Below are 457,582 nucleotides of genomic sequence, written 5' to 3'. Positions count from 1 at the left end.
CACGCAGGGCGGTGGTCAGCGCGATGGCGTCCTCCATCGCCATCTTGGTGCCGGAGCCGATCGAGAAATGGGCGGTGTGGGCTGCGTCGCCGATCAAGACGGTGTTGCCGTCGTGCCAGGACTCGTTACGCACCACGGTGAAGTTCAACCAGCCGGAGTTGTTGCCCAGCAGCAGATGTCCGTTCAGATAGTCGGCAAACACCTCCTCGCAGAACTTCAGCGACGCCTCGTCGGTCTCGCCGGGACGGCGTGGCTGCTCGGCGTACACGTCGAGTCCCGCGTTACGCCATGTCTGCGGAGAACACTCGACGATGAACGTCGAGGTGTGCTCGTCGAACGGGTAGATGTGGGCCCAGAACAGACCATGTGGGGTGTCACGAAAGACAAAACGGAAGCAGTCGACGGGTGCGGTGGTGGCAAACCACGCGTACTTCGACGGACGTCGATCGAGACTCGGATCCAGCGACTCGGCGAGCGCGGTGCGCGTGGTCGAGTTCACTCCGTCGGAGGCGATTACGACGTCGCTCGTCGAACGCAACTCATCGAGTGGGGGTGCGGTGGTGGAGAACCGCAGGTCGACCTTCAGCTCGGCCGCGCGCTCGGCGAGCAGCAGCAGCAGTTGCTTGCGGGCCATCGCCGCAAACGAATGTCCGTCGGAGCGTTCGTGATAGCCGCGATAGTCGACGTCGATGGGTGACCAATACCGGTAGTACGTGCGCATCCGGTCGAGCAATACCGCGTCGGCCGCCTCGAGGTTGGCCAGCGTGTCGTCGGAGAACACCACACCGAAGCCGAATGTGCTGTCAGGTGCGTTGCGTTCGTAGACGGTGACCTCATGCGAGGGGTCGTCGAGTTTCAGCAGGATGGCCGAGAGCAGCCCGCCCGGGCCGCCGCCGATGATGGAGTACTTCATTTCGGCTCCGTTCAGCAGCTCAGGTCGGTGAGGGGTTCGAACTCGACGGCGAGATCGGTGAGTGCCACACCGATTGCACTCAGCGCGACCCGCGCGTTGGACGCCACGCAGGGTGCCAATGAGTCGTCGGAGACGAGGTGTTTGAGCTTCGCGTAGACGTTGAGAAGTGTGTCTTCGGCGAGATCGAGCGGCGTACCGAGCAAATCGAGGGATGTCGATTCGCCGGTGATCGCGGTGACATTGGGGGACATGGATTTTGCCTTTCTCAACAGGCGAGGTGGTAGGCGATGAGTTGGCGACTCAGCGGTTGTCGACGAGACGTTTGGCCTTGAGTTCGAAGCGCGGCAGGCTACCTGTGTTGGCGCGTTCGATGTGAAAGCGCAGCCCTTCGTGGGCGTCGGCGAGTTCGCAGCTCAATTGTGTGGCCACGCTGTTCCACGCATCGTCGGTGACAGCGGCGAACGGCTCTGCGGCAAGGGTGATCTCGTCGCGGATGTCGCGGCGTTCGATCCGGATCTGGAACTCGTCGATCTCGGTGTAGCCGCGCACGATGCTCTCCACCGCACGTGGATACACATTGGTGCCGCGCACCAGCTTCATGTCGTCGACTCTGCCGAGGATTCCTCCCTCGTAGATATCCCATGTGCGGCCGGTGCCTGCACGTGTATGGGGCACCTTGACCACCAGATCTGCACTGCGATAACGGATCAGCGGAATTGTGCTGCGGCCGAACGAGGTACACACGCGTTCGCCGCGCTCTCCGTAGCCGACCTCCTCGCCGGTCTCTGGATCGATGACCTGCTCGATGAAGTGGTCCTCGATGATGTGACAGCCACCGGGCTGATCGATGGGCTCGAACATGAAGATCGTCGACACCTCGGTCATACCCGCTGTGTCGAAACACTTGGCTCCCCATTGGCTTTCGATCAACGCCTTGGTCTCGGGAATCGAACCTGCGGGCTCCCCGGACAGGATCACGGTGTGCACCTTGCTGGCGGGCAGGTCGATTCCCAGGGCCTGGGCTTCCTGTGCCAGCCGGAGTGCGTAGGTCGGCGTCGAGGCCACAACAGTGCAGTCGAAGTCGATGATCTGTCGAATGCGCTGGGTGGTGTTCTGTGCGCCTCCGGGGACGGTGAGCGCGCCCAGTTTCTCCAGCCCGTTGTGCAGGCCCCAGAAGCCGATGAAGGTGCCGTAACCGAAAGCGACATAACCGATGTCGTGAGGACGTATGCCCGCACCCCACAGGGCGTAGCACCACATTTCGGCTGACCACGCCCAATCCTTGCGGCTGTCGAGCGCGCGGAGCGGGGTCTTGCCGCTGGTCCCGCTGGTGGTGTGCATGCGGATCGCACGCGTGTGATCGGTGACCGGCAGTTCTCCGTAGGGCGGACACTGTTCTTGGCTGTGCATCCAGTCCTCACGTGTGAGGAACGGGATTCGATTGATGTCGGCTCTGGTCTTCAGCTGCTCGGGCGCGAAACCCGCTGCGGCAAAACTGCGTTGATAGAAGGGGCTGCGTGCTGCGGCCCATTCGGTAAGGCGACGCAGCTTGGTCAGTTGCAAGGAGTCGAGCTCGGAGCGGTCGAGCTGCTCAGTCTTCGGATTCCAGAAGGGTTGGTCGTTCACTGTGGCTCATTCCCGTCAGGTGTGCTGATCAGACTGGGGACAGAAGGTGGATGGGTGGACGCCGGCAACGATGACGGATCGACTTATTTGATATTGCGTCAAATTGACTGCCGTCGCAATAGCGATATACGAGCTTTTACCGGCCCGTAACGCATCCCGTCGGTGGTATGAGGCGCCCGAGGCACGTCGTAATCGAATCGGCGATACTCCATGGTCAGGCGTGGTCGGGATGTGTTGCGACGAGTCGGTAGCTGCCTGAGTGGAACACCAGAGGTTCTCCGCCGGGTGCGCTGAACTCCTCGACCTCTCCGAGGAAGATCACGTGGTCTCCTGCGTCCACGCGCTGCACGGTTCGGCACTGGAACTGCGCGACCACGCGATCGAGTAGCGGTGTGCCGTCGATGCCCTCGGTGTGTTCCACCCCCGCGAACTTGTCTTCTGCGGGTGTCGCGAACTGACGGGACAGGTCGTGCTGGTCTGCAGCGAGGATGTTGACCGCGAACCTGCCGGCCGCACTGAGATCCACCAGACTCGGTGCGTTTCTGGCAGGACAGAAGGAGACAAGGGGTGGGTCGAGCGACACCGACGTGAATGAGTTGGCGGTGAGCCCGATCTTTCGACCGTCCGGCGATCTGGCGGTGATGACGGTGACTCCCGTGGCGTAGTGCCCGAGCGCGCGCCGGAGTTCGCGACGATTGTGCACGGACTTGGCCTCGCGGCGGGCGGTGTCGAGTAGACGCTGCGCTTGTGCGGGGGCGAACCACCAGTCCGAGACGGTGCGGGGGTCGTCGAATCCGCGGACCACGGCATCGGCGACGGTCGGCCACTGTGTCGCTTCGGCGAATACCGTCTCCACATGGTCGGGGATACCGGCGAGCATGCTGTTGGTCCAGGAGACCGACCACTGCCCCCAGCCTCGCCAATACTTTTCGAAAGTTCTTCGCATCCAGGCGGAGTCGAAGGGGCGATCGCCATGTGAGGTGATTGCCTGGTGGTAGACATGTGCCGAGTGCACGGCATTGTTGCTGCCCTGCCCGGTCACCGGATCATTGAGGACCACAACGTCGGCCATGCCGAGAACATGCCGCCCGTTGCACAAGGTGGCCACAGGGTGACGCACCCGAGGGACCACCGCACCGTGCAGCGTCGCGTTCATGTCGGTGAGTGCGATATCGCCTGCGCGGCGGGCGATGTCGGGAAAATGCCCTGTCAAGGCGGCGCGGATGTACTCGAGACGCTGCCCAGGGGAATCGAGCTCTGGGGAGTTCAGCGCACCTCGCGGGTCGAGCGGTCCGCCGGGAACCGCTTCGATCAAGATGATCTGGCAGGTTCCGCTGGTGGACAGCGCCGGCATCGTGAGGCACTCGCCGACGCCCGCCACCGACGTCATCGTCAGCTCGGCGCTCGGATCGGAGGACATGCCGGTCACATAGGCCATCGTGGATATGCGCTGTGGCGCATCGTGAATCGTGCGCGATCGGTCGATCTCAAAGACCTCCGACAGCGCGCCCTTTCCGCTGGCCACGATCGTCAGATCATGTGTGGCGGTCAGCTCTTGGAGGTCAACGGTACCGACCTCGCCCAGCCGAATCCGGCCGTCGAGGGCAACGAAGTCATCGATCCAGCGCGCGCACTTGAGTCGCTGATCCACCGATGCGGCGGGGGAATCGAGGCGACCCACGAATGACGTCGTCGAATTCGCTGGATCAATGCAGTTGGCGGAATCGCCTGTGCCCCTGTCATCGCCTGTGCCCCTGTCGATCGCGTCCTCGCTGACAGTGATTGCCATGCGCTCGATGGTGGGGATCTCGCCCGACCAGTGATCGAGGCCGAGGTCTGATTCGACGGCCAGGGCCGAGGAGAACATGCACTGACTCGACAACACCGGACCGGTGCGGATTTCTGCGGCGGTGCGATCGGTGGCCAGCGTGACGTCGTATCCGTCGCGGCGTAGCGCAAGTGCCAGCAGCGCGCCGGACTGCCCTGCGCCGACGATGGCGATACGTCGACTCATGACGCGACCGGAGTGAGGTACTCCGAGGCTGCCAGTGCGGGATCCATGAACCAGTTGAAGAAGTCTCGCGGGTCGTCGAATCCGTTGACGAATCGGCGAGTTATCCGATTGTCGGCCGCGGCTCCACCGAGGAGCGCCAGGACGTGCTCAGGGGGAGGTGAAAGCAGCGCGTTGGTCCAGTCGACCACGTATTTGGCGTAGTCCCAATAACGTTCGAAGGTGTCCTGCATGAAGGTCGCGTCGAATGGCGCGTCGCCGTGCTCGAGGATGCTCGCGAGATACGACGCCGCGCACTTGCTGGCGTTGTTGCTTCCCTGTCCGGTGATCGGATCGTTGAGCACCACGACGTCTGCCATTCCCAGCACCGGGGCACCCGAGGGCAAGGTGGCGACCGGGTGCCGGACAGCAGGCGTGAATCGGCCGGCGAGAGTGCCGTTGGGATCGGTCAGCTCGATGCCCGCTGAGCGCTCGGACTCCCACGGAGTGAACGTGTCGACAACCCACTTGGCGCGCGCGAGATGCTCGTCGGGACTGGTGATATCGGACCAACAGTCCATCGGGCCACCCGGAATCCCCTCCATCACCATGATTTCGCAGGGTCCGCTGGTCGTCAGCGCCGGGAAGACGAAATACTCGCCGACACCGGGTATCAGATTGAACGCGACCGACGAGTACGGGGTGCGCGGCGTCATGCCGGTGACGTACGTCAGGGCAAGGGCGCGCGCGGGTGCGGTGTGGACGGAGCGGATGTCGTCGCGGGAGAACAGCTTCGCGATCTCACCCTTGCCCGCGGCCACAATCACAAGATCGCTTGTAGAGGAGTACTTTTCGAGGTCGTCCAGGTCGGCGGAATCGAGGACGAGCGTGCCTCCGCGACGGGTGAACTCGTCCATGAACTTCGGCATCTTGACGCGCTGGTCGACCGACTGGGCGGGCAGGTCGAGTCGTGAAGACCAACTGAAGGCCGGTGTGCCGTCCGGGCCGGGCACAGCGAAGCCGACACCTTCGACCGGTGGACACTCTTTGCTCCAGAAGTCCAACCCCAGTGCTGCTTCGCGAGCCAGTGCGGAGCCGAACATACATTGGCTGGAACTGACTCGTCCGGCCGCGATCTGATCCGGAGTGCGATCGGAGACGATGGTGACGTCGTATCCGTTGTCCAGCAGCCCGATTCCGAGCTGCAGGCCGGACTGTCCGGCGCCGATGATGGTGATTGTCGACATGGTGTCTTCCTTCGTGATGATTGTGGTGCGGATGGTTGTGGTGAGATCGGGTGGTTTCGCCAGATGGGTTGGCGCGAAGACTATTCGGCGAGCAGAGGGATGGCCGGTTCCGAGCGCTCGGGACCGATGGCCGAGTACCCACCGTCGGCGGCCCAGTCGGCACCGGTGACGACCGATGCGGCGTCGGAGGCGAGAAAGCTTATGACGTCGCCGATTTCAGATGGATTGCCCACTCTGCGAGTCAGGTGAAAAGGTGCAGCGACCGCGTCGGTCTTCGCGCGGTCGTTTCCGGACATCTCGCGCATGATCTTCGACCAGGTCCAACCGGGACTCACCGAGTTCACGCGAATGCCGTCGGCGGCATAGTCCATCGCCATCGAGCGGGTCAGTTGTACGACGGCAGCCTTGCTGGCGGGGTACACCCAGCGTCCGGTTTGCGCGACTGTGGAGGAGATCGACCCGAAGTTGACGATGGCGCCGCCGCCGCGCTTGCTCATATGTGGGCGCACGGCTTCTGACAGCAGAGCGGCACTGACCAGGTTGACATCAAGTGCGCGTAGCCAATCGGCGCGTGTGGTCGCCATGCCGTCGTCGACGTAGCTGCACGCCAGGTTGACCAGAATGTCGATCCCGCCGAATTTCCCGACGGTGGTCGCGACCAACTCTGCAAGCGAATCGTCCTCGGTGAGATCGGTTTCGACGAAATCGATACCCGGGTCGGTATCGGCGAGCTGCTTGCCGCGATCGACGTCGATATCCGCGACGACGACCGTAGCCCCGGCGGCGCGCAGGCTGTGTGTCACTCCCCAGCCGAGGTCGGTGGCACCCCCGGACACGATGGCTATGCGGTTGGACAGCGGGTGTGCCGTGCGATCGGCGTCGGTAGGCAGTGGGGCTGATGTCACGGGATTCTCCGATTCCTTGGACGAGCGATGGCGGGCAGACGGCGCGGGCCACGTGGGGTGTCCGGCGCTGCGGTGACCACCAAGCTAGGAATGCGTTGGCCGGGCGTCTATGCGCCGTGCGCAGGTGTTATCCGCTTCGCGCACGGCCGCGACAAGTTGACGGCGATGAATCTCAGGTGGAACGCAGAGTTAACACGATTCCGTGACGCCAGTCAGAAAATCGCAGTAGCCTTGCGCTACGAGCAGGGAGAAGTGCCATGACAATCACCACGGACGCCGCGCCTGCGGCTGAAATGTCCTGGGTCCCGCTACGTCGATTCGAGCTGGCGTCGTCTGCGGACGTCGATAACGCGAGATCAACTGTGGCCGAGGCCTTCTGTCGGCATCAGCTCTCGCCGATCGATGCCTCCGACGGGTTCGCGGCTCAGTTCAATGGCGTGCAATTGGGCAGCGTCGGGCTCTACTACCTCGATTACGGAAGTACCGTACGGATCGATCCCAGAGAACTCGACGACTTTTATCTCGTACAGATCCCACTCGCGGGGTACGCAAGCATCCACGGTGGTGGGTGGGAGGTGGAATCGGGGCCGGGTGTCGCGTCGATACTCCAACCGACACAGCAGGTATCGATGCGCTGGCGAACGGGCAACCGGCAGCTTCTCGTGCACATCGACAGCGACGCTCTGCACGACCGGCTACGTCGACGCCTCGGCTATATTCCGCGCGAATCGGTCCGATTCGACTCGGCCATGCGACTCGACGGCGATGCCGAACGCGCGTGGGTTCGGCTCGTTCGGACACTCGTCGACAACGTCGATCTCATCGGCGCGGATCAGGGACACCTCGCCGTCGGTGAACTCGGCGACGCGGTCATGAACCAGTTACTACTCAGTCACCACAACAACTACTCCGACCGCTTGCACGAGCAACGTACCGACGTGGTGGTCCCACGCCCTGTGCGCCGCGCTGCGGATCTGTTGGAGGCGCGGATGTCCGCGCCGGTGAGCATCCCCGATATCGCCGGCGAGGTCGGACTGAGCGTGCGCTCGTTGCAGTTGGGATTCCGCACGCACTTCGGGACCACGCCCTCCGAGCATCTCCGGTCCCTCCGCCTGGCGCGCGTTCACGCCGAACTCCGGGCTGCAGATGCCACGGAGACAACGGTGTCCGACGTCGCGCTGCGATGGGGCTTCACACATTTGGGGCGCTTCGCCGCCGCATATCGCAGTGAGTTCGGTGAGACACCCGCCTCGACGTTGAGGCGCTGGTGACCCTGGCTACGCAGAAGCTCCGTACGGCCCCGACGGGTATCAGGACACCGGTGGCTTGGCCTCACCCAACGTCTCCCAGAGAAACTCGTAGGCCAACGCCGACTTGTATGCCGCCTGCTTGTTGTCGGCGGCGCCGCCGTGGCCGCCCTCGATGTTCTCGTAGTAGTCGACGGTGTGTCCGTTCTCTTCAAGCCGCGCAACGAGTTTGCGCGCGTGACCCGGGTGGACGCGGTCGTCGCGAGTCGAGGTCGTCACAAGGATCGGCGGGTAGTCGACGTCGCGTCGGATGTTCTGATAAGGCGAGAACGGCTGCATGAACGCCCACTCCTCGGGGTCTTCCGGATTGCCGTACTCGGCAACCCACGACGCTCCCGCGAGCAGAAGGTGGTAGCGGTACATGTCGATCAGCGGCACCTGGCAGACGAGCGCACCGAACAGCTCGGGGTAGCGGGTGAGCATGACGCCCATCAGCAGTCCGCCATTCGAACCACCTTGTGCACCAAGCTGTTCCGGGGTCGTGAAGCGTCGAATGACCAGATCCTTCGCGACGCTGGAGAAGTCCTCGTAGACCAGATGGCGCCCCGCCTTCTGTGCCACGGTGTGCCATGCGGGGCCGTACTCGCCGCCGCCGCGGATGTTGGCGATCACGTAGATGCCGCCGCGTTCGATCCATGCCCTCCCGGCAACCGTCAAATAGCCTGGGGTGAGAGCATTTTCGAAGCCGCCGTACCCGTAGAGCAGCGTCGGTCCGCTCGTGACGTCGGTACGTCGAACGACGAAGTAGGGGATGAGCGTGCCGTCGTCGGACGTCGCGAAGTACTGCTCGGTGGTCACTGCCGATGCGTCGAAGAACTCGGGGCTGTGCTTGATCACGGTGGCGTCGTCGGAGCCGATCGTGCCGTGCAGCAGGCTGGGCGGTTCGGTGAACGACGTGGCCGACCAGAAGACTTCGTCGCTGTGATCGGGGTCGGTGTCGAGCACGGAAATCGTTGCCAGGCCCGGTAATCCGGCTATCTCGACGGACGACCAGTCGCCAACGGTCAGCACCGTGATCGACGTGTGTACATCGTGCAGCGTCGTGATGATCAGGTAGTTCTTGGTGAACGTGAAGTCGACGAGGCTGGTGTGGCCATCCGGCTCGAAGAGCACTGTGGCGTCGCGGTTGCCGTCGAGGTAGGCCTGATAGTCGAACGTGAGGAGTGTGCCGGGTGCGTACGTCGGACCGTCGGGGCCCGTCGGCGACCATTCCGAGCGCGTCATGACCAACAGCCAGTCGCGTCGTACGCCCGCGTACGCGTCGGTGGGGACGTCGATGAGGACGAGCTCGCCGTCACGGTTCTCGAAGAGCAGAGAGTTGAAGAAATCCGTTGCGCGAGAAACAAAATGACGTTCGAAGCCGGGGGTGTCGTCGTAGACGGCTCGAATCGAGATGTCCGACGGTTCGCCGGTGAAGACGGTGACGGCGTCATCGAGAGGGGTGCCGCGAGTCCAGCGTTTCGCGATGCGCGGGTATCCCGATTCGGTCAGCGAGCTGTGGCCGTCGGGTGCGGTACCGAAGTCGGTGCCGACGTAGACGTTGTCCTCGTCGATCCAACTCACCGTCGACTTGTTCTCGGGGAGCGTGAATCCGTCGGTGACCCAGGTGCGTGTGGTGAGGTCGAATTCGCGAACCACCGCGGCGTCGGCTCCTCCGCGCGACAGCGAGATCAGCACGCGCCGATAGTCGGGGCGCAGCGCCGTCGCGCCCTTCCACACCCAGTTCTCGTCCTCGGACTTGGCGAGTTCGTCGACGTCGATCAATACGTCCCACTCGGGATCGTCGGTGACGTACGAGTCGAGGGTCGTGCGGCGCCACAGGCCGCGCGTATTGGAGGCGTCGCGCCAGAAGTTGTAGAGGTAGTCGCCGCGGCGTCGAACATAGGGAATGCGGTCGTCGGTGTCGAGGGCTTCGAGAGTCTGTTCCTCGATCTCGGCGAACCGCTTCGACGCGGTCAGCCGGTCGACGGTCGGAGCATTGTGCTCACGCACCCAGTCGAGCGCGGAGTCGGAGGTGACCTCCTCGAGCCACAGGTACGGGTCGGTGCTCTCGGATGTCATCGGTGCGCAACCTCTCGTCGGGGACGTCTGGCGTGGTCGATCGTCCGCTCACACGGACCTACTGGCCAAAATAGCGCGCCCGCGTATTCGGGTCGGCGCGCTGCTGGTCGGCGGTGTCGTTGCGTTCCGGCGTCGGGGCATGCAGGCGTCGATAGGCTCGAGAGGGTGAGCCGTTCCGTCGAGCACGTGTCCGCCCCTGCGCGTCGCAGTGCAGAGCCCGATCGGATCTCCGTGCGTGGGGCGCGGGTGAACAACCTGGCCGACCTCGACGTCGATATTCCGCTGCGCGCGCTGGTGGGAATCGCGGGGGTGTCCGGATCGGGCAAGTCGTCGCTGGCTCTCGGGGTGCTGTACGCGGAGGGGTCGCGGCGCTACATCGAGGCGCTGTCCACCTACACCCGACGCCGCATGGCGCAGGCGGCGCGCGCGAACGTCGACTCCGTCGAGCACGTACCGGCAGCGCTCGCGCTGCGACAGCGACCCGCGCCACCGGGCGTGCGCTCGACGTTCGGTACGTCGAGCGAGTTGCTCAACGTGCTGCGGCTGATGTTCTCGCGCCTGGCGTCGCACAGATGTCCCAACGGCCACTACGTGCCCCCGACGATCGACGTCGCAGCCGAACGGCCGTTCTTTTGCCCGGTCTGCGGCGCGCAGGTCGACGCGCCCGGCGCCGAAGATCTCGCCTTCAACTCGCGTGGCGCGTGCCCGACGTGCGGGGGGACCGGCGTCGTACGGACCGTCGACGACGACGCGCTCGTCCCCGACCCCGACAAGACCCTCGACGAGGGCGCGGTGGTGCCGTGGAACATGTTCGGGTTCAACGTGCAGCCTGCCATCGCCCGCGAGTTCGGCGTGCGCACCGACGTGCCCTGGCGTGACCTCACCGACGACGAACGCGAGATCGTGCTCGACGGACCGGAGGAGAAGAAGCACATCACCGTCACGTCGAAGAAGGGCGTGCACGATCTCGACTTCACCTTCCGCAATGCCCGGCTCACGGTCACCGAGGAGCTCAAGCGTGCCGACAACGAGAAGCGGCTGGCTCGGGTGAGCCGTTTCCTCACTGTCGGAACGTGTCCCGCATGTGACGGCACACGACTGAGCGACGCTGCGCGGGCACCAAGGATCGGCGACGACAATCTGGCGGATATCACCGCGCTCTCGCTCGACGATGTACTCGCCTGGGCGCCAGGGGTTCCGGCAACACTGCCGCCCGAGATGCGGGAAATGGCACAGGGACTCGTCGACACGCTGTTCGGTATGGCGCGGCGACTCGTCGAGTTGGGACTCGGCTATCTCACCCTCGACCGCGCGGGCGCCACGCTGTCGACGGGCGAGCGGCAACGGGTACAACTCGCGCGGGCCGTGCGCAATCGGACCACCGGTGTGCTCTACGTGCTCGACGAGCCGTCGATCGGTCTGCATCCCGCGAACATCGAGGGTCTGCTCGGTGTGATGAACGACCTTCTCGCCGATGGTAATTCGGTGGTCTTCGTCGACCACGACGTGCAGATTCTGCGTCAGGCGGAATGGCTCGTCGAGATCGGACCCGGATCGGGAAGTGACGGCGGCAGGGTCATCGCACAGGGGACGGTGCCAGCGGTTTCCGACGACCCGGATTCGCGCCTGGCCGGATTTCTCACCGGCGCAGAGGAAGTGGTGGTTCGTGCGCAGAGTCCGCGCGACGAGGTGTTCGCGCTCGGGACATTCCATCTCGAGACGTCGGCGATCCACACCGTCGAACCGCTGACCGTCGACATCCCGCGTGGTCGGCTCGTTGCCGTCACCGGGGTGTCGGGTTCGGGCAAGACCACGATGGTGCTCGAGTCGTTCGTGCCCGCGCTGGCGGCGTTGTCGACAGAGCCTGCAGGGCGGCTCCCGCGCCACGTCGTCGAACTCGGTGTGCCGGAGCTGCCCTCGGGCAAGAGATTTCATCCCCAGGTGGTCGACGCGACGCCGATCGGAATCAACGTACGGTCAACTGTCGCAACCTATTCCGGTGTGATGGATGATCTGCGTCGGGCCTACGCCGACACCGATACCGCACGTGCTGCGGGGTTGACCGCTTCGGACTTCTCCTACAACACCGGATCGCTCTCGTGCCCGAGATGTGAAGGCACCGGCGAGGTCTCACTCGACGTACAGTTCCTGCCCGACATCGACATCGTGTGCCCCGAGTGCAAGGGGAGCCGGTTCGCGCCGCGCGCGAGGGAGTTCACCCGCGACGGAGTGTCGCTTCCGGAGCTGCTCGGCTACACGATCCGCGACGCCGCCGACGCAGTATCGGGACTGGCGCGAGTGACCAAGCGGCTCAGGGCTCTTGACGAACTGGGACTCGGCTATCTGACGCTCGGCGAATCAACCCCGGCGCTGTCCGGCGGCGAAGCACAGCGTCTGAAACTGGTGAACCAGTTGCACCGCGACCAGTCCGACACGGTGTTCGTCCTCGACGAGCCGAGCGTCGGGCTGCATCCGCTAGACGTGCGCACGCTGCTGCAGGTGCTGACCCGACTGACCGGACGCGGCGCGACGGTCATCGTCATCGAGCATGACCTCGACGTGATCGCCAACGCCGACTACGTCATCGACATGGGGCCAGGGGGCGGCGAGGCGGGCGGTCGGATCGTCGCGGTCGGCACACCGGGCGAGGTGGCGAGTAGCTCCGCGTCGATCACCGGCCGCTACCTCGCCGAGCACCTGCGGGGCTGAGGGGTGGTCTCGACAAGCTCGACCAGCGGTGGGGCGCTCGGCCGGCGGTGGTCTCGACAAGCTCGACCAGCGGGTGACGCTCGGCCGGCGGTGGGTGGGCTCGGCCGGCGGTGGTCTCGACAAGCTCGACCAGCGGATAACAGCGGCGGGTGCGGCTACTCGCGCAGCGGGCACCGCGTGCGCGAGTAGATCGTCGGCATGCACAGGTTGCAGTGCGTGCACAGCGAGCGCACGGCGGGGTCGTCGGCGATCCGCAGCGGTAGGTCGGGCTCGCGCAGCAGGGCGCGGCCCATCGCGAGAAAGTCGAAGCCCTCGTCCAGCGCGGCGTCCATCGTCTCGCGGTCGGTGATACCGCCGAGCAAAATAATCGGCAGGTCGACGCTCTCACGCAGCCTGCGAGCGAGCGGCATCAGGTAGCCGGGGTGATAGTCGTAGTGGTTCAGGAAGAAGGGACCCGCGGCCTTCAGTCCCCACCGCATCGCGCCGTGGAAGGCGTCTGCGAAAGCCTCGCGCGGTGCGTCGCCGTGGAAGAGGTACATCGGGTTCAGCAGTGAGCTGCCTGCCGTCGGTTCGATCGCGTCGAGGTGGCCGTCCGATTCCAGAAGTCGCGCGACCTCGCATGCCTCGTCGACGTCGAATCCGCGCCACCTCCCGACGCCGCCCACACCGTCGTACATGTTCAGTTTCACCCAGACCGCGGCCGAGTCGCCGACCTCGTCACGCACCGACTCGACCACCTCGCGCGCGAGCCGCGCACGGTTGACCAGTGAGCCGCCGTATCCGTCGTGTCGATGGTTGAGCAGCGGCGAAAGGAAACAACTGATGAGATAGTTGTGGCCGCAATGGATTTCGAGTCCGTCGAATCCCGAGTCGACCGCGATGCGCGCCGCCCTCCGGAACGATGTGCGGAGTTCGGCGATGCGGTCAGCCGAGATCTTTCGTGTCACCGACATCCCCATCGGCGCCGGAATGCGCGACGGACCAAGCGCTTTCGCGCGATTCGACGCCGAGTTCGCGACCGGCCCCGCGTGGCCGAGCTGTGCAGCGGCAAGCGCGCCTTCGGCGTGGATGGCGTCGGTGAGTCGACGCAAGCCAGGTTGCGCCTCGGGACGCATCCAGATCTGATGTCGATCGGTCCGCCCCTCGGGGCTGACCGCGCAGTACGCAACCGTGCTCATGGCGACGCCGCCCGCAGCGACCTCGCGGTGGAACTCGACGAGATCGTCGGTGACAAGCGCGTCGGGCGTCGCGCCCTCGAACGTCGCACATTTGATGAGTCGGTTGCGCAGCGTCAGCGGGCCAAGGCGTGCCGGCTCGAAGGGGTCGGGGGTCGACGACGAGCCGTTCACGAGCTGACCGCGGCCGGGTTGGTGACGGTTGCCGGTGTACACGGCTGACCGAGCCCGGCCACGACGAACTCGGTCAGGGACGTTACGGCGTCGTCGGACAGCGGACGCTCGGCGGAGAAGCGCGACAGGATCAGCTCGAAGGCGAGTGCCCAGCGTCGTCGAGCCTGGTCGTGGCCGAGGGCACCGACCATCGCGACCAGCACGTCGGCCCACCGGTCGAGGTCGAACCACGCACCGTGCCAGGGCGCCTCCGGATTCGCGTGGACGAACCGCGCGAGCAGCTGCAGATGCAGGTGGCCGGCGGGATCGTGTTGAATCTCGACAAACGGCGAGATCACGATGTCGACCAGTGCTGCCACCGAGGCTCGCGAGGTGTCGATCGACATGAGCTGATCCGCCCAGAGCGGCGTGAGGCGCGCCTCGAGCAGTGCCGTCGCGAGCTGGTCCTTCGATCCGAAGTGGTAGTGCACGGCCGCCGGATTGGCTCCCGCGCCCGCGCAGATGGCGCGCACCGAGACGGCGTCGTAGCCGTCGGTGAGGAAAAGGCGCTCGGCTGTCCGCAGCAATTGCTCGCGGGTGGGTGACGTAGACACGCTCATTCAGCGATTCAATCAATGATTGAACGACGCGGTGGCCGATTTGCCGGAACGGTCGATTCGGGTCAGTAAGGGGGACGTTCTGCGCGCAGGCTCGCCCTAGTCGTAGGCTGACAGTCGTGGCTGATCACTTTGAAACAGTTGTCCTGGGAGCAGGTCCAGGTGGGTACGTGGCCGCGATCCGGTCCGCCCAGTTGGGCATGAACACCGCCATCATCGAAGAGAAGTATTGGGGCGGTGTCTGTCTGAACGTTGGATGTATTCCGTCCAAGGCATTGCTGCGCAATGCCGAACTCGCCCACATCTTCACCCATGAGTCGAAGACGTTCGGGATGTCCGGGGATGTGACCTTCGACTTCGGCTCGGCATTCGACCGCAGTCGCAGCGTCGCCGACGCGAGCGCCAAGGGTGTGCACTACCTGAACAAAAAGAACAAGATCACCGAGATCGAGGGGTACGGCACCTTCGTCGACGCCAAGACCATCAAGGTCGGCGACCGCGAGATCACCTTCGACAACGTCATCATCGACACCGGCTCAGTGGTCAAGCTCCTGCCCGGCGTCGAGCTTTCCGACAACGTGGTCACCTACGAGACCCAGATCCTCACCCGCGATCTGCCGGGCTCGATCGTCATCGTCGGAGCAGGCGCGATCGGCATGGAATTCGGCTACGTCCTCGCCAACTACGGCGTCGACGTGACGATCATCGAGTTCCTCGACCGCGTGCTCCCCAATGAGGACATCGACGTCTCCAAGGAGATCGCCAAGCAGTACAAGAAGCTCGGCGTGAAGGTCCTCACCTCCACCGGAGTGCAGACCGTCACCGACAACGGCAACGACGTCACCGTCACCTACAAGGACGCCAAGGGCAACGACGGCGAGGTCACCGTCGACCGCGTACTCATGTCCGTCGGCTTCGCCCCCCGCGTCGAGGGCTTCGGCCTCGAGAACACCGGCGTCGAACTCACCGAACGCGGCGCAATCGCGATCGACGACTTCATGCGTACCAACGTCGACGGCATCTACGCGATCGGCGACGTCACCGCGAAGCTCCAGCTCGCACACGTCGCCGAGGCCCAGGGCGTCGTCGCTGCGGAGACCATCGCGGGCGCCGAGACCATGACCCTCGGCGACTACCGGTTCATGCCGCGCGCGACGTTCTGCCAGCCGCAGGTCGCCTCGTTCGGACTCACCGAACAGCAGGCCAAGGACGAGGGTTTCAACGTCAAGGCCACCACCTTCCCGTTCAGTGCGAACGGCAAGGCACGCGGCATGGGCGAGACCGCAGGCTTCGTCAAGCTCCTCACCAACGCCGACACCGACGAGCTCCTCGGCGCACACCTCGTGGGCGACAACGTCTCCGAGATGCTGCCCGAACTCACGCTCGCGCAGAAGTGGGACCTGACCGCCAAGGAACTGGCCCGCAACGTCCACACCCACCCGACCATGAGCGAAGCAATGCAAGAAACGTTCCATGGCGCGATCGGGCACATGATCAACCTGTAGAAAATCTGCAGCACAACGGAATTCACGCGAGCCGGGACCGACGACGATGTCGGTCCCGGCTCGCGTCTCTTCAGCGACGAGACGTCACGGCACGATGATCAGCGGGCACTGGGCCGAATGCAGAACCCGTTGGCTCGTCGACCCCAGTAGAAGCCCGGTGAATCCGCCGCGACCCCGGCTGCCCACGACGACGACATCCGAGTCGGCCGACGCCTTGGTGAGTGCGGCAACCGGAGCGTCGTTGACGATTTGCGTGGTCACCCGCAAGCCGGGCAGGCGTCGTCTGATCGCTTCGACGGGCACGGCGAGCGTGCCTTCGATCTGGTGTTCTGCGGTGGTGAACGCCTTGTGGGAGTGATCGAAACCCGTTGCGTCCCATGCCGAGAGTACGAGCAGCTCCGCGGCTCGGTCGGTCGCCTCGTGCGCCGCCCAATCGAGTGCCTCGAGCGATTCGGGAGAACCGTCGACGCCGACGGTAACCCGACCGGTGGGTTCGACGTCGTTGCTGGTTTCGCGGATCACCGCGAGGGGGCACACCGAATGCGACGTCAGTGCTGACGCCGTGGACCCGATGAAAGCCGCTGTGAGACGGCCGGTTCCGGATGCGCCGACAGCGACCATCGACGACGTCCGCGAGCGCGAGAGCAGCGCGCCACGTGGCGAACCGGTGACGATGTGCGTGCGCGGTGCGAGGTCGGGGTCCTCATGGAAGGCGACGTCTGTCGCCGCGTTGAGGGCGGCCTTGGCGCCAAGACGCGCGGCGTCGAAGAATGCCTCGGGCACCGCGAACTCGATCAGCGGGGGCGATGCAGGCTCGATCGCGAACACGATGTCGAGGGTGGTCTGATGAATAGATGCTGTGTGCGCTGCCCAGCGCGCCGCTGCCAATGCGCTCGACGATCCGTCGATGCCTACGGTGATGGGTTCCGAGTACCTCATACTTCGAGTGTGCGCTGGTCAGCGATGCCGATCGTGAGGCTTACGTCCCATCCGGATCGGGTCGCACGCCCCCGATGACGGGCAGTGCGCCCGCGCAGCGATGTCGGACCCGACGACTACAGTCGAGGTGGCGCAGGCGAGGAGAAACCGATGAGCAGGGGCGAGGCCACACGTTCGTGGACGCCGCAGCAGCCGGTCGACATCCGCGCCACGCTCGGACTCCACCGACGAGGTAGTGGCGACCCGGCTTTCCGGTACGGCGCCGACGGTTCCATCTGGCGCGCGGTGCACACTCCCGACGGCCCGGGCACGCTGGCGATCGCCTCCGACGGTTCGACGATCCGCGGGCGCGCCTGGGGACCTGGCGCCGCATGGCTACTGGAACAGATGCCGGACATGCTCGGCGCCTCAGATGACCCGGCCGCCCTGGTGCCGCGAGACGATGCCGTCGCTCGATTGGTCGCGGCGTCGACAGGTTTGCGCATCGGTACTACCGGCCGCGTGTGGGAGGCGCTTGCCGCGGCGATCCTCGAGCAGAAAGTCGTCGGGACCGAGGCGTGGCGGGCGTGGCGGCACATACTTCGACGCTTCGGCGAACCAGCCCCGGGTCCCGTCCCGCGCGACATGCGCGTGCCACCCCCGCAAGCCGACTGGACCCGGATTCCGGTGTGGGAGTGGCATCGCAGTGGCGCAGAACCAGTGCGCATGCGCACCATCAGAGGTGCTACCGCCCTTGACGTCGAACGTCACCACGACAAGTTGGACGTGCTCCGCGGAGTCGGCCCGTGGACGGTTGCGGAAACCCGTGCGCGAGCCGTCGGAGACGCCGATGCCGTGCCGGTCGGCGACTACCACATCCCCGCTCTCATCGGCCATACGCTGATCGGCGAGAAGGTCGACGACGCCGGGATGTTGGAACTGCTGGAACCCTATGCGGGCCAACGGTATCGGGTCGTTCGCATGGCCGAGCTCTACGGCACGTATGCGCCGCGCCGAGGGAACCGGATGTCGGTCCGCGACTATCGGGAGCTGTGATCGGTTGTCAGGCAGTGAGTTTGGTTTCAGCCAATGGGTTCGGGTGTCAGCCAATGGGTTCGGGCATGCGCGCAACGCGGTACCCGCACTCGATCGTCGCGCCTGTGGCCTCGTCGGTCATCGCGACCCGCCACGAATCGGCGAACTGGTCTATCCCCTCAACCATCGGAATGGTTCCCGAGATCACAATCGTGCCCTCGCGCAGCAACTTTCGTTCCGCCAGGACGTCGAGCCAGTAGTCCGGCGACAGCAAGTCGCCGAGGGTGCCGGACTGGATCAGGGTGTCTGCGGTGTCGCTTCCGTGCCCGACCCATGCCGACAAGGTGATGTCATCGATGTGGTCTGCGACGTCGGACAGGCGCCACGCCGCTGTGCCGAGCACGTCTGGTGACGCGTTCTTGCTCCACGCGACTCCGTGAACTTCGAGTTCTCGGTCGGTGTGATCGCATGCGACGGTGAGCAAGACGTCGTCACGGGTGTCGCCGGTGACGATCAGGGCCCACTCCGCTTCGCCGGAGGTGCGACCGTGCTGCACTACGACCTCGTCGGTCTGCTGCGCGAGGTACGGCGAGATCGGATACAGCGACGGAGTCACTGCGGGCGCAGGTACTCCGAGCTCGGCGAGTTCTGCGATGTGGCTGGCAACGGCGGCCTGGTCGCGGCCCGCGTAGCCGGCGTTGCACACGACCTGCGGTTCTACGGCGACCGACGATCCATCGGGGAGCGTAAATGTGAGCATGTGGGTCGGAGTCCTTTCGTAAACAGCCTGTTTCGATAGCGCCGAAACACTTGCGCATACGTCTTGTATACAGCAAGTATGGGAGACACGTCACACGACGACAGTCCGCGACAACGAATGGAAACTACCGATGACCGATGCTGTCACCGATAAGAAGTCGCTGGTCAAGGCGTTTGCCGCCAGTCTGACCGGCACCGCGCTCGAGTGGTACGACTTCGCTGTCTACTCCGCGGCGGCCGCGCTGGTGTTCCCGAAAGTCTTCTTTCCCGATAGCGATCCGCTGACCGGCACCCTGCTCGCGTTCTCGACGTACGCGGTTGGCTACGTGGCCAGGCCCGTCGGCGGTTTCGTCTTCGGCAGACTCGGCGACGTGATCGGGCGTAAGCGCCTGCTCGTGATCACGCTGCTGCTGATCGGTGCGACCACGTTCGTGATCGGATTGATCCCCTCTTACGCGGCGATCGGGGTCGTCGCCCCGATCATCCTGGTCGTCATGCGGTTCGCGCAGGGAGTCGCGGTGGGCGGCGAATGGGGTGGTGCGGTGCTGCTCTCCAGCGAGTACGGCCCGCCGGAGAAGCGAGGCTTCTGGTCTTCGGCAGCACAGATAGGTCCGCCCGCGGGAAATCTCCTCGCCAACGGTGCACTCGCGCTATTGACCCTCACCCTCACCGAGTCCCAGTTCGAGTCGTGGGGCTGGCGAATCGCGTTTCTGCTCTCGGCGGTACTTGTCGCTTTCGGACTCTGGATTCGACTGCGTCTGGAAGACACACCGGTCTTCAAAGCGCTCCAGGACAGCGATGATCGCTCCGATGCCCCGGTGAGTGAAGTCTTCCGTACTCAGACCAAACCGCTTGTGTCGGCGATACTCTCGCGCATTGCGCCGGATGTGATGTACGCGTTGTTCACCGTCTTCTCCATCACCTATGGGGTCAACAAGCTGGGATTCGACCGTGGAGATGTGCTCATCGCGATTCTCATCGGATCGGCATTCCAGCTCGGCCTCATTCCGTTGGCAGGGGCGGCGTCCGATCGGGTGAACCGCCGATTGCTGTACGCCATCGCGGCCGTTGGCGGCGTCGCATGGAGTGTTCTCTTCTTTGTGCTCGTCCGCGGGGACTCGCTGCCGTTGCTCATCCTCGGCGTGACGGTCGGACTGGTGTTCCACTCGTTCATGTACGGACCGCAGGCTGCGTTCGTGACCGAGCAGTTTCCGGTTCGGTTGCGGTCGACGGGAAGCTCGTTGGCGTACACGATCGCCGGAGTGTTCGGCGGCGCGCTGGCGCCCCTGATCTTCACGTTCTTGCTCGACAAGACCGATAACTGGGTGCCGATCGTCGGGTACATCGGTCTCGTCGGTGTGCTGACTCTCATCGGACTGGCGATCGGGCGAGACCCGGACCGCGCCGAAGCCGAGGATGCGTCTCTGCGGAGAATCAACCCCGCAGCAGTGCCTGCAGAGTGATCTCCAGATGCGCGTCTATGGCATTTCCGACGGCCGATTCGTCTCCGGATTCAAGCGCGTCGACGATCGCGCCGTGTTCTCGGCAGACCGACTGTTGCCGATCCGGCGTCGTGGACAACGCCGTCAGGCCGGCACGGAGCTGACGCGACCGCAGCCCGGCGTAGGTCGTCGACAGCAGCTCGCTTCCGGCTGCGTCGATGAGTGCCATGTGGAACGAACCGTCGAGGTCGATGAATTGCTTCGCAGCTTCATCGCTCGGCGCGTCGGCAAGCTGATGCTGGTCAGCCAGGATGGCGCGCATCTGGGCTACGGGCGCCGACTTCGCGCGCAGTGCGATCGACGCCGCGTGGCGCTCCAGCACGCCACGCAGATCCATCAATTCGCGCAACTGGCGGCCGGACATCGGCGGGACGTGCGCGCCACGTTTCGGCACCAGCTCGACGAGGCCCTGGGCCTGCAGCATCAGCAATGCCTCACGGACCGGCGTGCGGGAGACCCCGATCTGCGTCGCCAGGTCTTGTTCGTTGAGAAATGCACCAGCGGCCGCGGGCGACGTGAGTACGACGTCGCGCACGTACTCGTATGCCTTGTCCCGGCCGGACGGACTTTGCATACCTTATGTATACCCCATCTATAACCCGTGGTCGCGGACCTATCCAGGAGGATTCAATGAGAACAACATCAAACCCGCAACTGCGCATCGGACTCGCACAGGTCAACAGTGGCACCGACCCGGCCGCGAATTTGAGGATCATAAAACGTCACGTCAGCGATGCCGCAGCACGCGGAGTTGATGTCGTCGTCTTTCCGGAGGCCATGATGTGCCGATTCGGGGTCCCCCTTGGCGAGATTGCAGAGCCGATCTCCGGGGACTGGGCGCGTGCTGTCGACGAGATCGCGTCGGAGGCGGGGGTAACGGTCGTCGCAGGCATGTTCACGCCGGGCGACGGGCCGCGAGTGCGCAACACCCTGTTGATCACGGGACCCGAAAACCGCACCCACTACGACAAGATTCATCTCTACGATGCGTTCGGATACTCGGAATCCGACTCCGTGTCGGCGGGTGATCACCTGGTCACCGCGGAGGTGAAAGGCGTGACCATCGGATTCGCGACCTGCTACGACATTCGGTTCCCGGCGATGTTCCAAGAGCTTGCGGCCGCGGGGGCAGACCTCGTGGTCGTCTCGGCGTCCTGGGGTGCGGGCGAGGGCAAGGTCGATCAATGGACGCTCCTGGCACGGGCACGGGCGCTGGACTCTACGACGTTCGTCGCGGCATGCGGACAGGCCGACCCGGCGGCAAGCGGCGAAATCATCACCGGCACTGCGCCTTCAGGTGTCGGACACAGCGTGGTCTGTGACCCTTCCGGGGCGGTGATCGGTCAGCTCGGCAGCGGCCCCGACCTGTTGGTTGCCGATATCGATACGGCGGCAGTCCGACGCGTGCGCGAGGCGCTGCCCGTCCTCCGCAACCGCCGACGCATTGATGCCTCGATGATCGGCAGTGCTGTGCCGAGCTGAACCAACGGTTCTTTCGGTCGTGGTGAGTGAAAATGTTTGCGGCGCAGCTGAGCTGGGCCGATGCGACCGGCCTCCGTGTCCGGCAGTGGCGGTGATTGGTGTGATCGCTACACCGGCGCCGACAATTCTTCCCAACATCGACGCCCACGGGGGTGGTCTGGGAAGGAAGAACTGTGTCGAGGAAACGTTGGGGCGCACTGGCCGTCGGACTCATAGCTGCGCTGTCGCTGTCGGTGAGCGCGTGCTCGTCCGACGATTCAGGAAGCGGTACGCAATCGGCCTCGGCGCAACGCATCACGCTCACCGTCGGCGATCAGGTCAAGCAGACGCAGTCGCTCCTGGAGGCGTCTGGTGAGCTGAAAGACCTGCCCTACGACATCGACTGGGCCTCGTTCGAGTCGGGTCCGCCACTGCTCGAAGCCGCGGCTGCAGGCAAGGTCGACATCGGTGGAACCGGCGATGTGCCACCGGTTTTCGCGCAGGCCAGCGGCGCTCCCCTGAAGATCGTCGCCGTCCAGGCACGCGAGAAGCCCGGAGACTTCCTGCTGGTTCCGAGCGGTTCGTCGGTGAAGTCGATCGCCGACCTCAAGGGCAAGAAGGTCGCATTCACCAAGGGATCGAGCTCCAACGGACTCGTGCTCGCGCTCCTCGACAAGGCGGGCCTCAAGCCCAGTGACATCCAGCAGACCTACTTGACGCCCACCGAGGGTCTTTCGGCATTCACCAACGGCCAGGTCGACGCCTGGGCGGTCTGGAATCCGTTTGCTCAAGTGGCGATCTCGCAGCACGGCGCACAGGCCGTCTCCGACGGTGCGGGTTTGGTCACCCAGCAGGCCTACTACCTCGCCTCGTCGGCATCGCTCGGCGACTCGGCGAAGCAGAAGGCCATCAGCGATCTCATCGGCCGTCTCGCGCGAGCCAACAAGTGGTCCGTGACCCATGAGGACCAGTGGATCCCCATCTACAGCAAGCTCACCAAGCTTCCCGAACCCGTTGCGCGAGCGACGTTCTCGACGTCGTCCGGTTCTCTGGTCCCGATCGGTGACGCGCAGATCGCCAAGCATCAGCGACTCCTCGACCTGTTCGCCGACGCCAAGGTGATCCCGAACAAGCCCACGGCCGCCGACTACTTCGACAACCAGTTCAACGGCGCGCTCTCGGGCACGAACTGATGACGGGGGCAGTCGCGGGCTCGGCCACAGCGGTCCGGGGTGACACCGAAGCAGACAGTCGGCGTGCGTCGGGCGGACGACGTCATCGCCTGTCGGTCGGCCCGTGGCTGCGCCTCGTCTCGCCGCTGGTCCTGCTGATCGCCTGGCAGGTGCTGTCGACCAACGGAGTCATTCCGGCCAGCAAGCTGTCTCCGCCGACACAGGTGTGGGCGGCAGCACGTGAGCTGTGGGGGACAGGAGAACTGCAAGCGGCGCTAGGGGTTTCGCTGCAGCGTGTCGGCATCGGCCTGACGCTCGGTGTGGTGCTTGCGGTCGCGCTCGGTCTGCTCGTCGGCTTCTTCCGGATCGCAGATCTGGCCATCGACCCACCACTACAGATGCTCCGCACCGTGCCGTTCCTCGGGTTGATTCCGTTGTTCGTCGTGTGGTTCGGTATCGGCGAAGAGCCCAAGGTCTACATGGTGGCGCTCGGCGTGCTGTTCCCGCTGTACCTCAACCTGGTGTCGGGTATCCACGGAGTCGATGCGAAACTGATCGAAGCGGGACGCTCGGTGGGACTCGGCCGAATCGGATTGGCTCGCACCGTGATTCTTCCCGGGGCGATGCCCAGTGCCCTCACCGGGTTTCGACTGTCGCTCGGTGTGGCATGGCTGTCGCTGATCGTCGCGGAGCAGATCAATGCCGACGCCGGACTCGGCTACCTCGTCATGAATGCGCGCACCTACTTCCGCAACGACATCATCGTGCTCGGTTTGGTGATCTACGCATTGCTGGGCTTGTTCAGCGATTCGATTGTCCGCGGCCTCGAGGCCTGGCTGCTCCGATGGAGGGTGAGTCGATGAGTGGGAAGACAGTTGTTCGTGCACAGGGGATTACACGTTCCTTCGGCAACGTCGAGGTGTTGCACGGCATCGATCTGACACTGCACAGCGGCGAGATCGTGGCACTCGTCGGAAGATCGGGATCGGGAAAGTCGACGCTGCTGCGGATCATCGCCGGGCTCGACGACCAGCACGGCGGCCGACTCGAGGTCGACGGATCGCGCGCGGTGGCATTTCAGGAACCGAGGCTGCTGCCGTGGCGGAGCGTCCGAAAGAACGTGTCGCTCAACCTCTCCGGCGGCAATGCCGCAGCGCGGGCCGTGACGGCGCTCGACGAGGTCGGGCTAACGCATCGCGTCGACGCCTGGCCGCTGACGCTCTCCGGTGGAGAAGCCCAGCGCGCGTCACTCGCTCGCGCGCTGGTGCGCAATCCAGAAGTACTACTGCTCGACGAACCGTTCGGCGCACTCGATGCGCTCACCCGGATCGAAGCGCACTCGTTACTCACGAGACTGTGGAGCACACACGGTTTCGCCGCGCTACTCGTCACTCACGACGTCGAGGAGGCCGTCGTACTGGCCGACCGTGTGCTCGTCCTCGAGGACGGCGCCATCGCCAACGACGTCGCGGTCGACGTCGAGCGTCCCCGCCATCGAGACGATCAGCGCGTCGTCGAACTGCGTGAACGAGTGCTCGGCCACCTCGGCGTCGGAAGCCGAGACACTACCGCGACATCTGTTGAGGAGCCTGCCCGATGAGTTCGTCATTTCACTGGTTTCTGCCGACGTCGGGCGACGGTCGTGAGGTGTTCGGTGCGCTGCAGTCGTCGGGCGTCCTCGGCACCGCGTCGGCACACCGCGCACCCGACCTCGAGTACCTGACCCTCGTCGCCAAGACCGCCGAGAAGCTGGGATTCGAGTCGGTGCTGACTCCGACCGGAACCTGGTGCCTTGATGCGTGGGTGACGACCGCGGCCCTCATCCAGGAGACGAGCAGGCTGAAGTTCCTCGTCGCGTTTCGGCCGGGATTGATCACGCCAACGCTGGCTGCCCAGCAGGCCGCGACGTTTGCCGAACTGTCCGGTGGGCGACTGGCATTGAACATCGTGACCGGCGGTGATCGCGAAGAGCAGGAGCGCTTCGGTGATCACCTCGGCAAGGAGGAACGGTACGCCCGTACCGCGGAGTTCTTGCAGATCGTGCGCGGGGCGTGGTCGGGGACACCGTACGACTTCGTCGGCGAGTACCTCGACGTCACCGGCGCCACTGTGGCACGGCCTCCGTCACCAGCGCCCGCCGTATTCTTCGGTGGCGCAAGCGAAGCCGCACGGGAGGTTGCCGCTGCACACGTCGACACGTATCTCACGTGGACCGAACCGCCCGAGAAGGTGGCCGCACTGATCGACGACGTGCGTGCCCGGGCGGCGAGGCACGGCAGGACGCTCTCCTTCGGCATCCGTGCGCACGTGATCACCCGCGACACGCGCGAAGAGGCATGGGCAGAAGCCCGCAAGCTGGTCGACCGTATGGACCGGAACGTGATTGCCCTTGCGCGAGAACGGCTTCTGCAGTCCGAGTCCGAGGGGCAGCGTCGACAACTCGCGTTGAACGCCGACCTCGCGAATCTCGAGGTGTACCCGGGCTTGTGGGCAGGCTACGGACTGGTGCGTCCCGGTGCCGGCACCGCTTTTGTGGGCAGCCACGCCGAGGTGGCCGATCTCATCGGTCAGTATCGCGCGCTCGGCGTCGACCACTTCATCCTGTCCGGTCAGCCGCACATCGAGGAGGCGTACTGGTTCGCGGAGGGCGTGGCGCCGCTGGTGCGTGCTGCCGAAGCCCGCGCGCCCCAGGTGATCTGAGGTTCGCGGCGTCTGGATGTGTGTCGTATCGAAGGATGTGGGTGCTGCAGCGCACACATCCTTCGATCCAACACACATCTAGGGACAGTCCTCTTCGGCGGGCAGCCGGGCGAGTACGAATTGCCCCTGCCCGGTGATGGTTTGCTCGACGTCGACCGCGCCGGCCGCCCGCAGGCGATCAACGATCTCGGTGCGGCCGAAGATCCGATACCCGGTGAGTGCGGTGACGGTTCGGACTCCCGGCAGTCCGGTCAGGTTGGTGACGACCGAAGTGAACACCGCGACCTCGCCACCTGGTTTGGCGACCCGGACCAACTCGTCGATCACCGGTAGTGGGTCGGGGATCAGATACAGCGCGGCCAGGCAGACGACGGAGTCGAAGGTGTTGTCGCCGAACGGAATCGAATGCGCGTCTGCGCGGATGTAGGCGACCCGTTCGCCACTGTTCGTGGCCACGGCCTTGGCCAGCATCGCTGGCGAGAAGTCGATACCGACGCATCGGCCGTCGCCGGTCAATCCCGTCGACAGCCTGCGCGTGTAATTGCCCGGGCCGCACGCGACGTCGAGGATGCTTCGCTCACCGGGCCGCGCCAGATGCGCAACCAGTTCGCGGTCGGCGACCTCGGTCGACGACCCGCCGAAACTGAACAGTCGGGTGAACGCCGGTCGCCACAGTCGCTCGTAGACCTCGCTGAACAGTCGGTTGTTCATGGCCCGCTGGGCCAGCGAGGTCATGGGTGAACCTCAGACGCGTTCGTCGCGCGCGACGCGCAGGGTGTGCAGCGTGGTGGCCAGCGAGTCGTACTGCATGGCGAGCAGGACGAAGGCGATGGCACGGCGTTCGTCGAGGTGGCGACGCAGCGACGTCCAGGTGGTGTCGCTGATGTCCTTGTCGGCGATCAATTCGTCGACGGCCTGCAGCATCCACTTCTCCCGATCACCCCAGCCCGCGTCGGGGCCGGAGATGATCTGGGCGAACTCGGCGTCGTCGATACCTGCGCGTTTGCCCAGGCGGCGATGGTGGTCGAGTTCGTAGTCGCTGCCACGCAGATGCGCGACCCGGATGATGACCATCTCCGACTCGCGGCGCGACAGTGAGCCGAAGGGCATCAGCCTGCTCGAGAAGTAGAGCCACGCGCGGAAGAGCCCGCGCGTGCGTCCCAGGGTGGAGAAGACGTGAGCGTCGCGGACGCCGATGACGCGCGCCGCGCCTCTCGCGAACACCCAGTTGATGAGTCCGAGGTCGCTCAACGTTCCCGGAGCAACACGCGGGCCGGTTGCCACGTCACCTTCGCTGGTCGTCATGAACGCAACGGTAGACTACAGAATTCATGACGGACATCACACCACGGACGTTCAACAGCATCTCAGAGCTGACCGCAGCGATCGGCGAGGACCTCGGCTACGGGGACTGGTTGGAGGTCACCCAGGACCGCATCGATGCCTTTGCCGATGCGACCGGCGATCACCAGTGGATTCACGTCGACCCCGAGCGCGCGAAGGACGGACCCTTCGGTGCGACGATCGCACACGGCTACCTGACTCTGTCGCTGCTCCCGCTACTGGCGGGCGACATCTTCACCGTGAACGGACCCAAGCTGGTGATCAATTACGGACTCAACAAGGTCCGCTTTCCCAGCCCGGTCAAGGTCGGGTCGCGAATCAGGGCCAACGCCGAGATCGTGTCGATCGACGACAGTCCGGCCGGGGTGACCATGGTGGTGCGCAGTACGGTGCAGATCGACGGTGTGGAGAAACCCGCATGCGTCGCCGAGAACGTGCGCGTGCTCGTCTACTGAAATCACCGATGGGGGCAGCCGCTACGTGCAGGTGAGCCGCGTAATCGAGCGTCGAGCCAACTCATCGCGTCAGGAAAGCCGATCACGGCGGCGGTGACGTGTTCGCCGACGACGTCACGGTATTGAGCGTTCGCGTCGAGTCGGCACTGTTCGAGGAACAGGTTGCGCGCTCCGGCGGCCGGTATCCACCACTCCTGGGCGCCGTTGTAGATGTAGAGCGGAACCGCCGATCGGGTGTCGGACATCTTTGTCACGCGATAGATGTGTTCTGCGATGGGCGAATGGAACGGATCACCGACGTTCGCCATCAACTGCATCGGCATGAATGTGGCGCCCGCGAGCGCCTCGGGTATCACGCACACGTTCTTCAACGGCGACGACGCGATCCACTGAGCCGGGTTGTTGGCCATGGTGAGGATCTCGGGCCGCTCACGGGCGATACCGAACGTCGCGGCATGGAACAGTCCCGTCGCGAGGTTGGCGTTCATACTGCCGACGAGCATGCGGAAGTCGGCAGGCACACCGCCCAGTGCCGCCCCGACGACGCGCGGCGCGAGTTCAGGCGCGTACCCGGCCAGGAGTTTCGCCGCACCGGCGGTGGCGATCGAGCCGCCGGAGTATCCGCTCATCGCAATTGCGCTTTGCCCGAACATCTTCGGCGTCAGGTTCGACGCGGCGCGGATGGAGTCGAGCACGATATGACCTGCGACGACGGGCTCTGCATATGCCATCCGCGGCCCCTGGTGGTCGGGGATCAGCACGCCATAGCCGTGAGCAAGCGCGAGCTGCGTCGTCGGAGGCAGTAGGTCTGTCACACCACTTGCGATCGAAAAGCCATGGGCAAGCGTGTAACCCGGGTTGCACGCGGTCCCGAGTGAATCGATGGGGAGGTTGTTCACGACGATCGGTCGGGGGCCGCGCACCGGTGCGGACGCGGTGGGAGTTATCAGCGTCGCGGTACCGAAACTCGGCTTTCCGACGGCGTCGGTGCTGCGGAACTTGATGAGCGTCGCCGACGCAATCGGCACGGTGACCACCGGCGCGGCCGACGCGGTCACGTCGCGGGTCGCGATGACGGTGCCGGGCTGGAGGGAGCCGAGGTTCGACGGCCACCGGTCGAACATGGGATCCCCGGTCGGGGTAGGCAACGTCGCCTCGCGCAATTCTTGTGTCCGCCAAGACAACCCGGGGGACTGTGCGCGCAACGGGATTGTCGACAGATGTGGAAAGGGTGGTGCGGGGACGACGTGGTCGATGGTATCGGGGACCTGTTGGGGGATACCCATCATGTTCGGCGGATCCGCTGCGGCGACGCTCGGGGCAATCGCGGCGACAACACACGCCAGCAGTAAGACGGCGGCGGAGTTTCGCCGCGATGGGTGTCGCCGTGACGAACGCATGGCGCCTTGCCTCCAGACCGGGAGAAGGGAAGCACCCCCGACGGCTGCTTCCCCTCTCCCGCGCCCACCATAGGGCTGCATCCTGATCGTTCGACCCACAAATGGCTACGCCGTATGACATGTGATTGATCTGTAACCCTCGGACCGGGGTCCGCTTGTGCGACAAGAAGAGTTGTCGAGAATGCGTCGACTGCGTCAAAGCGACTCGTCGACTACGTCATAGCGACTGCGTCGACTACGTCAGAGTGACATGTAGGGCGACACGCTGCTGCGATGCGAGTCGATGCGCAGGCTCGAGCCGAGCGGCGGGAATGCGCGCTGTGCACAGTGCTGGCGTTCGCACACGCGACATCCCGCGCCGATTGGGGTGATTCGCGCCTGCGGGCCGATTTCGAGGCCGTCCGAGTAGATCACTCGAGCGGCGTGGCGCAGTTCGCAGCCAAGTCCCAGCGCGAACGTCTTGCCCGGCTGGCCGTATCGCACCGCCCGCCTCTCCACTGTGCGTGCGACCCAGAAGTAGTCACGGCCGTCGGGCATTTCGGCGATCTGCGTGATGATCTTTCCCGGATAGGCGAACGTCTCGTAGACATTCCACAGCGGACACGTGCCGCCGCTCGAAGAGAAGTGAAATCCCGTGGCGGACTGTCGTTTCGACATGTTTCCCGCGCGGTCGACGCGAACGAACGACCACGGTACACCACGCAGATTTGGACGTTGCAGCGTCGAAAGTCGGTGGCAGATGGTCTCGTAGGAGACCGCGTAGAACGCCGACAGGCGTTCGATGTCGTAGCGAAAATCCTCTGCGGCACCGTGAAACTGCGTGTACGGCAACAGCACTGCGGCCGCGAAGTAGTTGGCCAGTCCGGTCTTCGCGAGCGCCTGCGCCTCGGTGTTGGTGAAATTCGCCTCGTCGACCAATTCGGTGAGGAGATCGTCGAATTCGACGAGCGCGAGTTCTGCGGCGAGTTTGAACGCCCGCTGGCCTGCCGACAGCGCGGCCGAGACCTCGAGACGTCGTGTCGTGGGGTCGAATCGGTGCAGGAGGTAGTCGCCGAGGTCGACGCGTGGCGCGATCGTCACGCCGTGCACGCGCTCGAGCCGGTCGGCGATCTCGCGACGGACGTCGCCCGAGTGCATCCGCATGCGGGCGTTGAGCTCTTCTGCCGCGACGTCGAGTGCGTGAATGTAGTTGCGGCGCTGGTAGAAATAGTCCCGCACCTCCTCATGGGGTGCGGTTATCGATCCGCGCATGGCGCGGTCGCTGCGTTCGTCGGTCGCCGCGGCGAGCTGGTCGATCGCAATCCGATACCGGCGATGCAGATTCACCATCGCCTGCGCCATGTCGGGGTGAGCCGAGACCATCGCCGCGATCTCCTGCGGGTCGGCGGTCGTCGGCGCGGCCTCGATATCGTCGTCGAGCAGCGCCTCGCGCAGTTCTGCGACGAGTCGGACGTCGTCTTGCGAGTCGAAGAACCCGCCGTCGACTCCGAAAGCCTCGGTGATCCGCGCCAGCACCGACGCGGTGAGCGGGCGGGCGTCGTGTTCGATCTGGTTGAGATACGACGCGGAGATGCGCAGCGTCTGCGCCAACGCCACCTGCGACAGCCCGCGTTCGGAGCGGAGTTGCCGCAAACGCGATCCGACATAGGCCCTGTTGTTCATAGGTCCCCGCTGTTCATAGGTCCCCGCCGTTCATAGGTCGCCATTTCGTCGGACCCGCTCAGGGTACGGTGACCCGATGCGTGGGCGGTGGGTTCGACGGTGGGTGGCAGCGGCGCTGCTCGCCTGCGGCGCTGCCACGCTCGCGGGCTGCGGTGACGATGACGCGGTCGTGACCGCCACGGCCGTCGCTCCCGCCGATCTGCTGCTTCGGCCCGCGCAGTTGCCTTCCGGCTTCGCGACGACGCAACTGACCGTCTCCGACCTCGTCGATTCCGATCGGGCCCAACTGGCCGCGGCACGCGCCGACGGTGTGGCGCCGCAGGAGTGCCGCCCAACCGCCGATACGAGCTTCACCGAGAAGGTCGGCGAGTCGAACTCAGCGGTGTTGGCGGCGAGCGCGGCCGACGTCGGGCTCGTGGAGCTGGTGTCCACCGTTCGACGCGACATCGACGACGACATCCGCACGAGGAGCGGGCAGTGCCGAACGACGCGAACCACCGTTGCGTCGGGAAGCCTCGCGGGTGCGACGGTCACCACCGAGTCGACGACGCTGCCCGACCCGCCGGAGGTCGCCAACGGTCCCGACGGGCTCAGCGTCGAACGCGCTTTTCTCTCGCGATCGGATGTGTCGACGGCACTGCCGGATTCGACGGTCCGCAAGCAGGTCGGATATGTCGGATATGCGCTCGTGAAGCGCGCCGGGGGAGCGGTCTTCACGGTCGCTCTCACGGTGAACGGCCCGGCCGGACGGGCGCAGAACCCGCCAGCCGACGCGGTGGAGCCGATGCCGTCGTCGGCCTTCGTTGATCTCTTCGGAACAGCCCTGAGCGCGGCCGCGCGGTGACGAGGAGTGGCGTCGGCGCCCGGGAGTACCTCGAACCACGGTGTGAAACACGCCACATGTGAGGTGTCGGGAGTCTTTCCGGCGAGCGTCGGCGCGGTGTGCCGCCGTGGGTGGGCTACCGCTGAGGCGTATCGAGAAAACGCAGTACGCGCGTACTTTTTAACGTCCTGCTGACGACTCTTCACATCTCTAGATTTGCAAAATTTGCAAATCTTCGCCACATGGTTGGCGCATTTTTGCAGTCAAAGGGGATTGGACCTGCGTGTTTCCGTTGTGGCACCCTTGAGTCAGGCGTTTCCGGGAAGTGCCGAAGAGTTCGCAAACTCCGACCCCACGCTGTGGTGGTCGTCACACGTGCGAGCTCGACGCGCGCCTGGAGGCCTGACACCACCCGGCCTGGATGCATTCCCTGGCAGCCTCGGCCGGGCCCATATAGGCCCCGGTCTCTGTGAGCCGGACAAGCATTCGTCCCGGGAGATCGGGACGAGCAGCACAACGAAAGCGAAGTGGCTAATGAGCAACGTCGGAAAGCCCCGCACCGCCGCGGAAATCCAGCAGGACTGGGACACCAACCCGCGGTGGAAGGGCATCACGCGCGAATACACTGCCGAGCAGGTTGCCGAGCTCCAGGGCACCGTCGTCGAGGAGCACACCCTCGCTCGTCGTGGCGCCGAGATCCTGTGGGAAGGCGTCAACAGCGACAACTACATCAACGCGCTCGGCGCGCTGACCGGTAACCAGGCCGTGCAGCAGGTGCGCGCGGGCCTCAAGGCCATCTACCTCTCGGGTTGGCAGGTCGCCGGTGACGCGAACCTCTCCGGCCACACCTACCCCGACCAGTCGCTCTACCCGGCCAACTCGGTGCCGGCCGTCGTGCAGCGCATCAACAACGCGATGCTGCGCGCCGACGAGATCGCCCGCGTCGAGGGTGACAACTCGGTCGACAACTGGGTCGTGCCGATCGTGGCCGACGGCGAAGCCGGCTTCGGTGGCGCCCTCAACGTCTACGAGCTCCAGAAGGCCATGATCAAGGCCGGCGCCGCCGGTACCCACTGGGAAGATCAGCTCGCCTCGGAGAAGAAGTGCGGCCACCTCGGTGGCAAGGTGCTCATCCCCACCCAGCAGCACATCCGCACCCTGACCTCGGCTCGCCTGGCTGCCGACGTTGCCAACACCCCGACCGTCGTCGTCGCTCGTACCGACGCCGAGGCCGCAACCCTCATCACCTCCGACGTCGACGAGCGCGACAAGCCGTTCGTGACCGGTGAGCGCACCACCGAGGGCTTCTACAACGTGAAGAAGGGCATCGAGCCCTGCATCGCGCGTGCCAAGGCCTACGCTCCCTACGCCGACCTCATCTGGATGGAGACCGGCAAGCCCGACCTGGAGCTGGCTCGCCAGTTCGCCGAGGCCGTCAAGAGCGAGTTCCCTGACCAGCTCCTGGCTTACAACTGCTCGCCTTCCTTCAACTGGAAGCAGCACCTGGACGACGCGACCATCGCGAAGTTCCAGAACGAGCTCGGCGCGATGGGCTTCAAGTTCCAGTTCATCACCCTGGCAGGCTTCCACGCCCTCAACTACTCGATGTTCGATCTCGCTTACGGCTACGCCCGCGAGCAGATGACCGCTTACGTCGACCTGCAGGAGCGCGAGTTCGCTGCTGAGGCTCGTGGCTACACCGCCACCAAGCACCAGCGCGAGGTCGGTGCGGGCTACTTCGACCGCATCGCCACCACGGTCGACCCCAACACCTCGACCGCAGCTCTGAAGGGCTCCACCGAGGAAGGCCAGTTCCACTAGGAACCAGCCCGCCTCTCTGAGGTTTTGCGCATCAGGCGGCTCGCAGCGTTACGTTGCGGGCCGCCTGTTGGCATATCTGGGGGCTTCCGGGCGTGCACCGGAGCTGCTCGTGTGCTCGCCAAATAAGTTGTCGCGCATGGGTTATGGGCAGAGTGGATCGGGTCGGCGTTGATCTGAATGGAGGCAGTGGTGGCGGACGCATGGCGTGTCGGCGTGGTCGGTGCGGGCCAGATGGGCGCGGGGATCGCCGAGGTGTGTGCCCGGTCGGACGCAGACGTTCTGGTCTACGAACCGACGCGTGAGCTCGTCGCCGGTGGCCGGTCGCGGATACTGCGCTCGCTCGATAGGGGAGTGTCGAGCGGCAAGCTCACCGAGCGTGAACGCGAACAGGCGGCGTTGCGACTGCGATTCACCACCGAACTCGACGGCTTCGCCGACCGGCACGTCGTTTGCGAGGCCGTCGTCGAGGACGAGACCGTCAAGACCGAGCTCTTCGCCGTCCTCGACAAGACCGTGTCGGATCCCGGTGCCGTTCTGGCGTCCAACACGTCGTCGATTCCGATCATCACGCTGGGCATGGCGACCCAGAACCCCGCGCGTGTGGTCGGCCTTCACTTCTTCAATCCTGTCCCGGTGCTACCGCTCGTCGAATTGGTGTCAACGCTGCACACGGGTGCTGACATCGTCACGCGTGCAGAGTCTTTCGCCAACGCGGTGCTCGGCAAGCAGGTCATCGCGTCTGCCGATCGGTCGGGGTTCGTGGTGAACGCAATGCTCGTGCCCTACCTACTCTCGGCAATTCGATTGGTGGAGAACGGATTTGCCGACATCGAAGACGTCGACCGAGGCATGGTTCTCGGCTGTGCGCACCCCATGGGTCCGCTGCGGCTTGCGGACATGGTCGGACTCGACACTGTCACGGCGATCGCCGACCGCATGTATGCGGAGACAAAAGAGGCGCTGTACGCACCGACGCCGTTGCTGTTGCGGATGGTCGAAGCCGGACACCTCGGTAAGAAGTCGGGGCGTGGCTTTTATCAATACGCCGACGACCAGCAGGCACGATTCTGACTGTGTGCGGTATCACAGCGATTCGGCAATTAGTGCTAGCAGATTGCTTGCAATAGCTAGCAAACGTGGCATACTGGTTTACGGAACCACTACAAGTGCTGGTGCGGCACCTATCGAGACCAGAAGCGACAAAGTGGTTTGCCTCCTCGATATGCCTTGTGCCGCAACCTTTTTTGGTGACCAATTGACTAAGGAGATCGCCATGACCACCACCGAACGCAATCTGCCCAGCCCGTTCTATGCCGTGGTTGGCGCGGGAGACCTTGCACTCAAGCAGGTGAGCGATGCTGTCACGCAGATCAAGGAGCGCACCGAGGCTGCGGGCGAGACCGCTCAGACCCGCTTCGAGGAGACCCGCGGCCGCCTGAACGCGCTGCCCGAGGAGCTCCCCGGCACCATCGAGTCGACCATCGACGACCTGCGCACCAAGCTGTCGCCCGAGGAACTGCGCAAGGTTGCCGACGGCTACGTCGAGTTCGCCACGACCATCTACACCTCGCTCGCCGAGCGCGGCGAAGAGGCCGTCGGCCGCCTCTGGCAGCAGCCGATCGTGCAGGAGGGTCTGACCCGCGCGGAGAAGACCTACAACGACGCCGTCGACCTGACCGAGGACGCACTCGGTGTTGTCTCGCATCAGACTCGCGCCGTCGGCGAGCAGGCTTCGAAGCTCGCAACGCTGGTCAGCACCCGCGTCGGCGAAGCGGGCGATGCCCTCGATGACGCCGTCGACGATCTCAGCGGCAAGGTCGAAGAGGCCGCCCTCGAGGTGAACGAGAAGCTCGACGAGGCAAGTGCAGCGGTCACCGAGGCCGGCAAGACCGCCAAGGCCCGTAGCGCGACCGCAGCGTCGAAGATCGACGGTGCCGCAGGCGCGGTCGAGGGCAAGGCGCGCACCGCAAATGCGTCGCCCGCCAAGAAGATTGCCGCCAAGCGGACCACCACGGCTGCTCCGGCAAAGTCGACCACCGCGACCAAGTCGACCACCGCCAAGAAGTCGACCACGGCCAAGAAGAGCACCAGCTAACCCGTTTCGGTTAGCAGAGTTCGCGTCCCGCGTACTCGGACCTCACGATCGATGATTCGATCGTGCAGCGTCCGGGTCGCGGGACGTTCTGCGTTGACGAGACCATCGACGTGGCCGCTAGCCGGGTGAGTCGATGGTGAGTACGGCGAGGACGTCGTCGTCGGTGCTGTAGGTGTGCGGTCGGTCGCTGATCCATTGCAGTGATTCGCCTGCGCCCGCAGGCTTTTCGTCACCTTCCGGGCCTGCGACCAGGTTTCCGCGCACCACCCGGACATGTTCGACGACGCCTGCGCCGTGCGCGGGGGAGCGTCGGACCCCTCCGGAGGAGACATGGAGCCAGAAGACCTCCGTCGTCGAACCGTCGTCGTGATGTTCGACGTGGAGTAACCGCGCGGTGAGGTGCGTGCCGTCGCCTTCGGTTCCCGACGCCTCGCCGAGGAGTGCCGTCAGTGGCACGCCGAGCGGGCCTGCCACGGCATAGAGCGTGTCGAGGGTTGGGTTGCGTTGTCCCGCTTCGAGTTCGGAGAGTGAGCCCTTGCCGATCCCGGCGGCGCGGGCGAGTGCGGACAGGCTGAGGTTGCGTTCGGTGCGTAGCGCGGAGATCCGCTCACCGACGTCCCGTCGCCGATCACCGACGTCCCGTCGTCGATCATCACGCTCCGAGTCGCTCACAACTCCCTCGACCACGTGCCTGCCTTCCGCTTCATTCGTCGGTCGCGGTGGGCACCGCTCCCGAGTGTTCTGTTTACAGAACGATACCGCTATGCTGGCGTCGTGACCACACAGCAGCGGGTGTCGAACACCGAGCCGATCGTCGCGGGCATCGTCACCGCGCTCGTCGGTTTCACCTCGTCCTTTGTGGTCGTCGTCTCCGGTCTCCGCGCTGTCGGCGCGTCGCCGACGCAAGCCGCCTCGGGTCTTTTGGCGCTGACGGTGACATTCGCGCTCGGCATCATCGTGCTGTGTCTGCGCTATCGGATGCCGATCACTCTGGCATGGTCGACGCCGGGCGCAGCCCTCCTCGCGGCGATGGGCGCGAGTTACCACGCGGGCTGGCCTGCCGCCGTCGGAGCTTTTCTCGTTGTCGGAGTTCTCGTCCTCGCAACGGGATTGATCCCGGCGCTCGGCGATCTCATAGCGAGAATTCCGACGCCCATCGCACAGGCGATGCTCGCGGGCGTGCTGCTGACCCTGTGCCTGGCGCCGATCAAATCCCTTGCGGTGCAACCGTTGCTGACCATTCCGATTCTCGTCGTGTGGTTGTGTGCCACTCGCTGGTTGCCGCGCTGGGCGTTGCCGCTCGCTCTGATCACCGCACTCGTCGTGATCGGAATCTACCTTGCTGTGCACGGCGTCGACTCCGCGGCGCACACCGAATGGTGGCCGCAGATCACCTGGACCACACCGCATTTCGATGCCTCGGCGATCGTCGGGATCGCGATCCCGCTCTACGTGGTCACGATGGCATCGCAGAACGTGCCGGGCGTCGCGGTGTTGAAGTCGTTCGGCTACCAGACCCCGTGGCGCGCTTCGATGTTCGTGACGGGTACCGGAACGGTCATCGGCGCGCCGTTCGGTGGCCACGCGATCAATCTGGCGGCGTTGTCGGCAGCGCTCGCCGCAGGCGATGAAGCCGGACCGGATCGTTCTCGACGCTGGATCGCCGGGATCTCGGCAGGCGTGTCGTACCTGATCCTCGCAGCACTGTCGGGGGTGCTGGTCACGATCACGGCGATCGCGCCGCACGGTCTGCTCGAAACTGTTGCGGGGCTGGCGCTACTCGGCACTTTCGCCTCGGCGCTCGTCGGTGCGCTGGCGCAGGAGGAGTATCGGATTCCCGCCGCACTCACGTTTGTGACCGCGGCCGCGGGAATCTCGTTCTGGGGCATCGGTGGAGCGTTCTGGGCGCTCGTCGTCGGACTCGTGGCGCACACGGTGCTTCGACGCCGCGACGAGTCGGGCGCCGGATCGGCCACGCGGGACTGAACCTTGCGCGACCGAACAGACGTAGAACCAACGCGCTCAGACGGATTCGGCGAGCCGCTTCTTCTGGGCCTCGATGTCGAAGTCGGCCTTCGGCCATTCGAGGTCGAGTCCTTGCAGTGCGGAGATCAGCAGCTCGCAGATCGCGAGGCGTGAGAACCACTTCTTGTTCGCGGGAATCACGTACCAGGGTGCGGCGTCGGAGTCGCAGCGATCGAAGATCGCCTGGTATGCCGCGAGGTAGTCGTCCCAGAACGGACGTTCGTCGATGTCGGCTGGATTGAACTTCCAATACTTGTCGGGCCGTTCGAGGCGCTCGGCGAGACGCGTGCGCTGCTCCTCCTTGGAAACGACGAGCGCACACTTCACGATGGTCGTTCCGGTCGCGACGAGGTCGTCCTCGAACTCGTTGATCGTCGCGTAGCGGCCTTCCCATTCCGATTGCGGCACAAGGTTGTGCACTCGCACGGGCAGCACGTCCTCGTAGTGGGAGCGATCGAAGATGCCGATACGTCCCGCAGGCGGCACGGCCTTGCGGATGCGCCACAGGAAGTCGTGCTCGAGCTCTTCGGGCGTCGGCTTGCCAAAACCCTTGATGGACAAGCCCTGTGGGTCGACGAGGCCGCCGACGTGACGCACGATCCCGCCCTTGCCCGCGGTGTCCATTCCCTGCAGCACGAGCAGGACCGATCGGTGATCACCCGACCGGCCGTTGGCGAACAGCAACTCCTGGAGGTCGGCGAGAACCTCGCCACGCTCGGTGAGCAACTCCGCACCGAGGTCACGGTCGCCGTCGAAGCCGGGGGTCGACTCGGGATCGAAGTCGGCGATCGGCCCGAGCGTCGATGCCCGCAGCGACTCGGTCGCGGGTGTCGTCCATCCAGCCTTCTTAGCCATCGAAGCTGACCTCCTCAGGTCTCGTCGGTTGTGTCAGCACAGGAGGGTCGGCGATGAACGCTTCGCGTGATCCGTTGACGCGTGCGATCCCGGTGACCGAACTCCAGACCATCATCGTCAGGTAGTCGATCAGGTCGTCGACGGGAAGCTCGCGGTCGGTCATCCACCAGTCGACGGCGCGCTGCATGCCGCCTACCAGAACGTGCGACCAGACCATGGCGCCCGACGTGTCCGCGGCGCGCTCCTCCATCCGGGCGACGATGGTCGCGGTGAGCAACTGCGCGACCAGACGTTCCGATTCGACGGTCCCGACAGACGACGTCGGAGAGTTCGTCAGGGCGAAGCGGTAGAGGCCGGGATCGTCGGCGACGGCTCGCACGTAGACGCCGATGACGGTTCTGGTCAGGGTGTACTCGTCGGCGTCGTCGGAGATCGCCTCCGCCAATCGAGGGAGGAGCGTTGTCTCGAAGAAGCGCACCGTGACCGCTGTGCCGAGGTCGTTCTTGTCGCTGAAGTATCGGTAGAGCACGGTCTTGGAGACCCCGATGTGCGTGGCGATCTCGTCCATGCCGGCGTCGGCCCCGAGTGCCCGCACGGCCTCGATCGTGCCGTCGGTCAACTCGCTGCGACGTTCCTGTTTGTGCTTTTCCCAGCGCTGTCTGCGACCGTCCGGCTTGACCGCGTCGTCGGTGACCGCACCCAACAGGGCCTGTTCGACCCCGCGTGTCACATGTGCGGCAGCCGAAAGCGCAGTACGTGCCGCGGCCGCAGGGCTTGGCCGGTTGGGTATCACTCGGCCAGCCTAATCCCCGGGAGAGGGTAGAACTTATTGAGTGTCGACAGTGATTCCGGACGTATCCGGCCAACCGGGGCAGACGCCCGCGCGGGCGAAGGGGTCGTCGCCGGGATTCGGTGCCGCCGACGGACCGGGTGATCAGCGCCGCCGACGTGACCTCCGCAAGATGAAAGTGGTCTCGACCGGCTTCCTCGTGGTGGCCGCGATCGTCTACCTCTGCATGCGCTACCTCGAGCATCGCGACGGCGCCGACGTGGCGGCATGGGTGGGATACGTGCGAGCGGCGTCGGAAGCGGGCATGGTCGGCGGACTCGCCGACTGGTTCGCGGTGACCGCGCTGTTCAAGCATCCGCTGGGCATTCCGGTACCGCACACGGCTCTGATCAGGAAGAAGAAGGACGAGATTGGAGACCAGCTCGGCGAGTTCATCGAAGAGAACTTCATGACGCCCGCCGTCGTCGTCGAACGTGCGGAACAGCTCGACATGCCGCGCAGGGTCTCGACGTGGCTCGCCGATCCCGCGAACCGTCCGCGGATCTCCGACGAGGCGGCACGCGCGATCAAGCTGGCCTCGGAGATGCTCGGCGACGAGGACATCGAGCAGTTCATCCAGGCCGTGCTGAAATGGGCGGCAGAGCCGGAATGGGCGCCCCCGATCGGCCGAATTCTGGAACAACTCGTCGACGAGGACCGGCTCGATCCGGTCTTCCAGTTGCTCTGCGACCGCGCCTACGACTGGGCCGTCGGAAGCCAGGACCTCATCGAGCGTGTCGTCGACCGCGACGTCGGACCGTCGTGGAAACCGAAGTTCGTGTCGACGCTCGTCGGCGACAAGATCTACCGAGAACTCGTCGACTTCACCTACAAGGTCAAGACCGATCCAGATCACGAGATGCGACGGTCGATGCACCAGTTCGTCGAACAGTTCTCACACGACCTCCAGCACGACCCCGTGATGATCGAGCGTTTCGAGGGCATCAAGCACGACCTCGTCGGTAGTGCCGAGGTCGCGGACGCGGCGTCGACCGCATGGAACACCGGCAAGGCGGTCATCGAGCAGATGCTCGAAGACCCCAACAGCACGCTGCGCAACACCCTGACCGACGCCGTCATCCGACTCGGAACGCGCATCCGTGACGACCGCCCGCTGCAGGAGAAGATGAACGGCTGGGTGGCTCGGGTGGCTCAGCACGTCGCGACGAACTACTCCCGCGAGATCATCTCCGTGATCACCGAGACCGTGCGGGGCTGGGATGCCGACGACACCAGCCGGAAGATCGAACTGCAGGTGGGGCGCGATCTTCAGTTCATCAGGATCAACGGCACCGTGGTCGGTTCGCTGGCCGGACTCGCGATCTACACGGTGTCGGTTCTGATCTTCGGGTGACGTGACTGCTTGCACGAGCTAGCACGCACCCCGATACTGGCATGGGGCAGCGAGCATCGGGAGTGAGAAGCAGTGCAGAGCAAACCAATCCCATCGGACGACGACGCGAACACCGGGTCCGACGACGCGGGCGCGGTCGTCGAGCAGACGGTTGACGAGGCTGTCGAGGCGGCAGCGGATGAGGGTTCGAGCAACCCCGTCGAGACGGTCGCCAACGCGGCACAGGACGTTGTCGCGACGGCGGCGCAGGACATCGGTTCGTTCATCCGCTCACAGCGTGTGGCAGCAGAGGTCTCGCTGCGTCAGCTTGCCGACCGTGCGGGAGTGTCGAATCCGTATCTGAGTCAGATCGAGCGCGGGCTGCGCAAACCGTCTGCGGATGTCCTGGCGCAAATCGCCAAGGGACTGCGTGTGTCCGCCGAGGTGCTCTACGTGCGCGCGGGCATCCTCGAGGAACGCCCCGCAAGCCCCGTCCGTGACGCGCTGCTGATCGACACGTCGATCAGTGAACGGCAGAAGCAGATGCTGCTGGAGATCTACGAGTCCTTCCAGCGCGAGAACCGCGAGAACGGCGCAGACCCGACCGTCGGCAAGCACGACTAGAGTGTGATTCGTGAACTTTGTGAGCTTCATGGCTGCGGGCCAAAACCTGATCCTGTGGGTGCTGACCGTCGTCGCAGGTGTTGCGGCGATCGTGTCGCTGATCCACGCGTCGATCCAGCGCTCCGACGCCTTCCCTGCCGTCGATCGGCAGAAGAAGGTCATCTGGGTGGCGATCCTTGCCGCGGCAACGGTGTTCATCTGGTTCTTTCAGGCGCCGTCGCTGTTCTATCTGATCGGCGTCGTGGCCGTCCTGGTGTACATCGTCGATGTGCGGCCCCGCGTCGACTCGATTCAGGGGAAGTCCTGGTTTCGGAAGGTCGGGCGCTAGTGACGTTGGGGGCCCGGACTGCCTGAATCGCTACGTGTCGATCCCCTGCAGGGAGTGGCGGGAGCCACGATGGGTGGCGAATACACTCTGATTCATGGCTGAGTATCGGATCAACGAGCTCGCGGACGCGTCGGGAGTCAGTGTTCGCAACATCCGCGTGTATCAGGACCGCGGACTGCTCCCGCCTCCGACGATCCGCGGCCGCACCGGTTGGTACTCCGAAGAGCATCTGGTCCGCCTCAACCTGATCTCCCGGATGCTCGAGCGTGGTTACACCTTCGCGACGATCAGCGAACTCCTTCATGCCGCCCACTACGGGATGAAGGTGGAGCACGTGCTGCGCGGCGAGCCCAAGGGCGGCCGCTTCCGGAACTTCAAACGCGCCGCGACCATCACGATCACCGAACTGCGCAAGACGCTCAATGCCTCGGACAAATCGATCGCGCTCGGCCAGAAACTCGGTCTGCTGGTCAAGGACGGCGCCCACTACGCAATCAAGAACCCCGAGGTCCTCGAGGGTGCCGAAGTGCTGGTCAAGAGCGGCATCGACATCGACGTCCTGCTCGATCGGTTCGTCCGTGTGCAAGACGACCTCGAAGACGCAGCGCGCAGCTTCGTCTCGATCATCACCGACAAGTACTTCGACGAGAAGCTGCCAGAACTCGGTGAGGCCAATGTCAGCAAGATGGCCGAGCTCATCCAGACGGTCCGACCGATGGCCCACGACATCGTCGAGACCACGTTCCGCAAAGCCCTCGACGACGAGATCTCCAAGGCCATCGGCGAGGCGTCGACCTACTTCGACGCCGCGTCAGGCGGACCCGAGGCAGGCACTGACGGGGAACCGGCCGAGGCGTCGACCTACGAGGCATCGCCGTCGAATCTGACAACGGGTAGTGTTACATCGGAAGATGTCATTCGCGAGTAGCGAGCACCACACGGGGTGGAGTGGAGACGTATGAAGACTCGAAACTGGGCGCTCGGCGCCGCAGCGCTCGGCCTCGGCGGAGTGGCCGTCGGTGCAGGCACCAACCTCGCTGGAATCGCGCGCGGCGTGATGGCGTCGGCTCCGGCCCTCGACGATGGACCCGACGACCTGCTGGCCGACCCGACGGCACCTCGAGTGCAGCGCAGCGTGGAGAGCATCGACGGAACCAGGCTGAACGTCGAGTTGTACGGGCCCGATCCGGGTGCGGCCGACACCGGCGACGTGATCGTCGCGGTACACGGGTGGACCTGCAACACCCACTACTGGAATCCGCAGATCAACCACTTCGCGGGTGAGCGGACCGTCGTCGCGTACGACCAGCGCGGGCACGGGCTCAGCGAACTCGGTCGCCGCAGGCCTACCGTCGACACCCTTGGTCACGACCTCGACGCCGTGCTCGGTGAGGTTGTCCCGCCCGGCCGCAAGGCGATCCTCATCGGCCACAGCATGGGTGGCATGACCATCATGTCGTGGGCCAAGCAGCACCCGGAGAAGGTGTCGACGACGGTGTCGGCGGTGGTGCTCGCGTCAACGGCGGCGCGCGGCGTGGTGCAGAACCATCTGCTCATCCCCGAGGGGCTGCCGCGTTACAGCAGGCCGTTCGTGCCCGCGGTCAGTCGGCTCGTCACCAGTGCGTCGACGCCATTGCCGCACGGCCAGTTCACTTCTCGCGTTTCGCAGTACGTGACGCTCGGCTCGGCGGCGCGCGCATCGCATGTGGAGTTCGTCGACACGATGATCATGGCGTGTCCGCCTCGCGCGCGTGGGCGCTGGGGTGCGGCGATGGGCCGCCTCGACGTCGAGGCCGGACTCGAGGCCCTGAGTGTTCCGACGACCGTGATCGTGGGCACCGACGACCGACTCACCCCTCGCCGACACGCCGATGAGATGGCAGACATCTTGCGCCGCAACGGTTCTCTGCGCGACCAGGTCATCTTCGACGGCGTCGGGCACATGTCGACGATCGAGGCGGCGCAGCGCGTCAACGAGCTGCTCGACGACGTCGTCGATGAGGTGTCGCGCACGCAGGTGCAGGCCGCTCAGTTCTGAGGTTCGTGAATCAACGGGAGACTCAGGACGAATGTCGCACCGGCAGAAGCGGTTTCGACCAGTTCGAGTTCTCTCCGATGTGACCGGGCGAGTCCTCGTGCGACTGCCAGGCCGAGACCCGACCCGCCGGATCTGCGGTCTCGCGAGTCGTCGAGGCGTACCAGACGCTCGAAGATCCGCTCCGCGTCGGCGGCAGGCACACCCGGTCCGGAATCGGTGACGGTGACCGTGACGACCTGCGGTCCCGTCCGACGCGTTGCGGTTCCGCATGTCACTCGCACCGCGCCGCCCGGCGGAGTCGCCTGACACGCATTGTCGAGTAGGTTGGCGACGATCTGCGCGACCCGTACGGGATCGGCCATCGTCGTCGGCGCGGTCCCACTCACCTCGATCGCCATGCCCTGGTGGACGATTCGGGCTCGCTGCGTCTGTTCCTCGGCTATCGCCTGGACATCGGTCGGTTCGACCCGCAGCACGAGTCCCGCGTCGATCCGGGCCATGTCCACCATGTCGTCGACGAGTCGACCGGCCCGTCTCGTCTCCTGAATGAGTAGCACCAGTAGCTCCTCCCGTTCGGCGAGCGGCGTGTCGGGAGGTAGCTGCAGCAGGGTCTCGGCAATCGCCTGAACGCCTGTCACCGGAGTGCGCAATTCGTGGGCGGCGTCGGCGACGAAGCGGCGCACGGAGTGTTGCGCGCTGCGTTCGCGGGCCTCCGCATCCTCGAGCGAATCCAGCATGTCGTCGAACGCCTGTGCCGTGCGGCCGAGTTCGGAGTCGGACCGGGCGGGGAGCAGTCGCTCGCCCCGCTTGCCTCCGGCGATCGAGCGGGCGAGCGCTGTCATCGAGTCCAGCGGCCGGAGTGCGTAGCGGACGCCGAACCACAGCAGTATCACGGTGACGGCGAGTGCGCAGCCCGCGGCGATACCCATCCCCCAGACGAGTCTGGTGTGCACCCCCTGCAGCACGCGGTTGTCGACGGACAGTGTTGCGGTCGCGTCCTGCGTCCAGTCATGTGCGCCAGTGAGTTTCACCGTTCGCGACACCTCGGTGTCAGCAGGTGGCAGACGTGACCCCAGCTCTGTTCCGTCCGCCAGGGTCAGGTGTACCCGCACCGATCGCCCGTCGACCCGCCGTAGGAATGCCTCCGGAGTGGCGGCCGTCCTGGCGACCTGCCGGGCGGTTGTCACACGGTCGGTGAGAACGCTTTCCACCGCGCGCCGCGACGCGGCGTCGAACAGCGCCGACGTGATGGCCACCATCGCGATCAACGAGAGCGCGAGGACTGCGACGGCGACGACGGTTACGCGGGTCCGCAGCGACCCCGAGCGCAGCGCGGTCATCGATCGTCGACGCTGTTGGTCGGATCGACGCTGCTGGTCGGGTCGACGGGCGCACGCATGATGTAGCCGAGCCCACGCTCGGTGTGGAGCAGCCTCGGTCCGTGCGCCTCCAGTTTTCGACGCACCGCGCTCACGTTCACCTCGACCAGGTTCGGGTCGTAGTGCTCGTATCCCCACACGCCGGTGAGGATCTGCGTTTTGGTGACCACGCGGTCGCGTCGTCGAGCGAGGAACGCCAGCACGCGGAACTCGGTGGCGGTCAACGGAATCGGTGTTCCCGCGCGGAGTACGAGCGCGGCGTCGAGTTCGATCACGAGGTCGTCGATGTGGATTGCCGCGGCCCCGCGGCCTCGCCGCCGGAGCACGGCTCCCACGCGCGCAACGAGTTCGGCCATCTCGAATGGTTTGACGATGTAGTCGTCGGCGCCGTCGGTGAGTCCACGCAATCGATCGGCGACGCCGTCGCGTGCAGTGACCATCAGAATGCCGGCATCGCTGCGCCGACGTACGACGTCGAGGAGGTCGAAGCCGTCGGAGCCGGGCAGCATGACGTCGAGGAGGACAACGTCCGGACGGAATTCGCGGAGGTCGTGTTCGATGCTCGACCCGTCTGGCCGACCTCGGACGGAATAGCCTGCGTCGGCGAGTGCGGACTCGACTCCGATCCTGATCGGGTCGGAGTCCTCGACGACAAGTACCGACGAGCTCATGAATCACCAGTGTGCCAGCGTGTGCGGAACTCCGGGGTCGGAGACGATCCACACGGCGTGGGCACCCAGCGGATCAACTCGGTTGCGACGACGGCGTTGCGGGCGCCTGCGACGGGTTCGATGTCGGTTGTGTCCGTTTGACCACCCGCTTGGCGTCGATGGTGTCGCCCTTGCGCTGTCCTGCCACTGCGATGTGGTCGCCGACGGCGAAATCGGTTTGCTGCTCAGGAGTCTTGGTCGTCCCGAACGTTGTGCCCGCGCCTATATTTACCGTGACCTGCTGGTTCTTTCGCGTGGTGACGGTCCAGGTGGATCCATTTATCGCGCTGATCGTTCCGGCGGTGGCCTTGGCTGCCTTGCCCTTCGCTGCTTTGTGGTGCTCTGTTCCCGACGCGGCGTGCGTCGACGTCCCGGTGCTCGACGTTCCGGCGCTCGACGAGCCGGTGTCGGCGACCGCGTAGCCGAGTCCGCCACCGATCAGACCGCCCGCGACCACCGCGACCACGCCCGTGAGCACTGCGGTGCGGTGTCGCTGGAGCGGATTGGACGCCCGCTTGGTGGCACTCGCACCGGCCGGTGCGTCGTCGGACGGACCGTAGGGTTGCGCTTCGTACTGATGCGTATGGGCAGCGTCCGGGTTGATCGGTTCGGTGTGGAACTGCTCGGTGGGATGGTCCCCGGTGGGGTCTGGCTCTGGTGTGGTTGATTCTGGGGTATTCGGCATGCGGTCCACGGTAGGAACGTCGCGGCGTCGTTGGCTGAAGACTGCCTGAAGGTTCGTCGTTGACCCTGGCGGGCGCGACTGCTCGCCGACCATGCTGGCGATATGAGCCAATCGAGCGACTGGACGTCTGCGGCACGAGTGGTGCGCCGCATGGGGTTTGGTGCGACCGGCAGGGAAGTCGACGCCGCTGTCGCGCGCGGAATCAGCACCTATGTCACCGAATCCCTCGCGGGACAGGCAGTCGACGATCCGGGCGTGCGTGCGACGCCGCTGCCACATTTCGATGACATCCATCGGTTGGGACGTTCGGCATCTGCGTCGGCCCGAAAACGGGTCAACGCACAGATCGGCGAGCAACTCAGCGAGCTCACCGAGTGGTGGCTGCACCGCATGGTCGCGGCGTCGAACCCCGTCACCGAGAAGCTGACCTTCATCTGGCACAGCCACTTCGCGACCTCGGCGGCAAAGGTCCGCACCGCGTCGGCGATGGCAGGGCAGAACGAGACGTTCCGCAGTCTCGGCCTCGGTGGGTTTCGACCGTTGGCGTACGCCATGCTGACCGATCCGGCGATGCTGCGCTGGCTCGACGGGCAGCAGAACACCAAGAAAGCGCCCAACGAGAACCTGGCCCGTGAGTTCATGGAACTGTTCGCGCTCGGTCACGGCAACGGATACACCGAGACCGACGTTCGAGAGGGTGCCCGCGCACTGACCGGCTGGCGTACCTCACCGAGCGGTACGGCTGTGCTGCGGCAGGCAGAACATGATTCGGGAACCAAGACGGTGCTCGGCGTCACCGGACCACTCGACGCCGCCGGATTCTGCGACGCTGTGCTGGGGCATCCGGCATCCGCAGGATTCGTCGCATCTCGACTGTGGCAGCGACTGGCAGGCGACGCCCCGCCGTCGGCGAGTGCGGCGCAGCGACTCACCGCGGCGTACGGACCGCAGCGCGATCTGCGGGCGCTGTTCGGCGCGATTCTGACCGACCCGGAACTCGCGCAGGCGTCGGCGGTGCAGTCGCCGGTCGAGTGGCTGGTCGGCGCACATCGTGCCCTGCACCCGCGTGTCACGCACGCTGATCTGCACTACATGGCGACCACTCTGCGTGGTCTCGGGCAATTGCCCTTCTATCCGCCCGACGTCGGCGGGTGGCCATCCGGGCAGGCGTGGTTGTCCACCGCGGCCACCGAGATCCGGTGGGATGCGGCGATGCGTGTCGCCAAGAACGCACAGAACCCGTCGATCGTCGACGCCTCCCCGACAGATCGGATCGACGCTGCGGCACACCTGCTCGGCGTCGGAAGGTTCTCGGATCGTAGCGCCGGGGTCTTGAAGCAGTCGATCGGAAATCCGGTGACCCTGACCGCCATTGCTCTCAACAGTCCCGAATACCTCACTGTCTGAACGAATCCCGATACGTGGATGCGAAGGAGAGCACATGCCCTTTCTGGAAATCGATCGACGCACCTTTCTCGTCGGAACCGGAGTTCTCGCTGCACTCGGAGTGGCCGCGGGCGCAACGACGGTGTCCTGGGACGAACTTCATCAGGCGGCGGTGCAACGCCCTCGCGTCGTCGGCGACGGAATCCTCGTGCTCGTCACGATGTACGGCGGCAATGACGGCCTCAACACACTGATTCCATACGCGGACAACGCATATCACGATGCCAGGAGCGAGCTCGCATACTCGCCCGAACAGGTGCTGCAGCTCGACGACTCGCTCGGATTGAACCCGGCGATGAAGGGAATGCACGACCTGTGGGGCGACGGATCGCTGGCCGTGGTCCGCGGCGTCGGATATCCCCAACCTGATCACAGCCACTTTCGGTCGATGGACATCTGGCAGACCGCGTCGCCGGGTTCGGCAGTGACCAGCGGATGGATCGGGCGGTGGCTCGACGCAACCGGCGACGACCCGTTGCGCGCGGTGAACATCGGACCGGTGCTCCCCATGCTCGCGATCGGCACCAGGACCACCGCCGCCGCGCTCAATCCTTCCGGACACGAACTCGCCAGTCCCGTGGTGGCGCGGCTGGCGTCACTCGGCGCACACGATCCGGCCGACGGCGTGGGACAACAGCAGGTCTGCGAGTCGTACGTGGCGGGACAGAAAGCGGCGCAGCAGTTCTCGTCGATCCGCTCGAGCTCGGGGAGCGGTTCGACACGTGCTGCAGGCGGACGGCCGGGTGCACACGGCGACGCGCTCGCCGCTCAACTCGACGCCGTATCGCGGTGTATTAAGGCGGGAGTTCCGACCAGGGTGTACTCGGTCAGCGTCGGCGGCTTCGACACGCACGCCGACGAACGCGAGACCCAGGAACGGCTTCTCGGCGAGGTCGATTCGGCGTTGAGTGCATTCTGTAAGGACATGGCGACCGACCCTCGAGGGAAGGATGTGGTGACGATGGCGTACTCGGAGTTCGGGCGACGCGTGCGCGCCAACGCGTCAGAGGGAACCGATCACGGCACCGCTGGGCCTGTGTTCATCGCGGGGGCGCCTGTGCGGGGAGGTTTCCACGGCGACGAACCCAGCCTGACCGACCTCGACAACGGGGACCTGAAGGCCACCACTGACTTTCGTGACATCTACGCCGAGTTGCTGGGCGCGGGACTCGGCTCCGATCCGACACCCGCGGTCGGAACCGGACGACGACCGGTCGGGTTCCTATGAGCGGACGCCGCGATGGTCGGCCACGATGGTCGGTCAGAGTGAGCAGTTCACCAGGACCGGCTCGGGGTGCAGCGTGACGCCGAAAGCCTCGCGCACGCCGTCGCGCACGTCGCGCGCGAGGTCGAGGAGTTCGTCGGCGGTTGCACCGCCCCGATTGGTCACTGCCAGTGTGTGTTTGGTCGACAGGCGCGCGGGGGAGGCCGGTCCCGGGTAGCCCTTGGCGTAACCCGCGCGTTCGATCAGCCAGCCCGCCGAGAGTTTGACCCCATCGGTGACGGGGAACGAGGGCATCGAGATGTCTGCGCCGACGCGGTCGCGGATGCGCGCGATGACGGCCGGTGCGTCGTCGGATCCGATGATCGGATTGGTGAAAAACGAACCGGCACTCCAGGTGTCGTGATCGTCGGCGTCGAGCACCATGCCCTTGCTGCGGCGCAGTCCGAGGACCGTGTCGCGGACGAGTGAGGCGTCGACTCGTGAATCCCGCGCGACGTCGAGTCGGTCGGCGAGGTCGCGGTAGCGCAGCGGTGCGCTGAGCCGATCGTCGTTGAGCCAGAACGAGACAGCGACGACGACGAAATCGTCGCGGTACTTCAGGTTGCTCGTCCGATAGCCCAGTCCGAGTTCGCCAGGGGACACCCAGCGCAGCGTTCGAGCTCGCCTGTCGAGCACCTGCACGCTTCGCAAGATGTCGGCGACCTCGACCCCGTACGCGCCGACGTTCTGTACCGGTGTGGCGCCCGCAGCGCCCGGGATTCCCGAAAGACATTCCAGCCCACCGAATCCCGCGTCGATCGTTGCTTCGACGAGAGAGTCCCACGCCACCCCGGCGTCGGCGGTCACGTGCGCGCGGCCCGATTCGCGTCCGGTACCGAAATCGACGTGTCCGCTCTCGATCACGACGGCGGTGCCCTCGAATCCGTCGTCGGAGATCAACAGATTCGATCCGCCGCCGATGATGAGGACCCGTTCGGACTCGGCGTCGAGCGCGGTGATCTCTTCGACGACGCTGCGAGTATCCGGGCAGTGCACGATCGCGTGCGCCGGACCGCCGACCCGCAACGTGGTCAGATCGGCGAGCGGCGCGGACTGCAGGGCGGAGGGGTTGTCGATCACGGTGTAACGGTAACCGAGCGGGCGCTGTCGGGGCCGATGGTGCACGGCGGCTCGGGTAGTCTCCTCAGTCATGGCGAGCACGCTGAATCACACCGTGACCTACACGTTCTCCACCGCGCGGTACTGGGAGATCATCACCAACGAGCAGTACTGGCGTGATCTGCTCCAGATCATCAACTCGAGTCACGGCGTGCTCGAGTCGTTCACCCTCGACGGCGACACCGTGACCGTCGAGATGAAGCAGGGCATCCCCGAGGACAAACTGCCGTCGATGATCACCAAGGTTCGCCCCGGCGACCTGGAGATCCCGCGCCGCAACGTGTTCACCCGCAACGGCGAGACGATCAGCGGAACCATGACCGCGTCGGTCACCGGCGCACCCGCGACGGTCGAGGCCACGGTGTCGGTGACGGGCGATCCCGCATCGATGCAGTACAGCGGCAGCGCAACCGTCTCGATCCCTTTTGTCGGCAGCAAGATCGAGAAGGCCGTCATCGACGAGCTGACCAAGTTGCTCGACGCCGAGCACGACGAGACCGTCACCTGGGAGCAGTCCAACCACTGAGCTCGACGTCGAGTCAGCACGGTGCGGGCAGGTCGGCGCCGGTCCCAGTTTTTGATGGCCGTACCGTGCTCGGTTAGCCTGAAACCCATGGCACGACGGCTTAGTTACTCAGCGCGCTACTCGCATCCCGTGGAGAAGCTCTACGAAGCGCAGAGCACAAAGCAGTACTGGGACGACATGATGGCGGGGTTCCAGATGATCTCGCCGCACTGCGAGGTCGAGGATTTCCGATCCGACGAGACCGGCATGAGTGTTGTCCTCAAGCAGACCATCGGACGTGATCAGCTCCCGGCACTGGCGCAGACCGTGCTGATGAAGGACATGGTCATCACCCGCGAGGAGTCGTTCGGTCCGTTCGACCCCGACAACACCAAGGGCGACTACAACGCGTCGATTCCCGCCGGTCCCGGCAGCCTCAACGGCTGGCAGGAACTGTTTCCCACTGAGACGGGCTGCACGATCCGCAAGACCACCGAGGTCAAGGTGTACATCCCGTTCGTCAACGGCAAGCTCGAGCAGCTGATGTTGGTCAACCTCGTCGACCTGTTCCGCGCCGAGGCCGAGTACGCCGCAGACTGGATCACGAAGAACCTCTAGCGCGTTGCCCCAGCGCGGCTCCGACAAGCCGACCGGCCGAATCACCCGCGGCACGACGAACATCAACCGTCTGCGCCGCGTCGACCGTTGGATGGCGACCGATCCGTCGGTGCTCGCCGCGCTCGATGAGGTGAGCGCACCGCTCGTCGTCGACCTCGGTTACGGAGCGCGACCCGACACCACCGTCGAGATGGCGCAGCGGCTACGAGCCGTGGCGCCCGATCTGGAGATGGTGGGACTCGAGATCGATCCCGAGCGCGTCGTCGAACCTCGTGACGGCGTGCGTTTCGGTCTCGGCGGTTTCGAACTCGCGGGACTGCGACCGCAGGTCGTGCGAGCGTTCAATGTGCTGAGGCAGTACGACGAAGACGAGGTGTGGCCCGCATGGCGTCGGTTGATGGATCGGCTCGGGCCGAGCGGCGTGATCGTCGAGGGCACCTGCGATGAACTCGGTCGACGCTGCACGTGGGTCTTGCTCGACGCCGACGGCCCCCGCAGCCTCACCCTGAGCTGGGCTCCCGCGTACACGAGCCGACCGTCGGAGGTCGCCGAACGACTACCCAAGGCGCTCATCCACCGCAACGTGCCCGGCGAGCCCGTGCACGATCTGCTCGTCGCCGCCGACCGGTGCTGGGATATCGCCGCTCCGCACGCCGCGTTCGGGCCGCGTGCACGGTGGCGCGAGACGCTAAGGCTCTTGTCCGAGTCGGGTGTTCCGGTCGAGCCGGTCCGCAGGCGCAGCGTCGACAACGTGCTGACGGTTCCGTGGTCCGTCGTTGCACCGACGAGCTAGCCGAGACGGTCTCGACGGTCGGGGCCGGCAACTACGCTTGCCCCATGCGCATCGCAATGGCACAGATCAACTCCAGCGATGACCCGGGCGCCAATCTCGTCGTCGTAGCCGACGCCGCGGCACGGGCCGCTGCCGACGGAGCCGACCTCGTCGTGTTCCCGGAGGCGACGATGTGCCGGTTCGGGGTTCCGCTGGGCCCGATCGCCGAACCGCTCGACGGGCCGTGGGCCACGCGGGTCTCGCAGATCGCCGTCGACCGGGAGATCGTGATCATCGCGGGCATGTTCACCCCCGCCGACGACGGTCGGGTGTTCAACACGCTGCTGATCGCGCATCCCGATGGTCGTCGGGAGTCGTACGACAAGATCCACCTCTACGACGCATTCGGGTTTCTCGAGTCCCGGACCGTGGCCGCCGGCGACAAACCGGTGATCGTCGACGTCGCAGGCACCGCGGTCGGCGTCGCCACCTGCTACGACATCCGATTCCCTGATCTGTTCACGACCCTTGCCGAGCGCGGCGCGCAAGTCATCGCGGTGCCTGCGTCATGGGGTGCGGGGCCGGGGAAGGTCGCGCAGTGGGAAGTGCTCGCGACGGCGAGGGCACTCGATTCTTCGTGCTACGTGGTCGCGGTCGGGCAGGCAGAACCCGAGGATCCGTACCTTGCGCGGGGCAGTACACCAACCGGTGTAGGCCACAGCCAAATCACAGATCCCTTGGGTACGGTGGTCGCCGCGTACGGGTCCGGAAAATGTGTCCGGGCTCACGACATCGACCTAGCGGCGGTGGAGACGGCACGGACGCGCATCGCCGTCCTCGCCAACCGGAAATCCATCTGACCGATCTCGGCCCAAGCAATCACCACCGAGCTTGTGCGCCACAGATCGACGACCACGGACCGGAGGTGCTCTGACCATGACCGACAACGAGAAGGAACCCCAGGCGCGGCCAGGCGACGCCGACCCATCGGCGACCCCCGACAGCGAATGGGCGCCGGTTGCCGACTCGACTTCGTCGTCGACGACCGGCGGGGCCGCATCAACTGTTCAACCGTCAGCTGATCACGCGTCATCTGATGACGCGCCAACCGATCACGCTCCCGCCTATCACGCCCCGACCGAGCAGTTCGCCGCGGCGCCGACCGAACCCGGACCGCGGGCGTACTCGGCGACCGACGGTGGTACCCGGTCATTCGAGCAGGGGACGGCGACGACTGTCATCGATCCGGCCGACCCCGCAGACGAGCCGGTCCTTACGTCACCGGTGCGTCGGCGTCGCACCGCCAAGATCATCGGCATCACTGCGGCTGCGCTCGTCCTGGTGCTGGTGATCGGCGCCGTGGCGTCGGAGCTGATCCTGCGTAAGCGGGTGACCGACTGTCTCGAACAGCAGTTCAGCAGCCTCACCGGGGTGCCGACGAGCGTCTCGCTCAGCAAGAAGCCGATGCTGCTGCAGGCCACGGGAAGTGAGATCCCCTGGGTGCAGGTCGACACCGCAAACGACTCGGGCGCGACCAGATTGCACATCCGCGCGGACCGGATCGACGCCGATGGCGACAAGACCACCGTCGGCTCGCTCGACGGCAACGGATACGTCCCGTTCTCTCGGGTCGTCGAACTCGGTAAGCAGGAGACCGGCGGGAACGGCACCGGCACGGGCACAGGCGGCACCGGCACGAACGGCACCGGAACCGATCAGAGTGGTGCCGGTGGGATCGTCGCGGGCGCGAACATCGAGTCGATCACCGGCAACGAGGCGGACGGCACCGTCGACGTCAGTACGTCGTTCAACCTGGGATTCATCCCGATCCCGGTGAGCGCGACGATCAAACCCACGACCGAGAACGGTCACATCAAGTTCGAGGTCGTCAAGGCCAACGCCTTCGTCTTCGGCATCCCCTCCGACTACGCCCAGCAGATCGTCGACGGTGTGTCCAAGTCGATGTTCGGCCCGTTCTTCGATCAGGTGAACGTCAAGAACCTCAAGGTGACCAACGACGGCGTCGACTTCGCTGTCGACGGCGACAACCTCACGCTGACCAGTTCCGCCACGGGCGGCAACGAAAACACGGGCGGCTGCAACGTCATGTGATCTTCCGCGACCGATCCGGGACCAATCCCTGGCCAACCGGGCCGGTCGACGACGTTGTCGCAGGCCGGACTCGCGCGGCATCGGTACCCTCGAAGGGGGATGTCCGATTTCTGCCACGACGTCCACTCGCCCCCGTGTTGGAGGAGAACATGACCGCGCTGCTCTTGATCATCATTGTCGTCGTCCTCGTTGTTGGGGTGGTGGTGGTGTCGCAGCAGCGTTCTGGCGCGAGCAAAGCCCGCAGCCTCGACGACGCCAAGGCCGACGCCCGACAGGTCATCGAACGTCTCGGCGGCCAGGTGTACATGCTGGTCGGCGATTCACCTGCGTCGAAGCAGGCGCTCGCCGACGCCGGGGAGCGCTACACGGCGGCAGGCTCGCAGATCGATCAGGCCAACTCACCCGCGCAGGCCCGCCTCGCTAAGCAGACCGCGATCGAGGGGCTCTACTACATCCGCGCCGCGCGCACCGCGATGAACATGGACCCCGGTCCAGCGATCCCTGAGCTCGACGGCCAGCGCAGCGCGGGCGCGGTGACCGAAGACCGCACCGTCGAATTCGACGGACGCCAGGTCGAGGCCTCACCCGCCCCGTCGTCGCGGACCCCGAACTACTACCCGGGCGGCCGCGTCGCCGGACGACCCGTGCCCGCCGGGTGGTACTCCGAACCGTGGTGGAAGCCTGCTCTGGTGGCAGGTGCCTGGGGCGTCGGCTCCATGCTGCTCTTCTCGACGCTGTTCTCGGGTATGCACGGCGTTCCCTACGACGCCGCCGCATTCGAGAACGGCGCGGGCGACGGCTCCGACATGGCAGGCATCGACGGCGGCGGCGACTCCGGCGATTGGGGCGGCGACTCGGGCGACGGCGGCGGCGACTGGGGCAGCGGCGATTCCGGTGGCGACTTCGGTGGCGGAGATTTCGGTGGCGGCGACTTCGGCGGGTTCGACTTCTGACCGCCGACTGGGCTCTCTATCCCGCCGACTGTGCGCTCTATACAGCCGACTGTGCGCGAATCTAGTTGAACACCACGGTCTTTCGCCCGTGAACGAGGACGCGATCCTCGAGGTGCCAGCGCAGTCCGCGTGACAGAACGAGCGTTTCGATGTCTCGGCCCTGACGCACCATGTCGTTCACGGAGTCGTTGTGGTCGATGCGGCTGACGTCCTGCTCGATGATCGGCCCGGCGTCGAGGTCGGCGGTGACGTAGTGGCACGTCGCGCCGATGAGTTTCACACCGCGCGCGAACGCCTGATGGTAGGGGCGCGCTCCGACGAAGCTCGGCAGGAAGCTGTGGTGGATGTTGATGGCCTTGCCCGCCCACCGATCGCACAGCTGCGGCGGCACGATCTGCATGAAACGAGCCAGGACGACGGCATCGGGGTCGAGGTCGTCGACGATCGACGCCACCTTCGCGAAGGCTCCCTGCTTGTCGCCCGCGGGGAACGGCACGTAGTGGAACGGCACGCCGAACCGCGTCGTGAGTCCCTCGAGGTCACGATGGTTGCCGACGACGGCCTCGACGCGTGCGGGTAGTTCGCTTCGATCGGCGCGGCCGAGCAGATCGGTGAGGCAGTGCCCCTCCTTGCTGACGAGCAGCACCACCGACTTCTGCACTCCGCTGTCGGTGAGTCGCCACACAGTGTCCGGCCCGAAGTCGGCGATGGCTTCGGCAAAGCGCTCGCGCAATTCGTCGACGCCGGTCGAGACGGAGTCGGCGCGGACGGCTTGGCGGGTGAAGAACCAGCCGGTGTCGGGGTCGGAGTGGTATGCGGCCTCGGTGATCCAGCCGCCGACGTCGGCGAGGAACGTCGAGATCCGCGCGACGATACCGGTCCGGTCCGGACATCCGAGGGTCAGCACATACCTTCGGCTGGAGGAGTCTGGGTTGGAGGTGTCTGCGAGGGTCACGCCACTCAGTGTGCCAAGCTCGCCTATGTGACCAACACCGACCTGAGGCGCGCCGACGTCGCCGCGATCGTCGACCACACACTCCTCAAACCAGAAGCCACCCGCGCCGATGCCGAAGCGACGGTCGCCGAAGCTGCCGACCTCGGCGTCTACGCCGTCTGCCTCTCACCGTCGATGCTGCCGATCGCGACGGGAGCTCAGAAGTCCTGCGTCGTTGCGGGCTTTCCGTCGGGTAAGCACCACTCGCTGGTCAAGGCTGCGGAGGCGCGGCTGGCCGTCGACTCCGGCGCCGACGAGGTCGACATGGTCATCGACGTCGGGGCAGCGCTCGCGGGCAGCTTCGAAGAGGTATTCGTCGACGTGCTGACCGTGCACGAGGCGATCGGTGAGGCGGCGGTGCTCAAGGTGATCGTCGAGTCGGCCGTACTCCTCGACGTGGCGGGCCCCGAGACCCTCGCCGAGGTGTGCCGTCGCGCAGTGGCGGCAGGCGCAGGATTCGTCAAGACGTCGACGGGTTTCCATCCGGCGGGCGGCGCGTCGATCGAAGCGGTGCGCATCATGCGTGACACCGTCGGCCCGACGGTCGGCGTCAAGGCCAGCGGGGGCATCCGCACCGCCGACTTCGCGGCAGAACTCATCGAGGCCGGGGCCAGCAGGCTCGGACTGTCCGGCAGCCGCGCGGTGCTCGACGGCTTCCCCGAGTAGCGCCCTGGGGCGCTGCGGCCGGCGGGCGTGAGTAAATGTGTGTCGTATCGAAGGAGTTGTGTGCTGCAGCGCCCACACCCTTCGATACGACACACATTCTCCGGTCAGCCGAGCGCGTGCGGCGCTGAATCGGGGAACGGCTCCCACACGATCGACGACTACGCGGCTGCGCTGCCGACCGCCCTACGTGCATCGGTCATGGCGAGGTCGGCGTTGATCATCGCGCCGGCCTGCGTGCCCGCTGCGGCCGCTGCGCCGACCATGGCCATCGGATCTGCGCAGTTCCCCGCGGCCCACACGCCCGCGAGTGGGGTCCGACCGCCCATCTCCGTCGGAATGAACACACCCGTCGGCGTCGCGGTCGGTTCGCCGCCCAACGACTCGTACAGTGCGGTTCTCGCGACGAAACGCGGTGCGACGACCAGCGCGTCGAGTTCCACTTCGCTGCCGTCGGCAAAGACCGCGGCGCGAAGACGTCCCGATGTATCCGTGTCCAGCCGGGCCACCGGCCCTGCGGCGTGCTCGACGCCGAGTGCGTCGAACATCGCGCGGTCGTCGTCGGACAGCGCCGGCATGCCGTGATCGATCACCGTGATGTGCGGACTCAGCTGCCTGAACAACAGTGTCTGATGCAGCGTGGCCGGTCCCGTACCGAGGATTCCGATACGCCTGCCACGAACCTCGTACCCGTGGCAGTAAGGGCAGTGCAACACGTCTGTGCCCCATAGTGATTCGATGCCCGCGATGTCGGGTAGTTCGTCGACGAGTCCGGATGCCAGCAGCAATCGGCGGGCACGCAGCGTCGTTCCATCGGTCAGAGCTGCGTCGAAGGTGGTGTCTCTGTAGGGCTCTGCGCGGTCGAGTTCTGTGCGCGTGACCGACTGTACCTCTCCCGAGATGATCTGCGCGCCATAGGATTGCGCTTCTTCGCGACCGATGGCGACGAGCTGCGACGGCGAGATTCCCTCGCGGCCGAGGAGGTTGTGTGCTCCCTCGGCGGGCGCGTTGCGGGGCTTGCCCGCGTCGACGACCGCAACCGAGCGTAGCGACCGGGCCAGCGCGACGGCGGCAGCCAAACCTGCTGCGCCACCGCCGATCACGAGCGCGTCGTACGTACCAGTGGATGTCTGTGGCATGAAAGTGTCTCCGTTCTCAGAGAGTTGTGTCAGTTGTGCTGTGCGGCTTGGTGATCCACATCCTGCGGCCGCTACGTACGTTCAGGTCGGTGCGCCGAGCGAGCGACGACGGCAACTCGTCGTCCACGAGTGCATCAATGGCGGCGAGGTCGTCGGCGGTCAGGTCGTCGGCGAGGCCTGCTCGTATCCGCGACAGCCACGACGTGCCGTAGCGAAGCACTGTCGGCGTGATCTCGGAGATCTCCACAGACAGGTCGACGCCCTCGACGACGTCGAGATCCGCCTGTGAAAACGCCTGCGTCCAGTCCGCGAACGGGTTCATCTCGTGGGTGCTCATCGACGCGGCGATGCGTTGTTCGAGCGGGTTGCCGGTCGGCAAAAACATTGGGGGAGAGGTCATCTCGATGATGGCGAGAACCCCACCCGGCTTCAGATGTGCTGCCGCCGTGCGTAGGAAGGAGTCGGGGTCGGCGATGTGATGCAGAGACGACGACGCCCAGATGACGTCGGCGTCGGGAATTGCTGTCGGCCAGCCATCGTCGAGGTCGGCGATCGCGGTACGCACGCTCGGGTGGCCCGCCGCGTCGATGTGGGCGGTCATCTCGGGAGAAGCGTCGACGCCGATGATCTCCGCGGTCGGAAATGCGCGTGCGAGGGCGCGAACCCCGACGCCCGTGCCTGCGCCGACGTCGACGATCACCGACGGCTCACGCCCTAGCGTCGCGCGGATGTGGCCGGTTGCTGTGTCGAGGTATGCGCCCATGACGGCGGCGTCGAGTTCGAGCATCTCGACCATGTCCTCGCCCTGGTGCTCGTGCTGGTGCTGGTGTCCATGGCCGTGCCCGTGCGGGTGTGAATCGTGTCCCATGGCTCCGAGGTTAGCCAGCTCGTGCGCTTGAGGCATACAATCTTGCGTATGGAGCAAGAACTCGACGACGTCGTCCGGCAGCGCATCCGCGGCCTCCGACTCGCAAAAGGCTGGACGCTCGACTCGCTGGCGTCGCGTTGCGAGATGAGTCCGTCCACGTTGAGCAGGATCGAGACCGGGGGTCGACGCGTCGCCCTCGACCAGATCGTTGCCATCGCGCGCGCACTCGGTACGTCTGTCGACCAACTCGTCGAGCCGGCGTCCGACGAGGACGTGGTGATCCGGCCGCAGCCGCACGACAGCGAAGGCGTGACCGTGTGGCCGCTCTCCGGGTCGGACACGCCGGGCGGGGTGTCGGTCGCCAAGATGAGGATCGTCTCGGGAGCGCCCGTCGACCCCAAGAACCTCGGGGTGCATCCCGGGCGCGAATGGTTCACGGTGCTCTCGGGGACCGTCGAGCTCTGGCTCGGCGACCGCGTGATATTGGTTCCTGCAGGTCAAGCGGCCGAATTCGCAACAATGATCCCGCACGCGATCCGGGCCCGCGACGGTGCGGTCGAGATCTTGTCGATCTTCGACCACGACGGCGAGCGCGCCCACCTCGGTCCTGTGCGTCAGGCGTGGTCGACGAAGAGGAGCCACGCAGCGAAGTGAGTCGAAGGTTCCTCACAGGTCTTCGACGGCACTAACACATATGCGATCGCTATTGTGTATTCGATGTCCGAGAATGTAATGCCCAGTCGCCGCACGGTGCTCGCCACCGGTGGTTTGGCGACCCTTGCGGCAGTTGTGCTCGCGGCGTGCGGTAAGTCGAACGACACCCAGGCGGCGAGCGGCCCCAAGAAGCCGACGGTCCGCGTCGAGTTCACGCCGTCGCTCACCGATGAGGCTGCGCCGAATCCGACCGCAAAGGTCGAGGTCAAGGCCATTGATGGGGTGCTCAACCCCGACGTGAAGCTCCTCAACCCCTCGGGCAAGGCCATCGCGGGCACCATGTCCGACGACCGCACGACCTTCACGGTCACAGAGCCGCTCGGTTACGGCACCACCTACACGTGGCAGGGCAGTGCGACCGGATACGACCGGATGAGTACTCCGGTAGAGGGCAAATTCACCACTCTGGACCCGAAGACGCAGCTCAACGTCGTCGTCAACATCGCAGACGGTCAGGAAGTCGGCATTGCCGCGCCGCTCATCCTGAAGTTCGACGGCACGGTCGACAACAAAGAAGCTGTCGAGAAGGCGCTCACGCTCACCACCGAGCCGCCCACAGAGGGAAGCTGGGCATGGCTCGGCGAGGACAACGGTTCGCGCGTGCATTGGCGGTCCAAGGAGTACATGGCTCCCGGCACCAAGATCCACATGTCGGCCAAGCTCTACGGGCTCGACCACGGCGACGGCGCTTACGGCGCGGCCGACGTCACCAGCGACTACGTGGTCGGGCGTTCGCAGATCGTCAAGGCCGAGGCGTCGAGTCACCAGATCGTCGTCGTGCGCGACGGCGCGACGCTCATGACACTGCCCTGTAGCTACGGTCAGGGCGACGTCGACCGCAACGTCACGCGCTCGGGAATCCATGTGGTCAGCGAAAAGCACGAAGACTTCTACATGAGCAACCCGGCCGCCGGGTACTTCAACATCCGCGAGCGATGGGCCGTACGTATCTCCAACAACGGCGAGTTCATCCACGCCAACCCGCAAACCGTTGGCGTGCAAGGCGCGTCGAATGTCACCAACGGGTGTATCAACCTGTCGCTCGAGAATGCGCAGCAGTACTTCAACACCGCGATCTACGGCGACCCCGTCGAGGTGACCGGCACGCGGATCGACCTGTCGGAGGCCGACGGCGACATCTTCGACTGGATCTTCGACTGGCCGACCTGGAAGTCGATGTCGGCCATCAAGGGTGAGCCGCGCACGGCGTCGGCCCCCGCGACACCCAAGGGTGCCCCGACGTCCGTGGGCGCCCCCAACTGAGCCGAGACGGACTGATCGGTCCTACCCGGTACGAACGTTGCGGCGCGAAGACGCCTGATCGCGTGGCCTGATGACGATCTGGTCGAGGTCGACGTGCGCGGGCCGGGAGGCGACGAATCCGACGACCTCGGCGATGTCGCCCGCGGTCAGCGGGGTCACTCCCGAGTAGACGGCGTCGGCGCGGTCTTTGTCGCCGCCGAAACGCACCAGCGAGAAGTCGGTTTCGACCATCCCGGGGCAGATCTCGGTGAGCCGAATCGGCTTGCCCAACAACTCGAAACGCAGCGTGCGGTGCAGCACGCCCTCTGCGTGCTTCGCCGAGGTGTAGCCGGCGCCGTTGTCGTAGACCTCGAGCGCCGCGGTGGAGGTGATCGTGACGATCAGACCGTCGCCCGACGCCTCCAGCGCGGGCAGCAGTGCTTTGGTGACCCGCAGCGTCCCGAGGACGTTGGTCTCCCACATCCAGCGCCAGTCGTCGAGGTCTGCTGTCGCGACCGGGTCGAGTCCTTTCGCGCCTCCCGCGTTGTTGACGAGCAGGTCGACGCGGTCGAGACCGTCGACGAATCGGGCGACCGACTCGTCGTCTGTGATGTCGAGTTGCCTTCCGGTGCCGCCGATTTCGGCCGCGAGCTCGGTGATGCGGTCGACGCGCCGCGCACCGACGACCACGTGGTAGCCCTGCGCTGCGAGCGTGCGCGCGATGGCCTCGCCGATACCTGAGCTGGCTCCGGTCACCACGGCGACCTTCGCGCCGCCGATGTGCGCTGCGATGGGCTCGACGTCGGGCGAGGTCGTGGTCGGGTCGTCGGAAGGTGTGGTCATGGGCTTCACTTTATCGAGTCCGAGTCGTCCGACCGACGTCGCTGCACGGGGTGCTGCTATCGGTCGTCGGTGCGCTGCTACATTCAGCGCATGTTGCATGGAGTCGTCCCGGCGACATTGCAGATAGGCTCGACGCCTGCTGCAGCCGTGCTGCACGCAATCCGGGTCAGTGCGCCGATCACCCGTGACCGACTGGCCGACATCACGGGGTTGTCCCCGGCAACCATCAATCGCCAGGTCACAGCCCTGGCGGGTCAGGGTTTGGTCACCGAGCGGCCAGACCTCGTCAGCCCCGGCAGCATCGGGCGCCCCAAGAATCCGCTCACCCTCGACCGCGACACGCTGTGCGCTGCCGGCATGCACATCGGAGCGCGGCGCACCCTTTTAACCATCGTGGATCTGGGCGGGCGTCCCCTCTACAGCCATGCGGTCCTCACCCCGCACGGCGACGCCGACACCGCCCTCGCCGAACTCTGCGGACAACTTCGCGAACTCGCCGACCGCTTCTCGGGTCGACGCCTGCTCTGGGGTGGGGCGGCCGTCGGCGGTTCGGTCGACGCGGCGTCGGGCACGGTCGACCATCCGATACTCGGGTGGCACCGCGCACGGCTCGGACCGGCGCTGGCAGACGCACTGGGTGTGCCGGTGTCGGTCTGCGAACACGTCGAGGCCATGGCGGCGGCCGAACTGCTGCTCGGCCAGACGATCGTCGACGCCGCTTCCGGCCTGTTCTTCTATGCGCGCGAGACCACCGGCATGGCCATGACGCTCAACGGGCGCGTCCACATCCCCGCACGGGGTGCGGGCAGCATCGCGCATGTGAGGGTCGACGCCCCGGTGCTGTGTCCGGGGCGAGCCGCGACACTATCCGACGTCATCGGCAGCGAGCCGACGTTGCGTGCAGCGCGGCGATTGGGGATCTCGCCGGATGCATCGCCGATCGTCGACGAACGCGCACGCATCCTCGGCGAGGTTGTCGCGACCTTCCGTGATGCGCTCAATCCGGATTCGGTCGTCGTCGCGGGCGACGCCTTCGCCGCGCATCCCCACGGCCTCGCGCCGGTGCAGGCGGCGTTCGACGCCGCGTCGAAGACGGACTGGCCGATGGAACTCACGCCGTCCCTGTTCGGGGTCACGGTGCCCGAGGGCGCGGCAATTGTGGTGGCGCTCAGCGTGATCTACGCAGATCCGGTGGCCTCGCTCTCGTAGCGGTTCACCCAGACCTGACGCCCACACGGCGTGCGGTGCGCAGGGCCGGAGCGCAGATGTGACGCTCGATTACGCGTGATGGGCAATTCGCCCTTACAGTGAGCGATATGTCGAGCTCCCCCCTGACGCTGCCGCGTGACGTCTCCGCAACCATGTCGATTTCTGTGACCGCACCGACCGAACTCGAGATGCAGATTGCCGTGGCGAAAATGCCCGGCATCGAACTCGACGAGAAGCTCGTCGTAGCCGTCAACGGCGACGAGATCACCCCGGAGGAGATAATCGATCCGCACGGCGGTCGAATCCATCGGCTGAACGTGGAGTCGGGTGTCGTCGCCGTCAACTACACCGCGTCCGTGACCGCACCGGCCGATCCGGTGGCGGTCGCGCCGACGGACCGTTCGATGTACCTGCGCCCCAGCCGATATGCCGAGTGCGACAAGTTCTTCGGGTTTGCCGCCGGACAATTCGACGCCTCGCTCCCCGCGGGTGAGCTCCTCGATCAGGTGACCGCATTCGTCGAAGACCGCCTCGACTACATTCCCGGTGCCAGCGACCCGATCGACGGCGCCGTCGACACGCTGCTCGCAGGTGCGGGTGTGTGCCGCGACTACGCGCACCTCGTCGTCGCGCTGTTGCGCGCGTTGAACATTCCCGCCCGGTTGGTCGCCGTGTACGCGCCCGGGTGCGACCCGATGGACTTCCACGCTGTCGCCGAGGCGCTGATCGAGGGGCAGTGGGTCGTGGTCGATGCGACAAAGCTGTCACCTCGACAGAGCCTCGTGCGCATCGCCACCGGTCGCGACGCCGCCGACACCGCTTTCCTCGACAACCACAACGGCTCGATCTCGCTGGACAACTACCAGGTCATGGCGACGGTCCGTGGCGAGCTGCCCATTGACAGTGGAAAAGAGCGCATCAGCATACGATGAACCCATGCATGCACTGACATGTCCCATCTGTAATGCGCTGTCGGGCTTTCTCGGACAGCAATGCCCCAACTGCGGAACGACGGTCGGCATCCACCTGCCGAGTCGATCACTGGTCGTCGCCTCCGATGACGGCGTCGACATCGACGGCGAACGCTGGGTGCGCTGCATCAATTGGGACAGCGGCTGCAACTGGATGACCCCTGCCGAGTTCTCCGAGGAGGACGCGGGGATGCGCGGCCGATGCTTCCCCGATTCGTTGCTGCGCAAGATCCCCGACGCCGACGACCCGATCGGTCGCGAGAAGCTGCCGTCTGCGCTGTCGGATCTGCGCATGCTGGTGTATCAGCTCGTCGATCTCGGGCTGCCGGTCGAGCCCTTCTGGCGTACCGACGGCGGGCTGGCTTTCGATCTGCTGTCGAGCCAGACGCTCGGCAGGCCGGTGACGATCGGGCACGCCAACGGCGTCGTCACCATCGACCTCTCCGAGACCCTTGACGCGTATCGCGAGCGGCTGCGCGTGGATCTGGGCGAGGCGTACCGGACGATGCTCGGACACTTCCGGCACGAGGTGGGCCACTATTACGAGAGCATTCTCGTCGAGAACGGCGAGGGCGCCGACCTATACCTCGAGAAGTGCCGTGAACTCTTCGGCGACGAACGTGCGAGCTACAGCGACGCCATCGACCGTCACTACAAGTTCGGCGCGCCTGCCGACTGGGCCGAGTCCTACATCTCCGAGTACGCGACGATGCACCCGTGGGAAGACTTCGCGGAATGCTTCGCCCACTATCTGCACATCACTGGAACCATCGACACCGCACGGGAATCGGGCGTTCGGCTCGACAACGACCAGGTGCGTTTCGCGATGGACCGCGACATCATCCCGCTGGAGTCCTACGCCGACCAACCCATCGAACGTCTGCTGTACGACTGGAAGTGGTTGGGCACCATGTTCAACCGTGTCAATCAGGCGATGGGTGCGCGGCCGCTGTACCCGTTCGTCATCCCGCAACCGGTTGTCAGCAAGCTAGGCTTTGTCCACAAGGTGATCCGCGAAACAGACAAGCGCTCCGCGCACGACGACCCGCTGATCGACCCGGTCGCCGCACCGGCGTAAGTAGAGCCTAGAGGGCTTGCTCACGTAACTCGACGACGAGCGCGAGAAGTGTTGCGACGTCGTCGGTGTCGGCGATCCGGTAGCGGGCGCCGGTGTCGCCGTCGCCCACCTTGACGCTGATGTCGTGCTCGCCGGTGAGGTGCGCGAACGCCTTCTCGTCTGTCACATCGTCGCCGATGTAGACCGTTGCGTCCGAACCGAACTGGGTCTCCAATATGTCGAGCGCGTGACCCTTGCTGGTCTCGATGACCGCGAGCTCGATGACCATCTTGCCCTCGGTGACCTGGACCCCCGGCCACGACGCGGGCCCCGACCGCGCCTTCGCGAGGGCGTCATCGGCGACGTCGGGTTCCGCGTTGCGCACATGCAGTGCGGCGCTGATCGGCTTCACCTCGACCGTCGTACCCGGATGGGTGTTGGCGATCTCATTGAACGCCTTGACGATTCGATCGAGGAGGGCTCGCTCGTCGTCGGTGACCTGCTCGCCGAACCCGGTGGTGAATTCGGTGCCGTGGCTGCCGACCAGGGTGACCGAGTCGTCGTCGAGACCCGACAGTGCGCGTAGGTCGTGAAGCGATCGGCCAGAGATGACCGCGGCCTCGGTGTCGCGCAGCGCACCCGCGGCGCGGATCGCCGAGATCGACGCGGTGTTGGGCTTGGCGTCTTGCGGACGCGACACGATGGGCGCGATGCAGCCGTCGTAGTCGCTCGACACCAAGAGTCGAGACACGGTGACCGTGTGTGCGACGGCGTCACGCAGGTCGTCGGGAATTCCCGTGTCGCTCACGAATTCTCGTCCCCGCGGTCGGTGTCGTCTGTGCTGCCGCTGGAGACGAGCTGAACTCCGCGATTGGCCGACGACGTCGTCTCCGTTGTCGACGTGAGGGTGTCGAGGAAGCTCTTCGCCCATTTCTCGACGTCGTGGGTGAGTACCTGCCTGCGCAGCGCCCGCATACGACGCTTGCCTTCGGCCTGTGTTTGCTCGACGGCTGCGACGATCGCGTCCTTCACCCCGTCGAGGTCGTACGGGTTTGCCTGATAGGCGGTGCGCAATTCCGCTGCGGCACCGGTGAATTCACTCAGGACCAGCGCACCACCCAGGTCGCTGCGACATGCGACGTACTCCTTGGCGACGAGGTTCATCCCGTCGCGCAACGGCGTGACGAGCATGACGTCTGCCACCACGTAGTAGGCGAGCAGGTCGTTGCGGGGCACCGACCGATTGAGGTACTCCACCACCGGATGGCCCACTTCGCCGTACTGTCCGTTGATGTTTCCGACGAGCTGCTCGATTCCTGCCCGCATGCGGACGTAGCTCTCGACGCGTTCGCGGCTCGGGGTCGCGAGCTGAATCATGACGGTGTCGTGTGGATCGATACGACCCTCGTCGAGCAGTTCCGACAGCGCGCGCAGCCGGACGTCGATGCCCTTGGTGTAGTCGAGTCGGTCGACGCCGAGCAGGATGGTCTTGGGATTGCCGAGTTCCTTGCGGATGTCGCGGGCGCGGGATCGGATGTCCTTGGACTTCGACTGGGTGTCGAGTTCTCCGGAGTCGATCGAGATCGGGAAAGCGCCGACGCGAACGGTCCGGAAACCGACCTGCACCACGCCGAAGCGCGACCGGACGCCGACAGTGCCCTTGCTCGTGGCCTGGCCGGCGAGGCGTCGGGCCAGGTAGAGGAAGTTCTGTGCGCCGCCCGGCAGATGGAACCCGATGAGGTCGGCCCCGAGGAGGCCTTCGATGATCTCGGTGCGCCATGGCAACTGCATGAACAGTTCGACCGGCGGGAACGGGATGTGCAGGAAGAAGCCGATGCGCAGATCGGGGCGCAGCATGCGCAGCATCTTCGGGACGAGCTGAAGCTGATAATCCTGCACCCACACGATCGCCCCGTGCGCAGCGGCCTTCGACGTCGCCTCCGCGAATCGGCGATTGATCTCGACGTAGGCGTTCCACCACTCGCGGTGGTACTCGGGTTTGACGATCACGTCGTGGTAGAGCGGCCACAGCGTGGCGTTGGAGAAGCCCTCGTAGTATTCGGCGATCTCCTCGGCCGAGAGCGGGACCGAGCGGATGCTGATGCCGTCGACCTCGGCTTCCTCGGTGTCGGATTCGGCAGCTCCCGACCATCCGACCCATGCGCCCTTGTGCTTGCGCAGGATGGGCTCGAGCGCCGTGACCAGCCCGCCGGGGCTGCGCTTCCAGGTGACGTTGCCGTCGGCGTCGACCACCTTGTCTACGGGCAGTCGATTGGCGACGACGACGAACTCAGAACCCGGGTCGTCGGATGAACCGGCCGGACCCAAGCGGGAATCGCCGGGTTCGGGGAGGCGTGCGCCGAAGGTGGCCTCCGTGTTGTGCACGCCTGACGTTGCGGGTGCGTCGGTGTCGGAACGCTCGGATACCTCTTCGGATCCCGGGTTCACGACTCAGGCGTTCTCGCCCGGAGCGATCCCCAACATGGACAGCAGCATCCGGCACTCGTCGGCGTCGGTGGCGTAGGCGGCGACAACGCGGCGTGCGGAGTTGGCGGTCTCGTCGGCCACCGGCTCCAGCTCTTCGTCGGCGATGTCAGTGGTCTTGGGGGGCATCTCGTCCTCTCGACTTGCTGTTGCGCGAGGTTGTGCTGTGCGCAACACCCGATCTTACCCGCTGGCGATGGGCTGTACGTCAAGACCTCATCGGGCCCGACACCTCACCAGCGTCGTCGTGCGGCGCGTGCCTCGCGGCGGCGGCGCGCCCAGTCGGGTGCGACGGGCAGGCGGGGGCGTCGCAGCGTGCGGGCGACGAACTCTCCGAGCGTGACGCCCGCGGCCAGTGCGCAGCCGACGCCGAGCGCCGCGGCCATCCAGGTGAGTCCGGTGAGTGTCTGGTCGTTGAGCACGCCGTAGAGGGCGCGGTAGACGGCGAGACCGGGAAGCAGGGGAGTGATGCCCGCGATCGCGACGACCAGCGGCGGAACCAGCGCGCGGCGGGCCAGCAGACCGCCGACGAGGCCGACGCAGGTGGCGGCGAGTCCCGCGGCGATGACGTCGCCGACCGGTAGGAACGACGCCGCTGCGGCGACGCCTGCGCCGATGAGACCGCCCAGGAACGCGATGGGCAGCGCACGACGCTCCGCATAACTGGCGAGCGCGAACGCGAATGCCGCGATTGCGCCTGACGCGACGCGGATGGGGACGTCGACCGGTGCGAACTCTGTCGACGAGGTGATCGTCGGCAGGTAGATGCCGACCGAACTCATCAGGCGCAGTCCGATACCGACGCCCGCGATGATGCCGCCGGTCATGAGCAGCAGTTCGAAGAAGCGCGCGACGCCGGTGATCGGCGCGCCGGTGATGGCGTCCTGCACCGAACCGACCAGCGAGAGGCCGGACAGCAGCACGACGATCCCCGCGGCGATGACCTGTGACGGGGTGATCGACAGGCTTTGCAATCCGGTCTTCTCGCCGAGTTCGTACACGAGCGCGGCGGGTACGACGGCGATGAATCCGCCTGCGACCTGCTGGAAGAAGATCGGCGTGCCGATCCTGTTGAGTCGGCGGTTGAACGTGACCGTGACGACGGTGGTGAGCCAGGCGAGGACCGCTACGACCACGTCACCGCCGAGGAGTACCGAGATGCCCGACGCCATGAGGCCCCACGCGAAGGTCGAGACCCAATACGGGTAGGGGTGTTTGGCCGCGATGATCTGGTCGACGATCCGGTGTGCCGTCGACGGTGTGATCGCCGAGTCGCGAATGCGACGAACCAGCCGGTCGACGGCTGCGAGGCGCGTGAAGTCGAGCGAGCGGTAGTGCACCGTCTGCATCGTCGTGATCGGGGGAAGGGTCGCACCACGTCGGGCGACGACGACGATCGTGTTGTACGTGACGTCGACGTCGACATCCTCGACGCCGTAGATGCTCGCGACGAACCGGATTTGCGAGGAGGTGTCTATCGCGCCGGTTCCCGAGTCGAGGAGCACGGCACCGATCTTGGTCGCGAGGTCGAGCACCTCGGTGATCGCGCCGACGTCGAACCGGTCGATCGGGCGGCGCGGTGCCACCATGATGCTGCCCGGTTCGATCGTGTCGATCGTCGCCTGCCTCGTCCCGGTGAGGCGGCGGACAGCGCGCCCGATATACTCACGCACGCATGCCTCCTTAGCTCAGTGGTAGAGCACTCGCCTTGTAAGCGAGCGGTCGTCGGTTCAATCCCGACAGGGGGCTCCACCCGTCCCGGTTGTGTCTCGCGACGCCTGATTCCCCCACACCGGGCCCCGTATCCGATGTCCCGCGTAAGTGTGGGGTCGGATGATCCTTTGGCACAAACCAGCAGGCCGAACCGCCAACGGCTCCCTATCATTGCGGCGTGAACAGTGCAGCCGACGCAGTGGCCGGCCAGACGGTCTACCGGGGTCAGACGACCGGCAACGTCGATGTCTGGCGTGGCATCCGATACGCAACACCGCCGACGGGCGATCTACGGTGGCGCCGCGCGCGACCGCTCGAGCCGACGTCGGGAACCGTCGACGCGACGACCTTCGGGTCTGTGGCGCCCCAGCAAGTGAACCCGGGCGTCCCGTTGTCACCCGACGCGGTCAAGAGCGAGGACTGCCTGTTCCTCAATGTCTGGGCGCCGCAGGGAGCGGCAGGCGATGGCCGTCGACTGCCGGTCATGGTGTGGATTCACGGTGGCGCATACGTTTTCGGCGCGGGCACACAGCCCATCTACGACGGCGCGCATCTCGCGTCGACGCAGAACATCGTGGTGGTGACGCTGAACTACCGTCTCGGTGCTCTCGGCTTTGCCGACCTCGGCGCTCCGGGACCCGGTGCGGCTGGTGCTGCTGGTCCCACTGCCTCCGCCGGTGGACGATACGAATCCAACGCGGGCCTCAGCGATGTCCTCACCGCGCTGCGCTGGGTGGCCGACACCATCGACGCGTTCGGCGGCGATCCGGACAATGTCACGGTCGCGGGCGAGTCCGCGGGCGGTGGAATGGTGACGACGCTGCTGACGATGCCGCTCGCTCGGGGACTCTTTCACCGCGCCGTCGCGCAGAGCTCTCCGGTGACCTCGGTGTACGACAGGGCGCGCGCACGGTTCGTCGTCGAGCGGTTGACCGCCGCTGTCGGAGGAACGTGTGGCGACATCGAGAGCTTTGCTGAGTTGGACACAGACAAGTTGGTCGCCGCCACGATGAAGGCATTCACCGGGGTGCCTGCCGCACATCCGGGCACCATCCCCTTCTCGCCGGTGGTCGACGGCGATCTGGTGCCGCGACATCCGATCGACGTCTACCGAGAAGGCGAGTCGCTGCCGATTCCACTTCTCATCGGCACCAATCGCGACGAGGCCGCGCTCTTCAAGTTCATGAAATCGCCATTGCTGCCCATCAGTGAGCCCGCGATCGTGCAGATGTTCACCGCGATCGCGTCGGAGTATCCGGAGGTCTCGATCCCCACGGCCGAGCGCGTCGCGGCAGCCTATCCGGGCACGAAGGCGAAGTCCATGGGCCTCGACGTCGCGCGCGACATGGCGTTCCGGATGCCGACGGTGTGGGCCGCAGAGGGGCACGCGGGAGTCGCTCCGGTGCATCTCTATCGGTTCGACTGGTCGACAAGGCTGTTGCGGGCCATCGGGATTCGTGCGTCGCACGCCACCGAGGTGCCGTACCTGTTCGGCTACTTCCCGAGCGGCAAGGCCGGCTTCCAGTTCTGGCTCGGCGGCCGACGGGTCGGTGAGCGGATCGCCGCGGACATGCAGGCTCGGTGGGGTTCGTTCATCCGCGACGGCGACCCGAACTCCCGTCTCGACTCGGCAACGCCCTCGTGGCCGACGTTCACCACCGACCGTCGCGCGACGCTGGTCATCGACGCTCACGACAGCGTCGTCGACGATCTCGACGGACCGCTGCGTGAAGCATGGGGCGACGAGGTTCTCGGGTTTCGCTGAGCAACCGTCTCCCGCAGGCGAAAGATCAACCTGAGCGCAGCAGATTTGCGTTCTCGAATGAGACGGCATTAACCTCGCGTCTCAGACTCTTCTTACTTGCAAGTAAGTAGGGGATGACGTGGAGGGGAACAATGCGCAGATTCTTGGGGACATCTCTGCTCGCAGCAGTGGTTGTCACGCTCGGATTCGTCGGAGTGGTCGCGGCGACGCCGCAGGCGTCGGCGAGTGATCGACTCGACAGAGTTCTGAACCTGCCGCTCGTCAACCGAGACGCGTCGAACGGGCCCGGTGGCGTGAACCCCGCGTTGCCCACCGATCCGACTGTGCTGCGCTCGCTGCTCGACGAGGCGCGCAATCGCTCGATCGCGCCGTCGTCGTATCGCGCGCTGCTCTTCCAGTACTGGCTCGCCGACACCACGAAGGCCGCGGGAATCGATCTCGCGTCGTGGAACCCGCGGGCAGGTGTGAGCGCCAATCGGCAGAATCTGGTTCGCTCGTACCGCTTCTACGAGAACCTGCAACTGTCGCATCGTGAACTGCAGTGGGCGGGAATGGGTGGGCTCGTCGGCGCCGACTTCGGTGGCGGGCTCCTCGACTTCGAACTCGCGACCAACATCTACGACTTCGCCCGTCTGCAGCCGATCGCCAACGCGATTGTCGGACAGACCAATACGGCCCTCGGCCCGGTCTTCGTCGACAAGCTGCCCCGCGGCCTGCGTGCGCTGGCACGTGTCGGAGCGACCATCTCCGCAGACGACCTGCGCAAGATCCAGGGCGACATCCTGGTGATGCAGAAGAACATCTTCTCCGACCTCATGCCGATGCACCGCGCCTACGTCGTCGGCGGACTGCCCGCTCTCGACGAGATGCATCGGGCCGGCCTGTTCGACGCCGAGATCCTGCGTGCCTGGCAGCAGATCGCGTCCAAGCAACCCGACGCGATCGCCGCAGGCAACGCGCGACTGCTGCGTCGCGAGCAGGGTGAGGTCATCAAGGATCAGTGGGACGCGACGCGTGCGTACAAGGGCGACGTCGGCGAGGCGATGACGTATGCGAGCACCGTTGCCGGATCGCCCTCTGTGGCAGGCGTTGTCGCGCCGCGCTCGTTCCGCTCGATCGAGATCGGTGGGACCGCGCCGAACGGGCGTCCGGCGACATTGACTGTGCCGCTGCCGGATTGGAACTGGTCGGTCTTCCCCGAACGGTGGGCATACATCACCGATCAGCTGCTGCCCAAGTACAAGCTGCAGGTCAACAATCACTGGCCGGAGCTCTCCGCGACGCTGCGCAAACCCTATGACCAGCAGTTGGAGAGCCACCGGCCGATGTGGAACATCGCGCCGATGCTGCAGTCCGCCCTGGAGACGACGAAGGTGAGCTACCAGTGAGTCACACACCAAAGGTGTTGCGCGGCAACCGACGACGCGGCGCACTCGGAGTGGTCCTCGCCGTCGCAGCGCTTGCGGCAGCGGTGCTGTCGGCACCCGCCGCCCACGCCGCACCACCCAATCGCACACCGGGACTCGGCGAAATCTTCAACGGCTACGTCGTCGGCACGTTCACCAACGGCAGGCCGGCGAGTCCCGACGAGGTGATCAAGCCACTCACTTCCGGCGACCCGTTCTACGCCGAACCGCGCCTGCGTGGCGACGAGAAGCCGGGCACCGTGCTCAAGGCCAAGAAGGTCGACGTCCAGTTCACCGGATTCCGCCCTGGCAACCTCGACGCCTACAAGTTGATGTACGTCACGCGCGGACTGCACGACGAACCCGAGATCAGCACGGGAATCCTGATGGTGCCGGTTGATGGTCGCGACAACGCGACCCGGCCGCTCGTCGGCTATCAGTTCGCCAACGACAGCGTCGGTGCGTACTGCCACCCGTCGTCGATGTGGACCGGAGCCGATCCGCTCGACGGTGCGTCGTGGTCGGCGCTCGGACCGCTCGCGCAGATGTTCGGCAAGGGTTATGCGGTGATGATCAGCGACGTCGGCAACGACGGTGATCCCAAGCCGCACGGCGTCTTCGCGGGCAAGTTCGGCGGAAACGCTTTGCTCGACGGCATGCGCGCAGCGCTCGCCCATCGACCGGCGGGACTGTCGAAGAGCGCTCCCAAGGCGATCTTCGGGATCGCCGGGGGCGGCGTCGGTGCTGCGTTCGGCGCAGAGAAGGCCGCGGCTTACGCGCCCGAGTTGAATATCAAGGGCACCGTGCTCGAGGGGATGGTGGTCAACCAGCGCAACTTCATCCGTACCTCCGACGGCTCGGTCGGTTCGGGCTTCGCGTTTGCGACGCTGCTCGGGCTCGAGCCGCGGTACCCGGAGATGAAGATCGACGACAAGCTGACGCCCGCAGGTAAGGCGCTCGCCGACGTGTTCCGCACGCAGTGTCAGACGCCCGCATACTTCGGCACGCCGTTCGTGCCGCTGCGCACGCTGTTCAAGGGTGGCAAGAGTCCCGCCGACATCCCCGAGTTCCAGCACGTCTACCGCGACAACATGCTCGGGACACGGTCGCCGAAGTCTCCGGTGCTGATCGCCTCCTGCGCCAAGGACGACTCGCCGATGTCGCTGGTGCCCGCCGCGGATTCGCGCAAGCTCGCCGCGACGTACCGCGCGGGCGGCACCCGCGTCGACTACCAGCCGACGGACTGCAGCATGCTGCACTTCCTGACCAACATGTACGGCTGGGGCACCGACCTCTTCGGCATGCAGACGATCGACTGGCTCGACGCGCGGCTGAAGAGCTGAGGTCTCGCCGGGGGGTGATCTCGACTAGCTCGATCAGCGGTGGGGGCGCTCGATCAGCAGGGGTGATCTCGACAGGCTCGATCAGCAGTGGGGCTCGATCAGCGGATGGCGGGTGATCTCGACAGGCTCGATCAGCGGGTAAGGCTCGATCAGCGGTGGGGGCGCTCGATCAGCGAGGGGCATACGATCGTGGCATGACCCGAATCACGCTCAACGGCTCGTCGGTGCTCCACAACGGCGGATTTCCCTACAGCGCGACAGTGAGCGCGGGGCCGCTGCTGTTCACCGCGGGAATCTCGCCGCTCGACGACGAGGGCGTCGTCGTCGCGGCCAACGATGTCGTCGGGCAGACTCGCCGGTGTCTGGAGAACCTGTCGGCACTACTCGCCGAGCGCGGCGCGACAACGGCCGATCTCGCCAAGCTGACGATCTATGTGGCCGAGCATCTCCAGGCCGACCTCGCCGTCGCGTGGGACGCGGTCGTCGCAGAACTCGGTGAGTCAGTGCCGCCGGCCATGATGGTGGGCGTCACGGTGCTGCCGTACGACGAGCAGGTCGTCGAAATCGACGCTGTCGCTGCACTTCCCGCGTGACCGCGCTCCGATGAGCTCGGCGCACCGACCGCACATCTCCGATTCCGAGCGTCGAGCTCGCCTGATGCGCAGGCACCGACTTGCCGAAGATTTCTCGGCCGCGACGCCCGTCGACGTCGCGCAGTCGATGGTCGGGCTGCACGCGACCACGTGGTCGACGGTCTATCTGTCGACGTGGGCGCGGATGCCCGACTTCGTGCCCGCCGACCTCGACGCCGCACTCTACGACGACCGCAGCCTGGTCCGACAACTTGCCATGCGCCGCACCATGTTTGTTCTGCCGAGGGAGACGCTGCGCGACGCCGTCGGCGCTGTCGGTCCGCGCGTCACCGCGTCGGAACGGACCAACATGCTGCGAGACCTGCGGCGCAGCAGCGACTTTCCCGATCCCGACGGCTGGATCGACACGGCGCGGGCGGCGGTTGCGCAGCTGGTCTCCGACGGTGTTCCACGCAGCACGACCCAATTGCGCAAGGCGCTACCGGAACTCGATGGTCGAGTGACCATCGGCACGGGAAAGTCTTGGGGCGGAACGATTCCCATGGCACCGCGTGTCCTGAACATGATGAGTGCAGCCGGCGACATAGTCCGCGGCCCCAACGACGGTCCCTGGCATCGGTCCAAGCCGCTGTGGGTCGGGATGGAGCAGTGGCTCGAAGAACCGCTCGATCCGCCCGACATCGAGACCGGCCACGTCAGAATGATCGACAGGTGGCTGCGTGCTTTCGGGCCGGGTACCGAGACCGATCTCGTCTGGTGGCTCGGGAGTACCAAAACCGCTGTGCGAGCGGCACTTGCGCAGCTCGACGTCGTCGAGGTCGACCTCGACGACGGATCGGTCGGCTACGTGCACGCCGACGACACCGAAGAAGAAGTCGGCGCCGTGGAACCGCAGGCGGTGCTGCTCCCCGAGTTAGACCCGACGACGATGGGTCACAAGCAACGCGCCTTCTACCTCGGTGAGCACGGCGAGCACGTCTTCGATTCGAACGGCAACGGCGGGCAAACCGCGTGGTGGGACGGTCGGATCGTCGGAGGTTGGTCGCGCCAGCCGGACGGATCGGTGGAGATCCATTCGTTCGAGCGACTGCCTCGCGCCGCGACTCGGGCGCTGACATCGCGCGCGGACACGTTGGCCGAATGGCTCGGCGACGAGAACCCGCGGCCCGCATACCCGGCGCCGTTCATGCGTGGGGCGTCTCGATGAGAGCTACGGGCCGCTGACCACGACGGGTTGGGTGCTCTCGAACTACACCCACTCGACGAACTGCACGATGATGCCGTTCGGATCCTCGATCTGGAAGTAACGCTCGCCCCAGGGTTCGGTCTCCGGTTCGGTCACCACCTGTGCGCCCGCGTCGCGCACTGCGCGGAAGACACCGTCGACGTCGTCGACCACGAATGCGAGGAGTAGCCCGTCTCCCGCGCTCCCCGCACGATGGGCGGGTTTGAAGGTTTCCAGGCCGGTCCTGAGAAAGATGACGTTCGGTGTGCCCGTCGGCGCATCGTCCGGTGCGGCCAGCGAGACAAAGCCATCTGCCTGCATGGCGACGGTGTATCCGACGTGGCGGGATAGAAACTCGGCCGACGCCTGTGGGTCGGGCACATTGAGGGAAATCGCGGTGGCTGTGATGGGCATGAGGGCCTTTCTCGTATGGGGTACGAGATCCAGTATCCGTATAGTGTACGAAAAGTCAAGGAACGGGAGATGCACTGGTGAGCACCATCGAACTGCTCTGGCGCAAGGTGGTGCCGCTGCCTGCGCGGCAGGGGAGGCCGCCCCGCTTCACGGCGGACGCGGTCGTGGACTCGGCGATCACGGTTGCCGACCGGATCGGGTCGAGATTCACCCTGCGCGACGTCGCGCAGGAGCTGGGAGCGCCGGTGATGTCGCTGTACTCCTACGTCGACAATCGTGAGCAGCTCGTCGAGCTCATGGTCGACCAGTGTCGTGCCGACATGACGCATTCGGCGCTGACCGGAACGTGGCAGTCGCGCCTGCGGCAGGTCGCAGCCGACAACCTGAGCCTGTTCGACCGCCACCCGTGGATGGTCGACGTCGAGTCCGAACGCGCGATTCTCGGACCGGGAACGCTCGGCAAGTACGAGCGTGAACTCGGCGCCGTCGAATCTCTCGAGCTCAGCGACGCGGCGAAAGATGCTGCGCTGCAACTGGTGCTGAACTTCGTTCGTGCGTCGGCTCGTTCGCTGCATCACGCGATTGCGGAGCGGCGAGAAGAGACCCCCGAGCAGTGGTGGGAGCGGGAGGGCGCGCAGCTCGCGAAACTCGGTGTCGAGGAACGCTATCCGCTGGCATCCCGTATCGGTACGGCCGCTGGACAAGCGACCGGGGCGGCCGAGAACGCCGGCGCCGCCCGCGACTTCGGATTGTCGGCGCTGCTTCTCGGCATCGAGGCGATGGAGTCCTCGGGGGTGTGAACGCAGCGAGGAGGCCGCGAGCGCGACAAACTGCGTACACAATTCGGTCGTCAGCGACAGGCCACGACAATAATTGTCTCGGCGCCCCGCTGACGTCACAGTTGTGTACGTACCCAGGGGCAACGTGTTCGTGTGTCGGCGCGACGATGAGTTTTCCCGGTCACCGCGGTCAGTCTCTGTGACCGGACTTCTTCTCGGTTGAGCTCGGCCGACTTCCTCGGCCCAACTTCAAGGACAGGAGCACTGAATGTCTGCAGGACTCCCACCCGTCGTCGACGTAGATACCTGGCGTCGCGAACTCGACGAGCTGCGCGCCCGTGAGAAGGCCGCAACTCGTGAACTCGATGCGATTGCGGCGCAACGTCGTCGAATGCCGATGGTCGAGGTCACCGATCACACGCTCACCGGTCCGGACGGCCCGATCGCGCTCTCGGACATCTTCGACGGTCGCTCACAGTTGATCGTCTACAACCACATGTGGACAGACGGAGCCGCGTTGCAGTGTGGCGGTTGCACCGGGTACACGTCGCAGTTCACCCGGCTCGACTTCCTGGACAACTACGACGCGCGTTTCGTGATCGTCACCAACGGACCGATCGGCGAGGCGCTGGACTACAAGCGGCGAGTCGGCAACCAGATGGACTGGTACTCGGCGGCGGGCACGACCTTCGGCACCGAGGTCGACGCGGCACCCGGCGAGGGCTTCGCCATCAACGTCTTCCTCCGCGACGGGCAACGGGTCTTCCGTACCTGGCACACCGCCGGCCGCGGCACCGAGCAACTCGGTCATAGCTTCTCGCTCCTCGACATCCTGCCGTGGGGCAGGCAGGAGGAGTGGCAGGACGTGCCCGACGGCTGGCCGCAGCGTCCGACGTACTCGGGGTGGGCGAGCTCGGCCGACATCGCACGCCTTTACGGAGAGGCGTAGGCCCAAGGCTCGGGACCCGGCGTCGCAGAATGAACGCTCCCGAACGTGCAGGTCAACGCTCACAGGAAGCTGCCAGCTCGTCTCCAGACTGATGGCAGAATGCTGCGAGAGGGTGTATCTGTGAACGAGATGGGTCAGGGAACACACCAGTTGATCAGCAGGGGCGCCGGAACCGGGCCGCGAGTGCTCGTCGTCGACGACGAGACCAATATCCGTGAGCTGCTCTCGGTGTCGTTGAAGTTTCAGGGATACGACGTCGAGGTCGCCGCCGGCGGCCCCGAGGCCATCGACAGGTGCCGAACCTACAAACCCGACGTGCTCATCCTCGACGTGATGATGCCCGGCATGGACGGATTCGGGCTGCTGCGCAGGTTGCGCGCCGACGGCGTCGACGCTCCCGCGCTGTTCCTGTCTGCCCGCGACAGCGTCGAGGACAAGATCAACGGCTTGACGGTCGGCGGCGACGACTACGTAACCAAGCCGTTCAGCCTCGAAGAAGTCGTCGCGCGCTTGCAGGTGTTGTTGCGCCGCAGCGGATTCGACGCGCAGGCCAAAGAGGCGTCGCGGGTCACCTTCGCCGACATCGAACTCGACGACGAGACCCACGAGGTCTGGAAGGCGGGCAAGCTGGTCTCGCTGTCGCCGACGGAGTTCACGTTGCTCCGCTACTTCATGGTGAACGCGGGCACGGTGCTGTCGAAGCCTCGTATCCTCGACCATGTGTGGAACTACGACTTCGGCGGCGAGGTGAACGTCGTCGAATCGTATGTCTCGTACCTGCGTCGCAAACTCGACTTCGGCGAGAAGCCACTCATCCACACGCTGCGCGGCGTCGGATATGTGATGCGAGAGCCGCGTACCTGATGGTGGCAACGCAGCCGCACTCTGTAGCGGCACGGTCTGCTCCGCAGAACGCCGAGTCTGCGGGCGGACTGTCTGGCGCAGTCGCCAGTCGTGCGAAACGCGGTGTACCACTGCGTATCTCGCTGGTCGCGCTGACGGTGCTGCTGATGGCCGTCGGCCTTCTGGTGTCCGGGATTGCCGTGACGTCGGCGATGAAGAGTGACCTGATGTCGCGCACGGACGCGGGTCTCGTTTCGGCGGTTGACACCTGGGCCAAGCCCCGCATCCACGTCAGCGACTCGCCCGGCCCACCGCCGGGGCCTCGCAGGCCGCCGTCGCCGTACTTCGTGGAGAACACACTGTCCAACGGGACGGTGATCTCCAGCAATGACTTCGACGACGAGCCCGCCACCTCCGCTCTGCCCCAGGGCGATGACGGCCCGGTGACGGTGAATTCCGCGGACGGCAACGGGCCGCAGTGGCGGGTGATCAAGCGGTCGAGTCCCGAGGGGCAGTCGATCGTCGCGATCCCGCTGACGGATGTGAACAAGACCATCTCGCGCCTGCAGTGGCTCGAGTTCGGGATCGGTGCGGCGATCGTTCTGGTGATCGGGGTGCTGAGCTATCTACTCGTCCGCTCCTCGCTGCGCCCGTTGCGCCGCGTCGAGGAGACCGCGCACGCGATCGCGGCGGGGAACCTCAACATGCGTGTACCGCCTGCCGCGCCCAACACCGAGGTCGGCAGCCTGTCGTCGTCGCTGAACACCATGCTCGGCCAGATTCAGCACGCGTTCGCCAAGACCGCCGCATCCGAGCAGCAGGCCAGGGCATCCGAAGAGCAGGCGCGCGCATCCGAGGAGAAGATGCGACGTTTCGTCGCCGACGCCTCTCACGAACTTCGTACGCCGTTGACCTCGATCAAGGGGTTCGCCGAGTTGTCGCGCAGCGGCGCGCTCCCCGACACCGGCGACGCACTTCGACGCATCGACGACGAGGCGGGCCGAATGGCTCTGCTCGTCGAGGATCTGCTGGTGCTCGCGCGTCTCGACGCGCACCGGCCGCTGAACTCCGAGCCCGTCGACGTGTTGTCGCTGGCCGCCGACGCCGTGCAGGCGGCGCGTGTCGCGGCACCCGAGCGGAGCATCCGGCTCGAGATCGGCGAGTCCGACGAGCCGCCGATGGTCCTGGGCGACTCACCACGCCTCATGCAGGTCATCCGCAATCTGGTGAACAACGCGGTGGTGCACACTCCGAAGGATGCGTCGATCACCGTCGGAGTCGCCGTCGACCGCGCAGGCACCCACGGCAACGGTGTGCCCGTCGACGACGTGGTGATCACCGTCGCCGACACCGGTCAGGGCCTCGAAGCCGGCGAACTCGAGCACGTCTTCGAGCGCTTCTACCGCGGCGATTCGTCGCGCTACCGCGGCGAAGGCGGCGGCAGCGGACTGGGCCTCTCGATCGTGGCAGCTCTCGTCGGGGCTCACGGCGGCCGCGTCGGCGTCGAGTCGACACCCGGCCAGGGCGCATGCTTCTGGGTGCGCCTACCCCGGCTCGCGGCCTGAGCTGACCGTCGACCGTGCGCTCGAGACCGTCGACTGGGCGCTCGAGACTGTCGACCGTGCGCTCGAGACCATCGACTGGGCGCTCGAGACGGTCGACTGGGCGCTCGGGACCGTCGACTGTGCGTCAGACCAGCCTGTGCAGCCGCGCGAACTCGGCGAGGTCGTCGCGAAACGTGTCGAGCGTTGCGAGCGTGTACATTCCGTCGATCTGGCGGTCGGCCCATAGTTGGTGGATGCGGCGGAGGTCGGACTGCCTCGACTTCCAGCCGATTCCGTCGATGACCGCCAGGACCACCTGGCGCGGAAGCCGTACTTCGGCCATCTCCTCGATCTCGCGCACGGCGTCGGTCAGCTTGCTGCCGGTCGAGTCGAAACCCTTTGCGGCGACGACGATGTCGGCGGCTCCCTCGTGCCCGACGATGAGGTCGGCGGGGGCGTCGCGCCCGCCTCGTCCGGAGAATCGGGAGCGGGTCACGTAGGGGAGTCCGAGATCGCGGGCGATGGCCTCGATCTCGTCTTCGATGTGTCGTCCCGACGCTCCCGCGCGGGTGGCCGTTGCGCGCGTTCCCGACCGCGCGACGAGGATGTCGGCAAACGTGTACGTCCGTGCCATCTGTACCCGCAGCATTCGGACAAGGTCGAACTCCCGGTCCATCCAACTGACCAGCTCGTATGGCTGTGTGCGCGCAACTTTCTGCCACGACGACGTCCCGAACTTGTGCCGCAGGTTGTTGCGCAACTTCTCTTGCGAGAGGCCGACGGCCAGCCGCAGGATGCTGTCCTCGTCGGCGTGATCGCGCGCCCAGACGGCGAGCCCAGTGAGGTCGGTGTCGAGTACCTCGGTCAGTGTCTCGACGGCGTCGACGATCTTTTCCGCATCGGGGGTCGACGCTGTCGGGTCGACGTGTGCGGTGAGCCGGCCCAGCGTCGACAGGTAGTCGTCGAACTCTCCCGCGTCACTCATCGTCGTCGATCCCTGTGTGTCTCAAAGATGGTGTATTTCAACGATGTTCAGTCTCGGCCGATGAACAGGTACTCGCTCACGTCGCGACGCGTCGCGGCGGCGTGGGTGCCGAAGCTGTACTTGTGGTCGATCGCGATGACCTCGACCGACGGCTTGACCTTGCCCAGCAGGTCGACGATGCGGTCGGCGCCGGGCAGGGCGTTCGACGAATAGGACAGCACGATCGCGCCCGCGTCCTCGAAGTGCTCGAACGTGCGGACCAGGGCGTCGTCGATGGTCCGTTTGTAGGCGAACGGGGTGAACCGCTTCGGCAGCTTCTTGGTCTTGGTGTTCTCCATGATGCTCATGCCCTCCCAGTAGACCGAGAGGCCCTCGAGGAAGTGGTAGCGCTTGATGTAGTCGTTGTCGTCGGTGGGCGGTGCGTAGGGAGGGTCGAGGTAGACGAGGTCGGGAGCGGCGTCGAACAGCGGTGTGACGTCGAGGTCGAAGACGTCACCGCAACTGCTGCGATGCTTGCGTCCGTTGCTGAAGACCGTCGAGTTGTATTCCGACGCTGCGCGCAGCCGGAAGTGGTCGCGCAGCGACATGCGCAGATCGCGCCGGCCGTCGGCGTAGCGGGTGGCGTCGGTGAACGTGAAGACGCCGCGTGGCTGCTTACGTGCTGCCGAGAGGACGAGGGCGGAGATGGCAAGGTCGCGACGGTACCCACGCAGGCGCGCGATGTGTGACCACGCGGAATCGAGGAAGGCGCGGTCGGCGGCGTCGAAGTAGAGGCCGTCGAACGTGCTGCGAATGAAGTCGCGGTCGTCGAGGGCTGGGCCGCAGATCTCGTCGATCAACTCGGGCTCGAGACGCACCGAAGAATTGGCGACCGTCGCGCGGGCGATGATGCTCGGAAAGTTCAGAAAGTCGTTGCTCGCAACGGAGAACCCCTGCGCCTTGAGCAGATACGACACGACCCCCGACCCGGAGAACGCGTCGACCGCGGTGGTTCCGCCGATCTCGGCGAAAGTCCGCTCGAGGTGGGGGAGGAGCCGGTACTTGGAGCCCATGTACCGCAACCGGGGGAAGCGCTGGGCGCGTGCCACCACCTCTGCGGAACCGACCGGCCCCGTCCCGGACGGCGTCGGGGGCGCGGCGTCGGTGAACTCTCGACGACTCACAGGAAAAGAATGTCACGGCCCACCGACAAGATCGCAGGCAACACGACCCGATCGCCGACAACGTCGCCGGGATTGCCCACAACACCCGCAGTATTGCCGCCCGACCGCCATAGAATGTCCTCATGGCATCGGTATTCACCAAGATCATCAACGGAGAACTACCCGGTCGATTCGTGTGGAAGGACGGCCAGGCGGTCGCATTCCTCACCATCGAGCCGGTGACCGAGGGCCACGTCCTGGTCGTGCCGCGCAAGGAGGTCGATCACTGGGAGCAGATGGACACGGCATCGTTCACCCATCTCGCCGACGTCGCACAGCAGGTCGGCCGTGCCGTCAAAGCCGCGTTCGACGCTCCGCGCATGGGTCTGCTCATCGCCGGGCTCGAGATTCCGCACGTGCACCTGCACGTCTTCCCAGCCAAGAGCATGGAGACGTTCGACCTCAGTAAGGCCCGCAAAGACATCACGCCTGAGGAACTCGACGCCGACGCCGAAAAGATCCGCGCCGCGCTCCGGGCAACCGGCTACGGCGAGTACGTCGCAGACTGAGCGTCGCGCCGCACAGTCGACGCGCTGGAGCGCCCAGTCGGCGGTCTCGAGCGCACAGTCGACAATCTGCAGCGCCCATTCGTCGAGCGGCTCGGGCGGTCAGACGCTCCGGTGGATCAGCAGCGGCATGACCGCGGTGGCGCCTGCCTCGCGCAGTGTGGCGGCGGCGAGCGTGATCGCCCACCCCGACCGCGACTCGTCGACGACGAGCAGCACGTTCTGACCCGCGACCTCTGGCGGCGGTTCGCCCAGGTGGTCGCGCCAGTAGGCGGCCTCGACGGCGCCGGGTGCGTCGCGATCGGGCGGGTTGCCCTGTCGCACCGGTAGATGTCCGCCCGGCCGCTTGCCGACGACGCGTAGATGTTCGGCGAGCTGATCGGCCAGGTTGGTGCCGGTCAGGCGCAGCGACATGATGATGTCGGGGCGCATGCCCGACTGCCGCACCCACGACGACAGTGTCGCCACCGCGGATTCGCCGAGGTCGGCCAGCGCCTGCTGATCGTCGGCGCGAGCGGCACTGAGGAGGTCGGTCCACTCCGGGGCGTCGGCGTGTGCCAGCACTCTTCCCGGTTCGGCGGCGAGGTCGGCGGCGATGCGGCCGCGACGCCCGAAATCGCCACCCGGCCACATCTTTCGCGGTTCGAGGATCTGCGCGGAACGTCGAAGGTTGCCGGTGATCGTGCGTACGACGGCGGGATCGACGTCGGCGGTCAGCGGTGGGGTCAGGGCTCCCGTGCACACCGAACAACGCCCGCACGGCTGCGCCTGAGGATCGTCGAGCGATTCGGTGAGCAACTGCATCAAGCATTGACGGCCCGCGATGTAGCTGCGCATGATGTCGGCTTCGCGACGCCGCACCGCGACGACTCCGTCGTAGTGGGCGGCGTCGAACGTCCACGGCGTACCCGTCGCCGACCATCCGTCCGGCCCGCGTTCGGTGGCGCCGTCGACCGCAAGCTGCTTGAGCATCAACTCGATTCGACCTCGACGCTGCCCGGTCGCCGCCTCCAGCGCGGGCACCGACATCGGCTCGTCGGCCTCGCGCAACGCCGAGAGCACCGACTCCATCTTCACCGGATCAGGGATGGTGGCGGTCGCGAAGTAGTCCCACACCGAGTTGTCGGTGGCCGACGCCAACAGCATCACGACGGCGTCGTCGAGCGCGCGGCCCGCACGCCCGACCTGCTGGTAGTACGACACCGGCGACGGCGGCGATCCGACGTGTACCACGAACCCGAGATCTGGCTTGTCGTAACCCATTCCGAGCGCAGACGTCGCGACGAGCGCCTTGACCTCGTTGCGCAGCAGGGCGTCTTCGAGATGATGCCTGCGGTCGGCGTCGAGCTGCCCGGTGTACGCCTCGACGGCCAGCGAATCTCCGTGTATCGCGCGAATCGCGTCGACGAGACGCTCGGCGTCGGCGACGGTGAGCACGTACACGATGCCCGAACCGGGGAGTTCCGGCAGGTGCTGTGCGACCCATCCGTACCGTCCGATCGGCGACAGCCCGTCGATCACGTTCAGGTGCAACGACTTTCGAGCAAGTGGACCGCGCAGCACCAAGGTCTCGGACTGCTCGCCGCCTGCGCTGAGTTGCGCGGCGACGTCGTCGGTGACCCGACTGTTCGCCGTGGCCGTGGTTGCGAGAACAGGAGTCTGGGGATTGAGCGACTGCAGGACGTCGGAGACCCTGCGGTAGTCCGGCCGAAAATCGTGACCCCAATCGGAGATCGCGTGCGCCTCGTCGATGACGAGCAGTCCCAATTCGCCCGACAACGCGTCGAGCACCCGCCTACCGAATCCCGGATTGGCGAGACGTTCGGGGGAGACGAGCAGGACGTCGAGTTCGCCGGAACGCAACGACGTCTCGATCGCCGACCAGTCGTCGACGTTCGACGAGTTGAGCGACGCCGCCCGCAGTCCGGCACGCTCGGCCGCCGACACCTGATCGCGCATCAGCGACAACAGCGGCGACACGATCAACGTCGGACCCCGCCGATGAGACCGCAGGATCGCCGTCGCAGTCCAGTACACCGCCGACTTTCCCCATCCGGTCGCCTGCACCACGAGTACTCGCGGCCCTGAGCTCCCCGAGGTCCCCGAGCTCCCCACCAGCCCCGCCACAGCGCTGAGCTGGTCGTCGCGCAGGCGCGCGCCGTCGCCCGCGAGGCTGGTGATCACCGCGACGGCGACCGCCTGATCGTCGTCGGACAGTCCTACCGGTGTTGCCGTCATGCCCGCCAATCTAGTGATGGCCACCGACGATGACCTTTTCGCAGGCCAGACGCTCACAGGAAGCTGGCAGGTTCGACGCAGAGTTGCTGCAGTTTGGCACCCGAATCTGTACTCATGACGACAGAAGCCCTCCCGCAGGCCGCGGCACCCGTGACGATCGTCGCCGACACATCGGTCACCGCTCCGGTACTCGACATCGTCGTACCGGTCTACAACGAAGAGACCGACATCGCCTTGTGCCTGCGCCGCCTCCACGACCACCTGCGGACACACGTCCCGTTCACCGCGCGCATCACCGTTGCCGACAACGCGAGCACCGACGCCACCGTCGCGATCGCCGCGGAACTCGCGGGCGAACTCGGCGACATCCGGGTGGTTCACCTCGACGAGAAGGGCCGCGGCCGGGCACTCAAGGCGGTGTGGACGCGCAGCGACGCACGGATCGTCGCGTACTGCGACGTGGATCTCTCCACCGACCTCAACGCGCTGATGCCGCTCATCGCTCCGTTGGAGTCCGGGCACTCCGACATCGCGATCGGCTCCCGACTCTCCCGCGGCTCACGGGTGGTACGTGGCACGAAGCGCGAATTCATCTCGCGCTCATACAATCTCATTCTTCGTACGACGATGCGCGCCAAGTTCTCCGACGCCCAGTGCGGCTTCAAGGCGATGCGCACCGACATCGCCCGTCAGGTATTGCCCTACGTCGAGGACACGGGCTGGTTCTTCGACACCGAACTACTCGTCCTCGGTGAGCGCATCGGGCTGCGGATCGCCGAGATCCCGGTCGATTGGGTCGACGACCCGAACAGCACCGTCGACATCGTGTCCACGGCGGTCGACGACCTCAAGGGCTGTGCCCGGGTGGGCTACGCGCTGGCGCGTGGTCGGCTGCCCATCGTCGAGCTGCGTTCGACGGTCGGCCGGGAACGCGCGGCCGGTCCCGACATCGCGGGTGTTCCCCCGGGCATGGTCGGCCAGCTCGTCCGGTTCTGCGTCGTCGGGGTGGCGTCGACGGCCGCGTATGCGGTGCTCTACCTGCTCCTGCACTCGATCCTCGGTGCGCAGGTCTCCAACTTTGTGGCACTCGCGGTGACCGCCGTGCTCAACACCGCAGCCAACCGCAAGTTCAGCTTCGGCGTGCACGGCCGCGAGGATGCTCTCAAACACCAGCTCTTCGGATTCGGTGTGTTCCTGTTCGGCTGGGCGGTCACCGCGGGGGCGCTCGCGGGGCTGCACGCGTACGCACCGGAAGCGTCGAAGCACGTCGAACTCGTCGTGCTGATCGTCGCCAATCTGGTAGCCACGGCGACGCGCTTCGTCGGATTGCGGTGGGTGTTCCGTGCTCACCTGCGACGCACCGCCGGAGTAGCGGAATGACGCCCCACAGCATTCACGAGGCCGGCCACACTGCTGCCAGCCGCCCCACCGAGCAAGAATCGAGACGATGACCACCACAGCAGAATTCGCGACGGCCCCGGACTCCCGGGGCCGCGCGCCTGTCGACACCACGGGCGGCTCGACCACACGCACGACGCTCTGGGAGCGCGGATCGCTTGCCGCACTATTGATCGCGACGACGATCATCAACCTCTGGAACCTCTCGGCGAACGGGTGGGCCAACTCGTTCTACTCCGCGGCGATCCAGGCGGGGTCGCAGTCGTGGAAGGCATGGTTCTTCGGGTCGTCGGACATGGCGAACTCGATCACCGTCGACAAACCGCCTGCGTCGCTGTGGATTCCGGCGCTGTCGGTGCGGATCTTCGGGCTCAACTCGTGGGCGATCCTGGTGCCCAACGCCTTGATGGGCGTGGCGTCGGTGGCGTTGCTCTACTGGATGACCCGCAGGTACTTCGGCCACTGGGCGGGCATCCTCGCCGGTGCGACGTTGGCGCTCACCCCGGTCGCCGCAATGATGTTCCGCTTCAACAATCCCGAGGCGCTGCTCATCCTGTTGATGGTCGCCGCGGTCTGGGCATGTCTGAAAGCCGTTGAGACAGGACGGCTTCGGTGGATGATCCTGGTCGGCGTCTTCGTCGGGTTCGGATTCCTCACCAAGCAGTTGCAGGTGATGCTGATCGTGCCGGGACTCGCGATCACCTACTTCGCATTCGGTCCGGGCGGGTGGGGCCGACGCCTCGCGCACTGCTTCGCCGCACTCGGAGCGATGATCGTCAGCGCGGGTTGGTGGCTGCTCGCCGTCGCGCTGTGGCCGGTGTCGTCGCGACCGTGGATCGGTGGATCGCAGAACAACTCGGTCATGGAACTGACGTTGGGCTACAACGGTTTCGGCCGTCTCAGTGGCAACGAGACCGGCAGCGTCGGACCGGGCATGGGGCGCGGTTCCTACGGTGGTTCGGCTGCCGGTCCCGGCGGAATGGGTGCCGATTTCGCGGGACCGGGCGCGCCCGGTGGCCGCGGCGGCATGTGGGGACAACCCGGACTGCTGCGAATGTTCCAGCCCGAGCAGGGCGGTCAGATCGCCTGGCTGATCCCGTCGGCACTGGTGCTCGGTATCGCCGCGCTGATCATCATCGGTCGGGCCAAGCGCACCGACACACGACGCGCCTACCTCGTCGTATGGGGGCTATGGCTGCTCGTGACGATGGCCGTGTTCAGCTTCATGGCGGGCATCTTCCACAGCTACTACACCGCTGCCCTCGCGCCGGCCGTCGCCGCCGTGCTCGCCGGTGGCGCCGCGGTGGCCTGGCGTGCACGCGACAAGGTGTGGGTCCGGTGTGTGCTCGCCGCTGCGGTGTGGATCGCGGCGATCTGGGGCTTCGCGCTGCTCGCGCGGTCGTCGGATTTCGTGCCGTGGCTGCGCTACGTGGTGCTGTTCCTCGGGATCGTCGGGGGTGCTGCGATGTTGTTCGCACAACGCGCCTACGTCGGTGCGATCGCGATCGCGATGTCGGTGATCGCCGCCCTCGCGGGCCCGTTCGCGTACACCGTCGACACCATCACCACGGCCAAGCAGGGCTCGATCATCAGCGCCGGACCGCGCGTCGAGGGCGGATTCGGTCCCGGAATGCGCGGCGGACCGGGCGGAATGCGCGGTGGCGGAGCCGGATTCGGCGGACAGCGTGGAGGCGGCCCGGGCATGGGCATGCCGCCCGGCATGGCCGCGGGCGCCGGGTATGCGGGAATGCGTGGCGGAATGGGCGGTCCCGGTGGCGGTCTGCTGATGGGGTCGAAGCCAAGCGCCGAGATGCTCGCGCTGTTGAAGTCCGACGCCGAGAAGTACACCTGGGTTGCCGCGGCGGTCGGCTCGAACACCGCGTCGGGCTACCAACTCGAATCGGGCTACTCGGTGATGCCGATCGGCGGCTTCAACGGCACCGATCCGTCGCCGACGCTCGCACAGTTCCAGAAGCTGGTGGAGCAAAAGAAGATCCACTACTTCATCGGTGGTGGCGGATTCGGTGGCGGCCGCGGATTCGGTGGCGGTTCGGACAGCAGCAGGCCGTCGAGTCAGATCACTGCGTGGGTGGAGCAGAACTTCACCGCCAAGACGGTCGACGGTGTGACCACCTACGACCTGACAGCTCCGAAGTAGTCGCCCGGCGTCGACGTCGGGACCTCGACAGTCGGGAGCTAATCGACAACCACCTGTTGCGATCGCTCCGGTCTCGCTTGAGTGTCCTGACGTCGACGTCCTCCGACGTTAAGGTTCTGATCGTGGCATTGACGATCGGACATCGACTGAGTCGGATGACGGGCAGAGACCCGCACGAGGAACGACGCTCGGCGACCAACCTCGAGTTGTTCTTCGACCTCGTCTTCGTGGTCATCTTCTCGGTGGCAGGCACGCAGGTGGCCCACTACCTCGCTGAAGGTCACTGGCGCACCGCCTTCTTCGGATACGTGCTGTGCACCTTCGCCGCGATCTGGGCGTGGATCAACTTCAGTTGGTTCGCCTCGGCGTTCGACACCGACGACTGGTTCTTCCGCGTCATGGTGCTGGTGCAGATGGTCGGTGTCGCGATCCTTGCGTTGGGAATCGCGCCGGTGTTCACCTCGATCGAGAACAACGAGCACGTCGACATCCGCGTTGTCGTGATCGGGTACGTGGTCATGCGGCTGGGGTTGGTCACACAGTGGCTGCGGGCGGCGTCGCAGAGTCCGCGTTACCGCAAGACCTGCTTGACCTATGCCTTGATGATCTTCATCGCGCAGGTCCTCTGGGTGATAGTTGCGATCGTCGATCTGTCGCTGTGGCCGACGATCATCGCGATCGCGGCGTGCGCGTTCGTCGAATACCTCGGGCCGTACGTGGCGGAGACGCGCTTCACTTCGACGCCGTGGCACCCACATCACATCGCCGAGCGTTACTCGGCGCTGACCATCGTCACTCTCGGCGAGGGCGTCGTCGGCACCGTCGCGATCTTGCAGGCGGTGGTCGAGGAGGAGGGCTGGACGACCGAGTCGGCGGTCTTCGGACTCTCCGCGATGGTCATGATCTTCGCGATGTGGTGGATCTACTTCACCGTCCCGGTAGGCGACGCGCTGCATCTCAACCCGGGCAAGTGCTTCCAGTGGGGCTACGGACACACCGTGATCTTCATGTCGGCCGCGGCAACCGGAGCGGGCCTCGAGGTGGCAGCGCTGTGGACCGAGCACGAGGCGAAGATCAGCGCGGGTGCCGTCGTGGCATGCGTCGCGGTGCCGCTGGGCATCTACTGCCTCTCTGTTCTCGGCATGTACGACTACCTGGTGAGATTCGACCCGGTCTCGCTGCTGTGCGCGATCGGGGCCGTTGTCCTACTCGTCGCCGGGGTGTGGATGGCCTTCGCCGGGGTGTCGCTGACGATCTCCGTCGTGGTGGTCGCGTTGGCGCCGGTGTTCATCGTGATCGTCGACGAGGCGTTCCGCGTACCGCGACGCGCGCAAGCGCTCGTCGACATGGGACTCGACGCAGTGGTGTCGTGACATCGCTGCGCCGCGTCGACGCCGCCCCACCTGTGCTGCTTCGCGCGCACCCCAACCACTAGAGTCGTGGGCGTGCGCGTACTAGTCATCGGCTCGGGCGGCCGTGAACACGCCCTGCTCCTCGGCCTGTCCCGCGATCCGTCGGTCACCGAACTGCACGTCGCGCCCGGTAACGCGGGGACCGCGTCGATCGCCACCAATCACGCCGTCGACGTCGTGTCGGCCGACGGTGTGGTGGCACTGGCGCGTCAGCTCGACGCTGATCTCGTTGTCATCGGCCCCGAGGTGCCGCTGGTTCTCGGTGTGGCCGACGTGCTGCGCGACGCCGGGTTCGCGACGTTCGGACCCGGAGCGCAGGCGGCACAGATCGAGGGATCGAAGGCCTTCGCCAAAGATGTCATGGCAGCGGCCGGTGTCCGCACCGCGCACAGCGAGGTCGTCGACAACCCTGCCAAACTAGACGCCGCGCTCGATCGTTTCGGCCCGACCTGGGTGGTCAAGGACGACGGCTTGGCCGCGGGCAAGGGCGTCGTCGTGACCACCGACCGCGCGGCCGCACGGAGTCACGCGGCCGAGTGTCTCGAGATCGGCCATCCGGTCCTGCTCGAAAGCTTTCTCGATGGACCAGAGGTCTCACTGTTCTGCCTGGTCGACGGCGAGACCGTCGTACCGCTGATCCCCGCGCAAGACCACAAGCGTGTCGGCGACAACGACACCGGGCCCAACACCGGCGGTATGGGCGCCTACACGCCGCTGCCGTGGCTACCCGACGAGGTGACCACGCAGATCGTCGACGATGTGGTCAAACCTGTTGCCGCAGAGCTGGTTCGACGCGGTACGCCGTTCTCCGGGTTGCTCTATGCCGGACTCGCGATCGGCAAGGACGGGCCGTCCGTCGTCGAATTCAATTGTCGGTTCGGTGATCCCGAGACGCAGGCGGTGCTCGCGCTGCTGAAATCGCCTCTGGGACAAGCGCTCAACGCGACGGCAACCGGCACCCTGGCCGACCTGCCCCCACTGGAGTGGGAAGACGGCGCGGCAGTCATCGTGGTGGTCGCAGCGGAGAACTACCCGGGCAAGCCGCGCACGGGCGACGCGATCACCGGCGCATCAGGCGAGGGCGTGCTGCACGCCGGAACGGCAGTCGACGCGTCCGGTGCCGTGGTGTCGTCGGGAGGTCGGGTACTCGGCGTGCTCGGGGTTGGTGCCGACCTCGCCGAGGCGCGCGCTCAGGCCTACGAGCGGATCGACTCGATCAAACTGCCGGGCTCGCATCACCGCACCGACATCGGCAAGGCCGCGCTCGACGGCGAGATCAGTATCTGATCTAACGGGCCAGTTCGCGCCCGAGGAACGCCACCTGATCGGGAAGAACGCTGCGCCAGTAGCGATTCGTGTGTCCGCCGGCCGCTGTCCCGAATGCCGCCGGTGGGTGTAGTCCTGCGGCCCATTGACGGGTGTAGGTGTAGAACTGATCGCTCGAACCGATGGTGATCAGCAGTGGGATCTTGTCGAACGCGCGCTGCTGGCCGAACAGCGAGTTGCGCTGATAGTCGTCGAAACTGTCGAAGGCGCGCTGCGGGAAATTGTTCGGATCTGCCCACAGCGCAGGCGAACTCACCGCGATCGCAGCGACGCGGGGCGCGCCGAGTAGCGCTCCGAGGCGCAGTGCTCCGTAACCGCCCATCGACCAGCCGAAGAGCCCGAGTCGATCGGTGGACAAGTCGAGTTCGCGATTGCTCGCCAGCATCGGGATGAACTCGTCGAGAACCATTGCGCCGCCGTCGGTTCCGTCGGCGCGCGCGTGCCAGTAGTTGCGCGCGCCGTCGACCGCGGCAATCGCGAACGGCGCATTGCCCGCGTCGACGTACTCCTGAAGCACGGTCTGGACGCTGAGCTTATTGGTGAAGATCGACTGCTCGTTTGTGTTCAACGCGTGCAGGACCACCACGACGGGGAGCGTCCCCGTCACACCCGACGGTCGTGCGACGGCCCAACGCGTCGGCCGACCACCCATCTTGGCGGAGACGAAGCTTCCCGTGATGAGCTTCGGCCCCTCGGCGATGGGCGCGGGCGAGGTCTCGATGGGCAGCTCGTCGTCGGCGGAACGGGGGACCGCCGCTCGCCGCTCGTCGACAGTCACCGCGTCCGAGCGTGAGCACGACGACAGTGAGAACGCCGACAACGCTCCGATTGCCGAGACACCCAGTGCGGACGCGAGAATGGTTCGACGGTTGGGCTGCGCCGACGGCGCGTCGGAGGCGGGGTCGGCGCGCGGGGTTGCGGCGTTCGGCCGGTGATCGGTGCTCATCGAGTTCACAGGATAGTGGGCACCGATCAGATAGCGGCGATTGCCGCCTTCAGCTTGGTCGACGCGTCTGCGGCGACGTCGGGTAGCCCCGGCGCATCGGCGACCGCGACCATGATGTCGGGGTTCATCGCTTCGACGATCACTTCGCCCGTGACCTCGGGATTCGCCCGGACGACCACGTTGCACGGCAGCAGCAGACCGATCTGCCGTTCGATGCCGAGTGCGCGGTGCGCGAGACCGGGATTACACGCACCGAGGATCAGGTAGGGCTCGATGTCTTCGTCGAGCTTCTTCTTCAACGTCGCGGTGACGTCGATCTCGGTGAGCACGCCGAATCCCTGCTCTGCCAGCGCTGCGCGGGTGCGGGCGACGGCGTCGTCGAACTCGGTGGTGAGGGTGGTGGAGTAGCCGAGTTGCATGGCGTTTCCTTTCTCGTGTGCCCGGCGATTCTGTATGGCCGGATCTGGTGGTCTCGGTTCAGGCCAGAGCGAGGAACAGCTTCTCGAGCTGTTCTTCTGTCATGGGTTCCGTCGTTGCCTCGTCGCCGGTGAGGCATTCACGCAGGCCCGTGGCGACGATCTTGAACCCGGCGCGGTCGAGTGCACGCGAGACCGCGGCGAGCTGCGTGACGACGTCCTTGCAGTCACGACCCTGCTCGATCATCGAGATCACGCCCGCGAGCTGACCGTGCGCACGGCGCAATCTGTTGAGTACGACGGTGATCGCTTCGTCGTCGCCGACCATGTGCGCCTCCTCGGGGTGGCTGGGTATGTCTTCAATATACCCCAGGGGGTATCCGATTGATCGTGGACCACCGTACTCGACGTTGCACCGCGCAACGCTGTTACGGCTGCCGAACGGTGGATTCGCCTGCCACGCTTCGCAACTCGTCGACCGTGTCGAGGACGAGTGCGCCGAGTTCCGTGTCGGTGCCGTCCGAGAGCCAGCGATCGAACGCTGCGGTGAAAGCGGCAATCGCCATGTCGGCGGCCAGCCGTGCGCGCACGGGGGCGTGGCCGCGGGCTTCCAGTGCCACGGCCAGTGCGTCTGCGAGCGAGGTCATCTTGAGTAGCTCCCGTTCGTGTAGCTCGGGAGTGGCGTCGATGATTCGCTGCCGGGTTCGAGCGTGGTCGAGCCTGTCGACGAAGAACCGGCTGCTCGCCGCGGCGAGGGCGTGAGCAGCGGCGTCGAGCGGAGCAACGCCCGCGGGAGTATCGGCGACCGCTTCGATCGTCGCCCGCTCGAGGGTGCGCTCGCGGTCGAACAGCACCTCGCGTTTGTCGCCGAAATGCCGATAGAAGGTCCGCTCGGTGACGTCCGCGCGCTCGGTGATGTCGGCGACCGAGGTCTCGTCGAAACCCTTCTCGAGGAACAACTCGACCGCGGCTGTCTGCATCCGCTCCCGTGATCCCGTCGGCCATCGACCCATCTGGCCAGAATAGCGTCGATGACAGAACCTGACATCAGGGGTAGCGTGAGTGATGTCAGATCATGTCATCACGACGAAGAGGCTTGTCATGCGCGTTTTTCTCACCGGTGCGTCGGGACACATCGGGTCCGCACTCATACCCGAGCTCATTACGGCTGGCCACAGCGTCGTCGGACTTGCTCGCTCTGACGACGCGGCCGCGCTCGTGGCAGAGCGCGGGGCGGAGGTCGTCCGTGGTGGACTCGACGACCTCGACGTGTTGCGTGCGGCCACGTCGGACTCCGACGGCGTCATCCATCTCGCCTTCCGACACGACCTCATGCAGGTCGGCGACATGGCAGGCGCCGCAGATTCCGACCTCGCGGCTCTCACCGCCATCGGCGACGCCGTGCGCGGCACCGGCAAAGCCCTGGTGGGTACATCCGGAACACTTCTCTTGGCCGCTTCCGGCATCACCGGACGTCCCGGCACCGAGGAGGATGCGCTTCCTTCGGGGTACCGGATCGACTCCGAGAACTTCGTGATCGGACTCGCCGACGACGATGTGCGGTCGTCGGTGGTGCGTCTACCTCCGACGGTGCACTCCGACCTCGACCGCCATGGCTTCGTCCCCGGATTGATCGGGTTCGCGCGTAACGCGGGCTCGTCGGGATACCTGGGTGACGGACACAACCGGTGGCCCGCGGTGCACACCCGCGACGCCGCGCGCGTCTATCGCCGTGCGCTCGAATCGGCACCGGCAGGCACCCGGCTACACGCGGTTGCCGAGGAGGGCGTGCCGTTCCGGGAGATCGCCGCGGCCATCGGTCGGGGACTCGACATCCCGGTGGTGTCGGTACCCAAGGACCCCGTACCCAAGGACAGGGCCGCCGACGTATTCGGTTATCTCGCAGGCTTCGTCGGCATCGACAATCCGACGTCGTCGACGCTGACTCGTGAACTGCTCGACTGGGAGCCGGAGTTCCCCGGTTTACTCAGCGACCTCGCGGCCGGGCACTACTTCACCTGAGTGCGCAATATGCCCAACGCGTGTGATCGCGAGGTCGAGATTCGCGAAAGCCAACCGTGCAGTGAAATCGCTTGGCAGCATGGGGGCCATGACGGCGGCGACCACTCCCAAGGGAGAGCGCCGGCGGTCGCGCCTCATCGCGGCTGCCGGAGAGTTGTTGCTGGAGGGCGGCTTCGACGCCGTGCGTCACCGAGCAGTTGCCGATCGTGCGCAATTGCCACTCGCGTCGACGACGTACTACTTCGGCTCGCTCGACGACCTGATGGCTGAGGCCGCTGGCTTCGTGTCGCGGGCAGACGAGCAGGCGATCGTCGATCGGGGTGAGGCGGTTGCGCGGCGTCGTCGAGGAAGTCACGCGACCGCAGAGATCCTCGCCGACGTGTTCGTCGGTGAGAACACCCCCCACGACGAGTTGGCGGCCCGCTACGAAATGATCGCGCTCACACCCAGGTACCCGCGGCTCTACGACGTCGTGGCCGCGCGACGTGCGACGCTCGCCGCAACACACCTCGTCGTGCTCGACAGGTCGGGACGGTTGGCACGGGCCGCACACATCGAGAACCTCATCGCCATCGAAGACGGCGCCGTTCTCGGTGCGCTCGGCAGCGGATCGTCGCCGGCCGGCGCGACGCGCGACGCGCTCGGCGAGGTCGTCGATGTGTTGGCCCCACGAGTGGAGGAACCACGGTGAATCAGCGGAGAACCGTCGTGGCGTGGAGCCGCGGTATCGGTCGGGTAGTGGCGACCGTCGTCGTCGCGGTGGGCGTGCTCGTCGCAGCGTTGTCGGCGCAGGGCGCGGCGTCGGCCGAACCGGTCCAGGCGCCCGATCCGGGAGTGCCGTTCTCCTCGGTGGTCTACGGAACCGGATGCACGTATTGGCTGACGGGCTTGGTGAACTCGCGCGGGACGGTCACGTTCTGGGAAGGCAAGAAGGGCTACACACCACGGCTCATCGGGAGCGCCGAACCTGCGGGCGGCCAGGCGACGATCAGATGGATTCCCCGCCGGATCGGCGACAGATACCTCTACACCAAACAGAACGGCGTGCGGTCGAAGCTGACGCTTGCACGAGTGCACCAGGGCTACGGCTCGGGCGGGACGTGCATCGCGATCTGAGTCGCCGCGCGTGGCCGGTTGACGGCCAGACGCCCGTGACAGTCGGGTGTCGAGTACACGACTAGACTGTTGGCGTGTCGAAACCTGCCATCACCAATGTTCTGGCCAGCCGATATGCGTCTGCCGACCTCGCCGAGATCTGGTCGGCGACCAACAAGATCGCGCTTGAACGCCGCCTGTGGCTGGCTGTTCTGAAGGCGCAGCAGGACCTGGGGATCGACGTCCCCGACGGCGCGGTCGCCGACTACGAGGCCGTCATCGACCAGATCGACCTCGCGTCGATCGCCGAGCGTGAGCGCATCACCCGCCACGACGTGAAGGCGCGCATCGAAGAGTTCAACGCGCTCGCCGGCCACGAGCAGATCCACAAGGGCATGACGAGCCGCGACCTCACCGAGAACGTCGAGCAGCTGCAGATCCTGCAATCGCTGCGTCACGTGTACGCGCACGGGATCACGGTGCTCGCACGACTCGTCGAGCATGCTGCGCAGTACAGCTCGACGGTGATGGCCGGACGCAGTCACAACGTCGCCGCGCAGGCCACGACGCTGGGCAAGAGGTTCGCATCCGCTGCCGACGAGCTCATGATCGCGTTGCAGCGCGTCGACGAAACCATCGACCGCTACCCGCTGCGTGGCGTCAAGGGGCCGATGGGTACCAGCCAGGACATGCTCGACCTGCTGGGCGGCGACGCGTCGAAGCTCGCCGACCTCGAAACGCGCGTCGCCGGGCACCTCGGATTCGCGCGATCGCTGACATCTGTCGGCCAGATCTACCCTCGCTCGCTCGATCACGACGTCGTGTCCGCGCTTGTGCAGGTGGGTGCGGGGCCGTCGTCGCTGGCGCACACGATCCGGCTGATGGCCGGCCACGAGCTGGTCACCGAGGGTTTCCAGCCGGGCCAGGTCGGGTCGTCGGCGATGCCGCACAAGATGAACACGCGTAGCTGTGAGCGCGTCAACGGCCTGCAGGTGGTGCTGCGCGGCTACGGCTCGATGGCTGCCGAACTCGCGGGCGCGCAGTGGAACGAGGGCGACGTGTTCTGCTCGGTCGTGCGACGCGTCGCGCTGCCGGACGCCTTCTTCGCGATCGACGGCATGCTGGAGACCTTCCTGACCGTGCTCGCCGAGTTCGGTGCCTACCCCGCCGTCATTGAGAACGAATTGGCCCGCTACCTGCCGTTCCTGGCCACCACCAAGGTGCTGATGGCATCGGTGCGAGCGGGCGTGGGGCGCGAGGCCGCGCATGAGGCGATCAAGGAGAACGCCGTCGCGGTTGCGCTCGCGATGCGTGAGGAAGGTCGCGAGCCCGACCTGCTCGACCGCTTGGCCGCCGACGAGCGCATCCCCCTCGACCGCGCCCAGCTCGACGCGCTACTCGACGACAAGGAGGCGTTCGTCGGAGCCGCCGGCCGCCAGGTCGCCGACGTCATCGCCGCCGCGGAAAAGCTCATCGCCGACAACCCCGAGGCCGCCAACTACGTGCCCGCACCCATCCTCTAGCACTCACTTCTTCTCGGAGTGCCCGAGCTGCCAGTCGGGCAGCGCGGTGTCGCGCAGGCGGCGCTTGAGCTCGGCGGCGTCGGGGAAACCGCCGTCGGCCTTGCGTTCCCAGAGCTGTGTCCCGTCGACGTCGATGCGGAAGATGCCGCCGGTGCCGGGGACCAGGGTGACCGAGCCGAGGTCGGTGCCGAAGGTGCTCAGGATCTCCGAGGCCATCCAGCTCGCGCGCAGCAGCCAGTTGCACTGCGTGCAGTAGGTGATGGTGATCGTGGGAGGGGTCATCTGCCTACGGTCCCACATGATGTGCCGGGGCTCCGAAGTCCGGCCGTCAACCCGAACATGTCTGCGCGCCGACGCAGCAACTAAGGTCGAAGCATGCGTCCAGCTCTCGATTCGTACACCTTTGTGGCCTCGGGCAAGGTGCGCGAGATCTATCAGATCGATTCCGACACCCTGCTCATGGTCGCCAGCGACCGCATCTCGGCGTACGACTTCGTGCTCTCGCCGGAGATACCCGACAAGGGCCGCATCCTCACCGCGATGAGCTTCTTCTGGTTCGACGCGCTCGGCGTGCCCAACCATCTCGCCGGTGGCCCCGACGACGAGCGCATACCCGCTGAGCTCGTGGGTCGGTCAATGGTGGTGCACAAGCTGCCGATGGTTCCCGTCGAATGCGTCGCCCGCGGCTATCTGACCGGGTCCGGTCTCATCGACTACAACAAGACCGGCGCGGTGTGCGGCGTCGTACTCCCGTCGGGTCTGCATGAGGCCGACAAGCTGCCGGAACCGATCTTCACTCCCGCGACCAAGGCGGAGCAGGGTGATCACGACGAGAACATCACCTTCGAGCAGGCGGCAGATGTCGTCGGCTCCGACCTCGCCGAGTCCCTGCGCACCGCGACGCTCGACATCTACGGCAGGGGAGCCGATCTCGCCGCAGGGCGCGGAATCATCCTGGCCGACACCAAGTTCGAGTTCGGTCAAACCCCCGACGGCTCGCTCGTCCTCGCCGACGAGGTGCTGACCCCGGACTCGTCCCGATACTGGGACGCCGCCTCGTATTCGCCGGGACACGTACAACCCAGCTTCGACAAGCAGATCGTCCGCAACTGGCTGACCTCGGCGGCGTCGGGCTGGGACCGATCGTCCGACGACCCGCCGCCCAGCCTGCCCGCTGACGTCGTCGAGCGCACCCGCGCCCGTTATATCGAAGCCTACGAACTGATTTCGCAGAAGTCGTTCGACGACTGGCCCGACCACGCATAGGAGACCCGTGACCGACGCACAACCCGGCAACGCTGCCACCCCGACCGCCTCCTCCCCGGCGGTACCGCCGGTCGCGAAGAAGGTTCGTACCGAGCGCACCCACCATGGCGACACCTTCGTCGACGAGTACGAGTGGTTGCGCGACAAGGACGACGCCGAGGTGATCGCCTTCCTCGAGGCCGAGAACGCCTACACAGAGGCGAATACGTCGCAGCTCGCAGACCTGCGCGCAACCATTTTCGGTGAGATCAAGTCGCGCACCAAGGAAACCGACATGTCGGTGCCGGGCCGACGCGGCGGCTACTGGTACTACGGCCGCACGCAGGAGGGTAAGCAGTACGGCATCCAATGTCGTTGTCCCATCGGCGATGTCGACAACTGGACGCCGCCCGAGGTGTCCGACGACGCACCGCTGCCGGGCGAGGAGATTTTGCTCGACGCCAACGTCGAAGCAGAAGGACACGAGTTCTTCAGCCTCGGTTCGCTCGCCATCAGCCACGACGGCAAGTGGCTCGCATACAGCACCGACGTCGTCGGTGACGAGCGATACACGTTGCGGTTCAAGAACCTCGAGACCGGCGAACTGCTCCCCGACGTCATCACCGACACCGCGGGCGGAGCGTCGTGGTCACTCGACGCCAAGCACGTGTTCTATCAGACGGTCGACGCCGCGTGGCGCCCGGATACGGTGTGGCGCCACGACATCGGGGCGGGCACCGACGACGTCAAGGTGTTCCACGAGCCCGACGAGCGATACTGGGTCGGCATGGGTTCGACGCGCAGCGACAAGTACCTGATGATCGTGACGGGATCGAAGATCACGTCGGAGTGCTTCGTGCTTGCCGCCGACGATCCGACGGGTGAATTCCGCAGTGTCGCACCGCGTGTCGATGGCGTCGAGTATTCGGTTGAGCATGCCGAGATCTCCGGTCGCGACTACTTCTTGATCGTGCACAACGACATCCGCGACGGCGAGAAGGCCGACGACTTCGCGATCGACATCGCACCCGTCGACGACCCTTCTGCCCGAACCGAATTCATCGGTCATCGCCGCGGCGTCCGGATCGAGGACATCGACGCCTTCCGCGACTACCTCGTCCTGTCGTATCGCGCCGACGCGCTGCCCCGGGTCTCGATTGCCGATCTGCGCCGTATCGACGGCATGCCGGTAGCGGAGGACTTCATCGAGGTCGCCGTCGCGCAGGAGCTGTTCTCGCTGGGGCTCGCCGGCAACCGCGAATGGGCAACGCCCCGTCTGCGTTTCGGATACGGCAGCTTCATCGAACCCGCCGAGTTGTTCGAGCTCGACGTCGAAACAGGTGAACGTACGCTCCTCAAGCGGCAGCCGGTACTCGGCGGCTACGACCCCGACCAGTACGAGCAGTCCCGCGAATGGGCAACGGCCGCAGATGGAACGCAGATCCCGCTGTCGATCGTCCGACGCAAGGGTGTCGGAGTCGACGGCAGTGAGAGTTCTTCGCCCGCACCGCTGTTGCTCTACGGCTACGGCTCGTACGAGGCGAGTTTCGATCCCGGTTTCTCGGTGTCACGATTGTCGATGCTCGATCGCGGCGTCGTATTCGTGCTCGCACACGTGCGCGGCGGTGGCGAGATGGGGCGTCACTGGTATGAGAACGGCAAGACGCTCACCAAGAAGAACACCTTCACCGACTTCGTCGATTCGGCGCGATACCTGGTCGACAAGGGCTGGACCACGCCGAAACTGATGGTCGCAGAAGGCGGTTCGGCGGGCGGACTGCTGATGGGGGCGGTCGCCAATCTCGCGCCCGAGTTGTTCAACGGCATTCTGGCGTCGGTGCCCTTCGTCGACGCGCTGAACTCGATCCTCGATCCGTCGTTGCCGCTGACGGTCATCGAATGGGACGAGTGGGGAGATCCGCTGCACGACGCGGAGGTCTACGAGTACATGAAGTCGTACTCGCCGTACGAGAACGTCACCGCGCAGCCCTATCCGTCGATCCTCGCGGAGACGTCGCTCAACGACACCCGTGTGATGTACACGGAAGCGGCGAAATGGGTTGCGAAGCTTCAGGCGTTGAGTACCTCCGACGCTCCGATCATGCTCAAGACCGAGATGTCGGCCGGCCACGGCGGCGTCAGCGGTCGCTACAAACAGTGGGAAGAAGTCGCTTTCGAACTGGCCTGGATTCTTCAGCAGACCGGCGCGCTGACCGAGTAGACCACAACGACAAAGTTGCCCCTGGCCGCGATTTCCGCAGCCAGGGGCAACTTGTTTGGTGACCAGCCGATCAGGTCAGTGCATGACGATCGGCGCGCGGTCCATGTCCTCCTCGACCAAAGGCGACGCGATCTTCTTGCGAGGCAGGAAGAACGCCGGGATGATCGTCACCGCGATCAGCGCGACGGCCACGATGAACGTGGTGCCGAACGCCTCGGCGGCCCAACTGAACCACTGATCCGGCGGGTCCTGAGGTGCCATTCCGGCCTTCACGGCCATGTCGTACTTCTCGGGAGCCGCATTCGACGCGATCGCCAGTTGTGACTCGGCATGCGCCTTGAGGTTGGTCGCGAGGATCACCGAGATGATCGCGGTACCAATCGACGACGCGGTCTGCTGCACGACGTTCATCAGCGTCGAGCCGTCGGGCACCTGCTTGTTGCTCAGTGTTGCCAGCGCTGCCGACATGATCGGCATCATCGTCATACCCATGCCGAGGCCCTGGACGAACAGCGCGCCACAGAGCAGCCAGTACGGGGTGTCGGAACCGAGGAACATGAACGTGCCCATACCGACGGCCATCAGGACGATGCCCACGAGTACGAACTTGCCCGGGCCGATCTTGTCGGTCATCCTGCCTGCGATCGGCATGGTGAGCATGGCGCCGATACCCTGCGGTGCCAGCAGCAGGCCTGCCGCGAGCGTGCTCTCGCCGCGGACTCCGATGAAGTACTGCGGATAGAGCAGCGCCGCGCCGAAGAAGGCGATCATGAAGAACGTCATCGTGATGACGGCGATCGCCAGCACCTTGTTCTTGAACAGTCGCAGGTCGAGCAGCGGATGGTTGGTGTGCAGTGCGTGCCAGACGAATCCGAGGATGAGGATCAGGCCGATGATCGACGTGGTCAGCACCTTCGTGTCGATGAACGTACCCGCCTCGGTACTCGACGAGATTCCGTAGAGGAACAACGCAAGACCAGGGGACAACAACAGCAATCCGAGGATGTCGATCTTGGGTTTCGATTTCTCCTCGTCGTTGCGCAGCGCGAACCACGAATAGACAAGGGCCACGATGCCGATCGGCACGTTGATGAGGAAGACCCAGTGCCAGCTCGCCTTCTCGATGAGCAGGCCACCGAGGATCGGTCCCGCGATGGGACCGAGCAACATCGGGATACCGAGAACCGCCATCACCGAACCGACGCGCTCGGGGCCCGCCGCCTTGGTGAGGATCATCATGCCGATCGGCATGAGGAGGCCGCCGCCGAGACCCTGCACCACGCGGAATGCCACGAGGGAGCCGATGTTCCATGCCAGGGCACAGAGTGCGGAGCCGATGGTGAACAGGATCAGCGACGTCATGTAGACGTTCTTGGTGCCGAAACGTGCTGCGGCCCAACTCGACAGCGGGATCACAGCGGCCAACGCCAGCGTGTAGCCGGTCATCGTCCATGCGGCGCCCGCGGCGTCGGTGTTGAACTCGTTCTGGAAGGTGTTCTGCGCGACCGAGACCACGGTGACGTCGAGGATCGACATGATCGCGCCGAGCACGACCACACCGGCGACGATCAGCACATGGCGATCGAGCTTGGTGTCCGGTGGGCCGGCGTGCGCGTGCGCGCCGGCAGAGGAACTCGTCATGAGGGATCTTTCGGTTCGGAGGTGGACGGTGTCGCAGTGCGGGTCCTCGAGGACTCGCGGTCGAGAGTGAAGTAGTCGACATCGGCGTCGACGATGTTCCGTAATGCAGACGTCAGCGCGGCCCGGAACTCATCGGGCAGTCCGTCGATGAATCGTCCGACGAGGTCTCGCTTGATGTCCAACTGTTTTTCGACGGTCTCGCGGCCCTGGTCGGTCAGCGTCACGAGCTTGACCCGACGATCGCCCGGATCCTCGCGACGATCGACCAGCCCGGCCTGCACGAGCCGGTCGACGGTGCGACCCGCGGTCGCAATCGAGAGGTCGACGCACTCGGCGATCTCGTGGACGGGCATCGGGGCGTCGTGCATCGATACGACGAACAGTGCGCGGAACTGCGTGAACGTCAGCTCCGACGCCGCGAGAGTGTCCATGGCCTCGGCGGTACCGAGGCAGGAGAGTCGCTCCAGAAAACTGCTGAGCGCATCACATGCGGCGTCGTTCTGAAGCTGAGCGGGAGCGGACACTTCAAAACACTAACGCCCCTGCAACTATCTCACCAACGCAAATGTATGTGAGATGTAACCAGGGTCGAGGCACATTGTGATCTGCGACATAACTCGGTGGATGGCAGCCGGTGACTACTCTCGATCCCATGTCGGAAACCAACATCAAGAACATCCCGGTCACCGCGCTCGACGGCTCGGCGCTGAGCCTCGCTGACTTCTCCGGGCCGCTGCTCGTGGTCAACGTCGCGAGCAAATGCGGCCTCACGCCGCAGTACGCGGGCCTCGAGGAGGTCGCCGAGAAGTACGCCGACCGCGGACTGACCGTCGTCGGCGTGCCCTGCAACCAGTTCATGGGCCAGGAGCCCGGCAGCGCCGAGGAGATCGCCACCTTCTGCTCGACCACCTACGGCGTGACCTTCCCGCTGCTCGAGAAGACCGACGTCAACGGCGACGACCGGCATCCGCTCTACGCCGAGCTCACCAAGACCGAAGATGCCAACGGCGAGGCGGGCGACGTGCAGTGGAATTTCGAGAAGTTCGTCGTCGACGCCGACGGCCACGTGACCACTCGCATCCGCCCGCGCACCGAGCCGACAGACCCGGTCGTGATCGAAGCCATCGAAGCGGTGCTCTGACAGGGTCGACTCCGAGACCGGGCCAACTTCAAGCCAGGTCAACCCGGAACCGGCAAACCGCGACCGGAGAGTGCAGGTTGCGGGTTGAACGGTAAGGTGAGAGCCGTCGAAAATCCGTCGGCGTCTCGTCGAGCGGATGTCACGTGAGAAGAGGAGCGCTAGCCGATGGCACGAGTGGTGGTCGACGTGATGCCCAAGGCCGAAATCCTCGATCCGCAGGGGCAGGCCATCGTCGGAGCCCTCGGGCGGCTCGGATTCGACGGCGTCTCCGAGGTGCGGCAGGGCAAGCGATTCGAGCTCGAGGTCGACGACTCGGTCGATGACGTGACCCTCGGCCGGATCGCAGAAGAACTGCTCACCAACACGGTGATCGAGAACTTCACCGTCTCCCGCATCGCCGACTGACGGCACGAGATCGAGTCGAGTAGGACCCACATGACTGCACGTATCGGTGTCATCACCTTCCCCGGAACCCTCGACGACGTCGACGCATCGCGTGCGGTGCGCATCGCGGGCGCCGAGGCCGTCGAACTCTGGCACGGCGACGCCGACCTCAAGGGGGTCGACGCGGTGATCGTTCCCGGCGGCTTCTCCTACGGCGACTACCTGCGTGCCGGCGCCATCGCCAAGTTCGCTCCCGTGATGGGTGCGGTGATCGAGGCGGCCGAGCGTGGAATGCCGGTTCTGGGAATCTGCAACGGTTTTCAGATCCTGTGCGAGGCAGGATTGCTGCCCGGCGCGCTCACCCGAAACGAGGGTCTGCACTTCATCTGCCAGGACCAGTGGCTCAAGGTCGAGAACAACACGACGGCGTGGACGTCGCGGTTCGACGCAGGCGCCGAGATCCTCATCCCGCTGAAGTCGGGCGAGGGTCGCTACGTCGCGCCGGAGCGCAAGCTCGAAGAGCTCAAGGGTGAGGGCCTGGTCGTATTCACCTACGCCGGAAGCAATCCCAACGGTTCCGTCCTCGATATCGCCGGCATCTCCAGCCCGAACGGGCGCATCGTCGGACTCATGCCGCACCCCGAGCACGCGACCGAGGCGCTGACCGGCCCCAGCGACGACGGTCTCGGGCTGTTCTACTCCGCGATCGACGCCGTACTCGCCAACGCCTGATCCCGATGCCCACCCCGTCGCTGGCAACGTCCGCCACAGCCGAGGGGCTCGGTGAGTTCATCGACGCCTCGCCGTCACCCTTCCACGTGTGCGCGACGGTCGCCGCCGAGCTCGAATCCGCGGGATTTCAACGCCTTTTCGAGGATCAGGACTGGTCGACGGAGGAGAGCGATGCCTTCGAGGGCCTCGTCGACGACGCGGGCCGTCGGTTCTATGTCATTCGTGGCGGGTCGATCATCGCGTGGGATCTCGGCGATGGCGACGGATTCCGGATCGTCGGTGGCCACACCGACAGCCCCAATCTGCGGCTCAAGCAGAACCCCGACCGTGAATCAGCCGGGCTGGCGACGGTTGCGCTCGAACCCTACGGCGGCGCGTGGCTGAACTCGTGGCTCGATCGCGACCTCGGACTCTCGGGTCGCCTGGCTTATCGCGCGGACAGTGGCGTCAGCAGTGTGCTGGTCAACGTCACCGAGCCGGTACTTCGCGTGCCCCAGTTGGCGATTCACCTCTCCGAGGACCGCAAGGGCGTCACACTGAACCCCCAGCGACACGTCGACGCCATCTGGGGCGTCGACGCCGCGACCCCGATCCTGCAGTGGGTTGCCGAGTACGCGGGCATCGACGCCGACGCCCTGCTCGGGTGGGAGTTGATGACCCACGATGTCACGCCGTCGAGGCTCATCGGACCCGAAGACGAATTGCTCAGCGCCCCAAGGCTCGACAACCAGGGCACCTGCTACGCGGGACTGCACGCGCTGCTCGACGGCGAGCCGACGATCCACACGAGAGTGCTCGCGCTGTTCGACCACGAAGAGGTGGGCAGCGGCTCGGAGCGGGGCGCGGCGTCGGACTTCCTGGCAACGACGTTGGAGCGAATCGTGTTGTCGCAGGGTGGTTCTCGCGACGATTATCTACGGTCCATGGCATCGAGCGTATGCGTCTCGGGCGACATGGCGCACGCCACTCACCCGAACTACCCGGACCGGCACGAGCCGACGCACCGGATCGCGATCAACGGCGGACCGGTTCTCAAGGTCAACCAGAACCTGCGGTACGCGTCGGATGCGTTGGGGGAGGCCATATTTGCGCTCGCCTGCGACACCGCTGGTGTGCCGATGCAGCGCTACATCCACCGTGCCGACCTGCCGTGCGGTTCGACGATCGGACCGATCACGGCGACGCGGACAGGGCTGCTCACCGTCGACGTCGGTGCACCGCAGCTGGCCATGCACAGCGCACGTGAACTGATGGGCGCCGCCGACGTTCCGATGTATTCCGCTGCGCTGCAGGCGTTTCTGAGTTCACCGGCCTGATCCCGCCCGCCGGGGCCACCCCTCACGCCCCGGCGGACGGTCGGTGTGCGCGTCAGTAGCTGCGCGCGAAGCCCAGGACGTTGTTCACGTAGTCCATCGAGTTGTTGTACCGCAGAACGGCTGTGGCCTCGGAGGCCTGGTTACGCAGGTCGAGGTGGCCGTCGCACAGGTACCGGGCTGTGGTCAGCGCACCGTCGAAGAGGTTTTGCGGGTCGATCTTGCCGTCACCGTTGCCGTCGGCGCCGTACTTCTCCCACGTGGCGGGGATGAACTGCATCGGTCCGACGGCGCGGTCGTGGACGGAGTCGCCGTCGAGGCGTCCGCCGTCGGTGTCGGTGATGACCTGGTTGCCCGCGAGCGAACCGTCGAGCATCGGTCCGAAGATCGGATTCTTCAGCGTGCCGTCGGGTGTGGCGTCGCCCTCGTTGGCGTGGTGCGATTCCACCTTGCCGATTCCGGCGATGAGCGTCCACGGGATGCCGCAGTTCGGCTGATCGCGTGCCATCGTGTCGGCGGCCTTTCGGTACGCCTCGAACGCGACCTGCGGGACGGCGCCGTCGGTGACGCTGGCGGGAAGCGGTGGGGGAGGCGGGGGCGTCGCTGTCGCCTTCTGGGTCGCGACGACCGGCTGTGCGGGAGCGGGCGCCTTCTTTTGCGCCTCAGCGTCCTTCTGCGCGCTCGGAGTGGCGGCGGACTGTGTGGTGGACTGGCTCGGTGTGGGAGCGCCCAGGGCGCCATGGTCGGCGTTGGCGCCCGCGGCAACAGTCAGGGCTCCGACGACGGGGATCAATGCGGCCCCGATCAGCGGCGCCCGCGACTTGGTGAACGCATGCGGCAGAATTGCTCGCCGCTGCTTCGAATGCTTACCCAAAACTGAACCTCACACGTACGTCGGTGGATGTACCGAGAGAGACCGTACATGCGGACGTGTCCTTACCGTTATCGCAGCGTTATCGAAAACTGAGTGATCGCTGAACGCCGACGTGCGACATCGCTGGTCGTTACGGGGATGTTTCGTCGAGTGTGACGTCAGGCACACAGGGGCTTTAGGCCCTTGCTGATGCAAGGATTTCGGCCCTTCGTAAAACCCCTAGTTGGGCCGCAACACCGACAGCGAGGTGCCCTCGGTGAGCACGATGTAGCCGTCCACGTCCGTCGCCCGCCCGAGGATCGGACGGGTCCAAGCGACCTTGCCCGCAGGGACGTCGAACGCTGTCAGTTGGCCGCTGCTGCCGAACACCAGGTGATCGCCGGACGAGCCGACGCAGCTCAACAGGTCGAGGTTGGTGTCGGGGTCGTCGATGCTCGGCACCGGCAGAGTTCCAGCGCGCTCGCCGTCGTCGAGTTGGTAGACGACTCGTGAGCGGTCCATCCGCGCGAAAGCGACCATCGATCCACACGGTCGGGTGTTGGATTTCGACAGGTTCGGATCGGTGATCTGCCAGAGCGCGGCTCCGCGGGCCGGGTCGCGCACCTGGTAGAAGCCCTGCGTCGCCTGCATGGACGCGTCGCCGACCGTCGTGAGCACCGGAAGGGTCGACGGTCCGTCCACCACCTCGGCTTCGGCGGACTCCGACGTCGGGCGTCGGGTCGGGGTGCCGCCGACCACGGCGTAGGTGTCGACGGACTCCTGATCCCCGTCGCGTCGAACAACGGCGAGGCCCGAGGAATACGTCAGGATGTCGCACTGGCGGCAGCGCAGAGTGTCCCTGCCACGCGAGTCGACGACGAATCGGCTGCCGTCGGCCGTCGAGATGATGAGCATGTCGTGGTCGAATGTCGCCTGCGCCGCGGACGCGAAGGTACGGCCCCAGACGCGCTTGCCCGCCGCGGTGCGCATCGAGACCTCGTAACCGGCCTGATCGATGCGCACGAAGTTCGCGCCGACTCCGACCACCCGGGCGGTGTCGTCGAGTGCCGACTTCGAACCGACGCTGCCCGAGTCGTCGACGATATAGAAGCCGTCCGGCTGATCGCCGAGCTTGATGGCACACCCGACGTTCCCCGCGGCGTCGAACGCACATGAACCGAGCCCTGCGACGACGGGCTGCGACCACAGTGCGCGTCCACTGTGTCGATCGACGAGTTGGTAGGCGCGTCCGATGCCGCGCGGATACGAGAGCAGCCAGTGATCGCCGCGGGCGTCGGCGACCTCGATGTTGCCGGTCTGGTTGTATCCGGGCAGTGTCTCCGCCGATGCGGTCCAGGCGACCTCTGGCTGCTGTGAGTAGCCGCGGAGCTGGGCGTTCTCGTATGTCCGTGCCACCGTGGGTGTTCCGATGGATAGCACGATCCCGACGGTCGCGACGAGTAGTGCGATCAACACCAGGGTGACTGTGCCGATGCCAAACGGCATGCGTTGTGCAACGCGCCTCACAGCGGAGCGGGCAGACATGGCCAACAGTCAATCACGGACGCGTTCTGCGCCGAGCGGCCGACCGGCCCCGCGTGAGGTCACGCTCTCCCGAGTCAGGCGCCAGTGGCAGAAAGCGCGCCGCTGATCACGTCGGCGAGCGGCGTCGAGGGATGGCCTGCGAGGGTCTCGAGGTCGGTGGAATCGGAGTCGAGTTCACCGCGCGCGATGCCCGCATCCGAGTCGGCCAGGACCTTCGCGAAAGCCTCGGGGACGCCATTGCTGGTCAGCGCTGCTGCAAAGTCTGCTTCGGGGAGATCCTTATAGTGCACGTGACGACCGCTCACCTTCGCCAGCGTGGCAGCGATGTCGCTGAGCGTCAGATGCTCCGAACCCGCGAGCTCGTAGATCTCGCCGCCCTTGGCGTTGATCAGAGCCGACGCCGCCGCGTCCGCGTAGTCCGAACGCGACGCGCCCGCCACCTTGCCGTCGCCCGCGCTGCCGTAGAGGTTTCCCGAGTCGATCGCGGCCGACGCGCCCGCCAGGTAGTTCTCCCAGTACCAACCATTGCGCAGGAGCACGGTGGGGATTCCGCTCTCGGTGAGCAGTTGCTCGGTGGCCTGATGCTCCTCCGCGAGCGCCAGAGTGCTGGTGTCGGCGCGCAGGATGGAGGTGTAGGCGATCAGCGAGACCCCGGCTTCCTTGGCTGCGTCGATCACGTTGCGGTGCTGCGGGATTCGACGACCCACCTCGCTGCCGGACACCAGCAGCAGACGATCGACGCCCGCAAGGGCTGCGCGCAACGTCTCGGGCGATTCGTAGTCGGCGACGCGGACGTTCACTCCCACGTTCGACAGTGCGCTCGCCTTCTTCTCGTCGCGCACGATAGCCACGATGTCGGCGACGTCGACGCCTGCGGCGCGCAGGCTGCCGGCGGCGAGCCCGCCGAGCTGCCCCGTTGCTCCGGTGATTGCATAGGTGGTCATGTGATCTCCTGTTGTTCTGGTGGATCAAGCTGTCCATCTCATCGTGCACTTACTTTTCGTATAGTGCAACAGTTTCTGGAAGCGCTGGCTGTAATGTGCAGTACACTGAGGTCATGACCAGGGCAGAAGACCGCTCGGCGCGTGACTCCGACATCGATCCGGCACTAGAAGATCCGGCGCTCGAAGCCGACGTGTTCGCGCGGGATTGCGGATCGCGCGAAGTGCTGCAGGATGTGACGAGTCGCTGGGGCCTGCTCGCGCTCGGAGCTCTGTACGACGGTGACCTGCGGTTCAGTGCGCTGCGGCGTCGGGTGCAGGGTGTCAGCGAGCGAATGCTTTCGGTGACGCTGCAGACGCTGGAGCGCGACGGATTCGTCAACCGCACTGTGCTGCAATCGATTCCCCCAAAGGTGGAGTACTCGCTGACCGATCTGGGTCGCGAGGTGGCTCAGCGCCTGATGGCTGTCATCGAACTGGTTGAGGGGCACCTACCGGACGTCGAGCAGGCGCGCGAGCGCTACGACAGCCGCTGACGACACAGTTGCGTGGGACATACGGGGGCATTTTTGTACCCGTATGTCCCACACAACTTTCCGGTTCGTCGCCTCAGAACAGCTGCCCGAGGTAGAACTGCGCTCCCTGGTCGTCGGCGCACAGTGCCATGATCCCGTACGCCGCGCGCTCGGGTTCAGAGATCACCGAGCCTCCCGCTGCGCGGACCCGCTCGACTGCGGCGTCGACGTCGTCGACGTTCCACATGGGCACCGCAACGTCGGAATCCGCTCCGCCCGCGATACCGATTTGCGGGTGTGCGTCGTCGACCTCCCAGCCATCGGCGATGCGGCCGGGCGTGAACGTCCAGCCCAGCGCGGTCCCGTAGAACTCGCGCAACCGTGCGCTGTCGCGGGTGTGCACCGTCAGATAGGACAGCTCTCCGACGCCGCGCGGATGCTGAGCCGCGCGCGGCTCGTCGGGAGCTGCGACGTACACCGCGAATTCGACGCCCTGATCGTCGACGCAGTCGAGGCCGTGCCGGTCGTCGCGTGTCGTCCCTCCGGCCGCTTCGATTCGACGCCGCGCGGCGTCGAGGTCGTCGACCGCGTAGGCGCAGAAGATCGTCTGCGGCCCAGACGTTTCCACCACGGCGGTGGGGTGACTCGCGGTGGTCACCATGCGTAGCTCGTCGTCGAACTCCCAACCGAGGACCGCGCCGTAGAAGGCGCGGGCGCGGGCGGCGTCGTGGGTGTTGACCGAGATGAAACCGATGTCGCCCTGAAGGATTCGCGCGGCGGGCGGCTCGCTCATCGACGCCCGCGCCGCGAGCGTGGGGCCGGTCAGCATCCAGCGGTGCCCGTAGGGGTCGATGATGGTCGCGGTGCGAGAACCGTACGCCTCGTAGGGTTCTCGGGTCACTGCGGCTCCGCCTGCCGTGGCGCGACGCAGAGCCTCGTCGGTGTCGTCGACGGCGAGCATGAGGCTGACCGATACCGCTCCGGGCTGCGGTGCCCGCAACCCCATGTCGGGGAACTCTTCGGCCAGGTAGATCGCCCCGCCCCCGACCTCGAGCTCGGCATGTCCGATCGTGTTGTCGTCCATGAGGATCGGCTCACCACGAACGGTGGCGCCGAGCCGTTCGACGTACCAGTCGAGCGCCGAGCGTGCGTCGTGCACGGTGAGATAGGGCAGTGCGCCCGGACGTTCGACGAGCTCCTGCGGTGCGTTCGTGTCGATGTCGGTTGCGGTCAGTTCGTGTTCGAGTTGGACGGTGTTCATGTCGACTCCTTCGGGAAGTGACACTCCACGCTCGAGTCGCCTGCGTAGTGCTTCGGCGAAATCGTGTGCGGGAGCGAGGGGTTCGTTCCAGCCCGGCGTCGTGGCGGAGCTCAGAACGCTGAGCGGGTCGTGCGATGTCGGCGTCGCGTCGTCGGCGTTCATGCGATCACCCCTTCGCGGACTGGTTGAGCGGATAGGCCTCGCGGAATGCTCGCTTGGCCCTGGTGAGCAGTGCCTCGGTGGCGCCGACCGTACGGCCGAGGATGTGCGCGCAGTCGGCGACCGGCAGGTCGTCGACGTAGCGCAACGTCAACACGGCGCGGTTGATCGGTGAGAGTTGCGCCAGTGTCGCGTGCGCGACCATGCGGTCGAGGTGGGCATCCCACCCGTCGTCGGGGTGTTCGGGTAGTTCGTCGACGGGTTCGGGTGTGCGCTGCGCCCGCCGCCAGTGGTCGGCGAGCTTGTGCCGGGCGACGCCGATCAACCAGCCGACATTCGGCGAGGCGGTCCGGTCGCGACGCATCGTGTCCATCGCGGCCAGGAATGTCTCAGAGGTCACGTCCTCGGCGATCCGCCGATCCGAGCAGCGTCGAAAAACGTACCCGTAGACAGCGGGTAGCGCCTCGTCGTAGACCTCGAGAATGGCCTCGGGGCCGGTGTGTTCGCCGCTCACACCACCATCATCGTTTGCCGCCATCGAAACCCGACGGCCGTTGGAGAACTTTCTTCGCACAGCACACCGCCCCGCAGCGTCAACGCAGCGGGGCGGTGGTCGGGCCGGGCGGTCAGGGGCGCGGTGGGAAGTGTCCGACGCGGATGATGTGGGTGCCGACGGTGTACGCCGTGACGAACGTCGGTCCGCCGCTGGCGCAGCACAACGGGTCCGACGGCTTGAGCCAGCGGTACCGGACCGTCACCGAGTTCTTGGTGTACTTCGCTACCCAGGTGTAGCCGTACGGCCTCGGATCGACGGTTCCGATGAATCGACCGTGCTTGAACAACAGGACGCGTGACTGATATGTCGCATCGCCGATTCCGTTGCCGTTGACCAACATCCAGTCGAGGTTGCACCCATTCCTCAAAGGATTGTTGCTCGCTCGGTACGGCGACCAACCGCCACCGTTGGCGTCACGCCCGATCTTCGAGAGTGACGACTTCGCCAGCGGGGAATTGATGTCGAAACAGAGTCCGTGGCCGCTGCCGTACGGCGGTGCGGCCGAGGCGGCACCCGAGCCGAGCGTGGTTGCCCCCAGCGTTCCCGCGACCAGGCCCGCGAGGGTCAGTGCGAGGACGATGAGACGTCGCGTTCGGAGGGAGAGCCGGGTTCGGGTGGCGAATGAGTGCATGAGGTGCCTTCCGCTCAGGGAACCAGTGGACGCTGGCCGCCGGCCGTGCGATCGGCCCGCTGTTGAGGTGATCGGTCGACGGCAGGGCAGTCGTTAGCAGGAGTCATTCATCGATGGGACGCCGTCTCGGCCGGGTCGCGCACGGGGATCCGAGTTGCGTGGGATCCACGGGGGCATTTTTGTACCCCGCTGTCCCACGCAACTTCGATGAGTTTTCGGCTCCGGGCCGGTCAACACCTGCATGGCAACCGCAACCATTTCCTCCATGCTCCTGTCCACCGACGATCCGCAGCAGCTCGCGCGCTGGTACGCGACCGCATTCGAAGCCGAACCGATGTCGGCACCGGGCGGTCCTGACGGACCGGGCTACACAATCATCGAGCTCGACGGCTTCTACCTGATGTTCGACAAGCGCGACGACGTCTCGGGGCGCAACCCGCAGGGAGCGCGCACGCTGCTCAACGTCGAGGTCGACGATGCTGCGGCGACGGCCGCGCGCCTCGACGCCCTCGGGGCCACCTGGATCAGCCCGCTCGAAGACCGCGACGGCAACCAGTTCGCGACGGTCGAGGACCCCGACGGCAACTGGTTGCAACTCGTATCGCTCACCGACGAGCACGAGGCGCAGATGAGTTCCCCGACATCGCCCTACTCCGGCTTCGCAGTGCGCGACACCGCCACGACCGAGCAGTTCTATCGCGACGTACTCGGCATGCGAGTCTTGCGATTCCCTATGGGGGACAACGACATTCTGGGTATCCGCATCAACCGCGGTACCACCGTCCTGGCCTACCCGAAGCCCGATCACCAACCCGCGACCTTCACCGTGCTCAACATTCCGGTGCCCGACCTCGCCAAGAGCATCGACGACCTGGCCGCGCGCGGCGTCGAATTCCTGCGTTACGACGGCTTCGAGCACGACGAGCGAGGCATCGTGCACGGCAACGGTGTCGGACCCGACATCGCCTGGTTCACCGATCCCTCGGGAAACGTGATTGCACTTGCGCAACGAGGTGAGCAATGAGCGCGAGCTCGGCATCGGCGGATCAGTATCCTTCGCCCATGCGGCCACTGCGATACTCCATCAACATCACGATCGACGGCTGTGTCGACCACACGGCCGTCAACCCGACCGAGGCGATGCATCGGCATTCGGCACAGCTACTCGCCGATGCCGACGCGCTGGTCTTCGGTCGGGTGATCTACGAGATGATGGAAGCCGGTTGGCGCGAGGTCGCCAGAAACGACGAGATCACCGACGGCAGGCCCGAGTGGATGGTGCCCTTCGCCCACGTCATCGACCGTGCGAAGAAGTACGTCGTCTCCGACTCGCTCACCAGCGTCGACTGGAATGCCGAACTGATCCGTCGCGACGACCTCGAGTCGACGGTCCGCGAACTCAAGGCCCAACCGGGCAACGGGCTGGCCACCGGGGGCGTCACGCTGCCGCTCGCGCTTGCCGAACTCGACCTCATCGACTCCTACGAGTTCATCGTCCATCCGCGCATCGTCGGCCACGGTCCGCGGATCTTCGAAGGGATCTCGCAGCACGTCGACCTGCGCCTCGTCGAGCGCTCCGGGCTCGACGCCGACATCGTCGTCCTCCGTTACGAGCCGGTCCGGTAGCACACAGAACCTCGTTCGCTCTCGGCGTAGCCCACGTCACCATTTGCCGGAACATGCCCGTGTCCTGCGGAGTTGTAGCTGTCAGATCCCCGCCGACACCTGTTTTCGTTGCGACCTGTGCAGACGTTAAGTGCAGGTGCACTCCAGTTGACCACTACAGTGGAAGCCAGGCTGGTCGTCGTATATCCGACACCACCGCAGTTGTCGCCAAGAGGCTTGAAGACATCGACGGCCGGGGCGCTAGCAATGTGAGGGAGAACAATGTTCGAACGGTTCACCGACCGCGCACGCCGGGTTGTGGTTCTGGCCCAAGAAGAGGCGCGGATGCTCAACCACAACTACATCGGCACCGAGCACATCCTCCTGGGTCTGATCCACGAGGGTGAGGGCGTTGCCGCCAAGGCACTGGAGTCTCTGGGGATCTCCCTCGAGGGCGTCCGCAGCCAGGTCGAGGAGATCATCGGCCAGGGTCAGCAGGCGCCGTCGGGGCACATCCCGTTCACGCCGCGTGCCAAGAAGGTCCTCGAGTTGTCGCTGCGTGAAGCGCTGCAGCTCGGCCACAACTACATCGGCACCGAGCACATCCTGCTCGGCCTCATCCGCGAGGGCGAGGGCGTTGCCGCGCAGGTTCTGGTCAAGCTCGGCGCCGACCTCAACCGGGTCCGCCAGCAGGTCATCCAGCTCCTGTCCGGTTACCAGGGCAAGGAGCCGCAGGAGGCAGGCACCGGCGGTCGTTCCAGCGAGGCAGGCACGCCGTCGACCTCCCTGGTCCTCGACCAGTTCGGCAGAAACCTGACTGCGGCCGCCGCCGAGGGCAAACTCGACCCCGTCATCGGGCGCGAGAAAGAGATCGAGCGGGTCATGCAGGTCTTGAGCCGCCGCACCAAGAACAACCCTGTTCTGATCGGCGAGCCCGGCGTCGGCAAGACCGCCGTCGTCGAGGGACTGGCGCAGGCCATCGTCAACGGCCAGGTGCCCGAGACGCTCAAGGACAAGCAGCTCTACACGCTCGACCTCGGTTCGCTGGTCGCAGGCAGCCGTTACCGCGGCGACTTCGAGGAACGCCTCAAGAAGGTGCTCAAGGAGATCAACACCCGCGGCGACATCATCCTGTTCATCGACGAGCTGCACACGCTGGTCGGTGCGGGTGCCGCAGAGGGCGCAATCGACGCGGCGAGCATCCTCAAGCCGAAGCTGGCCCGTGGCGAGCTGCAGACCATCGGTGCCACCACGCTCGACGAGTACCGCAAGTACATCGAGAAGGACGCAGCACTCGAGCGTCGCTTCCAGCCGGTGCAGGTCGGCGAGCCGTCGGTGGAGCACACCATCGAGATCCTCAAGGGTCTGCGCGACCGCTACGAGACGCACCACCGCGTGTCCATCACCGACGGAGCTCTCGTCGCAGCGGCAACCCTTGCCGATCGGTACATCAACGACCGCTTCCTGCCCGACAAGGCGATCGACCTCATCGACGAGGCCGGCGCGCGCATGCGCATCCGCCGGATGACCGCACCGCCAGACCTGCGCGAGTTCGACGAGCGCATCGCCGACGCGCGCAAGGAGAAGGAAAGCGCGATCGACGCGCAGGACTTCGAGAAGGCCGCAAGCCTGCGCGACAAGGAGAAGCAACTCGTCAACGAGCGCGCCGAGCGTGAAAAGCAGTGGCGCAGTGGCGATATGGACGTCGTGGCCGAGGTCGACGACGAGCAGATCGCCGAGGTCCTCGGTAACTGGACCGGCATTCCGGTGTTCAAGCTCACCGAGGAGGAGACCACCCGTCTGCTCCGCATGGAAGACGAGCTGCACAAGCGGATCATCGGCCAGGAAGACGCGGTCAAGGCCGTGTCGAAGGCGATCCGTCGTACCCGCGCAGGGCTGAAAGACCCGAAGCGCCCGTCGGGCTCGTTCATCTTCGCCGGCCCGTCCGGTGTCGGTAAGACCGAGCTCTCCAAGGCGCTCGCCAACTTCCTGTTCGGCGAGGACGACGCGCTCATCCAGATCGACATGGGCGAGTTCCACGACCGCTTCACCGCGTCGCGTCTGTTCGGTGCGCCTCCCGGATACGTCGGATACGAAGAGGGTGGCCAGCTCACCGAGAAGGTGCGCCGTAAGCCGTTCTCGGTGGTCCTGTTCGACGAGATCGAGAAGGCACACTCGGAGATCTACAACACCCTGTTGCAGGTCCTCGAGGACGGACGTCTCACCGACGGCCAGGGTCGTACCGTCGACTTCAAGAACACGGTGCTGATCTTCACCTCGAACCTCGGTACCTCCGACATCTCGAAGGCAGTCGGCCTCGGCTTCTCGAAGACCGGCTCCGACGGCTCGCAGTACGAGCGGATGAAGCAGAAGGTCAACGACGAGCTCAAGAAGCACTTCCGCCCCGAGTTCCTCAACCGCATCGACGACATCGTCGTGTTCCACCAGCTCACCCAGGACGAGATCATCCAGATGGTCGACCTGATGCTGGCACGCGTCGAGACCGCGCTGCGCAACAAGGACATGGCCATCGAGGTCACGGACAAGGCCAAGTCGCTGCTGGCCAAGCGTGGGTTCGATCCGGTTCTCGGTGCGCGCCCGCTGCGTCGCACCATCCAGCGTGAGATCGAGGATCAGCTCTCGGAGAAGATCCTGTTCGGCGAGGTCGAGCCGGGTCAGATCGTGCTGATCGACGTCGAGAACTGGGACGGCGAAGGCGAAGGCGAGGACGCGAAGTTCACCTTCGTCGGTTCGGAGAAGCCGCGCGAGCTGCCCGACGCTCCGGTGGAGCTGAGCAAGGCAGGCGAGGGCAAGAGCGACGCCTGAGTCAGTCGAAAGACCGACAAGTCCATAGATCGACAAGTGCAGGGGCGCAACAGTAAAAGCTGTTGCGCCCCTGCGCTGTATCTTCTCGGGTAGTTGCCGCAGCGTATCTTCTCGGGTAGTTGCCGCAGCGTTTGCTGAAGGGCCAGCGTCTGCCCGTAAGGGCAGTGCGTGCCGAAAGGACATCGGGATGTTTCGACGTGGGCCCAATGCGCCGACCGCGTTATATGAGGTCGGCGCGCAACTCGGATGGGCCACGGCCACGTCGGTGGACCTCTCGGCCATCCAGCCACCGACCCACGCCGGCGTCGATGTCCACGATCTCCGGCGACGTGGCGCCCGGTGGCAGGCATGGGCGATCGAGAGTCCCGTCGGTGTGCTGGCCTCCCACCTCGAGGTGTTCAACGACGAGTACGACCAGCCGGTGTACGACGTCGCTGGTCGCGCGGCGCCCGATCACACGCGGGTTGCGTTGCCGCATGTCGAGATCGGATGGCGGTTGGTGCCGTACGGCCATCACCGACTCGCGGGCCGGTTCGGGTCGCCGGGGTCGCACAAGGTGTCGTCGAAGGGCACAGGCATGGCGGTGCGAGTGTCACGCGATTGCGACGAGGCCGCCGTCGATTCGTTGCTCGGCGACCCACGATGGACCGACATCGGCCGTCGCGCACCAGCGATTTCGCGAACCGGGCTGGCGGTGGAGATCGTCGGCGGTCGCGCGGTGGTGTTCACCACGACGGCCACAGCGCCACGCGGCACCGAGCGGTGGCGTGAGCTGATCGCCGCCGAGGAGGTGCTGCACACAATTCTCGACGAGCACCGCAGATGACCGATCGAGGCTGACGAAGGCAGGCGCCGACCAGGGTCGCGATCCGATAGAAAATTCAGCAGCGAAGAGCCTGGTACCGCCCGTGGTGCCGGGCTCTTCGCATGTCTAAGGTGAGGCGTCGGAAAAAGATTCCGGCACGGGGGAACATGTCAGTGCTTTGGCCGCATCCAATGTAATGACAACGCAGAAAGCGTTGACGACCACCGGAGATCCACTCCTCGAAAGGACCATGATCATGGCGACTGCAAGCTACGACACCAACGGCGACGGCTACGTGGATGTTCAGCTCAAGGACACCAACGGTGACGGTTACGCCGACGTGAAACTCCAGGACACCAATGGCGACGGCTATGCCGACGTTCGGTACACCGATACCAATGGTGACGGACGAGTGGATGTCCGTGAGAGCGACACCAATGGCGACGGCTACATCGACACGCAGTACGCCGACACCAACCGCGACGGCTATGTCGATACCGCGAACTACGACACCAATGGCGACGGCTACGTCGATACCGCGAACTACGACACCAATGGCGACGGCTACGTCGACACCGCGAACTACGACACCAACGGTGACGGCTACGTCGACACCAGCTACGGCGTCTAGCGCGCGTCTGCGGCGGCTGACTCAGTGGCGCCTACCATCGGCGTGATGAAACGAATCGCGCTCGGCGCCACTGATGTCACCGTGCCCAATGTCGTCCTGGGGATGATGCGTATCCAGGACCGCTCCGACGACGAGATCCGTGAGCTCGTCGGGGTGGCCCGCGACGCGGGCATCGACTTCTTCGATCACGCCGACATCTACGGCACAGCGCCCGCGCACGGATGCGAACAACGGTTCGCGCAGGCGCTGCGGTTCTCGTCGTCGGAGCGTGAGCAGATCACGATCCAGTCGAAGGCGGGCATCGTCAAAGATGGTCCCTACTACGACTTCTCGTACGACCACATCGTCGAGGCCGTCGACGGATCGCTGCGGACACTCGACACCGACCACCTCGATATCCTGCTCCTGCATCGACCTGACGCACTCGTCGAGCCCGACGAGGTGGCACGCGCCTTCGACGACCTGGCGCAGGCGGGCAAGGTGCGCCACTTCGGGGTGTCCAATCACACGCCACGGCAGATCGAACTGCTGAAAAGGTCTGTGACACAACCGATCGTCGCCAATCAGCTGCAACTGTCGATCACCCACGCGCCGATCATCGCGCAAGGTGTTGCAGCGAATATGGCGGGCGAGGAGCAGGCGCAGACCCTCGACGGCGGGGGCGTCCTCGACTACTGCCGCCTCAACGACATTACCGTCCAGGCGTGGTCGCCGTTCCAGGCCACATTCTTCGACGGTGTCTTCCTCGGATCCGACCGCTACCCGGAACTGAACGCCGTGATCGACAGGCTCGCAGCGAAATACGACGTCGAGCCGATCGCGATCGCCACGGCGTGGATCACGCGACATCCTGCCCAGATGCAGGTGGTTCTCGGCACCACCACCCCCGCACGCGTCGTCGCCGCGTCGAAAGGTTCCGACATCCCGCTCACCCGTCCGGAGTGGTACGAACTGTTCCGCGCCGCCGGGCATCGCGTCCCGTAGGTCGGGCGACTGGCACCCGAATACTAGGATGTGCAAGTATTTGGGGAGAAGGTAGGCGCGCGACAGCGAGGAGTGGCACTTATGACGGATCAGCCGACGGTTCTCATCGATGTGGTCGGACGGATCGGGCAGATAACACTCAATCGGCCCGCGTCCATCAATGCGCTCGATCATCCGATGGCGCTCTCCATGCACGACGCTCTGCGCACGTGGGCGAACGACCCCGCCATCGACGCAGTCGTCGTCGCAGGTGCGGGTGAGCGTGGACTGTGCGCAGGGGGCGACATCGCGGCCATCCATCGAGACGCGTCGAAGCTTTCGTCGGGTGGAGGGGGAGACGACGCGGCGGCCGCGAACAGCCCGTCCGGCCGCTTCTGGGCGGACGAGTACCGCCTCAACCTCGACATCTCGGCCTATCCCAAGCCCTACGTCGCAATCATGGACGGAATCGTGATGGGTGGCGGCGTCGGTATCTCCGCGCACGGCAACACGCGCGTCGTCACCGACAGAACTCGTCTGGCCATGCCGGAGGTCGGTATCGGCTTCGTGCCCGACGTCGGCGGGACATTCCTTCTCGCACGCGTGCCGGACCAACTCGGTACCTACGCGGCGCTGACCGGCGGCACGCTGTCCGGTGCCGACGCGATCGCCATGGGCCTCGCCGACCACTACGTCCTGGCCGAGAATCTCGACGCCTTCCGTGACTCCATCGTCTCCGACGGCGTCGACGCCGCGCTGTCTCGCTACGCCGTGACGCCGCCCGCATCGACGCTCGACGCCGAAAGAGACTGGATACGTGAGGCTTTCGCAGCCGACACGGTGTCGGAGATCATCGAGAGGTGTCGAGCGGTTGGTGTCGAGTCGGCCGATCGTGCCACGGATCGGATTGCGTCGAAGAGTCCGGCCTCGTTGGCCGCAACCCTGTACGCGTTGCGCCACAAGGAATCCGACCTTGCGCAGACGCTGCGTCGTGAATATCGCGTCTCGCTGCGCTTCCTGCAGCATCCCGACATGGCCGAGGGAATCCGCGCGCAGGTGATCGACAAGGATCGCACCCCGGCGTGGACCTCGGATCATGCGTCGGCCGCTGCGTCGCTCGACGCCGTGTTCGCCCCGCTGCCTGCAGCCTGTGAGCTCTCGCTCGACACCACAACCGTCTAGGAGGAATCGAATGTCCGAGTACGAGACGATCATCACCGAGAGTGCCGATGGCATCGGTGTGATCACCCTGAACCGACCGAAAGCGCTCAACGCGCTGAACACCACGCTGATGAACGAAGTCGTCGCTGCGGCAGAGCAATTCGACGCTGATCCGGAGATCGGCGCCATCGTCATCACCGGTTCCGAGCGTGCCTTCGCAGCAGGCGCCGACATCAAGGAGATGTCCGACAAGACCTTCAGTGAAGTGGTCAGCGAGTCGTTCTTCGGCGCCTGGGACAACCTGTCACGGCTGCGCACCCCGACCATCGCCGCGGTGACCGGCTACGCACTCGGGGGTGGCTGCGAACTCGCGATGCTCTGCGACATCCTCATCGCGGGCGACAACGCTGTGTTCGGGCAACCGGAGATCAACCTGGGGGTCATCCCCGGTATCGGCGGTTCGCAGCGCCTGACGCGCGCCATCGGCAAGGCCAAGGCGATGGATCTGATCCTCACGGGTCGTCAGATGAAGGTCGACGAGGCCGAGCGTGCCGGACTCGTCTCCCGCGTCGTGCCGGCCGCCGAATGCCTCGCGACAGCGAAAGAGGTTGCCGTGACGATCGCGGGCAAGTCGTCGATCGCGGCGGGGCTGGCCAAGGATGCGGTGAATCGTGCATTCGAGACGACACTGACAGAGGGTGTGCGTGCCGAACGCGGCCTGTTCTACTCGACGTTCGCCACCGACGACCAGACCGAGGGCATGGCGGCGTTCGTGGCCAAGCGCGAGCCGGATTTCCGTAACCGCTGAACCCGATCGATCGCCGACCGGCGGTCATGAGCGGCGACGGGTGTGGTCGCGATGGTCTGCGCGAGGAATATGGGAAGATCACAGGCGTGTCTCGACGTCTGTTCCGCCGCATGGGTATTGCCGCCGGTGCACTTCTCGCTGCCGCGGCAGTGGTCGTGCCCGGCGTCAGCGGAGACGGCACGTCGCATGGGCCGACCGTCAAGCCAGCCGTCCGTGCCTCCGCTGAGACACCGCCGGCGTATGTGGCGCTCGGAAGTTCGTACGCCGCGGGTCCAGACGCCGTACCGACGCGACTGAACGTCTGCTTCCGCAGCCCCGACAACTACCCCAATCGGGTGGCCAAAGCGATGCGCCTGCGATTGGTCGACGCCACGTGTTCGGGTGCGACGACGGAGAACATCGTCGACAAGCCGCAACGATTCCTCGCGCACAAGCAGATCGACGCCGTCACCCGCAATACCGCGCTCGTGACCGTCACCAGCGGCGGAAACGACATCGACTACATCGGCCGATTGCTCGCGATGAGTTGCAACAACGTCGCGAGCGGCGTCGACAAAGCGTTGGGGCCGGCCGCCAGGAGTTGTCACACAGGGCATCGGATCGCCGCTGAACCCACCGACGCCGACTACGCGCGGGTTCAGCGCCTATTGATCCAAACGGTGTTGGAGATCAAGCTGCGTGCTCCTCACGCGCGAGTGGTGCTCGTCGACTACCCACCGCTCACCGTCGCGGGTGAGGCGCCGTGCGACCTGCTGCCACTCACGCCCGAGCAGACTGCGCAGACGGTGCGGATCTTCGACAGGCTCGCGGACGCCACAGCGCTGGCGGCACACGAGACCGGCGTCGACTTGGTCCAGGCGTCGGTCGCCGGGTCCGACCACACCGTGTGTTCTGCACAGCCGTGGCTGCGGGGGTTCGCTCCGCCGATTCCGTATCACCCGACGACGCGTGGCAAGGCCGGCGTCGCCGACCTCGTCGTCGAATCTCTCGGCGGTCCGGTCGCCTGATCCGGCGCCCGATTTTTCCTGAAAGCCGGCGTCCCAGTCGGTGTCCCTGAAAGCTGGGGCATGTGCGTGAGGCGGGGTGCCTTTAGCGTTGGTCATGGCTCCGGTGCCACCGGGGTGAGGGGGTAGGCCGCCGTCGGACGAATGTCAGTGTGGATGGAGATCTCGTGGGTGCAGGTTGTTGTGACCATTGCCGCCGCTGTTATCTGCCCAGCTCGCGTGGTGCCCTGGGGAGGGGGCCGCGAGCTGGGCGGCGTCTACATCCGAGCGTGACGTTTCGACGACGGTCGGTGCCTCCGAACACGACGGTCGCCGAGAGGGAACCTCCGTCATCTCGGTGATTCGATGAATCCCAGATCAGCGGCCCCCATCTCGGTGACTGTCGTGCGGACGCGGCCATCAGCGTCGACTCCGACCCACTCGCATCGGTCGTCGGCCTCGGCGACCACGCTCACAGCAAACGTGCGGTGCCGTGGCAGCGCACGTATGCGGACTGCGCCGTCCGCCGCTCGGCGGAGCGTGCCGATGATCAGCTCGCGTGTGGACTTGTCGAGAGGATCCGGGGCGTCGCTGTCGGGGCGATCGAGTCCGCGGTCGTCGAGGAGGCTCACCGCGACCCCTCGACGTCGGGCATCGTCGACCGCGGCGTTGATGTCCGGAGTGCACAATGCCCTGGAGCGCAACAGATCTCGTAGCCGCGCCTCGGTGAGGCTGCATTCGGTTCGGGTTGCGTCGTCGAGGCGCTCCCCGCCGCAGAGTCGCAGCAGGAGCGGTCGGGCCAATGCGGTGACCGGTTCGAGTTGTCGGGCGCGTTCCTGGGCCGCGGCACGCGCCGCGGCGACGTTGCCCGCAGCTTCTGCCGTTCGTTGTCGACTGTCGGTCAGATCATGCGCCAGCGTTCGATTGACCCGCGCAAACACGACGCCGATCGCGACGAAGCCGCCAGAGGGGCCGATCAGCAGAATGCCGGGAAGTGCGTTGCCCGTGGCGGCGTACGACCACAGACCTGTCACAGCCAGGGCAACGGCGAAGCCGATGATCGCTGTGGCGGGCCGTCCCCTCATCGCGAGCAGTGCCGCGATCAGTGCCGGTGGGCCGGTCACCCACAGCGGGATCGCCTGCGTGGTGTCTTCGAGTGCGAAGAGGTAGGTGGCGCACATGAGCGCGGGCACCGCGGCGACGAAGAGTGCCGGCAGTGGGCGCAGGACGTCAGTTGCGCCGCCGACCAGGAACGCGACCGCGACCGCCATCATGACGACGATCCCCACCGGGACCCACCAGGGAGCGGAACCCGGATTGAGTGCAGCAGCCGCAGCAAGGACGATGACGATCGACGCAGCGAGCACCCGAGCGGTGGATGAACGCAGGCGGAGTGGGTCGGGTTCATCGACGCGGACGGGATCGGCAGGCCTGTGCCAGACGAGCGTCACGGTGGTGCCCCTGCCGGGACCGGAGTCGACGGTCGCCTCACCACCGACCCGCCGTAACCGTTCCTCGACGGACATCGCGAGTCCGAGCCGCTCACGTGGCACAGCAAGGCGGTCGAAACCAGGCCCGTCATCACCGATGGTGACCTCGATCCCATGATCTTCGACGAGTATTCGGCAGGATCGGCTGCACTCGGGTGGAACGTGCCGAAAGCAGTTGCGAGCGGCCTCCGCGGTCGCGCCGACCAACGCTTCCACGGACACCTGCGGAAATGTCGATCCGGCGGATGCGCGCACGTCGCTGCTCACAGTCATGCCGGGATCGTTGTGCTGCGCGGCCTCGCTGAGCCTGCGCACGACCCCGGCAGGTTCTGGATTGAGACCCGACGTCGTCTCGCGCAGGGCGTCGTCGAGCGCGACCAGCGTTGCGGTTGCGCGAGAGGGGAGTCGAGGCGAGTCCGGGTTTCGTGCGGCCTCAAGAAGAGTGGACATGATCTCGTCGTGGGTGATCGCCCGTGTGAGCGCGCGTTCGGCCAACCGTGCGCGGGTCGCGGCCGTCTGCTCGGCGAGGGCGATCTCAGCGGCAGAGTTGCGGTCGAGGGTGGCCGCGATGCGCAATCCGGACACGCCGAGTGCGAACGGCACGATGGCAAATGCCGCGCTGCACGCGGCGTCGGCGATCATCGTCGCCGGCGACGAAATCCCCTGGGTCACATTGCCGGTGACCTTGATCGTGATCGCGCAGACGATCAGATACAGAGCTGCCGGGGCGGGTTTCCATGCGATCATCGCGCAGATCGTGCCCAACACCACGAAGGGTCCGAGCCAGTAGACGGTGGCATCGTCGAGCGGTGTGCCGTTCCACGCAGGCCACCAGAGGAGTTCCGCCACGAGCACACCGAGTGCTCCGAGGGCGGCCCACCGTCGGAGCCGGACCGGATTGGCCGAGATCAGGCAATGAACTCCGACGATGACGCCCGGGAGTGCCGCACAGATCAATGCCGTCGGAGTCCACCACCACGCCGATATCGAGCGTGCTTGCGCTACTGCGGGAATCAGAAATGGAATGAACACGCAGTAGGCCGCGCCCGCAAACAATCCGTAGTAGCGAAGCGTTCGAGAGACAGCCGTTCGAGAGGCAGCGGAGTCCGCGGTGGGCGATTGGTGCGTGGCATTCTTCGATGGTCGCCTCGCACTGTTCCGACGGAACTCGGACACCGACCGATATGGTCGGGGGAATTGCCGTGCGGTCACCGCCCGCATTATTCCCCCAAGCAGCTCATGCTGTCTCGTAGAGAGCGCATTCCGACCACTTTCCCGAAGGGACTATCCCATGGTGAATTCGGAAGAATCCGAAAGTCAGATCCGGCGAATCGGAGTCATCGATGATCACGATTCGGTGATCGAGGGCTTACGGGGTTTCTTCGCGGATACACGTGACCTGCAATTGGTTGTCGGCGCGCACACCGTCGAAGAACTCCTCGCTCAGGTCGGACCCGGCACTGCCGACATGGGCGTCCCACTTGACCTGGTCGTTCTCGATCTCCGGCTCGGTGACGGGTCGACGCCTGCGCGCAACATCGCCGAGTTATCGCAAGCCGGAGTATCGACGCTCGTCTACACGTCAGGAGACGAACCCTATTTGGTTCGGGATGCGGCAGGCGCTGGAACTCTCGGCGTCGTCCGCAAGAACGCGACGAAGGCAGAGGTGTGCGCAGCGGTGCGTACGGCAGCGGCGGGGTCGACCGTCGTGTCGATGGATTGGGCGGCGGCGCTCGACTCGGACCCGCAATTCGTCGACCTTCCCACGCGACTGAGAGAAGTGTTGGAACTGTACGCCGCGGGCGGATCGGGGGCTCACGTCGCTCGGGTCATGGGCTTGTCGCCGGACACTGTCAACGAATACATCGAGCGCATTCGCAGTAAGTACCGCGAGGTGCATCGCGACGCTCCGACGAAGACGGACCTCTACAAAAGAGCCGTAGAAGACGGCTGGCTTCCTATGCCGCGTCGGAATCCGCCGAAATAGTCGCCTCCGATACGGCAATTGTGTCCCCAAATGATGGGGCTTTCCAGTGATCGCAGTAGTTGGAATCGTTTGCGGTGCGGGCGCGCGCCGCCCGCGTGTCGACTCTGCGCGGCCGACGCGAGGCTTCCCCATCACTGAGGAGTGACGATGACCGAGACCACCCGATGACCGAGACAACACGATGACCCAGGCCAGATGTAGCGGTTCGACTCGCAGGGTGCGGGCGGCGGTGGCGGGTGCCGGGATCGGTGCTGTGTTGTGGTGGGGAGGCCAGGCGACGATCTCCTCGGTTGCACAGGCCGCGCCCGCTGACTCCTCGGTATCGACAGAGGGGCCGACCGGCTCGTCGGACCCGACTGCCACACCACCGGACGCTCACTCGCAGGCCGCGCCCGCGGAGACACCGTCTTCGGATGCTGGTTCGTCGAGTCCTGGTTCCACAAGCCCTGGTTCTACAAGCTTCGGGTCGTCGGACGCTGGAACGACGGACGCTGGGACGACGACGTCGCAGCCCACCGAGCCCCCTACTGCGCCAACCGCCGCGCCGCCTACTACGCCAACCGAGAGTGCTCCACCCGCGGACACGTCGACGCCTTCGCATGTCGCCCAGCCGACAGGGGAGCAGTCTCCGGCGTCGATTCCCACAGAGAAATCCGGTTCACCGTCAGCACCGGCCGCGGCGTCGTTGGGCGACACCTCACCCAGCGACACCACACCACGCGGCGGCACCCCGGACAGTGTGGCGGCCGTGGGGATCCCGACTTCCCACCCCGCGTCTCCGTCGATCGTGAAGTCTCTGTCGGTCGTGAACCCGTTGGCCGGTACCGCTACCGACGCGTCCGCGACGCAGGTGGTTGTCGGTTCGGGTCCCGCGCCGGTGACGACGTCGGGTGGGGTGCGAGTGGTGAATGCGCCGACGAAGTTCATTGCGACGCTGTTCAGCGTGCTGGGGTTCAATCCGCTTGTGGCGCATGACCCAGGCGCCCCCGCGCCGGCGCCTGCGCTGGTTTTCGCGTGGGCGGCGTGGCAGCAGGTCAATCGACGGTTCTTCAATTCGTATCCGACGGTGTCGCCCTCGACGCCGCTGGTGGATGCGTCGACCGGTGTGGTCACCGGGTCACTCGGCGCCAGCGACCCCGACGGTGATGTGCTGACCTACACCGTCCTCACTCAACCCGAACACGGCACGGTGGTGATCAATCCGGACGGCACGTACACCTACACGCCCGATCCCGCATACGCTCATTCGCTCAGCGACACATCAAGTACCGCTACGACGACCGACTCGTTCGCCGTGTCGGTATCTGACGACACATCGTCGAATCCCGTTCACTGGCACTACTTGTCGGCGACCACAACGGAGGGTCAAACGGCCTCGGTCGTCGTGCCGATCACCCCGGAGAACCAAGTCCCGACGTTGTCGGTGACCTCGACCGCGCCGACTGCCGGCACGATTCAACTCACCTCGGGCAGTTGTCCCAACGGGGTGACGGTGAGCTCCGACGGCAAATATGCCTTCGTCGGCGAGACGCTTGCGAACACAGCCGTGATCCTCGACGCCGCCCCCGCCAGCCCCACCTACAACCAGGTCATCGCGGAGGTGCCTGCGAACAGTGCGGCCGGGGCGGTCTCCACGCCGGACGGCAAGACGCTCTACGTCGCCGATCAGAGCTCGAACAAGGTGGTGAACGTGATCGACCTCGATCCGGCGAGTCCCACCAAGGGCACCGTCGTTGCGAGTATCGCCGTTCCAGGTGAGCCCGGCGACCTGACGATGAGCCCCGATGGCAACACGTTGTATGCGACCACCGGCGACGGTGTCATTGCCATCGACGTCACGGGTGGCTCGACACAGGGGACGGTGATCGCGACCTATCCGACAGACAAGTCTCCGACCGGTGTGCTGGTCAGTCCGGACAACACACGTCTCTACGTGACCGGAAGTAGTGTCGTCCGAATCATCGACATCGATCCCGCCAGCAGCACCTACCAACAGGTGATCGGCACGATTGGCGCGCCTGTGGCGACCGGCGCTGCAGTCAGCGCAGACGGCAAGCTCCTCTACGTCAGCGAACAAATTGCACAAGTCGTCACGGTCATCGACGTCGATCCGCAGAGCCCGACCTACAAGCAGGTCCTCGGGACGTACGCGGTGAGCGCGAAGCCGTACGACGTCGCGCTCACCCCGGACGGCACGCGTCTGTACACCGCCAACTCCGATGACACCGTGAGTGTGATTCCGACGGGCGTCGTGACCGGAACAGCGCACGGCTCGGACGCTGACGGAGACACGCTGGCCTATTCGGTCGGTGGTCAGCCGGCCCACGGCGCGGTGGTCATCGATCCGACGACTGGCGCGTGGACCTACGCACCCGGCGTTCCGGGCTCGAGCACCCCCGACAGCTTCGTGATCACGGTCGACGACGGCCACGGCGGCGTCGTATCGCAGACGGTCGCGATAAACGCCCCCTCGGTCTCGGTGTGATGGGCCGATTCACCCCGCGGAATGTCGTCCGCTCGAAGGGATTCGTGTCCTTGTGGACATCGGATCGTGGAGAGGCCCCAATGTGTGACACACTAGAAGTCGGGTCGTCGAACTGACGGCTCAGCAAAACAGGAAGAGAAATTGCATGACTCAGGGCACCGTCAAATGGTTCAACGGCGAGAAGGGCTTCGGCTTCATTGCTCCCGATGACCAGAGCCAGGACGTGTTCGTTCACTACTCCGCCATCACGGGCAGCGGCTTCCGCAGCCTCGAGGAGCAGCAGCGCGTCGAGTTCGACGTCGAACAGGGCGCCAAAGGACTTCAGGCCACCAACGTGACCGCTCTCTGATTTACATCAGACACAGGTAAAAAGCCCCGACGATGTCGTCGGGGCTTTTTCGTGCACGCTGGTTTTTTCAGACCGGCTGTTCGGTGAACTCGTCGTCGCGGTTGCGCCACTGATGCCACGCGACGATCCCGGCGGAGATCGCGAGTAGCGCTCCGGTCGCGGCGAACAGGTAGCCGGCCCAGACGTCGAACACCTCTGAGGCGATCACTCCGCCGACGATCGCCACCGCCGCGACGGCCAGCGATCGGCCGACATTCTGCGAGCGCCAATCGAGGCGATTTCGACCGGTGGTGATCAGGCTGATGGGGCTGCGTCGAAGCACCTCGACCACGAAGATGGTTGCCGCGACGGTGGCCGCGTAGGCAAAGATCACGCGCGGAACACCGGGCCACGACGCCGGTGCGATGGTGGGCAGCAGCGCGCTCAGCGCGAGGGGATGCGCGAGGTAGATCCCGAACGATCTGTCCGACGCCGTGCGGAGAATCTTGTCGGGGACCGACCCCGGTGTTCGACGCTGCTGCCAGATGGTGCCCAGGCAGTAGAGCATCATGATGATCGCGATGAACGCGTAGACGTTGTGCGGCAAGAACACGTTGGTGGCGCGTGCGACGGAAGTGCCGGTCGACGTGATGTGCAGGTAGTACGCCAGCGTGGCGCCGATGGTCGCGACACACGCCGCGAGAAGTGTCCAGCGCCAACGGATCACGAACGCCTGGAACGCCTCGTAGTGCATGGCAGCGACACATCCCGCGAGGATGAAGAACTGATACGGGAAAATCGTGATGACCAGGTGCGTCCAGATCACGCCGCCGACGCCGTCGGCGAAAATGTCGAGCGGCGGACGGACCATGAGGTACATCAACGTCACCTGGATCGCGAAGCTCACGATCAACTGGTAACGGTGAAAACCCCACGTGCGCTTGAGGATCGCGAGGATGAGCGGGAAGAACAGGTAGATCTGCATGCTCACCGACAAGAAGTACAGGTGATACATCGCGTTGCCGGTGATGAGGTCGTAGCCGATGCTCTTGGCTGCGGTCACCATCGAATGTTGATCGGCGACAATGCCTTCCAACGTCTCCATGCCGCCGATACGGTATCGCCCGTACACCCAGTAGAACAGTGTCCACGTCACGAAGGGCAGACCGATGAGCTTGAATCGACGGCGCCAGAAGCTGATCGGTTCGAGGCTGCGGTTTCGGTACTGATACGTCAGCACAAAGCCGGTGAGCGCGAAGAAGCCATATCGGGTGTAGCGAAGAAAGACCTCGACGGAGCCTGCGGCAACACTTGTCGCGGCGGTGATGCCGATCGTGACGTGATCGAGGATCACGCCTCCGAACGTCACAAGCCGGACCAGATCGATCTGATACAGGTGCTTGTCGCGGCGGGGTTTTTCGGTAAGCGTCGGCTTCTCGATCAGCGACGGCTTTTCGGCCAGCACCGTCGTGTCCGCTTTGTCGCTTTCGGGGGAGCCTTCGGGTTCTGGCAGTCGCGGCGTCGTCTGCTGGCTTACGATTGCTCACCCTCCGTTAACCCGGCGACCAGAGATCATGAGTCGCCCTAAATGGTGTGTTGCATCGAGGAACGGTACTCCCCGATCCTGTGATTCTTGCTGTGAGATAGCTGTCGGGCCTAATCGACGTCCGGTTTGCGCCGAATCGGGTAATTGCTGGTCAGCGGGTGCGCCGCCACACCGCGAGCCCGATTGCCGCGGCGACGAAGCACGACGCCGCACCTACGGCGAGCCCCGTGCGAGCCCCGGCCACCTGGGTGATCGCACCGATCAACGGCCCGCCGATCGGCGTCGACCCCATGAAGGCGACCGACCACAGTGCCATCACCCGACCGCGCATCTGCGGGCGTGAGTTGAGCTGAAGCGTCGCGTTGCCCGTCGACATGAACGAGACGCTGAGCCAGCCGACGAAGAACAATGCGACGATCGCCAGCCACAAGCTGGGTGCTGCCGCTGTCACCGCGATGGTGATGCCGAATCCGGTCGCGGTCACGATCAGCGTGCGCAGGCCTGTGGTGCCGCGTGCGGCGACGATGAGGCCGCCGACGACCGCGCCGACGCCCATCGACGACGTCATGAATCCGAAAGCCTGCGGTCCGCCGTCGAAGACGTCACGGGCGGCAACGGGAAGCGACACCTGGAACTCGTATGCGAGCGTGCCGACGAGCGCCATCATGACCAGCGGAACCCACAGGATGGGTTTGCTCCGGACGTAGCGCAGGCCCTCACGGAGCTGTCCCTTGGCGCGGGGGACGGGAATCTCGTGGGAGATCTCCGAGGTTCGCATCGCGACGAGTGAGACCACAACCGCGACGAAGCTCGTCGCATTGATGACGAAGCACCATCCGGCGCCCACTGCTGCGAGTAGTACGCCCGCCACCGCGGGACCGATCGCTCGCGCGGCGTTCACCATGACGGAGTTCAGGGTGACCGCGTTGCGGATCAACGATTCGCCGACGATCTGGTGGATGAAGGCCTGTCGCGCCGGATTCTCGAATGCGTTGTTGAGTCCGAGGAGTAGCGCGAGGATCGCGATCTGCCACACCTCGATCCAGCCGCCGAGTGTGAGGATCGCCAGCACCAGCGCGAGCACACCCATGATCGACTGCAGAAAGATCATGAGCAGACGCCGGTCGACGCGGTCGGCGATCACGCCCGCATACGGCCCGATGATCAGGATCGGTAGCGCCTGCAGAGCGACGATCAGACCGAGGATCGACGACGACCCGCTGAGCGTGAGCACCAGCCAGGCCTGCGCCGTGGCCTGCATCCACGTCCCGATCAGCGAGACCGCCTGACCGCCGAAGTAGAGGCGGTAGTTGTGTACCGACAGTGACGCGAAGACCCCGGTCGACTGCGCGGGTAGTGGCGACGTCGGGGCGGTCAACGCTGCGCGCGATTGAGCCGCCAGACGTCCGTCGACAACTTCGTCGCGAAGCCGCACCACAGCGGGTACGGCGTCAGCGCGGCCCCCGCGCCCGGCGAGACCTTGGCCGTGCGCCGCGCGAGGTCGGCGCTGCTCGCGGTCAGTGCCAACGCGGTGATCGCCGACGCTCCGAGTCGGTGCGCGCCGAAGAATAGCCAGCTCCAGCCGGCGTTGAGCACCAGATTGGTCCCGAGCGCTGCGATGTACTTCTTCGCCTCGGCGGCGTCGTGTTCGTTCAATTCGTCGATACTGATCGCCGATGTCACCGCGATGTCGGCATAGAGTGCGGTCCACACGATCGGGAATGCGAGATCGGGTGGCACATACGACGGCTTGTTCAGTTTCGGGTACCACGACTGCAGTGCCGAGCGAGACGCGATGCTGCCGACGGCTGCCGCTGCTGCGGTACCCAGGCCCGTGGCGAGAAGTGTTGTCAGACGCACTCCATCGACGTTACCGCCGCGCCCAACTCAATAGACTATATTGTTTGCCATGAGTGCCGACGTTCCCGCACGCACCCGCAGGCGTCGGCCACGACTCTCCGACGAGGCGGCCGAGCATGTGCGCGAGCTGATCGTCTCCGGTCAACTCGAGCCGGGACAGTTCATCCGTCCGGAGACGATGGCGGCCGAACTGGACATCTCTGCGACACCGATGCGTGAGGGACTCCTGACCCTGCAGAGCGAAGGCTTGCTGCGCGTCGAACCGCGCCGCGGCTTCATGGTTTCTCCGTTGAGCGCCAACGACATCGAGGATGTCTTCGTCGGGCAATCGCTTCTCGCAGGTGAATTGGCCGCGCGCGCCACCTCACGGATGTCCGACGACGAACTCGACGCGCTCGAGAAGATCCAGGCGGATCTCGAACATGCCGCTGACACAGCAGATTACGACGAAGTGGAACGACTCAATCATGTGTTCCACCGGTCGATCTACTCTGCCGCCGGCTCTCCGAAGCTCTCGTGGATGATCAAGGGATCGCTCAACTATGCGCCGCGTCGGTTCTTCGCCTCGGTCGACGGGTGGCCGCAGGCGTCGGCCGCCGACCATCGGGCGATCATCGCGGGGTTGCGTGCTCGCGACGGCGAGGCCGCACGGGCGGCGATGGTCGACCACATCAGGAACGCAGGACACCTCCTCGCCGCACAGCGGTGACGAGGGCGTTACCGGCGACTTACGGATTATGTGCAATCCGCCTAGGATGAGGGCATGGCGGGTGAGGGTGAGACAAGTGTCGAGGTCGCAACCCGCCTGTTCGACCTGTTGACCGACGCGCTCGAACGCAGAACCCGAGACCTGAGCATCGCCGGCTCGTCGACGCTGTTCAGTTTGTGGCGCTGGGGGCCTCGGCGCGCAACGAGCCTCGCCCTGCTCGAGGGTCTCAACCAGCCTGCCATGACCGCGCTCATAGCCTCGCTCGAACGCTCGGGAATGGTCGAGCGCCGTCCAGATCCGGCCGACGGGCGGGCGTCGCTCATCGCGATCACCGATTCGGGTACCGCCTACATCGAGGAGCGAGTGCGTGAGCACGTCGAAGCCCTCGCAGTGGGAATCGACGGAATGTCGGAGCGTCGGAGGTCTGAATTGTTCTCGGCGACAGACGCTCTCGCTGAACTCGCCGATCGACTCCGCGCCGACGGCTAGTCCGCTAGTCGTCGAGAAAATTCATCACCAGCGGACTGGCCTCTGCACGACACTCGTCGAAGTAGGCGTGCCGTGCGCCGTCGAAGACGTGCGTCCTGGCGTCGGGAATGGCCGACGCCAGGATCTCGGCGTTGACGACCGGTGCAAATCGGTCGTCGGAGCCGTGGAGGATGAAGGTTGGCGCGGTGATTTCCGGCAGGTGGTCCCATGCATCGTGAGAGTCGCTGGCGCGCAGGTGTTGTCGGCGTGCGCGTGGCGTCATCGTCGGGTCACCGAGAACTGTGTACGGCCCGGGGTTGGCCGACTGCCATTCGGGCGTGTACATCAGATCGGTCATGACCTGCGTGGCATCCGGGCCGGCCAGGGCGCGACGGACCGACGAATCCCGTTCGCGCGCATGGCTTCCTCCGGGAGTTGTGCAGCCGAGGACGAGTCTGCGGACGCGATGGGGCGCGGAGTGGCGATCCACTGCGCGGTGCGCCCGCCCATGGATGTGCCGTAGACGTCGAATCGGCCGATCGACAACGCATCGAGCACCGACAGCGCATCCTGCGCGAATAACTGCGTGCTGTAGTCGCCGTCGGGGGAATCGCTTGCGCCGGTGCCGCGATAGTCGAAGGTGACGGTGGTGCGGTGGCGCGCGAAGTCGTTGCGGGTGCGGTCCCACCAGTGATGGTTGTTGGACTGACCGGGTAGGAGGAGTAACACCGGTCCGCTCCCGCGTACCTGGACGGCCAGGCGGGTGCCGTCGGACGCCCGGGCGGTCTCGTGATACTCCTGCACGGGAACCATTCTGACAGCACCGCTGGTCATGATCGGACCGCGGCGAGTATCTGCTGCGCGCGTGCGACGACGGGCGGATCGACCATGTGGCCGTCGACAGCGACAGCCGACCCGTCGGCACGCGTGGCGTCGACGATCCGCCGTGCCCACGCGACCTGATCATCGGTCGGTGCGAGGCTGTCGTGCACCGCAGCGACTTGGCTCGGGTGGATGCAGAGCTTGCCGCGCAAACCGATTCGCGCGGCGTATCCCACATCGTCTGTGAGCTGCTCGGTGTCGCGCAGCGCCGTCGTGACCCCGTCGACGGGCGAAGCGACGCGCGCCGCAGCCGACGCGAGAACCAGCGTCGACCTCGCGTTCAGTAGCGCCTCGCGATCGTCGGGGTCGACGCCGAGTTCGGCCGCGAAATCGATGGCGCCGAAGGCGACGCGTGCGACGCCGGGTGTCGCGGCAATCCGAGCGGCGTTGAGCACACCGACCGCGGTCTCGATCAGCGGGATGACCGGAGCCTCCGATGCCGCGGCCACCTTCCAAACGATCTCCGGCGATTCGGCTTTGGCGATCATGGCCGCTGTCCCGACCGTGCTGTGTGTGCCCACCGTGCTGTGTGTGCTTACCGCGCCGAGCATGGCGACGTCGTCGTCGAACCATGTCGTGTCTGCGCCGTTGATCCGGACAACTGCGGGGTGTCCGGCCGACAACCACTGGGCAACATCGGATCTCGCGGCATCCTTGTCGTCGGGCGCCACCGCATCCTCGAGGTCGATCACGACGACGTCGGCGCCTGCCGCCTCGGCCTTCGCGAAGCGATCGGGGCGGTTTCCGGGAACGAACAGGAAGGTCCTGGCAGCGCGGACGAGGTCGACGTTCATCCCAGCGTCCCCTGCCCGGTGACGTGCACCGTGTCGGTACCGCTGACGATCTTCAGCTCGATGTCACCGCCGTCTCCCGATGGCCGGCCTTCGAGGCGGAAGGCGTCGCCGAGGAACAGGGGCTTGCGTAGTCGAAAGTCGAAGCTGCGCAACGATTGTCCTGACCTCGCCCGCACCAGCTCGGCCAGGTAGGTCGCGAGAAGTGGGCCGTGAACCACGAGGTCGGGATAGCCCTCGACCTGCGTCACGTAGGGCTGGTCGTAGTGGATGCGGTGTGCGTTCGACGTGAGCGCCGAGTAGCGGAACAGCAGGGGAGCGCTGGGCGTCGGCTCCGCGGTCCACGCGGCGTCCGTCGGACCGAGTTCGGAGACCTCACGCTCAAACGGGCGCGACGATCCGGAGTCGCTGCGGTACACCAGGTCCTGATCCTCGACGAGGGCCGTCCGGTCGTCTTGGATGTACTTCGACCGCACCGTGACGAACAGCATATCTCCTGTGCGGCCGTGTTTTTCGGTGACCGCGTGCAGGCTCGTCCGTTTCTGTGTGGGCGTACCGAGGCGGAGCGGTTCGGCGATCCGGATCGACGACCCGGCGAACATGCGTCGTCGGTCGGGGATCGGTGGGAGGAAGTGGCCATCCGTCGGATGTCCGTCGGGGCCGAGTTCACCGGTGGGGGGCCACTCGGAGAAGTAGACCCACTGCCAGGTCATCGGGAGTTGTGAACCCGCGCTGAATGTTTCGTCCAGGTCGAGGGTGGCCGCCAGGCGTGATGCCTGTGCGGGATCGAGAGCGTCGGCCTCGACGACGGGCTGCGGTGCCCAGTTCTCGACGTAGCTGCTCAACGTGGTGGTCGCGGTGTCGGTCACGAGGTGCCTCCCTGTGCGGTACCGGTCTTCTGTGTGGGTGCACCGAGCACGCCCGACGAGAGGAGTGCGTCGATGTCGTCGTCGGATGCGCCCAGTTCGCGGGCGATGGCGATGCTGTCGGCGCCGAGCGCCGGAACCGGGTCCATTCGCGCTTCGTCACCGAAACCGATGGGCGGCAACAGAGCTCGTATCGGTCCGCGCTCGGTGTCGACGCTGCGCCAGCGGTCACGGCCCGCCAGAACCGGATGGTCGAGGAACTCCGAGACGGTGTTGACTCCGCCGAAGGCTATCTTCGCCTGCTTGAGTCGGGCGGTCAGTTCGTCTGTTGTCATCCTGCCGAAATGCTCGGTCACCGCGGCGTCGACGGCCTCGCGATTGGCCACCCGCAACGTGTTCGACGCGAACCGTGGATCAACGGCGAGAGCCCCGTCGTCGAAGACGTTCTCGCACAGCCGTTGCCACTCCGGTTCGTTCTGAATGGCGAGGAGAAAGATGTGTCCGTCCGCGGCGGGGTACGGGCCGTACGGCGAGATGGTGGCGTGCGCGGCGCCGAAGCGTCCCGGTTGTCTGCCCGCGCCCTGAGTGAAGTGGGCCGGCTGGCCCATCCACTCGCTCAATGCCTCGAACAGCGAGACCTCGAGGGTGGCGCCCTCGCCGGTCACCTGGCGCTGATAGAGCGCCGCGAGCACTCCGGAGAATCCGTACATCCCGGCGGCGATGTCGGCGATGGAGACACCGACCTTGGCGACGTCGTCGGGAGTTCCGGTCATCGACACCAGACCCGTCTCGCATTGCACCAGAAGGTCATACGCCTTGCGATCAGCCCACGGTCCGGTGCTGCCCCAGCCGGTGATGGAGAGCACGATCTTGCGCGGATCGCGCGCTCGCACCTCGTCGGCTCCGAGCCCCAGTCGTTGCGCGGCACCCGGCCCGAGGTTCTGGACGATCACGTCGGCGCGATCGGCCAACTCGTGCAGCATCTTTGCGCCCGACTCCGATTTCACGTCGAGTGCAACGGACTCCTTGGAGCGGTTGAGCCACACGAAGTAGCTGGCAAGACCGTCGACGGATTCGTCGTAGGCGCGGGCGAAGTCGCCCGTACCGGGACGTTCGATCTTGATCACACGCGCGCCGAGATCGGCGAGCTGTCGAGTCGCAAACGGTGCTGCGACAGCGTGTTCGAGCGACAGGACCGTCACTCCGGACAGGGGGAGCATGGTCTCACCTCCGCGGCTGGTTGGATTCTGGAAGTTGGGCTGGGGAGTCGGGTTGCGGTGATCAGATGTCGAGTCCGCCGCGCTTCACGAGTTGCTTGGCGATGACGTTCTGCTGGATCTCGTTGGTGCCCTCGCCGACGATCATCAGCGGTGCGTCACGGAAGTACCGCTCGACGTCGTATTCGGTGGAGTAGCCGTAGCCGCCGTGGATGCGAACGGCGTCGAGCGCGATCTCCATCGCGGTCTCCGAGCAGAAGAGCTTGGCCATTCCGGCCTCCATGTCGGCGCGTTGTCCGGTGCCGACGCGGTCGGCGGCGTCGAACAGCAGGCTGCGGGCCGCAGCGAGTTTTGTTCCCATGGTGGCGAGCATGTTGCCGACGGCCTGGTGCTTCCAGATCGGCACCCCGAAGCTCTCGCGGTCCTGTGCATAGCTCAGCGCGTCGTCGAATGCTGCTCGCGCGACACCCGTGGCGCGTGCGGCGACCTGGATGCGGCCGACCTCGAGGCCCTTCATCATCTGGGCGAAGCCCTTGCCTTCTGTGCCGCCGAGCACGGCGTCGGCGGGCACGCGCGCGTCGGTGAAATTCAGTTCGCAGCTCTCGACGCCCTTGTAACCGAGCTTCGGCAGGTCCTTGGACACCTCGAAGCCGGGCACCTTCTCGACGAGGAGGATCGAGACGCCGGTGTGCGCGGGCTGGGCCTTGGGGTCGGTCTTGCAGAGCAGTGCGACCAGGTCGGACTTGCGGGCATTGGAGATCCACGTCTTGGAGCCGTTGATCACGTACTCATCGCCCTCACGGATAGCGCTGGTGCGCATGGCCTGCAGGTCGGAACCGCCGCCGGGTTCGGTCAACGCCATCGTTGCGCGGATCTCGCCGGTTGCCATGCGCGGTAGGTACATCTGCTTCTGCTCCTCGGTGCCGAAGGTCAGGAGAAGCTTGGCGACGACGGTGTGCCCGCCCATCGCTCCCGCGAGACTCATCCAGCCGCGGGCGAGTTCTTCGGTCACCCGCGCGTAGCAGGGCATGGAGACCTGGGCGAAACCGTACGGCTCGGGGATGGCAAGCCCGTAGATGCCCATCTCCTTCATCTGCTCGATGAGGTCTTCGGGGTAGGTGTTCGAGTGCTCCAACTCCCGCACCACCGGGCGTACCTGCTTGTCGACGAAGTCGCGAACGGTCTTGATGATGGCTTCTTCTTCGACGCTCAGCGTGCTGGTCATGGGAGCTCCTTCAAACGATGTCTATTAAAAATATTCTATAGAGTTTGCGGGGAGTTGTCACCACCTTCTACGTCTAGGGGGCGACACGCTCGGCGTATGCCGTGGTCACAACTGCCTAACGACGCCCCTGAGCATTTGGCGAGGCTCGGCGGGCGGCAGTAGCATTTGAGGCTGTTGTTATTGGTGTGACTAAAGGGGCTGATGGTGCGACTTCGTGGAGTTCGGTGTGCGACGGCTCTGACCGCGCTCGCGGCTGTGATCGTCGGCGCTGCCACGATGAGCGGAGTCGCCGCAGCCGACCCGACGCCCGTTCCGCCCCCGTCCAGCATTCAGACCGTCGTCCATGACTCGCCGCTGCAGTCGACGCTGATCGTCTACTCGGCGTCGATGAACAGGGCAATCCCCGTCACGGTGCTGCATCCGAAGGACACCAGTAAGCCGGTGCCCACCCTCTATCTGCTCAATGGCGCAGGCGGAGGCGAGGATTCGGCGACATGGGCAGCCAAGACGTCGTATGCGCAGTTCTTCGCCGACAAGAACGTCAACGTGGTCACCCCGATCGGCGGTGCATTCTCGTATTACACCGACTGGCAGCGCGACGACCCGGTTCTCGGCCGCAACAAGTGGCAGACGTTCCTGACCAAGGAACTACCGCCGCTCATCGACAAGGAGTTCAAGACCACCAAGGCCAACGCGATCGCCGGCATCTCGATGGCCGGTACGTCGGTGCTCAATCTCGCGATCGCAGAGCCCAAGCTCTACAAGGCCGTCGCAGCCTACAGCGGGTGTGCACGAACCAGTGATCCGCTTGGGCTGCAATACATTCGGATGGTCGTCGGCGATCGCGGACGCGGAAACATCGTGAACATGTGGGGCGTACCCGGCGGTCCGGGGTGGCGGGCGAACGATCCATATCTGAACGCGGCCAAGCTGCGCGGTACCAAGGTCTACATGACCAGCGGCACGGGGCTGCCCGGCCAGTACGATCGGCTCGACTCGCCACTGATCAACGGTGACCCGGTCACTCTCGCCAACCAGGTCCTGCTCGGTGGGGTCATCGAGGCGGCCGTCAACAACTGCACCCAGCAGATGGTTGCGCGTATGAAGCAGCTGAACGTGCCCAACAAGGTTCTGACCCGATCGGGCGGGACGCACTCCTGGGCATACTGGGAACAGGATCTCCACGACACCTGGCCGATGATCGAGGCCGATCTCAACGCCAAGCCCGCACCGGCCGCAAAGGCTGCGCCGAAGAAGTAGGGTTTGCTCTAACGCCGGGCATGCGGCCCGGCCGTCGACTCTCCGCTCGGCCGCTCTTCCACGCAGAGTTCGCACCTCTCGCGGTCTTCTCATGCTCGCGGTCTTGTCACACCGCACTTCTCACACCTCGCCGCCTCGTCAGGTGAGCAGACTGTGACGGCGAGGTCACGCGCAGAAAACTTCCTGCAACAGGCGCTTCCTATGGTCATAGACACATCACGTCGCGCCGCCGTTGTCGCGACACCTCAGCCCATTGCAGGAAGCGGCATCAACATGAGTTACACGTACACCCGTAAACACCACATCACCGGATGGGACCCGGAGGACCGGCAGGCCTGGGATGCGGGCGGCGCAGAGATCGCCAAGCGCAACCTCGTCTGGTCGATCATCTGCGAGCACATCGGCTTCTCCATCTGGTCGCTGTTCTCGGTGATGGTGCTCTTCATGTCGCCGGAGTACGGCATCAGCCTCGACCAGAAGTTCGCCATCACGGCAACGGCCACTCTCGTCGGTGCTTGCCTCCGTATTCCCTACACCACGGCGACCGCCAAGTTCGGTGGCCGTAACTGGGCGATCTTCTCCGCGGTGGTCCTGCTGATCCCGACCACCCTGGTGTTGATACTGATGCTGAATCCGGGCAAGTTCGGATTCGGTTGGTTCCTCTTTGCCGCAGCGCTCACCGGCCTCGGCGGCGGCAACTTCGCGTCGTCGATGACCAACATCAACGCCTTCTTCCCGCACCGCCTCAAGGGCTGGGCACTGGGACTCAACGCGGGCGGCGGCAACATCGGTGTCCCGGTGATCCAGTTGATCGGGCTGTTGGTCATCTGGTTGGCGTCCGACAAGCCGGAGATCGTGTGCGCCATCTACCTCGTCGCTCTCGCGTTCGCCGCGATCGGTGCCGCGCTCTACATGGACAACCTCGACCACCAGACCTCGAGCTATCGCTCCATGGTCGATTGCCTGAAGTACCGCGACACGTGGTTGATCTCGCTTCTCTACATCGGCACGTTCGGCTCGTTCATCGGCTTCAGCTTTGCCTTCTCGCAGGTGCTGCAGATCAGCTTCAAGTCGTCCGGCGTCGGTAATGCTGCACTCGCCGCAGCCCAGATCGCTTGGATCGGACCGCTTCTCGGTTCCATCGCCCGTCCGTTCGGCGGCAAGCTCGCCGACCGCTTCGGCGGTGGCCGCATCACCTTCCTGTGCTTCCTCGCGATGATCGCATCGGCGTCGGTCCTGGTGATCTCCGGAATGGCTGCCGACGCACACGCCCATCACAAGATCGGTACCGCTCAGCTGATCGGCTTCATCGTCGGATTCATCCTGCTGTTCCTGATCTCGGGCATCGCCAATGGTTCGGTCTACAAGATCATTCCGACCGTCTTCGAACACAAGTCGCGCAACCTCACCGGCCTCGACACCATGGGCCGCGTGATCTGGTCACGCAAGATGTCCGGTGCACTCATCGGCATCGCGGGTGCGGTCGGTGCGCTCGGCGGCGTCGCCATCAACCTGGTTCTGCGTTCGAGCTACAAAGCCAATCAGTCTGCGACGGTTGCCTTCTGGGTGTTCCTCGGCTTCTACGTGATCGCTGCGATCATCACCTGGATCTTCTACGCCCGCCGCGAGATCGTGCTGGAGGAGCGGGAGACCACCGACATCGCGGTCGACCCGCCGGTCGCCGACGACGCGCCTTCGGCCACGGTCCCGGCAGCGGAACCGGCGAAGTGACCCGCGACATGGATTCGGCACCAACGATGGATACACAAACCTGTGTGGTCGTCGGCCACGGAATGGTCGGACACCGATTCGTTCAGGAACTGCGCGAACGCGACACCGCGAACCGATACCGGGTGATCGTGTTGAGCGAAGAACCGGTCGCTGCCTACGACCGTGTCGGGCTGTCGAGCTACGTCGGATCGTGGGACCCCGCGTCGATGTCGCTGCCCGACAACACCTATGCCGGAGACGGCCTCGTCGAGCTCCGGTTGGGCGAGTCGGCCACGACGATCGACCGCGAGCAACGTCGGATCATCACGTCGGCTGGCAACGAGATCGACTACGACGCAGTGGTTCTCGCCACCGGATCGTATCCGTTCGTGCCGCCTGTCGAGGGCAAGGACAACCCGCGGAGCTTCGTGTACCGCACCCTCGCCGACCTAGACGCGATCCGCGCGATCGCCGAGGCCGCGGAGCCGGGTGCACCGGGAGTCGTTGTCGGCGGCGGACTGCTCGGACTCGAGGCGGCCAACGCCCTGCGACTGCTCGGAATGACGCCGCACGTCGTCGAATTCGCGCCCCGACTGATGCCACTGCAGGTCGACGACGGCGGCGGAGCGCTGCTGGCATCGCTCGTCGGTGAGCTCGGTCTGCACGTGCACACAGGGGTGTCCACGACGGCCATCGCCGACGGCGACGACGACCTCCTCGCCGTCACGCTGTCGGACGGGACCGTCCTCGACGCCGCGCTCGTGGTGTTCTCCGCGGGAGTCCGCCCGCAGGACGCGATCGGTCGACAGGCCGGGCTCGACGTCGGTGAGCGCGGCGGAATCATCACCGATACCGGATGTCGCACAAGCGATTCGGCGATCTGGGCGATCGGTGAGGTCGCCGCGGTCGAGGGTCGGTGCTACGGCCTGGTCGCTCCCGGCTACACGATGGCCGAGATCGCCGCGGACGGCATCCTCGGCGTCGAGGACACCCTGTTTCCCGGCGCCGACATGTCGACGAAGCTGAAACTGCTCGGCGTCGACGTCGCGAGCTTCGGCGACGCCATGGGTGTCACCGAGAACGCACTCGAGATCGTCTACTCCGATCCCGTCGCGGGCACCTACAAGAAGCTCGTGCTCTCCGACGACGCGTCGACCCTGCTCGGCGGCATCCTCGTCGGCGACGCCGATGCGTACGCGATGCTGAAACCGATGGTGGGACGCGAGATTCCGGGCGATCCGTCGTCGTTGATCGCGCCTGCGGCAGGCGAGGGCGGCGGCATCGGATTGTCCGCACTGCCCGACGACGCCGAGATCTGTTCGTGCAACGGCGTTTCCAAGGGATCGATCTGCTCGGCCATCGCCGAGGGCGCATGCTCGGTCGCCGACATCAAGGGCTGCACGTCGGCGGGCACGACGTGTGGTGGCTGCGTGCCGTCGATCACCAGGCTGCTCGCCGACTCGGGCGTCGAGTTGTCCAAGGCCCTGTGTGCGCACTTCACGCAGTCGCGTGCCGAACTGTTCTCGATCGTCGCCGCAACCGGGATCCGCACCTTCTCCGAGCTGATCGCCCGCTTCGGGACCGGCAGTGGGTGCGAGATCTGCAAGCCGACCGTCGCGTCGATCCTGGCCTCGACGTCGAGCGATCACATCCTCGACGGCGAGCAGGCCGCGCTGCAGGACACGAACGACCACTTCCTGGCCAATCTGCAGAAGAACGGCACCTACTCGGTCGTTCCACGGATGCCCGGTGGCGAGGTGACCGCCGACCAACTGATCACGATCGGTCAGATCGCGAAGGATTTCGGCCTGTACACCAAGGTCACCGGTGGTCAGCGCATCGACATGTTCGGTGCGCGCGTCGAGCAGCTTCCCGAGATCTGGCGCCGACTCGTCGACGCCGGGATGGAGTCCGGCCACGCCTACGGCAAGAGCTTGCGGACTGTGAAGAGCTGCGTCGGTTCGAGCTGGTGTCGCTACGGCGTGCAGGATTCGGTGGCAATGGCGGTCCGCCTCGAACATCGCTATCGCGGGTTACGTTCACCACACAAGATCAAGCTCGGCGTGTCGGGGTGTGCCCGCGAATGCGCGGAGGCGCGCGGCAAAGACGTCGGCGTGATCGCGACCGAGAATGGATGGAACCTCTACGTCGGCGGAAACGGCGGCCAGAGTCCCACGCACGCAAAGCTTCTCGCGTCCGGACTCGACGACGAGACGCTGGTGCGCTACATCGACCGCTACCTGATGTTCTACGTCAGGACCGCCGACAGGTTGCAGCGCACCGCGCCGTGGCAGGAGAGCTTCGACGGAGGGCTCGATCGGTTGCGGCAAATCGTCTGTGACGACATCCTTGGTATCGGAGGCGACCTCGAGGATGCGGTCGCCAAGCACGTTGACGGCTACCGCGACGAATGGGCCGCAGTGCTCGACGATGAGGACAAGCTGCGTCGCTTCGTGTCCTTCGTCAACGCCCCGGAGACTCCCGACCCGACCATCGCCTTCGACGAGTCGTCGGGCCGCAAGGTCCCGGTGCTGCTCGGCACGCCCACACGACTCAAGGAGACAGCATCATGACCGCGTTGGACGACGCTCCGCAGTCGGCGGGCGACACCACTGTTGCGACCGTGAGTACCTGGGTGCCGGTGTGCACGCTCGACCAGTTGACTGTCGGCCGCGGTGTTGCGGCGCTCGTCGGCACCACACAGGTCGCGGTGTTCCGCCTGTCCGACGGCGCGGACACACTGCGCGTCGTCGACAACATCGATCCCTTCGGCCGCGCCGCCGTGATGTCGCGCGGGCTGATCGGCGATCGAAATGGTGAGCCCACCGTCGCATCACCACTGCTCAAGCAGGTGTTTTCGCTCGAATCCGGCGCGTGTCTCGATGACGAGTCGCAGGCGCTGCGGACGTACCCGGTGCGGGTTGTCGATGGAATGGTCGAGGTCGGGATCATCGAGACCAGCGACACCCGATGACACCCTCCGACCCACCCACGGTCACGGCGAATCCGGACAAGACCCTGACCGGCTTCACCATCGGCATCACGGCGGCGCGGCGAGCCGACGAGTTCGCCGCGCTGCTCACACGTCGTGGCGCCGAGGTCATCCATGCCCCTGCCATCCGCATCATCCCGCTCATCGACGACGACGAGCTCGAGCGTGCCACCGAATCCATTCTCAAGGAACCGCCAGACGTCATGGTGGCGACCACAGGAATCGGATTCCGCGGCTGGGTGGAGGCGGCCGACGGGTGGGGACTCGCCGACGACCTGGTGGACACGCTCGGTGGCGTGCGACTGCTCGCGAGAGGCCCCAAGGCCAAGGGGGCCATTCGCGCGGCTGGTCTGCGTGAACAGTGGTCGCCGCCCAGCGAGTCGTCGAGTGAGCTGATCCGTGAGCTACTCGACGAGGGAGTCGCGGGGCTGCGGGTGGCAGTACAGCTCCACGGCGCGACGACGAGCTGGGAGCCGCTACCCGACCTGTGCGACGTGCTCCGCGAGGCGGGTGCCGAGGTCGTCCCGGTGCCGGTCTATCGCTGGACTCCGCCGGACGACACCGACCCGATGGCCCGGATGATCGACGCTGTCATCAACCGCGACCTCGACGCCGTGACGTTCACCAGCGCACCAGCGGTGGCGTCGATGCTCGGTCAGGCGCATCGCACCGGTGCGCTTGAACCGTTGCTGCACGCCATGCGCACCGTGGTACCCGCGATGTGCGTCGGCAACGTGACGGCGGGTCCGCTGCACGCGCTGCAGGTTCCCACGGTCCAGCCCGCCCGGTTTCGTCTCGGAGCGCTCGTCAGACTCATCGCCGAGGAACTACCGCGTCGAGCGAGCGTGCTCCGCGTCGCGGGGCACGACCTGAGCCTGCGGGCGTCGGGCGTGGTGGTCGACGGCTGCTTCCAATCGGTGACGGGCTCGAGTATGGCGCTGCTGCGGGTGCTGCATCGTGTTCCGGGACAAGTCATTTCGCGCAAAGCGATGCTCGACGAACTCCCCGGCGGTGGCACCGATACGCACGCCGTCGAGATGGCGGTCACCAGACTGCGCTCGGCGTTGGGCGATTCCAAAATGATCCAGACGGTGGTCAAGCGTGGATACCGTTTGGCCGTCGACCTCGAATACGACGAGAACGATTCCGATGACGCCTGAACACTTCGCTGCCACCGCGCCGCAACCCATCCTCGTGGCTCACGGCACCCGCTCGGTTGCGGGAGTCGCGACCATCGCACGCATTGCCGAACTCGTGGGGGAGCGCGTGGGAACGACGCGCGTCGCATTCGTCGACGTCCTCGGTCCCTCGCCGTCGGAGCTACTCAGGCAGACCACGGGGCCCGCGCTGATCGTGCCCGCCTTTCTGGCCGCGGGATACCACGTCCGACGCGACATCCCGGAGCACATCGAGGCCAGCGGCCATCAGCGGGTCACGCTGTGCGACAACATGGGCCCCGACCCGATGCTCGCGGTCCTGATGCTCGAGCGACTGCGCGCCGCCGGCTGGCGGCGCGGTGACGCCGTGGTCATGGCCGCCGCCGGATCGTCGGATGCGCTCGCGCTGGCCGACGTCGAGACCGCAGCCCGTCAGCTCGGCGAGCTGATCGACGACGACGTTCCGGTCGGCTACGTCACCACCGCGACACCACGCGTCCCCGACGTGGTGTCGGCCACGCGTAGGTCGCGGCGGCGTCGGGTCTTCATCGCCGCCTACCTGTTGGCGCCAGGACTGTTTCACGCCCGCTTGAGCGAGTACGGCGCCGACGGCGTTGCTGCCCCGATCGGCGCGGACCCGCGGGTGGCGGATCTGATCGTCGCGCGGCTCACCACCACGGGCCGGGGCGACTCACAGTCGCGACCAGCGCGTGTGAGAACCATGTGATCGACCGGTAACGCGCATTCATGGCATCGGAAACAATCGGCTCCAACCATGGAGTCATGCCCGCGACCTCCACCGTCGACTCGCTCTGTGCTTACTGCGGGGTGGGGTGCGGGATGGTGCTGCACGTGTCGACGCCTGACGGCGCAGGACTTCCGTTGGTCACCAAGACCACCGGACGTAAGGATCATCCGACGAACTTCGGCCGGTTGTGCACCAAGGGGTCGACCACGTCGGACATGCTTGCCGCGCCGGGACGGATGGAGAAGGCGTCCATCCGGACCAGCCGCGACACCGACCGGGAGTCGGTCGGAATCGACGAGGCGATCTCTTTTGCCGCACGCCGGATGCGGGCGATAGCCGACGAGCACGGCCCGGATTCGGTTGCGGTGTACGTGTCGGGCCAGATGTCGACCGAGGCGCAGTACCTGTCGAACAAATTCACCAAGGGCTATCTGCGCGGCATCAACATCGAATCCAACTCGCGACTGTGCATGGCCAGCGCCGGCACCGGCTACAAGCAGTCCCTCGGCGCCGACGGCCCTCCCGGCTCCTATCAGGACTTCGAGCACGCCGACCTGTTCTTCGTCATCGGCTCCAACATGGCCGACTGTCATCCGATCCTGTTCCTGCGCATGATGGAACGGGTCAAGGCAGGCGCGAAACTGGTCGTGATCGATCCACGACGCACCGCCACCGCGGCCAAGGCCGACCTCTACCTGCAGGTCAAACCCGGCACCGACCTCGCCCTGCTGAACGGTCTGCTGCACCTGTTGATCGAGGCCGACGACGTCGACCACACCTTCGTCGAGACCTACACCGAGGGTTTCGATGCGACCAAGGAGTTCGTCTCCGAGTACACGCCTGGTGCCGTCAGCGAGACCACCGGCATCCCCGAGGCCGACATCCGCACGGCCGCACAGTGGATCGGTGAGTCCACGAACTGGATGAGTTGCTGGACAATGGGACTCAACCAGTCCATCCACGGAACCTGGCACACCAACGCGCTGATCAATCTGCACCTGGTCACCGGCGCGATCTGCCGCCTCGGCAGTGGTCCGTTCTCGCTCACCGGACAGCCCAACGCGATGGGCGGACGCGAAATGGGTTATATGGGGCCGGGTTTGCCCGGCCAGCGGGCGGTGATCTCCGAGGCCGACCGTGACTTCTGCGAGGACACCTGGGGTGTGCCACGCGGTACGCTGCGCAGCGAGGTCGGGACCGGCACCATCGACATGTTCGACCAGATGGCCGACGGCAAGATCAAGGCCTGCTGGATCATCTGCACCAATCCCATTGCCAGCGTGTCCAATCGATCGCGTGTCATCGAAGCACTGCAACGCTGTGAGCTGGTGGTGGTGCAGGATGTGTTCGCCGAGAACGAGACCCTGCCCTACGCCGACGTCGCACTGCCCGCCACCCTGTGGACCGAGTCCGACGGGGTGATGATCAACTCCGAACGCAACCTCACCCTCTTCCAGCCTGCCGTCGCGCCGCCCGGCGATGCGCTGCCCGACTGGCAACTGATCTGCCGGATCGCCACCGAGATGGGATACGGCGAAGGATTCTCCTTCGGTTCGGCCGAAGAGGTGTTCGAGGAGATCAAGCGTTTCTGGAATCCCAAGACCGGCTGGGACATTCGCGGTGCCAGCTATGCGCGGCTCCGCGAGACCCCGCTGCAGTGGCCGTGCCCGCCCGACGACGACGCCGACCGCCACCCCATCCGCTATCTCAACGACGGCCGTAGCCAGACCAAGGTGGTGCGCGCCGACGGCACCACACCGGAGTTCGTCTTCCCCACCCCGAGCGGGCGGGCGATCTTCCACGCCCGACCATGTCTGCCGCCCGCCGAGATGCCCGACGACGAGTTCCCGCTCGTCCTCAACACCGGACGGCTGCCGCATCAGTGGCACACCATGACCAAGACCGGGCGGGTGGCCAAACTCAACAAACTCAACCCGTCACCGTTCGTCGAGATCCACCCCGACGATGCGGCCGCTCTCGATGTGGCCGAAGGGGATTCGGTGCGCGTGCGATCACGGCGCGGTGCCGCGGTGCTGCCTGCCGTCCTCACCGACCGCGTACGCCCCGGCAACTGCTTCGCACCGTTTCACTGGAGCGACATGTTCGGTGCGGACGTCACCATCAACGCCGTCACCAACGACGCCGTCGACCCGGCGTCGTTGCAACCGGAGTTCAAGGTGAGTGCCGTGGCGTTGGAGAAGGTCGCCGCAGCGCCGACCGCTGATACACCCGCATCGGCCCCTGCCCGCACCGATGTCCCGGCGTCATCTCTTGCTGTGACACTGGGACTTTCGGCCGTTGCTCCGCCCGCGCTGTCGGCCACCGAACAAACCTATGTGGCCGGAGTGCTCGCCGGGCTGCAGAGCGAGGCGTCGATTGCAGGCGTACCGCTGTTGCCGCCCGAGGCGCCGCTGTCCGAACAGAATCGCGCCTGGGTGAATGGTGTTCTCGCCGGGGCATTCTCACGATCCACGTCCACCGCGGGCGGGCCGCAGGCAGCAGCGCCGGACGACGCGGCGCCCGCGCCGACCGTCGAGGTGCTCTGGGCATCGCAGACCGGTACCGTCGAGGACTACGCGCCGACCGTCGCACAATCGCTGGCCGCGCAGGGCTATTCGGCCGCAACCAAAACCCTCGACGAGGCCGGACTCGCTGCCCTCACCCCGGAGAGCACGGTGCTGATCGTCACCTCCACCACCGGAGACGGCGATCCCCCGGACAACGCCACATCCTTCTGGGACCAACTCTCCGGCGACGATGCACCACCGCTGAGCGGCGTGCGGTACGGGGTGCTGGCCTTCGGCGATCCCAGCTACGACGAATTCTGCGGCTTCGGACGCAAACTCGACGACCGGCTGGCCGAACTGGGGGCCACGCGTCTCCTCGACCGGGTCGACTGCGAACCCGATTTCGAGTCGACGGCGCAGGGCTGGCTCGACGCCGTGTCCGGTGAACTGGCCACGGCCCTGCCGTCGGCGAGCGCCCCCGCGGAAGCCCCGCCGATGCCGGACGCGCCGATCTCCTACGGTCGTAAGAACCCGCTGGTGACCTCGCTGGTCCGGAACACCCGCCTCAGCGGCGACGGATCGGCAAAGGACGTGCGGCAGTTCGGGTTCGCGCTGCCCGAGAACACTCTGACCTACGATGCGGGCGATGCCCTCGGGGTGTGGCCGCGCAACAGTCGACCGCTGGTCGAGGCGTTCCTGGAGACCTCCGGACTCGACGCCGACACGGTGGTCACCGTCGGCGGCGAGGACATGCCGTTGGGCAGCGCCCTGCGTGAACGCCTCGAGATCGCGAAGATCAGCCCCGGTGTCCTCGAATTCGTCTGCGACCGGGCAGCATCGGCGGATCTGCGGTCGATGCTGGCGCCGGAGAACAAATCCGACCTCGACGACTGGCTGTGGGGCAGGCAGATCGCCGACCTGCTCACCACGTTCCCGATGCGTGCATCAGCGGCCGACTGGTTGTCGACGCTGGCGCCGATGACACCCCGGCAGTACTCGATCTCGTCGAGTCCGCTGGAGAGTCCCGACGAGGTCCAGTTGACCGTGTCGGCAGTGCGCTACAACCTGCACGGCGTCCCGCGTCACGGCGTCTGCTCGACCTACCTCGCCGACCACGCCGCCGACGACGACATTCGAATCTGGGTGCAGCGCAATGCCGGCTTCTCGCCGCCCGAGGATCCGGACGCCCCGATGATCATGGTCGGCCCCGGTACCGGAATCGCACCATTCCGCGGGTTCCTGCATCATCGTCGGCTACTGGGTCATCGTGGGCCGAACTGGTTGTTCTTCGGTGAGCAGCACGCGGCCACCGACTTCTACTACCGCGACGAACTCGAGACGATGCTCGCCGACGGGTCGTTGGACCGGCTCGACGTCGCATTCTCCCGCGATCAGAAGTCGAAAGTCTATGTGCAGGACCGGATGATCGAGCACGGTGAACAGCTCTGGCGATGGCTGTCCGACGGCGCGCATTTCTATGTGTGCGGTGACCGGATGCGGATGGCCCGCGATGTCGATGACGCGCTGACCCGGGTCGTCGCCGAACACGGTAAGTTGTCCGGCCCCAGTGCCGAGGCATATGTGAAAGCCCTTGCCGCCGATAAACGTTACGTGCGTGACGTCTACTGAAAGGTGACCCCGCCCCATGAGTGACAGCAGCACACCGCGATTTCTGCAGGGCCTGTTCGCGTTCAAGGGAGCCGGCTTCGAGACCCTCGCGGTCATCGACGACTCGCTCACCCTGACCGTGCCCGATGGCTCGACCCTGCAGGCGGTCTACTTCCGTGGCGGCAACAGCAGCGACGAGATGATCACGATTGCTCTGATGCACGACGGGAAACCGGTGCGCTACTTCCCGATTGCCGCTCAGGGCGGCACCCACGTGCCGTTGCGGCTGGTCGAGGACTTTCTGGAGGGCGCGGAGATTTCCCTTGCGCTGGCCGCACCCACCTCCGCGTCGGGCACCGTGGTCATCGACCTCGGTGTGGTGGAGTTCTGATGGCGCAGGAGACTGCGGTGACCCGGCAGTCGCTGGTGGTGGTGGGCAACGGCATGGCCGGCGCCCGCGCCATCGAGGAGATCCTGGCGCGTGGCGGGGCAGATCAGTTCGCCATCACCGTCTTCGGTGACGAACCGTATGGAAACTACAACCGCATCGCACTGTCCCACGTGCTCGCCGGCTCCGATGCCCCCGACGACATCTACCTCAACGCCGTCGATTGGTACGGCGACAACGGAATCGATCTGCGGGCCGGGGTGCGGGTGGTCCGGATCGACCCGTACGCGAAAGTCGTTCTCGCCGATGACGGTTCGCGGGTGGCCTACGACAAGTTGATCATCGCCACCGGCAGCCGTGCCTTCTTCCCGCCCATCGAGGGGTTGTGGGTCGACGACACCACGCAGCTGAGCGGTGTATTCGGCTTTCGCAGCCTAGACGACACCACGGCGATCATCTCCCACGCCGACGACGCCGAACACGCGGTGGTCATCGGCGGCGGACTGCTCGGACTCGAAGCGGCACACGGTCTTTACGGCCGTGGTGTGGCGTCGACGGTGGTGCATTCCGGTCCGATCCTGATGAACGCCCAACTCGACGAAACCGGTGGCGCGGTGTTGCGCAGCGCGATCGAGTCGACCGGCGTCACCGTGGTCACCGGTAAACGCACCGTCAAAGCCTTCGCCGATGATGAGAATGCCATCACCGGAATCGGATTCGCCGACGGTGAGCAGATGGATTGCGATCTGCTGGTGCTGGCCACAGGCATCCGCCCCAACGTGGGGCTGGCCCGCGGTGCCGGACTGACCGTCGAACGCGCCATCGTCGTCGACGACCACATGCGCTCGATCGACGACGACGACATCTACGTGGTCGGTGAATGCGCGCAGCACCGCGGCCAGGTGTACGGACTGGTCGCACCCTTGTGGGAGCAGGCCAAAGTCCTGGCCGATCACCTCACCGCAGCCAATTCGACTGCCGCATATCATGGTTCGCGCACCTCGACGAAACTCAAGGTCGCGGGCGTCGACGTCGCCCAGATGGGTGTCAAGGCGCCCGAACATGCCGACGACGAGTACCTGCAGTTCTACGAGCCCCGGCACGGCGTCTACAAGACCGTGGTAATCCGGGAGAACAAGCTCGTCGGCGCCACGCTCGTCGGCGACGTCAGCAAGGTCTCGTTCCTGATGCAGGCCTTCGACCAGGGAACCGAACTCCCCGACGAACGCATCTCGCTGATGTTCGACATCGGAACACCCGACGCCGCAACGGGAGTCGAGGAACTCTCCGACGATGCCCAGGTGTGCAACTGCAACGGCGTCGACAAGGCGACCATCGTCGGGTGCGTCGCAGGCGGCACCACCTCGGTGGCAGGCGTGATGGCCGCGACCCGCGCCGGAAAGGGCTGCGGCTCATGTAAGGGATTGGTGGCGCAGGTCGTCGAATGGGCCGCAGGCGACGCGGTCACCGAGGACCCGTCGGCCAACTGGTACGTACCCGCAATCCCGTACGAGAAGCCAGAACTCATGCGGCTGATCCGCGACCTCAAGCTCTACTCGGTGCGTTCGGTATTCGCGGCCCTCGCCCCCGACGGCAAGGAGGATGCGAACTCCAAGATGGGGTTGTCGTCGCTACTGGAGATGATGTGGGGCTCGGACTTCATCGACGAACGCGCCGAACGCTTCATCAACGACCGCGTCCACGCCAACATCCAGCGCGACGGCACGTTTTCCGTTGTGCCGCAGATGAAAGGCGGCGTGACCAACGTCGAGCAGTTGCGCAAGATCGCCGACGTCGCGGAGAAATACGAGGTTCCGCTCATCAAACTGACCGGAGGCCAGCGCATCGACCTGCTCGGCCTGCGCAAGGAGGACCTGCCCGCCGTGTGGGCAGATCTCGACATGCCGTCGGGGTATGCGTACGGCAAGAGTTTCCGCACGGTCAAAACCTGTGTGGGAAGCGACTTCTGCCGGTTCGGGGTAGGCGACTCGACGGCGCTGGGCATCGCTCTGGAGGAGCGGTATCAGGGCATAGCGGGTCCGGCGAAGATGAAGCTCGCGGTCACCGGGTGCCCGCGCAATTGCGCGGAAGCGCTGTGTAAAGACTTCGGCGTCGTCGCGATCGACGGCGGCAAGTGGGAGATCTACGTCGGCGGTGCTGCCGGTGCACACATCCGCAAGGGCGATCTGTTGGCGACCGTCGACAGTGCCGACGAGGTCATGACACTGGCGGGCCGATTTCTGCAGTACTACCGCGAGAGTGCGAAATGGCTCGAACGCACCTACGCGTGGGTTCCGCGATACGGCATCGAGAAGATCAGGGCAGTCGTCGTCGACGACGCGGAAGGCATTGCGCAACAACTCGATTCCAATATGCAGCGGTCCGTCGACGCCTATCGAGACCCCTGGCAGGACGGCAAAAAGCCTGCCACTCCGGGTCAGTTCCGTTCGGCGCTGCCGCTGCTGCCGCTCCCGCAGGTGCCGGTCCGATGAGCGAGATAGCAGTCGGCAACATCGCCGACATCCCGCCGGGCGAGGGACGGGCATTCGGTATCGACGGTACGCAGATTGCGGTCTTCCGACTGCGCGACGATTCGCTGCGCGCACTCGACGCCGTCTGCCCGCACCGCGGCGGGCCACTGGCCGACGCGCTGATCGACGACTGTGTCGTGGTGTGCCCGTTGCACAATCACACCTACGACCTGGGCACCGGTGACGAGATCGCCTTCGGCGGCAGCGGAGTTCGTGCGTACGCGGTGCGCGCCGACGAGTCGGGCACCATCACCGTCGACTTGGGCTGATCGCGACGGCCCACCCCGGCGGTTCGGTTACGCCTGAGCTGCGACCCGGCCCTTGAGGAGCAGTCGGACCGTGAGCTCGAGCCGGTTGGTGACGTCGGTGGCCGAGGCTCGGCGGGTGAGCCACTGCACCAGGTTCGACATCCAGACGTCCGACAGCACGCGTGCGATCGCGAGTTCTTCGTCGCTCGGCTCGCCCTCGTCGACGATCGCACCTGCGAACAGTCGGTCGATGATCCCGGCGACCTGATCGACCTCGGCGGTCGCCGATGCGTCGGCGAACATGAAGGCTCTCGTCATGGCCTCGGTCAACAGGGGATCGCGCTGCATCGCGAAGGTGATCATGTCGAGGACGTGGCGCAGCCGCTCGATGGCGTTCTCGCCCTGCAGTTGCGAGCGGTCGACGCGGGTCTCGACGCGCTCGAACTCGCGCGCGAGCGCGGTCACCAGCAGGTGCACCTTCGACGGGAAGTATCGGTAGAGGGTTCCCACCGCAACGTCGGCTTTCTCTGCGACGGTGCGCATCTGCACGGCGTCGTAGCCGCCTTTGGAGGCGAGGGCGAGCGTCGCGTCGAGGATGCGGCGTCGACGGTCGCGCTGTGCGGCCGAACCACTCTCCGTCGTCGACGTAGCTGCGGTTGCTGTGGCTGTAGCGGCGTCGGCTGGGGCGGGAGTGCCCTTGGCGGCGGCCGACTTCGACGAGACTCCTTTGTTCGGACTCGGTGCCGACTTCTGTGGCACGGCATCTTCAGACGACCGGGTCATATGTAGGCGACATCCTCATCTCGTGACCATCGACACCGACGGCGTCGATGGTCTGGTGGACAAAACCCCTTCGGACTATTAGAACAGGTTCTAATTCTTCGTCACAACCTGAATGCAGAGGATTTCAGCGTGAGCCTTGCCACGTCCGACGAACAGATTGCCGTCTGCGAAGCCATTTCCGCGTGGGCGAAGCGTCGTCGCACCACCGATATCGTACGGGCTGAACTGGAGAAACCGCGCGACCACTGGCGTGACCTCTTTCCGGAACTGGCTGAATTGGGCGTTTTCGCCGCGTTGGTCGAGGAGGCGCAGGGTGGCGTCGGTGCCTCGTTCTCCGACGTCGCCGCGATGGTCGAGCAATGCGGAGCCAGCCTGGTGCCGGGTCCGATCGGCGAGACCGTCGTGGCGACCCTGGCGCTATCGGTGTCGACCGATCCCCGTGCCGCGGCGGTGCGCGACACGGTGGTGTCGGGAGAGGTCTCCGTGACGGTGCCCACCCTCACGCGGGCAGGCGGCGAGGCGGCGTTGGTCGACGGATCGATCGATCTCGGCGTCGTCGTCGGATATGTCGACGGTTGCGTGATTCTCGCTAAAATTGCTGGTCAGGGCCTCGATCCGGGGTGGTATGTGATCCCTGCCGATGCGGGTCTACGCGACGTCGAGCCGGCGGCGAGCCTCGACGGCCGAGGTTCGGTTGGCCGGCTGCGCATCACCGACCTGGGCGTCGGCGACCTGCTCGTCGTCGACGATGGTGATCTCATTGCGGGCGCACTGTCGGCGACCGCCGCCGCCTACGCCAGCGGCGTGACGCGCTGGGCGCTCGACACCGCGGTCGACTATGCCAAGGTGCGCACCCAGTTCGGTGTACCCATCGGCTCGTTTCAAGCCGTCAAGCACATCTGCGCCGACATGCTCTGTCGCAGCGAACAGGTCACCGCGGCGGCGTGGGATCTCGCGGTGGCCGTCGACGCTGCGGTGGCCGCACCGGTGGGCGACGACGACGCGGAGACCGCGCGCGAGCAACTCGCGTTCTCCAGGCTCGCCGCCGACGTGCTGGTCGCCTCGCTGCCCGTCGCGACGGCTGAGGACTGCATCCAGGTGCTCGGCGGCATCGGCTTCACGTTTGAGCACGACGCACATCTCTACCTGCGAACGGCATTGGCGCTGCGCGCGGCGACAGCGGCCGCGTCCACGCAGCGTGAACAACTCGGTCGCCTCGGCATCCTCGGTGGGCGTCGACGCTTCGAGCTCGACCTGACCTCCGTCGAGCATCGCCGTGGCGCCATCAGAGCCGACATCGCCGCGATCGCGGCGGCCGAACCGAATGCGCAGCGGAGCGCGATGGCCGAATCCGGTTATCTCGCACCGCATTGGCCGCCGCCGCATGGTCTCGGCGCCGACCCCGCGCTGCAGTTGCTCATCGACTCCGAGTTCGAACGCGCGGGCGTCGAACGTCCCGACCTCGTGATCGGGGCATGGGCGATTCCGACGATCCTCGCGCACGGAACAGCCAAGCAGCACACACGTTTCGTGCATCCGACCCTCGTCGGCGACATCGTCTGGTGCCAGTTGTTCAGCGAACCCGAGGCGGGCTCCGACCTTGCGTCGTTGCGCACCAGGGCTATTCGCGTCGAGGGCGGTTGGAGTCTGACAGGGCAGAAGATCTGGACCTCGCAGGCGCACAATGCCCAGTGGGGGATCTGTCTCGCGCGCACGAATCCCGAGGCGCCGAAACACAAGGGGATCACCTACTTCCTGGTCGACATGGCGTCGGCGGGCATCGACATCCGACCGCTTCGGGAGTTGTCCGGGCAGGCCAATTTCAACGAGGTCTTCCTCGACGACGTGTTCGTCCCCGACGAGTGCGTGGTCGGTGAGGTCGACGGCGGCTGGCGGCTGGCTCGTACGACACTCGCCAACGAACGTGTGGCGATGGGTGGTTCGGGACTCGGCAAGGAGATGGATGCGCTGCTTGGTCAGATCGACTCGTTGGGTCGGGAGCTGTCCACAGGCGAGTTGGCACGGTTGGGCGAGCTCGTCGCCGACGCGCACGTCGGACGTGTCCTCGACGCACTCGCGGTGTCTCGTCGGCTCGCCGGCCACGATCCGGGCGCGGTATCGAGCGTGCGCAAGCTGATCGGCGTCGCGCACCGGCAATCGGTGCCCGAGTTCGGTCTCGACCTGCTCGGGGTCGACGGCGTCGGGGCGGGCGATGCGTCCGATCAGCTCCTGCAGAACAGGTGTTTGTCCATCGCGGGCGGCACCACCCAGATACTGCGGACCGCCGCTGCGGAACGGATTCTCGGTCTGCCGCGCGGCTGACGCGGGACTCTGGCTGAGAATCAGCAGATCAACTGCCAATTCGCCCACCGGGAGCGCGGAGTCTGATACAACTAGAACGAGTTCTAGTTTTGGTGTTGGCGAAAAGGGGATCGTCGGTGGATTTCGGCATGGACAGCTCCGCGGAAGCGGTCGCCGATGTGGCGCGGGATGTCTTCGCCCGCCACGAGTCCGACTGGACGTCGCTGTTCGGCGGACGGGTCAGGGCGGGCGAGTCGCGGGAGGATGCCGCGGCGTCGTACGACGGATTCGATCGCAACCTCTGGACGGCGCTGACCGACGCCGGACTCCTCGCCTTGCCCCTACCGGAAGCACTCGGGGGTGACGATCTCGGAGTTCTTTGCGTACTTCCGCTGCTGCGTCAACTGGGCTCGTCCGCCGCGGTGACCCCTGCACTCGGCTCGCTGACGTCGTCGCTCCTCCTGCAGACGGTCGACGACGCCGCGCGCGATCGATGGGCCACGACGCTCACCGCCGGCGCATGGCACGCGATCGCGATCGGCGAACCCGGCGACCCGCTGACGTCGACGCCGCGCACCACATTGCGTGACGGAAGGTTGTCGGGCACCAAGAGTGGAGTACTGCACGCAGACGGCGCGTCGACGCTGCTCGTCGCCACCGATGCCGGGGTGGTCGCAGTGGCCACCGCAGCCGACGGGGTGTCGATCACGCGAACTCCGGCGTCGAGCGGGTGGGGCGAGTGCACCGTGCGATTCGACGACGTGACCGTCGACGACGCCGACGTGCTGACCGCCGATGTCTCGGGGCTGCGTGACCTGTACCGACTCGCGCTGAGTGCGTACGCCGACGGTCTCGTCGCGGGGGCTACCCGCCTCACCGCCGATCACGTGTCCAACCGCACGCAGTTCGGTAAACCGATCGCGCTGTTCCAGGCCGTCGGACAGCAGTTGGCCGACATCTACGTCGTCGGACGATCGCTGAACCTCTCGACCACCGCCGCGGCCTGGCGCTTGTCCGAAGGTCTTGACGCACAACAAGATCTGGGTATCGCGTCGTACTGGACGGCAGCTGAGATCCCCGCGGCGATGCGGACCATGACGCACCTCCACGGGGGCGTAGGCGTCGACCTGACGTATCCGTTGCATCGCTACTTCTCGATCGCCAAGGATCTCGCGCGACTCGTCGGAGGAGCCAATGCTCGGCTCGACGAACTCGCCCACGCGTCGAATCCATAGCGATGCCAACCTGATTCACCCGACCGCTCAAACCGAATCCGCAGGGGACGTAACCGATGTTCATAGACCTCACGCCGCAGCAGCAGGAGTTGCGCGCAGATCTGCGTGAGTATTTCGCCGATCTGGTCGACCCCACGGCAGCACAGACGATGCTCACCGAGCGCCACGGCCCCACCTATCGGGACGTGATCCGACAGATGGGGAGCGACGGATGGCTCGGGGTCGGATGGCCGAAGGAGTACGGCGGCAAGGGGTTCGGGGAGATCGAACAGCAGATCTTCACCAACGAGGCAGTGCGCGCCGACGTTCCGCTTCCCGCGGTGACGCTCCAAACGGTCGGCCCCACCCTCCAGGTACACGGAACCGACGAGCAGAAGAAGCTCTTCCTTCCCAGAATCCTTGCCGGCGACGTCCATTTCGCGATCGGCTACACCGAACCCGACGCCGGGACCGACCTCGCCTCACTGACCACGACGGCGGTACGCGACGGTGATCACTACGTGGTCAACGGACAGAAGATCTTCACCACCGGCGGGCACGACGCCGACTACATCTGGCTGGCGGTACGCACCGACAAGGACGCCCCTAAACACAAGGGCATCTCGATCCTCATCGTCGATACCTCCGATCCCGGTTTCAGTTGGACGCCCATCATCACCGCAGACGGTGCCCACCACGTGAATGCCACGTACTACAACGATGTTCGCGTTCCGGTGTCGATGCGCGTCGGCGACGAGGGTGGCGGGTGGAGACTGATCACCACGCAGCTCAACCACGAGCGGGTGATGCTCGGACCTGCGGGGCGTATCGAGGGACTGGCGTCGCGTGTCCGTGCGTGGGCGTCGCGTCCCGGCCCCGACGGCACGGTGATCGCCAAGCATCCCGACGTCGCGCGGGCGCTCGCCCAGATCGATGCGTACGCGCGGATCAACGAACTGCTCAACTGGCAGGTCGCGTCGACGGGGGAGGCCATTTCGATGGCCGATGCCGCGGCGACGAAGGTATTCGCGACAGAGCGCGTTCAAGTGGTGTGCCGAATGATCGACGAGATCATCGGCCGCTACGGGGATTTCACCGATCCCGAGACCGCGGCGCTGGTGGACTGGCTCGACGTTCAGGAGAAGAGAAACGTGGTGATCACCTTCGGAGGTGGCGTCAACGAGGTGATGCGCGACATGATCGCGACCGCCGGACTAGGACTGCCGAGGGCGAAGCGATGAGCGACATCCGCACCGCCGCGCAGGCGATCATCGACGCCGGGCCGAGCGCGCCGACGCTCGGGCGCGATCCCGTGAACACCCCGATGATCAACAACTGGGTCGAGGCCATCGGCGACACGAACCCTGTCTACGTCGACGCCGACGCCGCGCGTGCCGCAGGACATTCGGGCATCGTCGCACCTCCCGCCATGGCGCAGGTGTGGACGATGCGCGGGCTGAACGGGCAGCGTACGGCCGACGATCCGCTCGGCCGGGCGTCGGAACTCTTCGACGAGGCGGGGTACACCTCCGTCGTGGCCACCAACTGCGACACCACCTATCATCGCTATCTCGATGTGGGAGAGCAGGTCTCGCTGTCTGCCGAACTGGTCGACGTCGTCGGACCCAAGCAGACGGCGCTGGGGGAGGGTTGGTTCTTCACCACGCGCAACACCTGGTCGGTCGACGACGAGGTGGTCGCCGAGATGGATTTCCGCATCCTGAAGTTCCGCCCGCACGACGACGTGGCGCCCAGGGATGCCGGCGCAGGCGACGTGCCCTCTGACCTCGACCCCTCACGGATGTTGCGGCCCAGCGCCTCTCGCGACACCGAGTTCTTCTGGGAGGGCATCGCCGCCCACGAACTGCGCATTCAGAAACTCGACGACGGAACGCTGCGTCATCCGCCGATACCCGCGACCTGGAAGCCTCGGCAACCCGATGGCACCGTGCCGGTCACCGACTACGTCGTCGCGTCGGGCACAGGAACGGTCTACAGCTATGTGGTGCACCGCGCACCCAAGGTACCCGGGCGCGCATTGCCTTTCGTGGTCGCCCTCGTCGAACTCGACGGATTCGAATCGGTCGACAGCGGTGACAGCGGTGACAGCGACGACGACGGTTTGCCGCTGTCTTCTCCCGTCCGACTGCTCGCCGAGTTGCGCGACGTCGACCCCGCCGACGTGCACATCGGGCAGCGCGTCGAGGCGATGTTCCTCGACTTTCCCGCCGACGAGGAGTCGGGCACCGACGCCTGGACGCTGCACGCGTGGCGCCCGACCACACAGGAGGCGCAGTGACGACCAGTGCGATCCCCACTGTCGAAGTAGGAACAACGTTGCCGCCATTGACAATCGACGCGACGCCGACGTTCATCGTATCGACAGCGCTGGCAACCCGTGACTTCCAGGATGTCCATCACGACCGCGACCTCGCTCAGGCCAAGGGGTCCAAGGACATCTTCGTCAACATTCTCACCGACACCGGACTCGTCGAACGATTCGTCACCGACTGGGCCGGTCCGTCTGCGAGGATTCGTTCGATCAAGCTCAAACTCGGTGTGCCGTGGTATGCCTACGACTCGTTGACCTTCACCGGCGAGGTGACCGACGTCGACGACGATCTGGTCACCGTGGCCGTTACGGGAACGAATGCTCTTGGTAAGCATGTGATCTCGACCGTCACGCTCATGAGGGGAGGTCGCTGATGGGGCAGTTGTCGGGCGCAGCCGCGATCGCCGGGATCGGGGCCACCGAGTTCTCCAAGAACTCCGGGCGCAGCGAACTTCGGTTGGCGACCGAGGCGGTGCAGACTGCGCTCGCGGATGCCGGCCTGACCCCCGCCGATGTCGACGGTCTCGTCAGTTTCACCATGGACACCAACTCGGAGATCGCGGTCGCCCGCGCTGTGGGAATTCCCGAGCTCACGTACTTCTCGCGTATTCACTACGGCGGAGGTGCGGCCTGTTCGACGGTGCAGCAGGCAGCGATGGCTGTGGCCACGGGCGTGGCCGACGTGGTCGTTGCGTACCGGGCGTTCAACGAGCGGTCGGGTTTGCGCTTCGGACAGGTGAATTCGGCTGTGGCCAACCAGGAGAACTCGTCGGGCACCGACAACGCGTTCAGCTATCCGCACGGGTTGTCGACTCCGGCAGCGTTCGTCGCCATGGTCGCGCAGCGGTACCTGCACGAGTTCGGCGCCACGAGTGAGGATTTCGGACGCATCGCCGTCGTCGACCGCAAGCATGCTGCCAACAATCCCGAGGCGTTCTTCTACGGCAAGCCCATCACGTTGGCCGACCACCAGCAGTCGCGATACATCGCCGAACCGTTGCATCTGCTCGATTGCTGTCAGGAGTCCGATGGCGGTGTCGCGATCGTCGTCGTGTCGGCCGAACGTGCACGCGACCTACCGAATCCGCCTGCCGTGATCTCCGCGGCGGCATCGGGCAGCGGCGTCGACCAGTTCATCATGACGAGCTACTACCGTGACGAACTCGCCGCATTGCCCGAGATGTGCCTTGTCGGTCGGCAACTGTGGGAGCAGTCGGGACTGCGGCCCGACGACATGGACGCCGCGATCCTCTACGACCACTTCACGCCGTACACCCTGTTGCAGTTGGAGGAGTTGGGGTTCTGTGGGCGCGGCGAGGCAAAGGATTTCGTGCGGGAGCCGGGTGCGTTGGAAGTCGGCGGTCGGCTCCCGTTGAACACACACGGAGGTCAGTTGGGGGAGGCATACATCCACGGAATGAACGGTATAGCCGAAGCCGTCCGGCAGTTACGTGGCACGTCGGTGAATCAGGTGCCGGGCGCAGAGCGGGTGGTGGTGACGGCCGGAACAGGCGTTCCGACAAGCGGTTTGGTGTTGACGGCGGCGTGAGCGCCGCGCAGCGCGGATAGAGATGACGGGTCACAAGCAGTGCAGCAAGAGGAGCCAGCAGCAATGAAATTCAACCTCGCCGACGTCTTCGAGACAGTCGCCGATTCGGTACCCGACCGCATAGCCCTCAGTTACGGCGGACGCCAGATCAGCTATGCAGAGCTCGATCGACTCTCCAGCCAGGTCGCGCACATGTTCGCCGCGCAGGGCATCGGACTCGACGACAACGTGTCACTGTTCCTCAAGAACAGCGTCGAACACGTCACCAGCCTGCTCGGCCTGCTGAAGGTGCGCGCAGTACCCGTCAACGTCAACTATCGCTACACCAATGCCGAGTTGAGCTACATCTTCGACAACTCCGACTCGCGGGGAATCGTCGTCGAAGAACCTGAGCATCAGCGCAGCGTTGCCACGTTGCTGCCCGAACTGCCGCTCGTACGAACGGTATTCGTCATCGGGGAGATCGTCGACGAACTGCGCGCGGCGGCCGACGATCTGCCGGACGGACGCACTGTGCAGGTCGTACAGTTTGCCGATTCGGAGAAGCTCTCCGACGCACGAGATTTCGAGACGAGAACCGGCGACGAGCATTACCTCCTGTACACGGGCGGCACGACCGGCTACCCCAAGGGCGTGATCTGGCGACACGACGACTTCTTCCGCAAGCCGATCTCCGGTGGCAATCCGTATGGCGAGGCGCGCAAGGATCTCGCAGAAGTCGGTGCGGCGGTGAAGGATTTTCCGTCGATCGCCTTCAACATCGCGGCGCCGCTGATGCACGGCGCGGCGTCGTATTCGTTGTTCACCTTCCTCACGCTCGGCGGTCGGTTGGTGCTGATGCGCGACTTCGATCCCGCCGCGATCGTGTCGGGCATCGAGGACGAGCAGATCCAGATCATCCTCATCGTCGGCGACGCGATGGGAATGCCGCTCGTCGACGAACTCGAGCGCCGCACAGGCGACGTCGACCTGTCCTCGCTGTTCTCGATCACCTCGGGCGGGGCGATCTGGTCGCAACACGTGCGTGAGCGCATGGCCGCGGTGAAGCCAGACCTGGTGCTGCGTGACAACTTCGGAGCCTCGGAGTCGGGCAACGACGGCGAGATCATGATGGACGACAACGGCAACCTTCGGGTGCCGCCGACGGACAAGATGATGGTGGTCGACGAATCGCTCAACGAGATCACCCCGGGCTCGGGCGATGTCGGGTACATCGCGCGAATCGGCAATGTGCCCCTCGGCTACTACAAGGACGAGGCCAAGTCGGCCAAGACCTTTCCGACGCTTCCCGACGGTCGACGCATCTCGGTGCTCGGCGACATGGGGACCGTCGAGGCCGACGGCACCATCGTGTTCCTCGGTCGCGGCTCGCAGTGCATCAACACCGGCGGCGAGAAGGTGTACGCCGAGGAGGTAGAGGCGACGCTGCACGCGCACCCCGCCGTCGCCGACGCTCTCGTCGTTCCGATTCCCGATCCCAAGTACGGGCAGCGGGTCGGCGCGGTGGTCGCGGTGGCACAGGGCGAATCGGAGCCGACTCTCGAAGACCTGCAGACCCATTGCCGCGAGTCGCTGGCCGGCTACAAGGTCCCGCGGACCGTCGTATTCGTCGACGAGGTGAAGCGGACGCCCGCCGGTAAAGCCGACTACAAGTGGGCGAAAGCCACCGCGGCCACAGCGCCAGCGGCCCCGGAGTCGGCAGGCGTATGACGCCCACTCGGCGCGACGGAGCGCCCACTCGGCACGATGAGGCGCCCACTCGACGGGAATACCGGTCGACTGGGCGCTCGAGACCGGCGACTGGGCGCTCGAGACTGTCGACTGGGCGCTCGAGACGGCCGAGTGTGCAGTCGCCGAGCGAGGGCGGCGCTCAATGTATACGGTGTTCATCGTGAGTAAGCGAAGCAGGGTCGGGCGTCGGGTCGGTGTGATGGTGTCGGCGGTGGCGGTGGTCGCCGCGACGATGTCGGCGGTGATCGGGGCGCCGCCCGCGAGCGCCGCGCCGAGCGGGCCGTCGGGCACGGTGGTGTCGACCGAGCCGCTGCCCGCGCGGATCACGGTGCCCGGTGCGGTCGATGCGAAGCGGATCACGTACTGGACCAAGGGTGTTCGCGATGCGGCTGCGTTGTCGAGCGGTGCGGTCTATCTGCCGCCGGGTACGCCGCCCAAGGGCGGCTGGCCGGTGATCGCGTGGGCGCACGGCACAACCGGTCTCGCCGATCACTGCGCGTACTCCATCGGCGGTCCGGTCGCCGTCGAGCGTGACTGGGAGTACCTCGGCTCGTGGATGTCTCGCGGATACGCGGTGGTCGCCTCGGACTATGTCGGGCTCGGCACGCCGGGTAACCATCCGTATCTGAACGGTCGCGTCGAGGCGCACAGCATCGTCGACAGCGTGAAGGCGGCCCGGCAGGTGTATCCGCAGTTGTCGCGCAAGTGGGCGGTCGTCGGGCAGTCGCAGGGCGGTGGCGCCGCGATCACGACGGCTCGCTACGCAACCCAGTTCGGTGGCAAGGATCTGGACTACCGCGGCGCTGTGGGGACCGGCGTTCCGGCATATATCGAGAATCTCGTTGCGGCGCTTGGTCGTCCGTCGCCGGTCCGGCTCGGCGGGTTCTCGCCCAACACGACGATCTACGTGATGTACATCCTGTCCGGACTCCGTACGTCGTTCCCGGAATGGAACATCAACTCGTTCCTGACTCCGTACGGCCGATACTGGGTCGACAAAGCAGAGACCCAGTGCGACTCCGACAACGAGCTCGGCGCCCTGGTTCGATCGCAGAAGGTCGATCCCGGAAAACTGCTGAGCCGCCCGCTGTCCGATATCCCCGGATTCCAGGCGAAACTCACCGATTACATGGGTATCCCCGAATCCGGCTACGACAAACCGTTCTTCATCGGGCAGGGCGGCCTCGACACCGACGTCAACACCCCCGGAGTCTTGCTCCTGGTGTCGCGACTCAAGGCGAACAACCAGCCCGTGACGTTCCGGTTCTACCCGGACAAGGACCACAGCGGCACGGTCAACGCGTCGAAGGTCGACTCTATCCCGTTCGTGGACAAGCTCTTCCGCTGACCGATACGGCCGAGATCTCTGCCGGGGCTCACCCGAAAGCCCGCAGCCCGACCCACAGCGCGAGCACTGCGGCGACGAGTGTCAGCGGCACCGACACCAGCCCGAGCGACAGATAGAGACGCGACGACGTCGACGCCGAGTGTCGTCGCATGACGTCGCGCCACAGCAGATTGGCCAGCGAACCGAACACGGCCAAGTTGGGGCCGATGTTCACGCCGAGCAGTACCGCGAGCACCAGCGCGGGCTGACCCGCCACGAGCGGGACGAGCAGCAGCGTCGCCGGGAGATTGTTGAACAGGTTGGCGGCGACCGCTGCGATCACCGCGGCTCCCAGCAGCGCGAGAAGGCCTGCCCCGGACGGCATCAGCGTCGAGAAGAGGTCACCAACGGGGCCGTTGCGCACCGGCAGGATGATCACACCCAGCGCGGCAACGAAGATCAGGAACGGGACTCCTGCCGCGCGGACGGCGTCGACGCTGGTTGCGCGGGGTGTTCGCCACAACCACGGCAGCGCCATCACCAGCGCCCCGATGCCCGCCACGGCGGCCAGCGGGACACCGAGAGGTTCTGCGACGACGAATCCCACGAGAAGCACGCCGAGTGCGCCCAACGTCAGCAGCGGCGCCCGTGGCGTCTCGACGTCTTCCGAATGATCCTGCGCCGCATCGGATACGACGAGCTCGGGAGAATCGTCGACCTCACCGTGCCCGCGGGGCGATCTCAGGTCCGCTGCGAAGAACCACCGAAAGACGAGATATTCGACGACGATCGCCGCGACCCACGGCCACGCCATGATCGCGGCGAAGCGCGTGAACGACAGCCCGGCCGCGCCGAAGGCGAGCAGGTTGGTCAGGTTGGAGACGGGCAGGAGCGTCGACGCGCTGTTGGCGAGATGGTTGCTCGCGTAGGCGATGGGCGTGACCCGTGCACCGATGTGTCGTGCGGTCAGCACGGCTACCGGGGTCAGCAGCACGATCGTGGTGTCGAGGGACAATACAGCGGTCGTGACGGCAGCGACCACGAATACGATGCGCAGCAATCCGATCGCCGAACCGCGACTCCACCTGGCCAATACCACCCCGACCCAGGTGAAAACGCCTGCGCGTGCGCAGATCTCGGCGACGATGAGCATCGCCGCGAGAAAGCCGATCGTCGGCAGCATGAACCGAACCTCTGCCGCGGCGGTGTGCCAGTCGACGAGACCCAGCGCGACGACGAGCAACGCTGCCGGCACGGCGACAACAGCGGGTGGGACGCGTGTGACCGATACGGTGGCGACGATGGTCACGACCAACACGACGACCGCGACCACGGTGCCGAACGCGCTGCTCGCCTCGATCACCGGAGCGAGCCTACGCTGCTCACCTGTCTGTCGAGCGTTGCCTGTCGTCGTCCGCCCAGCCGAACTCGTTGGCCTTCGTCACGGGTTCCCCCATATCGGGGTCGGTCTGGTTGTCGGGGTAGGTGACGGCGACGACACGACGAGGCGCGAGCCACAGCAACACGGCGGAGCCGGCGAGGAGGACCGCTCCGAGGACGACGCACGCCTGATTCATCGGCGTGATGAACGCGTCTTGCGCGCCGTCGAGGATGGCCCGCGCCAGACCGCTCGCCTGCTCGGGAAGCCGGTGTGCCACCTCGGTGGCCTCCGCGAGTGATTTGCCGATGCGAGTCGACGCCTCGTCGGCTTGGGCGAGCAGCGCCTGGCCGCCCGCGGTGTCTCCCGCGGCGATGCGTTGGCGTCCTGCGGCGTCGAGTTGGTCGTGTGCGAGCGCGCTCGTCGGCCCGATCCGGGCGGCGTACCCGGCCGCGAGCAGCGACCCTGCGATGGCGATCCCGATGGCCGCACCGAGTTCGCGCGCTGTGTCGTTGACCGCCGACCCGACGCCCTGGTTGTCCAGCGGTGTGTTCGACATGATGGCCGTGGTCGACGGTGCCGTCGCGAGTCCGATACCGACCGAGATGACACCGGTCATCGCCGCGAACATCGGGTAGCTGTCGTAGTCGATGAGCCCGAGGAGCAGCATGCCGATTCCTGCGACGAGGATTCCGCCCGCGAGGACGAAACGCAGCGAGTGGAACCGCACGGCGACCCAATTGCCCACGAGCGCGAAAGCGCTGACACCGATGACCATCGGCATCAGTGCGAAAGCCGATTGCAGCGGGGAGTAGCCCATCACCAGTTGCAGTCGTTGCAGCAGCAGATAGAAGGCGCCGAATGACGCGAAGAACTGCAATGCCACAGAGAGTGCGCCGGAACCGAATGCGCGGTTGGTGAAGAGGCGCACGTCGAGCAGTGGGTCGGTGATGCGCAGTTCGAGCAGGCAGAACGCGACCAACAACAACAGTCCGCCGATCAGCGCGACCAGAACGAGTGCGTCGCCCCACCCGCGGTGTGGTGCTTCGAGAAGACCGAAGACGATTCCGGTCACGCCGAGGACCGATAGGGCGGTACCGCCGAAGTCGAAGCGTCCAGGATTGCTGTCGCGGGAGGTTCCGATCGTCAGGCACAGCAGGGCAGTCACCAGAGCCGACGCCGCGAACGTGATGAAAATCGAGTGCCACGAAAAGAATTCGAGCAGGACGCCGGTGACGAAGAATCCCGCGATCGCTCCCGCACCCGCCACCGCCGCCCAAATGCTCACGGCGATACTGCGCTTGTCCGCGGGCACACCGGAGGTGATCAGCGACAGCGTGGTGGGCATGATGAGTGCCGCTGCGACGCCCGCCAGAATTCGGGTGCAGATCAACTGGGTGGGATCGGTCGTCCAGATCGCCAGCAGTGAGGCGACAGAGAAGACGACGAGACCGACGATCAGGACCTCGCGTCGCCCGAAGCGGTCACCGATGGCGCCTGCCGGAAGCAGCAGTGCCGCAAGGGCTAACGTGTAGCCGTCGACGATCCATGTCATCTGGCTCGAGTCAGCGCCGATGTCGATGGCGATGTCGGCGAGTGCGGTGTTCAGCGCGGCCATGGCGGCGACCACCATGCTGACCGCAGCGCAGGCGATCAGGATCAGCCACGCCGCGCGCGTGTTCTCGCGCGTCAGTCGCGTGCGTGTCAGCCCGGCCATGTAGTCCCCGTCGCTATCGGGTCGAGGTTATTCACGACACGCTGCCGGGAAACGCCACAAACTCCTGCACCATGTGACACATTTATCACTGTAGTAACACACCGGGAGTATTCGATCAGGTAGCTGGCGGGTATCCCGGACGATCGAAAGTGAGAGATCATGGCCTCATCCCAGGTCGCATCTTCACGAGCAACCGACACGACGCCGGTCCGCCTGCACATCTGGCGGGTGTTGTCGATGCTGGCCGCGCTGATCGCGGTCGGTGTGGTGTTGGTTCTCATCATCACCTCCGCGGCCTAGCGCGACCAGCTGACACGTCGGACTCAGCCCGCGTACTTCTCGATGACTGCGCCGACTCGTGGAAGTGCCGCGGCCACATAGCCTTTCGCCTTGCCGCGCAGCGAGTTGTACGCCTTCGCGAGCGCAGGCTTGGCGTTCGACACCTGGTCGTCGGTCACCTGGAGCAGCGCTTCGGATGCCGCGTCGGAATTCGCCGCGAGGTGATCACCGAACGCGACGCCGGCAGGCTTGCTGTCCCAGAACGGTTGCAGCGCGGTGAGAAAGTCGGGCAGCAACTGGTCGGTAGCCCGAGTCACGATGTCCGGCTTGATCTTCTGGACAGCGCCGTAAGCGGCTTTGACGGCGGCGCCGCTGAGACCCTTCTGCTCCGACACCTCGGCGGCGATGACGCCGACGAAATCGTTGACCACTGCCGGACGGTTGGCTCCGAGCAGTGACTGCAGCGAATCGCTCATCGAATCTCCTTCATGGTCCGTGGCGCAGCCACGGGAGGTAGCGGGAATGACCGTCAGTGACCTTATCGGTTCCGACTGTGATGGTGCGCGCTGGCGGCATCCACCTACGACGTCGCGTCCGCTACTCCCATCGGACGCTCAGCGGCGTTTCTCGACAACCACGTTCGCCAGCGCCGGGGCATTCTCGCGTTCGATCACCGAGGCCGTCACCAGGAGCCTGTCGGCCTCGTCCCACACGGCAACGTCGAGCGTCTCACCCGGGAACACCACGCCCGCGAAGGTTGCCGAGAAGTCGGCTACCGCAACGACTTCACCACCGAGGAGTCCGTCGACGACGGCCCGACACACCGATCCATACGTGCACAGGCCGTGCAGGATGGGCCGCGGAAATCCGGCGGCCGCGGCGAATGCCGGGTCGGAGTGCAGTGGGTTGCGGTCGCCGCACAACCGGTAGAGCAGCGCCTGATTCGGCCGCGTGGGGACCTGCAGGATCGCGTCGGGTGCTCGGTCGGGATAGGCGACCTTGCTCGACGCCCCGCGCTCACCTCCGAAACCGCCCTCGCCCTTGGCGAAGATCGACGACCGCTCGGTCCACAGCGGTTCGCCCGTCTCGTCGACGGTGATGCCCTCGGAGATGATGACCGCCGCAGACCCTTTGTCCTGGACCTCGACGATCCGCTTGCGCGTCGTCGCCTTGCCCTCCGGTGGCAGTGGTCGGTGCGCGGTGATCTGCTGGCTGCCGTGAACGACCTTCGCCAGGTCGATGTCGATACCGGGGAAGGAGACCGTGGGAGCCTGCGTCGCGTGGAACGTCGCGGCGACCGTCGCGAATGTCGGTAACACCTTGGGAGCGTCGTCGTCGACGTAGCGCAGGCCGTCGGCGTCGAGCGGATCACGGGCTGCTCCGACGGCGAGGTGGTAGAGCGCGACGTCGGATGCCGTCCACGAGAAGGTGACCTCGGGCAACTCTGCCCCGACTGCGACCGATGGGTCGATGGGCACGGCTTACGCTCCTGCCGTCGTCGACGTCGGGGTTGCCTGCCCGGTGCGTGCGGCGGCGTCGAGCGCGGCGAGGTAGCCGAAGACGAGCGCCGGGCCGATTGTGGCGCCGGGGCCGGCATAGGTGTGGCCCATGACCGGTGCGCTGGTGTTGCCCGCGGCGTAGAGGCCCTCGATGACCGAGCCGTCCGGTCGCAGCGCGCGGCCGGTCGCGTCGGTGTCGATGCCGCCCTTGGTGCCGAGGTCTCCCGGCACCATCTTGACCGCGTAGAACGGCGCCTTGCGGACCGGCCCGAGGCTCGGGTTGGGCTTGTTCGTGATGTCGCCGTAGTAGTGGTCGTAGCCGCTCTCGCCGCGATGGAAGTCGGCGTCGACGCCGGACTTCGCGAATCCGTTGAAGCGTTCGGTTGTCGCGGTCAGTGCGTCGGCGGGAACGCCGATCTTGTCGGCGAGCTCGGCGATCGTGTCTGCCTTGACGACGACCCCGGAGTCAAACCACTTCTTGGGCAACGGTTGTCGAGCGTTGATCCCCGCGAAGAGATATCGGTTTCGGCACGTCTGGTCGAAGATCAGCCAGCCGGGCACGTTCTCTCCCGGGCCGTCGCCCTGGCCGAACTCGCCGCCGTACATCTGGTGCACCGCCTCCACGTAGGGCAGCGATTCGTTCATGAATCGCTCGCCGCGCATGTTGACGATGAACGTGCCGGGGACCGAGCGTTCGGAGAGTGCGAACCACGGCCCGCGCGGCAGGGGAATGGTCGGTCCCCACCAGGCGTCGTCCATCAGCGACACCGCAGCGCCGATCTTGATGCCGGCGTTGATGCCGTCACCGGTGTTCGACGGCGCGCCCGTCGTCCAGTCGGACCCGATCGGTTCGCGCTGGTATTTGCGGCGCATCTCGACGTTGTGCTCGAAGCCGCCACACGCGAGGATCACGCCTTTCTCGGCGCGGATGTCGAACTGCTTGCCGTCGGATTCCGCTCTCACTCCGACGACGCGGCCGTCGTCGGTGAGAAGGTCGACGAGGCCGGTGTTCAGCCGCAGGGGAACGCCGGCCTGCCGAACGCCGAGCAGCAGCTCGGCGGCGAGCGCCGCACCCATCGCGATGAGTTTCTTACCGCGCGAGCGTGCCCAGAAGAATCGGCCGCCGACCTTGGCCATCCGTGCCGGGCCGCGCCAATGGCGTATGCCGGTGTTGAGCCAGCGGTAATCCGATTGCAGCACAACCATGTTCAGCGGTGCCTTGGTGTACTGCGGGTGCAGGGTGTCGAGGTCGTCGCCGAGTGCTCGTGCATCGAAGGGGCGAGGTTCGACGCTGCGCCCGCCCAGCCGGCCGCCCGGCGCTTCGGGGTAGTAGTCGGAGTAGTTCTTCACCCACTCGAGGTCGAGAGGGGCGTGCTTCATGAGGAAGTCGAGTGCCTCGGGGCCGCGGTCGATGTAGGCGTCGATGCGGTCCTCGCGTGCGTGCTCGCCGATGATTGCCTTGACGTACTCGCGGGCCCGCTCGGTTGTGTCGTCGACGCCGTCGCGCTTCAGCACTGAATTGTTCGGGATCCAGACGCCGCCACCCGAGCGCGACGTCGAGCCTCCCCAGTACGGCGACTTCTCGATGATCACCGTCGTGAGGCCCTGCGCCGCAGCGGTGATCGCGGCACTGAGCCCTGCCGCGCCCGCACCCACGACGACGACGTCGTAGGTCTCTGGTTGTTCTTGCTCGCGCTCGCCTGCCATCGGGTTCCCTTCGTGCTCCGTGGTGGAACGTGTTCTATATACGAATTAGAACACGTTTCAGAAATGTGGCGCCAGGGTGTGGGAGAGTCGGTGCGCATGGAGCAAGGTCGAGTGGCTGTCGTGACCGGGGCGAGCCGGGGTGCGGGCAGGGGAATCGCGCTCGCGCTGGGTGCGACCGGGGCCACGGTATACGTGACCGGGCGGACCGGGAACGACGGCGACAGTGCACTGCCCGGTTCGGTGAACTCGACCGCTGCCGAGGTGAGCCGGCGCGGTGGCGTCGGTATCCCGGTGGTGCTCGACCACGCCGATGACGCAGCCGTCGCCGCACTGTTCGAGCGCGTCGGTGACGAGAACGGCGGCTGCCTCGACATCATGGTCAACAACGCGCTGACCCTTCCGGACGCATTGACGACGAAGGGCCCGTTCTGGAGCAAGCCGCTCTCGCTGACCGACCTGTTCGACGTCGGAATGCGGTCGACGTATGTCGCCAGCTATTACGCCGCACCGCTTCTGGTGCACCGCGGTTCGGGCTTGATCGTCAACACCTCGTCGTTCGGGGGCGCGTGCTACATGCACGGACCCGCGTACGGCGCGGGCAAGGCTGCCGTCGACAAACTGGCCCACGACATGGCCGTCGACTTCCGGCCGCACGACGTCGCTGTGATCTCGCTGTGGATGGGCCTGCTGCTGACCGAGCGCACGCGTGAGGCCTTCGCCGATCACCCGGATGCGTATGCCGGTCTCGCCGCCAACGCCGAATCGCCGGAGTTCGTCGGGCGGGTCATCGCCGCGCTCGCCGACGACCCCGATCTGATGTCGCGGAGCGGGCGCGTGCTCATCGCGGCGGAACTCGCTGCCGAGTACGGCGTCGTCGACACCGACGGTCGGCAGCCGCCGTCGCACCGCGCGATGCTCGGCGACCCGCCGACGTTCAGTCCTGCCGTCATCGACTGAGGCGTGCGCGGAGGCGGGGCGGAGCGCCGAAGGGACTGCCGCAAAACTGGAACATGTTCTAAACTAGAACGTGTTCATGCCGTGGTGGCCTGCGTGCTCGCCGCGGTAGATGTGAGCCGTACCGACCCCGGAAGTGAGCAGAAGTGGCCGTCGACAAGGCAACTCGCGAGCAGATCGCGGCGGATCTGTGGACAGCGGAACAGACCGCAACCGCCATCGAGCGGCCGACCGACACCCATCCCGACCTCGACGTCGTCGACGCATACGAGATCCAGCTGATCAATATCCGCAAGCGTCTCGATGCGGGTGCGAAGGTCGCCGGGCACAAGGTGGGCCTTGCGTCGGAAGCCATGCAGAAGATGATGGGCGTCGACGAACCCGACTACGGGCATCTGCTCGACACCATGCAGTACTACGAGTCGTCGCCGATTGACACGGCCAAGCTGTGCTTCCCGCGGGTCGAGGTGGAGGTCGGGTTCATCCTCGGCAAGGACCTGCCGGGCGAGGGGTGCACCAACGACGACGTCATCGACGCCGTCGAGTGGGTGGTCCCGTCGATCGAACTCATCGACTCGCGGATCACGGACTGGAAGATCACGCTCTGCGACACCATCGCCGACAACGCGTCGTCGTGCGGATGGATTCTCGGCGAGCAGCGGGTGGCCATCGGCGATATCGACACTGGCGACGTCGACGCGGTGCTGCACCGCAACGGTGAGGTTGTCGCGAAGGGCAATTCGTCTGCGGTGCTCGGGCATCCGCTCAACGCGGTGTCGTGGCTCGCGCGCAAGGTCGAGGGCTTCGGGGTGCGGCTGCGCAAGGGCGACCTGATACTTCCCGGGACAGCGACACGGGCCTTCGACGTCGCGCCCGGCGACCACGTCGTCGCAGAGTTCGCGGGGCTCGGCACCGTCACGCTGGACTTCACCTGAGTCCCAATAGTTTTCGTCAAGACCATGACCACACACCCACAGGAGGCACCGTGGCGGCAACGCTGACCGCAGCCATCATCGGGTCGGGCAACATCGGCACCGACCTCATGTACAAACTCGAACGCAGTCAGGTCATCGACCCGCGCTGGATGGTCGGTATCGACGCCGACTCCGAGGGCATGAAACGTGCCGCCGACCACGGGCTGATCACCATGAGCGGCGGCGCCGACGAGTTGCTCGCGTCGTCGGAGAAGCCCGATCTGATCTTCGAGGCGACGTCGGCCTACGTGCACCGCGAGTACGCGCCGCGCTACGAGGAGGCAGGCATCGTCGCCGTCGACCTCACGCCTGCGGCGGTCGGGCCTGCGGTGGTGCCGCCCGCCAACCTGCGTGAGCATCTCGACGCCCCGAACACTAACATGATCACCTGCGGTGGGCAGGCGACCATTCCGATGGTGCACGCGGTGAGTTCGGTTGTGCCGGTGCCGTATGCGGAGATCGTCGCGTCGGTGGCATCGGTCTCGGCGGGGCCGGGCACGCGCGCCAACATCGACGAGTTCACGCGCACGACGTCGAAGGGGATCGAGACGATCGGTGGTGCGCAGCGCGGCAAGGCGATCATCATCCTCAACCCGGCCGACCCTCCGATGATCATGCGCGACACCATCTTCTGCGCGATTCCCGAGGATGCTGACACCGACGCGATCGCCGCGTCGATCCATCAGCGCGAAAAGGACATCCAGGCATACGTTCCGGGTTACCGGCTGCTGCAGGATCCGCAGTTCGATCCGCCCAGTGTGCTCAACGGCGGGCACGCGCGCGTCTCGATTTTCGTCGAGGTCGAGGGTGCAGGCGACTTTCTACCGCCGTACGCGGGAAATCTCGACATCATGACGGCTGCCGCCACCAAGGTCGGCGAAGAAATCGCGAAGCAGAAGCTGGGGGTGTCGGCATGACCACGGCGACAACAGATCTCATGGCGCACGCGCGCAAGTACTCCGACACGCTCGACATCCGGATCACCGACTCGTCGCTGCGCGACGGCAGCCACCACAAGCGTCATCAGTTCACGGTCGACGAGGTGCGGTCCATCGTCGGCGCGCTCGACGACGCCGGAGTGCCGGTGATCGAGGTGACCCACGGCGACGGACTCGGCGGGTCGTCGTTCAACTACGGCTTCTCCAAAACCCCTGAGCAGGAACTGATCAAGGCGGCCGCCGAGACCGCGCAGCGCGCGAAGATCGCGTTCCTCATGCTGCCGGGGCTCGGCACCAAGGACGACATCCGGGCGGCGCAGGACAACGGCGGTCAGATCTGTCGGATCGCGACGCACTGCACCGAGGCCGACGTGTCGATTCAGCACTTCGGGCTGGCTCGCGAGCTGGGTTTGGAGACCGTCGGCTTCCTGATGATGAGTCACAGTCAACCGCCGGAAGTGCTTGCCGCGCAGGCGCGCATCATGGCCGACGCCGGCTGCCAGTGCGTGTACGTCGTCGACTCCGCCGGTGCGCTCGTGCTCGAAGACGTGACGGTTCGCGTGCAGGCACTCGTCGCGGAACTCGGCGACGACGCCCAGGTCGGCTTCCACGGTCACGAGAACCTCGACATCGCGGTTGCCAACTCCATCAACGCCATTCGGGCGGGTGCACAGCAGATCGACGGATCGATCCGACGTTTCGGCGCGGGCGCCGGGAACACGCCGACCGAGGCCTTCGTCGGAGTGTGCGACAAGCTCGGGATCACCACGGGCGTCGACTTCATGAAGATCGCCGACGCCGCGCAGGACGTCGTGCGGCCCGCCATGCCGTCGGAGTGCCTCGTCGACCGCTCGTCGATGATGATGGGCTACGCGGGCTGCTACAGCTCGTTCCTCAAGCACGCCGAGGGCCACGCCGAACGGTACGGCGTCTCCGCGGCGGACATCCTGATCGAGGCCGGCAACCGCAAACTCGTTGGCGGGCAGGAGGATCAGCTCATCGACATCGCCCTCGAGCTGCGCAAGAAGGCCGACGCGAACGCTGGCGTCTGAGGGGAGCCGCGTTCGCCCAAACGCGGCCCGAACTTGTAGACGCGGCTGGTACACCGACCGCGTCTGCAGGTTCGAGCCGCGTCTGGAGTTCGACGATCCGCTCACGCCACGTCGAGCTGCAGTTTGGTGAGCCACTGCCGGACCGACGCGGCGACGGTGCCCCGCTCGAGGTCGGCCCAGGTCCAGCGGATCACCATGACGCCGAGTCGACGCAGTCGGTCCTCGCGCTTCTTCTCCCGGACCACGGCGTCGGTGGCGTCTTCGCCGTCCCGTAAGTACTTCTGGTACTTCACCTTTCCGTCGAACTCCCCGACGAGCAGCCCCGACCAGTCGAAGTCGCTGCGCGCGACGAACCCGTCCTGATCGCGGAACTCGTGCTGCAGGCGCGGAATCGGCAGGCCCGCCTCGATGATCTGCGCCCGACACCACGACTCGCCGGGACTCTCCGCGTCGGCAGTGGCGTGTGCGAGCGCACGGCGCGCCTGTCCGACGCCCCGACGGGTAGCCCGCAGCATCTTGCGCATGAGCCTGCGGTCGGCGCCGAGGCGCAGCGCGGCGTCGAGCACTGCGAGTGCGCCGGCGAAGCCCATCGGGCTCGTGCAGGCGATGTCGACGGCTGTTCGTTCGAGCGAGCTGACCAGCACACCGTCGACGTCGACTGTCTCGCTGGGCGCGACCACTCCGACGTGCGTGTGCCTGGTGGCCGTGCGTCCGCCGTGGTTGGCGTCGCCGGTGGTGACGTGCAGGCGCGCGAAGTTGGGTTTGAGCATCGGCAGCCTGTGCATTGCTGCGGCCGACTGGTGGGTCACCACTCCCGCGACAGTGCCGAGCACCGCCGACGCGATCACGGTGAGCCGGTGCGCGTCGTCGGGCGTGCGTTTCTCCGCGGGCGCGAAGGCGCCGCGGCCGACACGGACGATCTCGCCGCGTCGGCACGCTCGGCGCAGATCGTCGTCGGTGAAGCCGTCGGCCAGTGCCTTCTTGCGGTAGATGATGCCGTGGTCGTCTGCGATGAACGGGGTCATGACAGCTCCGACGCGCACGACCGCCCGTCGGTTCCCCTCATGCCCAAACGCGGCCCGAACTCGCAGACGCGGCTGGTACACCGACCGCGTCTGCAGGTTCGAGCCGCGTTTGGAGCGCGCCTACATCCCGGCCGGCGGGTGCCCCAGCGAGATCAGTGCGCCGTTGGGGTCGTGCACCGTGGCGAGGGTGCCGTACGGCGTGTCCGTGGCGGGCATGATGACCGAGCCGCCGAGCTCCTCGGCGCGCTTGACGGTCGCGGGTACGTCGTCGACGCAGATGTAGATCTGCCAGAAGGAGGGCAGTTCCGGCGGAAACAGGTTGGCCGCGTCCATGATTCCGGCGTAGGCCATGTCGCCGAAGAAGACCTGCGCGTACCGCAGCGGGCTGCCCGGCTCGACGATCTCGACGGCGCTGTTGTCGATGACCGACTCGACGCGCGCGCCGACGACCTCGGGGTAGAACACCACCGATTTGGTGTAGTCCTGGCTCACGCACTCGAACCAGTACGGGGCGCCGTGCACGCCCCACTCGGCAAAGCCCTTGTGCTTGTTGGCTTTCCAGAAGCCGATCACCGCGCCTGCGGCGTCGACCGCCACGGCCATCGTGCCCTCCTCGCCGACCTCCATCGGAGGCAGCATGACCGATCCGCCCGCTGCCTTGACCAGCTCGAGAGTGGCCTCGGGGTCGTCGGTGCGAAGGTACGACGACCAGACGTTGGGCACCGACCCTTCGCCCATGGCGGGCATCAGGCCGGCGACGCGGTGACCGTTGAGAGTGAAGTTCTGGTATCCGCCGAAGTCGGGGTTCGGGTCCTCGACCTTCCACCCGAACAAGTCGCTGTAGAAGTCGATCGCCTTGGCGGTGTCGCTGCTCATCAGGTCGAACCAGACGGGTGCGCCGGGGGGAGCGGTGTATTCGGTCATGGCAGTGGCTCTTCTCTGTGGTCGCTGGTCTCGGACGCTGGTACTGACCTCCATCCTCGCGAAAAGTCATCGGCGGCGTCGGCGAACACCGGAGGTCGGTACGCGAGCGAGACCCGGGGTGGCACGCTTGACCGCATGACAGAACGTGCGCGCGCACTCGCATGGCCGCTTTTCGCGGTGTCCGGCCTGCTGATCGTCGCGTTCAGCCTGGTGTCGTGGGGCGACTCCAGCCAGGGGCTCAACTCCAAGATCTCCGGTGTCGGGCGCGTATCGGTGCCGGGTGCCGCGCCCGAGGACGTCGCATTTCTGGAAGCGCACACGCAGCGCCCCGGACTGGTCACCATCATCCTGGGGGCGGTGATCGCTGCTGTCGCGGCAGTGGGCTGGTGGCGTCGTCGGCTGCGTCCGATCGCACTCGCGGTGATCGGGCTCGCCGCGGTCGGAGCCGCGGTGGCCGCGGGAATCGTGATTGCCGACCCGTCGGGACGACTGCTCGACGACGCGGTGACCAGCACCCTCGACCTCGCGCCGGGCGAACAGATCCTCCAGCCGGGCTACGGCGTGATCGCGGTGCTCGTCGTCGCGATCCTGGTGGCCGTCGGCGTGGTGTTTGTCGGCGCGACAGCAGCGCTCACGAGTACCAGGCTCACCAGTACCCGTCGGGATCGGACTCCGGCGACTCCGCCGGGATGATCCCTTCTGCGACACCGTGATCGATGCTCGCCGACAGTCGTGAGCAGGTCGGGACGAGCGCCGGATTCCCGCCTTCGGCGCGTATACGGGCGAGTTCGTTGCACCGCTCCCGGGCGTCGGCGTTCCACTGCACGCTGGTGTGGTGCGAGCTGGTCTTCTTGACCAGCACGCACGCATGGCATCCGCGGCACTCGATCTCGGTCATGCCGCCGCGAAGATAGTGTTCGCGGTCGCGTGCCGTCGACTCGTGGACCGCGGCCCGACGCTGCGGATCGTCGCCGAAGTCGGGGGCCTTCGACCACCCGGCAAGGGCGGGTGAGGCGCCCCGCGGGGGCTCGCCCTCCTCGATGCGATCGGCGGCGGTGGTCATGCTCAGACGCGCGTGTCGGTGTCGGACGAGTTGTCCGCGGAGGAATCTTCAGAAGCCGCGGCCTCTGCCGCCTCGCGTTCCTGCTTGCGGCGCAGGTTCTCGGCCACCTCGATGCTCCAGTTCTCGACGGCCTTGGTGGTGTCGATCTCGTACTCGAAGCGCTGGGTCATCTCGTCGGTGACGTCGGCCTTGTCGACGTAGAACTGCTCGTACCAGCGTCGAAGCTGGTAGACCGGACCGTCTTCTTCGACGAGGAGCGGGTTGTCGATGCGCGTCTTGTTCTTCCAGATCTCGACGTCCTGCAGGAACCCGACCTCGACACCCTTGGAGATCTTGTGGGCCATCCGCGCCGCCTGCTCACCCGTCATGCCCTCGGGCACCTTGGCCATCATGCCGTACATCAGGACGAACGAATTGGCGTCGATGGGGTAGTGGCAGTTGGTCAGGATGGTCTCGATCTTGAAGTCGCCGTAGAACTGGACCATCGGGTTGAGCATGTACGACGGCCCGTAATAGGCCGCCATCGATTCGAGTCGGCTCTCGGCGTATCCGCTGCCGAAGTCGATGTCGGGTCGGCCGTGGGAGTTCATGTACTGCGCGGCGGTCTCGCCCTCGAAGACGTTCTTGAAGTAGTCGGGCAGCGCGTAGTGGACGTAGAAGAAGTGCGCCATGTCGACGACGTTGTCGATGATCTCGCGGCAGTTGGAACCCTCGATCACCAGGCGGTTCCAGGTCCAACCGGTCCAGGCATCGCTACCGACCTCGTCGAGTTCCGGGACGACGCAGTCATCCGGTGGCGGATTGCCCTCCGGGTCGTTGTAGACGAAAACCTGTCCGTTGCGGATCATCGTCGGCCACGAACGAGTCTTGGCGAGTTTGGGATTGCGCTTCGCGTACGGCACACCTGCGCAACGCCCGTTGCCCTTCCACATCCAGCCGTGGAACGGGCATGCGACGTTCCCGTCGCGGATCGAGCCCTGGCTGAGATCGCCGCCCATGTGCCTGCAGTACGCGTCGAGGATGTTGACCTCGCCGTCGTGTATCCACAGCGCGAGTTTGGTGCCGAACACGGTGATCGAGTGTGGCTCGCCGTCGTCGAACTCGGACAGCAGACCCAGGCAGTGCCAGCCGCGCGCGAACCGCGTCGGGGGTACCCCGGTGTCGATCTCGCGCACGTCACTGTCGCGTGCCGCACCGGATGCTCCGGTGTGTGCAGCGGGTCGTGGGGTGACGGTCATCTCGGGCGCTCCTTGAGGTGGGGGCTGTGTTGTGCGGTCCGCTCTTCATCGAATACTAGAACAGGTTCCAGTATTCGTGTCCACATCGACTCTGCGCCGCTCGATCGCAGCAGTACATGGGGCCAAGGTCCTGTGTTTCCGAATATCTCGACAAAAACTAGAACCTGTTCTAATCTCAGATTTGAAACCAGTGTCTCACGAACGCGAATCGACAGGTAGGAGCCGGGCCAGATGCCAGCACATGAGCCGTCAGCACATCAATCGGTGGCGCCGGACGCGCAGACGAGCGCCGACCGGGCAGACGCAGCTGCGCAGGTGCTCGAGAAGATCAACGCGCTGCTGCCCGAGATCGAGCAGCGGGCGCAGCAGACCGAGGACCTCCGCCAGATCCCCGACGAAACGGTGTCCAGCCTCGACGACGCGGGCTTCTTCAAGCTGCTGCAGCCGTCGCAGTGGGGTGGATACGAGGCCGACCCGGTCACGTTCTACGAGGCAGTGCGCAGGATCGGCAGTGCATGTGGATCGACCGGGTGGGTCTCGGGCATCATCGGCGTCCACAACTGGCATCTCGCCCTGTTCGATCAGCAGGCGCAGGAAGACGTCTGGGGCTCCGATCCGTCGGTGCGCATCTCGTCGTCGTATGCCCCGATGGGTGCCGGCCAGGTTGTCGACGGCGGGTACGTCGTGAACGGGTCGTGGGCGTGGTCGTCGGGTAGTGGCATCGCCGACTGGGTGTTCGTCGGTGGCCCGGTCATCAAGGACGGCAAGCCCGTCGACTTCGTCAGCTTCCTGATTCCGCGCGAGGACTACAACATCAAGGACGTCTGGAACGTGGTCGGCCTGCGCGGCACCGGCTCGAACACGATCGAGGTCAAGGACGTCTTCGTGCCACGGCATCGCATGCTCAGTTACCGCACGATGGGGATGGGACAGGCGCCGGGACTCGAGCGCAACACCGCGCCGGTCTACAAGATGCCCTGGGGGACAATCCACCCCAGCACCATCTCGACGCCGATTGTCGGCATGGCCTATGGGGCGTACGCCGCGCATGTCGAACATCAGGGCAAGCGAGTGCGTGCGGCCTATGCGGGAGAGAAGGCCAAGGACGATCCGTTCGCGAAGGTCCGGATCGCCGGTGCGGCAAGTGATATCGACGCGGCGTGGCGCCAGTTGTCGGGCAATCTCGCCGACGAGTACAACTACATCTTGCGCGGCGAGGAAGTGCCGATGGAACTGCGGCTCGCCGCTCGTCGCGACCAGGTACGGGCCACCGGGCGTGCGATCGCCTCGATCGACACGCTGTTCGAGAATTCGGGTGCACACGCCCTCGAGAACGGCACGCCCATCCAGCGCTTCTGGCGCGATGCCCACGCGGGACGCGTCCACGCCGCCAACGATCCCGAGCGCGCCTACGTCGCATTCGGTAACGGGGAGTTCGGAATTCCCGTCGGCGACACGATGGTCTGAGTGGAGCACCAGAGACGATGAGCGACAGCCCCATCAGTTCCCTCGGCTACATGCGCATCGAGGCCACCGACATGGCCGCGTGGCGCGAATACGGACTCAAGGTCCTCGGCATGATCGAGGGCAAAGGTGCAACACCCGACGCCCTCTACCTGCGCATGGACGACTTTCCGGCACGACTTGTCATCGTGCCGTCCGACCGCGACCACCTCGGCAGCACCGGCTGGGAGTGTCCGAATGCCCAAGCACTGCAGGATGTTCGGGACCGTCTCGCGTCCGCGGGCGTGATCTTCCGGGAGGGCAAGGACGAGGAACGCGCCGATCGTCGGGTCGACGAAATGATTATCTTCGACGACCCGGCGGGCAACACCCTCGAGGTATTTCACGGTGCCGCACTGGAACATCGCCGCGTCGTCAGCCCGTACGGGCACTCGTTCGTGACCGGCGACCAGGGACTCGGCCACGTCGTCCTCACCTGCGACGACGACAAAGCAGCGTTGGCCTTCTATCGCGACGTCCTCGGCTTCAAGCTGCGTGACTCGATGCGACTCCCACCGCAGGCGGTCGGTCGTGAAGAGGGCGACGAGGTTCCGTGGCTGCGCTTCCTCGGATGTAACCCGAGACACCATTCGCTCGCGTTCCTGCCGATGCCGAACGCGACGGGCATCGTGCACCTCATGGTCGAGGTCGGTGAGTCCGACGACGTCGGGCTCTGCCTCGACAGGGCGCTGCGTCGAAAAGTACCGATGTCGGCATCGCTCGGACGCCACGTCAACGACCTGATGCTCTCGTTCTACATGAAGACCCCCGGCGGATTCGACGTCGAATTCGGCTGTGAGGGAAGACAGGTCGACGACGGCGAATGGGTGGCGAGGGAGAGTACCGCGGTGAGTTTGTGGGGACACGACTTCACCGTCGGATTCAAGAACCAGTGAACGGGAGGGCGAGCGTCCAGATGGCTGCGACACCGTACGGGTCAAGTGATTTCGACACACGTCAGTTCCGCACCGCGATGGGGCAGTTCTGTACCGGCGTCACGGTCATCACCACGCTCACCGCTGACGGGGCGCCGTCGGGGTTCGCCTGTCAGTCGTTCGCGGCGCTCTCGCTCGATCCGCCGCTCGTGCTCTTCTGCCCGCAGAAGACGTCGCGGACCTGGCGGATGATCGAGGAGAACGGGAGCTTCTGCGTCAACATCCTCTCCAACCGGCAGCAGGATGTCAGTGCGGCCTTCGGTGCGCCTGGCGACGACAAGTTCGCGGGAATCGCCTGGGATCCGTCGCCTGCAGGACTCCCCGTCATCAGACACGGTTTGACGTGGGTCGAGTGTTCCGTCGAACGCGTCGACGACGGCGGCGACCACCACATCGTGATCGGTCGGGCGCTGACACTCGGAGAAGTCTTGCAGGACAAGCCACTTCTCTTCTACCGGGGTGGCTATCTCTCGACCGAGCATCCGCGGGTCACCCCGGCGCAGGCCGAGCTCGACAACTTCCTGACCTGGACCGGAGGAGACACGTGGCTGTGACGACGACCCCCATCTCGCGAACAGTCGACGTCACCGGTCCCTTCACCGACGCCATCACGCAGGCGCAGACCTTGATCGCCAACGCCGACTTCGCACGCACAGAAGCCGATCTCGCTGAGGGATTCGATTACCTGGCCGGAAGCATCGCGGCGACACTGCAATTGGCGCGATCGCGCAGTCGGACCCATCCCGGGTTCGTCACTTCGACGGGACCTAGCACCAAGATGGGCCTCGACAACCCGGACACCCTCTACCTCCACGCCGACATCGAGCCGAGCGCCACGTATCGGGTCTGGGGACGACGCGGCAACACAACGGATCTGAGCTTCCAGGTACTGCGCGGCGACTACACACCAAGCGAAGTGCCCGGCGGCGACGACGCCTTCGACGACCGACGGATTCCGATCAACTCCGACGGGACGTTCGAGATCATGTTCGGGCAGGATCTGTCCGCTGCATCTGCGCGCGACGACTACTTCGCCCTCGGCGACGGAGCGTCGATGCTCGCGGTGCGTGAGGTGTACTCCGACTGGTCGCAGCGTAGGGGAGAGATCGCCATCGAGCGTGTCGACACGGTGGGCAGTGCCCCCGCCGACCTCGACCTCGCGCGGGTGCAGCGACGGTACGCCACCGCGGGCAAGATGCTCCTGGCACGGCTGAACACCTGGTTCAACTTTCCCAAGTGGTTCTACCTCGACGAGCCGGTCAACACCTTCACACCGCCGCGGCTCACGCCCGGTGGATTGTCGACGCAGTATTCGTCCGTCGGGCATTTCAGACTGCTGCCCGGTGAGGCCATGATCATCACGGTTCCGAAATCTGCTGCGCCATATCAGGGTTTTCAGCTCGGCAGCATGTGGTACATCTCGCTCGACTACGTCAACCACCAGACCAGCCTGAACTCCGCGCAGGCGCAGGTCGACCGCGACGGCATGATCCGATTGGTGCTCGCACACGACAATCCCGGCGTCGCCAACTGGATCGAGACCACCGGTCACGAGGTCGGGATCATGCAATTCCGGTGGCAGCGAACCGATGTGCCGATCCCGCCGGAACAGGGTCCGACGGCACAGGTCGTCGACGCGGGCGACATCGCCGATCATCTGCCTTACCTCGACGACAACAGGCTCGACCCTGCGGGATGGGCTGCGCGAATCGCCCTCCGCCAGCGCGGCTTTGCAGAGAGAATGCTGGGATGACCGAGATGGCGGGTGCGGGGCTGCTCGACGACAAGGTGGTCGTCGTATCCGGGGTCGGACCGGGACTGGGTCGATCGATCTGCCTGCGTTCGGCAGCACAGGGCGCTCGCGTGGTGCTCGCCGCGCGAACCGAGTCGCGACTCAAGGAGATCTCCGCTGAGGTCGACGCTGCCGGTGGCCGCTCACTCGTGGTACCCACCGACATCACCGACGACGACGCGGTCGACCAGTTGGTCGCTGCCACTCTTGCCGAGTTCGGACGGGCTGACGTCGTCGTGAACAACGCCTTCGCGCTTCCCTCGATGAAGCCGTTGGCTCGCACTGACTTCGAACAGATCAACGCGAGTATCGAACTCACCGTGCTCGGCACGCTGCGCGTCGTGAAAGCCTTCACCGCCGCGCTTGCCGACGCGGCGTCGGAGTCCTCATCGCCGCGAGCGACGAGCGCGATAGTCAACATCAACTCGATGGTGATCCGACACTCCGAACCGCGTTACGGCAGTTACAAGTTGGCGAAGTCGGCGCTGCTCGCCATGTCGCAGACGTTGGCCACGGAATTGGGTGACAAACGGATACGGGTGAACTCCGTTGCACCGGGCTATATCTGGGACGACCAACTCAAGTGGTACTTCGGCGAGGTCGCCAAGAAGTACGGCATCAGCGAGGACGACGTCTACGCGCAGACCGCCGCGCGCTCCGACCTCAAGCGTCTGCCGGAGCCGGACGAGATCGCCGACGCCGTCGTATTTCTCGCCTCCGACGCAGCCAGTGCGATCACCGGCCACACCCTCGACGTGAACTGTGGGGAATACCATGACTGAGCTGGCCGGTAGACGCAACGTCGGAACGGTCGACGATCTGCACGAATCTGCCATGCGGACAACGGGTCTCGATGACTTCGGCGACGACGCATACCTCGAGCCGCTCGGCGTGCTTCTCGATTCGTACGCGAACGAAGCGGGCCTCACCGAGCTCGGTAGCAAGATGTTTCGGTACTTCCTCAAGGGGGCGTTGATCGCTCGACTGATGAGCGAAGCGTCGTGGCGTGCCAACCCGTCGTATGTCGATGTCGAGATCACCCGTCCGATCTTCGTGACCGGACTACCCCGCACCGGGACCACTGCTCTGCATCGACTGCTCGCCGCCGACCCCGCGCACCAGGGACTCGAGATGTGGCTCACCGAGTTTCCGCAGCCGCGGCCGCCGCGCGAGCAGTGGGCGTCCGATCCGGTCTATCAGCAGATCGATGCCGGTATCGCGCAGCACCACGTCGAGAATCCGGAATTCATGGGTCTGCACTATCTCGACGCCGGTGAGGTCGAGGAGTGCTGGCAGTTGTTGCGGCAGAGCATCATGTCGATCTCGTACGAATCGCTCGCGTACGTGCCGACGTACTCGAGGTGGCTCGCCGAGCAGGACTGGACACCGGCGTACGCGCGGCATCGTCGAAATCTTCAGATGATCGGCTCGAACGATCGCGGGAAACGATGGGTGCTGAAGAACCCGAGTCATCTCTTCGCGCTCGATGCGTTGATGGCGGTGTATCCCGACGCCCTGGTGATCCAGACGCATCGCGCGCCGGAGACGATCATCGCGTCGATGTGCAGTCTCGCCGAGCACGCCACTCCGGGTTGGTCGACGGTGTTCGTCGGCGACACGATCGGGCGGACACAACTCGACCTCTGGTCACGCGGATTGCACCAATTCTCGCAGGCGCGTGCGCAATACGACGAGGCGCAGTTCCTCGACGTCGACTTCGACGACCTGCGGGCAGACCCGCTCGGGACCGTCGAACGCGTGTATGCGGCGCTGGGCACCGACATCTCGGAACCGGCGCGCGCCGCGATGGTCGCCCTCGATGCCGAGAGCGCGTCGGGCGCACGTCGGCCCCAACATCGGTATGCCCTCTCGGATTACGGATTCACGGAGGCAGAGGTCGCCGCGGCGTTCTAAAGTCGGTGCATGGCAGCACCCGAAGGGCGACGTACCGCTGAGGGTTTTCGACGGTTGATCTCGTTCGCCGATGCGGTGGTTGCCATTGCGCTCACGCTGTTGGTCTTGCCTCTCGCCGAGATCGGTAAGGAGATCGGGAGCGATACGACCGTGGTCGCGGTGTTTCGCGACCACTCCAGTGAGCTCCTCGGATTCCTGATCAGTTTCTTCGTGATCTGGGTGCTGTGGCGCAATCACCATCGCATGATCGAGTACTTCGACGCCTACGACAAGGTGCTGTTCAACCTGCACATGGTGTGGCTGTTCACGATCGTCGTGCTGCCCTTCGCCACCTCGCTCATCAGTGGTCCGACGTTGAAGTGGGGTACGGCGTTCTACATCGCGGTGCTCCTGGTGTCGGTGTCGAGCCTGGTGGCGATAAGTGAGTGGGGTAGGAGGCATCGGGAGCTGTTGGCAGCTGGCCAAGATGTCGACGAGTGGGTGGCGAGTGCTCCCGATGTCGGCACGGTGATTGCGCTCGTCGTGGCTCTCGTCGGGTCGCTGGTGGTGCCGCAGTGGGGGAGCTGGTGGCTGGTGGTGCTCTTCCTGGCGGGTCCCGCTGACAAGATCGTCGCGGCCGTGGCGCCGCGCAGGCGGTAGGTCGCGACAAGCGAAACGTCCTCCGCTGGTCGAGCGAAGCCTCCCCCGCTGGTTGAGCGGGGTTGGCCCGAGCGGCGAACGTTCCCCCGCTGGTCGAGCGGGCGCGAGCGGAGCGAGCACCCGAGTCGAGACCACTTCCCGCTGCGGCTGGTGGTCTCGACAAGCTCGACCAGCGGTAGGGCTCGACCAGCGGTTGTGGCTATACCAGCGGGTGGTGGCTCGAGCAGCGAGGCCTTCCCCGCTGGTCGAGCGGGCGTGAGCGCAGCGAGCACCCGAGTCGAGACCACTTCCCACGGCCGGTGGTCTCGACAGGCTCGACCAGCGGTGGGGCTGCTCGATCAGTGGTGGGGTGGTCTCGACAAGCTCGACCAGCGGTAGGGCTCGACCAGCGGTTGTGGCTATACCAGCGGGTGGTGGCTCGAGCAGCGAGGCCTTCCCCCGCTGGTCGAGCGGGCGCGAGCGGAGCGAGCACCCGAGTCGAGACCACTTCCCGCTGCGGCTGGTGGTCTCGACAGGCTCGACCAGCGATCCGGGGCTCGACCAGCGGTGCGGCTCGACCAGCGGTCCGGGGCTCGACCAGCGCTCAGCCGGCTCGGCTAGCCGCGCAGGGCGTCGACCATCTCGGCGACGATGTCGTGTGGCTGGCCGAAGAGCTGGGCGCTGCCGTGGGCGCGTTTGAAGTACAGCCCGATGTCGTGTTCGGCCGTGATCCCGATGCCCCCGTGGATCTGGATCGCCTCGCCCGCGACGGTGGCGAACGCTTCCGAGCAGTAGACGTGGGCCGAGGCCGCGAGGTCGGCGGCATTCGGGTCGTCGGTGACGACGGCCTCGATGGCCGCGCGCGCGAGCGATCGCGACGACTCGACGAGCGTGTACATGTCGGCCATGCGATGTTTGAGCGCCTGGAATGACCCGATGATCCGGCCGAACTGCGTCCTCGACGATGCGTGCTCCACTGCGAGTCGGAGCGCGCGGTCGGCGCCGCCGACCTGTTCGGCGGCGAGGAGTGCCCAGGCAAGCGTGCGCAGTCGCGACACCACGTTGCCCTCTGCGGTGACAGCGGTGGCAGCGGTGTCGTCGAATGTGATGCGGGCCAACGGCCGCGTCGGGTCGACGGTGGGGAGTGCGGTCACCTCGACACCGTCGGCGTCGGCATCGACGACGTGCAGTGTGATGCCTGACGGTGTGCCGGCGAGGACGAGCAGCAGGTCGGCTGACTCGCCGTCGATGACGAACTCTGCTGTGCCGGTGAGCAATCCGGCTTCACTGGAGACACCGGGGATGTCCCACCCCGTCGCGCCCGCCCAGCACAGACTGGCGATGCGTTCTCCGGATGCGATGTCGGGAAGGAGTCGTTCGCACGCATCGGTATCGCCGCTGAGCAGCAGGGCGCCGGTGGCGAGTGCCGTTGAGAAGGCAGGCGCGGGACTCAGCGTCGCGCCGAGTTCCTCGAGCACCGTTGCGGTTTCGATGAACGACGCTCCCGCACCGCCGAATTCCTCCGGGACCGCGAGGGCTGCCACGCCGATCTCGTTGCACAGCGTGCGCCACAGGTCGCTGTCGAACCTGTGGGGTGTGCGCATCGCCGCGCGCACCGCTGTGGAGTCGGATCGCTTGGCCAAGAGGTCGGAGACGGACTGGCGCAATGCTTCCCGGTCCTCGCTGGATACCGCGCTGTGTGTCGTCGTGCTCACAGCGACTCCAGAATCCGCGAGCGATGCTGTGCCGCCGTCCCCCACGCGCTCACCAGTGCACGAGTCTTGGTGATGTACAACGACAGATCGTGTTCGGAGGTGTACCCGATCGCACCGAGAACCTGCAGAGATCGCCGGGATGCCAGGTACGCGGCGTCGGCCGCCGCGACCTTGGCCGCGGAGATGTCACGGCTCACGTCGACGCCCTCGGGAACCCCACCGTCGATGCCGACCGCTGCACCGTGGATGAGTGGGCGCGCCATCTCAATGGCGATCGCGACGTCGGCGAGGTGATGCTTGACCGCCTGGAACGATCCGATCTGACGCCCGAATTGCTTGCGTGACAACGCGTAGTCGGATGCGATTCGGAGCATCGTCGAGCCGAGACCGAGTAGTTGAGCCGCGGTAGCCAGTGCGCCGAACTGTGCGGCTCGGTCGCCATCGACACCGTCTGCGATCACCTCGGCCGCGCGCACCGTGGACACCGTTCGCGTGGGATCGACCGACTGTGCTGTGTCGACGACCGTCGCGAGCGACAACACGTCGTTGTCGATGACGTAGACGTGTTCGGCAGCATCGGTGTCGGCTGCACGCGGAGACAGTGGCGCGATTGCCACCGAACTCAGGCGTCCGGATGCCGCAGCGTCGAGGGCATCTGACTCCGTGGCCGACCGAAGCAGGATCGGCACCACCGCAACGGATTCGACGATCGGCCCGGGGAGCGCGTGGCGGCCGATCTGTTCGAGTGCGACGACCATCTCGACGGCGCCTGCTCCGGCGCCACCGTGCTCCTCGTCGACGAGCAGGCCGAACACGCCGATGTCGGCGAGCTGGCGGAAGACACCTGCCGCGGGAGAGCGATCACCGTCGGCCCAAGCCCGCGCGACGACGGGTGTGTCGGCTTTGGTGAGGAGCGTGTCGACGCTCGATGCGAGGTCGTCGTGGATGTCGGACAGCAGGAAGTCCATCGTTCACCTATCCCCGCGCGGGAGGCCGAGGAGGCGCTCCGCGATCACATTGCGCTGAATCTCGTTGGTACCTGCGTAGATCGGCCCGGACAGCGAGAAGAGGTAGCCGTCAATCCATGCGTCGTCGATCTCGGCGTCGGTGCCCTGTAACTCCAGCGCTGTCTCGTGGGCCGCGATGTCCCACTGCGACCAGAAGACCTTGTTGATCGACGACTCCATGCCCAACTGGCCACCGGCGGCGAGCCGACTGACCGTCGCGTACGTCGACAGCTCGTAGGCCCGCGAGCCGATCCAGGCGTCGGCGACGCGTGTATCGACGCCGGAGGCGGTGGGTACGTTGTCCCGCTGCGCTTTCCACAGGTCGACGAGGCGATCCGTGGTGGCGAGGAAGCGACCTGGCGAACGCAACGACAGTCCGCGCTCGTTGGCGGCGGTGCTCATCGCCACCCGCCACCCGTTGTCGACGTCGCCGATGACGCCGGAGTTCGCGGGATCGGCGGGGTCGTCGGGGACGAAGACGTTCTCGCAGAAGACTTCTGCGAAACCGGGCTCGCCGTCGAGTTGAGGGATCGGCCGCACCGTGACGCCCGGCCCGCGAAGGTCGAACATGAAGTAGGTGAGTCCCCGGTGGCGTTGCGCCTCTTTGTCGGTGCGGAACAGGCCGAATGCCCAGTCGGCGAAGCTCGACCGGGAACTCCACGTCTTCTGGCCGTTGAGAAGCCAGCCGCCGTCGGTTCGGGTGGCCGTGGAGCGCAGCGAGGCCAGGTCGCTGCCGGCTTCGGGTTCGCTCCACGCCTGGCCCCAGATGTCGTCGGCACGCGCCATCCTGGGCATGATTCGGGCCAGTTGTTCTGGATGTGCGTGCTCGAAAAGTGTTGGTGCCAAAAGGAAGATGCCGTTCTGGCTCACTCTGCCCGGTGCGCCGGCACGGTAGTACTCCTCCTCGAAGATGATCCAGTGCAGGAGCGGGGCGTCACGGCCACCGAACTCCTCCGGCCAGCTCACCACCGACATGCGGTCGGCGGCCATTGTGCGCTCCCACTCCCGGTGCGCCTCGAAGCCCTCGGCGGTGTCCATCGAGGGAAGTGGTTGTGCGGGAACATGATCTGCGAGCCAGGTGCGCACCTCGGAGCGGAACTCGTCAGCGGCGGCGTCGAACGTCAGGTCCATCGGTCAGCGTCCGTTCGACGTCGAGCCCGCGGACGCCTTCATCGACTTGGCATCCATGCCGCCGAGCGAGTCTCCACCGGAGGATTCGGCGTTGGCCGAATGCGCGAAATGGTGCCAGCCGAATACCGAGTCCATCGCGGTGCGCATGCCCATCTGGTCCTCGCAGATGTTCACCGCCTTCTTGGACAAGAACAGTCCCTGCATCGGCATCGCGACGATGTTCTCGCAGATCGCATCGACCTTGGCGCCCAGGCCATCCCGCTCGACGACGTGGTTGACCATGCCCCACTGTTCTGCCTGTGTCGCGGTGAAGCGTTCGCCGGTGAAGAGGATCTCCTTGGCGCGACGTGGACCCAGCACGTAGGCGTGTGCGAAGTACTCGACGCCCGGAATGCCCATACGTGCAACGGGATCGGAGAAGAACGCGTCGTCGGAGGCGACGATGAAGTCGCATACCCACGCGAGCATCAGGCCGCCCGCGATGCATGCGCCGTGCACGGCCGCGATCATCGGCTTCGGGATCTCCCGCCACCGTCGGCACATCCCGAGGTAGACCTCGGTCTCGCGGGCGAGACGTTGATCGGCTCCCGACTTGTCTGTGTGGTCCCAGTGCAGGGCGGCGACGTTGTCGTAGTACGTGTCGAAGTCACGCTCCGGGGTGCCGATGTCGTGGCCCGCCGAGAAGTGCTTGCCGTTCGCGCGAAGCACGATCGCCTTGACGTCGGGGTCGTCGACTGCCTTGCGGAACGCGGCGTCGAGCGAGTACGTCATCACCGAGTTCTGGGCATTGCGATACTCGGGCCGGTTCAGCGTCACGTAGGCGACCGCGCCACCCGGACCGCCGACCTCGTAGGAGACCGGCGAGGTGTCCGGGCCGAGGTCGTCGGGACCAAGCGGGGCGGGGATCACGGCGTCGCTCATGCTCACGAGCCTAACCTAGCAAATGCTTGGTTGGTAGTCTTGCGTGCGGTTCCTGCTGCGTGCAGTGGTGGGTAGCGCCAGGGGTTTAGCGCACGGTGATTGTTCCGCTGCAGGCGGTGGTGGGGATTGCCCACAGCGCGTTGCGGTTGACCGCGCTGAGCGTGACCCGGACCTTGCCCGGGCCGGTGTTGAGCGCGAAGGTGGGTCCACCGACGAAGAGGGCGATCTTTGCCGTGTCGAAGTCAGTCCCCTTGCGGTTGGTGTTCAAGTTGTGCCAGTCGAGCCGCCCGACGGATTCGTATCCTCCGCTGAATGTCCAGAAGGACGAGATGTCGCGGACGGCGGCGGTGACTGTGCCCGGTCCCGTCTGGGAGACGAACAGTCGCGCGGTGCTGTAGGGCTGGTCGACGATGTTCGGGCTGATGCCCCAACACCGTTCGAGGGGCGCGACCGTTTCGGCATGGGCGGTACCCGAGCCGACGCTGAGCGCGGCGAGCGAGGACGCGGCGACCCCGGCGGCTGCAAGTGCTGTTGCGACGCGGGTGCGGATTGTGTGTCGATGATGCATGGTGTAGTCCTCGATCGGGTTCCGGATGCGAATCGTTGGCGGGAACGCCGCCGCATAGGGATGTGCGGCGATGCACGACGGTTAATTCGGGCAATACGGCCGAATCGTTAGCTGGAATTGTGAGCTGTGACACGACCGTGACGTGGCAAGCTGAGACCATTCGGCGTCAGCAGCGAGATGAAGGTGGGCGCGACGGGGATGACGACAGAATGAACACAGACGGGGGCGACGGCGGGCAGTCGGCGGGCAATGAGCGCGATCTGAACCCGAACGTCGTGTGGCAGGCCAGCAAAGTGTCGCGGGAGCAGCGCCCCCACCGTGGTGGGACCCTGTGGATCACCGGATTGTCGGGCTCTGGAAAGTCTTCTGTGGCAATCGAACTCGAGCGTCGACTGGTCACGCAGGGGCGACCGGCGTATCTGATGGACGGAGACAATCTCCGACACGGCCTCAACTCCGACCTCGGCTTCGGCGACGACGATCGGCGCGAGAACATCAGGCGCACAGCAGAAGTCGCGGCACTGTTCGCCGATTCCGGCTCCGTCGCGATTGTCTCGCTGATCTCGCCGTTCGCGGCGGAGCGTCAGCGTGCCCGCGAGATCCACGACGAACGCGCACTGCCGTTCTACGAGATCTTCCTCGACACGTCGTTGCAGGAGTGTGAACGCCGCGACCCCAAGGGCCTCTACGCCCGCGCCCGTCGCGGTGAGATCAGTCACTTCACCGGTATCGACTCGCCGTATGAGCGGCCCGAGAAACCGGACGTCGTGATCCGGCCGACCGACGGGCTGCCAGCGGAGACGGCTGCCGCTGTCCTCGAACTTCTCGGGCTATGAGCGCCGAGTTCTCGGTCTACGATCAGCAGGCGTCGGCGTGGCCGGCGCGCGCAGGCGCATCCCGGCGCCTGGGCGAGAGGGTGGAAGGGACAACGAGTGGACGACCGCAGCCTTGCCGGAGAATTGGCGACCGCAGCAGGTGAACTGCTTCTCGAAATCCGTGCGAACAGCGGCCTGACCGGCCGCGCGCTCGGCGACGAGGGAGATCGACGCTCCAACGACTTCCTGCTCGCCCGCCTCGCCACCGATCGCCCCGACGACGCCGTCCTCTCGGAGGAGTCGACGGACGACAAAGCCCGGCTGATCTCGCCGCGCGTCTGGATCGTCGACCCCGTCGACGGCACACGGGAATACGGGGCCGTCGACGAATCCGGTGAGGGCCGGAAGGACTGGGCCGTGCACGTCGCGCTCTGGTCGTCGACCGGCGGCGGCACGCTCATCGCCGGTGCCGTCGCGCTGCCCGCGCTCGGGATCACCTACGTCGACGACGAGACGCCCGTGGCGCCGACCGAAGGACTTGCCGACGTTCCGCGCGGTGACGCCCCGCGCGTCGTCGTCAGTGGATCTCGTCCGCCCGCTTTCTCGCAGGCCGTCGCCGACGCGATCGGCGGCGAGGTCGTGCAGATGGGTTCAGCGGGCGCGAAGGCGATGGCCGTGGTGCGCGGTGAGGCCGACGCCTACGTGCACGCGGGTGGGCAGTACGAGTGGGATTCCGCGGCACCGGTGGCCGTCGCGCAGACAAAAGGTCTGTGGTGCAGTCGAATCGATGGCTCGCCGCTGGTCTACAACCAGGACGACACCTATCTGCCCGACCTCGTGATCTGCCGACCGGAGTTGCGCGACGCGATCATCGATGTCACGAGTTCAGAGCCAACCCCGACATCAGAGTCGCGATAGCGGCGCGCACGTCGCTTGCTTCGATCCGCATCAGGTCTTCGGCTGACAGCGAGCCCAGATCGCCTGCGGTGAGCCGATATTCGCGCTCTTCCTCGGCAGATTCGACGATGTTCCGCACAAAGCGGCCGTTACCGGCGAGGTCGATTCCCCGCCGCGTTCCCGCACCGGCTTCGCGTACATCCTCATAGAGCGGTGCACACGCCTGCTCGATCTCGGCCGCTGCTTCGGGGGTGAGTATCGAATCACGACGCCGCGCGAGGTAGTCGCCGATGCTGGCCAGTTCCTTCGGCGTGTACGAGTCGAAGCGGATGCGTCGGGCGAATCGTGACGCAAGGCCGTCGTTGGAGGCGAGGAACCTGTCGATCTCGGCGTCGTAGCCCGCGATGATCACCACGAGCCGGTCGCGGTTGTCCTCCATGCGAGCCAGCAGGGTGTCGACGGCCTCGCGTCCGAAGGCGTCGCCACCGGAGAGTCCTTGCTGGACAAGGGTGTACGCCTCGTCGATGAACAAGACACCATCCATGGCCGAGTCGATCAGCGCAGACGTCTTGATGGCTGTGCTGCCCAGGTGTTCGCCGACCATATCGCGTCTGGTGGCCTCGATGACCTTGTCGGACTTGATGAATCCGAGCCCGCAGTACATCTTGGCGATCACGCGCGCGACGGTCGTTTTGCCGGTGCCGGGTGGCCCGGTGAACGCCAGGTGCAGGCTGCGCGCCGACGTCGAGAGACCCCGGTCGGCGCGGATTCTGGCCAGCGTCGCCGCCGACTGCAGTTTGGCGACCTGCTCCTTGACCGATGTCAGTCCGATCTGGGCGTCGAGCTCTGCCTGTGCGGCACTCACCAGATCTTCCGCGGTCTGCGACGTCTCGTCGGACTTTTCCGGCGATGTGAGTGGTCCGGGAGTCGTCGGGACGGACGCGGGATCCCACGGATCGGTCCGCGCCGCGATCTCGTCGGCGGTGGTGACGGTCAGTCGCGTCGCGGGCGACCGGAGTGCGTCGGCAGCCGCGGTCAGCGAGGGATCGCTGGCGAAGGCCTGCTCGAGCATCGATGTGGCCTGCGCCTGTTTGCCCTCGCCGCGCAGTGTGAGCCCGTAGGTGTACATCGCCCGGCTCGCACATGCGGGAATGGCGCACGACATGGCTCGTTCGAGGCGTCGAATGGCTTCGGCGCTCATTCCGAGCTGCGCGCAGGCGGTGCCCGTCAGGTAGTCGGCGACGGCGCTCATGTGGGGGTCGTGCCACTGCTCTGAGCGCGCGAGCGTCGACAACACATCCGGCCATCGCCCGGTGCGGAAGTAGAGCACGGCTTCGATGAACGTCACGATCGGAGTTCGACGCTGCTCGGCAATCGCGTCGACGACGTCGCGTGCTCCCGCGAAGTCGTCGCCCGCGATCAGGGTCGCGGCGTAGGCGGCCGCGGCCTCGACGGCGTCGGTAAGCGGGTAGTCGAGGAACATGCCGGTGTACCACCGCCCGACAAGCGTTCGGGGCGGCAGTCCGAGTCTGCGTTGCTCCGCTCCGATGCGGTCGCTGTGTCGATAGAGCGCGAAGAGCACCTCGTTCGACGTGTCGCCGCAGGCCAGGCGGCCGAGCCAGGCGTCGGCCATGGTCGGGTCCCACTCGCTGGCGCGCGTGAACGCCTTTGTTGCCTGCGCCTTGTTGTCGACCGGGTCGGTGCCCTCGACGGGGATCCCAAGTGAGAGCACCCCGAGCTCGAAGAGCTGCCGCGCCTTGCGGACGTCGGTCATCATCCCCCCAAAAGTCCGATTGAACCGCTTCGCGTAGATCAATCACCGTAGCCGTTGTGTCGTGCGCTCGGGTCGCGGTCGACACAGTCCGAGCCCGATGCGGGCCGGGCGGTAGAATCTGGCAGGTGAGCGATCCTGTGGAGACCGTGTCTGTGGATTCAACGTCTGTGGATTCAATCGAACGGGCAGTCGACAGCCCCGATCAGCCCCAGCCCTACAAGGAACTCGGACTCAAGGATGACGAGTACGAGCGGATCAAGCAGATCCTCGGTCGCCGCCCGACCGATTCCGAACTCGCCATGTACTCGGTGATGTGGTCGGAGCACTGCAGCTACAAGTCGTCGAAGGTGCATCTGCGCTACTTCGGTGAGACCACCACCGAGGAGATGCGTTCGGGCATGCTCGCGGGCATCGGCGAGAACGCGGGTGTCGTCGACATCGGCGACGGCTGGGCTGTCACGTTCAAGGTCGAGTCGCACAACCATCCCAGCTACGTCGAGCCGTATCAGGGCGCAGCGACCGGTGTCGGTGGCATCGTCCGCGACATCATGGCCATGGGAGCCCGCCCGATCGCGGTGATGGACCAGCTCCGCTTCGGCAGGGCCGACGCCCCCGATACGCGACGCGTGCTCGACGGCGTTGTCCGCGGCGTCGGCGGCTACGGCAACTCGCTCGGACTGCCCAACATCGGCGGCGAAACGGTCTTCGACTCGAGTTACGCGGGCAACCCCCTGGTCAACGCACTGTGCGCGGGTGCGCTGCGCACCGAAGACCTGCAACTGGCCTTCGCGTCGGGAACCGGGAACAAGATCATCCTGTTCGGTGCTCGCACCGGACTCGACGGCATCGGCGGTGTGTCGGTGCTCGCCTCGGAGACCTTCGACGACACCGGCGAGTCCGGCCCCAATCGCAAGAAGCTGCCGAGCGTGCAGGTGGGCGACCCGTTCACCGAGAAGGTGCTCATCGAGTGCTGCCTCGAGCTCTATCACGCGGGGCTGGTCGTCGGTATCCAGGATCTCGGTGGCGCCGGACTTTCTTGTGCGACATCGGAATTGGCATCGGCCGGCGACGGCGGCATGAAGATCGAACTCGAGAAGGTCCCCATGCGCGCGGTGGGAATGACGCCCGCGGAGGTGCTCTCCAGCGAGTCGCAGGAACGCATGTGCGCGGTCGTCACCCCGGAGAATGTCGATGCCTTCCTCGCCGTGTGCCGCAAGTGGGATGTACTCGCCACCGTGATCGGCGAGGTCACCGACGGCGACAACCTGGTGATCACGTGGAACGGTGAGACCGTCGTCGACGTCCCGCCGCGGACCGTCGCGCACGAGGGTCCGGTTTACGAGCGTCCGGTCGCCCGCCCCGACTGGCAGGACGGGGTGGTCGAGTCGACCACGGAGGCGCTGCAACGTCCGTCGACTCCCGACGAACTGCGTCAGACGCTTCTCGACCTGCTCGAGTCGCCCGCACTCTGCAGCCGCAAGTTCATCACCGATCAATACGACCGGTACGTGCGCGGCAACACCGTGCTCGCGGAGCATGCCGACTCCGGAGTGATTCGGATCGACGAAAAGACCGGTCGCGGAATCGCTTTGGCCACCGACGCGTCGGGGCGCTACACCTTCCTCGACCCGTACCGTGGTGCACAGCTCGCGTTGGCCGAGGCGTATCGCAACGTGGCGGCGTCGGGTGCAACCCCCCGCGCGGTGACGAACTGCCTCAACTTCGGTTCGCCGGAGGACCCAGCGGTGATGTGGCAGTTCCAGCAGGCTGTGCACGGGTTGGCCGACGGGTGTCGTCAGCTCGGCATTCCGGTCACGGGCGGCAACGTCAGCTTCTACAACCAGACGGGGTCGACGCCGATCCTGCCGACACCGGTCGTCGGTGTACTCGGTGTGATCGACGACGTGCATCGTCGACTCCCGACCGACTTCGGTACCGAACCCGGCGAGACGCTCATCCTGCTCGGCGAGACGCGCGACGAGTTCGACGGCTCGATCTGGGCGGAGGTCGCGTACGACCATCTCGGCGGTGTGCCGCCGGAGGTCGACCTCGACCACGAGAAACTGCTGGCCGACATTCTGACTGCTGCCTCACGCGACGGCTTGGTCTCGGCTGCGCATGACCTCAGCGAGGGTGGGCTGATCCAGGCCGTCGTCGAATCCGCGCTCGCAGGTGAAACCGGTTGCCGCATCCTGCTTCCCGAAGACGCTGATCCGTTTGTGTGGCTGTTCTCCGAATCGTCGGGACGTGTGCTGGTCGCGGTGCCGCGGACCGAGGAGTCGCGGTTCACCTCGATGCTCACCGCCCGACAGATGCCGTGGACGCGCATCGGTGTCGTCGATCAGGGTTCCGACTCGGTGACCGTGCAGGACCAGTTCGAGGTGACACTCGACGAACTGCGCGCCGTGCACGAGGGCACGCTGCCGAAGCTGTTCGGCTGAGACTGCTGTTCCTGCTGTCGAGTCTTCGAATGGAATCGACGGCCCGTATAGGGTGTCCGCTGGCCGTGTCCGTTACGCTCCACTCGACCAAACTCGAGAGGAATCCCGATGACCAACCCGTATGACCCGCAGGGCGACCCGCTGAAGAAGGATGGCGGATACGGCCAGGCGCCCTACGGTGGCCAGCAATATGGGCAGCCCCAATACGATCAGCAACAGTACGGCCAGCAACAGTATGGGCAGCCCCAGTACGGTGGCCAGCCTCCATATGGTGGGCAGCCCTACGGGCAGCCCCAGTACGGCTACGGACCCGCGGCACCCGAAAACAACCTGGTGTGGGCGATCCTGTGCACCGTGCTCTGCTGCTTGCCGCTGGGCATCGTGTCGATCGTCAAGGCGACGTCGGTGAACGGTCTGTGGGCCTCGGGCGATTACGCGGGCGCGCAGCAGGCCGCCGATGATGCCAAGAAGTGGGCCATGTGGGGTGCCATTGCGGGCGTCGCGAGCGTCGTCGTCAGCATCCTCATTTATGTCATCTTCTTCGTCATTCTCGTCGCCAGCGTCCCGTCGAGCTCGTACTGACGACCGCGAACTGACGACCACCGCGACACAGGAATGACCGACCCCGTGATGACCGAACGCGAGCCGGCCGACGGCGCCGCGTCGGACACGCGCCCCGTGCATCCTCCGCGGGAGCGACTTTCCGTCCGCATCGAGCATGCGGTCCTCGGGACGGTCACCACGGTGTCGCGTCACCGCGTTGCGGGACCCGCGGTGGTTGTCGCCGCAGCGGTTGGCTGCTGTACCGCAATTTGGTTCGCCGATCCCACGACGCCGGGCGGGCCGTTGCCGATGTGTCCGACGAAGGCGTTGCTGCACATCGATTGTCCCGGTTGTGGTTCGCTACGTGCGATCTACTGGCTCATGCACGGCAACCTCGGAGAAGCGTTGCGGTACAACGCAGTCGGCGTCGTCGCAATCGCCTTGCTCGGGTGGGCCTTCGTTGCCTACTGCGTGGGTTTGTGGCGAGGCCGCAGGGTGCGCAGTTGGCAGCACCTGCGGTTCGCCCCGATCGTGACGCTGGTCGTCGTGGGCGTGTGGGTGGTGATCCGCAACATCCCCGTCGCGCCGTTCGACGCGCTGCGGGTCTGACACACCGTTCGCCGCCGGTCTGGCCGATCGGATCTAGTCTGGCCGATCGGATTCGGGCGCGTTCGCGAAGAGTCCTTCCGCGAAGAAGCCCTCCGGATCGTCGGTGGTGATCTGGTCGGCGCCACGTTCGACGAGCCGCGTGAACCTGGCCATCGACGACGCATCGGCGCGCGCAAGGGTGTAGACGTCGACCTCACGCTTCATCGCGTGGAATGCCGCGATCAGATCAGCGCCGCGATCCGCGGCGCGGAGTACGAGTTCCTGGTCCAGATAGATCATCTCGGCGCGCGGTGAGTCGCGGCAGGCGGTGAAGACGAAGCCGCGGAAATCCCCCGAGTGCAGCACACGGCCGATCGCGCCGCGGTGGCACGGGTCGTAGCCCACGTGGATGTCGGGCGCGGCGTCGCAGAGGGCGGTCACGGCGTCGGCGTCGCCGCACGAGAGGATCGCGTTGCCCGCGAAGGGTTCGACGGCCCGCGCGAAGATGCTGAGCGCCTCGTCGTCGAGGGCCGCTGCGTCTTCCTTGAAATCGAGTTGCAGCATTGCGTCGTCGGCTATCTCGATGCCGTCGAGCATGGTCGCGAGGTCTTCGAGGAGCACGACGCTGTCGTCCGTCGGGTCGCCGACGTTGTCGGTCAACGTCAGTCCGCGCAGATAAGCCGCAGAAGCGTGCGAGACGTCTCCGCGCCCCGTCGTCGAGTGCGCGAGGTCGCGATCGTGCAGCACGGCGAACCCACGATCGGCATGGATGAGAAGGTCGACTTCGACACTCGCACCGACCCGCATCGCCTCGACGATCCGCGACGCGGTGAACGGGGTGTCGGATGGTCGTCTCCTGGCCCGATGCCACTTGAGCCTGGTTCGACGGCCCGCGTGCGTGACCGCGATGGGTGGCGGGGTGGATGCGGCGGAGTATTCGGAGCTCGACATCGTTGCCGACATTACGCCCGGCAGGGCATTGCCCGAATACCGTCCGCCGATGTGGAACGTGTTCTAGTTTGGTGGGCATGAGTCTGCGCGTGGTTGAGTGGTCGACCGGAACCGTCGGAAAGCATGCGATCGCCGGAATCGACGCCCACCCCGATCTGGAATTGGTCGGTGTGTGGGTATCCGATCCCGCGAAGGTCGGTCGAGACGCCGGTGAGTTGGCAGGCCTCGGGCGCGAACTCGGGGTCATTGCGACGTCGGACGTCGACGAGCTGTTGGCTCTCGCCCCCGACTGCATCGTGCACACCGCGATGACAGACGACCGCGTCGTCGAGTCGATCAACGACCTGACCAGGTTTCTCGACGCGGGGATCAACGTGGTGTCGAGCGGGCCGGTCGTACTGCAATTCCCGCACGGCATCCTGCCGGCGTCGATGGTCGAGCAGGTCGAGGCCGCGGCAGCCCGCGGAGGTGCAACGCTGCACGTCAACGGTATCGATCCGGGATTCGCCAACGACGTGCTGCCGCTGTCGATGACGAGCCTCGCGCAGCGTATCGACGAGGTCCGGTGCATGGAGATCGCCGACTACTCGACCTACTACCAACCCGTCGTGATGCGCGACCTGTTCGGTTTCGGCCAACCGATGGACAGCACGCCGATGCTGCTGACGCCAGGTGTGCTGTCGATGGCGTGGGGGAGTGTCGTCCGGCAGCTCGCGGCGGGCCTGGGCATCACGCTCGACGAACCGCTCGTCGAACGCGTCGAGCGGGTGGCTGCTGATCGTGCCTACTCGACGGTGTCGGTCGAGATTCCGCAGGGCACGATGGCAGCACTGCGGTTCGAGGTCGCGGGACAGGTCGACGGCACCGACCGGATCGTGCTCGAGCACGTCACTCGCACACATCCCGATCAGTGTCCGGAGTGGCCTAAGCCCGCGGAGGGTGACGGCTCGTACCGCATCGTCGTGTCCGGCGAACCGCAGATGCAGGTGGAGTTCACCCATCACGGGGAGAACGGCGATCACAACGTCTCGGGCATGATCGTGACGGCTATGCGTCTGGTCAACGCGGTTCCCGCTGTGGTCGCGGCGTCGGCCGGTCTTGCTACCGCGCTCGATCTGCCGCTCGTCACCGGGCGCGGACTCGTTGCTGGCCAGCCGAAGGCGGTCACAGTCGGCGCATAGCCGTAGTGGAAAAGCCTTCAGGAGAGTGGCCACGCGTGCACGGGTTCGCCCTCGTGCATCAGCGCGACGTAGTCGGCGAGCATGCCGTGCAGCGCCGCGTCGCGACCCTCGCCCGCGGCCTCGCGTGCGGCCACCGCGCGACGTTGCCACACCGCTCCCGACTGGCGGGTGATGCAGCGCCCCTCGATCACGGACAGATACCGCGAGAGCGCCTTGTCCGACACCCCGAACGAGCGAAGACCCGACTCGGCCAACGGAAGCAGACGCCGAAGCGTGAGTTCGTCCGGGCGTATCCACCCGACGCTCGGCCAGTACAGCTGACTGTCGAAGCCCGACCGCGCGCCGGCGTGGAGGTTCTCCGCGGCGGCGTCGAACGACATCTGTGACCACAGCGGCAGATCCTGTTCGACGAGTCCGCGCACCACGCCGTAGTAGAAGGCCGCGTTGGCCATGGTGTCGACGACGGTCGGTCCTGCGGGCAACACCCTGTTCTCGACGCGCAGGTGTGCCTGGCCGTCGACGACGTCGTAGACGGGACGATTCCAGCGGTAGACGGTTCCGTTGTGGAGCCGCAGTTCGTCGAGCGCCGGGATGCCGCCCGCGTCGAGCGTCGCGAGGGGATCCTCGTCGGACGACACGGGTAGCAGCGCGGGGAAGTAGCGGGTGTTCTCGTCGAAGAGGTCGAAGATGGTGTTGATCCAACGCTCGCCGAACCACACCCGGGGCCGTACGCCTTGGTTCTTCAACTCGAGCGGGCGGGTGTCGGTTGCCTGCTCGAACACGGGGATGCGGCTCTCGTGCCACAGCGCGGTGTCGGCCAGGAACGGGGAATTGCCCGCCAATGCGACCTGCACACCTGAAATCGCCTGTGCGGCATTCCAATGCGCAGCGAAGTCCTCAGGTGCGACCCGCAGATGCAGTTGCAGGGAGGTGCAGGCGGCCTCGGGGAGAATCGAATCCGTTGCGGTGTGCAGATGTTCGGCGTCGTGGTGCTCGTCGAGGGCAACCCCGGTGATGTCGAGCTCGATGTCCTCGCCGCGTGCGTCGAAGATCTGTCGGTTCAACAGGTCGTAGCGCGGGTTGGCCGAAATCCAATGATGTGCAAAGTGTTCGGCACGCAGTGTGGGAAGCATGCCGATCATCACGAGATGGCTGTCGGTGGCTGCTGCCCGCTTCTCGGCCCGGTTAAGCGAGGTACGCAGAGCCTGCTCGAGAGAGATGGTGTCGTCGGTGGTGAAGGGGCGAGGCGAGACGTTGATCTCGATGTTGAACTGGCCGAGTTCGGTTTGGTAGTCGGGGTCGGCGATGGCGTCGAGGACCGCGGCGTTTGCCATCGCCGGATTCATCTCGGCGTCGACGAGATTGAGCTCGACCTCCATGCCCAGCAGGGGTTCGGGGGGTGCGCCGTGATCGGTGAACAGTCCCTCGGAGAGCATGCGCGCGATCGCCTCGGTACCGCGCGAGACCTGGCGTCGGAAACGGACCCGGTCGGCTCCGGTGAACTTCTGATCGGGCACATCGGTTCCCATGCGGTCAATGGTGCCCGAACCGGGTGCTCGCGCACCGGCCATTCGTGTCAACACTGTCCGAGGGCACCGGGATCGGCGTCGACGCGGCGGGTGCATCATTGCGGGGTGCCTGCGCGAAAACCGATCGATCCCGCGGCCGCCCGCGCGGCGGTCCTCGCTGTCGCGCCCTGGCTGCGCGACGACACCCTGCCCGCACCCGGCCGAGCCGAACTCGCAGCTGCCGTGCGGCTGACCGCGCGCACCCTCGAAGACATCGCGCCGGGAAACTCCGTCGAGGTGCGGGTGCCTCCGTTCGTGGCGGTGCAGTGCATCGAGGGGCCGCGCCACACGCGAGGGACACCGCCGAACGTTGTCGAGACCGATCCGAGGTCGTGGCTGCTTCTGGCCGTCGGTGACGAGGATTTCGGCGACCTGGTCGCGAGCGGCGCGGTCGCCTCGTCGGGTAGCAGGGCCGACGAGGTGGCCACCTGGATGCCGCTCGTTCGGGTGTAGATGTGCGCGTGCGCTGGCTCACACGTGGAATAACCGCAGGTGCCACGCCGCTGCACAATTGGAAATGAGGAGCTACCGGCACGTAAACTTGCCGGTGGTTACCTTCGTCACGCGAAGCCCGTGCCGCCACGTTCAGCCCAGGGAGCCCGTCGTATGCCGGATCTTTCGATCACAAGCGCCAACCTGCTGGCTCCTACCCAGCATGCCTGTCCCGCACGGGACGCAATGGACGAACCCGAGAACGAGCCGCGCGAGGAGTGCGGCGTTTTTGGTGTCTGGGCACCCGGCGAAGACGTCGCCAAACTCAGCTACTACGGCCTGTACGCACTGCAGCACCGCGGCCAGGAAGCCGCGGGCATCGCGGTCGGCGACGGTTCGCAGGTCCTTGTCTTCAAGGATCTCGGTCTGGTCAGTCAGGTCTTCGACGAGCAGACGCTCGGCGCGATGGTCGGTCACGTCGCGATCGGACACTGCCGCTATTCGACGACCGGCTCGACCACCTGGGAGAACTCGCAGCCGATCTTCCGCACCACAGACGCAGGCACCGGAGTTGCCCTGGGGCACAACGGAAACCTCGTCAACACGGCTGATCTGGCAAGTCGCGCCCGTGAGCTGGGAATCGCCAGCGGAGCCGCGACGTCGGATTCCGACATCGTCGGCGCGTTGCTGGCGCACGGCGCGGCCGACAGCAGCATCGAACAGGCCGCGATGGAACTCCTGCCGACGCTGCGCGGCGCGTTCTGCCTGACCTTCATGGACGAGCACACGCTGTACGCGGCTCGCGATCCGCACGGTGTGCGACCGCTGTCGCTCGGCCGCCTCGACAGGGGATGGGTCGTCGCATCCGAGACCGCGGCGCTCGACATCGTCGGTGCGTCGTTTGTCCGCGACATCGAACCCGGCGAACTGCTGGCCATCGACGCCGACGGTGTGCGCAGCACCCGCTTTGCAGAGCCGACGCCCCGCGGTTGCGTCTTCGAGTACGTCTACCTCGCCCGTCCGGACAGCGTGATCCACGGACGGTCGGTGCATTCGACCCGCGTGGAGATCGGTCGGCGACTGGCCAGGGAGTTCCCTGCCGACGGCGACCTGGTGATCCCGGTGCCGGAGTCGGGTACGCCCGCGGCGGTCGGCTACGCCCAGGAGTCGGGCATCCCCTACGGCCAGGGACTGATGAAGAACGCCTACGTCGGGCGCACGTTCATCCAGCCATCGCAGACCATTCGCCAACTCGGTATCCGCCTCAAGCTCAACCCGCTCAAGGAAGTGATCCGGGGCAAGCGGCTCGTCGTCGTCGACGATTCGATCGTCCGCGGCAACACCCAGCGCGCGCTGATCCGGATGCTGCGCGAAGCGGGCGCGGCCGAGATCCACGTACGCATCGCGTCGAGCCCGGTGCGGTGGCCCTGCTTCTACGGCATCGACTTCGCGTCGCCCGCGGAGTTGATCGCCAACGGCATGGAGTCCGAGGAGCACATGGTCGAGGGCGTGCGCCAGGCAATCGGTGCCGATTCGCTCGGTTACATCAGCATCGACGAGATGATCGCCGCCACCGACCAGCCCGCATCGTCGCTGTGCGCGGCCTGCTTCGACGGCAACTATCCCATCGAACTCCCCAAGGAGACCTCGATGGGCAAGGCTGTCCTCGAGCAGATGCTCGCCAGCGCCGCAGGTGACGGCCGCGTCGATCCGCTGACAGTGCCGAACGACAACGCCAGCGCTGTCCTGCGGCCCTGAACTCACCTGCCGGCGCAACCGCGCCACCGTGAACCCCCTCTCGTGAACTCCTGCCTGTGGCGACTGCTTGCGCGCTCTCCGGTAGCGTGTGATCCGACCATCAGCGATTGCGAACAGGGGTGCGCGCCTACATGTCCGAGAAGGATTCGGTAGCCAACGAACCGAGTACGGGCGACTCGACGCCGACGGATGCCGGAGCGTCGTACGCGGCTGCTGGTGTCGACATCGACGCAGGTGAGCGCGCCGTCGAGCTGTTTGCTCCGCACGCAAAGCGCGCCACGCGACCCGAGGTGATGGGCGGACTGGGCGGGTTTGCCGGTTTGTTCGCACTCAAGGGCAACTACCGTGAGCCGGTCCTCGCGGCATCGAGCGACGGTGTGGGTACCAAACTCGCTGTCGCGCAGGCGGTCGGAAAGCACGACACCGTCGGACAAGACCTCGTCGCCATGTGCGTCGACGACCTCGTCGTGTGTGGTGCAGAGCCGCTCTTCCTGCAGGACTACATCGCCATCGGCAAGGTGATCCCGGAGGTCGTCGCAGAAATCGTCGCGGGCATCGCCGACGGCTGTGTGGCCGCCGGGTGCGCGCTGCTCGGCGGCGAGACGGCCGAGCACCCGGGACTGATGCTGCCCGATCATTACGACCTCTCGGCAACCGCTGTCGGGATCGTCGAGGCCGACGAACTGCTGTCGCCCGAACGTGTGCGTGCGGGCGACGTCGTGATCGCGATGGGGTCGTCGGGGCTGCACTCCAACGGATACTCACTCGCGCGCAAGGTGCTGCTCGAGTGGGGCCATATGGATCTCAGTGGCCACGTGGAGGAGTTCGGGCGCACGCTGGGCGAGGAACTCCTCGAACCGACCCGCATCTACGCGCGCGACTGCCTCGCACTGGCTGCGGAGACCGACGTGCGGATCTTCGCGCACATCACCGGCGGCGGACTCGCCGAGAACCTCTCACGCGTCATCCCCGACGGCCTGGTCGCCGAGCTCGAACGTGGAACCTGGACGCCCGCACCGATTTTCGCGCTCATCGCGCAGCGTGGCCGCGTCGAGCAGGCCGAGATGGAACGCACATTCAACATGGGTGTCGGGATGGTCGCCATCGTGGCGCCCGAGGACACCGACCGTGCGCTGGCTGTGCTGACCGCCCGCCACGTCGACAACTGGGTGCTCGGCTCGATCAAGCGTTCACCGGAACCGAAGAACCACGACGTCCCCAAGGTGACGGTCGTCGGAGAGCATCCCCGCTTCTAGAGCCTGGGAGTAAGCATCGTCGGTGATGCGCACGGGACTGCCGAGCGCATCACCGACGTGACTAAAAGGTCGTGCGGGTTACCGCAGGAGAAGGGACGCGTCAGGCGCGCTTCCACTCCTCCTCTTCGGCCCACTCGTCCACAGGATTCGGACGGTCCGCCGAATCGTCCGACCCCGACAGCTCGCGTTGCAAGCTGTCGAAGTCGGTGTGGGGAGTGGAGTACTTGAGCTGACGAGCAACCTTCGTCTGCTTTGCTTTCGCCCGGCCGCGGCCCATATGGGACCCCCTCGCACAATGACGGGGCGGCCAAACTAGTGGCGGCCCCGTTCTCTAGGTAGTGAATCTGTCGTGCTGACCAGTCTAGCGCGCCCAAACGGATTCTGTGGATTGCCCTGCCTTGCCACGCCGACTGAGCCGTGACAAGGGGCGTGACCGGGGCGCATCCGCGCGGGTCGATGGCTATGCGCGAGCCAGCTTCTTGGTGGCTTCGCGGCGAACCTTGGGGGCGAGGTGGTCGTCGGCCAGCAACGCACGCAGTGAATCGCCGTCGGTCCCGGTGATCAGATGACGCACCCGCACACCGTGGTCGGGGCGGAAGACGACGCGGATGTCGTCGCCGGCGCCGACCGTGCCCGGGTGGAGAACCCGCAGGTAGGTGCCGACGTCTGTGCGGTCGAGGAACCGCTTGATCCACTGGGGTTCGTCAGCCCACGCGGCGAAGGTGCGGCACGGGATACGGGGAATCGTGGTTTCGAGGAGCAGCCCGTCGTCGCCGACGGCCCACTGTTCGCCGACCAGGGCGTCGGTCACGGGGAGGCCGGTGACCCGGAGGTTCTCGCCGAACCAGCCGTAAGGAAGTTCACGCCCGAGCGTCGTCGCCCACTCGTGTGCCTCTGCGTGGTCGTACGCGTAGACGGCCTGCTCGAGTCCGCCGTGGTGTTTCTTGTCGCAGACGTGATCGGTGATGAGGCCTTCGTCGCCGACGGCCACCCTGCCCTGCTGGGGGCGTTTGTCGATCGCGCTGACTCCGACACGTCCCAGATCCACGTCGCGCTCGGCGACGCAGACCGCAAGGACATGCCCGAGCAGTTCCTGTGGCTGATCGTTCGCCGATGCGCTCATCGGCCGCGCAGCTTGTCGATAGCGGCCCGTCCCGCCTGCACGCGGTCGTCGACCTTGATCGAGTCGGGGTCGATGCGGGCGGGCAGTCCATCCCCGACCTCGAGCTCGACGTCGGGGCCGATTCCGCTCTTGACGAGGGCCAGGGCGATCGGTCCGAGTTCGAAATGGTCGATGACGGTTCCGACACGCCCCACGGTGTGTCCGCCCGCGGTCACGGCGGCGCCGAGCTCGGGCTTGTCGTCGGCGCTGCCGTCGAGGTGCAGCAGGACGAGTCGTCGAGGTGGCTTGCCGAGATTGTGGACGCGTGCCACGGTCTCCTGGCCTCGATAGCAACCCTTGTCGAGATGTACGGCGCCGAACTCTTCCGGGCCGCCGATCCAGTTCAGCTCGTGGGGGATCGTTCGTTCGTCGGTGTCGATCCCGAGGCGGGGGTGCATGCCTGCGACGCGCAGCGCGTCGAATGCCCAGCTCCCGGCGGCACGTGCGCCCGCTTCGATCACGGTGTCCCACCAGCCCACGATCTGTGACTCGGGGACGACGAGGTCCACGACGGGCAGTACGCCGGTTGCGTGCGGCCCCTCCGACAGCGGCGGCATGATGCGCCAGAAACCGAGCGGCTCTTCTTCGTGATGGGCTTCGGGGAGGTCGCCCGCGGTGTACGGCGCGGCGTCGGGGTCGATGTCGAGGACCTCGGCGATCGGTCCGCGCAGCACGTCGGGGCCGATGAGAGTCAGCACCTTCATGTCGGGTCGGGCCGCAGGTGCGACGTCGGACCAGAAGATCATCTTGGTGAAGAAGTCGAGAAGCGGTGTTCCGCGATCGCCCTCGGTGTCGATCCAGGTCACCTCGTCGACATCGGTGACGACGAAGTGGTCTTCGATGCGCCCGTTGATGTCGAGGGACAGCGACTCGGCGCTGAGTCGATCGGCGAGATGGCTCACATGCTGGCTGCTGATGTTGTGCAGCCAGGCGAGGCGATCGGAGCCGGGAACCTCGATGACGGCGCGATCGGAGCGGTCGATGATGACGGCACCGCGCACGGCGGCTCGCTGTTCGCCGAGGGGATCGCCGTAATGCCACGCGAGCGTCGTCGACGAATCGTCTGCGGGAGAGTGCGGGTCAGCGACCGCGCCCTTGGTGGAATACCTGGTCAAGATCGGGGAGGGCGCCACCTCACTGATTCTACGCAGCGAACGCACTAGCCTCGTGGACTATGTCGCACTCGATCCTGATGACCCTCGACGGTGAGCGCCACGAGCCTGACGAACCGTTCCTGCACGCCGACGACCTCGCCGCGGTGCGAGGCGACGGCATCTTCGAGACGCTGCTCGTGCGCGGGGGACGCGCGCGGTGCGTCGGACTGCACCTCGAGCGCCTCACGCGCAGTGCGGCGATGCTCGACCTCCCCGAGCCCGACGTCGACGCGTGGCGCGAGCTGATCGACGTCGCGGCCAAGCAGTGGACCGCCGATGCGCCACAGGGTGCGGAGGGCCTTGCGCGCCTGGTCTATTCGCGAGGCCGGGAGAGTGCGGGCGCGGACGGTCCGCCCACGGCGTATCTGACGGTGGGACCTGTCGCCGATCGGGTGACGGCGGTCCGACGCGACGGTGTCTCGGTTGTGACGCTCGATCGTGGCTATTCGATCGACGCCGCGGCGAGCTCGCCCTGGCAGCTCCTCGGAGCGAAGACGCTGAGTTATGCGACCAATATGGCGGCACTGCGCCACGCGACGGCACAGGGATTCGACGACGTCATCTACCTGAGCGCGGAGGGTGCGGTTCTCGAGGGTCCGCGTTCGACGGTCGTCGCCGTCTATGACAAGACGTTGGTCACGCCTCCCACAGAGGTCGGCATTCTTCCCGGGACCACGGCGAGGGCCACGTTCGCATTGGCCGAGAAGGAGGGCTGGCGCACCGAGACGCGAATTCTGCGGACCGCGGACCTGATTGCCGCGGATTCGTTTTGGCTCGTGAGTAGCGTCACGTTGGCGGCTCGGGTGACCGCACTTAATAGATACGTAACGCCCGTGGCGTCGAATACTGAGCAGTTCGCCGATTTGGTGGACCGTGCCATCTGCGATGACTCAGAATAGGCAGGTCGGCGGCTTTGCCTTGTTGATGTACGCGTCGAGACGCCGGCGACACTGTGAGACACGGCTCATAACTTCATCCTGACGACGGGACCTTTGGCTGCTTGTCCCCAGGATCGGCCCAGCGTAGCGTCGTCGACAACGAGCTACTACGTGGTGTCGTAGCAAGCTCGTGTTTTCGTACCAGGACGCGTCTCCCAGCCCGGGGGCGCGGCTATGAGATTCGAGACGCGATGAACGCTCTGGATTTGTCACGATGGCAGTTCGGAATCACGACTGTCTATCACTTCATTCTTGTTCCGCTGACCATCGGTCTTGCGCCGATGATCGCGATCATGCAAACGGTCTGGTACAAGACCGGGAATGAGCAGTGGCTGAGGGCCACGAAATTCTTCGGGAAGCTGTTCCTGATCAACTTCGCCCTCGGTGTCGCAACCGGCATTGTGCAGGAGTTTCAGTTCGGAATGAACTGGAGTGAATACAGCAGATACGTCGCCGACGTCTTCGGTGCGCCGCTGGCACTCGAGGGGCTGATCGCCTTCTTCCTCGAATCGACGTTCCTCGGCTTGTGGATCTTCGGCTGGAGTCGCTTGCCGCGGGCCATTCACCTCGCGACGATCTGGTTGGTCACGATCGGTGTCACCGCGTCGGCGTACTTCATCATCGCGGCGAACTCGTTCATGCAGCATCCTGTCGGCGTCGAGTGGAGCGACGAGCGGAATCGTCCCGCGATGAACAACTTCTGGGCTGTGATCACCAACAGCACGACCCTTGCCGCGTTCCCACACGTGATCGTGGGTGCGTGGCTGACCGCGGCAACCTTCGTCGCGGCCATCGGCGCCTGGTGGATGGCTCGAAACATGTGGCGCGCCAAGAAGTTGCGCGAGGCCATCGAGACCGGCGACACCTCCGACATGCCCAAGACCACGTCGCCCAGCCAGATCGACGCCACGCCAGAGGATCTGGAACGAGATGCACGACGTCTCTGGCGCCCGGTCACCCGGTTCGCGTGCTGGGTGGCGATCGTCTCGGGAGTACTGCTGATCGTCACCGGCGACTACCAGGCGCAGATCATGTTCAAACAGCAGCCGATGAAGATGGCCGCCGCCGAATCACTGTGTGAGACACAGACGAATGCGGGCTTCTCCGTGCTCTCCATCGGTAGGCAGAACAACTGCGACAACATCGACCACGTGATCGAGATCCCCGGCATGTTGTCGTTCATGGCTACTCATCGCTTCAACCAGACCCTCCAGGGTGTCAACGAGTTGCAGCGGGAGTACACCGAGAAGCTGGCGGGCACTCCCGGCGTCCCACCGAATCAGAACTTCGCCCCGAACCTGTTCGTCACCTACTGGGGATTCCGCGCGATGATCACGTGGGCTCTCGGATCGGTCATCGTCGCGTTCGGTGGACTGTGGTTGACACGGAAGAAGAAGGTGATCAGCTCACGCAAATTCGGTTTGATTGCGCTGTGGATGATCCCGACTCCGTTCCTGGCCAACGCATCCGGTTGGATCTTCACCGAGATGGGACGCCAGCCGTGGGTGGTGGCGCCGAACTGGCAGGACAACCTCGACCCGACGCGAATACACATGCTGGTGCAGAACGGCGTCTCCAATCACACGGCCCCGATCGTCTGGGTGACGCTGATCGGCTTCACGCTCCTCTATGGCGCACTCGGCGTTGTCTGGTTCCTGTTGCAGCGCCGCTACATCATCGAGGGCCCTGGTCCACACGACGACGTCCCGCCGGTGCTCGACAACGATGTCACCGACCACGATGCCGATGGTCCCAAGCAACTGTCGTTCGCGTACTGAGGAGTGGGAGAGATGCTCGGAAACCTCTGGTTCATCATCGTCGCCATTCTGTTCGTCGGATACTTCGTCCTCGAAGGCTTCGACTTCGGTGTCGGCATGCTCATGCCGTTCCTGGGACGCAGTCATACCGGCGGCGACAGCAAGGTATCTGCTGACGACGACGCAGCCGACAACGACAAACGACGTCGCGTTCTGCTCAACACGATCGGGCCGGTGTGGGACGGGAACGAGGTCTGGCTGCTGACGGCGGGCGGCGCGCTGTTCGCCGCGTTCGGCGGCTGGTACGCAACCATGTTCTCTGCCCTGTACCTGCCGCTGTTCCTCATCCTCGTCGGCTTGATCGCACGTGTCGTCTCGATCGAATGGCGCGGCAAGATCAACAATCCCAAGTGGCGGCAGTGGTGCGACATCGGTATCGGACTCGGTTCGTGGATTCCCGCCATTCTGTGGGGCGTCGCATTCGCCAATGTCGTTCGTGGTCTGCCGATCGACGAGGCGCATCAGTACACGGGCGGGTTCTTCAACCTTCTCAACCCCTACGGTCTGCTGGGCGGACTCACGACGCTGCTGGTGTTCCTCACCCACGGTGCGATCTTCCTCAGCCTCAAGACCGGTGGTGTGCTGGAAGAGGATTCGAAGAAGTACGCCAAGGTGCTCGCCATTCCGACGCTGGTCGTCGCGGCAGTCTTCCTGCTGTGGACGCAGTTCGCCTACGGCAACGGCTGGACGTGGATCCCGGTGTTGATCGCGGCCGTCGCAGCGGTTGTCATGGTGATCGCCACGCAGGCTGAAAGGGAGGGAATCGCGTTCACCGCCAACGCGATTGCCATCGCCGGTACGGTTGCCTCGCTCTTTGCGTGCCTGTTCCCGAATGTGCTGCCGTCGACGACCGATTCGGCGTTCAACCTGACCGTCGAGAACACGGCGTCGAGCGACTACACGCTCACGGTGATGACGATCGCCGCGGTGGTCGTCACGCCGATCGTGATCGCGTACCAGGCCTGGACGTACTGGGTGTTCCGCAAGCGGCTGTCGGTTGACCAGATCCCAGAGTCGATCGGGTTGTCGTCGCTGAAGGCGTGGGAGTAAGCCCGGTGGGCGCCCCGGCAGACAGCCGGGGTGGCCCAGCGGCCTCGGGCGCAAAGCGTCGTGGGGGTCCACCTCTCGATCCTCGCCTGCTCAAATACTCGCCGTCGACGCGCCGCTACGTTGCGGTGACGGCGATCTCGGCGTCGATCACCACTGTCGCGATGCTCGTCGCCGCGGCGATGACGGCGTCGATCCTGTCGGAGATCATCGTCGACCCGACGCGCAGGTCGATCTCGGCGCAATCGACGCATCTGTGGATCCTGGCCTGCGCGTTGGCGGTTCGCGTGATCATGTCGTACGCGCATGACCGGTATGCGCACCGCGCGTCGGCGTCGACCATTGCCGAGCTGCGTGCGCGTGCACTGCGTGTGTTGACCGATCCCGACCGCACCCCGACGCGAGAGTTGGTGCGGCGCAGGGAGCATGCGACGACGGTCTTGCTGCGCGGCCTCGATGCGCTGGGGCCGTACCTGTCGGGCTACGTCCCGGCATTGATTGTGACCGTGCTGGTGACTCCGACCGTCGTGGTCGTGATCGCACTCGCCGATTGGCCGTCGGCGTTGATCATCATCATCACGCTGCCGCTCATTCCGTTGTTCATGATCCTCATCGGACTGATGACGCGGGATCGAACCGAGCGCAAGCTCAAGACGATGAGCACGTTGAATTCGCAAGTGCTCGACCTGATCGCGGGTCTGCCCACGTTGCGTGCGCTCAATCGTGCGCAGGCGCCCGCGGCGCGGGTTGCCGAGTTGGGGCGAGAACACAAGCGCAGCACCATGTCCGGGCTGCGGGTGGCGTTTCTCTCCGGTGGTGTGCTCGAGTTCTTGGCGACGCTGTGTGTCGCTCTGGTCGCGGTTGGCATCGGACTGCGGCTGGTGTTCGGCGATATGAGCCTCTACGCCGGTGTCTTCGCGCTCATCCTCGCGCCCGAGGCGTATCTGCCGCTACGCCAAGTGGGTGCGCAGTTCCACAACTCGGCCGACGGGGTCGCCGCGGCGGACGAAGTGCTCGAGCTGATCGATTCCGGCGATGTCACGGCACCGTCGACATCTCGCCGAACGCGCACGTGCACCGTTGCGGGAGAACCGATCCGGCTTCTCGACGTCGGCGTCCACGGGCGTGATGGCTGGGCGCCCTACGGTCTGACCACCACCGTGGAACCCGGACAGTTCACGCTGTTCACCGGTCCTAACGGTGCGGGTAAGTCGACCGCCGTCGCGACGATGCTCGGCCTGATCGCACCCGACGACGGGTCGGTGCTTGTCGGTTCGATCCCGGTCGCAGAACTCGAACCGACCGCGTACCACGAGCAGGTCATCTGGCTGCCCCAGCAGCCGGTCATCGTGCCGGGCACGGTCGCCGAGAATCTCGCGCTGTTCGGGCAGGTGCCGCCCGAATCATTCGAGACGGCCGCCGCGGCAACAGGATTCGACGTCGTCGTGGACTCCTTGCCGAATGGGCTCGACACCGAACTCGGGGCGGGCGGTGTCGGTTTGTCGGCCGGCCAGCGTCAACGGCTGGCGTTGACACGTGGATTGGCGTCGCCGGCGCCGCTGCTGTTGCTCGACGAACCGACAGCACACCTCGACGCGGCGTCGGAGGCATCGGTGCTCGGTGCGCTCGCTCGTCGCGCGTGGGCGGGCGACACCGTGGTCGTGGTCGCGCATCGTCCGGTTGCTCGTGCCTATGCCGACAGCATCGTCGAGTTTCCGGAGGTGATCGGCGTTGGCTGACAACAGGGCCGGGTGGCGCAGCGATCCGCTTGTCCGTGCGCTGGGTTTCCTGGATCTGAAGTGGAAGCCGGTTGCGCGGTCGCTATTGCTCGGAGTCGCTGGTGCGCTGTCGGCGTTGGGCTTGGCCGCGCTGTCTGCGTGGCTGATCACGCGTGCCTGGCAGATGCCGCCTGTGTTGTTTCTGTCGGTCGCGATCACCGCGGTACGCGCACTGGGTATTTCGCGTGGTCTGTTCCGCTACCTGGAGCGGCTGGCGACGCACGATCTGGCGCTCGGCGGCATGGCGACGGCGCGGGAACGTCTCTACCTCGCGCTGGCCACCGGCTCGCCCGCGTACTCGGTCACGTTGCGGCGTGGTGATCTGCTCACCCGAACCGGCGACGACATCGACGAACTCGGTAACGCACTGATCCGTGGACTGATCCCGATCGGCGTCGGATTCACCACGTCGCTCGCCGCGATCATCATCATGGCGTTCGTATCCGGTTGGGCCGCAGTCGTGTTGGCGGTGGCGCTCATCGTCAGCGGTGTCGTGGCGCCGTGGCTCGCAGCGCGTGGGTCGGCGCGGGCCATCGCCGACAGTGCCGCCGCGACTACACGGGCTGCCGATACCGCGTCCACCGCGCTCTGGCATGCGCCGGAACTCATCGTCGGGCGGCGTCGTGACGCGGTGTTGGCCGACGCCCGTGCCGCGGACGAGGATGCCATCGCCGCTGCTGATCGTGGTGTGCGCGTGCAATCACTCGCCGCAGCGGCCACGCCGCTCGCGCTGGGGGCGTCGCTGCTGGCCGCCTGCCTGATCGGAATCCACCTGGCGTCGTCGACGTCGGGTTCCCTCGCCGACGTCGCGAGCGGCCACGGACTGACCCCGATGATCCTCGGCGTGCTGATCCTGTTGCCGCTCTCGGCATTCGAATCGACCGCACCGCTGACCGAGGCGGGCATCCAATTGGAGCGCAGCCGCCAGAGCGCGGCGCGCGTGATGGCGCTGGTCGACGGCGCCTGTGCTGAAGGTGTTCAGGTCGGAGCTTCTACGGATGGCGCCGACGACATCGACGTGCCGGTACACGCCGGGCCGGTGACGATGCAGCTCGATCAGCTGAGGTGGGGGTGGCCCGCCACAACCGACGCCACACCGCCGACGCTCGGCCCTGAACAGGGCATCTCCCAGGTGCTGCCGCCGGGATCGCGACTTGCCGTCGTCGGCCCGAGCGGCATCGGGAAGTCGACGCTCCTGCTGACCATCGCCGGTCTGCTCGAGCCGCGTGCCGGTTCGGTGAGTGCCACCGATCAGGACGGTACTCCTGTCGCATTGCGCTCGGCTGCATGCTATTTCGCCGAGGAGGCGCACATCTTCTCGACGACGCTCGGTGAGAACCTGCGCGTGGCCCGCGGCGACGTGACCGACGACGAGATGCGCGCGGCGCTGGGCGCCGTCGGTCTCGGCGAGTGGGTGGCAGGTCTGCCCGACGGCCTCGACACGGTGCTGACCGGTGGGGCGGAGGCGATCAGCGGTGGGCAGCGTCGTCGACTATTGCTTGCCCGCGCACTGCTGCACCGGGCACCGGTGGTGCTGCTCGACGAGCCGACCGAACACCTCGACGCCGCGGACGCCGAGCAGTTGCTCGCCCGCCTGCTGACGCCGGTCGGTGGCATGTTCGGACCCGAGCGGACCGTGGTGGTTGTGACGCATCAGCCACCGCGTGCGGAGTCTGCTGACTTCGTGCGCATCGAATGGGAACCGGTGAGTTCCCAGTAGGTGGCGATTGCTCAGTAGGCGATTGCTCAGTAGGCGATTGCTCAGTAGGGCGGCGGGTTCTCGTCGTTCCAGCGCTTTTCGGCACGTTCGAGTCGACGACGCTTGGCGTCGTGTGCGGCGTTGATTCGGCGATTGGCTGGGTGATCGGGTGGTTTCTGCCTGTGCAGCCCTCGGAAGAGGTTGAAGCCCGTGAACGCATTGCCGACGAAGGTGTGCCCGGTGGGGGAGACGAACAGAGTCGTCCCCATCACGGTCTGCAGGTCGCGCCAGTTGCCGAAGGTCTTGATCCTGTGGTGAAACCTGCACAGCGGCTTGAGGTTTGACGCCAGCGTGGCGCCTCCAGCCTGCGGATTGCTGCGGTTGAAAGCCTCGCCGTGGTCGACGTCGGCGCGCCACACCGGGTTGCTGCATCCGGGGAACGTGCAGCACAGCTCGCCCGAGCGGATCAGCGCGTCGAGCTTCTTGCTCGGCGTGTACCGCAGTGCCGATGAGGCGGCACGCTCGTTGATCGTCGCGGGATCGAGGAAGTCGATCTCGGCATCCGTGAGTAGTTTTCGAATCGTCTCCGCATCGCAACGCCGTGTCCGTCGATGAATCCCGGTTTGTCGTCGTGGCCATCGATGGTGGACTCGTTGACGACGACGTGGATGACCGCTCTCGGCGACGGCGGAATCATCTGTGCCGGTGCGGCGGCTTGGTCGGGCAGGTCGTCGGTTGGTTCGCTTGCCGCCTCCGAGAGGTCGTCAGACAGCGCGCAGGCCTCGCACCTACAGGTGAGGTGGCTCTCGCCGTGCGCGAAGGCGGTCAGGGCGTCGGCTCGACGTTGTGCGTGAGTGCGCGGGTCGGCGTCGTGGACGGCGTCGGCCATCGTGTTGAGCCGGGCGTCGATCATGACACCGGACTCGATGGGAAGCGTCCCGCTGATACGGGACTGTCCTGGCTGGTGCCGGTCGGGCCGTACCTGCACGTCGCGGTCATGCTCGACGAGCTCGCGCTGCCGTTTGACCGCGGGAGGGTCGAGTTGTGCGACGACGCTGTCGACGAGTGCCTTGAGGCGAGTCGTCGACATTTTGTTGCGCGCCAGCAGTGCCGAGGCGATTCGGGCGTCGACGTCGGCGATGGTGTCGGGTCCGCACAGGGCGGTGCGCGAAAGGACGATGAGGAATTGGGACAGGTCGAGACGTCCGCACGCCAGTACCGAGCCGGTGAGCGGTAGGCGATAGCGGACGGCATGCCCTGCGGTAATCAGCTCACGCGCCCTGGCGGGCGAGACCGAGAGGACCGCGCCGACGTCGGCGATGGTGCGCTCGAGTCCGTCCGGGCCGAACCGGGCGCGCGGATTACCGCCGGATCTGGCCAGCGTCGCCAGCGCGTGCAGATCTTCCGGGGAATCGGCGGGGCCGGGGTGCGCTTCGCCGATCTCTGAGCCGTAGTCTTCCTCGTGCTCTTCGTGAATCAGGCTGATAGCCTGCAGCATTCGATAATCGGCGCTGGCGCGAACAGACGCGCAATGCGCGATGATCTCGACCAGGTCGGTCTTCGACAGTTCTTCGTCCTCGCACATCTGCTCGACGATCGGCGGCATCGTCGGCGCGCCAAAGCGCTCGGGATCCGACGACGCGCCGGGCGCGCCCGCGCCGGCGTCGAGAGTGGTTTCCAAGGACATGAACCAAACATACATTCGAGGTCTGACAAAAATTCTGAACGCAGATCCGACCTCGGCATACGCAGCGAAAAATGCGTTGCGGGCATGTTGTTGCGGGCGTACTTTCGGTCGTACACGAGAAAGGAGGTGGTCTGAAGTTGTATGACATACGGACACGTGAGGTGGCCATCCGCTAACGGCGGACCGCCTGTGACTTAAGCAGTTCGCCCGTTGGCGAATACCAGATGGTCACCCGACCCCCGCATCCGGCGTCCGGCCGATGTGCCCGTCTCTGACGGGTGATGCGGGGGTCGTTCCATGTCTTGGGCTGTTCCGTGTCTGGGTTCTTTCGCGGCCTGAGGTAGTGCGGCAGCCTCGGCCTGTCGGGCAATTCCGACAACGAGTAGTGCATTACGCATGCGGCCGCCGAGTCCGGGGAGTGAACTTCGTGTCAGTAGCACACTCGTTACCCGTGATTTGTGACAGACAGTGAGGTCGATGATGAGAACAACCAGCGCGGTCAGATCTCTCCACGCGCGCATGCACGAGTCGTCGAATCGCACTGCCGCGGTGCGCAGCCGCTATCTCACCACCGAGGATCCGGAATGGACCAACGACGGGCCGACCAACTGGATCATCGGGACGGTCGAGAACCTCGGCTACAGCCGACTTGGTATCGCAGGTGCCGCATCGGGCCACCTTGTCTTGCACAATGACGGCCTCGCCGACCTGGCGATCCTCTCCGCCCCCGGCGTCTGCGGGACCGCCGATGCGCTGTTCACCTACCTGCCGCGCGGCGCGTCGCGCATCCTGCCCGACACCGAGTTCCACATCCTGCAGGGTGAGCGTCGAGGTGGGCGCCCGGTGCTGGTGGGAGAGATCATCGACGACGGCCCGCTCGCGCTCCAGTTCTTCTTCGACGGCCCGCCGCCGCAATTGCGTGGGTGATCAGGCAGCGAATTCGACAATCAGGCAGCGTCACGCGACCGAGGCGAATGCGTGCGGCGTGCGCTGACTATCCGACGAAACGACGCAGCTTCGCGGACAGGCGCGGCGTGAGGTCGCCGTCGGAGTCGACGCGCTCTTCGACGTAGGCGAGGTCGCCGTCGGGAACGATGCCGTAGAGGCGCTTGGCGTTGCCGGCGGGGGCGCTGGTCTCCGAGCGCACGACGGCGTCGGTGGTGAGATTCCACGACGTCTGGTTCAGCGGCCGACCGTAGAACAGCTCGACCCAGCCCTCGGCGTGGGCGAGGAGCAGTTCGATGGAGTCGTCCTCGGTGATACGCCAGTAGCCGGTCTCACGCTGGTCGGGACGAAGGAAGTTGGCGTCCTCGTCGATGACCCAGGAGCGCGACTCCCAGTTCAGGAAGTTCTGTCCGTCATGACTGACGACGATCTGCTGTGCGAAGTGATAGTCGGTGTGGGTGACGGGATCGTGTCCCTCGCCCTCGCCACGCCACACTCCCACGAGCGGTAGTAACGCGAGAAGTCCCTGGTGGAGGTCCGCACCGAGCCGCAGGTTGGCGGTATCGGCCTTCAGCGGCAGATCGTCCCACGCGGGTACGTTGCGTTCGCGGCTGCCTGACTCGGCAGCGCGCGAATCGGCCTGGCTGATCGCCTCGTCGCCTGATCTACGGGCGGCGCCGGCGTCGTCGGGCTGTGCGTCCTCCGGGGAGGTCACGATTCGTCTGTGACCAGTCGGTAGAGCACGTACAGCGCAAACCAGGTGATCAGGACGGCCGCGAGGACCAGCAAGATTTCGAAGAAGATGACCACGGCTAGATTCTAACTCCGATGCGCGGGCGGTAGTTCACTGAGGTCGACCACACTCGGCTGGAAATATTGGCCGCGGGCCTCGTACCTCGCGTTTGAGACCTCAGCGGCAGGCGGGGCGACACGGTCGCCGCGTTTGGCTGGGCTCACAGGTGCGGCGCAGGCACGGCGCCAGCATCACCATCGGTAGCCGAGGCCAGAATGCGCGCCAGCTCCGGATCGGCGTACACCTCCGCGGTGTGCCGCCACGCCTCGATCGTCAGCGCCGACGGCGCTGGATTGTCGAGTGAGACGCCCACTGTCAGCGAATCGGCCAACTCCGCGGCGAACTGATCGACCTCTTCATCCGAGAGCAGCTGTGCCCTTGCGAACGCCGCCACCACTGCCGCACGAAACACACCGGTCTCACCAGAGGCCACCAGCGCCCGCAGCAACGCCGCCGCGGCCGAAACCACCTCGTGTTCCTGATCAGCCCGCGCCGCGGTTATCAAGACCAGGTCCTCGGCATCACGCCGAGTCACCCGCAAAGGCCGACCACCCTCGGCGGCCAGCCATTCCGACACCGCCGCTTTGCCACGGTTCTGCAGTTCCGACCTCAGCTCCCGAACAACCCCGAAACGCTGCCGAGGTCGGGGCCGCTTGGTTCCGACGGCAGGGCGCAGCCGGGTCCGTAGACGATCCGGTAGACGGCGCACTTCGCGCCGGCGTCGTCGAGTCGGATCACTGTTCCGTGTCGCGTCCGCCCTGGGCCGCCGACAGTGTTGATGGGCGTCGGCTCCGACCACGGTCCGCTCGGCGACGGCGCGGTGGAGTAGTAGATCTTGCGTTCACCGTAGATTTTGTCGGTGTACAGGAAGTAGCGTCCGCCGACGCGCGTCATGCTCGGACCCTCCTGTACGTGTGCGGCGCAATCGACGTCGCGTCGCCACGGGCCGTTGAACGAGCCCGACCGCCACACTTCGTTGCAGGTGCCGTCGCGTTTGATGGTGAGGTACTTGGTACCGCCCTGTTGGAAGAACGAACCGTCGATCCTGTCCGCGGCACCGGGCGCGAGGTTGATGCGTGTCGCAGGCCCCGCGTTGAAGACGATGTTCTTGCCGACGGGTACGACGCGGCCACGTCCTGCCGGGTTGATGTCGAGTTGGTTGACTCGAATGACATAGGGCGACATGCGATCTGCCCCGACTTGGCCGCGGAAGTGTCCGAAATAGCCTGCGCTGAGCACGATGTAGATGCTGCCGTCAGGTGCCCGGTACCAGTCCGGTGCGACGATGTCGCTTCCGCCGGGCGCGGGCACGAGCGGGATGCCCGCGTAGGCGCCGCCGTTGAACATCTTGCCCTCGGGGCGCGACCAGTTTCGGCCGTCCTTGGACACGCCGATCATCGGCCAGAACTTGCCGTCTTTGCGGGGCCAGTTGGCGAGCATCCAGAAGTAGCCTCGGTGATAGATGATCGACGGATCGTTGAATCCGTTCTGCCCCCGGCGATATGGCGTCGAAAGGTACTTGAACGTCTTGCCGTCCGTCGAGTAGTACATGGTGTCGGTGAGGTCGTTGTCGCTGTTGAAGAACGTGCCGACGACGACGTCCTGACGTGCGAACTGTTGAAACGACGGCGCCGCGTGAGCGGGAACGGTCGTCGTGGCCGCCACCCCCAGTGCGAGTAGCGCCACCGCGATGAGTCGACGCACGATCTGTTTGCCGGAAATCGTAACCTCCCCTGCCCGAATGGAATTGAGGCAGAAGTTAGCACCGGATGTGCCGCGCAGGAGTGCCAGAAGCCGTGAAACGGCCGAGATTCGTACGTTCGAACCAATCGATGGTTGCGAGAACGAACGTGTCTGCCTGGCTACTGTGCAAGCCATGCGCGAACGGCCTCCGTCACCGCAGAAGGGTGTTCGACGGGCGTGAGGTGTCCGACGTCGTCGAGTACGACGACCTCCGGCTCATCGGGGAATCTGGACTGGAGTTCATAGGCCTGCCCGAGCGGTATCCACGGATCATCCCGACCCCAGCCGATACGAACCGGGCTGCGTGTGGCTTCCAGTCGATTTGCCACTGGGCGGGTGTCCGCTGCGCTGAGTGCTGTGATCTGCCGGTAGAACGCGGCCTCTCCGACGGGGCCGAGCCACTGGGAGGCGAGCGCCTCGACGTCTTCGTCGGGTAACGGCCGAAAGGCCGCTGCGGCAATGTATTCCTTGACCAGTGCCGCATGTAGATGTGCTGGGAGCTGCTCGAAGACAGGTGCGTTCTCGGCAACCAGCCGGAAGAAGGGCGACCCCCACGGGTCCAGGGTGACGACGTCCCAGAGGAACACGTCTGCGTACTCGACGCCGTTGAGTAGATGTGCGCGGAGTGCGACGGCGCCTCCGATGTCGTGCGCAATGACATGTGGCCGCTGCAATCCCCACAACTCGATGAGGGAACCCAGCCGCACCGCTTGCGCGGCCAAGTCGGTCGTGACTGCCGCGCTCTTCTCCGACTCGCCATAGCCGGGCATGTCCCAGAGAAAAACTCGGTAGTCGCGACTCAAGTCGGTGGCAACACTGGTCCAGACCTGAGACGACCATGGCGTGCCGTGGCACAGCACGATGTCGCCCGCCGAGGCCGTTGGGGGCTCGAGAATCCTTGTCGCGATGGAGGTTCCGTCCACGGTGATGATCGAAGCGGTTGGCAGCGGATCGTGTGTCATCATGGCGATACGCTAAAACCTCAGGTTGACCTGAGGTCAAGACGGAAGGTCGTGCGGAAAGTGAAGATCGGAGAGGCTTCCAGGCGAGTCGGCGTCGATGACCACGTGCTACGCCACTGGCACGACCTCGGTGTGGTCGTGCCCGATCGCACAGCGTCGGGCCACCGTTTGTACACGGAGGAGCACATTCGTCGCATCCGCATAGTTCAGGCCTGCCAGAGCGTCGGCATGAGTCTTGCCGAGATCCGGCTGGTGCTGCACCGCGACGAAGAAGGTCGCACGGAACTGATCGAGCAGAAGCTCCGATGGATACGTTCACAACGCGCGCAGCTGGCGGACGCGGAGAGTTTCCTCGAACACGTCATCGGTTGCAGGCATGATCTGCTCAGCCGGTGCCCCGACTGCACACGGTACGCATCGACCTATCCGCCGCACAGGCGCGGGAAGTGATTCGCCACGACGCCTGCCGCAAAAGAAACAGGCCCGGCCACCCCTGCGGGTGACCGGGCCTGCTCTGCGAATCAGCAGCCTCGAAAAGCGTTGCGCTACTTGAAGATTGCGCTCCTTTGAGACGGCGACTCTTTTGTCTACTTCGAGACGGTGATGTCCTTGTCGTGAACGCCGGGGCCCTCGGGGCTGACGGTCACGTCGCCGTTGCCGACCGACGAGAGGGCGCGCAGCGTCCAGGTGCCGGGGGCGGCGAAGAAGCGGAAATCGCCGGTGGGGCTTGCGACGACCTCGGCGGTGAACTCACCGGTCGAGTCGAGCAGTCGCACGAACGCTCCCGCAACCGGGTTACCGGATGCGTCGGTGACCTGTCCGGTCAGGACGGTCTCCTTCTCGACGTCGACGCCCGCGGGCAACTTCTGTCCCTGCTTGGGTGCAGCACACATACTTACTTTCCTTCTCCCAGTTCAACCGGAACGCCGACCAGCGAACCGTATTCGGTCCAGCTGCCGTCGTAGTTCTTCACATTCGTCTGTCCGAGCAGCTCCTGCAGCACGAACCAGGTGTGGCTCGAGCGCTCACCGATACGGCAGTACGCGATGGTCTCCTTCGAGCCGTCGAGGCCCGCTTCCTTGTACAGCTCGGCGAGGTCGTCGTCGGACTTGAAGGTGCCGTCTTCGTTGGCAGCCTTGCTCCACGGCACGTTGATGGCGCCGGGGATGTGGCCGGGACGCTGGCTCTGCTCCTGCGGAAGGTGCGCGGGAGCCAGGATCTTGCCGGAGAACTCGTCAGGGCTACGCACGTCGACGAGGTTCTTCACGCCGATGGCGTCGACGACCTCGTCGCGGAAGGCGCGGATCGAGTTGTCGGGATCGGCAGCCTTGTACTCGGTCGCGGGACGCGAGACGGCGTCGGTCGACAGCGGGCGGCCGTCGAGCTCCCACTTCTTGCGTCCACCGTCGAGCAGCTTGACGTCCTGGTGGCCGTACAGCTTGAAGTACCAGTACGCGTAGGCGGCGAACCAGTTGTTGTTGCCGCCGTAGAGGACGACGGTGTCGTCGTTGGAGATGCCGCGCTCGCTGAGCAGCGCGGAGAACTGCTCGCGGTCGACGAAGTCGCGACGGACCGGATCCTGCAGATCGGTCTTCCAGTCGAGCTTGACGGCGCCTTCGATGTGGCCGCCGTCGTAAGCGCTGGTGTCCTCGTCGACCTCGACGAAGACGACCTTGTCGTTGTTCAGGTTCTGCTCAGCCCAATCAGCGCTGACCAGGACGTCGGAACGTGCCATGTCTGGTTCCTTCCAGAGGTGGGATTTCTCGGTGAGTGTGTCCGGTCACCGGAGTGATGAGAATGGGCCGGACGTCGGTCGAATGACGGTCGAACGATGACGGCGGCATCTGACGAGATGCGGACTTGCGATGTCACGAGCGCGCACACTGCACACACCGGCCGTCACCTGTGGTGAGCGTGCTGAGGTGGCGCGATCACCGGACTAGAGACAGCAACAGTCGGCGACGCGACAAAAGTCGATCGCCCGCCGACGGGTGAGCAGAAGCTCACGGCGCAGTTGCATGCCAACGAGGGTACAACAGGCACCCCGTGGCACTTCAATAGCGGCCCCCATGATTTCGACTGCATCGCCGGGTTGCGATCGCTTGCTGAATGCCGACGGTTGTCAGAAGTCTCTCGGGCGAAGATCGCGCGGACCGGTGTCGGCGACGAGGAGTACGTCGCTTCCCTCGCTGTGTGCACCCGTGGCAGTGATGCCCCACGGTAGGGGGAGGGGTGGCAGCGTCGTCGAAAATCGTTGCAGCACTTGGGCGCGCAGTGCCGCGTTGTCGGGGCCGTCGAGTTCTGGGGCGCTCTCGTGTTCTTCCGGGCCGTCGTAGAAGTCGGTGGCCTCCAGGTGTAGCCGACCGTCGCGGATCGAGAGGTCGACGCTGACGCTCACCTTTGCTTTGCGACCCCCATACTCCGACGCCGACGGGGTGTCAGCGGGGACGGGCGTGGTCTCGCCGCCCGCGGAGGGCAGGGGACTATCTGATGGGGGCAGTGCGACGGTTCCGGTCAGCAGCACCCCGGATGATCGGTGCAGCAGGCCGTCCTGCGGGCCACCGCCGCCGGCCTTGCCCTCGGGGGCGGGGGTGTTCACCGTGAGGTCGAGGATGCCAAGGAATCGGCCGAGGTTCACCGAGTCGAGCCGCGTATACGCGTCGACCGACTCGGTGTGCATCGTGTCCGACGGCCCGATGCTCCACCCATCGGGCACAGACAGCGTCCCGAGACGGGCGCCGAGTTCTGCGGTACATCCGCGTCGGATCTGGCAACCGGCCACCGCGACGCCGCGCGCGGTGATGGTCGCACCGGAGAACTCGCCGCGTGACGCGTGTGTCACATAGGGGAATCCGCTGAGCGTGACCTCGGGATCGAAGGTGATCCGAGGCGAGGCCTGCAATGATCGCGACAGGCGGTACTCGCCGCGCGCGGCAGCGCCGAGATCGGCGAGAAACGCCCCGACCAGCACTACGACGACGACACAGACGCCGACGATGAGTGCGCGACGGGCGCGGAATGTGCCGCGCTCGTGGCTGCCCGACGCAGTTGCGCCACCCCCGTCGGCTGCCTTGTTAACAGCAGAACCCGACATTGGCGCTATTCTGTCATCTATCGCGCACACGGTGGTAAGCCGACGTAAACAATGAGGTTCGTTCGTGTGTGATGCTGACGTCCCGGCGAACTTCTGCCCGGCGGTCGCAGTAGTAGTGGTGGAGTTCAGGGCGGGAAGACGAGATCGGAGTATCACGTGGATCTCTTGTTATTGACAGCCGATCCGAATCCGGAGGCGGTGCTGCCATCCCTGTCGCTGCTCGCGCACACGGTCCGTGTGGCACCCACCGAGGTGTCGTCGCTGATGGAGGCCAGTAACGCCGACATCGCCATCGTCGACGCGAGAACAGACCTCGCCGCGGCACGCGGATTGTGCAGACTCCTCGGCAGCACCGGCTCAGCCGTGCCGGTGGCTGCGGTGCTGACCGAAGGCGGGCTCGTCGCGGTCAACGCCGACTGGGGCCTCGACGAATTCCTCCTCCCGGCGACCGGACCAGCCGAACTCGACGCGCGGCTTCGGCTTCTGGTCGTTCGTACCCGTGGGGTGGGCACGGAAGAAGCGTCCGGCAAGGTCACGCTGGGTGAACTCGTGATCGACGAGGGCACGTACACCGCTCGACTGCGTGGGCGCCCGCTCGACCTCACCTACAAGGAGTTCGAGCTCCTCAAGTACCTCGCGCAAAACGCGGGCAGGGTGTTCACCCGCGCACAACTACTGCAAGAGGTGTGGGGTTACGACTTCTTCGGCGGCACCCGAACCGTCGACGTCCACGTCCGACGCCTGCGCGCCAAACTCGGCAGCGAGCACGAGTCGCTCATCGGGACCGTGCGCAACGTCGGATATAAAGCAGTACGTCCGACGCGCGGTCGCGGCGCGGGCTCCGGAGCGGCAAGCGACTACCCGGTCGACGATGACATTGCCGACGATGACATTGCCGACGATGACGTTGCTGATGGCGATCTGTCCGACGGTGATATTGCTGAGGATGCAGATCTCGATGACGACCTCGACGGTGGAGACGTGAATGAGGACGCCAGGTCTGCGGGCGACTCCTTCGACGCCTCGGGATTCGGTGAGGAGTTCAGTGCCAGCGGAAGCTGACGCGATCGGAGACACCCCGATCGTCACCGAGCGACTCGACGCCGCCGGTGTCGCGCACGCACGCCGACTGGTGGCTGACGCGACCAGCGCCGACGATGTCGCCCCGCTGTCCGAGCAGGCCGTCCTGTCCATCGACGACGCCGCCGGATCTCACGTGGAGTCGGGCGTGCGTCACGTCGTCTCGACGGCCGGCTACGCCAACATCACCCCCGGACGCGAAGGGGAGCCCTCGATGATCGAGGGGGTTGTCGACCCGGCCCTGCGACGCCGTCGGCACGGCAAGGCCCTGTTCGACAAAGCATTCGACGCCGCGCGCGCTGTCTCGAATCCCGACGGTCCGACGCCGCGGGCGTGGGCGCACGGCGATCTGCCCGGCGCGCAGGCGCTCGCGGTGAGCATGGGTCTGCACAAGCAGCGGGAGCTGCTGCAACTACGCCGCGACGTCGCAGCCGACGGGTCTGATCTGCCACCGCTGGTCGTCGACCCGTCGATCGAGCTGCGCACCTACGCAGGCCCCGCCGACGACGCGGAGATTCTCAGGGTCAACAACGCCGCGTTCGCGTGGCATCCCGAGCAGGGCGGATGGTCGCCGGAGCAGATCACCGAACGCACATCGTCCGAGTGGTTCGACCCGGCCGGACTGTTCCTCGCCTACGACGTCGACGACCCGACGACGCTGCTCGGCTTCCACTGGACAAAGCTTCAGGACGCCGATCTCGGCGAGGTCTATATCGTCGGGGTCGACCCGGCCGCTCAGGGCCGTGGCCTCGGCCGCATGCTCACGCTGGCCGGGCTTCACTACTTTGCCGACCGTCGGATCGGGACAGTGATGCTCTACGTCGAAGGCGACAACACCGCAGCCCTACACACCTACGAGAGGCTCGGGTTTGCCCGATACGCCGTCGACGTCGCGTACGGCTGAGTCGAGCAGGACCGGGTCGAGTCGGGCTGGGTCGAGTCGCCTGCGCCGAGCGCTGACGATCATCGGTTGCCTGCTGGCCGCGGCCGGTCTTCTCGGAGTCGTCGCGCATGCTGTGCCATTCGTCAGCAACACCTGGGCACGATTGGCCGCGGGCACCCCGATCCTGATCGTGATCGGGATCGTCGGTCTGGTGGTGTTGCTCGCGTCGCGGGCATGGATGTGTGCTGTCGTCGCCGGAGTGATCGTCGCCATCGGGATCGGCACGCAGGTACCGCTTTTCATCGGAACCCACGAGGCGCGCGCGGCGTCGGACATCACCGTCATGCAGGCGAACATCTATCTCGGACAGGCCGACGCCCCGTCGGTGGTGCGGGAGATACGCGACAATCGCGTCGACATCGCCACCGTCGTCGAACTCACCGACGACGCGATCGGCAAGCTCGACGCCGCCGGTATCGCCAGTGCGCTGCCGTATCGGTTCGTGGTTCCGAGGCGGGGTGGGGGCGGGGCCGGCATCTACTCGCGCTACCCGTTGACCGACGAGTTCCGCATCGGCAAGATGGCGATGGCCAATCTGCGGGCCGTCGTCGGCCTGCCGGGTGTCGGGCGTCGCGCCATATATGCACTGCATCCCATACCGCCGTGGCCGGAGCCGGCGTGGCGGTGGGCGTACGAGGTCGATCTGCTGTCCTCGACGCTGGGTGAGGAGCGACTCCCGCTGATCCTCGGCGCCGATTTCAACTCGACCTACGATCACGCACGCTTTCGGCGGTTGCTCGCGCAACCGCCGGGTCTCGTCGACGCCGCTGATCACCTCGGGGCGGGGATCGTCGCAACGTATCCCGCCAACAGGCGCTTTCCGCCCGTGCTCGCTCTCGATCGGGTGATGACGCGCGGCGGTCCGATGCCGACGAGCTTTCGTCGAGTCGAATTGCCCGGCTCCGACCACACCGGTGTGATCGCCACGGTCAGGCCCTGACCTCGTCCGCGGCGGTGCCCGACAGGCGCATGGTATCGCGGTTAGGCTACCCTTACGCGGAGTGATTTTGAGGGGAGCGCATCTCGCGATGTTTCAATCCGCCACGAGCCGGACTCGACTGACGATGCAAGACGTGTCGGTGTCTGTTGTCGTGCCGGTCTATCGCAGCGCTGCCTACATCGAGGCATGTGTGCGCTCGATAATCGACCAGCACGCTCCGGTCGACGAGATCGTGCTCGTCGATGATCGCGGCGGTGACGATTCCATCGAACGGGCAGAAGCCGTGCTCGCTGATGGGGAGGTCGCGCATCGGGTCGTGCGTATGCCACACAACAGCGGTGTCGGGCCCGCACGCAACGCGGGACTTGCGGCAGCGTCGGGCAACATCATCTGGTTCTTCGACAGCGACGACATCGCCGACGCGGCGTTCACGGCGACAATGCTGGACCAACTGCTTCGTTCCGACGCCGATTTCGCGACGTGCACAACGCGATTCGTCGACGAGAGTGGGGTGCCGACGGGAGAGTTCACTCCGGTGCTTCCGACCGGCGCGCTCTCCGGCGACGAGTACGCGAGCCTACTGCTGCGCAGCAGGGCACGGTCGTATGCCAGTGGAAAGCTCTTCCGCCGTGACGTTCTCGGCGACGACCCGTGGGGTACGCGCCGCGCGTACGAGGATTTGTCGACCATCGCGCGGGTGGCGCTGGACTCGCGCGCCGTGGCGACGGTGCCAGAGGCGTTGTACCGCTATCGACTTCGCGACGATTCGGTGTCGCACCGTGTCACGGCCGACACGCGCGCGATTTTCGAGATGGGCGACGAGGTCCTCGAGATGCTCGACACCGTTCCCGACACGAGGCAATGGCGTTCGACTGCACGGTCATTCGTGTATCGAGAGGTTCTGATCCCCGCGGCGCATATGGCGATGCGCGCAGAGCACGAAGGCGGTGCGGGCCCCATGACAGACGAACTGCTGCGCATCGCGCGTGCTCGCGTATCCCGTCGGGACGTGCTCCCGCTGCTCGCGGCGGGTGAGATGCGCTCTGCCGTCTTCGCCGTCGCGATGCTGACAGCACCGCACCGCTACGCGAATGCGTTGCGGCACAGGTGATGCGTCAGGGCAGCGCGTGGAGGAAGTGCCCCACCACCTCGGTGATGTGTGGCTCGCGCACGATCGACATGTGATCGGCCTGAATCCGGGTGATCGTGATGTCGCCCGGGGTGAGCTGATCGGTCCAGACCCGTTCGTCGTGGTGGTTGTCGGCCCCGAGCACGACGAGTACCCGGCCGTGATACGGCCCGGGGCGGTGGAACCGGCCCACACGCCAACCGACCTGCTCCATCGCACGTGCCGACTCGACGGGTGCGTCGGTGAGGAACCCGGCGCGAAGCAACTGAATTCGATTGCGCCACAGCTCTGATCGAGACAACTGGGGGCCTTCGGTGCTCTCGGTGGTCGCGGGAGTCTGCGCCGACGAGCCGACGGCGCGAGCGGTGTGCTGCGGGACGAACGTGTCGAGCGTCATCACCAACTCGACCTGCTCGCCCGCGTGGCGGAGTCGTCGGGCGACCTCGAGCGCGATCAATCCGCCCAACGAATGGCCAAGCAGCACATAGGGTCCGCTCGGTTGGAGGCGACGCAGATCGCGCAGATGTCTGCGCGCGGCCATACCGACCGTCCAGTCGGGGAAACCGCGATTCTCCAGGCCGTGGGGTTGGAATCCGTAGATCGATCCGATCCGTTCATCGCCGGCGAGGTGATCTGCCAGCGCGACGAACACCAACGCCGACGCGCCCGCGCCCGCGAAGCAGAAGACCGTCTGCCCGTCGCCGCGGCGTAGGGGAACCGTCGTCGGGGCGAGTGAATCGCCCTTCCCGGCAACGGAATCCGGTCGCAGGCGTGCATCCAGCGTGTGTGCCATCGCCGCGACCGTCGGTGCCGACGCGGCGTCGGCCTGGGTGAGTGCAACGCCGTGGCGCCGGGTGATTCCGACCAGGATCTGTGCCACCGTCAGCGAGTCGGCACCGAGTGCGTAGATGTTCTCGTCACGTCCGATCTCGTCGAGTCCGAGGGCCTCGGACCAGATCGCTGCCACCGATATCTCGAGATCGCCGACGGGCGGGTCGATGTGTCGGGTCGGCGCGGGTAGTGCGGCCCGGTCGATCTTGCCGCGCGCAGTTCTCGGGAGGGCGGCGAGCTCGACAACGTGTGCGGGAATCATCCACTCGGGCAGTCGTTGTCGCAGTCTGGTGCGGATTTCGGCGGCCGGTGGGGTGCGGCCACCGGGCACTGGTGCGACGTACGCGAGCAGCTCGGTCCTGCCGGAATCGGGCTCTTGCCGTGCGATCACTGCGGCTTCGGCGAGGTCGCCGTCGGACATGATCGCGCGGTGCACCTCCGCGGGCTCGACGAGATAGCCCCTGATCTTCACGGCGTCGTCGACGCGGCCCGTGAGGATGAGCGTTGCGCCGTCCCACGTACCCCTGTCGCCGGTGCGGAAGCTGAGCACTCCGTCGGCGTCGCGGGAGAAGCGGCCCTCGTCGGCCGCCGGGTCGAGATATCCGAGTGCGAGGTGACGCGACGATACGACGACGCGACCGTCGTCGTCGATGGTGACCGATTTGTGTGGCGCGAGAACGCCTGCGGGAAGCGGGCCGGGAGAGACGTGCTCTCCCGCGCGGAGATCGAAGTAGGCAAGTGCCGACGTCTCCGACGATCCCACCCAGTTCGTCACCGTGGCCTCGGGAGCGTGCGACAGCGCGGCCTGCGCGACGTCGGACGTCAGTGCCTCGCCGGTGGTGATGATGCGACGCAACGACGTCCACGCCGGATGGCCGGTCGCCTCGCGTGCGCTCGTGAGCGCACGCAGCAGTGCCGGGGTGAGAAAGGTGACGTCGGCGGCGCACTCGGCGAGCTCGTCGAGTACCGCAGCTGCGGTGCGGTCACGCGGGTCGACGGCGGTGATGTCGGCCCCATTGATCAGCGAACCGATCAGGACGTTCAGTCCGGCACCGAAGCTGATCGGCAGGCACAGCGCGACCCGACGTCCCAGCGTGATCGAGAATCCGGTGCGCATCAGCTCGGAATCGCAGAGCCACATGCCATTCGGATGCAGGACGCCCTTGGGTGTGCCCGTCGAACCGGACGTGAACTGGATGCTGGTGAGGCTGTCGGGATTGTCGAGACCCGCGGTTGTTCCGGGGCCCGCGGCGGCGCCTCGGTGTGTGATCGCCGCGAGGTCGGTCACCGGAAGCTCGTGGGCGGCAGCGACGGCGCGGGCGGCGTCGAGGTGCTCGGCGTCGGCGATCATGAATTCGGCACGGCGGTCGTGCTTCTCGAGCTCGGCCAGGATCGTCGAGACCCGTTCTGCGGGCAGGTGCGGGTCGAGGGCGACGATCGGATGTCCGGAGAGAAACACCCCGAGAACGAGTGCGACCGCATCGGGCGACAATCCCACCTGCACGACAATCGGATTCGAGGCTCCACTCGCATGCGCGGTGATCGACGACGCGGCAGACGTGGCTCGGTCGACGAGTTGGCCGTACGTCAGGCTCTGACCCGCCATGCGGATGGCCGGGCGGTCGGTGAAACGTTGTGCGCCTGCGAGGATCGCGGTTCGCACCGAACGGGCCTCGGCGGTGTCACCGAGGGTTGCGTCGGTAGAAGTGGTCATCTGTCGGCTCCGGTGAACGATGCGAGAGTGGTCTTCGGATCCAGGGCTTGGCGGATCAGACGGATACCGGGCACGAGGAGGAAGAGCACGACGGCGACATCGGCCAGCAGGTAGACGTAGGCGACGCCGATGATGCCCCACCGATCGGCTGCCGCGGCGATTCCGCAGACCACGACAACACCGAAGACGACCTGTGTCGCGACAGCGAGTTTCAGTTTGCGCTGTACCCGGGCGAGGCCGCCGTAGATCACCACGAACGCCACCGTCGGCAGGGTCAGCGCCATCAGGCGGATGAGATCTGTCCCCTCGCGGGCGTACTGCGGGCCCATGATCGAGAGAATCCACGGCGCCAGTGCGATCAGCAGTAGGCAACCGACCACTGCCGCTCCACCGCACAGTGCGATGAAACGCAATGTGGTTGCGCGCAAATCGACGTCGGGCTCCGCCGAGGCCGACACGAACGGCGCGCAGGTGGCGTTGAGCAGGATGGCCGCCGTGCTGACGACGAGCCAGCAGACCGAGAAGTATGCGTTCATCTCGGTACCGAGCTGTGCGACGATGACCAGTGGAACGACGAGTGGCACAACCACTCCCACCGCTGTCATCGCGAGAGAGCCGGCGTAGAAGTGCGCGATCTCACCGCGCCCGGGAAGGGTTCCGGGGCCCGTCATCGCACGCGCGGTGGGACGCACAGCGCCCAGTCCGATCCAGCACGCGATGACCGCTGCGGGGATCACCCAGGCGGCGACGATGGCCGAACCCGATGCGAACGGGATCAGCAGGGCGACCAGAATCAGTTTGATCGTCGACTGCGTGACGTTCTTGAGCGCGACGGTACGTGAGCGCCCGAGTCCGATCAGCAACTGGTCCTGCACGGCGAAAACGCCGAGTACCGCAACGATGACGGGGTACAGCCACGGCTCTGCCGACGACGTGAACAGCGCGTCGCGGGGGCCGAGTACGACGAAGCCGAGCCCGAACAGCACGGCAGTCACGATGATGACGGAGCGGCCGATTGTGATCAGGCGGAGCGCCTTGGACCCGGCGATCGGCAGAAAGCGTTCGTACAGGCTTCCGAGACTCAGATTCGACAGGGTGGCCATCAGTGTCGCGGACGTGATGATGGCCGACGCTCTGCCGACCTCCGCCGTCGAGTATCCGCGCGCCGCGATCGTCCAGAAGACGAAACCCAGTGCGCCGGTCGCGACACTGGACGTCATCACGGCGACGATGTTGATCCCGACGCCGGTATTGTCGTCGCGGAACAGATTCAGGCGTCGAGGGGTGAGTCCCCGCTTCTGCGTGGCGGTCACCGGGCAGAAGCGGCGTCGACCAGTCGCGTGCTGCGGTCGGTTGCCAGAAGCGGGAGCAGCAGTTCTGCGGTGATCTCGGCCTCGCGGGCCAGAGGCCACCCGGACAGAATCCAGATGTCGATACCCGCGCGCTCTGCGACGGACGACATCGCCGCCGCCACATTCTCGGCGCTGCCGACGAAGTACGTACCGGTGCCCTTGCCCGCGATGTCGAACGGCGGCTCCGCGGCGGTCCAGGTGGTCAGTCCCGCAGCCATGTTCGGGGCGAACTCCAGCAGGTCCCTACCCGGAATCCGGCCCGCGCGCAGAGCGTCGATACGGGCCTGAACCTGCGGGTTCTCGCTGGTGATCTCGTCGATGCCCGGATAGCCGAAGCTGCGCAGATTGCGGTCGGCGGTGGCCAGAACGGTCTCCGGTCGAGTGTGTGCGAGCTGTTCGGAAAAGCGTTCCCACGCCTGCTCTTCGGTCTCGCGGACGATCACGCTCGCGAGTACACCGAACCGCAGCGATCGGCCCCGCTCGGCCGCGGCCGTCCGGACCCGATCGAAAAGCGTTGTGAGCGCATCGGGTTCGGACATGAACGACAGGTAGACGTCGAGGACCTCGGCCGCGTGTGCGATGCCCTCGGTCGACGCACCGGTGCCCCAGACCTGAATGCCATCAGGCTGCCGGGCGCCGGGAATCGCGGGCTTGTATCGCGGTCCGTACGAGAAGAATTCGCCCTGGAATGCCTCGGTGTCGTCGAGGTAGAGACGCTTGACCTGGGTCCAGAACTCGGCCGACATCCGATAGCGGTCGGCCTTCGACTCGAACCTGCCGTACCGGTGCAAGACCGGATCGGCGCCGTTGACCTGGTTGTAGATCAGCCGACCGCCGGAGTACTGGTCGAACACCTGGGCTTCCTCGGCCATCAGCACGGGAGGCTTGACGCCGGGGTACTCGGGGATGAGGAAACGGAGGTGTTCGGTGTCGCCGACGAGTGAAATCGCTTCGCGTGCAGTGGTCAGCGCGCCGTAGAAGCCCAGCCGGTCAAGGGTGCGCGCCTGGTGCCGGAGTGCGTCGAATGTCGGGGCGAAGCGGTGCTCGGGCTCCCACGGGACGTCGCCGTCAGTGGGATTGATGTACCACAGGACGTCGGGGCCACTCATCGTTCGTCGCAGAACTCGGTGATCGGCAATCCGACGTGGCGTGATTCGGTCGGCGCGTAGCCGAGGAGGCGGTCGCCGGGCACGAGGTCGGTCACGTTGTTCACCGAACCGCCGGGGCCGAGCAGGCGCACGTGCCAGTCGTCCTGAGCGATCACGTTGATCGCGCGGCCGTCGGGTGCCGTTGCGCTGACCGAGATCAGTGGGCGGCGCTCGATCTTGACTCTCCCAATGCGCACTTCGCGAACATCACCGTTGCTGCGCACCGCGAGGATCGGCTGCCCGGCAGCGAGTTCGCTGACGTAGCGCGTCCGGTTGTCGGGAACGAGAACGTAGGAGTGCACGGCACCGGCGTTCCACCGGAACGGACGGGTCGGCATGTAGGGCAGCGGGTGGGTCTCACTGCAGGACAGGAACATTCCGGTCGAGAACGAACCGATCAGACATCCCTCGTCCTGCGCGAGCAGCGAGCAGGTGTCGATGCATGCACGTTCTCCCATGCCGATGTGCTCGACCTTGGTGACGGTGAGCTCGGTGAGCTCGATGCGGTCGGCGGACGGGCGGATGACGTCGGCGAGCGTTGCAATGTCGTCGACGCTCTTCGGGGCGAGCAGCAGTCCGTCGGAGCCGTGTTCGAGTACGAGCTTGACGATCTCGGCGTCCTCGATGTCGTTGACGACGGTGACGGTGCGTCCGCCGGAGTTCTCCGCTGCCGCGATCACGATCTCGAGGGGGATCTTGGTGGGGTCGGTGAAGGTCAGCAGTGTCCAGGGTGCGCGGCGTACGGTCTCACAGGCGTCGCGCAGGGTGTCGGCGTCCGAAACCACGACGTGCACCGCGGTTTCCGCGCCCGGAGCGCCTTCTTCGGAATCGCCGTGAGGAACCAGCACGATGTCGGCCGAGGCATGGTCTCCCGCGAAGTCCTCACCGACGTGGCCCGGTGCGTAGATCCGACGCACGGTGGGCGGCAGGCCGTCGAGGAGATCGATGTCGGCGGAGATGATGCCGTCGATGCGCTGATGAATGGCCGCCTGCACCATGGCGTCGACGGTGCCCGCGGGCACCGTGCGAAGGTCGACCCAGGCGAAATGCTCACGGCCGGAATCGGACTGCGCTGCTGCGGTCGACGAATTGTCGCGATCGACGCCGAGGGGCGTGATGTCGTCGGTCACGATGTCAGTGGAGTTGCTCATGTGTATCTACCTCGATGGTGAAGGGGAGGGGCTGGTTTCGCGCTCAGGCCAGTGCAAGCGCGCGGGGATCGTGGTCGTGAAGGTGGGCGGCAAGTGCGCCGGCCACCTGTGACGGATCGTCGGCGTCGAAGATCTGGCGTCCGAAGCTGAGTCCTGCGACGCGCGATTGTGCGACACGGCAACCGAGTTCGATGGCTGCGTCGTCGGACGCCGCAGAAGGTCCGCCCGCTACGAGGATGGGCAGCGGACACGAGTCGACGACCTGATCCATGGCCTCTGTGGTGCCCGCGTAGTCGAGTTTGACGATGTCGGCTCCGAGGTCGGTGGCGATCGCGGCCAGGTGTGCCAGGGTCTGCGCAGACGTCGACGCGGGCGAGGTGGTCGCTCCGCGTGCGTACATCATTGCCAGCAGCGGCATTCCGAGGCGTTCGCATTCGCGGGCGACCCGACCGAGGTCGGCGAGCTGTTCGGGCTCGGTATCCGAGGAGACGTTCACATGAACGCTCACCGCGTCGGCGCCGAGCCCGAGGCACTCGTCGACGGAACCAACGAGCACCTTGCCCGTCGAGTCTTGCGCAAGACTCGTCCCGGCCGACAGGTGCACGATCAGGCCGAGTGCGGTGAAACGTCGTGGATCGATGGTTTTCGCTCTGCCCTTGTGGACGATGAGCGCATCGGCGCCCGCGTCCGCGAGCATCGCTGCGGTCGTATCGGCATGGTCTGCCCGACCGAGCGGACCGATGGTCACCGAATGGTCGATCGGCACGACCAGCGCGCGTCGCGAAGGCGACGAAAACAGACGTGCCATGCGAAGGGCTTTGCCGGACAGGGTTTCCCGTCTTTCGCCGCGGCGGTCGTGCATGCTCAAAACTCCGATCGTGATGAAAGATCACGTAGATGAGTGGTGGACCACCCCCGGTGATCAAACTGAGGGTAGCCTATCCTCTATTCTGTGACCAAGCTGAATGTGAGATTTCCGACGGACGCCTACCTGGCGCGCATCGGTTTCGGCGAGCGGGCGCCGGAGCTCGCCGACCACGACAGTGCCGCGATCGATGCCGTCGCACGTGCGCAGCATCGGGTAATACCGTTCGAGAACCTCGACATCCACCGCGGACTGGTCGTCGACGTTTCTCCTGGGGCCATCATCGACAAGCTGATCACCGAGCGTCGCGGGGGGATCTGTTACGAGCTCAACGGGGTTCTCCTGTTGGCGCTCCGTGAGCTCGGGGTGCAGGCGCAACCGATCGGTGCGCAGGTACGCACTGAGGCGGGAGTCGGACTGCCGTTGGGGCACATGGCGATCGTGGTGGGGTCGGGGTCTGTACGTCACCTCGTCGACGTGGGTTTCGGTGGCGAGATGGTCACCGCCGAGGTCGATCTCGACGACCCGCTCACCTGGGAGATCGCCAGTGACGGCGGTGGATACGTGCTCGACGGTGTGCCGCGTGAACTCGGCGAGTTCGCCGGTATGGCGCGCTGGCACAGTACTGATGCGTCGTCGCGCTTCACGGGGTCGGTGATCTGCACCCGTGACGACGGCGGGAGCCGCCACACCCTCACGTCGCGTCGCGGGGAAGCGGGATACCGTCTGGTGACCACCGACGCCGACGGAACCCGGGTGTCTGAGCCTGTGACGATGCGAGAGTCGATCCCGTTGCTGCGCAGACTGTTCGGTATCGAACTCGACGAACCCGTCGCGGCTCGCGACGACTTCACTCATGCGAAGTTCCAGGGAGTCGGGAACGGCAGTCCGAGATAGACCTCGCCGAGTGCGCGCTGCTCGTCTTCGGACGAGACCCAACGCTGTAGGCGCGCGCGCCGCAGTTCCCAGTCGAACGGATCGTCGGAGAAACGGTGTAACAGCGACGTGAGGTTCCACGAGAACGATTGCGCCTGCCAGATTCTCGGTAGCGCGCGGACGGTGTAGGCGTCGAGTTCCTCACGCTTTCCGGTGGCGTAGAACGCGCCGAGCGCGTGGGAGAGCACGCATGCATCCGAGACGGCGAGATTGAGTCCCTTTGCGCCTGTCGGCGGAACGATGTGCGCGGCGTCGCCGAGTAGGAACAACGAACCGAGTTGCATGGGTTGGGTCACCACGCTGCGCAGGGGTGCGAGGCTGCGATCGATGATCTCGCCGGTCTCCAGGGGCGGATGATCGTCGCTGGCGCTGCGTCGGGCGAGCTCGGCCCAGATCGCCTCGTCGCTCCAGTCAGAAAGGCGTGTGTCGGCGGGGACCTGGAGATACTGCCTGCTCAGGTGCGGTCCGCGCATGCTGTGAACCGACAGCCCGTCCGGGTGGGCGCAGTACATGCCCTCCTCGGTGACCGGTGTGGAGTGCGCCAGAATGCCCAGCCAGGCAAAGGGATACGTGCGTTCAAGGGTCTCGACGTATGGCGCCATCGTCGCGCGTCCGACGCCGTGGAAGCCATCGCACGCCGCGATGACGTCGGCGTCGACGTGATGTCGGACGCCATCGACGGTGAATTCGACGGACGGTGCGCTGCCCTCGAAGTCGTGCACGGAGACGTCGTCGGCGGAGAAAATGGGTTCGCGTCCGGCCGCACGGAGTCCGTCGATGAGGTCGGCGACGATCTCGGCCTGTCCGTAGACGTAGGCGTTGCGAGAAGACAGTCGATGGAAATCGAGGTGGTGTGTGGTGCGATCGAGGCGGATGTAGAACCCTTTGTGTACCAACGCCTCACGGTGGAGGCGGTCGGCAACGCCCAACTCGGTGAGAACGTCGACCGTCGAATTCTCGATGACTCCGGCACGCACCCGTGACCGAACGTGGTCCTCGGTGTGCCGTTCGAGCACCACGGCGTCGATTCCCTGGCCGGCGAGCATGTGTGCCAGCGTGAGGCCCGCGGGTCCGGCACCGATGATGGCAACCTGAGTTCGAGTCGAATGTTGCCCTGTGGCAGACGTTCTCACGATTCCCCCTCTTCCTGGCTGTGTAGTCCGTTCAGAGGATCGGGCGGCCACTGTGAGCACGGTCGCACCGACTATCTTCCTCTTCAGGTTTCGTAAGCCTACCCTTATCTAGTACGGTTGGGCGAGCCGGGAGACCGGAATGCGGTCTGGTGCCGATACCGCGATGACGACCACGACCTCATACGAAGGGGAGATCGGTGACGGACACGTTCAACGGAGATACTCCGCGCGCGGTAGATGACGAAATGACTGAATTCGAGCATGAATTCGAGCCGGGAACGCCCGACGGCGACGGCTCGGAAGCCTCGCGGGAGCCGACGGTAACGGTGGTGATCCCTGCTCGTAACGAGGCGCTGAACCTGCCGTACGTCGCCGAACGGATGCCGACGGTCGACCAGATCGTCGTTGTCGACGGAAACTCGGTCGACGACACCATGGCTGTAGCGCGCAAGCTCTGGCCCGAAGCGGTGATCATCCCGCAGACCCGTGCGGGTAAGGGCAACGCACTGGCATGTGGCTTCGCGGCCGCGACGTGCGACATCGTCGTGATGATCGATGCCGACGGCTCGACCGATCCGGCAGAGATCCCTCGATTCGTCGAAACTCTCGTGAGCGGAGCCGATTTGGCCAAGGGGAGCAGGTTCTCCCATGGCGGCGGCAGTGACGACATCACGACGTTCCGCCGCCTGGGCAACAAGGGTCTGAACTTTCTCGTCAACCGGATCTTCCACACCACTTTCGCCGATCTCTGCTACGGCTACAACGCTTTCTGGCGTCGTCACGTAGCCGTCCTCGACCTGCCCGACACCACGCTGGCCGAGGCCCAGTGGGGAGACGGCTTCGAGATCGAGACCGTCATCAATGTGCGCATGGCACGCAGTGGTCTGTCGATCAAGGAGGTCGGCTCCCACGAGAGTTGTCGAATCCATGGGCGCAGCAACCTCAATGCCTTCAGCGACGGATTCCGGGTGCTGCGCACCATCGAGTACGAGCGTCGGACACACCGCGCGATCACGCGCGCACAGGTTGCCGACTCGGCCTGACCAACGCACAGCATCGCTTCACCCGAACACAAAACGGGGCGTTCCGCGGAACGCCCCGTTTTGTGTTCTTCCGTTGTCCAGGTCCCGAAGTGGCGGGCACTCTCTAGCGTGGCGCGGCCTTCGGATCATGTTCCAGGACAAGGGTGTCAGGATTCTCGTAGATCGTCCGCCAGCCCGGCGTCTCGCGCATGATCTGTTCGAACTCGGCGGGTGCACCCGGGCGGTACTCGCCGTAGTACTCGATGACCCGGCGCGATTGGGTGGTGAACGCGACGATCGTCGGCTTGTCGGTCTCGCCGACCTTCCACTCGAGCCAACCGAGTTGTTCCGCCGTCGGGAAAGTGCCACGCGTGTCGGCCAACTCGTAGGAGAGCGGGTAGTCGAAGTACGGATTGGCAAGCGTCAACGGCGCGTAATTGTCGTTGATTCGTGCAGGTAGTCCTGCCCCGTACAGCATGATGATTCGCGTTCCGGGAGGTGCGTCCGCGGTGATGCGGTCGATCGCCTCGACCTGCGCCCTGGTCTCGATCACAGTCGGCCACAGCGCGAAATACGAGTAGGCACCCGCCAGCGCCGCCGCGACGACGGCGAGTGCGCCGCCCCACGCGACGAGGGCGCGCCGTCGACCGGCGCCAAAACCGTCAAGAGCCGCAACGATATGCGGCGCGACGAGTAGTCCGCAGCCGAACAGCGAGTACAGGTACACGCGGAAGATCGCTTCGCCGCCATAGCTCTGACCGAGCAGAAGGGCGAGTGGGGAGAACGCGACGATCGCACACGCGATCACATACGGCCGCTTGTGTTTCCAGCCCACCACCGCGGAGAGGGCGGCGAGCAGCAGCACGCCTGCCGAGAGCGCTCGGCACACGAGCGACGTGATCTCCTTCGCGGGCACCCCGGCGGCGGTCACGTTGCTGGTGGCGTTGCTGACCGGGTTGCTGCCGGACAGAATTCCGTACGGCGCAACGGCTTCGAAGTTCAGTGCCAGATATGCACCGGCGATACCGATCATGGCCGCGACCGCCCACCACGGGCGTGCCTGGCGGAAGATGACGAGTCCTACTGCCGCCGCAAGCGCCCAGAACGGTGTGAGTTGATGCGTCGGGACGATCGCGGCGAACGGGATGATGGCCAGAATTCCCGCCTGCCGGTGATGTCGCGAGGCGATCAGCATGGTGAGGAGTCCGTAGGCGATGACCAGGGTCCAGGCCTGCGGCGAGAAGTAGTCCTGGGCAACCCAGTTCACCATCTCCACGCAGAAGGCTGCCGTGATCGCCACCCGAGTCGACGATCCGATCGTGCGGGCCGCGGAGTAGACGATGATCGCGATCAGCAGGTGGATCACGGGCGCGAAGACATGCGCCAGGGTCATCGGGTCGAGGCCGGTGACATCGGAGAACCAGGCCGTGGTGACAAAGAACGCGGGCCATTGCGCGTAGATGTCGGTGCCGTTGGGCTGGATGAGGTCGTGTGCCAGCACGTAGCGCACGACGGCGATGTGCTTGTACGTCCATTCATACAGCGGCACTTCGGTTCCGAGCCAGGTGGTGCCGCGCTCGACGATGATCAGTGTGAGCAGGGCAGCGGTGGCGACCGGGACCCGTCGTCGGGCGATGGCGATCACGAAGGCCACGGCGACGAGGACGACTGCAGGGATGAGAAGTGCTCCGGCGCCGGAGAACAGAAGCCCGAAGAAGCTGGCGTCGACGCCGGGCAACCCGATACTCAGCGCGACGACCCAGAGGATCAGTGCGACTGCGAGGAGAACCACCGACGTGTCGACGCCGATGCTGCGCAGCGATACTCGGGCGCGAGCGGCGACATCGGCTGGCCACGACCGCACCGGTGGCATCGACCGAGCGCGAAAATACCAATAGAAACTGCTCGCCGCCACGGCGAGGGTGCCGACGACGAGAATGCCCGTCGGACTCCAGCGATACGACCACATGGCGCCGATGGCAACGATCGTCGTGACCGACATGCTGAGCGTGACGACAGCTGCGGGTAGGAGTCTGCGGGGGATGTGCACCCACGTGGTGATTGCTGCGCCAGGCCCGACGAACACAAACGCGGCGACGAGCACTGCGCGCACCGGAGTCGGTAGGGGGATGAGTCCGAGAAGACCGCACAGCGCTGCGACGAGCGCGGCGTCGGCAAGTTGATACGTGACCTGTTGGTTCTCAACGGAGTCGGGAGTCTCGGGCGGTGGTGGCGCGGTGTCGTTCGCGGCGTCGGTCTGTGCACTCGTTGTCATCGGATCGCACCGGAATCGAGGTTCGCGCGGTCGCGTGCCGCGTGGAGCGGGGCGGCTTGACGACCCGCTCGCCGTTCGCGGGCGAGCGCCAACGGACCGCGCAAGACGGAGAACACCTCGACGCGACCGACCGACGCCGAGATGTCGACGAGAACGTGATCAGGTGGACGGCAGACACCGCCGTACGCGGCCGATGCACGCGACACGGCACGAAACCGTTTGCGCAGCACAGAGAACGCGAGTCGACGGTGTGCGCGGTCGAACGCGATTTTTGTCAGCACCGCGCCGAGTCCCGCACCATAGCCACGCGCTTGCGACAGCAGAGCATCGTTGTCGCTGCGGTGACGGTGCCACACGATTGCCGACGGCTCGGACACCAGGCTGTAGCCGGCCATGAGCACGCGCAGGAAGATGTCGAGATCCTCGCCACCCATCGTCGTGGTTCCCACGCCGAGAGCTTCGTCGAACCCGCCGAGGCGCGCGATGCGATCCCGGTCGACCGCGAAATTGGCTCCGGTGCCGTAGATTTCGACCTGGTAGGGGAACAACGGCACGTCCTCAGGCGGATCGAGCAACGAGTAGCGCCGTGCGACGATGTTGTCGGCCCAGGAGACGCGCCAGTCGAAGTACGCCTGTGAGGGCGTACGCAACTCGCCGCTCGGTACCAGTCCGCACACGCACGCGACGTCATCGGCGCGCGCGAAACCGGCCAGCAGACCGGTGATCCACTGCCGGTCGACGACGACATCGTCGTCGGTGAACGCGACGATCTCGTGAGATGCGGCCACCAGTCCGGTGTTTCGCGCCGGGGAGAGGCCAGGCGTCGGTTCTGTCACCAGCCGCACTCGGGGATCGTCGCATTCTTCGACGACCCGCGCCGTTGCGTCAGTCTTCGGCGCGTTGTCGACCACGATGATCTCGAGATCGGGATGGTCGAGGCGCGCCAGCGACGCCAACGCCGAGCGGAGATGTTCCGGACGCTCTCGCGTACACACGACGACCGAGACGGGACGGCTCGATACCTCGCCGCTTTCGGGCTCGTCGTCGTAGGGCGAGATGGTGACGGTTGCCAGTCCGTCGTCGAGCGTTGATTCCGTGAAGCGTACCGGCACACCGGATTCGCGAACGAGTATTCGCGCGCGCGTGTAGCCGTCGGCGTCGAGGGGACGACAGGTGATCGTGGTGTCTTCCGACCGGTCCGCGAGATCGAGTTCGGCGGTGTCGAGCTGACCCACCCAGGTCGCACCGGGCCACTCGGGGCCTCCGGTTGCGGGCATGACCGGTCGCAGTTCGATTGGCGCCGTGAATAGTTCGGTCATGTGCCGGAGCTCCGTTCGGTTGTTGTCACCCGAATCCAATCGACAGTCATCGTGGCGGGGAAAGTGGTGTCGTCCGACGCGGGGCCGGGCCAGTCGCCTCCGACGGCGACGTTGAGCAGGACATGGAAAGGTGCGTCGAACACCCATTGGGCGTCGGATGCAAGATCGGCTGGTGTCACCGAGAACAGTTCGCGATCGTCGATTCCGGTGACGATGCGCCCCGGTGTCTTGCGCATCCAGTACGTGCGAAAGGTGTCGGCGAGTTGGAAGGGGGCGGGTCCTGACGCCGACACCGTCTGCCCCCGCGTGCTGGAGTCCTGCGGCGCGTGGATTCCGGTGTGGTAATCGGTTGCGGTGTTGAGGGTTTCGATCACGTCGATCTCTCCGGCGCGCGGCCAGCCGACCTGCTCGAGGGAATCGCCGAGCAGCCAGAACGCTGGGTGGAGTCCCTGGCCCGATGGCAGTGAGATACGGGCGGAGATCGTGCCGTAGCGCAGCGAGTACTTGCCGCGGGTCGTCAGGCGTGCCGACGTGATTGTGCCTGAGTCGCGTCGCGCGGTGATCAGGAGATGTCCCTTGCCGTCGAGCCTCACGTTGCGCGTGCTGTCGGTGTAGACCTGCTGTTCGCCGTTGCCCCAACCGCCGCCGCCGGTCTCGGCGGTCCATACACCTGTGACGGGCCCGGCGGGACCGTCGAACTCGTCGGAGACGACGTCGGTGTTGGCTGCTGTGCTTGCGGGAGGCTCTGCGTCCGTGCGCGGGACGGTGCAGGCCGCGAGTGAGATGGCGAGTACTCCGACGAGCGCGCACGAGGCGAGCTTCATCCGGTGGTCACCGGATGAAGCCGCGTAACTTCTGGATCGGAGACTCCCGGCTCGGTGCTTGCGGAAGCTCGGACCCGACCGCTCGACACTCCTGCGACGACGATGGCGATCAGGATCGGGTAGATGATCAGTCGCTGCGTGCCGCCCGACCCGAACCAACCGGTCAAACCCGTTGCGTACGAGATGAATGCGACGGTTGCGACCGTACCGGCGATGGCTGTGAACACCCGGATTCCGGCGGCCAGCCGCGTGGAACCGGAGAACCCGATCATCGCCAGCCCTACCGATGCGAGAACGAAGAAGGTGGTCAGGGCCGCTGAATGTTGTTGGTAATCGGTTTTCTCGGTGATGATGCCACTGACGGCGAGTCCGATCCCAGCGATGGTCACCGCGCCCGCATGCGGGAACGTGACGATCCGACGCACAGCCCAGCTCGACGCGACCACCGCGATCGCGAGTCCGGTGAGGACGAAGCTGACATTCATCACCGGATAGAGCGCGCTGCACGGCCAACGTCCCTGTGGGCCACAGAACTCCAGACCCAGCGGGCCGATCTGGTCGTTGCGATAGGAGTACTGTCCGCGCCATGTCGCGGAGACCACCCATTCGGCGGCGAAGAACTGGAGCACGACGAGCGCGGCGACCAGCGTGATGCGCGGGTCGAGAAGGAGTCGCAGGATTCTCGGTCGGGTTCTCATCGGACGGTGCTGACCTCTCTGGGGGACTCACCGGTCGTGGCGGCGCGGCCACGACCGATCGATTTCAACGTTCCGGTGCCGAACCCCGCGCACGTGACGGCCAGGCCTGCGATGAGCGCCGCGACCCGCGTCGGGGTGTGGCGAGAACGCCACGCGCCCTGGGGCAGAGTGCGGGTCGCGTACCCGCGTTCGGTGGAAAGTGCTGTGTCGGTTGACGTCAGGCGTGACAGGGTTGCCTTGGACCGCCCCTCTTCGTAGCAGCGGCGTGCGAAGTAGGAGAAGCGGGCCCGGTCGGGTGACACGGCATGTCGGACACGAAAGTCCGTGTCACGGAGGATCGTCGAATCCGGGAACTGTTGGCGCAGGGCGATTCCCATGAGGGTCTCTTCGCAGCCGGCGGGAAGATCGGCGTGGCGACCGAGTGCTGTGGAGAAGCCTCCGATGGCCTCGAGTCGGTCTCGCCGCACGGCCATTGCCGCTCCGATCGGGTTGCGGATAGCAGCACCGTGCCCCGGCAGTCCGCGATAGTCGCAGCCGACGACCCAGCCGAACTCCTCGGGAAACCATGTGGGCCGGGGAGCAAGCCACTGGGCATCGACCGCACCACCGAGCGCGCTGATGTCGTCATCGGCGAATCGCGATCGAACGGGGTCGAACGATCCCGGTGTCGGCTCGGCGTCGTCGTCGATGAAGACCAGCACCTCACCGCGAGCCGCCTGAGTGCCGGTGTTCCGAGCTCCGGACAGGCCGCGCGGCCCCGATGACGCGACAACCGTGACGGCGGAGTGGTCGGCCCAGGGCTGCGCTCTCAGGGAGGTGAGCAGGTCGTCGTTGTGGTCGACCACGACGACGAGCTCGTCGTCGTCGAGGAGTTGCGCGCGTGTGGCGGTGATGGCGCGGGTGAGGAGCGCGGCGCGGTCGGAGGTATAGCAGCAGATGATCGCCGACAGGGTGGGCGCAGCGGACTGCTGGTGCGGGTACGGCAACTTCGACTCCGGACGGCATGCGGGACGGCGGGCCACGGTAGCCTAACCCATGAGGTTTAGGGAAGGCTAACCAAAGTCAATCGATGTGATCGACCTACTATCCCTTTGCGGTGATCGTCTCGCCGAGTGCCGCCAGTGCTTGTGTCGGTAGGTCCGCGAGCGCGGCTGTCACCGCGTCGGCGGGAAAGACATCGTCGCGAAACGTCGCTGTGAGACAGAGGCTTCCTGCGACTGATGTGCTCGTGACCGTGATCCCGGTTGGCGACGGAGGCTCGGCGATGCCGATGACAAGCGCCTTGTCGGTGTCGACGAAATCCCATCCTCGCCCACGTCCCGGTACGACGCCGCCCGACGAGTGCAGTAGGTCGATCGCCGCCTCGCCGGCGGGCGCCCACGACTGTTGGCCGGTCGTCTCGACGCTTCGGCGCTCTGTGGACCTCGACCTCCCCGCCGCTCTTGACTCGGCCACTCTCGACTTTGCTGCTGTCACAAGGAGATTCGCCACGGGGCGACCCATCGACGACGCCGTCGACAGTTCTGCCTGTAGCGCGACAGGCACGGTGTCGGGAAGCACGGCGAAGTCGAGGCCTGCCGCGAAGTTCGCCATGGTGCCCACGGACCGGGGTAGATAGGCCCGCGCGTCGAACGGAAGTGTGACCATCGGATTGACCCGCAACCCGGCGGCGGTCAGAGCGCGCACGAGCGCGACGGTGTGCAATGTGAACATCCCGACGCCTGGCGCGCGCGACGTCCGCGCGGCGCGCATCGATTCGACGACGTCGCGCGGCGTCCGCACGAACACGCTCGTCGCCGACCGTGGCGGATCGACCGGCACCAACGCCGAGGGTTGCGATGCCAGGTAGTCACGGGACCGGTGCATCCGGGCCAGTGCGATGAGCCGCCGCGGATTCGACAACACGGCCGCACCTGCGAGCGCGAGAGCACGCGTCGGCGTCCACCCGCGCGGAGATGTCGCGATGGTCTCGGGGATCTCCTCGCTGAGCAGAACGTCGACGATGGTGTTGAGGAGGGTGGTGTCGCCGAGGCCGTGGTCGTAGTCGATTGCCAGGTAGCGGCCACTGAGTACGACGCGCAGATGCCGAGGTGGAAGCGCCGCCACTACGTCGAGCAACGCCAAGGGATCGTCGGTCGGTGGCGCGGTGTGGACGGCGTCGGCCAACCTGTCGGGCTCGTATGACCAGGCGCGACGATCGTGTGATGGTACGAGCCCGATGCGTGTGTGGGGGCCACGCTTCGCGAAGCGGATGAGCCGTTGCGACGCGCAGTTCGCGTCCGGGAGATCGAGCGGACCGACGACGACGGCGCTGCGATGGCCACTGTGATGCGCGTCGATGGCCGCGCCTGTGAATGTGCGCGACGCGTCGGGGGAAGTGGCTGAACTACTCATCTTCCTGGAGACTTTAACAAAGGCTTACCTAATACGCGCAGGCCGCGCCGGAGATGTCCAATTCATCTTCCGTTCACCTTCGGTGCCCGGTACGTCCACCACGGCACCCTACTGTCATTGCGACCGGGCAAAGCCGCTTGGCGGGACTGCCATGTTCTGATGCTGGAGGGAACCAGAAAGTGAAATTGAGTCGTACAGGAGCCGCTGTCGCCGTGATGGCCGCCAGCTCCGCCCTCGTTCTCGGTGCGTGTAGCAGCAATGCTGACAAGGGCGGCACGAGCGCAGCGCCCGCCTCAGCGGTGACTGACATCAAGTGCGAGGGCAAGCAGTCACTCAAGGCGAGTGGTTCGACAGCCCAGGCCAACGCCATGAAGATCTTCTCCACCTCGTTTGCGAAGACCTGCCCCGGTCACGAGCTCGCCTACGGTGGCGGAGGCTCGGGACAGGGTGTCTCCGACTTCACGCAGAATCTCACCGACTTCGGTGGCTCCGACTCGCCGCTGAAGGGCGACGAGATCCAGAAGGCCGCACAGCGCTGTGGCTCGGAAGCATGGCAGCTGCCGCTCGTGTTCGGTCCGATCGCCGTGACCTACAACGTCGATGGTGTCAACGATCTCGCGCTGTCGGGTCCGACGCTCTCCAAGATCTTCAGCGGCGAGGCAAAGACCTGGAACGATCCGGCGATTGCCGCCGACAACCCGGGCAAGACCCTTCCCAGCACTGCGATCAGCGTGATCTACCGCGCTGACCAGTCGGGCACGACGGACAACTTCCAGAAGTACCTGACCGCTGCGGGCGGATGGACCAAGGGTGCGGGCAAGACCTTCAACGGTGGTGTCGGCGAAGGCAAGCAGGGCAACCCCGGCGTTGGTTCCGCAGTGAAGCCGACCCCCGGATCGATCGCCTACGTCGAGTGGGCGTACGCGCAGTCCAACAAGCTGTCGATGGCGAAGATCATCACCGATCAGGACAAGAGCGGTGTGGAGCTGAACTCTGAGACCGGCGGCAAGACCATTGCGGCGGCGACTCTCAAGAACGGTCCCGACAACCACAACATGGTCATCGACACCGAATCGTTCTACAAGCCGACCGAGGCGGGCGCGTACCCGATCATTCTGGCAACATACTCGATCGTCTGCTCGAAGTACGCCGATACTTCGGTTGGCCAGGGTGTCAAGACGTTCCTCTCGGTGGCGTCTGCACCGCAGAACCAGGGCCAGGATCTGATCAACGCGGGCTACATCCCGCTGCCGAGCGAATTCCAGCAGAAGCTGACTTCGTCGATCAACGCCCTTCAGTAATCACACGAAAACACCGACCCGAAGCGATATGAGTTATGTCTGTGGATGACACCACCGGTGTGGGCCGGGGGAAGGCGGAGACCCCGCCCGAACCCGGCACGCAGCCTCCCGAATCGTCCGACCAGTTGCCTCCGGATTCCGAGGAGCAGCTCGAAGAGCAGCTCCACCCGGGCCTGCGCAGCCACCGCGGCGCACTCGGCGACCAGCTTTTCTCCTACCTCGCGCGGGGCACGGGTTTCTTCGTGGTCGTCCTCGTCGCCGGTATCGGCATTGCACTGATCGTCAATGCCATACCGGCGATGCTGGCGAACCACGCCAACTTCATCTTCTCGTCCCAGTGGGACGTCAGTTCGGCGAACTTCGACAACGACACGGTGCGTTTCGGCATCTGGGAGTTGTTCCGAGCGACGGTTCTGACCTCGCTGTTCGCCCTGGTGATCGCCACCCCGATCGCGATCGGCATCGCGGTGTTCCTCGTGGAGTACGCCCCGCGACAGGTCGCCCGCCCGCTCGCCGCGGTCATCGATCTGCTCGCGGCGGTGCCGTCGATCATCTTCGGTCTCTGGGGCATCTACGTCCTCGCGCCGGTGATCGCGCCGTTCGCGGAATGGCTCAACAGCGTGCTCGGCTGGTTCTTCCTCTTCTCCGCCGGTAGCACGTCAGTCAGCGGCGGAGGCACGATCTTCACCGCGGGCATCGTGCTCGCGATCATGATGCTGCCGATCATCACCTCGATCACCCGAGAGGTGCTGCGCCAGACCCCTCCCGGCCAGAAAGAAGCGGCACTGGCCCTCGGTGCGACGAAGTGGGAGGTCATCCGGATGACCTCGTTCCCGTACGGACGCTCCGGCATGATCGCCGCGGCGATGCTGGCGCTCGGACGTGCGCTCGGCGAGACCATCGCCGTCATGATCATCCTGAGTGCCGCCGTCGGCCGCCTCAAGTGGTCGCTGTTCGAAGGCGGCGACACGTTCGCGTCGAAGATCGCTCGCGACGTGGGCGAGTTCGTCGGTAGCCAGGACACCCAGAGCGCCTACATCGCGGCCGGTCTGGTGTTGTTCCTCCTGACATTCGTGGTGAACGCGGTCGCTCGCACGGTCGCAGGCGGAAAGGTCAACGGATGAGCATCGCACTTGATAAGGGCGCAGGCGGCGGCCCGGTCAAACAACATCCGTCGGCATTCCGCGAGATCTCGCTGAGTCGTCGAATCCGCAACAACGGTGCGCGCGCCGCATTCTTCATCTGCTTCGCGCTCGGCGTCATTCCACTGGTGTGGTTGCTGTGGACGGTGCTCTCGAATGGAGCGAGCGCCATCACCGACCCGAACTGGTGGTTTGGCGACGGCTACGCGGTCGACACCACAACCGACTATGGCGCGGGAATCGCGCCGGCGATCGTCGGTTCGATCATCCAGGCGCTCGTCGCCACGATCATCTCGGTCCCGATCGCGGTGCTCACGGCCGTTCTCCTGGTCGAGTACCCGACGTCGAAGCTGGTCAAACCGGTCAGCTTCATGGTCGACATTCTCGCGGGCGTGCCGTCGATCGTCGCGACGCTGTTCATCTTCACGGTGTTCGTCATCGGACTCTCGATGGGGCAGAGCGCCTTCATGGTCAGTCTCGCGCTCATCCTGCTGATGATCCCGATCGTCGTCCGATCGTCGGAGGAGATGCTCAAGCTCGTACCCGACGAACTGCGCGAAGCGTCGTACGCATTGGGCATCCCCAAGTGGAAGACGATCATGCGTGTCGTGATCCCGACCGCGCTGTCGGGCATGCTCAGCGGCATCTTCCTCGCCATCGCACGCATCATGGGTGAGACCGCCCCAGTCCTGATCCTCGCGGGTCCGGCGAGTTCGCTGGTCAAGACCAACCCCTTCGAGGGCGGTATGAACTCGCTGCCTCTGTTCATCAAGGACATGTGGGCGGCGAGTCAGCCGGCGTCGTCGTTCTACTACTGGGGTGCAGCGCTGACGCTGATCATCATCATCGCCATCCTCAACATCGTCGCAGCGCTGCTCGCGAAGTTCCTGGCACCCAAGTCCAGGTAAGACCGCACGCCCAGCAACAGCGTCGTACATCAACAGCACGAGAGAGTAATGCCATGGCCAAGCGCCTCGACATCAAAGACCTGAATATCTACTACAGCAAGTTCCACGCCGTGAAGGACGTGACTCTTGCAGTGCCGCCGCGCAGCATCACCGCGTTCATCGGTCCGTCGGGCTGCGGCAAGTCGACGGTGCTGCGCACGCTCAATCGCATGCACGAGGAGATCCCCGGAGCCTATGCGGTCGGCAGTGTGCTGCTCGACGGTGAGGACATCTACTCCAAAGAGGTCAACCCGACGAGTGTCCGTACGACGATCGGCATGGTGTTCCAGCGGCCGAATCCCTTCCCGACCATGTCGATCCGAGACAACGTCGTCGCAGGTCTTCGCCTGCAGGGCATTCGCAACAAGAAGCAGCTCAACGAGGTGGCCGAGCGCAGCCTTCGCGGCGCCAACCTGTGGGAAGAGGTCAAGGACCGTCTCGACAAGCCCGGTGGCGGTCTCTCGGGTGGTCAGCAGCAGCGACTGTGCATCGCGCGTGCCATCGCGGTGTCGCCGGACGTCCTGCTGATGGATGAGCCGTGCTCTGCGCTCGATCCGATCTCGACGCTGGCCATCGAGGATCTGATGGGCGAGCTCAAGAAGGACTTCACGATCGTCATCGTCACGCACAACATGCAGCAGGCTGCGCGTGTGAGCGATCAGACCGCGTTCTTCAACCTCGAGGGCGTCGGCCAGCCGGGACAGTTGGTCGAGATCGGCGACACCGAGACCATCTTCACGCACCCCACCAAGCGCGAGACCGAGGACTACATCTCCGGCCGCTTCGGCTGATCACCGGCAGGGCACAACGCACAGGCCCACAAGCAGACAAAGACCCGCGACGAGGAATCGTCGCGGGTCTTTTGCGTTGATGGGGGGCTCACATGTTGAGCAACAGAATGACCAGCAGAGCGACGAGCGACAGCGTCACGCCGACATAGACGAACAGCTGGCGTCGCCGGAGATGTGCTTCGGCTTCGTCGTCGGATTCGGCATTAAAATCAGGTTCTGCCGGATAGTGCACGCCCATGGCGCTCACCCTAGACTGCGCGCCTGGTGTGCGTGAAGTCAGGACGCCCTCCACGACGAGAAACGTCGGTGAATCACATCCGAACCGGGGTGTGATCCACCGACGTCGGTGGTGGGGGTGTGTCGGGAAGCGTCTGTGCTTTAAGAAGCGTCCTGGAACTGCTCGGGCGTCTGGCCGGTGGCCTGGAAGACGACCCGACGGCCGATGAGTACGGCGTGGTCGGCGAAGCGCTCGTAGTAGCGGCCCAGCAGGGTGACGTCGACGGCTGCGGCAACTCCGTGCTGCCAGTCCCGGTCCATCAGCACCGTGAACAGGTGGCGATGCAGATCATCCATGGCGTCGTCGTCTTCTTGCAGACGAACCGCAGCCTCGGGATCTTGCGTGTCGAGGACCTCGCGCGCGTTGGTGGCGAGCTGGACTGCCAGCCTGCCCATCTCGGCGAAGTAGCCGTTGACCTCTTCGGGCAGGGCCTTCGCGGGATGGCGTCGTCGGGCGACCTTGGCGACGTGCAGCGCCAGCGCGCCCATACGGTCGACGTCTGCGACGATCTGGAACCCACTGACGACTCCGCGCAGGTCGCCTGCGACGGGAGCCTGGAGCGCGAGAAGCGCGAACGCCTGCTCCTCGGCGCGCGCGGACAGTTCGGACAGTTTGTCGTTCTCCGACAGCACTTCCTCGGCAATGGCGAGATCGGCCTGCAAGAGGGCCTGGGTGGCACGGTCCATTGCTGAACCGGCCAGATCGCACATTTCTCCGAGCACCGCATTCAGTGAATGCAGCTGTTCTTGATACGCGGTACGCATACCCTCAAGGGTACTGTGCGTGCCGCAGATCACGATCTTCCGCGTGGTGAACACACCGTGAACGCGCGGTGAGTAGCTCTGCTCGCGGTACGTGCGCCCGTCAGGAGCAGGTGGTGTCTCCCGCGTTGGTCACCGCGAGATCGTTGGGCAGATTGCTGGAGTTCGCCGCTGGAGGCAGTGCCTGCGCCGATAGCGTCTCGCCTGCGGCGGGAGCACTGGTGACGCTGCCGGCGAAGTCGCTGCCGAGGATGACCTCGACGCCCGACTTCACTGTCTTGTCGCTCTGGATCTTGGCGCCGGGGAACATCGCGGCGAGTGTCGCGGCAGAGTCCTGTTCGCCCGGCCCGTAGCGCACGACGGTGTCTGTGCGGTTCTCCGATGCATCCGCGACGCCGCGGACGTCGAAGCCCTGGGCGGTCAGCTGGTCGGACGCGTCGGCGGCTTGCCCGGCCTTGCCCGTGCCGTTGAGCACACGCACCCCGACGTTGCTCGGGTTCTGCGCGGTAGCCGAGACCGTCGACGGCGTCTGCGACGTACTCGTGGTGGCGCCCGCAGCCGTGGTCTGCTTCTTCGACGAACTGCTCTGCTTCTTCTTCGCGGCCTGCTCGCCGGGGAGCGGGTCGTCGTCGATGATCGCGTTGAAGATGGCGTTGATGTCGTCGGTGCGCGGGATCTCGTTATTCGAGCCGTCGGTCGCCGTACCCGACGTCGGGATGGTCAGGAACGTCACGCGACCCGCCTCGATACCCTGCATCGAGTCGGCGAGTTTGAGCAGTGACTGCGTGTCGACGCCGTCGACGTAGCTGTTCTTGATGAAGGTGTTGACGATGCTGTTGAGCTTGGCCGGATTGGACAGGACGTTGCCTGAGAGCGTCGACCGCAGCAGCGACGACATGAACAACTGTTGGCGCTTGATGCGTCCGTAGTCGCCGTTGCCCTCCGTCGACACCGTGCGGGCGCGAACGTAGTTGAGCGCCTTGCGACCGGTGATCGTCTGCTTGCCCGGCTTGGAGAGGATCTGGCCGAGTTCGTAGTCGTACACCGGCGTCGTGGAGCACACCTCGACGCCGCCGACAGCGCGCACGATCTTCTCGAAGCCGGAGAAGTCCATCCCGATGAAGTGGTTGATGTTCAGACCACTCATCTCGGTGATGACCTTGACCAGGCACTTCGGTCCGCCGTCGGCGTAGACGCTGTTCAGCTTCACCTGGCTGGCCGCGGGTAGGTCGCCGGTATAGGTTCCGGCGTCGTTGTCCCAATCCTGACATTCGGGTCGGTCGACCTGCAGATCCCGCGGGAATGAGACCGCAACCACGCGGCTGCGGTTGGCGGGGATGTTGACCAGGATCACCGTGTCAGAACGTGCGCCCTCGGCGTCGGCCGTGGTGCCCGCGCCAACCTTGCCGTTCTTGCCGCTGCGGGTGTCGGTACCGACGATCAGGTAGTTCTCGTCGCCGTACTGGGCGTCTTTGTTGCGAATGTTCGTGTCGTCCGGGTCGACGGCGGCGATGGTCCGCCAATCGCTGTTCTTCGACTTCATGTACCCCCACACGAAGCCGGTCCCGACGAGCGCCATGACGCACGCGATGGCGACCATGATGCGGCCGGTGAACGCGACGTTCTGGCGTGTCGTGCGGTCGTGACGTCGACGCCCCACACGTTGCGGGCGTGAACGCAGCGCGATCGTCTCGGTGAGGTCGGGAGTGGGCTCGAGCGGCGGGGACGCCGGCTCGCGCTCCGGTTCCGGAGCGGGGGTCTGCTCGGGCGCGTCGGGCGCTGCGGCATCTCCGGACGCGGCGGAATTTCCGGATGCAGTGGGCTCGAGGTGTGACCCCTGTGCCCGTGATTCCTCGACGACCCGCTCCGTCGTCGCCCTGTCACTGAGGTCGACGACGGGTTCTGGGGTGGCACCGACGATCGGGATCTTGCGCGTGACCTCGTTGGCCCCTGGCGTGTCGGAAGGGCGATTCGACGGCTTGTCCGTGGCGGCACGGTCTGTCCCACGCCGAGCTCGGCGTAGTCCGGAACGATAGCCGCCGACTCGTGGGATGGCCTCGGTCGGCGACGAATCACCTCGTGGCTGCGTGCCGGCGCCGGTCGGTTCGTCAGAAGCAGACGGCTTGCTGGATGCGGACGGCTTGTCAGAATCGGTCGCCTTGTCGGCGGCAGCCGGGGTAGCGGACGGGGAATCGGAGCGTGCGCCGGGATCGGCGTTCATCTGCTCCATCAGCTCGCGGACGGTCATGCGACTACGGCCGCGGACGTACCGATCGGCGGAGCGCGGCTCACGCAGCCTGCCGTCGTTGGGGTTCGCTGGGCGTGAGGTGCGTGAAGCGTGTGGAGTCGATGAGGACGTCGAATCGTCCCGGTCGCCCGGCTCGTCGCCGTGCGGCTTGGGTGTCCAACGACTCACGTCACATATCCTCGTACCCCGTGGTGACGCTGCCGCCCCGTCGGGGCTGAACGCTGCGGCAAGCAGGAAGAACTCAGATCCCGCCTGCGGGACCTTCGGACATAGTACTGATAGGTCCTGAGAAGCGCCTCAGCCGCCGGAGTGCATCACTTCCGCGCCTGCGGGGACGACATCCTCGTAGGGATCGTCGAGCCAGCCGTCGGGGAGCGCGACCTTGGCGGGCGACCCCTGCCGCCCACGCGGACCGTGCCCGTCCTCGGGGAACGGTGTGTCGGCGGGAAGTGATCCGACGAGGTCGCGGAGTTCGTCGAGCGTCGACACCAGCGACATGCGCGAACGAATCTTCGAACCGGCCGGGAATCCGCGCAGGTACCAGGCGACGTGTTTGCGCATCTCGCGCATGCCCTTGTCCTCGCCGTGGTGATCGGCGAGCAACTCGCCGTGCCTGACGATGATCTGTGCGACCTCACCGAGGTTCGGTGCGGCGGGTGCGGGCAGTCCGTTGAGTTCGGCGGCGAGCTCGGCGAACAGCCACGGCCTGCCGAGGCAGCCGCGTCCGACCACGACGCCGTCGCATCCGGTCTGCGCCATCATCGTCACCGCGTCCTTGGGTTCGAAGATGTCGCCGTTACCGAGCACCGGTACGTCGGTCACGTGCTCCTTGAGGCGGGCGATCTCGGCCCAGTCGGCCTCGCCGGAGTACCGCTGCGAAGCCGTACGGGCATGGAGCGCAACAGCTTTCGCGCCCTCGCCCGCGGCGATGCGCCCGGCGTCGAGGTGCGTGTGATGCTCGTCGTCGATTCCGATGCGGAACTTGACGGTGACGGGGATGTCGGTGCCCTCGGTCGCCTTGACCGCGGCCGCGACGATTCGTTGGAACAGGGTGCGCTTGTAGGGGATCGCCGAGCCGCCGCCCTTGCGGGTCACCTTCGGGACCGGGCAGCCGAAGTTCATGTCGATGTGGTCGGCGAGATTCTCGTCGACGATCATCTTGGCTGCCTCGTAGGTGTAGCGCGGATCCACCGTGTAGAGCTGCATCGACCGCGGATTCTCGTCCGGTCCGAACGTGGTCATGTGCATGGTGACCGGATGCCGCTCGACGAGCGCGCGGGCGGTGACCATCTCACAGACGTACAGACCCGACACCGTGCCGGTGCGGGCCAATTCGAGTTCGCGACACAGCGTGCGGAACGCCACGTTGGTGACGCCCGCCATGGGTGCGAGCACCACGGGACTGGCGAGCTCGATCGTGCCGATTCGCAAGCGGGTGTCGCGCAGTGGGGTTGCGTGGAGCGGGGTGGCGTGCGCAGCCGACAGCGCACCGGCGCCCTCGTGGATCGCGGAGGGCGCCGGCGCTGCTGGGGTTCGGATCGTCGTCGTCAAGCCAATGGTTGCGTCAGGACGCCTGACGCTCGCGCTTCTTGGCTTCGCGGGCGAGTGCGCGGTCGCGCATCTCCTCGAACTTGATGGTGTCCTTCTCGAGCTGCTCGAGGAAGGCTGCGAGCTCCTCGCGGGTCTGGTCGCCCTCGGCGGAGAAGTCGTCGCGATCGAAGACGTTCCACTTGCGCAGGACGGGCTGGATGACCTCTTCGAGGTGCTGACGCAGGTCGTAGATGCCGTGCTTGGCCATCAACACGCCGTGGCGGCGGAAGTTGGGCATTCCGGCGCCGGGCATCTGGAAGTTGGTGACGATGTCGGTCACGGCACGCAGCGTCTGGTCGGGAGCGATGTCCATACCGGCGCCGCAGATGTTGCGGTAGAAGATCATGTGCAGGTTCTCGTCGGCCGCGATGCGCTGGAGCATCTTGTCGGCGATCGGATCGTTGCACGCCTTGCCGGTGTTGCGGTGGCTGACGCGCGTCGCGAGCTCCTGGAACGTCACGTAGGCGACGGAGTGCAGCAGGCCCATTTCGCCGCCCTTCTCCATCATCTCCTCGACGCGGTCGCCTGCAGCGGACTCGGGCGAGTAACCGTTGGTCATGTGGACCATGCGGTCGGCCTCGAGCTGGGCGGGGTCGACGCCGCGCGTCACCGTGAGGTAGTCGCGCATGACGATCGAGTGCCGGTTCTCCTCGGCGGTCCAACGACCGACCCAGAAGCCCCATGCCGAATCCATCGAGAAGTTGTCGGCGATCACCCGGTGATAGGAGGGCAGGTTGTCCTCGGTCAGCAGGTTCGTGATCATCGCGGCCTTCGCAACCTCATCGAGCTGCGACTGCTCAGGGTCGTAGTCGACGCCGCCGAGCGCGGCGAAGTTACGACCCTCGTCCCACGGGACGTAGTCGTGCGGGTTCCAGTTCTTCGCGATCTTCAGGTGCCGGTTGACGTTGTCCTCGGCAACCGGTGCCAGCTCGCGGAGCAGATCAAGCTGAGTGAGCTCACGTGCCATTGTTCGTTCCTCCGAACGGTCCACATCGAAACAGGTCGGACTGTCGTAGTCTCCGACTGTCGTCTCTGGTTGTCATGCCTGGCTCGGTGACCGACATGTATCCAAGTCAGTCAGTAAGGCTACGGCACCGAGCAGGCGTTACCCAAGTACGCACTTACGGTGTCGTAACTTGGCTCGCAAGCGTTACCCCCGAAACGCTCGGCCGAACGTCGACGCCCACGTGGCGGCGTCGTCGTCAAGAGTACCGAGTTCGCGCGCCTTGTCACACCACAGCATCGCGGCGCTGCCGAACTCCATCGGGTTGTAGATGTCCTCCTCGCACCGCCACAGGCCGTCGCCCGCGTACGTGATGATCGAGATATTGGTCGCGGTGATCACACTTCCGTCGCCGGGATCGCACATCGGATTGTCGACCTCGAAGATCACCCGACCGGTGGGGGCGTCGAACACCTTCCACAGGTTGGGGAAGGCGACCATGTGGTTGCCGGGGAAGCGGGTCATCGTCTTCACGATCCACGGGCGGATCTCGTCCCTGCCGTGCATGGTGCCGAGTGCGTGCTCGATGTAGTCGGCGTCGGACGTGAAGAGGTCGGCGAATCGCGCCCATGCCGCGGGCGCCTCGGACGGCTGCGCTCGGGCCTGCGCCGCGATGCCCGCGACGGTGGCCTCGAAGACGTCGAACGCCTCCGACAACTCGTCGAGATCGAATGGGGTCGGCGAGAATCGGGCATCCGCGGCAGACGCGGCGTTTTCGGTGCGCATCGGGCTGATCGTAGGGAACTACGGCGGGTGCGCGAAGCGTTATGGAAAAGGAGCGCGACGACGCATCGACGTGGTTCGATTTCATCATCGGCCCGGCAACGAAGACGGGCGTGCGCGCGACGGCGCGGGCGAGCAGGATGCGGAGGATTTGCGATGGAGCGGCTGAGCGGTTTGGACGCCTCGTTCCTGTACATGGAGACGCGGTCACAGTTGATGCAGATCATCGGCCTGATCGAAATCGATCCGTCGACGATTCCCGGTGGGTATTCGTTCAGCGGTATCCGTGATCAGATGCGACAGCTCGTCCGTGCTACCCCGAAGTTCCGACGCAAGCTCGACAACTCGCTGATCAACATCGACCACCCCGCCTGGGTGGAGGACGACCATTTCGACATCGACCGGCATGTGCACCGTGTCGCGGTTCCGGCGCCGGGCGGGATCGGCGAGGTCACCGAACTCTGTGGGCATCTGGCCGGGCAGACCCTCGACCGGGCGAAGCCGCTGTGGGAACTGTGGGTCATCGAGGGACTGTCCAACGGGCGGATCATGATCATGCTGCGGATGCACCACGCCGCGGTCGACGGCGTCGGCAGCGCCGAGGTGCTGTCGCAGCTCTTCTCGCTGTCGCCCGAGCAGCCCGACCTCGACGCCGATCTGCTGCATCAGACCGCGGGCGGGTCGTCGCATGCGCTGCTCGCCGCGACGGGAGCGGTGCACTACCTGATCCGACGTCCGATCGCGATGGCTCGATTGCTCCCGGAGACGGTCTCGGTTCCGGTCGCGTGGTTGCGTCGGGCGCGCTCGCACGAGGCGATGCCCGCGCCGTTCGGGGCGCCGCGCACCCGATTCAACGGGCCGATCACCCCGCACCGTTCGATCGCACTGACCCAGCTCTCACTCGCCGACATCAAGCGTGTCAAGAACCGGTTCGGCGTCAAGGTGAACGACGTCGTGCTGGCGATCACCGGCGGCGCGCTGCGCGAGTATCTGTTGGCGCACAACGAGCTGCCGGACAGGCCACTCGTCGCGATGGTGCCGGTATCTGTCCACGGCGCCGACGACAGTGGCTTGATGGTGCAGGGCACCAACAAGGTGTCGGGGATGTTCACGCAGTTGGCCTCCGACGTCGCAGATCCCGTCGAAAGGATCGAGCGCGCGGCAGAACTCTCGCGGAAAGCAAAGGCACACCACGCCGACATCGACGCGAACATCCTGCGTGCGTGGGCACAGTTCGCGCCCGGCACCACGATGTCGACGTTGATGAAGTTCTACGGCGACCGAAAACTGGCACTCAAGCATCCGCCGATCTTCAACGTGACTGTGTCGAACGTCGCGGGCGCCGACATTCCGGTGTACTTCTGCGGCGCGCGTGTCACCGCGGTCTACCCGCTCGGGCCGATCTTCCACGGGCTCGGCCTGAACATCACGGTGTTCTCGGCCGACGGCGAGCTCAACGTCGGCATCCTCGGGTGTACCGATCAGATCCCCGACGTCGACTTCCTCGCCCACGCCTTCGACGAGCAGCTCAAGACGCTTCTCGAGGTATGTGGCGACTGAGGTCTTGCGGTGATGGGGTCATCCGGTCACTAAGCTTTGCCCTGTGTCCATCTATCGCCACGGATTTGCCCGAGTAGCGGGCGCGGTCCCGGTCGTCCGTATCGCCGACCCGGTGGCCAACGCGCAGGCCACCGTCGAATTGATGCGGCAGGCGGCCACCGAGGGTGCCGCGCTCGTCGTGTTCCCCGAGATGGGACTCACCGGATACAGCATCGACGATCTGGTCCAACAGGACGCGGTTATCGACGCCGCGCTCGACGCCCTCGCCACCGTCGTCGCCGCGAGTGAGGGTCTGCGCCCGCTGGTGGCGGTCGGCCTGCCGCTCGTCGTCGACGCCGGGCTGTACAACTGCGCCGTCCTGCTGCGTGATGGTCGGATTCTCGGCGTCGTACCGAAGGCGTTCCTGCCGAACTACCGCGAGTTCTACGACAAGCGCTATTTCAGCGCGGCCCGCGACGCACTCGCCGACACGGTGACGCTGCTCGGACAGACGGTTCCGTTCGGCACCGACCTGATCTTCGACGCCGTCGACCTGCCGGGTTTCGCGCTGCATCTCGAGGTCTGCGAGGACGCGTGGGTGCCCATCCCGCCGAGCACCTGGGCCGCGCTGGGAGGTGCGACGGTTCTCGCGAACCTGTCGGGTTCGCCGGTCACGATCGGCAAGGAGTCGTATCGGAAGTCGTTGTGCACCAGCCTTTCCGCCCGGTGCATCGCGGCCTACCTCTACGTTGCCGCCGGATATGGCGAATCCACAACCGATCTCGCGTGGGACGGTGACGCCCTGATCGCCGAGAACGGTGGACTACTCACTCGCAGTACGGGATTCGCGACGACCGAGCAACTCGTCGTCGCCGACGTCGACCTGGACCGACTGCGCCAGGAACGCATCCGGATGGGCAGCTTCCACGATCAGGTCGGTGATCTCAAGGATCGTCTGACGTCGTTGCGCCACATCGACTTCGAGTTCGGTGACCTCGACCTCGCCGACGACGAGCTGCGACGCGCGGTCGCACGATTCCCATTCGTTCCCGCCGACGCCGGTGATCGTGACGAACGGTGCCGAGAGGTGCGCGACATCCAGGTTCAGGGCCTGGCTGCACGCCTGCGCGCCACCGGCATCGACAAGATCGTCATCGGTGTGTCCGGTGGTCTCGATTCGACGCTCGCGCTGCTCGTCGCCGTCGACACCTTCGACCGACTCGGCCTGCCGCGCACCAACATCCTCGCGTACACGATGCCGGGATTCGCCACCGGCGGCGCGACGCTACGGCGCGCACATGTGCTGATGGATTCTCTCGGCGTCACCGGCGCCGAACTCGACATCCGGCCGTCGTGCGAGCAGATGCTCGCCGACATCGGGCACCCATATGCCAAGGGCGAGAAGGTCTTCGACGTCACCTTTGAGAACGTGCAGGCAGGCGAACGGACGTCGCACCTGTTCCGGTTGGCGAACTTCCACGGCGGAATCGTGCTCGGGACCGGTGATCTGTCCGAGCTCGCTCTGGGGTGGTGCACCTACGGTGTCGGCGATCAGATGTCGCACTACAACGTCAACACCTCGGTCCCGAAGACGTTGATCCAGTACCTGATTCGCTGGATGATCTCGACCGGACAGTACTCGCAGGAGACCACCGACACGCTCGCAGAGATCCTCGACGACGTGATCTCGCCCGAACTCGTCCCGCCGGGCGACGACGGCGCGATCCAGAGCACCGAGGACACCGTCGGCCCCTACGAACTCCACGACTTCTTCCTGTACTACCTGACGCGCTTCGGGTATCGCCCCGACAAGATCGCCTACCTGGCCGGCCAGGCGTGGGGTGACCGGGAACGCGGCGCGTGGTCGGAGTTGATCGCGACGGAGCGTCGAAACCAGTACGACGCCGCGACGATCGAGCACTGGCTCTCGACGTTCCTGAAGCGATTCATGAGCAACCAGTTCAAGCGCACCGCGATGCCCAACGGGCCGAAAATCGGTTCGGGCGGGTCACTGTCGCCGCGCGGCGACTGGCGCTCGCCGTCGGACGCCTCCGCCCGCACCTGGCTGGACCAACTCAAGGGTCGCTGATGGCGAGGCCGCTCTAGAGCCCCAGATCCTTGGCGATGATCGTCTTCATCACCTCGTTGGTGCCGCCGTAGATGCGGGAGACGCGGGTGTCGGCGTACAGGCGCGCGATGGGGTACTCGGTGATGTAGCCGTATCCGCCGTGCAATTGCAGGCATTTGTCGATGACGCGGCCGGCGGTCTCGGTGGCGAAGAGCTTGGCACGCGCGGCGTCGGCCACCGAGAGTTCGCCCCGGTTGTGCAGGATCAACGCCTGGTCGACGAACTGCTGCACCGCCGCTACGTCGGCCGAGCACTCCGCCAGCACGAACTTGGTGTTCTGGAACGATGCGACGGGCCTGCCGAACACGTCGCGCTCCCGGGTGTAGGCGAGGGCGTGTTGCAGAGCAGCGTTCGCGGTAGCCGACGCTCCGATGGCGATGCTCAGGCGTTCCTGCGCTAGGTTGTGTGTGAGGTAGGAGAACCCCTTGCCCTCCTCGCCGAGCCGATCCTCGACAGGCACGCGCACCGACGAGAAGGAGAGTTCGGCGGTATCCGATGCCTTGAGGCCGATCTTCTCCAGCTTCCGTCCGACGGCGAAGCCCTCGGACGTGGTGTCCACCACCAGAATCGAGAGTCCGGCACGACGATTGTCCGGATCGAACGGTGCGGTTCGGCAGACCACCAGAATGCGGTCGGCCAGCGCGCCACCGGTGATGAACGTCTTTGCGCCGTCGAGGATGTAGTGGCTGCCGTCCTCGGAGAGCTTGGCCGTCGTCGAGATGTTTGCGAGGTCGGAGCCGGTGCCCGGTTCGGTCATGGCGATCGCGAACATGATGTCGCCCGAGGCGAATCCGGGTAGCCACCGCTGCTTCTGCTCGTCGGTCGCGTACTCCATCAGGTACGGCAGGATCAGGTTGGTGTGCACCGACTCGCTGCCGAAGGTCACGCCTGCAAGCGAGGTTTCCTCCGACACGACAAGCGAATACGTGAAATCGTGCACGCCCCCGCCGCCGTACTCCTCGGGCACCTCGATGCCGAGCACACCCAACTCGCCGAGCTTGCGGTAGAAGTCGCGCGGAGGGTGTCCCTGCTTCTCCCACTCGTGGTGGACCGGCACGACCTCCTTGGCGATGAAGTCGCGGATCGTCTTGCGAAAAGCCTCGTGGTCTTCGGTGAATACGGTGCGCTGCATGGTCTCCAGCATGCACCCGTGGCATACCCGGAAGGAACGGCCGGATCGGCTAACACACCGATAGGGCGAGTCAATGTGTAGGGGCGTCAGGGAGACTGGGCGAATCAGGGGGATAGGTCGCGGCTATGGGTCCGTGAACGCGAATCTACTTGTGGTCACCGGGTGAGAAGTGGTCGGCTCGAATGCATGACAGATGCAGTGATCGTCGACGCGGTGCGCACCCCGATCGGACGCCGAAATGGCGCGTTGGCCGGCATCCATCCCGCCGACCTCTCGGCGCACGTACTCGAAGCACTCGTCGAACGTACCGGGATCGACCCCGCGATCATCGACGACGTCATGTGGGGTTGCGTGAGCCAACATTCCGAGCAGGCGGGAAACATCGCACGTACGGCGGTGCTGGCCGCGGGGTGGCCGACAACGGTCCCCGGAACCACGGTCACACGGGCGTGCGGGTCCAGTCAGCAGGCGCTGGCAATGGCCGCGGCCGCGGTGATCTCCGGACAACTCGACGTCGTCGTGGCGGGCGGTGTCGAGTCGATGAGTCGCGTGCCGATGGGTACGGCGGCGCCCAACGGGGAGAGTCAGCCGGCAACCGTACTCGACCGCTTCGGCGTCGACCGATTCAGCCAGGGTATCGGCGCAGAGGAGGTCGCACGACGTTGGGGACTGAGCCGCACTCAACTCGACGAGTACGCGCTGCGATCACACGAACTCGCCGCCGCAGCAACCGATTCGGGTGCATTCGACGCTCAGCTCGCTACGTTGCCCGGTGTGCTCGAGGGTGACGAGGGAATTCGACGCGGCGGTTCCCTGGAGTCCCTCGGCGCACTCCGGACGGTCTTCGACGAGAACGGCGTCATTCACGCGGGCAACGCATCACAGATCTCCGACGGCGCGGGCGCACTGCTGGTGATGTCGAGCGAGACCGCGGCGGCCCACGGTCTGGTGCCGCTGGTGCGGATTCACACGACCGTCGTCGCAGCCGACGATCCGGTCATCATGCTCACGGGGCCGATCCCCGCGACGGCCAAAGCGCTTGAGCGGTCGGGACTCTCGATCGACGAAATCGGCGCGTTCGAGGTCAACGAGGCATTCGCGCCGGTGCCGCTGGCCTGGCAGATCGACACGGGCGCGGCGGAAAAGGCACTCAACCCGCTCGGCGGGGCGATCGCCGTCGGCCATCCACTGGGTGGTTCCGGTGCCATCCTTGCCACGCGCCTCGCACATCACATGCGTGACAACGGTATTCGCTACGGACTGCAGACGATGTGCGAAGCCGGTGGCATGGCCAACGCCACCATCTACGAGCTCATCAGCCCCGAACTCATCAGCTCCGGGCACTGACGACGTCGACGAAAGCCTGTGCGGCGACCGACAACGCTGTCGGGTCGTACATGAGCGCGAAGTTGCGGACGAATCGCGGTCGAACCGGCCGCACGGTGGTGCGATCGGCAACCGATTGCGCGACACGGCGTTCGAGCAACGTCGCGCCGATTCCTGCCAGCACCATGGGTAGTCGCTCTTCGCGGTCTTCGGCGAGCACTGCGATCGGTGGCCGCACGCCCGCTTCGCGCATGGCGCTCTCGATCTCGTCGGCGACTGTCCCGCCGCGCGGAACGAACACCATCGGGATGTGGGGAAGGTCGGCGATGTCGATCGGACCGTCGGGCAGTACGGTGCCCGACGGACAGACGAGCCAGAACTCCTGCTCGCCGAGCACGATCACCTCGAGAGCGTCGTCGACCGCCGTCTCGACGGGGTGGAGATGCGTGACGACGAAGTCGCAGCGTCCCTCCTCGATCACTGCTGCTGCGAGTGATTCGTCGTCGAGCTCGCCCACCCGAATGGTGGCGGCGGGGTGCGCGTCGACGAATGCCGCGACCACCTCGGCGATCGTGGCACCGTCGGCGAACGGTGAGGCGAGTATCTCCACCCGGCCGGTGATCTGATCACTGCCGACGGCAAGCGCGTCGTCGACCGACTCGACGTCGCGCACGATCTGTCGCGCCGAGCCGACGAGTGCACGTCCGGCCGCGCTCGGCACCATCCCGCGGCCGATCCGGTGAAACAACTGCACTCCGAGCTCACGTTCGAGCGCGCGCAGCGCCTGGGACACCGTCGGCTGTGTCACGCCGAGTGACACCGACGCCCCGCCGATGCCGCCGTGCTCGACCACGGCGAGGAAGTACTCGATCTGGCGCAGTTCCACGGGCTACTCGAAGACCGAGTCGTCGACTCGTGTTGGGGCGCCGCATGTCTGGCGTGCTACGGCGACGAAAGCCGCTGCGGCGGGTGACGGTTGGCCCGAGCGCATGATCAGACCGAAGTCTCGTCGTAGCGGAGGGTCCAGGCTGTACGTCGTGGCGTCCGGAATCTGCTCGGCGACCGACTCGCGCGGTGCAATGGTGGCGCCGACGGCGCGGGTGACCAACTCGCGGATGGTGGGCGGGTGCGAGCAGTCGACCATCACGTTGCGTGCGCCGTCGGAGATGATGTCGGCGAGAAGACTCCCGGTCGACGGATCGGAGAGGTCGAGCAGCAGTGGCAGCGAGCGGACGGACTCGCGTGCGACAACACCCTCGTCGGCGTCGACGCTCAGCGATGGCGATGCGGCAAGGACGAGTTCCTGTGTGCCCAGCGGAGTGAATACGAAGGTGGAATGGTCGGCGGTGGAATCGATCAGTCCGATCTCGGCTCGCCCGCTGCGTAGCGACGCGAGGATGCCCGCGGGACCGTCGGCGGCGAGGATCCGCACGATCACCTTGTCGAAGCGGGCACGGAAATCGCGCACGATCGCGACGAGGGGTGCGACGGCGAACGCGGATTCGGTGACTATATCCACTGTCCCGGAACGTAATTCGCGGACGGCGCCGACTCTTAGACGGGCTCGCTCGACGTCGGCGAGGACGCGCCGCGCGATCACCTCGACGCGTGCGCCCGCCTCGGTGAGTTCGAGTCGACGCCCCGTGCGGTCGAACAGCGTGACGCCGAGCTTGCGTTCGAGCGTACGAATCGCCTGCGACAGTGACGGCTGGGAGATGTAGAGCGCCTGCGCAGCCTTGGTGATACCGCCGTGATCGATGACCGCGACGAAATAGGTGGCAAGGTGCAGGTCCACCTCTCGATCGTAGGCGAGGGGGTACCTCGATCAGTGGCCGGTCCACTTCGGTGTGCGCTTCTCGGCGAAGGCGCGGGCGCCTTCCTGCGCGTCGTCGGAGACGAAGACCGGATCGAGGATGCCGCGCTGCTCCGTGAACAGCTCGGGGTCGGTGTAGCGGATGGCCATGCTGACGACCTGCTTGGTGGCACGCACCGCCAGCGGCCCGTTCGCGGCGATCCGTGCTGCGAGCTCACGCGCGCCGTCGAGTGCCCCGCCCGACGGCGTCAAGGTGTTCACCAGGCCGAACTCGTGGGCGCGAACGGCGGTGATCGGATCGCCGGTGAGTGCGATCTCCATGGCGAGTTGATAGGGCAGGATCTTGGGGAGTCGTAGCAGACCGCCCGCAGCGGCCGCGAGTCCGCGCTTGACCTCCGGCAGACCGAATTTCGCGTCGTCGGCGGCGACGATCAGGTCGGCCGAGAGTGCTAGTTCGCACCCGCCCGCCAGCGCCCAGCCCTCGACCGCCGCGATCAGTGGTTTGCTCGGGGGAGCGGAGGCGATACCGCCGAAGCCGCGACCCTCGACGCTGGGCAGCTCACCACGCGTGAACGCCTTGAGATCCATACCGGCACAGAAGGTTCCACCCGCCCCGGTGAGGATGCCGATGGTGATGTCGTCGCGACGTTCGAACTCGTCCATCGCCGCGGCGAGTTGCTGCGCGACCTCCTGATTGACGGCGTTGCGCGCCTCCGGGCGGTCGATGGTGAAAACGGCTACGCCGTCGGCGAATTCGGTGCGTACCGGGGTCATCGCAGAGTTCCTCTCGTGGTTGCGGATTCGATGCTGTGATCGGCGGGTCGGGTGGCGGTGACCGTCCAGCGCACCGGCTCGTGACCCGTCGACGAGATGATGCCGCGCGCTTCCAGTACCAAAAGGTGCGCGTTGGTCTCCCGCAATGCCATGCGAGATAGGGGAATCGACAGGTCGGAGAACGGGCGCGACCACGTGACAGCGCGGGTGACGTCCCACGCTGTGGCGCCCGGTTGGTTCCAGATCGCCTCGGCGATCTCGGTGAGTCGCTCCTCGTGGTGCGACAGGAGATCGGTCACCCGGTCGGCGAGCCCGCGGAACCGGTACTCGTGACTGGGCATGGCCTCGAGGTCGCCGATGTGCTCGGTTCGCGCAAGCGACGTCAGGTAGTCGGCGAGTGGGCTCGGCGTCTGGAACGGGTTGGTCGAGACGTTCGGGCTGATCCGGGGGAGCAGATGATCGCCGGTGAAGATGACGCCCGCGTCGTCGTCGGCGAAGCACAGGTGACCCGCGGTGTGGCCGGGTGTCCACACCGCGCGCAGGTTCCATCCGGGAACGTTCAGCGGAACGTCGTCGTCGAGTTCGACGTCCATCGTGCGACCGCCCGGGAGCCGGACGAACTCGAGGAGCCCTGTGTCGGCGACGTCGGTCGGAGCGCCGAGTACACGCAGGTCCTGCTGAGCGGCCACAAACTCGCCCGCGAGTTCTTCCTCGCTGTGAAACCGCAGGTGACGGGCATCGGCGTTGTGCATCGCGAGCTGCGGGTCGGTGTGCTCCAGCAGGCGCGGGACGAGTCCGAAGTGGTCGGGGTGCAGATGGGTGACGAAGACGTGCGAGACGTCGGCGAGGTCGTGTCCGGTGGAGTGGATTCCGTCGACGAGCATCTTCCAGCCCGTGTCGGTGTTCCAACCGGTGTCGATGAGCGCGAGCCGACCGTCAGACGTCGCCAATGCGTAGACGAGGATGTAGCGCAGGGGGTTCTCGGGGATGAGGACCGGGATCGACCAGAGGCCCGGCCGCACCTCTTCGACGGGCGGCATCTCCTTACGCACCCAGGCCTCGCGCTGGCGATGGCCGGTGACCACGATCGACGTACTCATCATCTGATCCGACCACGGCGCGACCGAGCGCCACAAACACCCGTCGGCTCACGGGCCGTGAGGAAACCCCTATGTAGCCACTGAACTTTTTTGGTCCTACTCGCCCGCGGGGCTCGTGGGCGCAACCGTCGCCTGATCCCAGACGGCGAGTAGTTCGTCCATCACGTCGGTCGACATCCCGAACAGGCTCAGATGACTCTCGCCGTGCAGGCTGAACAGCTTGGCGTCGGGCAGGAGCGAGACCACGTGCTCGCCGTGCGCGTAGGGGACGATGTGGTCGCGGTCTCCGTGCCACCAGCGCACCGGGGTGGTGATGTCGGTGACCGAGAAGCCCCAGTCGCGGGAGAACACCCGGACGTCGTTGAATGGCGCCTCCATGCGATGCGACCCGCCGCTGAGGAGGTCGTCGAGGAACATCGCGCGGAACTCCGGGCGGCTGAGCAACTCGCGGTCGGCGGCGGGGGAGAGCCTGCCGTAGAGCAGGATCGCGGGCTCGGCGATCGGCCGTACGAAGCGCAGTGCGGTGCTGATCACCTGCCCGACGGGTGCCCCGAGGACCGGTAGGACGGGTGCGGCGCGGCGTGCCAACGCGACCGCGCCACCGCCGATCGCCTCCGGTCCCACCGTCGGGGCCACGCCGCCGACGATTCCGGCGACGTGGACGCGTGGACCGAACTCGTGCGCGACGGCCAGCGCGTACGGGCCACCGCCGGAGACGCCGATGACACCGAAATCGTCGATGCCGAGCGCCTCGAGGACGTCGGAGAGGTCGGCGCAGAAGTCCCGTACGGAGTCGTAGGGGTGGACCGTCGACGATCCGACACCCGGCCTATCGATACCGATGAGCCGCACTCCGCGGGCAGCGGCGTACTCGCGGGCTTCGAGTGGGATCTGTCGACGAGCACCGGGGCTGCCGTGGAACCACAGGATCGGGCGACCGGACGCCGAACCGAACTCGGCGAACCCCATCCGGCGCTTCTTCTTGTCGTGTGCGTGTGTTCCAACAGCTACGGAGCCCTCGATCTTCGGGCGATCGACGTCGATCATGTGACAAGAGTCTCACGTTGGCACCTAGCCGACGAACGGCACCTGTTCAGCATGAACATTCGTTGACGCGCCGAATTCAGCGAACCCGCAGCGTGGGCGCGTACCGTTGACCGGGTGAGTGCAGACGTTTCCCCGGCAACCGAGGCTTCGACGCCGTCGTCGATTCAGCGGATCGTGCGCGGCGTTCGCCACATCGCGACGCCCTATCCGGTACGCGACCTTCCCGCCGGGCGGCATGTCGAATTGCCCGGCCGCGGAACGACTTACGTCACCGATTCCGGGCCGAAAGACGCGCCGGCGGTGTTCCTGCTGCACTCGGTGCTCACCACCGGCCTTCTCTGTTGGTATCCGTCGATTCCGCAGCTCAACGGTCGGTATCGGGTCATCACACTCGACCAGCGGTGGCACGGCCGAGGCATTCAGGCCGAGGGTTTCGATCTGCGCGACTGCGCCGACGACGTCGTCGCGCTCGCCGACGTTCTCGGCATCGACCGGTTCACCGCCGCAGGCTTCTCGATGGGTGGCGGCATCGCACAGCTCGTCTGGCGTCGACACCCGCGCAGGGTGTCAGGACTCGTGCTGTGCTCGACCGGGCCGTTCTTCAGCGAACGCGATCCGCACAGGCGTGACCGCGACGCCCGCATCGGACGAATCCTGCGCCCGATCTACGAGTCGCTGCCCCGCCCGTCCGACGCCAGCCTCGACCGCCCGGCGAAACACACGAGCATCTGGGCCACCAAGCAGTTCCTCTCGACGCCGCTCTCGCACGCGGGCGATTTCGGCGAGGGTCTTGGCAACTTCGACTCCAGTTCGTGGCTGCGCGACATCGACGTGCCCACCTCTGTCGTCGTGTCGACGAGGGATCACACCGTCGAACCGGAGCGTCAGCAACTTCTCGTCGACGGCATCCCCGGCGCACGCCGATTCGACGTCGACGGCGGCCACGCCTGCTGCGTGATCGGCGTCGAGAACTTCCTGCCGCCCTTCGTTGCCGCGGTCGACGCCGTCGCGCTCGAATCCCCGGTGCTCGTGAGCGGCAACTGACGCCAAAACGCCATCGCGTGGGGCGTCGCCGACGTAGCGTTGTCTTCCGCGCCCGGAAATCCACCAGGGCGCGGAACCCCAAGTAGGAGTGCATATGTCGCCCGTCATCGTCGTCGCAACGCTATCGCCGAAGCCCGGACAGGAGGCAGCGGTGCGCGAGGCAGTGATCGCGGCGGTCCCCAAGGTGCAGACCGAGCCGGGTTGCCAGCTGTACTCACTGCACGAGGCCACCGGCGATGGCACCGATCTGGTGATGATCGAGAAGTGGGAGTCGTTCGACGCCCTGGCCACGCACGGCAAGGGAGCCGCCCTCGCCGAACTCGGCGCAGCGCTGAACGATCTGCTCGCCGCACCGCTCGACATCAAGACGTTCGACGCCGTGCCCACGGGTGACCCCGACAAGGGTGCAATCTGACGTAGGGTCTATTACGTGCCCTCCTTCAGCCCATTGGAGTGGCCGGTCTTCCGGCAGTTGCGCACCGGCGACAAGTTCGGCCGCGGTCCGGCCGTGCAGTCGGCGCGCACCCGCGCAACCGAACCGAGGACCGCCACCGCCGACCGCGTGGTGCAGAGCGTCTGCCCATTCTGCGCTGTCGGCTGCGGGCAGAAGGTGTACGTCAAAGACGAACGCGTCATCCAGATCGAGGGCGATCCCGACTCGCCGATCTCGCGCGGACGCCTCTGCCCGAAGGGCGCGTCGAGCGAGCAACTGGTCAACAATCCGATGCGGCAGCGCACCATTCGCTACCGCGCGCCGTACGCGACCGAGTGGACGGACCTCGATCTCGACACCGCCATCGACATGATCGCCGACCGCTTCGTCGAGTCGCGTCGTCGAACCTGGCAGGACACCGACGAGCAGGGGCGCGTACTCCGACGCACCATGGGCATCGCATCGCTCGGCGGCGCGACCCTGGACAACGAAGAGAACTATCTGATCAAGAAGCTCTTCACCGCGGCGGGCGCGATCCAGATCGAGAACCAGGCGCGCATATGACACTCCGCAACCGTTCCCAGTTTGGGAGCTTCATTCGGACGCGGCGGCGCAACGCAATCACTGCAGGACATGGCGAACTCCGACTGCATCGTGCTCATCGGCGGCAATATGGCCGAGGCGCACCCGGTCGGCTTCCAGTGGGTGGTTGAGGCGCGCTCGCGCGGTGCACGGGTCATCCACGTCGACCCGCGGTTCACCAGGACATCGGCCAATGCCGATAAGCACATCTCGATCCGTGTCGGCTCCGACGTCGTGCTGCTCGGTGGGCTGATCAACTACATGCTCACCCATGAGCGGTACTTCCGTGAGTACGTCGTCGCGTACACCAACGCCGCGACGATCGTGAACGACGAGTACCGCGACACCGAGGACCTCGGCGGACTGTTCTCCGGCTTCGACCCCGAGACCGGACAGTACGACCCGTCGACGTGGGCCTACGCCGACGCCGAGGACGGCGGCGGCATCGAATCGCCAGGTATCGAATCGCCAGGGGGCGACGAGCACGGCGAGACCGCTGCGGCGCGTGCGGCAGGCGACCAGCACGGTTCGGGTGGTCCGCCTCTCGAGCACGCGAACGTGCTGCGCGATGACTCGTTGACCGATGAGCGCACGGTCTTCCAGGTCCTCAAACGCCACTTCTCCCGGTACACGCCGGAGATGGTCCGCGACATGTGCGGGATCTCGGTCGAGGAGTTCACCTACCTCGCCGAGTCGATCGCCGACAACTCCGGCCGTGACCGCACAACGTGTTTCGGCTACGCGACCGGTTGGACGCAGCACACCCTCGGCGCCCAATTCATCCGTACCGCGGCGATCCTGCAGTTGTTGCTCGGCAACGTCGGTCGCCCCGGCAGCGGCATCATGGCGCTGCGCGGACACGCGAGCATCCAGGGTTCCACCGACATCCCGACCCTGTTCAACCTGCTTCCCGGCTATCTGCCGATGCCGTCGGTCGGCAAGCACGACACTCTCGACGAGTACCTCGCGGGCGTCGGATCGCCACAGCAGAAGGGGTATTGGGCATACGCCGACACCTACATGGTGAGCCTGCTCAAGGCGTGGTTCGGCGACGCCGCAACTGCCGACAACGACTGGTGCTACGACTACCTGCCGAGGTTGAACGGGCCCGCCGGCACCTATCAGACCACCGTGTCGATGCTCGACGACGAGGTCGAGGGCTACTTCGTACTCGGCCAGAACCCTGCAGTCGGATCGGCCAACGGCAGGCAGCAGCGCCTGGCGATGAGCCATCTCAAGTGGCTGGTGGTGCGCGACCTCAACATGATCGAGTCGGCCACCTGGTGGAAGGAGGGACCCGAGATCGCCTCCGGCGAATTGCGCACAGAGGACATCGGTACCGAGATTTTCTTCATGCCTGCAGCGACGCATGTCGAGAAGGCCGGCTCGTTCACCCAGACCCAACGCATGGTGCAGTGGCGGCATCAGGCGGTCGCGCCGCCGGGACAGGCACAGAGCGAACTCGACTTCTTCTACGAACTCGGGCAGCGCATCCGCGCGCGGCTGGCCGACTCCGACGACCCGCGCGACCGACCGCTCCTCGACATGACGTGGGACTACCCCCTCGATGAACACGGCAACCCCGAACCGGAGTCGGTGCTCTCGGAGATCAACGGCTACTTCACATCTGGCGAGCACGCGGGCGAGAACCTCACCAGCTACACGCAGATGAAGGCCGACGGTTCGACGGCGGGCGGCTGCTGGATCTACACCGGCATCTATGCGCACGCGACAAACATGGCCGCGCGGCGGGTACCGCACGGCGGCGACTCGGTAAGCCAGCACGAGTGGGGCTGGGTGTGGCCGGCGGATCGTCGAATTCTCTACAACCGCGCCTCCGCCGACCCCGAGGGCAAACCGTGGAGCGAGCGCAAACGCTACATCTGGTGGGATGCGCAGGCGCGCAAGTGGGTTGGCGACGACGTGCCCGACTTCCCGGTCGACAAGGCGCCCGATGCCCGCCCCGACCCCGACCTCGGAGGAGCCGAGGGACTTGCGGGCGACGACCCGTTCATCATGCAATCCGACGGCAAGGGTTGGCTTTTCGCACCCAAGGGCCTCGTCGACGGACCGCTGCCCGCGCATTACGAGCCGCAGGAGTCGCCGGTCGCCAACGCGTTGTACCCGCAGCAGCAGGCCCCCGCACGAATCATGTTCGCGCGTAACGACAATCTCGACGCTCCGAGCGCGGGAGACGAAGGCGTCGACGTCTACCCGTATGTGTTCACCACCTACCGCCTCACCGAGCACCACACCGCGGGCGGGATGAGTCGCTGGTCGCCGTATCTCGCCGAGCTGCAGCCGGAGATGTTCTGCGAGGTCTCGCCGGCACTCGCCGCCGAGCGCGGGCTGGTCAACGAGGGGTGGGCGACGATCATCTCGCCGCGCGCGGCCATCGAGGCACGTGTACTGGTCACCGATCGGGTGAAGACGTTGCGTATCAACGGGCGTGACGTCCATCAGGTCGGTCTGCCCTATCACTGGGGCGTCGGCAGCGACGCCGTCGTCAGTGGCGACGCCGCGAACGACCTGATCGGCGTCACGCTCGATCCCAACGTCCAGATCCAGGAGTCCAAGGTCGGGTCGTGTGAGGTGATCGCGGGGCGTCGACCGCACGGGCAGGCGCTACTCGACCTGGTGCGCGACTACCAGCAGCGCGCAGGCGTGACACCCGAGACCGACAACGTGCGCATCACCGATCCCGAGCACGAGACAATCTATCCGCCAACCGATTCCGATGATGCGGACGGAGAGGGGTTCACCCGATGGTGAGGAGTGCGAGATGAGTCATCAACTGTCCGGCCCCACCGATCCCAGTGCCGACGCGCACTGGGGCGACGCCGAGCGTCCGCGCAAGGGGTTCTTCACCGACACGTCGATCTGTATCGGCTGCAAGGCATGCGAGGTCGCGTGCAAGGAATGGAACCAGAACCCGCGTGACGGCGACCTCGAGCTGACGGGCATGTCGTACGACAACACCGTCGCGCTCGGTGCGAGTACATGGCGACACGTCGCATTCATCGAGCAGGACCGCGACCGCATCGACAAGGCACGCGAATCAGGCCGTGCCCTGGTCGGTTTGGGGATGCCGACGATGCCCGGGGGTAACACAATTCCCGACGCCGTGGACACCACCCCGCCTGACACCACCCCGCCCGACACGCCCGAGTTCCGTTGGCTCATGTCGTCGGACGTCTGTAAGCACTGCACGCACGCGGGTTGTCTCGACGTGTGCCCGACCGGCGCGTTGTTCCGCACGGAGTTCGGAACCGTCGTCGTGCAGCACGACGTGTGCAACGGGTGCGGAACCTGTGTCGCCGGTTGCCCTTTCGGCGTCGTCGAACGTCGATCCGACGGCACCGTCGAGCCGACGACGCGTGAGGGGCAGCGCAAGGGCGAGCAGCCTCCCGTGCCCAGACGTGGTGTGGCACAGAAGTGCACGCTCTGTTACGACCGACTCGTCGACGACGAGACGCCCGCGTGCGCGAAGACCTGCCCGACGACGTCGATCAAGTTCGGCGACCACGATGACATGGTCGACACCGCGCGCGAACGCGTCGAGCAACTACACGCGCAGGGGATGACCGAAGCCCGGCTCTATGGGGCGAATTCCAACGACGGAGTCGGCGGCACCGGGTCGGTGTTCCTGTTGCTCGACGAGCCGGAGGTCTACGGCCTTCCGCCGGACCCACGCGTGTGCACGGCCGATCTCCCCACCATGTACCGACGAGCGGGCGCTGCCGCCCTCGGAATGGTCGCCGCGGCGGCGGTCTCGTTCCTGACCGGCAGAAAGCGATGACCTCCGACTACGATTCGCTGCGCCCGCCCGAGCCCGGTCGCCGAAAGCGCAAGGGCGGCAAGGGGCGTCGACGCAGCTTGTTCGGCCAGGGCGATGGCGCGCGTGAGATGTCGATGGTGCCCGACGTCGAGTTCGAGAAGGTCGACGTCGAGGGCTACTACGGGCATAACGTGGTCAAGCCTGCGCCGTGGGACGACAAGGTCGCGGCGTACCTGTTCCTCGGTGGCGTCGCGGGTGGGTCGGGAGTACTCGCGGTGGGCGCGCAGTTGACCGGGCGAGAAGTGTTGCGCCGCAACGCCCGTCTCAGTGGTCTCGCCGCGGCCGGGCTGGGTGGGGTTGCGCTCATCGCCGACCTTGGCCGACCCGATCGGTTCTACAACATGCTGCGCACCTTCAAGGTGACGTCGCCGATGAGCGTCGGGTCATGGATACTGTCCGGCTTCTCCGGCGGGATCGGGGTCGCGGCCGCGGCGGAAGTGGATCGGCTTCTCCGAGAAAGGCTTCCGATCGGTCCGTTGCGTACTGTTCTGCACGTCGTGGAGGCGCCGGCGGGACTCGTCGGCGGCGCGATGGGGCCGCTGCTCGCCGTGTACACCGCGGCGCTGCTGGGCGATACGGCCACACCGACGTGGAACGCGATGCACCGCGACCTGCCCTTTGTCTTCGTCAGCTCGGCAAGTCTCGCGGCGAGCGGACTGGCGCTGGTCACCACACCGCTCGACGAGGTGGGCCCGGCACGGACGCTGGCCGTGCTCGGCGTGGTGGGCGATGTGGCGGCCACCCGCGTCATGGAAGCGCGCATGGATCCGATTGCCGCAGAACCGCTCCACCACGGTAAACCCGGTGCGCTGATGCGTTGGGCCGAACGCCTGGCGGTCATCGGGGGAGTGGGCACACTGCTCAGTGGTCGTTCGCGGGTCGCGTCAGCCGCGTCGGGACTCGCCTTGCTCGCGGCGTCGGCCTGTACCCGGTTCGGTGTGTTCCACGCTGGCATCGAGTCGGCGAAGGACCCGCGCTACACGATCGAACCGCAGAAGCGACGCCTCGCCGCTCGTCGCGCCGCCGGAGTCACCGACGACTCGATCACGACTGCGGACTGATCGCGTCGTGGCGTTCGCGCCGAGCGTGTCGGGCCAGTGGTCGGTGGTCGTTGGACGGCGCCACAACCACGCGATTTCCGCCCTGTCGTTTCGCGAGGTACATGGCGGCGTCGGCGTCTTCGAGGAGTCGGTCGACGTTCGCCTTGACGTCCGGTGAGGTGACGCTGATTCCGACGCTGACGGTCACCGACGGTGAGGTGTCGGCTGCGACGCCGATGCGGATGCGCTCGGCAAGCGAACGGGCGGTGCGCAGGTCGTCGTCGAGAATCACGGCGAACTCCTCGCCGCCGGTTCGCGAGGCGATGACATTGCGGATGCCTGCCAGCCGATGACACGCCTCCATGATCCGACCGGCCACGCGCACGAGCACCAAGTCGCCGACCTGGTGGCCGTGGGTGTCGTTGATCGCCTTGAATCCGTCGATGTCGATGATGATCACCGAGACCGTTCGGGCTGAGTTGTCGAGCCCACCGACGTATCGCGTAAGGCCTCGCCGATTGGCCAAGCGGGTCAGCGGATCGGTGCCGGCGTCCATGGCGTTGGTGCCCAGAACCCAGAAGAAGTAGTGCATCGAGGGCATGATCAGTGCCACCAGGGCAAGGGGGGCGATGCCCTTGGACATGGCCACCAACAGCATCGGCCGCCCGTCGTCGATAGCCACCAACGTGATCAAACTCACAATGACTGCGGACGCGAAGGTCGCGTGGAGGATGTGTGACCGTGGCGTGCAGAAGAACACCGCGAATGCGCTCATGATCGAGAAAAGGGTGACGCCTGCGATGCCGAGCATGCGGTCGTGATGCCCAAAGCATGCGGTCGCGATCACGGCGTCGGCGAACACCAGTACCAGAAGGCTTTCGGTTCGAGTCGGCAGCGGAAGCAGCCACCACCGGAGGACCAGCGTCGCGGCGACGACGGCTGTGACCAGCAGAATGTTCTCGACGAGGGGCGAAAACCCTGAGCTCGACGACGCGGCAGCGGCCGCTGAGGCGAATCCCAATAGTGCCGCGCCCAGCGACAACACGAGCCGTTTGAGGGGTGCATTTCCGAGTTGATCGAAGAGTGCGACACGCCACTGCAGTGGCGTTGAGTCACGCAGCCATTCCGAGACCGCGATAGCGCTGCGACGCTGCACCCGTCTCCCCCTCGGACTCGACGTGTGTAGAAACAATAGAGCGCCAGGGGGTCAGTGTCAGCGAATGTCGATCCCGGAACCTGGCGTTTCAGTCCCTGCAACTGCAACGATCTCGCCGATGATCGGGTATCCGGGTACTTCGCCGACCAGCAGCAGCCCGCCGGACGTCTGGGCGTCGGCGAGCATCAGAAGGTCGTTCTCGTCGACACCGCGTCCGACGTCGAGGTGGTCGCGAACCCAGTCGAGATTGCGCCGAGTGCCGCCCGAGACGTATCCGTCGGTGAGCGCGTCGCGGGCGCCGTCGACGAGTGGGACCGCAGAAGCGTCGATCACCGCGCGTACCCCCGAGGCCCTCGTCAGTTTGTGGAGGTGCCCGAGCAGTCCGAATCCGGTGACGTCGGTGCCCGCGCGGACACCTGCAGCAAGGGCGGCGTCGGCGGCGTCGCGGTTGAGTGTCGTCATGACGTCGATCGCGGCGTCGAATACCTCGCCGGTCTGCTTGTGCCGGTTGTTGAGCATCCCGACGCCGATCGGTTTGGTCAGGGTGATCGGCAGTCCGACGGTCGCGGCGTCATTGCGGATGAGCGCGTCTGGCGACGCGACACCGGTGACGGCCATGCCGTACTTCGGCTCGGGGTCGTCGATGCTGTGGCCGCCGATCACCGGGCAATCGGCCTGCGCCGCGACGGCCAGTCCGCCGCGCAGCACCTCGGTCATCAGTTCCATCGGCAGCAGGTCGCGCGGCCAGCCGACGAGGTTGATCGCGACGACGGGCGATCCGCCCATTGCGTAGATGTCGGAGAGTGCGTTCGCGGCCGCGATGCGTCCCCAGTCGTAGGCGTCGTCGACGACAGGGGTGAAGAAGTCGGCGGTGGAGAGGACGGCGAGGTCGTCGCGGATGCGTACGGCTGCGGCGTCGTCGCCGTCGTCGAGGCCGACCAGGATGTTGTCGCCGCTCTGGCCGGTCAACCCCGCGACTGCGGCCTCGAGCTCGCCCGGCGGGATCTTGCACGCACAGCCGCCACCGTGGGCGTAGCCGGTCAACCTGATCGTCGGGCTCTGAGAATCCGGATTCGTCTCGACGGTGCTCATCTCACCGAGGGTAATTGCAGGGGTGATGCCAGATCGGCGGTATGGTCGCCGAGGAGGCGTCTGGGTTCCTGGTGGGCCCCCCGGTCTTCAAAACCGAGGAGGTCGAGTATCTCGGTCTGGCGGGTTCGATTCCCGTCCGCCTCCGCCACAGCTTGTCCGCCAGCTTGTTCTCGAAGGAGGCGCGGTGACCCGATCCGATCCCCGACGGCGGATCCCGCGCACCGACCACCTGCTGGCCGATCCCGAGATCGCCACGGCTGCACGACGACTCGGTGAGCAGGCCGTCCGCGACGTCGTCCGAGATGTGCAGGAGTCGGCCAGGCGAGGCGACGTCGATCCCGACGACGTGCTGGGAGTCATTCGGGAAACTCTCGTCGGACGCCCCGTCGGCACCGGACGGTCGGTGCTGAACGCGACGGGGGTCGTCGTGCACACCAACCTTGGGCGAGCGCCGTTGTCGACGGCCGCACGCGATGCTGTCCTCGATGCGTGCGGCTACGTCGACGTCGAACTCGACCTGGAGTCGGGTACGCGCTCGCGTCGTGGCGTCGCGACCCGCGAGGCGTTGCTGCGCGCCTGTCCCGCCGCGGGCGATGCCCTGATGGTGAACAACGGTGCTGCCGCGATGGTGCTGGCCACCACCGCGCTAGCGGCCGGTCGCGAGGTGGTCATCAGTCGCGGCGAGCTGATCGAGATCGGTGCGGGTTTTCGGCTCACCGACCTCATCGAGTCGACCGGTGCGCGACTGCGCGAGGTCGGGACGACCAACCGCACCCACCTGCGCGACTATGCCGTGGCACTCGCAGACGGTGACGTCGGCTGCGTACTCAAGGTCCACCCGAGCAACTACCGGGTCAGCGGATTCACCGCGGAGGCGACCATTGCCGAGCTGGCGGAACTGACGGCCTCCCAGGGCGTTCCGCTCATCGCCGACCTCGGGAGCGGACTCCTCGTCCCCGACGCTTCGCTTCCCGACGAACCGGACGCGTCGTCTGCGCTGGCCGCGGGCGCCGATCTGGTGATCGCCAGCGGCGACAAGTTGCTCGGAGGTCCGCAGGCCGGAATCCTACTCGGCGACGCCGATCTGGTCGGTCGACTGTCGAAACATCCACTCGCGCGGGCGGTTCGGGCCGACAAGCTCGCCCTCGCGGCGATGGAGGCGACGCTCGTCGGACCTCTGCCGCCGGTGACCGAATACCTACACGCCGACAACGGGCGGTTACGTCAGCGGGCCGAGGCGGTCGCCGCAAAAGTCGGTGCGGACGTGGTGCCCCACGACGGCAGGGTCGGTGGGGGAGGAGCTCCGGGAGTTCCGTTGCCCGGCTGGGCGATTGCGCTGCCGGAACAGGCCGCCAAGGCGTTGCGCGTCGGCAGTCCCGCAGTGCTCGCTCGCGTGCATGACGGCCTATGTCTCGTCGACCTGCGATGCATCCCGGAGACGAACGACGAGATTCTCGCCGAAGCGGTCGCGCATGCGCTCGGCGTCGTCCGCGTGTCGGGGGCGACTGGCTGAGGTGTACGTCGTCGCCACGGCGGGGCACGTCGATCACGGGAAGAGTGCGTTGGTGCGTGCCCTGACGACGATGGAACCGGACCGCTGGGCCGAAGAGCGACGTCGAGGTCTGACGATCGACCTCGGATTCGCCTGGATGACAACACCATCCGGCGCCGACATCGCATTCGTCGACGTTCCGGGTCACGAGCGATTCCTCGGCAATATGTTGGCGGGAATCGGCCCGGCGCCCGTGGTGGCGTTCGTCGTCGCTGCCGATGAGGGGTGGAGCAGGCAGTCGTCGGATCATCGCGATGCGATCGCCGCGCTCGGCATCGATCGTGGCGTGCTCGTGATCTCGCGCGCCGACCTCGCCGACGACAAGGGGATCTCCGACGTCGTTGCGCAGGCACGTGACGAACTGTCGGGCACAGGTCTCGCCGACGCACCTGTCGTCGTCACCTCGGCGTTGACCGGGCGTGGGATCGACGAGCTGCGCGAGACCATCGCAGACGTGCTGCAGCGCAACCCGTTTCCCTCAGATACCGCACCCGTTCGATTCTGGATCGACCGTGCGTTCACCATCAGGGGTGCGGGTGCCGTTGTCACCGGTACGTTGTCGGCCGGCTCGGTGGGACGTGGCGACACGCTGGATGTGTTGACGGGCCGAGGAATTCGATCGGTCACCGTGCGTGGTGTGCAGAGTGAGAACACGCCACGCGAACGTGTCGGGCCGGTGAGCCGGGTGGCGGTCAACTTGCGCGACGTGTCGGCGTCGGACGTCGCGCGGGGTGATCTGCTGTTGAGTCCTGGCGTGTGGCGGCTGACCGACTGTGTCGACATCCGACGCGTCAGCGGTCCTGAGTTCGACTCGGTACCAAGCGCTCTGAGTGTTCATGTCGGCACGGCCGCGCTGCGAGGTCGGCTCCGCCCGTTCGACGCCGACCACGCGCGGATCACGCTCGAGCGAGCCGTTCCGCTGATTCTCGGTGATCGACTGGTGCTCCGCGACGCGGGCAGCGGTCGGATCGGTGGGGGCGTCGTGGTGGATGCGGAGCCACCGCCCCTGCGGCGTCGCGGTGATGCGGCGCGTCGAGCAGATGCGTTGTCGGGCATGAGTGAGCGAGGCGACACACGACGGGAGGTCGAACGTCGCGGTGCGGTCACCGTCGAGCATCTGCGACGGCTCGGTGTCGTCGGAGCCGAGGCAACGCCGCCCGAGGGCGTGCGCGTTGTCGGGGACTGGTGGGTCGACGAACAGGCGTGGGCGGAGTGGGTCGAACGGCTCCGGGATGCTGTTGATGCTGTCTACCAACGAGACTCGCTCGCCGAGGGATTGCCTCGCGCAAGCGTGGCAGGCGTCGTCGGACTTCCGTCGGATGCGCTTGTCGCGCCTCTCATCGCCGACGCCGGCTTGGACCATGCGGGCGGGTTCCTGTCGAAACCCGGTGTGGCGCGCGGACTCGGCGATGCGGAAGAAGCCGTCGCGGCACTCGAGCGTCGGTTTGCCGACGATACCTTTGCCGCGCCGGAGGCCGACGACCTCGCCGCACTCGGGCTCGGCCCCAAGCAACTGGCGGCGGCCGAGCGCCTCGACAGGCTACTTCGGTTGCGTGACGGTGTTGTGCTCTCGCCTCGTTCTCCAGCGCTGGCGATGCGAATCCTGGCTGCTCTTGATCAGCCCTTCACGACGAGCGAGGCCCGAAAGGCATTGGGCACCACGCGCCGCGTCGCCATCCCATTGCTCGAGCACCTCGACGAACGCGGCTGGACACGACGCCTAGATGCCGGGCATCGCGAGGTGGTTCGGTGATCCTCGGATCGGGTGGCGGTGCAGTCGTCAGGTCCAGCTCTGCGAGAGCAGCATGGCGGTCAGAGCTCGGGCTGTGCGGTCGCAGAACTCGTCGCGCCCGGTCTCACCGAAGGTGAGAGCCTGCAGCAGCGTCTGGCCCACGAGGATGTCGAATGCCACGTCGAGTCTCTGTTCGACCTGCGTCGGATCATCCCCACTTACGTGGACAGCCAGTCGCTCGACGAATACCGCTCGTGCGCCCGAATCGGCACGGTCGAGGAGCCGTTGGTACAACTCCGGGTCTTGTTGATAGTCGGAGATCAAGCCCGGTAGGGCTGCTCGGGTCACGGGGTCGGCGAGTGTTGCGAGAAACACTGTCGCCCATGCCCGAAGGTTCCTTTTCAGGTCACCCTGGTCCTCGGGTAGCGAGACGCTGTCCGTCTGCCTGAAGGCGGCATCCTCGATGAGCATCTCGCGACGCGGCCAGCGCCGGTAGATCGTAGGTGCACCAACCCCCGAGTGGCGCGCGATCGCCGCGACAGTCGCGCCTCGATACCCCTCGTCGAGCAGTAGCTGTTTGGTCGACGCGATCACCGCACGATCCTTCTCGGGATCGCGGGGGCGGCCGGTGCCGCTGGTCGCTGACGTCATGAAGCGAATCTATCGGAAGCGGCTACCCGTAGTTACATTACGTGTCAGCATGTAATGATAATCCGACGAAGGGTGTGACCGTTGCTTGTTCCTCACGATGAGATTCTGTGCCACCAGATGGCGACGACGTTCGACCACGTCGGTCAGAGCGACCTGCGCTGGGTCGAGCGGATCGTCATGTACGGCTTCGATATTTCCGGTGACGTCAATGTCATGACCGGGATGGCGAGATATCCCAATCGCAATGTGACGGATGCCTACGCGATGGTCACCCGAAAAGACGGCACCGCACACGTCGCTCGAATGTCGACCGAATTGCAGCCGGAGAGTGCCGGAGCTCTCGGCGTCTACCAGATCGGACCGTTCACCTACGAGATCGAGGAGCCGCTGCGTGCGGTGCGAGTTCGCCTGGCGCCCAACGAGTCCGGAATCTCGCTCGATCTGCGTCTACGTGGTCGGTTCGACGCGTATGAGCAGACACCGGCGTTTCATCGCAGCCGTGGACGCGTGCTCGAGGACGCACGACGCTTCTACCAGAATGGTGTGGTCGAGGGATTCGTGTCCATCGGGGACGAGCGTATCGAGATCGATTCGCGGAAATGGTGGTTCGGCCGCGACCACTCGTGGGGTGTGCGTCACGGCGGGGGTGGCGGCAGCATCTCCGAGGGCCCGGAGCGACAGCCTACCGAGATCCCCGACGGGGTCCTCTACTACATGGGAATCTTCGAATTCGACGACCAGCTGGTGCATTTCGCACAGCGCGAGGACAGCGCGGGGCGTCGCACCCAGTTCGAGGGCGAGCTCCTGTATCCGAGCGACACCCAACGCGCCCCCGGCCGTCTCATCGATGTCGAGCACGATCTGACTTTCCGCGATGATCTGCGTGTCGTGAGCGGAGGTAGTTTCTCGATCATTCGCGACGACCGTTCTCGCTCTCGGATCGAAGTCAAGCCGCTGACCGACTTTTGGCCCGGTATTGCAGGCTACGACGACTATCGTGGCTATGCCAGCGGGTATTGGCGTGGAACGGATTTCATCGACAGTTTCACCGTGAACACTCTGGACATCGACGAGATCCGGCCGGCCTCGATGCTCAGCGAAACGCTGTGTGAGGTTCGGATGGACGGCAAGGTCGGGCACGGGCTCGTCGAGATGGTCTTTCTCGGCGCGTATCCGCGCTACGGCTACACCGGATGGTGAGCGGCATGGAACACGACGTCGAACAGCGCTGCGCTGAAACGGATCTGGCCGAGGTGCTGACCCCCATTCTTCGAGCGAGACTTCCGGAGGCGGCGTCGGCCGATGTGATCTCCTGTGTGCGAACGGAGACGGGGTATTCCACGGAGACGTTCATCGTGACCGTAGACGGGGTTGCCGAGCCGGACATACGGTCGCGCACTCGGCGATACGTCCTGCGACGACCTCCTCGGTTGGCGATCCTGCCCGACTACGACCTCGAAAAGCAGTTCCGGGTGATGCACCGGCTCACCGAATCCGATGTGCCGGTGCCGCGGGTGCGCTTCTTTGAGGCTGACCCTGCCGATCTCGGATCACCGTACTTCGTCATGGATTTCGTCGATTCGGTCTACACCGTCGGTGATGTGCCTCCGTATCATCAGGCGGGAATCTTTGCCGACACCGACGATGCGGGCCGGGCTCGATTGTGGAACGGCTGCGTGGACATGATCGCGCGGATACATCGTGCCGATGCCGGGCGAGACCGTTTGGGCTTTCTCCGTCTGAACACCGACTCGTCACCGGGCCCGGAGGGCCTCGCGCGCTATCTGCGCACGTCTATCGAATGGGCGTACGCGGGTGAGCCCGTTCATCCGGGACTGCTGGGCGGGCTCGACTGGCTTGAGGCCCATCTCTACGAACCACGTCGAATCGGCCTGTGCTGGGGCGACGCTCGAATGTCGAATCTGTTGTACGGCAGAGACTTCGAACCGGTAGCGGCCCTCGACTGGGAGATGGCATACCTCGGAGATCAGGCGGCCGACATAGCGTGGATGTTGACCACGGATTGGATCAGCAGCCCGCATGAGGGACACGCGCCATCGCCGGGTGTACCCACTCCCGCCGAGACCATAGCCCGCTACGAGGATGCGGTTGGTGGGCGGGTTGAGCACATGACATTTCACTTCATCAGTAGCGCGTTGCTGCTCGGACTTCCGCTCATACGCCTCGACAAGTCGATGGGGCTCGACGGCCTGCTTCCCGAGGTGTGCGCCAACAGAATTGAAGCGGTACTCGGCGGTGAATGCGACACTGCAGGGTAGGAGGTGCTCGATGAGTGCGGCAACGCGATTCCGCTTCTACACGGCCACGAGTCTCGACGGCTTCCTCGCCGATACGGCAGACTCGCTCGATTGGTTGCTCAGTCAGCCGATCGACGAGGACGGTCCGATGAATTACGCGGAGTTCATCGGCGACGTCGGAGCCCTGGCGATGGGGTCGACCACGTACGAGTGGCTCGTCGAACATGAAGTGGAGCAGGGCAATCCGTGGCCGTACGAGGTCCCGACGTTCGTATTCAGTACGCGCGACCTGACTGCTGTCGCCGACACCATCCGCGTGGTGTCCGGGTCGCCTGCGGATCATCGCGCTGCGCTGGTCGACGCCGCCGCAGGACGTGACGTCTGGATCGTCGGCGGTGGCGACCTGGCCGCGCAGTTCTGGGCGTCGGGAATGCTCGACGAACTCGTGGTGTCGATCGCGCCCGTGCTGCTCGGCTCCGGGCGTCCACTGTTCACCGCGAGGTGCGACCTCGAACTGCGCGATCTCGCGCGCAACCAGGGATTCGTCTGCGCCCGATACGGCGTCACGGCGTTCCGCTGAACGCTCCTTGCGCGTCGATATGACGTCGCCCACGGAAATATTGCGGGCAACTAGGTTGTGCACAATGTAAATCAGGCCTAGTCTTCTTCACGTGGGAAAGATTCGCCTCGACGACCATCTGTGCTTCGCGCTCTACACCGCATCGCGAGCGATCATCGCTGCCGAGCGACCGGGTTTGCGCGAACTCGGACTGACGTATCCGCAGTACCTCGTGATGCTGGTGCTGTGGGAGGAAGAGTCTGTCCCGATCGGCCGGCTCGGCGAGCGTCTACAACTGGACTCGGGCACCGTGTCACCACTGGTTCGTCGGTTGGAGTCGATGGGACACGTGGAACGTCACAGGTCTCCCGACGACGAGCGGTCGACGATCGTGTCACTCACCGAATCGGGCGCGGCGCTGGGCGAAAAGTCTGACTGCGTGATGGCCGCCTTGGTCGACGCGTTGACCGATCCTGCGGAATCCGATGCCGACTTCGACGTCGACGCGGCCGTCGAGCTGCGTGCGGCACTGCACCAACTATCTGATGTGTTGCGCGCCAACCAGGCTCGCTGAAAAGAAGGGATGTCACCATGAAGACTCTGTACACAGCCGAGGCACTTGCCACCGGCGAAGGCCGGGACGGCCACGCCAGGACGAGCGACGGACAACTTGATCTCGACCTCGCTATCCCCAAGGAGCTGGGAGGTCCCGGCGGCGCGACGAACCCGGAGCAGCTCTTCGCAGCCGGCTACGCCGCGTGCTTCCACAGTGCGCTGCGCACCGTTGCGCGGGCCGAGAAGGCCGACGTCAGCGACTCGGCCGTCGGCGCCCGAGTGTCGTTGGGGTCCAACGACTCCGGCGGGTTCGAGCTGGCCGTCGTTCTGGAGATCTCGTTGCCGGCGCTGAGCGCAGACGACGCGCAGGCTCTCACCGCCGCGGCCCATCAGGTGTGCCCGTACTCCAACGCCACGCGCGGCAATATCGACGTCACGCTGACACTCGTCGACGAGTAGTCACGACACCATCCGCGTGGTCTCGGGATCAGGGCGTTCCGCTGAACGTTCTGGCAGTCGAACTCCGATTCTCTGTCGGTGCCCACCGATACTCTGATACTCGAACAAGTTGTCGATTGTCAGGGGGCATCGTGAACGCCAGCAGCACAACCATTTTCGACGACGCCGACCCGTCCGGGTTGGAGTTGGATCAGATCGCAGACCGCCTTGTGGGGCACGCCAGTCAGATCGCGAGCCTGACAGGGCGGTTCTTGCTGCTGCTGTCCGAGTTCGATCGCAGGAAAGGGTGGACGGGCGAGGGGATCATTTCTTGTGCGCACTGGTTGACGCTGCGAACCGGCTTGTCGCCGCGGACGGCACAGGAGTACGTGCGGGTGGCGCGCACGCTCGACGGGGTGCCCCGGATTCGGGATGCGTTCGTCGAGGGCCGACTGTCGTATTCGAAGGTGCGCGCGCTGACGCGAGTCGTGACGCCCGACCGGGAGGACGAGTTGCTCAGCGTCGCGTTGTCTGCCGACGCGGCTCAGCTCGAGCGGGTCGTGAGAGCTATTCGTTCGATCGATCAGCGTGAGCGAGAGGCGAGCGAGGGCGAGGTCGAATCGACGGCGTCGTGGGAGTGGAATTCCGACGGCACGTTGTCGGTCCGCATGCGGTTGTCGGCATTGGACGGGGCGTCATTCCTCGCAGCGACGGTGCGTGCCGAATACGAACGAACGCGCACGTCGTCTGACGACGGCGCTGGGCCCTCGGTGACGGATCTGGTTGCCGCACAGATTGATTCGGCAGGTACGTCTGACCGGGAGGCCGAGATCGAGGAGGCCGGCCTCGAGCCCGCCGATCAACGGTTGTGGCGGCATACCCCTGCCAACATTGCGCCCGCGGTGGTGCTGATGGCGGAGACGATGCAGTCGGCGATCGACGTGCCGACGTTCACTCCCGGGGCCGAGGTGGTCGTGCACAGCCAGTCGTCTGCGGCTGACTCGTACGGGGCTGACTCGTACGTCGAGGGTGGGCCTGCGCTCTCAGCGGTCGAGGAGGCGGAGGCGTCGTGTTCGGGCACCAAGACCGAGGTGCGTCACGGAAGGCAGGGCAGCATCACGTCGTGGGGCCGTCGAACGCGGACGCCCTCGACGCGGACGCTGCGCGCGATCCTCGCTCGCGATGGTGGGTGCCGCTACCCGGGGTGTGGACGGACTAAGCATCTACACGCGCATCACGTCCGCTTCTGGTCGCGTGGTGGTGCCACGACACCCGACAACCTGGTGCTGCTGTGTTCGTCGCATCACCGCGCGCTGCATCGCGGCGAGTTCTCGATCACGGCGCATGCTTTGCAGCAGTTCACATTTCATCGCCAGGATGACTATCGGTTGATTGAGCAGGCGCCGCCGATCAGTGCGCTACACGGTTGGCGGCCCGCGGCGATCTCCGACGACGCGGTCGTCCCCGACAATCCCGGACCTCTCGACCTGGGCTACACAACCGAGGTGCTGTACGCCAGTTGGCGTTTCAAGCAGTCCGCCGCAGCCCGCGCCGACCGACCTGCCTCGCTGGCAGCAGCGTGACGACGTTCAGCGGAACGCTCGACGGACCCGCCGCGCGCGGACTCCGTCACGAGTGCCCCGGTAGGTTGCGTGGGCTGAGAAGATATGGCGAGAGCCAAGTTTGGGTGATCTGCGAGACGTCACGCAACCGCGTTGCATGACGTCGCCGCAGCAGTGGGCCCTGTGGGACTCGAACCCACAACCTACGGATTAACTTGCCACTTCGACTTTCGCCGCCGCTCTGAAGAGCGTTCGTGGTCTGGACTGTCCCTTCACCGTTGCGCTGTGAAACGCGGTAGGTGCCACCCGTCCAGTCTCTACACCTTCCGGAGCTTGGCGCCCCGGCTTGGCTCGGGATTGCCATCTGACATCGTCAGGAAGGGTTCCCCGAATTTGAGTGGTGTCATCCAAAGGGTTTCCCCTTTGGCGCTCCTATTTTGAAGTCCGCAGCTCTGCCAATTGAGCTAAAGGCCCTTGTTGTTCGCTCACTCTAGTCCAGAGTGTCCTGCAGTTCTCACTCTCCCTCGTTCACCGTCTGAACAGAGTTCAGATGGCCGGACGCCTCGGCGCTGTGGCCGACGCAGGAAGTGAGTTTACAGGTCGGCTACGCGGCGGTGCATCGACGGTGGGCTTGCAATTGTCGATGCCGTCGGCGTCGGATACGGGTATGGTGTTCGGAGGGCGTCAACTCGTGCGAAATGCAGTCTGACCAGCTGATTTGTGAATTGCGCGAGCGGTGTCCTAAGCTAAGTCGGCTCCCAACGGAGAACCGGCCCCCTTCGTCTAGCGGCCTAGGACGCCGCCCTTTCAAGGCGGTAGCGCGGGTTCGAATCCCGTAGGGGGTACAACTGGTCCTCTACGGGGGAGCAGGAAAATTGAAGATGGCCCTGTGGCGCAGTTGGTTAGCGCGCCGCCCTGTCACGGCGGAGGTCGCGGGTTCGAGTCCCGTCAGGGTCGCCAAAGGTTTCGGTTTTACGCCGGACCTCCTGGCCAGGTAGCTCAGTTGGTACGAGCGTCCGCCTGAAAAGTGGAAGGTCGTCGGTTCGATCCCGACTCTGGCCACCAGCTACTCGAAAAAGACCATCCGGCTTGCCGGATGGTCTTTTGCTTTCGATGACGGTAGCCCGAAACTTCGGGTGCCTGGGCCGATTCAGCGGGTGACCCCAGGCCCATAGCGCTCCGCCATTCCGACAAGCCATTCCACTCCGACGGGGTTCGAGCTGTGCACGCGCACGATCGGAGGCCATTGGTCGTGCTCGGACAGGTAGAGCGCGATCGGCCGCGTCGTGTCGTCGCCGCCGAGGTCGTGATCCAAGGACAACTCTTCTACGACCGCCTCGCTCCGCAAGATCGCCAAGGCTTCGGCGCTCGATCGGGCAACGCTCCACGTGTCGTCGGGCGGGTCGCGTAAGTCATCGACGTAGAGGCGCATCGCCGTGACGCTACGGGCGGGAATGACTTGGAGCTACAGAATTTCGCTCGCGCTCATCCCCGCAAGCCGCCCCCGAGTCGGGCCATCGCGGCCAAGTATCGCCGGGTCATCAGCCGCTGAGCGAGACGCGCGACGGGACCGCCGAGGCGCGTGTACCAGCGGCCAGGGCGAGAGAAGGCGTAGATCGTCGCGACCACCGAGCCGTCGGCTCGTAGCTCGACCGCGAACAATTCCTCGCCACTTTCCGGATGCCCGGGAAGTGTGCCGTAGGCGAACCCGGCACGATCCGGCTCGTCGACGACGTACACCACCCGACAGGGAATGCGAACCGGCCCGAGGAACCACGCGGTGAGGACGATGATGGTGCCGACCTGCGCCGACGTCGTACTCGCGTGAACCTGCAGCCCGGCACCTCGCTGCATGCCGTACCGGAGAACCGCGTCGCTGATCGTGTGGAAGACAGACTCGCCGTGGCCGACGAGGCGCTCGGCCCGTACGACGTGAGCACGCGCCGGAGGCGTGCCGCGGGTCGCGCCGACGTCGTCGTACGTGAACGGCTCAAGCTCCCAACGGCCGAGGTCGGACATCACTCCATTCTAGTGACCGTGTCCGATTTCGAACTCACGCTGCACCGTCACGCGCAACAATCGCCTCATGTCGGCTCGGCAAACAACCGTCCTGGTGCGCAGCGTCTACGGAACCGCGGCGGTGCAGTGGTTCCTCATCTTCGCGATCGGCACGATCCTCGTGACGCGTGCCTACCTGCGTCTGACCGGCTACCCGCAGATCGGAAACGGCACGCTGCACATCGCCCACGCACTGTGGGGCGGGGCGCTCATGATGCTCGCGCTGGTCTTCGGTTGGCTCCTGCTCGGTTCGACGCCTCGCGTCGTCGCGGTGGTGATGGGTGGTATCGGATTCGGTCTGTTCCTCGACGAAGTGGGCAAGTTCGTCACCAAGGACAACGACTACTTCTACGGTCCGTCGGCCGAGATCATGTACCTGCTGGTGGTGCTGATCTTGCTGATCAGTCGGTTCGTCCGCGACCTCAAGCGACCATCGGTGCCCGAGGCGATCGCGAACGCAGCGGTGATCGCGGCAGACGGTGTGGCGCACGGACTTCCGGAGAGTCGACGCCGCCAGGCCGCCGACCTCCTCGACTTCGCCGAGGCGCGCGACGCCGATCCTGCACTCGTGGCGCACATTCGCGGTCTGCTCGACGCGAGTGTCGACACCCCGGACCGGTTGACCCGGGTGCGTGCGCGTGCGCTCGCGTTGATCCCGAACTTCTTCCGACGACGCTGGTGGGTGACGCTGATCGGCTGGCTGCTGGTCGTCAGCTCCGCGCTGACGGTGATCGTGGGTGCACTCGGGCTGTACGTGAATCACCGCGACTACGGGATCTATCTCGAACTCAGTCGCGACCCCACCGCAGCATGGATTCTCTTCGTGAGCGGCGTGGTGACGCTCGCGTGCTCGGCGTCGGCGATGATCGGTCGCCGCCACACCGATCGCGTCTGGCCGCTGCGCGCGCTACGAATGGCGGCGCTCGTCTTCACTATGGCCAACGCCCTCGTCGACTTCGCGCTCGACGGCTTCGGAGCGCTCTACAACCTGGCGCTCGGTCTGTTCGCGCTGGCGATCATCGACTATCACCTACGGGCGGCAGTCGCGCGGGCGAGCGCGAACCACGAGCACGGACAGCTACGCGTTTAGCGCCCCGAACCGCCCATGCTGCGCGCATAGAAGTTCAACCCCGGTCGGTTGCTCAGCGCGGCGAGAAGAACCAGGACGATGAGGGTGACAACGATCGCGGACATGATCTGCCTTGTCTGGGAGAAGTTTTCGATTCGCAAGTGCGTCAATGGTGGCCGATCGTCGTGGTGGAGAAAAGGTTCGCCGATGCAGATCACGCGTGCGTCGCCAGTGTGTGTGCAGGCACATCGGTTAGCGATTCTGGTCATTATCAGTAATTATTGGCCTCATTTGCCGTGTTTCTGCAGGTAGATACTTCTGTAACATGTATACTTCGTTTGGCCGGTCCGAACACTTCCCTCGAATGGAACGATCTTCCTGCACTACTCCACGATCTCCAACTCGCCGCTCTATGCAGAGACCCGGGTGTACTCCCAGTTGGGCACGGTCGTGCCTGCTCACGACATTGGCGTGCAGTCACGTCTGTTCAAAAGCGGTGTGATGTGCCGGATCAACGACTTCAAGTACAACTCGGCACCTACCAATTCCTTCACCGACCGCACCAGCGGTGACTGCGGTACCGGCTCGTACAACAGTCATGGCTTCGTCTCGGTGTGGGACGGCTCCAACTACGTCACCTACCCGACGTTTCCGACCGATCCGCTCAACTTCACCGCACCCACAGCTCGTTCATCCTCCTCGAACGCGCCAGCCAATGTACGTGCTGAATCCGGCACGAATGCACGCGGGCAAACCTACGGCTCAGGCGCCGATAATCAGAATGTTCCCGATCTGATCGCTAGCATCGGCACGAACGGACAGGTCGGCTACGTCAAAAAGACTGATCTGCCCAGCCTTCGGAGAACCACGGTGTCGCCACCAACCGCAGCCCTCGCCAAGTGCAGCTCTATGACAAGGACGGCGTCAACGTGAAGGGAACGTTCCAGCTCAATTGACCGGCCCACAATCCTGGTCTGAGGTCTTGGACCACCGCGCCCGCCGGATCGGCCAGTCACATCCGTTGACTCCGATCCGGCGGGCGGCATGGGTCTCAGCTGATACCCGCATGCTCGCCCGGATGCAAGGCGACCCCACTCTGACCCGCGACCAGGTCACCGACCTCTACTACACTTATCGCAACCGGCTCTCCCGCACCGGGATCACTCTGTCGGCGCCGGCCGCTGGCACACCCCAGCATGCTCAGTGGGGTTCCGGACACACTGACAACAACGCTCAGTGCCCCCGAACCTTCGCCCGCATCACCGAAATCGTCGGATGGGCTTGGTCGATGATCGCCTCCCGCATCTACAGTTGGCGCGCCGACGCCACCTAAGCTAAGGCAGATTCCCTCTCCGACAGTGTGTGCGGACCTCGCGCAACGCACGAGGGTCTGATCGAGAAGTACAAGCCCGCTCCGCTCGCACGCTCGCTGCTACACGTATTCGAATCTTTGCCAGATCTCTGCGAGGTTCGCAGTTGCCACTCCGGGGCGAGTCGGTGTGGACGGCGTTGGGGGATCTGCTCAACGATCTGCGTCACCTGTGCGATCTGTGCGGCATCGACTGGGACGAGATCAGGCCGCCGCACCATCCCAGCCACCATCCGATACACCCACAGATAACCCGACACACACGACACTGACCCATCCCCAACCACACCGCACGAGACAGGCCGATACACCCACCAACCGATTACGGATAATTCGACCGTGGTGAACTGAATGTGTGACATCCATCGATCGCACGATCGCCACCGATCGCATCGCAGCACTTGAACGTCGCGTCGTCGACGATCCTGATGCCAGGCCCGCCGCCGTCGCCATCGTGATCTCGAATCAAGCCGACCGACAGGGAATCTGGGTTCTGCGTCGCCCGCTGACCATGCGTCGCCATGCCGCACAGTTTGCACTTCCCGGCGGACGCCTCGACCCGGGAGAGGGAATCGCCGACGCCGCGCTGCGGGAACTGCACGAGGAACTCGGGGTAGCGCTCGACACCGACGACGTACTCGGACTGCTCGACGACTATCCGACGCGATCGGGCTTCGTGATGACGCCCGTCGTCTGCTGGGCGCCGGACGACGCGCCGCCTCCGACGCCGAGCCCCGACGAGGTGTCGGAACTGTTCTTCGTGCCTCTCGACGACCTACTCGACGAACCACGGTTCATCGCGATCCCCGAATCGCCGCGTCCGGTGATCCAACTCCGGATCCCAGGGCTGCGCCGTGACCCCGACGACTACTCGCCGAGCGGTCACTCCGCGTTGCTCCACGCACCGACAGCAGCGGTGATCTATCAGTTCGTCGAGGTCGTCCTGCGAGGTCGCGATACCCGCGTCGACGGCTTTGAGCAGCCGGTATTCGCCTGGAAATAAAAACTATGCCCCGGTGGAATGAAATCGGACCACGGTCCGTTTAGAATGAGCGATGGGCCGAGAAGACGGTCCACGGACCACAACCCGAAACGACAAGAAGCCGAGGAGTTTCACCATGACCACAAGCACCGTCAAGGCCCCCATCGAGGCCGGCGTCTGGAACATCGATCCCACCCACTCGACCGTCGGCTTCGTCGTGAAGCACCTGATGGTGAGCAAGGTTCGCGGCAAGTTCGAGTCGTTCAGCGGAACCATCACCGTCGCCGAGGACGGCACCCCTTCGGTGCAGGCCGAGATCGACGTCACGACCATCACCACCGGAAACCCGCAGCGTGACGGCCACATCAAGTCGGCCGACTTCTTCGACGCCGACCAGTTCCCCAAGGCGACCTTCGTCTCGACCAGCGTGCGCCCCGACGGTGACAACTTCGTGCTCACCGGCGACTTCACCCTGCACGGCGTGACCAAGTCGGTCGACCTCGCACTCGAGTTCAACGGATCGAACGCGGGCATGGGCCAGGGCGCTGTTGCCGGCTTCGAGGCAACCACCGTGATCAACCGCAAGGACTTCGGCATCGACATCGAGATGCCCCTCGAGGGTGGCGGCGTCGTCGTCGGCGACAAGGTCACCATCAACCTCGAGATCGAGGCGCTCAAGGCGCAGGCCTGATCCTTCATGACCACTCGTGCGATGAGTCGATGACCTCGACATGACGTACGAGTCCACGGCCGGTGCCGTTCCCGTTAGTCCCCCGGGTGCGGCGCCGGCCTTTTTGGCGTTTCGCCTTGCGTCGTCACACACGATCGAGTTCTGATCGCGGCATTTCGCCTGTCACAATGAACTGTCTTATGTGACACAACAGGCAGAAAGGCGCCTCGGTGCATCCGCAACGCTCCCGCGACCACGATGACAGGTGGTCTCGCGCGCGGCGTCGATACTCCACATTCGTGTGGGGAGTCGAGCGACCTCCGACGTTGCGCGAATGGGGTGGCATCGGCCGGGCAGAGCGTATTCGGCTCGCCCGCCGCGCGAGCGTGATCGCCGGTTCGGCAATCGTCGGCAGCAACGTGCTCGTCGGCCTCGAGACGTTCCTGCTGGTCCAGCTCGCGTACAACGGTGGCCAGATGACGTTCGCCACGACGCTGGGCGCACCGAACTTTCCGGCCGTCGTCGCGGCGATCGGTGTTGGCCTCGTGGTCAATGTGGTGCTGGTCTTCGCGGTGATGGTGCCGCAGTTGCGCTGGTTCATCAGCGGCGAGCAGGCCGATCGGGAGCGTCGACGATCCGTCCAACGAATTCCGTTCGCGCAGGCTGCGGCGACGATTGTCGGCTGGCTACTGGCCGTGCTCAGCTACGTGTTGCTGTCGTTGGACAGGCTCAGCGCCGACGACCTGCTCGGCGTCGCGGTCGCCTTCGCGCTTGCCGGTCTGTCGATCGGATGCCTCACCTACCTCTTCGCCGAACGCTCGGCGCGCCCGCTACTGATCATTGCGCTGCAAGATCACCCGGCGACCCATGCGGTGCAGGGCGTGCGAGCCCGTATGGCAGCGGTGTGGGCGATCAGTTGCCTCGTGCCGATGAGCGGATTGCTGATCATCAACCTCGGGAGGGGATCGGGACTGTTGCCCCCGGCTGCCGGCCGGATCGATTGGACGACGGTGGTGCTGGCCGCAGTCGGCCTCGCTGCGGGAGTGCGCGTGATCATGCTGGTCGGGCAGGCCATCATCGATCCGCTCACCGAACTGCGGCACGCGGTGCAGCGGGTCCAGGATGGCGACCTCACCACCCACGTCGACGTGTACGACTCGTCGGAGCTCGGCGTGCTGCAACACGGCTTCAACGAGATGGTGGAGGGCCTCGACGAACGTGAGCGGATGCGTGAACTGTTCGCGCGGCACGTCGGCGACACCGTCGCGCAACTCGCCATCGAACACGGTGCAGGTATGCACGGATCGAACTGCCAGGTCGGGGTGCTGTTCGTCGACATCGTCGGATCCACCACGCTGGCCGAGCATCGGGCGCCGGAAGATACCGCGGCGCTGCTCAACTCGTTCTTCTCCGTTGTCGCCGATGTGGTCGATAGACACGGCGGCTTCGTCAACAAATTCGAGGGCGACGCGGCGCTTGCTGTGTTCGGTGCCCCCGTCGAACTCGACGACCCCGCAGCCGCGGCACTCGCCGCCGCGCGCGACCTCGCCAGGGGCCTGACCGAGGCGCTCGAGATCCGGTGGGGGATCGGGGTTTCCTACGGAACCGTGTTCGCCGGCAACATCGGTGCCGAACGGCGCTACGAGTACACAGTGATCGGCGACCCGGTCAACGAGTGTGCCCGTCTGTCGGAGGCGGCCCGCAGCGGTCGGTATCCGGTTCTTGCCAGCGGCGACGCGATAAACGCGTCGGAGGACGAGAGCGAACACTGGACGGCGGTTGATCGTCGAGTGGTGCGCGGGCGCAGTGAGATCACCGAGATGTATGCCCCGATCGGCCTCGACGGCCAGACCCCGTTGTCGATCGGCGGGTTGATCTCCGGACTGCTCGGCCCCGCGATCCGGATGGCGACGGGCTCGTCCAAACACTCCGACAAGTGAACGCGCGCAGCTCATTTCGGTAGTCGCAGCGGGACGTCGGGAAGGCCGGGCACGTCGATCACGCCTGCTTCCGCCAGGTGCTTCAGTTCCCCGACGATCGGAATGTCTGGTGCTCGATAGACGTACGGGGTCGGCTCCTCGCCGACGACGACGCGCGCGATGTTGTTGAAGGCGTCGGAGTTCGGGTCGTCCCAGTAGTCGCCGTGGCCTGCGGTGCCTGCTACGAGCCGCCGGGGATGCTGTCCGTCATCACCGAAGTAGCCCGAGTCCATGCGCGTCACGCCAGGGGCGGTGTCGGGATCGGCGCCGTGCGGATTGCCGGGTAGCGATTGGATGCCCTGGATGATATCGCCCGGTGCGGTCATCGAGAACCGCTCGACGTGCGGATTGGCGTTGTCCCACCCGCCCTCGAACACTCCGGTGCCCGCCGACGACGCATAGATGACCCGATCGGCGCGCAGCCCCAACTGTTCGGCCGATCCGACGACCGAACCCCCGTAGGAGTGGCCGATGAAGGTGGTCTTCGCGTCGGGGGCGTGGCGGGCGATCTCGGCGTCGAGTTCACGACCGAAATCGACGAGTCCCGGTGCCATGCTGCGAGCGAAGGCGGGGTCGGCTGCCGAATCGTCCAAGGACTTCTCCACCCCCGACCGGGCGCCGTCCCGCGCACCCGGCAGGCCATCCCGCAGGCCGCCCTCCAGCGCGTCGAGCGCGGCGGAGGGCGCACCCTCGTAACCCATCTTCTGCGGCAGTTCACCGTTCATGTACACGAAGACCGGTCCGTTGGTTTCCTTCGCGAGGTTCCATGCGGAGTTGCTGTTGCGCAGGCTGCCGTTCATGTTGCTGTTCGTTCCGGGTACCACCACCGCAGCGTTACGTGTGTCCTTGTTGAAAGTGCCGATCATCTCGATGAACCGGCCGTTGCCGGTGTTGTCGAATGCGATGAATCTGCGCTCGGTCTTGTTGTCGTCGGCGAGGTAGGCGCCTGCGTTGTCGCGGTCGACGGCGGAGGCGGGGTCGTTCTTCTGTCGCAGGAAGTCGGTCAGCATCTGTGCGCGCGGCCCCTCACCACGTCCGGCTGCGATCTCCGCTGCCAATGCGGTGCGGATGTTGATCTCGTTGGCATCGGCGCGGGTGTCGAACGGCACGCCGTCGAGGTTGCCCATGACGTTCGGATCGGCCTGGATCAGACGACGCACGTCGGTGGGACTCATTGACTCCAGGTACTGGCGTCGGTGTTCGGCGGGTAGGTTACGCAGATCGGCGACCACCCGGTCCGGGTCGGCGCGGGTGCCGCCGGGCAGCGTGACGTCGGGCTGTCCGTTGACCATGGCTGCGATGTCGGATGCCAATTCGCCGATCCGACGGCCGTAGTCGGTGTCGAATTCGGTGAGGGTGTCAATGCCGATGGCGATCCGGTTCTCGCGGACGAAGGCGTTCATGTCCTCGTCGGGATCGGCGTGGGTCACCTCGCCGGTGTCGGACACGGTGAACCCGTCGGCGATCGCGTTGTCGACCTCGCGGATCAGATACGCCCGTGCATGGGCAATGTCTGCGGCGGCGTCCTTGGCCTCGTCGGCGATCTGGTTCAGTACGTTACGTACCTCGGAGGCGTGGTCGCGTTCTTCGGTGATCCGCATCTGCGCGGCGTCGTGGGTTGCGCCTCGCCACGAGGCGGCGTCGTTCAGTGATCGCTCGACTGCCGCGAGGGACGTGTCGAGCGTCTGAGCTGCGGCCTGTGCGGCCGCGCCTGCGGCCGAGATCGCGTTGGTACTCCATCCGCGCACCGCTGAGATGGTCGGTTTCATCAGCGGGTCGGCACGCTGCGTAGGGATGCCGCTGCGCGATCGTCGCGATCGATGGCCATGGCGTTGAACGTCATGAGCGAATCGGCCAGTGTCGCAAGTCGAGCCGAGATCGAGGCGATCGTCGGAACCGCCGAGGTCGACGCCGAGTGAAGCGCTGTCGTCACGTCACTCATCGCACCGGACACCGACGACAGCGCATCGAGTTTGAGCTCCGCCACGACCTTCGATTCACGCCGCCATGCACTCGCGGTCTGCTCGATCTCCTCGGGTCGAACACCGAAAGGCGCTCGGGCAGAGGAGGATTGGTCAGGATCTGATCGATCAGGGCCAGGCCCAGGAGCAGGGGTGCTGTCCTCGCGGTCCGGCTTCCTCGCTCTGTTGAGGAGTTCGGCCAAACCTTCTCCGATTACATCCGCCATGCCATCGAGCGGCAGTTGAGGTGCTGTCACGTGTCGGTCCCCCTGATGTCACGTTCAGATGTTCCCGTCGGCTGGCACCGACGGCACAGACTCTGACGCACCCAAGGGGGTAAAGGTTCCAAAGATCTTCGGGAGTCTCCCGCTCACCACACGCCGGGTGGGCGGAACTGCACGCTCATTCGCGCCCCGACGCCGCGGACTTTCGGCACCGCGTGCTCCCAGGTGCGTTGACAACTCCCGCCCATCACCAACAGATCGCCCGCCGACAACGTGAATTTCAACGACGCTCCGCCGCCGCGCGGCCGCAGTGCCAACGGGCGCGGTGAGCCGAGGGAGACGATCGCGACCATCGTGTCGTGCGTGGCGCCACGCCCGAACCGGTCGCCGTGCCACGCAACCGAATCCGACCCGTCGCGATACAGGCACAGGCCCGCGGTCGCGAAGCCCTCGCGCAACTCGTCGCGGTAATGCGCTGTCAGGGCCGCTCGCGCGTCGGCGAGTAACGGGTCGGGGAGTTCGTCACTCGCCTGGTAATTGCAGACCAGACGCGGGACGTCGACAACCCTGTCGTACATCCGACGACGCTCGGCCCGCCACGGAACGACGTCGTGCAGAGCGTCGAAGAGGTCGGTGCTGCCTGCGATCCATCCCGGCCGCAGATCCACCCACGCGCCGTTGGTCAGGACTCGACGCTCGACGTGCGATCCGAGATCGCGCAGCCGCGGTGACTCGGCGTCGAGGTCGAAGATCGATCCCTGGACTCCTGCGCTCATGGACGTCAGCCTACACCGATATCGAACGTGTGTTCGCAAGGCGGTCGCAGGCGCTCGTGTGGGACGTCGCTCACAATCGCGGCTCGGAGGTGGCACATTGGCCGGAACGATCTGTATACCGGAGCACAAGTGTTAGCAACTAACACTTCTTAGTTGCTACCAGAATGTCGGAGTCTTCTCGAGGGAGTGCACAGATGGCGTCGTTGTTGTTTCGGGTGGGACGGTTCTCGTTCCGCCACAAGTGGTGGGTGATCGGGGCCTGGGTGGTCATCGCCGCGTTGCTCATCGGGCTCGTGGGTGCGTTGAATCCGAAGTTCGCGAAAGACTTCGAACTCCCAGGAACCGACTCCGGGACCGCGACATCGCAGGTCGAGGAGTACTTCCCCGAGGCGATGAAGCAGCAATCGCAGGCGTCGACCAGCGTCCTCGTCGCCGCGGACGACGGGCTGGCCGCCCATTCCGCTCAGATCGACGCACTCGTCGCCGACCTGCACACCCTGCCCGACCTCACCGACAAGGCAACGGTGCTGAACCCGGTCACCGTCGCCGCGGCCAAACCCGAGCTCGCGTCGTCGGTTCTCGGTGACGGCGGCAAGGTCGGTTTGATCCAGGTGCGGCAGAACATCGAGCTGACCGACCTCACCGTCGAGAACAAGAAGCAGTTGACCGACATCCTCGAGAAGCATCGGGGCAATGGCCTGCAGGTCGAGGCCACGGGTTCGCTGATGAGTGTCATGGAGGCGGGCGGCAAGGCCGAGCTGATCGGTTTCGCGGTCGCCTTCGTGGTGATGATCGTCGCCTTCGGGGCGCTGGTCGCCGCGTTCATCCCGCTGATCACCGGACTGATGGGCGTGATGATCACCATCATGCTGCTGCGGCTCAGTGCCGAGGTCATGACGGTCAACGAGACCGCGACCGCGATCGTCACCATGCTCGGCATCGCCGTGTCGATCGACTACGCGCTGTTCATCGTCTCGCGCTACCGCGGCGAGGTGAAACGCGGCGGAGACAGGGCCGACGCCGCGGGCCGCGCGGTCGGTACGGCAGGCTCCGCGGTGGTCTTCGCCGGTTTGACCGTGATCATCGCTGTCGTCGCGCTGATGGTGGTCGGGATCCCGCTGATCACCCAGATGGGTGCGGGCGCCGCCGTCGCGGTGTTCATGGCCGTGATCGCCGCGCTCACCCTGATCCCCGCGCTGCTCGGCGCCGTCGGACGTTTCGCGTTCACCCCGCGCATCCCGTGGATCAAGCACGCAGAAGAATCCGACACCGCCGACACCAACGGAGTTCGCTTCGGCCGCATGGTGGTTCGACGACCCATCCCGTTCATCGTCGCGGGTCTCGCGGTGCTGGTGCTCGCGGCGATCCCGGTCGGCAAGCTGCAACTGGGACTCTCGCTCTCCAGCGACGACGAGGCTCCCGCGCAGGCACTGCTGCAGCGTGGCTTCGGTGAGGGCATCAACGGCCCGCTGCTCGTCGTGCTGCACTCCGAGGACGGCACGGTGGAGAAGGCGGCCACCGAGACCGTCGCGCACATCAAGACGCTGCCCGACGTCGCCAATGCGTCGACGATGACGTGGCTGGGCAACGGCACACCGCAGCCGAATGTCGGGGCAACCGCCGCGCTGATCTCGGTGACGCCCGAGAGCGCGCCGTCGGATCAGGCGACGCACGACCTCATGGAGCAGATCCGCGCGTTCAGCCCCGAGGCTCAGCGGGCGGGGGCAGAGCTGCACGTCGGTGGCCAGACGGCGATCATGTCCGACCTGTCCGCCAAACTCGACAAGGCGCTCATCCCATATCTGATCGTGGTGGTCGGGCTGGCATTCCTGATCATGATCGCGGTGTTCCGGTCGATCTGGGTCCCGCTGATCGGAACGATCGGCTTCATCTTCTCGGTGCTGGCGACGTTCGGTGTGACGGTCGCGATCTTCCAAGAGGGTTGGTTCGGTCTGATCGACAACACCAAGCCGATCCTGTCGTTCCTCCCGATCTTCCTGATCGGCGTGGTGTTCGGCCTCGCGATGGATTACCAGGTGTTCCTGGTGACGCGAATACGCGAGGAGTACATCCACGGGATGAGTGCGAAGGATGCGATCATCGCCGGCTACCGGCACGGTGCGCGTGTCGTCACATCGGCGGCGATCATCATGATCAGCGTGTTCGCCGCGTTCATGCTCTCGCCCGACACGACGGCCAAGATGCTCGGCTTCTCGCTGGCAACAGCGGTCCTGTTCGACGCCTTCATCATTCGCATGATGGTCGTGCCCGCTGTGATCACTTTGCTGGGCGATAGGGCATGGGGTCTGCCACGATGGCTGGACAAGCTGGTTCCCAACCTCGACATCGAGGGTGAGAAGGTGCGCGACCGCGGCATCCCGCAGGCGAGCACCGACGAACCTCGCGAGGTGGCCGCGGCGTCGAGTTGAGCGGACCGGGAAAAGAGTAGATAGGGAGAGCACTGCGATGACCGAGGCGACGAGTACGGCAGCGATGGCTTCCGCGCCCGCCTCGGTCTCGCATGCGCCAGCCGCCCCGGTGCCGCCGATCGGGTTGCGCGAGAAGCACAAACGTCGTACCAGGGCGGCGATTCGGGCGGCGGCGATGGAACTCTTCGACGCCAACGGCTACGCGCAGACGACGGTCGCCCAGATCGCCGAGGCGGCCGACGTCTCGCACACCACCTTCTTCCGCTACTTCCAATCCAAGGAGCAGGTGGTCATCAGCGATGACCTCGACGACGAGTGGCAGGCTGTCCTCGAGGCAATCCCGCCGGGACTCGGCCGATTCGATCTGCTCCGCGCGATGGTGCGGGGACTGGTCGAGTTGGTGTTGGCCGACGACTGGGCGTCGGACCCGGCTCGCATGACGCTCATCCAGTCCGAGCCCGCGCTGCTGCTGGTCAATCAGATCGAATCCGACCGCGCGATCTCGGAGGCGGCAGATTTCATCGCCGACTACCTCGGCGTGGAGCGTGACAGTCCGCGGCTCCGCGTCTTCATCGCCGCGGTCGGCGGCATGATGTTCCACATCGCCAACGGGACCGAGAACGTGCGCGACGGCAGATTCCTCGAGACGCTTCTCGAGGCGATCGACCTGCTGGAGCAGGGCCTACCGCTGTGAGTTCGCGCGCTACGCAGACGTGCCGAGGGCACTGGTCGCTGCGTCGAGCGTGCGTGCCGCTTCGTCGGGATTGATGCGCGCCAGGCACTGCGCGGCGATGATCGCGGCGACGGTGAGTCGTGTGTGATGGTCGACGATGCTCGACGACGCGTCGGGCATGTGTGCCGCGATGCCGCGTCGGATCGCGTCGGACAACATCGCCCGATAGTTCTCGATGACGCTGTGCACCGCATCGTCGGCGCCGATCGGTGTCGCCGACGCGGTGAGGATAAGGCATCCCGACGGCGTCGCAGCGTCGGCCGCCGACGCCGCCGTGATGGCGTCGCGCAGGTCCGAGAGGTACGAGCAGATGGCGTCGGGGTGCACGTCGTCGCGGTTCAGCTCGGTCAGCAGCGGTGTGACGATGGTGGTCAGGTAGTCGTCGACCGCGGCGTCGAACAGTCCGCGCATGCTGCCGAACGCGTGATAGATGCTGGAGCGGCCGACACCCGACGCGGACTCGACATCGGCAACCGAGACGTCGCTGAAACCCTTCTGCCAGAACAGATCTCGGGCAGAAGCGATGAGTTCGGTCGAATCGAACGTTGCGGTGCGTCCCACAGCTGCCTCCTCGCACTGATTTTGCAACGATCATTCTACTATGCCTATAGTGCAATGAACAGTCCAGAATATGCGCTGAACCAGAATGTGCCTTGACTGCGCACCCACACCGAGGAGAGTGGAGACATGACCGCAACCAGTACCCAGATCCAGTTGGTGTCCCGTCCGGTCGGATGGCCGAAGCAGTCCGATTTCCGCACCGTGACAGTCGTTCTCGACGATCTCGAGCCGGGTGAGGTGCGCGTGGCCAACGAGTTCATGTCCGTCGACCCGTACATGCGCGGGCGGATGATCGACACTCGCAGCTACGTTCCGCCCTTCAAGCTCGACGAGACGATGACCGGGGGCGCTGTGGGGCGCGTCGTCGAATCTCGCTCCGATGACGTGCCGGTCGGCGCGTTGGTGCTGCATCAGTACGGTTGGCGCGACGTGGCACAAGGTCCTGCGAAGGCGTTCACCGTGCTACCGGAGCCGCCGTCAGATGCCAACGGCGACAAGGCGTTCGACTCGTCGCTCTATCTCGGTGTGCTCGGCATGACGGGTCTGACCGCATACGTCGGCCTGACCGAGATCGCGAAGATGAAGCAGGGCGACATCGTGTTCATCTCCGGCGCCGCGGGTGCCGTGGGGACCGCCGCGGGCCAGATCGCACGATTGCTCGGCGCAAAGGCGGTCATCGGCTCGGCGGGTAGCGACGAGAAGGTCGAATTGCTCACCGGCCGTTACGGATTCGACGCCGCGGTCAACTACAAGGACGGCCCGATCCGTAAGCAGCTGCGCGCAGCCGCTCCGGACGGCATCGACGTCTACTTCGACAACGTCGGAGGCGACCACCTCGAGGCGGCCCTCGACGCGTTCAACGACGGCGGTCGCGCGGCGCTCTGTGGTGCGATCGTCGGCTACAACTCCACCGAGCGGGTTCCCGGCCCGGACAACATGTCGAACATCATCACCCGCGCACTGACGCTGACAGGTTTCACCGTGGGGCATCACTTCGACAAGGCGCCGGAGTTCACCGCCAAAATGTCGGAGTGGCTCGCGGCCGGCGACGTGGTCTTCGACGAGACCGTCGTCGACGGCATCGACCACGCGATCGACGCCTTCCTCGACATGATGCGCGGCGCGAACGTCGGAAAGATGGTCGTGCGTCTGTAGGTGTGGGTCTGTCGGGTGACGGTCAGAGTGTCCGCAGCCGCCGCGCGGCCTCGGCGATGACGTCGTCGCGTTTGGAGAATGCGAAGCGCACCATGTGTTTCCACGGCTCCTTGTCGTCGGCGAAGACGCTGACCGGCACCGCGGCGACACCGATCCGCTCGGGCAGTGTCCGGCAGAACTCGACGCCGTCGTCGTATCCGAGTGGGCGCGGGTCGGCGCAGACGAAATAGGTTGCCTCGCTGCGATGTACGTCGAACCCGGAGTCGACGAGCGCCGAGGTGAGCAGATCGCGCTTGGCCTCGAGTTCTGCAGCGGACTTGCGCACCCATTCCATCTCGTTGTCGAGGGCGACGGCAACCGCCGGCTGAAACGGCCCCGACCCGACGTAGGTCATGAACTGCTTGGCCGCGCGTGCCGCGGCGACCAGTTCGGACGGGCCGCTGATCCAGCCGACCTTCCAGCCGGTGCAGTTGAATGTCTTTGCGGCGCTGGAGATTCGCAGAGTGCGTTCGCGCATCCCGGGTAGCGTCGCCAGCGGGGTGTGGGTGCGGCCGTCGAACAGGAGGTGCTCGTACACTTCGTCGGTCACAGCGACGACGTCGTGCTCGATGCACAGGCGCGCGATCTCGGCGAGGTCGTCGTCGGAGAGCACGGTTCCGGTGGGGTTGTGCGGTGAATTGACCAGCACGACAGAGGTTTTCGGTCCGAATGCGTCGGCGAGTCGTTCGCGGTCGAGTCGGAATCCGTTGCCGTCGGCGATGAGCGGGACGACGCGTCGAACCCCGCCGGCCATCGCAACCGTTGCGGCATAGGAGTCGTAGTACGGCTCGATCATCACCACTTCGCGCCCCGGTTCGACCAGCCCGACGATCGCGCCCGCGATGGCCTCGGTGGCGCCGACGGTGATGAGCACCTCGGAGTCGGCGTCGTAGTCGAGACCGTAGTGCTCACGCTGGTGCCGCGCGACGGCGTGGCGCAGCGCCGGGACACCGATGCCCGGCGGGTACTGGTTGTGTCCGGTCGAGATCGCAACCTTCGCGGCGTCCAACATTGATTCGGGCCCGTCGGTGTCGGGGAAACCCTGGCCGAGGTTCACTGCATCGTGAGCCACGGCCAGCGCCGACATCTCGGCGAAGATCGTGCTGGAGAACGGACGAAGGCGCTCGACGGTCATGGGGTCAAGGCTAACCGTGGATCAGTCCACGGACTCCTCGCCGATGGCCGGGCCGAGCAGGTCGTCGGCGTCGGTGATGCGGTACGCGTAACCCTGCTCGGCGAGGAAACGCTGCCGGTGGGCGGCGTAATCGGCGTCGAGGGTGTCGCGCGACACCACCGAATAGAAGTGCGCCTGGCCGCCATCCTTCTTGGGGCGCAACAGACGACCGAGTCGCTGTGCCTCCTCCTGGCGAGACCCGAACGTGCCCGACACCTGCACCGCGACCGACGCCTCCGGCAGGTCGATCGAGAAGTTCGCGACCTTCGAGACGACGAGCGTCTGCAGCTCTCCCGAGCGGAAGCGGTCGAACAGCGCCTCGCGCTCCTTGTTCTTCGTCGAGCCCTGGATCACCGGGGCGTCGAGTTCACGGCCGAGCTCTTCGAGCTGGTCGATGTACGCGCCGATGACCAGCGTCGGCGACCCCGCGTGCTTGGCCAGGATCGACTTCACGACGTTGACCTTGGTGTGCGCCGTCGAGCAGAGCTTGTACTTCTCCTCGTTCTCGGCGACCGCGTACTGCAGGCGCTCCTCGTCGGTGAGCGTCACGCGCACCTCGACACAGTCGGCAGGCGCGATCCAGCCCTGCGCCTCGATGTCCTTCCACGGAGCGTCGTACCGCTTGGGTCCGATGAGGCTGAACACGTCGCCCTCACGGCCGTCCTCACGCACGAGCGTCGCGGTCAAACCGAGTCGACGCCGCGACTGCAGGTCGGCGGTCATGCGGAACACGGGCGCAGGCAGTAGATGCACCTCGTCGTAGACGATGAGGCCCCAGTCGCGGGAGTCGAACAGATCGAGATTCTTGTACTCGCCCTTCGACTTTCGCGTCATCACCTGATAGGTCGCGATGGTGACGGGACGAATCTCCTTGCGCTCACCCGAATACTCGCCGATCTCCTCCTCGGTGAGCGACGTACGCGCGATGAGCTCACGCTTCCACTGCCGTCCCGCAACGGTATTCGTCACCAGGATGAGCGTCGTCGCCTGCGCTTTGGCCATCGCCGCGGCACCGACCATCGTCTTGCCCGCACCACAGGGCAGCACGACGACACCCGAACCTCCCGCCCAGAACGAGTCGGCGGCCATCTCCTGATAGTCGCGCAGATGCCACTCGTCCTGTTCCAGCTCGATCGGATGCGCCTCACCGTCGACATACCCCGCGAGATCCTCCGCGGGCCAACCGACCTTCAGTAGCACCTGCTTGAGCCGACCACGCTCCGACGGATGCACCACGACGGTGTCGTCGTCGATCCGCGCACCGAGCATCGGCGCGACCTTCTTGTTGCGCAGGATCTCCTCGAGGACCGCGCGGTCGAAGCTGACGAGCGTCAGCCCGTGCACCGGACTCTTCACAAGCTGCAGCCGACCGAACCGACCCATCGTGTCGACGATGTCCATGAGCAGCGGCTGCGGGACGGCGTATCGCGAAAACGATACGAGAGCATCGACGACCTGCTCGGCGTCATGCCCGGCCGCACGAGCGTTCCACAGCGCCAACGGTGTCACCCGGTAGGTGTGCACATGTTCAGGCGCGCGCTCGAGCTCGGCGAACGGGGCGATCGCTCCACGCGCCGCGGCCGCGTCGGGGTGATCCACCTCGAGCAGCAGCGTCTTGTCGGATTGCACGATCAGGGGTCCATCAGTCACCCGCGCCATTGTATAAGGGTTCATCTGTGCGGCTCGTGGCTGCGTCGTGTGCCACCGGCCGACGCGTGTCCCTTATGCCCGTTAAGTGACACTGTTCTGCGTGACTGTCGCGGCGTAGAGTAAGCGGAGCAAACCTCCGGATATCTTCGGGGTACTACGACGCAAGTGGGGATCTCACTCTTCATGTCAACTTCCGAGAAGCCATCTTCTGGGTCGCCAGCTTCCGAAAAGCCGACTCTGGCCGCCGAGCCCGACCCGCGCCGGTGGAAGGCCCTGGTCTTCATCTGCATCGCCCAGTTGATGGTCGTGCTCGACGGCACGGTGGTCCAGATCGCCCTGCCCGACGCCAAGGTCGACCTCGGCATCAGCACGGCCAATCAGCAGTGGGTCATCACCGCGTATGCGCTGGCTTTCGGCGGACTGCTGCTCTTCGGTGGTCGCATCGCCGACCTGTGGGGGCGTCGTCGAGCACTGATGGTCGGGTTGGTCGGATTCGCACTCGCTTCGGCGCTCGGCGGCGCCGCACTGAACCAGGGCATGCTCTTCGGCGCCCGCGCGCTGCAGGGCGCGTTCGGTGCGCTCCTGGCGCCCGCGGCGTTGTCGCTGCTGACCGTGATGTTCACAGCGCCCAAAGAGCGGGCAAAGGCGTTCGGCATCTTCGGCGCGATCGCCGGCGGTGGAGCAGCAGTGGGACTGCTGCTCGGCGGCCTGTTGACCCAGGTCCTCGACTGGCGCTGGACCATGTACATCAACGTGGTGTTCGCCGCGATCGCACTGTTCGGGGCGATCGTCGAGATCAAGGAGCCGCCCCGCGCCACCGACCACACGCCTGGCCTCGACATCCTCGGCGTGATTCTCGGCGGTAGCGGACTCGCCCTCGTCGTGTACGGCTTCAGCCGCGCCGCCGAAGAGGGCTGGGGCGACACCGGCACCGTCATCTGCCTGATCGCGGCGGTGGTGTTGCTGGTGGCGTTCGTCGCGTGGCAGGCGCGCAGCCCGCACCCGCTGCTGCCGTTGCGCGTCGTCGCCAACCGCGCACGCGGTGGGGCATACCTCAGCGTCGCGCTCGCGGTGGTCGCGATGTTCGGTTCGTTCCTCTTCTTGACGCTGTATATGCAAGTGGTGCACCACTATTCGCCGCTGAGTGCGGGCGTGGCGTTCCTCCCGATGGTCGGCGGCATGCTGGTCGGGTCGACGCAGATCGCAGCCCGGCTCATCACGCGGGTACCGCCGAGATATCTACTCGTGCCGGGTGCACTGCTCGCCGCGTGCGGGATGTTGCTGCTCAGTCAGATCTCGGCCGAGTCGACGCGGTACTGGACCGTGATCTTCCCGGCGCTGTTCCTGCTGGGCATGGGTATGGGCACGGTGTTCATGACGTCGATCAACCTGGCCACCTACGGCGTCGAACCGCGGGATGCCGGCGTGGCGTCGGCCATGGTCAACACCTCACAGCAGGTCGGCGGCGCCATCGGTACCGCGCTGCTGAACACGATCGCCGCGACGGCGGCGGCGTCGTACGTGACCAGCCACATGGCGTCGGTTCGCGGACCCGCCGACGCGCAATCGCTGCAGGCGGAGGCGATGGTGCACGGGCAGAGCATCGGCTTCTACGTCGCGGCGGCGATCCTGGTGGGCGTGGCGCTGGTTGCCGGTCTGCTGATCGACGTCAAACGTCCGATCGGTGAGGCACACGGCGCCGAGACAGAGACGGCGCTGGCCTAGCTGTCCAGCAATTCGACGCTGGTGACGCGGTGCAGGGTGAAGTGCTGCTCGTCGTCGGAGCCCTCTTCGGTGCCGACGAGTTGTCCGGCGCCGAGCAGTCGCGGAGTGACGACGTGCCTGCTGGCCGAGCCGTGGGCGTCGACGTAGCCGACGAGTAGACGTCGGTTCGCACGAAGCGCCAATTGGATGAGGGCAGTGGTAGATTCGCCACCGCCGACGGCGCGTACCGGTGCGACGTCGGACTTTCCGGGAGTCGCCGGGGTTGCCCGCGTCGCCCTGTCGTGGGAGCGCATGCGGCTCACCACCGATTGCAGCTGTTCCGGGGTCGGCGTCGAGCGTCGGGGTGTCGGGCGTCGACGCCCCCGTCCCGACGACACGCGACTACCGCGCTCGCGCAGGTCGACGAGCGAGCCGGATGAATCCTCGCCCGCGGGAGCAAATCCCGCGTCCCGGAGTCGGTCGATGACCGTGCGAACCTCCGACGGCGAGATGGCCACCGTCGGTGCGAGTGCGCGCAGTGCGAGGTGTTCGGCTGCGTCGCTACGCAATACGGCGGCGAGCATCGTCGGGTCCTCGCATCGGATGAACGACGACGCGATGCCGACGCGGAGCTGCCCGTGCTTACGTGCGACGTCCTCGATCAGATAGGTCAGCGACTGCGGAACCGGCGTCGACGAATGGGCGGTGAACATCGTGAGCAGTTCGCTGCTGGTCTTGCCCGCGTCGAGAGCTCGTCGGACGCTCGCCTCGGAGACTCGATACACCGATGCGGCGCCGCCGGATTCGAGGTCGGCGACCAACTCGACCTGGTCGCTGAGCTCCGGGGTCATCGGGCCGGGAACGGTGAGCGTGAGGTCGGCCTGGGTCAGGAAGTGGTCGACGGGTTCTGGCAGCGCCTTACGCATCGCGGCGAGCACCTGCGAGTCGACGGCCTCGGGATCGGTGTCCGACAACGCGACTCGACCGATCGAGGTCAGTGACTGATGTGCGATCACTCCGAGGCTCTGTGCCTCGGCAAGCGTTTCGCCGACGACGCGCGGCGAGAGTCGACGTATCCGATGCGGATGTCGCCAGGCGAGTGATGCGGTGGCCGTATCGACGGAAAACGGTGTGGCACCGTCGAGTTCGGTGAGTAGGTCGAGGATGAGGTGTCGCTGCACGGGCGCGGTCGCGTCGTAGAGCTCCGACGAGAGCGCTGGATACGCGTTGCCGTCGCGGTCGGGCTCGCCGACCTGCCACGCGCGTCGCGGCATCGACAGCCACGCGTCGAGCAGTGTGGCCCACTGCCTTTCGGGCGCCGAGTGCAGCCAGGTATCGGCCGACGACGTCGGTGCGAACGTCTGCTCACCCCGATCTCCCGCCGGCGGCGGATCGGGAAACCCGACGTCGATGAGGCGTGCGTGGCCCAGGAGTTCGACGAGGAACGAGACGCGTTTCTGGTCCAGCCCGGTTACCTTTGCGAGCCTGCGCAATTCGCGGACACCGAGTGCACCCGAGCGCAGCACCGCGGCGGGTGCGCGCCCCAGTACGTCGAGCAGCGCCGTGGTGTGGCGGATGAGTTCGAGCGCCTCACCACCTGCGGCGGCGTCGACGGCTTTGGCACCGAACCGCAGTGACGCGTGTTCGTCGGCGAGGCCTGGGGGCGCGAGAGTGTCTGTGTGCAGCGGAGGTTCGCGGCGGATGAGCGCTGCGACCATCGGCGGTAGTTCGACGGTCTGGTCGTCGATACGTGCGAGGAGGCCGAGCGCGATGAGCCGAGCGACCGGACTGTCCGGATCTGCACCGGGCGCGGCGTCCCGACTTCGTCCGAGCGCGGGGCCTCGCGACAGTGTCGTCAGCAGATCACGCTGGCGCTCGTCGATGCCGTCGATCAGCTTCTGCACGTCGTCGGGCGTCAGGTGGGCGAGAGGGCCGGTGAGGTGCAGCGCTTTCCACGGCAGGGCCGAGGCGAGGTGTGCGCCCGCGGTGAGTGAATCGGCGACGCCCCAGAACACCGCGCGACGTCGCAGATCCTCGATGCGTCGGGTGATCTCGGCGGACCCGGCACGGTCCGACAGCGCCTTCACGAGTGTCTCGGCGTCGACGTTGGCGGGTACCCGCGCGACGCCCGGACCGGTGGAGAGCGCGATGAACTGCTCGATCACCGCCAGCGTCAGCAGATCGAGTTCCTCGCCAACGAGCGCGATAGACGCCGCGGCGAGCGCACGCTGAGCGAGCACCGAGGTGCCTTGCGGCGGTGGTGAGGCGAGGTCGGGGCGAAGCGACAGCAGATCGTGCAGGTCGTCGTCGGTGCGCGCGGCCAGATCGTCGGCCAGGCCGATCCGCTGGTCGTCCGTGCTCATTCGATCAAGTCTAGTGGTCGAACCAAAACAGCAGGCGAGTCGTCGGACAGCGGGTGGCATGGCACAATATGCCCGTGGCTGAGAAGGAAAAGAAGAACCATTACGTCGACAACGGCTGGCCTCGTCATGACGACGGCAGCGTCCCCGACCACGCGGTCTCGGAGTTCGCGGCGGAGATCCCCGGCGCACTCTCGCCGTTCGGCGATGTCGAGTTCCCGCTACCTGCCGACAAGGTCAACTACGTCCAACCGAAGACTGTCGTCAATCGCTGACGACGTGACGTCGACCTGATGCCTCCCCGGCACGCGAGCAGCCAAGACCAGACGTCGAATCCCTCTCGTCTTTCGCACCTCGACTCGACGGGTGCTGCGCGGATGGTCGACGTCGGCGACAAGACCACGACGCGACGACGCGCTGTCGCCGCAGGTACCTTTCACACGACCACCGAGGTCATCGACCTATTGCGCGATTCCGCGCTGCCCAAGGGCGACGTTTTGGCCACCGCCCGCATCGCAGGAATCATGGCGGCCAAACGCACCGACGCACTCATTCCGCTGTGCCACCAGTTGGCGCTGTCGGCGGTCGACGTCGACTTCACCGTCGCCGACGATCACATCGACATCGTGGCCACCGTCGAGACAGCCGGGAAGACCGGCGTCGAGATGGAAGCGCTCACGGCGGTCGCAATCGCAGGACTGACCCTGCACGACATGACCAAGGCCGTCGATCGACGCGCCAGCACGGGGGAGATCCGACTTCTCGAGAAATCGGGCGGCCGGTCGGGAACCTGGACTCGCGCCCGAGCGACAGACGAGAAAAATGACTGACGAGAAGCTCGTGGCCCGCGTCGTCGTGGCGTCGACACGCGCTAGCCGCGGCCTCTACGTCGACCGCAGCGGCCCGATCATCGCGGAGTGGCTCACCGCCCGCGGATTCGTCGTCGACGAGGTCGACGTCGTCGCAGATGGCGCACCGGTCGGCGACGCGATCCGCGCCGGGATCTACGCCTCCGACGCGCTCGTGATCACCACGGGCGGAACGGGTCTCACCCCCACCGACCGCACCCCGGAGGAGACGCGAGCACTGCTCGACGTCGAGATCCCGGGTCTTGCCGACGCGATTCGCAGCTCGGGACTTCCGACGGTGCCCACGGCGATCCTCTCGCGCGGTGTCGCAGGCGTGGCCGGCCGCACGCTCGTCATCAACCTGCCGGGGTCGACCGGCGGAGTCCGCGACGGTCTCGACGTACTCGACGGCGTCATCGACCACGCGCTCGACCAGCTCCGCGGTGGCGATCACCCGCGGAGCGACGAATGACCGTGCGAGTCGTTAAGGCCGCTCTCGCCGCCGACCCCATCGACCTTCCGTCTCACGAACAACTCGTCACCGACGCCGCTGCAGGCTCGGCCGGCGCGGTCGTCGGGTTCGCAGGCGCGGTGCGCAATCACGACGGAGATCACGCGTCGGCGGTGACCAAGCTGTCGTACTCGTCGCATCCGAGCGCACCCGAGGTGCTCGCCGAGGTGGTCGCCGAGGTGTCGGCGTCGGTCGCGGGAGTGCGCGCTGTGGCCGTGTCGCATCGCGTGGGTGACCTCGACGTCGGCGACGTGGCTTTCGTCGTCGCCGTGGCGGCCGACCATCGGGCGCCCGCATTCGAGCTGTGCGCGCGCCTCGTCGACGAGGTCAAGGCCCGCCTGCCCGTGTGGAAGCACCAGGTGTTCGCCGACGGCTCCGACGAATGGGTCGGCTCGGCCTAGAGATTGGAAGTCGGCTCCGCCTAGAGATTGGAAAAGGACCCCGCACGGCCGTTATGGCGTCGTGCGGGGCCCTTCGTCTCGGGTTCCGGCGGTCAGTGCAGCCGGGACTCGGGCGAGATCGCTCAGGGGAGCGGGATCAGGCCCTTGTTCTGGTTGTAGATCTTCAGCTGGTCCGGGGTGAGCTGGTAGCCGCTGTCCTTGGCTGCCTTCCAGAGGTTCTTGACCTCGGGGCTGACGTTGGCGGCGTCGAGCGCGCCGTCGACCTGGCCCTTGACGTCATCGGTGCTCTTGGCCTCGGGAGTCTTCTCCAGCGGGGTCTGCGGCTGCGCCTCGGGCTTCACCTCAGGCTTGGGGGCCTGCAGCGGCTTGGGCGAGTCGGTGGGAGCGGTGCGCGGGGTCGAGCCCGACAGTCCGGTGCCACACACCGGCCAAGCGCCCTTGCCCTGCGATGCCAGCACGCGCTCTGCAACGGCGATCTGCTGCTCCTTGGAGGCCTGATCGGCGCTCGGTGCGTATGCGGTGCCACCGTGGCCCGCCCAGGTGCTCGGGCTGAACTGCAGTCCGCCCTGGTAGCCGTTTCCGGTGTTGATGGCCCAGTTGCCGCCGGACTCGCACTGTGCGACCTGGTCCCACTCGGAGTCGGAGGCTGCGTGCGCTGAACCGGTGCCGAGCAGAGCGGCTCCGCCGCCGAGTACTGCGCCGGTGAGGGCGACCTTCGCGAAGGTCTTGGTGGTCGTGTTGGTCGTCGACTTGCGATGACGTCCGGCCATGAGTTTTCTTTCCTCTCTCCACGCGCCTACGAAGTCAGCTGTCGGGTTCGAACGAGAGGTTGCTCGGTCCGTGGTCGCCGTGGCGGCCGGTGGACTTAACCCCAAGGGCATCCGGGTCTGGATGTCCGTATCTCCGTCGGAGATGTTGGGTCCCCCGTCCTCGTTCCTGAGTTTGTTGTTCGTCATTCGATCGGGGGAACGAGGCTTGGCGCGCCCGGTCGAATGTTGTGTTCTTTTGGCTGTCCTGTGATCTCCCTGGAGGAGACTGTTCGTACAGTACGACGGATGCGCCGCTGAATCACCCTCGTCCGCAAGTTGTTTTTTGGGCTGCGCGTGGGACTTTGGACCCAATTTCGTCGTCATCGCTGCTCAACCCGACGATGGTCGGTTCGTGTCCATCCCGTTATCGGCTCGTTATGTGACTAAGGTCACATGGCGTCGAACGTCTCAGCCGCCGGCAAATGGCGGTAGAACGTCGATCGTCTCGCAGTCGCCGAGAGGTGTCGTGCGGTCGCAGACGGCGATCGCGTCCCGCAGATATGAGCACCGGGCGAGCACGCGCGTGAGGTCGGGGTGGTCGACAACCAGGGCGCGTTCGAGGTCGCCGAGCGTCGCGTCGGCCGGCACGTCGATCTCGGTCAGATCGGTGCCCGCGGCGGCACGTGCGGCCGCGAAGAACCGAACGGTCAGCGTCATCGAGTCGCTCACCCTCCGATGGCCGACATCGGGCGGTCGGGTTGACGAAAGTCCGTGGTGTTCACCGCATGTCCCGCGGCCTTGTGCCACATGTCACCGCGCCAGCGTCGCGCGATCTCGGCGTCGAGGGCGGTTGCGCTGAGCCCACCGCGCAGCGCGGGCATCAGTGACGTCTCGGCGTCGGCGAACAAGCAGTTGCGCAGGGCGCCGTCGGCGGTCAGTCGGGTGCGGTCGCAGTCACCGCAGAATGGCCGCGTCACCGACGCGATCACCCCGACGCGGGCTGTCTGTCCCGTCGGGTCGGTGTGCCCCCGCACGAGCCACGTGGCCGCCGGTGCCCCGCCGCGCGGGCGGGGATCGGGATCGAGATCAAACGTCCGACGCAGCGTCGTGAGGATCTCGTCCGCCGTGACCATCGCGCCGCGGTCCCACCGGTGATCGGCGTCGAGCGGCATCTGTTCGATGATGCGCAGCTGGTAGCCCTCGTCGAGGCAGAACCGCAGTAGGTCCGGTAGGCCCGCGAGGTCGTCACGGTTCGGCACGACCGCGTTGACCTTGACCGGCTGGAGTCCCGCGTCGCGGGCTGCGGCGAGCCCGTCGAGTACGTCGGAGAGCCGGTCACGGCGAGTGATCTGCGCGAAGCGGGCGGGGTCGATGGTGTCGAGCGAGACGTTGATGCGATGCAGGCCCGCGTCGGCCAGTGCTCGTGCGCGGTGTCGCAGCCCCAGACCGTTGGTGGTCAGCGCGAGTTCCGGCGCTTCGGGCATGTTCGACGCCGCGGCGATCAATTCCTCGAGGTCGCGGCGCAGCAGCGGTTCGCCGCCGGTGAAGCGGATGCGTCGGATACCGAGGTCGCGCACGGCGACGGTGAGCACCCGCACGAACTCGTCGGTGGTCAACAGATCCTCGGACGGCAACCAGTCCAGACCTTCGGCAGGCATGCAGTAGGTACAGCGCAGATTGCAGCGGTCGGTCACCGATACCCGCAGATCAGAGGCAACGCGACCGAACGTGTCGAGCAATGGCCCCGACGACGGCGCGTCGTCGCGTGTGGAGCGCGGGGTGATCGGAAGTCCGAGGTCGATGATGCTCATGTCGGCCCGGTCGTCGTCGGTTGCAGTCGCGGGCGTGCTTCGAGCGCACGGAACGTGCTGGCGTGAAAGACGAGCGGTTCGACGTCCGGATCGCAGTCGAGTGCGTCTATCTGCAGCAACACGACGGTGTGATCGCCTGCGGGTACCTCGCTGTGAATGTGGCAGGACAGTTGCGCCGCGGAGTCGGGCAGGAACAGCGCGCCGTCGTCTGTGGCCTGCGGGGTGGTGCCGTCGAATCGATGTTCAGCGGGCCCGGCGAGTTGACGACACAGCGCCGACTGCGTGTGCGAGAACACGCTCACGCCGAGCGCGGGTGCCTCGCGCAGCCGCGGCCACGTCGTCGAGGTGTTCTGTACGCAGACCGAGACCAGTGGTGGGTCGAGTGAGACTGTCGTGAACGCCGACGCCGCCATGCCGAGCGGGGCGTCGGCGGTGCCGAGGCAACACACCGCGACAACTCCGGTGGGAAAGCAGCTGTATGCACGCTTGAGTGCGCCGGGCTCGGACACCGGCGACAGAGCACCGAACGCACTGCGGCTCGCGTCGCCCTGACTCGTCATTTCACGCGCCGCCCGGAGCGGAGCGCGTAGACGATGCCGAGGAGGAAACCGATCGGAGTGCACATCGCCAGCAGGTAGACCCATGTGGGAGCGGTACCGCCATCATCGACGGCAGGCATCACGAACAGCACGATCAGCGCGACAATTCCGACGCCGAACACGATCCCCGCGAGGACGAGAAGAGCCGTGGACGATTTCTTCTGCATACCTCAACGGTAGAACACATTCGAGAGTCGCTGCTCCGGACCGAATGTGAGGTGACTGTGCAGCAGGCCATTGGCTAGAATGGTGGGTAACCAGGCGCCCTGCTCATCTGATTGTCGTGGGTTGGGCGTCTTTTGCTGTGACAGGGCAACTGTTGTGAACGAGAAGCCAGTTGTTACGGCAAGACCCGCTGCGGTAGATGACCGCGGTGGTGAGACCGAGCGAAGATGAGGGTGAGCACAGTGCCGACCGGCAAGGTGAAGTGGTACGACGCGGAGAAGGGCTTCGGCTTTCTTGCTCAGGAGAGCGGGGAGGACGTCTATGTCCGCTCGTCCGCGCTGCCCGAAGGCGTCGAGGCTCTCAAGCCAGGCCAGCGCGTCGAATTCGGCATGGCTGCCGGTCGTCGTGGGCCGCAGGCACTGACCGTGACCGTGCTCGAACCCGCCCCGAGCGTCGCGAAGAACACCCGCGAGGCCGCGCGCAAGGAACAGCAGGCCAAGCGGCACAGCCCCGACGAGTTGCACGGCATGGTCGCCGACCTCATCACCCTGCTCGAGGGCAAGGTGCAGCCCGACCTGCGCAAGGGGCGCTACCCCGATCGCAAGACGGCGCAGCGCATTTCTGAGGTCGTGCGGGCCGTCGCCCGCGAACTCGACGCCTGACCCGACCCGCTATCCGGTTGCCGACGGTTCCTCGACACGCTCGCTTGGCGCGCTCGGGTTCTGCTGCGACGGCTGCTTGACGCGAAATCCGTCCGGTGTGGTGTTCAGTGCGAGCACCCCGCGCGCAACCTGGAACTGGCCGTCGACGACGACCGCCGACAGCGGCTGCACCTCGATGTTGACCAGCACCCGATCGGGCCGTGACGGCAATTCGAGGGTGAAGGCCGATCCGCTCGTCTTGTACTCGGGCGTCGGGTCGGGGTTGATGATCACTCCGTTGCGGTCGGCGTAGAGCAGGTAGAGCAGCCACGGGTGGTCGGAAATGTTCTCCGACACCGACAGCATGGCGCTCTGCCCGATGGGCAACGGAGCGTGTTGGCCGCGCAGCGCCTGGTCCTGGTCGGCCGTGCAGTTCTGCATCAGTACGTCGCACCATTCGGTCGGCTTCACGGTGATGAGTTGGTCGTCGATTGCGACGTGCAGATATCCGCGTTCGTCATGATGCTTGCCGACGACCAGAGCGCTCACGATGCCGCCGACCACGCCCGTGAACACCACCGCCACGATCGCGATGATCGCGACTGCCTTCTTCTCACCGCTGTTGAATTGCACGGTTCAATGATGGCCTGTGCCGTGACCGCTCGGGTGGACAGGTCCGTGTGGCGGTCTGCTCGGCTGGGGGCGGGTGGGCGCTTCCGAGGGTCTCGGGTGGGCTGTTTCGGGTCGCTCACCAGCGCGGAAAGCCCGCTCGGTCGGGTGGGTGAACCGTGTGGTGTCGGCGGCGGCGAACGAGACGGTCGGTGCCGCCTGGTCGGGACGGTGGCCTCCGAAGCCGGGAACCAGCGTCGACCCGCGAGTGGTCATCACGGTCTGCGCCAACCCGAGGCCGAGGAGCACGGCGACGACGGTGAACCCGATCCACAGCTTCGGCGGAAGCAGCACGCCCAGCGCGGCGCCGAATACCCAGCACAGCTGCAAGACCGTCTCCGAACGACCGAAGGCGGACGCCCGCGACCGTTCGGGAAGGTCGTCCTGGATCGATGAATCGAGACACACCTTGCCGATCGCGCTGGTCCCGGATGCGACGAAGCCCGCGACCACCGCGAGCAGGACGTTGCCGAAGATCGCGGCGAGCACTGCGACGACGAAGCAGGCGGCGGTCGCCCACACGATCACCTTCGGGGGATTCTTCAGCTCCAGCCGAGTCCCGACCCCGTTGCCGATCGCGTTGCCGACCCCGGCTGCCGCGCCGACCGCGCCGAGCAAGGCGAGTTGCATCCACCCGCTGTGCGAGCCCTGCGACTTGGCGTAGAACGCGATGTAGAGCGTCATGAAGCCGGTGAGGATGCGGATCGTCCCGTTGCCCCACAGACCGGCTACGACGGTCCGGCCCAGCGGCTGGCGCATGGTCTTGGCGATCTCGCGTGCTCCGCGCCTTGCGCGGGATGTGCGCCCCGAACCCGACCCGGCCTCCGGCTGATGCGGCTCGTGGTAGGTCAGGGTGGTCGGCACCTCGCCCTCGGTGACCTCGACCCACGACGGGATGCGCAGGCACAGGTAGGCGCCGACCACCGAGATGATCGCCAGCCACACCATCGCACCCGGGATGTGGATCGGAAGCGCTCTGGCCAGCACCACCTCGAACAGCGCGGCGACCGCACCACCGATGATGGTCCCGCCGATCAGCCCGAACGTCGTGAGTCGGGAGTTGACGCGCGGAAGGTCGATGCTCGGTGGCACCACACGTGGCGTCACCGCCGACTTCAGCACTCCGAACGACTTGGAGAGCACCAGCAAACCCAGTGCGCACGGGTAGAGCACCCATGGGTCGTACTGCAGTTGCTGCGTGGCGGGGTTCCAGGCGACGTTGCTGATGATGAGCAGCGCGAGCACGGTACGCAGGCCGAACGTCGTGGCCATCGCGATGCGTCGACCGTGTTGGAGACGGTCGAGCATGGGCCCGATCACCGGTGCGATCAGCGCGAAGGGGGCGATCGTCAGCGCCAGATACAGCGCGACGTTCGTCTTCGACTCGCCGGTCGCGGCCGCGAAGAACAGCGTGTTGGCCAGTGCGACGGCCATCGCGGCGTCGACGGCGAAGTTGGCGATGACCGGCAGGGTCAGCGCCGTCAGCCCCGACTTGTCGGCGCCGTCGGCCGTCGCGGCCTGATAGATCTTGTCGACGCCGCGCCCGGTCAGTTCGCGTCCGCGCATCGCGGCCACGCGCATGACCGTGATCTTCTTCGGACCTTTGGCCGACGCAGCGGCCGCGGAGTCGTCGGGCATCGCGCGCGTCGCGCCGACGGTCGGCGACTCGTCGAGGGGAGGCAGGTGCGGATTGTGCGTACGGGGCGGCAGGTAGGCGTCGCCGACGGATGCGTGGGCACGACCGCGTTGCCGGCCGTCGCCCGCGGGATAGTTCGCGCTGCCCGGGTGGGCGGCTGGGCGTCGTCGGCTGTACTCGTCGATGCGCGAGGTCTCGCTCTCGGGTACTGGCGTCGTCGGGGGGTCGTCGTTCGATCGGCCCCCGTCGGCCCGCCTCCATCGGATCACCTGATCAATTGTTCCTCATCGGTGTGACTGTGTGGCGTAACCGTCGGTCGTGTGGGGCGCCACAGCGCGTCGAGGTGGGCGGTTGGCCTGGCGCGGCGTCGATATTGCACACTGGAACAGTGATCGCAGTGACCGGAAACCAGCTCCTGCTCGACGCCGTCGAGTCGGCTCGCTCAGCGCTCGAAGCCGACGGGGAGCATCCGGGCGACCACCGCGCCGCCATCGCGGAGGGGGAGTGGGCCGTCGCCCACTACTTCGACTCCGACATCCCCGGCTACCAGGGGTGGCAGTGGTGTGTCGTCGTCGCGGGCTCCCCGAACAGCGACGAGGTGACGATCAGCGAGACCGCGCTCCTACCCGCCGACGGTGCGCTGCTCGCGCCCGACTGGCTGCCGTGGTCGCAGCGCGTCGAGTCGGGCGATCTGCATCCCGGCGATGTGCTCGCCGCCGAGGACGACGACCCGCGGTTGGTGCCCAACCAGATCGACACCGGCGACGAGTTCCTCGCCGATGACGACGACGTCGCGCAGGTGGCGGGCGAACTCGGACTCGGTCGACGACGCGTACTCAGCCGCGAGGGACGTGACGACGCCGCGCAACGCTGGTACGACGGCGACTTCGGTCCCGAGTCGGAAATGGCTCAGGCCGCACCGTTCTCGTGCGGGACATGTGGCTTCTACATTCCCCTCTCCGGCGCGCTGCGGGCTGCGTTCGGCGCGTGCGCCAACGAACTCGCCGCAGACGGCCGCGTGGTGTCGGCCGAGTACGGCTGCGGCGCGCACTCCGACGTCGAGCCGCATCGGGGCGAGGGATCGCCCGCGTACGAGGCATTCGACGACGGCGTGCTCGAGATCGTCTGAGAACGGCCGACCCTGACGACCGACCGGCGCGACAACGACGACCCGTTCGGGACGGGGCGCCTGCGCGCAGCCACTCTTGACGCCTGGCGCTCGTCGCCGACCCGGCTGGTCGAAGACAGTAACGCCGAGGACGACCTGGTCACCGTCGGCTACCGCGACCGACTGTTCACCGAGCTCGCAGTCAACGCCGCAGACGCGGCAGCCGTCTCGAATTCGCCTGCGCGCATAGCCGTCTGGCTCGACGACCGCGAACTGCACGTCGCCAACACTGGTGCTCCGCTGAGCGCAGATGGCGTGCGTTCGCTTGTTGCGCTGCGGGCATCGGCGAAATCCGACGACACCGCCGCAGGTGTGATCGGCCGCTACGGTGTCGGCTTCACGGCCACCGCCACCGTCGCCGACCATGTCGAGATCCGCTCGACGACGGGCTCCATCCGCTTTGACCGCGCCGATACCGTTGCCGCGGTGCGGGATTCGGGTATTTCGCTGCGCGACGACGCGTCGGTTCCGTTGCTGCGCCTGGCGTGGCCCGTCGACACTGCGCCCGCAGCCGGCTTCGACACCGACGTCGTGCTGGGGTTGACGCCGGACGTCGACGCTGAAGCGTTGCTCTCCGACATTGCGGCGCAGGCGCCCGATCTACTGCTCTCGCTCGAGTCCGTTGAGTCGATCACGCTGCCGGACAGGAGTTTTCGGATAGAGCGGACGGAGTTCGACGCTGCAGAGGAAGACGCTGCGCAGCTTGGCCCAGACAGTAGTGCTCGACGGCTGCGTGTGTTCGTCGACGCCGATGGTGCCGAGAGGGTGTACGCCTCGTGGCTGGAGGTGACACACACGCGCGACGGCGTTGTGAACCGTTGGCTCGCACCGCAGTCCGATGCAGCTGTGGCCGCTCGTCCGGTGCGGGGAGTGCTGTACGCGCCGACGGCCACCGACATCGAGCTCGGGCTGCCCGCCAGAATCATCACATCGCTGCCACCGACGCCGGACCGACGTCGACTACTTCCCGACGTCGACATCGCCTCTGCCGCAGCCGGTTACGCCGATTTGTTGCGCGTCGTCGAACCGTCCGATCGGCTCGCTCTGCTACCCGCGTCGCATCGGATCGCGGGACTCGACGACGCGCGGCTCACCGAGGCGGTCGTCGACGAAGTGCGCGACGCGCCATGGCTTCCCGCGGCCGAAGGTTCCGACCTCGTGCCGTCCCGTGCGACGCTTCTCGTCGGACTGACAGACGAACTCGCCGACGTACTCGGTGATCTGTTCGCCGACCTCGTGCACCCCGACCTCTCGACGTCCAGCTCGCTTGTCGCGCTCGAACGCCTGGGGGTTACGCCGATCGGGCTTGCGGCCCTTGCAGACCGGCTCGTCGGGGTCGACCGGCCCGCGTCCTGGTGGCAGCGGCTCTACGCCGCGCTCGCGCCGCTCGTTCCGACGGCGCGCGAGGTCGAGGAGCTGGCTGCGCTGCCGGTCCCGCGTGCGGACGGTCGCATGAACATCGGCGCGCGTGGGCTCTCCGTTGTCGCGACGTCGCGGCCACTGCGGTGGATTCGCACCGTCGACCCGGACGCCGACCACCCGCTCCTCGAACGACTTGGTGTGCAACGTCTCTCGGTGGCGAAGGCGCTTGCCGACGACGGGTTGCGCGCACTCGTCGAGGATGAGGAGGCGGTCGAAGACGAGGATTCGACACTTCTCGATGAGGTCGTCGAACTGCTCGTCGCGGACCCCGCCGCTGCCGCACCGGAGTGGTTGTCGCGCATGGCGTTACCTGCCGACGGCGAGTGGCGCAGCGCCGACGAACTTCTGCTGCCGGACGCCCCGCTGCTCTCCGTGCTCGTCGACGACCATCCGTTCGGCATCGTCGACGACGAGCTGGTGGCGCGTGTCGGAGCCGACGTGCTGCGCAGGATCGGCGTCGGGTGGGGTTTCACGACCGTCTCCGACGAGTTCCCGACCGCGCCGGATCACGACCTGCCCGACGAGGAGCTCTGGTGGGACGGCCTCGCCGATCTCCCCGAAACCCTCACCGCGGTGCGCGATCTCGATCTCGTCGACGACGAGCGCTGGCCCGAGGCGCTGACGCTCCTCGCTCGCGACGAGTCGCTCGAATCGGTGCTGGCCGACCGCCAGGGCTACACCGCGTGGTGGTTGCGTCATCACGCGGAGATCGACGGGCATGCACTCGGCTGGTACCGCGCACCGTCGGAGTCGGCGCTGGCAGGGGTACGCGACGTCCTCGACCATCCGTACGCCGACTCGCTCGCCGCTTCGCTCGGCGGCAGCGACGTCGAATCGGTCGCCGATGCCGACACCCTGCTGCACAATCTCGCCGATCCGGCGCGCGACGTGTCGGCCGGCGCAGCGTCGACGACCTACGCCGCGATCGTGCGTGCGTGCCGACGCGGGATCGTCGAACCGATGGATCTCGCTGTGCCGGAACGTGTTCGCGCGGTGTCGGGCAGAGCGGTCACCGACGCGGTGGTGATCGATCGCCCGTGGCATGTGCAGGTCGTCGACGCCGACGCGATGGTGGTGCTCGCCGCCGACGGCGCGAGTCTGGCTGACGACGCCGCGCTGCTCGCCGACATTCTCGACGTTCCGACCTCGTCGGAGGTACTCAGCGCCGTCGTCGCTTCCGAGGGCGAGCCGTCGACCGCGGCAGACACCGATGCTGTGCTCTTCACCGCGCTCACCGGGCGCGCAGTGGACGGCGAAGTCAGAGTCCACGACGACCTGGTCGTCACCGTCGCCCGCGACGGCGGGGAGGGCGTCGACATGTCCGTCAACTGGTGGATCGACGACCGCGGCATCACTCACCTTCGACGCCGCGCACGGCGCTAACCTCGGTCGACGTCGATCCCGCGCGTGAGTATCGACGCGAGCTGCCGGTAGGCCTGCGCGTCGTCGAGGCCGGTGTGTGCTTCGACGTCGCGCCGTTGGATGCGACTCATCATCGTCGCCGCGAGGTCGCCCGCGAAAGCGGCGTCGACGTCACGGAATTCGCCCGCGGCCACCCCCGCGGCGATCAGTTCTCGCACGCGTGCAGCGGCTGCTGCGGTGTTCTGCTCGTAGAGCTCGCGCGTCGGGGCGAAGGCGTGCAGGTCTGCCATGAACTGCGCGGATGCGGGCGAGAGCGCATCGCCCACCGCGATCAGATACTCGACGACGGCGTCGCGCGACGTCGCGACGCCGTCGACTCGCGACTCGACCTGTTCGGTCGCCGTGCGGAAGAAATGGGTGACCGTCTTGGTGACGAGCTGTTCCTTGCTGCCGGCCAGGGTGTAGAGCGTCGAGCGTGAACAGTGCAGGCGCGCTGCGAGGTCGGCGATCTGGAGGTGTGCGAAGCCGTCGTCGAGCATCAGCGCGAGCAGGCCGTCGAACAACTCGGTTCGACGCCGCGTCGCGAGCTCGGCTCGGGTCATCGGTCACCTCCTGGGCTGTGGCGGGAGCATTGCATTCTCGCTCGAATAGTACTAGGAAGAGTACCTGAGTACTGTTCGCTGTAGGCACTGTTCGCAGTCCAGGTCACGCACCATCGGAGGATTCATGCCCGTCGACCGTCTCCTACCCACCGACGAGGCCCGTGATCTGATCGCGCTGACCAGGGATTTCGCCGACAAGAAGTTCCTCCCCATCGTCGACGAGTACGAGAAGGCCGAGCGGTATCCAGACGGCCTGTTCGCCGAGATGGGCGAGGCGGGACTCCTCGGTCTGCCCTATCCCGAGGAGTGGGGAGGCGGCGGCCAACCCTACGAGGTGTACCTGCAGGTGCTCGAAGAACTCGGCGCGCGCTGGGCGTCGGTTGCCGTCGCGACCAGCGTGCACGGCCTCGCCTGCCACCCGTTGTTCACCTTCGGCACCGACGAGCAGAAGCAGCAGTGGCTCCCGGATCTGTTGGAGGGCAAGCTGATCGGCGCGTACAGTCTGTCGGAGCCACAGGCCGGATCCGACGCCGCTGCACTCAACTGCAAAGCCGAGCCCGCCGAGGGCGGATACTCCGTCACCGGCGCCAAGGCGTGGATCACCCACGGCGGCATCGCCGATGTCTACAACCTGTTCGCGCGGACAGGCGAAGGCTCCAAGGGCATCTCGTGCTTCCTCGTTCCCCGCGACACCGTCGGCCTCTCGTTCGGCAAACCCGAAGAGAAGATGGGCCTTGCCGCGGTGCCCACCACCTCGGCGCACTACGACGACGCCTTCATCGAGGAGGGACGTCGACTCGGCGCCGAGGGCCAGGGACTCCAGATCGCCTTCTCTGCACTGGATTCCGGCCGACTCGGCATCGCGGCCGTCGCCACCGGCCTCGCACAGGCAGCACTCGACGCCGCCGTCGACTACGCACACGAACGAACCACGTTCGGCCGCAAGATCATCGACCATCAGGGCCTCGGCTTCCTACTCGCCGACATGGCCGCCGCCGTCGACTCAGCCCGCGCGACCTACCTCGACGCCGCGCGACGTCGCGATGCGGGACAACAGTATTCGCGCGCCGCTGCCACCGCCAAGCTGATCGCCACCGACGCCGCGATGAAGGTCACCACCGACGCCGTCCAGGTGCTCGGCGGCTACGGCTACACCCGCGACTTCCGCGTCGAGCGGTTCATGCGCGAAGCCAAGATCACCCAGATCTTCGAGGGCACCAACCAGATCCAGCGCCTCGTCATCAGCCGCGCCCTCGCCGCCACGCAGCCCGCTGGTTGAGCCCACCCCGCCGCTGAATGTGTGTCCTACGTAAAGATGTGTGCGCTGCAGCACCCACATCCTTCAACACGACACACATTCACCGCTGATCGGCGGGCATCGTCGGTAGTGTGGCGAGAATGATCGTGCAGATCACCGACGTCGACCAACACATCACCACGTGGGTCGTCGACCACCGCACCGCGCCACTGACCGGCCTCGCGCACGTCGTCACGGTGTTCGGCAACACGATCACCCTCTGGATCGTCGCGACACTCGTCGTGATCGCGCTCGCCGTCCGCAAGCACGTGACCGAGGCCGTGTACGTCGGGTTGGGTTCGCTCCTCGGAGCGTCGTTGATGGTGATCCTCAAACATCTCGTCAGGCGTGAGAGGCCCCCGCGCGACGACCGGCTCCTCCACATCGAGAGCTACTCGTTTCCCTCGGGCCACTCGATGATGACGATGGTTGTGTACGGACTCATCGCCGTCGCGGCGTACCGGGTGATTCCGTGGGTGCGCGCGCATCCCTGGACGCTGGTGCTCGCGCCGGTGATATCGATTCTCGTCGGCCTGACCCGCATCTATCTCGGCGTCCACTGGACCACCGACGTCCTCGCCGGCTGGCTGTTCGGCGCCGTGTGGGTCGGGCTGTGCACCTGGGTGCTCTCGCTCTGGCTGTCCTCGCGCGGCCGATCCGACCGCCCCGTCGCCGAGCCATCGGACTCCGCCTAGCCGGTCTCGACAAGCTCGACCAGCGAAAAAAGGGCTTGACCAGACAAGAGTCGCGGTCGGCATCTCCCCTGGTCGAGCCCTCCCCGCTGGTCGAGCTTGTCGAGACCACCCCACCGCCGATCGAGCCCTCACCGCTGGTCGAGCTTGTCGAGACCACCCCCTACAGCGCGGCCAGGTACCCGCCGAGCCGATCTCCGACGACCAGCGCCGGCAGCGCGAACCGCAGCTGTGCCGTCGCGTACTCGTCGATCGTCAGCGCGGGCGCGAAATGCCAGTGCTTGAGCGCCCACCCGTGCGCGAGCATCATCAGATCGAACACCGCGAGGTCGACGTCGACGTCCGCCTTCATCGACCCGTTCTCTATTGCTGCAGTGATTGCGTCGCGCATCGGCGCCGACGTCTCCACCTCGAGCTGCTTGATCTGGTCCCGACCCTCGGCGTCGAGCGTCCGGCTCTCCCGATACGTCAGCACGACGGCGTCCCGATTCTCGTCGACGATCCGCGCATACTGCCGGAAACCGGCGATGAGTTGTTCGACGGGGTCGTCGCCCGCGAGGTCCATCGCTGGTTGCAACTGATCGCGGAACTTCTCCAGGATGTCGACGATCGCGGCGAGGAGGATGTCCTCCTTGGACCCGAAATACTTGTAGAACAATCCGACGCTGACCTGCGCCTCGTCGGCGAGCGCCTGCATCGACATCTGGTGAAACCCGGTGCGCTCCATGACGGCGACGGCGGCGTCGAGCAACTGTCGTCGACGTGACGAGACCCGGACCGCGCGCACCGCATCTTCGACGGCCAGATCCGACGTCGAGCGTGCGGTTGCGGATTTCGCCACGAGTACTCCTCCTCCATCGAACGGTGAATCACCGTTCATCACTGTAGCTGCTCAGATCCCCAGATCTTTGGCGATGATGGTCTTCATGATCTCCGACGTCCCGCCGTAGATGGTCTGGATGCGCGCGTCGACGAACGCTCGTGCCACCGGATACTCCCGCATGTAGCCGTATCCGCCATGCAGTTGCAGGCACCGGTCCGCGGTCCGGACCTGCAGTTCGGTTGCCCACCACTTCAGCCGCGCCGCCCGTGCAGCGCTCAGTTCTCCCCGGACGTGTTCTGCGATGCAGTCGTCGAGGAACGTCCGTGCGATGTCGAGTTCGGTTGCGAGCTCGGCCAAGACGAACTGGGTGTTCTGGAACGACGCGATCGGCGAACCGAACGCCGTGCGCTCCTTCACGTACTCCAGGGTGCGGGCGAAAACACCCTCGGCGGCAGCGATGGCGCCCACGGACAGCGAGAGTCGTTCCTGCGGAAGGTTTCTCACCAGTTGGTAGAAGCCCTCGCCCTCCTCTCCGAGTCGGTTCGCGACCGGCACCCGCATATCGTGAAAGGAGAGCTCGCTGGTGTCCTGTGCGTGCAGCCCGATCTTGTCGAGATTGCGGCCACGCTCGAAACCCGTTGTGGCAGCGTCGACGACGAGCAGAGTGAGTCCCTTGTGCTTGTCCGCACTCGTCCTCGTCGCGACGACGAACAGGTCGCCGTTGCGGCCGTTGGAGATGAACGTCTTCGACCCGTTGACCACGTAGTGATCGCCGTCGTGGACCGCCGACGTGGTGATGCCGGAGAGGTCGCTGCCCGCCCCCGGCTCCGTCATCGCGATGCCGAGCACGGTCTCCCCGCTGACGACGCCTGGTAGCCAGCGCGCCTTCTGCTCGTCGGTGGTCAGCTCAGTGAGGTAGGGAAGTACGACGTCGTTCTGTAGTGAGAACGCGATCGCTTCGGCGGCCGCGCCGGTACGAGCGATCTCGTCGATCAGGATTGCGTTGTACCGGAAGTCGTCGACGCCTGGCCCGCCGAATTGCTCGTCGACCTCGAATCCGATCAGCCCGTTCTTTCCCGCCTCGGTGAACAGGCTGCGGTCCCATTGGCCCGCAATTTCCCAGTTCTCGTGGGAGGGAGTGATCTGCTCGGCGACGAATCGTGCTGCGGTGTCGCGGAATTGCTTGTGCTCGATGTCGTGGGTGAGTGCGCTCATGGGGAGTCTCCGTTCAGCGGAAGGCGTTCTGGCCGGTGAAGGCCTGGCCGAGGACGAGTTGGTGCATCTCTGGGGTGCCCTCGTAGGTGAGCACCGATTCGAGGTTCACCATGTGTCGGATCACGGGGTATTCGAGCGAGATGCCGTTGCCGCCCAATATGGTTCGCGCCGTGCGACAGATCTTGATGGCCTCACGGGTGTTGTTGAGTTTGCCGAAGCTGACCTGGTCGGGACGCAGCCCGACCGAATCCTTCAGGCGTCCGAGGTGGTATGCCAGCAACTGGCCCTTCTGCAGTTCGACGGCCATGTCGGCGAGCTTCGCCTGTGTCAGTTGGAATCCTGCGATCGGCTTGCCGAATTGTGTTCGCTGCGTGGCATACTCGAGTGCTGCCGCCCAGGCAGTGCGAGCCGCACCGATCGATCCCCAGATGATTCCGTACCTGGCCTCGGTGAGACTCGAGAGCGGCCCTTTGATTCCCCTGCTCTTGTGCAGGTCGTCGTTCCCGGGCATCAGCGCGTCCGCGGGCAGTCGCACGTTGTCCAGGACGATCTCACCGGTGGTCGACGCCCGCAGCGACGCCTTGTGCTTGATCTCCGGCGTCGAAACACCCGGTGTGTCGGTGGGCACGATGAAGCCACGCACACCCACGCCGCCGTCGGGGAGGTTGGTCTGCGCCCAGACGACGGCCACGTCGGCGATGGGGGCGTTGGTGATCCACATCTTGCGGCCGTCGAGTATCCAGTCGTCGCCGTCGCGCCTGGCGCGCGTCTTCATCGACGCGGGGTCTGATCCGGCGTCGGGTTCGGTCAGGCCGAAACAGCCGACGGTGGTGCCCTCGGCCATGGACGGCAGCCACTGCGTCTTTTGTTCTTCGCTGCCGTTGTTGTAGATCGAGAACATCGCGAGCGAACCCTGCACCGAGACCATCGACCGGATGCCCGAGTCGCACGCCTCGAGTTCGAGGCTTGCCAGCCCGTAATGTACCGACGACGCTCCGCCGCAGCCGTATCCGTCGAGGTGCATGCCGAGAACGCCGAGCTGACCGAACTGCTTGAACAGCTCGCGCGCTATCGGGATTCCGCCCTCCTCGAACCAGTCGGCGATGTACGGGGTCACGGCCTCGGCGAGAAATCCGCGGACCGAATCGCGCACGGCCAGTTCGTCGTCGGAGTATCCGAGATCGAGGTTGAGGGGGTCGAGTGCGGAAAACTTCGTGCTGGCGGTGGTGCTCATCGGGCGGCTCCGTTGGTGGTCGACGTTGTGAGGGTTGCGGGGGCATCGAATTCGCCGGCTGTCATCTCGGCGGCAGCGGATGTGGTTGCCCGGTAATGGAGTTTCTTGCCGGTCGCGGAAACAGGTAGCGACTCGACGATGCGATAGGCGCGTGGACGTTTGAACTGCGAGAGCATCGGATGCTCACGGCAGAAGTCGTCGAGTTCCTCAGGGGACGGGTGGGCGCCGTCGACGGGCACGATGTAGGCGACGACGAGTTGACCCCACCGATCGTCGGGAACCCCGACGACGAGCGAATCCGAAACCGCCGGATGGCCGTTGAGCGCCTCCTCGACCTGTACCGGATGCACGTTCTCGCCGCCGGAGATGAGCATGTCGTCCTTACGTCCGACGATCGTGACGAACTCGTCGACGTCCCAGGTGGCGAGATCACCGATGTGCAGCCAGCTACCGTTGTACTTCGCCTTCTCCTGCTGAGGTGAATCAAAGTACGCCGCAGCACATTTCGGCGAACGGATGATCACCTCGCCCACCTCGTCGCCGTCTCGTGCGACGACGTCGTCCGGGTCGGCCAGCCGTCCGTCGTCGCGGACGTGGACCACGCGCACGTCGTCGTCGAGGCAGGCACGCCCGGCCGTTCCGGCGTGCGCCGGCAGGTCCGTGGGGCGCAGGAAGGTGTTCCAGAACCCTTCGGTGCTACCGTATCCGTTGAAGATCCTGGGGGTGAGTACCCGCTGATAGAGCAGTGCTGCGTCGCGTTCGAGGGGAGCGCCCATGGTGACGATTCCGTTCAGGCTGGATAGGTCGCGCGGACGACGTTGCTGCTCGGCGGCGAGCATCGCGAGGTTGGTCGGCGCACCGATGAGGAATGTCAGTCCGTAGCGCTCGACCCAGTCGAGTGTCGTCGCTGCGTCGAACACACGCATCGGTACCAGCGACGATCCGAGGTAGAACGTGGGATTGGGTCCGGCGCAATAGAGTCCGCCCCGGTGAAACCACGGAGTCATGTTCAGCGTGCGATCCTCCGGCGAGAGCGGGAAATGCATGATCACGTCGTGCGCCGAGAAGATCTCGATCGCGCTGTTCATCGGCACCGCTTTGGGCATGCCGGTGGTGCCGGAGGTGTAGAGCCGGGTGGTCTCGTCGAACACGCCGCGGGTTGTCCGCGGTGCAGGAGCGTCGGCCGGCAGGTCGGTGAATCGGATCGACCGCGGGCCGTTGACGAGAGTGCCTGTGCCCACGCCGATCAGGACCTCTGGGGTGTGCTCCGCGCGCTCGATCGCCGTGGACACCATGTCGGTGAGTTCGGTGTCGTAGATGTAGACCGATGGCCTGCTCACGTCGAGGATGACAGCCGTCTCGCCTGCGGCCAACCGGAAGTTCATCGGTGATCCGACGGCGCCTACTGCCTGGGTGGCGAGGTAGAGCTGCGCGAACTCGGGACCGTTGAACAACTGATATCCGACGACGTCGCCGTCGCCGACACCGTGGGCCGCGAGGCCGGCGGCCAACGAGTCCACGGCGGCGCCGAGCTCTGCGTACGTCCACTCGGTATCGGTCGTCGGGTCGATCATCGCGGTGGTGTGCGCGTATCGGGAGACGTTGCGGCGGAAGCCGTTCAGATACGTGAACTCGTGCTCGAAGAACGAGCGATACTGTGCTGCGTCGTAGACGTACGGTGTTGCGGCGTCGTGACTGTCGAGGGTGCTCATGATGATCTCCAGTGACCTCGGGGTTGGCCCTAGCCGGCCATTGTGAGTCCGCCGCTGACGCTGATCACCTGGCCGGTGATGAACGACGCCGCGGGGGAGGCGAAGAACAGAACGGGCGCTGCGACCTCGTCGGGACGGGCCAGTCGTCGGAACGGAATCGCTTTGACGAGGGCCTCTTTGAGCTTGTCGGGCTGAGCTTGGAAAAGCGGGGTGTCGGTGGGGCCGGGGCACACGGCGTTCACGGTGATCTGGTGACGAGCCATTTCGCGTGCGAGCGACTTGCTCAAGGCGATCACGCCGCCCTTGGCGCCCGCGTAGATGGATTCGCCTGCGCTGCCGACTCGTCCGGCATCGGAGGCAAGGTTGATCACCCGGCCGCCCTGCCAGCCTTCGGTTTTCGACGCCTCGACCATTCCCGGCAGGAAGGCGCTCGCCATGTGGACCGGTCCGAGGTAGTTGATAGCGACGACCTTCTCCGCGAATTCGGTGCTCGCATTGAGGAATTGGTCTGTGCGGTCCCATCCTGCGGCGTTGACGAGGATGTCGGCGATACCGACTTCGGCATTGACGGCGTCGCGCAGTGCGTCGACAGTGGCGCGATCGGCGACGTCGACGGACATCGGCACGATGGCGGAGTTCTGCTCAGCGGTGCGCTTGGCGGCGTCGAGGTCGAGATCGGCCGCGACGACTGTGGTGCCCTGCTCGGCGAATGCGAGGGTGATGGCCTTACCGATACCTGATCCTGCGCCGGTGACGACGGCGATGGGGTTGGTGCTCATGGGTTTTGCTCCTGTGGTCTGTGGTTGCTGCGGTCAGGCGCCGACGTACTTGTTGAAGTCGGGTGCGCGCTTTTCGGCGAAAGCTGTTGCTCCCTCGAGTCCCTCGGGGGAGTGGGTGAAGAGGTCCAGTGCACTCATCGCGAGATTGGAGAGTCCGGCCTGATGGTCGGAGTCCGCGTTGAAGCTCTGCTTGAGGAAGCGCAGGGTCGTCGGCGACTTCTCAGCGATCTCGGCAGCGACCTTCTTGGCCTCGTCGAGCAGATCTGCCGCCGGGACGACCCAGTTCACCAGGCCCCAACGCTCAGCGGTGGCGGCGTCGTATTGGCGGCACAGGTACCAGATCTCGCGCGCCCGCTTCTCGCCGACGACTCGTGCCAGGTAGGCCGAGCCGAATCCGGCGTCGAATGAGCCGACCTTGGGGCCCGACTGGCCGAAGCGTGCGGTGTCTGCGGCGATGGTCAGGTCGCACAGCACATGCAGCACGTGTCCGCCGCCGATGGCGAGTCCGTTGACCGCCGCGATGACTGGCTTGGGGATGTCGCGGATCACCTTGTGCAGGTTCCCGATCTCGAACATGCCCGACTCCGACGGCCCGTAGTCGCCGGTCTCGGCGCGCTGCTTGACGTCGCCACCGGTGCAGAAGGCCTTCTCTCCGGCGCCGGTCAGGATCACGGCCTGCACGTTGCGGTCGGCCCAGGCGCGTCGGAAGGCGTTGATCATCTCCTCGACGGTCTTGGCGCGAAATGCGTTGTAGCGCTGCGGGCGGTTCATCGTGATGACCGCCGTCGGGCCCTCCACGACGTACTCGATGTCTTCGTATTCGGTGGTGCCGTAGCTCATGTCGGTGCTCCTTCGCGAAGGTGGTCGCCGAGACGGAGTGACTCGGACTTCATAGTGAATGAACGTACATTCACTCGATCCGACGTGTCAAGGGTCACAATCGACTCGCGGGCCGCCCCTTCGACGAAGAGCGGCAGGATTTGCCGCCGGAATCATCCGACCTACGCGCCAGGGCGCGGAAAAGATGACGAGCGTTACTGACAACAGTGATCCGTGCCAGCGCGACGTGGGCGCACCGGGCTCTCTCTTCGCGTTTCGCTGAAGCTGTTTCGACTGGTTGGCTGCGACCCGATCGGGCAGCCGCACATGGCTGTTGAACTGGCGATTTCGAAGAGCGAGGACATCCAGGCGAGTTCCTGCAAATCCTCCTGACGGCGTGCCAGTTTTGAAGTTTGAGTCAAAAATCTCGCCAAAAGTAGTGACAGGACTACGTAACGATAGTTATGTTTGAGACGCGGATCACGCTGAACATCGGCGTTGGCCCAGATCACCCATACAGGCGACAGCCCATCAGGCAAGGAGAGCATCGTGGCATTCGCGAACGCGGACGAAGTCGAAAAGTACCTCGGAGGAATCTTCCAGGATGCGTTCGCGGATCCGGAACTGGGACCGAAACTCCGAGCAACGGGCGCGAAGCTGCAGACGACCTACTCCGACCCGGAGGTCAGCTTGATCGTCGACCTGGGCAATGCGACGGTCTCGCGGGCCGACGGTGCATCGGTGGATGCCGCCGAGATGAAGATGTCTGCCGACACTGGGAACGCGTACTGGCAGGGCAAGGTGAACCTTCCGCTGGCGATGGCCAAGGGCAAGGTGAAGGTGAGCGGAGACATCACTTCACTGCTGAAGCTCGCGCCCCTCACCAAGCGCCTCATTCCGGCCTACGTCGACAGGTTGAAGGCGGATGGCCGCGAGGATCTGCTGGTTTAGCGTCGAGGAGTCGAGTCAATGTTTCCAGGAACAGTCGCACAGGCCACGCCGGACAAGCCGGCAGTCATCACCTACGAGACGGGCGAGGTGCTGACGTATCGGCAACTCGACGAGCGGTCGGCGGCGATTGCTGCAGAGCTATTCGCCCTCGGTCTTCGGAAGGGTGATGTCATCGCGTTGCTCTCCGAGAACACCAACGAATGCTACGAAATCTACTGGGCCGCAATTCGTTCCGGCCTGTACATCACACCGATCAACAGGCATCTCACCTCGGACGAGGTCGCGTTCATCGTCAACGTCTCCGACGCCAAGGTGCTGTTCGCGTCTGCGGGTCTGTCGGATATTGCTGGTGCCGTTGTAGAACTCACACCCGCGGTCGAGCACCGCTTTGCCGTCGGCGGTGACATCGAGGGGTACCGCCCATACCGAGATGTGGTGGAGAGCAGTGCGACTCGGTTGACGGATCAGCCGCGAGGTTCGGACATGCTGTATTCGTCCGGCACCACCGGGCGTCCGAAGGGGATACGACCTGCGCTGCTGGACATCCAGGTCGACGAGCCGGGTGAGCCGATCACTGCGATGATGGCCGCCATGTTCGGGGTCGGGCCCGAGGATGTTTATCTTCAACCGGCGCCGGTCTATCACGCGGCACCCCTGAAATGGGCGGGTTCGGTCCAGGCTTTGGGCGGCACGGTGATTCAGATGGCGAAGTTCTCGCCCGAGAGCGCGCTGGACGCGATAGCGCGCTATCGCGTCCAGCGCGCAGTTCGTACCGACGATGTTCGTGCGCATGCTTCAGCTCGACGACTCCGTTCGCAGCGGGTACGACACGTCTTCGGTCCGTATGGCCGTTCATGCGGCTGCGCCGTGTCCGCCTGAGGTCAAGCAGGCGATGATCGACTGGTGGGGGCCTGTGTTGTTCGAGTACTACGGTGCGAGCGAACAACATGGCATGTACTTCATCTCCACCCCTGAGTGGATTGCCAAGCCGGGTTCGGTGGGCAAGAAGGGGCTCGGCGTCGTCCACATCTGTGATGAGGAAGGTACTGAACTGCCTGCCGGTGAGGTGGGGACGATCTACTTCGAACGTGACGTGCGTCCGTTCTCGTACCACAAGGATCCGGAAAAGACGGACAAGGCAACACATCCCACACACGCGACGTGGACGACGGTCGGGGACCTTGGTCATCTCGACGACGACGGCTATCTGTTCATCGCCGACCGCCAAGTGTTCGTGATCATCTCGGGCGGTGTGAACATCTACCCGCAAGAAGTCGAAAACGCTCTCACCATGCATCCCAAGATTTTCGACGTCGCGGTGATCGGGGTTCCCGACACGGAGATGGGTCAACAGGTGAAAGCCGTCGTGCAGCTCAAACCCGGGATCGAACCGGGAGCCGATGTCGAAGCGGAACTCATCGACTACGTCGGCTCGCGGGTGGCCAAGTTCAAGGTGCCGCGCACCGTCGACTTCGTCGATGAAATCCCGCGCACACCAACGGGAAAACTGCTCAAGCGCAAACTCGTCGAGAGCTACGCGAATCAGGAGGTCACAGCATGACCAGCACGCTCATCGGTCGACAATACGATCCCCTCGACATCTCGGAGCTCGAATTCTGGTCACGAACGGCCGAGGAGCGCGACAAGGTTTTCGAAGTGCTCAGACACGAGCGCCCGCTGTCGTGGCATCGACCGATGAAGGGCGGCTTGCTCACCCCGGACATCGATGGGATCTGGGTGGCGACGTCGCACGAGTTGATCACTCACATAAGCAGGAAGCCGGAGATCTTCAGCTCGGCGCGTGGTGTGACGATGGAGGATCTGCCGGAAGACGTACTGGAGGCTGCCTCGTCGTTCCTGGGGATGGACGACCCGAAGCACAATCGGCTGCGGAAAGTGATCAGTTCGGCGTTCACTCCCAAGCGCGTCGCTCTCATCAGAGACCAGATCCACTCGCAGGCAACGACTATCGTTGACGACCTGATTGCAGCGGGGGAGGGCGACTTCGTCACCCTCGTGTCGAAGCGGCTGCCGATGTGGACGATCTACGAGATGCTCGGCCTCGAAGAAGACCTTCGGGAGCGAGCCGCGTTCTACGCCGAGGAGATGGTGGCATGGAACGACGAAGACGTCGCGGCGGGACGGCAGCCGATGGAGTTGCTCAACGACGCGCTCGTCCAGCTGCTGATCATCGGCATTGAATTCGCGGCCCGCAGACGCGCTGATCCCTGCGGAGACCTCATGTCGGCACTGGTCGAGGCGGAGGTCGACGGCGAACGCCTGACCGACGACGAGATCGGGGCGTTCTTTGTGCTCTTGTCGGTCGCGGGCAACGACACCACGCGTAACACGACGACCCTGATAACCAAGGCATTTCAGGATTTCCCTGACCAACGAGAGCTCCTGATGTCGGACTTCGACGGTCAGATAGCGACGGCTGTCGAGGAGTTTGTGCGTTTCGCTTCTCCCGTGGTGACGTTTCGCCGTACGGTAACCGAAGACGTGGAACTCGCGGGACAGCAACTGCACGAGGGTGATTGGGTGGTTCTGGTCTATCCGTCTGGAAATCGGGACGACGCGGTGTTCGACCGCCCCCACGAATTCGACATCACCCGCAACCCCAATCCGCATGTCGGGTTCGGCGGCAGAGGCCCGCACTTCTGTATGGGCAACTTCGTAGCGAAGATCCAGCTCACCGAAATCTTCGGTCAGTTACTACATCGAGTCCCCGATTTACGCGTCGGCGAACCCGAATATCTGACAGGCTGCCTGATCCGATCGGTGAAATCGATGCCGTGTACGGTCAATTGAGTTCACTGGTCGCGGCTGGCGGCGGCGAGAACGTACACGAGCGCATTGAACTGCTCGAGAGACCACCGCATCTGTGCTGTGTCGAGATGCTGATGTCCGATGACGATGCTCAGACCGAGTGCTGCGCATCGGTGGGCGAGCGGTTGGGCGAGACCAAGGTCGCGCAGGGTTCGTTCGATCAGGGAGAGCCTCAGGTCGTCCACGGTCGATTGGACCGTGGCGACACGAGGGTCGGTCGACGACCAGGCGCGGACAGCCACTTCGGCGTCGTGCGGGATCTCTTGCGACAGTTCGACCATCGCGTCGAGCCGTTCGTGAGGATCGGGGATCTTGTCGGCCTGCGCGGTCACGCTGAGGGTCTGTTCGGACTGCCAGTACTCGAGGAACTGCTCCACGAAGTCGTTCCAGTCCTTGAACCAGTTGTAGAAAGAACCGGTCGTCACGCCAAGGGACCGGCACAGTGAGGTCAGACGAAGGCTCGCATGTCCCGATTTCGCAAGATGTTCGAGCGCGGCATCAAAGTAGTCCTGCCGGTTGACAATCGCCACGCATACTCCTTGATCGAAAAGGCGCTACGTCTTGATTCTAGCCCTCCACCATCGAATTGATGCGCAGCGCCGACGGAGCCCTACGCCGAGAGGATTGACAATGGCTTACCAATTGAACTGTCCTTGCGGCGAAATGATTGCCGCGGTCGATGAGGATTTCATCGATGCAGTCGGGTCTCACCTGGCCTCGGCTCACCCGGGTCGCTCGTACACCGAGAACGAGATCATGATGCTGGCCATGCCCATTCCGGATCGCGTCGTCCACACGCGCGGTGAGGCAGGCGCCCAATCGGCTCGGGGTGGTGTGCGTCACACGTAATCTGTTAACTTCGGTTAAAAAGTGCGTTCGCCGAGAGGTGCGGCGATCGGTCACTGATCACCTATTCTGCTGCCCGACTGTGTAATTCGTCTGAAGGTGCCACCCCTAATGTCGATAGTCCAGTACGAAGTCGCTGACACGAGCGCGCCACCGGTGCCGCCGGCCAGGTTAAAGCTGCTCGGCGACAGAATCATTCGCTACCTGACAACCGTTCCGCGCCAGTCCATGGCAACCATGGGTCGCGCGGTGCGGTTGGGAGCCAGCGTCATCCGCTACGGGGTGTCTGCCACTCTGCAACTCCGATTGCCCATGTTGGAAGCGTTGCAGCAAGCGTGGTTCTTGCTCAGTGTCACCGCCTTTCCCGCAGTGCTGATCGCCTTGCCGTTCGGTACCGAGATCTCGGTGCAGGTCGGCGCGATTGTCAATCAGGTTGGCGCGAAGTCGCTGGCCGGCGCGGCGAGTGGCATCGCGGTCATCCAGCAGGGTGCCCCGATGGCTGCTGGTCTTCTGATGGGAGGTGCAGCGGCGTCCGCGATCGCGGCCGATCTCGGAGCCCGGTCGATTCGAGAGGAAATCGACGCGATGCGGGTCATGGGCGTCGATCCGGTACAGCGCCTGGTGCTGCCCCGGTTCATTGCGATTCTGCTGATCTCGCCGATCCTGTGCGTCGTGATCGTTGCATCAGCGGTGCTTGCAGGATATTCGCTCGCCGTGACCGTCAATGGTGTTGTCCCGGGTAGCTTCTGGCAGTCCTTTGGTGCATTCGCCTCAAGCACCGACCTCTACTTCGCCATCGGCAAGACCGTCATCTTCGGCATGTTGATCGTGATCATCTCGAGTTTGCGTGGACTCGAGGCCAAGGGCGGTCCGCGCGGTGTCGCCGACGCCGTCAATGCGTCGGTCGTGCTCGGCTTCGTGGCCATCTTCATCACCAACCTTGTTGCAACTCAGGTGCAGTCGATGTTCTTTCCGAGTCAGGTGGGGTAGTCCATGGTCTCGCAAGCGTCATACGCCAACCGCCCACTGCGTGTGCTCGGCTCGATGAAGAAGCGTCTGTACTCGGCCAACGAAGGAATCGGGCGATGGCTCATCTTCACGGCTCAGACGATCATGTATTTGCCGATCACCGTCAAGCACTACCGCAAACAGACAATGCGGACGATGAACACGATGGCCTGGGGGCGAGGCTCGATCATCGTCGACGGCGGCGTGATCTCGCTCCTCGTGGTCCTCGGCGTCGCGATCGGCATCTCGGTGGCCATCGAGGCCTACAACAGCTTGAACCTCATCGGCTTCGGACCACTCACAGGAGTTGTCGGGGCGTTCTTCAACATTCGCGAGATCGGTCCGATCATGACCGGTATCGGCTTTGCGGCGCAGATCGGTTGTCGCATGACGGCCGAGATCGGGTCCATGCGGATTTCGGAAGAGATCGACGCCACCGAGACGTTGGGCATCCGGTCCATTCCGTTCGTGGTGGGAACGCGACTCATTGCGGGCATGCTGTGCGTGATTCCCGGATACCTCCTCTCGCTGGCGATCGGGTTCTTGACGTGCAGTCTGTTCGTTCGGCTCTTTCGGGGCGCGCCGACAGGCACGTACAACCACTACTTCAGCCAGTTCCTCGACCCGGTCGAGGTGACCTACTCGTTGATCAAGGCGGTGGTGTTCTGTGCCGTGATCACCGTGATCCATTGCTACTACGGATTTTTCGCCAACGGCGGTCCTGAGGGCGTCGGTCGAGCGTCCGGCCGGGCCATCCGGGCAAGCCTCGTGATGACGATTGTCCTGAATCTCGTGATGACGCTGGTCCTGTGGGGCCTGCATCCCGACCTGATCTTCAAGGGGTGATGATGTACTCGGGCTTCCTCATCGGCACCGATGAGTCGCAGGCGCGCTTGATGCGTCGTGTGGGCTGCGCGTTCGTCATCGCGCTCGTCGTGGTGATCCTCGCCGTTGTGTTCTTGCGGCCGATACTCACGCGCGACGATCCGAATCGTCTCGTCTTCTCCGTACAAACTCCTCGCCTGGGTATCGGTGTGACAACCGGAACACCCGTGATACTCAACGGAGTTCGCGTCGGTGAGGTGAGTTCCATCGGTTCAGCACCATCCGGTGATGCACAGATGACGTTGAACGTTGATCGGCACAGCGTGGCCGGGATGCGCAAGGATTTCACCTTCGACTTTCGTCCACAGAACTACTTCGGGGTCAGTGCGGTGAACATCTCCGGACCGGGCACGGGCGGGCCGTTGCTGACCGGACACGACGTCGTGGTCGCCGGCGCCGCAGCGGATTACACGATGGGGATGATGATCGAGAACGGTTCGGAGTTCGTGAGTGGCTCACTCCAGGCGCCGCTGGTCGACTCGATCAAGCGAACTCTGGCGTATTCCGCTGCGCTGCAACCCCTCATCCATACCGGAGTCGTTGTCGCCGACTCCGTTCAACGCACGCAGCGCGCATTGCCGACCCCGCTGGTCGAGAAGTACAACACGATCGCCACAGCTTTGCTGCCGTTCGCCGACGGGGTCGTCGACTCCGGACAGAGTCTGTACGCGAGTCAGATGCGGCCCGCGGGGCGCGACGTTCGTCTGCGGTACGCGGCGGCGCTCAAAGCCATTGCCGATCAGTTCTTCACGCTCGTCGGAGGGTTGTTGAAGTCGAATGAGGGCAACCTGTCGTCGACGGTGCAGATCGTGCAGGACGTCGCGTCGGTCCTGCCCGCGATCGGACAGAACGCCCTGACGCCGATGACATTACGGACGCTCGTGGAACGACTCGACGGGGCGTTCGCGCAGTCACCTGGTGGTGGACGCACGCTTCGCGTGCGAGTCGAGCTCGACTCCCTTCCCGTGCTGCAGACCCCCATCACCTCGTTCGGTGCCCGGCAAGGGGGTTCGCACTGATGCAGCGTCTGACTCGACTTGTTCCGCGCCGTATGGTTGCACCCCTGCTTCGGTTCATTGCCGCCGCCGTGGTGGCCGCACTGCTGTTCGTCCTCATCCAAAACGCGATCAAGAATCCGACGGAGTCACCGACCAACGGCGTCTCGGCCGACTTCACCGACGTCTCGGGACTACGGCCAAACGCCGACGTACGTGTCCGTGGCGTCCGCGTGGGCAAGGTGACCGACGTGCAGCTCTCGCAATCGGGTACCCGCAGCTCGGCGACAGTCGACTTCACCATCGACAGCTCTCATCACCTCACCGACCGTTCGAGGGTCGCGGTCAAGTATGCGAATCTCTCGGGCGTGCGCTACCTCGACGTGATCGATGGCGAGGGGTCCGGGCGGCGCGTCGACCACGTGCCCGCGGATCGCACGGTGCCCTCGTTCGACATCACGACGCTGTTCAACGGGCTTCAACCCGCTTTGCGCACACTGAGTCCCGCCGATATCAACACGTTCACTTCGAACGCGCTCACCTTGCTGCAGGGCGACGGCTCCGGCCTCAAACCGCTACTGGCGAGTGTCGACAAGCTGAGCCGATATGCGACCGATCGCCAACAGGTTGTCTCGACGCTCGTGGCGAATCTATCGCGGATCAGTGACACGCTCGGTGGAAAGTCTCCGCAGATCATCGAGTTCCTGCGCGACGTCGAGCGGCCTATCGACTCTGCGATGTCGGTGCTCGACGAGTTCGAAAAGGCTGACCGCTACGGTCCGAAGTTGATGGGGAACATCAACCAGATACTCGCGGGCCTGGGAATCGAGCCAACGACCGATATCGATGCACTGCTCAGCGAAGCGTTCCCCTCCATCGACAATCTCCAGAAGTCCATGGGGCTGTTGCCAACAGTTGCCGCCGCGATGCAGTCCGCGAGTGCCGCACCCGCCGCCGATCGACAGTGCAGCCGCGGACAAGCCGAGCTCCCTGGGATTGTTCGTGTGCTGATGAACGGAAGTGGGGTCGTCGTATGCAACGCAGGCTGAAACGCTTCGAAATGAGCGATGCCGCAGTAGGACTCGTGGCGATTGGCGTCGTGGCCGTGCTTGCAGCAGTGGCCGCCTACTTCTACCTTTCGCCTCCCAACGAGCGAACCGTCACGTTCACGACGCGCGACGCGGTATCGCTCCGCGGCGGCGAGGACGTGCGGGTTGCCGGCATTTCCGTGGGAAAGGTGAAAGACGTTGTGCTGGCGTCCGATGACAACAACGTCACGGTCTCGATGTCGGTGAAGTCCGATGTGCATCTCGGCGACGACGCTCGGGTCCAGGTGCGTCTGCTCACCGCGGTGGGAGGATTCTTCGTCGCGCTGGAGCCCGGTGGCGCAGATGTCGTGCGCAATGCCGTCACGATCCCGATCGAGCGGGTCTCCGTGCCCTACACGATCGCCGACACGCTGCAGGATTTGCCACGCGTCACCGACAATGTCGCGGGGGCGCCGATCGACGACATCCTCAAGGAGATCGACAAGGGAGTTGGCGACAACCCCGGCGCGCTGCGGAACGTTGTCGACGGAATGCAATCGCTCGCAACAATTCTCGATCGTCAGCGCGCGCAGATAACCACCACATTGGACTTGACGAACGAGTATCTGAGCACCTTCAACCAGAGCAAGGAGTTCGTCTTCGGGTTGCTGCGCAAGGTCAACATCGTCCTGTCGACGTACTACACATACCGCGCCGGGTTCTCCAAGGCCTTCGAACAGTTGGGTGGCGTGTTGTTGCGGTTGGGTGCGCTTGCGAAGTTCTACGTGAATCACAAGGAACAGATCGGCACGATCGTCGGCCGTGTACGTGATGGCGCCGGAAAGCTCCGCGACGGGATGGACGGGCTCATCGACAATCTGGCTCCGCTGCAGTCGACGTTGTCGGCATTCGCCACGTCGGCGGGACAACAGAAGGACCCCAACGAGATCGACGGTGCTGCGATCTGCCTTCCGGTTGCGGGAAAGGCGTGCTGATGAGGGGAAAGAAGGCGCTGCTGACCGTAGTGACACTCGCGGCCGTGGCAGCCGTCGTCGCGGGATCGGTTGTCTGGGTGGATAAGAGTCGCGCCGATGCCGCGACATCCGGGTTCTGTGCAATGTTCACCGATTCGATCGGCCTCTACACCGGAAACGAAATCACGCACATGGGTGTACCCATCGGGAAGATCACGACGATCACTCCGCTCGACACGGCTGTGCGCGTCGACTTCACCCTTGACCGGGGCGTGGCAATCTCGGCAGGTACCAAGGCAGTCACCCGTTCGAAATCCGTACTCGCCGACAGGTCGGTCGAGCTGGTGTCGGCGGCGGATTCGGGTGCGCAGCTGCGGTCGGGCAAGTGCATCCCGATTGGGAACACGATGACACCGAAGAGTATCTCCGAGGTGACGGGATCGGCTGCGGATCTGCTCGACCAGCTCGCACCCATGCAGAGTTCGCGCAACATCGAGGGTGCGATCGATGCGATGTCGAAGGAGATGGCCGGAGTCGGTCCGTCGGTGGGACGTGTTCTGCGCACGGCCGCATCAGCAGCTCAGGCGCCCGAGCAGAGTATCGGGGACCTTCGTTCGATCATCGTGAACATGGCACCGCTCACGTCGACCGCGCTGCAACAGTGGGGTGACATCGACTCGATCGTGACCAAACTGCCCGATTCTGCGACACTGGCAGCCCAAATGCTGTGGCCCGGCGCGACAGACATGGTGGCGGGACTCATCCCGCTGATCGACGCGGTGAGCGACGTGCAACTCAACTACGGGCAATACCTTTGGCCCGCATCAGATCTCGTCGCCGAGGGACTCCACATCGCGGTGAGCAGAGTCGGCGTGATCACCAAGTCCCTCAACTCGCTGCCCGCTCTCGCCTCGTCGGCTCGGATGGTCAGCCAACGAGGCCGGGGCGCTGCCCTACGGGTGCAGGCACCGCGGGTGCGAGTTCCCGTCGCCAGGCCGTCCGAGGTGTGCGGACAGGTCAACAGGACCGCCCCGCGTTCATGTCAGGTTGCAGCCGACAATGCGGCGGTCATCGTCAAGATGGAGAGCCTGCTTGCATTGGGAGGTCGACAATGACTCGGCGAGAATGGATTCCGGGACGTCTACGACGTACCAGTGGGATCACCGTCAGGACCGTCGTCCCAGCACTCTTCGTGGCGATGGTGGCAGGTTGTTCACTGAACCCGGGAACTCTTGCGACAAAGGTACAGTCGGCAGGCGGCGGGCAATTACTCTCGATTCACTTCGCGTCCGTCCTCAACCTCACCGACGGCGCTGACGTCAATCTCAACGGAGTGCGCGTCGGACACGTACGGACGGTGACGCTCGGTCCCGAGTATGCGAACGTCGACGTGGTCCTGGACGGGGATCAGCGTGTACCCGCGACCGCGCGTGCAGCCATACGTCAAAGTACTGTCCTCGGCGATTCGTTCGTGTCACTCGACGCCGAGCCCGCAGACATCGAACGCGCTGCCGCAGAGGATGTTCGACAGATTCCGCTCCAGCAGACGACGGCGCCCCCACCGCTCGAGAACACGCTTGCTGTTCTGGCGAACTTCGTCAACGGCGGCAGTGTCCACGACGCCCAGCAGGTTGTCGACATGATCAACAGGAGCTTTCCCTCTGCGCAGCAGACAGCGAGGGTGGCCGACATCGCCGCCATCGACATGCGAAGTCTCGCAGGCGGAACCACAAGTCTCGACACGATGTTGACCGCGATCGACAATCTAACCGGCGTGGTGAACAACCGGTCAACCGCGCTCCGCGAGATGCTCTCGCCCGGCGCGATGCAGTACTGGAATGAACTGTCACTCGGACTCCAGCAGGTGGGAATCGTGTTGCCGAGCGTCGGCAGCGTGTTCCAGGGAGGGTTCTGGCTGAACCCGATGTTGACCGAGGTCAACGGTTCGATCGGCATCGTCCGCGGCGGGATCGACGCGGTCGGCCAGAATGAGGATCTGATCCGCCGATTCCTCACCGAGAATCTATTCCCGTTCCTCAAACGGCCGGACATGACGATCGTGGCTGCCGATTCACCGCAGGGTGCAAACGTGCTCGACGGGGCCGATCGCATCCTCCGAATGTTGGGAGCAATCAAGTGAATACGAAGAACGTGGCGTCCGTGACTGCGATGCTGGCCGTCGTGATCGTTGCTCTCGGCTACATGCACTCTGTCGGGTTGTCGGTATCCGACGGGATCGGTGTCCGCAAAGCTGAACTCCGTGTCGCGAACGCCAACGGTCTTGTCCAGGGCTCGCGCGTGCTGTTCCGGGGCGTCGCCATCGGAAAGGTGACGAATGTCGAGTCGAGCTTCGACGGGGTCGTTGTCCGGTGGAACTACGACAACTCGTATGCGATTCCCGCGAGCTCGAGTTATCGAGTCGACAATCTCTCCGCTCTGGGCGAGTCCTATCTGGGAGTCGTGCCCGGGTCCGACGATGGTCCGTCGTTACACGACGACGCCGTGCTGACCGCGCGATCGGTAACCGTACCAACAACGTTCGACGAATTATCGGCACGTCTCGTCCGCGCGCTCGGCCAGCTACACACCGACAAGGTCAACGATCTCGTCGCCGAGTTCAACAGTGCACTGCCGTCGGATAAGGGCGTTCTCACCGATCTCAATCATGCAGGCGTGATGCTCAATTCGGCGATCCTGAGTACCACCGCGCCCTTTGAGCAATTGCTGAAAGACTTTCAGACGGTGCTCGATCGCGGTGCCGGCCTGAGCGATTCACTCGCGGCATCCGGTGCGCCCACCGCTGCCATGGCCGACAAGATCCGGGTGTTCCTCGACTGGTGTGCCAAGTTCATCGTCCAAGACAACCTGCCGACGGCGCTGACCGAGGGGGCCGGACCATTCTTGGAGCGAGCCCAGGTATTTCTCGATAAGGTCGCGCCCGATCTCAAGGTGCTCGGCGACGCCGCGTTGCCATCCGTCGGATCGGCAACGTCAATCCTCAAGACGGCAGATCTCAGTCAACTGATGCGGATCGCACTCAGTACTGCCGGAAGTGGCGATGCCGTCGTGTTATCGGCAGGTGGCTGACACCCCAGATCGCCTCGCGGCGCCGTCGCGCGACATGAAAGAACACGAACTTCCCGGAAAGGAATCAGATATGGAAACCGCTACGAAAGACGCACCGGTACAGGATGATGCGAAGCCAACCGATGAGCAACCGAGCGACGCCGGCAAGGTCGCAGGCGAGGGAAACACCCCGGTCGGTCGTCGGCGTCTGACGCTGGGGATCGTTGCACTGCTGGGAGTGGCACTGATCGCCGCAGTGGTGACGCTGTCGATCCTGTTGGCGCAGAAGAGTGATCGTGTGGACGAGATGAACGCGGCGACCGCCGACGCGACGAAGGCGCAAAACGTTGCGCTCGACTATGCGGTCAAAGCGGCGTCGATGGATTACAAGGATCTGGGTTCGTGGGATAAGCGCCTGGTCGAGGGGACCTCGCCAGAACTCACTGCCAAGTTGACGGATGCTGCGAAGTCGATGGAGCAGGTCATCACCCCGCTGCAGTGGACGTCGTCGGCTTCGCCCATCGCGGCTCAACTCAAATCCCACAATGGCAGCGTCTACATTGTCACTGCGTTCGTCAGCGTGATGACGAAGAACGCGCAAGCGCCCGACGGCGTTCAGTCGACAGCGACATACACGGTGACGCTGGATAAGTCGAAGAACTGGCTCATCACCGACGTGGGCGGAGTCGACGCTCCCCTCGGGCAGAAGTAGCTCGGCCTCGTAGCGCCGCCGAGTGGTCGCTCACTGCGCTCGCGACACACCTGCGCCCCAACGATCGGGATGAGGGAACTCCAGGGCGGCGGTGCCGAGTGCGCGCTCGAAATCGCCGGCCGTCCACGATCCGTCGTGGCTTGTCGACGGGCCCTGGCCCGACGGAATCCGGCCCAGGGGAATCTGGTGCGGATGGGTCCAGACTGCGAGGGTCTCTCCGTCGAACGAAAGACACTGTCCGTGAAGGTCTTCCCGATCCGAAGCGACGATGTGAACGGCTGCTTGGGCTACGTCGTCGGCCGCTGGAAACCCGAGATCGTGGGAGACTCCGGAATCGGCCGCCAAGCCCCGGGTCATGTCCGTGTCTGCAACGGGTGCAAGACAATTGACGGAGATGCCCTTTCCGAACAACTCGATGTCCATCACGCGCGACATCCCGATGATTCCGGCCTTGGCTGCTGCGTAGTTGGCCTGCCCGAACATCCCGTAGAGACCGGAGCCGGACACGATGTTGAGTATGCGTCCCGCTCCGGCGCTGCGCATCACGCGAGCCGCGGACGAACTACATGAGAAGGTTCCGCGCAGGTGAACTGCGAGGACGTCGTCGAACTCTGTGACCGACATCTTCGTGAACGAGCGATCCCGAATGATGCCTGCATTGTTGATCAGGATGTCGACGGTTCCGAACGAGGTCACGCACTCGTCGACGAGTCTGCGGCAGAAGCCGTCGTCGGCCACCGATCCGGTAACGCCGAGTGCTGTGCCGCCACGAGACTCGATCTCGGTGACTGCCGTGTCGACCGCAAGTTCATTGGTGCCGTTGATCACCACCGAAGCGCCGGCGTCGCCTGCGGCCCTAGCGATCGCTCGTCCAAGCCCGCGCGTCGAGCCGGTGACGATCACCGCTCGACCTGAAAGCGGAAGCGCGACCGCTGGTGTCACGATCGTCCGCGCAGCGAGAGAAGATAGGCCCCGCCTCGTAGGCGGCCGCGATCCGACCTGAAGTGCTCGATCTCGTCGAATGCGACGTCGGGCATGGCTTCCCAGATCTTCTCGACATAGAGCTCGACTCCGGCGATACCGTGGATGACTTCGGACCAGAAAACGTGGTCGTCCCAGACGATCTCAGAGTGCAGAAGTGCCAGCACGCGGTCGGTGGAATGTGAGTTCCACGCTGCGAGCCATCGCGTCGAGAAGTCGTCGAGGAAGTCGGCCGTCGGGAGGAGTCCGGATTCTGTCGTCATCACGAGGTCCTCATTCGCCGAGTCTGTTGTACGCGTTGTTGATTCGTTCGATGACGTCGTCATGCCAGATGACCTCGCGATAAGCGAGGGTTTCGTAGGTGAGCGCGCTGATCGGGTCCATCGCGGTGGAGCGTCGTGCCATCTCCTTGTTGTTGACCGCAGAGGCTGTCGAGGTCTCCGCTATCGACCGTGCCATCGCGGTCGCCGCGGACACAACGGTGCCCGCGGGTACGAGTCGGTCGAGCAAGCCGATGCGCAACGCCTCGGCGGCGTCGATTCGGTCGCCGGAGAAGGTGAGGATCTTGGCCTGGCTGAGACCGACGATTTTCCACAGCGGCGAGAAGTAGGGCGTGAGCCCCATCTTGATCTGTGGGAAGCCCATGACGACGTTGTCCGCACCGATCCGGATGTCGCTGAAAACCGCGATATCGCAGCCGCCACCGAGTGCTGGACCACCCACCGCCGCGATGGTGGGTTTGAGGTAGTCGAGAAGGGTGCCATATGCCCGCAGACACGCGGCCGAATACTCTTCGCGCCGTTGGCGGTTGGTGAACATCGACTGCAGTTTGAGGTCGAGTCCTGCGCAGAAGACATCCTCACCGCCGGTGAGGACCACGCATGCGACGTCGTCATCGGTGGCCCAGTCGTCGAGGCATTCGCTGAGGTCGGCGAATAGTTCGAGGCTGAGCGCGTTCCTCCTGTCGAAGCGATCGAACGTGATGGTTCCGACGCCGGAGTCGATGGTGGTCGCGATCTCGGTGAACGAGCGGGTCATGAGATGTCCTGGCGCACTGGGTCGGCGAGCACCGTCGTTGCCAGTTGTTCGATCTCGGCGACGCTGGTCGGTGAGACCAACATCGTTGTGACGCCTGCCTTCTCCCACGCCTCGACCTGCACGCGCACGTGATCCACAGACCCGATGATCGCGGAATCGTCCACGACCTCGTCCGGTATCACCTCGGCGGCCTTGCCCTTCTGGTTGCTTCGGTACAGCGCGGTGACCTCGTCGACGACCTCCGCGTACCCCATCCGGCGGTAGACCTCGGCGTGAAAGTTGGTGTCCTCACTGCCCATGCCACCCATGTAGAGCGCGATGAACGGCTTCATGGCGTCGAGCGCTGCGCGGCGGTCGTCGGTGATGACGATGTTCGCGGTAGCGCAGATCTCGAACGACTCCTGATCGGTCGGCGCGTTACGAACGCGGAAACCGTCGGCCAGCCAGTTCTGATAGGTGTCGCCCATCCGAGGTGTGAAGAACAGCGGGAGCCACCCGTCGGCGATCTCCGCGGTGAGCGCGACGTTTCGTGGTCCTTCTGCTCCGAGGAAGACCGGGATGCTCGAGCTGAGCGGGTGCACGATGGGCTTGAGTGGCTTGCCCAGTCCGGTGGTCCCGTCGCCGACGAGGGGTAGTGGATAGTGCGGGCCGGCGCTGGTAACCGGCGCGCTCCTAGCCCAGACCTGCCGCATGATGTCGACGTATTCTCGTGTGCGCGCAAGCGGTTTGGCGAATCGCTGGCCGTACCAGCCCTCGACGACCTGTGGCCCCGACACCCCCAGTCCGACGATGTGCCTGCCACCTGAAAGGTGATCGAGCGTCAGTGCGGCCATCGCGCAGGCTGTCGGTGTCCTGGCTGACAACTGGAGCACAGAGGTGCCAAGCCTCATTCGTTGGGTTCTCGAACCCCACCACGCCAAGGGGGTATAGGCGTCCGATCCCCACGCCTCCGCGGTGAACATGCTGTCGAAGCCGTTCGCTTCGGCAGCGGAGGCGAGTTCAGCGTGGTTGTCCGGCGGACTGGCTCCCCAATAGCCCAACTGCAGACCGAGTTTCATCCGCGAGGTCATCCTTTCAATCGTGCCGAGTGTTCACTGGCGATATCGTCCGACGAGGCGAGGCGGAACTTCTGAACCTTGCCCGACGCCGTGGTCGGAATCGAGTCGACGACGTGCCACTCGACGGGAAGCTTTGCGCGCGCGAGTCTGAGCGAGTCGAGGTGAGCGAGGTAGACGTCCGCGCCGGCCCATTCGGCCCCGTCATGCAGCGAGATCCACGCTCCGACGGACTCTCCGAACCGTTCGTCGGGGACCGCGGTGACCGCGGCCTGCGCGATGTCGGGGTGCGAGAGCAATGCCGCCTCGATGTCCTGCGTGGAGAACTTCTCGCCCCCACGGTTGACGATGTCTTTGCTGCGACCGGTCATCCGGACCCAACGGTCGCTGACCTGCCCGACATCTCCCGGGTAGAACCAACCCTCGTCGTCGATCTGCGCGGCGGTCGCGACGGGATCCGTGTAGCCCGAGAACATCTGGGGTCCACGAATTCTCAGCTCGCCGATCTGACCCTCCGGGATCGGCTGACGGAATTCGTCGACCGCCTCGATCTCCATGCCATCGAGGAGGCGGCCGTCCCACTCTGCGCGACGATCCAGTGGGTCCGATTCGTCGGCCGCAGTGCAGATTCCAGCAGTCTCGGTCATTCCGTAGCTGCGTGTCGCCGTGACCCCGACCGCATCTGCGGCTCGAATCAGACGAGACGGAATCGTGGCTCCCGCACACACGTAGTCGTCGAGGCGGTGCTGTGCGCCGAGACCCTGCTCGTATCGGTCGATGAGTTCCTGTAGAAAGACCGTCGCGCCCATCATCAGGCTGACCCGCTCGCTCTCGATGAGGTCGACCGCGCGATCGGCGTTCCAGCCGCCCATGATGACCGAACGTGCACCCAGGTACGACGGAAAAATCAGTCCCGCAACAAATCCGCCGAGATGTGAGAGGGGGGTGGCCGCGAGCAAGACCGCACTTTCGTCAAGGCTGAACGCGGCGGCGAAGTTCCGCAGATGCGCGATGAGTGCCCGCGACGTCAGAAGCGCACCCTTGGGGGCGGACGTCGTACCGGATGTGTACAGGATCAATGCCGGTTCCTCCGGCGGCAGCGGTTCGGGAAGCGTGCTCGCAATCGGGCTGTCGGGGCCGGGAACTTCGGACCATCCGGGCGCGGCCCCTCCGACGAGAAGCTTGAGTTTCGGCTGGTGTCCGGTGTCTGCGAGGATGCCGTCGACCTCGACATGCGGCGAACGACTGCCCAGCGTGTGTGCGACGGCGATGGCCGCGGGTCTCGCATCCGCGATGATCTGTGACGTCTCGTGTTCACGGTAGATCGGAATCACGGGGACGTTGATCGCACCGATACGAAACGCGGCGACCTGTAGTGCCAGTGCCTCGAGGCAATTGGGTAGCTGGACGAGAACGCGGTCACCGTATCCGATTCCGTTGTCCACCAGCGAGGTTGCGATGGCATTGGTCCACCGCGCGAACTCGCCGTATGTCACTCGCCGATCGTCGAAGACGAAGAGTTCGCGGTCGGGATGGGCCTGCGCCCGCGTGTCGATGAGGCTGCCGATTCTCTCGTCGAGCAGCAACCCCGAACTGGGCGGTGCATCGGCGGGATTGGTGGTGTGAGGCATGGGTGAGCGCTCCGTGTGTAGTGTGGCGTGCGCAACAAACGCTACACCATGTTCGGACTTTTCTTGATCAAAAAATCGAACTCGATGTACGCTTTTATAGGCGGTCTCACCGACCGAGCGGAGATGCGTCGTCACTTGGCGGCGACTCCCCAAGCAACCTCCCGACAACTCTGCATTCCAAGGTCTGCAATACCAAGCCAATCTTCAATTCCGAGGCAAGGGGTTCACATCATGTCCAAGTACGAGTATCTGATGACGTCCATCGAGGACGGGGTCGGAATCATCGCGCTCAACCATCCCGAGAAGCGCAACGCGCTCGGGTGGGAACTGCACCAGGAGATCATCGGCGCCCTCGACGAGTGGGCGTACGACGACGAGGTGGCCGCGGTGCTCTTCATCGGCACCGAAGAGTACTTCTGTGCGGGATGGGCACTCGACGTCCTCCAGGACACCACGGATGCCGACCGCACGAGGTTCACCGATCTGGCGCTGCAACTGATGGTGGCCATCTACGACTACCGCAAGCCGACGGTCGCGGGCGTCGCGGGTGTCGCTCCCGGCTACGGGATGGACGTTGCGAACATGTGCGACATCACGATCGCGTCGAAGAATGCCAAGTTCGGTTCGACGCAGGTGAAGTACGCGATGAACGGCTTTTATCACGGCATGTTGAGCAAGATGAACACCCAGCGTGCGCGTCGCATGCTCTTCACCGGCGACCCGATCTCCGCGGAGGAGGCATATCGGGTGGGGCTCGTCGACGAGCTCGTCGAGGTCGGTACGGTCCGCGAGAAGTCGCTGGCCCTGGCCAAGCAGATTGCCGAGAACGGAGCGGAACTGACCACCGTTCTCAAGGAAGTGGCGCTGCGCGCACAGAACATGGATCACATCGGTGCGACGGCCTACGAACTGCGCGTGACACACGATCTGGTCCAGCGCGGCTTGTTCACCAAGCGCATTGCCACCGGCCTCGAGAAGCTCAAGTCGGGTCAGAGCCGCGCGACCGAACGCGTTGCGTTGTAGCGGTGGCGCATTGGCGTCCTTAGTCGGAAAAGCATGACGGGCGGAACCCTATCGGGTTCCGCCCGTCGCGCTTGAGCAGCGGTTCTTGCCCGGAGCGTTGCCTATGGGCCAGTGGGCTACAGGCCCAGGGAGCGTCCGATGATCTCCTTCATGATCTCGGTGGTGCCGCCGTAGATGGTCTGAATGCGCGAGTCGACGAATGACCGCGCGATCGGGTACTCCTTCATGTAGCCGTACCCGCCGTGCAGTTGCAGACACCGGTCTGCGGTGCGCACCTGCAGTTCGGTCGTCCACCACTTGGCTTTCGCCGCCTCGGCAGGCGTTAGCTCGCCTCGCACGAGCAGGCGGATGCAGCGATCGACAAACGCCTGCGCCACACTGAGTTCCGTCGCCAGTTCGGCGAGTACGAACCGGCTGTTCTGGAACGAGCCAATCGGTTTTCCAAAGGCCTTGCGCTCCTTGACGTACTCGAGAGTTCGGTCGAGCATCCCCGCCACGGCGCCCACCGACGTGACGGCCAGCGACATGCGTTCCTGTGGGAGATTGCGCATCAGTTGGTAGAAACCTTCGCCCTCCTCACCGAGTCGGTTGGCCACCGGAACGCGTGCGTCAGTGAATGACAGTTCGCTCGTGTCCTGACCTGCGAGTCCGAGTTTGTCGAGATTGCGTCCCTTCTCGAATCCGGGGGTTCCTGCTTCCACCACGATGAGCGTGAGCCCCTTGTGCGGGTCATCCGAGGTGCGCGTGGCAACCACAACGAGGTCGCAGTTCTGTCCGTTGGAGATGAAGGTCTTGGCGCCGTTGATCACGTAGTGCTCGCCGTCGCGTACCGCGCGGGTGCGAATCCCCGACAGGTCGCTACCGGTCCCCGGTTCGGTCATGGCGACAGCGCCGATGAGTGTGCCCGCGGTCAGGCCGGGCAGCCATCGCTGCTTCTGCTCGGCCGTGGTGAGGTCGAGGAGGTACGGACCGACGACGTCGTTCTGCAACGCGATTCCCAACCCGGCAGAGGCCATTCCGGATCGCGCGAACTCCTCGTTGACAATCGCGTTGAAGCGAAAGTCGTCGATTCCAGCGCCGCCGTACTCCTCTGGAGTGGGGAACAGGAGGAGCCCTGCGTCTCCGGCTTGCGAGAACATGTCTCGATCGACGATCTTCGCTGCCTCCCAGCGGTCGAAATTGGGTGCGACGACGCGTTCGATGAAGGCCCGTACCGCTTCTCGGAACTGTTCGTGCTCCGGTTCATACAGCGCGTCCGAATCTATTTGGCCGACGCTGGTGTCGAGGGTCATGAATACTCCTGGTGATGGTGTGCTGTGGCGATCCGACTGCCGAGATAGCGCGCGGAAGGACATGTGGTCTCTGGGTACGGGGACGGATCTGCCGCCAGAGAAGAGACATGGTGTTCGATTTTTTACCGTACATCGTGTTCAACTTTTGACCAAGGTCTACGGCGCAGTTGCAACGCGCTCGGGGATTCCGGAAGCGGTTCGGGATACGGTGTTGTCATGTCGAGAAGTGTTCGCGAGCCGGCCAGGACGCCCGGGCGAGAGCGCCAGCGTGCTGCGACCATTCGTCGTGCCACCGACGCCGCCGAGGCTCTGCTCACCGAAGGCGTGCCCTTCAACGAACTGAGTGTCGAGGGTGTCATCTCCCGCGCGGGTATCGCTCGGTCGACGTTCTACGCCCACTTCGACGACCTGGGGCACCTACTCCGGGCGCTCGGTGAGGGAGTGGTCACCGACATCATCGACGCTGCGAGAGCGTGGATGAGCCTGGGCGCCGACATCACGCCGGAGCAATTGCAAGCTGCGATCCGGGGCCTGGTGCAGACCTATCGCCGTCGCGAAAAGCTGTTGGCGGCACTGGCCGAGGCGTCGACATCCGATGAGCTTGTTCGTGATGAGTTCCATCGTCTACTCGGCGCCGGACACGACGAGTTGGTGAAACACATCGTGCGCGGACAACGTGAGGGCTTCGTTCGTGCCGACGTTGATCCTCAGCCGACCGCGGGCTGGATTGTGTGGATGGTGGAACGTGGCCTGTACCAACAGGTGCGCCTGGCAAAGCCGCGTATGGTCCGGCGTCACGCCGATGCGCTCGCGGAGATCATCTGGCAATCGCTCTACCGGCTGTAGGTCCGAAAGCGGCTGGGTCGGGTAGCATCACGGCGCATGCTGCCTTTCCCCTCGCCGGTAGGCGACGATGACTCGAGATCCGAACATGCCCTGCTGCAACAGAATCGGTTCGATCACGACATCGCTTTGTGCATGGAACCCGACGCCGACGGCCACGTCGGCGGACCGACCGGGCTGCACGACGAACTGTTCGGAGTCACGTTGTTCGGGCATCGTCGGGGACTGGCCGCGGGCGATTGTCGCTCGCTGGTCGGCGACGGAAATCCGGGCTGGCTGATGGTCCTGTGCGACATGATCCTGGCTTGGGCGGCAGTCGATTCCGATGGGCCGGGAACCTGCGTGACCACCTCGCTCGACCTCCATATCGACGTGGAGGTCCTCCGTGGTGCCGACCACATCCTCGGTGTTGCGCGACGGTCGTTTGCAGGCGAGTCACACGCGGTCAGCACCTGCGAGCTCCGGACGGTCGACGGCGCCCTCGTCGCCACCGGAACCGGCACCTTTTTCGCGGTGCCAGGTTTGTTGCCGGGAAGCTATGCCGGCACCCCGGTCACCGAAGTTCACCAGTCGATTCCTGAGCTGCTGCGTCTCGATGTCGACGCCGCGGCGGGCTGCGGAAGGCTGCCGGTTGATGACCGCGTCGCCAATCCGTCCGGCGTCATCCATGGTGGTGTGCAATCTGCGGCGATGTTCTCGGTGATCGCCGAGTATGCCGAGGTCACCACCAGCGCCGAAGTCGAGTTGCGGCACGTGACAGTGGACTTCCTCAAGCCGCTGCCTGTTTCGGCTGGTTCGCCCGGGATCAGGGTGGAAGCGAAGCACGTCGGTCGACGAGCTGCCTCGTTCACCGCGGAGTTGGCCGATGCGCGCGGCGTCGTGGGTACGCGTGCGGCGGTGACCGCTGCGGTGAAGAATTCGGGAGACGACTTGCGGCGCCTCCGTAATTTAATTTAATCTCAATTAGAGAAGATCGATTGCCGCTCGGCAGTCGACCACGGAACTGATCGAGGGGTGAGCGGCGTGAAGGTCATCGTCGACGCAGCCAGGTGTACCGGGTTGGGCATCTGCGAGTCGATCGCACCAGAGGTGTTCGAGGTTGACGAGTCGGGAGAACTCTCGGTTCTCAAGGCCGACATCGATCCCGACGAACTGCAGGCGGTCGAAGACGCTGTTGCAGGATGTCCGACAGAGGCGCTACGCATTGCTCGCGACTGAGGTGGGATCGCCCAGCAGCGCAGGCAATCCCCGGTCCCTCGTCGTCGTCGGTGCATCACTGGCAGGACTGCGCGCGGTTGAGGCTGCGCGTCGAGCGGGGTTCGACGGGCGGATCACGCTTATCGGTGCGGAAGCACATGTCCCGTACGATCGACCGCCGTTGTCGAAGGCATTTCTTGAACCGGCAGACGAAGAACCGTCGCCACCGTACTTCCGCGACAAACAACTCCTCGAGAACGAGTTGGGAGTCGAACTCGTACTCGGTTCGCCCGCAACCGGTTTGGATGCGGAGAACAAGCGTGTTCTGATCGACGACGGCGAGATCGGATATGACGCACTGGTCATCGCGACAGGATGCGCGCCACGGACGATCCCGATGGGAGAAGGACTTGCAGGCGTGCACGCGCTGCGTACCGTCGAGGATGCGATGGCAGTGCGAAAAGCTCTGTCGCACAGCACTCGTACGGTTGTGATCGGTGGCGGTTTCATCGGTTCGGAGGTCGCCTCTGCCGCGCGGTTGCGTGGCGGGGAGGTGACCGTGGTCGAGGCGCTCCCGACACCCCTGGTCCGTGCTGCTGGCGCACAGATGGGCTCAGCCATCGCATCGCTGCACGAGCGCAACGGAACCTCGCTCCGATGTGGGCACGGCGTGCGTTCCATCGAAGGCGACGATCGGGTGCAACGAGTGGTCCTCGACGACGGGTCGAGCATTGACGCCGATCTCGTCGTCGTGGGTGTCGGTGTGACTCCGGCGACGAAATGGCTTGCCGGATCGGGTGTTTTGATCGACGACGGCGTGCGCTGCGACGAAACTCTGTGGACGGGCGTCCCTGGCGTCTACGCTGCCGGCGACGTCGCCAACTGGCCGAATGCTGTGATCGGTGAACGTCAGCGGATGGAGAATTGGACTGCCGCTGCCGAGCAGGGCGCGACCGCCGCACGCAACGCGCTCGATCCGGAGAACGCGAAACCCTATGGCACGGCCCCGTATTTCTGGTCGGACTGGTACGACGTCCGCATTCAGTTCGTCGGTTCGCCGAACGCGGACGAAGTACGGGTAGTCGCAGGGGAGCCGGGCGTCAGTGACCAATGGGTGGCGCTGTATCGCCGAGGTGACAGGTTGATCGGGGCGCTGACCGTCAATGGTCAATCAGTCATCATGAAGTACCGGGTGATGATTACCAAAGGTGCATCGTGGGACGACGCGCTCGCCTTCGCCGAGAAGCGAAAGAGCGCGGCGGCGGCACGTTAGTCGGAAGTCGGTTCAGTCGGAGGTCAGTGCGCCGTGGACGAAACTTTGTGCCTGCCGTACGACCTTGTCCAAGCCGGTCTTCCGAGGATTCCACCACTCCGCGGTCCAGTTCAATGATCCCAGGATCAGCATCTGTGCGACGTAGAGGTCGAGGTCATGACGCAGCAGGCCGTCTTCGTGCGCGCGGTGGATCAGGTCGCGCCACACGCGCCCGTACTTTCGTTCCTCCGCCACCTGGCGTTTACGGATGTGGTCGGGGATCTGGCCCGCGTTGCGAATCGACGCCGTCGTGTACGCGGAGATCTCCAGTTCGTGGCGTAGGTGGGATTCGACGGCAACCATGATCCGCTCCAGAGAGTCGGTCTCTTCGGGTAGCTCGTCGAGGATTGTGGTGACGTGGTTGAGCATGTCCGCGGTCCCGGCCCACATGACCTCTTCGATGAGACTCTCGCGGGAGTCGAAGTAGTAGTAGATCGCTGGGGCCTGAAGCTCGGCGACCCGAGCCACATCGGTCAGGCGTGTACCGGCGTAGCCCTTCGTGCTCAGCACCTCGGCGGCGGCGTCGAGTATCCGCGCCCGTGTGCGCTCAGATTTCGACTGCGCAGCGGGATCGTTGTCGACTCCCGGACTCGGGGTTCTGCGGGCTGCCATGAATGGATGATAGTTCAGGGCGCTCACGTACCGACGCCTCGTCGGCTCGGCACAAAACCGAATGCAAATTAGAAAAACCTCGACGCGGCTCGTGTCGAGCGGATAGGCTGCGACCACGGGAAACATAAATCACGTTATGTTCTGTGACCGTGCGAGCGATCGTCGACGAGAACCCGAGCTCAACGGATCACGGCGCCGATGAGGAGTTGAGAAGAATGTCAGAGTTCAGTGGCAAACGCTACGTCGTCACGGGCGCGGCGTCGGGGATCGGGCATACGGTCGCCGACCTGCTCTGTAAGGCTGGCGCTGAGGTGCACAGCCTCGATCGCAATGAACCGACCGTCCCCGTGGCCAGGCACATCCCGGTCGACCTTGCCGATGTGGCCAGCATCGGAGCCGCTCTCGATGTGCTCGGCGACGGATACGACGGACTGCTCAACATTGCCGGTGTCCCCGGAACGGCCCCCAGTGCAACGGTATTCGCTGTGAACACGCTTGCCACTCGCGAACTCGCGGAGGCTTTCTTCGAGCGACTCAACCCCGGCGGTGCCGTGGTGGTGGTGTCCTCGACGGCGGGCTTCGGTTGGCCGAAGCGTCTGCCACAGATCCGGGAGTTCTTGGAGACGGAGAACTTCGAGGAGGGCGCCCAGTGGTTCGCTGCGCACCCGCAGGAGGGCAATACGTACAACTTCTCCAAGGAGTGCACGACCGTGTACGTCCATTCGATGGGCCTTGCCTTCAACGAGATGGGCTTCCGCATCAATGCGGTGCTGCCCGGCCCGGTCGAGACGCCGATCCTGCAGGATTTTCGAGAAACCATGGGAGAGGACACGATTGACGGCGTCGCCAGCCTGCTGGGGCGGCATGCGACACCGGAAGACGTCGCAGGCGTCGTCCTGTTCCTGGCGTCCGACTCTGCACGGTGGATCAACGGCGAGGCGATCAACGTGGACGGTGGCATCTCGGGAGCCATTCTCTCGGGCACCGTGCCGGTGCCGGAGTACTGAGGATGACCATCCAGCATGAGGCCGCGAACCCCGGCACCGCGAACACCGACACCGCGAACCCAGGCACCGTGGCAGCCGACGTGGCAGATCGCCTGCGGGCGGTCTTTGCCGGCGGTCGCACCAGGTCTCTCGAGTGGCGTAAGGCGCAACTCGACGGTCTCGAGCAACTCGTCGTCGAGCAGGAAGCCGCGATAGCGGATGCGATCCACGCCGATCTCGGACGGAGCGCGCACGACGCGTGGTTCGGTGAGATCGTCGGGACCAAGGGCGAGATCGAGGAGGCACGCCGCGGTCTGAAGCGGTGGATGAAGCCCCGTCGGCAGCGCATGCCCCTGTTGCAGCGGCCAGGAGCTGCATGGATTCAGTACGAGCCACTGGGGGCCGTGCTGGTGATCGGGCCGTGGAACTATCCCGTCTTCCTCACGCTTTCACCACTCGTGTCGGCGATCGCTGCGGGAAACACGGTGTGTGTGAAGCCATCCGAACTCGCTCCGGCGACATCGGGCTTGCTCGCACGCTTGCTTCCGCTCTATCTCGACCGTGAAGCGATCACCGTGGTCGAGGGCGATGGCGCGGTGACACAGGGTCTGCTGGCACAGGGGTTCGACCACGCCTTGTTCACCGGCGGCACGGAGGTCGGTCGCAAGATCCTCGCAGGCGCTGCGAGCACGTTGACGCCTGTGACGTTGGAACTCGGTGGAAAGAGTCCGGTCATCGTCGCCGAGGACGCCGATCTCGACGTGACGGCGCGCCGCCTGGCGTGGATCAAGTTGATGAACTCGGGCCAGACCTGCATTGCCCCCGATTACGTTCTCGCGCATAGCAATGTCAAAGGCGAGCTGGTCGACAAGCTCGCCCGCTACCTGACCGAGTTTCGCTCAGGAGAACCGTCGGGTCAGCCGATCGTCAACTCGCGGCAGTTCGAACGGCTCGCGGGCTATCTCGGTTCGACCAAGGGGCAGCCTGCGGTCGGCGGTGGTTTCGACCGTGCGTCGAACACCATCGAGCCGACGGTCATCGTGGACCCCGAACCGGGAGAGCCGATGATGCAGGAGGAGATCTTCGGCCCGATTCTTCCGGTGCTGGGCGTCGAGGACCTCGACGCCGCGGTGGCCTTTGTCAATCGACGTCCGAAACCTCTTGCGGTGTATGTGTTCTCCAAGTCGAAATCGACTGCGCGCGGGTTGGTGGATCAGATTCCGGCTGGTGGTGCGGTGATCAATCACGTTGCGCTGCACTGCCTCATCCCGACGCTGCCGTTCGGAGGGGTTGGCGCGAGTGGAATGGGTACCTATCACGGCAGGTGGGGGTTCGAGGAGTTCAGTCATCGCAAATCCGTTCTGTCCAAGCCATTTTGGATGGACCTCGACCTCGTCTACCCTCCCTACAGCGACCGTGCGAAGGCGCTGTTGCGTCGAATGTTCTGACCTGGGCGCTACCTAGTACGCGGCGCCGCTGAGCGGTGCGGCTCGGTCGCACGGCACCGGGCGGGGGTGTGCGGGGTCGAGTGCGTTCAGGACAAAGTATGCGGCGCGACGCGAGCCCGCGATGCCCGCGTGTTCGGTGTAATCGACCGGGCAGCCGTCCTGGACGACGATGTTGCGCACGTTGGAGCCACCCGGCGGCAGGCCGAGCGTGTACGGGACGACGGCCTCGTCGTAGCGGGTCGCGATGTTGGTGTAGCTGATCTCGGGGTAGTAATAGCCGCCCGCCGCGATCTTGCGCATCACGTCCGAGCTGGGGTCGAGCTCGGCGCATCCCTGGCAGAGCGGGGTCTGTGCCGCTGAGATGCCGAGCTTGCGGACCGTCGGCAGGATCTGGTCGGCTCCGGCCACCGTTGAACCACGCCACGCCGGGGCGATTGATACGTGCTTGTCGATCTTGCCCCGTCCGCCAAGGTATTTCGCGTAGTACGCGGGCACGACGGTGCCCTGCGAATGTCCGACAACGTCGACCTTCGATGCGCCCGTTGCCGCGAGGACCTTGTCGACGAAACGTCCGAATTGTGCTGCGCTGTCTTCGATCAGTCCCATTCCGCCGACGGCGGGACCGGGCCATGGCAGCTCATCGAGTGCTCCGTAGGTGAGCGCGAAGACGCAGTAGCCCTCGTTCTTCAGCAGCGGAACGTATGTGCCCCAATTGGTTTGCTGCGATCCGCCCGTTCCATGTGCGAGCACCACGGGGTAGGGATGTTTCGACGTCGGGCGGCAGGAGAAGTCGTTGGAGCCCGGTAGCGATCCGCCATGGTTCGACAACTCGGCAGGGATGCCCGAGAAGAAGTTGAACGTCACCGGCAGAGGAGCCGCCGACGCGGTGCCCGCTGTCGTCGTCCCGGCGAGCAAGGCGAGTGCTGCCGCGACCGTAACCAGTAGTGAGAATCCCCGAATCCGCATGAACACTGAACCTAGCAAGTGCTTGGTGAGTACGGGTGTGTTGCGTCGAAACCGTGTTCTCGACGCCACGCCGTCGGCTCGGCGGTCGTGCTCAGTCGAGACCGCGTTGCGCGGTCCGGTCGCCGCGTCGAGACGCGGCGCGCTGGACGAGGAAGACTCCCGTGCCCGCTATGCCGACGGCGAGACCGACAAGACACACGGCAAGCGTGCGGCCGCCGCCCCATCCGGTGGCCCACACGACGATGGTCGCCACCAGCCACGCGACCATGCCGACGACGATCACCGGCTCGGGCGCCCGCAGCGCTTGCGGCAATTGGGGGATCTCGGGTTCATCGGCCACGGAGGACAGGGTAACTTCCCCCTTGTGACAAGCGATCCCTCGAGTGATCCGACTGGGCCATCGAACTCCGACGCCCAGTCGGCGGAACCGAGCGCCCAGTCGGCGGAACCGAGCGCCCAGTCGGCGGAACCGAGCGCCCAGTCGGCGGAACCGAGCGCCCAGTCGGCGCAACCGGCGGAACCGGCGCGGCGGTTCGGGGCCGTCGACCGCTTCTTCAAGGTCAGCGAACGCGGTTCGACGCTGAGCCGCGAGATGCGCGGCGGTCTGGTGACGTTCTTCACGATGGCTTACATCGTGGTGCTCAACCCGATCATCATCGGCGGCATACCGGGCGAGTCCAAGAACGCCGACGTCCTCGGCAACGTGCTGCCCATCGCGCAGGTCGCGGCTGTCACGGCGCTCGTCGCGGGTGTCATGTCGATCATCTTCGGCTTGGTCGCCAACTATCCGTTCGCCATTGCCACCGGTCTGGGCATCAACAGCCTGCTGGCGGTGACCATCGTCCCTGAGGTCACCTGGCCCGAGGCGATGGGGCTGGTCGTGGTCGACGGCATCATCATCGTCATCCTGGCGATCACCGGATTCCGCACCGCGGTGTTTAATGCTGTTCCCGCAGAGCTGAAAGCAGCGATCGCAGCGGGTATCGGCTGCTTCGTGGCGTTCATCGGATTTGTCGACGCCGGGTTCGTCCGACGTATCCCCGACGCCGCGGGCACCACCACACCCGTCCAGCTCGGCTTCGGCAACTCGATCACCACGGTCCCGACGCTCATCTTCGTGATCGGCGTCCTGCTCATGGGTGCGTTGATGGTGATGAAGGTGCCGGGTGGTCTGCTCCTGGGCATCATCATCACGACGATCATCTCGATCATCCTGGAGTCGACGCTGCATCTCGGCTCGGGCGTCGAGAAACAGGGCGGCTGGTCGCTGTCGGTGCCCAAGATCCCCGACTCGGCAGGCGGACTGCCCGATCTGAGTCTCGTCGGCAACGTCGACCTCTTCGGCGCCTTCACACGTATCGGTGTGCTCGCGGCGTGTGTGTTCGTCTTTGCGCTGGTGCTGTCGAACTTCTTCGACGCGATGGGCACGATGACCGGCCTCGGCCGCGAAGCCGGACTCGCCGACGACAAGGGCAATCTGCCCGGCGTCGGTAAGGCGCTGGTCGTCGAGGGCACGGGCGCGATCGTGGGCGGTGTGGCGTCGTCGTCTTCGAATACGGTCTTCGTCGAGTCGGCGTCGGGTATCGCCGAAGGTGCCCGAACGGGTCTGGCCAACATCGTGACCGGTGGACTGTTCATCGTGGCGATGTTCCTGACGCCGCTGTACGAGGTCATCCCGTCCGAGGCTGTCGCGCCGGCACTGGTCATCGTCGGTGCGCTGATGATGGGTCAGGTGACCCGCATCGACTTCACGAAGTTCGAGTACGCGCTCCCGGTGTTCCTGACAATCGTCACCATGCCGTTCACCTACTCGATCGCCAACGGCATCGGCGTCGGATTCATCAGCTGGGTGGTGATGGCCGCAGCGGCGGGCAAGGCGCGCAAGGTGCACCCGTTGATGTGGGCGATCGCGATCGTCTTCGCCCTCTACTTCGCGCGCGAACCCATCTCCAACCTGATCAGTTGACCAGAAAAACGGGCAATTCGGGCCGATGTCGTCCGTTTGAGTTGTGAAAACGGTCGGTCAGTACTGCAAATGCTGTGCGGCAAACTAATGTAAAGCCCGTGAGTACACCGACCGACGACGGTTTATCGGGTGCCCTGGCGCTAGCGATTGTGCGCTTGGCGCGGCGACTGCGCCTACGTAGGCAGAACCAACTCGTATCTTTGACCCAGTTGTCGGCCTTGTCGACGCTACACATCGAGGGCGCGATGACGCCGGGCGCGCTGGCGGCCGCCGAGCGGGTCAAGCCGCCGTCGATGACGCGCGTCCTGGCATCGCTGTCCGATCTCGGCATGATCGAGCGCGCGCCGCACCCCACCGACGGGCGTCAGGCGATCGTGACGCTCGCACCCGCAGGCGAGGAGGTGATCGTCGCCGAGCACGCCGCCCGACGCGCCTGGCTGTCAGACCAGATCGACGCCTTGACCGACGACGAGCGCGCCACCCTCCGCAGCGCTCTGCCGGTCCTCGCCAAACTCATCAGCGAAACCGACGAGCCCAACTGAGCGTGCGAGCCGCCTCGCTGATCGAGCGCCCCGCCCGCTGATCGAACGCCCCACCCGCTGATCGAGCCGACCCCTTCGCTGATCGAGCGCCCCACCCGCTGATCGAGCGCCCTGCCCGCTGATCGAGCGGAACCCTCGCTGATCGAGCGCCCCACCCGCTGATCGAGCTTGTCGAGATCACCCGCCCGTCGAGATCAGAAGAACGTCCCGGCGAACGGAGCGCGGTCGGTGGCGAATGCCCGGGTCAGCGCGCGCAGCGTGGCGTCGGAGTCTGTCCACAGGCGCCCAGCGCTGGCGAACAGCGACGGCTGCACCCCGCCGAGGAACAAACTCGATAGCACGGAAATATCCATGCGCACAGTCGGTTTCGACGTCGACGGCGCGACGATCGCGCCACCGTTGCGCACCGATACGTCGAAGACCCCCGCCCGCTCCCGGTAGCCGTCGGTGACCTCGATCACGATGTCGAGGTCGGCGGAGTAGGTGCGCGTGCTGAGCGCGGCGGGGACGTCGAGAATCGACACCCACATCTCGTCGGAACGTCCGGTGGTCGGCGCGGACCGTAGGTCGGTCAGTTTCGCGCGCAGTGGGTCGTCGACCGGGATCGACGCCGTCAGCGACGGCACCAGGTCGAGTCCGAGTAGTACCCGCCAGAGCTCGGTGTGCGCGTCGTCGGTGATCGCGAAGAGTTCTTCCACCTCGCCGCGGACCTGGCCTGCAGAGCTCTTGTGGATGCGGTAGCTCGCGTAGCCGTCGGGGTGCAGCAGGTAGTGCAGGCCGCTGGCGGCCGGGGGACGTTCCGACGGACGGTCGGCGAGGATCGGAGCCCACCACTGCGGGGTCCGCGCGAGCGCGCCCGGGCGTGTGCGCGCCCAGCGCTCGTGGATGTCGGGGATCGTCGCGGCGACCTGCTGCGGGTTCGCGAAGTAGACCTCGGGGTGGTCGGGGGCCTCTGCCCGCAACGTCGGACGGCCCGGGGTCACCTCGACGGTCTCGGAGAAGCATGCGGGGCCGAACCCGAACCGCTCGTAAATGGTCCCCTCCGACGCCGTGAGGATCGCGAACGCGAAACCCTCGCGCTCCCACTGGGTGAACAACTCGGTGATCATCCGACGCAGAATGCCTCGCCGACGATGCGTCGACGCGACCGACACCCAGGACAGACCGGCCGCAGGAACCTGCGTCCCGCCGGGAACCGTCATCTGCATCCGATAGAACATCGACACCCCGACGAGCGGGCGGTCGTCGTGCCAGGAGTCCCGAACGAGTACGACGTCGTCGTCGGAGACCTTCCCGCGGAGATCCGCGCGCTCGTCGTCGGAAATAGGGTTTCGCATCGCGAACGCGCGCGCATCCGTGGTGATGATCTCGTCCCAGTCGGCGTCCGTGGCCCGTCCCAGGTCGAGTGTGCTGCTGCGATTGTCCGGTGATCTCACTCCTCAACCGTGTCACATGGGTGGGCAGGAGAAGCAATTCGGACTGCTTACGGCAGACTGGACCGCGTGTCCGAGCCTGTTTCAGCCCCACCTCTGGCAGTCGACGTCATCGACATCGACGACCCCGACGACCTGCGCGTCGACGACTTCCGCGACCTCAACTCCGTCGACCGCCGCCCCGACCTGCCGACGCTGCCGGGCGGTCGACCGGGCAAGGGGCTCGTGATCGCTGAGGGCGTTCTGGTGGCTCAACGCATGATCGCGTCGCGGTTCACCCCGCACGCCTTCCTGGGTGTCGACAAGCGACTCACCGAGCTGTCCGACGATCTGCGGAACCCCAGCCTGTCCGGGGTGCCGTTCTACCGCGCGAGCGCCGAGGTGATGGCCGAGATCGTCGGATTCCACCTCAACAGGGGAGTCCTGGGCGTCGCGCGCAGACCAGCCGCGTTGGAGGTCGACGACGTGCTCGCGACCGCCACGACCATCGCCGTGCTCGAGGGTGTCAACGACCACGAGAACATCGGCAGCGTCTTCCGCAACGCGGCGGGCCTCGGCGTCGACGCGGTCCTGTTCGGTGCCGGCTGCGCCGACCCGCTTTATCGACGCTGCGTACGCGTGTCGATGGGCCACGCGCTTCTCGTGCCGCACGCGCGGTTCGGCGACTGGCGCGGCGCCCTCGACCTCCTCGCCGATCACGGCTTCACGACGGTCGCGCTCACCCCACGCGAGTCCGCGGTCCCGCTCGCCGACGCGGTCTCGGCCGACAAGGTGGCCGTCCTCGTCGGAGCGGAGGGCCCCGGCCTCAGCGAGACCGCCATCCGCGGCTCCCACGTCGCGGCACGCATTCCGATGAGCAGGGGCACGGATTCGCTCAACGTCGCGACCGCTGCGGCAATCGCCTTTTACGAGCGCGTCCGATCAGGGACGATAAACCGGTGAGCCTCGCCGAGTTCGACACCGCCCACTCGTCGACGGCCGGCCTCTATCGCCGCGAACCGACGCCATGGGCGAGCGGACTCTTCGTCGCGACGACGTGCGCGATCTACTGCTCGCTACTCCTCGTCGGCCTCTACACGCTCGTCGCCGACATCACGCCGTGGTCGGTGGCGGCTCGCTGGATCGGGGTTGCTGTCGCGATGCTCGTCGCGGGAGGACTCGGCTGGACACTGTGGCCACTGCGCGACCGGCCCGTCTGGCGGTGGATCGTGTGGGGCTCGCTGATCGGATTTCTCGCAGGCGTCGGCTCATCCATCGCCCTCGCGCTACTGAATCCCTGATCCACCCGGCGAAGACCTGCCCAGCGAACCTGCTCGAACTGCCTACTTGTCGGCACCGAAGCCGAAGTACCGCGCGACGCGGCGCGTCCAGCCCGCCGACTCGTCGACGTACTCGCCGTTGGTGGGGAGTTCTCCTTCGACGTTCCCCGGCTCGCCGTAACTCCCCGGCTCGTCGAAGTTCGCTGCCTCACCGGCGTTCACCGACGGAACCGGCGCCGTGACAGCATCCTCGACGCTCGCTGCTGGTGCATCACGCAGCTCGGACTCGACCACCGGCCGACTCTCCTCTGACCGACCCGCCCCGGTCTCGACCGCTTCGACGTCGACCACTTCGGCCTCCACCACTTCGGTGTCGACGATCCCGGCGTCCACGACGTCAGCGTCGACCTCGGGCTCACCCGGCCCATCGGCCATCGGCGGCGCCGCGACCGGTTCGGCGACCGGGATGCCGACCGCTGGTGTGTTCCCTGGAACCGGGGCAGGCGGAGCGTCGACGGGATGCTGCGCTGCGGCTTCGGCCTGCAGGGCCTGCTCGCGCGCGCTCGCTGCGGCCGCGGTTGCAGCGGCAGTTGCGGCGGCGGCCGTGGCGCTGGCCTCGCGGTAGCGCTCGTCGTCGGCGTCGGTCGGCTCGTAGTCTGCGGGCCTGATGGCGAAGCCGGTGACGGGAATCGTCAGCGGTTCGAGATCGCTCGGCGCGAGGGGGCGGGTGAACCGGAAACCCAACCACTCCCGATTGCCCTGCTCGGCGAGTTGCTGCGGATGGAACGGCAACGCCAGCGGATCGGGTGCCACGCCGGGTGCATACCGCAGCGGATGCTCGCCTCCCCAGAAAGGCTTCTCGAAGGGGTACGGCAGGCCGTCGTCCTCAATGATGCTGACGGGGTCGGCGGCAAACGAACGTCGAAGTGTTCCGTCTTCCCACCGCGCGAAAACGCCTGTCGCAGAGTCGGGTTCGGTGTAGAGCAGGACTGCGGCGGCGCTCTCGGGGATCGACGCCGCGGTGCGGATGGTCTCGACGGTGCGCGTCAGCGTCGACGGCTTAGACGTCGCGAAGAGCGAACACGACACCACGGTCAGCGGGCCGTAGAAACCCGCGTACACCTGCGAACTGTCCGAGTCCATCGCCGCGGCGAGGTTCGTGTCGACGGACGGGACGAGAACGCTGTCGCCATAGATGGCCGATGCCAACTTCTTGGCCGCGTCGACGTCGTTGGTGACGCCGGATCGGAGTACGTCGACGGGAGTGTCGGTGTCGATGAACCACAGTGTGACTGCGCGCGCGGACATGGAGGCCGGTGCTCAGCTGTTCCCGTTGCTGCGCACACCGAGCAGCACGTCTTCCCAGGCGGGCACGGCAGGCTTGCGCGACTTTCGACGACGATGCTCCGTCGGCTTGTCGTCGGTGCTCGACGTCGAGGTGTCGGAGCTCGTCGGTGCGTCCTGAGTGCGCTCGGTGTCCGTGGCCGGAGCTTCGTCGACGACGGTCGGCTCCTGCGCGGCGTCGTCGTCGATGCCGAAGTCGAGGGTGTACGTGTCGTGTTCGACCCGTACCTCGACGTGCCGCGAACGCTGGGCCCCGATCAACGCGTTGGCGTCAAAGGTGACTTCTTCGTGGTCGTCGTCGGCGGGAGTGATCGTCGGCGTGCTCACTGGGATGAGTCGACGTCGCGGTTCGATCGTCTCGGGGTGGATGAGCTCCTCGGCCAGATCGTCGAGCGGGACCGCGGTCCCGCCGTGCGAGCCGGGAGAAAAGCGCCAGTGCGCATGATGCTCGGTGTGCCCGACCTGCCAGTTGACCTGAACGACCCACTGCCCGTCGTCGCCCTTCCAGGCGTCCCAGGTCGCTTCGTTGGGGTTCTGGCCGTACGCGGCGAGTCCCTCGGTGACCGTGTCGCCGAGAGTTTCGGTCGACGGTCCGTCGTGGCGAACGGGGTGGGCGAGTGCACCGAGTTCGGTCGCACGCTGACGTTCGAGCAGCACCGGATGAGCGAAGCGTTCGATCTTGTCCTTCGGCACGCCGGCGACGGCCGCGACCTCCTCGACACTCGCGCCCGCACGGATGCGGGATTGGATTTCTCGGGGGCGCAGCGACGATTCCATTTCAATCTCGATCTGTCCGAGGCGGGAGAGGTCACCGCGGGCGGCCGCGCGGAGCCGCTCGTCGGCGTCGAGCTTGAAACGCTCACCGGAGTCGGTGTCCTGGCAGATGACATGCGAGCCGTCGACGTCGACGCCGACGACCCGAAGTTCACGCATCATCTGCTCCTCCTCTGGTGGCCATGAGTGCGGGCATTGTCGTCAGGTTAGACCACAGATCCGCGTGAGACGGTCGGGACACGCGGCAAATCCGCAGGTCGAACCCAAACAGGCGGCCCTGCAAGCGCCAGACGCGGCCCGAACTGGCAGACGCGGTCGGTGTACCAACCGCGTCTGCCGACTCGAGCCGCGTCTGTGCGGAAAACGTCAGAGCTTGCCGACGACGTAGTCGATCGCGGCGGTCAGGGTGCTGACATCGTCGGGCTCGATCGCCGGGAACATACCGATGCGGAGCTGGTTGCGGCCGAGCTTGCGGTACGGCTCGGTGTCGACGATCCCGTTGGCGCGCAGCACCTTTGCGACCTGCGCGGCGTCGACGTCGTCGGTGAAGTCGATCGTTCCGACGACCTGGCTGCGCAGCGCGGGGTCGGTGACGAACGGTGTCGCGAACTCGCTGGCCTCGGCCCATGAGTACAGGCGCGAACTCGAGTCGGCGGTACGTGCGACGCACCAGTCGAGTCCGCCGTTGCCCAGCATCCACTGGATCTGGTTGTCGAAGAGCAACAGCGTCGCGAGTGCGGGCGTGTTGTACGTCTGGTTCTTCGCGCTGTTGTCGACGGCCGTCGGCAGCGACAGGAACTCTGGGCACCAGCGATCGGTGTGGGCGATCTGGTCGACACGCTCGAGGGCGGCGGGACTCATCACTGCGATCCACAGGCCGCCGTCGGAGGCGAAGCACTTCTGGGGCGCGAAGTAGTAGACGTCGGTGTCGGCGATGTCGACCGGCAGGCCGCCTGCGCCCGACGTTGCGTCGATGGCGATCAACGCGTCGTCGGAACCCGCGGGACGGACGACGGGCACAGCGACACCGGTCGACGTCTCGTTGTGGGCCCAACCGATGAGGTCGACGCCGCCGAAGTCGTCGACGGTCAGTGCCGCCGGATCAGGTGCGGTTCCCGGATCGGTGGAGATCACGGCGGGGGAGTCGAGGAACGGCGCCTTCTTGGCGACCGTCGCGAACTTGGAGCTGAACTCGCCGTAGGTCAGGTGCAGCGAACGCTGCTTGATCAGCCCGAACGCCGCCGCATCCCAGAACGCGGTGGTGCCGCCGTTTGAGAGCACCACCTCGTAGCCCTCGGGCAGCGAGAACAGGTCGGCGAGACCCGCGCGGATCGAGCCGACGACGTTCTTCACCGGCGCCTGGCGGTGGGAGGTACCCATCACCGACGCTCCGATGTCGACCAAGGACTGCAGTTGCTCGGGGCGCACCTTCGACGGTCCGCAGCCGAACCGGCCGTCGGAGGGCAGCAACTCTGCGGGGATGGTGATGGATTCGATGGCGACGTCGCTCATGCCCGCAATTCTAGGGATGTGGCGCCGACCACTCGAGTTCCGCCCCTCCCTGCGTGCTTACAACCCCGGTTTGACGACGTCGCCCCACCCCTCGACGTCCTCGGGTCGACGCGGCGCGGGACCGGTGTAGAGCGCTGCGGGGCGGACCAGCTTGCCGAGCTGCTTCTGCTCGAGAATGTGTGCGCACCAGCCGGCGGTGCGCCCGCAGGTGAACATCGCCGGCATCATGTGGGGTGGTACCTCGGCGAAGTCGAGGATGACTGCCGCCCAGAATTCGACGTTGGTCTCGATGGCCCGGTCCGGACGTCGTTCGCGCAGTTCGGTCAGCGCGGCCTGCTCGAGTGCGGCGGCCACCTCATAGCGCGGGACGTCGAGTTCCGATGCGGTGCGGCGCAATACGCGTGCTCGCGGGTCCTCGGCACGGTACACGCGGTGCCCGAAGCCCATCAGCTTCTCTTTGCGGTCGAGGATTCCCCTGACCAAACCTCTTGCGTCACCGGTCTTTTCGACCTCTTCGATCATCGGCAACACCCGCGCGGGCGCGCCGCCGTGTAGCGGTCCCGACATCGCTCCGATGGCTCCCGAGAGCGACGCCGCGACGTCGGCTCCGGTGGACGCGATCACCCGCGCAGTGAAGGTCGACGCGTTGAGTCCATGCTCGGCTGCACTCACCCAGTAGGCGTCGATCGCCGCGATGTGTTTCGGGTCGGGTTCGCCCTTCCACCGCGTCATGAATCGGGCGGTGACTGTCGGGCATTCGTCGATAATCCGTTGCGGCACTGCGGGTTGGTGGATGCCGCGGGCCGATTGCGCGACGTACGAGAGCGCCATCACCGACGCGCGCGCGAGGTTGGCGCGCGCGGTGGCGTCGTCGATGTCGAGCAGTGGCTGGTAGCCCCAGATGGGGGCGAGCATGGCCAGCGCGGCCTGTACGTCGACGCGGACATCGCCGGTGTGGATGGGCAGCGGGAATGGTTCGGCGGGCGGTAGTCCGTCGCCGAACCGGCCGTCGACGAGTAGGGCCCACACATCGGCGAAGGTGACGGCGTTCTCGACCAGATCCTCGATGTCGACACCGCGATAGCGCAGGTTACCGCCGTTCTTGTCCGGTTCGGCGATCTCGGTCGTGAAGGCGACGACGCCCTCGAGTCCCGGTACGAAGTCGTCGGGAATGCTGTTCGCCACAGGGGCCACCTCTCTCCACGCAACACCGTGGGAAGTGCGCGGCGCGGGGCTGCGGCGCCACCCCAGCACTCTAGGTCACTCCAGCAGGTGCGGCACAGCGGGACGCCTCACCCAATGGGCGGTGACGGGCCGGGGCGGGGAGTACCGTCGGCGTCGTGGACAACGACCCCATCGACCTGCCCGGTATGCGCGTCGGTTACGGCGGCGGCATCCCACCCAACGTCGGCGACGGCGATCGAGCGGCCGGGGCAGACGGGGTGCGGGACAATCTCGATCCGAGCTGGCTCGACGGTGAGCCGCCGTGGCTCGAACTGTTCACGGTGTGGTTGCGCGAAGCCGTTGCCGCGCGCATCCCCGAACCCAATGCGATGGTGCTCGGGACAGTCGACGTGAACGGACTTCCGGCCACACGGACCGTGCTGTGCAAGGGAGTCGACGCCGGGGGCGTCGTGTTCTTCACCGGGTACGAGTCGGACAAGGGACACGACCTCGCCGCCAACCCTTTTGCCGCCGTGACGTTTCCATGGATCGCATTGGAACGACAGGTTCACTTTCGCGGGCCTGTGACCAAGGTCAGCGACGCCGAGACGCAGGCGTATTGGAACAACCGCCCGCGCGGCTCTCAATTGTCGGGTTACGCGTCGGAACAGTCACGCGAGATCGGTAGCCGTGCCGAGCTCGAAGCCAAGGCCGCGTCGGTCGCCGAGCAGTTCGGCGGATTCGACGACGGCGATCCCGTACCCGCGCCGTCGAATTGGGGTGGGTACCGAATCGAACCGGTCTTCGTCGAGTTCTGGCAGGGCCGAGCCAACCGACTGCACAACCGGGTGCGGTTGACCATGATCGACGGCTGCTGGCGGGCGGCTCGGTTGCAGCCGTAGAGCTTTCGCCGACGTCACAGGGGCGGGAGCCAAGCGGGCGGTACGACGAGACCCATCTGCCGGTCCACAGGGGACCGTGTTTTCGTGACCAAGTTCTTCGCATGCGTTAAGCTTCGCGGCAGCATGTTCGGGGAGTGGTTGCGACAGTTGGGGAGGGCTGGTTGAGCGAGAGCGAGCTCGAGCAGTGGTTTGCCGACCTCCCGCCGTGGCCTACCTCGGGTACGACTCCGATGAACGAACTCGCGCGCGAGTCGTCGAGTGTATTGGTGGCCTCGAAAGTCGCCGGTTCGGATACCGTCTCGTCGGGCGAGGAATCCGGGTCGGCCTCTCCCTCGCAGGAGCTCGACGCCTTCCTCACCTCCCAGGCCGAACGCTTGCGCGAGGACACTCGCCAGAAGCGAGAGAACGCCGCAGGTCCGCGCACCTGGCACAAGAGGCGAGGAACACTCGTCGGCGCGGGAGCAGGGATCCTCGTAATCGCGGTGATCGCAACTGTTCTCGGTGTCGCTCTATCGGGGTCCGACGAACGCGAGTCGACCACTGCGCGGCCTTCGGCCGTCGGTCCGACAGAGAGCACTGCTGCGTCCATCACATGCCCTGCGAGCGTGAATGGTGCCGTGACCACGGGAGCTGGTGCGGGAGACCAGAGTTCGGGCCCCAACGTGATCAAGGCGTTCAACTATGCGTACTACGTCGACAAAAACGCTCAGAAAGCCAAAGCTGTGACGACGCCGAACGCGGTCGCCGCTGTCGATGTCATGCAGAAGTTCATCGACCAACGCGGCGCCGGCACCAGTCACTGCCTCTCGATCACTGATCGCGGGAACAACACCTATGGTGTGACGCTCACCGAGACTCCGCCGAATGGCGGGGCGCCGATCGTCTACCAGCAGACCATCAGTACTGTGCAGGCCGGTGGCAAGTACTGGATCACGTCGATCAAGTCTGAAAACTGATTTTCAACGCCACTATTCGGGGTTCTCGGTCTCAGGTCGAGAAGTAATGAGGGGGACAACGCGACGATGACACGGTCAGCCAAGAACCGGACTCGCGAAGCAGCATTGGATGTACGCCGACCTTCGATGAAGACGGCGGTCACCTCTGCGGTTCTCGTCGCCTCCATCGCGACTGCGTTGGGTGCCGGTTCGGCGGCAGCTGTGGAACAGGGCGGAACGAGCCCCAACGATTCCGCGCCGCAGCAGGGTGGCACCGCGCCGACCGATACCGCTCCCCAACAGGGCGGTACGGCTCCGACGCCGGCGCCCGAACCATCCGCGCCGATCAACGTCCCCGGTGCCGGTTCGATCCCGGCCCCGCCCCAAGAAGCTCCTTACCAGCCGTACACCGCTGCCCCGCAATATGAGGAGTCGGGCTACACCGACCCCGGCTACAGCACGTACTACAGCCCCGTACCCGACGCGCCGCTCCAGGCGCCGAAGCCCGTTGCGCCGGTGCGCCCGATTGCCCCGCCGCCCAACAAGATTCGCGTCGGAAACTTCGTGACCGACATCCCCGACGGGATGTCGGACAAGGACGTCAACTCCATCAACGCGTGGTCGGCCTACGGTGAGGCCAAGATCGCCCAGAACCTGATCTCCCTCGGCGTGCCGAAGGACAAAGCGTCGCGTCAGGCCGCGGCCACGATCATCGGCGTGGCCATCGGTGGTACCGCAGGTGCTGCCGCCGGTGTCATTCCCGGAGCGCTTGTCGGCGTGCTGCCGGGCGCAGCGGTCGGTGCGGGGGTCGGTGCCGGTGTCGGTGCCGTCGCTCTGACCCCGGTTTCGGTGCCCGGCGTGGGAACACTCTCGGGGGGCGCCGTCGGCGCTCTCATCGGGCTCCCGATCGGCATGGCAGGCGGAGCGGCAGCAGGCGCTGTCGGCGGAGCCGCCCTCGGCGCGACGATCGGCGGCACCATTGGTGGCATCGCCGCGTACACGCTCGGCGCAGGCGATCCGGGTGCGCACCCGCAGGAGCCCTGGAAGCTCGACGAGAACGGAAATCCCAAGCAGCCCAAGCACGCCAAGCCTGAGCCGGTCGATCCCAGCATCAACCAGTTCGAGTTGTCGGTTCCTGCTGAGTCGGCCGCCGAACAGGGGCTGCCCGGCGTCGACTACGTGGTCAACTATCGCGGCGATGTCAACGTGAAGGTTGGCAACCAGACCACCACTTGGTCGGCAGAGCAGGCGCAGGCGCCGTACAAGGCACTCGGGCCGCTCGGCGCTGCGCTCGAGAAGCACTTCCGCGAGCTGACCAAGCAGATGACGGGCAGTCTCGACGCTCAGGTTCCCGGCTCCGAGGTCAACTGGCCCCAGGAGGCTGTGGGTCGCCACGCGCTGCCCGACGATGCAACACCCGCCGTCGCCAAGGTGGGTCGGCACGCAGCAGGCCGCTGATCGACATGTCCGACACCAGCGTGCAGGGAGCAACTCCACAGGCGGCCGCGATGCCACGCGCGGTCGTCGTGGTTGGCTCTGCCGGTGGTGTCGGAACGTCGGTGATCTCAGCACTTCTCGCTGAGTATCGAGCGGCGACGACGCTCGGCGCCGCGTCGTGGTGGGTTGACGCATCGGGCAACGACTGCGATATCGAGTTGCGGCTACAGGGACGTGGCGACCCGTCGTTGCTGCGAAGCGAACTCGGTACCGGCCTCCACCTCGCCGCCGAAGGAGCATCGGTGGCCGACACGGTCGAAGAAGTCTGGGGCAACGGCGCCGTGCCGGTCGTCGACGCCGGTGCGCGTCTACTCACATCACTTGCCGATCTCACCGACGACGTATTGGTCGACAAGGTCACGCCGGTGATCGTGCTCGGTGTACGGCCTGATCTCCTCAACCGGGCGCGCCCGTTCTTGTCCGAGTGGCACAAGGCGGGCGTACTCGAACGGTCCGTCGTCGTGATCAACAACCCCGTTCCGCTACCGAATCAGGCGTCGCTTCGGACACTGCTGATCGACACCGTCGGCGCGAACGTGGCTGCCGTCGTCGGATTCGACTACGAGCCGGTGCTCGGTAGTGGGCTGGCAATGGGCCGTGCTGCGCAGGAGAAGTTCCTCCCGGCGACATGGGTGTCGTTGCAGGCTCTCGCGCAGGCGACCCAGGGCCCGGCCGCCCAGTAGGTAATACGCCAACGGGATTCACTCGCTGGTAGTACGTGTCGCTAAACTGCTTCGGTGCCCCGTCTGCTCGCCGATACGACGCCTCTGCGCAATATTTACTTTCGGCGTCTCTGGGTGGCGAACATCGTCACCGTCATCGGTGCTCAACTGACGATCGTCGCGGTACCGGCCCAGATCTACACCATCACAGGCAGTTCCGCGTATGTGGGACTCACCGGACTCTTCGGTTTGGTGCCGCTCGTCATTTTCGGTCTGTGGGGCGGGGCGCTCGCAGACGTACTGGATCGTCGAATCTTGTTGATCTGCACCACGATCGGGCTGATCGCGTGCAGTGCGGCATTCTGGGCGCAGTCGGCGTTCGGTGTCGGAAATGTCTGGATTATCCTGTCGCTGTTCGCAATTCAGCAGGCATTCTTCGCGGTGAACCAGCCGACGCGTACGGCGGTTCTGCCGAGGCTGCTTCCCGACGAGGAGCTCCCTGCTGCGCTGTCGTTGAATATGACGGTCATGCAGGCCGGCGCGATAGCGGGTCCGCTCGTCGGTGGTGCGTTGATCCCGATACTCGGGTATCCGCTCCTCTATCTCCTCGACACCATCTTCCTCGTACCTACGCTCGCGGCGGTCATGATGTTGCCCGCGCTCCGACCGCTCAGTGGCGACGCGCCCAAGGTTCCCGGGCTGCGCTCGGTCATCGACGGTCTGCGCTATCTCGGGGCGCACAAGATCCTGATGGTGTCGTTCGTGGTCGACCTCATTGCCATGATCTTCGGCATGCCGCGGGCGCTGTTTCCGCAGATGGCCCACGAGAACTTCGGTGGGCCGATCGACGGCGGCTGGGCGTTCGCGCTGTTGTTCGCATCAATCCCTGCCGGTGCCGTGATCGGCGGTGTCTTCTCCGGATGGGTGAGCCGCGTTCAACGGCAGGGCCTGGCTGTCATTGTGTGCGTCATCATTTGGGGCGTCGCGATCGCCGGTGCGGGTATCGCGGTGGGATTTGCACATGGTCGCGCGATGCCGTGGCTCCCGGTTGCCCTGGTGCTGCTGATGATCGGCGGTGCCGCCGACATGGCGTCGGCGGCATTCCGTCAGTCGATCCTGTTGGCCGCGGCCAACGACGACGTGCGCGGTCGACTGCAAGGCGTGTTCATCGTCGTCGTCGCCGGTGGTCCGCGAATCGCCGACGTCGTACATGGCGCGGTGGCGGTGTCGATCGGCGTCGCACTCACCACGACCGGTGGTGGGGTGCTCGTCGTAATAGGCACAGTCCTTGCCGCGCTTGTGGTTCCGGCATTCGTGCGATATCGCATCGGGCGCACCATCACCGAGCGGACCGAAGGCCAGGGCTGAGCGTCGAGATCCCCGACGATGCCCTGACCAGCGGATCAGAGATTTCGATGCCAAGATGGAGCGCATGACTGTCACCGTCGGGGAATCGCGCAGCGGCTTTCGTGTCCCGCTCATCGACATCACGCCGTATATCGCGGGCGGTAGCGCCGCCGACAAAGCTGTCGTCGCCGCGCAGATCGACGACGCCGCCAGTTCGGTGGGCTTCATGCAGATTGTGGGGCACGAGATTCCTTCGGCCGTGATCGACGAGTTCACCGCCGTGCTCGACGATTTCTTCGCACTACCCCTCGACCAGAAGAAGGCGTATCGCACGCCGCCGGAGATCAATCGCGGGTACGCGCCGCCGAAGTCCGAATCACTCTCGTTGTCGCTCGGCGTCGAATCAGCGAATCGCATGAACGACTTCTTCGAGGCATACAACGTCGGCGTCGAAGCCAAGGAGTACCCGGATCTCGAGCTCCCCGACGACCAGTACGCCGACAACACCTGGCCGCAGGTCGACCACTTCGAGGCCGCGGTGTCGACGTACTTTGCCGAGGCTCGACGGGTCGCGCACACACTGACCAAGATCTTCGCCGACGCACTCGACCTCCCGTCCGACTTCTTCGACGGCTACACCGATCACTCACTCGACGTGCTGCGCATGAACAACTATGCGCTGCCGCCCGGCGAGGTTGAGCTCGACGGCGAGCTGACGGGCATGGGGGAGCACACCGACTACGGCATCGTCACCGTGCTCTGGGCCGACCAGGTGCGCGGTCTGCAGGTGCTCGACGGCAATGGACAGTGGCACGACGTCGCTCCCGAGGACGGGGCATTACTGATCAACCTCGGTGATCTCATGGCCCGCTGGACCAATGAGCGCTGGATGTCGACGCTGCATCGGGTTAAGCCGCCGATCGTCGACGGGAGTATTGAACGCCGACGCTCCGCCGCCTACTTTCACGACGGCAACATCGACGCGACGATCTCCACGCTTCCGTCGTGCGTCGGCGCCGGAAGCCGGTACTCGCCGATCACGGTGGGCGAGCACATCGGTGCAAAGCTCGCCGGATCACGTGCGGGACAAGCAAATCCGTACGCCAAACGTGAAGCTGCCCGAGTCCAGCGTGCGATGCAGCGGGGACTCGGGCAGCAGTAGATCGCTCACGGCCGGTGTCCGGTGGTCAAGGGCCGCGGTCGGACTCGTCAGGGAACGATCACCCAGCCGCCGAACCCGTAGCCCTGAAGGACTCGTACCGGAGTGTTCAGTGCGTACGCACCGATCATCACCTGGACGGCGCCCGAGCCCGTACGCAGTTCGAGCGACTGGGTCTCGCCTGGTTTGCGCCCGAACGTAGCGCGCATGAACTTCTCCTGCGGAATCAATGAAGCACCGTTGCTGAGCATGATGAGCGAGCTGCACCGCGGATTCCGTGCCCACCCGGCACCGTTGCCGGTGAAGCCGAACGAGGTCAGTGTCGCCTTGAGCACGCCGCGCTTGGGGGAGGTCAACGTGACATGGACAGAGCCACGACAGTAGTCATGGTCGCCGAAGAAGCCGAAATTGTCGCCGGTGCTCGTGTAGTGGGGCAACGGTCGGGGCGTCGGCGCCGCTTCCGCCACACCTCCGCCGATCCCGATGCCCAGAGCTGCCGACGCTGCGACAGCGACCCCGGCGACGAGCCGTCGACTCTTACTGCGGAACTTTGACCCGAAAACGGGCATGTACGCACCTGATCCTTGGGTTTGGGCGTCGTGGACGCATGGGTGATCGTTCATTTGCGCAAACAAATTAGCACGACGTTCCGTGGCTTGGGTCACAGGTTTCGGGGCGGCAGAACTGTAACGAACCGCGCGGCGTCGAGCGCATCGCTGATATAACGGCAGTGAGGGCACGTGTGTCGGGGAGGGTCGGTGGAACGTCGCCGGAGCCGAGGAACCTGGGCGTCATGCGGAACCTTTGGGGCGGAAAAGGACGATACGGCAGATGCCACCGCGTCCGAACGTCGAGACGTGCAAAGACCGTGCAGGAGAGCACAATGACCACATCCTCGCAAACCCCTTCGACGATGCGCGCAGCCGTCGTCCATGACTTCACCAAGCCCCTGACAGTCGATTCGATCGACGTTCCGACCCCCACTGGAAACGAAGCGCTGGTGCGCGTCGACTACACCGGCGTCTGCCACACCGATCTCCATGCGGCACATGGTGATTGGCCCGTCAAGCCAGAGCCGCCCTTCGTGCCGGGCCATGAGGGAGTCGGGACCGTCGTTGCGGTAGGCGACGATGTCACCCGTATCAAGGTGGGCGACGTCGTCGGAAATGCGTGGCTGTGGAGTGCCTGCGGCGAATGTGAATGGTGCGAAACCGGTTGGGAGACACTGTGTCCCAACCAGAAGAACGGTGGGTACTCGGTCGACGGTTCGTTCGGCCGCTACATGCTCGTCGACTCACGCTACTGTCCCATCATTCCGTCAGGTGCCGATCTCGCCGCCGTCGGCCCGATCCTGTGCGCGGGCGTCACCGTCTACAAGGGTCTGAAGTGCACCGACACCAAACCCGGTGAGTGGGTGCTGATTTCCGGTATCGGCGGACTCGGGCACATCGCGGTGCAGTATGCGATCGCGATGGGTCGTCGGGTAGCGGCGTTCGATGTCGACGATGAGAAGCTCGAACTCGCCCGCCATCACGGCGCCGAGATCACGGTCAATGCCGCGACGTCTGCCGACCCGGGCGCCGAACTGCAGGAGGCCACGGGTGGTGGCGTTCACGGTGCACTCGTCACCGCGGTCAACAAGCACGCGTTTCCACAGGCGATCAGCGCACTGCGGCGCGGTGGGACCGTCGTCCTGGTCGGTCTCCCGCCCGATCAGTTCCCGCTCGACATCTTCAGCACGGTTCTGCTCGGGTTGACTGTGCGCGGCTCGATTGTCGGAACCCGCAAGGACATGAGCGAGGCGCTCGACTTCTACGCGCGGGGCAAGATCACGCCCACCTACTCGGTACGCAGTCTGACCGATATCAACGCAGTGTTCGACGAGATGGAGCACGGGAAGATCGAAGGCCGCGTCGTGATGGATATGGCCAAGGACGCCGGCTGAGCGGCGTTGTGTGGAACGGCTCCACCCATATCGAGAATGTGTGTCGTATTGGAAGATGTGGGTGCTGCAGCACACAGATCCTTCGATTCGACACACATCTAGCCCGGGCGGGATGCTGGGCGGTGTATACGGGTGGCAGGGTCTGGCTCGAGCCGGGGCGCGTACACAATCGTGACGTGAGCGGGGCGCCGAGGAGATTATTGTCTTGGCGTCGCGCTGACGACTGAGTTGTGAACGCGCGCTGGGGGTGTGGCGACTCAGTGGGCGTCGGGCAAGGTGCCGCACGGGCCCGACGAGCGGTCCCGGGTACGACAGCGAAACCGCGGCCCCGCTGGTCGAGCGGGCGCGAGCGCAGCGAGCACCCGAGTCGAGACCACTGCGCCCGGGGAGTGATCTCGACAGGCTCGATCAGCGGGGCGGGGCTCGATCAGCGGGACGGGGCTCGATTTGCGGGATGGGGCTCGATTTGCGGGATGGGGCTCGATCAGCGGGAGGGCCGCTGGTCGAGCGGGCGCGAGCGCAGCGAGCACCCGAGTCGAGACCACTGCGCGTCGCGACTGTTAGTCGGCGGGCGTGACTCTGCCCGGATAGGTTGCGGTGCGCGCCGCGTGGACGGGGCAGTAGTGCATCGACTTGCCGCGTTCGGACTCCGGCGGCAGGTTGCGCGGCGGCGTCTCGACGAGCGGTGCGTCGGCGGGAACCCGTCCGTTCACGCGGTCCCACGCATCGCGGGCGCGGGGATGCCGCCACGGCCGCCGGGGTAGCAACCGATGGAACACGAGGTTGTAGGTCTTGCCGAGGAGACGGAACAGCTTCTCGTCCCGGTCGGTCCAGGGCAGTGCCATCATTTCGCGGATCGGTTCGTCGTAGAACCCGGTGGTGAGCCAGATGAAGTTGCGGGCGACTACGGGGGCGATGACACGACGCCAGAGCGCGGTCGGGATGAACGAGAGATAGGGAGGCGGGGGAAGCGTCGAGATGTCGAGGACTGTGCGTACCGACTCGTGGTCGCGAAGTACATTGCGGCACATGTGGTCCCAGTATTCGAGGAAGTCCTCGTAGGTCTCGGGTACCGGCCGCATACTCACGCCGTACATGGCGTACCAGTTCTTCGATTCCTCGAAGAGCTGTCGCTTCTGGTCTTCGGTCAACCACGGGCCGAACCTCTCGCAGAGGCGCACGTTGCCGTACCAAAACGTGGCGTGCGCCCAGTAGAAGACGTCGGGGTCGAGGGCGTGGTATCGCGAACCGTCGGGCATGGTGCCCTTGATCTCGCGGTGGTAATCGCGCACTTCTTTGCCGGTCTCGAAGCCCCAGTACTCGTCGAAGACGACTCCGCCGATCGGATACAGCGACCGCATGAGGCGTTGCCAGCGTTCGCCGAAGAAGTCGGAGTGATCCCAGACGGCCTGCCCGAGCTTGGGGTGCATGTTCTGAATCGACCCGGCCCAGAGGCCCTGGATCATTCCGGTCCAGGTTCCCCACACCTGCCACGTCAGGGAGTCGGGGCCCAGCGGCGGGTACTCGACATGCGGGTACTCGGCACGACGCGGGGTGTCGGTCGTCGCAGCCTCGCGCTCGACGGCGTCGGGTGTTTCGGATGACGAGCTCGACGAGTTGACTGTGACGTGCGTCATGAGACGAAACCCTAGGTGCGTCTCACGGTGCTGTCAACGCTGCCCGACCTGATCAGCCGGGCTGAAAGCGGACGAGCGTGCCGGCGACGAGTTGCGCCGCGGCTGAGACCGACGTCGCCGACAGGACACCCACGACCGGGTATCCGCCGGTCACGGGGTGATCGGCGAGGAAGATGACGGGCTCGCCGGCAGGCGGAACCTGCACCGAGCCGTGGGCAACGCCCTCGGAGGGCATCTCGGGAAGGTCGGTGCGGTGTGTCAGGGTCGGCGCGGTGTCGCCATCGCGACGTCGTAGGCGTACCCCGACCCGATTACTCGCGGGCGTGACCTCCCACGTGCCCGCGAAGAGGTCGCCCGGCTCGGAGAGGCGATTCGCGCGTGGGCCGGGAAAAGTGGTGAGTTCGACGACGCCGACCCGCCGGGTGTCTGCCGGGGCATGCAGAGTTGCCGGCCACGTCTGGTCTGCACCCCCGACCCTCAGTTCGTCGCCCTGCGCAAGGGGAGGGGGTCCGGTTCCGGAGAGCGTGTCGGTCGACCGCGACCCGAGCGACGGCTCGACGTCGAATCCACCTCGTGCGGCAACGTAGTTGCGGCAACCCCAGTGCGGCGTGCCGACCTCGACATTCGTCCCGGCGCGGGCAACGACAGCCGAATTGACCCCGACTGCAACACCGTTGACCGAGACCGAAGCATCGGCGCCCGTCACGGCCACGAGTGTGTCCGTGTCGCAACGGAGCACGAGGCCACCGAGTGTGGTTTCGATCGTCGCGGCGTCCTCGGAGTTGCCGACGAGGCGATTGGCAAGGGTCATGGCGACTCGATCTGCGGCACCCGACCTCGGCACTCCGAGGTGTTGATAGCCGGGACGACCGAGATCCTGGATCGTCGCCAACGGCCCGGTGGCGATCACCGTTGCGCGAGTCACGGGTTCCCCGTGTCGTCGTCGGGTCGAGCGGCAGAATCTTCGGAGACACTGGCGTCGACGAATCGGACGCGGGTACCGGGTGTGAGGAAGGCCGGCGGGTCGTCGTGTTCGCTCCAGAGGCTGATTCTGGTGCGTCCCAGCAGGTTCCAACCTCCGGGGCTGTCGCGTGGATACACCGCGCTGTATCCGGCGGCGATCGCCACCGACCCGGCCGGCACGCGGGTACGGGCGTGTGGCCGTCGGGGGAGGTTCAGCAGTCCGGTGAGAGCGGCATCGGCGGCGTCAGAAGCGGGCACCAGATAGCCGAAACCCGGTGCGAAACCCATGAATTGGACGACCCATTCGGTACCCCGATGCGCCGTGATCACCGCGTCGACACTCATGTCGAGTGCACCGGCGACGTCGTCGAGGTCGTCGCCGTCGTAGTGAACCGGTATCTCGACGGGTGAGGGCGTCGAATCCGCAACGTCGGCGCCTGCGATCCCGAACCGCAGTGCGCGATGGATGCCGAGGACATCCACGCCGCCACCTGTCTTGCCCTGCACCAGAATTGACGACGCACTCGGCACAAGGTCCTCGGTGGCCACGAGGCGACCGTCGGCTATCGCGGCCCGCAACGCGGTCGCCGACTCGAGTACCGCATATGCCGGGTCGTCGGCATCGGCGAAGTCGAGAAGCACCGCATCGGGGCCGGCGGGTAACTCCTGCATACCGATCGAATCTACCGTCGACGGCCACGTCCGGATGGCACACTGGGCGCGTGACACGCATGGGAGCAGATCGTTGAGAGAGATCGTCGTGTGCGGTGAGGCGCTCGTCGACGTGGTGTCGACAACGGCTCCGGGCCCCGATCCTTCGCACCTGCCACCGTTGCAGCCGGCACTCGGCGGCGGACCGTTCAACGTCGCGATCACCCTCGGCAGACTCGGCAGTGCCGTCTCGTTCTGCTCTGCGGTCTCCACCGACACCTACGGCGACGCCATCGTGGCTGCTCTGAGTGCCGGGGGCGTCGGCACCACACTGGTCCAACGTCGCTCCGAACCGACGTCGCTCGCGCTGGCCACGATCGGTACCGACGGCGCAGCGCACTACTCCTTCTATGTGGAGGGCACCGCCGACCGCCTGGTCACCGAGCCCGGCGACTTCGCCGCGACCGTCTCCGCGGTGTCCTTCGGAACGTTGTCGATGGTCCTCGAACCGGGTGCGAGCGTCTACGAACTGGTGATGCGTCGAGCTCACGACGCCGGGCGTCTCGTTGCGCTCGACCCGAATATCCGACCCTCCGTGATCGACGAACCCGACGTCTACCGTCGACGATTCCTGGACTGGGTACCGATGGTCGACGTCCTCAAACTCTCCGACGAAGACGTGGACTGGCTCGGCGATGGAGCAGACGGCTCGTCGGTCGACGACTGGCTCCGGGAGGGCGCGGGGGCCGTCGTGATCACCCACGGAGCCGATGGAATCTCCGTTCGCACACGCGAATTCACCGTATTGGCACAGGCTCCCGAGGCAACCGTCGTCGACACGATCGGGGCGGGCGACAGTGTGCTCGGAGGGTTGCTCCATTTCTTCGACGAGTCGGGCGATTTGTCCGCATCAGCAGTGCGGTCGCGCGACGCCGATTACTGGCTACGGGCCGCGGACTACGCGGCACGAGTCGCTGCGGTGACCGTTTCGCGTCCCGGAGCCGACCCTCCGTGGGCGAGCGAGCTCGATGCCCCGTGATCGAGGCGCAGGTCAGACGGTATTCGGCTACGGTTGACCAACGTCAATGCACCCTCCGTGGGCGCGCATGTCGATAACCGACTACGTTTAGTAACGGAGAGTCCGACTCACAGTGCGTCACATGTACCTGTGGGTCTCATACCTGAGTAAAGGGGTTTTGGAGTGTCCGCTGAAACAGCTCCCGCCGACTCGGCATCGGATACCGCCTCGTCGACGTTCATCTACCCCGGTGGGCAGCTCGAGCTTCCCATTCTCAAGGCCACCGCGGGTAGTGATTCGGTTGCGCTGGGCAAGTTCCTCGCAGAAACGAATCTCACGACGTTCGACGGCGGCTTTGTCAACACCGCAGCCTGCAAATCCGCGATCACCTACATCGACGGAGAAGCAGGCATTCTGCGCTACCGGGGTATCCCGATCGACCAACTGGCAGAGAAGTCGACCTTCATCGAGGTCAGCTACCTGCTGATCTACGGCGAATTGCCGACTCCGAGCCAGCTCGAAGAGTTCAACAACAAGATCCAGCGGCACACCCTGCTGCACGAGGATCTCAAGCGATTCTTCGACGGCTTCCCGCGCAACGCACACCCGATGCCGGTGCTGTCGAGCGCAGTGAACGCACTGAGTGCTTACTACCAGGACTCGCTCGATCCCAAGGACCCCGAGCAGGTCGAACTGTCGACGATCCGTCTGCTTGCCAAGCTGCCGACGATCGCCGCCTACGCCTACAAGAAGTCGGCGGGCCAGCCGTTCCTCTACCCCGACAACTCGCTGTCGTTGGTCGAGAACTTCCTGCGCATGACCTTCGGCTTCCCGGCCGAGCCCTACGTGGTCAACCCCGAGGTCGCCAAGGCCCTCGACATGCTGTTCATCCTGCACGCCGACCACGAGCAGAACTGCTCGACGTCGACCGTGCGTTTGGTCGGATCGTCGCAGGCCAACCTCTTCACGTCCATCTCGGGCGGCATCAACGCACTGTGGGGTCCGCTGCACGGTGGCGCCAACCAGGCCGTGCTCGAGATGCTCGAAGACATCAAGGCCTCCGGTGGCGACACCAAGGCGTTCATGACCAAGGTCAAGAACAAGGAAGACGGTGTGAAGCTCATGGGCTTCGGACACCGCGTCTACAAGAACTACGATCCGCGCGCAGCGATCGTGAAGAAGACCGCCGACACGATCCTCCAATCGCTCGGCGTCCAGGACGATCTGCTCGACATCGCCAAGGGACTCGAAGAAGTCGCCCTCAACGACGACTACTTCATCTCGCGCAAGCTCTACCCGAACGTCGACTTCTACACCGGCGTCATCTACCGGGCCATGGGCTTCCCGACCCGCATGTTCACGGTACTCTTCGCACTCGGACGTCTGCCGGGCTGGATCGCGCACTGGCGTGAGATGAACACAGATCCCGCGACCAAGATCGGCCGACCGCGTCAGCTCTACACCGGCTACCCCGAGCGTGACTACGTCACGATGGGCGACCGCTGAGTTCGACGCTTCGACCTGTACACCCCACGACTCAAAGGAGAGTCCCGTGACCAGTACCGAGAAGCCAGAAGTCGAGTTCCAAGAAGGTCCCGCTCCCAGTGAGTTGGTGATCGCAGACATCATCGTCGGCGACGGCGACGAGGCAAAGCCGAGCGACGTCGTGGACGTGCATTACGTCGGCGTCGATTTCGAGTCGGGCGAAGAGTTCGATTCGTCGTGGGACCGTGGTCAGTCGGCCAACTTCCCGCTCGACCGGCTCATCCCCGGTTGGCAGCAGGGAATCCCGGGCATGAAGGTCGGCGGCCGCCGTCGCCTCACCGTGCCACCTGCGCTGGCGTACGGCCCCGAGGGTGCGGGCCACCGGTTGTCCGGACGGACACTGGTCTTCATCATCGACCTGCTGGGTGTGGGCTAGATCGCCTCGCAACGTAACAACGCCGGTGCATCGGATGTCGATGCACCGGCGTTGTGCTGGCTACGGCGTGATCTGCGACTAGGCGATCTCCCGGCGCTGGGTGAAGCGATCGGCGACGGCAATCGCGAGGTTCTGGTCTGCTTCGTGCTCGACCCGCGTCTCGAATCCTCTTCAGGCGAGCGACGACTCGCGTTTCTCTACGACTCGCTCCGCGAACTCGACGCCAAGCTCGACGGCAAGCTCCTCGTCGTGCGTGGACGTCCCGACGAGGAGATCCCACGACTGGTCGACGCCGTCGGAGCGGGTTCTGTGCATGTGAGCGAGGATTTCTCGCCGTTCGGGCGGCGTCGAGACGACGCTGTCACCGCAGCACTCGAAAAATCCGGCGCGACATGGCAACCCGTCGGTTCGCCCTACCTTGTCTCGCCGGGCAGGGTGACGAAGTCCGACGGCACACCGTACAAGGTCTTCACGCCGTTCTTCCGTGCATGGCGCGACCACGGTTGGCGTGCGCCGGCAAAGACCCAAGCGCCGTCGAACATCCTGAATCCCAGCGACATTCACCCCTCTGGTCGTATCAGGATTCCGGCAGCGCCCACGACGCTGGACCTGCCTGCCGGTGAAGACGCGGCACTCGAGCGGTGGCGCACCTTTGTCGACGACGACCTGTCGGGCTACGAGTCCGACAGGGACAGGCCAGATCTCGACGCGTCGAGCAGGATGTCGGCGTATCTGAAGTTCGGCAATATCCACCCGCGCACGATGGCCGCCGACCTCGGCAGGTCGCACTCGGCGCAGGCGTATCTGCGTGAGCTGGCGTTCCGTGACTTCTACGCCGACGTGCTCTACAACTGGCCAAAGAGCCTCTGGCACAACTGGAATGACCAGTTCGACGACATCGCACTCGACACCGGAAAGTCCGCCGAGAAGCACTTCGACGCGTGGCGTGAGGGGCGAACCGGCTTCCCACTCGTCGACGCGGGGATGCGTCAACTGAGCGAAACAGGGTTCATGCACAACCGGGTGCGCATGATCGCCGCGTCGTTTCTGGTGAAAGACCTGCACCTGCCGTGGTGGTGGGGTGCGAAGTGGTTCCTCGACCAACTCACCGACGGCGACATGGCGTCGAATCAGCACGGTTGGCAGTGGGCCGCAGGCACGGGAACCGATGCGGCACCGTACTTTCGGGTGTTCAACCCGGAGACGCAGGCCAAGAAGTTCGATCCCGACGGCGACTACATTCGACGCTGGATTCCCGAATTCGACACCGACGACTACCCGGAACCGATCGTCGATCACAAAGCCGAACGCGAAGAGGCACTTCGACGTTTCGGTGAGCTCTGAGACGGCGAGATCTGAGACGGCGAAACCCTCGGTGGCGCAAGACGATCCCCACTCACGAGCGAACCCGCGTTCTTGACGCGCGAGAGTAGCGGGAGCAATTCGTACGAGGTGATCCCGTCGAGGGGTCCGAGGACATCGGTGACGAAGGAGTACAGCTCGTCGGTGTCGTGCACCATGACACTGGCCGTCAAGTTGGCCGCCCCGGTGACGGCAACCGCGAACGGCACTGCGGGATGAGCTGCGAGTGCCTCGCCGGTCGCTGCCAGATGCCGAGGGTGCACCGTCAGCCAGATCGCGATCGCATCGCGCCCCAGTGCGGCAGTGGCGAGATCGACGTCGAAGTAGGCGATGCCCGACCACACGAGGTGCTCGACGCGTCGGGTCACCTTGCCCGGCGTCGAACCCACTGCGCGAGCGAGGTCGGTATACGACGTCCGACCGTCGCGGGTGAGAACGTCGATGATCGCTCTGTCGGTGCGATCGATCGTCGTCGATGAGGGCCGACCGCCGTCGGGCCCGCTCGGAATGCGTGTTTTCGCAAGCGAATCCGCCTCCGTCTGGGTGAGCGCGTCATGCCAGCCCTCCCAATCCGTCGGTGCCCCACCGACGAATGTGTGCAGCACCGCGGCCGGTCGGACGTCTAGGACAGGTGCCGCCTTGGGGAGTGTTCGGGTGAGGAGTTCCATTCCGCCGTGCGGATCGGCTGCGCGCAGGTTGAAGACGATCTCCCAGCCGGCCTCGTAGATGGATACCCACGACACATCGTCTCGCGCTGCCAACGCACCGGCGATACCGTCGGCTCCTTCCGGGCGACACCGCACCCGCACGACCCACGTCGAGTTTCCGAGGGCACGGGGGTCGGTGGCCATGGTGACGCGCAGGAGACCATCGCGGCGCAGGCGTCGATAGCGTCGGGCGATCGTCTGTTCGGCCACGCCGAGGACGTCGGCGATCTCATGAAACGACGCCCGTGGCGACAGTTGGATGGCGCGAGCGATTCTCGTGTCCAGACCGTCGAGGATGGAGGATTCTGGCGAGGTTGTGGCTCCCATGTCATGAAGTTAACGGAATCGGGGTCTCCTGGCGACGCCGAGCGATTGCGGGATCACACTTGGTTCATACCCCCTGAGGTGCGTTGACGCACCGGATTCGGGCGAAATCCTCGAAAGGTACACATTCATGGAACGTAAATGGTGGACGCTTGTCGTCGTCTGCGCAGCGACCTTCATGTTGCTGCTCGACGTCACGATCGTCGTCGTCGCACTTCCCGATATTCAACATGCACTCGGCGCCAGTTTCAGTCAGTTGCAGTGGGTCACCGACGCGTATGCGCTCGCGCTGGCGTCGTTGCTGCTGACATCCGGATCGATCGCCGACAAGTTCGGCAGACGTCGAATCTTCTCGATCGGCCTGGTGATCTTCACACTCGGATCGCTGCTCTGCGGCGTCGCACAGGACCCGGTCATGCTGATCGTGTCCCGCGCACTGCAAGGCGTCGGCGGCGCGATGCTGTTCTCGACGTCGCTCGCGCTTCTCGCGTCGACGTTCCACGGTCGTGAACGCGGCGTCGCCTTCGGCGCCTGGGGTGCGGTCACCGGTATCTCCACGGCACTCGGCCCCATCCTCGGTGGCGTGCTGACGACCGGTGTGAGCTGGCGTGCGATCTTCCTGGTCAATCTGCCCATCGGTATCGCCGCCCTGTTCGTCACGTGGAAGATGGTCGACGAGTCGCGCTCGCCTCATGCTCGTCGAATCGACTGGCCCGGCGTCGTGACATTCACCGCGGGCCTCGTCGCTCTGGTCTACGGACTCACCGAGGCCGGACAGCGCTCGTGGGGTGACAGCCTGGTCGTCGGCTCGTTCATCGTCGCCGCGGTGTTGCTCGTGGCGTTCGTGATCATCGAACTGCGTGTCGACGAGCCGATGTTCGACCTCTCATTGCTGCGGATTCCCACCTTCACCGGCGGTCTGATCGCCGCCTTCGCGATGAACGGCTCGCTGTTCGCGATGCTGCTGTACGTGGTGCTCTACCTGCAGGAAGGGCTCGGCTACTCGGCGTTGCAAACCGGCGTCCGGCTGCTGGTGATGTCGGGCTGCACGATGGTGAGCGCCACGATCGCGGGCCGACTGTCGGAGGAGGTGCCGCTGCGCTGGCTCATCGGACCGGGCCTGCTCATCGTCGGCGTCGGACTGTTTTTGATGGCCGGTCTCGACGAGAACTCGTCGTGGACGCACCTGATCCCCGGCCTGATCATCGCGGGCATCGGCAGCGGCCTGGTCAACCCGCCCCTCGCCGCGACCGCCGTGGGCGTCGTCGACGTGCACCGCTCCGGCATGGCGTCGGGCATCAACACCACGTTCCGCCAGATCGGCATCGCCGTCGGCATCGCGGTCTACGGCACCGCCTTCAGCTCGAAGTTGAGTTCGTCGTTTCGCGAGAACCCCGCCGGTGGCAAGCACGCCGCCTACGCCGAGGCCCTCAACGCGCTGTTCTGGATCAGCGGCGCCGTCGCCGTTGTCGGTGGCCTTGCCGCCCTGCTGCTGATCCGCAGCCGCGACTTCGTGCCGCACGGCCCCGCCCCGACCACCGAGGGCGGCGACACGTCGAGCGAGGGCGCCGGGGTGACGGCCGCGGCCTGACGCTGACCCTCGCGGCCGGCCGGGCCGGCAGAAACCCGCGGAAGGATTCTTTCCGCGGGTTTCGTGCCTTCGCTCGTGTTGCTTCTCGAGGAGATGTCAGTTTCTGGGGGAAAGATCTCTTCCCCTACTTTCTGCGCGCCCCTAGCGCGCCATCGAGAGCACTTCGGACCACTTGACGCGGCTGCCGGTGCGCAGGATCGAGCGCTGGTAGATGCGCGCGGCGAACCAGGTCGCGGCGGCGCAGGCCAGGATCATCAGGATCAGCGAGACGACGATCTGCATGGCGTTGGTGTCGCCGGTGGCGATCCGGATCGGCATCAGCACGGCCGAGAACGGCGGAATCCACGTCAGCACTTCGATGAACGTCGACTGCAGCGACTGAACTCCGAAGATCCCCGCGTACATCACGGCCATCGACAGCACGGTGAGCGGCATGATCGTCGAGCCGAGCTCTTCCTGACGCGAAACCAGTGCTCCCGCAGCGGCATACAGCGTCGCGAAGAACAGGTATCCGAGCAGGAACCACACCAGAACCGCGAAGAACATCCAGATGGCGGTACCGGCGATCGTCAACATCCCGGTGGCAATCCCGGCAATCAGAGCAGTCAGGCCGAGTACCACCACCTGCCCGAGTGCAACCGCTCCGATCCCGAGGATCTTGCCCCACATCAGGTGTAGCGGCTTGACCGTCGCCAACAGAAGTTCGACGATCCGCGACGTCTTCTCCTCGACAACTCCCACGGCAATCATGTTGCCGCCCAGCATAATTGCGGTGATGAGCAGAATCGCACCGACGAGCGCGATCACGATCCGCTGCGCCTTGTCGGGCTTGTCCGGGGTGGTCTGAACAGTGGTGATCGTCGGTGTCGGCAGCGACGCCGCGTCGACACCGCGGGCAGTGAGACCCTGGGCCAACTCGTGCTGCTGGATCGAGCCGCGCAGCACACCCGACAGCGAGTCGGACAGCCCTGTCTTGCTGACGATCGCATACGACTCACCGGAACCCCGCACCACCGCGGCATCGAGATCACCGGATTCGACGCTGCTGCGCGCCTGCGACAACGCATCCGGACCAGAAGCGATTGATACGACGGTGATCGGCGTGCCGCTGGCCTCGCCCACCTGGCCGATCGTCGTCGACAGGGAACTGTCGCCCGCAACGCCGACACGCTCCGGGTCGGTTCCACCACCGGAGATCGCCTTCCAGATGATCAGGCCGACGACGATCACGAGCATCAACACCACGGTGCTGACGACGAAGGATCGGGTCTTGGCACGTGTGGCGATTTCACGTTGTGCCACAAGGCGAATCGTCTGCAGCGCACTCGCGCCCTGTGAGGCTGTGTTGTCAGTGGAATTGTGGGAGGTCATGCCGTCACCACCTCTCGGAAGAGTTCGGTCAGGTCGGGTGTTGTCCGCGCGAAGCGATGTACCGGTCCGTGTGTCAATGCGCGATTGAGTACTGCTTGGTCGTCGAGCGTCGTTGGGTCGACGCGCAGCCGGGCACCGCCCGGTTGGTATTCGGCTTCCAGCACTCCGGGAAAGCCATCGGCCCAGCGCGTCGTCGAGTCAGGACCGTCGACCTCGAGGATCACGCCTGCACGTGTGCGGAGATCGTCGACGGTGCCGAGCGCACGCATTCTGCCCTTGACGACGATGCCGACTCGATCACACAGTCGCTGCACCAGATCGAGCTGATGCGACGAGAAGATCACCGGAATGCCTTCGGCTGCTTTCTCTTTCAGAACGTCGCTCATCACGTCGACGGCCACCGGGTCGAGGCCCGAGAACGGTTCGTCGAGGACCAGTACGTCTGGATCGTGGACCAGCGCCGCGGCGAGCTGTACGCGCTGCTGGTTGCCGAGCGAGAGGTCGGCGACGTTGTCGTCGTACCGTTCGTCGACGCCGAGTCGCTGCGTCCAGCGTCGGGCACTCTCGGTGGCCTGGTCGGCACTCATTCCGTGGAGGCGCGCAAGGAACACCAGTTGCTCGCCGACCTTCATCTTGGGATAGAGCCCACGCTCCTCGGGCATGTATCCGATTCGACGCCGCGTGTTGAGATCGATCGGTGCGTCACCGAGCGTCACCCGACCCGAATCCGGTTCGAGCACACCGAGAATGATGCGCATCGTCGTCGACTTGCCTGCGCCGTTGCTGCCGACGAAGCCGAAGATCTCTCCGGGGGCGACGGTGAAAGTCATGTCATCGAGTGCGACGACGTCGCCATACCGTTTGGATAGTCCGTCGACGGTGAGGGATTCAGGCATGATCGTTCTCCTCGTAGGTTGCGAAGTCTTCGGGGTCGGCGTCGTCGCTCCACCACGCGGTCAGCATGGTTGGCACGAGGGCGCCGGTCAGCACGAGGCTGATGAGCAAAATGCCGGTGCCGTACACCAGTTGGCCGTGTACCTGCTCTCGGGTGCCCAGGACGATCAGGATGATGTACGGGATGAACATCAGCGAGAAGAGGGCGATGAATCCCACTGATCGGGCCGAGTTACGTTGCGCGAGTTGGATTTCATCGAGCGCGGTGACCGGGGTTTCGGCAATGGAGCCGGTCACGATCCGCAGCAGGTACTGCACGACGAACGCGCCGACGATGGCAATGATGAACGGGATGAAGAACGCGTAGGTGAAGAACGCCACCACCGCGCTGGCCAAGAGCACGACCAGCACCACGATCTCCGCAAGGACGATTCGTCGCGCGGCTCGACGATTGCGCCAGCTCATCAGCTTGCCTGCATGACGTTGGTTGAAGCGAACATGGCGTTGACCACGCCACTCGTCGTAGCGACGCCACAGCTCGGGCGTCGCTTCGGCCGGGATGGCCGAGTTGGGATCCCTCATTGTGCTTCCTCCGTGGTGGACGACGGTTGCGGTGAGTGTGTTTCGTCGACGCGGATGGCGCGTCGGGGGTAGAGCTCGGCCGACATCGCCGAGAACTCGGTGCGACTGAACACCGCTTCTACGGGGAGGTCGAAGACTTCGCAGATGCGAAACGCGAGGTCGAGGCTCGGGTAGTTGTCGCCGCGCTCGAGCGCACCGACGGACTGGACGTTGATGCCGACGAGTGCTGCCAGATCGGCACGCGACATCCTCCGCTCGGCGCGTAGAACTCCGATGCGGTTGTAGATGGGGAGCTTTTCTCCCCGCCGTACTGGACTCACACTACATAGTGTTGGGAAAACACAACAACTTGTCAAGGCTGGGCATCAAGAATCTCCGCAACGTTGCGTGCTGCCTCGCGACCCGCGCGGTTGGCACCGATCGTCGACGCCGACGGTCCGTAGCCGAGTAATTGGACCCGCGGGTCGTCGGCGACGGTGGTTGCAAGGCGTCCGGTCATGACGATTCCGCCGCCGGGTCCGCGCAGGTGGAGAGGCGATAGATGATCGAGCGCGCTTCGGAAGCCGGTGTTCCAGAAGATGACGTCGACGTCGAGTTGCTCGCCCGCAGCGACCGCGCTGCTGCTCCCGCCAACCGACCCGTTCCCGCCAGCCGACCCGTTCCCGCCTGCCCCGCCCGTGCAGTCCCAACACACGCCGGTCTCGGTGATGCGGGTGAACATCGGTCGCCAGTTGTCGAGGATTCCGTCGCGCTGCGCGGCTTCGATGGTCGGTGTCACCGCGAGGCCGGTCACCGACACCACCGACGTCGGCGGTAGGCCGGCACGAACCCGGCGTTCGACGCGGGCCACTGCTTCGCGACCGAGGTCGGGTGAGAAGGGATTCGAATCGAAGCGCGGTTCGGTGCGCGAGCACCAGAATGTCTGCACCCCGGGAGCGCGGCGAGCGATCTCGATCAGTAGCTGAACTGCCGAGATGCCTGCGCCGACGACCAACACGCGCTGACCGGCGAACTCCTCGGGTCCGGTGTAGTCGTGTGTGTGCAGTTGCCTGCCGCGAAAGTCCGCGGCTCCTGGAATGTGAGGGATGAACGGCCTTTCCCACGTTCCGGTGGCGTTGATGAGTGTGCGTGCGGCGATCTCTTGTCCGCGGAGTCGGCCACCGAGCGTCACTCGAAATCCTTCGCTGTCGCGTTCGACGGAACGTACGTCGACCGGTCGACGTACCCGCAGCCCAAACCTGTTCTCGTACTTCGCGAAATACTCGGGAACCACGGACGACGCCGGGAACTCGCCGCGGTCGATTCCCACCGCTTCAGCAAGCCCGTATCCCGGAAGGTCGTGCACGCGGTTGGTGCCCGACAACGTCAGCGTCGGCCATCGGAACTGCCATGCACCGCCGGGACGCGGGGAGTGGTCGAGCAACTGGTAGCGGTCACCGAGGCCGAAGCGTTGCAGAAAGTACGCCGCCGACAGTCCTGCCTGGCCGCCACCGATGACGAGGACATCGCTGGACGCGTCGGGCTCCTGCGCGACGGATTCGTGCACATCGGGGCTTGCGGACTCGGGCGACAGCGACGGAATCGACACCTCTCCAGTGTGCCCGCCGGAAAATGGCGGGGCTGGGTAGTCTCTCCTGCATGATCCACTCGCATGCAGAAGGTTCGGTGACGACGATCGAGCTCGATCGCCAGGACAAGCGCAACGCACTCAATGAGGACATGGTCGACGGACTCGGGAAGGCTTTCGCCGACGCCGTCGACGCGGGCGCCAGGGCCATCGTGGTCACCGGCCGCGGCAGCGTATTCAGTGCGGGCGCCGACCTGTCCGGTCCCGTCTACGACCCCGCGTTCCTCGAAAAGCTCATCGCCACACTGCGCGAGATCGAGTCGGTGCCCGTCCCGGTGATCGCGGCACTCAACGGTTCGGCACTGGGCGCAGGCCTGCAACTGGCGATGGCGGCTGACCTTCGGGTGATGGCCCCCGACGCTCTTGCCGGTATTCCTGCAGCGAAAATCGGTGTCGCCGTTGACGAGTGGACAATTCGACGCCTCGTCTCACTGGTGGGCGCAGGTCAGGCGCGCGGCATGCTGATCGGCTGCGATCCGTTGTCGGCCGACCGCGCTCATGCTCTCGGATTCGCCAATCGCATCGGCGATCTCACCGACGCCCAGCATTGGGCGTCGACCATCGCCGATCTCGCCCCCCTGACGCTGCAGCATTACAAGTTGGTACTCAACGGCGACGGTGCGCGCGACGACGCACCCGCCGACCGCCAGGCTGCGATGCGTCGCGCGTGGGAAAGCGAAGATGTGGTCGAGGGGCGTGCCGCTCGCTCCGAGAAGAGAAAGCCTGAATTCACGGGAAAGTAGATCGGACAACGTGTTTCGTCGTCGGCGGTGCGTCTACGGGCGCATCGTCGAACAGCCGTGGCCGTGATGCCTAGTTTTCCTGCGTGAAACATTCCGAGTAACTCGCCGAAACATGGCGTTCGTACGTTTGGCCGATCTGTAACTCGGATCACGCAGGAGGGCCGATGGCCACCGATAAGCATCACGAACACGTCGGCGAGGTGGCCGACGAGGTCGGCGAGATAGAAAACGCCGAACACAGCATCATCGCGACGGGTGCGCAGGCTGCTGCCATGCGCGAGACCCTCGAGGACTACACACTTCGTTTTGCGCCCCGCAGCTACCGCAAGTGGGGACCGGGCGTCGTCGCCGTCTCCGCCCTCGGTGGCATCGCCTACCTTGCCGACTTCGCGATCGGCGCGAACATCGGTATTGCCAACGGCACCGGAAATGCCTTGTGGGGCATCCTGTTCTTCTCGGTCGTCATCGTGATCACGGGCTATCCGCTCGCGTTCTACGCTGCTCGATACAACATCGACCTCGACCTCATCACGCGCGGAAGCGGTTTCGGTTACTACGGCTCGGTGCTGACCAACGTCATCTTCGCGTCGTTCACCTTCATCTTCTTCGCCCTCGAGGGCTCGATCATGGCGCAGGGCCTCGAACTCGGCCTACACATACCGCTGTGGATCGGCTACCTGGTCTCGTCGTTGTTGGTCATCCCGTTGGTTATCTACGGCATGAACACACTCGCCAAACTGCAGGTGTGGACCACTCCGCTGTGGCTGGTCATGATGGTCCTTCCGTTCATCTACCTGGTGATCAAGCACCCGTCGGCCATCGGTGACTTCTTCGCGTTCAGCGGTGTCGACGGCGACGGCAATCCAGCGGGCAAGGGTGTCAGCTTCGCAGGCACGATGCTCGCGGCCGGTGTCTGTTTGTCCCTGATCGCACAGATCGCAGAGCAGGTCGACTACCTGCGCTTCATGCCGCCCCGTACGCCTGAGAACAAGCGGAAGTGGTGGTCGGCAACCCTTATCGCCGGACCGGGGTGGGTGTTCTTCGGCGCCATCAAGCAGATCGTCGGTCTCTTCCTCGCCGTGTACCTGATCGGGATCAGCGTCGACAACGCGGGCATTGCGAACCAGCCCGTCCACCAGTTCGTCGAGATCTACCAGGACTTCCTGCCGCACTGGCTCGCTCTGACCCTCGCCGTGATCCTCGTCGTCATCAGCCAGGTGAAGATCAACGTCACCAACGCCTACTCGGGCTCGCTGGCGTGGACCAACGCTTTCACGCGTGTCACCAAGACCTACCCCGGACGCCTGGTGTTCCTGTTCTTCAACGTGATCATCGCGATCGTGCTGATGGAAGCCAACATGTTCAGCTTCCTGAACAACCTGCTGAACTTCTACGCGAACTGCGGTATCGCGTGGATCGCCGTCGTCGCGTCGGACATCGTGATCAACAAGTACATCTTGGGCATCTCGCCGAAGCAGCCGGAGTTCCGTCGCGGCATGATCTACAGCGTCAACCCGGTCGGATTCTGCTCGCTCCTGATCTCGGCGGGCGCGTCGATCCTGGTGTACTTCCACGTCTTTGGCGATGCCATCCAGCCGTACTCGCCGCTGGTGGCGCTCGTACTCGCCATCGTCCTGCCGCCCATTTTCGCGATCGCAACGAAGGGCAAGTACTACCTGCGTCGCGTCGACGACGGTATCGATATCCCGATGTACGACGAGCACGGCAACCCCACCGACGTGAAGTTGCTGTGCTGCGTCACCAAGATCGAGTTCGAGCGACCCGACATGATCGCCTCAGCGGTGCCCGGTCCGAACGGCGAGAAGCAATACATCAGCTCGCTCGCACTCTCCTGTGACAAGACCGGTGAGCATGTCCTGCCCGCGCAGGACGTGATGTCGATGACCTCCGACATCCCTGCCGCGACAACCGAAGCGGCGACGACGGCTACACCGAGCTCGTCCTCGGAGGCGCCGAAGGAGGACGCATAGCCTCACGGGCAAGAATTGCACGACGTCGGGTTCGCTTCAGGTCGGGTTCGCTTCAGCGATGGAGCGGACCCGACGTCGTGTGTAGTGGGGCAGCCGAAGCGGCATGACGATCCGCGATCAACTGCGCGGCGATCGAGACGGCGACCTCGGCAGGCGTGTGCCCCCCGAGGTCGAGTCCGAGTGGCGATCGTAGACGACTCAATTGTGCTGCGGTGACGCCGGATTCGACGAGGCGCTCGTTGCGATCGGCAACCGTCCGACGGGAGCCGAGTGCACCGACGAACCCCGCGTCGGAGTCGGCGAGCGCAACGCGAAGCGTCGGGACGTCGAACTTCGGGTCATGGGTCATCACGCAAATCGCGCTTGTGGCATCGACTGTGCCGGAACGTATCTCGGACTCGAGGTAGCGGTGCGGCCAGTCGACGACGACCTCGTCGGCGTCGGGAAAGCGTGCGCGGGTGGCGAATACGGGCCGCGCGTCGACGACGGTGACCCGATAGCCGAGCGAGCGTCCGATGCTGCTCGTGGCACGCACGAAGTCGTTGGCACCCACCAGGATCAACCGCGGGGGAGGGGCGAAGGTGTGTACGAACGTGCGCGGACGGTCGGCACCCGACTCCGCGGGCTCGTCGCAGTCGTCGACGCCGATGATGCCGCTGCGCCCCGACGCGAGGAGATCGGCGACATCGCGGCCGAGTCGACGCCATGGTTCGCTCATCGACGTCGTGATGTGCCACTCGGGGGAGTCGCTCAGCGTGGTTGCCCAGGCGACTCGACGGTCCGCCACGAGATGTCCGGCGAGGTCGTCCAACGCGCGTCGATGACCGGGGTCGATGCGCTCGACGAAGACCTCCAGAGATCCACCGCAGGTCAGGCCGACTTCGATGCCGTCGGGATCAGCAATACCGAAGTGCTCGACGACGGCGCAACCGTCGTCGAGCACGGTCATGCAGGTGTGGACGAGCGCTGATTCGACGCAGCCACCCGAGACCGACCCGATGACCTCGCCGTCGGCCGTGACAGCCATTGCAGCGCCGACGCCGCGCGGGGTCGGGCCGCTCGTGCCGATGATGCGAGCGATGGCGACCGGCCCACGACTGAGGCGATCGATCACCACTGGCAGAACGTCACGCATTGATCCAGTGTCGGCTCCGTGGCGTGGTTGCGCCACTCGGCGTCACCGTGTCAGCGCGGCGCGACGTGCGTCATGACATCACGCACCATCGACTCCGTGATGGCGCCGAGAGCGCTGTCGTCGGCAGTCGACAGGTAGACCAGGGTGATCGCGATGATGTTGGCGATGAACACGGGAGCAATGCGAGCGACCGGTGTGAGCCAATCGATCTGCGCCTGCTCGCCCGCCGCGGCCAGCCCTTGTGCCGCAAGCGCATAGAGATGCTCGTACATCTGCTTGCCCGCCGGCTGCAATTCGGGATGGTTGTGCGCGTAGATGCCGAGCGAGATGGTCGCCTGGAGCCGCCCGGGGTCGGCTTTGAGCATCATGTAGAACGCGTCGAGTTGCTCGAACATCTTGGTACGCATCGCCTCGACGCCGACCGCCGACGATTCGCCCACCGGCAGTAGCGACTCGAGCATGAGCGAAACATCCTCGGGCACAGCCTTTTCCATCACTGCCCAGAGCAGTGCGGTGCGGCTTTCGAATGCGTAGTGGAAGCTCGCGAGTGGCATTCCGGCATGCGCACAGATGCGCCGCGTGGTCGCGCCTTCGACGCCGTGATCGGCAATCACGCGATACGCGGATTCGACGAGCGCTGTGCGCCTGTCATCGACGGACATCCGAGCCAACGGACCGCTCACTCCCCAGTTGAAACGGATAGGTGTCGGAAGCGTATCAGGGTCGATGTCGCCACGAGAACGATTGTCCACCGATGCGACTCGACGCGCGTCCGATTGATCGTGGTGCAGAAGCGATAGTGTGGCGGAATGGTCGCAAGGAGTTCTCGCAGGACATCGAATTCCCCACAAGACAGGGAACCCCGCTCATGATCAGTCGTCTCGCCGACGTCGGGGTGCGAGTGGCCGATTCGGCAACCGGCGCATTGTCGGCAGCAGGACTGCCCGCGGCCCGCGCGCTCGGCGCCGATCGCGACGCGATCCGGCCGTACGTCGAATCGTCGGAGTATCTCGTCGACGGCGCGTTCGTCAATCCCGAACCTTCGGCATCCGGAGCGACTCCCGACTTCCAGGTTGCCCTCGACATGGCTCGCGGCCCTGGCAGGCCGAGCCGACCGGTCCTCGTCACCGTGCCACGATTCGACGCAGAGCCCGGCAAGCTCACCGTCACCTGGCTCGGGCACGCGTCGGCACTCGTAGAGCTCGACGGCACCCGCATCCTCACCGACCCGGTGTTCAGCCAACGGTGCTCCCCGTGGCAGCAGGTGGGGCCGGCCCGACTGCATCCGGTGCCCGTCACCGTTGCCGACCTCCCGCAGATCGACGTCGTGTTGCTCAGTCACGATCACTATGACCACCTCGACATGGACACGGTCGTCGCCTTGGCAGACGCATCGCCCGAGGCGGTGTTCATCGCGCCCGTCGGTGTCGCTGCGCACCTCGTGAGCTGGGGAATCCCCGCTGACCGCATCCGGCAGGCAGACGTCTGGCAGAGCGTCTCTGTCCTGTGCGGAGCGACCTCACTCGAGTTCTTCTGCGGACCGGCCCGCCACTTCTCCGGACGCGGACTCACCCGCAACCTCACACAGTGGGCGAGTTGGGCCGTCGTGGGACCCGAGCACCGGTTCTTCTTCTCCGGCGACACCGGCTACAGCGAGCGGTTCGAAGAACTCGGTGCACGACACGGACCGTTCGACCTGACGCTCATTGCCGTCGGCGCATACGACCCGTCGTGGCCGGAGGTGCACGTCGACCCGGAGGAAGCCGTCGCGATACATCGGATGCTGTCGGGCGAAGCGGGCTCCGACTCGGTGTTCCTGCCGATTCACTGGGGAACCTTCAGTCTCGCGAGGCATGCGTGGGCCGATCCCATCACACGTCTGCTGCCCGCAGCAGAGCGAAACAACACGTCCGTCGTCGTGCCGCAGCCCGGCGGCACCATCGACATCACCGCGCGTATCGGGACCGGACTGCGCACACCCACGTGGTGGGAGACCTCGGCGTGAGCGAGCAGAGCACTGCGGCCCCCGAGCGGGGCCTCACGGCCGACGAGGTCGCACAGCGCGTCGCCGAAGGCAAGGTCAACGACATGCCCGACCGCTCGGGGCGCTCGGTCGGCGACATCATCAAGGCCAACGTCTTCACCCGGATCAACGCGATCCTCGGGGTGCTGTTCGCGATCGTGGTCTTCACCGGCTCGCTCATCAACGGGCTGTTCGGTCTGCTGATCATCGCCAACAGCGGTATCGGCATCATCCAGGAGATCCGCGCCAAGAAGACCCTCGACAAACTCGCCATCGTCGGACAGGCCAAACCGCGTGTGCGACGCGACGGCGAGGTCACCGAGATCCCGCCGAACGAGGTGGTGCTCGACGACATCATCGAGATCGGTGCGGGCGATCAGATCGTCGTCGATGGCGAGGTCGTCGAGTCGTATGTCCTCGACGTCGACGAGTCGCTGCTGACCGGCGAGGCCGATCCCATCGACAAATCCGCCGGAGACAAGGTGCTGTCCGGCAGCTTCGCGGTGTCCGGGGCGGGCGCCTACCGCGCGACGAAGGTGGGCGCCGACGCGTATGCCGCGCAGTTGGCCTCCGAGGCGTCGAAGTTCACGCTCGTGTCGTCGGAGTTGCGTTCGGGCATCAATCAGATCCTGCGGGTCATCACCTGGCTGTTGATTCCCGCGGGGCTGCTGACCATCGTCAACCAGCTTTTCATCAGCAACAACGGTCTTCGTGCATCGCTGCTCGGCATGGTCGCGGCGCTCGTTCCGATGGTTCCGGAAGGCCTGGTGCTGATGATGTCGATCGCATTCGCGGTCGGCGTCATTCGTCTCGGGCAGCGGCAGTGTCTGGTCAACGAACTACCAGCGATCGAAGGCCTCGCGCGCGTCAACATCGTGTGCGCCGACAAGACCGGCACACTCACCGAGAACGGCATGCGCGTCTCGGAGCTGCGGATCATCGGTGATGACGGAAAAGTCGACGACGGAACGGCTGAGAACGGCAGCGGGGCAGGCGCGTCGTCGAATCGTCGTACGGAGGCCGAGCAGGCACTCGCCGCGTTGGCGAAGAACGATCGCAGTCCCAACGCGAGCATGCAGGCCGTCGGCGAGGTGTACGACGACGCGCCCGACTGGACGACGTCGGCCGTCGAACCGTTCACCTCCGCCAAGAAGTGGAGCGGCATGTCGTTCGTCGATGCCGACGGCAACGACGCGGGCAACTGGGTCCTCGGAGCCCCCGATGTGCTGCTCGACGACGACTCCGAACCGGCGCGCGTCGCCAGCGATCTCGGGGCACAGGGCCTACGCATACTGCTCCTGGCACGGCTCGACGTCGCTGTCGACACCGAGCCGGACGCGGGATCGGCGACGCCCGGGCACCTGACCCCCGTCGCACTCGTGGTGCTCGAGCAGCGGGTCCGTTCGGATGCTCGTCCCACCCTCGACTACTTCGAGGAGCAGGACGTTGCCGTCAAGATCATCTCCGGCGACAACGCCCGCTCGGTGGGCGCAGTCGCCGAGTCGCTTGGCCTCGGCTCACCCGACACCTCCGTCGATGCGCGCGACTTGCCGACCGAGCCCAACCAACTCGCGCACGCCGTCGAAGACGGCGTCACGTTCGGGCGTGTGCGGCCCGACCAGAAGCGTGCGATGGTGCGCGCATTGCAGTCCGATGGCAACAACGTCGCCATGACCGGAGACGGCGTCAACGACGTGCTCGCGCTCAAGGACGCAGACATCGGCGTCGCGATGGGGTCGGGAAGTTCTGCCGCTCGATCGGTGGCACAGATCGTGTTGTTGGACAACAAGTTCGCGACGCTGCCCTATGTCGTCGGTGAGGGTCGTCGGGTTATCGGCAACATCGAGCGTGTCTCCAACCTGTTCCTCACCAAGACCGTCTACGCGGTGCTGCTGGCGCTGTTCGTGGGTATCGCAGGGCTCGGAGCGAAGCTGTTCGGCACACCGTCGATCAGCTATCCGTTCCAGCCGATCCACGTGACGATCGCCGCGTGGTTCACCATCGGTATTCCGGCTTTCATCCTGTCGCTCGCACCCAACAACGAGCGGGCTCGTCCCGGATTCGTGCGGCGCGTGCTGACACAGGCGGTGCCCAACGGAATCATCGTCGGGCTGTGCGCATTCGTCACCTATCTGATCGTCAATCCGGGCGGGTCGGGCAACTCGCTGGGCGGCGACTCGGTGGAGCTGTCGCCACATCAGACACAGGCCGCGACAGCAACTCTGATCACGCTGATCGCCATCGCGGTCTACGTCCTGGCTGTTGTCGCGCGCCCGTACACGTGGTGGAAGGTGCTGCTGATCGCGGTGTCCGCGGGCGCATACGTGCTGATCTTCTCGTGGCCGTTCACCCAGCACATGTTCAAACTCGACTCGTCGAACTGGCAGATGAACTCGGTTGCATTTATTTCAGCGGCCGTCGGCATCGTGGCCGTCGAGATCATGTCGCGGATCGGGCCGCGCATCATCGCTCGTCACGAGCGTGAACGTGACGACGCTGAGCAGACGAGCCTTCGGGCCGATAACACGCGGGCGGCTCAGTCCTGATTTCTGGTCCATTGGTCCGTGGTTCCGACCCGCCGATGGACATAGACTCGACTGCACGCGACGCTGCTCCCGCGGCGTCGACGTCGACCCAATCACCGAGTGTGACCAGGAGCAGACCATGGATCTCAAAGGACTCGTCGACAAGGCGAAGGAAGCACTCCGGGGCAACCCGAGTCTGATCGACAAGGGTGGCGACGCCATCGACAAGGCCACCGGCGGCAAGTACGCCGACCAGGTCGACAAGGCACAGGACGCGGCACGCAAGGCTGTCGGTGCGGAAGACGCGCCCGCTGAGCAGAAGCCGGCCGAACAGCAGCCGGCGCAGCAGCCCGCAGCCGAGCAGAAGCCTGCCGGGGATCAGCAGCCACCGGCCAACGGCTGAGCGAGTTCGAACCGAGTTGCGGTTGCTGTGGGGTGCGGAATCCGCGCCTCTCGGCAACCGCAACTGTTGTCTAGTCGGCCCGAGGATGGCGACGGTACGCCGACACCGTCGGATCGTCGGTGATCCAATACCGCCACGCGACGTCGGCGTTGCGTCGAACTCCGACACGGGGCCCAGAGCTGATCGGCACGGAGTTGATAGGCCCCGAGCCGGCGGGGTGGGAGTCGATCTCGTCGGGTGCGATGAATCGGACCCCGCGCGAGCGTGGAGCGTCGAGGTCGACGCCGAGATCGTCCATCGTGATCCCGAGCGACTTGGCCAGATTTCCCGGCCCGCGGGCCAGGCGCGCCGGTGCGATGTGTTCCCCGCGCCTCCGGAGCGCAACGTCGAGGCCGTCGACCACTTCGCCCGCACGCAGCAGTACCGCCGACGCTTCGCCGTCGGGTCCGGTGACGACGTTGGCGCAGAAGTGACCGTGGATGCGGTACACATACAGCCTCGACGGCGGTCCGTACATGATCTCCGAACGGGGCGTCCGCGTGTACGCGTGCGAGGCCGGATCGAGCGGGCCCGCATACGCCTCGACCTCGGTGATCCGGATGGTCACATCGTGCCCGCGCAGAAATCGGCCCAGCATCGAACGTGCGGCAGTGGTGACGCTAGGCTGACGAACCATGGCTAAGACGAGCAGCTCCATCGAGGTCGATCTTTCTCCGGAAGATACCTGGTCAGCAGCGTCGGATCTCAGTCGGTACTCGGAGTGGCTGCTTCTGCACGACGGTTGGCGTTCACCGATACCCGGCCCCGGCGAACTCGAAAAGGGCACGAAGGTCTCGTCTGTCGTCAAGGTCAAAGGCACACGCATCCGGTTCGACTGGGTCGTTGAGACGTACGACCCGACGAGCCAGGTCCGTCTCAAGGGCAACGGCAAGGGTGGGATCAAGGCGAAACTCGATCTCGCCATATCTCCCACGGAGACCGGCTCGTCAGTAGTCTTCACTCTTGATCTGGGTGGGCTACCGCTGATCGGCCCCGCGGGGAAGGCCGCGGCAATGGCCGTCTCGGGCGACCTGAACAAGTCGCTGGACACCTTCGCCGAGGTCTTTGCGTAGAACTCTCCGGAGTCGACCGCAGACATACTTCTCGGCGCGCGCAGCGCCGATGACACCAGGGGGACGCACGACAATGGGGCGGCACTTTTCCGACTCCGATTCCGACGGCCAGGAGGTCGAGGGTCAGGGATTTAGCGGTCAGGGGCCCGGGAGCAACCGGGGTGATCAGCGTCGCGAACCCGGCGCGCCCGACCGTGGCACCGGGTTACCCAACGACCCGACCCGTGCCGGCGCGCGTCCGACGCCGCCGCGACGGACCCCACCTCCTCCCGGTCCCCGGCAGCAGAATCCTCCTCCGCAGCAGACTCCTCCTCGGCAACAGACTCCCGGCCACCAAGCTCCTCGGCCCCAGACCTCGCGCCCCCAAGCCGCGCGGCCCCAGGCCCCGCAGAGCCAGGCCCCGCAGAGCCAGGCTCCGCAGCGCCGGGAGCCGCAAGGCCAGACGCCCGCGCAGCAGCGTCGACCGGACGGGTCGTCGAATACCGGGGCGTCAACAACTGCGGCGCCGAAGACACCGTCCTCGACGCCCCGACCTGCCTCGGGTCGCCAGGCTGCGCAACCCGCCTCGGGTCGCCAGGCTGCGGCGGCCGGGGTGGCGGCGTCGAGCGGCCAGACGGCACCGCGTGGAAGCAGATCGACGCGCAAGGGTGGCTCGGGCGACGGTTTCGGATTCGAGCATCGTGAGGCGCGCAGCGGTCGTCGAGGGATGTGGTTGTGGAGCGCGGCCGCACTGCTGCTGGTCGTCGCGATCGTCGGTGGCATAGCGATCTGGAAGTCCGGAATCGTCGGAGGCTGTGGCGACCGCACGTCGGTCAGCGTCGCGGCCGACCCGGCGATCAGAGACGCGGTCGCCGACGCCACGTCGAAGATGTCGTCGGATTCTTGCTACGACTACACCGTCACAGCGGTGGCAGGCGCCGACGTCCCGGGCCTGCTGACCAGCGGTGATAAGGCTCCAGATCTGTGGGTGCCCGATTCGTCGCAACAGGCGAGGCGGGTGACGACGCAGGTGCGTCGCCAATTCGACACCGTCTCACCGTCAATCGCCGCTACACCGGTCGTGGTGGCGGGTACGCAGGTCGGAAAGCTGTCGAACTGGGTCGACGTGATGAAGCTCGACGGTCTGCGCGCGGGCAACCCGATCGACACCAGCACCGGGGATGCGCCGATCGTCGGAGCGCTCGCCGAGGTCGACGCGGGCAAGCTCACCAACGACGACCTGACCGAAGCGATGACCGTGCTCGCGGTCCAGCAGAACAACGCTCGTCTGGTCAACGACAACGAGGGCACGCGGCTCAATCTGGCCAACACGTCGACGACGCCGGTGGTCACCACCGAGCAGCAGCTCACCTTGTTCACGCGAACGCATCCCGGTTCGAAGCTCAAGTCGTCGATCCCCGAGGACGGCACAGTGATGCTCGACTATCCGCTCGTCAATACCGCGCCGGAGTCGCGCGCGGAGACGGCGACGGCAGCGGGCAAAGACCTCTCCACCGCGCTGACTTCTGGCGACGGCGCGTCGTCGATCACCGACGCGGGATTCCGAAAGCCCGGTGATACAGAGGGTTTGACGGTATTGAAGCTCAGTGATCCGTCCCAGGTCGACAGGGCCCTACGGCAGTGGCAGGTTCTCGGCGTGCCGATTCGCTCACTTGTCGTCGAGGACACGTCGGGGTCTATGGCCGAGAGTGACGGCGGCGAGACGCGTGCGCAGTTGACCATCGACGCGTCGCTGACCGGTTTGAAGCTGTTCCCGAACAACACCGAGATCGGTATGTGGTCGTTCGGTGTCAACAAGGGCGGACAGGGGCAGGACTGGAAGGAACTGTCACCGATTCGTCGACTCGACGCTCCGGCGTCGGGCGGTGGCACGCACCTCGACGAGCTCACGGCAGCGGTGAAGGCGGGACTTGCGCCGTCGGAGCTGGGTGGTGGAACCGGACTCTACGACACCACTTTGGCAGCGTTCAAGAACGTCCAGGACAGCTACGACCCGAACTATTCGAACAGCGTCATCATCCTCACTGATGGCCGGAACGAGGACGCGAACAGCATCAGTCTCAGGCAACTGCTTTCGCAGCTCAAGCAGCTCGAGGATCCGGCGCGGCCCGTGCTCGTGCTCACCATCGGGATCTCCGACGACGCCGACACCGATGCTCTGAAGCAGATCGCCGAGGCAACCGGCGGGTCGTCGTACGTGGCGAAAAACGCAAGCGACATCCAGACGGTGTTCGTCGACGCGATCCGTGCTCGGGTGCAGGCGGCCGGCCGCTGACGTTGGTCAGCTCGGCAATGCTGACAGGTCGCGGGCGACGTCGCGGAGCACGTGTAGCGCTCGCTCGACGATCGGAGCGTCGGCGGTGACCAGACGTGCCGCGGCAAGATCGACGGGGTCGGCGTCGGGGGTCATCGGTAGGTAGCGGACCCCCGCGATTCCGAGCGCGGCGGTCGGCTCGGGCACGACGGCGACCCCGAGACCCGCCGCGACAAGCGTCACGAGCGTCGAGGTCTCCTGCACCTCGTGTCGGATCTGCGGGACGAATCCGGCAGCCGCACACAGGGTGGCCAGTTGGGTGTGCATCACCGAACGTCCTTGTCCCGCATGGGAGATGAAATCGTCGTCGTGCAGATCGGCGAGGGCAACGTGGTGCTGGTGTGCCCTGTTGTGACTGTCGGGAAGCGCCACCAGCAATCGGTCGCGCCGCACAGGCGTGACGATGACCTCGGGCGCCGTGATCGGTGGGCGTAGCAGGGCGAGATCGATGTCGCCCGCCAACAGCGCCGCGATCTGTGCGGGTGCGAGCATCTCGCCGCGCACACTGACGTCGACGTCGGGGAGCTCTTCGCGGAGCGCCCGGACGAAGCGGGGGAGCAGCGAGTAGGTCGCCGATCCGACGCACCCGATGGCGAGGCGGCCCTGTGTGCCCTCTGCGATCCGTTTGGCGTGCGTTCCGGCATGGTCGACGGCGTCGAGGATTGCGACGGTGCGTTCGAGATAAGCCTGACCCGCGGGCGTGAGTTCTACGGTGCGGGTGGTGCGGATGAGGAGTGGGAACCCGAGTTCGTTCTCGAGCTGACGGATCTGTTGCGACAGCGGTGGTTGCGCGATGTGCAGTCGTTCGGCAGCACGTCCGAAGTGCAGTTCCTCCGCCACAGCGCGGAAGTAGCGAAGGTGGCGCAGCTCCATCAGGCGTCTCCTCGATATTGATACTTCTGGCATCTTAGTCGATCCCAAATGAATACTTCTCAATATCGCTCGCAGTTCCTAGTGTTGAAACCATGAACGCCCCCACAGATATCGTGATCTGCTCGCCGCTGCGCACCCCGGTCGGCCGAATGGGAGGTGTCTTCGCGTCGCTGTCGGTCGCCGACCTCGCGACCGGCTTGCTGCGCGAACTGACGACGAGGACAAGTCTGGGTGAGGGTGACATCGACGACGTGATCCTCGGGCAGGGGTACTCCAATGGCGAGGCGCCGGCGCTGGGCAGGATCGCCGCGCTCGACGCAGGGCTCGGGGTCGGGGTACCGGGTATGCAGGTCGACCGCCGCTGCGGCTCGGGACTGCAGGCGATACTCAACGGCGCGGCGCAGGTCGCGACCGGAGGAGCGAATCTGGTGATCGCCGGTGGTGCGGAATCGATGTCGAACGTCGAGCACTACGCGCTCGGACTGCGCACCGGCGTACGCGCGGGCGGCGTCGAACTGATGGACCGGCTCGAACGCGGGCGTCTGACAGCGGGAGGCGAGTCGCATCCGGTGCCCGGCGGGATGATCGAGACCGCTGAGAACCTGCGTCGTGAGTACCGGATCGAACGCGACGAACAGGACGCGTTGGCGGTCCGGTCGCATCACCGTGCGGTCGCCGCACAGCGGGAGGGGCGCTTCGACGACGAGCTCGTCGCCGTCACCGTGCCCGGTCGACGCGGTAAGCCGGATACGGTCATCGATACCGACGAGCATCCCCGCGCCGACGCGAGTGTGGAATCGCTTGCGGGACTGCGCCCTGTACGCCAGCGCATCGACTCTGAGTCCACGGTCACCGCAGGCAACGCATCGGGTCAGAACGACGGCGCCGCGATGTGCATCGTCACGACACGGGCCGAAGCGGAACGTCGAGGTCTCGATCCGATGCTCACCCTGCGGTCGTGGGCGGTCAGCGGATGTGCCCCGGAGACAATGGGTCTCGGGCCCGTCGGTGCCACCGCGGCAGCGCTCGGCCGCGCCGACCTCACCCTCGACGACATCGACCTCATCGAACTGAACGAGGCGTTCGCCGCCCAGGTACTCGCGGTGCTCGCTGAGTGGAAGGTCGACGCCGAGGATGATCGATTGAATCCCAACGGATCCGGCATCTCACTCGGCCATCCCATCGGGGCAACGGGAGGTCGGATTCTTGCGACCGCTGCGTACGAGGCGCGGCGTCGTGATGCCCGGTACGTTCTCGAGACCATGTGCATCGGTGGCGGACAGGGGATCGCGGCGATCTTCGAGGCAACCCGATGAGCGCGGTCAAGGTCAGTGCGCACGTAACGGGCCGAACCGATGCGCCGGTCGTCATACTGTCGAATTCGCTTGGCTCCACTCATCGAATGTGGGACGCGCAGCTCTCGGCGCTCGAGCAACGTTTCCAGGTGGTGCGCTACGACACACGCGGACATGGTGATTCGCCGGTGCCGACGGGTCCGTACACGATCGACGACCTCGCCGACGACCTCATCGGTGTGCTCGATCGATTCGACATCGCGTCGGCCCACGTGGTCGGACTCTCCCTCGGCGGACTGACCGCGATGCGGGTGGCGATCCGCAACCCCGAGCGGGTTGATGCCCTTGCGCTCCTGTGCACCGCAGCGTGTTTCGCGCCTCCGCAACCTTGGCTTGATCGTGCGGCAACCGTGCGTGCCGACGGCACAGGGGCGATCGCCGATGCGATTCTCACACGCTGGTTCACCGCGGAATACCTTGCCGACGAACGTAATACGGACACGGTCGCGTGGTATCGCGCGATGATCGCAGGCACCCCGGCAGAGGGATACGCAGCCTGCTGCGAGGCGCTCGCCACTGCGGATGTGCGCGCCGAACTCGGGGCCATCAAGGCGTCGACGCTCGCAATCGCAGGCGCCGATGATCCCGCGACGCCGCCCGATCGTCTCGCCGAGATCGTCGATGCGGTGCCCGACGGACGACTGGAAGTCGTCGGACACGCGGCCCACCTGGCCAATGCGCAACAGCCACAAGAGATCACACCTCTCCTTCTCGACCATCTGGAGCACTCATGACCAACGTCAATTCGCCTGCCCGGCACAGCAAAGTGGCCGACTCGGCCGCCAGCGCCGTCGCCGACATCCCCGACGGCGCAAGCCTCGCCGTCGGAGGTTTCGGACTCTCGGGCATTCCCAAGTTCCTCATCGACGCCCTGCTCGCGCAGGGAGCGAGTGGGCTGACCATCGTCTCCAACAACTGCGGCGTCGACGGTGCCGGCCTCGGCCTGCTTCTCGAAGCGCGGCGCATCGACAAGGTGATCGCGTCGTATATCGGCGAGAACAAGGAGTTCGGCCGCCAGTTCCTCGCGGGCGAGGTGACCGTCGAACTCACACCGCAGGGGACGCTCGCCGAGCGAATGCGGGCCGGCGGCAGCGGAATCGGCGCCTTCTACACGCCGACCGGGGTGGGCACTCCCGTCGAGGAGGGTGGTCTGCCGTGGCGATACAACTCCGACGGCTCGGTCGCACTCGCGTCGGCTCCGAAGGAGGTGCGGACATTCCACGGACGGCAGATGGTGCTCGAGGAATCGATCGTCACCGACTACGCGTTGATCCGTGCCGCCGTCGTCGACACCGCGGGGAACTGCTGTTTCCGCGCTGCCGCAAGGAATTTCAATCCTCCCGCAGCGATGGCCGGACGCATCACGATTGTCGAGGCAGAGCGCGTCGTCGAGGTCGGTGAACTCGAGCCCGACGAGGTGCACCTGCCCGGAATCTTCGTGCAGCGCGTCGTCGAATTGACGCCGCAGCAGGCCGAAGACAAGGGAATCGAACATCGGACAACCCGGCCGCATCCCGTGGCAGTCGGCGCAGCAGAGGTGGCATCATGACCTGGACCCGTAACGAAATGGCCGCGCGCGCAGCACAAGAGCTGCGACCCGGCGACTACGTCAACCTCGGCATCGGACTTCCGACGCTGATCCCCGACCAGATGCCCGACGACTCGGGGATCACCCTGCACGCGGAGAACGGCATCCTCGGCGTCGGCCCGTTTCCGTACGACGAGGACGTCGATCCGGATCTGATCAACGCGGGCAAGCAGACCGTGTCGACGCTGCCCGGCGCGTCGTTCTTCGATTCGGCCACCAGCTTCGCGATGATCCGCGGCGGGCACGTCGACGTCGCCGTACTCGGCGGCATGCAGGTTGCGATGAACGGCGACCTTGCCAACTGGATGGTCCCCGGAGCGATGGTCAAAGGCATCGGCGGCGCGATGGATCTCGTCAACGGTGCGGGTCAGGTCATTGTGCTCATGGAGCACGTCACCAAGAAGGGCGACCCGAAGCTCGTCGCCGCATGCTCGCTGCCGCTGACCGGGCGCTCCGTGGTGAGCCGGGTCATCACCGATCTCGGCGTATTCGACGTCGCGGCAGAGGGTTTCGACGTCGTCGAGCTCGCGCCCGGCGTCGAGTTCTCCGACGTCGAAGCGAAGACCGGCGCGCCGCTGCGGGCGTTGGCGTCGGCTTAGGTCGGCGGGTTTGGGGTTCGGGGCCCGCGCACTCTTCCGTGTATTTTGCGCTGTCCCGCTTCTATGACCGATTACGCATAGGGCTGTCGCAGCCCTGACCCACGTTCTGATTGATCGATGGCATCGATCAATCACACGAATATGAGTCCTTGTCTTGTATGGATCGGGCTTCTACCGTGGATCTCGAAAGTGGTGGCAGTCACATGGTGCCAGGGGAGTGACTCAGAATTCGCTCCTTCCGAGTAGTCGGCGCGAGAGGAGTGGTGACATGGAGCTACGACACCTGCGGTACTTCGTGGCCGTCGCCGACACGTGTCACTTCGGGCAGGCCGCTGCCACGCTGCACGTCGCGCAGCCCGCGCTGTCGTACGCGATCAGGCAACTCGAAGCAGAACTCGACGTCACGTTGATGACCAGAACGACTCGCCAGGTCTCACTCACTCCGGCAGGCCTCTACCTGCAGGCGGAGGCCAGGCGCATCCTCGGTGACGTCGACGGATGCGTCGACGAGGTACGACGTATCGCCGCCGGACGCAGTGGATTGGTGCGACTCGGACTGACCGGCATCGGGGCCTTCTCGCATCTGCCCAGGATCGCCCGCGCCGTCAAACAACAGCTCCCGGGCGTCGAGCTCGCGATCTCCGCGGACATGCTGACTCCGACACAGCGCGACGCGCTGGTCGCCGGCGAGATCGACCTCGGACTACTGCGACCGCCGGTGGCCGGTGACGGCATCGAGGTACGCACCATCGACGTCGAGCCGTTGGTCCTCGCCGTGGCCAGTGATCACCGGTTTGCATCCGAACCTGTTGTGGCGCTGCAAGATCTGCGCACCGAACCATTCGTGATGTACGACAGTCGTGACTCTGCGGTCAACGACGCCGTGTTGCGGTCTTGCAGGAGTGCGGATTTCATTCCGCAGCGGTCACACGAGGCGTCGGGAACACCCGTCCTACTCGCGCTGGTTGCCGCGGGACTCGGCGTCGCGGTACTTCCCGGCTCGGTGCGTGCACTGCAATCGGCAGGCGTCGTCATCCGCGAACTGGCCGACGCCGGCTCCATCGAAGTAGCGCTCGCATGGCGCACGGATGACACCAATCCACTCGTCGCGACCGTGTCCGAGGTGATCGCGGACGCATTCGGCTTGGCCGAGGCGCTCCCGAGGCCCGAGCTCACCGAACTCTTCCCACAAGGACCACACTCATGAAAATCACTGAGATCGAAGCGATTCCGTTCGCGATCCCGTACACCAAACCACTGCGCTTCGCCTCCGGTGAGGTCCACGCGGCCGAGCACGTACTCGTGCGGGTCCACACCGACGAGGGCATCGTCGGCGTCGCAGAGGCGCCGCCACGACCGTTCACCTACGGCGAGACGCAGGACGGCATCGTCGCAGTCATCGACAAGGTATTTGCCCCGCAGCTCGTTGGTCTGACAGTGCTCGAACGCGAGGTCATCGGTGAACGGCTCGCACGCACCGTCGGTAATCCGACCGCGAAGTCGGCGATCGACATGGCCGTCTGGGACGCACTCGGCAAGATCCTCGGCTACCCGGTCGCCGACCTGCTCGGCGGCTACACCGACCGCATGCGCGTCAGTCACATGCTCGGATTCGACGAACCGTCGGTCATGGTCGCCGAGGCCGCGCGCATGCGAGACACCTACGGCATCAACACGTTCAAGGTGAAGGTCGGGCGGCGGCCGGCTTCGCTCGACACAGCGGTGGTCCGCGCACTACGGGAGAGCTTCGGCGAGTCCATCGATCTCTACGTCGACGGCAATCGGGGGTGGTCGGCGTCGGAGTCTATGCGCGCCATGACCGAGATGGCCGACCTCGGCCTGCTCTTTGCCGAAGAGCTCTGTCCCGCAGACGATGTGCAGGGTCGGCGCTGGCTCGTCGAACGTCTCGACGTCCCCTTCATCGCCGACGAATCGGTCCCCGAACCCGCGGACATCACGCGCGAGGTGCTCGGCGGTTCGGCCACGGCGATCAGCATCAAAACGGCCCGAACGGGTTTCACCAGATCGAGGCGGGCGCACCACCTCGCAGAAGGCCTCGGCCTCGAGGTGGTGATGGGCAATCAGATCGACGGACAGCTCGGCACCGCATGCACTCTCGCGTTCGGAACGGCCTTCGAGCTGACGTCACGGCAGGCCGGTGAGCTCTCGAACTTCCTCGACATGAGCGACGACCTACTCGCCGAGCCGCTGCAGATCTCCGACGGCCTGCTGCATCGCTCCGAAGCGCCGGGTATCGGTGTCGAGATCGATCCCGAAAAACTCACCCACTACCGACTCGACCACTGAGAGAAGACCACCGATGCTCTTCCACGTACGCATGGACGTCAACATTCCCCACGACCTCGCTCCCGATGTCCGGGCCGAGACCGTCGCGCGCGAGAAGGCGTATTCGCAAGAGCTGCAACGCAAAGGCGCATGGCCACATATCTGGCGGATCGTCGGCGAGTACTCCAACTTCTCGATATTCGACGTCGCCGACAACGACGAACTGCACTCCATCCTGTCCGGACTTCCGCTGTTCCCGTACATGACGATCCACGTGACGCCCCTCGCCACCCACCCATCAGATATCGCCGCGGGCTGACCGACCCGCCCGCGGCCCACTTCTCGCTCAACTCGCAGCCCCTGGTCACCCAGCACACAGCCCGAAGTAACAAGGAGTATCCATCATGACGAACACCATCGACGCCAGCTTCAACGAAGAGGTCACCGCGAAGGCCGCCGAATCGGGCGCCAATGCCTCGGCGCGCTTCCGTGAACGCATGGCCACCAGTGGATCTCGTGCAGGCGTCGTCGACACCGAACGAGTCAACTACCTGGCGAGCAAGGCGGTGAAGGCGCTCAACGACATCGTCCTCGACGACCGCGTCACCTACGAGGAGTACAACGCCTTGAAGGCGTGGCTGATCAGGGTGGGTGAGGATGGCGAATGGCCGCTGTTCCTCGACGTCTGGCTCGAGCACTCGGTCGAAGAGGTTGCCAACGAGCATCGCGAGGGCAGCAAGGGCACCATCGAGGGACCGTACTACATCGAGGGCTCGCCCGAATTGTCATGGAACGGAACCATTCCCATGCGCGACGACGAGCCGGGCACACCGATGGTGTTCTCCGGACAGGTGCGCGCTGTCGACGGCACGCCACTCTCGGGCGCCAAGCTCGAGCTCTGGCACGCAGACGATCTCGGCTTCTACTCGCAGTTCGCGCCGGGACTGCCGGAGTGGAATCTCCGCGGCACCTGGATCGCCGACGACGAGGGGCACTTCGAGATTCACAGCCTGCAGCCCGCGCCGTATCAGATCCCCACAGACGGTGCATGCGGTCAGCTCATCGAGGCGGCGGGATGGCACGCCTGGCGACCCGCGCATCTGCACTTCAAGGTGAGCGCGCCGGGCTACGAGCTGATCACCACGCAGCTCTACTTCCCAGGTGATCCGCACAACGACGACGACATCGCCTCGGCCGTCAAGCCTGAACTGATGCTCGACCCGCAGCCGGTCGACGGCGGCGTCGCCGTGACGTACGACTTCGTCCTCGATCCCGAGGCCTGAGTCCAGCTTTCAGATCGGGCGTCCGCGTCGTCGGACGCACGATCGACGACAAGGGAAGGTCGATCATGTTGGTAGCACCGACAACACTCGTCGCGGGTACAACGTCGGACGACCTGGCGCGGGTTCGTGGTCAGACGTCGTCGTGGCGTTCGCCCGAGATCGCCATCGCAGACCGGGATCTCACCGATTCGGCGCTGAGCGACCTCATCGCGACGGCTGATTCCCTTGGTGAGGACTCGTTCTCGCGTGCCGTCGGCGCGATCGTGTCATCGCGGGCAGGCGACTTCGCGCCGATCCCACACCTCGACGCCGCCGTCGAGATCTTCCGGACCTTCCTACGACACGAGATGATCGACGGCTGGCTCTACGTCCGCGAGTCCGACGGTTACCTTCATCCGTATCTCGTCATGGACATCACGCTCGAGCATGGCGACCGAACACATGGTCCGCGAATCAAATTCACGATGGAAGCAGACAACGCCACCGTGAAGCGGCCCTCACGCAAGCCGCGCGTTCTCTACTTCGAAGACACCGAAGTCGTCGGAAAGACACCCGCGGATGTGCTGCTGGCCGGGGGTGCTTACAAGGAGAGCGACGACCTCAAGGTCGAGTACCAGGCGCGCCGTGACCGCTACCAGCACATCATCGACACCGGTTTCGGACAGCAATACACGTTCAGCGGCAAAGTGATTCGTACCGACGACTATCGCTCACCCAACTCGCGGAACAATCGCAAGGTGGTGCACGACGTCGCACCCGACGAGATCGCACCGCTACGCATGGTCGCCGCGTCGGTACTCTACGACAGCAACCGTTACGGCGGAGACGATTTCGGTCCTGTGCCGGTCACCACGGCCGTGCGGGTATTCGATCTCGGCGCGCAGGACTTCCTCGACGTCAACACCGCCGACCTCGCCGAGTATGTCTACGAGACGCACCTGCAGGACAAACTCGTTCTGCCCGACGATCAACGCGAGCTGCTGAACATCCTCACAACAGACATTTCGGTGTTCACCGGCGACATCATCGGCGGGAAATCGGCCGGTAACGTCATCCTCGCAAAGGGAAGGCCAGGCGTCGGCAAGACACTCACCGCCGAGGTCTATGCCGAGGTCACCGGACGTCCGCTGTACTCGATCCACTCCGGATCACTGGGCATCACAGCCGAATTGGTACGCAAGAACCTCGAAGTGATCTTCGATCGGGCCAAGCGGTGGGACGCGGTCCTCCTGCTGGACGAAGCCGATGTGTTCGTGATGGAGCGCGGACTCGACCTCGCGCAGAATGCCATCGTCGCCGAATTCCTGCGCACCCTGGAGTATTTCGACGGCTTGCTGTTCCTCACCACCAACCGTATCGACGGTGTCGACGAAGCGATCCTCGCCCGCTGTGCGGCGATCATCTCCTACGCGCCGCCCGGACCGAAGGACGCCCGACAGGTCTGGCAGATCCTGGCTGCGGGTAACGACGTCATCCTGGGGGAGGACCTGCTCGACGACCTCGTGGGCGGGTTCCCCGACATCACGCCGCGCGACATCAAGATGCTCCTGCGGCTCGCGCTGCGTATGGCGCGGCATCGTGACGTCGAACTCGACGCATCGGTGTTCGCGAGCAGCGCGGTGTTCCGAGGGCTGACGTACGTGCCGCGTTCGAAGAGATGACCGGTCGATGGGGCTGCGTAGCCTGGGGGAATGGAGTTCAGGTACGACGTCGAGATCGTGACGTTCGTCGTCTCGCCTGCGCACGCCTACTTCGGGCGACCGAAGGACGGTCCGGCCGCAGACGTGCCGACCGAGACCCCGTCGAGCGTTGAGATCGTCGCCGACAAGGGGATTCGTGGGGACAGGTTCTTCGGCGTGCGCGCTCACACCGAAGCGGCCGTGACGTTCTTGGCGCTCGAGGCGTGGGAGGCGGCGGACGGCGACGTCGACCCGGTTGTCGCCCGGCGCAACGTGGTGGTGCGGGGCCTCGAACTCGACCCGCTGCGCGGGCGTGAGTTCAGTGTCGACACCGGCGAAGGCCCGGTGCGGTTCCGCGGCGGACGTCCGGCGCACCCGTGTGCGTGGATGGACACGATGGCCGGTGAGGGTGCCCGCAAAGCGCTGATCGGTCGCGGCGGCCTGCGGGCGCAGCCGCTGACCTCGGGGACGCTGCGCGTGGGCCGGGCGGCGATCGTCACCGACATCGAACTCGACGCCGCCCGCGCCGCCGCGCAGGTCAAGCGCGCGCAGCCGCTGGGGTGAGCCCCCGCTGGTCGAGCGGGCCCCACCGCTGGTCGAGCGGGCGCGAGCGAAGCGAGCACCCGAATAGAGACCACTGCCCCCCCGCTGGTCGAGCGGGCGCGAGCGAAGCGAGCACCCGAGTCGAGACCACTGCCCCCCCGCTGGTCGAGCGGGCGCGAGCGGAGCGAGCACCCGAGTCGAGACCACCCCCGCTCAGCCCGACACCAGCGCGCGCAGGAAGAAGCCCAGGTTGGCGGGCTTCTCGGCGAGGCGTCGGACGAAGTAGCCGTACCACTCCTGGCCGTAGGGGATGTAGACGCGGACGGCGTGGCCGGCGGTGGCCAGGCGCTGTTGCTCGTCGGCTCGAATGCCGTAGAGCATCTGGTGTTCCCAGCTGTGCGGCTCCCGGCCGAACTCGATCGCCATCAGCCCGGCCGCCTCGATCATCGTCGGGTCGTGGCTCGCGACCATCGGATGTCCGTTGCCCTTCATCAGGATTCGTAGACACCTCAGATACGCCTCGTCGATGAGTGAGCGCTCGGGATAGGCGACCGACGCGGGCTCGGAGTAGGCGCCCTTGCACAACCGGATGCGAGCGCCGGATGCCGCGAACTCTCGGCAGTCGTCCTCGGTGCGACGCAGGTATGCCTGCAAAACCGTTCCCAGTTCGGGGTATTCGCCCCGCAGCGTCCTGACGATGTCGAGTCGTTCGTCGACGGTGCCGTGGTCTTCGGCGTCGACCGTGACCAGTACGCCCGCCGCGGCAGCGGCACCACAGATGGTGTGCGCGTTCTCCTCGGCAATCTTTCGACCATGCCGCGGCAGACACTGGCCCAGCGCAGTGAGCTTCAACGACACTTCCAGTGCCCCAGGCGGCGCCTCGAACTGCGACATCCCCTGCAGGAGACTCAGATACGCCGCGACTGTCGCCGACGCCTGAGTTTCGACGGTGGTGTCCTCGCCGAGGTGGTCGATGGTCACCGAGAGCCCGCTATCAAGTGCGTCGGCGATTGCCGCGAGTGCGTCGGATTCCGACTCGCCCGCAACAAAGCGGTCGACGACGCGTTCGGTGACTGGAAGCCGCTGCGATGTCTGCTTGATGCGTTGGCTCCCCGCCGCGCGTGTGATCACCGGGCGCAGAACCGAATCGAAGAGTGCGCTCATGTCATGTCACCTCAGTCCTTCTCGGTGGCATCAGTTGCCATGTGCGGGTACGCCGAATCTTTCGGCGGTACAAAGGTTTCCTTGATCGTCCGCGTCGACGTCCAGCGCATCAGGTTCGCTTTCGAACCTGCCTTGTCGTTGGTGCCCGATGCGCGCGCCCCACCGAACGGCTGCTGGCCGACGACGGCGCCGGTCGGTTTGTCGTTGATGTAGAAGTTGCCCGCCGCATTACGCAGCAGATTCGACGCCGTCGACACGGCGGCGAGGTCGGTGGCGATGATCGAGCCGGTCAGCGCGTACCGCGCGGTGGAATCGACCATGCGCAGCGTCGATGCGAAGTCGGCGTCGTCGTAGACGTGGACAGACAAGATGGGTCCGAAGTACTCGGTGGAGAAGGCTTCGTCGGTCGGGTCGTCGCCGAGCAGCACCGTCGGCCGGACGAAGTAACCCTCGGTGTCGTCGCACTGCCCGCCGACCGCGACGGTCATCGACGCGACGGTCTTCGCACGGTCGATCGCAACGACCTGCTTGTCGAAGGCGCGTCGGTCGATCACAGCGCCGCCGAAGTTGGACAGGTCCCGTACGTCGCCGTAGGTCAATTCGGCTGCCTCGCTGAGGAAGTCGTCGCCCATGCGATCCCACACCGAGCGCGCGACATATGCGCGCGATGCGGCCGAGCACTTCTGCCCCTGATACTCGAAGGCGCCGCGAATCAGGGCGGTGCGCAACACATCCGGGTCCGCTGACGAATGCGCGACGATGAAGTCCTTGCCGCCCGTCTCGCCGACGATGCGCGGGTAGTTGCGATAGTGGTCGATGCGGTTGCCGACTTCGCGCCACAGATGCTGGAAGGTTGCGGTCGAGCCGGTGAAGTGGATGCCCGCGAGATTCTCGTCGGCGAGCGCGACGTCGGACATCGCACGTCCGTCGCCGTTCACCAGATTGATGACGCCGGCCGGGAGTCCGGCCTCTTCGAGGAGCCTCATGGTGATGTGCGCGGCGTACGCCTGTGTCGGAGAGGGCTTCCACACCACGGTGTTGCCCATCAGCATGGGTGCGGTCGGGAGATTGCCGGCGATGGCGGTGAAGTTGAATGGTGTGATGGCGTAGACGAATCCGTCGAGCGGACGGTGATCGAGGCGATTCCACACACCCGGCGACGACATCGGCTGCTCGGCGAGGATCTCCCGCGCGAACTCGACGTTGAACCGCCAGAAATCGACGAGCTCGCACGGAGCGTCGATCTCGGCCTGCTGCACAGTCTTCGACTGCCCGAGCATCGTTGCCGCAGCCAGCTTTTCACGCCACGGTCCGCTGAGTAGGTCTGCCGCGCGCAGGAGTACGGCTGCACGATCGTCGAATGTGGTGTGCGCCCAGGACTCCTGCACTGCCATCGCCGCGTCGACGGCAGCCCGGGCATCGTCGTGGGTGGCGTTGGTCATCGTGCCGAGGACCTCGTGATGAGAGTGTGGCTGCACGACGTCGAGTCGCTCACCGTCTCCGATGTGCGCCGCGCCACCGATGATGTGCGGCAGCTCGGCCGGTTCGGCCGACGACTGTCGCGAGAGTTCGTCGATGATCCGTCGACGTTCCGGGGTGCCGGGCGCGTAGGTGTGCACCGGCTCGTTAATTGGGCGTGGGGGAGTGGTGATCGCATCCATGGTCTCAGTCCATCGAGACGGAGACGGTTCGGCTATGTCCAATCGGCCAACGTCAATGCGAATTGTTCGGTGGATTGCACAACGGGGATCGCGCAACGGCGTCCGATTGCACGGCAACCGGACGTCCGTCGTGCCAGCCGCCTAGGCCGCTCGCGTGCGGATTCTGCCGAGAACCGTGAGCGCGACCAGCGTCGTCGCCAGCAGCACCGTCGTGCAGGCTGCGGCATCGAAGACCTGACCACGATCGGAGAGTCCGAAGATGGTCACCGGCAACGTCTTCCAGGTCGCTGGGTACACCATGACCGTCGCGCCGAGTTCACCCATCGACAGTGCTACTGCGAGACCTGCGGCAGCCCCGAGTGCGGGCGTCAGCAGGGGCAGGGTGACCCTTGTCAGGACTCGGAACGGACTGGCGCCCAACGATTCCGCTGCCTGCTTGTACGCGGGGTCGAGTCGTTCCAGCGCAGCGGTGACCGAACTGAACGCGAAGGCCAGGACGAGCACGGTGTGCGCCACGATCACGATCCAACGGGTGCCGCCCAAGAGCAACGGCTTCGAGTTGAAACTGATCAGCAAACCCAACCCGATGGCGACCGAAGGCACCGCGATCGGCAGGTGGAACACCGCGTCGGTGAATCGGCGTATCGGCGCGGGTGCCTCCCTGGACGAGAGCGCGGCCCAGGTGCCGAGGACCAGCGCGATGGCGCCTGCGATGAAGGCCGTCTGAATGCTGACCGACAGCGAAGCCAGGTTCTCGCCCGAGAGCGCATCCCCGAAATGGTTGAGACCCAGGTTCGACGGCAGTGGGCCCGTCCACGAGCCTGCGAACCCGGCGATGACGACGGTGGCAATCGGTGCGACGAAGACCACGAGTACGACGACCGCGAAGATCGTCCAGGTGATTACCCGGCTGGCGCGAGTCCAGAGCAACATCAGATCTTCTCCCTGCGAGTCGTGATGCGTGCGAACAGCAATCGGTAGGCGCCGTACAGGGCAAGTGACAGTGCGACCTGGACAGTCGCGATCACCGCCGCCCCCGGCAGGTCGAACGTGACGATTCCACGGGTGTAGATCAGGACGGGCAGCGTCGTGACGTCCTTGGCGCCCGTGAAGGCGACGATGCCGAACTCGTTGAGCGTCAACAGCAGAACCAGGCTTCCGCCCGCTGCCAACGCAGGCCACGCTTCGGGAAGGATCACCGAGCGGAGCACCCGCAACGGTGAAGCGCCCAGCGATGCAGCCACATTCAGTTGATCGGTCGACATCATCGCGAACGCGGCTAACAGCGGTCGCACGACGAATGGGGTGAAGAAGGTGATCTCGGCGAGGATCACGCCCCACGGCGTCGTGAGAAAGTGCAGTGGACGTTCTCCGGTCACCGCGTCGATCGCCGAGTTCACCGCTCCCGCAGAGCCATACAGAAATGTGAACGCCAGGGTGATGAGAAACGAGGGCAGTGCGAGCACTGTATCGATCATGCGTGCCACCAGGCCCGAACCCGGGAAGGGCACGAACGCCAGCACCACGGACAAAAACGTGCCGAGCACAACGCATCCGACCGTCGACGCGATCGCGATCCACGCGGTTGTGGTCAACGCTCGCACGAACGCCTCGCTGCTCAACACTGCGCCCCAGGTGCTTTGACCTTGACCGTCAGCGGATTCGGCGAGCATCCGGATCAGCGGATACACCGCGATGACTGCGATCACCACGAGAGGCGGCAACGCCCAGACGAGTGCTCCGAGGCGACGCGGTGCCTGATTCGACGGCGGCGGTGCGGACGTCGTCGGCTCCGCGAGGGTTGCCGACGTCATCGCGGACCTCCGGCGGTGTCGACCAATGTTCCTGCCGGGTCGGGCAACCGCACGCCGACGATCTCGTCGACCGGGTGGTCGGCGCGGCCTGTGACGTCGGCGTCGATCAGTTGATCGGGCAGACCGTCGACGGCGAGCGTCAAGCGTGTCGACGCCCCGCGCCAGACCGACGTCGTCACGCGGGCACGCAGCGATCGTTGTGCACCGACCGCGGTCACTTCGATTTCGTGTGGGCGGATGCACAGGTGCGCAGGCAACCCCGGCGTCCACCTGGACATCGGTTCCGGGGCGGTCGCCGACAGCATCTTCTCACCGACCTCGACCAAAGCCGTTGCGCCGGAGACACGTCCGACCTTGCAGGGGAGAAGATTGGCGCCACCGAGGAACGACGCCGTGAAGCCCGACGGCGGTCGAGACCACAGTTCTTCGGTTGTGCCGATGTCGACGAGGCGAGCATCGCGCATGACGCCGATCCGATCTGCCAGCGCGAGGGCTTCGGTCTGATCGTGCGTCACGTACAGCATGGTGGTGTCGGGCAACGCATCTCGCAGTCGTTGGAGCTCCCCGACCATGGTCTGGCGTAGGGCGGCGTCGAGCGCTGCGAGTGGTTCGTCGAGCAGCAGGACGTCGGGCTTGATGGCCAGTGCTCGCGCAATGGCCACGCGCTGCTGCTGTCCGCCGGAGAGTTCGCGGGGCAGGCGTGAACCGTACTCGGACATGCTGACCATGCCGAGTGCTTCCTCGACCCGTTCGCCGACCTCGCGCTTGGAGAGTTTGCGTGCTCGCAACCCGAAGGCGACGTTGTCACGCACCCGCATGTGTGGGAACAGTGCGTACGACTGCACGACGACGCCGATCCCGCGACGCGCGGGCGGAAGGTCGGTGATGTCGTTGCCGGACAGTCGAACCCGACCGGCTGTCGGGCGCACGAACCCTGCGAGCGACTTGAGTGCCGTCGACTTTCCGGAACCACTCGGACCAAGCAGCGCGACGGTCTCACCACGGCTGACGCGCAACGTGAAGTCGCGCAACGCATCTGTGGAGTTCTTACCACGTCCATAGGAGACGGTCACGCGATCGAAGGCGATCGCCGGTTGCTGTGGGGAGGCCCCCGAGGGGGTCGACGCCGAGAGCTCGGCGTCGACCTTCCTGCGAGTCAACGGATTCTGTGCCATGTCAGTTACCGGTTGCCTTCTGATATGCGGCGACGTCGGCGTCGAGCGAGGAGAGCACCGACTTCCAGTCCGGATGCCAGATCGTCACGCCTTGGATTGTCTGTGCGGGGCTCGGCGACGTGGTGGGCGCGGCGACGTCGGTGCGAACGGAGACGCCGAGAGCGTCGGTGCCGACCGTGTTCTGTACGTCCTTCGAGAGCAGGAACGTGAGCAGCTTCTTGGCGTCGTCGGCGTGCGGTGCGCCCTTGGTGATTCCCGCGAAGTACGGCAGCGACACCGTGGTTCGCGACCCATCGGGCATCGCGGGGAAGAACAGGTCGAACTTCGAGCCGTCGTCGCGGATGGATGCGAGGTTCATCTGTACGTCACCGTTGGCGACGAGGAGTTCGCCGTTGCTCACCTTCGGCTGCAGCTTTCCGGTCGAGCTCGACGGCCCGACGTTGTTGGCCTGCAGCTTGCCGAGGTAGTCGAGCGCACCCTGCTTGCCCATCAGATGCTGCAGGAGCAGGAGTACCGCGGTGCCGTCGCCTGCCTGGCCGGGCGTCGAATACTGGATCTTGCCCTTGAAACGAGAGTCGAGAAGGTCATTCCACGACGCGGGCGCAGGCTGTGCGGACGGGTTGCGGATGAATGACAGATAGTTGTCGACGATGCCGACGTAGTTGCCGCCGACGGCAGACGGATCGACGCCGGTGGTGTCGACGCCCGGTGCCGTGAGAAGTCCGTCGGCGTCGGCCTTCTGGATGAACGGGGGCAGCGTGACGAGCAGGTCGGCCTGCGGGTTGGACTGCTCCTTCTGCACGCGGGAGACGACCTCGCCCGAGCCTGCCTCGACGATATTGACCGAAATGCCGGTCTGGTCTTTGAATTTGGCGAACTCGCTCTTGTACCAGGTACCGAGTCCGTCTGCGGTGTAGACGGTCAGTGTCTTGCCGCCGCCGGAATCGGACGATCCCGTACCGCCGCAGGCCGCAGTCAGTGTGACCGCTGCGACGGTCGCGGCAAGAGCGACGGCTCGCATCGAGGTGCGAGTGAGACGTGAAATGCGCATGAGTGAACCCCCTATGGGTGATGAAGTGGGCGTGGCGGATGGCGCTGTGCTGTGCCGATGCAGCACAACGGATGTGGATGGATGGTGAAATTCTGGGTGGTGTCGACCGGGTGATCAGTTGCCGAACAATGCTGCGGCGGCACCGATGTCGGCGACGACATCGGTTGCGCCTGCCGCGCGAAGGGTGTCTTCGTCATGTGCGCCGGTCAGTACGCCCGCGACGATGCCCGCGCCGGCGCGCACGCCGCTGGTGATGTCATTGGCGGTGTCACCGACGACCGCGACCTGACGTACATCGTCGATGCGGAGCGTGATGAGGGCCGAGAGGATCATGTCGGGAAAGGGCCTGCCGCGCAGAGTGTCCGACGGTGCGATGACGAGGTCGGCGAGATCGTTCCAGCCGAGGGAGTCGATGAGTAGTTTCTGAGTGTTCGCGCTGAAGCCAGTGGTCAGTGCAACCTTGATACCTGAGTCCCGCAGCTGTGAAATGGCCTGTGCCGCACCGTCGATAGGGGTGACACCGCCATCGGCGATCTGCGCGTCGTACGCCTTCTCGAAGGCCGCATTGGCCGCCTGGGCGCGTGCTTCGTCGCCATCGACGAGGTGCCGGAAGACGGTGATCTTGGATTGGCCCATCGTGTCGACGACGTATTGCCTCACCTCGTCATGGCCGGGGCCGTCGGTGGGTAGGCCTGCGGCTGCTGCCGCGGCGTCGAACGCGGCGAGGACCGAGCCGCCGTCGGCGACCGTCGTGCCTGCCATGTCGAGGACTGCGAGTGTGATCGGGTTGTCGGACAAGGTATTTCCCTTCGGGTGTGGCGTGTGTTCAGAGGTTCATGAGGTCTGCGGTGTCTTCACCGATCGCGGGGCCGAGCGTCATTCCTCGACCACCCGGGCCGGTGACGACCCAGACGCCGGGCGAGACCTCGTTGCGGTAGACGAGTTCTGAGGAATCGAGGCACTGCGAGTAAACACCTGCCCAGCGTCGTGCGATGGGCGGAAGGCGTCGCCCGAGCAGGTTCTCGACGACCGAAACCAGATGTTGGTAAGGGTCTTCGGTGACGTCGAAGCCGAAGATGTCGGCGTCGTCGCCGTCTGCGGTGCGGTCGTAGGCGTGTGTGTCGCCGATCGTCAGCCCGCCGTCGAGGCGTTGCACGCACAGCAGTTGCATGTGGTGTTCAGCAGCGACCGGCGACTGCGACTGCACGCGGCCGAGGTGGTCGAGCGCCTCGCCTGCGAATGCGGGGTAGTAGCGGAAGCTGTCGCCGTCGGCGATCGCGGTGGTGAGCTTCTCATCGAACGGCGCGGTCTGCATCATCTGCAGCCTGACCCGGCGGACCGGTGGTTGCTCACCGACCAGCTCGCGTAGCAGACCCGAGTGCGCGGCTCCTGTGCACACGACGACGGCGTCGCCGCGATGGGTGGCACCGGTGTCGTCGGTGACCTCGACCGTGCCCGACGCCGACGTCACCGACCGCACCTCACGCCCGCCGAGATACTCGAAACGTCCGGTGGTGGAGAGGAACCCACGCAATGCGGGGAGCGCGACACGAGATTCGACGGCTCCGTCGCGTGCGCAGTGCAGACCCGCGACGTAGGTGCCCTGCAGTGCGGGATTGATCGCGCGCACGTCGGAGGGGTCGAGGAGTGTGAACTCGCGTTGGGCGGAATCACTCTGTGCGAGAGTCTCTTCCGCGACGGCGAGCTCAGCAGCGGTGCGGACGAGTGTGATCGAGCCGCACGGCCGGAAGCCGATACCGGGGACGTCGGCTCCGATCTTCTCCCAGAGGTCACGTGAGCGCTGCGCCGCGGGGAGTTCGTCCGCCGAACGTCCGGACACCCAGACTAGCCCGAAGTTTCGGACTGTAGCGCCGCGCGCCTCACGCTCTCGTTCGAGCAACAGCACCTCGTGTCCGCGCTCGATGGCGGCACGCGCATGCGACGTACCGAGGATTCCGCCTCCGATGATGATCACCTTCATGCGAACTAGTCTGCTGGTTTGGTCTAGACCAATAAAGGTCCTTTCGGAGAACTCTGGGTTAACTCTTGGTCTAGACCAAATTGGGTACAGTGAATCTCATGTGTGTGGATGTGGTTGCCGAGGTCGAGGACGTGCTGCGCTCGTTGCGCGGAGTCTGGGACGAAGAGGCCGTCGACGAGCTCGATCACGCGCTGCAGGCGGGCCGCAATGCCGTGGTGGCAGGCGCGGATGACGAATTGGTGCTCGCCGCTGTGCTCCACGACGTCGGGCACAGTCGCCTCGTCGAATCCACTGCTCGCCACGACGACGATGCGCGAGCCTGGCTGACTCCTCGATTCGGCGAACGCGTCGGATGGCTTGCGGGTTCGCATGTCGCGGCGAAGAAGTGGCTGGCGGCTCACGATCCGGCCTACACGGATGGGCTGACCGCGACATCGGTCGCCTCGCTCGCGGAGCAGGGAGGCGCCGGCGATCTCGGTGCGGAGTGGACACGGCACCCATGGTGGCCAGACGCCCTCGCACTGCGCCGATTCGACGACGCCGCAAAGATTCCCGGGGCTTCGGCACTCTCGATCGACGAGGTTGTGGTGGTGGCTCGGCGTGTGCTCGACGTCGAACGGGGTGGCCACTGATGGCGCCTGAGACTCAGCCGAAGTACGTGCGGGTGCGGACTGAGCTAGAGCACGTCCTCGCCGATCTCGAAGAGGGCGACTCGGTGCCATCCGAACGCGTTCTGTCCGAACGTTTTTCGGTTGCGCGCGAGACGGTGCGGCAGGCGCTGCAGGAACTCCTCGTCGAGGGCCGGATCGAACGGCGCGGGCGCGGAACGGTCGTGTCGGCGCCAAAGATGGTGCAGCCGTTGTCGTTGAAGTCCTACACCGAGGGAGCGCGCCAGTTCGGCCGGGTACCCAGCCGTATCATGGTGACATTCGCCGACGCCGTGCCCGACGAGTCCGTCTGCGCAGGTTTGGGTTTGGCGCCTGGTTCGACCGTGATGCACCTTGAACGCGTGCTGCTCGCCGACGGCCAGAAGCTCGGGCTGGAGAGTACGTTTCTCCCGAAAGAGAGATTCGGGCACTTCTACGAGACCTTCGATCCGGAGACATCGTTGTACACCGCGATCCGTGCCGAGGGCGTCACGTTCGCCAGCGCCGAGGAGCGGATCGAGACGGCACTGCCGAGCCCGCGGCAGGCGCAGCTACTCGAAACGTCGACCGCCATGCCGATGCTGTTGCTGCGCAGGCGATCTTTCGACGCCGCCGGCCTGCCCGTCGAGGTGGTGTGGTCGCTCTTCCGCGGCGACCGCATCGCCTTCGAGGCCACGCTGCGGGAGTGAGGCCGAGCTTGCCCGCTGGTCGAGCTGCATCCCGCTGGTCGAGCGTTCTCCCGCTGGTCGAGCTTGTCGAGACCACCTTCGGGCGGTCGAGTGGTTTCGACTCGGCTGCTCGCTGCGCTCGCGGCCGGCTCAACCAGCGGAAGGGTCGAGCGTTCTCCCGCTGGTCGAGCTTGTCGAGACCACCTCTGCGCGGTCGGGTGGTTTCGACTCGGCTGCTCGCTGCGCTCGCGGCCGGCTCAACCAGCGGGGCACTCAGCCGGCGGGCCGTGGGACCCGGAGCGTCAGCGCGACGACCAGGCGGGTCGTCGGGTCTTCGAGGTCCATGCCGGTCAGCTCCTGCACGCGACGAATGCGGTAGCGCAACGTGTTCGGGTGGATGTGCAGCGCGGCGGCGGCCGCGCGGACGTCACCGAAATGGTCGAGGTAGGCGCGCAACGTCGGTGTGAGTTCGCTTCCCGACGTTTCGTCGCGCGCCGCGAGGTCCAGGACGTGGGCGTCGATCAGCTCCGGGTTCTCTTCGATCAGCGCGACGATCTCGCCGAGCAGCACGCCCGTCGTCGACGCCGCGACCGTCGTGACGGACTCGATCAGATCCGATTCACGTTGTGCCGCATCGAGAACTCGATCGGCTTGGGTCCGCAACGTCGGTGCAAACCCGAGTCCCGCGGCGGGCCCAGCGACCACGGCCCGTGCGTCGACACCGAACTGTCGACGCGCCGCCGCAACCGCCGAGCGGGCCCACGCGACCGTTGCGTCCTGATCGGCAGCGGGAAGTACGACGTAGGCGCGTGGTCCGAGCGTCGACGTCACCGACAACGGGCTGAATGCGCTGGCGTGCAACGTCAATGCGGAGATCATCGCGGGTGTGGGCGCGGCCACCGATGCTCTCGACGGGTCGGTGAGCAAGCCGCCGAACGCGACCACCATCAGGTCCGCGTCGGACGAGATGCCCAGTTGGTTACCAAGGAACTCCGAGTCGATCGTCTCGCCGCGCGCCCCGAGAAGTCTGCGTACCAGTTCGTCGTGCCCGCTGCCCGCGCTGCGTCGTCGAGAAATGATGCGCGCTGCGACAGCGGCGGCACCCGCGAGAATGTCGGAGGTGTTGTCGGCGAACCGATCTCGCCCTTCCTGCAACCAGATCGCGCCGAGGTAGTCGCCGACTCCCTGCTCGTGCGGCGAGCGGATCGAGATCGCCAGCCGCGGGCGCAACCCGAGTTCGCTGCGTTCCTCGACGGACACCAGTGTCTCGGTGGTGCGCAGCGCATCCAGCACGCCCCACTGGCGCAACCAGGCGAGCATCTCCGGTGGTCCCTCGCGCCCGAGGATCGACAAACGTCGAAGCTCGTCGGCTTCGTCGCCAGCGCTGCTGTAGGCGAGCACATGGGAACGCGCGTCCTCGATGCTGACGAGCCCACCGGTGCGGCGCGCGACCTCTGCCGCGAGTTCGAAGAGATCGCCGATGCTGCCCGCCTGCATGGATTCGGCCCCGGGCGGTGCCGACGACGCATCCAGCACCCGCAGCACGAGTCGGTAGATGCGTTCCCACCGAGCATGCGGATCGACGTCGATGACCGCGACGGAATGCTCGGCGATGCGTGAGATGGCCTCGGCAGACGGCGATTTGAGCATGACGGCGACGGGCATCTGCGCTCCGAACCCGTCGAGCCAACCGACAACATCGTCGGCGTCGACTCCGACCATCAGGAACAGGTCCGCGTCGCGCGCCGATGTGTGTAGCGGCAGGCGCAGGTCGTCGGGGTCGATGAGCGCGACCGAGTCGATCACGACGTCGAGGCCCCGCGGTGCGGCAGCCAGTGACGCCAGCGTCGCGTCGAGCGCGAGCAACAGCCGCCCCACACCGACACCGGATTCATCCATAGCGACAAAGATACCGACCGGGCCTGGCTGATCGGCCAAGAAGTCCGCGAAATGCGACGTGCCCGCCGGGAGATATCCCGGCGGGCACGCTGCGTGGTGTTCGCGTCAGAGAATGGTCAGCATCTCGTTGTACGTCGGAAGCGGCCACAGATCGTCGGCGACGACTCCCTCGAGTGCGTCGGAGACGTCACGCACGCCGTTCATCGCGGGGATCAGCGACTTCAGTGCGTACTCCGACTCCTCCTCGACGGTCTCGCCGTGGAAGCCCTCGATAGCGGACTCGAGCGTGTCCATGGCGGCGTTGAGCTCGCTGACCTTGCCGGTCATGGTGCCCAGCGCCGGGGTCTCCATCTCGATGCCCGCAGCCTTGAGGCTGGCCGCGGTGCTCGCGAGTTCGCCCATGTAACGCGTTGCCGCGGGCAGGATCATCGTCTTGGCGATCTCGAGGGTCTCCTTGGCCTCAACCAGCAGGGCCAGCGAATACTGTTCGAGCACAACGTCTTTACGTGCCTCGAGCTCGCGCTCGGACAGGATGCCGTACTTGCTGAACACCTCCTTGATCTCCGGGAGGTCGTACTGCTCCATCGCGTCGACGGTGGTGCGGAGGTTCAGCAGACCGCGCGACGCGGCCTCTTCCTGCCACTCGTCGGAGTAGCCGTTGCCGTTGAAGACCACCTTGCCGTGCTCGGTGATGATGCCCTCGAGCAGTTTCTGCACTGCGGCGTGGAACTCGGTTCCCGCAGCGATCTCCTTGTCGAGGAAGTCGGCGACGTACTCGAGCGAATCGGCGAGCATCGCGTTGATCGCGATCATCGGGTCGGCGATCGACTGGTTGGAGCCGGGCGCGCGGAACTCGAAACGGTTGCCGGTGAAGGCGAACGGGCTGGTGCGGTTGCGGTCGCCGGCGTCGGCCTTGAACGGCGGCAGCGTGTCGACGCCGAGTTCGATGACGCCCGACGTCTTGCTCTCCTTGGCACCACCCTTCGCGATCTGATCGAAGATGTCGGAGAGCTGCTCGCCGAGGAAGATCGAGATGATCGCGGGCGGCGCCTCGTTGGCGCCCAGGCGGTGATCGTTCGACGCCGAGGCGATCGAGGCACGCAGGAGGCCGCCGTACTTGTGCACGCCGCGGATGATCGCCGCGCAGAAGACGAGGAACTGCTCGTTCTCGTGCGGGGTGTCGCCGGGGTTGAGCAGGTTGCCCTGGTTGGAATTGCCCATCGAGAAGTTGACGTGCTTGCCCGAGCCGTTGACTCCGGCGAACGGCTTCTCATGCAGCAACGCGATCATGCCGTAGCGCTCTGCGACCTTCTTGATGGTGGTCATCATGAGCTGCTGGTGGTCGTGGGCGATGTTCGAGCGCTCGAAGACCGGGGCGATCTCGAACTGTCCCGGTGCGACCTCGTTGTGGCGGGTCTTGGCCGGGATGGCCTGCTTGAACAGTTCGCGGTCGAGTTCGATCATGAACGCGAGCACACGGTCGGGGATCGCCCCGAAGTAGTGGTCGTCGAACTCCTGACCCTTCGACGGCTTGGCGCCGAACAGCGTGCGGTTCGTCGTCATCAGGTCGGGGCGGGCGAAGTAGAAGTGGCGGTCGATCAGGAAGTACTCCTGCTCGGGGCCCGCGTACGAGACGACGGTGTCGACATCCTCGTGGCCGAACAGTCGCAGCACGCGCATCGCCTGCTTGCTCATGGCCTGCTGGCTGCGCAGCAGCGGCACCTTCTTGTCGAGGGCCTCGCCGGTCCACGAGATGAAGATCGTGGGGATGCACAGGGTGTTGCCGTTGGGGTTCTCCAGGATGTACGCCGGGCTGGTGACGTCCCATCCGGTGTAACCGCGGGCCTCGAAGGTGCCGCGCAGGCCGCCGTTGGGGAAGCTCGACGCGTCGGGCTCGCCCTGCAGCAGCGTCTTACCTGCGAATTCGGCGAGCGAACCGTCGGCGCCGTCGGGTTCGAGGAAGGAGTCGTGCTTCTCGGCGGTGAATCCGGTCAGCGGGTAGAAGACGTGCGCGTAATGCGACGCACCCTTCTCGATGGCCCAGTCCTTCATCGCGGAAGCTACGTAGTCGGCGAGGGTCGGGTCGAGTGGAACGCCCTTGTCGATGGTTGCCGCGACAGCCTTGAAGACGTGCTTGGGCAGGCGGGTCTTCATCGCCGAGAGGGTGAAGACGTTGCGGCCGAAGGTGTCTGCCAGGGGCTCGGGGAAGCCGTCGCATTCCATCTCATACGTGGTCACGGCCTCGATGGCCTGACGGCGGGACATGCTGCCACTCATACATAAACTCCTGGGTCGGCTCTCCGGTTGCGACGCGTGTGCGCCTGTCGTGGCCGGGTGGCCCCGAAGAGTGAGTGTCGTTGGTTCAAGCAAAACGACGCTATGAGGACCAGGTACCCAGGTCATTGCCTCCATGTGACGCTCGTGAAAACACGCTTCACAATGGTGCGGAAGCCGTCAGGTTGCTAGCTGCGCGAACGATTCGACGCCGAGTTCGGTTGGGACAGCTTGGTGTCGGAGTTCTCCGGCGCAGGTGCGTTCGCGGCGTGTCCACGCAGCGCCGCGATGTCGTGTCCGCGGACCGCCAGGGCGGCCACGACGATGCCGACCACGATCCCGATCGCTGTGTCGAGAACGCGATCGACGGCCGCCTCGGGACTCAAACCCGCGCTGAGGCCGGTGAGCAGTAGTGCCATGGGTGTCACCGCGAGTGAGCAGAGGGCGTAGTTGACGGTCGAGAGGATCTCGGCGAGGACCTGGAATATGACGATGCCCGCGACCGCGCCCCAGTATCCCAGCGGCACCGCGAGGAGTATTCCTGCGATCACCGCGCCGCCCAGATTGCCCAGCAGTCGCTGGACTCCGCGTCGAACAGTGAGGTGATACTCGACGCCCTGCATCGCAGCGACCGCACCCATCGCGGCCCACATCGGGTGATCGAGATGGATGGCGACGGCGATCGTGGCCGCTATCGCCGCAGCGATGGCGATACGGATCGCGGTAACGGCGAGGTGCTTACGATGCGCGGGGGCCTGTCCGCCCGCGAGGGTGACCCAGATCGATTCACGTTGCGCTGGAGTGGTTTTCGACGAGGCGTCGTGTGTTCTCGATTTCGGGAGTCGCGACCTGAGCAGCTCGACGAACCACGGCGCCAAAGCGATCAGAATGCCGATCACGGCGCCGATCGCCGAGGCGAGCGTCGCACGGCCGATGTCGCCTGCGCTGTGTGCGTACCCTGCTGCGCCGGTCGCGGCGAAGACGAAGATGACGGCGCCCGGCCCGACAATGCGCAGCGCCGACACGACGTAGCACGCGATCCCGGCCAGCACGGCGGTCACGACGATCTCGGTGACGATGGAGTTCGCGTAGGTGCCCATCGTCGCACCGACCGCGATGACCGCGGTGACCCCGACGCCGAGCGCGATCAGTCGGGGAGCGCGGACGGGATAGGGGTCGGGTCGGCAGAACGCCGAGACCAGCGCGCCGAGTGCCGCGAGTCCCGCGAGGTCGCGCAGGCCGAGCAGTGCGCCGACGACGAGGACAACGCCCACGGCCACACCCACCCGCAGCGGGGCGGCAACGCTGGTGCGGCTGAAGTCGAGTCGCAGGGCGTCGCGCCAGGTGGTCGGGTTTACGACGTGCTGCAGGGCTGCGCCGCGGACACGGACGTGCGGTGTGATCAGGGAGCTCTGCATTCGACTAATTTATCACTGTTTTACTAGTGAAGTAAATGAAGGTGCTAGTTATGATCGTCACGTGACCGACATCCCCGACGCCCGAGCGAGCCGTGACCTGGTCGACCGGATCGAAGCGGAGTGGGCGCGGTCGTATCCGCACCTCGACATCGAGCCGATCGGCATCCTCGGTCGGATTCAGCGCATCGCGACAGTCTCCAACCACCGACTCGACCGCAAGCTGGAGGCGCACGGGATCGGACGGTCGGAGTTCGACGTCCTCAGCGCTCTGGCCAGGTCGGATCGCCCACTGCGCGCCAGTGAGGTGGTGTCGACGACCATGCTCAGCGGGGCGTCGATCACCAAGATCAGCGAGGCCCTCTCGCGGCGCGGGCTGCTTGCGCGACGAAAGTCCGAGCGCGACGGCAGGGTGGTGCTGCTGGAACTGACTGAGGAGGGGCGGGCATTGGTCGACGCCGAACTCCCCAACAGACTCGCCGACGACGCCGATGTTCTCTCCCCGTTGAGCGCAGACGAACGCGCACAACTCGTCGACCTCCTGCGACGGATCTCGGCGGACCTGGGCGAGTGAGGCGCGACCCGATTGTCGACGTCGACAACGGGTAATGGAACATTGTCCGTAGTTGCGTCCACCGCCGTCTTGGCGGAACAACACGAGGAGTGCAGATGCCAGGGGTGAGCCACAGCGCGGTGATCGATGTGCCACGTCAAAGGGTGTTCGACTACGTCAACGACTACAACAACGTGCCCGGCTACATGTTCGGGATCACTCGCTTCGATCCGACCACCGACCACACCTCCGGTCTCGGCGCGACGTTCAATGCCGAGATGAGCGTGGGGCCGAAGGTGTTCAAGTCCACGGTCGAGACCAAGGAATGGGTCGACGGTGAGCTGATCGCGCTGGTGTCGGTCGACGGCTTTCCCGCGAACACGACCTGGCGATTCGCCGACGCCGACGGTGGAACGAAGGTTGAGGTGGAGTTCCAGTACAAACTGCCCGGGGGACTCAGCGGGCGTGCGCTCGGTGCCATTCTCGAGCCGTTCGTCGGCCAGGCGATCAAGCAGACCGACAACAACCTGCGGTCGCAGCTCGTCTGACGCCTCGGGCTCCGAGTTGCGTGGGACCCTCGGGGGCATTTTTGTACCCGTACGTCCCACACAACTTGGGCCTGTGGATAGGTTTTCGGCGTCGCGTCGGATGTGCGACATCCTGAGCGGGTGCGATCCGACGAGGGGTGGCTGGCGCTCGCGCACCGGCAGGACAACATCGCGACACGTGCGCAGCTCGCTGAGGCAGGCGTCGACAAGCGAACCGTGCGGCGGCGAGTCAGCAGTGGCGAGTGGAAGGCATTCGGTCCGCGAGTTCTGATGCTCGCTCCAGGTGCTCCGAGCGAGACTCAGCGCGTCTGGATCGGTGCGCTACACCCCTGTGGCACAACAGCTCTGGCGGGTCGCGCTGCTCTGTCGGCGCATGGGTTGAAGGGCTGGGAGGATGGACCGGTCGTGTTCCTCGTCGGAGCAGACGATCGCAGCGCGCGGAGGGCGCCCGACGGAATCGACTACGTCCGTACCCGCCACGACCTGACCTCGCTCTCGGTGCAACGCGCGGGAATGGCGACGCTGCGGGTCGAGCCCGCGACCCTCACATTGGCTTCGGCGCTCAATGCTGGTGCGTGGGGTGAGCATGCATCGGCACGGTCGGCGGGCGGCCTTCTCGCCGCCGTGGTGCAGCAGCGACTGGCAACGGCCGAGGCTCTGCTCTCCTGGTGTGACAAGCTGCCACGGCTGCGCCATAAGCCCCTGCTGCGCGGATTCCTCGACGACATCGCGGGCGGCTCGGAGTCGATGGCCGAAATCGACCTGGTCACGATGTGCCGTGACTTCTCCCTGCAAGCGCCCGTGCGTCAGCGTCCTCGCACCGACAGCGATGGTCGACGCCGCTACACCGATGGCGAATGGGATCTGCCCGACGGATCGACGGTGGTGCTCGAAGTCGACGGGTCGTTTCACAGGGACCACACGTCGTGGGAGGACGATCTACGTCGCCAGCGCCGATTGTCTACTCCCGGCCGCCGCCAGCTGCGGTGTACCGCCGTGGAATTGCGCACGGAGCCCGAAGAAGTGGTCAAAGATCTCCTGGCCGCCGGGGTGCCGCGGATCTGAGTCGAGGCGTCGAGTTGCGTGGGATCCTCGGGGGCGTTTTTGTACCCGTGTGTCCCACGCAACTTTTTTTGGTGCCCCCGGCAGGAATCGAACCTGCGACACCCGCTTTAGGAGAGCGGTGCTCTATCCACTGAGCTACGAGGGCGGGTCGTGAAGACCGACGGAGGCAGTCTACGTGACGGGCCGATCCCCGATCGGGGCGGGAGTCGTTGCGCCAGGGCGGGCTCGGCTTAGGTGCTTCTGGTCTCGCGGGCGCAGCGAGACGATACGGTGAAGCGGTGACACCATCTCAGCTCACCGTCCTCGTGACCGGCGCGACCAGTGGAATCGGCGAAGAGGTGGCGCGGCAGTTCGCCTCCGCAGGCCATCGAGTCTTCGGCACCAGTCGACACCCCGACAAGGTGGCCGATCCGATTCCCGGCGTGACCTACGTTCGTCTCGACAACGCCGACTACGAGAGCGCGACGGAGTGTGCCCGTGAGGTCGGCGACGTCGACATCCTGATCAACAATGCGGGAGAGTCGCAGGCAGGGGCGCTCGAGGACACGCCGATCAGTGCCGTCGAAGATCTGTTCCGCGTCAACGTGTTCGGGCCGATCGCGCTGACCAAGGCCGTGCTCCCGGGGATGCGTGAGCGGCGTCGGGGAACTGTTGTGATGGTCGGATCGATGCTGTCGAGCTTCCCGGTCGCGTTCCGATCCAACTACGCCGCAACGAAATCCGCGCTGAAGGCGTATGCGTTCGCGACCCGACGTGAGGTAGCGCCGTACGGGATTCGGATGATCAGCGTCGAACCGGGAACGATCGCCACCGGCATCGGCGATCGGCGCAGCATCTACATCGGTGAGAACTCGCCCTACCGTGACGAGTACGAAACCCTCGCGGCGGCAACGCGACACAACGAAGAAGAGGGCATCAGCGGGGCGGAGATGGCGGCGGTCATCGTCGACGCCGCGCTCGCCGAGCATCCGAAGCCGTTCTACGCCAAGGGAAATTCGGCGGGACTCGTGTTCGCGTTGCGACGCCTGCTGCCGCGCCAGTTCATCCTCGACATGACCGCTCGCAAACACGGTCTGCGGCGCGTGAAGATCTGATTCGACGATGCGGATAACGTTGCGGGTCATCGGGATCGGTCCCGGTGATCCACGGCAGATCACGCTCCAGGCGATCGAAGCGATGTCCGACGTCGAGGTGTTTGTCGCGTTGGAAAAGGGGAGTGCGAAGACGGGGCTGCTCGACGCCCGCAAAGAGATCCTTGCGAGCCATGCCAATTCGTCGTACCGGCTCATCGAGATCGCTGACCCGCCGCGTGATCGCACGCCGGCCGACTACGACGCCGAGGTGCGGCGCTGGCACGCGGCACGAGCCGAGCTGATCGCTTCCGCGCTGCGTGACGAACTGCTAGACGGGGGTGTCGCGGCGTTCCTTGTCTGGGGCGACCCAGCGCTATACGACAGCACCCTGCGCATCGTCGACGATCTGTCGGACCGCCCCGACCTGACCCTCGACGTCGAGGTCATCCCGGGCGTGACGAGCGCGAGCGCGCTGACCGCCGCGCACGGAATCGTCGCCAACCGGATCGGCGAACCCATCCACATCACCACGGGGCGTCGGCTCGCCGAGACGCCGCCTGGCGTCGACTCCAACCAGATCGTGATGCTCGACGCCGACCTCGCGTTCCGGCAGACCGCAGACCCCGACGATCACATTTGGTGGGGCGCCTATCTGGGCACCGCGGACGAGATCCTGATCAGCGGTCGGGTGGGCGACGTGGGCGAGCGCATCGCCGCGGAGCGCGCCGCGGCCCGTGAGCGCGTGGGCTGGATCATGGACATCTACCTGCTGCGCAAACAGCGCTGAGTGGGCTGGGGTGGGGTGGTCTCGACACGCCGCTCGTTCCTCGCGGCTGCTCGACCAGCGGAGGGGCTGCTCGGCCAGCGGGAAGGCTGCTCGGCCAAGCTGGAAGGCTGCTCGACCAGCGGAGGGGCTGCTCGACCCGCGAGGCATCACCAGATCCGGGCGAGGACGCCGAGTAGGTCGTCGGCGATCTCGGATCGGCAGATGACGAAGTCGGGCATATACGGGCGCGGGCGGTTGTAGACGATGGGCGAGCCGTCGAGGCGGCTGCAGTGCAGCCCTGCGGCGAGCGCGACGCCGACCGGGGCGCAGTTGTCCCATTCGTACTGGCCGCCCGAGTGCACGTATGCGTCTACGTCGCCGCGGACCACGGCCATCGCCTTGGCGCCCGCCGACCCGATCTCGACCGGCGCTAGACCGAGCGCGCGCGATACCGCGGCCACCTCATACGTTCCGCCCCAACGGGATACGGCCATGCGATGTCGTAGCGGTCCGCTCGTGGGTTCGACGGTGTCGGTGCGAAACAGCTCGCCGGTCGCGGGTAGCGAGACAGCCGCGGCCGTCACCACGCCGGACTCGGTGAGCGCGACGTGAACGGCCCAGTCGGCAGTGCCAGAAGCGAACTCGCGCGTGCCATCGAGCGGATCGATGATCCAGACGCGATCGGCTTTCGCGCGGTCGCCGACGTCGTCTGCTTCTTCCGAGAGCACAGCGTCGGAGCCGCGATGTCGGCGCAGCACGTTGCCGATCCACGCCTGGGCCATCGCGTCGCCGAGGTCGCCGAGTTGTCGACCACCCAGTAACTGCCCCGAGCGCACTCCGACGAGGATCTCGCCTGCGCCGTCCGCGATCCGAGCGGCGAGCTCGGCGTCGGAATGTGCGGAGATCATGCACTTACTAGAGCACACTGGAGGCATGCCTGAGCTGCCTGAGGTCGCCGCCATCGCCGATTACGTCGACGAGCACGCTGCCGGCTTCCCGATCCGACGCGTCGACGTCGCGTCGCTGTCGGTACTCAAAACAGCAGATCCGCCGTACACCGCGCTGATCGGGCGCATCGTCGACTCCGCGTCGCGAATCGGTAAATACCTCGTCATCACGACGATTCCCGGCAGCGCCGAACAGGTCGACGAACCGACGATCAGCCTGGTCATCCACCTGTCGCGCGCGGGGTGGCTGCGCTGGAGTGAGGATCTCTCGCCGCGACCGCTGCGCCCCGGCGGTAAGAGTCCGATCGCGCTGCGCGTCCACTGTGGGCTACCCGGAGAGGGCTTCGACGTCACCGAGGCAGGCACCCAGAAGCGGCTGGCCGTGTGGGTGGTGCGGGATGTGTCCGACGTCGAGCGCATCGCCTCACTCGGACCCGACGCGATGGGTGTCACTCGCGACGAGCTCGCCGAGATCCTGCACGGCACGTCGGGCCGAATCAAGAACGTGCTGACCGATCAGCGGGTGATCGCCGGGATCGGAAATGCCTACTCCGACGAGATCCTGCACACCGCAAAGCTTTCGCCGTTCGCGTCGTCGAAAACACTGTCCGACGCCCAGATCGACACACTCTACGAATCGATGCGGGCTGTACTCACCGACGCGACCGGGCGGCTCGAAGGTCTCGGCGTCGCAAAACTGAAGTCGGAGAAGCGAACCGGGCTACGGGTGCACGCTCGCACCGGGATGCCGTGTCCGGTGTGTGGCGACACGATCCGGGAGGTCAGTTTCACCGATAGGTCGTTCCAGTACTGCCCGACGTGTCAGACCGGCGGGAAGGTGCTCGCGGACCGTCGAATGTCACGGCTGCTCAAGTGACGGACGCCCAGTCGGCGCGAGGAAGCGCACAGTCGGCAGTACGAGGCGCACAGTCGGCAGCGCTGGCCACGCGGCTGCGGGCGGCGGGCTGTGTGTTCGCGGCGGAGGAGGCGGCCATCCTCGTCGACGCCGCGCGCGACGTCGAGCAGCTGGAAGAGATGACCGCTCGGCGATGTGCGGGTGAGCCGCTCGAGCACGTGGTGGGGAAGGTCCGGTTCGGGTCGATCGACCTGCACGTGGGGCCGGGGGTGTTCATCCCTCGACAGCGCTCGCTGTTGCTCGCGCAGGTCGCTGCGGAGGTACTGCGCCGACGTCACGTCGAGCACCCCGTGGTCGTCGAGGCGTTCTGCGGAGTCGCGCCGATAGCGGCGGCGGTGGCAGAAGCGGCGATCGGTGCGCGCATCCACGTCGTCGACGTCGACGCGAGGGCTCTGGACTACGCGCGCCGCAACCTGCCCGCCGGTGCGCACGCCCACCTCGGTGACGGACTGTCGACGTTGCCGCGGCGGTTGCTCGGCGCGGTCGACGTGATCGCGGCCGTACCGCCCTACATCCCCGACGGTGCCGTCGAGCTCCTACCGCACGAGACCGAATACGAACCACGGACTGCGCTTCTCGGCGGCAGCGACGGACTCGACCACATACGACGGCTGGTCGGTGCCGCCCCTGACTGGCTCGCCGACGGTGGCGCACTGCTGATGGAGATGAACACCGCGCAGGCAGGGCAGATCCTCGCCGAGCGCAGCGACGACTGGGCCGACGCCGACCGGATCGTCGGCGACGACGGTCAGACCGCGGTGGTACGTCTCATTCGACGTGGCCGCGCGCAGGGGTAGGTTGTCCTGCGTGACGATCCGACAGAAGATCCTGATCACCGGCGCGAGCTCGGGGCTCGGCGAGGGCATGGCCCGTGAGTTCGCCGCGCGGGGCCGTTCGCTGGCCCTGGCCGCCCGACGCCTCGACCGCCTCGAGACCCTCGCAGACGAACTCCGGCCGAGTGCGTCGCAGGTCGCCGTCAGCGCACTCGACGTCACCGACGTCGACGCCGTGCCCGTCGTCTTCGGCAAGCTGCGCGACGAACTCGGCGGTCTCGACCGCGTGATCGTGAATGCGGGGCTGGGCAAGGGTGCCCCGATCGGGACGGGCAAGGCGCACGCCAACATCGAGACCGTGCAGACCAACCTCGTCGGAGCGCTCGCACAGGCCGAGGCCGCGATGGAGATCTTCCGCGCGCAGAACCACGGCCATCTGGTGCTGGTCAGTTCGATCAGCGGAATCCGTGGACTTCCCAAGGCGCAGACCGCGTACTCGGCGTCGAAGGCGGGTGTCACGGCGATCGGGCAGGGTTTGCAGGCAGAACTCGTCAACTCGCCGATCACGGTCTCGGTCGTCGCGCCCGGCTACATTGAGACCGACATCAATCGCGGGGTGAAGACCGCGCTGATGGCCGACACCGAGTCTGGAGTCGCTGCGATGGTCAAGGCCATCGAGGCCGAAAGAGGCTACTCGCCGGTGCCGCCGTGGCCGTGGACTCCGATCGCCGCGGCACTGAAGTATCTGCCCGCGTTTGTCACGCGTCGGATGATCTGACCGATTCGAATCGTCGCGCAACGGCTTTCGCGATTTCGATGATGAAGAAGATCGCGATGGCCAGTCCGATGGTGACGCCCCATCCGACGCCGGTGAGGGGAGCGGACCCGAACCACGTATGCATGAACGGCGCGTAGATGAACACCAACTGCAGCACGATGAGTGCTGCCGACGTGTACCAGACCATCGGGTTGCCGCGCAGCGCACCGACTTTGAGGCTCGAACCACTGAGGTATCGGCAGTTGAACAGGTAGGCCAGTTGGCCGAGCGCGAGCATGTTGACCGCGGCCGTCTGGGCAATGGCCAGGGAATGCCCGTCCGACTTCGCCACGAAGTACACCGAGATCGCAGCGGCGGCAACGAGGATGGAGACGAAGGTGATCATCGCGAGGTCGCCGCGTGCGATCAGCGGACCGTCGGTCGACCGTCTCGATCGCGACATGATCCCCGGTTCGGCAGGCTCGAAAACCAATGCGAGCGAAAGGGTCACGGCAGTGATCATGTTGACCCACAGGATCTGGACGGGCGTCAACGGAAGCGAGAATCCGAACAGGATCGCGACGAGGATGACCAGCGACTGCGCGCCGTTGGTCGGCAACAGGAACAGGATGGATTTGCGGATGTTGTCGTAGATCCGACGACCCTCCTCGACCGCACGCTCGATGGTCGCGAAGTTGTCGTCGGCAAGAACGATGCCCGCGGCCTCCTTGGTGGCCTCGGTGCCCTTGATGCCCATCGCGACACCGATGTCGGCGCGGGTCAGTGCCGGCGCATCGTTCACACCGTCGCCGGTCATCGCCACGATCTCACCCTGTGCCTGCAGTGCGGTGACGATCCGCAGCTTGTGCTCGGGGCTGGTGCGCGCGTAGATGTCGACCTCACCGGCCACCTCGCGCAGCCGTGTCTGACTCATCTTCTGCAGGTCGGCGCCGGTGAGCACCGGAGCGGCCGGATCGTCGATGATGCCCATTTCCGCCGCGATCGCGCGTGCGGTGCCCGCGTGATCGCCGGTGATCATCTTGACCCGGATTCCTGCGCTGTGGCAGTTGGCGATCGCCGTGATCGCCTCGGGCCGTGGGGGATCGACGATGCCCGCAACGCCCAGGAATGTCAGTCCATGATCGACGTCGTCGAGTGTCAACGAGTCGGCGTCGGGTGCGGGTCGTCGTGCCGCGGCGAGCACACGCAGTCCCTGCGCGCTGAGTTCGTCGATGACGCGCTCCCAGCGAGGTCGGTCGAGAGGCCGGAGTTCACCGTGCTCGTCCAATTCGAACTCGCTGCGGTCGAGTAGGCGGTCGGGAGCGCCCTTGACGAGAATGGTGCGCCCGCCGTCGGGTAGATCCGAGAGCGTGGCCATGAATTTGTTCTGCGACTCGAACGGGACTTCGCCGATCCGCGCGACGTCGGCGTCGAACCCGGCCTTGAGGGCCAGAGTCCGTAGCGCGCCCTCCGTCGGCTCGCCGATGAGTTGCCAGCGCCCGTCGACCTCGGCGACTCGTGCGTCGTTGCACAGCGCCATGGTCTCGACGAACAGTGCGAGGTCGGGATCCGCGCTCAGCGATGCGACCTGTCCGTCCGCGGTGATCGATCCCCTCGGGTCGTAGCCGGTGCCGTCGACGGAATAGCGTTGTGTGCCTGTGACGACGGTGCGCACCGTCATCTCGTTCTGCGTCAGCGTGCCGGTCTTGTCGGAGCAGATCACGCTGACCGAGCCCAGTGCTTCCACCGCGGGGAGCTTGCGTGTGATCGCGTGTCGTCGTGCCATCTGCTGCACCCCGAGCGCCAGCGTGATCGTGACGACGGCGGGAAGTCCCTCGGGGATTGCTGCGACAGCGAAACCGATTGCGGCCGAGATCAACTCGTCGATGGTGAAGTTGTGGATGACCTTGCCGATCACCATGATCGCCGCGGCAAGGCCGAGGATGCCGAGGGAGAGTTGTGTTCCGAACTTCTCGAGGCGCTGGGTCAGTGGGGTATCGACCTGCTCGATGTCGGAGATCATCGACTGGATTCGGCCGATCTCTGTCGACGGTCCGGTGGCGGTGACCACGCCGACGCCGGTGCCGGCCGAGACGATGGTGGACGAGTACGCCATCGATTGTCGGTCGCCAATGCCTGCGTCGACGTCGACGGCGAGCGTGTCTTTGCTGGCGGGGACGGATTCGCCCGTCAGCGCCGACTCCTCGATACGCAGATTCGTCGCCTCAAGCAGCCGCATGTCGGCGGGCACCCTGTCGCCCGACCTGATCGACACGACGTCGCCCGGAACGAGGTTCTCGGCGTCGACGTCGACCCACTCGCCATCGCGGCGGGCCCGCGCGTGCAGCGACAGCATGTTCCGGATGCCCGCGAGTGCGCTCTCCGCCCTGCCCTCCTGGACGAACCCGACGACGGCGTTGATCACCGCGACCGCGACGATGACCGCGAAGTCGATCCAGTCGCCGAGGATCGCCTTCAGCACACCTGCGCCGATGAGAATGTAGATCAGGATGTTGTTGAACTGCGCGGCGAAGCGCAGCACCGCCGGTCGAGTCTTTGCGGCCGCGAGCCGATTGGGGCCGACGTGCTCAAGTCGTTGTGTCGCGTCGGCACTGGTCAGGCCCTGCGCGGACGTATCAAGCGCTGCGAGGACCTCCGAGCGTCCCACGGCGTGCGAATCGGTCAGCACCGCATCTGTTGTCGTCACCGTGGAGACCTCTCAGACCGTCATCGCGCTCGCTGCCCCTTAGCCAGACTCTAATCCGAATAGGCGACGTCGGCTGTGCGGCTCAGCCTGCGGGTGGCGCGGGAGAACTGCTGGCGACGTCGGCCGGATTGCGCCACACGACGGGCGCCTGCTTGTAGTCGAGCGAGTCGTCGCCGGTGGTGTCGGCCCAGTAGATGACCTGAGTCAGCTTTTGCCCCTCATCGGCGTAGGCGACGAGGCAGGTGGCGTACGACTCGCCGCGACGCATCGTCTCGGGGGGCTTCGGGTTGGCGCAGTCCTTCAGTGAGGTCGACGGCGGCAGTGTCAGCGCCGCGGTGCGTCCATCCGCAGAACCGGCGAGGCCGAGGACCTTGGGGGCGGGCGCCGGCCGTTGTGCCAGAGACGTCACTGTGACGTAGACGAAATATGCTGTGCCGCCACGGGTTTGCGCGCTGGGTACGTCTTTGCCCTGTGTGATGCCGGTGACCGTGTACAACGCCGTCGACCCGCCCGCACGATAGGCGTCGGCGGGCAGCGACGCCGAGGCACCGAAGTCGAGCGTTGTTCCGGGTGCGGTGCGCGGATGCTGCTGCCCGGGTGCGACGGTCACGGCCGCTGATCGGGGCACCGACGTCGCGGATTCGGCGGTACCACCGGAGTCGGACGAGCATGCCGCGACGCCGAGCACGCCCGCGGCACAGGCCAGCGACACCACGAGCAGTCGCGGCCGCAAAACGGTAGTCCTCACGTGCGTAAGGTAGCGGATGTGGGTTCCACACAGGGGCAAGTGGTCGCCAATGGCGCGTTCGCACTCTTCTCACGACGACGAGTCGACGACACGAGTGAACTACTCGAGTCGATCTTCGGCCGCGACGACATCACCGCGGTCGGCGCGGATTGGCGCGGGATCGTCTACTTCACCCTCGACGACGATGAGGAACTCGCACCCGATACCGTCGTCGGCTTCGACCCGTCGAGCGGAGCGTCGGGACCGCTGGCCACTCTCGATGAGGTACTCGCGGCGGTTCGCGACGGCGAGATCGCCGAGGCCGTCGACGTCTCCGGATTCGACGCCTGGCGGATTGCGACCGGCACCCGTGAACTCGCGATGGGCGACTGTGTGCCGCCGCTGGTACTCGAGTTCCTCGGTGGCGATCCGGCTGAACGCGCCGACGAACCGCAGGACCTCATCACCTACGTTGCGGTCGCCGCCGCGCTCATGGGTCGACTCGAGGCGCTCGGAGTCCAACCGGGCGACGACATCCCGCCCGAGGTGTTCGACGACGAGCGCTGGTCCTGACTCAGGCCTTGCGTCCGCGCTCGGTGCGGTACCAGCGCACCAGTGCGTCGGTCGACGAATCAGCTTGCTGCGCAGGCGCTTCGGCGTCGGTGATGACGCCCAGAAGTTCTTTGGCCTGCGTCTTGCCGAGTTCGACGCCCCACTGGTCGAACGGGTTGATGCCCCACAGCGTGCCCTCGACGAACACCTGATGCTCGTAGAGCGCGATCAACTGACCGATGACCGACGGGGTCAGTTCGGACGCGAGTATCGACGTCGACGGGCGGTTGCCGGGCATCACCTTGTGCGGCACCACCTTCTCGTCGACGCCCTCGGCTCTGATCTCGTCTGCGGTCTTTCCGAACGCCAGCACCTTGGTCTGCGCGAAGTAGTTGCTCATCAGCAGGTCGTGCATCGAGCCGGTGTCATCGGCTGTGGGCAAATCATCGGTGGGGTTGGCGAAGCCGATGAAGTCGGCGGGCACCAGACGTGTTCCCTGGTGGAGCAGTTGGTAGAAGGCGTGCTGGCCGTTGGTACCCGGCTCGCCCCAGAAGATCTCACCGGTGTCGGTGGTCACGTGCTCGCCGTCGGCCTTGACCGACTTGCCGTTGGACTCCATCGTCAACTGCTGCAGGTACGCGGCGAAGCGTGCCATGTCGTTCGAATAGGGGAGCACCACCCGCGACTGTGCGTCCCAGAAGTTCGAGTACCAGAATCCGATCAATGCCAGCAGCACGGGCGCGTTGCTCTCCAGCGGCTGCGTACGGAAATGAGTGTCGACGGTGTGGAATCCGCCGAGGAATTCGGCGAAGCGTTCCTTGCCGATCGCCGCCATCACCGAGAGACCGATCGCAGAATCCACCGAATAGCGGCCGCCCACCCAGTCCCAGAAGCCGAACATGTTGACCGGGTCGATCCCGAAGTTCGACACGGCGTCCGCATTGGTGCTGACGGCGGCGAAGTGCTTGGCGACCGCGTCCTCACCCGCGCCGAGTTTGTCCAGCAGCCACCGCTTGGCGGCGGCCGCGTTGGTCAGCGTCTCCAGCGTCGTGAAGGTTTTCGACGCGACGATGAAGAGCGTCTGCTCGGCGTCGAGGTCGGCGAGTGCCGCGACCATGTCGGCCGGGTCGACATTGGACACGAAGTGGCAGCGGATGTCGGTATCGACGTAGTGGCGCAGCGAGCCGTACACCATGACGGGCCCGAGGTCGGAGCCGCCGATGCCGATGTTGACGACGTCGGTGATGGGTTTTCCGGTGTGGCCCTTCCACTCTCCGCTGCGCAGCTTGTCGGTAAATGCGCCCATCGCGTCGAGCACTTCGTGGACGTCGTGCACGACGTCCTGGCCGTCGACGACGAGTTGCGCGTCGGCGGGGAGGCGGAGCGCGGTGTGCAGGACCGCGCGGTCTTCGGAGGTGTTGATGTGCACGCCTGCGAACATGTCGTCGCGGTGCTGTTCGAGATTTGCTTCACGCGCGAGCGAGAGGAGGAGCTCGATGGTCTCGGCGTCGATTCGGTGTTTGGAGTAGTCGATGTGCAGATCACCGACGTCGATGGTGAGCTCGCGCCCACGGGAGGGGTTGTCGGCGAACAACTCCCGGAGATGGCGTTCGGCGAGGATCGGCTTGTGAGCCTCCAACGCCTGCCAGGGTTGAGTAGTGGTGATGTCCTTGCCGCTGCGCGAGACGTCGGTGCCCATGAACCAACACTAGGTCTTCACGGCGTGGCGCGTACTCGATAAGAGGGCAGACAGACGTCTCGTAACCGATGGTTCACTAATCGCGAACCCGCGGGCGGTCAGCGGCCGAGGGGACCCCTGCCGAGACGCAGCAGCAGCATGGCCAGCGTGTGGCCCTCCTGGCCGAGCGCGGCGAACCGGTCGATGACCTTCACCTCGCGCGAATGCACCAGCCGCGGGCCACCCGACGCCATTCGGGTTGCGCCGACCTTCTTCGACACAGCGGTCCTGCGCTTGATCGCGGCGAGGATGATCGCGTCGAGGCGGTCGATCTCGACCCGCAGGTCGTCGATCTCGTCTGACAGGTCGTCGATGGAGGGGTCGAGGCGGTAGTACTCGAGATCGATCGTCTCCTCGAACGGCACCGGCACGTCCGACGCGGCGTCGGGTGTCGTCGCAGGGTTCTGATCGTTGCTCGCATCGCTCACCGGGGTGATTTTGCCACGCGCCACCCGCGGCGGTTCTACTAGATCCCATGCCGAGCAGCCCGACGGTGACGTCGCAGTCACACACATCCGACGAGCCGCATCGACACCGATCCCTCGCGGGCCGGATCGGTTCGCTCACCACGGTGGCGGCGATCGTGCTGATCGTCGCGCATCTGGTGGTCCGCGCGTGGCTGGTCGCGACCGGCAACTTCTACTGGGACGACCTCATCCTCATCGGCCGTGCGTCGACCGTGCCCATCTGGTCGTGGGACTACCTGGGCCAGAGTCACGACGGCCACTTCATGCCCGCAGCCTTCCTGGTCGCTGGTCTCTCGACGCTGGCAGCGCCGGTCAACTGGGTCATCCCGGCTGTCACGTTGGTCGTGTTGCAGGCGCTCGCGTCGCTGTCGGTGTGGCGAATGATTCGCGTGGTGGGATCGGCGGCGGGAGGTGACCGTGCGGGTCGTCGACGGCCCGCGCTCGAGGTGGGCGCGCTGGCCGCTCTGGCGTTCTACCTGTTCACTCCGCTGACCGTGCCCGCGTACATCTGGTGGGCCGCCGGCCTGAACTCGCTGCCGATGCAGGCGGCGATGGCCTGGATCGTCGCCGACGCCGTGCTGCTGTGCACCGGTCGCGTCCCCGAGTCGTCGCGACGACTCGTCGTCATCCGGTCGACGGTGATCTTCGTCGTCGCGCTCGCCTTCTTCGAGAAGTCGCTGTTCATCCTGCCGGTGGCCTTCATCGCGGCGGTGCTGGTTGCGCGGTTCGACCGCACCGAAGCACCCTCGGACGACACCGGGGAGTCTGCCGACCGCACTGCCTCCGCGCTCCCGCGCACCCCGCTCATCACAGCCTTCACGCGTGGGCGCCCTCTCTGGACGCCGCTGACCGTCGTCTTCGTGGTGTGGGTCATCGTCTACTTCTCGGTCTCCGACGCGACGGCGGGAACGCACTCGGTGTCGCAGACCGCGCAACTCGTGTGGCGCTCGATCAACAAGGCACTCGTGCCCTCCCTGGTCGGAGGTCCGTGGGACTGGGAACGCTGGGTGCCTTCTCCACCCATGGGATTCCCGTCGATCTGGATGATCGTCCTCGGCTGGATCGTGGTTGCCGGCTTCGTCGTCTGGGCGATCAGGACGCGCGTCGGTGCTATCGGCGTACTCATTGCCGTCGCGCTGTACGTGGTGGTCGTGCAGATCCCGCCCATGTGGAATCGGTCGAGCGCCAACACTGCTCTCGAACTCGCACAGACGATGCGCTATCTACCCGACGCCGCGCTGGTGTTGGCCCTGGCCTTCACGCTGCTCCTGGTCTCGCCGCTTCGTGCGTCCATCGGGGCGTCGGAGCCGGATGGCACCGATCGGGGTGCCGCGCGGCACGCGCGCGAGGCGGGTACGTCGCCGTTACTGCTCGCCGGGGTCATGGCGGTGGCGTTCGCTGTCGCGTCCTCGATCATCTCCACCGCGGCCTACTCGGCGTCGTGGAATGACGATCCGACCGGTCCGTATCTCGCGAACGCCAAGCGCGCCCTGGCCGCGAACAAGGACACGACGATGTTCGACCAGGCGCTACCCCTCGAAGTGCTGCTCCCGGTCGCCTATCCGGAGAACCAGATCAGTCATACCTTCGGCAAGCTGCGCGATCGGCCGACATTCGGCACCCACACCGACCGTCTCATCGTGCTCGACAATTCGGGCAACGCGGTCCCCGGTGCCGTGACGCCGCGGCGCGCGATCAAAGCCGGGCGCGGGTCGTGTGCGCGTCCCGAACTCGACGGCCCGAGTCGACTCCAACTCGACGGTCCGCTGATCCAGTGGCAATGGACCATCGCTCTGGGATACTGCGCCAATTCCGCTGGGCAGGTGCGTTTCTCGCTCGACGGTGGGGCACCGGTCACCGTGCCGGTGACGGCTGGTCTGCACGTCGTCTACGTGCAGTTGGGCGGTCGCGGCACCGAACTCGACGTTCAGCCGCTCACGCCCGGCCTCGCGCTGCACACCGGGGACGGGCGCGTGGGTGAGGTTGTGGACGCGCGCCTGCTCGGGGGCTGACTGTCTGTCGGTGGCGGCGAGTAACCTGAACTCTCGATGACCAGTTCCACCCGCACCTCCGCCACGCCCGCCGGCCGCGCCCCGGCAGCAAGCCCCGACGACGCGTCCGCGCGTCTGCTGGCAGGGCTCAATCCGCAGCAGCGTGAGGCTGTGCTGCACTCCGGCTCGCCGCTGCTGATCGTTGCGGGCGCGGGGTCGGGCAAGACGGCGGTGCTGACGCGACGCATCGCGTACCTGCTCGCCGAGCGTGACGTATCGCCCGGGCAGGTGCTGGCGATCACCTTCACCAACAAGGCGGCCGCCGAGATGCGCGAACGCGTCATCGGCCTCGTCGGTCCGCGCGCCAACTTCATGTGGATCTCGACCTTCCACTCGACATGCGTGCGCATCCTGCGCGCACAGTCGGCGCTGCTGGAGGGGCGTAACTCCAACTTCTCGATCTACGACGCCGACGACTCCAAACGACTCCTCGGCATGATCATCCGAGATCTCGACCTCGACCCCAAGAAGTTCGCGCCGCGCGGGGTGTCGGTGATCATCTCGAACTACAAGAACGAACTGGTCAAGCCCGAAGAAGCCATCACCGCGACGGCCGAAGGCGACCCGACCGAGCAGGCGATCGCGCAGATCTACGCCGAATACCAGCGCAGGCTGCGCACCGCGAACGCCTTCGACTTCGACGACCTGATCGGCGAGACGGTCGGATTGCTGCAACGTCACCCCGAGGTCGCCGAGTACTACCGCAGACGCTTCCGCCACGTACTGGTCGACGAATACCAGGACACCAACCACGCGCAGTACGTCCTGGTCCGCGAGTTGGTGCTCGGCAGCACTTCAGACGACTCCGACGACGAGCCTGACGCTCGCGCCGTCGAGCCGTCGGAGCTGTGCGTCGTCGGCGACGCCGACCAGTCGATATACGCATTCCGCGGTGCGACGATTCGCAACATCGAGGAGTTCGAGCGCGACTTCCCGAATGCGGAAACCATTCTGCTGGAACAGAATTATCGCTCAACCCAGACCATCCTGTCCGCCGCGAACGCGGTCATCGCGCGCAATCCGAATCGACGTGAGAAGCGGCTGTGGACGGATTCGGGCGACGGTGAACTGATCGTCGGATACGTGTCGGATTCCGACCGCGACGAGTCGATGTTCATCGGCACCGAGATCGAACGCCTCACCGACCACACCATCGGCGGAGTCTCGGAGTCGTACAAGTACTCCGACGTCGCCGTGTTCTACCGAACCAACACCGGCTCACGACCCATCGAAGAAGTCTTTGTGCGCCACGGCATTCCGTACAAGGTGGTCGGTGGCACCCGCTTCTACGAGCGCAAGGAGGTCCGCGACGTCGTGGCCTACCTGCGCACCGTCGCCAATCCCGACGATTCGGTGAGTCTGCGCCGAATCCTCAACACGCCACGCCGTGGCATCGGCGACCGCGCCGAGGCGTGCGTCGCGGTGCACGCCGAGAACGCGGGTGTCAGCTTCTATCAGGCACTGCTCGACGGCGCCGAAGGCAAAGTGGCGCTGCTGAATTCGCGTGCGGTCAAGCAGATCGGCGCATTCGTCGACCTGATCGAGGGATTGCGTCGCGACTTCTTGACCACCTTCGGGCAGGCCGACGACGCGGGCGCCGACGTGGCGACCGTGTCCGATGCCACGGAGGAGGGCGCTGACATCGGCGAGTTGGTCGCCGCCATCGTCGACCGCAGCGGGTATCGGGCGGAGCTGGAGGGCTCGAGCGATCCGCAAGACGCCGCGCGCCTCGACAACCTGAACGAACTGATCTCCGTCGCGGCCGAATTCATTACGGAGGCAGCCGAACTCGACGTCGACTTCGACGACGAAGCGGTTGGCGACGAAGAACTGGGCGGAACCGACGGCGAACCAGAACCCGGTTCACTGGCCGCATTCCTAGAGAAGGTCGCTCTTGTCGCCGACGCCGATCAGGTGCCCGACGAGGGCGATGGCGTCGTCACACTGATGACTCTGCACACCGCGAAGGGCCTCGAGTTTCCGGTCGTGTTCGTCACCGGCTGGGAGGACGGCCATTTCCCGCACATGCGTGCCCTGGGCGACCCGGCCGAGTTGAGCGAGGAGCGTCGACTCGCCTACGTCGGTATCACCCGCGCCAAGGAACGGCTCTACCTGACCCGTTCGGTGACCCGCGCATCGTGGGGGCAACCCGTCTCCAATCCGGAATCGCGCTTCCTGCAGGAGATCCCGCAGCATCTCATCGATTGGCGACGCACCGAGCCCAGGCGGGGTGCGCGTGGATTCGGTTCCACCGGAGGCGTTTTCGGGCGATCCGACGCCGGATCGTCGCGCACGCTCGGTCGCTCGCAGTACTCGACCGACCCCAATCGCGGCCGGAACAAGCAGATCCACCTCGACGTCGGCGATCGACACAACCATCCCAAGTACGGCATGGGGAAGGTCGTGGGCAAAGAGGGGAGCGGTGCCACCGAGCGAGTGGTCATCGACTACGGCGGCAAGACCGGTCGTATCACCCTGCTGACCGCCGGCGGAATCCCGGGCGACAAGCTCTGACACGCGCGCTGCGTCGTCACCGCAAGGGAGACCAGGGCAGGCGCGGTGTGGCCCTCAGATCAGGGCCGGGAGGGGTGAATCAGCCCGTGTAGGCCGACATCCGGACGCCGTGCTCGGCGAGCCACGGGGCAGGATCGATCTTGGTGGTGCCGTTCTTCCAGACCTCGAAGTGGCAGTGCGGGCCGGTCGACTGACCGTCGGACCCGACGAGGCCGATCACGTCGCCTGCCCTGACGGTCTGACCCTTCTGAACCAGCACGCCGGACGAGTACATGTGGCCGTACACGGTGACGGTGCCGTCAGCGGCTTGCACCTGAATCCAGTTGCCGAAGCCCGAGGCCGGTCCCGCTTCTTTGATGACGCCGTCGGTTGCCGCGTGGATCGGGGTGCCGAGCGGGGCGGCGAAATCGACGCCGCCGTGCATGCTGCCCCAACGCATCGCGAAGCCGGAGGTGAACTGGTAGAGCCCCATGGGGAGCGGTGACTCGTAGTACGGGCGGCTCGCTGCTGCCTTGCGCGCTGCCTCGTCCTTGACGAGCTGCTCACCCTCTGCGAGCTGCGAGGTGAAGACGCTCATGTCCTGCGAGGAGTTGTCGGGTGCCGCGATGCCAGGTCCCAGGTCGGGGACAGGAGCCGCGTTGCCGACGTTCGCGGTGTTGGTGGGAGCCGTCGCGGGTGCCGGTGCCTTCTCGGTGGTGCCGGCGTGGGCCGCCGCGGCCACTGCTGCGCCTGCGGCCATCGCGACGAGGGCGGCACGACCGCCGCGCAGGGCGGTCGGCGGTGCAGCAAGGCGGTGCTTGCCGCGGGTCCGGGTGCGGCCGGGCTCAGGAATCTGGCGGAACGGCTTTTCGGCGGGCCGTAGGTCGATCTCTCCGCTGTGCGTGAGGTCGAGGTCGGCGTCGGAGGGGAACGAATCGAGCTGCGCGCCCTCGCTCTCGAAGGGGTCGTCGGCATACGCCTCGAATCCGCCCTCGGGGATGAGGATGTCTTGCGTCAGTTCGGAGCGGGTTGGCCGGTAGTAGGGGTCCCACGTGGAAGGCGACCAGCTGGTCTGGTCGAAGCCGTCCGTCGCGTACTCGTGCTCGGCGGTATCAGTGGCCCAAGGATCGTACGAGTCGAGCTCGTCGATCGGGATGATCGCGGTCATCTCCTCGGCTGGGATGTCGTCGTAGGTACTGCCGCGTCGTGATGTCACGGTGCCGACCGTCGACGTCGACCTGCTCGGAGCTCCGCGTTCCGCCAAGTCGCCCACCTCAATTCCTGTTGCTTCGTTCCCGATATCGATCTTGTTACCGTTCGTGACCGATTCGTGATCCGTACTGCTCGACTGACGGTAACGAAACGATTGCGGCAAGTCCAACGATCGACCGTAAGAACCCGCCCAAATGTGAGCTGGGTCACGAGTCAGGGCCGTACATACACCCATCGCAAAGACGGTGTTCTAGATGTCGAACCTCGCCCAAAACCGTTGCGCTACGCCCTTCTTCCCGACTTCGTGCCCGCGTGCGGCGAGCCGAGGGCAGACTCTATACGAGGAGCGTGGTGCGCTGATCGATGGCCGGTGTCCCGCGATGGGGACACCGACCGAACGAGTGATCTGCCGCACAAGCCACGCAGGCCCCCAACAGGGCTGTGTCCGGCAGGTTTAGAGTCCGATATGGCCCGTGTTACACCCAACATCAGCGGGCACAACGACGAAATGGTGAGCTGAATGGATCTCTTCGAATACCAGGCGAAGGAACTGTTCGCCAAGCATGGGGTTCCCACCACACCCGGTCGGGTCACCGACTCCGCCACCGATGCACGAGCGATCGCCGAGGAAATCGGCAAGCCCGTGATGATCAAGGCGCAGGTCAAGACCGGCGGGCGTGGCAAGGCAGGCGGCGTGAAGTACGCCGCGACCCCTGACGACGCGCAGACCAACGCAGAAAACATCCTGGGCCTCGACATCAAGGGGCACATCGTCAAGAAACTCCTCGTGGCAGAAGCCAGCGACATTGCCGAGGAGTACTACATCTCATTCCTTCTCGATCGCGCCAACCGCACCTACCTGGCGATGTGCTCGGTCGAGGGCGGCATGGAGATCGAAGAAGTCGCAGCGACCAAGCCGGAACGGCTGGCCAAGGTGCCCGTCGACGCCGTCAAGGGTGTCGACATCGCCACCGCGCGATCGATCGCCGAGCAGGGCCATCTGCCCGCTGAGGTGCTCGACGCCGCTGCCGTGACCATCGCGAAGCTGTGGGAGGTCTTCGTCGCAGAAGACGCCACGCTGGTCGAGGTCAACCCGCTGGTCCGCACGCCCGACGACCAGATCCTCGCCCTCGACGGCAAGGTGACACTCGACGAGAACGCCGACTTCCGTCACCCCGACCACGTCGAGTTCGAGGACAAGGACGCCACCGACCCGCTCGAGCAGAAGGCCAAGGAGAACGACCTCAACTACGTCAAGCTCGACGGTCAGGTCGGAATCATCGGCAACGGCGCGGGACTCGTGATGAGCACGCTCGACGTCGTCGCTTACGCGGGTGAGAACCACAACGGCGTCAAGCCTGCCAACTTCCTCGACATCGGTGGCGGCGCGTCGGCCGAGGTCATGGCCGCCGGTCTCGACGTCATCCTCGGAGACGAGCAGGTCAAGAGCGTGTTCGTCAACGTCTTCGGCGGCATCACCGCGTGCGACGCGGTCGCCAACGGCATCGTCGGTGCGCTCAACAAGCTCGGCGACGAGGCCAACAAGCCTCTGGTGGTCCGCCTCGACGGCAACAAGGTCGAAGAAGGCCGCAAGATCCTGGCCGATGCGAATCACCCCCTGGTGACGCTCGCCGAAACGATGGACTCAGGCGCCGACAAGGCTGCCGAACTGGCGAGCAAGTAAGAGGCGGAGAATCAATGTCGATCTTTTTGAACAAGGACAACAAGGTCATCGTCCAGGGCATCACCGGCGGTGAGGGCACCAAGCACACCGCGCTGATGCTCAAGGCGGGCACCAACGTCGTCGGTGGCGTCAACGCGCGCAAGGCCGGAACCACCGTCACCCACAAGGACAAGGACGGCAACGACATCGAGTTGCCGGTCTTCGGATCTGTCGCCGAGGCGATCGAGAAGACCGGTGCCGACACGTCGATCGCGTTCGTGCCGCCGAAGTTCTCGAAGGACGCCATCATCGAGGCGATCGACGCGGAGATCCCGCTGCTCGTCGTCATCACCGAGGGCGTTCCGGTGCAGGACACCGCGTACGCGTGGGCCTACAACGTCGACAAGGGTGCCAAGACCCGCATCATCGGACCGAACTGTCCGGGCATCATCACGCCGGAGGAGTCGTTGGTCGGCATCACGCCCGCCAACATCACCGGCAAGGGTCCGATCGGTCTCGTCTCGAAGTCGGGAACCCTGACCTACCAGATGATGTACGAGCTGCGTGACCTCGGCTTCTCGACCGCCATCGGCATCGGCGGCGACCCGGTCATCGGTACCACGCACATCGACGCCATCGAGGCCTTCGAGAAGGACCCCGACACCAAGGTCATCGTGATGATCGGTGAGATCGGCGGCGACGCCGAGGAGCGTGCGGCCGACTACATCAAGGCCAACGTCTCCAAGCCGGTCGTCGGCTACGTCGCGGGCTTCACCGCTCCCGAGGGCAAGACGATGGGTCATGCCGGCGCGATCGTGTCGGGCAGCTCCGGCACCGCTCAGGCGAAGAAGGAAGCGCTCGAGGCTGCGGGCGTGAAGGTCGGCAAGACGCCGAGCGAGACCGCCAAGCTGGCCCGCGAGCTCTACGAGAATCTGTGATCGCGTAGCTTTCGCGTAAACCACAATCGGGTACGACGCCGCAACCGCGGCGTCGTACCCGATGTGTATTTGTCGCCTTATCGATTGGATCCAACTTGGAAACCGCAGCTATCACCGCATGGACATTCGTCAGTGAGTGTCCGATTCCCGGAGATATCGGTCCACTATTGGTGCAAGGTGAGCAACCCTGGGCCGCGTACAAGACGTTCCGAGACTCGGCGATTTTCACCAACAAGCGGTTGATCGTTCGCGATGCTCAGGGACTAACCGGTAAGAAGGTTGAGATCTACTCGCTGCCGTACTCGTCGATCACGATGTGGTCGAGCGAGAACGCCGGGCGCATGCTCGATTTCAACGCTGAGATGGAACTGTGGACCCGGGCCGGGCATATCAAGGTCAAGCTCGGCAAAGGCGTGGATATACGCAAGATTGACCATCTGATCTCCAGCGCGGTGCTCCTCGGCTGACAATCCGCGCATCGCCGACGGCTTTCGTACCGTCTAACGTGCGAAAGCGATCGCAATCGAGGGTTCGGAACCGATCGCATCAGTGTTTCAGGTGCGATAATCAGGCAGTGAACAGTGACGCTCGCGCGCGACAAAATCGTGGCTATGGGACGAGTGTCGACGGCGTATCGCTCGCCGGCATGGTGAAACTCCCGTTCCGCGCCGCGTCGGCGGTGTTCGACGCCGCTGAGCATGTCCCCGTGGCGGGTTCGGTTGTTCGTGATGTGCGACGGTCCGCGCACAACGTTGTCGATTCGGCGAGCGGATTGGCAACGGCGGGTGTGCAGACCGGCATGGGCGCGCTGATCCGCGAGATCGTCGACGTGTTCACGTCCGAGATCGACCTCACCGCGCTGGTGCTCGACAACGTCGACCTCGACAAGATCATCGCGTCGGTCGACATGAACGCGATCGTCGACCTTCTCGACCTCGACGCCATCGTCGCGCGCGTCGATCTCGACGCGGCCGTCGCGCGGGTGGACCTGGACGCCGCCGTCGCGCGGGTAGATCTCGACGCGGCGGTTGCGCGGGTGGATTTGGACGCTGCGGTTGCGCGCGTCGATATCGAGGCGGTCATTGCGACCGTCGACCTGGACGCGATCATCGACACCGTCGACCTCGACCGTGCCGTCTCGCATGTGGACGTCGACGCGGTGATCAATCGCGTCGACCTCATCGGACTCGCCGACGTCATCATCGACGGCGTCGACCTTCCCGGGATCATCCGCGAGGCGAGTACGTCGGTGACCGCGGACGTGATGACCGACGTGCGCAGCACCAGCGAGCGTGCCGACGACGCCGTCGCCGACATGGTCGGTCGACTGCTGCGGCGACGAGTGGTTGCGGAGGTGGAGACCCGTGAGCGTGACTGAATCCCAGCCCGATTCGTCCCAGCCAGATTCGTCCCAGCCCGATTCTTCTGAGCCCGAGTCGCACAACGAGTCCGTCGGCAGCAACCCCTCCGACACCACCGCCGACGAGCACGCAGCCCGCGCAGAGGCCAGGAAGAGCAAGGCCCACGCGGTACACGACACCTCGAAGACAGCGGGCATCGTGAGTCGCGGAGCGGGTGCGGTGATCGACCTGATCGTCGTGCTGGTCATCATGAGTGCCATCTACCTGGGCGTCGTGATGGCGCGACTGCTCTACAACGTTCACGACTTTTCGATGCCGAGCACCAACGGGTTCTTCACTGTCGGTGCGTTCATCGTCGTGTCGATCGTCTACCTGGCAACGTGTTGGGCGGTGTCGGGCCGCACGCTGGGTAGCGTCGTGATGGGTATTCGGGTGGTGAACCGCAAGGGTGATCGTCTGCGCCCATCCGTGGCTGCGATTCGGGCTGCGATCTGCGTGCTCTTCGCCATCGGATTGCTGTGGGCCGGCGTCGATAGGAAACGACGATCCGTCGCCGACCTGGTGCTGCGGACGCGGGTCGTGTACTCGCGCTGAGGTTCTTCACTCGCCGGGTTTCTTCAGCCACCGAGGCGTCGTCGGCGACTAGCGTTGGCGAAGTGGTCGAGCGAATGACGGCAGACGAACTGGTAGCCGCGCTCGTCGATGGTGGCACCTGGCGGTCCTGGGACGAGGCGCCCAGCTACGTTGCTCTCGACCTGGACTACGCCGCGGCGTTGGGGCGGGCACGCAAGCGAACCGGCGTCGATGAGTCGGTGATCACCGGCGTCGGAGAGATCTCCGGCGCCCCGATTGTGTTGGTTGTCAGCGAATTCGGATTTCTGGGCGGATCTATCGGGCGTGCGGCAGGCGAACGCGTGGTCGGCGCTGTTCGACGCGCGACACGCGAACGACTACCCGTGCTGGCTCTGCCCGCGTCCGGCGGCACCCGAATGCAGGAGGGCACGGCGGCATTCCTGCAGATGGCGTCGATCGCCGAGGCGGTCGGAAGCCACCGACGGTCGGGGTTGCCGTACCTCGTGTATCTGCGTAACCCGACCACCGGCGGTGTATTCGCCTCGTGGGGGTCCATGGGACACATCACCTGGGCCGAACACGGTGCGCTCATCGGATTCCTGGGACCCCGAGTCTACGAAGGCCTGCACCACAAGCCTTTTCCCGACGGCGTGCAGGTGTCGGAGAACTTGGCCGCCCACGGCATCGTCGACGCCATCGTGCCGGTGGACGAACTCGCCGACCGGGTAGCCCGGGTCGTCGAATTGCTCGCCGGGCCGGTTGACCCGCCAGTGTCTCGTCCGGTCGACGCTCCTTCTCCGCCGGTCGAGCTTGTCGAGACCTGGGATCGCGTGCTCGCGACGCGCGCTGCGGATCGTCGCGGTCTGCGCGCGCTGCTGCTCGCCTCCTATGCCGCCATGATTCACGACACCGGACCAATTGTCCTGGCGCTGAGCCGTTTCGGGCGAACGACGGCCGTGGTGATCGGGCAGGACAGAACCGTGCAGGCCGACGGTCGGCTGATCGGACCGGCGGATCTGCGGGTCGCGCGGCGGGGCCTGGCGTTGGCAACCGAACTGCGCCTGCCCGTCGTCACTGTGATTGACACACCCGGCGCCGACCTGTCCGTCGACGCCGAGGAAGGTGGCCTTGCGCGTGAGATCGCGCTCTGCCTGGCTGACTTCATCGCGGTGCCGCGGCCGACGGTGTCGGTGTTGCTCGGTGAGGGGGCGGGTGGAGCGGCGCTAGCGTTGTTCCCAGCGGATCGTCGACTTGCCGTGGACGACGCATGGCTGTCGCCGCTGCCGCCGGAGGGGGCGAGCGTGATCGTGCATCGCGATACAGCACACGCACCCGAACTCGCCGCGGCGCAGGGCATCGCGGCCACCGACCTCGCCGAACACGGTGAGATCGACGAGATCGTGCACTGGGGAGCGGACGGTCTCCGTGCAAGCATCGGACGGGTGTTGGCGGGACTCGTGCCCGATCGTGCACGGCGCGTGCGTCATTCGGCCGACCGCGGCGGGCGTCGGACACTCGCCGTCGGCGCGATCGTCCGCGACGTCGACGGGCGCTTTCTGCTCGTGCAACGACTTCGCGATCCCCAGGCAGGCCGGTGGACGGTGCCCGGCGGCAAGGTCGATCCGGTCGATGCTGTCGGCCCCGATGGAATCCGTGACGACGAAGGCACACTCGTCGCCGCGGTGATCCGCGAGATTGCCGAGGAGACCGGACTCGACATCGAGGTAGGCGCCAAGGCGTGGGTCGTCGACATACCCGACGGCAGGGGCGGGACCTTCGAGATCCACGATTTCGTCGCGGCCCCCGTCGGTGGCACTGTGCGCGCAGCAGACGACGCCGCTGACGCCGGATGGTTCACGGTCGACGAGATGCGCGCGCTGCCACTCACCGACGGCTTGCTCGAGCACCTGACAGCGGGTGGGTTCGTCGAGTGAGCCAATTCGGTTCATCGTGAACACAATTCGACGTCGCGTCGAATCCGCAGGTCCGTACGTTGGGTGATGATCGTGACACCGACGTGTGGTCGGAGGCTCGGTTTGCGGGCATTAGCGTTTTGCAGAGTCAGATCAGTGTCGATTGTGATTCGCGGAGGTCGTCGTGCGCTCGAAAGTTCTCGCCGTCTTGTTGTTGCTCGTGTTCGGTGGGGCGGTACTGACGGCCTGTGGTGGCGACGACGACTCGTCGAAGGTCAAGATCGGCGTCGCCGACGCGTCCGAGGAATACTGGAATGTGTTCAAGCAGAAGGCTTCTGCGCAGGACATCGACGTCGAGCTGGTGAACTTCACCGACTACAACCAGCCCAATCCTGCGCTCGCAGAGGGCGAACTCGACCTCAACGAGTTCCAGCACCTGCTCTACCTCGCCACCTACAACGCGAAGAACAAGCAGAACCTGGTGCCGATCGGTGCGACGGCCGTCTACCCGTTGCCGCTGTACTCGACCAAGCACAAGTCGGTGTCGGAGATCCCGCAGGGCGGGCAGGTCGCGATCCCGAATGATCCGACGAACCAGGCGCGTGGACTGTTGGTCCTCGAGCAGGCGGGCCTGATCACCCTCACCAAGCCGGGCAATGCGTTTTCGACCCTCGCCGACATCGACCAGGGCAAGTCAAAGGTGAAGGTCATCGCCGTCGACGCCGGTCAGACTGCGGCCAACCTGGATTCGGTCGATGCCGCGATCGTCAACAACAACTACGCGACGTCGGCAAAGCTGACCAAGGACCAGATCATCGCGTCCGACGATCCCAACTCGCCCGGGGCCAAGCCGTACATCAACGCGTTCGTCGCCCGCAACGACGACAAGGACAACCCCACCTACGCGAAGCTGGTGAAGATCTACCACGACCCCGAGGTGATCGCCGCCGTCAAGCGTTCACTCGGCGACAGCGGTGTGATCAAGGACAATTCGGCTTCCGAGCTCCAACAGACGACGAAGGACCTGCAGGCGTCCGTCAACACCAATGGCTCCTGATGTCGACGCGGCGTCGGACATCGGTTCACCAGCCGGGTCCGACACCGCGATTGACTTCGTCGGCGTCTCAAAGCGTTTCGACAAATCGGGACCGGCAGTTCTCGACGGAATCGATCTGAGTATCCGCTCGGGAGAGATCGTCGGGATCATCGGTCCGTCCGGTGCGGGAAAGTCGACGCTCGCCAGGCTCATCAACGGTCTCGAACGGCCTACCGGCGGGCAGGTCTTCGTGCACGGTGCAGAACACAGTCGGGCGTCGGAGCGTGAGCTCAACCGGCTGCGTACCGACATCGGCATGATCTTCCAGCAGTTCAACCTGTTCAACTCGCGGACCGTCGCGGGAAACGTCGACTTTGCACTGAAGGTCGCTCATTTTCCGAAGGCCAAGCGGCGCAGTCGAATCGACGAGCTTCTCGACTTCGTGGGCATCGCCGACAAAGCCGATCAATGGCCGGCGGCGCTCTCGGGCGGACAGAAGCAGCGCGTCGGCATCGCGCGAGCGCTCGCCACCTCACCGTCGATTCTCATCGCCGATGAGGCGACGAGCGCGCTCGACCCGCAGACTACGTCGGACACTCTGAAGTTGTTGCGCCGCATCAACTCCGATCTCGGTACGACGATCGTCGTGATCACCCACGAGATGGACGTCGTACGTGACGTGTGCGAGTCGGTCGCTGTCCTCGACCACGGTCGGCTCGTCGATCACGGAGATGTGTACTCCGTCTTCGAGCGTCCCACGTCCGACGTCACACGGGGACTGCTCCGGCATGCCGTTGCGGGGGTTCCGGACGCCGACGCACTGGCGACCCTGCGCGCGCGGCACCCCGGACTGCTCGCGACAGTGTCGGTACGCGACGACGGTGCGGCCAGCGGTCACCAGGACGCCACGTTCGACCTGCCCGCGGCCGTCGCGGAGCGCGGTGCCCGATCGACGGTGATCGCGGGCGGCATCAGCGACATTGCGGGCAGGCCATTCGGCGCATTGACCTACGAGATCACCGGCGACGCAACGTCGGTCGACGCTGCGCGTGCGCAACTGGTGCGCATCTACGGCGTCGTCGTACACGAGGAGACACAGCAGTGACCGCCGCCCAGACGTTCGTGCTCGCCGACGGTGAGAGCTTCACGCGGGTCTTCGGGCCGGAGCTGCGGCCGCTGTTGATCCAATCCATCTGGGAGACATTCGAACTCGTCGGCGTGACGCTGCTGATCGGAGGTTTGCTGGGGCTGGTCATCGGAGTGATCCTGTACGCGACGAGTCCCGGAAATCTCTGGTCCAACGCGTGGATCTTCAACGGGTTCAACGTCGTTGTGAATATCGTCCGCCCGATCCCGTTCATCATTTTCATCACCGCGATCGCCCCGCTCACCAAAGCTGTGATGGGCACGCGCATCGGTACCGAGGCTGCGATCTTCCCGATGACGCTGATGGCGATGGTGGTCATCGGGCGCGTCGTCGAACAGAGTCTTGTGTCGGTTGACCCGGGCGTCGTCGAAGCGGCACGGGCGTCGGGTGCCAGTCGGCTGCGTACGTTGCTGACCGTCGTGGTTCCCGAGGGCTTCGCGCCGCTGGTCCTCGGATACACGTTCATCTTTGTCGCCATCGTCGACATGTCGGCGATGGCCGGGTACGTCGGCGGTGGCGGTCTCGGCGATTTCGCCTTCCAGTACGGCTATCAGCAGTTCGACTGGAAGCTGACCGTCGTGGTGATCGCCCTGCTGGTCATCCTGGTGCAAGCGGGCCAGTACTTTGGGAACTGGCTGGCACGCCGCGCACGGCACAGATGACCCGAGGAGCACGATGACCGACCTTCTGCCGCTGAACCCCGACGAGTTGTTGACCACGACCCGTTCGGTT

424 protein-coding genes, 6 tRNA genes, 2 pseudogenes and 1 riboswitch (2 of these 433 running past the window's edge) are annotated in these 457,582 nt (G+C 65.5%); of the genes and pseudogenes, 246 read left to right on the top strand and 186 right to left on the bottom strand.

The window, feature by feature from the left end; all coding sequences use genetic code 11:
• The 6 genes from ACRVY7_RS04730 to ACRVY7_RS04705 all read right to left on the bottom strand — a co-directional run.
• Nucleotides 1-913: the beginning of an oxidoreductase gene (locus ACRVY7_RS04730; RefSeq protein ID WP_431816165.1), read on the bottom strand. It extends 1,373 nt beyond the left edge of the window; only the first 913 of its 2,286 coding nucleotides appear in the window; the start codon lies at nt 911-913; the stop codon falls past the left edge of the window.
• 11 nt (nt 914-924) lie between these two features.
• Nucleotides 925-1,164 (bottom strand): hypothetical protein, encoded by a 240-nt coding sequence (locus tag ACRVY7_RS04725; protein ID WP_431816164.1) that lies wholly within the window; start codon nt 1,162-1,164, stop codon nt 925-927.
• A gap of 49 nt (nt 1,165-1,213) precedes the next feature.
• Nucleotides 1,214-2,539: a phenylacetate--CoA ligase family protein gene (locus ACRVY7_RS04720; protein WP_431816163.1), complete on the bottom strand. Its 1,326-nt coding sequence runs from the start codon at nt 2,537-2,539 to the stop codon at nt 1,214-1,216.
• A 214-nt stretch (nt 2,540-2,753) separates the two neighbouring features.
• Nucleotides 2,754-4,553 carry a flavin reductase gene (locus ACRVY7_RS04715; protein WP_431816162.1) on the bottom strand — a complete coding sequence of 600 codons (1,800 nt, stop codon included), beginning with the start codon at nt 4,551-4,553 and terminating at the stop codon, nt 2,754-2,756.
• Entirely contained in the window at nt 4,550-5,776 is a 1,227-nt protein-coding gene (locus ACRVY7_RS04710; RefSeq protein WP_431816161.1) for a styrene monooxygenase/indole monooxygenase family protein, read from the bottom strand. The genes ACRVY7_RS04715 and ACRVY7_RS04710 overlap by 4 nt, the downstream gene beginning before the upstream one ends.
• An 80-nt stretch (nt 5,777-5,856) precedes the next feature.
• On the bottom strand, nt 5,857-6,681 hold the full coding sequence (locus tag ACRVY7_RS04705) for an SDR family oxidoreductase (RefSeq protein WP_431816160.1): 825 nt from the start codon (nt 6,679-6,681) through the stop codon (nt 5,857-5,859).
• Nucleotides 6,682-6,938: 257 nt separating this feature from the next.
• On the opposite strand from ACRVY7_RS04705, the gene ACRVY7_RS04700 reads away from it, so the two are divergent.
• The gene (locus ACRVY7_RS04700) at nt 6,939-7,952 is read left to right on the top strand and encodes an AraC family transcriptional regulator (protein ID WP_431816159.1); all 1,014 of its coding nucleotides are present in this window, start codon (nt 6,939-6,941) and stop codon (nt 7,950-7,952) included.
• Between the two features lie 39 nt (nt 7,953-7,991).
• Here the strand turns inward: ACRVY7_RS04700 and ACRVY7_RS04695 are convergent, their stop codons facing one another.
• Nucleotides 7,992-10,049, bottom strand: coding sequence for a prolyl oligopeptidase family serine peptidase (locus tag ACRVY7_RS04695; protein ID WP_431816158.1), 2,058 nt, complete (start codon nt 10,047-10,049; stop codon nt 7,992-7,994).
• A 165-nt stretch (nt 10,050-10,214) separates the two neighbouring features.
• Between ACRVY7_RS04695 and ACRVY7_RS04690 the strand changes: the two genes are divergently transcribed.
• A complete protein-coding gene (locus ACRVY7_RS04690) occupies nt 10,215-12,758 on the top strand; it encodes an excinuclease ABC subunit UvrA (protein WP_431816157.1) in 2,544 nt (847 codons plus the stop codon).
• Nucleotides 12,759-12,913: 155 nt separating this feature from the next.
• On the opposite strand, the gene ACRVY7_RS04685 is transcribed toward ACRVY7_RS04690, so the two are convergent.
• Nucleotides 12,914-14,107: an oxidoreductase gene (locus ACRVY7_RS04685; RefSeq protein ID WP_431816156.1), complete on the bottom strand. Its 1,194-nt coding sequence runs from the start codon at nt 14,105-14,107 to the stop codon at nt 12,914-12,916.
• Nucleotides 14,104-14,706: a TetR/AcrR family transcriptional regulator gene (locus ACRVY7_RS04680; RefSeq protein WP_431816155.1), complete on the bottom strand. Its 603-nt coding sequence runs from the start codon at nt 14,704-14,706 to the stop codon at nt 14,104-14,106. The genes ACRVY7_RS04685 and ACRVY7_RS04680 overlap by 4 nt, the downstream gene beginning before the upstream one ends.
• Before the next feature lie 116 nt (nt 14,707-14,822).
• Between ACRVY7_RS04680 and lpdA the strand changes: the two genes are divergently transcribed.
• Complete coding sequence (gene lpdA / locus ACRVY7_RS04675; RefSeq protein ID WP_431816154.1) at nt 14,823-16,208, top strand: dihydrolipoyl dehydrogenase; 1,386 nt, start codon at nt 14,823-14,825, stop codon at nt 16,206-16,208.
• 84 nt (nt 16,209-16,292) lie between these two features.
• Here the strand turns inward: lpdA and ACRVY7_RS04670 are convergent, their stop codons facing one another.
• On the bottom strand, nt 16,293-17,147 hold the full coding sequence (locus ACRVY7_RS04670) for a universal stress protein (RefSeq protein WP_049697622.1): 855 nt from the start codon (nt 17,145-17,147) through the stop codon (nt 16,293-16,295).
• Nucleotides 17,148-17,297: 150 nt separating this feature from the next.
• On the opposite strand from ACRVY7_RS04670, the gene ACRVY7_RS04665 reads away from it, so the two are divergent.
• Nucleotides 17,298-18,182, top strand: coding sequence for a DNA-3-methyladenine glycosylase family protein (locus tag ACRVY7_RS04665; protein WP_431816153.1), 885 nt, complete (start codon nt 17,298-17,300; stop codon nt 18,180-18,182).
• Between the two features lie 46 nt (nt 18,183-18,228).
• Here the strand turns inward: ACRVY7_RS04665 and ACRVY7_RS04660 are convergent, their stop codons facing one another.
• Nucleotides 18,229-18,921: a DUF2848 domain-containing protein gene (locus ACRVY7_RS04660; RefSeq protein WP_431816152.1), complete on the bottom strand. Its 693-nt coding sequence runs from the start codon at nt 18,919-18,921 to the stop codon at nt 18,229-18,231.
• Nucleotides 18,922-19,051: 130 nt separating this feature from the next.
• Between ACRVY7_RS04660 and ACRVY7_RS04655 the strand changes: the two genes are divergently transcribed.
• Nucleotides 19,052-20,383 (top strand): MFS transporter, encoded by a 1,332-nt coding sequence (locus tag ACRVY7_RS04655; RefSeq protein WP_431816151.1) that lies wholly within the window; start codon nt 19,052-19,054, stop codon nt 20,381-20,383.
• Here the strand turns inward: ACRVY7_RS04655 and ACRVY7_RS04650 are convergent.
• Complete coding sequence (locus ACRVY7_RS04650; protein WP_049697625.1) at nt 20,355-20,996, bottom strand: GntR family transcriptional regulator; 642 nt, start codon at nt 20,994-20,996, stop codon at nt 20,355-20,357. The two genes, ACRVY7_RS04655 and ACRVY7_RS04650, sit on opposite strands and share 29 nt — an antisense overlap.
• A gap of 56 nt (nt 20,997-21,052) precedes the next feature.
• On the opposite strand from ACRVY7_RS04650, the gene ACRVY7_RS04645 reads away from it, so the two are divergent.
• The 5 genes from ACRVY7_RS04645 (at nt 21,053) to ACRVY7_RS04625 (ending at nt 25,755) form a co-directional block, all read left to right on the top strand.
• Nucleotides 21,053-21,904, top strand: coding sequence for a carbon-nitrogen hydrolase family protein (locus ACRVY7_RS04645; RefSeq protein ID WP_431816150.1), 852 nt, complete (start codon nt 21,053-21,055; stop codon nt 21,902-21,904).
• A gap of 173 nt (nt 21,905-22,077) precedes the next feature.
• The gene (locus tag ACRVY7_RS04640) at nt 22,078-23,076 is read left to right on the top strand and encodes an ABC transporter substrate-binding protein (protein ID WP_431816149.1); all 999 of its coding nucleotides are present in this window, start codon (nt 22,078-22,080) and stop codon (nt 23,074-23,076) included.
• Nucleotides 23,076-23,918: an ABC transporter permease gene (locus ACRVY7_RS04635; RefSeq protein ID WP_049697628.1), complete on the top strand. Its 843-nt coding sequence runs from the start codon at nt 23,076-23,078 to the stop codon at nt 23,916-23,918. Before ACRVY7_RS04640 ends, ACRVY7_RS04635 begins: the two co-directional genes overlap by 1 nt.
• Nucleotides 23,915-24,655, top strand: coding sequence for an ABC transporter ATP-binding protein (locus ACRVY7_RS04630; RefSeq protein WP_431816148.1), 741 nt, complete (start codon nt 23,915-23,917; stop codon nt 24,653-24,655). Before ACRVY7_RS04635 ends, ACRVY7_RS04630 begins: the two co-directional genes overlap by 4 nt.
• The gene (locus ACRVY7_RS04625) at nt 24,652-25,755 is read left to right on the top strand and encodes an LLM class flavin-dependent oxidoreductase (RefSeq protein WP_431816147.1); all 1,104 of its coding nucleotides are present in this window, start codon (nt 24,652-24,654) and stop codon (nt 25,753-25,755) included. Before ACRVY7_RS04630 ends, ACRVY7_RS04625 begins: the two co-directional genes overlap by 4 nt.
• 78 nt (nt 25,756-25,833) lie before the next feature.
• On the opposite strand, the gene ACRVY7_RS04620 is transcribed toward ACRVY7_RS04625, so the two are convergent.
• Together ACRVY7_RS04620 and ACRVY7_RS04615 are read right to left on the bottom strand one after the other, a co-directional pair.
• Nucleotides 25,834-26,490: a class I SAM-dependent methyltransferase gene (locus tag ACRVY7_RS04620; protein WP_431816146.1), complete on the bottom strand. Its 657-nt coding sequence runs from the start codon at nt 26,488-26,490 to the stop codon at nt 25,834-25,836.
• A gap of 9 nt (nt 26,491-26,499) precedes the next feature.
• Nucleotides 26,500-27,060, bottom strand: a complete 561-nt coding sequence (locus tag ACRVY7_RS04615) for a carboxymuconolactone decarboxylase family protein (protein ID WP_049697632.1) — start codon at nt 27,058-27,060, stop codon at nt 26,500-26,502.
• 26 nt (nt 27,061-27,086) lie between these two features.
• Between ACRVY7_RS04615 and ACRVY7_RS04610 the strand changes: the two genes are divergently transcribed.
• Nucleotides 27,087-27,554, top strand: a complete 468-nt coding sequence (locus ACRVY7_RS04610) for a MaoC family dehydratase (RefSeq protein WP_064868975.1) — start codon at nt 27,087-27,089, stop codon at nt 27,552-27,554.
• Nucleotides 27,555-27,556: 2 nt separating this feature from the next.
• On the opposite strand, the gene ACRVY7_RS04605 is transcribed toward ACRVY7_RS04610, so the two are convergent.
• Complete coding sequence (locus tag ACRVY7_RS04605) at nt 27,557-28,954, bottom strand: lipase family protein (protein ID WP_431816145.1); 1,398 nt, start codon at nt 28,952-28,954, stop codon at nt 27,557-27,559.
• Between the two features lie 240 nt (nt 28,955-29,194).
• Nucleotides 29,195-30,616, bottom strand: a complete 1,422-nt coding sequence (ramB, locus tag ACRVY7_RS04600; protein ID WP_049697635.1) for an acetate metabolism transcriptional regulator RamB — start codon at nt 30,614-30,616, stop codon at nt 29,195-29,197.
• A 76-nt stretch (nt 30,617-30,692) separates the two neighbouring features.
• Here ramB and ACRVY7_RS04595 point away from each other — a divergent pair, with 76 nt between their 5' ends.
• The 4 genes from ACRVY7_RS04595 (at nt 30,693) to ACRVY7_RS04580 (ending at nt 35,355) form a co-directional block, all read left to right on the top strand.
• On the top strand, nt 30,693-31,460 hold the full coding sequence (locus ACRVY7_RS04595) for a hypothetical protein (RefSeq protein WP_431816144.1): 768 nt from the start codon (nt 30,693-30,695) through the stop codon (nt 31,458-31,460).
• A gap of 513 nt (nt 31,461-31,973) precedes the next feature.
• Nucleotides 31,974-33,260 (top strand): isocitrate lyase, encoded by a 1,287-nt coding sequence (gene aceA / locus ACRVY7_RS04590; RefSeq protein ID WP_005209419.1) that lies wholly within the window; start codon nt 31,974-31,976, stop codon nt 33,258-33,260.
• A gap of 177 nt (nt 33,261-33,437) precedes the next feature.
• A complete protein-coding gene (locus tag ACRVY7_RS04585) occupies nt 33,438-34,331 on the top strand; it encodes a 3-hydroxybutyryl-CoA dehydrogenase (protein WP_431816143.1) in 894 nt (297 codons plus the stop codon).
• A gap of 202 nt (nt 34,332-34,533) precedes the next feature.
• Nucleotides 34,534-35,355 carry a hypothetical protein gene (locus tag ACRVY7_RS04580; RefSeq protein ID WP_049698014.1) on the top strand — a complete coding sequence of 274 codons (822 nt, stop codon included), beginning with the start codon at nt 34,534-34,536 and terminating at the stop codon, nt 35,353-35,355.
• Nucleotides 35,356-35,472: 117 nt separating this feature from the next.
• On the opposite strand, the gene ACRVY7_RS04575 is transcribed toward ACRVY7_RS04580, so the two are convergent.
• Nucleotides 35,473-36,027, bottom strand: coding sequence for a helix-turn-helix domain-containing protein (locus tag ACRVY7_RS04575; protein ID WP_431816142.1), 555 nt, complete (start codon nt 36,025-36,027; stop codon nt 35,473-35,475).
• Between the two features lie 102 nt (nt 36,028-36,129).
• Here ACRVY7_RS04575 and ACRVY7_RS04570 point away from each other — a divergent pair, with 102 nt between their 5' ends.
• Entirely contained in the window at nt 36,130-37,341 is a 1,212-nt protein-coding gene (locus ACRVY7_RS04570; RefSeq protein ID WP_431816141.1) for a benzoate/H(+) symporter BenE family transporter, read from the top strand.
• Nucleotides 37,342-37,377: 36 nt separating this feature from the next.
• Here the strand turns inward: ACRVY7_RS04570 and ACRVY7_RS04565 are convergent, their stop codons facing one another.
• Together ACRVY7_RS04565 and ACRVY7_RS04560 are read right to left on the bottom strand one after the other, a co-directional pair.
• On the bottom strand, nt 37,378-38,235 hold the full coding sequence (locus ACRVY7_RS04565) for a polyphosphate kinase 2 family protein (protein WP_049697640.1): 858 nt from the start codon (nt 38,233-38,235) through the stop codon (nt 37,378-37,380).
• Nucleotides 38,228-39,025: a TetR/AcrR family transcriptional regulator gene (locus ACRVY7_RS04560; RefSeq protein WP_231894135.1), complete on the bottom strand. Its 798-nt coding sequence runs from the start codon at nt 39,023-39,025 to the stop codon at nt 38,228-38,230. The genes ACRVY7_RS04565 and ACRVY7_RS04560 overlap by 8 nt, the downstream gene beginning before the upstream one ends.
• Nucleotides 39,026-39,077: 52 nt before the next feature.
• Here ACRVY7_RS04560 and ACRVY7_RS04555 point away from each other — a divergent pair, with 52 nt between their 5' ends.
• The 5 genes from ACRVY7_RS04555 to ACRVY7_RS04535 all read left to right on the top strand — a co-directional run bounded on the left by ACRVY7_RS04555 (nt 39,078) and on the right by ACRVY7_RS04535 (nt 43,387).
• Entirely contained in the window at nt 39,078-40,418 is a 1,341-nt protein-coding gene (locus ACRVY7_RS04555; RefSeq protein ID WP_152930014.1) for a DUF445 domain-containing protein, read from the top strand.
• 72 nt (nt 40,419-40,490) lie between these two features.
• Nucleotides 40,491-41,021, top strand: a complete 531-nt coding sequence (locus ACRVY7_RS04550; RefSeq protein ID WP_431816140.1) for a helix-turn-helix domain-containing protein — start codon at nt 40,491-40,493, stop codon at nt 41,019-41,021.
• 10 nt (nt 41,022-41,031) lie between these two features.
• On the top strand, nt 41,032-41,349 hold the full coding sequence (locus ACRVY7_RS04545; RefSeq protein ID WP_064868961.1) for a DUF2516 family protein: 318 nt from the start codon (nt 41,032-41,034) through the stop codon (nt 41,347-41,349).
• A gap of 94 nt (nt 41,350-41,443) precedes the next feature.
• Nucleotides 41,444-42,277, top strand: a complete 834-nt coding sequence (locus ACRVY7_RS04540) for a MerR family transcriptional regulator (RefSeq protein WP_431816139.1) — start codon at nt 41,444-41,446, stop codon at nt 42,275-42,277.
• 30 nt (nt 42,278-42,307) lie between these two features.
• Nucleotides 42,308-43,387: an alpha/beta fold hydrolase gene (locus ACRVY7_RS04535; RefSeq protein ID WP_431816138.1), complete on the top strand. Its 1,080-nt coding sequence runs from the start codon at nt 42,308-42,310 to the stop codon at nt 43,385-43,387.
• Here the strand turns inward: ACRVY7_RS04535 and ACRVY7_RS04530 are convergent.
• The 3 genes from ACRVY7_RS04530 to ACRVY7_RS04520 form a co-directional block, all read right to left on the bottom strand.
• Nucleotides 43,378-44,727 (bottom strand): sensor histidine kinase, encoded by a 1,350-nt coding sequence (locus tag ACRVY7_RS04530; RefSeq protein ID WP_431816137.1) that lies wholly within the window; start codon nt 44,725-44,727, stop codon nt 43,378-43,380. The two genes, ACRVY7_RS04535 and ACRVY7_RS04530, sit on opposite strands and share 10 nt — an antisense overlap.
• Nucleotides 44,724-45,437: a response regulator transcription factor gene (locus ACRVY7_RS04525; RefSeq protein WP_431816136.1), complete on the bottom strand. Its 714-nt coding sequence runs from the start codon at nt 45,435-45,437 to the stop codon at nt 44,724-44,726. Before ACRVY7_RS04525 ends, ACRVY7_RS04530 begins: the two co-directional genes overlap by 4 nt.
• 73 nt (nt 45,438-45,510) lie before the next feature.
• Nucleotides 45,511-46,161: a hypothetical protein gene (locus tag ACRVY7_RS04520; RefSeq protein WP_431816135.1), complete on the bottom strand. Its 651-nt coding sequence runs from the start codon at nt 46,159-46,161 to the stop codon at nt 45,511-45,513.
• A 102-nt stretch (nt 46,162-46,263) separates the two neighbouring features.
• On the opposite strand from ACRVY7_RS04520, the gene ACRVY7_RS04515 reads away from it, so the two are divergent.
• Both ACRVY7_RS04515 and ACRVY7_RS04510 read left to right on the top strand, forming a co-directional pair.
• Nucleotides 46,264-47,568 (top strand): DUF1800 domain-containing protein, encoded by a 1,305-nt coding sequence (locus ACRVY7_RS04515; RefSeq protein ID WP_431816134.1) that lies wholly within the window; start codon nt 46,264-46,266, stop codon nt 47,566-47,568.
• A 34-nt stretch (nt 47,569-47,602) separates the two neighbouring features.
• Nucleotides 47,603-48,835: a DUF1501 domain-containing protein gene (locus tag ACRVY7_RS04510; protein WP_431816133.1), complete on the top strand. Its 1,233-nt coding sequence runs from the start codon at nt 47,603-47,605 to the stop codon at nt 48,833-48,835.
• Nucleotides 48,836-48,868: 33 nt separating this feature from the next.
• Here the strand turns inward: ACRVY7_RS04510 and ACRVY7_RS04505 are convergent, their stop codons facing one another.
• Nucleotides 48,869-49,951: a UDP-N-acetylmuramate dehydrogenase gene (locus tag ACRVY7_RS04505; protein WP_431816396.1), complete on the bottom strand. Its 1,083-nt coding sequence runs from the start codon at nt 49,949-49,951 to the stop codon at nt 48,869-48,871.
• Between the two features lie 70 nt (nt 49,952-50,021).
• Here ACRVY7_RS04505 and ACRVY7_RS04500 point away from each other — a divergent pair, with 70 nt between their 5' ends.
• The 6 genes from ACRVY7_RS04500 (at nt 50,022) to ACRVY7_RS04475 (ending at nt 54,950) form a co-directional block, all read left to right on the top strand.
• Nucleotides 50,022-50,516, top strand: coding sequence for a DUF2505 domain-containing protein (locus ACRVY7_RS04500; protein ID WP_431816132.1), 495 nt, complete (start codon nt 50,022-50,024; stop codon nt 50,514-50,516).
• An 87-nt stretch (nt 50,517-50,603) separates the two neighbouring features.
• Nucleotides 50,604-51,113 carry a DUF2505 domain-containing protein gene (locus ACRVY7_RS04495; protein ID WP_005209386.1) on the top strand — a complete coding sequence of 170 codons (510 nt, stop codon included), beginning with the start codon at nt 50,604-50,606 and terminating at the stop codon, nt 51,111-51,113.
• Nucleotides 51,114-51,204: 91 nt separating this feature from the next.
• Complete coding sequence (locus ACRVY7_RS04490; RefSeq protein ID WP_235434297.1) at nt 51,205-51,906, top strand: class I SAM-dependent methyltransferase; 702 nt, start codon at nt 51,205-51,207, stop codon at nt 51,904-51,906.
• Nucleotides 51,907-51,950: 44 nt separating this feature from the next.
• The gene (locus ACRVY7_RS04485) at nt 51,951-52,745 is read left to right on the top strand and encodes a carbon-nitrogen hydrolase family protein (protein ID WP_431816131.1); all 795 of its coding nucleotides are present in this window, start codon (nt 51,951-51,953) and stop codon (nt 52,743-52,745) included.
• A gap of 76 nt (nt 52,746-52,821) precedes the next feature.
• Complete coding sequence (locus tag ACRVY7_RS04480) at nt 52,822-53,997, top strand: LmeA family phospholipid-binding protein (protein WP_431816130.1); 1,176 nt, start codon at nt 52,822-52,824, stop codon at nt 53,995-53,997.
• Between the two features lie 149 nt (nt 53,998-54,146).
• Entirely contained in the window at nt 54,147-54,950 is an 804-nt protein-coding gene (locus ACRVY7_RS04475) for a hypothetical protein (RefSeq protein ID WP_049698019.1), read from the top strand.
• 61 nt (nt 54,951-55,011) lie between these two features.
• Here the strand turns inward: ACRVY7_RS04475 and purU are convergent, their stop codons facing one another.
• Complete coding sequence (gene purU, locus ACRVY7_RS04470; RefSeq protein WP_431816129.1) at nt 55,012-55,905, bottom strand: formyltetrahydrofolate deformylase; 894 nt, start codon at nt 55,903-55,905, stop codon at nt 55,012-55,014.
• Nucleotides 55,906-55,932: 27 nt separating this feature from the next.
• Between purU and deoC the strand changes: the two genes are divergently transcribed.
• Complete coding sequence (gene deoC, locus ACRVY7_RS04465) at nt 55,933-56,610, top strand: deoxyribose-phosphate aldolase (protein ID WP_064868945.1); 678 nt, start codon at nt 55,933-55,935, stop codon at nt 56,608-56,610.
• 158 nt (nt 56,611-56,768) lie between these two features.
• On the opposite strand, the gene ACRVY7_RS04460 is transcribed toward deoC, so the two are convergent.
• On the bottom strand, nt 56,769-57,746 hold the full coding sequence (locus ACRVY7_RS04460; RefSeq protein WP_431816128.1) for an NAD(P)/FAD-dependent oxidoreductase: 978 nt from the start codon (nt 57,744-57,746) through the stop codon (nt 56,769-56,771).
• A 16-nt stretch (nt 57,747-57,762) separates the two neighbouring features.
• Nucleotides 57,763-58,614 carry a class I SAM-dependent methyltransferase gene (locus ACRVY7_RS04455; protein ID WP_431816127.1) on the bottom strand — a complete coding sequence of 284 codons (852 nt, stop codon included), beginning with the start codon at nt 58,612-58,614 and terminating at the stop codon, nt 57,763-57,765.
• A 48-nt stretch (nt 58,615-58,662) separates the two neighbouring features.
• Here ACRVY7_RS04455 and ACRVY7_RS04450 point away from each other — a divergent pair, with 48 nt between their 5' ends.
• A complete protein-coding gene (locus tag ACRVY7_RS04450; RefSeq protein ID WP_431816126.1) occupies nt 58,663-59,268 on the top strand; it encodes a helix-turn-helix domain-containing protein in 606 nt (201 codons plus the stop codon).
• 78 nt (nt 59,269-59,346) lie between these two features.
• A complete protein-coding gene (locus ACRVY7_RS04445) occupies nt 59,347-60,591 on the top strand; it encodes a L,D-transpeptidase (protein ID WP_431816395.1) in 1,245 nt (414 codons plus the stop codon).
• 21 nt (nt 60,592-60,612) lie between these two features.
• Here the strand turns inward: ACRVY7_RS04445 and ACRVY7_RS04440 are convergent, their stop codons facing one another.
• A complete protein-coding gene (locus ACRVY7_RS04440) occupies nt 60,613-61,413 on the bottom strand; it encodes an SDR family NAD(P)-dependent oxidoreductase (RefSeq protein WP_431816125.1) in 801 nt (266 codons plus the stop codon).
• Between the two features lie 90 nt (nt 61,414-61,503).
• Between ACRVY7_RS04440 and ACRVY7_RS04435 the strand changes: the two genes are divergently transcribed.
• From ACRVY7_RS04435 to ACRVY7_RS04425, 3 genes are all read left to right on the top strand, one after another.
• On the top strand, nt 61,504-62,622 hold the full coding sequence (locus ACRVY7_RS04435; protein ID WP_431816124.1) for an ROK family protein: 1,119 nt from the start codon (nt 61,504-61,506) through the stop codon (nt 62,620-62,622).
• Nucleotides 62,623-62,729: 107 nt separating this feature from the next.
• Nucleotides 62,730-63,554, top strand: a complete 825-nt coding sequence (locus ACRVY7_RS04430; RefSeq protein ID WP_197494476.1) for a transglutaminase-like domain-containing protein — start codon at nt 62,730-62,732, stop codon at nt 63,552-63,554.
• Nucleotides 63,555-63,558: 4 nt separating this feature from the next.
• Nucleotides 63,559-64,671: a zinc-binding metallopeptidase family protein gene (locus ACRVY7_RS04425; RefSeq protein ID WP_431816123.1), complete on the top strand. Its 1,113-nt coding sequence runs from the start codon at nt 63,559-63,561 to the stop codon at nt 64,669-64,671.
• Nucleotides 64,672-64,678: 7 nt separating this feature from the next.
• Here ACRVY7_RS04425 and otsB read toward each other — a convergent pair whose 3' ends face one another.
• From otsB to ACRVY7_RS04405, 4 genes are all read right to left on the bottom strand, one after another.
• The gene (gene otsB / locus ACRVY7_RS04420; RefSeq protein ID WP_431816122.1) at nt 64,679-65,458 is read right to left on the bottom strand and encodes a trehalose-phosphatase; all 780 of its coding nucleotides are present in this window, start codon (nt 65,456-65,458) and stop codon (nt 64,679-64,681) included.
• Complete coding sequence (locus ACRVY7_RS04415) at nt 65,455-66,978, bottom strand: alpha,alpha-trehalose-phosphate synthase (UDP-forming) (RefSeq protein ID WP_049698023.1); 1,524 nt, start codon at nt 66,976-66,978, stop codon at nt 65,455-65,457. Before ACRVY7_RS04415 ends, otsB begins: the two co-directional genes overlap by 4 nt.
• Before the next feature lie 123 nt (nt 66,979-67,101).
• Nucleotides 67,102-67,263 carry a hypothetical protein gene (locus ACRVY7_RS04410; RefSeq protein WP_005172211.1) on the bottom strand — a complete coding sequence of 54 codons (162 nt, stop codon included), beginning with the start codon at nt 67,261-67,263 and terminating at the stop codon, nt 67,102-67,104.
• A gap of 104 nt (nt 67,264-67,367) precedes the next feature.
• Nucleotides 67,368-68,807, bottom strand: a complete 1,440-nt coding sequence (locus ACRVY7_RS04405; RefSeq protein ID WP_431816121.1) for a threonine/serine exporter family protein — start codon at nt 68,805-68,807, stop codon at nt 67,368-67,370.
• Nucleotides 68,808-68,811: 4 nt separating this feature from the next.
• Here ACRVY7_RS04405 and ACRVY7_RS04400 point away from each other — a divergent pair.
• From ACRVY7_RS04400 to ACRVY7_RS04375, 6 genes are all read left to right on the top strand, one after another.
• A tRNA-Thr gene (locus ACRVY7_RS04400) sits at nt 68,812-68,886 on the top strand.
• Nucleotides 68,887-69,025: 139 nt separating this feature from the next.
• Entirely contained in the window at nt 69,026-70,612 is a 1,587-nt protein-coding gene (locus tag ACRVY7_RS04395; protein ID WP_431816120.1) for a carboxylesterase/lipase family protein, read from the top strand.
• A 131-nt stretch (nt 70,613-70,743) separates the two neighbouring features.
• Complete coding sequence (locus ACRVY7_RS04390; protein WP_431816119.1) at nt 70,744-72,000, top strand: hypothetical protein; 1,257 nt, start codon at nt 70,744-70,746, stop codon at nt 71,998-72,000.
• Nucleotides 71,997-73,361 (top strand): lipase family protein, encoded by a 1,365-nt coding sequence (locus tag ACRVY7_RS04385; RefSeq protein ID WP_431816118.1) that lies wholly within the window; start codon nt 71,997-71,999, stop codon nt 73,359-73,361. Before ACRVY7_RS04390 ends, ACRVY7_RS04385 begins: the two co-directional genes overlap by 4 nt.
• A 194-nt stretch (nt 73,362-73,555) precedes the next feature.
• Nucleotides 73,556-73,954 carry a RidA family protein gene (locus tag ACRVY7_RS04380; protein ID WP_431816117.1) on the top strand — a complete coding sequence of 133 codons (399 nt, stop codon included), beginning with the start codon at nt 73,556-73,558 and terminating at the stop codon, nt 73,952-73,954.
• A gap of 10 nt (nt 73,955-73,964) precedes the next feature.
• Complete coding sequence (locus ACRVY7_RS04375; RefSeq protein WP_431816116.1) at nt 73,965-75,161, top strand: winged helix DNA-binding domain-containing protein; 1,197 nt, start codon at nt 73,965-73,967, stop codon at nt 75,159-75,161.
• Between the two features lie 42 nt (nt 75,162-75,203).
• Here the strand turns inward: ACRVY7_RS04375 and ACRVY7_RS04370 are convergent, their stop codons facing one another.
• The gene (locus ACRVY7_RS04370; RefSeq protein ID WP_431816115.1) at nt 75,204-75,593 is read right to left on the bottom strand and encodes a VOC family protein; all 390 of its coding nucleotides are present in this window, start codon (nt 75,591-75,593) and stop codon (nt 75,204-75,206) included.
• A 77-nt stretch (nt 75,594-75,670) separates the two neighbouring features.
• Between ACRVY7_RS04370 and ACRVY7_RS04365 the strand changes: the two genes are divergently transcribed.
• From ACRVY7_RS04365 to ACRVY7_RS04350, 4 genes are all read left to right on the top strand, one after another.
• A complete protein-coding gene (locus ACRVY7_RS04365; protein WP_431816114.1) occupies nt 75,671-76,393 on the top strand; it encodes a TetR/AcrR family transcriptional regulator in 723 nt (240 codons plus the stop codon).
• 247 nt (nt 76,394-76,640) lie between these two features.
• Nucleotides 76,641-77,321 carry a DUF899 domain-containing protein gene (locus tag ACRVY7_RS04360; protein WP_431816113.1) on the top strand — a complete coding sequence of 227 codons (681 nt, stop codon included), beginning with the start codon at nt 76,641-76,643 and terminating at the stop codon, nt 77,319-77,321.
• A gap of 102 nt (nt 77,322-77,423) precedes the next feature.
• Entirely contained in the window at nt 77,424-78,185 is a 762-nt protein-coding gene (locus ACRVY7_RS04355; protein WP_414652014.1) for a response regulator transcription factor, read from the top strand.
• Nucleotides 78,185-79,729, top strand: a complete 1,545-nt coding sequence (locus ACRVY7_RS04350) for a sensor histidine kinase (RefSeq protein WP_431816112.1) — start codon at nt 78,185-78,187, stop codon at nt 79,727-79,729. Before ACRVY7_RS04355 ends, ACRVY7_RS04350 begins: the two co-directional genes overlap by 1 nt.
• 124 nt (nt 79,730-79,853) lie before the next feature.
• Here the strand turns inward: ACRVY7_RS04350 and ACRVY7_RS04345 are convergent, their stop codons facing one another.
• Nucleotides 79,854-80,693 (bottom strand): hypothetical protein, encoded by an 840-nt coding sequence (locus tag ACRVY7_RS04345; protein ID WP_431816111.1) that lies wholly within the window; start codon nt 80,691-80,693, stop codon nt 79,854-79,856.
• Nucleotides 80,694-80,740: 47 nt separating this feature from the next.
• Complete coding sequence (locus ACRVY7_RS04340) at nt 80,741-81,856, bottom strand: DNA adenine methylase (RefSeq protein ID WP_431816110.1); 1,116 nt, start codon at nt 81,854-81,856, stop codon at nt 80,741-80,743.
• Nucleotides 81,857-81,978: 122 nt separating this feature from the next.
• On the opposite strand from ACRVY7_RS04340, the gene ACRVY7_RS04335 reads away from it, so the two are divergent.
• Nucleotides 81,979-82,404 carry an HIT family protein gene (locus ACRVY7_RS04335; RefSeq protein WP_005207423.1) on the top strand — a complete coding sequence of 142 codons (426 nt, stop codon included), beginning with the start codon at nt 81,979-81,981 and terminating at the stop codon, nt 82,402-82,404.
• Between the two features lie 99 nt (nt 82,405-82,503).
• Here ACRVY7_RS04335 and ACRVY7_RS04330 read toward each other — a convergent pair whose 3' ends face one another.
• Complete coding sequence (locus tag ACRVY7_RS04330) at nt 82,504-84,639, bottom strand: RecQ family ATP-dependent DNA helicase (protein ID WP_431816109.1); 2,136 nt, start codon at nt 84,637-84,639, stop codon at nt 82,504-82,506.
• Nucleotides 84,640-84,753: 114 nt separating this feature from the next.
• Here ACRVY7_RS04330 and ACRVY7_RS04325 point away from each other — a divergent pair, with 114 nt between their 5' ends.
• From ACRVY7_RS04325 to purD, 4 genes are all read left to right on the top strand, one after another.
• Entirely contained in the window at nt 84,754-86,019 is a 1,266-nt protein-coding gene (locus ACRVY7_RS04325; protein WP_431816108.1) for a bifunctional glycosyltransferase family 2/GtrA family protein, read from the top strand.
• A gap of 67 nt (nt 86,020-86,086) precedes the next feature.
• Complete coding sequence (locus ACRVY7_RS04320; RefSeq protein WP_431816107.1) at nt 86,087-88,195, top strand: ArnT family glycosyltransferase; 2,109 nt, start codon at nt 86,087-86,089, stop codon at nt 88,193-88,195.
• Nucleotides 88,196-88,350: 155 nt separating this feature from the next.
• Nucleotides 88,351-89,568 (top strand): low temperature requirement protein A, encoded by a 1,218-nt coding sequence (locus ACRVY7_RS04315; protein ID WP_431816394.1) that lies wholly within the window; start codon nt 88,351-88,353, stop codon nt 89,566-89,568.
• Between the two features lie 72 nt (nt 89,569-89,640).
• Nucleotides 89,641-90,894: a phosphoribosylamine--glycine ligase gene (gene purD / locus ACRVY7_RS04310; RefSeq protein WP_431816106.1), complete on the top strand. Its 1,254-nt coding sequence runs from the start codon at nt 89,641-89,643 to the stop codon at nt 90,892-90,894.
• Between the two features lies 1 nt (nt 90,895).
• Here the strand turns inward: purD and ACRVY7_RS04305 are convergent, their stop codons facing one another.
• The 4 genes from ACRVY7_RS04305 to ACRVY7_RS04290 all read right to left on the bottom strand — a co-directional run bounded on the left by ACRVY7_RS04305 (nt 90,896) and on the right by ACRVY7_RS04290 (nt 93,275).
• On the bottom strand, nt 90,896-91,879 hold the full coding sequence (locus ACRVY7_RS04305; protein ID WP_431816105.1) for an alpha/beta hydrolase: 984 nt from the start codon (nt 91,877-91,879) through the stop codon (nt 90,896-90,898).
• Nucleotides 91,880-91,905: 26 nt separating this feature from the next.
• Nucleotides 91,906-92,298, bottom strand: a complete 393-nt coding sequence (locus ACRVY7_RS04300; RefSeq protein ID WP_049697670.1) for a DUF302 domain-containing protein — start codon at nt 92,296-92,298, stop codon at nt 91,906-91,908.
• A gap of 58 nt (nt 92,299-92,356) precedes the next feature.
• Complete coding sequence (locus tag ACRVY7_RS04295) at nt 92,357-92,623, bottom strand: metal-sensitive transcriptional regulator (RefSeq protein WP_005207431.1); 267 nt, start codon at nt 92,621-92,623, stop codon at nt 92,357-92,359.
• Between the two features lie 100 nt (nt 92,624-92,723).
• Complete coding sequence (locus ACRVY7_RS04290; RefSeq protein WP_431816104.1) at nt 92,724-93,275, bottom strand: TetR family transcriptional regulator; 552 nt, start codon at nt 93,273-93,275, stop codon at nt 92,724-92,726.
• Between the two features lie 121 nt (nt 93,276-93,396).
• On the opposite strand from ACRVY7_RS04290, the gene ACRVY7_RS04285 reads away from it, so the two are divergent.
• From ACRVY7_RS04285 to purB, 4 genes are all read left to right on the top strand, one after another.
• Nucleotides 93,397-94,317 carry an SDR family oxidoreductase gene (locus ACRVY7_RS04285; RefSeq protein WP_431816103.1) on the top strand — a complete coding sequence of 307 codons (921 nt, stop codon included), beginning with the start codon at nt 93,397-93,399 and terminating at the stop codon, nt 94,315-94,317.
• Between the two features lie 79 nt (nt 94,318-94,396).
• On the top strand, nt 94,397-95,008 hold the full coding sequence (locus tag ACRVY7_RS04280) for a TetR/AcrR family transcriptional regulator (RefSeq protein ID WP_049698032.1): 612 nt from the start codon (nt 94,397-94,399) through the stop codon (nt 95,006-95,008).
• Nucleotides 95,005-95,433 carry a hypothetical protein gene (locus ACRVY7_RS04275; protein ID WP_431816102.1) on the top strand — a complete coding sequence of 143 codons (429 nt, stop codon included), beginning with the start codon at nt 95,005-95,007 and terminating at the stop codon, nt 95,431-95,433. The genes ACRVY7_RS04280 and ACRVY7_RS04275 overlap by 4 nt, the downstream gene beginning before the upstream one ends.
• Nucleotides 95,434-95,507: 74 nt before the next feature.
• Nucleotides 95,508-96,935 (top strand): adenylosuccinate lyase, encoded by a 1,428-nt coding sequence (gene purB, locus ACRVY7_RS04270; protein WP_064868872.1) that lies wholly within the window; start codon nt 95,508-95,510, stop codon nt 96,933-96,935.
• A 3-nt stretch (nt 96,936-96,938) separates the two neighbouring features.
• Here the strand turns inward: purB and ACRVY7_RS04265 are convergent, their stop codons facing one another.
• Nucleotides 96,939-97,217, bottom strand: coding sequence for an Rdx family protein (locus ACRVY7_RS04265; protein WP_431816101.1), 279 nt, complete (start codon nt 97,215-97,217; stop codon nt 96,939-96,941).
• 93 nt (nt 97,218-97,310) lie between these two features.
• Between ACRVY7_RS04265 and ACRVY7_RS04260 the strand changes: the two genes are divergently transcribed.
• Nucleotides 97,311-98,201: a phosphoribosylaminoimidazolesuccinocarboxamide synthase gene (locus ACRVY7_RS04260; protein ID WP_431816100.1), complete on the top strand. Its 891-nt coding sequence runs from the start codon at nt 97,311-97,313 to the stop codon at nt 98,199-98,201.
• A 7-nt stretch (nt 98,202-98,208) separates the two neighbouring features.
• Nucleotides 98,209-100,401: a S9 family peptidase gene (locus ACRVY7_RS04255; protein ID WP_431816099.1), complete on the top strand. Its 2,193-nt coding sequence runs from the start codon at nt 98,209-98,211 to the stop codon at nt 100,399-100,401.
• A gap of 75 nt (nt 100,402-100,476) precedes the next feature.
• On the opposite strand, the gene ACRVY7_RS04250 is transcribed toward ACRVY7_RS04255, so the two are convergent.
• Nucleotides 100,477-102,042: a DHA2 family efflux MFS transporter permease subunit gene (locus ACRVY7_RS04250; RefSeq protein WP_064868880.1), complete on the bottom strand. Its 1,566-nt coding sequence runs from the start codon at nt 102,040-102,042 to the stop codon at nt 100,477-100,479.
• Nucleotides 102,039-102,566 carry a MarR family winged helix-turn-helix transcriptional regulator gene (locus ACRVY7_RS04245; protein ID WP_064868884.1) on the bottom strand — a complete coding sequence of 176 codons (528 nt, stop codon included), beginning with the start codon at nt 102,564-102,566 and terminating at the stop codon, nt 102,039-102,041. The genes ACRVY7_RS04250 and ACRVY7_RS04245 overlap by 4 nt, the downstream gene beginning before the upstream one ends.
• 128 nt (nt 102,567-102,694) lie before the next feature.
• Between ACRVY7_RS04245 and ACRVY7_RS04240 the strand changes: the two genes are divergently transcribed.
• The 4 genes from ACRVY7_RS04240 to ACRVY7_RS04225 all read left to right on the top strand — a co-directional run bounded on the left by ACRVY7_RS04240 (nt 102,695) and on the right by ACRVY7_RS04225 (nt 105,615).
• Complete coding sequence (locus tag ACRVY7_RS04240; RefSeq protein WP_049697677.1) at nt 102,695-103,183, top strand: glutathione peroxidase; 489 nt, start codon at nt 102,695-102,697, stop codon at nt 103,181-103,183.
• A gap of 165 nt (nt 103,184-103,348) precedes the next feature.
• A complete protein-coding gene (gene purS, locus ACRVY7_RS04235; protein WP_005207443.1) occupies nt 103,349-103,588 on the top strand; it encodes a phosphoribosylformylglycinamidine synthase subunit PurS in 240 nt (79 codons plus the stop codon).
• 30 nt (nt 103,589-103,618) lie between these two features.
• A complete protein-coding gene (gene purQ, locus ACRVY7_RS04230; protein ID WP_005207444.1) occupies nt 103,619-104,299 on the top strand; it encodes a phosphoribosylformylglycinamidine synthase subunit PurQ in 681 nt (226 codons plus the stop codon).
• Nucleotides 104,300-104,304: 5 nt separating this feature from the next.
• Entirely contained in the window at nt 104,305-105,615 is a 1,311-nt protein-coding gene (locus ACRVY7_RS04225; protein WP_431816098.1) for a M18 family aminopeptidase, read from the top strand.
• A gap of 52 nt (nt 105,616-105,667) precedes the next feature.
• On the opposite strand, the gene ACRVY7_RS04220 is transcribed toward ACRVY7_RS04225, so the two are convergent.
• The 3 genes from ACRVY7_RS04220 to ACRVY7_RS04210 form a co-directional block, all read right to left on the bottom strand.
• Nucleotides 105,668-106,486, bottom strand: coding sequence for a lytic transglycosylase domain-containing protein (locus ACRVY7_RS04220; RefSeq protein WP_431816097.1), 819 nt, complete (start codon nt 106,484-106,486; stop codon nt 105,668-105,670).
• A gap of 219 nt (nt 106,487-106,705) precedes the next feature.
• Nucleotides 106,706-108,010 (bottom strand): PQQ-binding-like beta-propeller repeat protein, encoded by a 1,305-nt coding sequence (locus ACRVY7_RS04215; RefSeq protein ID WP_431816096.1) that lies wholly within the window; start codon nt 108,008-108,010, stop codon nt 106,706-106,708.
• A gap of 74 nt (nt 108,011-108,084) precedes the next feature.
• On the bottom strand, nt 108,085-108,954 hold the full coding sequence (locus tag ACRVY7_RS04210) for an SDR family oxidoreductase (RefSeq protein WP_431816095.1): 870 nt from the start codon (nt 108,952-108,954) through the stop codon (nt 108,085-108,087).
• A 113-nt stretch (nt 108,955-109,067) separates the two neighbouring features.
• Here ACRVY7_RS04210 and ACRVY7_RS04205 point away from each other — a divergent pair, with 113 nt between their 5' ends.
• Nucleotides 109,068-109,487, top strand: coding sequence for a winged helix-turn-helix transcriptional regulator (locus tag ACRVY7_RS04205; protein ID WP_049697682.1), 420 nt, complete (start codon nt 109,068-109,070; stop codon nt 109,485-109,487).
• Nucleotides 109,488-109,560: 73 nt separating this feature from the next.
• Here ACRVY7_RS04205 and ACRVY7_RS04200 read toward each other — a convergent pair whose 3' ends face one another.
• The 3 genes from ACRVY7_RS04200 to ACRVY7_RS04190 form a co-directional block, all read right to left on the bottom strand.
• Nucleotides 109,561-110,889 (bottom strand): VOC family protein, encoded by a 1,329-nt coding sequence (locus ACRVY7_RS04200; protein WP_431816094.1) that lies wholly within the window; start codon nt 110,887-110,889, stop codon nt 109,561-109,563.
• A 4-nt stretch (nt 110,890-110,893) separates the two neighbouring features.
• Nucleotides 110,894-111,400 carry an RNA polymerase sigma factor gene (locus ACRVY7_RS04195; RefSeq protein ID WP_049697684.1) on the bottom strand — a complete coding sequence of 169 codons (507 nt, stop codon included), beginning with the start codon at nt 111,398-111,400 and terminating at the stop codon, nt 110,894-110,896.
• Nucleotides 111,401-111,512: 112 nt separating this feature from the next.
• The gene (locus tag ACRVY7_RS04190) at nt 111,513-112,073 is read right to left on the bottom strand and encodes an LppP/LprE family lipoprotein (protein ID WP_431816093.1); all 561 of its coding nucleotides are present in this window, start codon (nt 112,071-112,073) and stop codon (nt 111,513-111,515) included.
• Nucleotides 112,074-112,314: 241 nt separating this feature from the next.
• Here ACRVY7_RS04190 and ACRVY7_RS04185 point away from each other — a divergent pair, with 241 nt between their 5' ends.
• The 9 genes from ACRVY7_RS04185 (at nt 112,315) to ACRVY7_RS04145 (ending at nt 121,879) form a co-directional block, all read left to right on the top strand.
• Nucleotides 112,315-113,097 carry a VOC family protein gene (locus ACRVY7_RS04185; RefSeq protein ID WP_431816092.1) on the top strand — a complete coding sequence of 261 codons (783 nt, stop codon included), beginning with the start codon at nt 112,315-112,317 and terminating at the stop codon, nt 113,095-113,097.
• 38 nt (nt 113,098-113,135) lie between these two features.
• Entirely contained in the window at nt 113,136-113,699 is a 564-nt protein-coding gene (locus ACRVY7_RS04180; protein WP_064869031.1) for a dihydrofolate reductase family protein, read from the top strand.
• Nucleotides 113,700-113,960: 261 nt separating this feature from the next.
• Nucleotides 113,961-116,504, top strand: coding sequence for an ATP-dependent Clp protease ATP-binding subunit (locus ACRVY7_RS04175; protein ID WP_049697687.1), 2,544 nt, complete (start codon nt 113,961-113,963; stop codon nt 116,502-116,504).
• A gap of 187 nt (nt 116,505-116,691) precedes the next feature.
• Nucleotides 116,692-117,330: a hypothetical protein gene (locus ACRVY7_RS04170; RefSeq protein WP_431816091.1), complete on the top strand. Its 639-nt coding sequence runs from the start codon at nt 116,692-116,694 to the stop codon at nt 117,328-117,330.
• A gap of 235 nt (nt 117,331-117,565) precedes the next feature.
• Nucleotides 117,566-117,940: an EF-hand domain-containing protein gene (locus ACRVY7_RS04165; RefSeq protein WP_049698036.1), complete on the top strand. Its 375-nt coding sequence runs from the start codon at nt 117,566-117,568 to the stop codon at nt 117,938-117,940.
• A 45-nt stretch (nt 117,941-117,985) separates the two neighbouring features.
• Nucleotides 117,986-118,924, top strand: coding sequence for an aldo/keto reductase (locus ACRVY7_RS04160; protein ID WP_431816090.1), 939 nt, complete (start codon nt 117,986-117,988; stop codon nt 118,922-118,924).
• 81 nt (nt 118,925-119,005) lie between these two features.
• On the top strand, nt 119,006-120,085 hold the full coding sequence (locus ACRVY7_RS04155) for a 3-hydroxyisobutyryl-CoA hydrolase (RefSeq protein ID WP_431816089.1): 1,080 nt from the start codon (nt 119,006-119,008) through the stop codon (nt 120,083-120,085).
• Between the two features lie 10 nt (nt 120,086-120,095).
• Nucleotides 120,096-120,872 carry an enoyl-CoA hydratase gene (locus ACRVY7_RS04150; protein ID WP_431816088.1) on the top strand — a complete coding sequence of 259 codons (777 nt, stop codon included), beginning with the start codon at nt 120,096-120,098 and terminating at the stop codon, nt 120,870-120,872.
• Between the two features lie 86 nt (nt 120,873-120,958).
• Nucleotides 120,959-121,879: an SGNH/GDSL hydrolase family protein gene (locus ACRVY7_RS04145; protein WP_431816087.1), complete on the top strand. Its 921-nt coding sequence runs from the start codon at nt 120,959-120,961 to the stop codon at nt 121,877-121,879.
• A 326-nt stretch (nt 121,880-122,205) separates the two neighbouring features.
• Here the strand turns inward: ACRVY7_RS04145 and ACRVY7_RS04140 are convergent, their stop codons facing one another.
• A complete protein-coding gene (locus ACRVY7_RS04140) occupies nt 122,206-124,377 on the bottom strand; it encodes a sensor histidine kinase (protein WP_431816086.1) in 2,172 nt (723 codons plus the stop codon).
• A gap of 259 nt (nt 124,378-124,636) precedes the next feature.
• On the opposite strand from ACRVY7_RS04140, the gene ACRVY7_RS04135 reads away from it, so the two are divergent.
• Nucleotides 124,637-125,332 carry a response regulator gene (locus ACRVY7_RS04135; protein ID WP_431816085.1) on the top strand — a complete coding sequence of 232 codons (696 nt, stop codon included), beginning with the start codon at nt 124,637-124,639 and terminating at the stop codon, nt 125,330-125,332.
• Nucleotides 125,333-125,707: 375 nt separating this feature from the next.
• On the opposite strand, the gene ACRVY7_RS04130 is transcribed toward ACRVY7_RS04135, so the two are convergent.
• Nucleotides 125,708-126,259 carry a hypothetical protein gene (locus ACRVY7_RS04130; RefSeq protein ID WP_431816084.1) on the bottom strand — a complete coding sequence of 184 codons (552 nt, stop codon included), beginning with the start codon at nt 126,257-126,259 and terminating at the stop codon, nt 125,708-125,710.
• Between ACRVY7_RS04130 and ACRVY7_RS04125 the strand changes: the two genes are divergently transcribed.
• On the top strand, nt 126,237-127,817 hold the full coding sequence (locus tag ACRVY7_RS04125) for a cadherin-like domain-containing protein (RefSeq protein WP_431816083.1): 1,581 nt from the start codon (nt 126,237-126,239) through the stop codon (nt 127,815-127,817). The genes ACRVY7_RS04130 and ACRVY7_RS04125 overlap by 23 nt on opposite strands.
• 145 nt (nt 127,818-127,962) lie before the next feature.
• Nucleotides 127,963-128,166 (top strand): cold-shock protein, encoded by a 204-nt coding sequence (locus ACRVY7_RS04120; RefSeq protein ID WP_005207466.1) that lies wholly within the window; start codon nt 127,963-127,965, stop codon nt 128,164-128,166.
• A 67-nt stretch (nt 128,167-128,233) separates the two neighbouring features.
• Here ACRVY7_RS04120 and ACRVY7_RS04115 read toward each other — a convergent pair whose 3' ends face one another.
• The 3 genes from ACRVY7_RS04115 to ACRVY7_RS04105 all read right to left on the bottom strand — a co-directional run bounded on the left by ACRVY7_RS04115 (nt 128,234) and on the right by ACRVY7_RS04105 (nt 131,551).
• Nucleotides 128,234-129,610: an acyltransferase gene (locus ACRVY7_RS04115; RefSeq protein ID WP_431816082.1), complete on the bottom strand. Its 1,377-nt coding sequence runs from the start codon at nt 129,608-129,610 to the stop codon at nt 128,234-128,236.
• Nucleotides 129,611-129,842: 232 nt separating this feature from the next.
• Nucleotides 129,843-131,069 (bottom strand): MFS transporter, encoded by a 1,227-nt coding sequence (locus ACRVY7_RS04110; RefSeq protein WP_049697695.1) that lies wholly within the window; start codon nt 131,067-131,069, stop codon nt 129,843-129,845.
• Nucleotides 131,066-131,551, bottom strand: coding sequence for a TspO/MBR family protein (locus ACRVY7_RS04105; RefSeq protein WP_049697696.1), 486 nt, complete (start codon nt 131,549-131,551; stop codon nt 131,066-131,068). Before ACRVY7_RS04105 ends, ACRVY7_RS04110 begins: the two co-directional genes overlap by 4 nt.
• Before the next feature lie 49 nt (nt 131,552-131,600).
• Between ACRVY7_RS04105 and ACRVY7_RS04100 the strand changes: the two genes are divergently transcribed.
• Together ACRVY7_RS04100 and ACRVY7_RS04095 are read left to right on the top strand one after the other, a co-directional pair.
• On the top strand, nt 131,601-132,260 hold the full coding sequence (locus ACRVY7_RS04100) for a GntR family transcriptional regulator (protein ID WP_431816081.1): 660 nt from the start codon (nt 131,601-131,603) through the stop codon (nt 132,258-132,260).
• A 54-nt stretch (nt 132,261-132,314) separates the two neighbouring features.
• On the top strand, nt 132,315-132,749 hold the full coding sequence (locus ACRVY7_RS04095; protein ID WP_049697697.1) for a MarR family winged helix-turn-helix transcriptional regulator: 435 nt from the start codon (nt 132,315-132,317) through the stop codon (nt 132,747-132,749).
• Between the two features lie 4 nt (nt 132,750-132,753).
• Here the strand turns inward: ACRVY7_RS04095 and ACRVY7_RS04090 are convergent, their stop codons facing one another.
• The 6 genes from ACRVY7_RS04090 to ACRVY7_RS04065 all read right to left on the bottom strand — a co-directional run bounded on the left by ACRVY7_RS04090 (nt 132,754) and on the right by ACRVY7_RS04065 (nt 137,709).
• Nucleotides 132,754-133,086: an alpha/beta fold hydrolase gene (locus ACRVY7_RS04090; protein ID WP_431816080.1), complete on the bottom strand. Its 333-nt coding sequence runs from the start codon at nt 133,084-133,086 to the stop codon at nt 132,754-132,756.
• Nucleotides 133,083-133,562 carry an alpha/beta fold hydrolase gene (locus tag ACRVY7_RS04085; RefSeq protein WP_431816079.1) on the bottom strand — a complete coding sequence of 160 codons (480 nt, stop codon included), beginning with the start codon at nt 133,560-133,562 and terminating at the stop codon, nt 133,083-133,085. The genes ACRVY7_RS04090 and ACRVY7_RS04085 overlap by 4 nt, the downstream gene beginning before the upstream one ends.
• Entirely contained in the window at nt 133,559-134,404 is an 846-nt protein-coding gene (locus ACRVY7_RS04080; protein ID WP_431816078.1) for an HpcH/HpaI aldolase/citrate lyase family protein, read from the bottom strand. The genes ACRVY7_RS04085 and ACRVY7_RS04080 overlap by 4 nt, the downstream gene beginning before the upstream one ends.
• Entirely contained in the window at nt 134,401-135,270 is an 870-nt protein-coding gene (locus ACRVY7_RS04075) for an HTD2 family dehydratase (protein ID WP_431816077.1), read from the bottom strand. Before ACRVY7_RS04075 ends, ACRVY7_RS04080 begins: the two co-directional genes overlap by 4 nt.
• Nucleotides 135,267-136,487, bottom strand: a complete 1,221-nt coding sequence (locus tag ACRVY7_RS04070; RefSeq protein WP_064868943.1) for a CaiB/BaiF CoA transferase family protein — start codon at nt 136,485-136,487, stop codon at nt 135,267-135,269. The genes ACRVY7_RS04075 and ACRVY7_RS04070 overlap by 4 nt, the downstream gene beginning before the upstream one ends.
• A 61-nt stretch (nt 136,488-136,548) precedes the next feature.
• Nucleotides 136,549-137,709 carry an acyl-CoA dehydrogenase family protein gene (locus tag ACRVY7_RS04065; RefSeq protein ID WP_431816076.1) on the bottom strand — a complete coding sequence of 387 codons (1,161 nt, stop codon included), beginning with the start codon at nt 137,707-137,709 and terminating at the stop codon, nt 136,549-136,551.
• 201 nt (nt 137,710-137,910) lie between these two features.
• Here ACRVY7_RS04065 and ACRVY7_RS04060 point away from each other — a divergent pair, with 201 nt between their 5' ends.
• The 10 genes from ACRVY7_RS04060 (at nt 137,911) to ACRVY7_RS04015 (ending at nt 152,879) form a co-directional block, all read left to right on the top strand.
• Nucleotides 137,911-138,969, top strand: a complete 1,059-nt coding sequence (locus ACRVY7_RS04060; protein ID WP_431816075.1) for an alpha/beta hydrolase — start codon at nt 137,911-137,913, stop codon at nt 138,967-138,969.
• 273 nt (nt 138,970-139,242) lie between these two features.
• Nucleotides 139,243-140,700, top strand: a complete 1,458-nt coding sequence (locus tag ACRVY7_RS04055) for a nitrate/nitrite transporter (protein ID WP_064868952.1) — start codon at nt 139,243-139,245, stop codon at nt 140,698-140,700.
• 8 nt (nt 140,701-140,708) lie between these two features.
• Complete coding sequence (gene nirB, locus ACRVY7_RS04050; RefSeq protein ID WP_431816074.1) at nt 140,709-143,252, top strand: nitrite reductase large subunit NirB; 2,544 nt, start codon at nt 140,709-140,711, stop codon at nt 143,250-143,252.
• On the top strand, nt 143,249-143,653 hold the full coding sequence (nirD, locus tag ACRVY7_RS04045) for a nitrite reductase small subunit NirD (RefSeq protein WP_049697706.1): 405 nt from the start codon (nt 143,249-143,251) through the stop codon (nt 143,651-143,653). The genes nirB (ACRVY7_RS04050) and nirD overlap by 4 nt, the downstream gene beginning before the upstream one ends.
• Nucleotides 143,650-144,831, top strand: coding sequence for a uroporphyrinogen-III synthase (locus ACRVY7_RS04040; protein ID WP_049697707.1), 1,182 nt, complete (start codon nt 143,650-143,652; stop codon nt 144,829-144,831). The genes nirD and ACRVY7_RS04040 overlap by 4 nt, the downstream gene beginning before the upstream one ends.
• Complete coding sequence (locus tag ACRVY7_RS04035) at nt 144,821-145,555, top strand: sirohydrochlorin chelatase (protein WP_431816073.1); 735 nt, start codon at nt 144,821-144,823, stop codon at nt 145,553-145,555. The genes ACRVY7_RS04040 and ACRVY7_RS04035 overlap by 11 nt, the downstream gene beginning before the upstream one ends.
• Nucleotides 145,556-145,611: 56 nt before the next feature.
• Complete coding sequence (locus tag ACRVY7_RS04030) at nt 145,612-149,712, top strand: bifunctional nitrate reductase/sulfite reductase flavoprotein subunit alpha (RefSeq protein ID WP_431816072.1); 4,101 nt, start codon at nt 145,612-145,614, stop codon at nt 149,710-149,712.
• Nucleotides 149,713-149,728: 16 nt separating this feature from the next.
• Nucleotides 149,729-150,082, top strand: a complete 354-nt coding sequence (locus ACRVY7_RS04025; protein WP_049697710.1) for a hypothetical protein — start codon at nt 149,729-149,731, stop codon at nt 150,080-150,082.
• Complete coding sequence (gene nirB / locus ACRVY7_RS04020) at nt 150,082-152,571, top strand: nitrite reductase large subunit NirB (protein WP_431816071.1); 2,490 nt, start codon at nt 150,082-150,084, stop codon at nt 152,569-152,571. Before ACRVY7_RS04025 ends, nirB (ACRVY7_RS04020) begins: the two co-directional genes overlap by 1 nt.
• On the top strand, nt 152,568-152,879 hold the full coding sequence (locus ACRVY7_RS04015) for a Rieske (2Fe-2S) protein (RefSeq protein ID WP_049697712.1): 312 nt from the start codon (nt 152,568-152,570) through the stop codon (nt 152,877-152,879). Before nirB (ACRVY7_RS04020) ends, ACRVY7_RS04015 begins: the two co-directional genes overlap by 4 nt.
• A gap of 27 nt (nt 152,880-152,906) precedes the next feature.
• On the opposite strand, the gene kstR is transcribed toward ACRVY7_RS04015, so the two are convergent.
• Nucleotides 152,907-153,641 (bottom strand): cholesterol catabolism transcriptional regulator KstR, encoded by a 735-nt coding sequence (gene kstR, locus ACRVY7_RS04010; RefSeq protein ID WP_431816070.1) that lies wholly within the window; start codon nt 153,639-153,641, stop codon nt 152,907-152,909.
• A gap of 129 nt (nt 153,642-153,770) precedes the next feature.
• Between kstR and ACRVY7_RS04005 the strand changes: the two genes are divergently transcribed.
• The 8 genes from ACRVY7_RS04005 (at nt 153,771) to ACRVY7_RS03970 (ending at nt 164,116) form a co-directional block, all read left to right on the top strand.
• Nucleotides 153,771-155,963, top strand: coding sequence for an acyl-CoA dehydrogenase family protein (locus ACRVY7_RS04005; RefSeq protein WP_431816069.1), 2,193 nt, complete (start codon nt 153,771-153,773; stop codon nt 155,961-155,963).
• Between the two features lie 116 nt (nt 155,964-156,079).
• Nucleotides 156,080-157,177, top strand: a complete 1,098-nt coding sequence (locus ACRVY7_RS04000) for an acyl-CoA dehydrogenase family protein (RefSeq protein ID WP_431816068.1) — start codon at nt 156,080-156,082, stop codon at nt 157,175-157,177.
• Between the two features lie 56 nt (nt 157,178-157,233).
• Nucleotides 157,234-158,397, top strand: coding sequence for an acyl-CoA dehydrogenase family protein (locus tag ACRVY7_RS03995; protein ID WP_431816067.1), 1,164 nt, complete (start codon nt 157,234-157,236; stop codon nt 158,395-158,397).
• The gene (locus ACRVY7_RS03990; RefSeq protein ID WP_431816066.1) at nt 158,394-159,455 is read left to right on the top strand and encodes a bifunctional MaoC family dehydratase N-terminal/OB-fold nucleic acid binding domain-containing protein; all 1,062 of its coding nucleotides are present in this window, start codon (nt 158,394-158,396) and stop codon (nt 159,453-159,455) included. The genes ACRVY7_RS03995 and ACRVY7_RS03990 overlap by 4 nt, the downstream gene beginning before the upstream one ends.
• The gene (locus ACRVY7_RS03985) at nt 159,452-159,862 is read left to right on the top strand and encodes a MaoC family dehydratase (protein ID WP_049698040.1); all 411 of its coding nucleotides are present in this window, start codon (nt 159,452-159,454) and stop codon (nt 159,860-159,862) included. Before ACRVY7_RS03990 ends, ACRVY7_RS03985 begins: the two co-directional genes overlap by 4 nt.
• Nucleotides 159,862-161,037, top strand: coding sequence for a lipid-transfer protein (locus ACRVY7_RS03980; protein ID WP_431816065.1), 1,176 nt, complete (start codon nt 159,862-159,864; stop codon nt 161,035-161,037). Before ACRVY7_RS03985 ends, ACRVY7_RS03980 begins: the two co-directional genes overlap by 1 nt.
• Before the next feature lie 63 nt (nt 161,038-161,100).
• Nucleotides 161,101-162,747 (top strand): AMP-binding protein, encoded by a 1,647-nt coding sequence (locus ACRVY7_RS03975; RefSeq protein WP_431816064.1) that lies wholly within the window; start codon nt 161,101-161,103, stop codon nt 162,745-162,747.
• Nucleotides 162,748-162,910: 163 nt separating this feature from the next.
• Nucleotides 162,911-164,116 (top strand): alpha/beta hydrolase family protein, encoded by a 1,206-nt coding sequence (locus tag ACRVY7_RS03970; protein ID WP_431816063.1) that lies wholly within the window; start codon nt 162,911-162,913, stop codon nt 164,114-164,116.
• Between the two features lie 28 nt (nt 164,117-164,144).
• Here the strand turns inward: ACRVY7_RS03970 and ACRVY7_RS03965 are convergent, their stop codons facing one another.
• The gene (locus tag ACRVY7_RS03965) at nt 164,145-165,458 is read right to left on the bottom strand and encodes an SLC13 family permease (protein ID WP_431816062.1); all 1,314 of its coding nucleotides are present in this window, start codon (nt 165,456-165,458) and stop codon (nt 164,145-164,147) included.
• A 19-nt stretch (nt 165,459-165,477) separates the two neighbouring features.
• The gene (locus ACRVY7_RS03960) at nt 165,478-167,190 is read right to left on the bottom strand and encodes an MFS transporter (protein WP_431816061.1); all 1,713 of its coding nucleotides are present in this window, start codon (nt 167,188-167,190) and stop codon (nt 165,478-165,480) included.
• Between the two features lie 159 nt (nt 167,191-167,349).
• On the opposite strand from ACRVY7_RS03960, the gene ACRVY7_RS03955 reads away from it, so the two are divergent.
• Complete coding sequence (locus tag ACRVY7_RS03955) at nt 167,350-167,490, top strand: hypothetical protein (RefSeq protein WP_197494559.1); 141 nt, start codon at nt 167,350-167,352, stop codon at nt 167,488-167,490.
• 23 nt (nt 167,491-167,513) lie between these two features.
• Here the strand turns inward: ACRVY7_RS03955 and ACRVY7_RS03950 are convergent, their stop codons facing one another.
• The 3 genes from ACRVY7_RS03950 to kstD all read right to left on the bottom strand — a co-directional run bounded on the left by ACRVY7_RS03950 (nt 167,514) and on the right by kstD (nt 170,675).
• Entirely contained in the window at nt 167,514-167,945 is a 432-nt protein-coding gene (locus ACRVY7_RS03950; RefSeq protein ID WP_431816060.1) for a DUF6918 family protein, read from the bottom strand.
• Between the two features lie 138 nt (nt 167,946-168,083).
• Nucleotides 168,084-168,947: a MaoC/PaaZ C-terminal domain-containing protein gene (locus ACRVY7_RS03945; protein WP_431816059.1), complete on the bottom strand. Its 864-nt coding sequence runs from the start codon at nt 168,945-168,947 to the stop codon at nt 168,084-168,086.
• 3 nt (nt 168,948-168,950) lie between these two features.
• Nucleotides 168,951-170,675 carry a 3-oxosteroid 1-dehydrogenase gene (gene kstD, locus ACRVY7_RS03940; protein WP_431816058.1) on the bottom strand — a complete coding sequence of 575 codons (1,725 nt, stop codon included), beginning with the start codon at nt 170,673-170,675 and terminating at the stop codon, nt 168,951-168,953.
• A 96-nt stretch (nt 170,676-170,771) separates the two neighbouring features.
• Between kstD and ACRVY7_RS03935 the strand changes: the two genes are divergently transcribed.
• The 4 genes from ACRVY7_RS03935 (at nt 170,772) to dmpG (ending at nt 174,593) form a co-directional block, all read left to right on the top strand.
• The gene (locus tag ACRVY7_RS03935; protein ID WP_431816057.1) at nt 170,772-171,632 is read left to right on the top strand and encodes an SDR family NAD(P)-dependent oxidoreductase; all 861 of its coding nucleotides are present in this window, start codon (nt 170,772-170,774) and stop codon (nt 171,630-171,632) included.
• Nucleotides 171,633-171,775: 143 nt separating this feature from the next.
• Complete coding sequence (locus ACRVY7_RS03930; protein WP_431816056.1) at nt 171,776-172,564, top strand: 2-keto-4-pentenoate hydratase; 789 nt, start codon at nt 171,776-171,778, stop codon at nt 172,562-172,564.
• Nucleotides 172,565-172,614: 50 nt separating this feature from the next.
• Complete coding sequence (locus ACRVY7_RS03925) at nt 172,615-173,520, top strand: acetaldehyde dehydrogenase (acetylating) (RefSeq protein ID WP_431816055.1); 906 nt, start codon at nt 172,615-172,617, stop codon at nt 173,518-173,520.
• Complete coding sequence (gene dmpG, locus ACRVY7_RS03920) at nt 173,517-174,593, top strand: 4-hydroxy-2-oxovalerate aldolase (protein WP_431816054.1); 1,077 nt, start codon at nt 173,517-173,519, stop codon at nt 174,591-174,593. The genes ACRVY7_RS03925 and dmpG overlap by 4 nt, the downstream gene beginning before the upstream one ends.
• Nucleotides 174,594-174,694: 101 nt before the next feature.
• Here the strand turns inward: dmpG and ACRVY7_RS03915 are convergent, their stop codons facing one another.
• Nucleotides 174,695-175,618 carry a hypothetical protein gene (locus ACRVY7_RS03915; protein WP_431816053.1) on the bottom strand — a complete coding sequence of 308 codons (924 nt, stop codon included), beginning with the start codon at nt 175,616-175,618 and terminating at the stop codon, nt 174,695-174,697.
• 120 nt (nt 175,619-175,738) lie between these two features.
• A complete protein-coding gene (locus tag ACRVY7_RS03910) occupies nt 175,739-176,542 on the bottom strand; it encodes a VOC family protein (protein WP_431816052.1) in 804 nt (267 codons plus the stop codon).
• Between the two features lie 135 nt (nt 176,543-176,677).
• On the opposite strand from ACRVY7_RS03910, the gene ACRVY7_RS03905 reads away from it, so the two are divergent.
• Nucleotides 176,678-177,235 carry a hypothetical protein gene (locus tag ACRVY7_RS03905; RefSeq protein WP_431816051.1) on the top strand — a complete coding sequence of 186 codons (558 nt, stop codon included), beginning with the start codon at nt 176,678-176,680 and terminating at the stop codon, nt 177,233-177,235.
• On the opposite strand, the gene ACRVY7_RS03900 is transcribed toward ACRVY7_RS03905, so the two are convergent.
• Both ACRVY7_RS03900 and ACRVY7_RS03895 read right to left on the bottom strand, forming a co-directional pair.
• Complete coding sequence (locus tag ACRVY7_RS03900) at nt 177,189-177,605, bottom strand: hypothetical protein (protein ID WP_431816050.1); 417 nt, start codon at nt 177,603-177,605, stop codon at nt 177,189-177,191. The genes ACRVY7_RS03905 and ACRVY7_RS03900 overlap by 47 nt on opposite strands.
• 2 nt (nt 177,606-177,607) lie before the next feature.
• Nucleotides 177,608-178,843 (bottom strand): 3-ketosteroid-9-alpha-monooxygenase, oxygenase component, encoded by a 1,236-nt coding sequence (locus ACRVY7_RS03895; RefSeq protein WP_431816049.1) that lies wholly within the window; start codon nt 178,841-178,843, stop codon nt 177,608-177,610.
• A gap of 231 nt (nt 178,844-179,074) precedes the next feature.
• On the opposite strand from ACRVY7_RS03895, the gene hsaA reads away from it, so the two are divergent.
• From hsaA to ACRVY7_RS03860, 7 genes are read left to right on the top strand one after another with little or no spacing between them, the layout of a single operon-like run.
• Nucleotides 179,075-180,310 carry a 3-hydroxy-9,10-secoandrosta-1,3,5(10)-triene-9,17-dione monooxygenase oxygenase subunit gene (hsaA, locus tag ACRVY7_RS03890; protein ID WP_431816048.1) on the top strand — a complete coding sequence of 412 codons (1,236 nt, stop codon included), beginning with the start codon at nt 179,075-179,077 and terminating at the stop codon, nt 180,308-180,310.
• A 17-nt stretch (nt 180,311-180,327) separates the two neighbouring features.
• Nucleotides 180,328-181,242 carry an iron-dependent extradiol dioxygenase HsaC gene (gene hsaC, locus ACRVY7_RS03885; RefSeq protein ID WP_251721862.1) on the top strand — a complete coding sequence of 305 codons (915 nt, stop codon included), beginning with the start codon at nt 180,328-180,330 and terminating at the stop codon, nt 181,240-181,242.
• 20 nt (nt 181,243-181,262) lie between these two features.
• Entirely contained in the window at nt 181,263-181,835 is a 573-nt protein-coding gene (hsaB, locus tag ACRVY7_RS03880) for a 3-hydroxy-9,10-secoandrosta-1,3,5(10)-triene-9,17-dione monooxygenase reductase subunit (RefSeq protein WP_431816047.1), read from the top strand.
• Nucleotides 181,832-183,034, top strand: coding sequence for a hypothetical protein (locus ACRVY7_RS03875; protein ID WP_431816393.1), 1,203 nt, complete (start codon nt 181,832-181,834; stop codon nt 183,032-183,034). Before hsaB ends, ACRVY7_RS03875 begins: the two co-directional genes overlap by 4 nt.
• A complete protein-coding gene (locus ACRVY7_RS03870; protein WP_431816046.1) occupies nt 183,031-183,855 on the top strand; it encodes an SDR family oxidoreductase in 825 nt (274 codons plus the stop codon). The genes ACRVY7_RS03875 and ACRVY7_RS03870 overlap by 4 nt, the downstream gene beginning before the upstream one ends.
• Nucleotides 183,848-184,987, top strand: a complete 1,140-nt coding sequence (locus tag ACRVY7_RS03865; protein ID WP_431816045.1) for a sulfotransferase family protein — start codon at nt 183,848-183,850, stop codon at nt 184,985-184,987. The genes ACRVY7_RS03870 and ACRVY7_RS03865 overlap by 8 nt, the downstream gene beginning before the upstream one ends.
• A 9-nt stretch (nt 184,988-184,996) precedes the next feature.
• On the top strand, nt 184,997-185,626 hold the full coding sequence (locus ACRVY7_RS03860; protein WP_431816044.1) for a TMEM175 family protein: 630 nt from the start codon (nt 184,997-184,999) through the stop codon (nt 185,624-185,626).
• 596 nt (nt 185,627-186,222) lie between these two features.
• On the opposite strand, the gene ACRVY7_RS03855 is transcribed toward ACRVY7_RS03860, so the two are convergent.
• The 5 genes from ACRVY7_RS03855 to ACRVY7_RS03835 form a co-directional block, all read right to left on the bottom strand.
• On the bottom strand, nt 186,223-187,320 hold the full coding sequence (locus tag ACRVY7_RS03855; RefSeq protein WP_431816043.1) for an acyl-CoA dehydrogenase family protein: 1,098 nt from the start codon (nt 187,318-187,320) through the stop codon (nt 186,223-186,225).
• Nucleotides 187,317-188,288 carry an acyl-CoA dehydrogenase family protein gene (locus ACRVY7_RS03850; protein ID WP_431816042.1) on the bottom strand — a complete coding sequence of 324 codons (972 nt, stop codon included), beginning with the start codon at nt 188,286-188,288 and terminating at the stop codon, nt 187,317-187,319. The genes ACRVY7_RS03855 and ACRVY7_RS03850 overlap by 4 nt, the downstream gene beginning before the upstream one ends.
• A 3-nt stretch (nt 188,289-188,291) precedes the next feature.
• The gene (locus ACRVY7_RS03845) at nt 188,292-189,458 is read right to left on the bottom strand and encodes an acyl-CoA dehydrogenase family protein (RefSeq protein WP_431816041.1); all 1,167 of its coding nucleotides are present in this window, start codon (nt 189,456-189,458) and stop codon (nt 188,292-188,294) included.
• A 3-nt stretch (nt 189,459-189,461) separates the two neighbouring features.
• On the bottom strand, nt 189,462-190,379 hold the full coding sequence (locus ACRVY7_RS03840; protein WP_431816040.1) for an enoyl-CoA hydratase: 918 nt from the start codon (nt 190,377-190,379) through the stop codon (nt 189,462-189,464).
• Between the two features lie 85 nt (nt 190,380-190,464).
• On the bottom strand, nt 190,465-190,947 hold the full coding sequence (locus ACRVY7_RS03835) for a hypothetical protein (RefSeq protein ID WP_431816039.1): 483 nt from the start codon (nt 190,945-190,947) through the stop codon (nt 190,465-190,467).
• A gap of 266 nt (nt 190,948-191,213) precedes the next feature.
• On the opposite strand from ACRVY7_RS03835, the pseudogene cysC reads away from it, so the two are divergent.
• Both cysC and ACRVY7_RS03825 read left to right on the top strand, forming a co-directional pair.
• Nucleotides 191,214-191,783, top strand: a pseudogene (gene cysC, locus ACRVY7_RS03830) (adenylyl-sulfate kinase); the annotation flags it as partial.
• Nucleotides 191,784-191,879: 96 nt separating this feature from the next.
• Complete coding sequence (locus ACRVY7_RS03825) at nt 191,880-192,680, top strand: 3'(2'),5'-bisphosphate nucleotidase CysQ (protein WP_431816038.1); 801 nt, start codon at nt 191,880-191,882, stop codon at nt 192,678-192,680.
• Here the strand turns inward: ACRVY7_RS03825 and eccA are convergent.
• Entirely contained in the window at nt 192,640-194,433 is a 1,794-nt protein-coding gene (gene eccA, locus ACRVY7_RS03820; RefSeq protein ID WP_431816392.1) for a type VII secretion AAA-ATPase EccA, read from the bottom strand. The two genes, ACRVY7_RS03825 and eccA, sit on opposite strands and share 41 nt — an antisense overlap.
• Before the next feature lie 137 nt (nt 194,434-194,570).
• Between eccA and purL the strand changes: the two genes are divergently transcribed.
• The 3 genes from purL (at nt 194,571) to ACRVY7_RS03805 (ending at nt 198,026) form a co-directional block, all read left to right on the top strand.
• On the top strand, nt 194,571-196,874 hold the full coding sequence (gene purL, locus ACRVY7_RS03815; protein ID WP_049698044.1) for a phosphoribosylformylglycinamidine synthase subunit PurL: 2,304 nt from the start codon (nt 194,571-194,573) through the stop codon (nt 196,872-196,874).
• 108 nt (nt 196,875-196,982) lie between these two features.
• Nucleotides 196,983-197,456 carry a CD225/dispanin family protein gene (locus ACRVY7_RS03810; protein ID WP_431816037.1) on the top strand — a complete coding sequence of 158 codons (474 nt, stop codon included), beginning with the start codon at nt 196,983-196,985 and terminating at the stop codon, nt 197,454-197,456.
• 48 nt (nt 197,457-197,504) lie between these two features.
• Entirely contained in the window at nt 197,505-198,026 is a 522-nt protein-coding gene (locus ACRVY7_RS03805) for a DUF2752 domain-containing protein (RefSeq protein ID WP_431816391.1), read from the top strand.
• Nucleotides 198,027-198,059: 33 nt separating this feature from the next.
• On the opposite strand, the gene ACRVY7_RS03800 is transcribed toward ACRVY7_RS03805, so the two are convergent.
• On the bottom strand, nt 198,060-198,956 hold the full coding sequence (locus tag ACRVY7_RS03800) for a glycerophosphodiester phosphodiesterase (protein ID WP_431816036.1): 897 nt from the start codon (nt 198,954-198,956) through the stop codon (nt 198,060-198,062).
• Nucleotides 198,957-199,033: 77 nt separating this feature from the next.
• Between ACRVY7_RS03800 and ACRVY7_RS03795 the strand changes: the two genes are divergently transcribed.
• Nucleotides 199,034-200,137: an NAD(P)H-dependent amine dehydrogenase family protein gene (locus ACRVY7_RS03795; RefSeq protein ID WP_431816035.1), complete on the top strand. Its 1,104-nt coding sequence runs from the start codon at nt 199,034-199,036 to the stop codon at nt 200,135-200,137.
• A gap of 17 nt (nt 200,138-200,154) precedes the next feature.
• On the opposite strand, the gene ACRVY7_RS03790 is transcribed toward ACRVY7_RS03795, so the two are convergent.
• Nucleotides 200,155-201,666, bottom strand: a complete 1,512-nt coding sequence (locus ACRVY7_RS03790; protein ID WP_431816034.1) for a glutamate-cysteine ligase family protein — start codon at nt 201,664-201,666, stop codon at nt 200,155-200,157.
• A gap of 105 nt (nt 201,667-201,771) precedes the next feature.
• Here ACRVY7_RS03790 and ACRVY7_RS03785 point away from each other — a divergent pair, with 105 nt between their 5' ends.
• From ACRVY7_RS03785 to purM, 3 genes are all read left to right on the top strand, one after another.
• Nucleotides 201,772-202,158: a sterol carrier family protein gene (locus tag ACRVY7_RS03785; RefSeq protein ID WP_431816033.1), complete on the top strand. Its 387-nt coding sequence runs from the start codon at nt 201,772-201,774 to the stop codon at nt 202,156-202,158.
• A gap of 153 nt (nt 202,159-202,311) precedes the next feature.
• Nucleotides 202,312-203,895, top strand: coding sequence for an amidophosphoribosyltransferase (purF, locus tag ACRVY7_RS03780; protein ID WP_005204188.1), 1,584 nt, complete (start codon nt 202,312-202,314; stop codon nt 203,893-203,895).
• Between the two features lie 131 nt (nt 203,896-204,026).
• Nucleotides 204,027-205,151, top strand: a complete 1,125-nt coding sequence (gene purM, locus ACRVY7_RS03775; RefSeq protein ID WP_431816032.1) for a phosphoribosylformylglycinamidine cyclo-ligase — start codon at nt 204,027-204,029, stop codon at nt 205,149-205,151.
• Between the two features lie 100 nt (nt 205,152-205,251).
• Here the strand turns inward: purM and ACRVY7_RS03770 are convergent, their stop codons facing one another.
• The 3 genes from ACRVY7_RS03770 to ygfZ form a co-directional block, all read right to left on the bottom strand.
• A complete protein-coding gene (locus ACRVY7_RS03770; RefSeq protein ID WP_005204191.1) occupies nt 205,252-205,428 on the bottom strand; it encodes a DUF3073 domain-containing protein in 177 nt (58 codons plus the stop codon).
• 183 nt (nt 205,429-205,611) lie between these two features.
• Entirely contained in the window at nt 205,612-206,274 is a 663-nt protein-coding gene (locus tag ACRVY7_RS03765; protein ID WP_431816031.1) for an MOSC domain-containing protein, read from the bottom strand.
• Complete coding sequence (gene ygfZ, locus ACRVY7_RS03760) at nt 206,271-207,446, bottom strand: CAF17-like 4Fe-4S cluster assembly/insertion protein YgfZ (RefSeq protein ID WP_431816030.1); 1,176 nt, start codon at nt 207,444-207,446, stop codon at nt 206,271-206,273. The genes ACRVY7_RS03765 and ygfZ overlap by 4 nt, the downstream gene beginning before the upstream one ends.
• 41 nt (nt 207,447-207,487) lie before the next feature.
• Here ygfZ and ACRVY7_RS03755 point away from each other — a divergent pair, with 41 nt between their 5' ends.
• From ACRVY7_RS03755 to cydC, 5 genes are all read left to right on the top strand, one after another.
• On the top strand, nt 207,488-208,366 hold the full coding sequence (locus ACRVY7_RS03755) for an aminodeoxychorismate lyase (RefSeq protein WP_049697747.1): 879 nt from the start codon (nt 207,488-207,490) through the stop codon (nt 208,364-208,366).
• 230 nt (nt 208,367-208,596) lie between these two features.
• Nucleotides 208,597-210,183, top strand: a complete 1,587-nt coding sequence (locus tag ACRVY7_RS03750; RefSeq protein WP_431816029.1) for a cytochrome ubiquinol oxidase subunit I — start codon at nt 208,597-208,599, stop codon at nt 210,181-210,183.
• Between the two features lie 12 nt (nt 210,184-210,195).
• Nucleotides 210,196-211,272, top strand: coding sequence for a cytochrome d ubiquinol oxidase subunit II (gene cydB / locus ACRVY7_RS03745; RefSeq protein WP_049698049.1), 1,077 nt, complete (start codon nt 210,196-210,198; stop codon nt 211,270-211,272).
• A 5-nt stretch (nt 211,273-211,277) separates the two neighbouring features.
• Complete coding sequence (gene cydD / locus ACRVY7_RS03740; RefSeq protein ID WP_431816028.1) at nt 211,278-213,008, top strand: thiol reductant ABC exporter subunit CydD; 1,731 nt, start codon at nt 211,278-211,280, stop codon at nt 213,006-213,008.
• Entirely contained in the window at nt 213,001-214,767 is a 1,767-nt protein-coding gene (gene cydC, locus ACRVY7_RS03735; RefSeq protein WP_431816027.1) for a thiol reductant ABC exporter subunit CydC, read from the top strand. Before cydD ends, cydC begins: the two co-directional genes overlap by 8 nt.
• A gap of 41 nt (nt 214,768-214,808) precedes the next feature.
• Here cydC and ACRVY7_RS03730 read toward each other — a convergent pair whose 3' ends face one another.
• Complete coding sequence (locus tag ACRVY7_RS03730) at nt 214,809-215,165, bottom strand: hypothetical protein (RefSeq protein ID WP_431816026.1); 357 nt, start codon at nt 215,163-215,165, stop codon at nt 214,809-214,811.
• Between the two features lie 47 nt (nt 215,166-215,212).
• The gene (locus ACRVY7_RS03725) at nt 215,213-216,433 is read right to left on the bottom strand and encodes a DUF222 domain-containing protein (RefSeq protein WP_431816025.1); all 1,221 of its coding nucleotides are present in this window, start codon (nt 216,431-216,433) and stop codon (nt 215,213-215,215) included.
• 477 nt (nt 216,434-216,910) lie between these two features.
• Between ACRVY7_RS03725 and ACRVY7_RS03720 the strand changes: the two genes are divergently transcribed.
• Nucleotides 216,911-217,360 (top strand): hypothetical protein, encoded by a 450-nt coding sequence (locus ACRVY7_RS03720; protein ID WP_431816024.1) that lies wholly within the window; start codon nt 216,911-216,913, stop codon nt 217,358-217,360.
• 67 nt (nt 217,361-217,427) lie between these two features.
• On the opposite strand, the gene ACRVY7_RS03715 is transcribed toward ACRVY7_RS03720, so the two are convergent.
• The 4 genes from ACRVY7_RS03715 to ACRVY7_RS03700 form a co-directional block, all read right to left on the bottom strand.
• On the bottom strand, nt 217,428-218,093 hold the full coding sequence (locus tag ACRVY7_RS03715; RefSeq protein WP_431816023.1) for a heme-binding beta-barrel domain-containing protein: 666 nt from the start codon (nt 218,091-218,093) through the stop codon (nt 217,428-217,430).
• A gap of 238 nt (nt 218,094-218,331) precedes the next feature.
• Complete coding sequence (locus ACRVY7_RS03710) at nt 218,332-218,706, bottom strand: hypothetical protein (RefSeq protein WP_431816022.1); 375 nt, start codon at nt 218,704-218,706, stop codon at nt 218,332-218,334.
• 74 nt (nt 218,707-218,780) lie between these two features.
• On the bottom strand, nt 218,781-219,875 hold the full coding sequence (locus tag ACRVY7_RS03705) for a glycoside hydrolase family protein (protein WP_431816021.1): 1,095 nt from the start codon (nt 219,873-219,875) through the stop codon (nt 218,781-218,783).
• Between the two features lie 158 nt (nt 219,876-220,033).
• Nucleotides 220,034-220,879 carry an alpha/beta fold hydrolase gene (locus ACRVY7_RS03700; protein WP_431816020.1) on the bottom strand — a complete coding sequence of 282 codons (846 nt, stop codon included), beginning with the start codon at nt 220,877-220,879 and terminating at the stop codon, nt 220,034-220,036.
• Nucleotides 220,880-220,936: 57 nt separating this feature from the next.
• Here ACRVY7_RS03700 and ACRVY7_RS03695 point away from each other — a divergent pair, with 57 nt between their 5' ends.
• Nucleotides 220,937-221,326, top strand: coding sequence for a helix-turn-helix domain-containing protein (locus ACRVY7_RS03695; protein ID WP_431816019.1), 390 nt, complete (start codon nt 220,937-220,939; stop codon nt 221,324-221,326).
• 137 nt (nt 221,327-221,463) lie between these two features.
• Here the strand turns inward: ACRVY7_RS03695 and ACRVY7_RS03690 are convergent, their stop codons facing one another.
• The 3 genes from ACRVY7_RS03690 to ACRVY7_RS03680 all read right to left on the bottom strand — a co-directional run bounded on the left by ACRVY7_RS03690 (nt 221,464) and on the right by ACRVY7_RS03680 (nt 223,970).
• Nucleotides 221,464-221,769: a DUF1416 domain-containing protein gene (locus tag ACRVY7_RS03690; RefSeq protein WP_005204217.1), complete on the bottom strand. Its 306-nt coding sequence runs from the start codon at nt 221,767-221,769 to the stop codon at nt 221,464-221,466.
• A 2-nt stretch (nt 221,770-221,771) separates the two neighbouring features.
• Nucleotides 221,772-222,611 carry a sulfurtransferase gene (locus ACRVY7_RS03685; protein ID WP_005204219.1) on the bottom strand — a complete coding sequence of 280 codons (840 nt, stop codon included), beginning with the start codon at nt 222,609-222,611 and terminating at the stop codon, nt 221,772-221,774.
• 387 nt (nt 222,612-222,998) lie between these two features.
• A complete protein-coding gene (locus ACRVY7_RS03680) occupies nt 222,999-223,970 on the bottom strand; it encodes an LmeA family phospholipid-binding protein (RefSeq protein ID WP_431816018.1) in 972 nt (323 codons plus the stop codon).
• A gap of 156 nt (nt 223,971-224,126) precedes the next feature.
• On the opposite strand from ACRVY7_RS03680, the gene ACRVY7_RS03675 reads away from it, so the two are divergent.
• The 4 genes from ACRVY7_RS03675 to ACRVY7_RS03660 all read left to right on the top strand — a co-directional run bounded on the left by ACRVY7_RS03675 (nt 224,127) and on the right by ACRVY7_RS03660 (nt 228,044).
• Nucleotides 224,127-225,032 carry a winged helix-turn-helix transcriptional regulator gene (locus tag ACRVY7_RS03675; RefSeq protein ID WP_431816017.1) on the top strand — a complete coding sequence of 302 codons (906 nt, stop codon included), beginning with the start codon at nt 224,127-224,129 and terminating at the stop codon, nt 225,030-225,032.
• The gene (gene mshD / locus ACRVY7_RS03670) at nt 225,016-225,954 is read left to right on the top strand and encodes a mycothiol synthase (RefSeq protein ID WP_431816016.1); all 939 of its coding nucleotides are present in this window, start codon (nt 225,016-225,018) and stop codon (nt 225,952-225,954) included. Before ACRVY7_RS03675 ends, mshD begins: the two co-directional genes overlap by 17 nt.
• Entirely contained in the window at nt 225,920-226,933 is a 1,014-nt protein-coding gene (locus ACRVY7_RS03665) for an endonuclease/exonuclease/phosphatase family protein (RefSeq protein WP_431816015.1), read from the top strand. The genes mshD and ACRVY7_RS03665 overlap by 35 nt, the downstream gene beginning before the upstream one ends.
• 124 nt (nt 226,934-227,057) lie before the next feature.
• Nucleotides 227,058-228,044: a glycosyltransferase family 2 protein gene (locus ACRVY7_RS03660; protein ID WP_431816390.1), complete on the top strand. Its 987-nt coding sequence runs from the start codon at nt 227,058-227,060 to the stop codon at nt 228,042-228,044.
• A 4-nt stretch (nt 228,045-228,048) separates the two neighbouring features.
• On the opposite strand, the gene ACRVY7_RS03655 is transcribed toward ACRVY7_RS03660, so the two are convergent.
• From ACRVY7_RS03655 to ACRVY7_RS03635, 5 genes are read right to left on the bottom strand one after another with little or no spacing between them, the layout of a single operon-like run.
• The gene (locus tag ACRVY7_RS03655) at nt 228,049-230,607 is read right to left on the bottom strand and encodes an AMP-binding protein (protein ID WP_431816014.1); all 2,559 of its coding nucleotides are present in this window, start codon (nt 230,605-230,607) and stop codon (nt 228,049-228,051) included.
• Nucleotides 230,604-231,920 (bottom strand): lipopolysaccharide biosynthesis protein, encoded by a 1,317-nt coding sequence (locus tag ACRVY7_RS03650; RefSeq protein WP_431816013.1) that lies wholly within the window; start codon nt 231,918-231,920, stop codon nt 230,604-230,606. Before ACRVY7_RS03650 ends, ACRVY7_RS03655 begins: the two co-directional genes overlap by 4 nt.
• Nucleotides 231,917-233,068 (bottom strand): LLM class flavin-dependent oxidoreductase, encoded by a 1,152-nt coding sequence (locus tag ACRVY7_RS03645; RefSeq protein WP_431816012.1) that lies wholly within the window; start codon nt 233,066-233,068, stop codon nt 231,917-231,919. Before ACRVY7_RS03645 ends, ACRVY7_RS03650 begins: the two co-directional genes overlap by 4 nt.
• Nucleotides 233,065-234,258 carry a 3-dehydroquinate synthase II family protein gene (locus tag ACRVY7_RS03640; RefSeq protein WP_431816011.1) on the bottom strand — a complete coding sequence of 398 codons (1,194 nt, stop codon included), beginning with the start codon at nt 234,256-234,258 and terminating at the stop codon, nt 233,065-233,067. The genes ACRVY7_RS03645 and ACRVY7_RS03640 overlap by 4 nt, the downstream gene beginning before the upstream one ends.
• A 43-nt stretch (nt 234,259-234,301) precedes the next feature.
• Nucleotides 234,302-235,120: a 2-amino-3,7-dideoxy-D-threo-hept-6-ulosonate synthase gene (locus ACRVY7_RS03635; protein ID WP_431816389.1), complete on the bottom strand. Its 819-nt coding sequence runs from the start codon at nt 235,118-235,120 to the stop codon at nt 234,302-234,304.
• A 90-nt stretch (nt 235,121-235,210) separates the two neighbouring features.
• On the opposite strand from ACRVY7_RS03635, the gene ACRVY7_RS03630 reads away from it, so the two are divergent.
• A complete protein-coding gene (locus tag ACRVY7_RS03630) occupies nt 235,211-236,020 on the top strand; it encodes an arylamine N-acetyltransferase family protein (protein ID WP_431816010.1) in 810 nt (269 codons plus the stop codon).
• Here ACRVY7_RS03630 and ACRVY7_RS03625 read toward each other — a convergent pair.
• Complete coding sequence (locus tag ACRVY7_RS03625) at nt 235,978-237,192, bottom strand: 4-hydroxybenzoate 3-monooxygenase (protein ID WP_431816009.1); 1,215 nt, start codon at nt 237,190-237,192, stop codon at nt 235,978-235,980. The genes ACRVY7_RS03630 and ACRVY7_RS03625 overlap by 43 nt on opposite strands.
• Nucleotides 237,193-237,437: 245 nt before the next feature.
• Here ACRVY7_RS03625 and ACRVY7_RS03620 point away from each other — a divergent pair, with 245 nt between their 5' ends.
• Nucleotides 237,438-238,235: a glycosyltransferase family 2 protein gene (locus tag ACRVY7_RS03620; RefSeq protein ID WP_431816008.1), complete on the top strand. Its 798-nt coding sequence runs from the start codon at nt 237,438-237,440 to the stop codon at nt 238,233-238,235.
• A 103-nt stretch (nt 238,236-238,338) separates the two neighbouring features.
• On the opposite strand, the gene ACRVY7_RS03615 is transcribed toward ACRVY7_RS03620, so the two are convergent.
• From ACRVY7_RS03615 to ACRVY7_RS03590, 6 genes are all read right to left on the bottom strand, one after another.
• Nucleotides 238,339-240,489, bottom strand: coding sequence for a hypothetical protein (locus ACRVY7_RS03615; protein ID WP_431816007.1), 2,151 nt, complete (start codon nt 240,487-240,489; stop codon nt 238,339-238,341).
• Nucleotides 240,486-241,808, bottom strand: a complete 1,323-nt coding sequence (locus ACRVY7_RS03610) for a glycosyltransferase family 2 protein (protein ID WP_431816006.1) — start codon at nt 241,806-241,808, stop codon at nt 240,486-240,488. Before ACRVY7_RS03610 ends, ACRVY7_RS03615 begins: the two co-directional genes overlap by 4 nt.
• Complete coding sequence (locus ACRVY7_RS03605; RefSeq protein WP_431816005.1) at nt 241,805-242,632, bottom strand: glycoside hydrolase family 16 protein; 828 nt, start codon at nt 242,630-242,632, stop codon at nt 241,805-241,807. The genes ACRVY7_RS03610 and ACRVY7_RS03605 overlap by 4 nt, the downstream gene beginning before the upstream one ends.
• On the bottom strand, nt 242,629-243,330 hold the full coding sequence (locus tag ACRVY7_RS03600; RefSeq protein ID WP_431816004.1) for a DUF998 domain-containing protein: 702 nt from the start codon (nt 243,328-243,330) through the stop codon (nt 242,629-242,631). Before ACRVY7_RS03600 ends, ACRVY7_RS03605 begins: the two co-directional genes overlap by 4 nt.
• A complete protein-coding gene (locus tag ACRVY7_RS03595; protein ID WP_431816003.1) occupies nt 243,327-244,352 on the bottom strand; it encodes a glycosyltransferase family 2 protein in 1,026 nt (341 codons plus the stop codon). Before ACRVY7_RS03595 ends, ACRVY7_RS03600 begins: the two co-directional genes overlap by 4 nt.
• 61 nt (nt 244,353-244,413) lie before the next feature.
• Entirely contained in the window at nt 244,414-245,724 is a 1,311-nt protein-coding gene (locus ACRVY7_RS03590) for a hypothetical protein (protein ID WP_431816002.1), read from the bottom strand.
• A 179-nt stretch (nt 245,725-245,903) separates the two neighbouring features.
• Here ACRVY7_RS03590 and pstS point away from each other — a divergent pair, with 179 nt between their 5' ends.
• The 4 genes from pstS to pstB are packed head-to-tail and all read left to right on the top strand — an operon-like array spanning nt 245,904 to nt 249,905.
• Nucleotides 245,904-247,025 (top strand): phosphate ABC transporter substrate-binding protein PstS, encoded by a 1,122-nt coding sequence (pstS, locus tag ACRVY7_RS03585; RefSeq protein WP_197494557.1) that lies wholly within the window; start codon nt 245,904-245,906, stop codon nt 247,023-247,025.
• A gap of 35 nt (nt 247,026-247,060) precedes the next feature.
• Nucleotides 247,061-248,149 carry a phosphate ABC transporter permease subunit PstC gene (gene pstC / locus ACRVY7_RS03580; RefSeq protein WP_049697759.1) on the top strand — a complete coding sequence of 363 codons (1,089 nt, stop codon included), beginning with the start codon at nt 247,061-247,063 and terminating at the stop codon, nt 248,147-248,149.
• Complete coding sequence (gene pstA / locus ACRVY7_RS03575) at nt 248,146-249,075, top strand: phosphate ABC transporter permease PstA (protein WP_005204269.1); 930 nt, start codon at nt 248,146-248,148, stop codon at nt 249,073-249,075. Before pstC ends, pstA begins: the two co-directional genes overlap by 4 nt.
• Before the next feature lie 53 nt (nt 249,076-249,128).
• On the top strand, nt 249,129-249,905 hold the full coding sequence (gene pstB / locus ACRVY7_RS03570; protein WP_049697760.1) for a phosphate ABC transporter ATP-binding protein PstB: 777 nt from the start codon (nt 249,129-249,131) through the stop codon (nt 249,903-249,905).
• An 88-nt stretch (nt 249,906-249,993) separates the two neighbouring features.
• Here pstB and ACRVY7_RS03565 read toward each other — a convergent pair whose 3' ends face one another.
• The 6 genes from ACRVY7_RS03565 to ACRVY7_RS03540 form a co-directional block, all read right to left on the bottom strand.
• Nucleotides 249,994-250,143 (bottom strand): hypothetical protein, encoded by a 150-nt coding sequence (locus tag ACRVY7_RS03565; protein WP_168431243.1) that lies wholly within the window; start codon nt 250,141-250,143, stop codon nt 249,994-249,996.
• 140 nt (nt 250,144-250,283) lie between these two features.
• The gene (gene phoU / locus ACRVY7_RS03560) at nt 250,284-250,946 is read right to left on the bottom strand and encodes a phosphate signaling complex protein PhoU (protein WP_049698056.1); all 663 of its coding nucleotides are present in this window, start codon (nt 250,944-250,946) and stop codon (nt 250,284-250,286) included.
• A gap of 100 nt (nt 250,947-251,046) precedes the next feature.
• Nucleotides 251,047-253,359, bottom strand: a complete 2,313-nt coding sequence (locus ACRVY7_RS03555; RefSeq protein ID WP_431816001.1) for an LCP family protein — start codon at nt 253,357-253,359, stop codon at nt 251,047-251,049.
• Nucleotides 253,360-253,488: 129 nt separating this feature from the next.
• Complete coding sequence (gene dusB, locus ACRVY7_RS03550; RefSeq protein ID WP_431816388.1) at nt 253,489-254,622, bottom strand: tRNA dihydrouridine synthase DusB; 1,134 nt, start codon at nt 254,620-254,622, stop codon at nt 253,489-253,491.
• Nucleotides 254,623-254,755: 133 nt separating this feature from the next.
• A complete protein-coding gene (locus ACRVY7_RS03545) occupies nt 254,756-255,748 on the bottom strand; it encodes an acyl-ACP desaturase (RefSeq protein ID WP_049697762.1) in 993 nt (330 codons plus the stop codon).
• Nucleotides 255,749-255,931: 183 nt separating this feature from the next.
• A complete protein-coding gene (locus ACRVY7_RS03540; RefSeq protein WP_431816000.1) occupies nt 255,932-256,510 on the bottom strand; it encodes a nuclear transport factor 2 family protein in 579 nt (192 codons plus the stop codon).
• 153 nt (nt 256,511-256,663) lie between these two features.
• On the opposite strand from ACRVY7_RS03540, the gene ACRVY7_RS03535 reads away from it, so the two are divergent.
• Nucleotides 256,664-258,067 (top strand): WS/DGAT/MGAT family O-acyltransferase, encoded by a 1,404-nt coding sequence (locus tag ACRVY7_RS03535; protein ID WP_049697764.1) that lies wholly within the window; start codon nt 256,664-256,666, stop codon nt 258,065-258,067.
• 43 nt (nt 258,068-258,110) lie between these two features.
• Nucleotides 258,111-260,135, top strand: a complete 2,025-nt coding sequence (locus tag ACRVY7_RS03530; protein ID WP_431815999.1) for an NAD(+) synthase — start codon at nt 258,111-258,113, stop codon at nt 260,133-260,135.
• Between the two features lie 13 nt (nt 260,136-260,148).
• Here ACRVY7_RS03530 and ACRVY7_RS03525 read toward each other — a convergent pair whose 3' ends face one another.
• A complete protein-coding gene (locus tag ACRVY7_RS03525) occupies nt 260,149-261,306 on the bottom strand; it encodes an acyl-CoA dehydrogenase family protein (RefSeq protein WP_049698058.1) in 1,158 nt (385 codons plus the stop codon).
• Between the two features lie 186 nt (nt 261,307-261,492).
• Between ACRVY7_RS03525 and ACRVY7_RS03520 the strand changes: the two genes are divergently transcribed.
• Nucleotides 261,493-262,653, top strand: coding sequence for a thiolase family protein (locus ACRVY7_RS03520; protein ID WP_431815998.1), 1,161 nt, complete (start codon nt 261,493-261,495; stop codon nt 262,651-262,653).
• Here ACRVY7_RS03520 and ACRVY7_RS03515 read toward each other — a convergent pair.
• From ACRVY7_RS03515 to ACRVY7_RS03495, 5 genes are all read right to left on the bottom strand, one after another.
• The gene (locus ACRVY7_RS03515) at nt 262,637-263,518 is read right to left on the bottom strand and encodes a LysR family transcriptional regulator (RefSeq protein ID WP_431815997.1); all 882 of its coding nucleotides are present in this window, start codon (nt 263,516-263,518) and stop codon (nt 262,637-262,639) included. The two genes, ACRVY7_RS03520 and ACRVY7_RS03515, sit on opposite strands and share 17 nt — an antisense overlap.
• Nucleotides 263,519-263,521: 3 nt before the next feature.
• On the bottom strand, nt 263,522-264,427 hold the full coding sequence (locus tag ACRVY7_RS03510) for a LysR family transcriptional regulator (protein WP_431815996.1): 906 nt from the start codon (nt 264,425-264,427) through the stop codon (nt 263,522-263,524).
• 30 nt (nt 264,428-264,457) lie between these two features.
• On the bottom strand, nt 264,458-265,219 hold the full coding sequence (locus ACRVY7_RS03505) for a crotonase/enoyl-CoA hydratase family protein (RefSeq protein WP_431815995.1): 762 nt from the start codon (nt 265,217-265,219) through the stop codon (nt 264,458-264,460).
• On the bottom strand, nt 265,216-266,319 hold the full coding sequence (locus ACRVY7_RS03500; RefSeq protein WP_431816387.1) for an MBL fold metallo-hydrolase: 1,104 nt from the start codon (nt 266,317-266,319) through the stop codon (nt 265,216-265,218). Before ACRVY7_RS03500 ends, ACRVY7_RS03505 begins: the two co-directional genes overlap by 4 nt.
• 96 nt (nt 266,320-266,415) lie before the next feature.
• A complete protein-coding gene (locus ACRVY7_RS03495; RefSeq protein WP_431815994.1) occupies nt 266,416-267,366 on the bottom strand; it encodes an alpha/beta fold hydrolase in 951 nt (316 codons plus the stop codon).
• A gap of 192 nt (nt 267,367-267,558) precedes the next feature.
• On the opposite strand from ACRVY7_RS03495, the gene ACRVY7_RS03490 reads away from it, so the two are divergent.
• The 5 genes from ACRVY7_RS03490 to nrfD all read left to right on the top strand — a co-directional run bounded on the left by ACRVY7_RS03490 (nt 267,559) and on the right by nrfD (nt 274,324).
• Nucleotides 267,559-268,410 (top strand): alpha/beta fold hydrolase, encoded by an 852-nt coding sequence (locus tag ACRVY7_RS03490; protein WP_431816386.1) that lies wholly within the window; start codon nt 267,559-267,561, stop codon nt 268,408-268,410.
• Between the two features lie 94 nt (nt 268,411-268,504).
• Nucleotides 268,505-268,825: a putative quinol monooxygenase gene (locus tag ACRVY7_RS03485; protein ID WP_431815993.1), complete on the top strand. Its 321-nt coding sequence runs from the start codon at nt 268,505-268,507 to the stop codon at nt 268,823-268,825.
• Nucleotides 268,826-268,840: 15 nt separating this feature from the next.
• Nucleotides 268,841-272,197 carry a formate dehydrogenase gene (gene fdh, locus ACRVY7_RS03480; RefSeq protein WP_431815992.1) on the top strand — a complete coding sequence of 1,119 codons (3,357 nt, stop codon included), beginning with the start codon at nt 268,841-268,843 and terminating at the stop codon, nt 272,195-272,197.
• A gap of 10 nt (nt 272,198-272,207) precedes the next feature.
• Nucleotides 272,208-273,224: a 4Fe-4S dicluster domain-containing protein gene (locus tag ACRVY7_RS03475; RefSeq protein ID WP_431815991.1), complete on the top strand. Its 1,017-nt coding sequence runs from the start codon at nt 272,208-272,210 to the stop codon at nt 273,222-273,224.
• A complete protein-coding gene (gene nrfD, locus ACRVY7_RS03470; protein WP_431815990.1) occupies nt 273,221-274,324 on the top strand; it encodes an NrfD/PsrC family molybdoenzyme membrane anchor subunit in 1,104 nt (367 codons plus the stop codon). Before ACRVY7_RS03475 ends, nrfD begins: the two co-directional genes overlap by 4 nt.
• Here the strand turns inward: nrfD and ACRVY7_RS03465 are convergent.
• A complete protein-coding gene (locus tag ACRVY7_RS03465; RefSeq protein ID WP_049697778.1) occupies nt 274,308-275,459 on the bottom strand; it encodes a GGDEF domain-containing protein in 1,152 nt (383 codons plus the stop codon). The two genes, nrfD and ACRVY7_RS03465, sit on opposite strands and share 17 nt — an antisense overlap.
• Before the next feature lie 57 nt (nt 275,460-275,516).
• On the bottom strand, nt 275,517-276,551 hold the full coding sequence (gene selD / locus ACRVY7_RS03460; protein ID WP_431815989.1) for a selenide, water dikinase SelD: 1,035 nt from the start codon (nt 276,549-276,551) through the stop codon (nt 275,517-275,519).
• A 52-nt stretch (nt 276,552-276,603) separates the two neighbouring features.
• Between selD and ACRVY7_RS03455 the strand changes: the two genes are divergently transcribed.
• From ACRVY7_RS03455 to selB, 3 genes are all read left to right on the top strand, one after another.
• Nucleotides 276,604-276,699: transfer RNA gene (locus ACRVY7_RS03455), tRNA-Sec, on the top strand.
• 36 nt (nt 276,700-276,735) lie between these two features.
• On the top strand, nt 276,736-278,064 hold the full coding sequence (selA, locus tag ACRVY7_RS03450) for an L-seryl-tRNA(Sec) selenium transferase (RefSeq protein WP_431815988.1): 1,329 nt from the start codon (nt 276,736-276,738) through the stop codon (nt 278,062-278,064).
• Nucleotides 278,024-279,856 carry a selenocysteine-specific translation elongation factor gene (selB, locus tag ACRVY7_RS03445; RefSeq protein WP_431815987.1) on the top strand — a complete coding sequence of 611 codons (1,833 nt, stop codon included), beginning with the start codon at nt 278,024-278,026 and terminating at the stop codon, nt 279,854-279,856. The genes selA and selB overlap by 41 nt, the downstream gene beginning before the upstream one ends.
• A 27-nt stretch (nt 279,857-279,883) precedes the next feature.
• Here selB and ACRVY7_RS03440 read toward each other — a convergent pair whose 3' ends face one another.
• The gene (locus tag ACRVY7_RS03440) at nt 279,884-280,486 is read right to left on the bottom strand and encodes a TetR/AcrR family transcriptional regulator (RefSeq protein ID WP_431815986.1); all 603 of its coding nucleotides are present in this window, start codon (nt 280,484-280,486) and stop codon (nt 279,884-279,886) included.
• An 81-nt stretch (nt 280,487-280,567) separates the two neighbouring features.
• On the opposite strand from ACRVY7_RS03440, the gene ACRVY7_RS03435 reads away from it, so the two are divergent.
• From ACRVY7_RS03435 to ACRVY7_RS03395, 9 genes are all read left to right on the top strand, one after another.
• The gene (locus tag ACRVY7_RS03435) at nt 280,568-281,686 is read left to right on the top strand and encodes an Rv3169 family protein (RefSeq protein ID WP_431815985.1); all 1,119 of its coding nucleotides are present in this window, start codon (nt 280,568-280,570) and stop codon (nt 281,684-281,686) included.
• A gap of 5 nt (nt 281,687-281,691) precedes the next feature.
• Nucleotides 281,692-282,765, top strand: coding sequence for a phosphotransferase family protein (locus ACRVY7_RS03430; RefSeq protein ID WP_431815984.1), 1,074 nt, complete (start codon nt 281,692-281,694; stop codon nt 282,763-282,765).
• Nucleotides 282,766-282,775: 10 nt separating this feature from the next.
• Nucleotides 282,776-283,324 carry a dihydrofolate reductase family protein gene (locus tag ACRVY7_RS03425; protein WP_270483431.1) on the top strand — a complete coding sequence of 183 codons (549 nt, stop codon included), beginning with the start codon at nt 282,776-282,778 and terminating at the stop codon, nt 283,322-283,324.
• Between the two features lie 91 nt (nt 283,325-283,415).
• Nucleotides 283,416-283,877 (top strand): MarR family winged helix-turn-helix transcriptional regulator, encoded by a 462-nt coding sequence (locus tag ACRVY7_RS03420; protein ID WP_431815983.1) that lies wholly within the window; start codon nt 283,416-283,418, stop codon nt 283,875-283,877.
• 17 nt (nt 283,878-283,894) lie between these two features.
• On the top strand, nt 283,895-284,317 hold the full coding sequence (locus tag ACRVY7_RS03415) for an organic hydroperoxide resistance protein (protein WP_005204332.1): 423 nt from the start codon (nt 283,895-283,897) through the stop codon (nt 284,315-284,317).
• 131 nt (nt 284,318-284,448) lie between these two features.
• Nucleotides 284,449-285,879, top strand: coding sequence for an HNH endonuclease (locus tag ACRVY7_RS03410; protein ID WP_431815982.1), 1,431 nt, complete (start codon nt 284,449-284,451; stop codon nt 285,877-285,879).
• Between the two features lie 751 nt (nt 285,880-286,630).
• Nucleotides 286,631-286,703, top strand: a tRNA-Glu gene (locus ACRVY7_RS03405).
• A gap of 38 nt (nt 286,704-286,741) precedes the next feature.
• A tRNA-Asp gene (locus ACRVY7_RS03400) sits at nt 286,742-286,818 on the top strand.
• 28 nt (nt 286,819-286,846) lie between these two features.
• A tRNA-Phe gene (locus ACRVY7_RS03395) sits at nt 286,847-286,923 on the top strand.
• Between the two features lie 85 nt (nt 286,924-287,008).
• Here the strand turns inward: ACRVY7_RS03395 and ACRVY7_RS03390 are convergent.
• Complete coding sequence (locus ACRVY7_RS03390) at nt 287,009-287,290, bottom strand: cyclic-phosphate processing receiver domain-containing protein (protein WP_431815981.1); 282 nt, start codon at nt 287,288-287,290, stop codon at nt 287,009-287,011.
• Nucleotides 287,291-287,343: 53 nt separating this feature from the next.
• Nucleotides 287,344-287,877 (bottom strand): DUF1990 domain-containing protein, encoded by a 534-nt coding sequence (locus tag ACRVY7_RS03385; protein WP_431815980.1) that lies wholly within the window; start codon nt 287,875-287,877, stop codon nt 287,344-287,346.
• A 67-nt stretch (nt 287,878-287,944) separates the two neighbouring features.
• On the opposite strand from ACRVY7_RS03385, the gene ACRVY7_RS03380 reads away from it, so the two are divergent.
• From ACRVY7_RS03380 to ACRVY7_RS03355, 6 genes are all read left to right on the top strand, one after another.
• Complete coding sequence (locus ACRVY7_RS03380) at nt 287,945-289,006, top strand: hypothetical protein (RefSeq protein ID WP_431815979.1); 1,062 nt, start codon at nt 287,945-287,947, stop codon at nt 289,004-289,006.
• A gap of 405 nt (nt 289,007-289,411) precedes the next feature.
• Complete coding sequence (locus ACRVY7_RS03375; RefSeq protein WP_431815978.1) at nt 289,412-289,918, top strand: hypothetical protein; 507 nt, start codon at nt 289,412-289,414, stop codon at nt 289,916-289,918.
• A 145-nt stretch (nt 289,919-290,063) separates the two neighbouring features.
• Complete coding sequence (locus ACRVY7_RS03370; RefSeq protein ID WP_431815977.1) at nt 290,064-290,318, top strand: hypothetical protein; 255 nt, start codon at nt 290,064-290,066, stop codon at nt 290,316-290,318.
• A 391-nt stretch (nt 290,319-290,709) separates the two neighbouring features.
• On the top strand, nt 290,710-291,357 hold the full coding sequence (locus ACRVY7_RS03365; RefSeq protein WP_431815976.1) for an NUDIX hydrolase: 648 nt from the start codon (nt 290,710-290,712) through the stop codon (nt 291,355-291,357).
• Nucleotides 291,358-291,472: 115 nt separating this feature from the next.
• Entirely contained in the window at nt 291,473-292,027 is a 555-nt protein-coding gene (locus ACRVY7_RS03360) for a YceI family protein (protein ID WP_270483370.1), read from the top strand.
• A gap of 209 nt (nt 292,028-292,236) precedes the next feature.
• Nucleotides 292,237-293,946 carry an adenylate/guanylate cyclase domain-containing protein gene (locus ACRVY7_RS03355; RefSeq protein ID WP_197494555.1) on the top strand — a complete coding sequence of 570 codons (1,710 nt, stop codon included), beginning with the start codon at nt 292,237-292,239 and terminating at the stop codon, nt 293,944-293,946.
• 11 nt (nt 293,947-293,957) lie between these two features.
• Here the strand turns inward: ACRVY7_RS03355 and ACRVY7_RS03350 are convergent, their stop codons facing one another.
• From ACRVY7_RS03350 to ACRVY7_RS03340, 3 genes are all read right to left on the bottom strand, one after another.
• Nucleotides 293,958-295,754, bottom strand: coding sequence for an alpha/beta hydrolase (locus tag ACRVY7_RS03350; protein ID WP_431815975.1), 1,797 nt, complete (start codon nt 295,752-295,754; stop codon nt 293,958-293,960).
• Nucleotides 295,754-296,203, bottom strand: a complete 450-nt coding sequence (locus tag ACRVY7_RS03345) for a hypothetical protein (RefSeq protein ID WP_431815974.1) — start codon at nt 296,201-296,203, stop codon at nt 295,754-295,756. The genes ACRVY7_RS03350 and ACRVY7_RS03345 overlap by 1 nt, the downstream gene beginning before the upstream one ends.
• Before the next feature lie 113 nt (nt 296,204-296,316).
• A complete protein-coding gene (locus ACRVY7_RS03340) occupies nt 296,317-296,946 on the bottom strand; it encodes an alpha-ketoglutarate-dependent dioxygenase AlkB (protein ID WP_431815973.1) in 630 nt (209 codons plus the stop codon).
• A gap of 194 nt (nt 296,947-297,140) precedes the next feature.
• On the opposite strand from ACRVY7_RS03340, the gene ACRVY7_RS03335 reads away from it, so the two are divergent.
• On the top strand, nt 297,141-299,375 hold the full coding sequence (locus tag ACRVY7_RS03335; protein WP_431815972.1) for an MMPL family transporter: 2,235 nt from the start codon (nt 297,141-297,143) through the stop codon (nt 299,373-299,375).
• A gap of 37 nt (nt 299,376-299,412) precedes the next feature.
• A complete protein-coding gene (locus ACRVY7_RS03330; protein WP_431815971.1) occupies nt 299,413-300,069 on the top strand; it encodes a TetR family transcriptional regulator in 657 nt (218 codons plus the stop codon).
• Between the two features lie 9 nt (nt 300,070-300,078).
• Here the strand turns inward: ACRVY7_RS03330 and ACRVY7_RS03325 are convergent, their stop codons facing one another.
• The gene (locus tag ACRVY7_RS03325; RefSeq protein ID WP_431815970.1) at nt 300,079-300,669 is read right to left on the bottom strand and encodes a TetR/AcrR family transcriptional regulator; all 591 of its coding nucleotides are present in this window, start codon (nt 300,667-300,669) and stop codon (nt 300,079-300,081) included.
• Nucleotides 300,670-300,795: 126 nt separating this feature from the next.
• Here ACRVY7_RS03325 and ACRVY7_RS03320 point away from each other — a divergent pair, with 126 nt between their 5' ends.
• On the top strand, nt 300,796-301,824 hold the full coding sequence (locus ACRVY7_RS03320; protein WP_431815969.1) for an NADP-dependent oxidoreductase: 1,029 nt from the start codon (nt 300,796-300,798) through the stop codon (nt 301,822-301,824).
• 22 nt (nt 301,825-301,846) lie between these two features.
• On the opposite strand, the gene ACRVY7_RS03315 is transcribed toward ACRVY7_RS03320, so the two are convergent.
• Together ACRVY7_RS03315 and ACRVY7_RS03310 are read right to left on the bottom strand one after the other, a co-directional pair.
• Nucleotides 301,847-302,998 carry a pyridoxal phosphate-dependent aminotransferase gene (locus ACRVY7_RS03315; protein WP_431815968.1) on the bottom strand — a complete coding sequence of 384 codons (1,152 nt, stop codon included), beginning with the start codon at nt 302,996-302,998 and terminating at the stop codon, nt 301,847-301,849.
• A 21-nt stretch (nt 302,999-303,019) separates the two neighbouring features.
• Entirely contained in the window at nt 303,020-304,687 is a 1,668-nt protein-coding gene (locus tag ACRVY7_RS03310) for a DNA repair helicase XPB (protein ID WP_324288136.1), read from the bottom strand.
• A gap of 183 nt (nt 304,688-304,870) precedes the next feature.
• On the opposite strand from ACRVY7_RS03310, the gene ACRVY7_RS03305 reads away from it, so the two are divergent.
• The gene (locus ACRVY7_RS03305; protein WP_270483360.1) at nt 304,871-306,412 is read left to right on the top strand and encodes an MFS transporter; all 1,542 of its coding nucleotides are present in this window, start codon (nt 304,871-304,873) and stop codon (nt 306,410-306,412) included.
• On the opposite strand, the gene ACRVY7_RS03300 is transcribed toward ACRVY7_RS03305, so the two are convergent.
• Nucleotides 306,409-308,754 (bottom strand): helicase-associated domain-containing protein, encoded by a 2,346-nt coding sequence (locus ACRVY7_RS03300; RefSeq protein WP_431815967.1) that lies wholly within the window; start codon nt 308,752-308,754, stop codon nt 306,409-306,411. The genes ACRVY7_RS03305 and ACRVY7_RS03300 overlap by 4 nt on opposite strands.
• Before the next feature lie 68 nt (nt 308,755-308,822).
• On the opposite strand from ACRVY7_RS03300, the gene ACRVY7_RS03295 reads away from it, so the two are divergent.
• From ACRVY7_RS03295 to ACRVY7_RS03280, 4 genes are read left to right on the top strand one after another with little or no spacing between them, the layout of a single operon-like run.
• Nucleotides 308,823-309,026 (top strand): hypothetical protein, encoded by a 204-nt coding sequence (locus ACRVY7_RS03295; protein WP_053117369.1) that lies wholly within the window; start codon nt 308,823-308,825, stop codon nt 309,024-309,026.
• Between the two features lie 18 nt (nt 309,027-309,044).
• Complete coding sequence (moaC, locus tag ACRVY7_RS03290) at nt 309,045-309,581, top strand: cyclic pyranopterin monophosphate synthase MoaC (protein ID WP_431815966.1); 537 nt, start codon at nt 309,045-309,047, stop codon at nt 309,579-309,581.
• A complete protein-coding gene (locus ACRVY7_RS03285; protein WP_431815965.1) occupies nt 309,574-310,071 on the top strand; it encodes a MogA/MoaB family molybdenum cofactor biosynthesis protein in 498 nt (165 codons plus the stop codon). The genes moaC and ACRVY7_RS03285 overlap by 8 nt, the downstream gene beginning before the upstream one ends.
• Nucleotides 310,068-310,511, top strand: a complete 444-nt coding sequence (locus tag ACRVY7_RS03280) for a molybdenum cofactor biosynthesis protein MoaE (protein ID WP_431815964.1) — start codon at nt 310,068-310,070, stop codon at nt 310,509-310,511. Before ACRVY7_RS03285 ends, ACRVY7_RS03280 begins: the two co-directional genes overlap by 4 nt.
• A gap of 122 nt (nt 310,512-310,633) precedes the next feature.
• On the opposite strand, the gene ACRVY7_RS03275 is transcribed toward ACRVY7_RS03280, so the two are convergent.
• The 5 genes from ACRVY7_RS03275 to ACRVY7_RS03255 form a co-directional block, all read right to left on the bottom strand.
• Nucleotides 310,634-311,281: a transglycosylase family protein gene (locus tag ACRVY7_RS03275; RefSeq protein WP_049697806.1), complete on the bottom strand. Its 648-nt coding sequence runs from the start codon at nt 311,279-311,281 to the stop codon at nt 310,634-310,636.
• Between the two features lie 7 nt (nt 311,282-311,288).
• Nucleotides 311,289-311,469: riboswitch (cyclic di-AMP (ydaO/yuaA leader) on the bottom strand.
• A 259-nt stretch (nt 311,470-311,728) separates the two neighbouring features.
• A complete protein-coding gene (locus ACRVY7_RS03270) occupies nt 311,729-311,977 on the bottom strand; it encodes a MoaD/ThiS family protein (protein WP_049698064.1) in 249 nt (82 codons plus the stop codon).
• A gap of 8 nt (nt 311,978-311,985) precedes the next feature.
• On the bottom strand, nt 311,986-313,071 hold the full coding sequence (gene moaA / locus ACRVY7_RS03265; RefSeq protein WP_431815963.1) for a GTP 3',8-cyclase MoaA: 1,086 nt from the start codon (nt 313,069-313,071) through the stop codon (nt 311,986-311,988).
• A complete protein-coding gene (locus tag ACRVY7_RS03260) occupies nt 313,068-313,631 on the bottom strand; it encodes a flavin reductase family protein (RefSeq protein ID WP_270483354.1) in 564 nt (187 codons plus the stop codon). Before ACRVY7_RS03260 ends, moaA begins: the two co-directional genes overlap by 4 nt.
• A complete protein-coding gene (locus tag ACRVY7_RS03255; protein ID WP_431815962.1) occupies nt 313,628-313,837 on the bottom strand; it encodes a hypothetical protein in 210 nt (69 codons plus the stop codon). The genes ACRVY7_RS03260 and ACRVY7_RS03255 overlap by 4 nt, the downstream gene beginning before the upstream one ends.
• Nucleotides 313,838-314,077: 240 nt before the next feature.
• Here ACRVY7_RS03255 and ACRVY7_RS03250 point away from each other — a divergent pair, with 240 nt between their 5' ends.
• Nucleotides 314,078-314,497: a cold-shock protein gene (locus tag ACRVY7_RS03250; RefSeq protein ID WP_005203493.1), complete on the top strand. Its 420-nt coding sequence runs from the start codon at nt 314,078-314,080 to the stop codon at nt 314,495-314,497.
• A gap of 9 nt (nt 314,498-314,506) precedes the next feature.
• Here ACRVY7_RS03250 and ACRVY7_RS03245 read toward each other — a convergent pair whose 3' ends face one another.
• Both ACRVY7_RS03245 and ACRVY7_RS03240 read right to left on the bottom strand, forming a co-directional pair.
• Nucleotides 314,507-315,109: a DUF2771 family protein gene (locus tag ACRVY7_RS03245; RefSeq protein WP_270483351.1), complete on the bottom strand. Its 603-nt coding sequence runs from the start codon at nt 315,107-315,109 to the stop codon at nt 314,507-314,509.
• A 3-nt stretch (nt 315,110-315,112) separates the two neighbouring features.
• Nucleotides 315,113-317,050, bottom strand: a complete 1,938-nt coding sequence (locus ACRVY7_RS03240; protein ID WP_431815961.1) for an MFS transporter — start codon at nt 317,048-317,050, stop codon at nt 315,113-315,115.
• A gap of 119 nt (nt 317,051-317,169) precedes the next feature.
• Between ACRVY7_RS03240 and ACRVY7_RS03235 the strand changes: the two genes are divergently transcribed.
• Both ACRVY7_RS03235 and ACRVY7_RS03230 read left to right on the top strand, forming a co-directional pair.
• Nucleotides 317,170-317,910, top strand: a complete 741-nt coding sequence (locus tag ACRVY7_RS03235; RefSeq protein ID WP_049697812.1) for a DUF3027 domain-containing protein — start codon at nt 317,170-317,172, stop codon at nt 317,908-317,910.
• Between the two features lie 12 nt (nt 317,911-317,922).
• A complete protein-coding gene (locus ACRVY7_RS03230; RefSeq protein ID WP_431816385.1) occupies nt 317,923-320,754 on the top strand; it encodes a sacsin N-terminal ATP-binding-like domain-containing protein in 2,832 nt (943 codons plus the stop codon).
• Here the strand turns inward: ACRVY7_RS03230 and ACRVY7_RS03225 are convergent.
• A complete protein-coding gene (locus tag ACRVY7_RS03225) occupies nt 320,751-321,335 on the bottom strand; it encodes a TetR/AcrR family transcriptional regulator (RefSeq protein WP_431815960.1) in 585 nt (194 codons plus the stop codon). The two genes, ACRVY7_RS03230 and ACRVY7_RS03225, sit on opposite strands and share 4 nt — an antisense overlap.
• Nucleotides 321,336-321,459: 124 nt before the next feature.
• Here ACRVY7_RS03225 and ACRVY7_RS03220 point away from each other — a divergent pair, with 124 nt between their 5' ends.
• Together ACRVY7_RS03220 and ACRVY7_RS03215 are read left to right on the top strand one after the other, a co-directional pair.
• A complete protein-coding gene (locus tag ACRVY7_RS03220; RefSeq protein ID WP_431815959.1) occupies nt 321,460-322,614 on the top strand; it encodes an acyl-CoA dehydrogenase family protein in 1,155 nt (384 codons plus the stop codon).
• Between the two features lie 119 nt (nt 322,615-322,733).
• Nucleotides 322,734-323,327 carry a phosphatase PAP2 family protein gene (locus ACRVY7_RS03215; RefSeq protein WP_431815958.1) on the top strand — a complete coding sequence of 198 codons (594 nt, stop codon included), beginning with the start codon at nt 322,734-322,736 and terminating at the stop codon, nt 323,325-323,327.
• A 160-nt stretch (nt 323,328-323,487) separates the two neighbouring features.
• On the opposite strand, the gene ACRVY7_RS03210 is transcribed toward ACRVY7_RS03215, so the two are convergent.
• Genes ACRVY7_RS03210 through ACRVY7_RS03185 form a run of 6 tightly spaced genes read right to left on the bottom strand, consistent with a single transcriptional unit; the run spans nt 323,488 to nt 329,927 of the window.
• Nucleotides 323,488-324,165, bottom strand: a complete 678-nt coding sequence (locus tag ACRVY7_RS03210; RefSeq protein ID WP_064861411.1) for a TetR/AcrR family transcriptional regulator — start codon at nt 324,163-324,165, stop codon at nt 323,488-323,490.
• 51 nt (nt 324,166-324,216) lie between these two features.
• Complete coding sequence (locus tag ACRVY7_RS03205; RefSeq protein WP_431815957.1) at nt 324,217-325,362, bottom strand: acyl-CoA dehydrogenase family protein; 1,146 nt, start codon at nt 325,360-325,362, stop codon at nt 324,217-324,219.
• Between the two features lie 13 nt (nt 325,363-325,375).
• The gene (locus tag ACRVY7_RS03200; protein ID WP_431815956.1) at nt 325,376-326,596 is read right to left on the bottom strand and encodes an acyl-CoA dehydrogenase family protein; all 1,221 of its coding nucleotides are present in this window, start codon (nt 326,594-326,596) and stop codon (nt 325,376-325,378) included.
• Nucleotides 326,593-328,308 carry a class I adenylate-forming enzyme family protein gene (locus ACRVY7_RS03195; protein WP_431815955.1) on the bottom strand — a complete coding sequence of 572 codons (1,716 nt, stop codon included), beginning with the start codon at nt 328,306-328,308 and terminating at the stop codon, nt 326,593-326,595. Before ACRVY7_RS03195 ends, ACRVY7_RS03200 begins: the two co-directional genes overlap by 4 nt.
• A 29-nt stretch (nt 328,309-328,337) precedes the next feature.
• Nucleotides 328,338-329,087, bottom strand: coding sequence for an SDR family NAD(P)-dependent oxidoreductase (locus ACRVY7_RS03190; protein WP_431815954.1), 750 nt, complete (start codon nt 329,085-329,087; stop codon nt 328,338-328,340).
• A 33-nt stretch (nt 329,088-329,120) separates the two neighbouring features.
• Entirely contained in the window at nt 329,121-329,927 is an 807-nt protein-coding gene (locus ACRVY7_RS03185) for an enoyl-CoA hydratase-related protein (RefSeq protein ID WP_431815953.1), read from the bottom strand.
• Between the two features lie 528 nt (nt 329,928-330,455).
• Between ACRVY7_RS03185 and ACRVY7_RS03180 the strand changes: the two genes are divergently transcribed.
• The 3 genes and pseudogenes from ACRVY7_RS03180 to ACRVY7_RS03170 all read left to right on the top strand — a co-directional run bounded on the left by ACRVY7_RS03180 (nt 330,456) and on the right by ACRVY7_RS03170 (nt 333,668).
• Nucleotides 330,456-330,857: an SCP2 sterol-binding domain-containing protein gene (locus ACRVY7_RS03180; protein WP_064870631.1), complete on the top strand. Its 402-nt coding sequence runs from the start codon at nt 330,456-330,458 to the stop codon at nt 330,855-330,857.
• Between the two features lie 18 nt (nt 330,858-330,875).
• Nucleotides 330,876-332,418, top strand: a pseudogene (locus ACRVY7_RS03175) (acyl-CoA synthetase).
• On the top strand, nt 332,415-333,668 hold the full coding sequence (locus ACRVY7_RS03170; RefSeq protein WP_431815952.1) for a cytochrome P450: 1,254 nt from the start codon (nt 332,415-332,417) through the stop codon (nt 333,666-333,668). Before ACRVY7_RS03175 ends, ACRVY7_RS03170 begins: the two are co-directional and overlap by 4 nt.
• Before the next feature lie 2 nt (nt 333,669-333,670).
• Here the strand turns inward: ACRVY7_RS03170 and ACRVY7_RS03165 are convergent, their stop codons facing one another.
• Nucleotides 333,671-334,216 carry a TetR/AcrR family transcriptional regulator gene (locus tag ACRVY7_RS03165; protein WP_064870629.1) on the bottom strand — a complete coding sequence of 182 codons (546 nt, stop codon included), beginning with the start codon at nt 334,214-334,216 and terminating at the stop codon, nt 333,671-333,673.
• A gap of 544 nt (nt 334,217-334,760) precedes the next feature.
• On the opposite strand from ACRVY7_RS03165, the gene ACRVY7_RS03160 reads away from it, so the two are divergent.
• From ACRVY7_RS03160 to ACRVY7_RS03120, 9 genes are read left to right on the top strand one after another with little or no spacing between them, the layout of a single operon-like run.
• Nucleotides 334,761-335,522, top strand: a complete 762-nt coding sequence (locus ACRVY7_RS03160; RefSeq protein WP_231894328.1) for an MlaE family ABC transporter permease — start codon at nt 334,761-334,763, stop codon at nt 335,520-335,522.
• 3 nt (nt 335,523-335,525) lie between these two features.
• Nucleotides 335,526-336,386 carry an ABC transporter permease gene (locus ACRVY7_RS03155; RefSeq protein ID WP_064870626.1) on the top strand — a complete coding sequence of 287 codons (861 nt, stop codon included), beginning with the start codon at nt 335,526-335,528 and terminating at the stop codon, nt 336,384-336,386.
• The gene (locus ACRVY7_RS03150; protein ID WP_431815951.1) at nt 336,350-337,444 is read left to right on the top strand and encodes an MlaD family protein; all 1,095 of its coding nucleotides are present in this window, start codon (nt 336,350-336,352) and stop codon (nt 337,442-337,444) included. Before ACRVY7_RS03155 ends, ACRVY7_RS03150 begins: the two co-directional genes overlap by 37 nt.
• Nucleotides 337,444-338,469, top strand: a complete 1,026-nt coding sequence (locus ACRVY7_RS03145) for an MlaD family protein (protein WP_082938118.1) — start codon at nt 337,444-337,446, stop codon at nt 338,467-338,469. Before ACRVY7_RS03150 ends, ACRVY7_RS03145 begins: the two co-directional genes overlap by 1 nt.
• Nucleotides 338,470-338,480: 11 nt before the next feature.
• Complete coding sequence (locus ACRVY7_RS03140; protein ID WP_197494617.1) at nt 338,481-339,443, top strand: MlaD family protein; 963 nt, start codon at nt 338,481-338,483, stop codon at nt 339,441-339,443.
• Nucleotides 339,443-340,537: an MlaD family protein gene (locus ACRVY7_RS03135; RefSeq protein WP_431815950.1), complete on the top strand. Its 1,095-nt coding sequence runs from the start codon at nt 339,443-339,445 to the stop codon at nt 340,535-340,537. Before ACRVY7_RS03140 ends, ACRVY7_RS03135 begins: the two co-directional genes overlap by 1 nt.
• Complete coding sequence (locus ACRVY7_RS03130; RefSeq protein WP_431815949.1) at nt 340,534-341,562, top strand: MlaD family protein; 1,029 nt, start codon at nt 340,534-340,536, stop codon at nt 341,560-341,562. Before ACRVY7_RS03135 ends, ACRVY7_RS03130 begins: the two co-directional genes overlap by 4 nt.
• 29 nt (nt 341,563-341,591) lie before the next feature.
• Nucleotides 341,592-342,509, top strand: a complete 918-nt coding sequence (locus tag ACRVY7_RS03125) for an MlaD family protein (RefSeq protein WP_431816384.1) — start codon at nt 341,592-341,594, stop codon at nt 342,507-342,509.
• A complete protein-coding gene (locus ACRVY7_RS03120; RefSeq protein WP_431815948.1) occupies nt 342,502-343,200 on the top strand; it encodes a hypothetical protein in 699 nt (232 codons plus the stop codon). Before ACRVY7_RS03125 ends, ACRVY7_RS03120 begins: the two co-directional genes overlap by 8 nt.
• Nucleotides 343,201-343,230: 30 nt before the next feature.
• Here ACRVY7_RS03120 and ACRVY7_RS03115 read toward each other — a convergent pair whose 3' ends face one another.
• From ACRVY7_RS03115 to ACRVY7_RS03095, 5 genes are read right to left on the bottom strand one after another with little or no spacing between them, the layout of a single operon-like run.
• A complete protein-coding gene (locus ACRVY7_RS03115; protein WP_431815947.1) occupies nt 343,231-344,142 on the bottom strand; it encodes an SDR family NAD(P)-dependent oxidoreductase in 912 nt (303 codons plus the stop codon).
• A complete protein-coding gene (locus tag ACRVY7_RS03110) occupies nt 344,139-344,444 on the bottom strand; it encodes a nuclear transport factor 2 family protein (protein ID WP_431815946.1) in 306 nt (101 codons plus the stop codon). The genes ACRVY7_RS03115 and ACRVY7_RS03110 overlap by 4 nt, the downstream gene beginning before the upstream one ends.
• A 10-nt stretch (nt 344,445-344,454) precedes the next feature.
• The gene (locus ACRVY7_RS03105; protein WP_431815945.1) at nt 344,455-345,219 is read right to left on the bottom strand and encodes an enoyl-CoA hydratase/isomerase family protein; all 765 of its coding nucleotides are present in this window, start codon (nt 345,217-345,219) and stop codon (nt 344,455-344,457) included.
• Nucleotides 345,216-346,277, bottom strand: coding sequence for an LLM class F420-dependent oxidoreductase (locus tag ACRVY7_RS03100; protein ID WP_431816383.1), 1,062 nt, complete (start codon nt 346,275-346,277; stop codon nt 345,216-345,218). Before ACRVY7_RS03100 ends, ACRVY7_RS03105 begins: the two co-directional genes overlap by 4 nt.
• Before the next feature lie 8 nt (nt 346,278-346,285).
• The gene (locus ACRVY7_RS03095; RefSeq protein ID WP_431815944.1) at nt 346,286-347,905 is read right to left on the bottom strand and encodes a class I adenylate-forming enzyme family protein; all 1,620 of its coding nucleotides are present in this window, start codon (nt 347,903-347,905) and stop codon (nt 346,286-346,288) included.
• Nucleotides 347,906-348,136: 231 nt separating this feature from the next.
• Between ACRVY7_RS03095 and ACRVY7_RS03090 the strand changes: the two genes are divergently transcribed.
• Entirely contained in the window at nt 348,137-348,928 is a 792-nt protein-coding gene (locus ACRVY7_RS03090; protein WP_064870614.1) for an enoyl-CoA hydratase/isomerase family protein, read from the top strand.
• Between the two features lie 116 nt (nt 348,929-349,044).
• Here ACRVY7_RS03090 and ACRVY7_RS03085 read toward each other — a convergent pair whose 3' ends face one another.
• Nucleotides 349,045-350,220 (bottom strand): acyl-CoA dehydrogenase family protein, encoded by a 1,176-nt coding sequence (locus tag ACRVY7_RS03085; protein ID WP_431815943.1) that lies wholly within the window; start codon nt 350,218-350,220, stop codon nt 349,045-349,047.
• Between the two features lie 216 nt (nt 350,221-350,436).
• On the opposite strand from ACRVY7_RS03085, the gene ACRVY7_RS03080 reads away from it, so the two are divergent.
• From ACRVY7_RS03080 to ACRVY7_RS03065, 4 genes are all read left to right on the top strand, one after another.
• Nucleotides 350,437-351,066 (top strand): TetR/AcrR family transcriptional regulator, encoded by a 630-nt coding sequence (locus ACRVY7_RS03080; protein WP_431815942.1) that lies wholly within the window; start codon nt 350,437-350,439, stop codon nt 351,064-351,066.
• 36 nt (nt 351,067-351,102) lie between these two features.
• Nucleotides 351,103-352,020 (top strand): PaaI family thioesterase, encoded by a 918-nt coding sequence (locus ACRVY7_RS03075; RefSeq protein WP_431815941.1) that lies wholly within the window; start codon nt 351,103-351,105, stop codon nt 352,018-352,020.
• A gap of 66 nt (nt 352,021-352,086) precedes the next feature.
• Nucleotides 352,087-352,281 carry a ferredoxin gene (locus ACRVY7_RS03070; RefSeq protein WP_064870638.1) on the top strand — a complete coding sequence of 65 codons (195 nt, stop codon included), beginning with the start codon at nt 352,087-352,089 and terminating at the stop codon, nt 352,279-352,281.
• A gap of 1 nt (nt 352,282) precedes the next feature.
• The gene (locus ACRVY7_RS03065; RefSeq protein WP_431815940.1) at nt 352,283-353,533 is read left to right on the top strand and encodes an NAD(P)/FAD-dependent oxidoreductase; all 1,251 of its coding nucleotides are present in this window, start codon (nt 352,283-352,285) and stop codon (nt 353,531-353,533) included.
• Nucleotides 353,534-353,545: 12 nt separating this feature from the next.
• Here the strand turns inward: ACRVY7_RS03065 and ACRVY7_RS03060 are convergent, their stop codons facing one another.
• Nucleotides 353,546-354,184: a TetR/AcrR family transcriptional regulator gene (locus tag ACRVY7_RS03060; RefSeq protein WP_431815939.1), complete on the bottom strand. Its 639-nt coding sequence runs from the start codon at nt 354,182-354,184 to the stop codon at nt 353,546-353,548.
• Between the two features lie 215 nt (nt 354,185-354,399).
• Between ACRVY7_RS03060 and ACRVY7_RS03055 the strand changes: the two genes are divergently transcribed.
• Both ACRVY7_RS03055 and ACRVY7_RS03050 read left to right on the top strand, forming a co-directional pair.
• Entirely contained in the window at nt 354,400-355,191 is a 792-nt protein-coding gene (locus ACRVY7_RS03055) for a coniferyl-alcohol dehydrogenase (protein WP_431815938.1), read from the top strand.
• Between the two features lie 2 nt (nt 355,192-355,193).
• Nucleotides 355,194-356,618: an aldehyde dehydrogenase family protein gene (locus ACRVY7_RS03050; RefSeq protein ID WP_431815937.1), complete on the top strand. Its 1,425-nt coding sequence runs from the start codon at nt 355,194-355,196 to the stop codon at nt 356,616-356,618.
• A 12-nt stretch (nt 356,619-356,630) separates the two neighbouring features.
• Here the strand turns inward: ACRVY7_RS03050 and ACRVY7_RS03045 are convergent, their stop codons facing one another.
• A complete protein-coding gene (locus tag ACRVY7_RS03045) occupies nt 356,631-357,584 on the bottom strand; it encodes an esterase/lipase family protein (RefSeq protein WP_431815936.1) in 954 nt (317 codons plus the stop codon).
• 91 nt (nt 357,585-357,675) lie between these two features.
• Nucleotides 357,676-357,924, bottom strand: coding sequence for a DUF2530 domain-containing protein (locus ACRVY7_RS03040; RefSeq protein ID WP_431815935.1), 249 nt, complete (start codon nt 357,922-357,924; stop codon nt 357,676-357,678).
• Nucleotides 357,925-358,176: 252 nt separating this feature from the next.
• On the opposite strand from ACRVY7_RS03040, the gene ACRVY7_RS03035 reads away from it, so the two are divergent.
• Both ACRVY7_RS03035 and ACRVY7_RS03030 read left to right on the top strand, forming a co-directional pair.
• The gene (locus ACRVY7_RS03035) at nt 358,177-359,550 is read left to right on the top strand and encodes an NCS2 family permease (protein ID WP_431816382.1); all 1,374 of its coding nucleotides are present in this window, start codon (nt 358,177-358,179) and stop codon (nt 359,548-359,550) included.
• A gap of 98 nt (nt 359,551-359,648) precedes the next feature.
• Nucleotides 359,649-360,092: a MarR family winged helix-turn-helix transcriptional regulator gene (locus tag ACRVY7_RS03030; protein WP_049697824.1), complete on the top strand. Its 444-nt coding sequence runs from the start codon at nt 359,649-359,651 to the stop codon at nt 360,090-360,092.
• A gap of 194 nt (nt 360,093-360,286) precedes the next feature.
• Here ACRVY7_RS03030 and ACRVY7_RS03025 read toward each other — a convergent pair whose 3' ends face one another.
• Nucleotides 360,287-361,528, bottom strand: a complete 1,242-nt coding sequence (locus ACRVY7_RS03025; RefSeq protein ID WP_431815934.1) for a GNAT family N-acetyltransferase — start codon at nt 361,526-361,528, stop codon at nt 360,287-360,289.
• A gap of 66 nt (nt 361,529-361,594) precedes the next feature.
• Here ACRVY7_RS03025 and ACRVY7_RS03020 point away from each other — a divergent pair, with 66 nt between their 5' ends.
• Together ACRVY7_RS03020 and ACRVY7_RS03015 are read left to right on the top strand one after the other, a co-directional pair.
• Nucleotides 361,595-362,467 (top strand): TrmH family RNA methyltransferase, encoded by an 873-nt coding sequence (locus ACRVY7_RS03020; RefSeq protein WP_431815933.1) that lies wholly within the window; start codon nt 361,595-361,597, stop codon nt 362,465-362,467.
• Nucleotides 362,464-362,805: a DUF2537 domain-containing protein gene (locus ACRVY7_RS03015; RefSeq protein ID WP_431815932.1), complete on the top strand. Its 342-nt coding sequence runs from the start codon at nt 362,464-362,466 to the stop codon at nt 362,803-362,805. Before ACRVY7_RS03020 ends, ACRVY7_RS03015 begins: the two co-directional genes overlap by 4 nt.
• A 42-nt stretch (nt 362,806-362,847) precedes the next feature.
• Here the strand turns inward: ACRVY7_RS03015 and ACRVY7_RS03010 are convergent, their stop codons facing one another.
• The 4 genes from ACRVY7_RS03010 to ACRVY7_RS02995 all read right to left on the bottom strand — a co-directional run bounded on the left by ACRVY7_RS03010 (nt 362,848) and on the right by ACRVY7_RS02995 (nt 367,599).
• Complete coding sequence (locus ACRVY7_RS03010) at nt 362,848-364,092, bottom strand: DUF6928 family protein (RefSeq protein WP_431815931.1); 1,245 nt, start codon at nt 364,090-364,092, stop codon at nt 362,848-362,850.
• A gap of 12 nt (nt 364,093-364,104) precedes the next feature.
• The gene (sepH, locus tag ACRVY7_RS03005; RefSeq protein WP_431816381.1) at nt 364,105-365,061 is read right to left on the bottom strand and encodes a septation protein SepH; all 957 of its coding nucleotides are present in this window, start codon (nt 365,059-365,061) and stop codon (nt 364,105-364,107) included.
• Nucleotides 365,062-365,268: 207 nt separating this feature from the next.
• Entirely contained in the window at nt 365,269-366,414 is a 1,146-nt protein-coding gene (gene serC / locus ACRVY7_RS03000; RefSeq protein WP_431815930.1) for a phosphoserine transaminase, read from the bottom strand.
• Between the two features lie 57 nt (nt 366,415-366,471).
• Nucleotides 366,472-367,599, bottom strand: a complete 1,128-nt coding sequence (locus ACRVY7_RS02995; protein WP_005206634.1) for a citrate synthase 2 — start codon at nt 367,597-367,599, stop codon at nt 366,472-366,474.
• Nucleotides 367,600-367,784: 185 nt separating this feature from the next.
• Between ACRVY7_RS02995 and pdxH the strand changes: the two genes are divergently transcribed.
• The 6 genes from pdxH to ACRVY7_RS02965 all read left to right on the top strand — a co-directional run bounded on the left by pdxH (nt 367,785) and on the right by ACRVY7_RS02965 (nt 374,083).
• Nucleotides 367,785-368,480, top strand: coding sequence for a pyridoxamine 5'-phosphate oxidase (gene pdxH, locus ACRVY7_RS02990; RefSeq protein ID WP_064870520.1), 696 nt, complete (start codon nt 367,785-367,787; stop codon nt 368,478-368,480).
• A gap of 161 nt (nt 368,481-368,641) precedes the next feature.
• On the top strand, nt 368,642-369,436 hold the full coding sequence (locus ACRVY7_RS02985; protein ID WP_431815929.1) for a DUF8176 domain-containing protein: 795 nt from the start codon (nt 368,642-368,644) through the stop codon (nt 369,434-369,436).
• A gap of 126 nt (nt 369,437-369,562) precedes the next feature.
• Nucleotides 369,563-370,873 (top strand): hypothetical protein, encoded by a 1,311-nt coding sequence (locus ACRVY7_RS02980; protein WP_431815928.1) that lies wholly within the window; start codon nt 369,563-369,565, stop codon nt 370,871-370,873.
• Nucleotides 370,874-370,878: 5 nt separating this feature from the next.
• Nucleotides 370,879-371,595, top strand: a complete 717-nt coding sequence (locus ACRVY7_RS02975) for a hypothetical protein (RefSeq protein ID WP_431815927.1) — start codon at nt 370,879-370,881, stop codon at nt 371,593-371,595.
• A gap of 54 nt (nt 371,596-371,649) precedes the next feature.
• Complete coding sequence (locus tag ACRVY7_RS02970) at nt 371,650-372,942, top strand: MFS transporter (protein WP_431815926.1); 1,293 nt, start codon at nt 371,650-371,652, stop codon at nt 372,940-372,942.
• Between the two features lie 55 nt (nt 372,943-372,997).
• Nucleotides 372,998-374,083 carry an isopenicillin N synthase family dioxygenase gene (locus ACRVY7_RS02965; protein WP_049697833.1) on the top strand — a complete coding sequence of 362 codons (1,086 nt, stop codon included), beginning with the start codon at nt 372,998-373,000 and terminating at the stop codon, nt 374,081-374,083.
• Between the two features lie 47 nt (nt 374,084-374,130).
• Here ACRVY7_RS02965 and ACRVY7_RS02960 read toward each other — a convergent pair whose 3' ends face one another.
• Nucleotides 374,131-374,649 carry an enoyl-CoA hydratase gene (locus ACRVY7_RS02960; RefSeq protein WP_431815925.1) on the bottom strand — a complete coding sequence of 173 codons (519 nt, stop codon included), beginning with the start codon at nt 374,647-374,649 and terminating at the stop codon, nt 374,131-374,133.
• A gap of 314 nt (nt 374,650-374,963) precedes the next feature.
• Here ACRVY7_RS02960 and adhP point away from each other — a divergent pair, with 314 nt between their 5' ends.
• The gene (adhP, locus tag ACRVY7_RS02955) at nt 374,964-376,025 is read left to right on the top strand and encodes an alcohol dehydrogenase AdhP (RefSeq protein ID WP_005206626.1); all 1,062 of its coding nucleotides are present in this window, start codon (nt 374,964-374,966) and stop codon (nt 376,023-376,025) included.
• A 560-nt stretch (nt 376,026-376,585) separates the two neighbouring features.
• Here adhP and ACRVY7_RS02950 read toward each other — a convergent pair.
• Genes ACRVY7_RS02950 through ACRVY7_RS02940 form a run of 3 tightly spaced genes read right to left on the bottom strand, consistent with a single transcriptional unit; the run spans nt 376,586 to nt 379,297 of the window.
• The gene (locus ACRVY7_RS02950; RefSeq protein ID WP_431815924.1) at nt 376,586-377,662 is read right to left on the bottom strand and encodes an oxygenase MpaB family protein; all 1,077 of its coding nucleotides are present in this window, start codon (nt 377,660-377,662) and stop codon (nt 376,586-376,588) included.
• Between the two features lie 52 nt (nt 377,663-377,714).
• Entirely contained in the window at nt 377,715-378,587 is an 873-nt protein-coding gene (locus tag ACRVY7_RS02945) for a 5-oxoprolinase subunit C family protein (RefSeq protein ID WP_431815923.1), read from the bottom strand.
• Nucleotides 378,584-379,297, bottom strand: a complete 714-nt coding sequence (locus tag ACRVY7_RS02940) for a 5-oxoprolinase subunit B family protein (RefSeq protein WP_431815922.1) — start codon at nt 379,295-379,297, stop codon at nt 378,584-378,586. The genes ACRVY7_RS02945 and ACRVY7_RS02940 overlap by 4 nt, the downstream gene beginning before the upstream one ends.
• Before the next feature lie 73 nt (nt 379,298-379,370).
• On the opposite strand from ACRVY7_RS02940, the gene ACRVY7_RS02935 reads away from it, so the two are divergent.
• The 4 genes from ACRVY7_RS02935 to ACRVY7_RS02920 all read left to right on the top strand — a co-directional run bounded on the left by ACRVY7_RS02935 (nt 379,371) and on the right by ACRVY7_RS02920 (nt 383,559).
• On the top strand, nt 379,371-380,315 hold the full coding sequence (locus ACRVY7_RS02935; protein WP_431815921.1) for a carbohydrate kinase family protein: 945 nt from the start codon (nt 379,371-379,373) through the stop codon (nt 380,313-380,315).
• A gap of 162 nt (nt 380,316-380,477) precedes the next feature.
• Nucleotides 380,478-381,800, top strand: coding sequence for a citrate synthase (locus ACRVY7_RS02930; protein WP_082938088.1), 1,323 nt, complete (start codon nt 380,478-380,480; stop codon nt 381,798-381,800).
• 46 nt (nt 381,801-381,846) lie between these two features.
• The gene (locus tag ACRVY7_RS02925) at nt 381,847-382,215 is read left to right on the top strand and encodes an FKBP-type peptidyl-prolyl cis-trans isomerase (protein ID WP_049697838.1); all 369 of its coding nucleotides are present in this window, start codon (nt 381,847-381,849) and stop codon (nt 382,213-382,215) included.
• A 51-nt stretch (nt 382,216-382,266) separates the two neighbouring features.
• Nucleotides 382,267-383,559: a cryptochrome/photolyase family protein gene (locus tag ACRVY7_RS02920; RefSeq protein WP_431815920.1), complete on the top strand. Its 1,293-nt coding sequence runs from the start codon at nt 382,267-382,269 to the stop codon at nt 383,557-383,559.
• Here ACRVY7_RS02920 and ACRVY7_RS02915 read toward each other — a convergent pair.
• Nucleotides 383,511-384,611: an AsnC family transcriptional regulator gene (locus ACRVY7_RS02915; protein ID WP_431815919.1), complete on the bottom strand. Its 1,101-nt coding sequence runs from the start codon at nt 384,609-384,611 to the stop codon at nt 383,511-383,513. The two genes, ACRVY7_RS02920 and ACRVY7_RS02915, sit on opposite strands and share 49 nt — an antisense overlap.
• Nucleotides 384,612-384,738: 127 nt before the next feature.
• Between ACRVY7_RS02915 and ACRVY7_RS02910 the strand changes: the two genes are divergently transcribed.
• Nucleotides 384,739-386,199 (top strand): MFS transporter, encoded by a 1,461-nt coding sequence (locus ACRVY7_RS02910; RefSeq protein ID WP_431815918.1) that lies wholly within the window; start codon nt 384,739-384,741, stop codon nt 386,197-386,199.
• Between the two features lie 141 nt (nt 386,200-386,340).
• Here ACRVY7_RS02910 and ACRVY7_RS02905 read toward each other — a convergent pair whose 3' ends face one another.
• Genes ACRVY7_RS02905 through ACRVY7_RS02885 form a run of 5 tightly spaced genes read right to left on the bottom strand, consistent with a single transcriptional unit; the run spans nt 386,341 to nt 390,628 of the window.
• Nucleotides 386,341-387,570 carry an ABC transporter permease gene (locus ACRVY7_RS02905; protein WP_431815917.1) on the bottom strand — a complete coding sequence of 410 codons (1,230 nt, stop codon included), beginning with the start codon at nt 387,568-387,570 and terminating at the stop codon, nt 386,341-386,343.
• The gene (locus ACRVY7_RS02900) at nt 387,567-388,466 is read right to left on the bottom strand and encodes an ABC transporter ATP-binding protein (RefSeq protein WP_270483306.1); all 900 of its coding nucleotides are present in this window, start codon (nt 388,464-388,466) and stop codon (nt 387,567-387,569) included. The genes ACRVY7_RS02905 and ACRVY7_RS02900 overlap by 4 nt, the downstream gene beginning before the upstream one ends.
• Nucleotides 388,459-389,046, bottom strand: a complete 588-nt coding sequence (locus ACRVY7_RS02895) for a hypothetical protein (RefSeq protein WP_049697844.1) — start codon at nt 389,044-389,046, stop codon at nt 388,459-388,461. The genes ACRVY7_RS02900 and ACRVY7_RS02895 overlap by 8 nt, the downstream gene beginning before the upstream one ends.
• Entirely contained in the window at nt 389,043-389,366 is a 324-nt protein-coding gene (locus ACRVY7_RS02890) for a helix-turn-helix transcriptional regulator (RefSeq protein WP_049697845.1), read from the bottom strand. The genes ACRVY7_RS02895 and ACRVY7_RS02890 overlap by 4 nt, the downstream gene beginning before the upstream one ends.
• A gap of 32 nt (nt 389,367-389,398) precedes the next feature.
• Nucleotides 389,399-390,628 carry an NAD(P)-binding domain-containing protein gene (locus ACRVY7_RS02885; RefSeq protein ID WP_431816380.1) on the bottom strand — a complete coding sequence of 410 codons (1,230 nt, stop codon included), beginning with the start codon at nt 390,626-390,628 and terminating at the stop codon, nt 389,399-389,401.
• A gap of 56 nt (nt 390,629-390,684) precedes the next feature.
• Between ACRVY7_RS02885 and ACRVY7_RS02880 the strand changes: the two genes are divergently transcribed.
• Nucleotides 390,685-391,416: an enoyl-CoA hydratase gene (locus ACRVY7_RS02880; protein ID WP_049698073.1), complete on the top strand. Its 732-nt coding sequence runs from the start codon at nt 390,685-390,687 to the stop codon at nt 391,414-391,416.
• 164 nt (nt 391,417-391,580) lie between these two features.
• Nucleotides 391,581-393,407, top strand: a complete 1,827-nt coding sequence (locus ACRVY7_RS02875; protein WP_431815916.1) for a purine-cytosine permease family protein — start codon at nt 391,581-391,583, stop codon at nt 393,405-393,407.
• Between the two features lie 52 nt (nt 393,408-393,459).
• On the opposite strand, the gene ACRVY7_RS02870 is transcribed toward ACRVY7_RS02875, so the two are convergent.
• Together ACRVY7_RS02870 and ACRVY7_RS02865 are read right to left on the bottom strand one after the other, a co-directional pair.
• Nucleotides 393,460-394,542, bottom strand: a complete 1,083-nt coding sequence (locus ACRVY7_RS02870) for an XdhC family protein (RefSeq protein ID WP_431815915.1) — start codon at nt 394,540-394,542, stop codon at nt 393,460-393,462.
• A 50-nt stretch (nt 394,543-394,592) separates the two neighbouring features.
• Nucleotides 394,593-395,204 (bottom strand): TetR/AcrR family transcriptional regulator, encoded by a 612-nt coding sequence (locus ACRVY7_RS02865; RefSeq protein ID WP_049698074.1) that lies wholly within the window; start codon nt 395,202-395,204, stop codon nt 394,593-394,595.
• Between the two features lie 206 nt (nt 395,205-395,410).
• Here ACRVY7_RS02865 and ACRVY7_RS02860 point away from each other — a divergent pair, with 206 nt between their 5' ends.
• The 3 genes from ACRVY7_RS02860 (at nt 395,411) to ACRVY7_RS02850 (ending at nt 399,493) form a co-directional block, all read left to right on the top strand.
• Nucleotides 395,411-396,547, top strand: a complete 1,137-nt coding sequence (locus tag ACRVY7_RS02860) for an MBL fold metallo-hydrolase (RefSeq protein WP_431815914.1) — start codon at nt 395,411-395,413, stop codon at nt 396,545-396,547.
• Nucleotides 396,544-399,111 carry an HAD-IC family P-type ATPase gene (locus tag ACRVY7_RS02855; protein WP_431815913.1) on the top strand — a complete coding sequence of 856 codons (2,568 nt, stop codon included), beginning with the start codon at nt 396,544-396,546 and terminating at the stop codon, nt 399,109-399,111. The genes ACRVY7_RS02860 and ACRVY7_RS02855 overlap by 4 nt, the downstream gene beginning before the upstream one ends.
• 118 nt (nt 399,112-399,229) lie before the next feature.
• Entirely contained in the window at nt 399,230-399,493 is a 264-nt protein-coding gene (locus tag ACRVY7_RS02850) for an antitoxin (protein ID WP_431815912.1), read from the top strand.
• 70 nt (nt 399,494-399,563) lie between these two features.
• Here the strand turns inward: ACRVY7_RS02850 and ACRVY7_RS02845 are convergent, their stop codons facing one another.
• The gene (locus tag ACRVY7_RS02845) at nt 399,564-400,190 is read right to left on the bottom strand and encodes a DNA-3-methyladenine glycosylase (protein WP_431815911.1); all 627 of its coding nucleotides are present in this window, start codon (nt 400,188-400,190) and stop codon (nt 399,564-399,566) included.
• Between ACRVY7_RS02845 and ACRVY7_RS02840 the strand changes: the two genes are divergently transcribed.
• A complete protein-coding gene (locus ACRVY7_RS02840) occupies nt 400,168-400,605 on the top strand; it encodes a type II toxin-antitoxin system Rv0910 family toxin (RefSeq protein ID WP_049698077.1) in 438 nt (145 codons plus the stop codon). The two genes, ACRVY7_RS02845 and ACRVY7_RS02840, sit on opposite strands and share 23 nt — an antisense overlap.
• Nucleotides 400,606-401,311: 706 nt before the next feature.
• Nucleotides 401,312-402,880, top strand: a complete 1,569-nt coding sequence (locus ACRVY7_RS02835) for a VWA domain-containing protein (protein WP_431816379.1) — start codon at nt 401,312-401,314, stop codon at nt 402,878-402,880.
• A gap of 6 nt (nt 402,881-402,886) precedes the next feature.
• On the opposite strand, the gene ACRVY7_RS02830 is transcribed toward ACRVY7_RS02835, so the two are convergent.
• Nucleotides 402,887-403,792: a LysR substrate-binding domain-containing protein gene (locus ACRVY7_RS02830; RefSeq protein WP_431815910.1), complete on the bottom strand. Its 906-nt coding sequence runs from the start codon at nt 403,790-403,792 to the stop codon at nt 402,887-402,889.
• A gap of 92 nt (nt 403,793-403,884) precedes the next feature.
• Here ACRVY7_RS02830 and ACRVY7_RS02825 point away from each other — a divergent pair, with 92 nt between their 5' ends.
• From ACRVY7_RS02825 to ACRVY7_RS02780, 10 genes are all read left to right on the top strand, one after another.
• Nucleotides 403,885-405,108, top strand: coding sequence for an acetyl-CoA C-acetyltransferase (locus ACRVY7_RS02825; RefSeq protein ID WP_431815909.1), 1,224 nt, complete (start codon nt 403,885-403,887; stop codon nt 405,106-405,108).
• Nucleotides 405,105-405,881 (top strand): 3-oxoadipate enol-lactonase, encoded by a 777-nt coding sequence (gene pcaD / locus ACRVY7_RS02820; RefSeq protein ID WP_431815908.1) that lies wholly within the window; start codon nt 405,105-405,107, stop codon nt 405,879-405,881. Before ACRVY7_RS02825 ends, pcaD begins: the two co-directional genes overlap by 4 nt.
• Entirely contained in the window at nt 405,878-406,696 is an 819-nt protein-coding gene (locus ACRVY7_RS02815; protein ID WP_431815907.1) for a CoA transferase subunit A, read from the top strand. The genes pcaD and ACRVY7_RS02815 overlap by 4 nt, the downstream gene beginning before the upstream one ends.
• Entirely contained in the window at nt 406,693-407,334 is a 642-nt protein-coding gene (locus ACRVY7_RS02810; RefSeq protein WP_049697856.1) for a 3-oxoacid CoA-transferase subunit B, read from the top strand. Before ACRVY7_RS02815 ends, ACRVY7_RS02810 begins: the two co-directional genes overlap by 4 nt.
• Nucleotides 407,335-407,602: 268 nt before the next feature.
• Entirely contained in the window at nt 407,603-408,541 is a 939-nt protein-coding gene (locus tag ACRVY7_RS02805; RefSeq protein ID WP_431815906.1) for a LysR family transcriptional regulator, read from the top strand.
• Nucleotides 408,538-409,641 (top strand): mandelate racemase/muconate lactonizing enzyme family protein, encoded by a 1,104-nt coding sequence (locus tag ACRVY7_RS02800; protein ID WP_064870511.1) that lies wholly within the window; start codon nt 408,538-408,540, stop codon nt 409,639-409,641. Before ACRVY7_RS02805 ends, ACRVY7_RS02800 begins: the two co-directional genes overlap by 4 nt.
• 13 nt (nt 409,642-409,654) lie before the next feature.
• Nucleotides 409,655-409,939, top strand: coding sequence for a muconolactone Delta-isomerase (gene catC, locus ACRVY7_RS02795; protein ID WP_049697859.1), 285 nt, complete (start codon nt 409,655-409,657; stop codon nt 409,937-409,939).
• An 85-nt stretch (nt 409,940-410,024) separates the two neighbouring features.
• On the top strand, nt 410,025-410,903 hold the full coding sequence (gene catA / locus ACRVY7_RS02790; RefSeq protein WP_064870513.1) for a catechol 1,2-dioxygenase: 879 nt from the start codon (nt 410,025-410,027) through the stop codon (nt 410,901-410,903).
• A gap of 65 nt (nt 410,904-410,968) precedes the next feature.
• Nucleotides 410,969-412,564: an AAA family ATPase gene (locus ACRVY7_RS02785; RefSeq protein WP_431815905.1), complete on the top strand. Its 1,596-nt coding sequence runs from the start codon at nt 410,969-410,971 to the stop codon at nt 412,562-412,564.
• Nucleotides 412,565-412,594: 30 nt separating this feature from the next.
• Entirely contained in the window at nt 412,595-413,146 is a 552-nt protein-coding gene (locus tag ACRVY7_RS02780; protein ID WP_431815904.1) for a molybdenum cofactor biosysynthesis protein, read from the top strand.
• 192 nt (nt 413,147-413,338) lie between these two features.
• Here the strand turns inward: ACRVY7_RS02780 and ACRVY7_RS02775 are convergent, their stop codons facing one another.
• The 8 genes from ACRVY7_RS02775 to ACRVY7_RS02740 all read right to left on the bottom strand — a co-directional run bounded on the left by ACRVY7_RS02775 (nt 413,339) and on the right by ACRVY7_RS02740 (nt 421,971).
• Nucleotides 413,339-414,289: a proline dehydrogenase family protein gene (locus tag ACRVY7_RS02775; RefSeq protein ID WP_431815903.1), complete on the bottom strand. Its 951-nt coding sequence runs from the start codon at nt 414,287-414,289 to the stop codon at nt 413,339-413,341.
• 11 nt (nt 414,290-414,300) lie between these two features.
• On the bottom strand, nt 414,301-415,950 hold the full coding sequence (pruA, locus tag ACRVY7_RS02770; protein WP_431815902.1) for an L-glutamate gamma-semialdehyde dehydrogenase: 1,650 nt from the start codon (nt 415,948-415,950) through the stop codon (nt 414,301-414,303).
• A gap of 141 nt (nt 415,951-416,091) precedes the next feature.
• The gene (locus ACRVY7_RS02765; RefSeq protein WP_270483279.1) at nt 416,092-416,883 is read right to left on the bottom strand and encodes an ABC transporter permease; all 792 of its coding nucleotides are present in this window, start codon (nt 416,881-416,883) and stop codon (nt 416,092-416,094) included.
• On the bottom strand, nt 416,883-417,764 hold the full coding sequence (locus ACRVY7_RS02760) for a 2-aminoethylphosphonate ABC transporter permease subunit (RefSeq protein ID WP_431815901.1): 882 nt from the start codon (nt 417,762-417,764) through the stop codon (nt 416,883-416,885). Before ACRVY7_RS02760 ends, ACRVY7_RS02765 begins: the two co-directional genes overlap by 1 nt.
• Nucleotides 417,761-418,939, bottom strand: coding sequence for an ABC transporter ATP-binding protein (locus tag ACRVY7_RS02755; RefSeq protein WP_431815900.1), 1,179 nt, complete (start codon nt 418,937-418,939; stop codon nt 417,761-417,763). Before ACRVY7_RS02755 ends, ACRVY7_RS02760 begins: the two co-directional genes overlap by 4 nt.
• Before the next feature lies 1 nt (nt 418,940).
• Nucleotides 418,941-419,990, bottom strand: a complete 1,050-nt coding sequence (locus tag ACRVY7_RS02750; protein WP_431815899.1) for a 2-aminoethylphosphonate ABC transporter substrate-binding protein — start codon at nt 419,988-419,990, stop codon at nt 418,941-418,943.
• A 114-nt stretch (nt 419,991-420,104) separates the two neighbouring features.
• The gene (locus ACRVY7_RS02745; RefSeq protein ID WP_431815898.1) at nt 420,105-420,788 is read right to left on the bottom strand and encodes a phosphonatase-like hydrolase; all 684 of its coding nucleotides are present in this window, start codon (nt 420,786-420,788) and stop codon (nt 420,105-420,107) included.
• 28 nt (nt 420,789-420,816) lie between these two features.
• Nucleotides 420,817-421,971: a TIGR03364 family FAD-dependent oxidoreductase gene (locus ACRVY7_RS02740; RefSeq protein WP_431815897.1), complete on the bottom strand. Its 1,155-nt coding sequence runs from the start codon at nt 421,969-421,971 to the stop codon at nt 420,817-420,819.
• Between the two features lie 98 nt (nt 421,972-422,069).
• Between ACRVY7_RS02740 and ACRVY7_RS02735 the strand changes: the two genes are divergently transcribed.
• Both ACRVY7_RS02735 and ACRVY7_RS02730 read left to right on the top strand, forming a co-directional pair.
• Nucleotides 422,070-422,603 carry an HD family phosphohydrolase gene (locus ACRVY7_RS02735; protein ID WP_431815896.1) on the top strand — a complete coding sequence of 178 codons (534 nt, stop codon included), beginning with the start codon at nt 422,070-422,072 and terminating at the stop codon, nt 422,601-422,603.
• Nucleotides 422,600-423,307 carry a GntR family transcriptional regulator gene (locus ACRVY7_RS02730; RefSeq protein WP_414651972.1) on the top strand — a complete coding sequence of 236 codons (708 nt, stop codon included), beginning with the start codon at nt 422,600-422,602 and terminating at the stop codon, nt 423,305-423,307. The genes ACRVY7_RS02735 and ACRVY7_RS02730 overlap by 4 nt, the downstream gene beginning before the upstream one ends.
• Nucleotides 423,308-423,559: 252 nt before the next feature.
• Here ACRVY7_RS02730 and ACRVY7_RS02725 read toward each other — a convergent pair whose 3' ends face one another.
• From ACRVY7_RS02725 to ACRVY7_RS02715, 3 genes are all read right to left on the bottom strand, one after another.
• Nucleotides 423,560-425,185: a PucR family transcriptional regulator gene (locus ACRVY7_RS02725; RefSeq protein WP_431815895.1), complete on the bottom strand. Its 1,626-nt coding sequence runs from the start codon at nt 425,183-425,185 to the stop codon at nt 423,560-423,562.
• A gap of 105 nt (nt 425,186-425,290) precedes the next feature.
• A complete protein-coding gene (locus ACRVY7_RS02720) occupies nt 425,291-427,462 on the bottom strand; it encodes a glutamine synthetase III family protein (protein ID WP_049697873.1) in 2,172 nt (723 codons plus the stop codon).
• Between the two features lie 185 nt (nt 427,463-427,647).
• On the bottom strand, nt 427,648-428,877 hold the full coding sequence (locus ACRVY7_RS02715; RefSeq protein ID WP_431815894.1) for an FUSC family protein: 1,230 nt from the start codon (nt 428,875-428,877) through the stop codon (nt 427,648-427,650).
• A 61-nt stretch (nt 428,878-428,938) separates the two neighbouring features.
• Here ACRVY7_RS02715 and ACRVY7_RS02710 point away from each other — a divergent pair, with 61 nt between their 5' ends.
• From ACRVY7_RS02710 to ACRVY7_RS02700, 3 genes are all read left to right on the top strand, one after another.
• Nucleotides 428,939-429,448: a MarR family winged helix-turn-helix transcriptional regulator gene (locus ACRVY7_RS02710; RefSeq protein WP_431815893.1), complete on the top strand. Its 510-nt coding sequence runs from the start codon at nt 428,939-428,941 to the stop codon at nt 429,446-429,448.
• A gap of 95 nt (nt 429,449-429,543) precedes the next feature.
• Nucleotides 429,544-429,975 (top strand): SRPBCC family protein, encoded by a 432-nt coding sequence (locus tag ACRVY7_RS02705; RefSeq protein WP_431815892.1) that lies wholly within the window; start codon nt 429,544-429,546, stop codon nt 429,973-429,975.
• A gap of 120 nt (nt 429,976-430,095) precedes the next feature.
• On the top strand, nt 430,096-431,040 hold the full coding sequence (locus tag ACRVY7_RS02700; protein ID WP_431815891.1) for a type IV toxin-antitoxin system AbiEi family antitoxin domain-containing protein: 945 nt from the start codon (nt 430,096-430,098) through the stop codon (nt 431,038-431,040).
• A gap of 69 nt (nt 431,041-431,109) precedes the next feature.
• On the opposite strand, the gene ACRVY7_RS02695 is transcribed toward ACRVY7_RS02700, so the two are convergent.
• A tRNA-Arg gene (locus ACRVY7_RS02695) sits at nt 431,110-431,185 on the bottom strand.
• A 133-nt stretch (nt 431,186-431,318) separates the two neighbouring features.
• Here ACRVY7_RS02695 and ACRVY7_RS02690 point away from each other — a divergent pair.
• The gene (locus ACRVY7_RS02690; protein ID WP_431815890.1) at nt 431,319-432,134 is read left to right on the top strand and encodes an SDR family oxidoreductase; all 816 of its coding nucleotides are present in this window, start codon (nt 431,319-431,321) and stop codon (nt 432,132-432,134) included.
• Nucleotides 432,135-432,141: 7 nt separating this feature from the next.
• A complete protein-coding gene (gene cobF / locus ACRVY7_RS02685) occupies nt 432,142-432,900 on the top strand; it encodes a precorrin-6A synthase (deacetylating) (RefSeq protein WP_431815889.1) in 759 nt (252 codons plus the stop codon).
• A gap of 146 nt (nt 432,901-433,046) precedes the next feature.
• Here the strand turns inward: cobF and ACRVY7_RS02680 are convergent, their stop codons facing one another.
• The gene (locus tag ACRVY7_RS02680; protein WP_064870046.1) at nt 433,047-433,787 is read right to left on the bottom strand and encodes a 3'(2'),5'-bisphosphate nucleotidase CysQ; all 741 of its coding nucleotides are present in this window, start codon (nt 433,785-433,787) and stop codon (nt 433,047-433,049) included.
• Between the two features lie 25 nt (nt 433,788-433,812).
• Here ACRVY7_RS02680 and ACRVY7_RS02675 point away from each other — a divergent pair, with 25 nt between their 5' ends.
• The 3 genes from ACRVY7_RS02675 to ACRVY7_RS02665 are packed head-to-tail and all read left to right on the top strand — an operon-like array spanning nt 433,813 to nt 436,293.
• Nucleotides 433,813-434,703: a DNA-formamidopyrimidine glycosylase family protein gene (locus tag ACRVY7_RS02675; protein WP_431815888.1), complete on the top strand. Its 891-nt coding sequence runs from the start codon at nt 433,813-433,815 to the stop codon at nt 434,701-434,703.
• Entirely contained in the window at nt 434,700-435,539 is an 840-nt protein-coding gene (locus ACRVY7_RS02670) for a class I SAM-dependent methyltransferase (RefSeq protein ID WP_431815887.1), read from the top strand. The genes ACRVY7_RS02675 and ACRVY7_RS02670 overlap by 4 nt, the downstream gene beginning before the upstream one ends.
• Before the next feature lie 10 nt (nt 435,540-435,549).
• Nucleotides 435,550-436,293 (top strand): SDR family oxidoreductase, encoded by a 744-nt coding sequence (locus ACRVY7_RS02665; protein ID WP_431815886.1) that lies wholly within the window; start codon nt 435,550-435,552, stop codon nt 436,291-436,293.
• On the opposite strand, the gene ACRVY7_RS02660 is transcribed toward ACRVY7_RS02665, so the two are convergent.
• Both ACRVY7_RS02660 and ACRVY7_RS02655 read right to left on the bottom strand, forming a co-directional pair.
• Entirely contained in the window at nt 436,274-438,979 is a 2,706-nt protein-coding gene (locus ACRVY7_RS02660; protein WP_431815885.1) for an HAD-IC family P-type ATPase, read from the bottom strand. The genes ACRVY7_RS02665 and ACRVY7_RS02660 overlap by 20 nt on opposite strands.
• 82 nt (nt 438,980-439,061) lie before the next feature.
• Nucleotides 439,062-439,727, bottom strand: coding sequence for a hypothetical protein (locus ACRVY7_RS02655; RefSeq protein ID WP_431815884.1), 666 nt, complete (start codon nt 439,725-439,727; stop codon nt 439,062-439,064).
• An 18-nt stretch (nt 439,728-439,745) separates the two neighbouring features.
• Between ACRVY7_RS02655 and ACRVY7_RS02650 the strand changes: the two genes are divergently transcribed.
• Nucleotides 439,746-440,279: a hypothetical protein gene (locus ACRVY7_RS02650; protein WP_431815883.1), complete on the top strand. Its 534-nt coding sequence runs from the start codon at nt 439,746-439,748 to the stop codon at nt 440,277-440,279.
• Nucleotide 440,280: 1 nt separating this feature from the next.
• Here the strand turns inward: ACRVY7_RS02650 and pgi are convergent, their stop codons facing one another.
• On the bottom strand, nt 440,281-441,957 hold the full coding sequence (gene pgi, locus ACRVY7_RS02645) for a glucose-6-phosphate isomerase (protein WP_431815882.1): 1,677 nt from the start codon (nt 441,955-441,957) through the stop codon (nt 440,281-440,283).
• Between the two features lie 98 nt (nt 441,958-442,055).
• On the bottom strand, nt 442,056-442,424 hold the full coding sequence (locus tag ACRVY7_RS02640) for a chorismate mutase (RefSeq protein ID WP_049698082.1): 369 nt from the start codon (nt 442,422-442,424) through the stop codon (nt 442,056-442,058).
• A gap of 47 nt (nt 442,425-442,471) precedes the next feature.
• Between ACRVY7_RS02640 and ACRVY7_RS02635 the strand changes: the two genes are divergently transcribed.
• Both ACRVY7_RS02635 and ACRVY7_RS02630 read left to right on the top strand, forming a co-directional pair.
• The gene (locus tag ACRVY7_RS02635) at nt 442,472-444,475 is read left to right on the top strand and encodes a hypothetical protein (protein WP_431815881.1); all 2,004 of its coding nucleotides are present in this window, start codon (nt 442,472-442,474) and stop codon (nt 444,473-444,475) included.
• 36 nt (nt 444,476-444,511) lie between these two features.
• Complete coding sequence (locus ACRVY7_RS02630; RefSeq protein WP_431815880.1) at nt 444,512-447,028, top strand: UvrD-helicase domain-containing protein; 2,517 nt, start codon at nt 444,512-444,514, stop codon at nt 447,026-447,028.
• A gap of 79 nt (nt 447,029-447,107) precedes the next feature.
• Here ACRVY7_RS02630 and ACRVY7_RS02625 read toward each other — a convergent pair whose 3' ends face one another.
• Complete coding sequence (locus tag ACRVY7_RS02625; RefSeq protein ID WP_431815879.1) at nt 447,108-448,280, bottom strand: M23 family metallopeptidase; 1,173 nt, start codon at nt 448,278-448,280, stop codon at nt 447,108-447,110.
• Between the two features lie 459 nt (nt 448,281-448,739).
• On the opposite strand from ACRVY7_RS02625, the gene sucC reads away from it, so the two are divergent.
• The 10 genes from sucC to ACRVY7_RS02575 form a co-directional block, all read left to right on the top strand.
• On the top strand, nt 448,740-449,903 hold the full coding sequence (gene sucC, locus ACRVY7_RS02620; RefSeq protein ID WP_049697888.1) for an ADP-forming succinate--CoA ligase subunit beta: 1,164 nt from the start codon (nt 448,740-448,742) through the stop codon (nt 449,901-449,903).
• Nucleotides 449,904-449,917: 14 nt separating this feature from the next.
• Nucleotides 449,918-450,820: a succinate--CoA ligase subunit alpha gene (gene sucD / locus ACRVY7_RS02615; protein WP_005207310.1), complete on the top strand. Its 903-nt coding sequence runs from the start codon at nt 449,918-449,920 to the stop codon at nt 450,818-450,820.
• 95 nt (nt 450,821-450,915) lie between these two features.
• The gene (locus tag ACRVY7_RS02610) at nt 450,916-451,287 is read left to right on the top strand and encodes a PH domain-containing protein (protein WP_049697889.1); all 372 of its coding nucleotides are present in this window, start codon (nt 450,916-450,918) and stop codon (nt 451,285-451,287) included.
• A gap of 179 nt (nt 451,288-451,466) precedes the next feature.
• A complete protein-coding gene (locus ACRVY7_RS02605; RefSeq protein WP_049697890.1) occupies nt 451,467-452,198 on the top strand; it encodes a hypothetical protein in 732 nt (243 codons plus the stop codon).
• Nucleotides 452,185-452,775 (top strand): RDD family protein, encoded by a 591-nt coding sequence (locus ACRVY7_RS02600; RefSeq protein ID WP_431815878.1) that lies wholly within the window; start codon nt 452,185-452,187, stop codon nt 452,773-452,775. The genes ACRVY7_RS02605 and ACRVY7_RS02600 overlap by 14 nt, the downstream gene beginning before the upstream one ends.
• 74 nt (nt 452,776-452,849) lie before the next feature.
• Complete coding sequence (locus tag ACRVY7_RS02595) at nt 452,850-454,688, top strand: carboxyl transferase domain-containing protein (RefSeq protein ID WP_431815877.1); 1,839 nt, start codon at nt 452,850-452,852, stop codon at nt 454,686-454,688.
• A gap of 163 nt (nt 454,689-454,851) precedes the next feature.
• Nucleotides 454,852-455,724: a MetQ/NlpA family ABC transporter substrate-binding protein gene (locus ACRVY7_RS02590; RefSeq protein ID WP_049697892.1), complete on the top strand. Its 873-nt coding sequence runs from the start codon at nt 454,852-454,854 to the stop codon at nt 455,722-455,724.
• Entirely contained in the window at nt 455,714-456,808 is a 1,095-nt protein-coding gene (locus tag ACRVY7_RS02585; RefSeq protein ID WP_431815876.1) for a methionine ABC transporter ATP-binding protein, read from the top strand. Before ACRVY7_RS02590 ends, ACRVY7_RS02585 begins: the two co-directional genes overlap by 11 nt.
• A gap of 17 nt (nt 456,809-456,825) precedes the next feature.
• Nucleotides 456,826-457,512, top strand: coding sequence for a methionine ABC transporter permease (locus tag ACRVY7_RS02580; protein ID WP_082946514.1), 687 nt, complete (start codon nt 456,826-456,828; stop codon nt 457,510-457,512).
• Nucleotides 457,513-457,525: 13 nt separating this feature from the next.
• Nucleotides 457,526-457,582 carry the 5' portion of a nitroreductase family protein gene (locus ACRVY7_RS02575; protein ID WP_049697893.1) on the top strand. Its footprint extends 564 nt past the window's final position, so the window shows 57 of its 621 coding nt (coding positions 1-57); the start codon lies at nt 457,526-457,528; the stop codon falls past the right edge of the window.

This window comes from Gordonia jacobaea, from assembly GCF_965344965.1.
Taxonomy (GTDB): domain Bacteria; phylum Actinomycetota; class Actinomycetes; order Mycobacteriales; family Mycobacteriaceae; genus Gordonia; species Gordonia jacobaea.
The sequence above is the reverse complement of the archived record's forward strand: the minus strand, read 5'-3'. Positions and strand labels throughout refer to the sequence as shown.

What these genes read in the sequence shown, in the direction of transcription:
- ACRVY7_RS04360 (WP_431816113.1), top strand. Translation starts at nt 76,641, where the DNA reads ATGTCTGCAGGACTCCCACCCGTCGTCGACGTAGATACCTGGCGTCGC.
- catA (WP_064870513.1), top strand. Translation starts at nt 410,025, where the DNA reads ATGACGAACACCATCGACGCCAGCTTCAACGAAGAGGTCACCGCGAAG.
- ACRVY7_RS03485 (WP_431815993.1), top strand. Translation starts at nt 268,505, where the DNA reads ATGTCGCCCGTCATCGTCGTCGCAACGCTATCGCCGAAGCCCGGACAG.
- ACRVY7_RS03545 (WP_049697762.1), bottom strand. Translation starts at nt 255,748, where the DNA reads ATGGCACGTGAGCTCACTCAGCTTGATCTGCTCCGCGAGCTGGCACCG.
- ACRVY7_RS04130 (WP_431816084.1), bottom strand. Translation starts at nt 126,259, where the DNA reads ATGAACTTCGTCGGCGCATTCACCACTCGCACCCCACCCGACGTCGTC.
- ACRVY7_RS03270 (WP_049698064.1), bottom strand. Translation starts at nt 311,977, where the DNA reads ATGACGCTGACCGTTCGGTTCTTCGCGGCCGCACGTGCCGCCGCGGGC.
- dmpG (WP_431816054.1), top strand. Translation starts at nt 173,517, where the DNA reads ATGACCACGGCGACAACAGATCTCATGGCGCACGCGCGCAAGTACTCC.
- ACRVY7_RS02960 (WP_431815925.1), bottom strand. Translation starts at nt 374,649, where the DNA reads ATGCCCGTTTTCGGGTCAAAGTTCCGCAGTAAGAGTCGACGGCTCGTC.
- ACRVY7_RS03185 (WP_431815953.1), bottom strand. Translation starts at nt 329,927, where the DNA reads ATGAGCTACGGCACCACCGAATACGAAGACATCGAGTACGTCGTGGAG.
- ACRVY7_RS04350 (WP_431816112.1), top strand. Translation starts at nt 78,185, where the DNA reads ATGGTGGCAACGCAGCCGCACTCTGTAGCGGCACGGTCTGCTCCGCAG.
- ACRVY7_RS04160 (WP_431816090.1), top strand. Translation starts at nt 117,986, where the DNA reads ATGAAACGAATCGCGCTCGGCGCCACTGATGTCACCGTGCCCAATGTC.
- ACRVY7_RS03645 (WP_431816012.1), bottom strand. Translation starts at nt 233,068, where the DNA reads ATGAGTGGCCCCGACGTCCTGTGGTACATCAATCCCACTGACGGCGAC.
- ACRVY7_RS03105 (WP_431815945.1), bottom strand. Translation starts at nt 345,219, where the DNA reads ATGACCCGCTCGTTCACCGAGATCGCGACCACCATCGACTCCGGCGTC.
- ACRVY7_RS02630 (WP_431815880.1), top strand. Translation starts at nt 444,512, where the DNA reads ATGACCAGTTCCACCCGCACCTCCGCCACGCCCGCCGGCCGCGCCCCG.
- ACRVY7_RS02825 (WP_431815909.1), top strand. Translation starts at nt 403,885, where the DNA reads ATGAACGCCCCCACAGATATCGTGATCTGCTCGCCGCTGCGCACCCCG.
- ACRVY7_RS03320 (WP_431815969.1), top strand. Translation starts at nt 300,796, where the DNA reads ATGACCGCAACCAGTACCCAGATCCAGTTGGTGTCCCGTCCGGTCGGA.
- ACRVY7_RS03635 (WP_431816389.1), bottom strand. Translation starts at nt 235,120, where the DNA reads ATGCACGACCGCCGCGGCGAAAGACGGGAAACCCTGTCCGGCAAAGCC.
- ACRVY7_RS03205 (WP_431815957.1), bottom strand. Translation starts at nt 325,362, where the DNA reads ATGAGCGCACTCACCCACGACATCGAGCACAAGCAATTCCGCGACACC.
- ACRVY7_RS03280 (WP_431815964.1), top strand. Translation starts at nt 310,068, where the DNA reads ATGACCGTGCGAGTCGTTAAGGCCGCTCTCGCCGCCGACCCCATCGAC.
- ACRVY7_RS02980 (WP_431815928.1), top strand. Translation starts at nt 369,563, where the DNA reads ATGAAGACGGCGGTCACCTCTGCGGTTCTCGTCGCCTCCATCGCGACT.
- ACRVY7_RS02870 (WP_431815915.1), bottom strand. Translation starts at nt 394,542, where the DNA reads ATGCGTGACGTTCTGCCAGTGGTGATCGATCGCCTCAGTCGTGGGCCG.
- ACRVY7_RS03440 (WP_431815986.1), bottom strand. Translation starts at nt 280,486, where the DNA reads ATGACGTCAGCGACCAGCGGCACCGGCCGCCCCCGCGATCCCGAGAAG.
- ACRVY7_RS03275 (WP_049697806.1), bottom strand. Translation starts at nt 311,281, where the DNA reads ATGGCCGGACGTCATCGCAAGTCGACGACCAACACGACCACCAAGACC.
- sucC (WP_049697888.1), top strand. Translation starts at nt 448,740, where the DNA reads ATGGATCTCTTCGAATACCAGGCGAAGGAACTGTTCGCCAAGCATGGG.
- ACRVY7_RS04585 (WP_431816143.1), top strand. Translation starts at nt 33,438, where the DNA reads ATGGAGGCAGTGGTGGCGGACGCATGGCGTGTCGGCGTGGTCGGTGCG.
- ACRVY7_RS04475 (WP_049698019.1), top strand. Translation starts at nt 54,147, where the DNA reads ATGACCGCGCTGCTCTTGATCATCATTGTCGTCGTCCTCGTTGTTGGG.
- ACRVY7_RS03155 (WP_064870626.1), top strand. Translation starts at nt 335,526, where the DNA reads ATGGTCTCGCAAGCGTCATACGCCAACCGCCCACTGCGTGTGCTCGGC.
- ACRVY7_RS03995 (WP_431816067.1), top strand. Translation starts at nt 157,234, where the DNA reads ATGTTCATAGACCTCACGCCGCAGCAGCAGGAGTTGCGCGCAGATCTG.
- ACRVY7_RS03725 (WP_431816025.1), bottom strand. Translation starts at nt 216,433, where the DNA reads ATGTCCTTGGAAACCACTCTCGACGCCGGCGCGGGCGCGCCCGGCGCG.
- ACRVY7_RS03755 (WP_049697747.1), top strand. Translation starts at nt 207,488, where the DNA reads ATGTCGCACTCGATCCTGATGACCCTCGACGGTGAGCGCCACGAGCCT.
- ACRVY7_RS02875 (WP_431815916.1), top strand. Translation starts at nt 391,581, where the DNA reads ATGGCCACCGATAAGCATCACGAACACGTCGGCGAGGTGGCCGACGAG.
- ACRVY7_RS03195 (WP_431815955.1), bottom strand. Translation starts at nt 328,308, where the DNA reads ATGAGCACCCTCGACAGTCACGACGCCGCAACACCGTACGTCTACGAC.
- ACRVY7_RS03525 (WP_049698058.1), bottom strand. Translation starts at nt 261,306, where the DNA reads ATGCAGCGCACCGTATTCACCGAAGACCACGAGGCTTTTCGCAAGACG.
- ACRVY7_RS03895 (WP_431816049.1), bottom strand. Translation starts at nt 178,843, where the DNA reads ATGACCGTCACCCCACGACCCGCTGCACACACCGGAGCATCCGGTGCG.
- ACRVY7_RS03010 (WP_431815931.1), bottom strand. Translation starts at nt 364,092, where the DNA reads ATGTCCGCGCGCGCAGTCACACTGTGGTTCATCGACACCGACACTCCC.
- hsaA (WP_431816048.1), top strand. Translation starts at nt 179,075, where the DNA reads ATGCCAGCACATGAGCCGTCAGCACATCAATCGGTGGCGCCGGACGCG.
- ACRVY7_RS03300 (WP_431815967.1), bottom strand. Translation starts at nt 308,754, where the DNA reads ATGAGCACGGACGACCAGCGGATCGGCCTGGCCGACGATCTGGCCGCG.
- ACRVY7_RS03980 (WP_431816065.1), top strand. Translation starts at nt 159,862, where the DNA reads ATGGGGCAGTTGTCGGGCGCAGCCGCGATCGCCGGGATCGGGGCCACC.
- ACRVY7_RS04725 (WP_431816164.1), bottom strand. Translation starts at nt 1,164, where the DNA reads ATGTCCCCCAATGTCACCGCGATCACCGGCGAATCGACATCCCTCGAT.
- ACRVY7_RS03385 (WP_431815980.1), bottom strand. Translation starts at nt 287,877, where the DNA reads ATGTCCGACCTCGGCCGTTGGGAGCTTGAGCCGTTCACGTACGACGAC.
- purS (WP_005207443.1), top strand. Translation starts at nt 103,349, where the DNA reads ATGGCACGAGTGGTGGTCGACGTGATGCCCAAGGCCGAAATCCTCGAT.
- ACRVY7_RS03255 (WP_431815962.1), bottom strand. Translation starts at nt 313,837, where the DNA reads ATGCAGAAGAAATCGTCCACGGCTCTTCTCGTCCTCGCGGGGATCGTG.
- ACRVY7_RS03095 (WP_431815944.1), bottom strand. Translation starts at nt 347,905, where the DNA reads ATGCCTCACACCACCAATCCCGCCGATGCACCGCCCAGTTCGGGGTTG.
- pcaD (WP_431815908.1), top strand. Translation starts at nt 405,105, where the DNA reads ATGAGCGCGGTCAAGGTCAGTGCGCACGTAACGGGCCGAACCGATGCG.
- ACRVY7_RS03810 (WP_431816037.1), top strand. Translation starts at nt 196,983, where the DNA reads ATGACCAACCCGTATGACCCGCAGGGCGACCCGCTGAAGAAGGATGGC.
- ACRVY7_RS02845 (WP_431815911.1), bottom strand. Translation starts at nt 400,190, where the DNA reads ATGGAGCTGCTCGTCTTAGCCATGGTTCGTCAGCCTAGCGTCACCACT.
- ACRVY7_RS03360 (WP_270483370.1), top strand. Translation starts at nt 291,473, where the DNA reads ATGACCACAAGCACCGTCAAGGCCCCCATCGAGGCCGGCGTCTGGAAC.
- ACRVY7_RS03610 (WP_431816006.1), bottom strand. Translation starts at nt 241,808, where the DNA reads ATGACCGAACTATTCACGGCGCCAATCGAACTGCGACCGGTCATGCCC.
- ACRVY7_RS04455 (WP_431816127.1), bottom strand. Translation starts at nt 58,614, where the DNA reads ATGGGACACGATTCACACCCGCACGGGCACGGCCATGGACACCAGCAC.
- ACRVY7_RS03260 (WP_270483354.1), bottom strand. Translation starts at nt 313,631, where the DNA reads ATGACGAGTCAGGGCGACGCGAGCCGCAGTGCGTTCGGTGCTCTGTCG.
- ACRVY7_RS04665 (WP_431816153.1), top strand. Translation starts at nt 17,298, where the DNA reads ATGAGCAGGGGCGAGGCCACACGTTCGTGGACGCCGCAGCAGCCGGTC.
- ACRVY7_RS03975 (WP_431816064.1), top strand. Translation starts at nt 161,101, where the DNA reads ATGAAATTCAACCTCGCCGACGTCTTCGAGACAGTCGCCGATTCGGTA.
- ACRVY7_RS04375 (WP_431816116.1), top strand. Translation starts at nt 73,965, where the DNA reads ATGAGCTCGGCGCACCGACCGCACATCTCCGATTCCGAGCGTCGAGCT.
- ACRVY7_RS03860 (WP_431816044.1), top strand. Translation starts at nt 184,997, where the DNA reads ATGGCAGCACCCGAAGGGCGACGTACCGCTGAGGGTTTTCGACGGTTG.
- ACRVY7_RS03805 (WP_431816391.1), top strand. Translation starts at nt 197,505, where the DNA reads ATGACCGAACGCGAGCCGGCCGACGGCGCCGCGTCGGACACGCGCCCC.
- ACRVY7_RS03910 (WP_431816052.1), bottom strand. Translation starts at nt 176,542, where the DNA reads ATGACCGAATACACCGCTCCCCCCGGCGCACCCGTCTGGTTCGACCTG.
- ACRVY7_RS04580 (WP_049698014.1), top strand. Translation starts at nt 34,534, where the DNA reads ATGACCACCACCGAACGCAATCTGCCCAGCCCGTTCTATGCCGTGGTT.
- ACRVY7_RS03640 (WP_431816011.1), bottom strand. Translation starts at nt 234,258, where the DNA reads ATGAGCAACTCCACTGACATCGTGACCGACGACATCACGCCCCTCGGC.
- hsaC (WP_251721862.1), top strand. Translation starts at nt 180,328, where the DNA reads ATGAGCGACAGCCCCATCAGTTCCCTCGGCTACATGCGCATCGAGGCC.
- ACRVY7_RS03520 (WP_431815998.1), top strand. Translation starts at nt 261,493, where the DNA reads ATGACAGATGCAGTGATCGTCGACGCGGTGCGCACCCCGATCGGACGC.
- ACRVY7_RS02785 (WP_431815905.1), top strand. Translation starts at nt 410,969, where the DNA reads ATGTTGGTAGCACCGACAACACTCGTCGCGGGTACAACGTCGGACGAC.
- ACRVY7_RS02735 (WP_431815896.1), top strand. Translation starts at nt 422,070, where the DNA reads ATGTGTGTGGATGTGGTTGCCGAGGTCGAGGACGTGCTGCGCTCGTTG.
- ACRVY7_RS03170 (WP_431815952.1), top strand. Translation starts at nt 332,415, where the DNA reads ATGACCAGCACGCTCATCGGTCGACAATACGATCCCCTCGACATCTCG.
- ACRVY7_RS04065 (WP_431816076.1), bottom strand. Translation starts at nt 137,709, where the DNA reads ATGACCAGCACGCTGAGCGTCGAAGAAGAAGCCATCATCAAGACCGTT.
- ACRVY7_RS04695 (WP_431816158.1), bottom strand. Translation starts at nt 10,049, where the DNA reads ATGACATCCGAGAGCACCGACCCGTACCTGTGGCTCGAGGAGGTCACC.
- ACRVY7_RS02740 (WP_431815897.1), bottom strand. Translation starts at nt 421,971, where the DNA reads ATGAAGGTGATCATCATCGGAGGCGGAATCCTCGGTACGTCGCATGCG.
- ACRVY7_RS02585 (WP_431815876.1), top strand. Translation starts at nt 455,714, where the DNA reads ATGGCTCCTGATGTCGACGCGGCGTCGGACATCGGTTCACCAGCCGGG.
- ACRVY7_RS04100 (WP_431816081.1), top strand. Translation starts at nt 131,601, where the DNA reads ATGAGTGCCGACGTTCCCGCACGCACCCGCAGGCGTCGGCCACGACTC.
- ACRVY7_RS04345 (WP_431816111.1), bottom strand. Translation starts at nt 80,693, where the DNA reads ATGAGTGACGCGGGAGAGTTCGACGACTACCTGTCGACGCTGGGCCGG.
- ACRVY7_RS03800 (WP_431816036.1), bottom strand. Translation starts at nt 198,956, where the DNA reads ATGTCGAGCTCCGAATACTCCGCCGCATCCACCCCGCCACCCATCGCG.
- ACRVY7_RS03090 (WP_064870614.1), top strand. Translation starts at nt 348,137, where the DNA reads ATGTCCAAGTACGAGTATCTGATGACGTCCATCGAGGACGGGGTCGGA.
- ACRVY7_RS03905 (WP_431816051.1), top strand. Translation starts at nt 176,678, where the DNA reads ATGACAGAACGTGCGCGCGCACTCGCATGGCCGCTTTTCGCGGTGTCC.
- ACRVY7_RS02905 (WP_431815917.1), bottom strand. Translation starts at nt 387,570, where the DNA reads ATGACCTCCCACAATTCCACTGACAACACAGCCTCACAGGGCGCGAGT.
- ACRVY7_RS03415 (WP_005204332.1), top strand. Translation starts at nt 283,895, where the DNA reads ATGAAGACTCTGTACACAGCCGAGGCACTTGCCACCGGCGAAGGCCGG.
- ACRVY7_RS04605 (WP_431816145.1), bottom strand. Translation starts at nt 28,954, where the DNA reads ATGCGTTCGTCACGGCGACACCCATCGCGGCGAAACTCCGCCGCCGTC.
- ACRVY7_RS04485 (WP_431816131.1), top strand. Translation starts at nt 51,951, where the DNA reads ATGCGCATCGCAATGGCACAGATCAACTCCAGCGATGACCCGGGCGCC.
- pstA (WP_005204269.1), top strand. Translation starts at nt 248,146, where the DNA reads ATGAGCATCGCACTTGATAAGGGCGCAGGCGGCGGCCCGGTCAAACAA.
- ACRVY7_RS03055 (WP_431815938.1), top strand. Translation starts at nt 354,400, where the DNA reads ATGTCAGAGTTCAGTGGCAAACGCTACGTCGTCACGGGCGCGGCGTCG.
- ACRVY7_RS03060 (WP_431815939.1), bottom strand. Translation starts at nt 354,184, where the DNA reads ATGGCAGCCCGCAGAACCCCGAGTCCGGGAGTCGACAACGATCCCGCT.
- ACRVY7_RS02595 (WP_431815877.1), top strand. Translation starts at nt 452,850, where the DNA reads ATGACGGCAGACGAACTGGTAGCCGCGCTCGTCGATGGTGGCACCTGG.
- ACRVY7_RS03900 (WP_431816050.1), bottom strand. Translation starts at nt 177,605, where the DNA reads ATGACCACCGCCGCCGATCGCATCGAGGAGGGCGAGCCCCCGCGGGGC.
- ACRVY7_RS03795 (WP_431816035.1), top strand. Translation starts at nt 199,034, where the DNA reads ATGAGTCTGCGCGTGGTTGAGTGGTCGACCGGAACCGTCGGAAAGCAT.
- ACRVY7_RS02750 (WP_431815899.1), bottom strand. Translation starts at nt 419,990, where the DNA reads ATGCGCATTTCACGTCTCACTCGCACCTCGATGCGAGCCGTCGCTCTT.
- ACRVY7_RS03135 (WP_431815950.1), top strand. Translation starts at nt 339,443, where the DNA reads ATGAGGGGAAAGAAGGCGCTGCTGACCGTAGTGACACTCGCGGCCGTG.
- ACRVY7_RS04035 (WP_431816073.1), top strand. Translation starts at nt 144,821, where the DNA reads ATGACGCCTGAACACTTCGCTGCCACCGCGCCGCAACCCATCCTCGTG.
- ACRVY7_RS04325 (WP_431816108.1), top strand. Translation starts at nt 84,754, where the DNA reads ATGACGACAGAAGCCCTCCCGCAGGCCGCGGCACCCGTGACGATCGTC.
- ACRVY7_RS04700 (WP_431816159.1), top strand. Translation starts at nt 6,939, where the DNA reads ATGACAATCACCACGGACGCCGCGCCTGCGGCTGAAATGTCCTGGGTC.
- ACRVY7_RS04290 (WP_431816104.1), bottom strand. Translation starts at nt 93,275, where the DNA reads ATGCAGACAGCCGCGGTCGAGTTGTTCCTCGAGAAGGGTTTCGACGAG.
- ACRVY7_RS02800 (WP_064870511.1), top strand. Translation starts at nt 408,538, where the DNA reads ATGAAAATCACTGAGATCGAAGCGATTCCGTTCGCGATCCCGTACACC.
- ACRVY7_RS04280 (WP_049698032.1), top strand. Translation starts at nt 94,397, where the DNA reads ATGGGGGCCATGACGGCGGCGACCACTCCCAAGGGAGAGCGCCGGCGG.
- selD (WP_431815989.1), bottom strand. Translation starts at nt 276,551, where the DNA reads ATGAGCACCGTCGAGACGAATCCGGATTCTCAGAGCCCGACGATCAGG.
- ACRVY7_RS04215 (WP_431816096.1), bottom strand. Translation starts at nt 108,010, where the DNA reads ATGTCTGCCCGCTCCGCTGTGAGGCGCGTTGCACAACGCATGCCGTTT.
- ACRVY7_RS02830 (WP_431815910.1), bottom strand. Translation starts at nt 403,792, where the DNA reads ATGGAGCTGCGCCACCTTCGCTACTTCCGCGCTGTGGCGGAGGAACTG.
- ACRVY7_RS04520 (WP_431816135.1), bottom strand. Translation starts at nt 46,161, where the DNA reads ATGCCGAATACCCCAGAATCAACCACACCAGAGCCAGACCCCACCGGG.
- ACRVY7_RS04670 (WP_049697622.1), bottom strand. Translation starts at nt 17,147, where the DNA reads ATGAGGTACTCGGAACCCATCACCGTAGGCATCGACGGATCGTCGAGC.
- ACRVY7_RS03080 (WP_431815942.1), top strand. Translation starts at nt 350,437, where the DNA reads ATGTCGAGAAGTGTTCGCGAGCCGGCCAGGACGCCCGGGCGAGAGCGC.
- ACRVY7_RS02705 (WP_431815892.1), top strand. Translation starts at nt 429,544, where the DNA reads ATGCCAGGGGTGAGCCACAGCGCGGTGATCGATGTGCCACGTCAAAGG.
- phoU (WP_049698056.1), bottom strand. Translation starts at nt 250,946, where the DNA reads ATGCGTACCGCGTATCAAGAACAGCTGCATTCACTGAATGCGGTGCTC.
- ACRVY7_RS04515 (WP_431816134.1), top strand. Translation starts at nt 46,264, where the DNA reads ATGAGCCAATCGAGCGACTGGACGTCTGCGGCACGAGTGGTGCGCCGC.
- ACRVY7_RS02810 (WP_049697856.1), top strand. Translation starts at nt 406,693, where the DNA reads ATGACCTGGACCCGTAACGAAATGGCCGCGCGCGCAGCACAAGAGCTG.
- ACRVY7_RS03720 (WP_431816024.1), top strand. Translation starts at nt 216,911, where the DNA reads ATGATGAGAACAACCAGCGCGGTCAGATCTCTCCACGCGCGCATGCAC.
- purF (WP_005204188.1), top strand. Translation starts at nt 202,312, where the DNA reads ATGCCGGATCTTTCGATCACAAGCGCCAACCTGCTGGCTCCTACCCAG.
- ACRVY7_RS04175 (WP_049697687.1), top strand. Translation starts at nt 113,961, where the DNA reads ATGTTCGAACGGTTCACCGACCGCGCACGCCGGGTTGTGGTTCTGGCC.
- ACRVY7_RS03200 (WP_431815956.1), bottom strand. Translation starts at nt 326,596, where the DNA reads ATGAGCACCACCGCCAGCACGAAGTTTTCCGCACTCGACCCCCTCAAC.
- ramB (WP_049697635.1), bottom strand. Translation starts at nt 30,616, where the DNA reads ATGAACAACAGGGCCTATGTCGGATCGCGTTTGCGGCAACTCCGCTCC.
- ACRVY7_RS04710 (WP_431816161.1), bottom strand. Translation starts at nt 5,776, where the DNA reads ATGTCGACAATCACCATCATCGGCGCCGGACAGTCCGGCCTGCAGCTC.
- ACRVY7_RS04425 (WP_431816123.1), top strand. Translation starts at nt 63,559, where the DNA reads ATGCATGCACTGACATGTCCCATCTGTAATGCGCTGTCGGGCTTTCTC.
- ACRVY7_RS03475 (WP_431815991.1), top strand. Translation starts at nt 272,208, where the DNA reads ATGAGTCATCAACTGTCCGGCCCCACCGATCCCAGTGCCGACGCGCAC.
- ACRVY7_RS04120 (WP_005207466.1), top strand. Translation starts at nt 127,963, where the DNA reads ATGACTCAGGGCACCGTCAAATGGTTCAACGGCGAGAAGGGCTTCGGC.
- ACRVY7_RS03605 (WP_431816005.1), bottom strand. Translation starts at nt 242,632, where the DNA reads ATGAAGCTCGCCTCGTGCGCGCTCGTCGGAGTACTCGCCATCTCACTC.
- ACRVY7_RS02835 (WP_431816379.1), top strand. Translation starts at nt 401,312, where the DNA reads ATGTGGTTGTGGAGCGCGGCCGCACTGCTGCTGGTCGTCGCGATCGTC.
- ACRVY7_RS03380 (WP_431815979.1), top strand. Translation starts at nt 287,945, where the DNA reads ATGTCGGCTCGGCAAACAACCGTCCTGGTGCGCAGCGTCTACGGAACC.
- ACRVY7_RS04305 (WP_431816105.1), bottom strand. Translation starts at nt 91,879, where the DNA reads ATGAGCACCGATCACCGGCCGAACGCCGCAACCCCGCGCGCCGACCCC.
- ACRVY7_RS04535 (WP_431816138.1), top strand. Translation starts at nt 42,308, where the DNA reads ATGAAGACTCGAAACTGGGCGCTCGGCGCCGCAGCGCTCGGCCTCGGC.
- ACRVY7_RS02635 (WP_431815881.1), top strand. Translation starts at nt 442,472, where the DNA reads ATGCCGAGCAGCCCGACGGTGACGTCGCAGTCACACACATCCGACGAG.
- ACRVY7_RS04240 (WP_049697677.1), top strand. Translation starts at nt 102,695, where the DNA reads ATGTCGGAAACCAACATCAAGAACATCCCGGTCACCGCGCTCGACGGC.
- ACRVY7_RS04490 (WP_235434297.1), top strand. Translation starts at nt 51,205, where the DNA reads ATGGCGACCGATCCGTCGGTGCTCGCCGCGCTCGATGAGGTGAGCGCA.
- ACRVY7_RS03685 (WP_005204219.1), bottom strand. Translation starts at nt 222,611, where the DNA reads ATGGCACGTTCCGACGTCCTGGTCAGCGCTGATTGGGCTGAGCAGAAC.
- ACRVY7_RS04645 (WP_431816150.1), top strand. Translation starts at nt 21,053, where the DNA reads ATGAGAACAACATCAAACCCGCAACTGCGCATCGGACTCGCACAGGTC.
- ACRVY7_RS03770 (WP_005204191.1), bottom strand. Translation starts at nt 205,428, where the DNA reads ATGGGCCGCGGCCGGGCGAAAGCAAAGCAGACGAAGGTTGCTCGTCAG.
- nirD (WP_049697706.1), top strand. Translation starts at nt 143,249, where the DNA reads ATGACCGCGTTGGACGACGCTCCGCAGTCGGCGGGCGACACCACTGTT.
- ACRVY7_RS02965 (WP_049697833.1), top strand. Translation starts at nt 372,998, where the DNA reads ATGGAGCGCATGACTGTCACCGTCGGGGAATCGCGCAGCGGCTTTCGT.
- ACRVY7_RS03700 (WP_431816020.1), bottom strand. Translation starts at nt 220,879, where the DNA reads ATGATGACACACGATCCGCTGCCAACCGCTTCGATCATCACCGTGGAC.
- ACRVY7_RS04205 (WP_049697682.1), top strand. Translation starts at nt 109,068, where the DNA reads ATGACCAGGGCAGAAGACCGCTCGGCGCGTGACTCCGACATCGATCCG.
- ACRVY7_RS02940 (WP_431815922.1), bottom strand. Translation starts at nt 379,297, where the DNA reads ATGCAGGAGTTACCCGCCGGCCCCGATGCGGTGCTTCTCGACTTCGCC.
- ACRVY7_RS04610 (WP_064868975.1), top strand. Translation starts at nt 27,087, where the DNA reads ATGACGGACATCACACCACGGACGTTCAACAGCATCTCAGAGCTGACC.
- ACRVY7_RS02815 (WP_431815907.1), top strand. Translation starts at nt 405,878, where the DNA reads ATGACCAACGTCAATTCGCCTGCCCGGCACAGCAAAGTGGCCGACTCG.
- serC (WP_431815930.1), bottom strand. Translation starts at nt 366,414, where the DNA reads ATGAGCGACGTCGCCATCGAATCCATCACCATCCCCGCAGAGTTGCTG.
- ACRVY7_RS04085 (WP_431816079.1), bottom strand. Translation starts at nt 133,562, where the DNA reads ATGACCAGCGGTGCTGTCAGAATGGTTCCCGTGCAGGAGTATCACGAG.
- ACRVY7_RS04650 (WP_049697625.1), bottom strand. Translation starts at nt 20,996, where the DNA reads ATGCAAAGTCCGTCCGGCCGGGACAAGGCATACGAGTACGTGCGCGAC.
- ACRVY7_RS04320 (WP_431816107.1), top strand. Translation starts at nt 86,087, where the DNA reads ATGACCACCACAGCAGAATTCGCGACGGCCCCGGACTCCCGGGGCCGC.
- ACRVY7_RS03950 (WP_431816060.1), bottom strand. Translation starts at nt 167,945, where the DNA reads ATGAGCGATTCGCTGCAGTCACTGCTCGGAGCCAACCGTCCGGCAGTG.
- ACRVY7_RS04495 (WP_005209386.1), top strand. Translation starts at nt 50,604, where the DNA reads ATGGCACGACGGCTTAGTTACTCAGCGCGCTACTCGCATCCCGTGGAG.
- kstR (WP_431816070.1), bottom strand. Translation starts at nt 153,641, where the DNA reads ATGACCCGGTCGTCTGAAGATGCCGTGCCACAGAAGTCGGCACCGAGT.
- ACRVY7_RS03225 (WP_431815960.1), bottom strand. Translation starts at nt 321,335, where the DNA reads ATGACCCGAGCCGAGCTCGCGACGCGGCGTCGAACCGAGTTGTTCGAC.
- ACRVY7_RS04055 (WP_064868952.1), top strand. Translation starts at nt 139,243, where the DNA reads ATGAGTTACACGTACACCCGTAAACACCACATCACCGGATGGGACCCG.
- ACRVY7_RS03100 (WP_431816383.1), bottom strand. Translation starts at nt 346,277, where the DNA reads ATGAAACTCGGTCTGCAGTTGGGCTATTGGGGAGCCAGTCCGCCGGAC.
- ACRVY7_RS04595 (WP_431816144.1), top strand. Translation starts at nt 30,693, where the DNA reads ATGCGTGGGCGGTGGGTTCGACGGTGGGTGGCAGCGGCGCTGCTCGCC.
- ACRVY7_RS04040 (WP_049697707.1), top strand. Translation starts at nt 143,650, where the DNA reads ATGACACCCTCCGACCCACCCACGGTCACGGCGAATCCGGACAAGACC.
- ACRVY7_RS04135 (WP_431816085.1), top strand. Translation starts at nt 124,637, where the DNA reads ATGGTGAATTCGGAAGAATCCGAAAGTCAGATCCGGCGAATCGGAGTC.
- ACRVY7_RS03330 (WP_431815971.1), top strand. Translation starts at nt 299,413, where the DNA reads ATGACCGAGGCGACGAGTACGGCAGCGATGGCTTCCGCGCCCGCCTCG.
- ACRVY7_RS04180 (WP_064869031.1), top strand. Translation starts at nt 113,136, where the DNA reads ATGCGGCCACTGCGATACTCCATCAACATCACGATCGACGGCTGTGTC.
- ACRVY7_RS03075 (WP_431815941.1), top strand. Translation starts at nt 351,103, where the DNA reads ATGCTGCCTTTCCCCTCGCCGGTAGGCGACGATGACTCGAGATCCGAA.
- nrfD (WP_431815990.1), top strand. Translation starts at nt 273,221, where the DNA reads ATGACCTCCGACTACGATTCGCTGCGCCCGCCCGAGCCCGGTCGCCGA.
- ACRVY7_RS02865 (WP_049698074.1), bottom strand. Translation starts at nt 395,204, where the DNA reads ATGTCCGTCGATGACAGGCGCACAGCGCTCGTCGAATCCGCGTATCGC.
- ACRVY7_RS03045 (WP_431815936.1), bottom strand. Translation starts at nt 357,584, where the DNA reads ATGCGGATTCGGGGATTCTCACTACTGGTTACGGTCGCGGCAGCACTC.
- ACRVY7_RS04450 (WP_431816126.1), top strand. Translation starts at nt 58,663, where the DNA reads ATGGAGCAAGAACTCGACGACGTCGTCCGGCAGCGCATCCGCGGCCTC.
- ACRVY7_RS03565 (WP_168431243.1), bottom strand. Translation starts at nt 250,143, where the DNA reads ATGGGCGTGCACTATCCGGCAGAACCTGATTTTAATGCCGAATCCGAC.
- ACRVY7_RS04210 (WP_431816095.1), bottom strand. Translation starts at nt 108,954, where the DNA reads ATGACCACCTATGCAATCACCGGAGCAACGGGGCAGCTCGGCGGGCTC.
- ACRVY7_RS03680 (WP_431816018.1), bottom strand. Translation starts at nt 223,970, where the DNA reads ATGTCGGGTTCTGCTGTTAACAAGGCAGCCGACGGGGGTGGCGCAACT.
- ACRVY7_RS04625 (WP_431816147.1), top strand. Translation starts at nt 24,652, where the DNA reads ATGAGTTCGTCATTTCACTGGTTTCTGCCGACGTCGGGCGACGGTCGT.
- pgi (WP_431815882.1), bottom strand. Translation starts at nt 441,957, where the DNA reads ATGGGCACCGACGTCTCGCGCAGCGGCAAGGACATCACCACTACTCAA.
- ACRVY7_RS04460 (WP_431816128.1), bottom strand. Translation starts at nt 57,746, where the DNA reads ATGCCACAGACATCCACTGGTACGTACGACGCGCTCGTGATCGGCGGT.
- ACRVY7_RS04655 (WP_431816151.1), top strand. Translation starts at nt 19,052, where the DNA reads ATGACCGATGCTGTCACCGATAAGAAGTCGCTGGTCAAGGCGTTTGCC.
- ACRVY7_RS02900 (WP_270483306.1), bottom strand. Translation starts at nt 388,466, where the DNA reads ATGCCTGAATCCCTCACCGTCGACGGACTATCCAAACGGTATGGCGAC.
- eccA (WP_431816392.1), bottom strand. Translation starts at nt 194,433, where the DNA reads ATGACCGACGTCCGCAAGGCGCGGCAGCTCTTCGAGCTCGGGGTGCTC.
- ACRVY7_RS04025 (WP_049697710.1), top strand. Translation starts at nt 149,729, where the DNA reads ATGAGTGACAGCAGCACACCGCGATTTCTGCAGGGCCTGTTCGCGTTC.
- ACRVY7_RS04410 (WP_005172211.1), bottom strand. Translation starts at nt 67,263, where the DNA reads ATGCCCCCCAAGACCACTGACATCGCCGACGAAGAGCTGGAGCCGGTG.
- ACRVY7_RS03140 (WP_197494617.1), top strand. Translation starts at nt 338,481, where the DNA reads ATGAGCGATGCCGCAGTAGGACTCGTGGCGATTGGCGTCGTGGCCGTG.
- ACRVY7_RS02805 (WP_431815906.1), top strand. Translation starts at nt 407,603, where the DNA reads ATGGAGCTACGACACCTGCGGTACTTCGTGGCCGTCGCCGACACGTGT.
- ACRVY7_RS02880 (WP_049698073.1), top strand. Translation starts at nt 390,685, where the DNA reads ATGATCCACTCGCATGCAGAAGGTTCGGTGACGACGATCGAGCTCGAT.
- ACRVY7_RS04530 (WP_431816137.1), bottom strand. Translation starts at nt 44,727, where the DNA reads ATGACCGCGCTGCGCTCGGGGTCGCTGCGGACCCGCGTAACCGTCGTC.
- ACRVY7_RS04680 (WP_431816155.1), bottom strand. Translation starts at nt 14,706, where the DNA reads ATGAGCGTGTCTACGTCACCCACCCGCGAGCAATTGCTGCGGACAGCC.
- ACRVY7_RS03215 (WP_431815958.1), top strand. Translation starts at nt 322,734, where the DNA reads ATGATCGTGCAGATCACCGACGTCGACCAACACATCACCACGTGGGTC.
- ACRVY7_RS03160 (WP_231894328.1), top strand. Translation starts at nt 334,761, where the DNA reads ATGGCAACCATGGGTCGCGCGGTGCGGTTGGGAGCCAGCGTCATCCGC.
- pdxH (WP_064870520.1), top strand. Translation starts at nt 367,785, where the DNA reads ATGCGCGTCGGTTACGGCGGCGGCATCCCACCCAACGTCGGCGACGGC.
- ACRVY7_RS02910 (WP_431815918.1), top strand. Translation starts at nt 384,739, where the DNA reads ATGGAACGTAAATGGTGGACGCTTGTCGTCGTCTGCGCAGCGACCTTC.
- ACRVY7_RS04300 (WP_049697670.1), bottom strand. Translation starts at nt 92,298, where the DNA reads ATGCAACTCGGCTACTCCACCACCCTCACCACCGAGTTCGACGACGCC.
- ACRVY7_RS03840 (WP_431816040.1), bottom strand. Translation starts at nt 190,379, where the DNA reads ATGAGCGACGCCGTGATCCCCGCCCCGCTTGGTCCCGACGACCTCGGC.
- ACRVY7_RS03425 (WP_270483431.1), top strand. Translation starts at nt 282,776, where the DNA reads ATGAGTGCGGCAACGCGATTCCGCTTCTACACGGCCACGAGTCTCGAC.
- ACRVY7_RS04330 (WP_431816109.1), bottom strand. Translation starts at nt 84,639, where the DNA reads ATGACGGCAACACCGGTAGGACTGTCCGACGACGATCAGGCGGTCGCC.
- ACRVY7_RS04090 (WP_431816080.1), bottom strand. Translation starts at nt 133,086, where the DNA reads ATGACCGATCTGATGTACACGCCCGAATGGCAGTCGGCCAACCCCGGG.
- ACRVY7_RS03660 (WP_431816390.1), top strand. Translation starts at nt 227,058, where the DNA reads ATGCAAGACGTGTCGGTGTCTGTTGTCGTGCCGGTCTATCGCAGCGCT.
- sepH (WP_431816381.1), bottom strand. Translation starts at nt 365,061, where the DNA reads ATGCGTGAACTTCGGGTCGTCGGCGTCGACGTCGACGGCTCGCATGTC.
- ACRVY7_RS02860 (WP_431815914.1), top strand. Translation starts at nt 395,411, where the DNA reads ATGATCAGTCGTCTCGCCGACGTCGGGGTGCGAGTGGCCGATTCGGCA.
- ACRVY7_RS03865 (WP_431816045.1), top strand. Translation starts at nt 183,848, where the DNA reads ATGACTGAGCTGGCCGGTAGACGCAACGTCGGAACGGTCGACGATCTG.
- selB (WP_431815987.1), top strand. Translation starts at nt 278,024, where the DNA reads ATGCGCTCGGCGTCGTCCGCGTGTCGGGGGCGACTGGCTGAGGTGTAC.
- ACRVY7_RS03835 (WP_431816039.1), bottom strand. Translation starts at nt 190,947, where the DNA reads ATGCATCATCGACACACAATCCGCACCCGCGTCGCAACAGCACTTGCA.
- ACRVY7_RS04190 (WP_431816093.1), bottom strand. Translation starts at nt 112,073, where the DNA reads ATGCACTCATTCGCCACCCGAACCCGGCTCTCCCTCCGAACGCGACGT.
- ACRVY7_RS02915 (WP_431815919.1), bottom strand. Translation starts at nt 384,611, where the DNA reads ATGGGAGCCACAACCTCGCCAGAATCCTCCATCCTCGACGGTCTGGAC.
- ACRVY7_RS04185 (WP_431816092.1), top strand. Translation starts at nt 112,315, where the DNA reads ATGGCAACCGCAACCATTTCCTCCATGCTCCTGTCCACCGACGATCCG.
- ACRVY7_RS02725 (WP_431815895.1), bottom strand. Translation starts at nt 425,185, where the DNA reads ATGGATGAATCCGGTGTCGGTGTGGGGCGGCTGTTGCTCGCGCTCGAC.
- ACRVY7_RS03935 (WP_431816057.1), top strand. Translation starts at nt 170,772, where the DNA reads ATGGAGCAAGGTCGAGTGGCTGTCGTGACCGGGGCGAGCCGGGGTGCG.
- ACRVY7_RS02895 (WP_049697844.1), bottom strand. Translation starts at nt 389,046, where the DNA reads ATGAGGGATCCCAACTCGGCCATCCCGGCCGAAGCGACGCCCGAGCTG.
- ACRVY7_RS04525 (WP_431816136.1), bottom strand. Translation starts at nt 45,437, where the DNA reads ATGAGCTCGTCGGTACTTGTCGTCGAGGACTCCGACCCGATCAGGATC.
- ACRVY7_RS03600 (WP_431816004.1), bottom strand. Translation starts at nt 243,330, where the DNA reads ATGAGAACCCGACCGAGAATCCTGCGACTCCTTCTCGACCCGCGCATC.
- ACRVY7_RS02675 (WP_431815888.1), top strand. Translation starts at nt 433,813, where the DNA reads ATGCCTGAGCTGCCTGAGGTCGCCGCCATCGCCGATTACGTCGACGAG.
- ACRVY7_RS02715 (WP_431815894.1), bottom strand. Translation starts at nt 428,877, where the DNA reads ATGCAGAGCTCCCTGATCACACCGCACGTCCGTGTCCGCGGCGCAGCC.
- ACRVY7_RS04660 (WP_431816152.1), bottom strand. Translation starts at nt 18,921, where the DNA reads ATGCTCACATTTACGCTCCCCGATGGATCGTCGGTCGCCGTAGAACCG.
- adhP (WP_005206626.1), top strand. Translation starts at nt 374,964, where the DNA reads ATGACCACATCCTCGCAAACCCCTTCGACGATGCGCGCAGCCGTCGTC.
- ACRVY7_RS04430 (WP_197494476.1), top strand. Translation starts at nt 62,730, where the DNA reads ATGTCGAGCTCCCCCCTGACGCTGCCGCGTGACGTCTCCGCAACCATG.
- ACRVY7_RS04150 (WP_431816088.1), top strand. Translation starts at nt 120,096, where the DNA reads ATGTCCGAGTACGAGACGATCATCACCGAGAGTGCCGATGGCATCGGT.
- ACRVY7_RS04370 (WP_431816115.1), bottom strand. Translation starts at nt 75,593, where the DNA reads ATGCCCATCACAGCCACCGCGATTTCCCTCAATGTGCCCGACCCACAG.
- cydB (WP_049698049.1), top strand. Translation starts at nt 210,196, where the DNA reads ATGCTCGGAAACCTCTGGTTCATCATCGTCGCCATTCTGTTCGTCGGA.
- moaC (WP_431815966.1), top strand. Translation starts at nt 309,045, where the DNA reads ATGCCTCCCCGGCACGCGAGCAGCCAAGACCAGACGTCGAATCCCTCT.
- pstC (WP_049697759.1), top strand. Translation starts at nt 247,061, where the DNA reads ATGTCTGTGGATGACACCACCGGTGTGGGCCGGGGGAAGGCGGAGACC.
- ACRVY7_RS04615 (WP_049697632.1), bottom strand. Translation starts at nt 27,060, where the DNA reads ATGACGACCAGCGAAGGTGACGTGGCAACCGGCCCGCGTGTTGCTCCG.
- ACRVY7_RS03500 (WP_431816387.1), bottom strand. Translation starts at nt 266,319, where the DNA reads ATGAGTACGTCGATCGTGGTCACCGGCCATCGCCAGCGCGAGGCCTGG.
- ACRVY7_RS03955 (WP_197494559.1), top strand. Translation starts at nt 167,350, where the DNA reads ATGGCCTCATCCCAGGTCGCATCTTCACGAGCAACCGACACGACGCCG.
- ACRVY7_RS04480 (WP_431816130.1), top strand. Translation starts at nt 52,822, where the DNA reads ATGACCGACAACGAGAAGGAACCCCAGGCGCGGCCAGGCGACGCCGAC.
- ACRVY7_RS04225 (WP_431816098.1), top strand. Translation starts at nt 104,305, where the DNA reads ATGCCCACCCCGTCGCTGGCAACGTCCGCCACAGCCGAGGGGCTCGGT.
- ACRVY7_RS03390 (WP_431815981.1), bottom strand. Translation starts at nt 287,290, where the DNA reads ATGCGCCTCTACGTCGATGACTTACGCGACCCGCCCGACGACACGTGG.
- ACRVY7_RS04500 (WP_431816132.1), top strand. Translation starts at nt 50,022, where the DNA reads ATGGCGAGCACGCTGAATCACACCGTGACCTACACGTTCTCCACCGCG.
- ACRVY7_RS03125 (WP_431816384.1), top strand. Translation starts at nt 341,592, where the DNA reads ATGCTGGCCGTCGTGATCGTTGCTCTCGGCTACATGCACTCTGTCGGG.
- ACRVY7_RS02850 (WP_431815912.1), top strand. Translation starts at nt 399,230, where the DNA reads ATGGATCTCAAAGGACTCGTCGACAAGGCGAAGGAAGCACTCCGGGGC.
- ACRVY7_RS04285 (WP_431816103.1), top strand. Translation starts at nt 93,397, where the DNA reads ATGCGCGTTTTTCTCACCGGTGCGTCGGGACACATCGGGTCCGCACTC.
- ACRVY7_RS03620 (WP_431816008.1), top strand. Translation starts at nt 237,438, where the DNA reads ATGACTGAATTCGAGCATGAATTCGAGCCGGGAACGCCCGACGGCGAC.
- ACRVY7_RS04445 (WP_431816395.1), top strand. Translation starts at nt 59,347, where the DNA reads ATGCCCAGTCGCCGCACGGTGCTCGCCACCGGTGGTTTGGCGACCCTT.
- ACRVY7_RS03220 (WP_431815959.1), top strand. Translation starts at nt 321,460, where the DNA reads ATGCCCGTCGACCGTCTCCTACCCACCGACGAGGCCCGTGATCTGATC.
- ACRVY7_RS02780 (WP_431815904.1), top strand. Translation starts at nt 412,595, where the DNA reads ATGGAGTTCAGGTACGACGTCGAGATCGTGACGTTCGTCGTCTCGCCT.
- ACRVY7_RS03430 (WP_431815984.1), top strand. Translation starts at nt 281,692, where the DNA reads ATGGAACACGACGTCGAACAGCGCTGCGCTGAAACGGATCTGGCCGAG.
- ACRVY7_RS02975 (WP_431815927.1), top strand. Translation starts at nt 370,879, where the DNA reads ATGTCCGACACCAGCGTGCAGGGAGCAACTCCACAGGCGGCCGCGATG.
- ACRVY7_RS02760 (WP_431815901.1), bottom strand. Translation starts at nt 417,764, where the DNA reads ATGACGTCGGCAACCCTCGCGGAGCCGACGACGTCCGCACCGCCGCCG.
- pstB (WP_049697760.1), top strand. Translation starts at nt 249,129, where the DNA reads ATGGCCAAGCGCCTCGACATCAAAGACCTGAATATCTACTACAGCAAG.
- catC (WP_049697859.1), top strand. Translation starts at nt 409,655, where the DNA reads ATGCTCTTCCACGTACGCATGGACGTCAACATTCCCCACGACCTCGCT.
- ACRVY7_RS04440 (WP_431816125.1), bottom strand. Translation starts at nt 61,413, where the DNA reads ATGACCACACCTTCCGACGACCCGACCACGACCTCGCCCGACGTCGAG.
- ACRVY7_RS03615 (WP_431816007.1), bottom strand. Translation starts at nt 240,489, where the DNA reads ATGACAACGAGTGCACAGACCGACGCCGCGAACGACACCGCGCCACCA.
- ACRVY7_RS04170 (WP_431816091.1), top strand. Translation starts at nt 116,692, where the DNA reads ATGTTTCGACGTGGGCCCAATGCGCCGACCGCGTTATATGAGGTCGGC.
- ACRVY7_RS04540 (WP_431816139.1), top strand. Translation starts at nt 41,444, where the DNA reads ATGGCTGAGTATCGGATCAACGAGCTCGCGGACGCGTCGGGAGTCAGT.
- ACRVY7_RS03305 (WP_270483360.1), top strand. Translation starts at nt 304,871, where the DNA reads ATGTCAACTTCCGAGAAGCCATCTTCTGGGTCGCCAGCTTCCGAAAAG.
- ACRVY7_RS02755 (WP_431815900.1), bottom strand. Translation starts at nt 418,939, where the DNA reads ATGGCACAGAATCCGTTGACTCGCAGGAAGGTCGACGCCGAGCTCTCG.
- aceA (WP_005209419.1), top strand. Translation starts at nt 31,974, where the DNA reads ATGAGCAACGTCGGAAAGCCCCGCACCGCCGCGGAAATCCAGCAGGAC.
- ACRVY7_RS02775 (WP_431815903.1), bottom strand. Translation starts at nt 414,289, where the DNA reads ATGAGCGCACTCTTCGATTCGGTTCTGCGCCCGGTGATCACACGCGCG.
- ACRVY7_RS03750 (WP_431816029.1), top strand. Translation starts at nt 208,597, where the DNA reads ATGAACGCTCTGGATTTGTCACGATGGCAGTTCGGAATCACGACTGTC.
- ACRVY7_RS04510 (WP_431816133.1), top strand. Translation starts at nt 47,603, where the DNA reads ATGCCCTTTCTGGAAATCGATCGACGCACCTTTCTCGTCGGAACCGGA.
- purQ (WP_005207444.1), top strand. Translation starts at nt 103,619, where the DNA reads ATGACTGCACGTATCGGTGTCATCACCTTCCCCGGAACCCTCGACGAC.
- ACRVY7_RS04200 (WP_431816094.1), bottom strand. Translation starts at nt 110,889, where the DNA reads ATGAACGCCGACGACGCGACGCCGACATCGCACGACCCGCTCAGCGTT.
- ACRVY7_RS04715 (WP_431816162.1), bottom strand. Translation starts at nt 4,553, where the DNA reads ATGAGTCGACGTATCGCCATCGTCGGCGCAGGGCAGTCCGGCGCGCTG.
- pruA (WP_431815902.1), bottom strand. Translation starts at nt 415,950, where the DNA reads ATGGATGCGATCACCACTCCCCCACGCCCAATTAACGAGCCGGTGCAC.
- ACRVY7_RS04315 (WP_431816394.1), top strand. Translation starts at nt 88,351, where the DNA reads ATGACGGGCAGAGACCCGCACGAGGAACGACGCTCGGCGACCAACCTC.
- ACRVY7_RS02605 (WP_049697890.1), top strand. Translation starts at nt 451,467, where the DNA reads ATGGTGAAACTCCCGTTCCGCGCCGCGTCGGCGGTGTTCGACGCCGCT.
- ACRVY7_RS03340 (WP_431815973.1), bottom strand. Translation starts at nt 296,946, where the DNA reads ATGAGCGCAGGAGTCCAGGGATCGATCTTCGACCTCGACGCCGAGTCA.
- ACRVY7_RS04250 (WP_064868880.1), bottom strand. Translation starts at nt 102,042, where the DNA reads ATGACGAGTTCCTCTGCCGGCGCGCACGCGCACGCCGGCCCACCGGAC.
- ACRVY7_RS03845 (WP_431816041.1), bottom strand. Translation starts at nt 189,458, where the DNA reads ATGGACCTGACGTTCGACGCCGCCGCTGACGAGTTCCGCTCCGAGGTG.
- ACRVY7_RS03370 (WP_431815977.1), top strand. Translation starts at nt 290,064, where the DNA reads ATGCAAGGCGACCCCACTCTGACCCGCGACCAGGTCACCGACCTCTAC.
- ACRVY7_RS03790 (WP_431816034.1), bottom strand. Translation starts at nt 201,666, where the DNA reads ATGGGAACCGATGTGCCCGATCAGAAGTTCACCGGAGCCGACCGGGTC.
- ACRVY7_RS03590 (WP_431816002.1), bottom strand. Translation starts at nt 245,724, where the DNA reads ATGAGTAGTTCAGCCACTTCCCCCGACGCGTCGCGCACATTCACAGGC.
- ACRVY7_RS02950 (WP_431815924.1), bottom strand. Translation starts at nt 377,662, where the DNA reads ATGACGCACGTCACAGTCAACTCGTCGAGCTCGTCATCCGAAACACCC.
- cobF (WP_431815889.1), top strand. Translation starts at nt 432,142, where the DNA reads ATGCGGATAACGTTGCGGGTCATCGGGATCGGTCCCGGTGATCCACGG.
- ACRVY7_RS04435 (WP_431816124.1), top strand. Translation starts at nt 61,504, where the DNA reads ATGTTGCATGGAGTCGTCCCGGCGACATTGCAGATAGGCTCGACGCCT.
- ACRVY7_RS02765 (WP_270483279.1), bottom strand. Translation starts at nt 416,883, where the DNA reads ATGTTGCTCTGGACTCGCGCCAGCCGGGTAATCACCTGGACGATCTTC.
- ACRVY7_RS04635 (WP_049697628.1), top strand. Translation starts at nt 23,076, where the DNA reads ATGACGGGGGCAGTCGCGGGCTCGGCCACAGCGGTCCGGGGTGACACC.
- ACRVY7_RS04630 (WP_431816148.1), top strand. Translation starts at nt 23,915, where the DNA reads ATGAGTGGGAAGACAGTTGTTCGTGCACAGGGGATTACACGTTCCTTC.
- ACRVY7_RS04165 (WP_049698036.1), top strand. Translation starts at nt 117,566, where the DNA reads ATGGCGACTGCAAGCTACGACACCAACGGCGACGGCTACGTGGATGTT.
- ACRVY7_RS03315 (WP_431815968.1), bottom strand. Translation starts at nt 302,998, where the DNA reads ATGACCGTCGAGCGCCTTCGTCCGTTCTCCAGCACGATCTTCGCCGAG.
- ACRVY7_RS03110 (WP_431815946.1), bottom strand. Translation starts at nt 344,444, where the DNA reads ATGACGACAGAATCCGGACTCCTCCCGACGGCCGACTTCCTCGACGAC.
- kstD (WP_431816058.1), bottom strand. Translation starts at nt 170,675, where the DNA reads ATGGCAGGCGAGCGCGAGCAAGAACAACCAGAGACCTACGACGTCGTC.
- ACRVY7_RS03085 (WP_431815943.1), bottom strand. Translation starts at nt 350,220, where the DNA reads ATGACCCTCGACACCAGCGTCGGCCAAATAGATTCGGACGCGCTGTAT.
- ACRVY7_RS04295 (WP_005207431.1), bottom strand. Translation starts at nt 92,623, where the DNA reads ATGGTCGGCGACGACGAAGCGATCACCGTCGTACTCAACAGATTGCGC.
- ACRVY7_RS04335 (WP_005207423.1), top strand. Translation starts at nt 81,979, where the DNA reads ATGGCATCGGTATTCACCAAGATCATCAACGGAGAACTACCCGGTCGA.
- ACRVY7_RS03035 (WP_431816382.1), top strand. Translation starts at nt 358,177, where the DNA reads ATGCGCGGCGGTCTGGTGACGTTCTTCACGATGGCTTACATCGTGGTG.
- ACRVY7_RS04620 (WP_431816146.1), bottom strand. Translation starts at nt 26,490, where the DNA reads ATGACCTCGCTGGCCCAGCGGGCCATGAACAACCGACTGTTCAGCGAG.
- ACRVY7_RS03335 (WP_431815972.1), top strand. Translation starts at nt 297,141, where the DNA reads ATGGCGTCGTTGTTGTTTCGGGTGGGACGGTTCTCGTTCCGCCACAAG.
- ACRVY7_RS03350 (WP_431815975.1), bottom strand. Translation starts at nt 295,754, where the DNA reads ATGAAACCGACCATCTCAGCGGTGCGCGGATGGAGTACCAACGCGATC.
- ACRVY7_RS04155 (WP_431816089.1), top strand. Translation starts at nt 119,006, where the DNA reads ATGACGGATCAGCCGACGGTTCTCATCGATGTGGTCGGACGGATCGGG.
- ACRVY7_RS04260 (WP_431816100.1), top strand. Translation starts at nt 97,311, where the DNA reads ATGCGTCCAGCTCTCGATTCGTACACCTTTGTGGCCTCGGGCAAGGTG.
- ACRVY7_RS04080 (WP_431816078.1), bottom strand. Translation starts at nt 134,404, where the DNA reads ATGAACGTCGACCTCGTCCGCGCTGCCAGGACCTTCCTGTTCGTTCCC.
- nirB (WP_431816074.1), top strand. Translation starts at nt 140,709, where the DNA reads ATGGATTCGGCACCAACGATGGATACACAAACCTGTGTGGTCGTCGGC.
- ACRVY7_RS04060 (WP_431816075.1), top strand. Translation starts at nt 137,911, where the DNA reads ATGGTGCGACTTCGTGGAGTTCGGTGTGCGACGGCTCTGACCGCGCTC.
- ACRVY7_RS03915 (WP_431816053.1), bottom strand. Translation starts at nt 175,618, where the DNA reads ATGACCCCGTTCATCGCAGACGACCACGGCATCATCTACCGCAAGAAG.
- ACRVY7_RS03145 (WP_082938118.1), top strand. Translation starts at nt 337,444, where the DNA reads ATGCAGCGTCTGACTCGACTTGTTCCGCGCCGTATGGTTGCACCCCTG.
- ACRVY7_RS03690 (WP_005204217.1), bottom strand. Translation starts at nt 221,769, where the DNA reads ATGTGTGCTGCACCCAAGCAGGGACAGAAGTTGCCCGCGGGCGTCGAC.
- ACRVY7_RS03295 (WP_053117369.1), top strand. Translation starts at nt 308,823, where the DNA reads ATGCCCGTGGCTGAGAAGGAAAAGAAGAACCATTACGTCGACAACGGC.
- ACRVY7_RS04265 (WP_431816101.1), bottom strand. Translation starts at nt 97,217, where the DNA reads ATGACCCCTCCCACGATCACCATCACCTACTGCACGCAGTGCAACTGG.
- ACRVY7_RS04565 (WP_049697640.1), bottom strand. Translation starts at nt 38,235, where the DNA reads ATGGCTAAGAAGGCTGGATGGACGACACCCGCGACCGAGTCGCTGCGG.
- ACRVY7_RS03655 (WP_431816014.1), bottom strand. Translation starts at nt 230,607, where the DNA reads ATGACCACTTCTACCGACGCAACCCTCGGTGACACCGCCGAGGCCCGT.
- ACRVY7_RS03130 (WP_431815949.1), top strand. Translation starts at nt 340,534, where the DNA reads ATGACTCGGCGAGAATGGATTCCGGGACGTCTACGACGTACCAGTGGG.
- ACRVY7_RS03050 (WP_431815937.1), top strand. Translation starts at nt 355,194, where the DNA reads ATGACCATCCAGCATGAGGCCGCGAACCCCGGCACCGCGAACACCGAC.
- sucD (WP_005207310.1), top strand. Translation starts at nt 449,918, where the DNA reads ATGTCGATCTTTTTGAACAAGGACAACAAGGTCATCGTCCAGGGCATC.
- ACRVY7_RS03970 (WP_431816063.1), top strand. Translation starts at nt 162,911, where the DNA reads ATGTATACGGTGTTCATCGTGAGTAAGCGAAGCAGGGTCGGGCGTCGG.
- ACRVY7_RS03960 (WP_431816061.1), bottom strand. Translation starts at nt 167,190, where the DNA reads ATGGCCGGGCTGACACGCACGCGACTGACGCGCGAGAACACGCGCGCG.
- ACRVY7_RS03990 (WP_431816066.1), top strand. Translation starts at nt 158,394, where the DNA reads ATGAGCGACATCCGCACCGCCGCGCAGGCGATCATCGACGCCGGGCCG.
- ACRVY7_RS02680 (WP_064870046.1), bottom strand. Translation starts at nt 433,787, where the DNA reads ATGATCTCCGCACATTCCGACGCCGAGCTCGCCGCTCGGATCGCGGAC.
- ACRVY7_RS03765 (WP_431816031.1), bottom strand. Translation starts at nt 206,274, where the DNA reads ATGAGCGCATCGGCGAACGATCAGCCACAGGAACTGCTCGGGCATGTC.
- ACRVY7_RS04030 (WP_431816072.1), top strand. Translation starts at nt 145,612, where the DNA reads ATGCCCGCGACCTCCACCGTCGACTCGCTCTGTGCTTACTGCGGGGTG.
- ACRVY7_RS04390 (WP_431816119.1), top strand. Translation starts at nt 70,744, where the DNA reads ATGCGCAGATTCTTGGGGACATCTCTGCTCGCAGCAGTGGTTGTCACG.
- nirB (WP_431816071.1), top strand. Translation starts at nt 150,082, where the DNA reads ATGGCGCAGGAGACTGCGGTGACCCGGCAGTCGCTGGTGGTGGTGGGC.
- ACRVY7_RS04095 (WP_049697697.1), top strand. Translation starts at nt 132,315, where the DNA reads ATGGCGGGTGAGGGTGAGACAAGTGTCGAGGTCGCAACCCGCCTGTTC.
- ACRVY7_RS03495 (WP_431815994.1), bottom strand. Translation starts at nt 267,366, where the DNA reads ATGATCGACGTCGATCGCCCGAAGATCGAGGGCTCCGTAGCTGTTGGA.
- ACRVY7_RS03870 (WP_431816046.1), top strand. Translation starts at nt 183,031, where the DNA reads ATGACCGAGATGGCGGGTGCGGGGCTGCTCGACGACAAGGTGGTCGTC.
- ACRVY7_RS03285 (WP_431815965.1), top strand. Translation starts at nt 309,574, where the DNA reads ATGACTGACGAGAAGCTCGTGGCCCGCGTCGTCGTGGCGTCGACACGC.
- ACRVY7_RS03190 (WP_431815954.1), bottom strand. Translation starts at nt 329,087, where the DNA reads ATGAGCACCAACCCCATCGCCGTCGTCACCGGCGCAGGATCAGGTATC.
- ACRVY7_RS04015 (WP_049697712.1), top strand. Translation starts at nt 152,568, where the DNA reads ATGAGCGAGATAGCAGTCGGCAACATCGCCGACATCCCGCCGGGCGAG.
- ACRVY7_RS04380 (WP_431816117.1), top strand. Translation starts at nt 73,556, where the DNA reads ATGACCCGAATCACGCTCAACGGCTCGTCGGTGCTCCACAACGGCGGA.
- purM (WP_431816032.1), top strand. Translation starts at nt 204,027, where the DNA reads ATGTCCGAGAAGGATTCGGTAGCCAACGAACCGAGTACGGGCGACTCG.
- hsaB (WP_431816047.1), top strand. Translation starts at nt 181,263, where the DNA reads ATGGCTGCGACACCGTACGGGTCAAGTGATTTCGACACACGTCAGTTC.
- ACRVY7_RS03505 (WP_431815995.1), bottom strand. Translation starts at nt 265,219, where the DNA reads ATGACCCCGGTACGCACCGAATTCGCCGACGGCGTAGCCGTTTTCACC.
- ACRVY7_RS02720 (WP_049697873.1), bottom strand. Translation starts at nt 427,462, where the DNA reads ATGAGTGGCAGCATGTCCCGCCGTCAGGCCATCGAGGCCGTGACCACG.
- moaA (WP_431815963.1), bottom strand. Translation starts at nt 313,071, where the DNA reads ATGAGCATCATCGACCTCGGACTTCCGATCACCCCGCGCTCCACACGC.
- ACRVY7_RS03540 (WP_431816000.1), bottom strand. Translation starts at nt 256,510, where the DNA reads ATGCGCACCGAAAACGCCGCGTCTGCCGCGGATGCCCGATTCTCGCCG.
- ACRVY7_RS03535 (WP_049697764.1), top strand. Translation starts at nt 256,664, where the DNA reads ATGGAGCGGCTGAGCGGTTTGGACGCCTCGTTCCTGTACATGGAGACG.
- ACRVY7_RS02840 (WP_049698077.1), top strand. Translation starts at nt 400,168, where the DNA reads ATGGCTAAGACGAGCAGCTCCATCGAGGTCGATCTTTCTCCGGAAGAT.
- ACRVY7_RS03850 (WP_431816042.1), bottom strand. Translation starts at nt 188,288, where the DNA reads ATGGACTTCCTGCTGTCCGACATCCACGACGACCTCGCATCGAGCGTC.
- ACRVY7_RS04070 (WP_064868943.1), bottom strand. Translation starts at nt 136,487, where the DNA reads ATGCTCCCCCTGTCCGGAGTGACGGTCCTGTCGCTCGAACACGCTGTC.